This is a genomic window from Piscinibacter sp. HJYY11, from assembly GCF_016735515.1.
Lineage (GTDB): Bacteria > Pseudomonadota > Gammaproteobacteria > Burkholderiales > Burkholderiaceae_C > Rhizobacter.
Genome location: NZ_JAERQZ010000001.1, coordinates 4,619,731 through 5,061,406, shown reverse-complemented (window position 1 = coordinate 5,061,406; position 441,676 = coordinate 4,619,731). Strand labels below are relative to the sequence as shown.

General features: G+C 68.2%; 418 protein-coding genes, 2 tRNA genes and 2 riboswitches (1 of these 422 cut by a window edge). Of the genes, 214 read left to right on the top strand and 206 right to left on the bottom strand.

What is annotated here, in order from left to right:
* The first annotated feature begins 715 nt into the window (after window positions 1–715).
* The 8 genes from JI745_RS23725 to JI745_RS23690 all read left to right on the top strand — a co-directional run bounded on the left by JI745_RS23725 (window position 716) and on the right by JI745_RS23690 (window position 8,597).
* Window positions 716–1,015: a type II toxin-antitoxin system RelE/ParE family toxin gene (locus tag JI745_RS23725; protein ID WP_201812271.1), complete on the top strand. Its 300-nt coding sequence runs from the start codon at window positions 716–718 to the stop codon at window positions 1,013–1,015.
* Window positions 1,015–1,314: an addiction module antidote protein gene (locus tag JI745_RS23720; RefSeq protein ID WP_201812270.1), complete on the top strand. Its 300-nt coding sequence runs from the start codon at window positions 1,015–1,017 to the stop codon at window positions 1,312–1,314. The genes JI745_RS23725 and JI745_RS23720 overlap by 1 nt, the downstream gene beginning before the upstream one ends.
* Before the next feature lie 669 nt (window positions 1,315–1,983).
* Window positions 1,984–2,442, top strand: coding sequence for a hypothetical protein (locus tag JI745_RS23715; protein WP_201812269.1), 459 nt, complete (start codon window positions 1,984–1,986; stop codon window positions 2,440–2,442).
* A 104-nt stretch (window positions 2,443–2,546) separates the two neighbouring features.
* Window positions 2,547–3,698: a hypothetical protein gene (locus JI745_RS23710; protein WP_201812268.1), complete on the top strand. Its 1,152-nt coding sequence runs from the start codon at window positions 2,547–2,549 to the stop codon at window positions 3,696–3,698.
* Window positions 3,699–4,519: 821 nt separating this feature from the next.
* Window positions 4,520–5,002, top strand: coding sequence for a hypothetical protein (locus JI745_RS23705; RefSeq protein ID WP_201812267.1), 483 nt, complete (start codon window positions 4,520–4,522; stop codon window positions 5,000–5,002).
* Window positions 5,003–5,110: 108 nt separating this feature from the next.
* Window positions 5,111–5,428, top strand: coding sequence for a hypothetical protein (locus JI745_RS23700; protein WP_201812794.1), 318 nt, complete (start codon window positions 5,111–5,113; stop codon window positions 5,426–5,428).
* Between the two features lie 121 nt (window positions 5,429–5,549).
* Window positions 5,550–6,305, top strand: coding sequence for an AAA family ATPase (locus JI745_RS23695; RefSeq protein ID WP_201812266.1), 756 nt, complete (start codon window positions 5,550–5,552; stop codon window positions 6,303–6,305).
* Window positions 6,306–7,646: 1,341 nt separating this feature from the next.
* On the top strand, window positions 7,647–8,597 hold the full coding sequence (locus JI745_RS23690; RefSeq protein ID WP_201812265.1) for a DUF1565 domain-containing protein: 951 nt from the start codon (window positions 7,647–7,649) through the stop codon (window positions 8,595–8,597).
* Between the two features lie 1,485 nt (window positions 8,598–10,082).
* On the opposite strand, the gene JI745_RS23685 is transcribed toward JI745_RS23690, so the two are convergent.
* Complete coding sequence (locus JI745_RS23685; protein ID WP_201812264.1) at window positions 10,083–10,301, bottom strand: hypothetical protein; 219 nt, start codon at window positions 10,299–10,301, stop codon at window positions 10,083–10,085.
* 228 nt (window positions 10,302–10,529) lie between these two features.
* Here JI745_RS23685 and JI745_RS23680 point away from each other — a divergent pair, with 228 nt between their 5' ends.
* Complete coding sequence (locus tag JI745_RS23680) at window positions 10,530–11,021, top strand: hypothetical protein (protein WP_201812263.1); 492 nt, start codon at window positions 10,530–10,532, stop codon at window positions 11,019–11,021.
* A gap of 124 nt (window positions 11,022–11,145) precedes the next feature.
* Entirely contained in the window at window positions 11,146–11,922 is a 777-nt protein-coding gene (locus JI745_RS23675) for a hypothetical protein (RefSeq protein ID WP_201812262.1), read from the top strand.
* A 23-nt stretch (window positions 11,923–11,945) separates the two neighbouring features.
* Here JI745_RS23675 and JI745_RS23670 read toward each other — a convergent pair whose 3' ends face one another.
* Entirely contained in the window at window positions 11,946–12,131 is a 186-nt protein-coding gene (locus JI745_RS23670) for a hypothetical protein (protein ID WP_201812261.1), read from the bottom strand.
* Between the two features lie 106 nt (window positions 12,132–12,237).
* Here JI745_RS23670 and JI745_RS23665 point away from each other — a divergent pair, with 106 nt between their 5' ends.
* Window positions 12,238–12,525, top strand: a complete 288-nt coding sequence (locus JI745_RS23665) for a hypothetical protein (protein WP_201812260.1) — start codon at window positions 12,238–12,240, stop codon at window positions 12,523–12,525.
* Window positions 12,526–12,554: 29 nt separating this feature from the next.
* Here JI745_RS23665 and JI745_RS23660 read toward each other — a convergent pair whose 3' ends face one another.
* Window positions 12,555–12,953 (bottom strand): nuclear transport factor 2 family protein, encoded by a 399-nt coding sequence (locus JI745_RS23660; RefSeq protein ID WP_201812259.1) that lies wholly within the window; start codon window positions 12,951–12,953, stop codon window positions 12,555–12,557.
* Between the two features lie 145 nt (window positions 12,954–13,098).
* Here JI745_RS23660 and JI745_RS23655 point away from each other — a divergent pair, with 145 nt between their 5' ends.
* The gene (locus JI745_RS23655) at window positions 13,099–13,323 is read left to right on the top strand and encodes a hypothetical protein (protein ID WP_201812258.1); all 225 of its coding nucleotides are present in this window, start codon (window positions 13,099–13,101) and stop codon (window positions 13,321–13,323) included.
* Between the two features lie 19 nt (window positions 13,324–13,342).
* On the opposite strand, the gene JI745_RS23650 is transcribed toward JI745_RS23655, so the two are convergent.
* The 3 genes from JI745_RS23650 to imuA all read right to left on the bottom strand — a co-directional run bounded on the left by JI745_RS23650 (window position 13,343) and on the right by imuA (window position 17,233).
* Window positions 13,343–14,833, bottom strand: coding sequence for a methyl-accepting chemotaxis protein (locus JI745_RS23650; RefSeq protein WP_201812257.1), 1,491 nt, complete (start codon window positions 14,831–14,833; stop codon window positions 13,343–13,345).
* Between the two features lie 96 nt (window positions 14,834–14,929).
* Window positions 14,930–16,423 (bottom strand): DNA polymerase Y family protein, encoded by a 1,494-nt coding sequence (locus JI745_RS23645; protein ID WP_201812256.1) that lies wholly within the window; start codon window positions 16,421–16,423, stop codon window positions 14,930–14,932.
* 18 nt (window positions 16,424–16,441) lie between these two features.
* The gene (gene imuA / locus JI745_RS23640; protein ID WP_201812255.1) at window positions 16,442–17,233 is read right to left on the bottom strand and encodes a translesion DNA synthesis-associated protein ImuA; all 792 of its coding nucleotides are present in this window, start codon (window positions 17,231–17,233) and stop codon (window positions 16,442–16,444) included.
* Window positions 17,234–17,343: 110 nt separating this feature from the next.
* Between imuA and JI745_RS23635 the strand changes: the two genes are divergently transcribed.
* The gene (locus JI745_RS23635) at window positions 17,344–18,297 is read left to right on the top strand and encodes a helix-turn-helix domain-containing GNAT family N-acetyltransferase (RefSeq protein ID WP_201812254.1); all 954 of its coding nucleotides are present in this window, start codon (window positions 17,344–17,346) and stop codon (window positions 18,295–18,297) included.
* Between the two features lie 85 nt (window positions 18,298–18,382).
* A complete protein-coding gene (locus tag JI745_RS23630) occupies window positions 18,383–18,760 on the top strand; it encodes a YchJ family protein (RefSeq protein ID WP_201812253.1) in 378 nt (125 codons plus the stop codon).
* Window position 18,761: 1 nt separating this feature from the next.
* Here JI745_RS23630 and JI745_RS23625 read toward each other — a convergent pair whose 3' ends face one another.
* The 3 genes from JI745_RS23625 to JI745_RS23615 all read right to left on the bottom strand — a co-directional run bounded on the left by JI745_RS23625 (window position 18,762) and on the right by JI745_RS23615 (window position 20,749).
* Window positions 18,762–19,283, bottom strand: coding sequence for a hypothetical protein (locus JI745_RS23625; RefSeq protein WP_201812252.1), 522 nt, complete (start codon window positions 19,281–19,283; stop codon window positions 18,762–18,764).
* A 115-nt stretch (window positions 19,284–19,398) separates the two neighbouring features.
* The gene (locus JI745_RS23620; RefSeq protein WP_201812251.1) at window positions 19,399–20,475 is read right to left on the bottom strand and encodes an exo-alpha-sialidase; all 1,077 of its coding nucleotides are present in this window, start codon (window positions 20,473–20,475) and stop codon (window positions 19,399–19,401) included.
* 4 nt (window positions 20,476–20,479) lie between these two features.
* Window positions 20,480–20,749, bottom strand: coding sequence for a MoaD/ThiS family protein (locus tag JI745_RS23615; RefSeq protein ID WP_201812782.1), 270 nt, complete (start codon window positions 20,747–20,749; stop codon window positions 20,480–20,482).
* 76 nt (window positions 20,750–20,825) lie between these two features.
* Between JI745_RS23615 and rarD the strand changes: the two genes are divergently transcribed.
* From rarD to sugE, 14 genes are all read left to right on the top strand, one after another.
* A complete protein-coding gene (gene rarD / locus JI745_RS23610) occupies window positions 20,826–21,713 on the top strand; it encodes an EamA family transporter RarD (protein ID WP_201812250.1) in 888 nt (295 codons plus the stop codon).
* Between the two features lie 79 nt (window positions 21,714–21,792).
* The gene (locus JI745_RS23605) at window positions 21,793–22,752 is read left to right on the top strand and encodes a dialkylrecorsinol condensing enzyme (RefSeq protein WP_201812249.1); all 960 of its coding nucleotides are present in this window, start codon (window positions 21,793–21,795) and stop codon (window positions 22,750–22,752) included.
* Window positions 22,742–23,875 (top strand): beta-ketoacyl-ACP synthase III, encoded by a 1,134-nt coding sequence (locus JI745_RS23600; protein ID WP_201812248.1) that lies wholly within the window; start codon window positions 22,742–22,744, stop codon window positions 23,873–23,875. The genes JI745_RS23605 and JI745_RS23600 overlap by 11 nt, the downstream gene beginning before the upstream one ends.
* A complete protein-coding gene (locus tag JI745_RS23595; RefSeq protein ID WP_201812247.1) occupies window positions 23,876–24,271 on the top strand; it encodes a hypothetical protein in 396 nt (131 codons plus the stop codon).
* A complete protein-coding gene (locus JI745_RS23590) occupies window positions 24,268–25,263 on the top strand; it encodes a BtrH N-terminal domain-containing protein (protein ID WP_201812246.1) in 996 nt (331 codons plus the stop codon). The genes JI745_RS23595 and JI745_RS23590 overlap by 4 nt, the downstream gene beginning before the upstream one ends.
* Window positions 25,264–25,290: 27 nt before the next feature.
* Window positions 25,291–26,208, top strand: coding sequence for an ABC transporter ATP-binding protein (locus JI745_RS23585; RefSeq protein ID WP_201812245.1), 918 nt, complete (start codon window positions 25,291–25,293; stop codon window positions 26,206–26,208).
* Window positions 26,208–27,377 carry an ABC transporter permease gene (locus JI745_RS23580; protein WP_201812244.1) on the top strand — a complete coding sequence of 390 codons (1,170 nt, stop codon included), beginning with the start codon at window positions 26,208–26,210 and terminating at the stop codon, window positions 27,375–27,377. The genes JI745_RS23585 and JI745_RS23580 overlap by 1 nt, the downstream gene beginning before the upstream one ends.
* A gap of 2 nt (window positions 27,378–27,379) precedes the next feature.
* A complete protein-coding gene (locus JI745_RS23575) occupies window positions 27,380–27,646 on the top strand; it encodes a phosphopantetheine-binding protein (protein WP_201812243.1) in 267 nt (88 codons plus the stop codon).
* A gap of 10 nt (window positions 27,647–27,656) precedes the next feature.
* Window positions 27,657–28,712: a beta-ketoacyl synthase N-terminal-like domain-containing protein gene (locus tag JI745_RS23570; protein ID WP_201812242.1), complete on the top strand. Its 1,056-nt coding sequence runs from the start codon at window positions 27,657–27,659 to the stop codon at window positions 28,710–28,712.
* Window positions 28,709–29,179, top strand: coding sequence for a hypothetical protein (locus tag JI745_RS23565; RefSeq protein ID WP_201812241.1), 471 nt, complete (start codon window positions 28,709–28,711; stop codon window positions 29,177–29,179). Before JI745_RS23570 ends, JI745_RS23565 begins: the two co-directional genes overlap by 4 nt.
* A 151-nt stretch (window positions 29,180–29,330) precedes the next feature.
* Window positions 29,331–30,791 carry an undecaprenyl-phosphate glucose phosphotransferase gene (locus JI745_RS23560; RefSeq protein WP_201812240.1) on the top strand — a complete coding sequence of 487 codons (1,461 nt, stop codon included), beginning with the start codon at window positions 29,331–29,333 and terminating at the stop codon, window positions 30,789–30,791.
* A 55-nt stretch (window positions 30,792–30,846) separates the two neighbouring features.
* Window positions 30,847–32,142, top strand: a complete 1,296-nt coding sequence (locus JI745_RS23555) for a hypothetical protein (protein ID WP_201812239.1) — start codon at window positions 30,847–30,849, stop codon at window positions 32,140–32,142.
* A gap of 98 nt (window positions 32,143–32,240) precedes the next feature.
* Complete coding sequence (locus JI745_RS23550; RefSeq protein WP_201812238.1) at window positions 32,241–32,735, top strand: PEP-CTERM sorting domain-containing protein; 495 nt, start codon at window positions 32,241–32,243, stop codon at window positions 32,733–32,735.
* 122 nt (window positions 32,736–32,857) lie between these two features.
* Entirely contained in the window at window positions 32,858–33,172 is a 315-nt protein-coding gene (gene sugE, locus JI745_RS23545; RefSeq protein ID WP_201812237.1) for a quaternary ammonium compound efflux SMR transporter SugE, read from the top strand.
* A 33-nt stretch (window positions 33,173–33,205) separates the two neighbouring features.
* Here sugE and JI745_RS23540 read toward each other — a convergent pair whose 3' ends face one another.
* The 22 genes from JI745_RS23540 to JI745_RS23435 all read right to left on the bottom strand — a co-directional run bounded on the left by JI745_RS23540 (window position 33,206) and on the right by JI745_RS23435 (window position 53,929).
* Entirely contained in the window at window positions 33,206–34,312 is a 1,107-nt protein-coding gene (locus JI745_RS23540) for a sugar phosphate nucleotidyltransferase (protein ID WP_201812781.1), read from the bottom strand.
* Complete coding sequence (locus JI745_RS23535; protein ID WP_201812236.1) at window positions 34,309–35,691, bottom strand: lipopolysaccharide biosynthesis protein; 1,383 nt, start codon at window positions 35,689–35,691, stop codon at window positions 34,309–34,311. Before JI745_RS23535 ends, JI745_RS23540 begins: the two co-directional genes overlap by 4 nt.
* A gap of 12 nt (window positions 35,692–35,703) precedes the next feature.
* Complete coding sequence (locus JI745_RS23530) at window positions 35,704–36,456, bottom strand: WecB/TagA/CpsF family glycosyltransferase (protein WP_201812235.1); 753 nt, start codon at window positions 36,454–36,456, stop codon at window positions 35,704–35,706.
* 10 nt (window positions 36,457–36,466) lie between these two features.
* On the bottom strand, window positions 36,467–37,345 hold the full coding sequence (locus JI745_RS23525) for a glycosyltransferase family A protein (RefSeq protein ID WP_201812234.1): 879 nt from the start codon (window positions 37,343–37,345) through the stop codon (window positions 36,467–36,469).
* Complete coding sequence (locus tag JI745_RS23520; RefSeq protein WP_201812233.1) at window positions 37,342–38,343, bottom strand: polysaccharide pyruvyl transferase family protein; 1,002 nt, start codon at window positions 38,341–38,343, stop codon at window positions 37,342–37,344. Before JI745_RS23520 ends, JI745_RS23525 begins: the two co-directional genes overlap by 4 nt.
* Window positions 38,340–39,428, bottom strand: a complete 1,089-nt coding sequence (locus JI745_RS23515) for an acyltransferase (RefSeq protein WP_201812232.1) — start codon at window positions 39,426–39,428, stop codon at window positions 38,340–38,342. The genes JI745_RS23520 and JI745_RS23515 overlap by 4 nt, the downstream gene beginning before the upstream one ends.
* A complete protein-coding gene (locus JI745_RS23510; protein ID WP_201812231.1) occupies window positions 39,425–40,453 on the bottom strand; it encodes a glycoside hydrolase family 5 protein in 1,029 nt (342 codons plus the stop codon). The genes JI745_RS23515 and JI745_RS23510 overlap by 4 nt, the downstream gene beginning before the upstream one ends.
* Complete coding sequence (locus JI745_RS23505) at window positions 40,450–41,586, bottom strand: glycosyltransferase family 4 protein (protein ID WP_236675104.1); 1,137 nt, start codon at window positions 41,584–41,586, stop codon at window positions 40,450–40,452. Before JI745_RS23505 ends, JI745_RS23510 begins: the two co-directional genes overlap by 4 nt.
* Window positions 41,587–41,598: 12 nt before the next feature.
* Window positions 41,599–42,906: a polysaccharide polymerase gene (locus JI745_RS23500; RefSeq protein WP_201812230.1), complete on the bottom strand. Its 1,308-nt coding sequence runs from the start codon at window positions 42,904–42,906 to the stop codon at window positions 41,599–41,601.
* 14 nt (window positions 42,907–42,920) lie between these two features.
* The gene (gene epsI, locus JI745_RS23495) at window positions 42,921–43,622 is read right to left on the bottom strand and encodes an exosortase-associated protein EpsI, B-type (RefSeq protein ID WP_201812229.1); all 702 of its coding nucleotides are present in this window, start codon (window positions 43,620–43,622) and stop codon (window positions 42,921–42,923) included.
* A complete protein-coding gene (gene xrtB, locus JI745_RS23490) occupies window positions 43,619–44,539 on the bottom strand; it encodes an exosortase B (protein ID WP_201812228.1) in 921 nt (306 codons plus the stop codon). The genes epsI and xrtB overlap by 4 nt, the downstream gene beginning before the upstream one ends.
* A 10-nt stretch (window positions 44,540–44,549) precedes the next feature.
* Window positions 44,550–45,464 (bottom strand): polysaccharide biosynthesis tyrosine autokinase, encoded by a 915-nt coding sequence (locus JI745_RS23485; RefSeq protein ID WP_201812227.1) that lies wholly within the window; start codon window positions 45,462–45,464, stop codon window positions 44,550–44,552.
* Window positions 45,461–46,915 (bottom strand): chain length determinant protein EpsF, encoded by a 1,455-nt coding sequence (gene epsF, locus JI745_RS23480; protein WP_201812226.1) that lies wholly within the window; start codon window positions 46,913–46,915, stop codon window positions 45,461–45,463. Before epsF ends, JI745_RS23485 begins: the two co-directional genes overlap by 4 nt.
* A gap of 10 nt (window positions 46,916–46,925) precedes the next feature.
* On the bottom strand, window positions 46,926–47,828 hold the full coding sequence (epsE, locus tag JI745_RS23475) for a polysaccharide export protein EpsE (RefSeq protein WP_236675103.1): 903 nt from the start codon (window positions 47,826–47,828) through the stop codon (window positions 46,926–46,928).
* Window positions 47,829–47,841: 13 nt separating this feature from the next.
* Complete coding sequence (locus JI745_RS23470) at window positions 47,842–48,765, bottom strand: EpsD family peptidyl-prolyl cis-trans isomerase (protein WP_201812225.1); 924 nt, start codon at window positions 48,763–48,765, stop codon at window positions 47,842–47,844.
* Window positions 48,766–48,987: 222 nt separating this feature from the next.
* Window positions 48,988–49,152, bottom strand: coding sequence for a hypothetical protein (locus JI745_RS23465; RefSeq protein WP_201812224.1), 165 nt, complete (start codon window positions 49,150–49,152; stop codon window positions 48,988–48,990).
* Between the two features lie 9 nt (window positions 49,153–49,161).
* Window positions 49,162–49,599, bottom strand: coding sequence for a PleD family two-component system response regulator (locus JI745_RS23460; protein ID WP_201812223.1), 438 nt, complete (start codon window positions 49,597–49,599; stop codon window positions 49,162–49,164).
* Window positions 49,600–49,749: 150 nt separating this feature from the next.
* Complete coding sequence (locus tag JI745_RS23455) at window positions 49,750–50,190, bottom strand: BON domain-containing protein (RefSeq protein WP_201812222.1); 441 nt, start codon at window positions 50,188–50,190, stop codon at window positions 49,750–49,752.
* Between the two features lie 203 nt (window positions 50,191–50,393).
* Window positions 50,394–50,972: a DUF3501 family protein gene (locus JI745_RS23450; RefSeq protein WP_201812221.1), complete on the bottom strand. Its 579-nt coding sequence runs from the start codon at window positions 50,970–50,972 to the stop codon at window positions 50,394–50,396.
* A gap of 93 nt (window positions 50,973–51,065) precedes the next feature.
* Window positions 51,066–52,415, bottom strand: coding sequence for a heterodisulfide reductase-related iron-sulfur binding cluster (locus JI745_RS23445; protein WP_201812220.1), 1,350 nt, complete (start codon window positions 52,413–52,415; stop codon window positions 51,066–51,068).
* A gap of 86 nt (window positions 52,416–52,501) precedes the next feature.
* Window positions 52,502–52,924 (bottom strand): rubrerythrin family protein, encoded by a 423-nt coding sequence (locus JI745_RS23440; RefSeq protein ID WP_201812219.1) that lies wholly within the window; start codon window positions 52,922–52,924, stop codon window positions 52,502–52,504.
* Between the two features lie 117 nt (window positions 52,925–53,041).
* A complete protein-coding gene (locus JI745_RS23435) occupies window positions 53,042–53,929 on the bottom strand; it encodes an alpha/beta hydrolase (protein WP_201812218.1) in 888 nt (295 codons plus the stop codon).
* A gap of 106 nt (window positions 53,930–54,035) precedes the next feature.
* On the opposite strand from JI745_RS23435, the gene JI745_RS23430 reads away from it, so the two are divergent.
* Window positions 54,036–54,111 (top strand) — tRNA-Ala (locus JI745_RS23430).
* A 146-nt stretch (window positions 54,112–54,257) separates the two neighbouring features.
* A complete protein-coding gene (locus JI745_RS23425) occupies window positions 54,258–55,037 on the top strand; it encodes a ProQ/FINO family protein (RefSeq protein ID WP_201812217.1) in 780 nt (259 codons plus the stop codon).
* Between the two features lie 16 nt (window positions 55,038–55,053).
* Here JI745_RS23425 and JI745_RS23420 read toward each other — a convergent pair whose 3' ends face one another.
* Together JI745_RS23420 and JI745_RS23415 are read right to left on the bottom strand one after the other, a co-directional pair.
* Window positions 55,054–55,845 carry a CoA ester lyase gene (locus tag JI745_RS23420; RefSeq protein WP_201812216.1) on the bottom strand — a complete coding sequence of 264 codons (792 nt, stop codon included), beginning with the start codon at window positions 55,843–55,845 and terminating at the stop codon, window positions 55,054–55,056.
* A 12-nt stretch (window positions 55,846–55,857) separates the two neighbouring features.
* Complete coding sequence (locus tag JI745_RS23415) at window positions 55,858–57,015, bottom strand: acyl-CoA dehydrogenase family protein (RefSeq protein WP_201812215.1); 1,158 nt, start codon at window positions 57,013–57,015, stop codon at window positions 55,858–55,860.
* 71 nt (window positions 57,016–57,086) lie between these two features.
* On the opposite strand from JI745_RS23415, the gene JI745_RS23410 reads away from it, so the two are divergent.
* A complete protein-coding gene (locus JI745_RS23410) occupies window positions 57,087–57,710 on the top strand; it encodes a TetR/AcrR family transcriptional regulator (protein ID WP_201812214.1) in 624 nt (207 codons plus the stop codon).
* On the opposite strand, the gene JI745_RS23405 is transcribed toward JI745_RS23410, so the two are convergent.
* From JI745_RS23405 to JI745_RS23395, 3 genes are read right to left on the bottom strand one after another with little or no spacing between them, the layout of a single operon-like run.
* Window positions 57,694–58,950, bottom strand: a complete 1,257-nt coding sequence (locus tag JI745_RS23405; RefSeq protein WP_201812213.1) for a CoA transferase — start codon at window positions 58,948–58,950, stop codon at window positions 57,694–57,696. The genes JI745_RS23410 and JI745_RS23405 overlap by 17 nt on opposite strands.
* Window positions 58,947–60,152, bottom strand: a complete 1,206-nt coding sequence (locus JI745_RS23400) for an acetyl-CoA C-acetyltransferase (RefSeq protein ID WP_201812212.1) — start codon at window positions 60,150–60,152, stop codon at window positions 58,947–58,949. The genes JI745_RS23405 and JI745_RS23400 overlap by 4 nt, the downstream gene beginning before the upstream one ends.
* A complete protein-coding gene (locus tag JI745_RS23395; RefSeq protein ID WP_201812211.1) occupies window positions 60,152–61,063 on the bottom strand; it encodes an SDR family NAD(P)-dependent oxidoreductase in 912 nt (303 codons plus the stop codon). Before JI745_RS23395 ends, JI745_RS23400 begins: the two co-directional genes overlap by 1 nt.
* A gap of 136 nt (window positions 61,064–61,199) precedes the next feature.
* On the opposite strand from JI745_RS23395, the gene JI745_RS23390 reads away from it, so the two are divergent.
* From JI745_RS23390 to JI745_RS23365, 6 genes are read left to right on the top strand one after another with little or no spacing between them, the layout of a single operon-like run.
* Complete coding sequence (locus JI745_RS23390; protein ID WP_201812210.1) at window positions 61,200–62,180, top strand: tripartite tricarboxylate transporter substrate binding protein; 981 nt, start codon at window positions 61,200–61,202, stop codon at window positions 62,178–62,180.
* A 37-nt stretch (window positions 62,181–62,217) separates the two neighbouring features.
* Entirely contained in the window at window positions 62,218–63,099 is an 882-nt protein-coding gene (locus tag JI745_RS23385) for an SDR family oxidoreductase (protein ID WP_201812209.1), read from the top strand.
* A gap of 2 nt (window positions 63,100–63,101) precedes the next feature.
* Entirely contained in the window at window positions 63,102–64,625 is a 1,524-nt protein-coding gene (locus JI745_RS23380) for a class I adenylate-forming enzyme family protein (protein WP_201812208.1), read from the top strand.
* Window positions 64,622–66,043, top strand: coding sequence for a CoA-binding protein (locus JI745_RS23375; RefSeq protein WP_201812207.1), 1,422 nt, complete (start codon window positions 64,622–64,624; stop codon window positions 66,041–66,043). Before JI745_RS23380 ends, JI745_RS23375 begins: the two co-directional genes overlap by 4 nt.
* Window positions 66,036–67,226 carry an acetyl-CoA C-acyltransferase gene (locus JI745_RS23370; RefSeq protein WP_201812206.1) on the top strand — a complete coding sequence of 397 codons (1,191 nt, stop codon included), beginning with the start codon at window positions 66,036–66,038 and terminating at the stop codon, window positions 67,224–67,226. The genes JI745_RS23375 and JI745_RS23370 overlap by 8 nt, the downstream gene beginning before the upstream one ends.
* Window positions 67,223–68,053, top strand: a complete 831-nt coding sequence (locus JI745_RS23365; protein WP_201812205.1) for a MaoC family dehydratase N-terminal domain-containing protein — start codon at window positions 67,223–67,225, stop codon at window positions 68,051–68,053. The genes JI745_RS23370 and JI745_RS23365 overlap by 4 nt, the downstream gene beginning before the upstream one ends.
* A gap of 16 nt (window positions 68,054–68,069) precedes the next feature.
* Here JI745_RS23365 and hydA (JI745_RS23360) read toward each other — a convergent pair whose 3' ends face one another.
* A complete protein-coding gene (gene hydA / locus JI745_RS23360; RefSeq protein WP_201812204.1) occupies window positions 68,070–69,536 on the bottom strand; it encodes a dihydropyrimidinase in 1,467 nt (488 codons plus the stop codon).
* Window positions 69,533–70,261 (bottom strand): aspartate/glutamate racemase family protein, encoded by a 729-nt coding sequence (locus tag JI745_RS23355; RefSeq protein WP_201812203.1) that lies wholly within the window; start codon window positions 70,259–70,261, stop codon window positions 69,533–69,535. Before JI745_RS23355 ends, hydA (JI745_RS23360) begins: the two co-directional genes overlap by 4 nt.
* Before the next feature lie 70 nt (window positions 70,262–70,331).
* On the opposite strand from JI745_RS23355, the gene JI745_RS23350 reads away from it, so the two are divergent.
* The 11 genes from JI745_RS23350 (at window position 70,332) to JI745_RS23300 (ending at window position 82,589) form a co-directional block, all read left to right on the top strand.
* On the top strand, window positions 70,332–71,069 hold the full coding sequence (locus tag JI745_RS23350; protein WP_201812202.1) for a GntR family transcriptional regulator: 738 nt from the start codon (window positions 70,332–70,334) through the stop codon (window positions 71,067–71,069).
* 190 nt (window positions 71,070–71,259) lie between these two features.
* Entirely contained in the window at window positions 71,260–72,783 is a 1,524-nt protein-coding gene (locus tag JI745_RS23345) for an amidohydrolase family protein (RefSeq protein WP_201812201.1), read from the top strand.
* Complete coding sequence (locus tag JI745_RS23340; RefSeq protein ID WP_201812200.1) at window positions 72,780–73,526, top strand: aspartate/glutamate racemase family protein; 747 nt, start codon at window positions 72,780–72,782, stop codon at window positions 73,524–73,526. The genes JI745_RS23345 and JI745_RS23340 overlap by 4 nt, the downstream gene beginning before the upstream one ends.
* On the top strand, window positions 73,523–74,911 hold the full coding sequence (locus JI745_RS23335; protein ID WP_201812199.1) for an amidase: 1,389 nt from the start codon (window positions 73,523–73,525) through the stop codon (window positions 74,909–74,911). The genes JI745_RS23340 and JI745_RS23335 overlap by 4 nt, the downstream gene beginning before the upstream one ends.
* A gap of 205 nt (window positions 74,912–75,116) precedes the next feature.
* Window positions 75,117–76,181, top strand: a complete 1,065-nt coding sequence (locus JI745_RS23330) for an ABC transporter substrate-binding protein (protein ID WP_201812198.1) — start codon at window positions 75,117–75,119, stop codon at window positions 76,179–76,181.
* A gap of 27 nt (window positions 76,182–76,208) precedes the next feature.
* Window positions 76,209–77,123, top strand: coding sequence for an ABC transporter permease (locus JI745_RS23325; RefSeq protein ID WP_201812197.1), 915 nt, complete (start codon window positions 76,209–76,211; stop codon window positions 77,121–77,123).
* 1 nt (window position 77,124) lies between these two features.
* The gene (locus tag JI745_RS23320) at window positions 77,125–77,934 is read left to right on the top strand and encodes an ABC transporter ATP-binding protein (RefSeq protein ID WP_201812196.1); all 810 of its coding nucleotides are present in this window, start codon (window positions 77,125–77,127) and stop codon (window positions 77,932–77,934) included.
* 78 nt (window positions 77,935–78,012) lie between these two features.
* Complete coding sequence (locus JI745_RS23315; RefSeq protein WP_201812195.1) at window positions 78,013–79,557, top strand: amidohydrolase family protein; 1,545 nt, start codon at window positions 78,013–78,015, stop codon at window positions 79,555–79,557.
* A 118-nt stretch (window positions 79,558–79,675) separates the two neighbouring features.
* The gene (locus JI745_RS23310; protein ID WP_310738740.1) at window positions 79,676–80,746 is read left to right on the top strand and encodes a porin; all 1,071 of its coding nucleotides are present in this window, start codon (window positions 79,676–79,678) and stop codon (window positions 80,744–80,746) included.
* Window positions 80,747–80,807: 61 nt separating this feature from the next.
* The gene (locus tag JI745_RS23305) at window positions 80,808–81,599 is read left to right on the top strand and encodes an amidohydrolase (RefSeq protein WP_201812194.1); all 792 of its coding nucleotides are present in this window, start codon (window positions 80,808–80,810) and stop codon (window positions 81,597–81,599) included.
* A gap of 51 nt (window positions 81,600–81,650) precedes the next feature.
* Window positions 81,651–82,589 (top strand): Bug family tripartite tricarboxylate transporter substrate binding protein, encoded by a 939-nt coding sequence (locus JI745_RS23300; RefSeq protein ID WP_404932854.1) that lies wholly within the window; start codon window positions 81,651–81,653, stop codon window positions 82,587–82,589.
* A gap of 28 nt (window positions 82,590–82,617) precedes the next feature.
* Here JI745_RS23300 and JI745_RS23295 read toward each other — a convergent pair whose 3' ends face one another.
* The gene (locus JI745_RS23295; RefSeq protein WP_201812192.1) at window positions 82,618–83,508 is read right to left on the bottom strand and encodes a LysR substrate-binding domain-containing protein; all 891 of its coding nucleotides are present in this window, start codon (window positions 83,506–83,508) and stop codon (window positions 82,618–82,620) included.
* A gap of 134 nt (window positions 83,509–83,642) precedes the next feature.
* Here JI745_RS23295 and JI745_RS23290 point away from each other — a divergent pair, with 134 nt between their 5' ends.
* Genes JI745_RS23290 through JI745_RS23270 form a run of 5 tightly spaced genes read left to right on the top strand, consistent with a single transcriptional unit; the run spans window position 83,643 to window position 88,197 of the window.
* A complete protein-coding gene (locus JI745_RS23290) occupies window positions 83,643–84,611 on the top strand; it encodes a tripartite tricarboxylate transporter substrate binding protein (protein ID WP_201812191.1) in 969 nt (322 codons plus the stop codon).
* A 42-nt stretch (window positions 84,612–84,653) separates the two neighbouring features.
* Window positions 84,654–85,352 carry an RraA family protein gene (locus JI745_RS23285; protein WP_201812190.1) on the top strand — a complete coding sequence of 233 codons (699 nt, stop codon included), beginning with the start codon at window positions 84,654–84,656 and terminating at the stop codon, window positions 85,350–85,352.
* Window positions 85,349–86,272: an NAD(P)-dependent oxidoreductase gene (locus JI745_RS23280; protein WP_201812189.1), complete on the top strand. Its 924-nt coding sequence runs from the start codon at window positions 85,349–85,351 to the stop codon at window positions 86,270–86,272. The genes JI745_RS23285 and JI745_RS23280 overlap by 4 nt, the downstream gene beginning before the upstream one ends.
* Window positions 86,273–86,290: 18 nt before the next feature.
* Window positions 86,291–87,256, top strand: coding sequence for a tripartite tricarboxylate transporter substrate binding protein (locus tag JI745_RS23275; protein ID WP_201812188.1), 966 nt, complete (start codon window positions 86,291–86,293; stop codon window positions 87,254–87,256).
* Window positions 87,256–88,197 (top strand): SMP-30/gluconolactonase/LRE family protein, encoded by a 942-nt coding sequence (locus tag JI745_RS23270; RefSeq protein ID WP_201812766.1) that lies wholly within the window; start codon window positions 87,256–87,258, stop codon window positions 88,195–88,197. The genes JI745_RS23275 and JI745_RS23270 overlap by 1 nt, the downstream gene beginning before the upstream one ends.
* Here JI745_RS23270 and JI745_RS23265 read toward each other — a convergent pair.
* A complete protein-coding gene (locus tag JI745_RS23265) occupies window positions 88,187–89,101 on the bottom strand; it encodes a LysR family transcriptional regulator (RefSeq protein ID WP_201812187.1) in 915 nt (304 codons plus the stop codon). The genes JI745_RS23270 and JI745_RS23265 overlap by 11 nt on opposite strands.
* A gap of 357 nt (window positions 89,102–89,458) precedes the next feature.
* Here JI745_RS23265 and JI745_RS23260 point away from each other — a divergent pair, with 357 nt between their 5' ends.
* The 11 genes from JI745_RS23260 to JI745_RS23210 are packed head-to-tail and all read left to right on the top strand — an operon-like array spanning window position 89,459 to window position 99,807.
* Window positions 89,459–90,493 carry an ABC transporter substrate-binding protein gene (locus JI745_RS23260; RefSeq protein ID WP_201812186.1) on the top strand — a complete coding sequence of 345 codons (1,035 nt, stop codon included), beginning with the start codon at window positions 89,459–89,461 and terminating at the stop codon, window positions 90,491–90,493.
* Window positions 90,490–91,305, top strand: a complete 816-nt coding sequence (locus JI745_RS23255) for a cysteine hydrolase family protein (protein ID WP_201812185.1) — start codon at window positions 90,490–90,492, stop codon at window positions 91,303–91,305. The genes JI745_RS23260 and JI745_RS23255 overlap by 4 nt, the downstream gene beginning before the upstream one ends.
* Window positions 91,302–92,321, top strand: a complete 1,020-nt coding sequence (locus tag JI745_RS23250; RefSeq protein WP_201812184.1) for an ABC transporter substrate-binding protein — start codon at window positions 91,302–91,304, stop codon at window positions 92,319–92,321. Before JI745_RS23255 ends, JI745_RS23250 begins: the two co-directional genes overlap by 4 nt.
* Window positions 92,322–92,334: 13 nt before the next feature.
* Entirely contained in the window at window positions 92,335–93,126 is a 792-nt protein-coding gene (locus tag JI745_RS23245) for an SDR family NAD(P)-dependent oxidoreductase (protein ID WP_201812183.1), read from the top strand.
* A gap of 13 nt (window positions 93,127–93,139) precedes the next feature.
* The gene (allB, locus tag JI745_RS23240) at window positions 93,140–94,606 is read left to right on the top strand and encodes an allantoinase AllB (RefSeq protein ID WP_201812182.1); all 1,467 of its coding nucleotides are present in this window, start codon (window positions 93,140–93,142) and stop codon (window positions 94,604–94,606) included.
* Window positions 94,603–95,697 carry a ring-opening amidohydrolase gene (locus JI745_RS23235; protein WP_201812181.1) on the top strand — a complete coding sequence of 365 codons (1,095 nt, stop codon included), beginning with the start codon at window positions 94,603–94,605 and terminating at the stop codon, window positions 95,695–95,697. Before allB ends, JI745_RS23235 begins: the two co-directional genes overlap by 4 nt.
* Window positions 95,694–96,524, top strand: coding sequence for an ABC transporter ATP-binding protein (locus tag JI745_RS23230; protein ID WP_201812180.1), 831 nt, complete (start codon window positions 95,694–95,696; stop codon window positions 96,522–96,524). Before JI745_RS23235 ends, JI745_RS23230 begins: the two co-directional genes overlap by 4 nt.
* Window positions 96,521–97,294 (top strand): ABC transporter permease, encoded by a 774-nt coding sequence (locus JI745_RS23225; protein WP_201812179.1) that lies wholly within the window; start codon window positions 96,521–96,523, stop codon window positions 97,292–97,294. The genes JI745_RS23230 and JI745_RS23225 overlap by 4 nt, the downstream gene beginning before the upstream one ends.
* A 7-nt stretch (window positions 97,295–97,301) precedes the next feature.
* Window positions 97,302–97,895, top strand: coding sequence for a TIGR00730 family Rossman fold protein (locus tag JI745_RS23220; RefSeq protein WP_201812178.1), 594 nt, complete (start codon window positions 97,302–97,304; stop codon window positions 97,893–97,895).
* An 11-nt stretch (window positions 97,896–97,906) separates the two neighbouring features.
* Complete coding sequence (locus JI745_RS23215; protein WP_201812177.1) at window positions 97,907–98,314, top strand: DUF3830 family protein; 408 nt, start codon at window positions 97,907–97,909, stop codon at window positions 98,312–98,314.
* Entirely contained in the window at window positions 98,311–99,807 is a 1,497-nt protein-coding gene (locus tag JI745_RS23210) for an amidohydrolase family protein (RefSeq protein ID WP_201812176.1), read from the top strand. The genes JI745_RS23215 and JI745_RS23210 overlap by 4 nt, the downstream gene beginning before the upstream one ends.
* A 21-nt stretch (window positions 99,808–99,828) precedes the next feature.
* Here JI745_RS23210 and JI745_RS23205 read toward each other — a convergent pair whose 3' ends face one another.
* From JI745_RS23205 to JI745_RS23195, 4 genes are all read right to left on the bottom strand, one after another.
* Window positions 99,829–100,206: a cupin domain-containing protein gene (locus JI745_RS23205; protein WP_201812175.1), complete on the bottom strand. Its 378-nt coding sequence runs from the start codon at window positions 100,204–100,206 to the stop codon at window positions 99,829–99,831.
* 17 nt (window positions 100,207–100,223) lie between these two features.
* A complete protein-coding gene (locus tag JI745_RS26670; protein WP_255545727.1) occupies window positions 100,224–100,352 on the bottom strand; it encodes a hypothetical protein in 129 nt (42 codons plus the stop codon).
* Between the two features lie 89 nt (window positions 100,353–100,441).
* The gene (locus JI745_RS23200) at window positions 100,442–100,642 is read right to left on the bottom strand and encodes a hypothetical protein (RefSeq protein ID WP_201812174.1); all 201 of its coding nucleotides are present in this window, start codon (window positions 100,640–100,642) and stop codon (window positions 100,442–100,444) included.
* A gap of 37 nt (window positions 100,643–100,679) precedes the next feature.
* Entirely contained in the window at window positions 100,680–101,657 is a 978-nt protein-coding gene (locus tag JI745_RS23195) for an NAD-dependent epimerase/dehydratase family protein (RefSeq protein WP_201812173.1), read from the bottom strand.
* Between the two features lie 90 nt (window positions 101,658–101,747).
* Between JI745_RS23195 and JI745_RS23190 the strand changes: the two genes are divergently transcribed.
* Together JI745_RS23190 and JI745_RS23185 are read left to right on the top strand one after the other, a co-directional pair.
* Window positions 101,748–102,305, top strand: coding sequence for a TetR/AcrR family transcriptional regulator (locus tag JI745_RS23190; protein WP_201812172.1), 558 nt, complete (start codon window positions 101,748–101,750; stop codon window positions 102,303–102,305).
* A gap of 295 nt (window positions 102,306–102,600) precedes the next feature.
* The gene (locus tag JI745_RS23185) at window positions 102,601–103,314 is read left to right on the top strand and encodes an SOS response-associated peptidase (RefSeq protein WP_255545726.1); all 714 of its coding nucleotides are present in this window, start codon (window positions 102,601–102,603) and stop codon (window positions 103,312–103,314) included.
* A gap of 199 nt (window positions 103,315–103,513) precedes the next feature.
* On the opposite strand, the gene JI745_RS23180 is transcribed toward JI745_RS23185, so the two are convergent.
* From JI745_RS23180 to JI745_RS23145, 8 genes are all read right to left on the bottom strand, one after another.
* Window positions 103,514–106,264, bottom strand: coding sequence for a phospholipase D-like domain-containing anti-phage protein (locus JI745_RS23180; protein WP_201812170.1), 2,751 nt, complete (start codon window positions 106,262–106,264; stop codon window positions 103,514–103,516).
* A 13-nt stretch (window positions 106,265–106,277) separates the two neighbouring features.
* Window positions 106,278–109,304, bottom strand: coding sequence for an anti-phage-associated DUF1156 domain-containing protein (locus JI745_RS23175; protein ID WP_201812169.1), 3,027 nt, complete (start codon window positions 109,302–109,304; stop codon window positions 106,278–106,280).
* 101 nt (window positions 109,305–109,405) lie between these two features.
* Window positions 109,406–110,080, bottom strand: a complete 675-nt coding sequence (locus tag JI745_RS23170) for an anti-phage-associated DUF3780 domain-containing protein (RefSeq protein WP_201812168.1) — start codon at window positions 110,078–110,080, stop codon at window positions 109,406–109,408.
* 4 nt (window positions 110,081–110,084) lie between these two features.
* Window positions 110,085–113,207, bottom strand: coding sequence for an anti-phage-associated DUF499 domain-containing protein (locus JI745_RS23165; RefSeq protein ID WP_201812167.1), 3,123 nt, complete (start codon window positions 113,205–113,207; stop codon window positions 110,085–110,087).
* Window positions 113,204–113,404, bottom strand: a complete 201-nt coding sequence (locus JI745_RS23160) for a DUF1778 domain-containing protein (RefSeq protein ID WP_201812166.1) — start codon at window positions 113,402–113,404, stop codon at window positions 113,204–113,206. The genes JI745_RS23165 and JI745_RS23160 overlap by 4 nt, the downstream gene beginning before the upstream one ends.
* Before the next feature lie 459 nt (window positions 113,405–113,863).
* Complete coding sequence (locus JI745_RS23155) at window positions 113,864–114,559, bottom strand: hypothetical protein (RefSeq protein ID WP_201812165.1); 696 nt, start codon at window positions 114,557–114,559, stop codon at window positions 113,864–113,866.
* Window positions 114,556–115,332 carry a ComEC/Rec2 family competence protein gene (locus JI745_RS23150; protein WP_404932836.1) on the bottom strand — a complete coding sequence of 259 codons (777 nt, stop codon included), beginning with the start codon at window positions 115,330–115,332 and terminating at the stop codon, window positions 114,556–114,558. The genes JI745_RS23155 and JI745_RS23150 overlap by 4 nt, the downstream gene beginning before the upstream one ends.
* A 160-nt stretch (window positions 115,333–115,492) precedes the next feature.
* The gene (locus JI745_RS23145) at window positions 115,493–115,954 is read right to left on the bottom strand and encodes a hypothetical protein (protein ID WP_201812163.1); all 462 of its coding nucleotides are present in this window, start codon (window positions 115,952–115,954) and stop codon (window positions 115,493–115,495) included.
* A 306-nt stretch (window positions 115,955–116,260) separates the two neighbouring features.
* Between JI745_RS23145 and JI745_RS23140 the strand changes: the two genes are divergently transcribed.
* Window positions 116,261–116,731 carry a hypothetical protein gene (locus JI745_RS23140; RefSeq protein WP_201812162.1) on the top strand — a complete coding sequence of 157 codons (471 nt, stop codon included), beginning with the start codon at window positions 116,261–116,263 and terminating at the stop codon, window positions 116,729–116,731.
* Window positions 116,728–117,480, top strand: coding sequence for a hypothetical protein (locus JI745_RS23135; RefSeq protein WP_201812161.1), 753 nt, complete (start codon window positions 116,728–116,730; stop codon window positions 117,478–117,480). The genes JI745_RS23140 and JI745_RS23135 overlap by 4 nt, the downstream gene beginning before the upstream one ends.
* A gap of 318 nt (window positions 117,481–117,798) precedes the next feature.
* Here JI745_RS23135 and JI745_RS23130 read toward each other — a convergent pair whose 3' ends face one another.
* On the bottom strand, window positions 117,799–119,187 hold the full coding sequence (locus JI745_RS23130; RefSeq protein WP_201812160.1) for a PLP-dependent aminotransferase family protein: 1,389 nt from the start codon (window positions 119,185–119,187) through the stop codon (window positions 117,799–117,801).
* 286 nt (window positions 119,188–119,473) lie between these two features.
* Here JI745_RS23130 and JI745_RS23125 point away from each other — a divergent pair, with 286 nt between their 5' ends.
* From JI745_RS23125 to JI745_RS23090, 8 genes are read left to right on the top strand one after another with little or no spacing between them, the layout of a single operon-like run.
* A complete protein-coding gene (locus JI745_RS23125; RefSeq protein ID WP_201812159.1) occupies window positions 119,474–119,956 on the top strand; it encodes an MSMEG_0572/Sll0783 family nitrogen starvation response protein in 483 nt (160 codons plus the stop codon).
* Between the two features lies 1 nt (window position 119,957).
* Window positions 119,958–120,950: a Nit6803 family nitrilase gene (locus JI745_RS23120; protein ID WP_201812158.1), complete on the top strand. Its 993-nt coding sequence runs from the start codon at window positions 119,958–119,960 to the stop codon at window positions 120,948–120,950.
* A gap of 34 nt (window positions 120,951–120,984) precedes the next feature.
* Window positions 120,985–122,067, top strand: a complete 1,083-nt coding sequence (locus JI745_RS23115; protein ID WP_201812764.1) for an MSMEG_0568 family radical SAM protein — start codon at window positions 120,985–120,987, stop codon at window positions 122,065–122,067.
* A 14-nt stretch (window positions 122,068–122,081) separates the two neighbouring features.
* Entirely contained in the window at window positions 122,082–122,651 is a 570-nt protein-coding gene (locus tag JI745_RS23110) for an MSMEG_0567/Sll0786 family nitrogen starvation N-acetyltransferase (protein WP_201812157.1), read from the top strand.
* 7 nt (window positions 122,652–122,658) lie between these two features.
* Window positions 122,659–123,687 (top strand): sll0787 family AIR synthase-like protein, encoded by a 1,029-nt coding sequence (locus tag JI745_RS23105; RefSeq protein WP_201812156.1) that lies wholly within the window; start codon window positions 122,659–122,661, stop codon window positions 123,685–123,687.
* On the top strand, window positions 123,684–124,874 hold the full coding sequence (locus tag JI745_RS23100) for an MSMEG_0565 family glycosyltransferase (RefSeq protein WP_201812155.1): 1,191 nt from the start codon (window positions 123,684–123,686) through the stop codon (window positions 124,872–124,874). Before JI745_RS23105 ends, JI745_RS23100 begins: the two co-directional genes overlap by 4 nt.
* Before the next feature lie 10 nt (window positions 124,875–124,884).
* A complete protein-coding gene (locus tag JI745_RS23095; RefSeq protein ID WP_201812154.1) occupies window positions 124,885–125,175 on the top strand; it encodes an MSMEG_0570 family nitrogen starvation response protein in 291 nt (96 codons plus the stop codon).
* A gap of 20 nt (window positions 125,176–125,195) precedes the next feature.
* Window positions 125,196–126,497, top strand: a complete 1,302-nt coding sequence (locus JI745_RS23090; protein ID WP_201812153.1) for an MSMEG_0569 family flavin-dependent oxidoreductase — start codon at window positions 125,196–125,198, stop codon at window positions 126,495–126,497.
* Here JI745_RS23090 and JI745_RS23085 read toward each other — a convergent pair.
* From JI745_RS23085 to JI745_RS23045, 9 genes are read right to left on the bottom strand one after another with little or no spacing between them, the layout of a single operon-like run.
* Window positions 126,494–127,000: an ureidoglycolate lyase gene (locus tag JI745_RS23085; RefSeq protein WP_201812152.1), complete on the bottom strand. Its 507-nt coding sequence runs from the start codon at window positions 126,998–127,000 to the stop codon at window positions 126,494–126,496. The genes JI745_RS23090 and JI745_RS23085 overlap by 4 nt on opposite strands.
* The gene (hydA, locus tag JI745_RS23080; RefSeq protein WP_201812151.1) at window positions 127,001–128,413 is read right to left on the bottom strand and encodes a dihydropyrimidinase; all 1,413 of its coding nucleotides are present in this window, start codon (window positions 128,411–128,413) and stop codon (window positions 127,001–127,003) included.
* Entirely contained in the window at window positions 128,410–129,579 is a 1,170-nt protein-coding gene (locus JI745_RS23075) for an amidase (protein ID WP_201812150.1), read from the bottom strand. Before JI745_RS23075 ends, hydA (JI745_RS23080) begins: the two co-directional genes overlap by 4 nt.
* Window positions 129,576–131,180: an ABC transporter substrate-binding protein gene (locus JI745_RS23070; protein ID WP_201812149.1), complete on the bottom strand. Its 1,605-nt coding sequence runs from the start codon at window positions 131,178–131,180 to the stop codon at window positions 129,576–129,578. Before JI745_RS23070 ends, JI745_RS23075 begins: the two co-directional genes overlap by 4 nt.
* A gap of 39 nt (window positions 131,181–131,219) precedes the next feature.
* A complete protein-coding gene (locus tag JI745_RS23065; RefSeq protein WP_236675102.1) occupies window positions 131,220–132,689 on the bottom strand; it encodes an amidase in 1,470 nt (489 codons plus the stop codon).
* 13 nt (window positions 132,690–132,702) lie between these two features.
* Complete coding sequence (locus JI745_RS23060; RefSeq protein WP_201812148.1) at window positions 132,703–133,713, bottom strand: ABC transporter ATP-binding protein; 1,011 nt, start codon at window positions 133,711–133,713, stop codon at window positions 132,703–132,705.
* Window positions 133,714–133,715: 2 nt separating this feature from the next.
* The gene (locus JI745_RS23055; protein WP_201812147.1) at window positions 133,716–134,678 is read right to left on the bottom strand and encodes an ABC transporter ATP-binding protein; all 963 of its coding nucleotides are present in this window, start codon (window positions 134,676–134,678) and stop codon (window positions 133,716–133,718) included.
* Complete coding sequence (locus JI745_RS23050) at window positions 134,675–135,538, bottom strand: ABC transporter permease (RefSeq protein WP_201812146.1); 864 nt, start codon at window positions 135,536–135,538, stop codon at window positions 134,675–134,677. Before JI745_RS23050 ends, JI745_RS23055 begins: the two co-directional genes overlap by 4 nt.
* A gap of 2 nt (window positions 135,539–135,540) precedes the next feature.
* A complete protein-coding gene (locus tag JI745_RS23045; protein WP_201812145.1) occupies window positions 135,541–136,554 on the bottom strand; it encodes an ABC transporter permease in 1,014 nt (337 codons plus the stop codon).
* A gap of 266 nt (window positions 136,555–136,820) precedes the next feature.
* On the opposite strand from JI745_RS23045, the gene JI745_RS23040 reads away from it, so the two are divergent.
* Together JI745_RS23040 and JI745_RS23035 are read left to right on the top strand one after the other, a co-directional pair.
* Window positions 136,821–137,318, top strand: a complete 498-nt coding sequence (locus tag JI745_RS23040; RefSeq protein ID WP_201812144.1) for a heme-binding protein — start codon at window positions 136,821–136,823, stop codon at window positions 137,316–137,318.
* Between the two features lie 18 nt (window positions 137,319–137,336).
* Entirely contained in the window at window positions 137,337–138,017 is a 681-nt protein-coding gene (locus JI745_RS23035; RefSeq protein ID WP_201812143.1) for a cupin domain-containing protein, read from the top strand.
* On the opposite strand, the gene JI745_RS23030 is transcribed toward JI745_RS23035, so the two are convergent.
* The 8 genes from JI745_RS23030 to JI745_RS22995 are packed head-to-tail and all read right to left on the bottom strand — an operon-like array spanning window position 137,995 to window position 146,437.
* Entirely contained in the window at window positions 137,995–138,666 is a 672-nt protein-coding gene (locus JI745_RS23030; protein ID WP_201812142.1) for a response regulator transcription factor, read from the bottom strand. The genes JI745_RS23035 and JI745_RS23030 overlap by 23 nt on opposite strands.
* Window positions 138,656–140,713, bottom strand: coding sequence for an MASE1 domain-containing protein (locus JI745_RS23025; RefSeq protein ID WP_236675101.1), 2,058 nt, complete (start codon window positions 140,711–140,713; stop codon window positions 138,656–138,658). Before JI745_RS23025 ends, JI745_RS23030 begins: the two co-directional genes overlap by 11 nt.
* Before the next feature lie 41 nt (window positions 140,714–140,754).
* Window positions 140,755–141,222: a RidA family protein gene (locus tag JI745_RS23020; protein ID WP_201812140.1), complete on the bottom strand. Its 468-nt coding sequence runs from the start codon at window positions 141,220–141,222 to the stop codon at window positions 140,755–140,757.
* Window positions 141,219–141,980 (bottom strand): cysteine hydrolase family protein, encoded by a 762-nt coding sequence (locus tag JI745_RS23015; RefSeq protein ID WP_201812139.1) that lies wholly within the window; start codon window positions 141,978–141,980, stop codon window positions 141,219–141,221. Before JI745_RS23015 ends, JI745_RS23020 begins: the two co-directional genes overlap by 4 nt.
* 10 nt (window positions 141,981–141,990) lie before the next feature.
* The gene (locus tag JI745_RS23010; protein ID WP_201812138.1) at window positions 141,991–143,049 is read right to left on the bottom strand and encodes a BMP family ABC transporter substrate-binding protein; all 1,059 of its coding nucleotides are present in this window, start codon (window positions 143,047–143,049) and stop codon (window positions 141,991–141,993) included.
* A gap of 34 nt (window positions 143,050–143,083) precedes the next feature.
* Entirely contained in the window at window positions 143,084–143,956 is an 873-nt protein-coding gene (locus JI745_RS23005) for an ABC transporter permease (RefSeq protein ID WP_201812137.1), read from the bottom strand.
* The gene (locus JI745_RS23000) at window positions 143,949–144,953 is read right to left on the bottom strand and encodes an ABC transporter permease (protein ID WP_201812136.1); all 1,005 of its coding nucleotides are present in this window, start codon (window positions 144,951–144,953) and stop codon (window positions 143,949–143,951) included. The genes JI745_RS23005 and JI745_RS23000 overlap by 8 nt, the downstream gene beginning before the upstream one ends.
* Window positions 144,950–146,437 carry an ABC transporter ATP-binding protein gene (locus JI745_RS22995; protein WP_201812135.1) on the bottom strand — a complete coding sequence of 496 codons (1,488 nt, stop codon included), beginning with the start codon at window positions 146,435–146,437 and terminating at the stop codon, window positions 144,950–144,952. The genes JI745_RS23000 and JI745_RS22995 overlap by 4 nt, the downstream gene beginning before the upstream one ends.
* Before the next feature lie 121 nt (window positions 146,438–146,558).
* On the opposite strand from JI745_RS22995, the gene JI745_RS22990 reads away from it, so the two are divergent.
* A complete protein-coding gene (locus JI745_RS22990) occupies window positions 146,559–147,011 on the top strand; it encodes a BLUF domain-containing protein (RefSeq protein WP_201812134.1) in 453 nt (150 codons plus the stop codon).
* Here the strand turns inward: JI745_RS22990 and JI745_RS22985 are convergent.
* From JI745_RS22985 to JI745_RS26845, 4 genes are all read right to left on the bottom strand, one after another.
* A complete protein-coding gene (locus tag JI745_RS22985; protein WP_201812133.1) occupies window positions 146,948–147,808 on the bottom strand; it encodes a sensor histidine kinase KdpD in 861 nt (286 codons plus the stop codon). The genes JI745_RS22990 and JI745_RS22985 overlap by 64 nt on opposite strands.
* A gap of 79 nt (window positions 147,809–147,887) precedes the next feature.
* Complete coding sequence (locus JI745_RS22980; protein ID WP_201812132.1) at window positions 147,888–148,478, bottom strand: response regulator; 591 nt, start codon at window positions 148,476–148,478, stop codon at window positions 147,888–147,890.
* Window positions 148,479–148,512: 34 nt separating this feature from the next.
* Window positions 148,513–149,043 carry a chemotaxis protein CheW gene (locus JI745_RS22975; RefSeq protein ID WP_201812131.1) on the bottom strand — a complete coding sequence of 177 codons (531 nt, stop codon included), beginning with the start codon at window positions 149,041–149,043 and terminating at the stop codon, window positions 148,513–148,515.
* Window positions 149,044–149,065: 22 nt separating this feature from the next.
* Window positions 149,066–150,655, bottom strand: a complete 1,590-nt coding sequence (locus JI745_RS26845) for a methyl-accepting chemotaxis protein (protein WP_201812130.1) — start codon at window positions 150,653–150,655, stop codon at window positions 149,066–149,068.
* Window positions 150,656–150,914: 259 nt separating this feature from the next.
* Between JI745_RS26845 and JI745_RS22965 the strand changes: the two genes are divergently transcribed.
* The 7 genes from JI745_RS22965 to uca all read left to right on the top strand — a co-directional run bounded on the left by JI745_RS22965 (window position 150,915) and on the right by uca (window position 160,956).
* Window positions 150,915–152,816 carry a SagB family peptide dehydrogenase gene (locus JI745_RS22965; RefSeq protein ID WP_201812129.1) on the top strand — a complete coding sequence of 634 codons (1,902 nt, stop codon included), beginning with the start codon at window positions 150,915–150,917 and terminating at the stop codon, window positions 152,814–152,816.
* A gap of 132 nt (window positions 152,817–152,948) precedes the next feature.
* A riboswitch (guanidine-I (ykkC/yxkD leader) is annotated at window positions 152,949–153,063 on the top strand.
* Window positions 153,064–153,125: 62 nt separating this feature from the next.
* The gene (locus JI745_RS22960; RefSeq protein WP_201812128.1) at window positions 153,126–154,184 is read left to right on the top strand and encodes a putative urea ABC transporter substrate-binding protein; all 1,059 of its coding nucleotides are present in this window, start codon (window positions 153,126–153,128) and stop codon (window positions 154,182–154,184) included.
* A gap of 10 nt (window positions 154,185–154,194) precedes the next feature.
* Window positions 154,195–155,010 (top strand): ABC transporter permease, encoded by an 816-nt coding sequence (locus tag JI745_RS22955; protein WP_201812127.1) that lies wholly within the window; start codon window positions 154,195–154,197, stop codon window positions 155,008–155,010.
* The gene (locus tag JI745_RS22950; protein ID WP_201812126.1) at window positions 155,007–155,801 is read left to right on the top strand and encodes an ABC transporter ATP-binding protein; all 795 of its coding nucleotides are present in this window, start codon (window positions 155,007–155,009) and stop codon (window positions 155,799–155,801) included. Before JI745_RS22955 ends, JI745_RS22950 begins: the two co-directional genes overlap by 4 nt.
* Complete coding sequence (locus JI745_RS22945) at window positions 155,798–156,529, top strand: urea amidolyase associated protein UAAP1 (RefSeq protein WP_201812125.1); 732 nt, start codon at window positions 155,798–155,800, stop codon at window positions 156,527–156,529. Before JI745_RS22950 ends, JI745_RS22945 begins: the two co-directional genes overlap by 4 nt.
* A 19-nt stretch (window positions 156,530–156,548) precedes the next feature.
* On the top strand, window positions 156,549–157,181 hold the full coding sequence (locus JI745_RS22940; RefSeq protein WP_201812761.1) for an urea amidolyase associated protein UAAP2: 633 nt from the start codon (window positions 156,549–156,551) through the stop codon (window positions 157,179–157,181).
* 175 nt (window positions 157,182–157,356) lie between these two features.
* Entirely contained in the window at window positions 157,357–160,956 is a 3,600-nt protein-coding gene (uca, locus tag JI745_RS22935; protein ID WP_201812124.1) for an urea carboxylase, read from the top strand.
* 3 nt (window positions 160,957–160,959) lie between these two features.
* On the opposite strand, the gene JI745_RS22930 is transcribed toward uca, so the two are convergent.
* From JI745_RS22930 to JI745_RS22920, 3 genes are read right to left on the bottom strand one after another with little or no spacing between them, the layout of a single operon-like run.
* The gene (locus JI745_RS22930; protein WP_201812123.1) at window positions 160,960–162,465 is read right to left on the bottom strand and encodes a tripartite tricarboxylate transporter permease; all 1,506 of its coding nucleotides are present in this window, start codon (window positions 162,463–162,465) and stop codon (window positions 160,960–160,962) included.
* 21 nt (window positions 162,466–162,486) lie between these two features.
* Entirely contained in the window at window positions 162,487–163,005 is a 519-nt protein-coding gene (locus JI745_RS22925; RefSeq protein WP_201812122.1) for a tripartite tricarboxylate transporter TctB family protein, read from the bottom strand.
* Window positions 163,006–163,013: 8 nt separating this feature from the next.
* The gene (locus JI745_RS22920) at window positions 163,014–163,973 is read right to left on the bottom strand and encodes a tripartite tricarboxylate transporter substrate binding protein (RefSeq protein WP_201812121.1); all 960 of its coding nucleotides are present in this window, start codon (window positions 163,971–163,973) and stop codon (window positions 163,014–163,016) included.
* 176 nt (window positions 163,974–164,149) lie between these two features.
* On the opposite strand from JI745_RS22920, the gene JI745_RS22915 reads away from it, so the two are divergent.
* On the top strand, window positions 164,150–165,130 hold the full coding sequence (locus tag JI745_RS22915; RefSeq protein ID WP_201812120.1) for a tripartite tricarboxylate transporter substrate binding protein: 981 nt from the start codon (window positions 164,150–164,152) through the stop codon (window positions 165,128–165,130).
* Window positions 165,131–165,150: 20 nt separating this feature from the next.
* Here the strand turns inward: JI745_RS22915 and JI745_RS22910 are convergent, their stop codons facing one another.
* Window positions 165,151–166,182 carry a porin gene (locus JI745_RS22910; RefSeq protein ID WP_201812119.1) on the bottom strand — a complete coding sequence of 344 codons (1,032 nt, stop codon included), beginning with the start codon at window positions 166,180–166,182 and terminating at the stop codon, window positions 165,151–165,153.
* A 103-nt stretch (window positions 166,183–166,285) separates the two neighbouring features.
* Here JI745_RS22910 and JI745_RS22905 point away from each other — a divergent pair, with 103 nt between their 5' ends.
* Entirely contained in the window at window positions 166,286–166,966 is a 681-nt protein-coding gene (locus JI745_RS22905; RefSeq protein ID WP_201812118.1) for a response regulator transcription factor, read from the top strand.
* The gene (locus JI745_RS22900; RefSeq protein ID WP_310738739.1) at window positions 166,963–168,381 is read left to right on the top strand and encodes a sensor histidine kinase; all 1,419 of its coding nucleotides are present in this window, start codon (window positions 166,963–166,965) and stop codon (window positions 168,379–168,381) included. Before JI745_RS22905 ends, JI745_RS22900 begins: the two co-directional genes overlap by 4 nt.
* Before the next feature lie 44 nt (window positions 168,382–168,425).
* Here the strand turns inward: JI745_RS22900 and nhaR are convergent, their stop codons facing one another.
* A complete protein-coding gene (nhaR, locus tag JI745_RS22895) occupies window positions 168,426–169,346 on the bottom strand; it encodes a transcriptional activator NhaR (protein WP_201812759.1) in 921 nt (306 codons plus the stop codon).
* Window positions 169,347–169,437: 91 nt separating this feature from the next.
* Between nhaR and JI745_RS22890 the strand changes: the two genes are divergently transcribed.
* Together JI745_RS22890 and JI745_RS22885 are read left to right on the top strand one after the other, a co-directional pair.
* Window positions 169,438–169,770 carry a hypothetical protein gene (locus JI745_RS22890; protein ID WP_201812117.1) on the top strand — a complete coding sequence of 111 codons (333 nt, stop codon included), beginning with the start codon at window positions 169,438–169,440 and terminating at the stop codon, window positions 169,768–169,770.
* Window positions 169,767–170,771 (top strand): TerC family protein, encoded by a 1,005-nt coding sequence (locus JI745_RS22885; RefSeq protein WP_201812758.1) that lies wholly within the window; start codon window positions 169,767–169,769, stop codon window positions 170,769–170,771. Before JI745_RS22890 ends, JI745_RS22885 begins: the two co-directional genes overlap by 4 nt.
* 54 nt (window positions 170,772–170,825) lie before the next feature.
* On the opposite strand, the gene JI745_RS22880 is transcribed toward JI745_RS22885, so the two are convergent.
* Genes JI745_RS22880 through JI745_RS22865 form a run of 4 tightly spaced genes read right to left on the bottom strand, consistent with a single transcriptional unit; the run spans window position 170,826 to window position 174,121 of the window.
* Window positions 170,826–171,506 (bottom strand): sulfate/molybdate ABC transporter ATP-binding protein, encoded by a 681-nt coding sequence (locus tag JI745_RS22880; protein ID WP_201812116.1) that lies wholly within the window; start codon window positions 171,504–171,506, stop codon window positions 170,826–170,828.
* Window positions 171,503–172,180 (bottom strand): molybdate ABC transporter permease subunit, encoded by a 678-nt coding sequence (gene modB, locus JI745_RS22875; protein ID WP_201812115.1) that lies wholly within the window; start codon window positions 172,178–172,180, stop codon window positions 171,503–171,505. Before modB ends, JI745_RS22880 begins: the two co-directional genes overlap by 4 nt.
* 10 nt (window positions 172,181–172,190) lie before the next feature.
* The gene (gene modA / locus JI745_RS22870) at window positions 172,191–172,940 is read right to left on the bottom strand and encodes a molybdate ABC transporter substrate-binding protein (protein WP_201812114.1); all 750 of its coding nucleotides are present in this window, start codon (window positions 172,938–172,940) and stop codon (window positions 172,191–172,193) included.
* A 47-nt stretch (window positions 172,941–172,987) separates the two neighbouring features.
* Window positions 172,988–174,121 carry a MupA/Atu3671 family FMN-dependent luciferase-like monooxygenase gene (locus tag JI745_RS22865; protein WP_201812113.1) on the bottom strand — a complete coding sequence of 378 codons (1,134 nt, stop codon included), beginning with the start codon at window positions 174,119–174,121 and terminating at the stop codon, window positions 172,988–172,990.
* A 142-nt stretch (window positions 174,122–174,263) separates the two neighbouring features.
* Here JI745_RS22865 and JI745_RS22860 point away from each other — a divergent pair, with 142 nt between their 5' ends.
* A complete protein-coding gene (locus JI745_RS22860) occupies window positions 174,264–175,151 on the top strand; it encodes a diiron oxygenase (protein WP_201812112.1) in 888 nt (295 codons plus the stop codon).
* 65 nt (window positions 175,152–175,216) lie between these two features.
* Complete coding sequence (locus tag JI745_RS22855; RefSeq protein WP_201812111.1) at window positions 175,217–175,369, top strand: hypothetical protein; 153 nt, start codon at window positions 175,217–175,219, stop codon at window positions 175,367–175,369.
* A gap of 6 nt (window positions 175,370–175,375) precedes the next feature.
* Here JI745_RS22855 and JI745_RS22850 read toward each other — a convergent pair whose 3' ends face one another.
* The 4 genes from JI745_RS22850 to JI745_RS22835 form a co-directional block, all read right to left on the bottom strand.
* Window positions 175,376–176,932, bottom strand: coding sequence for an ATP-binding protein (locus JI745_RS22850; RefSeq protein WP_201812110.1), 1,557 nt, complete (start codon window positions 176,930–176,932; stop codon window positions 175,376–175,378).
* The gene (locus JI745_RS22845) at window positions 176,922–178,391 is read right to left on the bottom strand and encodes an ATPase domain-containing protein (protein WP_310738738.1); all 1,470 of its coding nucleotides are present in this window, start codon (window positions 178,389–178,391) and stop codon (window positions 176,922–176,924) included. The genes JI745_RS22850 and JI745_RS22845 overlap by 11 nt, the downstream gene beginning before the upstream one ends.
* A gap of 119 nt (window positions 178,392–178,510) precedes the next feature.
* The gene (locus tag JI745_RS22840; RefSeq protein ID WP_201812108.1) at window positions 178,511–179,986 is read right to left on the bottom strand and encodes a carboxylesterase/lipase family protein; all 1,476 of its coding nucleotides are present in this window, start codon (window positions 179,984–179,986) and stop codon (window positions 178,511–178,513) included.
* A 3-nt stretch (window positions 179,987–179,989) separates the two neighbouring features.
* Window positions 179,990–180,682 (bottom strand): SDR family NAD(P)-dependent oxidoreductase, encoded by a 693-nt coding sequence (locus JI745_RS22835; RefSeq protein ID WP_201812107.1) that lies wholly within the window; start codon window positions 180,680–180,682, stop codon window positions 179,990–179,992.
* A gap of 87 nt (window positions 180,683–180,769) precedes the next feature.
* On the opposite strand from JI745_RS22835, the gene bktB reads away from it, so the two are divergent.
* The gene (gene bktB / locus JI745_RS22830; protein WP_201812106.1) at window positions 180,770–181,954 is read left to right on the top strand and encodes a beta-ketothiolase BktB; all 1,185 of its coding nucleotides are present in this window, start codon (window positions 180,770–180,772) and stop codon (window positions 181,952–181,954) included.
* A 30-nt stretch (window positions 181,955–181,984) separates the two neighbouring features.
* Here bktB and JI745_RS22825 read toward each other — a convergent pair whose 3' ends face one another.
* The 13 genes from JI745_RS22825 to JI745_RS22765 all read right to left on the bottom strand — a co-directional run bounded on the left by JI745_RS22825 (window position 181,985) and on the right by JI745_RS22765 (window position 200,234).
* Window positions 181,985–182,626, bottom strand: coding sequence for a phosphatidylcholine/phosphatidylserine synthase (locus tag JI745_RS22825; protein ID WP_201812105.1), 642 nt, complete (start codon window positions 182,624–182,626; stop codon window positions 181,985–181,987).
* Between the two features lie 156 nt (window positions 182,627–182,782).
* Window positions 182,783–183,763 (bottom strand): DUF6708 domain-containing protein, encoded by a 981-nt coding sequence (locus tag JI745_RS22820; protein ID WP_201812104.1) that lies wholly within the window; start codon window positions 183,761–183,763, stop codon window positions 182,783–182,785.
* Entirely contained in the window at window positions 183,760–186,747 is a 2,988-nt protein-coding gene (locus tag JI745_RS22815; protein WP_201812103.1) for a T6SS effector BTH_I2691 family protein, read from the bottom strand. Before JI745_RS22815 ends, JI745_RS22820 begins: the two co-directional genes overlap by 4 nt.
* Window positions 186,744–187,724 (bottom strand): hypothetical protein, encoded by a 981-nt coding sequence (locus JI745_RS22810; RefSeq protein ID WP_201812102.1) that lies wholly within the window; start codon window positions 187,722–187,724, stop codon window positions 186,744–186,746. Before JI745_RS22810 ends, JI745_RS22815 begins: the two co-directional genes overlap by 4 nt.
* A gap of 14 nt (window positions 187,725–187,738) precedes the next feature.
* On the bottom strand, window positions 187,739–190,648 hold the full coding sequence (locus JI745_RS22805) for a type VI secretion system Vgr family protein (protein ID WP_201812101.1): 2,910 nt from the start codon (window positions 190,646–190,648) through the stop codon (window positions 187,739–187,741).
* Between the two features lie 131 nt (window positions 190,649–190,779).
* A complete protein-coding gene (tssH, locus tag JI745_RS22800; RefSeq protein WP_201812100.1) occupies window positions 190,780–193,494 on the bottom strand; it encodes a type VI secretion system ATPase TssH in 2,715 nt (904 codons plus the stop codon).
* 47 nt (window positions 193,495–193,541) lie between these two features.
* The gene (gene tssG / locus JI745_RS22795) at window positions 193,542–194,618 is read right to left on the bottom strand and encodes a type VI secretion system baseplate subunit TssG (RefSeq protein WP_201812099.1); all 1,077 of its coding nucleotides are present in this window, start codon (window positions 194,616–194,618) and stop codon (window positions 193,542–193,544) included.
* Window positions 194,582–196,486 (bottom strand): type VI secretion system baseplate subunit TssF, encoded by a 1,905-nt coding sequence (gene tssF / locus JI745_RS22790; RefSeq protein ID WP_201812098.1) that lies wholly within the window; start codon window positions 196,484–196,486, stop codon window positions 194,582–194,584. The genes tssG and tssF overlap by 37 nt, the downstream gene beginning before the upstream one ends.
* Window positions 196,479–197,003 (bottom strand): type VI secretion system baseplate subunit TssE, encoded by a 525-nt coding sequence (tssE, locus tag JI745_RS22785; RefSeq protein ID WP_201812097.1) that lies wholly within the window; start codon window positions 197,001–197,003, stop codon window positions 196,479–196,481. The genes tssF and tssE overlap by 8 nt, the downstream gene beginning before the upstream one ends.
* 66 nt (window positions 197,004–197,069) lie before the next feature.
* Entirely contained in the window at window positions 197,070–197,612 is a 543-nt protein-coding gene (locus JI745_RS22780; protein ID WP_201812096.1) for a type VI secretion system tube protein Hcp, read from the bottom strand.
* A 37-nt stretch (window positions 197,613–197,649) separates the two neighbouring features.
* A complete protein-coding gene (gene tssC, locus JI745_RS22775; protein ID WP_201812095.1) occupies window positions 197,650–199,137 on the bottom strand; it encodes a type VI secretion system contractile sheath large subunit in 1,488 nt (495 codons plus the stop codon).
* A 3-nt stretch (window positions 199,138–199,140) separates the two neighbouring features.
* Window positions 199,141–199,656, bottom strand: a complete 516-nt coding sequence (gene tssB, locus JI745_RS22770) for a type VI secretion system contractile sheath small subunit (protein WP_201812094.1) — start codon at window positions 199,654–199,656, stop codon at window positions 199,141–199,143.
* Window positions 199,657–199,685: 29 nt separating this feature from the next.
* The gene (locus JI745_RS22765) at window positions 199,686–200,234 is read right to left on the bottom strand and encodes a hypothetical protein (RefSeq protein ID WP_201812093.1); all 549 of its coding nucleotides are present in this window, start codon (window positions 200,232–200,234) and stop codon (window positions 199,686–199,688) included.
* Window positions 200,235–200,465: 231 nt separating this feature from the next.
* Between JI745_RS22765 and tssJ the strand changes: the two genes are divergently transcribed.
* The 6 genes from tssJ to JI745_RS22735 all read left to right on the top strand — a co-directional run bounded on the left by tssJ (window position 200,466) and on the right by JI745_RS22735 (window position 208,317).
* Window positions 200,466–201,227: a type VI secretion system lipoprotein TssJ gene (tssJ, locus tag JI745_RS22760; RefSeq protein WP_201812092.1), complete on the top strand. Its 762-nt coding sequence runs from the start codon at window positions 200,466–200,468 to the stop codon at window positions 201,225–201,227.
* Between the two features lie 27 nt (window positions 201,228–201,254).
* Window positions 201,255–202,604, top strand: a complete 1,350-nt coding sequence (gene tssK, locus JI745_RS22755) for a type VI secretion system baseplate subunit TssK (protein ID WP_201812091.1) — start codon at window positions 201,255–201,257, stop codon at window positions 202,602–202,604.
* The gene (gene icmH, locus JI745_RS22750) at window positions 202,601–203,392 is read left to right on the top strand and encodes a type IVB secretion system protein IcmH/DotU (RefSeq protein ID WP_201812090.1); all 792 of its coding nucleotides are present in this window, start codon (window positions 202,601–202,603) and stop codon (window positions 203,390–203,392) included. The genes tssK and icmH overlap by 4 nt, the downstream gene beginning before the upstream one ends.
* Window positions 203,393–203,456: 64 nt before the next feature.
* Window positions 203,457–206,435, top strand: a complete 2,979-nt coding sequence (locus tag JI745_RS22745) for a type VI secretion system Vgr family protein (protein ID WP_201812089.1) — start codon at window positions 203,457–203,459, stop codon at window positions 206,433–206,435.
* Window positions 206,432–207,568, top strand: coding sequence for a hypothetical protein (locus JI745_RS22740; RefSeq protein WP_201812088.1), 1,137 nt, complete (start codon window positions 206,432–206,434; stop codon window positions 207,566–207,568). The genes JI745_RS22745 and JI745_RS22740 overlap by 4 nt, the downstream gene beginning before the upstream one ends.
* An 8-nt stretch (window positions 207,569–207,576) precedes the next feature.
* Complete coding sequence (locus JI745_RS22735; RefSeq protein ID WP_201812087.1) at window positions 207,577–208,317, top strand: hypothetical protein; 741 nt, start codon at window positions 207,577–207,579, stop codon at window positions 208,315–208,317.
* A gap of 30 nt (window positions 208,318–208,347) precedes the next feature.
* Here JI745_RS22735 and JI745_RS22730 read toward each other — a convergent pair whose 3' ends face one another.
* Window positions 208,348–209,217 carry a hypothetical protein gene (locus tag JI745_RS22730; RefSeq protein ID WP_201812086.1) on the bottom strand — a complete coding sequence of 290 codons (870 nt, stop codon included), beginning with the start codon at window positions 209,215–209,217 and terminating at the stop codon, window positions 208,348–208,350.
* A gap of 132 nt (window positions 209,218–209,349) precedes the next feature.
* On the opposite strand from JI745_RS22730, the gene JI745_RS22725 reads away from it, so the two are divergent.
* From JI745_RS22725 to JI745_RS22700, 6 genes are all read left to right on the top strand, one after another.
* Window positions 209,350–210,192 (top strand): M15 family metallopeptidase, encoded by an 843-nt coding sequence (locus JI745_RS22725; protein ID WP_201812757.1) that lies wholly within the window; start codon window positions 209,350–209,352, stop codon window positions 210,190–210,192.
* An 80-nt stretch (window positions 210,193–210,272) separates the two neighbouring features.
* Window positions 210,273–210,542, top strand: coding sequence for a PAAR domain-containing protein (locus JI745_RS22720; protein ID WP_201812085.1), 270 nt, complete (start codon window positions 210,273–210,275; stop codon window positions 210,540–210,542).
* Between the two features lie 88 nt (window positions 210,543–210,630).
* Window positions 210,631–212,172 carry a hypothetical protein gene (locus JI745_RS22715; protein WP_201812084.1) on the top strand — a complete coding sequence of 514 codons (1,542 nt, stop codon included), beginning with the start codon at window positions 210,631–210,633 and terminating at the stop codon, window positions 212,170–212,172.
* A gap of 23 nt (window positions 212,173–212,195) precedes the next feature.
* On the top strand, window positions 212,196–216,056 hold the full coding sequence (gene tssM, locus JI745_RS22710; RefSeq protein ID WP_201812083.1) for a type VI secretion system membrane subunit TssM: 3,861 nt from the start codon (window positions 212,196–212,198) through the stop codon (window positions 216,054–216,056).
* The gene (gene tagF / locus JI745_RS22705) at window positions 216,053–217,030 is read left to right on the top strand and encodes a type VI secretion system-associated protein TagF (RefSeq protein WP_201812082.1); all 978 of its coding nucleotides are present in this window, start codon (window positions 216,053–216,055) and stop codon (window positions 217,028–217,030) included. Before tssM ends, tagF begins: the two co-directional genes overlap by 4 nt.
* 2 nt (window positions 217,031–217,032) lie before the next feature.
* Complete coding sequence (locus JI745_RS22700) at window positions 217,033–217,818, top strand: OmpA family protein (protein WP_236675100.1); 786 nt, start codon at window positions 217,033–217,035, stop codon at window positions 217,816–217,818.
* Between the two features lie 27 nt (window positions 217,819–217,845).
* Here the strand turns inward: JI745_RS22700 and tssA are convergent, their stop codons facing one another.
* Window positions 217,846–218,898, bottom strand: coding sequence for a type VI secretion system protein TssA (gene tssA, locus JI745_RS22695; RefSeq protein WP_201812080.1), 1,053 nt, complete (start codon window positions 218,896–218,898; stop codon window positions 217,846–217,848).
* A 48-nt stretch (window positions 218,899–218,946) separates the two neighbouring features.
* On the opposite strand from tssA, the gene JI745_RS22690 reads away from it, so the two are divergent.
* The 3 genes from JI745_RS22690 to JI745_RS22680 are packed head-to-tail and all read left to right on the top strand — an operon-like array spanning window position 218,947 to window position 221,267.
* A complete protein-coding gene (locus JI745_RS22690) occupies window positions 218,947–219,903 on the top strand; it encodes an MBL fold metallo-hydrolase (RefSeq protein WP_201812079.1) in 957 nt (318 codons plus the stop codon).
* On the top strand, window positions 219,900–220,688 hold the full coding sequence (locus JI745_RS22685) for an SDR family NAD(P)-dependent oxidoreductase (protein ID WP_201812078.1): 789 nt from the start codon (window positions 219,900–219,902) through the stop codon (window positions 220,686–220,688). The genes JI745_RS22690 and JI745_RS22685 overlap by 4 nt, the downstream gene beginning before the upstream one ends.
* Window positions 220,689–220,694: 6 nt before the next feature.
* Window positions 220,695–221,267: a TMEM165/GDT1 family protein gene (locus JI745_RS22680; protein WP_201812077.1), complete on the top strand. Its 573-nt coding sequence runs from the start codon at window positions 220,695–220,697 to the stop codon at window positions 221,265–221,267.
* Window positions 221,268–221,270: 3 nt separating this feature from the next.
* Here JI745_RS22680 and JI745_RS22675 read toward each other — a convergent pair whose 3' ends face one another.
* Together JI745_RS22675 and JI745_RS22670 are read right to left on the bottom strand one after the other, a co-directional pair.
* On the bottom strand, window positions 221,271–222,521 hold the full coding sequence (locus JI745_RS22675) for an MFS transporter (RefSeq protein WP_201812076.1): 1,251 nt from the start codon (window positions 222,519–222,521) through the stop codon (window positions 221,271–221,273).
* The gene (locus JI745_RS22670; protein WP_201812075.1) at window positions 222,511–222,975 is read right to left on the bottom strand and encodes a MarR family winged helix-turn-helix transcriptional regulator; all 465 of its coding nucleotides are present in this window, start codon (window positions 222,973–222,975) and stop codon (window positions 222,511–222,513) included. Before JI745_RS22670 ends, JI745_RS22675 begins: the two co-directional genes overlap by 11 nt.
* Before the next feature lie 116 nt (window positions 222,976–223,091).
* On the opposite strand from JI745_RS22670, the gene JI745_RS22665 reads away from it, so the two are divergent.
* The 3 genes from JI745_RS22665 (at window position 223,092) to JI745_RS22655 (ending at window position 226,137) form a co-directional block, all read left to right on the top strand.
* Window positions 223,092–223,574: a PaaI family thioesterase gene (locus tag JI745_RS22665; RefSeq protein WP_201812074.1), complete on the top strand. Its 483-nt coding sequence runs from the start codon at window positions 223,092–223,094 to the stop codon at window positions 223,572–223,574.
* Between the two features lies 1 nt (window position 223,575).
* On the top strand, window positions 223,576–223,962 hold the full coding sequence (gloA, locus tag JI745_RS22660) for a lactoylglutathione lyase (RefSeq protein ID WP_201812073.1): 387 nt from the start codon (window positions 223,576–223,578) through the stop codon (window positions 223,960–223,962).
* 99 nt (window positions 223,963–224,061) lie between these two features.
* Entirely contained in the window at window positions 224,062–226,137 is a 2,076-nt protein-coding gene (locus JI745_RS22655) for a hypothetical protein (protein ID WP_201812072.1), read from the top strand.
* A gap of 19 nt (window positions 226,138–226,156) precedes the next feature.
* Here the strand turns inward: JI745_RS22655 and eda are convergent, their stop codons facing one another.
* The 3 genes from eda to JI745_RS22640 form a co-directional block, all read right to left on the bottom strand.
* Window positions 226,157–226,780 carry a bifunctional 4-hydroxy-2-oxoglutarate aldolase/2-dehydro-3-deoxy-phosphogluconate aldolase gene (gene eda, locus JI745_RS22650; RefSeq protein ID WP_201812071.1) on the bottom strand — a complete coding sequence of 208 codons (624 nt, stop codon included), beginning with the start codon at window positions 226,778–226,780 and terminating at the stop codon, window positions 226,157–226,159.
* Between the two features lie 27 nt (window positions 226,781–226,807).
* Entirely contained in the window at window positions 226,808–228,622 is a 1,815-nt protein-coding gene (edd, locus tag JI745_RS22645; protein ID WP_201812070.1) for a phosphogluconate dehydratase, read from the bottom strand.
* Between the two features lie 80 nt (window positions 228,623–228,702).
* Window positions 228,703–230,778, bottom strand: a complete 2,076-nt coding sequence (locus tag JI745_RS22640) for an AsmA family protein (RefSeq protein ID WP_201812069.1) — start codon at window positions 230,776–230,778, stop codon at window positions 228,703–228,705.
* Between the two features lie 243 nt (window positions 230,779–231,021).
* On the opposite strand from JI745_RS22640, the gene JI745_RS22635 reads away from it, so the two are divergent.
* From JI745_RS22635 to JI745_RS22605, 7 genes are all read left to right on the top strand, one after another.
* A complete protein-coding gene (locus tag JI745_RS22635; RefSeq protein ID WP_236675099.1) occupies window positions 231,022–232,398 on the top strand; it encodes a GH1 family beta-glucosidase in 1,377 nt (458 codons plus the stop codon).
* Window positions 232,399–232,463: 65 nt separating this feature from the next.
* Window positions 232,464–233,693 (top strand): ABC transporter substrate-binding protein, encoded by a 1,230-nt coding sequence (locus JI745_RS22630; RefSeq protein WP_201812068.1) that lies wholly within the window; start codon window positions 232,464–232,466, stop codon window positions 233,691–233,693.
* Between the two features lie 12 nt (window positions 233,694–233,705).
* Window positions 233,706–234,602, top strand: a complete 897-nt coding sequence (locus tag JI745_RS22625; protein ID WP_201812067.1) for a carbohydrate ABC transporter permease — start codon at window positions 233,706–233,708, stop codon at window positions 234,600–234,602.
* Window positions 234,603–234,606: 4 nt separating this feature from the next.
* A complete protein-coding gene (locus JI745_RS22620) occupies window positions 234,607–235,473 on the top strand; it encodes a carbohydrate ABC transporter permease (RefSeq protein WP_236675098.1) in 867 nt (288 codons plus the stop codon).
* A gap of 9 nt (window positions 235,474–235,482) precedes the next feature.
* The gene (locus JI745_RS22615) at window positions 235,483–236,556 is read left to right on the top strand and encodes an ABC transporter ATP-binding protein (protein WP_201812065.1); all 1,074 of its coding nucleotides are present in this window, start codon (window positions 235,483–235,485) and stop codon (window positions 236,554–236,556) included.
* A gap of 33 nt (window positions 236,557–236,589) precedes the next feature.
* Window positions 236,590–237,633: a LacI family DNA-binding transcriptional regulator gene (locus JI745_RS22610; RefSeq protein ID WP_201812064.1), complete on the top strand. Its 1,044-nt coding sequence runs from the start codon at window positions 236,590–236,592 to the stop codon at window positions 237,631–237,633.
* Between the two features lie 26 nt (window positions 237,634–237,659).
* Window positions 237,660–238,274, top strand: a complete 615-nt coding sequence (locus JI745_RS22605) for a gamma-glutamylcyclotransferase (RefSeq protein WP_201812063.1) — start codon at window positions 237,660–237,662, stop codon at window positions 238,272–238,274.
* Here JI745_RS22605 and JI745_RS22600 read toward each other — a convergent pair.
* The 3 genes from JI745_RS22600 to JI745_RS22590 all read right to left on the bottom strand — a co-directional run bounded on the left by JI745_RS22600 (window position 238,263) and on the right by JI745_RS22590 (window position 241,746).
* Complete coding sequence (locus JI745_RS22600) at window positions 238,263–238,901, bottom strand: NTP transferase domain-containing protein (RefSeq protein WP_201812062.1); 639 nt, start codon at window positions 238,899–238,901, stop codon at window positions 238,263–238,265. The genes JI745_RS22605 and JI745_RS22600 overlap by 12 nt on opposite strands.
* A gap of 150 nt (window positions 238,902–239,051) precedes the next feature.
* Window positions 239,052–241,262: a xanthine dehydrogenase family protein molybdopterin-binding subunit gene (locus JI745_RS22595; RefSeq protein WP_201812061.1), complete on the bottom strand. Its 2,211-nt coding sequence runs from the start codon at window positions 241,260–241,262 to the stop codon at window positions 239,052–239,054.
* Between the two features lie 16 nt (window positions 241,263–241,278).
* Complete coding sequence (locus JI745_RS22590; protein WP_201812060.1) at window positions 241,279–241,746, bottom strand: (2Fe-2S)-binding protein; 468 nt, start codon at window positions 241,744–241,746, stop codon at window positions 241,279–241,281.
* A 74-nt stretch (window positions 241,747–241,820) separates the two neighbouring features.
* On the opposite strand from JI745_RS22590, the gene pdxH reads away from it, so the two are divergent.
* Window positions 241,821–242,462 (top strand): pyridoxamine 5'-phosphate oxidase, encoded by a 642-nt coding sequence (gene pdxH / locus JI745_RS22585; RefSeq protein WP_201812059.1) that lies wholly within the window; start codon window positions 241,821–241,823, stop codon window positions 242,460–242,462.
* Here pdxH and JI745_RS22580 read toward each other — a convergent pair.
* From JI745_RS22580 to JI745_RS22555, 6 genes are all read right to left on the bottom strand, one after another.
* Complete coding sequence (locus JI745_RS22580) at window positions 242,459–243,799, bottom strand: nitrate- and nitrite sensing domain-containing protein (protein WP_201812058.1); 1,341 nt, start codon at window positions 243,797–243,799, stop codon at window positions 242,459–242,461. The genes pdxH and JI745_RS22580 overlap by 4 nt on opposite strands.
* A 34-nt stretch (window positions 243,800–243,833) precedes the next feature.
* Window positions 243,834–244,175, bottom strand: a complete 342-nt coding sequence (gene nirD / locus JI745_RS22575; protein ID WP_201812057.1) for a nitrite reductase small subunit NirD — start codon at window positions 244,173–244,175, stop codon at window positions 243,834–243,836.
* A 19-nt stretch (window positions 244,176–244,194) separates the two neighbouring features.
* Window positions 244,195–246,705 carry a nitrite reductase large subunit NirB gene (nirB, locus tag JI745_RS22570; protein WP_201812056.1) on the bottom strand — a complete coding sequence of 837 codons (2,511 nt, stop codon included), beginning with the start codon at window positions 246,703–246,705 and terminating at the stop codon, window positions 244,195–244,197.
* Between the two features lie 359 nt (window positions 246,706–247,064).
* Window positions 247,065–249,713 carry a PAS domain-containing hybrid sensor histidine kinase/response regulator gene (locus JI745_RS22565; protein ID WP_201812055.1) on the bottom strand — a complete coding sequence of 883 codons (2,649 nt, stop codon included), beginning with the start codon at window positions 249,711–249,713 and terminating at the stop codon, window positions 247,065–247,067.
* A gap of 138 nt (window positions 249,714–249,851) precedes the next feature.
* A complete protein-coding gene (msrA, locus tag JI745_RS22560) occupies window positions 249,852–250,391 on the bottom strand; it encodes a peptide-methionine (S)-S-oxide reductase MsrA (protein WP_201812054.1) in 540 nt (179 codons plus the stop codon).
* Window positions 250,392–250,442: 51 nt separating this feature from the next.
* Complete coding sequence (locus JI745_RS22555; RefSeq protein WP_201812053.1) at window positions 250,443–252,476, bottom strand: TonB-dependent receptor; 2,034 nt, start codon at window positions 252,474–252,476, stop codon at window positions 250,443–250,445.
* A 224-nt stretch (window positions 252,477–252,700) separates the two neighbouring features.
* Between JI745_RS22555 and JI745_RS22550 the strand changes: the two genes are divergently transcribed.
* On the top strand, window positions 252,701–253,513 hold the full coding sequence (locus tag JI745_RS22550; RefSeq protein ID WP_201812052.1) for a YdcF family protein: 813 nt from the start codon (window positions 252,701–252,703) through the stop codon (window positions 253,511–253,513).
* Window positions 253,514–253,729: 216 nt separating this feature from the next.
* On the opposite strand, the gene JI745_RS22545 is transcribed toward JI745_RS22550, so the two are convergent.
* A complete protein-coding gene (locus JI745_RS22545) occupies window positions 253,730–255,289 on the bottom strand; it encodes a UbiD family decarboxylase domain-containing protein (RefSeq protein WP_201812051.1) in 1,560 nt (519 codons plus the stop codon).
* A 244-nt stretch (window positions 255,290–255,533) separates the two neighbouring features.
* Between JI745_RS22545 and JI745_RS22540 the strand changes: the two genes are divergently transcribed.
* The 20 genes from JI745_RS22540 (at window position 255,534) to tolA (ending at window position 272,110) form a co-directional block, all read left to right on the top strand.
* Window positions 255,534–256,445: a lytic transglycosylase domain-containing protein gene (locus JI745_RS22540; RefSeq protein WP_201812050.1), complete on the top strand. Its 912-nt coding sequence runs from the start codon at window positions 255,534–255,536 to the stop codon at window positions 256,443–256,445.
* Window positions 256,446–256,491: 46 nt separating this feature from the next.
* A riboswitch (ZMP/ZTP riboswitch) is annotated at window positions 256,492–256,617 on the top strand.
* 59 nt (window positions 256,618–256,676) lie between these two features.
* A complete protein-coding gene (gene glyA, locus JI745_RS22535; protein WP_201812049.1) occupies window positions 256,677–257,927 on the top strand; it encodes a serine hydroxymethyltransferase in 1,251 nt (416 codons plus the stop codon).
* A gap of 52 nt (window positions 257,928–257,979) precedes the next feature.
* Window positions 257,980–258,423 (top strand): transcriptional regulator NrdR, encoded by a 444-nt coding sequence (nrdR, locus tag JI745_RS22530; protein WP_201812048.1) that lies wholly within the window; start codon window positions 257,980–257,982, stop codon window positions 258,421–258,423.
* A gap of 112 nt (window positions 258,424–258,535) precedes the next feature.
* Entirely contained in the window at window positions 258,536–259,063 is a 528-nt protein-coding gene (locus JI745_RS22525; protein ID WP_201812753.1) for a GspH/FimT family pseudopilin, read from the top strand.
* An 11-nt stretch (window positions 259,064–259,074) separates the two neighbouring features.
* The gene (locus JI745_RS22520) at window positions 259,075–259,509 is read left to right on the top strand and encodes a type IV pilin protein (RefSeq protein WP_201812047.1); all 435 of its coding nucleotides are present in this window, start codon (window positions 259,075–259,077) and stop codon (window positions 259,507–259,509) included.
* Window position 259,510: 1 nt separating this feature from the next.
* Window positions 259,511–260,077 (top strand): prepilin-type N-terminal cleavage/methylation domain-containing protein, encoded by a 567-nt coding sequence (locus tag JI745_RS22515; protein ID WP_201812046.1) that lies wholly within the window; start codon window positions 259,511–259,513, stop codon window positions 260,075–260,077.
* The gene (locus JI745_RS22510; RefSeq protein WP_201812045.1) at window positions 260,074–261,219 is read left to right on the top strand and encodes a hypothetical protein; all 1,146 of its coding nucleotides are present in this window, start codon (window positions 260,074–260,076) and stop codon (window positions 261,217–261,219) included. The genes JI745_RS22515 and JI745_RS22510 overlap by 4 nt, the downstream gene beginning before the upstream one ends.
* Window positions 261,220–261,226: 7 nt before the next feature.
* A complete protein-coding gene (locus JI745_RS22505; protein WP_201812044.1) occupies window positions 261,227–262,219 on the top strand; it encodes a hypothetical protein in 993 nt (330 codons plus the stop codon).
* A gap of 64 nt (window positions 262,220–262,283) precedes the next feature.
* Window positions 262,284–263,369, top strand: coding sequence for a bifunctional diaminohydroxyphosphoribosylaminopyrimidine deaminase/5-amino-6-(5-phosphoribosylamino)uracil reductase RibD (ribD, locus tag JI745_RS22500; protein ID WP_201812043.1), 1,086 nt, complete (start codon window positions 262,284–262,286; stop codon window positions 263,367–263,369).
* Window positions 263,370–263,381: 12 nt separating this feature from the next.
* Window positions 263,382–264,008 carry a riboflavin synthase gene (locus JI745_RS22495; RefSeq protein ID WP_201812042.1) on the top strand — a complete coding sequence of 209 codons (627 nt, stop codon included), beginning with the start codon at window positions 263,382–263,384 and terminating at the stop codon, window positions 264,006–264,008.
* Between the two features lie 43 nt (window positions 264,009–264,051).
* A complete protein-coding gene (ribBA, locus tag JI745_RS22490) occupies window positions 264,052–265,146 on the top strand; it encodes a bifunctional 3,4-dihydroxy-2-butanone-4-phosphate synthase/GTP cyclohydrolase II (RefSeq protein ID WP_201812041.1) in 1,095 nt (364 codons plus the stop codon).
* Between the two features lie 19 nt (window positions 265,147–265,165).
* Entirely contained in the window at window positions 265,166–265,630 is a 465-nt protein-coding gene (gene ribH / locus JI745_RS22485) for a 6,7-dimethyl-8-ribityllumazine synthase (protein WP_201812040.1), read from the top strand.
* Window positions 265,627–266,157 (top strand): transcription antitermination factor NusB, encoded by a 531-nt coding sequence (nusB, locus tag JI745_RS22480; protein ID WP_201812039.1) that lies wholly within the window; start codon window positions 265,627–265,629, stop codon window positions 266,155–266,157. The genes ribH and nusB overlap by 4 nt, the downstream gene beginning before the upstream one ends.
* Before the next feature lie 11 nt (window positions 266,158–266,168).
* Entirely contained in the window at window positions 266,169–267,356 is a 1,188-nt protein-coding gene (locus JI745_RS22475; protein ID WP_201812038.1) for a pyridoxal phosphate-dependent aminotransferase, read from the top strand.
* A gap of 144 nt (window positions 267,357–267,500) precedes the next feature.
* Complete coding sequence (locus JI745_RS22470; RefSeq protein WP_201812037.1) at window positions 267,501–269,186, top strand: serine/threonine-protein kinase; 1,686 nt, start codon at window positions 267,501–267,503, stop codon at window positions 269,184–269,186.
* Window positions 269,183–269,575 carry a TssQ family T6SS-associated lipoprotein gene (locus JI745_RS22465; protein WP_201812036.1) on the top strand — a complete coding sequence of 131 codons (393 nt, stop codon included), beginning with the start codon at window positions 269,183–269,185 and terminating at the stop codon, window positions 269,573–269,575. Before JI745_RS22470 ends, JI745_RS22465 begins: the two co-directional genes overlap by 4 nt.
* 67 nt (window positions 269,576–269,642) lie before the next feature.
* Entirely contained in the window at window positions 269,643–270,071 is a 429-nt protein-coding gene (gene ybgC, locus JI745_RS22460; protein ID WP_201812035.1) for a tol-pal system-associated acyl-CoA thioesterase, read from the top strand.
* Between the two features lie 56 nt (window positions 270,072–270,127).
* On the top strand, window positions 270,128–270,844 hold the full coding sequence (tolQ, locus tag JI745_RS22455; protein ID WP_201812034.1) for a protein TolQ: 717 nt from the start codon (window positions 270,128–270,130) through the stop codon (window positions 270,842–270,844).
* Window positions 270,845–270,858: 14 nt separating this feature from the next.
* Window positions 270,859–271,290 (top strand): protein TolR, encoded by a 432-nt coding sequence (gene tolR / locus JI745_RS22450; protein WP_201812033.1) that lies wholly within the window; start codon window positions 270,859–270,861, stop codon window positions 271,288–271,290.
* A gap of 1 nt (window position 271,291) precedes the next feature.
* The gene (gene tolA, locus JI745_RS22445; RefSeq protein ID WP_201812032.1) at window positions 271,292–272,110 is read left to right on the top strand and encodes a cell envelope integrity protein TolA; all 819 of its coding nucleotides are present in this window, start codon (window positions 271,292–271,294) and stop codon (window positions 272,108–272,110) included.
* Window positions 272,111–272,116: 6 nt separating this feature from the next.
* Here tolA and JI745_RS22440 read toward each other — a convergent pair whose 3' ends face one another.
* From JI745_RS22440 to JI745_RS22410, 7 genes are all read right to left on the bottom strand, one after another.
* Window positions 272,117–272,569 (bottom strand): DoxX family protein, encoded by a 453-nt coding sequence (locus JI745_RS22440; protein WP_201812031.1) that lies wholly within the window; start codon window positions 272,567–272,569, stop codon window positions 272,117–272,119.
* 62 nt (window positions 272,570–272,631) lie between these two features.
* Window positions 272,632–273,408, bottom strand: a complete 777-nt coding sequence (locus JI745_RS22435; protein ID WP_201812030.1) for a DNA-binding domain-containing protein — start codon at window positions 273,406–273,408, stop codon at window positions 272,632–272,634.
* Window positions 273,393–274,247: a DUF692 domain-containing protein gene (locus tag JI745_RS22430; RefSeq protein WP_201812029.1), complete on the bottom strand. Its 855-nt coding sequence runs from the start codon at window positions 274,245–274,247 to the stop codon at window positions 273,393–273,395. The genes JI745_RS22435 and JI745_RS22430 overlap by 16 nt, the downstream gene beginning before the upstream one ends.
* The gene (locus tag JI745_RS22425; RefSeq protein ID WP_201812028.1) at window positions 274,247–274,528 is read right to left on the bottom strand and encodes a DUF2282 domain-containing protein; all 282 of its coding nucleotides are present in this window, start codon (window positions 274,526–274,528) and stop codon (window positions 274,247–274,249) included. Before JI745_RS22425 ends, JI745_RS22430 begins: the two co-directional genes overlap by 1 nt.
* A gap of 119 nt (window positions 274,529–274,647) precedes the next feature.
* On the bottom strand, window positions 274,648–276,087 hold the full coding sequence (locus JI745_RS22420) for an efflux transporter outer membrane subunit (RefSeq protein WP_201812027.1): 1,440 nt from the start codon (window positions 276,085–276,087) through the stop codon (window positions 274,648–274,650).
* Window positions 276,088–276,094: 7 nt separating this feature from the next.
* A complete protein-coding gene (locus tag JI745_RS22415) occupies window positions 276,095–279,268 on the bottom strand; it encodes an efflux RND transporter permease subunit (RefSeq protein ID WP_201812026.1) in 3,174 nt (1,057 codons plus the stop codon).
* Between the two features lie 36 nt (window positions 279,269–279,304).
* A complete protein-coding gene (locus tag JI745_RS22410; RefSeq protein WP_201812025.1) occupies window positions 279,305–280,486 on the bottom strand; it encodes an efflux RND transporter periplasmic adaptor subunit in 1,182 nt (393 codons plus the stop codon).
* A 136-nt stretch (window positions 280,487–280,622) separates the two neighbouring features.
* Between JI745_RS22410 and JI745_RS22405 the strand changes: the two genes are divergently transcribed.
* Window positions 280,623–281,615, top strand: a complete 993-nt coding sequence (locus tag JI745_RS22405) for a LysR family transcriptional regulator (protein ID WP_201812024.1) — start codon at window positions 280,623–280,625, stop codon at window positions 281,613–281,615.
* 9 nt (window positions 281,616–281,624) lie between these two features.
* Here JI745_RS22405 and JI745_RS22400 read toward each other — a convergent pair whose 3' ends face one another.
* Both JI745_RS22400 and JI745_RS22395 read right to left on the bottom strand, forming a co-directional pair.
* On the bottom strand, window positions 281,625–282,017 hold the full coding sequence (locus JI745_RS22400; protein ID WP_201812023.1) for a response regulator: 393 nt from the start codon (window positions 282,015–282,017) through the stop codon (window positions 281,625–281,627).
* A gap of 88 nt (window positions 282,018–282,105) precedes the next feature.
* On the bottom strand, window positions 282,106–282,594 hold the full coding sequence (locus JI745_RS22395; RefSeq protein ID WP_201812022.1) for a GAF domain-containing protein: 489 nt from the start codon (window positions 282,592–282,594) through the stop codon (window positions 282,106–282,108).
* Window positions 282,595–282,752: 158 nt separating this feature from the next.
* On the opposite strand from JI745_RS22395, the gene JI745_RS22390 reads away from it, so the two are divergent.
* The 10 genes from JI745_RS22390 (at window position 282,753) to JI745_RS22345 (ending at window position 294,644) form a co-directional block, all read left to right on the top strand.
* Window positions 282,753–283,718: a TRAP transporter substrate-binding protein gene (locus tag JI745_RS22390; RefSeq protein WP_201812021.1), complete on the top strand. Its 966-nt coding sequence runs from the start codon at window positions 282,753–282,755 to the stop codon at window positions 283,716–283,718.
* 37 nt (window positions 283,719–283,755) lie between these two features.
* Window positions 283,756–284,289 carry a TRAP transporter small permease gene (locus JI745_RS22385; protein WP_404932853.1) on the top strand — a complete coding sequence of 178 codons (534 nt, stop codon included), beginning with the start codon at window positions 283,756–283,758 and terminating at the stop codon, window positions 284,287–284,289.
* 23 nt (window positions 284,290–284,312) lie between these two features.
* Window positions 284,313–285,626 carry a TRAP transporter large permease gene (locus JI745_RS22380; protein ID WP_201812020.1) on the top strand — a complete coding sequence of 438 codons (1,314 nt, stop codon included), beginning with the start codon at window positions 284,313–284,315 and terminating at the stop codon, window positions 285,624–285,626.
* 419 nt (window positions 285,627–286,045) lie between these two features.
* Window positions 286,046–288,619: an ATPase, T2SS/T4P/T4SS family gene (locus JI745_RS22375; protein ID WP_404932834.1), complete on the top strand. Its 2,574-nt coding sequence runs from the start codon at window positions 286,046–286,048 to the stop codon at window positions 288,617–288,619.
* 140 nt (window positions 288,620–288,759) lie between these two features.
* The gene (locus JI745_RS22370) at window positions 288,760–289,974 is read left to right on the top strand and encodes a helix-turn-helix domain-containing protein (protein ID WP_201812019.1); all 1,215 of its coding nucleotides are present in this window, start codon (window positions 288,760–288,762) and stop codon (window positions 289,972–289,974) included.
* A gap of 49 nt (window positions 289,975–290,023) precedes the next feature.
* Entirely contained in the window at window positions 290,024–290,722 is a 699-nt protein-coding gene (locus JI745_RS22365) for a paraquat-inducible protein A (RefSeq protein WP_201812017.1), read from the top strand.
* The gene (locus JI745_RS22360; RefSeq protein ID WP_236675097.1) at window positions 290,719–291,372 is read left to right on the top strand and encodes a paraquat-inducible protein A; all 654 of its coding nucleotides are present in this window, start codon (window positions 290,719–290,721) and stop codon (window positions 291,370–291,372) included. The genes JI745_RS22365 and JI745_RS22360 overlap by 4 nt, the downstream gene beginning before the upstream one ends.
* Entirely contained in the window at window positions 291,369–293,042 is a 1,674-nt protein-coding gene (locus JI745_RS22355) for an intermembrane transport protein PqiB (RefSeq protein ID WP_201812015.1), read from the top strand. The genes JI745_RS22360 and JI745_RS22355 overlap by 4 nt, the downstream gene beginning before the upstream one ends.
* Before the next feature lie 3 nt (window positions 293,043–293,045).
* Window positions 293,046–293,633: a membrane integrity-associated transporter subunit PqiC gene (locus tag JI745_RS22350; protein WP_201812012.1), complete on the top strand. Its 588-nt coding sequence runs from the start codon at window positions 293,046–293,048 to the stop codon at window positions 293,631–293,633.
* An 18-nt stretch (window positions 293,634–293,651) separates the two neighbouring features.
* Window positions 293,652–294,644: a tripartite tricarboxylate transporter substrate binding protein gene (locus JI745_RS22345; protein WP_201812010.1), complete on the top strand. Its 993-nt coding sequence runs from the start codon at window positions 293,652–293,654 to the stop codon at window positions 294,642–294,644.
* A gap of 5 nt (window positions 294,645–294,649) precedes the next feature.
* On the opposite strand, the gene senA is transcribed toward JI745_RS22345, so the two are convergent.
* The gene (gene senA / locus JI745_RS22340) at window positions 294,650–295,873 is read right to left on the bottom strand and encodes a selenoneine synthase SenA (RefSeq protein ID WP_236675096.1); all 1,224 of its coding nucleotides are present in this window, start codon (window positions 295,871–295,873) and stop codon (window positions 294,650–294,652) included.
* Window positions 295,874–295,875: 2 nt separating this feature from the next.
* On the bottom strand, window positions 295,876–296,289 hold the full coding sequence (locus JI745_RS22335) for a GFA family protein (protein WP_201812008.1): 414 nt from the start codon (window positions 296,287–296,289) through the stop codon (window positions 295,876–295,878).
* Window positions 296,290–296,341: 52 nt separating this feature from the next.
* On the opposite strand from JI745_RS22335, the gene dinB reads away from it, so the two are divergent.
* Genes dinB through JI745_RS22310 form a run of 5 tightly spaced genes read left to right on the top strand, consistent with a single transcriptional unit; the run spans window position 296,342 to window position 300,829 of the window.
* On the top strand, window positions 296,342–297,574 hold the full coding sequence (dinB, locus tag JI745_RS22330) for a DNA polymerase IV (RefSeq protein ID WP_201812006.1): 1,233 nt from the start codon (window positions 296,342–296,344) through the stop codon (window positions 297,572–297,574).
* Window positions 297,575–297,604: 30 nt separating this feature from the next.
* Window positions 297,605–298,507 (top strand): DUF3034 family protein, encoded by a 903-nt coding sequence (locus tag JI745_RS22325; protein WP_201811997.1) that lies wholly within the window; start codon window positions 297,605–297,607, stop codon window positions 298,505–298,507.
* 17 nt (window positions 298,508–298,524) lie between these two features.
* On the top strand, window positions 298,525–298,950 hold the full coding sequence (locus tag JI745_RS22320; protein ID WP_201811994.1) for a group 1 truncated hemoglobin: 426 nt from the start codon (window positions 298,525–298,527) through the stop codon (window positions 298,948–298,950).
* A gap of 24 nt (window positions 298,951–298,974) precedes the next feature.
* On the top strand, window positions 298,975–299,667 hold the full coding sequence (locus JI745_RS22315; protein WP_201811992.1) for a plastocyanin: 693 nt from the start codon (window positions 298,975–298,977) through the stop codon (window positions 299,665–299,667).
* 10 nt (window positions 299,668–299,677) lie between these two features.
* Window positions 299,678–300,829, top strand: coding sequence for an alpha-hydroxy acid oxidase (locus JI745_RS22310; protein WP_201811990.1), 1,152 nt, complete (start codon window positions 299,678–299,680; stop codon window positions 300,827–300,829).
* Window positions 300,830–300,845: 16 nt separating this feature from the next.
* On the opposite strand, the gene JI745_RS22305 is transcribed toward JI745_RS22310, so the two are convergent.
* Window positions 300,846–301,748, bottom strand: coding sequence for a LysR family transcriptional regulator (locus tag JI745_RS22305; protein WP_201811988.1), 903 nt, complete (start codon window positions 301,746–301,748; stop codon window positions 300,846–300,848).
* A 102-nt stretch (window positions 301,749–301,850) separates the two neighbouring features.
* On the opposite strand from JI745_RS22305, the gene JI745_RS22300 reads away from it, so the two are divergent.
* From JI745_RS22300 to JI745_RS22290, 3 genes are all read left to right on the top strand, one after another.
* Window positions 301,851–302,495 (top strand): NAD(P)-dependent oxidoreductase, encoded by a 645-nt coding sequence (locus tag JI745_RS22300; RefSeq protein ID WP_201811986.1) that lies wholly within the window; start codon window positions 301,851–301,853, stop codon window positions 302,493–302,495.
* 118 nt (window positions 302,496–302,613) lie between these two features.
* Window positions 302,614–303,255, top strand: coding sequence for a DsbA family protein (locus JI745_RS22295; RefSeq protein WP_201811984.1), 642 nt, complete (start codon window positions 302,614–302,616; stop codon window positions 303,253–303,255).
* An 87-nt stretch (window positions 303,256–303,342) separates the two neighbouring features.
* On the top strand, window positions 303,343–303,615 hold the full coding sequence (locus JI745_RS22290; RefSeq protein WP_201811982.1) for a hypothetical protein: 273 nt from the start codon (window positions 303,343–303,345) through the stop codon (window positions 303,613–303,615).
* A gap of 28 nt (window positions 303,616–303,643) precedes the next feature.
* On the opposite strand, the gene JI745_RS22285 is transcribed toward JI745_RS22290, so the two are convergent.
* From JI745_RS22285 to JI745_RS22235, 11 genes are all read right to left on the bottom strand, one after another.
* A complete protein-coding gene (locus JI745_RS22285; RefSeq protein WP_201811980.1) occupies window positions 303,644–304,408 on the bottom strand; it encodes an SDR family oxidoreductase in 765 nt (254 codons plus the stop codon).
* Between the two features lie 12 nt (window positions 304,409–304,420).
* On the bottom strand, window positions 304,421–305,377 hold the full coding sequence (locus tag JI745_RS22280; RefSeq protein ID WP_310738733.1) for a sugar kinase: 957 nt from the start codon (window positions 305,375–305,377) through the stop codon (window positions 304,421–304,423).
* 23 nt (window positions 305,378–305,400) lie between these two features.
* On the bottom strand, window positions 305,401–306,930 hold the full coding sequence (locus tag JI745_RS22275; RefSeq protein WP_201811976.1) for a UxaA family hydrolase: 1,530 nt from the start codon (window positions 306,928–306,930) through the stop codon (window positions 305,401–305,403).
* A gap of 24 nt (window positions 306,931–306,954) precedes the next feature.
* Window positions 306,955–308,100 (bottom strand): mannitol dehydrogenase family protein, encoded by a 1,146-nt coding sequence (locus tag JI745_RS22270; protein WP_201811974.1) that lies wholly within the window; start codon window positions 308,098–308,100, stop codon window positions 306,955–306,957.
* Window positions 308,094–309,104, bottom strand: coding sequence for a zinc-binding alcohol dehydrogenase family protein (locus tag JI745_RS22265; protein WP_201811972.1), 1,011 nt, complete (start codon window positions 309,102–309,104; stop codon window positions 308,094–308,096). Before JI745_RS22265 ends, JI745_RS22270 begins: the two co-directional genes overlap by 7 nt.
* Before the next feature lie 22 nt (window positions 309,105–309,126).
* Window positions 309,127–309,456: an L-rhamnose mutarotase gene (locus JI745_RS22260; RefSeq protein ID WP_201811969.1), complete on the bottom strand. Its 330-nt coding sequence runs from the start codon at window positions 309,454–309,456 to the stop codon at window positions 309,127–309,129.
* A gap of 11 nt (window positions 309,457–309,467) precedes the next feature.
* Window positions 309,468–310,307: an amidohydrolase gene (locus JI745_RS22255; protein ID WP_201811967.1), complete on the bottom strand. Its 840-nt coding sequence runs from the start codon at window positions 310,305–310,307 to the stop codon at window positions 309,468–309,470.
* Between the two features lies 1 nt (window position 310,308).
* On the bottom strand, window positions 310,309–311,325 hold the full coding sequence (locus tag JI745_RS22250) for an aldo/keto reductase (RefSeq protein ID WP_201811965.1): 1,017 nt from the start codon (window positions 311,323–311,325) through the stop codon (window positions 310,309–310,311).
* A gap of 36 nt (window positions 311,326–311,361) precedes the next feature.
* On the bottom strand, window positions 311,362–312,306 hold the full coding sequence (locus JI745_RS22245) for an ABC transporter substrate-binding protein (RefSeq protein WP_201812736.1): 945 nt from the start codon (window positions 312,304–312,306) through the stop codon (window positions 311,362–311,364).
* An 82-nt stretch (window positions 312,307–312,388) separates the two neighbouring features.
* Window positions 312,389–313,372: an ABC transporter permease gene (locus JI745_RS22240; protein ID WP_201811963.1), complete on the bottom strand. Its 984-nt coding sequence runs from the start codon at window positions 313,370–313,372 to the stop codon at window positions 312,389–312,391.
* The gene (locus tag JI745_RS22235; RefSeq protein ID WP_201812735.1) at window positions 313,369–314,889 is read right to left on the bottom strand and encodes a sugar ABC transporter ATP-binding protein; all 1,521 of its coding nucleotides are present in this window, start codon (window positions 314,887–314,889) and stop codon (window positions 313,369–313,371) included. Before JI745_RS22235 ends, JI745_RS22240 begins: the two co-directional genes overlap by 4 nt.
* A 320-nt stretch (window positions 314,890–315,209) precedes the next feature.
* Here JI745_RS22235 and JI745_RS22230 point away from each other — a divergent pair, with 320 nt between their 5' ends.
* Entirely contained in the window at window positions 315,210–315,923 is a 714-nt protein-coding gene (locus tag JI745_RS22230) for a FadR/GntR family transcriptional regulator (RefSeq protein ID WP_310738732.1), read from the top strand.
* A gap of 9 nt (window positions 315,924–315,932) precedes the next feature.
* Here JI745_RS22230 and JI745_RS22225 read toward each other — a convergent pair whose 3' ends face one another.
* From JI745_RS22225 to JI745_RS22215, 3 genes are all read right to left on the bottom strand, one after another.
* Window positions 315,933–316,808 (bottom strand): neutral zinc metallopeptidase, encoded by an 876-nt coding sequence (locus tag JI745_RS22225; protein WP_201811959.1) that lies wholly within the window; start codon window positions 316,806–316,808, stop codon window positions 315,933–315,935.
* 92 nt (window positions 316,809–316,900) lie between these two features.
* A complete protein-coding gene (gene dcd, locus JI745_RS22220; protein WP_201811957.1) occupies window positions 316,901–317,470 on the bottom strand; it encodes a dCTP deaminase in 570 nt (189 codons plus the stop codon).
* Between the two features lie 55 nt (window positions 317,471–317,525).
* Complete coding sequence (locus JI745_RS22215) at window positions 317,526–318,893, bottom strand: C13 family peptidase (RefSeq protein WP_236675095.1); 1,368 nt, start codon at window positions 318,891–318,893, stop codon at window positions 317,526–317,528.
* Window positions 318,894–319,028: 135 nt separating this feature from the next.
* On the opposite strand from JI745_RS22215, the gene JI745_RS22210 reads away from it, so the two are divergent.
* Window positions 319,029–319,568, top strand: a complete 540-nt coding sequence (locus JI745_RS22210; protein ID WP_201811953.1) for a DUF962 domain-containing protein — start codon at window positions 319,029–319,031, stop codon at window positions 319,566–319,568.
* 12 nt (window positions 319,569–319,580) lie between these two features.
* Here the strand turns inward: JI745_RS22210 and JI745_RS22205 are convergent, their stop codons facing one another.
* A complete protein-coding gene (locus JI745_RS22205; protein ID WP_201811951.1) occupies window positions 319,581–320,291 on the bottom strand; it encodes a Crp/Fnr family transcriptional regulator in 711 nt (236 codons plus the stop codon).
* A gap of 79 nt (window positions 320,292–320,370) precedes the next feature.
* Between JI745_RS22205 and JI745_RS22200 the strand changes: the two genes are divergently transcribed.
* Both JI745_RS22200 and JI745_RS22195 read left to right on the top strand, forming a co-directional pair.
* Window positions 320,371–320,907, top strand: coding sequence for a DUF962 domain-containing protein (locus JI745_RS22200; RefSeq protein WP_201811949.1), 537 nt, complete (start codon window positions 320,371–320,373; stop codon window positions 320,905–320,907).
* A complete protein-coding gene (locus tag JI745_RS22195; protein ID WP_201811948.1) occupies window positions 320,904–321,896 on the top strand; it encodes an MBL fold metallo-hydrolase in 993 nt (330 codons plus the stop codon). The genes JI745_RS22200 and JI745_RS22195 overlap by 4 nt, the downstream gene beginning before the upstream one ends.
* Window positions 321,897–321,905: 9 nt before the next feature.
* Here the strand turns inward: JI745_RS22195 and apbC are convergent, their stop codons facing one another.
* On the bottom strand, window positions 321,906–322,997 hold the full coding sequence (apbC, locus tag JI745_RS22190) for an iron-sulfur cluster carrier protein ApbC (protein WP_201811945.1): 1,092 nt from the start codon (window positions 322,995–322,997) through the stop codon (window positions 321,906–321,908).
* A gap of 112 nt (window positions 322,998–323,109) precedes the next feature.
* Between apbC and metG the strand changes: the two genes are divergently transcribed.
* From metG to panC, 8 genes are all read left to right on the top strand, one after another.
* On the top strand, window positions 323,110–325,155 hold the full coding sequence (gene metG / locus JI745_RS22185; protein WP_201811943.1) for a methionine--tRNA ligase: 2,046 nt from the start codon (window positions 323,110–323,112) through the stop codon (window positions 325,153–325,155).
* A 146-nt stretch (window positions 325,156–325,301) separates the two neighbouring features.
* Window positions 325,302–326,975 carry a SulP family inorganic anion transporter gene (locus tag JI745_RS22180; protein WP_201811935.1) on the top strand — a complete coding sequence of 558 codons (1,674 nt, stop codon included), beginning with the start codon at window positions 325,302–325,304 and terminating at the stop codon, window positions 326,973–326,975.
* A gap of 34 nt (window positions 326,976–327,009) precedes the next feature.
* Window positions 327,010–327,681 carry a hypothetical protein gene (locus tag JI745_RS22175; protein ID WP_201811927.1) on the top strand — a complete coding sequence of 224 codons (672 nt, stop codon included), beginning with the start codon at window positions 327,010–327,012 and terminating at the stop codon, window positions 327,679–327,681.
* 74 nt (window positions 327,682–327,755) lie between these two features.
* Window positions 327,756–327,962, top strand: a complete 207-nt coding sequence (locus JI745_RS22170) for a DUF3460 family protein (protein ID WP_201811924.1) — start codon at window positions 327,756–327,758, stop codon at window positions 327,960–327,962.
* Window positions 327,963–327,991: 29 nt separating this feature from the next.
* Window positions 327,992–328,822, top strand: coding sequence for a ScpA family protein (locus JI745_RS22165; RefSeq protein WP_201812734.1), 831 nt, complete (start codon window positions 327,992–327,994; stop codon window positions 328,820–328,822).
* Window positions 328,823–328,899: 77 nt separating this feature from the next.
* Window positions 328,900–329,886: a biotin synthase BioB gene (gene bioB / locus JI745_RS22160; RefSeq protein WP_201811922.1), complete on the top strand. Its 987-nt coding sequence runs from the start codon at window positions 328,900–328,902 to the stop codon at window positions 329,884–329,886.
* Window positions 329,883–330,734, top strand: coding sequence for a 3-methyl-2-oxobutanoate hydroxymethyltransferase (gene panB / locus JI745_RS22155; protein ID WP_201811920.1), 852 nt, complete (start codon window positions 329,883–329,885; stop codon window positions 330,732–330,734). Before bioB ends, panB begins: the two co-directional genes overlap by 4 nt.
* Before the next feature lie 13 nt (window positions 330,735–330,747).
* On the top strand, window positions 330,748–331,581 hold the full coding sequence (gene panC / locus JI745_RS22150; RefSeq protein ID WP_201811917.1) for a pantoate--beta-alanine ligase: 834 nt from the start codon (window positions 330,748–330,750) through the stop codon (window positions 331,579–331,581).
* 32 nt (window positions 331,582–331,613) lie between these two features.
* Here panC and JI745_RS22145 read toward each other — a convergent pair whose 3' ends face one another.
* From JI745_RS22145 to JI745_RS22130, 4 genes are all read right to left on the bottom strand, one after another.
* Window positions 331,614–333,488 (bottom strand): hybrid sensor histidine kinase/response regulator, encoded by a 1,875-nt coding sequence (locus JI745_RS22145; protein ID WP_236675094.1) that lies wholly within the window; start codon window positions 333,486–333,488, stop codon window positions 331,614–331,616.
* 1 nt (window position 333,489) lies between these two features.
* On the bottom strand, window positions 333,490–334,245 hold the full coding sequence (locus JI745_RS22140) for a response regulator transcription factor (protein ID WP_201811915.1): 756 nt from the start codon (window positions 334,243–334,245) through the stop codon (window positions 333,490–333,492).
* A 108-nt stretch (window positions 334,246–334,353) separates the two neighbouring features.
* Window positions 334,354–334,806 carry a MaoC family dehydratase gene (locus JI745_RS22135; protein WP_201811913.1) on the bottom strand — a complete coding sequence of 151 codons (453 nt, stop codon included), beginning with the start codon at window positions 334,804–334,806 and terminating at the stop codon, window positions 334,354–334,356.
* Window positions 334,803–335,420 (bottom strand): ParA family protein, encoded by a 618-nt coding sequence (locus JI745_RS22130; protein WP_201811911.1) that lies wholly within the window; start codon window positions 335,418–335,420, stop codon window positions 334,803–334,805. Before JI745_RS22130 ends, JI745_RS22135 begins: the two co-directional genes overlap by 4 nt.
* 124 nt (window positions 335,421–335,544) lie before the next feature.
* On the opposite strand from JI745_RS22130, the gene JI745_RS22125 reads away from it, so the two are divergent.
* Genes JI745_RS22125 through JI745_RS22115 form a run of 3 tightly spaced genes read left to right on the top strand, consistent with a single transcriptional unit; the run spans window position 335,545 to window position 338,998 of the window.
* A complete protein-coding gene (locus tag JI745_RS22125) occupies window positions 335,545–336,180 on the top strand; it encodes an NAD(P)H-dependent oxidoreductase (RefSeq protein ID WP_201811909.1) in 636 nt (211 codons plus the stop codon).
* Window positions 336,180–338,030: a glutathione-regulated potassium-efflux system protein KefC gene (gene kefC / locus JI745_RS22120; protein WP_201811907.1), complete on the top strand. Its 1,851-nt coding sequence runs from the start codon at window positions 336,180–336,182 to the stop codon at window positions 338,028–338,030. Before JI745_RS22125 ends, kefC begins: the two co-directional genes overlap by 1 nt.
* A complete protein-coding gene (locus JI745_RS22115) occupies window positions 338,027–338,998 on the top strand; it encodes a succinylglutamate desuccinylase/aspartoacylase family protein (RefSeq protein WP_201811905.1) in 972 nt (323 codons plus the stop codon). Before kefC ends, JI745_RS22115 begins: the two co-directional genes overlap by 4 nt.
* Window positions 338,999–339,000: 2 nt before the next feature.
* On the opposite strand, the gene JI745_RS22110 is transcribed toward JI745_RS22115, so the two are convergent.
* Window positions 339,001–340,155 carry an iron-containing alcohol dehydrogenase gene (locus tag JI745_RS22110; protein ID WP_201811903.1) on the bottom strand — a complete coding sequence of 385 codons (1,155 nt, stop codon included), beginning with the start codon at window positions 340,153–340,155 and terminating at the stop codon, window positions 339,001–339,003.
* A gap of 112 nt (window positions 340,156–340,267) precedes the next feature.
* On the opposite strand from JI745_RS22110, the gene JI745_RS22105 reads away from it, so the two are divergent.
* A complete protein-coding gene (locus JI745_RS22105; RefSeq protein ID WP_201811901.1) occupies window positions 340,268–340,699 on the top strand; it encodes a DUF1841 family protein in 432 nt (143 codons plus the stop codon).
* Window positions 340,700–340,706: 7 nt separating this feature from the next.
* On the opposite strand, the gene JI745_RS22100 is transcribed toward JI745_RS22105, so the two are convergent.
* From JI745_RS22100 to JI745_RS22075, 6 genes are all read right to left on the bottom strand, one after another.
* Window positions 340,707–341,081: a nuclear transport factor 2 family protein gene (locus JI745_RS22100; protein ID WP_201811899.1), complete on the bottom strand. Its 375-nt coding sequence runs from the start codon at window positions 341,079–341,081 to the stop codon at window positions 340,707–340,709.
* 17 nt (window positions 341,082–341,098) lie between these two features.
* Window positions 341,099–342,514 (bottom strand): FAD-binding oxidoreductase, encoded by a 1,416-nt coding sequence (locus JI745_RS22095; protein WP_236675093.1) that lies wholly within the window; start codon window positions 342,512–342,514, stop codon window positions 341,099–341,101.
* Window positions 342,515–342,524: 10 nt separating this feature from the next.
* A complete protein-coding gene (locus tag JI745_RS22090) occupies window positions 342,525–343,304 on the bottom strand; it encodes a sulfite exporter TauE/SafE family protein (RefSeq protein WP_310738731.1) in 780 nt (259 codons plus the stop codon).
* A complete protein-coding gene (locus tag JI745_RS22085; protein ID WP_201811896.1) occupies window positions 343,280–344,857 on the bottom strand; it encodes an ABC transporter substrate-binding protein in 1,578 nt (525 codons plus the stop codon). Before JI745_RS22085 ends, JI745_RS22090 begins: the two co-directional genes overlap by 25 nt.
* A 69-nt stretch (window positions 344,858–344,926) precedes the next feature.
* Window positions 344,927–346,168: an HD-GYP domain-containing protein gene (locus JI745_RS22080; RefSeq protein WP_201811894.1), complete on the bottom strand. Its 1,242-nt coding sequence runs from the start codon at window positions 346,166–346,168 to the stop codon at window positions 344,927–344,929.
* Window positions 346,169–346,322: 154 nt separating this feature from the next.
* Window positions 346,323–346,985 (bottom strand): cytochrome c, encoded by a 663-nt coding sequence (locus tag JI745_RS22075; RefSeq protein WP_201811892.1) that lies wholly within the window; start codon window positions 346,983–346,985, stop codon window positions 346,323–346,325.
* 166 nt (window positions 346,986–347,151) lie between these two features.
* On the opposite strand from JI745_RS22075, the gene JI745_RS22070 reads away from it, so the two are divergent.
* Complete coding sequence (locus JI745_RS22070; RefSeq protein WP_201811890.1) at window positions 347,152–347,994, top strand: MoxR family ATPase; 843 nt, start codon at window positions 347,152–347,154, stop codon at window positions 347,992–347,994.
* A complete protein-coding gene (locus JI745_RS22065; protein WP_201811888.1) occupies window positions 347,994–348,584 on the top strand; it encodes a GNAT family N-acetyltransferase in 591 nt (196 codons plus the stop codon). Before JI745_RS22070 ends, JI745_RS22065 begins: the two co-directional genes overlap by 1 nt.
* Window positions 348,585–348,591: 7 nt before the next feature.
* Here JI745_RS22065 and JI745_RS22060 read toward each other — a convergent pair whose 3' ends face one another.
* A complete protein-coding gene (locus tag JI745_RS22060) occupies window positions 348,592–349,239 on the bottom strand; it encodes a hypothetical protein (RefSeq protein ID WP_201811886.1) in 648 nt (215 codons plus the stop codon).
* An 82-nt stretch (window positions 349,240–349,321) separates the two neighbouring features.
* A complete protein-coding gene (locus tag JI745_RS22055) occupies window positions 349,322–350,491 on the bottom strand; it encodes a GGDEF domain-containing protein (protein WP_201811884.1) in 1,170 nt (389 codons plus the stop codon).
* Between the two features lie 109 nt (window positions 350,492–350,600).
* Between JI745_RS22055 and JI745_RS22050 the strand changes: the two genes are divergently transcribed.
* The 4 genes from JI745_RS22050 to JI745_RS22035 all read left to right on the top strand — a co-directional run bounded on the left by JI745_RS22050 (window position 350,601) and on the right by JI745_RS22035 (window position 358,055).
* On the top strand, window positions 350,601–351,785 hold the full coding sequence (locus tag JI745_RS22050; RefSeq protein ID WP_201811883.1) for a VWA domain-containing protein: 1,185 nt from the start codon (window positions 350,601–350,603) through the stop codon (window positions 351,783–351,785).
* Window positions 351,782–353,674, top strand: a complete 1,893-nt coding sequence (locus tag JI745_RS22045) for an autotransporter assembly complex family protein (RefSeq protein ID WP_201811881.1) — start codon at window positions 351,782–351,784, stop codon at window positions 353,672–353,674. The genes JI745_RS22050 and JI745_RS22045 overlap by 4 nt, the downstream gene beginning before the upstream one ends.
* Window positions 353,674–357,966 carry a translocation/assembly module TamB domain-containing protein gene (locus tag JI745_RS22040; protein ID WP_201811872.1) on the top strand — a complete coding sequence of 1,431 codons (4,293 nt, stop codon included), beginning with the start codon at window positions 353,674–353,676 and terminating at the stop codon, window positions 357,964–357,966. Before JI745_RS22045 ends, JI745_RS22040 begins: the two co-directional genes overlap by 1 nt.
* 14 nt (window positions 357,967–357,980) lie before the next feature.
* Window positions 357,981–358,055, top strand: a tRNA-Arg gene (locus tag JI745_RS22035).
* A gap of 13 nt (window positions 358,056–358,068) precedes the next feature.
* Here the strand turns inward: JI745_RS22035 and JI745_RS22030 are convergent.
* Window positions 358,069–358,491, bottom strand: a complete 423-nt coding sequence (locus JI745_RS22030) for a VOC family protein (protein ID WP_201811863.1) — start codon at window positions 358,489–358,491, stop codon at window positions 358,069–358,071.
* 175 nt (window positions 358,492–358,666) lie between these two features.
* On the opposite strand from JI745_RS22030, the gene JI745_RS22025 reads away from it, so the two are divergent.
* On the top strand, window positions 358,667–358,948 hold the full coding sequence (locus JI745_RS22025) for a hypothetical protein (RefSeq protein ID WP_201811861.1): 282 nt from the start codon (window positions 358,667–358,669) through the stop codon (window positions 358,946–358,948).
* A gap of 18 nt (window positions 358,949–358,966) precedes the next feature.
* Here JI745_RS22025 and JI745_RS22020 read toward each other — a convergent pair whose 3' ends face one another.
* Window positions 358,967–360,223: a glutamate carboxypeptidase gene (locus JI745_RS22020; RefSeq protein ID WP_201811859.1), complete on the bottom strand. Its 1,257-nt coding sequence runs from the start codon at window positions 360,221–360,223 to the stop codon at window positions 358,967–358,969.
* A 112-nt stretch (window positions 360,224–360,335) separates the two neighbouring features.
* On the opposite strand from JI745_RS22020, the gene JI745_RS22015 reads away from it, so the two are divergent.
* Window positions 360,336–361,406, top strand: a complete 1,071-nt coding sequence (locus JI745_RS22015) for a GlxA family transcriptional regulator (RefSeq protein WP_201812729.1) — start codon at window positions 360,336–360,338, stop codon at window positions 361,404–361,406.
* Here JI745_RS22015 and JI745_RS22010 read toward each other — a convergent pair whose 3' ends face one another.
* A complete protein-coding gene (locus JI745_RS22010) occupies window positions 361,407–361,952 on the bottom strand; it encodes a carboxymuconolactone decarboxylase family protein (protein ID WP_201811857.1) in 546 nt (181 codons plus the stop codon).
* 127 nt (window positions 361,953–362,079) lie between these two features.
* On the opposite strand from JI745_RS22010, the gene JI745_RS22005 reads away from it, so the two are divergent.
* Window positions 362,080–362,937 carry an AraC family transcriptional regulator gene (locus tag JI745_RS22005; protein ID WP_201811855.1) on the top strand — a complete coding sequence of 286 codons (858 nt, stop codon included), beginning with the start codon at window positions 362,080–362,082 and terminating at the stop codon, window positions 362,935–362,937.
* A gap of 18 nt (window positions 362,938–362,955) precedes the next feature.
* Here JI745_RS22005 and JI745_RS22000 read toward each other — a convergent pair whose 3' ends face one another.
* Window positions 362,956–363,963 carry a GlxA family transcriptional regulator gene (locus tag JI745_RS22000; protein WP_201811853.1) on the bottom strand — a complete coding sequence of 336 codons (1,008 nt, stop codon included), beginning with the start codon at window positions 363,961–363,963 and terminating at the stop codon, window positions 362,956–362,958.
* 19 nt (window positions 363,964–363,982) lie between these two features.
* Between JI745_RS22000 and JI745_RS21995 the strand changes: the two genes are divergently transcribed.
* The gene (locus tag JI745_RS21995; RefSeq protein WP_404932833.1) at window positions 363,983–365,104 is read left to right on the top strand and encodes a DJ-1/PfpI family protein; all 1,122 of its coding nucleotides are present in this window, start codon (window positions 363,983–363,985) and stop codon (window positions 365,102–365,104) included.
* 32 nt (window positions 365,105–365,136) lie between these two features.
* On the opposite strand, the gene JI745_RS21990 is transcribed toward JI745_RS21995, so the two are convergent.
* The 7 genes from JI745_RS21990 to ccmA form a co-directional block, all read right to left on the bottom strand.
* A complete protein-coding gene (locus JI745_RS21990; protein ID WP_201811849.1) occupies window positions 365,137–367,200 on the bottom strand; it encodes a TonB-dependent receptor in 2,064 nt (687 codons plus the stop codon).
* A gap of 80 nt (window positions 367,201–367,280) precedes the next feature.
* Window positions 367,281–367,691 carry a hypothetical protein gene (locus JI745_RS21985; protein ID WP_201811847.1) on the bottom strand — a complete coding sequence of 137 codons (411 nt, stop codon included), beginning with the start codon at window positions 367,689–367,691 and terminating at the stop codon, window positions 367,281–367,283.
* A gap of 78 nt (window positions 367,692–367,769) precedes the next feature.
* Window positions 367,770–369,854 carry a TonB-dependent siderophore receptor gene (locus JI745_RS21980; RefSeq protein ID WP_201811844.1) on the bottom strand — a complete coding sequence of 695 codons (2,085 nt, stop codon included), beginning with the start codon at window positions 369,852–369,854 and terminating at the stop codon, window positions 367,770–367,772.
* Window positions 369,851–370,024, bottom strand: a complete 174-nt coding sequence (gene ccmD, locus JI745_RS21975; protein ID WP_201811841.1) for a heme exporter protein CcmD — start codon at window positions 370,022–370,024, stop codon at window positions 369,851–369,853. Before ccmD ends, JI745_RS21980 begins: the two co-directional genes overlap by 4 nt.
* Window positions 370,021–370,770: a heme ABC transporter permease CcmC gene (ccmC, locus tag JI745_RS21970; RefSeq protein ID WP_201811839.1), complete on the bottom strand. Its 750-nt coding sequence runs from the start codon at window positions 370,768–370,770 to the stop codon at window positions 370,021–370,023. Before ccmC ends, ccmD begins: the two co-directional genes overlap by 4 nt.
* A gap of 22 nt (window positions 370,771–370,792) precedes the next feature.
* On the bottom strand, window positions 370,793–371,458 hold the full coding sequence (gene ccmB / locus JI745_RS21965; RefSeq protein WP_201811830.1) for a heme exporter protein CcmB: 666 nt from the start codon (window positions 371,456–371,458) through the stop codon (window positions 370,793–370,795).
* Window positions 371,455–372,093, bottom strand: coding sequence for a cytochrome c biogenesis heme-transporting ATPase CcmA (gene ccmA / locus JI745_RS21960; RefSeq protein WP_201811828.1), 639 nt, complete (start codon window positions 372,091–372,093; stop codon window positions 371,455–371,457). Before ccmA ends, ccmB begins: the two co-directional genes overlap by 4 nt.
* A gap of 106 nt (window positions 372,094–372,199) precedes the next feature.
* Here ccmA and JI745_RS26535 point away from each other — a divergent pair, with 106 nt between their 5' ends.
* The 8 genes from JI745_RS26535 to rocF all read left to right on the top strand — a co-directional run bounded on the left by JI745_RS26535 (window position 372,200) and on the right by rocF (window position 382,000).
* Complete coding sequence (locus tag JI745_RS26535) at window positions 372,200–372,397, top strand: hypothetical protein (protein WP_236675090.1); 198 nt, start codon at window positions 372,200–372,202, stop codon at window positions 372,395–372,397.
* Between the two features lie 28 nt (window positions 372,398–372,425).
* A complete protein-coding gene (locus tag JI745_RS21955; RefSeq protein ID WP_236675089.1) occupies window positions 372,426–374,759 on the top strand; it encodes an ATP-dependent DNA helicase in 2,334 nt (777 codons plus the stop codon).
* A gap of 73 nt (window positions 374,760–374,832) precedes the next feature.
* A complete protein-coding gene (locus tag JI745_RS21950) occupies window positions 374,833–375,093 on the top strand; it encodes a hypothetical protein (RefSeq protein WP_201811824.1) in 261 nt (86 codons plus the stop codon).
* Window positions 375,090–377,654 carry a diguanylate cyclase domain-containing protein gene (locus JI745_RS26530; protein ID WP_201811822.1) on the top strand — a complete coding sequence of 855 codons (2,565 nt, stop codon included), beginning with the start codon at window positions 375,090–375,092 and terminating at the stop codon, window positions 377,652–377,654. Before JI745_RS21950 ends, JI745_RS26530 begins: the two co-directional genes overlap by 4 nt.
* Before the next feature lie 193 nt (window positions 377,655–377,847).
* Window positions 377,848–379,299: a S41 family peptidase gene (locus JI745_RS21940; protein ID WP_201811813.1), complete on the top strand. Its 1,452-nt coding sequence runs from the start codon at window positions 377,848–377,850 to the stop codon at window positions 379,297–379,299.
* An 80-nt stretch (window positions 379,300–379,379) separates the two neighbouring features.
* Window positions 379,380–380,138: a HesA/MoeB/ThiF family protein gene (locus JI745_RS21935; RefSeq protein WP_201811811.1), complete on the top strand. Its 759-nt coding sequence runs from the start codon at window positions 379,380–379,382 to the stop codon at window positions 380,136–380,138.
* Window positions 380,139–380,159: 21 nt separating this feature from the next.
* On the top strand, window positions 380,160–381,074 hold the full coding sequence (locus tag JI745_RS21930) for a TIGR00730 family Rossman fold protein (RefSeq protein ID WP_201811808.1): 915 nt from the start codon (window positions 380,160–380,162) through the stop codon (window positions 381,072–381,074).
* Between the two features lie 2 nt (window positions 381,075–381,076).
* Window positions 381,077–382,000, top strand: a complete 924-nt coding sequence (gene rocF / locus JI745_RS21925) for an arginase (protein ID WP_201811805.1) — start codon at window positions 381,077–381,079, stop codon at window positions 381,998–382,000.
* 34 nt (window positions 382,001–382,034) lie between these two features.
* On the opposite strand, the gene JI745_RS21920 is transcribed toward rocF, so the two are convergent.
* From JI745_RS21920 to JI745_RS21905, 4 genes are read right to left on the bottom strand one after another with little or no spacing between them, the layout of a single operon-like run.
* On the bottom strand, window positions 382,035–382,832 hold the full coding sequence (locus JI745_RS21920; RefSeq protein ID WP_201811803.1) for a MipA/OmpV family protein: 798 nt from the start codon (window positions 382,830–382,832) through the stop codon (window positions 382,035–382,037).
* Window positions 382,833–382,886: 54 nt separating this feature from the next.
* Window positions 382,887–383,357, bottom strand: coding sequence for a thermonuclease family protein (locus JI745_RS21915; protein WP_201811801.1), 471 nt, complete (start codon window positions 383,355–383,357; stop codon window positions 382,887–382,889).
* Window positions 383,354–383,755: a YkvA family protein gene (locus JI745_RS21910; protein WP_310738730.1), complete on the bottom strand. Its 402-nt coding sequence runs from the start codon at window positions 383,753–383,755 to the stop codon at window positions 383,354–383,356. The genes JI745_RS21915 and JI745_RS21910 overlap by 4 nt, the downstream gene beginning before the upstream one ends.
* A 45-nt stretch (window positions 383,756–383,800) precedes the next feature.
* Window positions 383,801–385,168 carry a sodium:proton antiporter gene (locus tag JI745_RS21905; RefSeq protein ID WP_236675088.1) on the bottom strand — a complete coding sequence of 456 codons (1,368 nt, stop codon included), beginning with the start codon at window positions 385,166–385,168 and terminating at the stop codon, window positions 383,801–383,803.
* 99 nt (window positions 385,169–385,267) lie between these two features.
* Here JI745_RS21905 and JI745_RS21900 point away from each other — a divergent pair, with 99 nt between their 5' ends.
* Window positions 385,268–387,037, top strand: a complete 1,770-nt coding sequence (locus tag JI745_RS21900) for a patatin-like phospholipase family protein (protein WP_201811796.1) — start codon at window positions 385,268–385,270, stop codon at window positions 387,035–387,037.
* Between the two features lie 9 nt (window positions 387,038–387,046).
* Here JI745_RS21900 and JI745_RS21895 read toward each other — a convergent pair whose 3' ends face one another.
* From JI745_RS21895 to JI745_RS21880, 4 genes are read right to left on the bottom strand one after another with little or no spacing between them, the layout of a single operon-like run.
* Window positions 387,047–387,754: a molybdopterin-dependent oxidoreductase gene (locus tag JI745_RS21895; protein ID WP_201811794.1), complete on the bottom strand. Its 708-nt coding sequence runs from the start codon at window positions 387,752–387,754 to the stop codon at window positions 387,047–387,049.
* Window positions 387,751–389,115, bottom strand: coding sequence for an SDR family oxidoreductase (locus JI745_RS21890; protein WP_201811792.1), 1,365 nt, complete (start codon window positions 389,113–389,115; stop codon window positions 387,751–387,753). Before JI745_RS21890 ends, JI745_RS21895 begins: the two co-directional genes overlap by 4 nt.
* A complete protein-coding gene (locus tag JI745_RS21885) occupies window positions 389,112–389,582 on the bottom strand; it encodes a thiol-disulfide oxidoreductase DCC family protein (RefSeq protein WP_201811790.1) in 471 nt (156 codons plus the stop codon). The genes JI745_RS21890 and JI745_RS21885 overlap by 4 nt, the downstream gene beginning before the upstream one ends.
* A 53-nt stretch (window positions 389,583–389,635) precedes the next feature.
* On the bottom strand, window positions 389,636–390,217 hold the full coding sequence (locus JI745_RS21880; protein ID WP_201811788.1) for a GbsR/MarR family transcriptional regulator: 582 nt from the start codon (window positions 390,215–390,217) through the stop codon (window positions 389,636–389,638).
* A gap of 284 nt (window positions 390,218–390,501) precedes the next feature.
* On the opposite strand from JI745_RS21880, the gene JI745_RS21875 reads away from it, so the two are divergent.
* The 8 genes from JI745_RS21875 to JI745_RS21840 all read left to right on the top strand — a co-directional run bounded on the left by JI745_RS21875 (window position 390,502) and on the right by JI745_RS21840 (window position 397,498).
* On the top strand, window positions 390,502–391,002 hold the full coding sequence (locus tag JI745_RS21875) for a type II secretion system protein (protein WP_201811786.1): 501 nt from the start codon (window positions 390,502–390,504) through the stop codon (window positions 391,000–391,002).
* Between the two features lie 38 nt (window positions 391,003–391,040).
* On the top strand, window positions 391,041–391,478 hold the full coding sequence (locus JI745_RS26840; protein ID WP_201811784.1) for a type II secretion system protein: 438 nt from the start codon (window positions 391,041–391,043) through the stop codon (window positions 391,476–391,478).
* Between the two features lie 44 nt (window positions 391,479–391,522).
* Window positions 391,523–392,008 (top strand): prepilin-type N-terminal cleavage/methylation domain-containing protein, encoded by a 486-nt coding sequence (locus JI745_RS26835; RefSeq protein ID WP_201811782.1) that lies wholly within the window; start codon window positions 391,523–391,525, stop codon window positions 392,006–392,008.
* The gene (locus JI745_RS21860; protein WP_201811780.1) at window positions 391,962–392,597 is read left to right on the top strand and encodes a prepilin-type N-terminal cleavage/methylation domain-containing protein; all 636 of its coding nucleotides are present in this window, start codon (window positions 391,962–391,964) and stop codon (window positions 392,595–392,597) included. The genes JI745_RS26835 and JI745_RS21860 overlap by 47 nt, the downstream gene beginning before the upstream one ends.
* 2 nt (window positions 392,598–392,599) lie before the next feature.
* Entirely contained in the window at window positions 392,600–393,436 is an 837-nt protein-coding gene (locus tag JI745_RS21855; RefSeq protein WP_201811778.1) for a type II secretion system protein, read from the top strand.
* Window positions 393,433–393,837: a hypothetical protein gene (locus JI745_RS21850; protein WP_201811776.1), complete on the top strand. Its 405-nt coding sequence runs from the start codon at window positions 393,433–393,435 to the stop codon at window positions 393,835–393,837. Before JI745_RS21855 ends, JI745_RS21850 begins: the two co-directional genes overlap by 4 nt.
* Window positions 393,834–396,395, top strand: a complete 2,562-nt coding sequence (locus JI745_RS21845; RefSeq protein WP_201811774.1) for a DUF6701 domain-containing protein — start codon at window positions 393,834–393,836, stop codon at window positions 396,393–396,395. Before JI745_RS21850 ends, JI745_RS21845 begins: the two co-directional genes overlap by 4 nt.
* An 80-nt stretch (window positions 396,396–396,475) precedes the next feature.
* A complete protein-coding gene (locus JI745_RS21840; RefSeq protein ID WP_201811772.1) occupies window positions 396,476–397,498 on the top strand; it encodes an endo-1,4-beta-xylanase in 1,023 nt (340 codons plus the stop codon).
* Here the strand turns inward: JI745_RS21840 and JI745_RS21835 are convergent.
* Genes JI745_RS21835 through JI745_RS21825 form a run of 3 tightly spaced genes read right to left on the bottom strand, consistent with a single transcriptional unit; the run spans window position 397,444 to window position 400,032 of the window.
* Complete coding sequence (locus tag JI745_RS21835; protein WP_201811769.1) at window positions 397,444–398,256, bottom strand: DUF429 domain-containing protein; 813 nt, start codon at window positions 398,254–398,256, stop codon at window positions 397,444–397,446. The two genes, JI745_RS21840 and JI745_RS21835, sit on opposite strands and share 55 nt — an antisense overlap.
* A gap of 7 nt (window positions 398,257–398,263) precedes the next feature.
* Window positions 398,264–399,145 carry a DMT family transporter gene (locus tag JI745_RS21830; protein ID WP_201811767.1) on the bottom strand — a complete coding sequence of 294 codons (882 nt, stop codon included), beginning with the start codon at window positions 399,143–399,145 and terminating at the stop codon, window positions 398,264–398,266.
* 5 nt (window positions 399,146–399,150) lie between these two features.
* Complete coding sequence (locus JI745_RS21825) at window positions 399,151–400,032, bottom strand: EamA family transporter (RefSeq protein WP_201811765.1); 882 nt, start codon at window positions 400,030–400,032, stop codon at window positions 399,151–399,153.
* Window positions 400,033–400,085: 53 nt separating this feature from the next.
* On the opposite strand from JI745_RS21825, the gene JI745_RS21820 reads away from it, so the two are divergent.
* Window positions 400,086–401,120: an asparaginase gene (locus JI745_RS21820; RefSeq protein ID WP_201811763.1), complete on the top strand. Its 1,035-nt coding sequence runs from the start codon at window positions 400,086–400,088 to the stop codon at window positions 401,118–401,120.
* A 220-nt stretch (window positions 401,121–401,340) separates the two neighbouring features.
* The gene (locus tag JI745_RS21815; RefSeq protein WP_201811761.1) at window positions 401,341–402,237 is read left to right on the top strand and encodes a LysR family transcriptional regulator; all 897 of its coding nucleotides are present in this window, start codon (window positions 401,341–401,343) and stop codon (window positions 402,235–402,237) included.
* Window positions 402,238–402,246: 9 nt separating this feature from the next.
* Here JI745_RS21815 and JI745_RS21810 read toward each other — a convergent pair whose 3' ends face one another.
* The 13 genes from JI745_RS21810 to JI745_RS21750 all read right to left on the bottom strand — a co-directional run bounded on the left by JI745_RS21810 (window position 402,247) and on the right by JI745_RS21750 (window position 416,259).
* A complete protein-coding gene (locus tag JI745_RS21810; protein WP_201811760.1) occupies window positions 402,247–402,585 on the bottom strand; it encodes a hypothetical protein in 339 nt (112 codons plus the stop codon).
* 27 nt (window positions 402,586–402,612) lie between these two features.
* Window positions 402,613–404,028: a glutathione-disulfide reductase gene (gene gorA / locus JI745_RS21805; RefSeq protein WP_201811758.1), complete on the bottom strand. Its 1,416-nt coding sequence runs from the start codon at window positions 404,026–404,028 to the stop codon at window positions 402,613–402,615.
* A 29-nt stretch (window positions 404,029–404,057) separates the two neighbouring features.
* Window positions 404,058–405,755 carry an ATP-dependent DNA ligase gene (locus JI745_RS21800; RefSeq protein WP_201811756.1) on the bottom strand — a complete coding sequence of 566 codons (1,698 nt, stop codon included), beginning with the start codon at window positions 405,753–405,755 and terminating at the stop codon, window positions 404,058–404,060.
* A 10-nt stretch (window positions 405,756–405,765) separates the two neighbouring features.
* Window positions 405,766–406,809, bottom strand: coding sequence for a ligase-associated DNA damage response exonuclease (locus JI745_RS21795; RefSeq protein ID WP_201811754.1), 1,044 nt, complete (start codon window positions 406,807–406,809; stop codon window positions 405,766–405,768).
* A gap of 144 nt (window positions 406,810–406,953) precedes the next feature.
* A complete protein-coding gene (gene clsB / locus JI745_RS21790; RefSeq protein WP_236675087.1) occupies window positions 406,954–408,249 on the bottom strand; it encodes a cardiolipin synthase ClsB in 1,296 nt (431 codons plus the stop codon).
* The gene (locus JI745_RS21785) at window positions 408,249–409,034 is read right to left on the bottom strand and encodes an endonuclease/exonuclease/phosphatase family protein (RefSeq protein WP_201811752.1); all 786 of its coding nucleotides are present in this window, start codon (window positions 409,032–409,034) and stop codon (window positions 408,249–408,251) included. The genes clsB and JI745_RS21785 overlap by 1 nt, the downstream gene beginning before the upstream one ends.
* Before the next feature lie 8 nt (window positions 409,035–409,042).
* Window positions 409,043–409,510: a dihydroneopterin triphosphate diphosphatase gene (nudB, locus tag JI745_RS21780; protein WP_201811750.1), complete on the bottom strand. Its 468-nt coding sequence runs from the start codon at window positions 409,508–409,510 to the stop codon at window positions 409,043–409,045.
* Window positions 409,511–409,570: 60 nt separating this feature from the next.
* On the bottom strand, window positions 409,571–411,367 hold the full coding sequence (gene aspS / locus JI745_RS21775) for an aspartate--tRNA ligase (RefSeq protein ID WP_201811748.1): 1,797 nt from the start codon (window positions 411,365–411,367) through the stop codon (window positions 409,571–409,573).
* Between the two features lie 95 nt (window positions 411,368–411,462).
* The gene (locus JI745_RS21770; RefSeq protein ID WP_201811746.1) at window positions 411,463–412,116 is read right to left on the bottom strand and encodes a DUF502 domain-containing protein; all 654 of its coding nucleotides are present in this window, start codon (window positions 412,114–412,116) and stop codon (window positions 411,463–411,465) included.
* 28 nt (window positions 412,117–412,144) lie between these two features.
* Window positions 412,145–412,459 (bottom strand): FmdB family zinc ribbon protein, encoded by a 315-nt coding sequence (locus tag JI745_RS21765; RefSeq protein ID WP_201811744.1) that lies wholly within the window; start codon window positions 412,457–412,459, stop codon window positions 412,145–412,147.
* 90 nt (window positions 412,460–412,549) lie between these two features.
* Window positions 412,550–414,001: a sodium:solute symporter family protein gene (locus JI745_RS21760; RefSeq protein ID WP_201811742.1), complete on the bottom strand. Its 1,452-nt coding sequence runs from the start codon at window positions 413,999–414,001 to the stop codon at window positions 412,550–412,552.
* A gap of 162 nt (window positions 414,002–414,163) precedes the next feature.
* Window positions 414,164–415,717, bottom strand: coding sequence for a ubiquinone biosynthesis regulatory protein kinase UbiB (ubiB, locus tag JI745_RS21755; RefSeq protein ID WP_201811740.1), 1,554 nt, complete (start codon window positions 415,715–415,717; stop codon window positions 414,164–414,166).
* Window positions 415,714–416,259, bottom strand: coding sequence for a hypothetical protein (locus tag JI745_RS21750; protein ID WP_201811738.1), 546 nt, complete (start codon window positions 416,257–416,259; stop codon window positions 415,714–415,716). Before JI745_RS21750 ends, ubiB begins: the two co-directional genes overlap by 4 nt.
* Window positions 416,260–416,580: 321 nt before the next feature.
* Between JI745_RS21750 and JI745_RS21745 the strand changes: the two genes are divergently transcribed.
* The 6 genes from JI745_RS21745 to JI745_RS21720 are packed head-to-tail and all read left to right on the top strand — an operon-like array spanning window position 416,581 to window position 423,378.
* Window positions 416,581–417,975, top strand: coding sequence for an undecaprenyl-phosphate glucose phosphotransferase (locus tag JI745_RS21745; protein ID WP_201811736.1), 1,395 nt, complete (start codon window positions 416,581–416,583; stop codon window positions 417,973–417,975).
* 36 nt (window positions 417,976–418,011) lie between these two features.
* The gene (locus JI745_RS21740) at window positions 418,012–419,205 is read left to right on the top strand and encodes a hypothetical protein (RefSeq protein ID WP_201811734.1); all 1,194 of its coding nucleotides are present in this window, start codon (window positions 418,012–418,014) and stop codon (window positions 419,203–419,205) included.
* Between the two features lie 41 nt (window positions 419,206–419,246).
* A complete protein-coding gene (locus JI745_RS21735; protein ID WP_236675086.1) occupies window positions 419,247–420,701 on the top strand; it encodes a mannose-1-phosphate guanylyltransferase/mannose-6-phosphate isomerase in 1,455 nt (484 codons plus the stop codon).
* A gap of 21 nt (window positions 420,702–420,722) precedes the next feature.
* Window positions 420,723–421,649, top strand: a complete 927-nt coding sequence (locus tag JI745_RS21730) for a GDP-L-fucose synthase (protein ID WP_201811731.1) — start codon at window positions 420,723–420,725, stop codon at window positions 421,647–421,649.
* A gap of 33 nt (window positions 421,650–421,682) precedes the next feature.
* The gene (gmd, locus tag JI745_RS21725; RefSeq protein ID WP_201811729.1) at window positions 421,683–422,804 is read left to right on the top strand and encodes a GDP-mannose 4,6-dehydratase; all 1,122 of its coding nucleotides are present in this window, start codon (window positions 421,683–421,685) and stop codon (window positions 422,802–422,804) included.
* Between the two features lie 13 nt (window positions 422,805–422,817).
* Window positions 422,818–423,378, top strand: coding sequence for a D-glycero-beta-D-manno-heptose 1,7-bisphosphate 7-phosphatase (locus tag JI745_RS21720; protein ID WP_201811727.1), 561 nt, complete (start codon window positions 422,818–422,820; stop codon window positions 423,376–423,378).
* A 62-nt stretch (window positions 423,379–423,440) separates the two neighbouring features.
* On the opposite strand, the gene galE is transcribed toward JI745_RS21720, so the two are convergent.
* The 11 genes from galE to acpS all read right to left on the bottom strand — a co-directional run bounded on the left by galE (window position 423,441) and on the right by acpS (window position 436,416).
* Window positions 423,441–424,442, bottom strand: a complete 1,002-nt coding sequence (gene galE / locus JI745_RS21715) for a UDP-glucose 4-epimerase GalE (RefSeq protein ID WP_201811725.1) — start codon at window positions 424,440–424,442, stop codon at window positions 423,441–423,443.
* 32 nt (window positions 424,443–424,474) lie between these two features.
* Window positions 424,475–425,209 (bottom strand): nucleotidyltransferase family protein, encoded by a 735-nt coding sequence (locus tag JI745_RS21710; RefSeq protein ID WP_201811723.1) that lies wholly within the window; start codon window positions 425,207–425,209, stop codon window positions 424,475–424,477.
* Window positions 425,206–426,330 (bottom strand): NAD(P)-dependent oxidoreductase, encoded by a 1,125-nt coding sequence (locus JI745_RS21705; protein ID WP_201811721.1) that lies wholly within the window; start codon window positions 426,328–426,330, stop codon window positions 425,206–425,208. Before JI745_RS21705 ends, JI745_RS21710 begins: the two co-directional genes overlap by 4 nt.
* 10 nt (window positions 426,331–426,340) lie before the next feature.
* Window positions 426,341–427,339: a GHMP kinase gene (locus tag JI745_RS21700; protein WP_201811719.1), complete on the bottom strand. Its 999-nt coding sequence runs from the start codon at window positions 427,337–427,339 to the stop codon at window positions 426,341–426,343.
* Window positions 427,336–428,610 (bottom strand): glycosyltransferase family 4 protein, encoded by a 1,275-nt coding sequence (locus tag JI745_RS21695; RefSeq protein WP_201811717.1) that lies wholly within the window; start codon window positions 428,608–428,610, stop codon window positions 427,336–427,338. The genes JI745_RS21700 and JI745_RS21695 overlap by 4 nt, the downstream gene beginning before the upstream one ends.
* A gap of 7 nt (window positions 428,611–428,617) precedes the next feature.
* A complete protein-coding gene (locus tag JI745_RS21690) occupies window positions 428,618–429,271 on the bottom strand; it encodes an SIS domain-containing protein (protein ID WP_201811715.1) in 654 nt (217 codons plus the stop codon).
* A gap of 153 nt (window positions 429,272–429,424) precedes the next feature.
* Window positions 429,425–431,398, bottom strand: a complete 1,974-nt coding sequence (locus JI745_RS21685; protein WP_201811713.1) for an acyltransferase family protein — start codon at window positions 431,396–431,398, stop codon at window positions 429,425–429,427.
* Window positions 431,395–433,152, bottom strand: coding sequence for an alpha/beta fold hydrolase (locus JI745_RS21680; protein WP_201811711.1), 1,758 nt, complete (start codon window positions 433,150–433,152; stop codon window positions 431,395–431,397). The genes JI745_RS21685 and JI745_RS21680 overlap by 4 nt, the downstream gene beginning before the upstream one ends.
* Window positions 433,149–435,680: a glycoside hydrolase family 2 protein gene (locus tag JI745_RS21675; protein WP_201811709.1), complete on the bottom strand. Its 2,532-nt coding sequence runs from the start codon at window positions 435,678–435,680 to the stop codon at window positions 433,149–433,151. Before JI745_RS21675 ends, JI745_RS21680 begins: the two co-directional genes overlap by 4 nt.
* An 8-nt stretch (window positions 435,681–435,688) precedes the next feature.
* Window positions 435,689–435,946: an acyl carrier protein gene (locus JI745_RS21670; RefSeq protein ID WP_236675085.1), complete on the bottom strand. Its 258-nt coding sequence runs from the start codon at window positions 435,944–435,946 to the stop codon at window positions 435,689–435,691.
* Complete coding sequence (gene acpS, locus JI745_RS21665) at window positions 435,943–436,416, bottom strand: holo-ACP synthase (RefSeq protein WP_201811707.1); 474 nt, start codon at window positions 436,414–436,416, stop codon at window positions 435,943–435,945. The genes JI745_RS21670 and acpS overlap by 4 nt, the downstream gene beginning before the upstream one ends.
* A 224-nt stretch (window positions 436,417–436,640) precedes the next feature.
* Here acpS and JI745_RS21660 point away from each other — a divergent pair, with 224 nt between their 5' ends.
* The 3 genes from JI745_RS21660 to JI745_RS21650 are packed head-to-tail and all read left to right on the top strand — an operon-like array spanning window position 436,641 to window position 439,737.
* Window positions 436,641–437,825, top strand: a complete 1,185-nt coding sequence (locus JI745_RS21660) for an acyl-CoA dehydrogenase family protein (protein ID WP_201811705.1) — start codon at window positions 436,641–436,643, stop codon at window positions 437,823–437,825.
* The gene (locus JI745_RS21655) at window positions 437,825–438,727 is read left to right on the top strand and encodes an amino acid--[acyl-carrier-protein] ligase (RefSeq protein ID WP_201811703.1); all 903 of its coding nucleotides are present in this window, start codon (window positions 437,825–437,827) and stop codon (window positions 438,725–438,727) included. The genes JI745_RS21660 and JI745_RS21655 overlap by 1 nt, the downstream gene beginning before the upstream one ends.
* Window positions 438,724–439,737 carry a DUF1839 family protein gene (locus tag JI745_RS21650; protein ID WP_201811700.1) on the top strand — a complete coding sequence of 338 codons (1,014 nt, stop codon included), beginning with the start codon at window positions 438,724–438,726 and terminating at the stop codon, window positions 439,735–439,737. Before JI745_RS21655 ends, JI745_RS21650 begins: the two co-directional genes overlap by 4 nt.
* Here JI745_RS21650 and JI745_RS21645 read toward each other — a convergent pair.
* Both JI745_RS21645 and JI745_RS21640 read right to left on the bottom strand, forming a co-directional pair.
* A complete protein-coding gene (locus JI745_RS21645) occupies window positions 439,734–440,420 on the bottom strand; it encodes a bifunctional 2-polyprenyl-6-hydroxyphenol methylase/3-demethylubiquinol 3-O-methyltransferase UbiG (RefSeq protein ID WP_201811698.1) in 687 nt (228 codons plus the stop codon). The genes JI745_RS21650 and JI745_RS21645 overlap by 4 nt on opposite strands.
* Window positions 440,417–441,676, bottom strand: partial view of a glycosyltransferase family 39 protein gene (locus tag JI745_RS21640; protein WP_201811696.1) — the 3' portion only. The gene runs 36 nt beyond the window's last position; only the last 1,260 of its 1,296 coding nucleotides appear in the window; its start codon lies off the right edge, out of view; the stop codon is at window positions 440,417–440,419. The genes JI745_RS21645 and JI745_RS21640 overlap by 4 nt, the downstream gene beginning before the upstream one ends.

Sequence of the window (441,676 nt, the reverse complement as noted above, 5' to 3'; positions counted from 1 at the left end):
CCCTTTATGAAGGGCAAGCCCTGGGTTCGCCATGATGAGCACTACCACGTTGACTTCAGTGTTCCTTGCAAGCCCAATGCGGCCTAACCCTTCCATCGAGAGGACCCGCCCCGGCAAGCCGGGCCGGGCCTCTCATATCAAACGTTAGGCGTCGAACTCCTCGCAACGCGTATCGTGTGGAGAAAAAAATGAATCTAGCCACCCGAAACCTGTCGGCGATCGCTTCAGACGGGAGAGCCTGGATAGCCGCAGCGGTGCTGTTCGGAAGCGTCGGTTTGTGCGTTGGCTTTCTCGGGTTCGCTTTAGTTGGCATCGGAGTTTCGGGAAGTGGTTGCGGCAGGGAGTGCATGGCAAACGTAGAGATGTTCGCGACTGGCGGCATGGTCGCTCTATCAGCTTCGGTGCTAACCGCGTTCATTGCTGTCGCCGTGACTTGGACGTCTCAGGCGCCGCCCCTCCGACCCTGGGTAAAGGTTCTGATCACAACCACCGGACTTCTCGTCACGCTTGTGGCGGGGGGCACTCTAGCTTTGCTGTCGTCGCTATGACTGGAGACGGCAGCCTCAGTAGACCGCCGTGCCATACGACGCCTAACCCTTCCATCGAGAGGACCCGCCCCGGCAAGCCGGGTCGGGCCTCTCATGTCAAACGTTGAGCGTCACGAAGTCGCAAACCCTCTGCTTGACATTCGTATCCATATAGATACAGTTCAAGCATGTTCACGGTACGTCAGACTCAAGAGTTCCAAGACTGGCTTGATGGCCTCAAAGACATCAAAGCGCAGTTGCGCATCGTCGCCAGGCTACGGCTAGCCGAAGCAGGAAATCTTGGCGACTGGAAGTCAGTCGGAGGCGAGGTATCGGAGATGCGTGTCGCGTTTGGCCCAGGCTATCGCCTGTACTTCACGAAGCGCCAGAACATCCTCATCGTCATGCTCGCTGGCGGTGATAAATCAACCCAGGCAAGAGATATCAAGCGAGCGCAGAAGATCTTGCAGCAATTGGAGCTTGAATGATGAGTACTTCCAAAGCCAAGGCAAAGCTTCTCCCGTTCGATGCGGCTCGCTATCTCACGGATGAAGACGCTATTGCCGAGTACATGACGGCGGTTCTAGAAACCGAAGACACCGATCTTTTGCTCCTCGCGCTTAGCGATATCGCTCGTGCCAAGGGCATGGCGCAGGTCGCCAAGGACGCGGGGCTTGGTCGAGAGAGTCTCTACAAAGCTCTAGCTCCAGGAGCCAAGCCGCGCCTCGACACCATCCTCAAGGTCGCTCGCGCTCTAGGCGTTCGGTTCTCTGCGCACCCCGCGTGACGCCCAACCCTTCCATCGAGAGGACGTCGCCCGGCAAGCCGGGCGCCGCCTCTCATGTCAAACGTTAGAGGTCACATGACACCACAGCAGATCATTGGGATAGGTCTCCGGCTATTTGCACTCTGGCTTGCGCTCACAAGCATTGGGTACTTCACGTCCATACCGGCGGCACTATCAAGCTTGCCAGTAGAAACAGGATCAAAGGCAGCGGTAGCCTATGCCCTCGGCGGGGCATATTTGCTCGGAGCAGTCGCTCTCTGGTTCTTTCCAATGTTCGTCGCGCACAAACTGGTTCCAAGGACGTCGCACGAAAATCTCATACGAGCCCCCGCCTACGATCTGGCGCGCGTTGGCTGTGGCCTGCTAGGTCTTTGGCTTCTCGCCAAGGCGCTTCCAGCCCTCGTCTGGCTGCTATTTCGAGGATTCATTTTCTTTGAGGCTGGCTCCGCGTTCTCTACCTTGGCTCCAGAAGCAAAGCTCGATGTCTCTGTGGCCTTTTTTGAGGCCCTGTTCGCAATCTTCTTGGTACTCAAGTCCAGCGCCTTTGCGAGCCTCATTTGTCGTCTGTCGCCTCCGGATCACGTAGCACGCGGTGACCTCTAACCCTTCCATCGAGAGGACCCGCCCCGGCAAGCCGGGTCGGGCCTCTCATGTCAAACGTTAGGCTGCATGAGTACCGATCAGCTCACCGCGCAAAGCTTGGAATCAGCGCTTGAGGCGTTCCCGCTAGGCAGTACGCTCGAGAATCTGCTTGCCTCTTCTGTAAGAGCCGCTCACGGCAGCCAAAAGATTCGGCTTTTGGCTATTGCGTTGTCATCAAGCCATCCTGCTGCAAGAGCGATGGGCATACGAGTTCTACGGCGCTCCGTGTTCGAGCGGGAGCTCTTTGATGAACTTCTCACGCAGCATTGCTTTCATCTGCAGCGCTACGGTGAAATTGAGCTTTGGTATCACTCAATCCTGCGCCGCTATCCAATAATTCGCCTGGCTCGTCGGCTCCAAGCCGAAGTATTTACCCAGGTCTCACCAGATCTCTGCCTTCTTCATATCAGAGCGCTACAAATGTGGCGCCCTCAGAGTGCAGCGCTAAAGAGGCGTGCATTGGCTGTATTGCAAGATGCCGCCTAACCCTTCCATCGAGAGGACCCGCCCCGGCAAGCCGGGTCGGGCCTCTCATGTCAAACGTTAGGCGTCACAATAGTTCTGGGGCTAGAACATATGGAGGAGACCAAATGCACCTTGGGCGATTTCATGCAGTTGTTGATCACATCGAAACCCACTTTCGGGAAGCAAAGCTAACTGATCAACTTGACGCGGCAGCATCTGCCTTGGATCAGTACACACAAACAAGAACTGAATCTCACATCACTGAGTTTCGAACCAAGCTCGCAGCCGCCCTAGACAGCATAGAAGCTGTTCCAGCGGAGCTTCATCAGCCATATGCCCAACAGGTAATCGACGACCTTTCTCTTCGCTCTCTGTTTCCACCTGAACTGAGAAAAGAAGTCGAGCACATTGTGGCGTCAAACGGGTTCGATAGCGCCGCCCTCTCCAGCGCGCTTAGGAAGCTCTCTAAGACTTATCTATCGAAGATCACTCTAGTCAAACAACTGGACTCGTCCCTCCGCGGACTTTCAGCGGAGTACACGTCTGTTGAAGATGAACGGGCTGAAGTCGGGCTACTGCTACCACGTGAAGTCGTTGGAGAGACCCTGCCGGAGTTAACCAAGGAGTTCGACAAGATCTCCAATCTGGCAAGAGCCATAAACGAACTCACTGGCGAGAACAGCTATGACCCCAAGATTTCCACTATCTCTTCTAGCTGGTGGCAAGTTTTCCTTGAGATCCCAGTCGAGCAGGTAGTTTTGTGGACGGTCGCTATAGAGAGGATCGTCACGCTTTTCAAGAGCAACCTAGAAATCAAGAACCTTCAGAAGCAGCTTGGCGAGAAGGAAGTGCCCGAAAAGATTCTCAAGCTCATCTCAGATGAGGTCGAGAAGAAGGTCACCGCAGAACTCAAGAAAATCGCATCCGATCTCACCGAGAAGTTCAGTCGCGTAGAAGACAAAGGCAGAAGAAACGAAGTCGAAACTCAGTTCAGACAAGGCCTGCACTATCTTGCTCGCCGACTAAACCAAGGGGCGCAAGTCGAGATCAACGTCGGTGTTCCGGACGAACCCGAAGATCCTGAAGAAAAAGAAGGGGAGCCTCAAGATGAGGCGCTGCTGGAAGCAAACACAAAGCTCCGCGCACGAATAGAGGAACTAAGAAAGCTTCGTAGTGCAGCAATGTCGGCATCTGAAACATCGCTTCAGATTGATCAGGATGCGCCCTTACTGCTTGAAGAGTCCAAGCCAGCAGATGGTCGCGCTCGTGACGCCTAACCCTTCCATCGAGAGAACATGCCCCGGCAAGCCGGGTCATGCCTCTCATGTCAAACGTTAGGCCTCAGCATGCCGACTGACCTGAAGTGCAACGACTGTGACCTTCGACTTTCAGTCGGGTGGTATCACTATCACGGCATACACGATGGGTACACCGGTCGTACGCTTCTAGCTTGCCGAGCTTGCGGTGAGCAGCACGCAATTGAGCATGCAATGCGTGACCGAGGTCCAAAGACCTACCCGCTCCTAAAGGTATCCGTTGAGTCGGCGCCCTCTGACGCAAGAAGTGTCATCGCTAGAAGATGGCTCAGAAAGGAACGAAATGTCAGCTACAACGAAGCACTGGAGGCAGTCAGATCCCTTCCAATCGTTCTTTGTGAGAGAACTGGCCCGCATACAGTTGAAGCAATACGCAAAGAGCTAGAGCCGCTAGGTGTTCAACTGACTGTCGAAACTGTAGGCGAAGTGCCAAATGCAAACTGCGGACCACCTCAGTCTGATCGGTTGCTCTTCACTACTGAACGCCAATTTGGGGAAACTCGCCAGCCATGGCAAACCGGGCAGAACATCTCCCAAGAAGGCGAAGTATTGAGCTGCGCCCTTTGCGGACGTGCAGGAAGCCTCACCGTCGAAGTCGAACCAAAGAATTCGTGCCCATCCTGCAAGCGCGGTTCATTGATTTTGGTGTCTTCATGGATCACTTAGGTCGAAAGGTGCAACTCGCGCCGAGGCCTAACCCTTCCATCGAGAGGACGTCACCCGGCAAGCCGGGTGACGCCTCTCATGTCAAACGTTAGGCGGCCTGAAGCGACCCACGGACCATGCAATCTGAAGTTGAAGTCCTTGATGTTCTCCTAAGGCGGTCTGACTGCGACTCACTGGCCTGGGCAGATGGCGGTGATGCCGAGGACGCATCAGCACTGCTGCAATCACTTTCGAATCAGCAATGGACGGAGCTGGTGACCATTCGCGCAAAACGCAATGCAAGTTGGCGGGCATGCCTCGTCTCCGTTCTCCAGCCTAGTCACGGCCGAGTGGCGCAGCGCCTGTTGCTCGACTCGGCGTCAGATCAAGACGCCGAAGTTGCATTTCTTGCCGCACGCAGCATCTCGTTCTATTGCGGCGTCAATGCCTCGGCGCAGGGGCCGTTCATTGATTTCAAGATCCGCAACCGTTCTTTTCTCTCTCAGGCGAAGGAGACTGCTGGGCTCGTCGATCAAGTGCGCAAAGTAGATTCCCTATGTGCCCCGGAGTTCCAGAGGCAGTTCGAGCTGCTTGAGGCGGTTCTAGAGGCAAGAGCATGAAGTATCACGAGCCGCCTAACCCTTCCATCGAGAGGACGTCACCCGGCAAGCCGGGCGCCGCCTCTCATCTCAAACGTTAGGCGTCGCAGTCACTTCGCGGAGATGTCGATGGGCGAGAAGCTGAGTCCAGCCGACTTGGAGCTGTACCAAAGAACGGATGAAGTCTTGCACTCCGTATGGGACCCAATCGGAGTTGCCAATGCGCCGATGGCCAGGGACGAATATCACGGCTATCTTCCGCAAGTCTTTCGCCTTCTTAAAGAAGAGGCATCAGCCGAAGAAATTGCGACCTACTTGGAATCAATCGCAACCGAGCGAATGGGCTTCAATGCCAATCCCCAGCAGGCAAGAGAGGTGGCCAAGTTGCTCCTAGAGTGGAAGGAAATAGTTGATGCAAAGCACACCTCTAGCAGCGGTCGCAGCTAGAAAACTCGACTTTCGCTTCGTTTGGTGGTGCCATGCATAAAGCGCCGCCTAACCCTTCCATTGAGAGGACGTCACAAGGGCTACGCCCTTGCGCCGCCTCTCATGTCAAACGTTGGGCGTCATGATTTCATCCCAATACGTCGGTCGAGTAACACTCAGGCGAGAGAAGGTCGAATCATTCGACCGCTATCCCTTCTCCTTGCCAGCGGTTCGATCGCTTGAGCAAATCGAGATGCACCCGCGAATGACGTACTTCATTGGTGAGAACGGCTCCGGAAAGTCGACTCTCCTCGAAGCGATCGCAGTTTCGCTTGGCTTCAACGCTGAAGGTGGAACAAAGAACTTCAGCTTCGGTACACGACGCTCGCATTCGGAACTGCATGAATATCTCCGCATTGCCAAAGGCTTTCGGTCGCCGCGAGATGGCTTCTTCCTGCGAGCAGAGAGCTTCTTCAACGTTGCGACAGAAATCGAGCGGCTTGATGAAGAGCCAGCAGGTGGTCCCCCCGTCATCAATTCTTATGGTGGACGTTCGCTACATGAGCAGTCGCACGGTGAGTCATTCCTTGCCCTCATGACGAGGCGGTTTGGTGGGCAAGGCCTTTACATCCTTGACGAGCCTGAGGCTGCCCTGTCTCCGCAGAGACAGATTGCAGTCTTGTCTCGCATTCACGACCTGATTCTGGACAACTCCCAGTTCATCATCGCTACGCACTCGCCAATCCTCATGGCGTACCCGGATGCGTGCATCTATCAATGCGACAAGAACGGCGTTTCAAAGGTTGCGTACGAGGACACTGAGCATTTCAAGGTAACGCGTAAGTTCCTGTCCGATCCGCAAAGCCATATGCAAAAGCTCATGAGGCGCGGCGCATGACGCCCAACCCTTGCATCGGGAGGACGTGCCCCGGCAAGCCGGGTCACGCCTCTCATGTCAAACGTTGGGCGTCATAGGGAGGAACCATGGAAACCGCACCGCTCAGCGTTCTGCATACGGTCGCAAGCCACTCGCGACGCTCATGATTTCCTGGAGAGATTTGATCTTCTTTGGGAAGCCCAGCGTCACAAGACCGGAAGAATTAAGTCATTCGTCGATCTGCTCCTCGCTTGCGAATGCGTGCTCAAGTGCCACATCGTCCTGCAACAAGTCGACAAGGAGCCGAAAGCTGTCTACAAGCAGATCCGTTCCTATTAGCACGACATTCAAGCTCTCGCTCAATCCGCAACGTACCTCCAAGACAGGAGCACCTACCTCAAGATTGAAGAACGGCTAAGTCAGTTCTCCGTTTTCATCCGCTATTCGCTCGATGCCTACGAAACGTTCTTCCCATCTGCGCTTGAGCGCAGCGATGTGCCTATCAACTATTCCGCCACCATCGGCAACAACCCATGGGTGCTGACATGCAGAGATTTAGTCACCTCGGCTCTCAGTTCCACCCATGAAGGATTCCACGGCTTCGTAACCGACGACCTATCTGAACTTATACAACATGAACTCATATGCAGAAGTTCGTAGAGGAGTGCATGCGATGACACCCAACCTTTCCATCGAGAGGACGTCACAAGGGCTACGCCCTTGCGCCGCCTCTCATGTCAAACGCTAGGCTGCATAGAGCGTAATGCAAGAAGAGGGGGCCTTCTTAGAGACCGGCTTGGGCGCCTCAACGCGACGAAGAGACTGCTTCGGCTTCGGCAAGCGCATCACATGAAGGCTCCAACTCAGTGAGTAAGGTCCTTGCAGGCGTCTACGCCGTCGCAGTACTGGCGCTAGCCTTCACCGCCGTTCTCATATGGCGTCTGCGGTGCGAAAGCTTCGGTTGCATGGGGGTTGGTGTTGCCTGGTTCGCCTGGGTTGTGGCTTTTTTCCCCATCCTGGGCATTGGGGCTACGCTGCGGTCGCGCTCATCGCTAGGCAGGAGGCTTCTCACGGTCACGCGAGTGGCCCTGTGGGTTCAGGCAGCTCTCGGCATCACGCTGCTAGCTCTCTGGGTGAGCAAGAATGCAGCCTAACCCTTCCATCGAGAGGACTCGCCCCGGCAAGCCGGGTCGAGCCTCTCATGTCAAACGTTAGGCCTCGCGAGTAGGCTCCTCAACAATCTCGGAGATGCTAGTGACTCGAAATTCCCAAGCCGTCATCGCCCTTGCACTGCTTTTCGCTCTCACAGGATGTGGCGGGAACTCCTCGGACGACCAGCCACAACAGGCTACTCCTCCTCCCATGACAGTTCGCGTTCCGGCTGATCAGCCGACAATCGCGGCAGCCATCGCATCGGCTTCGGATGGGTACACAGTACTGGTTGCGCCTGGTCTCTATTCCGGTGCGGGCAATCGTGACTTGAACTTCGGGGGAAAGCGGCTAAATCTACGCGGAACAGGCAATCCATCGGGTGTTGTCATCGACTGCGAAGGCCTGGCGCGGCTTATCACGTTTGATCACGCGGAGGACAGCAGCTCTGGCGTGTCAGGCCTCACGGTTCGGAATTGCGGCGTCGACTACCAAGGTGCGCTCTACATACTTGGCGCGGCGCCGACGATTTCGGGTAATGTCTTCGACAGCACCATTGCCGTGAGTGGGGCTCAGCTCTTCGGCTTCAATGGCTCACCGAACGTTCAGAAGAACCTCTTTCATAACACGCAGTGTGACGATCAGCATCTGTCGGGAGTCTTGGCGTTTGTGAATGGTTCCTCGCCTTACATCGCCAACAACGTCTTTGTGGGAAATAGGTGCCGTGCAGTAAACATGACCATTCCAGAAGGCGTGACGCCTATTGTTGCCAACAACACGATGGTCGGAAACCGCGCTGGAATCTACATCGACCGACGCGTTAGCACCGCGTCCCACTGGTACTCCAACAATCTGATCGCAGGGAATGAACGCGGCGTCGAAGTCCCATTCGAGTTCTCACCGCGATCGGACAACCTTGCTTCCGTCTTCCGGGCCAACATAGTCTTCGGTAACGCCACGGACTATCTCGGAACAGCAGACCTCACAGGTCAGTCTGGCAATCTCCGTGCAGATCCACTGTTCGTTGCCTCGCCAAACAATCTCCGCCTAGCCTCGGGCTCTCCGGCCATAGGCGTTGGTGCTGAATTGCACGCGCCGGCTGACGACTTCGATGGCACCCCTCGAAGCACCCCTTTCGATATTGGCGCCTTTCAGTTCCACTGAACCACCGCCGATGCGAAGCACGCGATGCCTAACCCTTCCATCGAGAGGACGTCCAACGGGCTGCGCCCGTCGGCCGCCTCTCACATGGCTTGGCTCCTAGGCTCGACATGCGCGTACACAGCGCCCTCCAAGCAGGCTGGGACAACTGCATACGTCTTGCTTATGACCTTGCTGCTGGGGTCCATGGGGGCACTTTCTATCGTTTCCCCCTTCGTGCGCTCCTTTGTATTCACAGACGGGGAGATCAATCGGCTATTCAAGGTGAAACGCCTAGCCGTTGTTGCCTATTCGGCTCTTCTCATCGCAGGCTACTTCGCTTTGCGATGAGCCTGCTCCACCGCGCGATGCCTAACCCTTCCATCGAGAGGACGTCACAAGGGCTACGCCCTTGCGCCGCCTCTCATGTCAAACGTTAGGGCTCATGAACACCATTCGCCTAGGGTCGCTCTGAACGGCGCAACTTTGGCAACTAGGACCAAGTCCGAGACCATGCACTCCAATCCAACATGCCCAGCCTGTGGAACGCCGGTTTCTCGCAAGACATTTCGCACAATCTTTCCGTTTTGGGGAGACCCAAGGATCTCGCCATGCGAGCGCTGTCACGCAACACTGACCTTGTCAGCGCAGTTCTTGCCCAGGGCCATCTTGGGTGCTCGCCTATTGAGGTGTTGCCTCGTGGCCTCCGTCGTTTTGTTGGTAGCGGGCTTTCTGACTTCCGTTCCACTGCTGTCGCTGCTTTGGTTGTTGGTGGCAGTTACTGCTCTGGTCAGCCTATTCCTGCAACCCGGCTCCGTTGCGGTAATCGAGGAAGTCACGGGGCGCGGGCGGCCAAAACATGAGCCCTAACCCCTCCAACGAGAGGACGTGCCCCGGCAAGCCGGGTCACTCCTCTCATGCCAAACGTTAGGCGTCATCAACTCCGCCATGAGTAAGGCCACCTGGATCCTGTTCGCAATTGCTGGCGCGTGTTACCTCATGGCCTGGACTGGCGCTGCCGTTGGCATAGGAGCTCTTGGCCTCCTGGTGGAGCTCATGATGTGCGCATCTATGTACTTCGACGGAGAGAACAGGCCAGATGAGTAGTGCGTTCTTGAACGCGTCACTACAGTTGCGAGTCCCAAGTCAGACTGGTTATGAAACTGATTCGATCGAAGGCAGCCTGGGCGGTACTCGCCTTGATCTCAGTCGTCTTTCTTGGCTGCCTAGCCTTTGTCCGCATGAAAGACCGCGATTGCGAGTTGTTTTGTGGCCCGTCCTCTGTGGGAAAGGCTCGCTATCAGGTCAGCTGTTCAGTCACGGTGAAGTTCCATTCCAACCCGCATCACAGCCGCTGTGATTGCGGGGAAGAACAACGCTCGGTACCAGCAAACTGAGTACTTCTCTTGTGCGCAAGCAAAATGACGCCTAACCCTTCCATCGAGAGGACATGCCCCGGCAAGCCGGGTCATGCCTCTCATGTCAAACGTTGGACGGCATGAAGCCACGTCACCTCGGAATCGAGGCAGTAGTTTGTGGTGCACCAAGCATTGCCTTGGGAGTGGCTGGTTCTCTGATATTTCTTAACACCGGCGTTCCAAATCCCAGTCGCTCACGCGGCCAGTTGTTGAGTTCATTGGCCCTCGCGCTGAGCTTCTTGATCAGCACGTAGCCGGTCACCCGCTCCACCAGCGTCAAGATGCAGTGGCGTCCGTCTCGGCCCATCACGGTGTCCCTCTAGGGGGGCCAACTTCTTCGCGCAGGTCCACTTCGGCAGGTCGCTCGCCGCTGTGACGCTTGCCAACGGAATCCCTCGTGTGGCGGCTTTCCGACTGACTGCCCACGGGACTCGCCGCGGCCTCCCGCGGTCGTTCGAAAAGATGATGCTGGCACGGCCCGCACTTGCGACACTCGGACCTCGAGTCGGCGCTCCACCCAGGCGAAGCGAGAAGCAACATGCACAAGATCGGTGACCGTGTCCCAGGCGTCCTTGGAAACTTCACGATCCTTCGTTACATCGAAACGCTCGGAGCCGCAGACCTCGAACGAACCATCGGCTTTCATGCCGGCCGCCTGGCCTCCGGGTTTTCTATTGCCGTGCTGGCCCCAGGAATCAGACTCTGTGCAAGCGACATCAGGCTTCTCGGGTCTACCCGTTGGTCCGGGGGTCGCATCGGGAAGACCGACTCCCAAGAAGGGCGCGACATGGGTCACATCCTGGAAGAGCGCGGCCAAGACACCGAGTTGCTCAAGACGAAGGTGTGCACCTTCCTGAATGCAGGCGGGCAGCGAGCCGCGGCCAAGGTGCTGCCGTTCGTCAAGCATGAAAAGGGGATGCTCTATCCCGACGCCGAGGCCCTTGCGCCTGGAGTTCGAAGCGGTGTGCCGCAGTTCGACCTCGTCACGCCACATGACTTCGTGGTGGCGCGGGTCTACATGCCGAGCTAGCCATCTGCACGAGGAGGCTGGCTACACTTGTCGCCATGCACTCACCAGGGGAAGAGCTCAAGTACAAGGGCTATGCAGTGAGCCCGCTCGTGGGAGCCAGGTCCTCGGGTGAAGCCATCAGCCCATGACGACGAGCCTGGTCTTTGCGCTGAAGATCGCGCTGGTGCCGTCGCTGATCGGCGGCGTCACATTGGCGGGCAGACGATGGGGGCCGGGTGTCGCCGGGTGGCTGTCGGCGTTTCCCGTCGTCGCCGCGCCGATTCTTCTCTTTCTCGCGCTGGAGCAAGGCCCGGGCTTCGCGGCCCAGGCGTCGGCGGCGACCTTGTCGGCCGTCATCGCCACGCTGGTCTTCGGGGCGAGCTATGGATGGGCCGCGCGCCGCTACTCGTGGCTCGGCAGCACGCTGTTCTCGTTTGCCTGCTACTTCGTCGCCGTGCTGGGGCTGAATGCGTGGGCGCCGTCGCTGCCGGTGTCAGGCATCTGCGTGCTGCTGGCGCTGCTCGTCGCGCCGCGGCTGTATGCGCACCCGCCGCATGACGAGCCGGTTGAGGCGCCTCGCTCACGCTACGAGATCTGGTGGCGCATGCTGGCAGGCGCGCTGCTGGTGGTTCTCGTGACGCACTTTGCGTCTGAGCTCGGGCCGCGCCTGAGCGGCCTCCTTGCCATGTTTCCGGTGGTCGCTTCGGTGCTCACCGTGTTCTCGCACATTCACACGGGCACGGCCTTCGCCATTCGGCAACTGCGCAGCATGGTGCTCGGGTACTACGCCTTCGCCTGCTTCTGCCTGGTGCTCGCGGTGTCGCTCGCGCACCTGGGCATCGCGGGCGCCTTCCTGGCCGCGCTGGGGGTCGCATTGCTGGTGCAGGGTGCCTCACGCGTCCACCTGCGCCAGCACGTCTGAGGCTGCACCCGCGCGCGAGGACTTCAGCGCCGCGCTTGCTGTCGTCTCGAGGGCTGCATGTCGGCCGTCGGCCAGCCGTACGAGGCCACGAGCACCGTCTTGATCCGAGCATTCTCGGGCTGGGGGACGGCCGGGGTCACGACCTCCTTCTGCGTGGTGGCGAGCAGAGGGGTTTTGCTGGAACGCGGGGTCTTCGAGGTGGTCTTCAAGGTGCGGTCATGTCCATCACAAGGCGCGCGATTGTAGGGGGCACCCCATGTCGGCATTTCGCGCTGTCGATTACGCTGCGAGCCCACGCATCCTCCGCACACTTCCGTGAAGATCACCCCCACCCTCTGGACAGCCGCTGCCGCCGGTGCCGTCGCGGCACTCGCGTGGCCTTTTCTGTGGTCGCGCTACGGGGGTGCTGGCAGTGCCGGCAGCGTCGAGCTGGTGGTGGCCACCCTGCTCCTGATCGCCTTGCCGGCGCATGCGTTCGTGGTGGGTTTCGGGCGCAGCGCCACGGCGGCGCCCGGCACGGTCGACATGGCGCTGCTCAAGCGCGTGGGCACCTGGCTCGGCGCGGCGATCGCCGTCACCATCATCCGCACGGCACTGGCCTGACGGACGACGGAGGGTGCGTCAGCAGCAGGTCAATGCTGCTGGCTCGACACCGGGGTCTCGGTGTGCATCACGCAGCGCCACTGGCCGCCCTTGCGCGTCCACACCGATGAATCGGCCATCTCCTGGCGGATGAGCTCGTCCTGGCCGCGTGGCGCCATGGCCTGCTTCACGCGATAGGTCAGCACCGCCGTCTCGTCGGTCGGGAACACGACGTTCATGTCGCTCAGCTCGAACGACTTGATGACCATCTTTCCCTGCTCGGCCATCTTGCGGTACTGGCTGTGGTCGAACTGCATGGCGCCGTACTCGCTCACCATGAGCGCAGGTTCGTCCAGCATCGACAAGGCCGTGTCGGTGTCTTCATCCACCATCGACTGCCAGAACCTGTTTTCGAGTTCGATCAGATCACTTGTGTTTCGAGCTTGCATGTGGGTCTCCTTCAGAACTGCCGGAAAACCCAATATGCGCCGCGGCACACAGCCTGTGCACCAGACAACGCGGAATCGGCCGGTCAGTCGCGTCCTACGCCCGCAGGCAGAATCCGTCCCATCCAATGAGCACAGGAGACCTCCCATGACCCCACTCAAACTGCTGGGCGCTGCGCTGATCGTGGCCGGCGTGCTCGCCCTCGTCTACGGCGGCTTCAGCTACACCAAGAACACGCACGACGTGAAGCTCGGCCCCATCGAGTTCTCGGTGAAGGAGAAGGAATCGGTCAACGTGCCGGTGTGGGCCGGTGTCGCCGCCATCGCGGGCGGCGCGGCGCTGCTGCTCTTCGGCGGCGGGCGCAAGGGCTGAACGCCCCGCTCTTTCCGATTCAGCTCTTGTAGATGCCGCAGGCCACCGCCAGATCGCCTGCGCGCTCCACGTACGAGGTCTTGAGCCGGATCTCGTTGGTCACCGGGTGGGCCCACTTGTAGTCCACCCAGTCCTGGCCGCCACGGCGCGCGAGCTCGGCCATCTCCTTCACGAAGAACTTGCCGTCCACGTCCTTGCTGACCGGGCCCGCGCCGAGCGTTCGCGGGTTGTTGCCGTGGGCGCAGAACTTGTAGTCGTCGATGGTGATGGCCATCAGGTACAGGTCGCGGTCGATGAACTGGCCCTTGCCGAGCTTGTTGATCTCGTCGATGAGCGCCTGCTTGCCGTGCGCCTGGAAGAAGGCGATGCCGGCCTTGACCATGGCCTCGGCTTCTTCGGCGCTGCCGTGCTCGCGCGTGCCGAGGTTGTAGCCCGCCACTGATTTCAGGAGGCCGACCGCCTGCTCGTTGAGCGTGGCGGCGGTCTGCGTCGCGTCCTTCACCAGCTTGGCGTTCTGCTGGACCATGCCGTCGATCTCGGTGATGGCCTGGTTGACCGACTGGATGCCCTGGCTCTGCTCGTGGCTGGCACCGGCCATCTCTTTCATGATGCCGGCCACGTGCTTCACCGACGACACGATCTCGGTCATCGCACGGCCCGCGTCGTCGACGAGGCGGCTGCCGGTCTCGACCTTGTCGACCGAGTCGCCGATCAGCGACTTGATTTCCTTCGCGGCCGTGGCCGAGCGCTGCGCCAGCGTGCGCACTTCGGCGGCGACGACGGCGAAGCCACGGCCCTGCTCGCCGGCACGGGCCGCTTCCACCGCGGCATTGAGCGCGAGGATATTGGTCTGGAAGGCGATGCCGTCGATCACGCCGATGATGTCGGCGATGCGGCGCGAGCTCTCCTTGATGGAGCCCATGGTGCTCACGACCTGGCTCACCACCTCGCCGCCCTTGGCCGCATGGCCCGAGGCTGCGAGCACGAGCTTGTTGGCCTGCTCGGCGTTGTCGGCGTTCTGGCGGACGGTGATGGTGATCTGCTCCATCGACGCGGCCGTCTGCTGCAGCGAGTCGGTCTGCGTGGTGGTGCGCTCCGACAGCGAGGTGTTGTCGCGGTTGATCTGCGAGGAGGTGCTGGCGACCGTGGTGGTGCCGGTGCGCACGTCGCTCACCACCTTGAAGAGACAGTCCTTCAGGCCGCCCAGCACGAGCATCAGCTGGCCGAACTCGTCGCGGCGCGTGGTGGTGCATTCGAGCGTGAGGTCGCCCGCCATGATCTGGCGCGCAGCGTCGAGGGCTTCTCGCACCGGCGCGACCACGCTGCGCACGATCCACCAGGCGAGCGCGAGGCCGAGGGCGATGGCAGCCGCGCCGAGCGCGGCAATCCAGTAGCGGGCGCTGCCCTGGGCGACGGAGGCGGCCCAGACGGTGTTGACCACCACGATGAGCAGCAGCGGCACAAAGCCGATGACGAGGCGAGAGCGCAGTGCCAAGTTGTCGATCTTCATATCGAGTCCTGAACGAATGCAAAGCGATGCGAGGCGCATCGTCAGGAATCTATCGGCGGTCGGTGGGCGGACTTGAGGAAACGTTTCCCCTGAAATTCAGGCAAAACGGCCGTGAAGAAACCAGCCTTGCGTGGGGCTTGAAGGCAGATGCTGGGGGTGGTTGAGGAACACCCACACCAGCACGCCATCGGCCGTCTGGCCGATGAAGTAGTCGCGCTCGACGAGATCGCCGTCCCACCAGCCGGCCTCGATGCGCTCGGGGCCGGCCAGCAACTGCACGGCCCGGCCGTTCAGGAAGGGATGGTCGTGTCGCTGCTGCAGCGCCATCGGCTCGGGCAGCAGCCACAGAGGCCGTGTGATCGGTCCCGGCGGCGGGCCACCGGCGGACGTGCCTTTCATCAAGGGGTCGGCAGGCATCACCTGGGTGGCCCGCTCCGGCCGATGGTCGGCCACCGGCTGCAGGCGCTGCACCTGCTCGCGGCCCAGCCGCGCCTGCAGGCGCTCGATCAGGCGCGCGATGCCGGCGCGCTCGCTCTGCGGCGTGGGGAAGAGCTCGGCATTCGGTGGCGGCCGCCGCACGATGTCGTCGGACTCGATGGCGAGCTCGAGCGTGGGCGCCGCCATCTGCACATGGGCCAGGCGCTCGCGCAGCAGCACGAGCATGTGCGCCACGTCGCGCGAGGGCTCGGCCAGGGCCACGTCGAGCGGGGTGGTGGGCGCGGTGTTGCCGTCGCGCCAGCGCGCCTCGTGTTTCATCAGCAGCCGAAAGCGCGTGACGAACGCGTGCTGCGCCGACAGCCACGCCACCAGCCGCAGCAGCAGCATCTGCGCACCGTGCAGCAGCTGCTCGGTGGTGTCGGCCCGGGCAAAGAGCTCGAGCCCGCTGCGAAACGTGGGCGGCAGCACGATGGGCTCGCGCGGGTCGGGCCGGTCGCCGAAGGCGCGGTCCATCTCGTCGAGCAGTGCCTGCCCGAAGCGGCGCGCCAGGCCCGGCCGCGGCAACTGGCGCAGGTCGCCCACTCGGCGCAGGCCCATGCCGAGCATGACATCGGCCTGCGGCGCAGCCGTGGCCAGCACCTCGAGCGGCGCGTCTTCCAGGGCGCGCTGCAGCGCCGGCCGGTCGGCGCAATGCAGGCCGTCGTGCAGACGGGCCAGCAAGGCCGCGCCCTGCACCGTGGGGGCGCTCACGATCTGCAGGCGGTGGCCGAACGGGGCGAGGGTGTCTCTCAGTTTGCGGACCAGGGCCGCCAGGCCACCAAAGTAGCGCAGGCTGGCCTGCACCTCCAGCAGCACCCCATCGGGCTCGGCCAGGCACACCATCGGCGTGAAGGCCAGGGCCGCATGGGCCACGGCCTGCAGGGCCTGCGCATCACGCCATGCGTCGGCCTGGCCCAGCAGCAGGTGCGGCGCGAGCGCCAGCGCGGTGGCGCGCTTCATGCCCACGCTCACCCCGAGCGCCTGCGAGGCTGCGTCGGCGCTGACGATGTGGTGTGCGTCGACCAGCACGATCGGCTGCTGGGTGGGCTGCGTCAGGCCGGCCGAGAAGGACTCCAGCGACAGCAAGGGCAGGTGCACGCCAACCCACAACATCGCGAGCCTCCATGAAGCTCAAACGAGGTTGATGAAGGTGGCCGCGCTCAACCCGGCGAGCGCGCCCTCGTCCTGCCCGAGCTCCGCGCGGCGTGCCGCGGCCGCGGTCAGCACCGGCGGCAAGGCCAGGTGCAGGGGCGCCAGCAAGGGCGGCCCGCGCCGCTTGAGCACCCGCAGCGCCAGCTGGTCGGGGCCGGCCGGGTGCAGCGCCAGCCGCAGCGGCGCCGCACTCGCCTGCCCCTGCACCGCCGGCTCGCGGAAGATGAAGGCCGGCCCGTCGTGCACATGGGCCGCCAGCTGCAGGCGGCGCACACGCTCGGCGCGCAGGCGCGGCGGCATCCACGCCACGACCGCTCCCACGTGGCCGCTCTTCAGCGCCTGCTCCAGGGCCCACAGGCGGTCGGCCCCGGCATGCACCTGCAAGTGGGTCTGGATCACGAGCAGCTGGGCCACGTCGAGCCCCATCTCGCTCAAGCCCGGGGCCGACACCGCCGCCGGCGGGTCGAACATCATCACCAGCCGCCCGGCCTGCTGCACGCGGGCAAGGCAGGCGGCCAGCAGGCGGATCTCGCCGATGCCGGCCTGCGGCAGCAGCAGTTCGGTCAGCGCCCGGCAGGGCCAGCCACCGCCGGGCAGCTCGGCATCGAGCGGCTCGAAGCCGCTGGGGATGGGCCGCTCGGCGCTGCGCCCGAGCTGGTGGGCACGCCACAGCTGGGGGTGCAGGTCTTCGGGCGCCAGGGCCGGCCGCGCCTGGGCCCGCGGCACGGGGGTCAGCGGGGCGTTTGGGGCGAAAAGCTGGGCGGTGGCCATGGGAGATACTGTATTTACGTACAGTACTTTTCGCAAATCCTCGGGCATTGGTGAGTTGTCAAAGGCATCGAATTGATTGCCTTTGGCAATCAATTGGGCACAATCCCGCCATGCCTGCCGCCGACCCGCTGGAATCCATCCGCGCCTTCAACCGCTTCTACACCCGCCGCATCGGCGTGCTGAACGAAGGCCTGCTGGGCTCGCCCTACTCGCTCGCGGAAATGCGCCTCCTCTGGGAGCTGGCGCATTGCGAGCACACCACCGCCACCGAACTCGCGCGCACCCTCGACCTCGACGCCGGCTACCTGAGCCGCCTGCTGCGCCGGCTGAAGGAGCAGGGCCTGGTCGACAGCACCCGCTCCCCCACCGACGCCCGCCAGACCCGGCTGAGCCTCACCCCCGCCGGCCGCACCGCCTTCGCCCCGTTCGACCAGCGCTCGCGCGAGCAGGCCGCCGCGCTCATCGCCCCGCTGCCCGAAGCGCACCGCCAGCAGGTGCTGCAGGCGATGGGCACGCTGCAGCAGCTGCTGGGCGACGACGCGCCTCGCCACGGGACTGCCCCGTACATCCTGAGGCCGCACCGTGCGGGCGACATGGGCTGGGTGGTCTCGCGCCACGGCGCGCTCTACGCACAGGAGTACCGCTGGGACATGCGCTTCGAGGCGCTGGTCGCCCGCGTCGCGGCCGATTTCATCGAGCACTTCGACCCGGCCCGCGAGACCGGCTGGATCGCCGAGCGCGACGGCCAGAACATCGGCTGCGTCTTCCTCGTGCAGGCGCGCGACGACGCCACCCACGACCCGCTGCCCGGCGTGGCACAGCTGCGCATGCTGCTGGTCGAGCACACCGCCCGCGGCCTCGGCCTCGGCCAGCGGCTGGTGCACGAATGCGAGCGCTTCGCGCGCATGGCGGGCTACCGGCGCATCACGCTGTGGACCAACAGCCTCTTGACCGCCGCACGCGGCATCTACCAGAAGGCGGGCTACCAGCTCGTCGCGAGCGAGCCGCACCACAGCTTCGGCCACGATCTGGTGGGCGAGACCTGGCAGAAGGAGCTGACATGAAGCGGGCCGAGCGCCGGGCCGCTCCCAAGCCGGCCCGCATCCCCTCGGGGGATCGGCCGGCGTACCCGACGGACGAGGGGTCAACATGACCTGCGATTGCGGTGCGGCGCGCGCGTATGCCGACTGCTGCGGCCGTTTCCACTCGGGGCCCATGCATCTGCAGGCACCCGATGCCGAAGCGCTCATGCGCTCGCGCTACAGCGCCTACGTGCGCGACCTCATCGACTACCTGCTCGCCACCTGGCACCCGCGCACACGGCCGGCGTCGATCGAGCCCAACCCGCCCGGCCTGCGCTGGCTGGGCCTGGACGTGAAGAAACACCAGCTGCAGGACGCCGACCATGCGACGGTCGAGTTCGTCGCCCGCAGCAAGCTCGGCGGGCGCGCCCACCGCTTGCAGGAGAAGAGCCGCTTCGTGCGCGAAGACGGCCGCTGGTTCTACGTGGACGGGGATCTCAGCTAGATCAGGCGAACTCTTGCCGCACGGCCGCAGACATCAAGCGGCGGATGATCCACGCCAAGAGCCCGCAAGCCCCAAGCGTCACCACCACCGCCATCACCCGCGCCGCGGTCACGAAGCCGCCGAACACCCCCGCTGCCTTGGGCGGCAGCGCGGCGCTGCTGAGCGCGTGGTCGACGATTGCCTGCATCAGCTCCTGCTGCAGCCACAGGCCCAGCAGGTTGGCGACGATGGCCACGACGAGCAGGCCGATGAAGGTGCGCCGCGCCCAGTCGAGCCGCAGCAGCAGGCCGACGGCCGAAGCGAGCATCGCGACCGACAGCACGAGGCAGGCGCCGGTGACCCACGGCAGCTTCGCGACCAGCAGCCCCGTCAGGCCCGCCTGCGCCGGCAAGGGCAGCAGCGACGCGATCATCGCGTTCTGCAGCAGCGCCGAGACGCTGGCCACCACCCCGAGCAGGATGAACAGCCACGCGATCGAGGTGACGAAGAGGGAACGGGCTCCAACGGCGATGGTGATGGGCATGGCTGAACTCCGGCGCACGATGGGTGCCATTTCGTCATCTCGCGCGCAGGTTGTCATTCCCGCGCACAGGGTGTCGCCCCACGATGGAGGGGGAGGACCTACCCCAACGACGCCTTCAGCCGAAACGCACCGCGTGGATCGGCGGCAGGTGGCCCGAGACTTCGACCCAGCTCTCGCCCGCGTCGTCGCTCGCCCACAGGTTGCCGGTGGTGCTGCCCATCAAGAGCGAACGGCCGGTGTCGTCGACGACGAGGCCGTGGCGGTAGACGAGGTCGTAACAGTCCTTCTGCGGCAGGCCGGTGCGCAGCGCTTCGAAGGTCTGGCCACCGTCGCGTGTGCGGTGCACGAAGAGCGCGCCGTCGACAGGCACGCGCTTCTCGTCCTTGACGGCGGGCGCGAACCAGGCGGTGCCGGGCTCGCGCGGATGCGCGGCCACCGCGAAGCCGAAGCCGGTGATGGGCGGCTTGAGTTCCTGCCAGCGCTGCGAGCCGTCGGTCGAGCGGAAGATGCCGTTGTGGTGCTGGCACCAGACGGCCGTGGGCACCGCGGCGCACGAGGCGATGAGGTGCGGGTCCTGCGTGTTCTCGTCGCCGGCCTGGTCGGGCGGCATGAAGTCGGCGCGCATGCCCTTGGCCTGCAGCTCCCATTGCATGCCGCCTTCGCGGCTGCCCCACACGCCGCCGCAGCTGATGCCGAGCAGCAGCTCGCCCGGTCGCGTCGGGTGCGGGAGGATGGAGTGGATGCCCGGCACGTCGTAGCCCCCGCCGAACCAGCCCAGCCGCTCGGGGCGCGACCAGAGCGAGTCGACCAGTTGCCAGTGCTCGCCGCCATCGCTGCTCTTGAAGAGGCCGCCTGGCAGCGTGCCGGCCCAGATGGCGCCGTGGATCGCCTCCATCGACCAGATCTGCACCAGCTTCCACGCTGGCCCTTCGGCGCCCTCGGGCTGCGGCGGATAAGTGGGCGTGTCGACTTCGCGCCAGGTCACGCCGGCGTCGTCGCTCGCATGCACCTTCACGCCGAAGTGGCCGAGGTTGAGCGCAGCCAGCATGCGGCCGCTGCCACCGATCGGCGGAAGCACCATCGACACCGGCTCGGCCAGGAAGCTCACCCTCGCCACGTCCCAGCTTCTCGACGAGCGCTGCAGCTCGAACAAGCCCTTGCGCGTGGCCGCCCACGCTCGCGTTGCCGTCATCTCGTCATCCTCCTGAGAGCGCCTGCAGCACGTGCACCTGGCTGTCGAGCGTCAATGCATCGTTGAGAAGCACACGCTCGCGGCTGCGCCGGCCGTCGATGAACACCACGACGTTGGGCCGGAGGTGACCCTGGTCGTCGAGCACGTAGCCGCGCAGCCGGGGGTTGCGGTCGAACGCCGCCTGCAGCGCCTCGCGCAGCGTGGCCGCGGGCGTGTCCACCTCGGGCACCTCGGTGAAGCGCTTGAGCTGCTGGGTGAAGACGACATGGGCCACGCGGCGGATCATGCCGCGCCGCCCGCCGAATGACCACCTGCGAGCAACCCGCGAGCAGGGCGGTGAGAATCGCTCGATGCCCATCGGAGCCCTGTACGCCGCCCTCGCCTTTGCGCTGTGGGGCATCTTCCCGCTCTACTTCCGCCAGATCGCGAGCGTCCCCTCCGGTGAAATCCTCGTCCACCGCATCGTGTGGTCGCTGGTCTTCGTGCTGGTGGTGCTCACGCTGCGGCGGCAATGGGCGTGGGTCCGTCCGGTGCTGACGCAACCCAAGGTGCTGCTGGCGTTTGCCGCAAGCGCCGTGCTGCTGTCGGCCAACTGGCTGACCTACATCTGGGCCGTCAACAACGGCCACGTGATCGAGGCGAGCCTCGGCTACTTCATCAACCCGCTGGTCAACGTGCTCCTGGGCTACACCGTGCTGCACGAGCGGCTGCGCCGCATGCAGTGGGTGGCCCTCGGCATCGCCGCGGCCGGCGTGCTGTGGCTCACCGTGCTGGCCGGCCGGCCACCCTGGATCGCGCTGGCGCTCGCCGGCAGCTTCGGCCTCTATGGGCTGCTGCGAAAAGTGGCAACGCTCGGCGCGCTGGAAGGGCTGACGCTCGAAACGCTGATCCTCGCGCCCATCGCCATGGCCGTGCTCGGCTTCTGGATCAGCCAGGGCACCAGCGTCTTCCCGGCGCCCGACGCGTCGACCAACCTCTGGCTCATCGCCGCCGGCCCGATCACCGCCATCCCGCTGCTGCTCTTCGCGGCCGGCGCCCGGCGAATCTCGCTCACCACCCTTGGCCTGCTGCAGTACATCGGCCCGACCATCCAGCTCGCGCTCGGCGTGTGGCTCTTCCACGAGCCCTTCTCGGCCGAACGGCTGATGGGGTTTGTGCTGATCTGGTCCGCTCTCGCGCTCTACAGCGCCGAGGGTTGGTGGCGCAGCCGCGCCGGTACCGCACCACAAACTGCCTGATTTCCCTTCTTTTCAGGACCACTGGTTGGCGTGCGCTCGCCTACCATAGGCAATCCCGTTTTCTTCTCATGGCTTTGTGGTGAACAACACCGTCAAGAAGGTCCTGGTGCTGCGCTATTCGCAGAGCGGACAACTCAACACCCTGACCGACAGCTTCCTCAAGCCCCTGCGCGAGGACCCCAAGGTTTCGCTGCACATCGAGACGATCGAGACGCGCAAGCCCTTTCCCTTCCCCTGGGGCTTCTTCCCCTTCCTCGACGCCTTCCCCGAGTCGTACCACCTCAAGGGCCCCGAGCTGAAGCCGCTGTCGCTGACCGGCGACGAAGACTTCGACCTCATCGTGCTGCCCTACCAGGTGTGGTTCTTGGCCCCCTCGCAGCCCGTCACCGCCTTCCTGCAGCACCCGGTGGCGAAGAAGCTCCTGGCCGGCAAGCCCGTCGTCACGCTGATCGCCTGCCGCAACATGTGGCTGATGGCGCACGAGAAGCTCAAGGGCCTGCTCGCGGCCGCCGGTGCGCGCCTGGTCGACAACGTCGTCTACGTCGACCCGGGCCCCACCCTCGCCACCTTCTTCACCACGCCCAAGTGGGTGCTGTCCGGCAGCCGCAAGGGCTTCTGGGGCATGCCCGATGCGGGCCTGAACGATGCGCAGATCCAGAGCGCCGGCCGCTTCGGCAAGGCACTGGTCGATTCGCTGCATGCCGATCGTGAAAAAAGCACGCAGCCGCTGCTCACCGGGCTGGGCGCGGCGACCGTCGACCCGCGTCTCTATTTCAGCGAAAAAGCCGCCTCGCGCAGCTTCCACGTCTGGGGAAAACTGCTGATGGCCGCCGGCAAGCCCGGGGCACCGCAGCGCGTGCCGCTGCTCGCGATCTACGTCACCTTCCTGATCGTGATGATCATCACGGTAGTGCCCACCAGCATCCTCCTGCAGACGCTTCTGCGGCCCTTCATGGGAGGGTGGCTCTCTAAAATCAAGACCCAGTTTGAAGAGCCCTCTGGCTCATCCACGGAACGCAGCCACTTGTATGGGGATTGATGTCTTTCTGACGCGCACCGGTGCGTTCCTGCCCTTCGCGCCCGTTTCCAACGACGAGATCGAATCCGTGCTCGGCATGGTCGGCGGCAAGCCCTCGCGGGCACGCCGGCTGGTGCTGCGCAGCAACGGCATCCAGTCGCGCCACTACGCCATCGACCGCGCCACCGGCGAACCGGCGATGACCAACGCCCAGATGACGGCCAACGCGATCCGCGCGATGGGCGACATCGGCCGCGTCGACACGCTGGCCACCGGCACCTCGCTGCCCGACCAGCTCATGCCCAACCATGCGGTGATGGTGCACGGCGAGCTCGGCTGGCCGCGCCTCGAAGCCGTGTCGTGCGCCGGCATCTGCCTGTCGGGCGCGGCAGCGTTCAAGCACGCGTGGCTGTCGATCAAGTCCGGTGAATCCAAGCGCGCGGTGGCCACCGGCTCAGAACTCGCCTCGCCCATCATGCTGGCGCGCAACTTCGACCCCGAGGTCGAGCACAAGCTGCAGCAGCTCGAAGAGCGCCCCGAGATCGCATTCGAGAAGGACTTCCTGCGCTGGATGCTGTCCGACGGCGCCGGCGCCGTGCTGCTCGAAGCAGCTCCGAGCGGCCCGCTCTCGCTGCGCGTCGACTGGATCGACCTCTCGTCGGCCGCGAACGAACTGCCCGTGTGCATGTACGCCGGCGGCGACAAGAACGAAGACGGCTCGCTGCGCGGTTGGCTGCGCTTCGGCACCGACGAGTGGCAGGCCAAGTCGATCTTCGCGGTGAAGCAGGACGTGCGCCTGCTCAACGAACACGTCATCCGCGCCACCGTGCGCGACCCGCTGGCCGAGATCGTCGACAGGCGCCGCCTGGTCGCAAGCGAGATCGACTGGTTCCTGCCGCACATCTCCTCGTCCTTCTTCGCCGGCCCGGTGGAGCAGGCGATCGGCGAAGCCGGGCTGCCCATCCCGCGCGAGCGCTGGTTCAGCAACCTCGTGACCAAGGGCAACACCGGCTCGGCCTCGCCGTACATCATGCTCGACGAGCTGTTCCGTTCGGGCCGCATCCAGAAGGGGCAGAAGCTCCTGATGTACATCCCGGAAAGTGGTCGCTTCTCGACCGGCTTCATTCATCTCACCGCTGTCTAGATGGATCTGGACAACGTCCCGCAGGAAGGCAACGCCACGCTGGGCGGCCACCGCAAGGCCGTCTATGCGCGCGACGCCAGCGGCCGCATCGTGATCGCCCCCAGCAAGGGCTGGGAAGCCGAAGAGATCGTCACCAGCAACGCGGTCGACACGCTGCAGGCGCTCGCCGAAGCGGCGCGCCAGCGTGTGCAGGCCGGCGCCGCCTCGCCGCTCGAATACTGGATGTGCGCCCGCCGCATGGACGTGCCGCTGCTGTCGCAGACCAGCGGCTACTGGCAATGGCGCGTGAAGCGCCACCTGCGCCCCGACATCTTCGCCACGCTGACCGACAAGCACCTGCAGCGCTATGCCGATGCGCTGGGCCTCACGGTCACCGAGATCCGCAAGTTGCCATGAACTCACACGCCGCGACGTTTCAACATCACCACTCGGCGCACTGCGAGAGCGGCGTCATCTCCAACCTGCTGCGCCACCACGGCGTGCCGGTCACGGAGAGCCTGGCCTTCGGCCTCTCGGGCGGCCTCGCCTTTGCCTACCTCCCGTTCATCAAGATCAACGGCCTGCCGCTGATCGCCTACCGCTCGCTGCCGCGCGCCATCATCAAGGGCCTGCTGGCCCCGCTGGCCACGCGCTTCCGCTTCGAGACCTTCCGCTCGCCGCAGGCCGGCGCGAAGCGCCTCGACGACCTTCTCGCCAGCGGCCAGATCGTCGGCCTGCAGACTTCGGTCTACTGGCTGCCGTACTTCCCGCCCGACATGCGCTTCCACTTCAATGCGCACAACCTCCTGGTCTACGGCAAGGAAGGCGATGAGTACCTGATCAGCGACCCGGTGTTCGAGCACCCGCAGCGCTGCGCGAGTGCGGACCTGCTGCGCGCGCGTTTCGCCAAGGGCGCACTCGCGCCCAAGGGCCTGCTGTACTACCCGAAGGCCATCCCGCAGAAGCAGATCACCCCCGAGGCCGTGCGCGCCGCGATCCGCAAGAACTGCCGCGCCATGCTGCCGCCCGTGCCCATCGCCGGCGTGCGCGGCATGCGCTGGCTCGCCAAGCACGTCGAGAAACTGCCCGCGGGCGAGAAGCACAGCGCCGACTTCATCGGCCAGATCGTGCGCATGCAGGAAGAGATCGGCACCGGCGGCGCCGGCTTCCGTTTCATCTACGCCGCCTTCCTGCAGGAAGCGGCGCAGCTCGCGCAGCTGCCGGTGCTCACGCAGTTCTCCGAGCGGCTCACCACGATCGGCGACGGCTGGCGCGCGATGGCACTCAAGGCCGCCCGCATGATCAAGGGCCGCGAGCCGGTGAACCCGTCGGCCATCGCGGCATTGCTGCGCCAGCAGGCCGACCAGGAAGAAGCGTTCTTCAAAGACCTGCAGGCCGCGGTGAAGTGACGCCCGCGGCGGTGACAATGCCGCCCCATGCTGTCGATCGAGCACCTCGGCTACCGCTACCCCCGCGCTGACACGGCCGCACTGGATGGCGTGTCGCTCACCGCCCAGCGTGGCAGCGTGCTGGGCCTGCTCGGGCCCAACGGCGCCGGCAAGACGACGCTGATCTCGCACCTCGCAGGTCTCCTGCCGGTGCAGCAGGGGCAGATCCTCATCGATGGACAGCCCCTCGACGCCGTACGTGCCGCCGGACCGACGCGCATTGCCGTCGCGCCCCAGGAATACGCCTTCTACCCGATGCTGACGGTGGCCGAGAACCTGGCCTGCTTCGCCGCTGCCGGCCGTCTGGGCGGCGCAAGGCGCGACGAACGCATCGCCGCCTGCCTGGCCTTCGCGCAACTCGAGCGCTACCAGGGCACGCGCGCCGAGAAGCTCTCCGGTGGGCTCAAGCGCCGGCTCAACTTCGCCATCGCGCTGCTGCCCGAGCCCGAGCTGGTGCTCTTCGACGAGCCGACCGTCGGTGTCGACCCGCAATCGCGCGCCTTCATCCTCGAGGCCATCAAGACGCTGGCACGCAACGGTGCCGCGGTGATCTACACCTCTCACTACATGGACGAGATCGAGGCCATCGCCGACCGCGTGGTGATCCTCGACCATGGCAAGGTGCTGCGCGCCGGTTCGCTCGACGAGCTGCTCGCGCAACACGAGCTGGTGATGGTGCTGGCCGCCGACGGCATCGAGCGCGAGGCCTTGCTCGGCCTGCTCGCGCAGCACGGCACCGTCGTCGATGCCGGCTCGCCGCAGATCAGCCTGCGCCTCTCGAGCCGGCCCGCGGAAGTTCTCTCGGCACTCGACGCCGCCGGCGCCAAGGTGCACAACGCCCAGTTCGGCCGCGGCAACCTGGAGCAGCTCTTCATGTCGCTCACCCAACGGTCATTGAGAGACTGATGCTGCCCGCCCTCATCAAGAAGGAACTGCTCGCGCTCATCCGCGACCCGCACAGCCTGGCCGCGCTCTTCCTGCTGCCGGTGCTCTTCATCGTGATCATGTCGCTGGCGCTGAAGGACTACTACAGCCCGCCACAGAAGAGCCTGGCCTATGCGGTGCAGGCAGAAGACACCGGCCCGCTCGCGCGCGCGCTGGTCAAGAACTGGGAGCGCGGCCACGGCCCCGCACAGCCGCTGTCCCCCGACTGGCAGCAGCAACTGCGCGAAGGCCGACTCAAGTACGTGCTGGTGCTGCAGCCCGGTCTCTCGCAAGAACTGGAAGAGCCGTCGCTGCCCACGCAAGCGCACATCCGCCTCGTCGCCGAGCCGGGTCTTGACGGCAACCTGCTCAACACCCTGCGCGCCGAACTCGCCGGCACCGCCGGCGAACTGAAGGCCCGCGCCGCGCTCGCGCAGAACAACGCGCCCAAGCCCGCCGCCGACGCCTCGATGATCAACATCGTGCAGCCCGAGCGCGCCGGCAACACGGGCCCACGCCCGAGCGCCGTGCAGCAGAACGTGCCGGCGTGGCTCGTCTTCGGCATGTTCTTCGTCGTCGCCTCGCTGGCCGGCCTGGTGGTCGAGGAGCGCACGAGCGGCACGCTCGCCCGCTTGCGCAGCCTCGGCGTCTCGCGCAGCACGCTGCTCGCCTCCAAGGGCCTGCCCTACCTCGGGGTGAACGCGGTGCAGGCCGGACTGATGCTGGCCGTCGGCGTGTGGCTGATGCCCGCGATCGGCGGCGACGCCCTCTCGCTCACGCACGTGAACTGGCCGGCGCTGCTGCTCGCACTCGTCGCCATCAGCCTGGCGGCGGTCAGCATGGCGATCGCCATCGCCTGCGCGGTGCGCACGCACGCGCAGGCCGCGGCGGTCGGCCCGATCATCAACGTGCTGATGGCCGCCATCGGCGGCATCATGGTGCCCAAGTTCGTGATGCCGGCCTCGATGCAGCGCCTGGCCGAGTGGTCGCCGATGAACTGGGGGCTCGAAGCCTTGCTCAATGTCGTGCTGCGCGGCGGCGACGTCGCCAGCACCGCGCCGCAGCTCGCACGTCTCTCGCTGTTTGCCGCGCTGATGTTCGGCATCGCGCTCGCACTCTTTCAACGCTCGTTCCAACGCTCTTCCCGCTAGCCATGCCAGACCTGATCGCCGACCTCAAGACATTGATCCTCGAAGCCGCCGAGAAGTCTGAGCCCGAGGGTGGCCTCCGCGACGACGAGGTGCTCTTCGGCCCCGATGCGCGCCTCGCGCTCGACTCGCTCGACGCGCTGCAGATCTCGATGGCCATCCAGCAGCGCTACGGCGTGCGCATGCCCGACAGCAAGGACACGCGCCGCGCGCTGACCTCCATCGCGCACTTGGCCGAGCACCTGAAGCTGCATGCCCCCTCGCTCAAGTGACACCTCGGGAATGAACGAGGTCTTCATTGCCGGCCGTGCGCTCGCGTCGGCGCTGGGGCCCGACCTCGGCAGCGCGATGGCGGCCCTGCCGGCCGGCGCGGCACCGGTGCCGGTCACGCTCGCCGATGGCTCGTCGTGGCCCTGCTACGCGATCGACGACGACGACACCGACTGGACGTCGCGCAGCCGGCGGCTCGTCGAGCGCGCCGCCGCCGAGGCAGGCGCCACCGATCGCACCGGGGCGCTCTTCATCGCATCGTCCTCGCTCGACATCGGCCTGCTGGAAGCCACCCATGATTTCGACCGCGACCACCAGGCCTTCGCCGACTCGGTGGCCGGCTGGCTCGGCTGGCAAGGCCCGGTCTACACCGTCTCGACCGCCTGCACCTCGGGCCTGAACGCGCTGTTGAGCGCCCGCACCCTGGTCCGCCACGGCGTCGTGCCGCAGGCGCTGGTGCTCGGCCTGGAGCTGCGCAACACCCTCACCCTCGGCGGCTTCGCCGGCATGCAGCTCCTGAGCCACAGCGCTGCGCTGCCTTACGGCCTGGGGCGCAACGGCCTCGTGCTGGGCGAAGCCGTCGCCGCCCTGCAGCTCTCGGCGCAGCCTTCGCGCTGGCGCCTGGCCGGTGGCGCCAACGTCGTCGACGGCCGCGACCCGGCCGGCTCCATCGAGAGCGCCGTGATCGACATGTGCCATCAAGCCCTGGCCGACAGCGCGCTTACCGCGCACGACATCGGCCTCGTCAAGCCGCAAGCCGCCGGTGGTGCCGCGAGCGATGCCACCGAGGCGCGCGCGTTGCGGCAGGTGTTCGACCCGCTGCCGCCGCTGGTCTCGTTCAAGGCAGCAATCGGCCACACGCTCGGCGCCTCGGGCGTCGCCGAGATCGCGCTGCTCACCGCCTGCCTCGAATCCGGCGCCTGGCCGCGGGCCGATCATGCGCAAGACCCCGCGCTGCAAGCCCCGCTCGCCAAGGTGCCACCGTCACACGCACGTCACGTGCTGGCGTGCATCCTCGGTTTCGGCGGCGGCCACACGGCCGTGGTGCTGGAGGACACGCAAGCATGAGCTGGATCCTCAGATCGCACGTCGTGCTCGACCCGCTGCCCGCCGACTGGCGCGATCAACTTGCGCGCCGCCTCGGCACGCGCCCGCGCCGCATCGGCACCTGGGCCGAGCTCGCCTTGCACGGCGCCCGCCTGTGCCTCGATGCGTCACAAGAAGAAGCGCTGCCCCCCGGCGCCCTGCTGCGCGTGGTGGGCGTGCACGGCCCGATGGGCGCGACACGCGTCGTCGCCGAGCAGGCCCGGCAAGGCTTGCCGCTTCCCTTCACCTTCATGCAAAGCCAGCCCAGCCAGACCCTGGCGGCGCTGGGCCAGCACCTCGGCTGGCAGGGCGATGCACGCTACGTGCTGAGCCGCAACACCCCGGCCACGCTGCAGCTCGCGCAGCTCGAATGCGGCCCCGCCGGCCTCCTGGTCGGCACCGTGGAAGAAGACCGCCGCACCGAGTGGTGGCGATACACCCACCGCTGATCCTTCGCTGAAAACCGCCGCGCTCCCCGGCGCGGCACGCAGGTTGCCGAAAGCCGCGCAGGGTCCGAGCCCTTTGCGCCAGAAGCGTCAACGCCCACCACGCGCAGCGGCTCGAGACCGGAACGATTAACCGGTCAAAGGGGAAGTTTTCATGTCAGACCTGCCGATCCTGGACAGTGCTGTTCAACGCCCGGTCGCGGGCGCGCACATCGGCCCGCACGACGCCACCGCCACCAGGCCCGAACGGGTGTTCCCGGTGGCACCGCCCTCCATCCACACCTTCGTCGCCGCCGTGGCCGAGCCGCTCGCCACGCTGCTCACGCTCGCGCTCGCCGCGATCTGGTTCGACGAACCGATCGACCGCCCGGAGCTGATCCTCGGGATGCTGGTGCTGGTCCTCACCTTCCCCGGGGTGGACCGTTGCAAACAAGACCCATTCCGAGCGGGCATCAACATCGTGAGCCACTGGGTCGCGGTGCTCTTCATCCTGATGCTCTTCGGCTACGCGACCGACAGCTTCCATTTCTTCTCGCGCGAAGTGCTGCTGAGCTGGGCCATCGTCACCCCGGCGATGCAGTGGCTCATGGTCACCACGAGCTGCCGCTGGCTGCGCCGCCTGAGCGAGCGGCCCGAGTACCGCCGCCGCGCGGTGGTGGTCGGCGCGGGCGAGAACGGCGTGCGCGTGGCCCACGCGCTCACCGCCTACTCGGGCTGCGTGCACGAGCTGGTGGGCTACTTCGAGGACCGGGCCGACCGCGTGCACGACGGCGCCTCGGGCAGGGTGCTCGGGCGCGTGGAAGACGTGGTCGAGCACGTGAAGCAAAACGACATCCACAACGTCTACATCACGCTGCCGCTGGTGGCGCAGCCGCGCGTGAGGGAGCTCATCAGCCGCCTGCAGGACACCACCACCTCGGTGCACTACGTGCCCGACTTCGCCGGCGTCGACCTCATCCAGGGCCAGCTCCAGGACCTGGAAGGCATCCCCGTGGTGAGCCTGCTGGAGTCGCCCATCACCGGCACCAACCACCTCGTGAAGCGCGCGACCGACATCGTGCTGTCGTCCATCATCCTCGTGCTGATCTCGCCGGTGCTGCTGGCGGTGGCCATCGGCGTGAAGATGAGTTCGCCCGGGCCGATCATCTTCAAGCAGCGCCGCACCGGCCTCGACGGCAAGGAGATCCTGGTCTTCAAGTTCCGCTCGATGCGCACCCAGGACAACGGCCCGGTGGTGCAGCAGGCCACGCGCAACGACCCGCGCATCACGCCCTTCGGCGCCTTCATCCGCAAGACCTCGCTCGACGAGCTGCCGCAGCTCTTCAACGTGCTGCTCGGCACCATGAGCCTCGTGGGCCCGCGCCCGCACGCCGTGGCCCACAACGAGGAATACCGAAAGATCGTGCAGGCCTACATGCTGCGCCACAAGGTGCGCCCCGGCATCACCGGCTGGGCCCAGGTCAACGGCTTCCGCGGCGAGACCGACACCGTCGACAAGATGGCCGCGCGCGTGCGCTACGACCTCGAGTACCTGCGCAACTGGTCGCTCGCCCTCGACCTCAAGATCATCGCGCGCACGGTGCGCGTGCTGTTCTTCGATCGCAACGCCTATTGAGGACCCCTCAACACCCGATCGATCCCTTCACCCACCACTGCTGCTGCCACCAAAGATGAGAACCACCACCCTGCCCTTGCTGATGGGCCTGATCAGCGCCACGCTCGCTCACGCACAGGAAGCGGGCGCCCCTGCACCGTCGACGCCCCCCACCGGGGCAGCACCCGCACCGGCGCCGGCCTCCGCCAGCCCGCGCACTGAAGAGCGCTCTCCCTTCGTCTTCGGCATCCGCCAGGGCCTGGTCGGCGAGAGCAACCTCTTCCGCGCACCCGAAGGCAGCGGGCAGGTCGAACGAGATCGCATCTGGAGCAGCGGCGTTCACCTGGGGATCGACAAGTCGATCGGACGCCAGCACTTCTTCGTCGACGTGCAGGCCAATGCCAACCGCTACCGCAACAACGAGCAGCTCAACCACACCGACTACAGCGCCGATGCGCGCTGGGACTGGGAAACGGCCGGGAGCCTCTCCGGCGCGCTGAGCGCGCAGCAGCGCCAGCGGCTCTACCGCGACACCGTCAACGGCACCATCTCGCTGGCGCGCAACCAGGTGCGCAGCACCGCGCTCGGCGTCCAGGCGCGCGTGGGGACTGTCGGGTTGTGGTCGTTCGAAGCGGGGGCCACCGCCAGCGACGACAACTACATCGGCGAAGACGTCGACGATCGCGACATGCGCCAGACCTCCATCAACGGCGGCGTGCGCTATCGGCCCAGCAGCAGCCTCTCCACGCGCCTGGGCGTGCGCCGCAGCGAAGGCCGCTACCCCAACATCGCCGCCGCCGAGCCCGACGAGTTCACCCGCGACGACATCGACCTCATCACCAACTTCACTGCCAGCGGCGCGAGTTCTCTCAACACCCGCATCAGCGCCACGCGCGAGCGCCACACCACGCAGACCCAGCGCGACAACCGCGGGTGGACGGGCGCCGTCGGCTGGCTCTGGCGACCGACCGGCAAGCTGACGACCGACCTCGACCTCTCGCACGATCGCAGCGTCGGCCGCACCGATTTCGACTCCACCCTCGTGGCCGGCGACAGCAGCGACAGCCGCTCCGTCGACGCCGCCACGCTTGCCATCACATGGGCGGCCACGGCCAAGATCTCCATCGTGCCGCGGGTGAGCTACGCACGGCGCAAGCTTGACAACAGCATCCCCAACGGCGGCGTCACCACCGCGACTGGGACCGACGCCACCACCATCGGCGGCATCGGGTTCACCTACATCCCCATCAGCGCCCTCACGCTCGGCTGCCAGGTGTCCCACGAAAAGCGTCGCGTCAGCGGCGCACCCGGGCTGAGCTCGCCCTACACCGCCACGGTGGGGGGCTGCACGGCCGAATTCGCCATCCGCTGAGCGCCGCGGCAGGGGGACAGCGCAGCGACAACGGAACGCCGATTGCCTTCGTGCAGCAGGCCTTTCCCGAGAGCTTTTTCTGCACCACTGGAGTACACATGAAGAACAAACTGATTGCCTGCCTTGCCACCACCGTCCTTTCCTTCGGCGCCGTCTCCACTGCACAGGCGGCGCTCAACAGCTGCGACGACCCGCTGAAAAGCGGCCTGGGCCAGCGCTTCTGCTTCGAGAAATTCGAGGACCTGTCTTCTGGCCTCTACAACGTGAGCTTCGAATATCAAGCGGAAAAGTTTGCCGGTACATCCGACAAGACGCTCAGCTTCGGCTTCTTGTTCGACACCCTGGACGGCCCGTCCACCCGCGGCCTGCTGAGCGACGTGACGTCCTCCTCCGGGTGGAACAGCTACTCCTTCACCACCACCGCCGGCGGTGACGGCGGCCTGGTCTTCGCCCTGCGCGGCGTGCCCGGCCCCAACTTCGGCCTGCAGCTGCAGAACGTGCAGGTGACCCCCGTGCCCGAGCCCGGCGTCTACGCGATGCTGCTCGCCGGCCTGGGCGCCCTCGCCTTCGTGGGCCGCCGCCGCAAGCTCTGAATCCCCCACAGGACGCGGCCGCACACGCGGCGGCCTAAACTCCGGCGCGCCGGCCAGGACGACCTTGCCGGCGTTTTTCATGCCGGGGGACGACCCCATCTCGCAAGGAAAGGGTCGTCATCGTGGCCTGGGTCATTCTTTTCATCGCCGGCCTGTTCGAAGTGGCATGGGCCATCGGGCTCAAGTACACCGAAGGCTTCAGCAGGTTGTGGCCCAGCGTGGGAACGGTCGGCGCGATGGTCGCGAGCGTCGTGCTGCTCGGCTGGGCCATGCGCACGCTGCCCGTCGGCACCGCCTATGCGGTGTGGACGGGCATCGGTGCGGTGGGCACGGTGGCGCTCGGCATCGTGCTGTTTCAGGAGCCCGCGACCGCAGCCCGCCTGGGCTGCGTGGCGCTCATCGTCGCGGGGATCGTCGGCCTGAAGATCACCGCCTGAGCGGCGGGCCGCCTCAAGCCGGCCCAGGGGCCGTCATCCAGCACAACCATCGCCGCGGGCATCGCCCCAGCGGCGGTGTGTCTCGTCATCGCTGATGTAGTTCGTGGTGCCGCGACGGTCCACGCAATACTGCGGCGAGACGATCATCTCTTCGAACACCTGCTCCGAAGAGATGCGCGTGTACTCGAAGAGCACGCTGCGCTTCACCTCGCAGCCGCGCTTGAGGTGGCTGCCGGTGCCGATCCAGGTGGGGCCTTCGATCTTCACGCCAGGCTCCACGCACACGCTGGAGCCGATGTACACCGGCCCGGTGATCTGCACCCTGTCCCAGGGGATGCGCGTGTTGAGGCCGACCCACACGCCAGGGCGCACCTCCTTGCCGGGCATCTCCATCTCGGCAACCTCGCCCATCAGCACGCGCTGCAGCACGCTCCAGTAGTCGCTCACGCGGCCGATGTCGATCCAGTTGAAGAAGCGGTTCTGCACGTAGAAGGGCTTGCCCTGCTTCGCCATCAGCGGGAAGAGGTCGCTGCCGATGTCGAAGCTCTTGCCGCTGGGCACGAGCTCGAGCACCGCCGGCTCGAAGATGTAGATGCCGGTCGAGGCGAGCGTGCTCTTCGCGGCCTCGGGTGTGGGCTTCTCCTGGAACTCGATCACGCGCCCCGTCGGGTCGGCGCTCACGATGCCGTAGTTCTGCACCTCCTCGCGCTTGACCTCCAGGCCCACCACGCTCGCCAGCGCCCCCTTCTGCTTGTGCTCGAAAAGCGCGGCGTTGATGTCCAGGTCGACCAGCGCATCGCCGCAGAGCACGAGCGTGGTCTCGTCGAAGAAGCCCGAGAAGTCCTGGATCTTCTTCATCCCGCCGGCCGAGCCCATGGGCTTGGGCACCACCTCGCCATGCTCGCGCACGCCTTCGTACGAGTAGCCGATCTGCACGCCCCAGCGGCTGCCGTCACCGAAGTGGTTCTCGATCTTCCAGTGGTTGAAGGCCACGTTGATCATGATTTCCTTGATGCCGTAGCGCGCCAGGTGCTCGATCAGATACTCGAGCACCGGCTTGCCGAGGATGGGCACCATCGGCTTGGGCATGTTCTTGGTGAGGGGGCGCACGCGGGTTCCCTGGCCCGCGGCGAGGATCATTGCTTTTGCCATGTGGAGAGAAGGTCCTTCGAGTGGGTGATGGGTGAGGTCAGGAGGTTCTGCATGCGCTGCGGGTCGATACCCGCATGCGGCAGGCTCCAGAGGAGTGCGGCCACGCTGGCCGTGCCGAGCGTGGCCGGCAAGGTGGAGCGCACGAACGAGAGGCTGGAAATCGAGAGTTGCCGGTGCACCGCCAGCTGCATCAGCACGCAGCCCGCCACGCTGCCAAGCGCCACGCCGGCAGCGATGCCCTGCATGCCCCAGGGCGAGAGCGCCGCGGCGAGCCCGGCCGTGACGGCGAGCTGCACGGTCGAGAGCTTGAGCACGCGTGCGCTCTGCCGGGTGGCGAACGACAGGTTCTGCCCGAGCCAGAAGGCCGCCTGCGCCACGTAGGCCACCGACAGCCAGCCGAAGAGCGACGCGCTCTCGCGCCAGCGCTCGCCGAAGGCGATCACCACCAGCGGCTCGGCGGCCAGCGACACCAGTGCGTACATCGGCGCGAGCAGCAGCAGCGTCCAGCCCAGCATGCGGCGGTAGGCCTGGGCGAGGGCCACGGGGTCGCCCTGGCGCTGCACGAAGAGGCTCACGCCCACGCGGCTGAGCGACGAGGCGATCACGAGATAGGCCGCCGACAGCACGCGCTTGGCCAGGTTGTAGAGGCCGGTCGCATGCGGGCCCAGCAGCACGCTCACCAGGGCGGCGTCGCCGTTGCTGTTGGCGTAGTTGACGCAGGCGTTGAGGCCGATGCGGCGCGTCTCGCCGCGGTGCTCGCGCAGGAGCTCGCGCGACCAGTTCCAGCGCGGCCGCCAGTGCCGCCATTCCGCGGCGACGGCCACGACCAGCGCCACCACGCCCATCACCACCTGCTGCGCCACCAGCGCCATCGCCCCCGCCCCGCGCGTGGCGAGCCAGAGCGCCACCGCGCCGCCGGCCGTCACCGAGCACAGCGAGCGGATCGCCATCACCTTGAAGTTGCCTTCGCGCAGCAGCCGGCCGTCATGCGCGCGGCCCAGGCCGAAGAGCACGACCGACAGGCTCATGCCCATCAGCACCCAGATGAGGTCGGGCGCATCGAAGAAGCGCGCCATCGGCCAGGCCAGCAGCACCATCACCGCCGCGACGAGGAGCGACACCACGGTGCAGATGGTGAACAGCCAGTCGAACAGGCGATCGTCGGCCTGCGGCGCCCGCACCACCGGCATCGCCAGCGCGTCGAGCAGCGACATGCGGTGGAACTGCACCATCAGGTGCGCGATCGCCAGCAGGCCGAACTCGTGCGGCGTGAGCCAGCGCGCAAGGATCAGGAAGATCGCGAACGACAGCACCTGCTGGACGAGGTTGTCCAGGATCGACCAGAAGGATCGCGATGCGACTTTCATCGGGCCTCGGGTTCAGGCCTCGGCGCGTGCCGCGCGGCAGATCCGGAAGAAGCGCACCGCATCGACCGTGTAGCGCTTCCAGAGGCGCTTGGGCTCCTGCAGCAGGCGGAAGAGCCACTCCAGCCGCAGCTTGCGCACCCACACCGGTGCGCGCACCGCACGCTCGGCAAGGAAGTCGAACAGGGCGCCCACGCCGACGTAGAGCGCGGGCGGCAAGGCTTTCGCGTGGTCGAGGATCCAGCGCTCCTGCAAGGGGTTGCCCAGGGCGACCAGCACCACGTCGGGCTCGGCATCGCGGATGCGCCTGCAGACCTCGGCATCGTCGACGCCATACCCCGACAGCGCCCCCACCACCTCGTGGCCGAAGCGGCGCTCCACCGTGCGCGAGGCCTCGCCCACCACCTCGGGCCGCGCCCCGAAGAGGAAGACACGCAGCGGCAGCGGGCTGCCGCCGAGCAGGCGGGGGATGAAATCGGTGCCGTTCAGGTTCTCCTGAAAACGCGTGCCATGCATCAACTTGGCTGCAAGGTCCATGCCGATGCCGTCGTTGACGACGGTGATGGCCGGGTCGTCGAAGCGGGCCGCGAAGTCCTTGCAGGTGACGACGAAGTTGGTGTTGGCGAAGAAGAGCTCGGTGCGGCGGCCGAGGGCCAGCTGCCGGTAGAGCTGGCCGGCCAGCGCCTGCGCACCGAACGACTTCACGCGAAACGGCCCGATGCGCAGCGTCTGCGGGAGCTTGGGGCTGGAGACGGTCGAGGGGGTCATCGGTCGGTCCTCATGCATTGGTGGACGATGGTTGCGGGTGCGGCGCGGGTTGCCGGCCGCTGCGCCAGCCCTGCATTCGGGCGAGCAGGCTGTGCCACTTGAAGCGGGCGCGCGCGTGCTGGCCGCTCGCAAGCGCGAGCAGCGAGCCGCCGAGCGTGCGGCCGCACACCCACGGGAAGTACCAGCCCGGAAAGCCGCCGCGGCGGATCACGCGGCCGAAGCCGGCTTCGTAACGGCGCTGGCGCTCGATGGCCGCATCGCCGTACTCGATGGTCTTCACCGGGTGGCCGAGCACCAGGTCGCGGTCGAACTCGACGCGGCCGCCGACCTTGAGGCCACGCAGCAGGAACTCGGTCTCCTCGCCCGCGCCCCAGGGCGTGCCGGCGCCCACGCCGAGGTCTTCGTCGAAGCCGCCGATGCGCTCGACCAGGCGGCGGCGCAGGAAGATGCTGAACGAGATGGCGCCGCGCCACACCGAGAAGCGGTTGAGCACCTGGCTGTGCGTCAGCCAGCGGCCCTCCTCGCGGCCCGCGTCGTCGACGAATCGGCCGGTCACGCCGTCGAGCCGAGGCTCGGCTTCCAGGCGGCGCGCCACGTACGACAGCAGGCCGTCGGGGTACCAGCAGTCGTCATCGGGAAAGGCGATCACCTCGCCGGTGGCATAGCGCAGGCCGACGTTGCGTGCGCGCGAAAGGCCGGGCGCACTGCGGTAACGCATGATGCGGAAGTGCCGGCGGTATTGCTCGATCAGCGGTGCCAGGCGCTCGTCGGGGTTCTGGTCGACGATGAGCAGCTCGAAGTCGCGGTGGTCCTGCCGCTGCAGCGAGGCGAGGAAGTGCCCCACCTCATCGCGCCGCCCGAGCGTGCCCATGATGAGCGAAAACTTCATGCAGTCGCCCCCTGCGCCAGCGGGCGCTCGACGCCTGCCGGGCCGAGCCCCGCGGGCGGCGGCGTGTGCAGGAAATTCACCTGCGGCAGGTGGCTCATCCAGGCGTCGTAGACGGCGCCGATCTTCCCGTACGAGTTGTCGAGGTAGGTGACCTCGCAGCCCATCAGCGCGGCGGCCACGCCCGCATGCAGGCGGTTGGTGCGCACCGCGACGAGCTGGCCGAAGAAGCGCAGGAAGTCACGCGACACCAGGTCCGATTCCTCGCGCAGCCTGAACTTGGAGCCGTAGAGGTTGGACATGTCCCAGCGCTTGTCGCCCGGCAGCGCGGCGATCGCTTCCGCGTCGACGCGGATCACGTCCAGGTGCAGGTGCTCGGGCGGCTGGCGCAGCGCCAGCGCGAGGCGCCAGCGCAGGTAGGGCACCAGCCGGTCGTGGTGGGCCATGCGGGCCCAGAGCGCCGGGCCGCGGTACGACGCGCAGCGCTCGAAGAGGCGCGGCACGTCGATGTAGAGCGCCATGTCGGGCGCATACAGCACCTGCGCGCCGGTGCCGGTGGCCTGCACGCGGGCGATCGAGGCCTGGTCGCGGCACACCAGCGTGAAGCGCTCGTCCAGCCTCTTCAGCAGCGCCTCGTGGCCGCGGATCGTGTGCGGCAGCACGATCACCGAGCTGACGCCGACCTCCAGGCAGCGCTCGAGGAAGCGCGAGGCGCTTTCGTACTCGGGCACCAGGTTGCCGCCCCCGGCATAGACGAGCGCATCGCCGCGGCGGATCTCGCGCACCCGCGCGTATCGCGGCTTGAGGCCCAGGTCGTCGAAGAACTGCCAGGTGCCGGCGGCGATGAGCGCATCGCCCGCGTTGCCTTCGTTGGGCACGTAGAGCAAGCGCTCGGGCTGCCGCGCCTGCATCGATTGCAGGGCCTGGCGCACGCCGTCCCAGGCGTGAGGGTCGTTCACGAGCACGGTCTTCTCGTACGGCATTGCGTCCAGCGATGTCATGGGCGGGTCCGATCAGGGGTGATGTGGGGAACGAGGCGCGGCTTGGCAGACGCCTCGATGCGCTTGAGCCAGGCGGTGAGGCCGCGCTTGGTGGCGGCACAGGACGGGCGCTCGATGAAGATGCTGAAGAGCGCACAGCCGGCGACCGCCGCCACCACGCACAGCACGGCGAGCGGCCCGGCCTCCTTCATCCACCCGGCCTTCACGAACAGGTAGATGAGCGGCACGTGGATCAGGTAGATGGAGAAGCTCCAGTCGCCGAACCACTGGAAGGGCTTGGCCATGAAGGCCATGTCGATGGGCGTGCGGTCGTGCGAGAAGGCGAACACCACCAGGCCCGCGATCAGCGCCGGCGCGAGGTCGTGCCAGTACTTCTCGGGCAGGTGGATGATTTCCAGCATGAAGAGGCCCAGCGCCCCCAGCAGCAGCACCTGCAGCACGGTGAGCGCGCGCGTACTGATGGGCAGCGTGCGCACCCACGGGTGCAGCCCGCCCATCATCGAGCCGAGCAGGAAGTAGTGCAGCTTCGAGATCGCGAAGGTGCCGGGCACCTTGTCGCGCACGCAGATGGCGGCCACCGCCAGCACCATCACCACCACGAGCGCGAGCGTGCGGCCCGACTGCGCGCGCTTGAGCGCCCACCAGAAGCCGATGAAGAGCGCATAGAACTGCACCTCGGGCGGGATGCTCCAGAACACGCTCACGTTGCCCGAGAACAGCAGGTGGCGCAGGAAGTTGTGCGTGCCGATCGCATACGGGAACTTCGGGTCGATGAGCGTGTAGATGAAGAACGACGCCAGCACCACCATCAGGTAGGGCGGCGCGATGCGCGAGAAACGTGCGATCGCGTAGCGCGACACCTCGTGCCAGTCGGCCGGCTTGCCGAGGTAGAGGTAGCCCATCAGGAAGCCGCTGAGCGTGAAGAACACCATCACGCCGAGCGAGCCCTCGTGGATGGGGCCGAAGTGCAGCCCGGCCTGTTCAGGCAGGTGCGACACGACGACGAGCAAGGCCGCCAGGCCGCGAATCGCGTTGAGCGAGAGGATCTGCTGCGAAGGGGGATGGGTGTTGTTGGGGGTCGTCATGGTTTCCATTCCTCCCGCAGCAGCGCGAGCTGGGGCCGCTCGGGCTGCCCGGGGATCGGGTGAATGCCAAAGGGATACTTCGGGCCCCACCAGCCGCCGGCGGCCCAGTAGGCCCAGCCGGCCCACGCGGGGTCGCGCATCGATTCGAGGAGCGCCTTGAGCGTCTCCAGGCACTCGGGCGTGGGGGCCACGCCGAATTCGCCGAGGAACATGCGGTGGCCGTTGCTGCGCGCCCAGTCGGTCACGCGGTCCATCAGCTTCTTCATGCGCTCGGGCGCCATGCAGTCGCCCTTCATGCCGGAGTGGTCCTTGTCGGCGTACTGGTGCACTTCGAGCACGCTCCGCTTGAGCGGGTCCTTGAGGCCGGCGAAGGCATCGGCGTTGGAGAGGCCCTGCCACTTCACCGCCCAGTCGTGCGCGCCGCTCCAGCCGGCACCCGAGACGAGGATCAGGTGCTTGGAACCCGCATCACGCAGCGCCGTGACGGTCTCCTGCGCAGCGCGCGCCCAGCCACCGCGCGCGCTCGCATGCGCAGGCTCGTTCATCAGGCCGAAGGCCACGAAGCCGGGCTCGGGAAAGGCTTCGCGCAGGCGCAGCCAGACATCGGTGAACTGCTCGATCGGCACCTCGGGCGAGCCGAGCTTCTGCTTGGCGTACTGGCCGAAGTTGTGCAGGTCGAGGATCACGCAGAGGTCGAGCGCGCTCGCCATCTCGACCACCTTGCGGATCACCTTCACTTCCAGCTCGTCGAGCGGGCCACCGAGCGTGCGCTGCACCCGCTCCCAGCGGAACGGCAGGCGGATCACGTTGGCCCCCTGCTCGGCGAAGTACTTGAGGTCCTTGTCGGTCGGGTAGGTGTAGTCCTTGAACACCTGGCCGGGCATCTTGGAGGTGTTGAACTCGGCACCGGCCATGTTCACGCCGCGCAGGGGCTTGCCCGAGAGGCAGGTGCCTCCCTTGCCGGCGTGGGCGGCAGCGCCACTGGCGAAGAGCGCCAGGGCCACGGCCGCGAGCAGCGCCTTCATGCGGCCATCCTCGCTTCCTGCACGGCGCGCTCGTATTCCTCGACGTAGGCGCCGACCACGTTGCGCCAGCTGTAGCGCTGCACGGCCTTCTGGGCCTGGGCCCGCAGCGCGCCGTGGCTCGCGGCCACGCGGTGATGCAGGGCCTGCACGGCCTGCGCGGCCTCGGCGGTGTCGTCGGGCACGATCAGCGGCACCAGCGTCTCGCCGGCCAGCCGCTCGAAGGGCGGGATGGCGCTCAGGATGGGCACGAGCCCCGCGCTCATCGCCTCGATCGCCGCGAGGCCGAAGCCTTCGTGGCTCGACAGGCACACGCCGTAGCTCGCCTGCCCGATCGCGGCGCGCAGCGTCTCGTTGTCGGGGTTGGGCAGCAGCACCACCGCGTCGGTGACGCCGGCGGCCTCGGTCATCTGCGCGAGCGTGTGGCGGTTGATGTCGTCGTACTCGCGGCCGGCGATGATCAGCCGCCAGCCCGGGTCGGTGGCGCGCAGCGCGGCCAGCAGGGCGAGCGTGCGGTCCAGGCCCTTGTGCGCCGTCCAGCGGCCCACGTAGATCAGGGTCTGCGTGAGCGTGCGCGAGGAGGCGTCGGCAAACTTGTCGATGTCGACGCCGTTCTCGATCACGCGGATGCGCTCCTCGGGCACCACCTGGCGGAACATCGCCCCATCGTTGGCGCTGCTGGCCAGGATGCGGTGGTAGCCGCGTGCGGTGCAGCGCGTCACGCTGTGGAAGAAGAGCTTCTTCGCCCGCTGCGCGAAGCTCGTGTGGAAGAAGCCGCCGTGCGTGCAGGCGACCAGCGGCTTGCGGTGCAGGAAGCGGGTGAGCGAGAGGTAGTCAAACGCGAAGTCGATGCCGTGCACGTGCACCACGTCGGCATCGCCCACCTGGTTCAGCACCTTCGGGAAGAAGGGATAGCGCTCCGAGCCGCTGTACGACATGCGGTGCACCGGGATGCCTTCGATCACCTCGTCGGTGGGCAGCACCTCGGGCTGGCGGAACACGCGGTCGAGCGTGATCACGCGCGGCGCCTGGCCGTGCAGTTCACGCTGCGTGCGTGCGATGTTGAAGACCACGTCTTCCATGCCACCACGCGACGGCAGGTATTGCCGCACCACGTGCACCACTTTCAGCGCCATGTCCGTTCTCCGCTAAGGAATGCGAATGTCAATTTCGGTCTCCTGTTCGCTCTCGGGCTTGCGCATCGACAGCGCCCCCAGCGCAAACCACATCACGCCGGCCGTCTTGAGGGCGAAGAGCGAGGTGCCGCTCACGCACAGGATCAAGGTCATGTAGGCCGACATGAAGGTGCGAAAGCGCCGCGCGGTCTCGTCGTGCAGCGGCATCGCGTAGAAGCAGAGCCACATGAGCGCCGCGCCCAGCAGGCTGAAGCGGCTGAAGACGTAGGCGTAGCCCATGTCGCCGAAGTTGGTGGCGAAGTCGCGCAGGCCGAGCAGGCTCAGCTGGTCGAAGCCGAGCAGGAACTGGCCGCTGACCGTCATGCGGCCGAGCAGGTTGTCGCCCACGCTGGGCATGAAGCTCGCCAGCAGCAGCAGGCTGATCGCGCCGATCGCCGGGAACACGATGCCCAGCAGGTGGCCGCTGCCGTGCAGCGTCAGGCGCAGCAGCACCAGCAGGCCCGTCATGTAGAAGCCGAAGCGCGAATCGGCGAGCACCACGCACACCAGCGCCGCGGCGATGAACCAGGCCGAGGTGCGCCACTGCGACCACGGCTTGGCCAGGCCCCAGCCGAGCAGGATGACCGCGAAGTTGCCGAGCGACACCGGCTCGAGGAACACCGACGACACCCGCTGCGCACCCAGCACCTGCGGCAGCAGCGTGCGGCCGATGCCTTCGGGCCGCATGCCGTTCAACGTGACGGCCTGGCCACTCACCTGCGCCGAGGCTGCGTTGATGCCGCCCAGGCTCACGTAGTAGTTGAAGGTGTTGAAGAGGCTGTTGAAGAGGTTCGGGACGATGGCCTGCACCAGCCCGATCACCACCACCACGGCGGCGATCGTGAGCAGCGGGCGGTCGAGCGAGCGGCCGTTCTGGCCGAAGCTGCGCCCGGCCCAGAAGAAGACCATCGGGATCATCAGGTCGCGTGCCGCCTTGGCGTCGAAGTAGCCACCGCGCAGCAGCGCGAAGACGCCGCACGCGCCGAGCACGACGAAGACGGTGATCAGCGAGCGCAGCGACAGGCGCGCCAGCAGCAGCGGCACGCAGGCGATGTAGATCACCATCTCGACCATCGCGACCCGCGCGACCGAGACGCTGATGCCCTTGTTGTGCAGCAGGCACAGCAGCCAGTGGTGCATCACCACCGCGAGCAGCAGGAAGACCGCATACACCGTGGAGTCGCTCACGCCCGCGCCGGGCAGCAGGCTCACCGGGCGCTGCTCGGCCCGGTCGCCCCAGGCGCCGGCGAAGGGGGTGTCGTGGGTCCAGGTGGCGGCCATGTGCATCCGCTCCTTCAGGCGCCGAAATAGCGAGGACGCACCGCCTGCGGCAAGGCGCCCGCGAGGTCCTGGAGGAAGCGGTCCTGCGTCTCGTAGGAGGTGCTGCCGCCCGGTGTGGTGAGCGTGGACACGCGCACCAGCATCCCGTCGGCCACGTCACCCGCCAGGCCGTGCTGCATCTGCGCGAGCTTGCGGCCCAGGCCCGGCAGCGTGGCCTGGTCGGCCAGCGTCACCCAGTAGCTGATGGGCTCCACGCGCGGCCCGAGCTTGCCCACGAGGCGCTGCACCGTGACCTGCCCGGTCGGCAGGGCGATCTGGTCGACGCCCGCGCCACGCACCTCGAAGCCCTGCGCGCCGTAGCAGAACTCGGGGCGGTGCACCGCCGTCGCCTCCGAGCTCTGGTCACGACCGTAGGCGATGGTGAGCATCACGCGCTGGCCGCGGTCGTTCACATAGGTGCGGGCAAGCGTCTGCGTGTAGAGGCTGTCGAGGCGGCGCTGCAGCGTGGGATCGGGCAGCACGGGCGCGGTGTGCGGATCGAGGCGCCAGCCGGCGAACGCATCGGGCACCTGCGCCGACAGGTCGATCGGCGGCAGCCGGTCGGCCAGCTGGTTGGTGGGCTTGAGCACCTGCGCGAAGCCGGCCGCGACGAACATCGCGGCCAGCAGCCCCATGGCCCGCAGCAGCGGCGTGAGCCGGCGTCGTGGCGCCTTCATGCCGCACGCCCCTGCACGGCCTGCGGCCGGCGGATCACCGCCTCGGCCGCCACCATCATCAACACCGCCGCCACGAAGAGCACGATGCCGGAGAAGTCGTGCGCGAAGCCCTGCCCCGCTGCATCGCCCAGGTGGTAGGTCACGAGCACCAGCACCATGACACGCACCACGTTGGCCACGAACGAGATCGGCAGGATGACGAGCGCGAGCAGCGCATCGCGCGCCGGCGTGCTGCGCGGGCGCAGGCTCATCCACAGGAAGCCGAGCGCCTCGAGCGTGAACATCGAGTTGAGGCCGGCACAGGCATCGGCCACCAGCAGCTGGTATTGGCCGATCATCAGTACCACGCCCGTGCGCCCGACGGGGTAGCCCACCGCGTGCAGCAGCCACTCGGCACAGGCCGACACCGCCACCTTGAGCGGCATGGTGAGCGTCTGCACGAGGATGCCGGGCAGCGGCACGGTGAAGAGCATGAAGGTCAGCGGCAGCGCCATCACCCGCACGCCCGCCAGGCCCTTGAAGCACAGCAGCAGCGCCGCCAGCACGCCGATCAGCGACGCCGCCTCCAGCCCCAGCACCCCTTGCGAATGGCCGAGCACGTAGGCCGCGAGCGACACCGCCAGCAGGCAGCCGCCGAGCCAGCGATTGGGCAGGTCGGGCAGCGCGGCGAGCTGGGCGCGGCGCTGCCAGGCCATCCACGCACACAGCGCGAGGATCAACGGGCCATGGCCCTGCTCGGCGGTCGACCACACCTGGTCGACGAGCCGCATCACCGTGGGCAGGTAGAGCGTCACCACGCCGACGAGGAGCAGCACCACGATCACGCGGCCTGCCGTGCGGTCCGACAGCTCCGGCGGCTCGTCCCAGGTCGGCGTCAGCGCCCCGGCGTGGTGGTGGGTATGGCCCATCGATGGCATGGCGGTGTGCTCAGTACTCGTTGATGACCATGCCGGCCAGTTGCGCGGGGCTGTCCTTGAGGCGGCTGACCAGTTGATGCAGGGCACCGAGACGGCTCTGGTGCCGTCGTGCCACGACGAGCGCGGCACCACAACGCGCGGCGATCACGCCCGCATCCGACCCGCGCTGCGCCGCCGGGGTGTCGACGATCACGTGGTCGAACTTGCCGAGCAGCTCCGACAGCAGGCGGCTGAACGCCGGCCGCTCCACCAGCTCGAGCGGGTTGGGCGGTGCCACGCCCACCGGCAGCACGAAGAGCGTGTTGAGGTCGGCGATCTGGTGGATCACGTTGGACTGCACCCGACCGCTCAGCACGCCCGACAGGCCCGCCTTCTCGTCGATGGAGAAGAGCTGGTGGATGCGCGGGCCGCGCAGGTTGGCGTCGATCAGCAGCGTGCGGCCGCCGAGCTGCGCCATCGCGATGGCCAGGTTGGCGGCGAAGAAGGTCTTGCCGTCGCCCTTCTCGGGGCTCACCACCGCCAGCGCACGCGGCGCCGCGCCGGGCATGAACATGCGCATCATCAGCTGGCTGCGCAGCGCCCGGAAGGCCTCGGCCTGGTCGCTGAAGGGCTGCATGGCCGCGACCAGCTCGCCGCTCAGGTCGCGCCGGGTGTGCGGCGCATACGGGTAGTGGAACTGCTGCGACAGCGCATACAGCACGTCGTCTTCGGTGATGAGCTTGAGCGCCACCGCGGCCTCGCCGAAGCGCAGGCCCTTGCGGCGCTGGTAGTCGAGCACCTTGTCGACCTGCCCGGCCGGCAAACGCTTGGTCTCGGTGAGGATGCTGCCGATGGGGCGGTCGGTGACCACCACCTCGGCATCGGCACCCCAGATCGACTCCGACGCGTCGAAACGCGGCTCTTCGGTACGTGCTTCGATTCTCATGACTGGGCTCCTCCACCGGTGTTGGCCACCGCGGCCTGGCGGGCGCGTGGCAGCCGCGCCATCACCTGTTGGGGCAACACCAGGCGCTGGCGGCCCAGCAGCGGTTTCTTCAGCGGGCCGGGCAGGTGGCCCAGCACCGGCAGGCCCAGCACCTGCACCGCGTCGTGCACGCTGCGCAGGCGGCGGTCGCGCAGCTCGCGCAGCAGCGCAAAGGCCACGGCGAACATCAGGCCGACGAAGACCCCCAGCAGCGAGTTCAACGCGAGGTTGGGCGAGCTCGGCCGCGTGGGCGGCGAGGCGGCGGCGAGCAGCGCGGTGTTGGTCAGCTTGGTCTGGCTCTCCAGGCTGCTCTGCGTGAGGCGCGCGGCCACCGCGTCGTAGGCGCGCTGGGCGCTTTCCACGTCGCGCTGCAGCACCATCGCCTCGTCGCGCTGCGCCTTCATCTGCTGCACGCGAGCACGCTGCGCGGCGAGCTCGCTGCGCAGCTGGCCTTCGCGCGACTGGTGGATGGTGTTGTCGGTGGAGACACTGCCCGTCACGCGCCGGCTTTCTTCGGCGATGCGCGCGCGCAGCTCGGAGATGTTGGCCTTGGCTTCGACCACCGCGGGGTGCGCGTCGCCCATGCGCACGCTCATTTCCTTGAACTTCGCTTCGGCGCGGCTCAGGTCGGAGCGCAGGCCCTGCACCACCGGGTTGTTGATCACGTCACCGAGGGTGGCGGAGTTCTTCGCCTGCGCGGCACGGCTCGACGATTCGGCCGTGATCGCCTGCACCGCGACGAGCTGCGACGACAGCTCGTTCAGCCGCGCGGTCTCGACGTCGTAGCGCTCGTCGGTGGCGATGATCCCGTGCTGCTGCTGGTACTTCGAGAGCTTGGCCTGCGCCTTCTCCAGCGCCTCGCGCAGCTCCTTCTGGCGGCTGTCGAAGAAGCTGCTGTACTGCTTGGCCGGGTCCACGCGCAGGTCGAGCGTGGTGTCGAGGTACGACTGCACGAAGGCGTTGGCGAGCGCCGCGCTGAACTTCGGGTCGGGCGAGGTGAAGCTCACATTGATGACGCTGCTCTCGCGCGAGGGCTTGACGTCGAGCTCGGTCTGCAGCGCCTCGGCCAGCCACACCTCGAAGCTGCCGCTGCCATCGGTCGCGTCCATCCACTGCTGGCGCAGCTGCGGGCTTTCGCTGAGCTTGAGCTCGCGCACCACGCGCTGGGCGACACGCGGGCTCATGATGATGTCGGCCTGCGTGGAGATGTAGCTCATGGGCAGGCCGTTGGCCGACACCTGCCCCGCGATCGGGTCGTTGGAGCGCATGTCCACCAGCACGGCGGCGGTGGCCTTGTACTTGGGCGGCAGCAGCATGCTCCCGCCCACCACCGCGGCGACCACCGCGAGGAAGACGGCCACCGCGGTCATCCACCGCGCGCGAAGGATCGCCAGGAATTGGGTGAAATTCATGCGCGCCTCCTCAGAACAGGCTCTCGCGCACGTAGATCACGTCGCCGGGCTTCAGCACGTCGTTCATGGCGGGCTCCACCACCTCGACCTTGCCGGCGCCGTTGCGGCGGTGGATCTTCATGCCACGCTGCGTGCCGCGCTGGGTGAGGCCGCCGCCGCTCGCCAGCGCCTGCATCAGGGTCATGTCCTGCGTCAGCACGATCGGGCCCGGGCGCTGCACTTCGCCGTAGATGTAGACGGTGGGCGCCTTGTCGACGTAGAGCGTGTCGCCATTGAGCACGATCGGGTCTTCAGCCTGGGCGTTGCCGCCGAAGAGCTGCGACACGTCGACCTTCTGGCGGAAGGGCTTGCCCTCGCGGATGCCGCTCAGCGTGACGATCTCGCTGCCACCGGCCGCCACCCCGCCCGCAAGCGCGAGCAGCTCCGACAGGCGCATGCCCTTCACCTCGATCGGGTAGCGGCCCGGGCGCCCGGCCATGCCCAGCACCGAGGCCTGGTTGCCGCGCACCTGCGACACGAGCACCGACACCTGCGGCTGGCGGATGAAGTTGCCTTTCTTGAGGCCGTCGGCAATGGCCGCTTCGACCTGCCCCACCGAGCGGCCGGCCACCGTCACCTGCCCGAGCAACGGGTACGAGATCACGCCGCTTTCATTCACACGCGCCTCGAGCGAAAGGTCGGGGCTCTGATAGACGCTGATGCGCAGCACGTCGCCGGCGCCGATGACGTAGTCGCGGCTGCGGTCGGGCCCTTCGGGCGCGCGCTGGGCGGGCTCGGGCGGCGGCGTGGCCACCGGGGCCTGTGCCACGGAGGCCGTGGGCGCTGCGGGCATGGGCGTGTTGGCACACGCCGCGAGCACGAGCGGCACGCACAAGGTCAACAGGAAGCGCGGGGAAGCAAGATCGGCTGGCATAGTGGTCTGGCCTTCACTTGTTGGGGTAGGAGGTTTTGGACAGGTTGCGCGCCGGGTCTTCGAGCGCGACGGTGGGGTTGGCGGGTTCGGCGCCGGACGCCGCAGCGCCGAGCGGCTTGGCCTCGGCGGGCACCTGCTGGGCGAAGCGGCCGTGGTACTCGATGCGGGCATCGCTGCGCAGCGCCTTGATCTGCTGCTCGAGCGCGGTGCGGCGGCGCTCGGCGATGAGGAAGTTCTCGATCGCGCCGCGCGCTTCTTCCAGGTTCAGCGGGGCGGGCCGCGCTTCGATCACGGTGAAGATGTGCGCATCGCGCGGGCCGCCGACCAGCAGCGACTGGCCTTCGTTGAGCGTGGCCATCTTGTCGACCACGTGCAGCGGCAGCGCTTCGGCACCCATGGACGTGCGCCGCGAGCCATAGCGCAGGCCCGACTGGCGCAGCACGAGCGCGATGTCGGACGTGCCGCGCGTGGTGGGCAGCTGCGCGGCGATGGCCTTCTGCTCCTCGGGCGTGGCGTCGATGGCGGTGTCGACGAGCGTGTAGAGGCGGCGCCGCGCGAAAAGCGCGGGCTTGCTGTCGAAGTACTGCCGCACCTCCTGCGGCGTGGGCGCCGGCACGCCCTGCGCCAGGCGCTCGGCATAGGCGCGCGCGAGGAGTTCGCGCCGCGCGGCCTCGAGCGACTGCATGACGACGGGGTCGCGGTCGAGTTTCTGTTCGAGCGCCGCTTGCACGGCCAGCTCCTGGTCGACCAGGGCTTCGAGCGTCTGGCGGCCCGCGGCTTCGGCCTGCTCGGGCGTGGTGGCGCCCTGGCGGCGCAGGAAGTAGTTGACCTGGTGGACCGAGATCTCTTCGCGGTTCACCCGGGCCGCGATCTGCGTGCCGGTGTCAGACGACGACCTCGCGCCGCAACCAGCCAAGGCTGCTGCGGCGATCAGCACACTGCAGGCAGATCGTCGATGACTCCACGTGATTCCCAAACCGGCACCCTCTTTTGTTGGTCGATGCGACCCTTGGGCAAACGCGGTGCCACGCCCGTTTTTGCAAAACACGCGGCATTCGGGTGAACACCGGCGCGCGCAGGCACGCCGCTTGCCCAAAAATGCCGAGCGCTTTCGGGCTTACCCGTAAGAGTTGCAGCGCACAACCCACAGGGAGGTCGTTCAGCCGAGGAAAGGAAAGTGCCCCGGCAGTGGTGGCTCGACGATCTCGGGTGCCGGCAGCTCGGGCATGGGCCGCGATGGCGGCAGCGGCTGCGTGGGCACGAAGGGCACGGGCTGGGGCAGGTTGGCCCCGCCGGCGCGGATCGACTGGTCTTGCAGATTCATGCGGTCTCCTCATTCAGGGTGGAGCGCCGCGGCCTGCTGGCGCTCTGGGTGCGTGAACAGCGGCCCCATCGCCGCAAACCGGTCGAGCCGGTCGAGCACGTAGGCCAGGTCCAGCGGCTTGGGCCACACCTCGCAGAAGCTGGTGCCCTCGAGGTGGTCGCCCGGCTCCGCGGTCACGGCCACCGCCGGCAGGTGGGCATAGCCCTCGTACTGGCGCAGCTCCTCGAGCAGCTCGGCGCCATGGCAATCGGGCAGGCGCAGGTCCACCAGCAACAGGCCGGGGCGCAGGCTGCGAGCGATGCGCCGCGCCTGCTGGCCGTCGCCTGCCACCACCAGCTTGAGCTGCGGGCGGCGCTTGAACAGGGCCTGCATCAGGTGCACGTTGGTCGGGTGGTCCTCGATGTAGAGCACGTCCTGCGGGCCGATGAAGTCGAATTCGCGTTGCATGGGGTGGTCTCGCGTGAGGGGTGATGGGCCTTGTTGGCGAACGGCGTGCCTGCCCCTGCCTCAATGCGTTCCCAAATGAAACAGCCGCCGTCCCGAAGAGACGGCGGCTGCGAAGCTCAGGCGCTCAGCGCCCCTCGGTCGGCCGGGGCGTCAGCCCTGGGTGCCGACGGTGAGCTGGTTGTCGACCGCGAGCACGCCGTCCACACGCTGGGCGATGGTCGTGGCGCGGTCACGGGCGTCGGCGTTCGGCGCCGTACCGCGCAGCACCACGCGGCCTTCGTTGGTGTCGACATTGATCTTGAGCGCGCTCAGATCGTTGTCACGGGCCAGTTCGGCGTTGACCTTGGTGGTGATGGCAGCGTCCTTCATCTTGTCGCCAGCCTGGTTGGCGGCGGTGTTGATGTCGCTGCGGGCTTCGGCCGACTCACGGCGGACATCGGACCTGGCTTCATCGGCGCGCTGCTCGGCGCTGGCCACGGCGCCGTCGAGGCGCTCGCCGGCGGTGCGCTCGTCGCTGTTGCGGTCGCAGGCGGCCAGCGCGAAGGCGGCGGCCAGGGCGGCGACGGTGGTGGTGGTCTTGAGTGCGTTCATGAAACTTCCTTTCTCGTTCATCGCGAGGCCAGACACCGGTGGGGACGGTCCCTCACTGCTTCAGTGAATGCCTTGACCGCAACTCTAGAAACACCACGGCCCGGGCAACATCGGCCCGGGCCGTTGCAGGCTGTAGGAAATGTCTGTTCGGGACGCAGGGCTGTGCCGTCAGCCCTGTCAGGCGGGTCGACGCTGCCCGTGGCTCAGCGCAGGTCGCCGGCCAAGCTGGCGAGCGTCTCGGGGACGATCTGCACGTGGGCGGGGTAGTGGGTGTGGTCGCAGCCCAGCTTGACCTGTGCGCCGGCCCGCACGGCCTCTTTCGCGGCAGAAGGGAACTCGAAGCGCACGAAGTGCACGGCCGAGGTCTTCTCCTCGTTCTCGCGGTCGAGGTCTTCGTCGGCGATGGCATAGATGCGGGCATGGCCCTCGACCTCGACGAACATGCGGTCTTCCACGCCGATCAGGCGGGCGAGCTCTCGCTTGCGCTCGTGCACGTCGGGGTACTCGATCAGCATCGTCGCCTTCCAGTTGCTGCCGTCGGGCACCAGCGGCAGGTAGGCCTCGATCTCGCCCTGGATGCCCTCTTCCATGAAGATCTTCTCGATGTGCAGCATCTCCTGGATCTGCCGGCGGATGGTCGTCTCGTCTTCGAACTGCAGCGAGATGTGCTCGCCCAGGCGCACCGTGCGGCGCTTGCGGTGGGCAATGATCTCCGGCGCGCTCGACTTGCGGATCTTGGCGTAGGCCTCGAGCGTGAGCAGGCTGTCTCGGGTGATGGTCATGTTTACCTCTCGTCCGATGAGTACATCGGCCGCTCCCCCGAGAGGATGCCGGCCGGCTTGGGAGCAGCCCGGCGCTCGGCCGGCGCTTCGATTTCAGAGGCCATAGGCGATGCGCACCAGGCTCAACGGGTGCGCGAGCTTCGCCTCGGGCGACCCCTGCTGCTGCATGCCCTGCGCGATGTGGTGGCCGGCCAGCTGGCAGTCGGAGCTGATGTAGTCGGGCTCGCCGTTCGCCATGCTCTTGAAGACGGGCTTGCCGATCTTCATGGCGACCGGGTGGGTGGGCGTCTTCACGCCATAGGTGCCGGCGTGGCCGGAGCAGCGCTCCACCGTGTTGAGCTGCACCGTGACGGCGGCGCCGATCAGCTTGAACATCTCCTCGGTCTTGCGGCCGATCTTCTGCACGCGGCCATGGCAGGGGATGTGGTAGCTGACCTTGCCGAGCGGCTGCTTGAAGTCGGTCTTCAGCAAGCCGTCCTTGTGGCGCGCCATGAAGTACTCGAAGGGGTCGTACACCGCCTCCTGCACCGCGGCCACGTCGGCGTCGCCCGGGAACATCAGCGGCAGCTCCTGCTTGTACATCAGCGTGCAGCTCGGGATGGCCGACAGGATGGCGTAGCCCTCCTTCGCATAGCGCGCGAGCACCGGGATGTTGGCCTCCTTGTGCTTCGCCACTTCATCCAGGTCGCCCAGCTCCAGCTTGGGCATGCCGCAACACGACTCCTTGCTCACGATCTCGTAGGGGATCTCGTTGTGCTCCAGGAGCTTCACCAGGTCGTGCCCGATGCCGGGCTCGTTGTAGTTGACGTAGCAGGTGGCGTAGATCGCCACCTTGCCGGGCGTGCGCTCGCCGTTCTTCACGTCTTTCGCATCGCCCTTCTTCTTCGCGCTCCAGCGGAAGCGGCTGCTGGCGAGGTCGGGCAGCCAGGCCTCGGGGTGCACGCCGAGCGTCTTGTCGAGCACCTTGCGCATCGGCTTGGTCTTGTTGAGCGCATTCGCGACCTGCACGACGATCGGGATGCCGGCGAACTGGCCGTGCACGTCGGTCGAGGCAAGCAGCCTCTCGCCGGCCTTGACTTCGCCCTTCTTGAACTTGATGGCCTTGGCCCGCAGCATGGTGTGCGGGAAGTCGAGCTGCCACGGGTGCGGCGGCACGTAGGGGCACTTGGTCATGTAGCAGAGGTCGCACAGGTAGCACTGGTCGACCACCTTCCAGTAGTCGGCCTTGGCGACGCCGTCGACCTCTTGCGTGCTGCTCTCGTCGACCAGGTCGAAGAGTGTCGGGAAGCTCTGGCACAGGCTCACGCAGCGGCGGCAGCCATGGCAGATGTCGAAGATGCGCTCCATCTCGTGGACGCACTTCTCTTCGTCATAGAAGTCAGGATTCTTCCAGTCGATCGGATGGCGAGTGGGTGCCTCGAGGTTGCCTTCTCGCGTGGTCATGCGCGCTCCTGTCTTGTGCTTTTCTCCTGCAAGAACAAGCCGGCCCCGCAAGCGGGGCCGGTACGGCTGTCTCTCGGGCGCGGAGGTCAGTCGACCAGCGCGTCCAGTGCCTTCTGGTAGCGGTTGGCATGCGAGCGCTCGGCTTTTGCCAGCGTCTCGAACCAATCGGCGATCTCGTCGAAGCCTTCGTCGCGCGCCGTCTTGGCCATGCCTGGGTACATGTCGGTGTACTCGTGCGTCTCGCCGGCCACGGCGGCCTTGAGGTTGTTGCGGCTGGAGCCGATGGGCAGCCCGGTGGCCGGGTCACCCACGGCTTCCAGGAACTCCAGGTGGCCATGCGCATGGCCGGTCTCGCCCTCGGCGGTGGAGCGGAACAGCGCTGCCACGTCGTTCTGGCCTTCGATGTCGGCCTTGTTCGCGAAATACAGGTATCGGCGGTTGGCCTGCGATTCGCCCGCGAAGGCGTCTTTCAGGTGCTGCTCGGTCTTGGATCCTTTCAAGCTGGCCATCGTTGCTCTCCTAGTGAATGGTGAACAGTTGGCATGACGGCACCAACGCCGGCAACCGTACCGCAGCGAGTTTTCAGCGGCCAATACAAAGATTCAATTCGGGGCGATAGCAGCGCCCTATTTTTCAGGGTTAACGCGGGGCAGGCCCATCAAATCGAGCGCCAGGCGATGCGACACCCCGTCAGGGTCGGCCAGGTCGTGCAGCACGGTGAAGTGGTTCGCACCCGGCACGGCCTCGTTGCGCGGCACGGCCGTCTTGCCCCAGGCCAGCTGGAGCAGCTGGCTCTGGCGCAGGAACTCCTCGCTCTCGTCGGCGCCCACCGCGGCATAGAAGCGCGCCTCGCGCGGGGCACGGAAGCGCGCCGGGCTGAGCCTGTCGACCGCTTCGGGCGTGAGGCGCAGGTCCTCCTTCAGGAAAGGTGTCTGCTGGATGGGCTTGAGGTCGTAGACACCCGAAAGGCCAAGCGCGTCGCGCACCATCTGGATCGGCAGGCGTTTGTCGACCTCGGGCCATTCGCAGCACAGCATCATCGCGGCGAGGTGCGCGCCCGCCGAGTGGCCCGAGACGACGATGCGGCCCGGGCTGCCGCCGTACAGCGCGGCGTTGCGGTACACCCAGGCCAGCGCCTTCGTCATCTGCAGCGCGATCGTGTCGATGCCGACCGGCGCGTCGTCGCTGCCCGGGCACAGCGAGTAGTTGGGCATCACCACCATCGCGCCCGCGCTCACCAGGCTGGCCGCGAGGAAGGAATGGTCGGCCTTGTCGAGGCTGCGCCACCAGCCACCGTGGATGAAGACAAACACCGGCGAGCGCGGCTCGGCGGCGGGGAAGATGTCGAGCGTCTCGTCGGCGCCGGTGCCGTAGGGCACGTCGGCCACGCAGGTCATGCCTTCGCGCACCCGGGCCGAGGCCACGCGCCAGCGCTCGAAGATCTGCGCATGCCCGGGCACGCGCGCGCGGTTGTTGTATTGAACATCGAGCCAGCCGGGGTCGAAGTGGGTCATGGAAGGCGTCAGCAATGAACGTGGAGCGCCTTTCTAACCCCTTCCGCCCCCAATACCAAGCCGTGTCCGCCCCACCGTCTCTTTTGATAGACTCCGGCTCGTTTGTGGGGGGGTAGCTCAGCTGGGAGAGCGTCGCGTTCGCAATGCGAAGGTCGGGAGTTCGATCCTCCTCCTCTCCACCACCAAACACCCAAGGCCCTGTGAATCAGGGCCTTTTTCTTTGCCCGCGAGTCGACGCATCGAAGTGGCCCGACCCAGGGATCGGGCGTCATGGGCCGAAAATACGCGTCCCACTACAAGGGCTCGTCGACTGACCTGCCTCGTTCCGATGCCTGACATCCCTGAGATTTCCGAGACCGCTCCGGACCCCACGCCCAACGCGACGCTGGGTGCGCCGACCGAGGCCCCGCCAGCAGGCCCAGTGGCGGCTGCCGCGCCGCGGCCCGAACCCAGCGTGGCCGAGACCGCGCGCCTGCTGGCCAATCACTTCCCGGCGCTGTTCGGTGCAGGCGTGGTCAAGCCGATCAAGCTTCGCATCCAGGCCGACATCCATCAGCGCGCGCCAGGAGTCTTCACCAAGAAGTCCCTCTCCGTCTTCTTGCAGCGCCACACCACGGCGACCGCCTACCTGCGGGCGCTCGTGGCCGAGGGCGCGACACGCATCGACCTCGACGGTCAGCCGGCCGGCGAAATCGCCGCCGAGCACCGCGATGCTGCACGTGTGGAACTCGAGCGGCGCCGTGCCATCGTTGAAGCAAAGAAGCGTGCTGAGCGCGAGGCGGCGCGGGCCGCGCGACCGCCCCGCCATGACGCACGACAAGACCCGGGCCGCCGCGGCGACACTGGCCCTGGTGCGCCGCGGCGCCCGCAGAAGCCGCGGCCCGAGTTGAAACGCGTCCGTTCGCCAGAGTCCGCAAAGCCGCCGACACCGCCGCTCACGCCCGAGCAGGATCCGGAGGCCTTGGCTCGCCGCGAACGCGCCCTGCTGCTTCGCAGCTTCGAACAGAGCCCGCTGTCGAAGGCGAACTTCGCGGCCTTGAAGGGGCTGAGCGAGGAAGCCCTGGATGCGCTCCTGACCTCTGCCCGGCAGGAGCGCGGCTCACGGTGACGGTCTCAATGACCGTTCAGGCCAGCAGCGCCCGCGCGCGTGCGATCACGGGGCGGTCGACCATGCGGCCGTCGACGGCGACGGCCGCGCCCTGCGCAGCCTCGGCCGCCGCCAGGACCCGCTGCGCCCAGGCGCGCTCTTCGGCCGAGGGCGTGAACGCCGCCTCGACCACGGGCACCTGCCGGGGGTGGATGCACAGCTTGGCGCCGAAGCCGAGGCGGCGTGCACGCAATGCGTCCTCACGCAGCGTCTCGACGTCGTCGAGCGTGGTTGTCACGCCGTCGACGGGCGCCGCGAGGCCGGCCAGGCGAGACACGAGCACGAGCCGCATGCGGAAGACGAGCAGTTCCTCGTCACCGCCGCCCAGCCCCAGGTCCAGCTGCAGGTCGATGCTGCCGAACACCAGGCGCTGAACGCGCGGCGCGCCCGCGAGCGCGTCGGTGCTGGCGATGCCGCGGGCCGTCTCGATGAGCGGCAGCAGCATGGCCTGCGGCGCGGCCGCGGCCACCTGCGCAAGCAGTGCCGGGTCTTCTGCCTTGGGCACGACGACGGCGACCACGCCAGGGTGCCGGCACAGCGCCAGGTCGTCGGCGAACTCGGGGCTGTCGGCGCCGTTGATGCGCACCGCGACGGGCGCGCAGGCCGCGTCCAGCGCGGCGGCGAGGGCGTCGCGCGCTTCGCGCTTGCGGTGCGGTGCGACGGCATCCTCGAGGTCGACGATCACCTGCACCGCACCCGCCGCCAGCGCCTTCGGCAGGCGCTCGGGCCGGTCGGCCGGAACGAACAGCAGCGTGCGTGGCAGCTTCATGGTGAACGTGCCTCAGAACGACCGCGGCAGCCCGAGCACGTGCTCGGCCACGTAGGCGAGGATCAGGTTGGTCGAGATCGGGGCCACCTGGTAGAGCCGCGTCTCGCGGAACTTGCGTTCGACGTCGTATTCGCAGGCGAAGCCGAAGCCGCCGTGGAACTGGATCGCGGCGTTGGCGGCCTCCCAGCTCGCCTTGGCCGCGAGGTACTTGGCCATGTTGGCCTCGGCCCCGCAGGGATGGTGCGCATCGAACAGGGCACACGCCTTCCAGCGCATCAGGTCGGCGGCTTCGATCTCGATGTGGGCCTCGGCGATCGGGAACTGGACGCCCTGGTTCTGGCCAATCGGGCGGCCGAAGACCACGCGGTCCTTCACGTAGGCGCTGACACGCTCGATGAACCAGCGGCCGTCGCCGATGCATTCGGCGGCGATCAGCGTTCGCTCCGCATTCAGGCCGTCGAGGATGTACTTGAAGCCCTGGCCCTCGGTGCCGATCAGGTTCTCGGCCGGGATCTCGAGGTTCTCGAAGAACAGCTCGTTGGTCTCGTGGTTGACCATGTTCGGGATCGGCTGCACGGTGAGCCCCTTGCCGACCGCCTCGTGCAGGTCGACGAGGAAGATCGACAGCCCTTCCGACTTCTTCGCCACCTCCGCCAGCGGCGTGGTGCGCGCGAGCAGGATCATCAGGTCCGAATGGCGCACGCGCGAGATCCAGACCTTCTGGCCGTTGACGACGTAACGGTCGCCGCGCCGGACGGCGGTGGTCTTGATCTTGGTCGTGTCGGTGCCGGTGCTCGGCTCGGTGACGCCCATCGACTGAAGGCGCAGCTCGCCGCTGGCGATCTTCGGCAGCCAGCGCCGCTTCTGCTCGGCCGAACCATGGCGCAGCAGCGTGCCCATGTTGTACATCTGGCCGTGGCAGGCGCCGGCGTTGCCGCCGCTGCGGTTGATCTCTTCCATGATCACCGAGGCTTCGGCCAGCCCGAGCCCCGAGCCGCCGTACTCCTGGGGGATCAGCGCGGCGAGCCAGCCGGCCTTGGTGAGCGCGTCGACGAAGGCGGCGGGGTAGGCCCGCTCGGCATCGACCTGGCGGTGGTATTCGTCGGGGAACTGCTGGCACAGTGCGCGCACGGCGTCGCGGATGTCGGCATGGGTGTGATCGGTTTTCATGGACGGGATGTTGGCAGGGCGGAGGTGGACCTGGGGCGTGCAGTGAATGCGGCGGCGGCTAACATCGGCCGGTGACCCCGAAGCCGAAGAAGAACTCGTACCACCACGGCAACCTGCGCGAGGAACTGGTGAGCGTGGGCCTTGCGATCCTCGAAGCCGAAGGCCCCGCGGCGCTGTCGATGCGCGAGGTGGCACGACGTCTGGGCGTGACGCAGACCGCGCCGCTCCACCATTTCGAGTCCAAGGCGGCGCTGCTCGCGGCCATCGCAGCGCAGGGCTTTCGCATGCTGTTCGACCACCGCACCGCGGCGCTGAAGGACAAGCGCGACCCGGCCGAGCGGCTGCTGACGGTGCTGATGGCCTACGTCGAGTTCGCGCTCGCGCACCCGGCGCTGTACCACCTGATGCACGGGCCCGAGATCCCCGACAAGACGCTCTACCCCGAGCTCAACGATGCGGCGACGCGCTCGTACAGCCTGCTCGAGGCGGCGGTCGGCGACTACCTGGTCGCGCACGGGGGCTCCGCCGAAGGCGGCCGCGATGCGACGCTGGGCCTCTGGACCGTGTGCCAGGGCGTGGCGACCGTGCTGACGAATCCGCAGAACACGCCGCGCTACGTGCTGCGCAAGGACCCGATGGGCTTCTCGCAGCGCACCTTCGAGACCTTCATCCGCGGCATCAGCGGCGGGGCTTGAAAGTCGGATCATGTTCGGGGCCGGCGACGATGCCGGTGTCGTGCAGACGGCCGATCGCGCCGGCGGGCAAGCCCAGCACCTCGTGCAGGACGGCATCGGTGTCGGCGCCGAGCAGCGGCGCAGGTCGGATCGGCTCGCGCGCTTCGGCCGTCACCCGCAGTGCCGCGCCGGCGGCGAGATGCTCGCCGACCCCGAGGGTGCTGATGCGCTCGAACAGCGGGTTGGCGATGCCGCAGCGCGGATCGTCGGCGAGCGCCTCGCGCGGCGTGCGGTAGGTGCCCCAGCAGACACGGTGGGCATCGAGCACGCGCGCGACCTCCGCGTAGGGCCGCTCGGCGAACCAGGGCTCCAGCAGCGCCGCAATCGCCTCACGCGCCTCGAAGCGCTGTGCCTCGTCGGTGAGGTCGAGCCCGGTGCGCGCTTCCAGCCGCGCGATCGCCTCGGCCGCGTCGCAAGCCGCGACGAGCGAACGCCATTGACCGGCCGAGATGCCGACGACCATCACGCGCCGGCCGTCCGCGGTAGCAAAGTCGCGGCCGAAGGCACCGTAGACGTGGTTGCCGAGCGCCGCGCGGTCCTGCTGCAGCAGCTCGGCTTCGGCGAGCACGCCCAGGTGCGAGAGCATCGCGTACGCCAGGTCCGACAGCGCGAGCTTCAGCTCGGCACCCGCGCCGCTGCTGCGGCGGCGGTCGAGCGCCGCCATGATGCTGAACGCGGCGTGGTAGGCGCAGGCGATGTCCCAGGCCGGCAGCACCTGGTTCACCGGCTGTGCCGCAGAACCGGGGCCGGTGAGCGCGGGGTAGCCGGTGGCGCATTGCACCGTGTAGTCGACCGCGGTCCCGCCGTCGGCGTGGCCCTGGATCGTGCAGCTGATGACGTCGGCGCGGCGCGCCGCCAGCGCCTCGTGCGCCAGCCACGGCGTGCCGATGTTGGTGAGCAGCACGCCGCCGGTGGTGCCCGGCGCATCCGGCGCGGTGGCCAGCGCCTGCACCAGCTCGCGCCCTTCGGGGTGTTTCAGGTCGACGGCGATCGAACGCTTGCCCTTGTTGAGCCCCGTCCAGTAGAGGCTGCGCCCCGTGCCCGGCACGCGCGGCAGCCGGCCGTAGTCGATGCCGCCACCGATCATGTCGACGCGGATCACGTCGGCGCCATGCTGCGCCAGCGTCAGACCGGCCAGCGGTGCGGCGACGAAGGCCGAGCTCTCGACGACGCGCAGGCCGCGCAGAAGCTGATAACTCATGCGGCTTCGAACACCGCGGCGATGCCCTGGCCGCCGCCGATGCACATGGTCTCGAGCCCATAGCGCGCGCCGCGCCGCCGCAGCTCGTGCAGCAGCGTCGTCATGATGCGTGCGCCGGTCGCGCCGACCGGGTGGCCGAGCGAGATGCCCGAGCCGTTGACGTTGAGCCGGTCGTCGAGCGCATCGAGCGAGGTCCCGAGGCCGTTCAGGCAGGCCAGCACCTGGCAGGCGAAGGCCTCGTTGATCTCCACCAAGTCCATCGCGTTGAAGGTGAGGCCGGTGCGCGCCAGCACCTTGTGCACCGCGGGTACCGGGCCGATGCCCATGCGCGACGGCTCGCAGCCTGCGGCGGCCCAGCCGACGAACCAGGCCATCGGCTCCAGCCGCAGCGACGCAAGCCGGTCCTCGGCAACGACCAGGCAAGCGGCGGCCGCGTCGTTCTGCTGGCAGGCGTTGCCGGCGGTGACGGTGCCTTCCTTCATGACCGGCTTCAAGGCGGCCAGCGTCTGCAGCGTCGTCGTGGGCCGCAGCCCCTCATCGCGCGCGACGCTGATCGGCTCGCCCTGGCGCTGCGGCACCGCGACCGGCACCACCTCGTCGTCGAAGCGGCCGGCTTCCCAGGCCGCGGCGGCGCGTTGCTGGCTGCGCAGCGCGTAGCGGTCGGCGGCGTCGCGCGTGATGCCGAAGTCGCGCGCGAGGTTCTCGGCCGTCTCGATCATTCCGCTGACGCGGCCGAAACGCGCCTCGGGCTGCGAGCGCTCGCGGCCGCGGTCGAGCCGGTCGTGCAGCGTCACCGATCCGGCGCGGCGGCCACGGCGCATGTCGGTGGTGTAGTGCTCCACGCGGCTCATGCTTTCCACGCCACCCGCGAGCACGACGTCGGCGGCACCGGTCTGCACCATCATCGCAGCGGTCGCGATCGCCTGCAGCCCACCGCCGCAGCGCCGGTCGAGCTGCATGCCGCTCACCTCGACCGGCAACCCGGCCTGCAACGCGACCCAGCGGCCGGTGCACGGCGTCTCGCCGTTCATGTAGCTCTGCGCGAAGACGACATCGTCGATGCGCGCCGGGTCGAGGCCGGTGCGCTGAAGGATTGCGCGCACGACGGTCGCGCCGAGTTCCTCCACCGGCACGTCCTGCAACGCACCGCCGAAGGCACCGATCGGCGTGCGCAGCGGCTGGACGATGGCGGCGCGGCGCATCAGATGGGATCCCACGAAAACACGTCGGCCGAGCGGTCCAGCGGCACAAAGCTGGCCTGCAGCGCCGGCAACCCGTGCGCGAGCAGCGACTGCGCCGTCCAGCCTTCGCCGCGGTGCACCGAGCGCAGCGGACGTGGCTGGCTCATCAGCGTGACCTCGTTGTTGCGCACGACGAAGACCTGGCCGTTGACCTCCTTCGCCGCGTCGCCCAGCAGCGCCACCGCGAGCGGCGCGATCTTGTCGGGCGTCATCTGCTTGAAGCGCTCGACGCGCGCCGCCTGCTCGGGGGTGTCGGTCGGGATGGAACTCGTCATTCGGCTCCACGCGAAGGGCGCGATGCAGTTGGAGCGCACGCCGAACTTCTGCAGGTCCAGCGCGATGCTCTTCGACAGCGCCACGATGCCCATCTTCGCCGCGTTGTAGTTCGCCTGGCCGACGTTGCCGATGATCCCCGAGGTCGAGGTCATGTGAACGAAGGCGCCGCCCTGCTGCTCCTTGAAGTGCGTGACGGCGGCGCGGCTGACGTGGAAGCTGCCGTACAGGTGCACCTGCAGCACCGCGTCCCACTCCTCGGGCGACATGCGGTGGAACATGCGGTCGCGCAGGATGCCGGCGTTGTTGACCACGCCGTCGATGCGGCCGAAGTGGTCGAGCGCGCACTGCGCGATGCGCGCGGCGCTCGCAGGTTCGGCCACGCTGTCGGTGCTCGCCGCGGCTGCGCCGCCGGCAGAGCGGATCTCGGCCACCACCCGCTCGGCCGGACCGGCGTCCTGCCCCTCGCCGGCGGTCGAGGTGCCGACGTCGTTGACCACCACCTTCGCGCCCTCGCGCGCCAGCGCCAACGCCATGTCGCGGCCGATGCCGCCGCCAGCGCCGGTGACGACGACGACCTTGTTTTCCACGATGCCCATCAACGCGCCCTTATCTAATCGGTGATCAGATCTTAGTCGGAAATGGGCCGACATGGCATCTAGGTGTTTGTCCCATCTATCGCCGACCTCTCCACCCAATCAAAACTAATCACCGTCAAGATCAAGGAGACAGGCCATGTTGGATCGACTGTTGCATCGCGTTCTGGCCGCGACCTTCGCGGTGGGAGTTGCCGTCGTACCGATCGGTGCCGCAGCGGCCTACCCGGAGCGGCCGCTGAAGCTGATCGTGCCCTACACCCCGGGCGGCAGCACCGACGTGCTGGGCCGGGCGCTGGCCGAGCACCTTCGCAAGGAGCTGGGGCAGACCGTCGTGGTCGAGAACAAGCCCGGCGCGAACACCGGCCTGGGCGCCCAGGCGCTGATCAGTTCGCCGGCCGACGGCCACACGCTGCTGCTCGCGACCGCCGCGACCGTGGTGCTGAACCCCTTGCTGCAAACCAAGCTGGCCTACGACCCCACGCAGCTCGTGCCGGTGGCGCGCGTGGCCATCACGCCGCTGATCGTCGTCGCCCAGCCGAACGGCGAGCTGCGAACGCTGCGCGACGTCATCGCGAAAGCGAAGGCCCAGCCGGGCCGCGTGAACTACGCGTCGACCGGCATCGGCAGCTCGCTGCACCTGGCTGGCGAGCTGCTGCAGTCCGAGACCGGCACCGAGATGACGCACATCCCCTACAAGGGCAGCGCCCCGGCCCTCACCGGGCTGCTGGGCGGCGAGACGCAGATCTTCATCGACTCGGTCGCGAGCTCGATGCCGCTCGTCAAGGGCGGCAAGCTCGTCGCGCTCGCGGTGACCAGCCGCGAACGCCTGCCGGTGTTTCCCGATGTGCCGACGGTGGCCGAGTCGGGCGTGGCGGGCTTCGACGTCAGCACCTGGTTCGGCATCCTGGTGCCCAAGGGCACGCCTCCCGAAGCGATCACCCGCCTGAATGCCGCGATCGCATCGGCCACGCGCGACAAGGCCTTCCGCGAGACCTTCGAGGCGCTCGGCCTGATCATCCCCGAACCCTTGAAGCCGGCCGATTTCTCGGCCCTGATCACGAAGGACATCGCCAAGTGGACGCCGCTGATCAAGGCCAAGAAGATCACGCTCGACTGACCCGCGTCACCACCGCATCACCACGAAAGGACCCGCCTTGTTCCAACCCGCACTCCTGCAAGGCAAGCGCATCCTCGTCACGGGCGGCGGCTCGGGGCTGGGCCTGGAAATCGCCACGCGTTACGCCGAGCTCGGCGCCGAGCTCGTGCTGTGCGGACGCCGCAAGCCGGTGCTCGACGCCGCCGCCGCGGCGCTGCGCGAACGCCACGGCACGACGGTGTCGACCCACGCCCTGGACATCCGCGACGCCGACGACGTCGACGCGATGGTGCAGCGCATCTGGGACGAGGGCGGCCCGCTCGACGGGCTGGTCAACAACGCCGCCGGCAATTTCGTCAGCCGCACGCAGGACGTCTCGCCGCGCGGCTTCGACGCCGTGGCCGGCATCGTGCTGCACGGCACCTACTACGTCACGCACCACGTGGGGCGGCGCTGGATCGCCGACGGGCACAAGGGCTCGGTGATCTCGATCGTCGTGACCTGGGTGCGCACCGGCGCGCCCTTTGTCGTGCCCTCGGCGATGAGCAAGGCTGGCGTCGACGTGATGACCAAGTCGCTCGCGATCGAATGGGGCCGCTACGGCATCCGCCTGAACGCGATCGCACCCGGCATCTTCCCGACCGAGGGCGCGAACGCGCGCCTGAGCCCGAAGGCCGCGTGGACCGACACCAGCGTGAAGAACCCGATGAACCGCGTGGGCCGCATGAGCGAGTTGCAGAACCTGGCGGTGTTCCTGATGGCCGACGGCGTCGAGTGGCTGACCGGCGAGACGATCGCGATCGACGGCGCGGGGCACCGCCAGAACGGCGCCTCGTTCACCGAGCTGGCCGGGCTGGACGACGCGGCGTGGCGCGAGATGCGCGAGGCTATCCGCCGCCAGGACGGGCGCGACAAGGCCGTGCGGAGCGAAGGCGAGTGAGCGTGCACCCGACAGAGCGCATCGACCGCGTCGTCGACCAGGCCGCCGTGCGCGTCGGCACGAAGCCCGCGCTCGTGCTCGACGGCGGCACGGCCATCTCTTACGCGGAGCTCGCGCAACGCATCGATGCAGCCGCGCAGGCGCTGCAGGCAGTCGGCGTCGCGCCCGGCGAACGTGTCGCGCTGGTCGGCGAGAACAGCGCCGAGATCGTCGTGCTGCTGCTGGCGGCGATCCGCCTCGGTGCCTGGGCCGTGCCCCTGAATGCGCGCATGGCGCCGGGCGAGATCGACGCGATCTTCGGCCACTGCGGGCCGCGCATCGCCGCCTATGCCGCCGGCGCCTCGCCCGACGCGGCGGCGCATGCGAAGCGGGCGGGCGCGCGTGCGGCGGCCCTTGGCGGGCTGGAGGGCCTGGGCGAGCTGCGGCTCGCCACATTCGAGGGCGCCGGCACCGGCCCCGAGGCCGACGCCGATGTCGCGCTGATGCTCTACACCAGCGGCAGCACCGGCATGCCCAAAGGCGTGATGCTGACGCACGCCAACCTCGGCTTCGTCACGCGGGCCTCGCAGCAGCAGCAGGTGCTGCGCGAGGATGACCTGATCTTCCACGTGTTGCCCCTGTCGCATTCCTTCGGCCTCGTGTCGGCGCTGCTGTGCGGCCTCGGCGCAGGCGCGACGCTGCAGCTCGTCACGCGCTTCAGCGCCGAACGCCTGGCGCAGGCGATCGCCGACGATGGCATCACGGTCTTCCAGGGCGTGCCGGCGATGTATGCGCGGCTGCACGAATGGTCGCTGCAGAGCGGCCGCAGCCTGCGGCCGAACCGGCTGCGCTTTGCCTACATCGGCGGCTCGCAGGTCGACGCCGAGCGCAAGGCGCAGGCCGAAGCGCTGCTCGGCTTGCCCCTGCACCAGGGCTACGGCCTCACCGAGGCCGCGCCGGCGGCCACGCGCACCGTGGGCCATGCGCCGCCGCCCGGCGTGTCGGCGGGCTGGCCGATCCCCGGCGTCGAGGTCGTGCTGCGCGACGAACACGGCGAACCCGTGCCGCCGGGTGGCCGCGGCGAGGTCTGGGTGCGCGGCCCGAACGTGATGAAGGGCTACTTCCGCGACGAAGCCGCGACGCGTGCCGCGGTCGACGCACACGGCTGGCTGCACACCGGCGACATCGGCGAGTTCGGCGCGGCAGGCGACCTCGCGATCGTCGGCCGCCTCAAGGAGATGATCATTCGCGGTGGCTTCAATGTGTACCCGGCCGAGATCGAGCGTGCGATCGCTGCCTACCCGGGCGTCGCGCAGTGCGCGGTCGTCGGCCGCACCGTCCCGGGCGACGAGGAGGTGGTTGCCTTCGTCGAGCCGCTCGCCGGCCAGGCGGTCGATGGGGAGGCGCTGCGGCGCTTTCTGCGCGAGCGGCTGGCGCCGTACAAGATCCCCGCCGAGGTGGTGTGCATGGCGCGCCTGCCGGCCAGCGGCACCGGCAAGCTCGCGAAGGCGCAGATGAAGGCCCTCGCCGCGGAGCAGGCACGATGAGCGCGCTCGACAGCCTGCTCGCACCGGCGAGCGTGGCCGTGGTCGGCGCTTCCGACAACCCGCACAAGGTCGGCGGCCGGCCGCTGCGCTACCTGCTCGACCAGGGCTATGCCGGGCGCATCTACGCGGTGAACCCGCGCCAGCGCAGCGTGCAGGGCCTGCCCGCATTCGCCGGGCTGGACGCACTGCCCGAGGTGCCCGACGTCGCCGTGCTCTGCGTCGCCGCCGAGCAGGCCGAGGAGCAACTCGAGCTGGCCGCGCGGCTGGGCGTTCGGCACGCACTGCTGTTTGCCTCCGGCTACGCGGAGGTCGGGGCCGAGGGCGCGGCGCGCGAGCAGCGGCTGCTGGCCATCGCACGCTCCGGTGGCCTGCGGCTGCTCGGGCCCAACAGCATCGGCGTCGCGAGCTTCGACAGCGGCGCGGTGCTGTCCTTCGCCTCGATCTACACCGACCATGCGCCGGCCGACGGCGCGGTGGCCATCGTCTCGCAGAGCGGCGCCTTCGGCGTCTCGGCCTATGCGCTGCTGCGCGAGCAGGGCATCGGCGTGCGCTGCGTCGCTGCGACCGGCAACGAGGCCGATCTCTGCTGCGCCGATTTCGTCGACGCACTCGCGCGCCGGCCTGGCGTGCGGCTGCTGCTGCTGTACCTGGAAGACGTGCAGGACGCGGCGCTCATGCGGCGCGCGCTCGAGACCGCGCGTGCGCACGGCGTTGCGGTGCTCGCGGTGCGGGCCGCGCGCTCGACCGAAGGCCGCCGCTCGGCGCGCTGGCACACCGGCTCCGAAGGCGCCGCCGATGCGCGGCTGGACGCGATGTTCGCCGCCGCCGGCTGCCGCACCGTCGCGCACCTGGGCGAACTGGTCGCCAGCGTGCCGCTCTACCTCGACCCGGCCGCGCGCTCGCCCGCCACACCGCCGCGCATTGCGATCGTCAGCAACTCCGGCGCGTCGTGCGTGCTCGCCGCCGACGCGGCCGATCGCCTGGGCCTGCCGCTCGCCGAACTCGGCGCCGGCACGCGGGCGATGCTCGACGCGTCGCTGCCGCCGTTCTCTCTGAACCGCAACCCGATCGACCTGACCGCGATGCTGCTGGCCGACGCCAGCCTGCTCGGCCGTGTGATGACCGGCGTGCTCGCCGACCCCGGCGTCGATGCCGCGCTGCTGGGCCTGCTCGCGATCGGCGGCCCGAGCTACGACGTGCCGCGCTTCGCACGCGAGGCGCGCCAGGCGGCGCTGGCCGCCGGCCGGCCGCTCGCGCTGTACAGCCCGCATGCCCACGTGCGCGCCACGTTCGCGCGCGAGGGTGTCGCCGTCTACACCCACGAGGCCGAGGCGCTGCAGGCGCTGGCCGAACACGCCGCGCACCGGCGCGCGCTGCAGCCTGCGGGCGTGGCGCAGGAGGAACTCCACAATGCCTGAGGTCGCAATCGTCGCCGCCGCCCGCACGCCGATCGGCAAGGCTTTCCGCGGTGCGCTCAACCTCACGCATGGCGGCACGCTGGGTGCGCATGCGGTGCGACACGCGGTGGCGCGCGCCGGCATCGAGCCGGCCGAGGTCGACGACGTGGTGCTGGGCTGCGCCTTCCCCGAAGGCGCGAACGGCTTCAACGTCGGCCGCATCAGCGCGCTCGCCGCCGGGCTGCCCGAGGCGGTGAGCGGCATGACGGTGAACCGCTACTGTTCGTCGGGCCTGCAGAGCATCGCCATCGCCGCCCACGCGATCCAGGCCGGCGCGCTGCGCTTCGCCGTCGCCGGCGGCACCGAGTCGGTCAGCTGCGTGCGCGAGCACACCAACACGCACATGCGCGAGGAGCCCTGGCTCGCCGCCCACGCGCCGCAGGTCTACCTGCCGATGATCGACACCGCCGAGATCGTGCAGCAGCGCTACGGCATCACGCGCGAGCGCCAGGACGAGTACGCCGCGGCGAGCCAGCAGCGCTACGCGGCGGCGCGTGCGGCGGGCCGCTTCGATGCCGAGATCGTGCCGATCGAGACGACGATGCGGCGCCGCGACGGCCAGGGCGCCGAGGCCCGCAGCTGGGACGAGCGTGTCACGCTCGCCCACGACGAAGGCGCGCGTGCCGATACCACCGCGGCGCGGCTGGCGGCGCTGAAGCCGGTGCGCGAGGCTGGCACCGTGACCGCCGGCAACGCCAGCCAGCTCTCCGACGGTGCCGCGGCCTGCGTGCTGGCCGACGCCGATGTCGCCGCGCGCCGGGGCCTGCCGGTGCTCGGCTGGTTCCGCGGCTTTGCGGTCGCCGGCTGCGCGCCTGACGAGATGGGCATCGGTCCGGTGTTCGCGGTGCCCGCGCTGCTGCGCCAAGCGCGTCTGACGGTCGACGACATCGGCCTGTGGGAGCTGAACGAGGCCTTTGCCGTCCAGGTGCTGTACTGCGCCGACCGGCTTGGCATTCCGCCCGAGCGGCTCAACGTGGACGGCGGCGCGATCGCGATCGGCCATCCCTTCGGCATGTCGGGCGCCCGCATGGCCGCGCACGCGCTGATCGAAGGCCGGCGGCGCGGCGTGCGGCATGTCGTCGTCACGATGTGCGTGGGTGGCGGGATGGGGGCAGCCGGCCTGTTTGAGGTGGCCTCGGCATGAACGCGCTGGCGGCGGCGGTGGGCCGCCACGAGACCGTGCGCGACCGGCTTTCGGCCGCGCCGCTCGCGGCGCTGGCCGCGACGCTGGACCGCGAGCCGCCACAACAGACCGTGCCACCCCTGTGGCATTGGGTCGCGTTCACGCCGAAGGCGCCCGCGTCGGAGATCGGCGCCGACGGCCATCCGAAGCGCGGTGGCTTCCTGCCGGCGCTGGACCTGCCGCGCCGCATGTGGGCCGGCGGCCGGATCGAATGGCATGCGTCGTTGCACGTCGACGAAGCGGTCGAGCGCCGCTCGACCATCGTGCATGCCGAGGAGAAAACCGGGCGCAGCGGGCGGCTCGCCTTCGTCACGCTGCGCCATGAGGTGCATGGCGCGGGTGGGCTGGCGCTCGTCGAGGAGCAGGACATCGTCTACCGCGAGCCGCCGCGTGCGGACGCTGTCCCTCCGACTGCGCCGACTGCACCTGCAGATGAGACCTGCGCTCGCAGCGTCGTGCCCGACCCGGTGCTGCTGTTCCGCTATTCGGCGCTGACCTTCAACGCCCACCGCATCCACTACGACCGCCCCTACGCCACCGGCGTGGAAGGCTACGACGGCCTGGTCGTGCATGGTCCACTGATCGCCACCTTGCTGATGGACCTGGCGCAGCACGAGCTCGGCGCCGGCGACCCGGTGCGCTTCGCGTTCAAGGCCGTCAGCCCGCTCGCCGACACATCGCCATTCAGCGTATGCGGTCGACCCGACGGTCCGGGCCGACTGGCGCTGTGGGCTCGCGCTGCACAAGGCCGCCTGGCGATGCAGGCCGACCTGCAGTTCCGCACCTGAGCTTGGCGCGTCTCGATCAGGGCTCCAGTTCCACCCAGCGCCGCCAGCTCTGTTCGCGCGGTCGTGGGCGAGCCGCCTCCGGCCGCTCGCAGTGCAGGAACTGGCCTGCACCCGCGCGGCCGAGGAACCGCTGGCCGTCCCAGACCACCTCGCCCCGCAGCAGCGTCATCGCAGGCCACGCCTGCAATTCGCGTCCTTCGTACGGCGTGTAGTCGGCGGCGTGGTGCAGCGCCTCGTTGCGGATGGTGTAGGGCGTTCCGGTGTCCCAGATCACGAGGTCGGCGTCGCTGCCGACCGCGATGGTGCCCTTGCGCGGGTACAGGCCATACAGGCGCGCCGCGTTGGTGGCGGTGAGCGCCACAAACTGCTGGAGCGTCAGGCGCCCGGTGAGCACGCCTTCCGAGAACAGCAGGCCCATGCGCGTCTCGATGCCCGGCACGCCGTTCGGGATGTAGGGGAACTCGGGTTCCTTGCCGCCCAGGCGCTTGCCGCCGGCGTCGTTGTCGTAGTTGAAGGGCGCGTGGTCCGACGAGAGCACGGTGAAGAGGCCATCGGCCAGGCCGTCCCAGATCACCTGCTGGTTGGCCTTGTCGCGCGGCGGCGGGCTGCACACGCAACGTGCGCCGTGGAAGCCCGGCAGGCCCAGGTCGTCCTGCGTGAGGAAGAGGTACTGCGGGCACGTCTCGGCAAACACGTTGAGCCCCTTGCCGCGCGCCCAGCGGATCTGCTCCACCGCCTCGGCGCCCGACACGTGCACCAGCAGGATCGGCACGTCGACCAGCTCGGCGAGCGTGATGGCGCGGTGCGTGGCCTCGCGCTCCACCGGCGAGGGCCGCGACAGGCCGTGGAAGCGCGGCGCCGTCTTGCCCACCGCGAGCAGGCGCTCGGTGAGGTAGGTGATGGCGTCGGTGTTCTCCGCGTGGACCATCACCATCGCGCCGTGCAGGCGCGCCACCTCCAGCAGCTCGAGGATCTGCCGGTCGTCGAGCTTCATGTCCTCGTAGGTCATGTAGAGCTTGAACGAGGTGTAGCCGCGGTCGATGAGCGCGGGCAGTTCTTCGTTCATCACCGTCGGCGTGGGGTCGCTCACGATCAGGTGGAAGGCGTAGTCGATGCTCGCCTTGCCCTCGGCGCGGCGGTGGTAGTCGTCGACGGCCGCCTGCACGCCCTGCCCTTTCTGTTGCGCCGCGAAGGGGATGACGGTGGTGGTGCCGCCACAGGCCGCCGAGCGGGTGCCGGTCTCGAAGTCGTCGGCCATGCGCACGGGCGGCAGCATCGGCTGGTCGATGTGGCAGTGCGAGTCGACACCGCCGGGGGTGACGAAGCGGCCGGCCGCATCGATCTCGCGGGTGTTGGGTCCCGCCTGCAGGCTTTCGCCCAGCGCGGTGATGCGGCCGCCGGTGATGCCGATATCGCAGCGGAACAGGTCGGCCGCGGTGGCCGCCTGCGCATTGCGCACGATCAGGTCGAAGGGGGTGCTCATGCGATCTCCTCCTCGAACAAGCTGCCCCAACCCTTCACGCGTCGCGTGTCCACGCCGCACATGCGCAGCGACTTCCACACGGCGGTGCTCACAGTGTCATAGACCGGAATGCCGAGCTCGGCTTCGAGCGCCGGCGCCAGGTGGGCGGCCCGCAGGTTGGTGCAGAAGGTGGTGAGGCACTGCGGCTTCGCCTTCGCGACTTCTCGCGCCATGCCGGTGAGCTGCTCGGGCGTCACCTCCGAGAAGCTGAAGTTCACGCTCTGGTTCAGGTGCTGCTCGGCCACGCAGTCGAAACCGCTCCTCGCGTAGTTGGCCACGATCGCCGACTGAACGTCGTGCAGGTAGGGCGTGACGAGGCCGAAGCGCTTGCGCTGCGTCTTCTCCATGATCTCGTTGAGCGCCAGCACCGAGGTGCAGCAGCGGATGCCCACCTCTGCTTCGATGTGCTGGCACAGCGCCACGTCGGCGCCGAAGCCGAGCCAGCCCGACGAGGTGCCGTTCCACGCAATCACATCGACACGCGCATCGGCCAGCAGGCGCGCCGCCTCGAGGATGGGCGCCATGTCGAACTGGCCCAAGGCTTGCGGCTTGAGCGAGATCTCGGTGACGCGGAAGCGCCCGAAATGCGCGCTCACCTCGGGCAGACCGGCCAGCATGGCCGAGGTGATCGGCTCCAGCGCGGTGTTGGAAGACGGGGTCAGCATCCCCAGCAGAACGCGCTTCATGCGAAGCACCCGCGAACGTCCCTACAATTTTTCATTGCCAGCCTCTCTGGTTTCGTCGACAAAATCGAGCATGCCTGCACACAAAGCCGCTCGCAAGAGCGTTGCCGCCCCTGCTACGACCCCGCCATTGCCGAGCGGCGCCGTCGTGCGTGGCGCCATCTACGACCGCATCCTCCAGGCGGTGCTCGAGCACCGCCTGCCGCCGGGCACCAAGCTCGTGGAAGACCGGCTGGCCGAACTCTTCGACACCAGCCGCGCGCAGGTGCGCGACGTGTTGGCGCGCCTGGCCGACGAGGGCGTGGTCACGACCATCCCGAACCGGGGGGCGTTCATCGCCTCGCCCACGCCGGAAGAAACGCGCGAGGTCTTCGAGGCGCGTCGCCTGATCGAGCCGGCGCTGGTGCGCCGCTTCATCGCCCAGCGCGACGACGCCGCGGTGGAGAGGTTGCGTGCCCTCGTTCTCGAGGAGCAGCAGGCGCGCACGCGGCAGGACCGGCCGACCATGGTGCGCCTGTCGGGCGAGTTCCACATCCGCCTGGCCGAATACGCCGGCAACCGCATGCTCGAGCGCAGCATGCGGGCGCTGGCCTCGCTCACCTGCCTGGCGATCTTTCTCTACGACGCGCCGCACGCCACCGCCTGCCGTGAAGACGAGCACGAGCTGCTGCTCAATGCCATCGCCCGCCGGCGCGCCGACCGGGCCGCCGAGCTGATGCTGGAGCACCTGGCCCACATCGAGGCCTCGCTCGACCTTCGCGTGCCGCGCGACGAGGCCGTCGACTTGGCCGCTGCGCTCATGCCACGCTGAGCCGGGCGCGGCCGGCCAGGTCGGATCAAGGTGCACCGGTCTGCACCGGACTGGGTCGTTGCGCACTGTTTGTCGGCATCATTAATTCAGATTGTCGACAATATGCACTCTTCGTGCCGACATAACGGGCCTGAAGTGGTGGCACGTTTCTTGTGTCTGGCGGGGTCATGCTTGGCCGAGACACCTGTTCATGACACCGCGCCGGACCCTCCTGCGTGGCGCGCTGGCGCTCGTCGGCGATGAGCTGAGCTTTGACCGCCAGCCGCGCGACGTGCTGGTCGCGGAGGGGCGAATCCTGGCCATCGAGCCTGCCGGCCGCATCGAGCACGCCGACGAGCTGATCGAGCTGCCCCGGCGCCTGCTCGCGCCCGGCCTCGTCAACGGCCACCAGCATTCGCACGAGCACTTCCAGCGCGGCCGCACCGAGAACCTGCCGCTGGAGCTGTGGATGCACCTGGTGCGCACGCGCATCCCGGTGAAGCTGACGCCGCGGCAGGTGTACCTGCGCACGATGATCGGCGCCATCGAAAGCCTGCGCACCGGTTGCACCACCCTGGTCGACGACCTGGCGCTCGGCCCCGCCATCGCCCGCGACCAGATCGACGCCGCGCTGCAGGCGTATGACGACGCCGGCATCCGTGCGCTGGTGGGCTTCGCGATGATGGACACGCCCATCGTCGACAACTTCCCCTTCGTCGACGAGCTGGTGCCGGCCGCGCTGCTGGCCGAGCTGCGCGCCACACCGCGGCCGAGCACCGATGCGCAAGTCGCACTCGTTCGCGAGCTGGCTGCCGTGCGTCACCCGCATCAGCAGCGCGTGGGGGTGCTGGTCTCGGCCTCGGCCCCTCAGCGTTGCACCGACGACTACCTCAAACGGCTGCGCGCGTTGGCCGACGAGCTGGCGCTGCCGGTCATCACCCACGTGCAGGAGACCCGCCTGCAGGTGGTGACCGGCCAGCTCTTCCACGGCTGCACGCTCGTCGAGCACCTGCAGCGCATCGGCTTCCTCAAGCCCGCGACGAGCCTCATCCACGCGGTGTGGCTCAACCCGCGCGAGATCGCCGCGCTGTCCGAGAGCGGCGCCACCGCGCAGCACAACCCGTGGAGCAACCTGCTGCTGGGCTCGGGCGTGCAGCCGGTGCGCGAGCTGCTCGACGCGGGCGTCAACGTGAGCCTCGGCTCCGATGGCTCCTGCTCCACCGTCACCACCAACATGCTGCAGACGGTGGGCAGCGCGGCTGGCCTCTCCAAGCTGCGTGGCGACGAGCCCTCGCGCTGGCTGAGCGCCCGCGAAGCCTGGCACGCCGGCACGCTGGCCGGTGGGCGTGCGCTTGGGTTTGGGGACTCGCTCGGCAGCCTGCGGGTCGGCGCGCGTGCCGACCTGGTCGGCTACCGGCTCGACAGCGTGAGCTTCACGCCGCTCAACGATCCGTTGCGCCAGCTCGCGTATGCGGAGCGCGGCGCAGGGGTCGACTTCGTGATGGTCGACGGCGAGGTGGCGATGCGCGGACAGCGCCTCACGCGCATTGACGAAGCAGCGCTGCTGGCCGAGATCGAGCACGAGTTCCACGGCCTGGCCGATCGTTACCGCGAGGCCGAGGCCTCGACCGCGCCGGTGCTGGCGGCGATGGAGGCCATCTACCGCCGCTCGCTCACGTTGCCGGTGGCCGGCGACACCTTCGCAGCACGGCTCGCACCGTTCAACCCCGCATGAAGCTACTGCTCCTCAACCCGAACACCACGCAGGCCGTGACCGATGCGGTGCTGGTGGCCGCACGCGCCGTCGCCCGGCCCGGCACCGAGCTGAAGGCGGTGACAGGCCGCTTCGGCCCGGTGGTGATCGGCTCGCGCGCCGAGAACGCCCTCGCGCAGCACAGCGTGCTGCAACTCGCCGCCGAGCATGCGCACGACTGCGACGCCGTGGTGCTGGCCGTCTCGCTCGACACCGGCCTGTGGGCCTGCCGTGAGCTGCTGAAGGTGCCGGTGACCGGCATGACCGAGGCCGGCCTGCTCGCGGGCTGCAGCGTGGCGACCCGCATCGGCCTCATCACCTATGGCCGTCGCATGGGGCCGCTCTATCGCGAGATCGCCGAGGGCTACGGGCTCGCCTCACGCCTGGCCGGCATCGCCACGCTGGACCTCACGCCGCAACAGACCTTCAGCGAGCCGCAGGCGGTGCGCGATGCAGTGCTCACCGCGGCACGGCAGCTGGTGCAACACGAGGGCGCCGAGGCGGTGCTGCTCGCAGGCGCCGCCATGGCCGCGATGGCCGCCGACCTGCAGCCCGAAGTCGACGTGCCCCTGCTCGATGGCGTGGCCTGCGCGGTGGCGCTCGCCGAAGCACACGTGAGCCTCAAGTTTCCGAAGGCCCGCAGCGGCAGCGTGTCGGGCACCGGTGGGCGCGAGGTACGCGGTGTGTCGCCCGAACTGGCGAACCTGTTCGCACAACGGCCATGAATGCACCGCACACCTGGACCGCCCGCGAATGCGCCCAGCGCGTGGCGGCGCGCGAGCTGAGCACCGTCGAGGTGGCGCGCCATTTCATCGAGCGTGTGGTGCAACTCAACCCCGCGCTCAATGCCATCGTTCAGTTCGACGCCGAGGCGGTGATGGCCGAAGCACGCCTCGTCGACCGCCGACTGGCAGCGGGCGAGTCGCTGCCCATGGCCGGCGTGCCGGTCACCATCAAGGACAACCTCTGGGTCGAAGGCCGCAACGTCACGCAGGGCTCGCGCCTCTTCGCCGACTTCGTCGCACCACGCGATGCGTGGGTGGTCAGCCGTTTGCGCGAGCTGGGCGCCGTCGTGCTCGGCATCACCAACTGCTCCGAGTTCGCCTGCAAGGGCGTGACCGAGAACCTCGTCTACGGCCCCACCCGCCACCCGATCGACAACACGCTCACGCCCGGCGGCTCGTCGGGCGGTGCGGTGTCGGCGCTCGCGGCGGGCCTCGGCCTGCTGGCCCTCGGCACCGATGCCGGCGGCTCCATCCGCCGGCCCGCGGCGCACTGTGGCCTGGTCGGGCACAAGCCCTCGCAGGGCGTGATCCCGCACCCCTGGGGCTTCGCCGAGCCGAACTACGGCGTGTCGGTGATCGGCCTCGCCGCGCGCAACGCGGGTGATTGCGCGTGGCTGCTCGATCACCTCTCGGGCTTCGACAACGGCGACCCGAGCGCCCCGTCGTTGGGCGTCGCGCTCCATGCGCATGCGGCCACCGCCATCGAACCGCCACGCGAGCTGCGGATCGCCTGGAGCCCGCAGCTTGGTGTCGGCTATGCCATCGACGCCGACGTGCTGGCCGCGCTCACCGCCCGGGTGCACGCCTTGCGCGAAGCCGGCTGGTCGGTGGCCGAGGCTGATCCGCCGTGGCCAGACGGCATCCGCGAATACCCGCTCGCCGCCTTGCAGCACGCCGGCCTGCACACGCTCTACGGCGATGCACTGACAACGCGCCGCCACGACATCGACCCCGACCTCGCCGCGCAGATCGATGCCGGTGCATCGATCACGCCCGACGAAGTGGCCCGCGTGCTGCGCCTGCGCGAACGCATCGTCGCCAGCCTCTCGCGCTTCTTTGACGCCTACGACCTCCTGCTCTGCCCCACCGCCCCGGTGACCGCCTGGCCGCTCGGCCAGATCGGCCCGCCGGTCATCGGCCGTGCACCCGCCGGCCCGCGAGGCCACGCCGCCTTCACCCCGCTCTTCAACTACTGCGGCGTGCCCGCGAGCTCGGTGCCCGCCGGTCTCGTGCGCGGCCTGCCGGTCGGCCTTCAGGTCGTCGGGCCGCGCTTCGAAGACGCGCGCGTGCTGCAGATGGCCGCCCTCGTGGAGCGCCTGCGGTGACCTGCGCCGCACAGCTTTGGGGAGCGAAGTTTGGTATGCAAATTGCACGTCAACGACCAGCGCAGGGCTGCAAGGGCCCTCTGGTTGGCGTGCCGAGCGAAACGTGTGGAACCACGACGCCGGCAGCCCCGGCGACCGTGACCCACCGTTGATTGTCATCAGCAACGTGCACCTGGCACACAGGTGCTTTTCAACGGAGATCACCATGTTTGAGCGTGTCAGCAGCCCCTCTTCTTCCCTCACCTCCCGTCGCAGCTTCCTCAAGAGCAGCAGCATCGCCGGCGCGAGCATCGCGTTGCCGGCCGGCCTGGCCAGCACCCTGATGCCGGGACTCGCCAGCGCACAGGCGCAGACCGTCATCAAGGCCACCCACGGCTCGGGCCTGTGCAACCTGGCCTTCTTCCTCGCCAAGAAGCGCGAGCTCTCCAAGGCCGACGGCGTCACGCTCGACTTCGTGATCACGCCCACCAATGCCGACATCGCCACGCTCTTCGGCGCGGGCCAGGTCGACATGTCGGTGATCCCGTATTCGAACTTCCTCACGCTGTACGACGCCGGTGCACCGGTGAAGATCGTGGCCGGCGCGGGCGTCGACGGTTGCATCCTCGTCGCACGCGAAGGCATCAAGAGCGCGGCCGACCTGAAGGGCAAGTCGCTTGGCACCTTCCAGGCCGACACGCTCGAAGTGCTGCCCTACGACTACCTCAAGAAGGCCGGCCTCTCGTTCAAGGACGTGAAGGTTCGCTACTTCAACACCTCGCCCGAGATGGCGCAGGCCTACAACGCCGGCGCGGTCGACGCCATCTGCCACATCGAGCCCTACGCCACGCAGTGCCTCACCGCGCGCAAGGGCTCGACCATCCTCAGCGACGGCAGCGACATCTACGGCAAGCACTACTCCGACTGCGTGCTTGCCGTGCGCACGCCGCTGATCGAGAAGAACCCGAAGGCGGTGAAGGCCGTCATCAAGGCCATGATGGTCGCGCAGAGCCAGGCCGAGGCCGACCCCGAAGCCGCGCTGAGAGACACGGTGGGCTCCTTCTACAAGACCTCGATGGAAGCCGCCAAGCTCGCCGCGAGCAAGCAGCCCATCATGATCGACCAGCGCAAGAACACGCAGTTCATCCTCGACCGCGCACAGTCGATGAAGGAACTGGGCTACGTGAAGAAGCTCGCGCCGCGCGCCGCCATCGACTGGACGCTGCTCGACCAGGTCATCGCCGAGAACCAGAGCCTGTACGCCGGCCTCAAGCTCAAGACCACGGCCTGACCGGCGGCGCATGCAAAGGAACGCTTCATGTCTGCGCTGCCCATGACCGGCCTCGACTCCACCGGGGACCGGCCGGCCCCCCGCCCCCCGAGCCCCGCCTCGGCCACCCGCCAGAAGGCACTCGCCGTCCTGCGGCGCGTGCTGTGGTGGCTGGCCTCGGTGGGCACCTTCGTCGCCATCTGGGAGTTCTGCTGGTGGCAAGGCCTGGCCGACCCGCTGATGCTGCCGCCACCGCACATGTTCCTGGCCGACCTGCCCGAGCAGTTCAAGTTCTTCGACCCGGCCGGCGCGCGCAGCCTGGAAGAAGACGGCGGCGGCCTGTTGTCGGTGCTGATCGTGATGGCCTGGACCTCGATGCGCGTGGTGCTCGGTCTCGCGATCGGCTTCGTGGGCGCCGTGGGCGTGGGGGTGGCGATCCGCTATTTCCCCATCTTCGGCAAGCTCACGCTGCCCACGATCACGCTGCTCACGCCGATCTCGCCGGTGGCCTGGCTGCCTGTGGCGATCTTCATCTTCGGCATCGGCAACGTGCCGGCGATCTTCCTCGTCTTCATCTCGGTGTTCTTCATCATCGTGCTGTCGACGCTCTCGCAGATCGACTCGGTGCCGGCGGCCTATGTGCACGTGGCCCGCATCATGGGAGCCAACAAGCACCAGCTCTTCCGACACGTCATCCTGCCGACCATCCTGCCGTCACTCTTCATGACGCTGCGGCTGAACCTGTTTGCCGCCTGGATGGTGGTGCTGATCGCCGAAGCGGTGGGCGTGGGCTCGGGCCTCGGCCAGATCGTGATGATGGCGCGCAACACCTTCAACGCGAGCCTGGTGTTCTTCACCATGACGCTGATCGGCCTCTTGGGCTTCGCGTTCGACCGCGGCCTCCTGTGGGTGCAGCAGCGGGTGTTGTGGTGGGTCGGCCCTTCAGCAGTGGGAGGCAAATGACATGACCACCCCCATGACCCACAAGCGCCCCCTCATCAGCCTGCGCAACGTGCGCAAGGTCTGGAACCCCGACACGCCGAAAGCACTCACCGCGATCGACGGCCTGTCGTTCGACGTGGCGCCGGGCGAATTCGTCGTGCTGCTGGGCCCCTCGGGCTGCGGCAAGAGCAGCCTGCTCTACATGGTGGCCGGGCTCGAATCGGCCACCGACGGCGAGCTCGAGTGCGACAGCCTGCCCATCACCGGCCCGGGTACCGACCGCGGCATGATCTTCCAGGAAGCCTCGCTCTACCCGTGGCTCACGATCGCCGACAACGTGACCTTCGGCCTCAAGCTGCAGGGCGTGTTCCCCGAGAAGCGCCGGCGCATCGCGCAGGAGCTGCTGCTCAAGGTGGGCCTGGCCGACGCCGCCGACAAGCGGCCCGACGAGCTCTCGGGCGGCATGCGGCAACGTGCGGCGCTCGCCCGCGCCCTCGCCATGCGGCCCAAGGTGCTGATGATGGACGAGCCATTTGCGGCGCTCGACATCCAGACGCGCGCCAAGATGCAGGGCCACCTGCTCGAAGTCTGGCGGGCCAGCGGCGCGAGCGTGCTGCTGGTCACCCACTCCATCGAGGAGGCGCTGGCGCTGGCCGACCGCATCGTGGTGTTCACCGCGAGGCCCGGCCGCATCAAGGAGATCGTGCCGGTCGACCTGCCACGGCCGCGCTCGATGCGCGACCCGCAGGTGATCGCGCTGCAGCAGCGCCTGGCCGACCTGCTCGCCGACGAAGTGGACCGCGCCTTCCTCGAGCAGGAAGCCGCGGTCTGAGCTCGACATGAAGACCGCCCGCCGCTCGGTGCCCGCACCGCGGCGTGGCCAAGCTCAACCCATTCAAGGAGAAACCACATGACAGCAGCCCTGGTTCGCGCCAAGTGGATCGTCACCGGCGTGCAAGACCGCCACACCCCGAACATCGTCAGCGACGGCGCCCTCGTCCACGAGCACGGCAAGGTGGTCGCGGTCGCCCCGTTCGACGAGATGCGCCAGCGCTTCCCCGATGCGCCCGTCACGCAGTACCCGCGGCACATGCTGCTGCCGGGTTTCGTCAACAGCCACCACCACGTGGGGCTCACGCCGCTGCAGCTCGGCTCGCCCGACTACGCGCTGGAGCTCTGGTTCGCCAGCCGCATGTCGGCGCGCGATGTCGACATCTACCTCGACACGCTCTACTCCGCCTTCGAGATGATCGCCTCGGGCATCACCACCGTGCAGCACATCCACGGCTGGATGCGCGGCAGCTTCGAGCAGGTGCACGGCGCATCGAGCGCAGTGCTCAAGGCCTACCAGGCCATCGGCATGCGCGCGTCGTACTGCTACGCCGTGCGCGAGCAGAACCGCCTCGTCTACGAAGACGATGCGAAGTTCTGCGCCAGCCTGCCGAGCGAGGTGGGCGTGCCGCTCGCCGAGCACCTGAAGCAGGCCACCCTGAGCTTCAGCGACCACATGAAGCTCTACAAGATGCTGCGCGACGAGAACGTGGGGCAGACGCTCACCCGCATCCAGCTCGCGCCCGCCAACCTGCACTGGATCACCGACGATGGCCTGATGACGCTGGTGGAGCAGGCCAAGGCCGACGACGTGCCGATGCACATGCACCTGCTCGAGACCGTCTACCAGAAGGAATACGCCCGCCGCCGCACCGGCACCACCGCCGTCAAGCACCTGCACAAGCTCGGCGCGCTCGGGCCGTGGATGACGCTCGGCCATGCGGTGTGGCTGACCGAGGAAGACGTGGAGCTCGTCGCGCACAGCAAGACCTGCGTTTGCCACAACTGCAGCAGCAACTTCCGCCTGCGCAGCGGCGTGGCGCCGGTGAACGACTTCGAGAAGCGCGGCGTGACGATCGGCATGGGCCTCGACGAAGCCGGCATCAACGAAGACCGCGACATGCTGCAGGAGATGAAGCTCGCGCTGCGGGCGCACCGCGTGCCGGGCATGAACGACGACGACGTGCCGAGCTGCCCGCAGGTGCTGCGCATGGCCAGCGAACACGGCGCGAAGACCACCGCCTTCCGCGGCCAGATCGGCCGGCTCGACCCGGGCATGCAGTTCGACGCGGTGGCCATCGACTTCGACGCGGCGATGTACCCCTTCCAGGACGACGACATCCCCCCGCTCGATGCCCTGATCCAGCGCGCCCACCAGCGCCATGTCGACACGGTGTACGTCGGCGGCGACCCCATCTACAGCCAGGGCCGCTTCAAGTACATCGACCGCGACCAGGTGCTCGCCCAGATCGCCGAAGCGCTGTCACGCCCACGCTCGCCCGACGAGGTGAAACGGCGTGAACTGTCGAAGGCGGTGTTCCCGCATGTGAAGCAGTTCTACGCCCACTACCTCGACGGCGAGCCGCCGCGGCAGCCGTTCTACGGGCCGTCGTCGCGCACCTGAGGGATCTCCCTTCCGGCGCGGCATTCCAAAAGCCGGATGGATCGATCCGAAAAAACTTTCGATTGGACGGCGCCTCCACAGGTCTCAATACTTCGGCCGCACCCCTGTGGAGACAACAGTGAAACAAACAATCATCGTGGCGGCTGCAGCGGCCGTCTGTTCCGGTGGCGCGCTGGCCCAGTCCAGCGTGACCCTCGGTGGTGTCATGGATGCGGCCGCGCGGAGCGTCGCCAATTCAGGCGGCGGCTCGGTCAAGTCGCTCGTCAGTGGCGCCAACAGCACGAGCCGGCTCTACTTCCGCGGCAACGAGGAACTCGGCAACGGGCTCTCCGCCGGCTTCTGGATCGAATCGGGCATCAACATCGATGCCGGCACGAGCAGTGGCGGCACGCAGTTCTGGGACCGGCGCGCCACGCTGTCGCTCGCGAGCAAGCCCGCTGGCGAAGTGCGCCTCGGGCGCGACTACACGCCGACCTACACCACCTGGTCGCGTCACGACGTGTTCTCGCACGTGGGCGTGGCGGGGTCGAACAACTTCTCCTCCGCTGCGCAGCAGGGGCCGGTCCGCAACGCCTTCGGCACCAACCCCAACACGACGGTGCGTTCCAGCAATTCGGTGCAGTACATCCTGCCCGCAGGGCTGGGTGGCGTGGAAGGCGCCCTGATGCTTGCCGCCGGTGAGGGGGGCACGGCCGCGAACGGCCAGCACAAGCTGATCGGTGGCCGTCTTGCGTGGCAAACCAAGGTGTTCGGCGTGAGCGCGGCCTATGCCACCACCGAAAACGACCTCACCGCCAGCGGCAAGTTCAAGGACGGCGTGATCGGCGCCAATGGCGCCATTGGGCCCGTGCGCCTCACGGCGGCCTTGCGTCGCTACGAGCAGTCGCAGGCCAAGCAGACCAACCTGATGCTCGGGGCCCTGGGCAGCATCGGCGCCACGGACCTGAAGCTCTCCTACCTGCAGGCCAACCTGCAGGGCCGTGTCGGCGCCACGTCGATCGACAACAACGACGCCCGCCAGATCGGCCTCGGCGTCGTCTACAACCTGTCGAAGCGAACCGGCCTCTACGCCCAGGCCGCGCGCATCGAGAACGAAGGGACCGCCACCTTCGTCATTCCCGGCGGCACGACGCTGCCCGCCGGGGGGCGATCCACCGGCTGGGAAGCAGGCCTGCGGCACAACTTCTGACCGGCACCACATGCACGCCGGTGCCCCTGCGGCCTTGCCGCCGGGTGCATGTGACTGTCACATGCACATCTACGACGCACGGTTCCCCGCGGCGCCCGGTGCCCGGCTGGTGCCGCCGGATGCGCTGGTGCCGGCCTATGCGGCCCTCCAGTCGCGGCTCGGCCTGCAACGCTGCGTCGTGGTCACGCCCTCGACCTACGGACAGGACAACCGCTGCACCGTCGAGGCGATCCGGGCGTTGAACGCCTCGGGTGTGCAGGCCCGCGGCATCGCGGTCCTGAGCGCCGATGTCGACGAGGCCACGCTCGCGAGCCTGCATGCCGAGGGCGTGCGCGGCGTGCGCTTCAACCAGACCCTGGGCGGCCTCTCGCTCGATGACCTGGAACCGCTTGCGGAACGCATCGCGCCCCTCGGGTGGCATGTCGAGCTGCTGCTGCCCGCGGCGCTCTGGCCGCAGGTCGCCACACGGTTGCAGCGGCTGCCCGTGCCCCTGGTGTTCGATCACCTGGGCCGGCTGCCCCATCCGGGGCGTGAGCACCCCGGGCATCACGCCATCCTGGCCTTGCTGGACACCGGGCGCGCCTGGGTCAAGCTGTCTGGCGCCTACCTGCAGGACGGCACCACCCCTGCGCAGTGGTCAGCCGATGCACAAGCCATGGCCAGGGCCTACCTGCATGTCGCCCCGCACCGCATGGTGTGGGGCAGCAACTGGCCTCACCCGACCGTGCACGCCGGCCTGCACGCCGCACCCGACGAAGCCGAGCTGCTGGCCCTGCTTCGCCGGTGGACCGCCGACGACGTGACGTGGCGGCGTGCGCTGGTCGACAACCCCACCGATCTCTACAACTTCTGACCGCCTCCCATGAACCCTCGCCTGCCCCTGCGCTTCGCCGCCGTCTTCGTCATGGCTATCTGTGCACCCGCGATCTCCATCGCGCAAGAGCCCTGGCCCGGACGCACCCTCAACTACGTCGTGCCCTATCCGCCGGGCGGCACCACCGACATCCTCGGGCGCACCATCGCCCAGCGCCTCGGCGAAGCCCTCAAGACGACGGTGATCGTCGACAACCGGGCCGGCGCCACCGGCACGATCGGCGGCGCCTTCGTGGCACGCGCGGCACCGGATGGCCAGACCGTGCTCGGCACCTCGATCGGCCCGCAGGCGATCGTCCCGCATCTGATGAAGCTGCCCTACGACCCGGCCAAGGCCTATGAGCCAGTGTCGCTGGTGGGCACGGTGCCGCACCTGCTGGTGGTCAACGCCGCCACCACGCCGTACACCTCGGTGGCGCAGCTCATCGCCGCTGCGAAGGAGAAACCGGGCAGCGTGGCCTTCGCCTCGGGCGGCAACGGCACCATCCTGCAGATGCAGGGCGAGCTCCTCCGGTTGCAGTCGCAGACCACGATGACCCACGTGCCGTACAAGGGCGACGTGCCGGCGCTGCAGGACGTGATCGGTGGCCAGGTGACCTTCATGTTCGCCCCCATCGCCGCCGCGCTTCCGCACGTGCAGTCCGGAAAGCTGCGCGCCCTGGCCGTCACGTCGGCGAGCCGGATGCCAGCCTTGCCCAGCGTGCCGACCATGACGGAAGCCGGCTTCAAGGATTTCGTCGTCGAGCAGTGGCAGGCGATCTATGTGCCGGCGAAGACACCCGCCGCCATCGTGCAGCGGCTGCACCAGGAGGTGAGCCGCATCCTCCAGGACCGCAGCGTCGCGGCCAGCTTCGAGAAGCTCGGCGTCACGGTCGTCGACGGCACGCCGGCGCAGCTGGCGCAGCGGCAGGCCGCCGACTCGCAGCGCTGGGCCGCCGTGATCCGCGACGCCGGCATCAAGCTCGACTGAAGCCCACGCCGCTTCGCTCGCCTGCCGCTCAGTCCGCAGAGGCGGAGCGCAGGAACAGTTCGACCAGCCGCTTCGCCGCCGGCGACAGGAAGCTGTTGGCCCGGTAGGTCACGACGAGCCGGCGCCGCATCGTGGCGCCGGTGATCGGCACTTCCTTCAGCCCGGGGATGCGGCTCGGCCCTTGCAGGTGGTGCCGCGAGATGAAGCTCAGCAGCCCCGTCTGCACGATCAGCGCGGGCAGGCTGATGAGGCTGGTCGTCTCCACCTGCACGTGGGGCCGCGGCAGGCCCTTGCGGTCGAAGGTGTGGTCCAGCCAGTCCCGCGTGGGCAACCCCGGCGGCTGTAGGGCCCATCGATACGCCACCAGGTCCTTGAGGCTCTTGGCCTTGCGGAACACCTCGTGGCGCTCGCTCGCGGCCACGACGATCATGTCCTCCAACAGCACCTGCGACACGTAGCCCGCATCGGGCGCGCTTTCGGTCGCCACCATCAGGTCGAGCTCGCCGGCGTGGAGCTGCGGCTTGAGCATGGCGATCAGCCCGACCACCGTGTGCAGCGTCACGTCGGGCGCTTCCTTCAGCAACTGGCGCGCGACCGCGGGCAGCAGGAACTGAGCCGCCGTCGGCACCACGCCCAGGCGCACATGCCCGGTCAGGCCGGCGCCGATCGACGACAACTCGCGCTTGGCGTCTTCCACATCGAAGCGCATGCGCTGCGCCCACTTGAGCAGCACGTGGCCCGCCTCGGTGAGCTTGATGCCGCGGCCGGCCTTCTCGAAGAGCGCGGCGCCGCAGGCGGTCTCCAGACGGCGGATGCTGCTGGTCAGGGCCGGCTGGGACCGGTGGAGCCGGGTGGACGCTCGACCCAGGTGCTGCAACTCGGCAATCGTCTCGAAGTAGCGCAGGTCTCGCAGATCCATTGCAAAAGCTCCATGAATGAATCAGAAGAAAGAATCGATTGGACTGTACATCTCGCGGCGCCAATACTGCAGGCAGATGATCACCCCGCCCCGACAGGAGGTGGTCCGGCTCGACACACACCAGGAGACATTCAATGCAAGCATCACGACGCCTCGTGCTGGCCTTCGCCGCCACGCTCATCTCCGGCAGCGCCCTGGCGCAGGCCTGGCCCTCCAAGCCCATCCGCATCGTGGTGCCCTTCCCTCCGGGCGGCGGCACCGACATCATTGCGCGCGAGACCAGCGAGCGTGTGTCCAAGGCCACCGGCTGGACCTTCGTGATCGACAACAAGCCCGGCGCCGGCGGCAACCTGGGCGTCGACAGCGTCGCCAAGTCGCCGGCCGATGGCTATACGCTGGTGCTCGGGCAGACCAGCAACCTGGCGATCAACCCCTCGCTGTACGCCAAGTTGCCGTACGACCCGCAGAAGGACCTGGTGCCGGTCGTGCTGATCGCGCAGGCGCCGCTCGTGCTCGTCACGGGCATCGGCTCCAAGTACAAGACGCTGGCCGACGTGACCGCCGCGGCCAAGGCCAAGCCGGGCCAGCTGAATTTCGCGTCGCCCGGCAACGGCACGGTGGCGCACCTGACCTCCGAGCTCTTCCAGAAGGCCGCCGGCATCAAGACGCAGCACGTGCCGTACAAGGGCGCCGCGCAGGCGCTGACCGACGTGGTGGGCGGCACGGTCGAGCTGTACATGTCGTCGGTGCCGACGCTGCTCGGGCAGATCAAGCAGGGCAAGCTGCGCGCGCTGGCGGTCACCTCCGCCGCGCGTGTGGACGACCTGCCGGACGTGCCCACCATCAACGAGTCGGGCTACAAGGGCTTCGACGCCGTCACGTGGTTCGGCCTGCTCGCGCCCGCTGGCACGCCCAAGGATGTGGTGGCCAAGGTGAATGCCGAGTTCAACAAGGCGCTCAAGGCCGCCGAGCTTCGCAAGCGACTCGGCGACGAAGGCGCCGACGCGGCCGGTGGCACGCCGGATGAGTTCGCCGCGCTGATCAAGACCGAGATCCCGCGCTGGGGCAAGGTCGTCAAGGATTCCGGCGCACGGATCGACTGACGCACGTTCCCCTTCTTTCCCCCGTTTCCCAAGGAGATTCTCATGAGTCAAGCCGCTGCATTGCCGGACGTGATCAAGGACATCGAGCGCGTCGACGCCGGTGTCGTGGAGCAGGCCGCGAAGTTCCCCTCGTCGATCTTTGCCGACGTGGCCGGCCGCCGCGGCGCGCTGCACGGCCGCATCTCGCCGCTCGCGCCGAGCATGCGGCTCGCGGGGCCTGCGGTGACGGTCGAGGTGCGCCCGGGCGACAACCTGATGATCCATGCGGCGCTCGCGCTCGCCAAGCCGGGCGACGTGATCGTCGTCGACGGCAAGGGCGACCTGAGCAGCGCCCTGATGGGCGAGATCATGTGCCAGCAGGCGGCCGCGCTGGGCATCGCAGGCGTCGTCATCGACGGCGCGGTGCGCGACAGCGAGGCCATCCGCGAACTGGGCTTCCCGATGTATGCCGCCGGCCTCAACCCCAACGGCCCGACCAAGTCGGTGGCCGGGCGTGTCAACCACCCGGTCTCGATCGGCGGCGTGACGGTGAACCCGGGTGACCTGGTGGTCGGCGATGCCGACGGCATCACCGTCATCGAGCGCCACAAGGCCGCTGCGATGCTGCCGCTGGCCGCCGAGAAGGTGGCCGCCGAGACGAAGCGCATCGCCGACATCAAGAGCCGCAAGGCCCTGCGCCCCGCCTGGCTGGACGGCGCCCTGCGGACGGCCGGCGTGCTGAAGGAAGGCGAATCGCTGTGAGCACCACCAAGCCCACCTTCCTCGTCACCGGCAACGACCTGGCCGAACAGGCCCTGGCCCTGCTCAAGGACTACACGCTGGTCTACGCCGGCAAGACGCCGACCGAAGACGACATCGTGTCGCTGTGCCGCCAGCACGACCCGGTGGCCATCATCGTGCGCTACGGCAAGGTCGGCGCCGCCGCGATGGACGCCGCCCCGAGCCTGAAGGTCATCTCCAAGCACGGCAGCGGCACCGACACCATCGACAAGGCCGCCGCCGCAGCACGCGGCATCCAGGTGGTGGCCGCGGCCGGCGCCAACGCGGCCGCCGTGGCGGAACACGCGCTGGCCTTGCTGCTGGCTTGCGCCAAGTCGGTCGTGGCGCTGAACGAGCGCATGCACGCCGGCCACTGGGACAAGTCGACCCACAAGAGCGTCGAGCTCGAGGGCCGCACCGTCGGCCTCGTCGGGCTCGGCGCGATCGGTCTGCGCTTCGCGCGCATGGCCGATGCGATGGGCATGCGCGTGCTGGGCCACGACCCCTATGCCAAGGAGGTGCCCGCGTACGTCGAACGTGCCGACCTGTCGACGATCTGGCGCGAGTCGGATGCGATCTCGCTGCACTGCCCGCTGACCGCCGACAACGCGAGGCTGCTCAACGCGCAAACGCTCGCGGCGTGCAAGAAGGGCGTCATCATCGTCAACACCGCACGCGGTGGCCTCATCGATGAAGCGGCGCTCTTGGCCGCCATCCGCAGCGGCCATGTCGCGAGCGCCGGCCTCGACAGCTTTGCGGTCGAGCCCATGACCGCCGGCCATCCGTTCCACGGCGAGGCGCGCATCACGCTCAGCCCGCACGTCGGCGGCGTCACCTCCGACGCCTACGTGAAGATGGGCGTGGCCGCCGCCCGCAACGCGCTCGCCGTGCTCAACGGCTGATCGCGCAGGAGAAGAACCATGAGACATCTCATCCGCCACATGCTGGCCGCCGTCGCCCTGGTGGTTTCCACCGCCGCCGCTGCACAAGCCTGGCCGGCCAAGCCGGTGCGCATCATCGTGCCGTACCCGCCCGGGGGCGCGGTCGACGTCGTCACGCGCAAGATGGCCGCCAAGCTGCAGGAGCAGACCGGACAGGCCTTCTTCGTCGAGAACAAGCCCGGCGCGGCCGGCACCATCGGCATCTCGGCGGCGTTGCAGGCGCCGGCCGACGGCTACACGCTGGTGGCGAACGACACCACCTACGCGCTGCTGCCGCACATCGTGCGCAAGCTGCCGTTCGACTACGACACGGCGCTCATCCCGGTCGGCGCCTACGTCTTCGCGCCCATGAGCGTGGTCGTGCGCGCCGAGTCGAAGTACAAGACGCTTGCCGAGCTGATCGGCACCGCGAAGGCCAGTGCCGGCCAGGTCAGCTACGGCACCGGCGGTGCCGGCTCGGCGCCGCACTTCGTGAGCGAGGCCCTGGGCATCGCGGCGGGCGCCAGGTTCATGCACGTCCCGTTCAAGGGCGCAGGCGAGGCCACGATGGCGGTGCTGTCGGGCACGGTCGACTTCCAGGTCGCGTCGACCCCTGGCGTGATGGGCCACGTGAAAGGCGGCAAGGCCCGGCTGCTGGCCGTGAGCGGCCCCAAGCGCCTCGCCCAGCTGCCCGACGTGCCCACGTTCAACGAGGCCGGCGTCAAGTTCGCCGGGCTCATGAACTTCACCGGCCTGTGGGCGCCCAAGGGCACGCCGCAGCCCGCGATCGACCGGCTGCAGAAGGAGATCGCCGTGGCGATGGCGTCGGCGGACATGAAGACGTTTGCCGATGGGCTCGCCTCCGAGCCGGGCCATTGGGACTCGGCGACGTTTGCAAAGGACCTGCGCGAGCGCACCGAGTTCTGGGGCAAGGTCGCGGCCAACACGGCGTTCGAGCGGCAATGATGTTCGTGCTGCAGGCGCCGCAGGTCCGCGAGACCGAGGTCTTCACCCGCCTGCCCGACCGCTTCCGGCGGACCGGCGTGCGCTCCGATTGGGCCGACGCCAACCGCGGCGGGCAGCCCACCGACTCGTTCCTCGAAGGCCCGGTCTTCGATGCCGCGGGCAACCTCTACGTGAGCGACATCCCCTTCGGTCGCATCTTCCGCATCGACCCGAAGGGCGATTGGGACCAGGTGGCCGAGTGGGCGGGTGAACCGAACGGCCTGAAGTGGCTCATCAGCGACCGCGAGCTGCTCGTCACCGACTACCGCAACGGCCTGATGGCGTGCGACGTGGTGACCGGTGCCGTGCGCCCCTACCTCGACCGGCGCAACAGCGAGCGCTTCAAGGGCGTGAACGACCTGGTGTTCGACTCGCAGGGCAACCTCTACTTCACCGACCAGGGCCAGACCGGCCTGCAAGACCCGACGGGGCGGCTCTACCGCCTGCGCCCCGACGGCCGCCTGGACCTGCTGCTCGCCAACGTGCCCAGCCCCAACGGCGTGGCCCTGTCGCCCGACGAGCGTGTGCTCTACCTGGGCGTGACGCGCGGCAACCAGGTGTGGCGCGTGCCGCTGCTGGACGACGGCAGCGTGTCCAAGGTCAGTGCCTTCTTCACGTCCTACGGGCCGAGCGGCCCCGACGGCCTCGCGGTCGACGAGACGGGCCGCGTGCTCGTGGCGAACCCGGGGCTCGGCGTGTGCTGGGTGCTCAGCCCGCGTGGCGAGCCGGAGCTGGTGTTGCGCAGTGCCGCCGGCGCGTCGTTGACCAACATCGCCTTTGGCGGGCCCGGGCGCAAGACGCTGTATTGCACCGAGTCCGTCAGCGGATCGGTCTTGCGTGCGACGCTGGAGGCCCCGGGCTTGCCGATCCACAAGGGTCCGGCCCCGGCCCTCAGCCGGTGACCGACTCCGCCATGTCCATGTCCTGCAGCGTCTTGATGAGGTGCTCGCCGAAGGTGTGCGCGATCACCGGCAGTTGACGGCCGCGCAGGCGGGCGAGCACCAGGCGGCCATGGGCCAGCTGCCGGTCCTCGATGCGCCGCGCCACGAGTTCGCCGCCGTCGGTGACCACGCCCACCGAGATCTGGAAGGTGATGGCCTGGCCGTGGTACAGGCAGCCGCGCAGGAACTCGAAGGAGTTGCTCTCCACCACCGGCTGAAGCTTCAGCGAGCTGCGCGCGAGGAAGCGCTCGATCAGCTGGCGACCGGCGATGTCGCGGTTCGGCATCACGAGCGGGTAGTTCGCGCAGTCGCGCAGGCGCACGCCGGGCTGGCCCGCCAGCGGGTGATCGCGGTGCATCACCGCCATGAGCTGCTGGTCGAACGCAGCCATCACGTCGATGTCGGTCTCCGGGTCGAGGTTGAAGACGAGCGCGAGGTCGGCGTCGTAGGCGCGCAGCGCCTGCAGCGCCTGGTAGTGGTCGCCGATGCGCACGGCGTACACCGCGAGCGGATGCGCCTCGCGGAAACGCGCGACCACGCCCGGCAGCAGCGCAGGCGCCAGCGCCTGGCTCGCCACGAGGCTCACGCGGCCCCTGCGCAGGCCCTTCAACTCCTCGATCTGTGAGCGCACCTCGTCGAGCTCCGCCGAACGAGCGCGGATGTAGCGCACGAAGAGCTCGCCCGCCGCGGTGAGCCGCATGCCGCGCGGCAGGCGCTCGAAGATCGGCGTGCCGAGTTCTTCCTCCAGGTCGAGCACACGGCGGTTCACCGCCGAGGGGTCGACGTGCAGCCGCTCGGCGGCCTGCCGGATGGAGCCGGAACGCGCGACCTCGTCGACATAGCTGAGGAATCGAAGGTGGTTCATGCGCCCACCCATGCAGGTTCGGTGCCATTGCGTTGCCGTATCGGCAACGGTCGAGGCGTGCCGCGCGCATTTTCCGCAACGGTGCACGCGCCACCGGCTTGTGCGCGACTGCGCGCTTTTGGCGCGTGTCGGCATGGGCTGCGAGGCTCGCGCCGGCGCCTTCGGCTCGACAACGACGTCTTCTGCATGACGCACGAGGCCATTCGACGCTCGCTGCGTTGAGGCGCGCCGCCCTATGACGAACCTGCATCCGTTGCCGTTTCGGCAACGCGTCGCCGCCAAAACAGCAGGACTCTCACACGCTTTCCGGCATGGGAGGTGCAACCGGCATCCGCAGCCGCCACCCCTGGAGATGCCATGTTCCGAGCTTTCTGTTCCACGCTGGTCTGCGCCGCGCTGCTGCTGTTGAACGGTACCGCCAGCGCGCAGGACACGCCCCCCATCAAGTTCGTGCTCGACTGGAAGTTCCAGGGCATCCACGCCTGGTACTTCCTCGCCAAGGAGCGCGGCTACTTCGCGCAGGAGAAGGTCGACGTGTCGTTCGACCAGGGCGACGGCTCGGCCAGCGCCGTGACGAAGGTGATGGCCGGCACCTACCAGGCCGCGTTCGGTGACCTCAACGCCATCGTGCAGAACGCCGCCGCCTCGCGACCCAACGTGCCGGTGATGGTCTACATGATCTACAACCGCGCGCCGTTCGCGATCATGACCAAGGCCTCAGGGCCGGTCCGTTCGCTGAAGGACCTCGAAGGCCGCAACGTCGGCTCGCCCGCCGGTGGCGCCGCGATGAAGATGTTCCCGGCGCTCGCCGAGCGCAGTGGCATCGAACCCACCAAGGTGAGCTGGACCAACATGGCGCCCAACCTGCAGGAGCAGATGCTGCTGCAGGGCCAGGTCGACGCGTCCGCAGTGTTCTCGGTCACCGCCTACATGAACCTCGTCGCGCAGCGCGTCGACCCCGAGAAGGACATCCGCTGGTTCCACTACGCCGACCACGGCATCGCGCTCTACGGCAACGGCGTGCTGGTCTCGCCGCAGCTGCTCAAGGACAAGCCCGACGCCGTGGCCGGCCTGGTGCGCGCCATCCACAAGGGCCTGCGCGACACCGTGGCCGACCCCGACGCCGCGATCGAGGCGCTCGCCAAGCAGGAGCCGCTGATCAACAAGGCGATCGAGAAACGCCGTCTGCTCTACGCGCTGCAGAACGTGGTGCTCACGCCGGAGGCCACGCGCCGCGGCGTGGGTGACGTGGACGACGAGCGCCTGCGCGTGGCCATCGCGCAAGTGAAAGACGCCTTCGACCTGCCGCGCGTGCCCGCGGGCAGCGAGGTGTTCGACCGCCGCTTCCTGCCCCCACTCGCCGACCGCCAGCTGCGCCTGAGCCTGAAATGAACGACAGCCTGCGCTTCGGCCCAGCCCCGCACAACGCGTGGACCTGGTCGCCCGACGGCGTGAGCCTCGTGCGCGAGGCCCGCGCGCCGCGCCCGGTGCGGCTTGCGACGCAGCACGACATGGTCGAGATCGACGTCGTGCGCAGCGCGCTGATCGTCGTCGACATGCAGAACGACTTCTGCCACCCCGAGGGCTGGTTCGGCCAGAAGGGCGTGTCGATGAAGGCGACGCGCAAGCCCATCCCGACGATCGCCGAGCTGCTGCCCGCGTGGCGCCACGCCGGCGGGCGGGTGGTGTGGCTCAACTGGGGCGTGCGCGCCGACACGTTGAACCTGAGCCCGCTGGTGCAGTTCAAGGCCTCGCGGCCCGGTGCCGACGGCCAGCCCGGTGTGGGCTATGCCGGTGTCTCGCCGCTCGACCATGGCCCGAGCCTCGTGCCCGGCTCGTGGGGCGCGCGCGTGGTCGACGAGCTGCCGGTGGACCCGGCCGACATCACCGTCCACAAGCACCGCCTGAGCGGCTTCTGGGACAACGAGCTCGACTCCATCCTGCGCCAGCAAGGCATCACCACCCTGCTCTTCGCCGGCGTCAACACCGACCGCTGCGTGTTCTCGACGCTGCAGGACGCCGCCTTCCTCGGCTACGACTGCGTGCTGCTGAAAGACGCCTGCGGCACGCCCTCGCCCGCGTACGTCACGCGGGCTATCCATTTCCTCGTCGAGAAGCTCCACGGCTTCGTGGCTTCCGCCGATTCGCTGATCCCCGCCCTCGTGCGCACCCCCAAGCCCTCTTCCCGAAAGGTCTCCCCATGAAACCTGTCCGCTGGCTGACCGCCCTTGCCACCGCCGCCGCGATGCTGCCCGCCATCGCCTTCGCCGACACGCCCATCAAGGTCGTGCTGAACTGGAAGTACCAGGGCCCGCAGGCCTGGTTCTTCGTCGCGCAGGACAAGGGCTACTTCAAGGCCGAGGGCCTCGACGTGACCATCGACCAGGGCGAGGGCTCGGCCGCGTCGATCACCAAGGTGGCCGCCGGCGCTTACCAGGCCGGCTTCGGCGACATCAACGCGGTGATCGACCTCGCGGCCAAGCGCCCGGCCGACGCACCGGTGGCCGTCTACATGCTCTACAACTCGCCGCCCTTCACCATCGTCGTGAAGAAGGACAGCCCGATCCGCACCCCGAAGGACCTGGAAGGCAAGACACTCGGCGCCCCCGCCAACGACGGCGCGCTCAAGCTCTTCCCCGCCTTCGCGAAGGCCGCGAAGGTCGACCCGACCAAGGTCTCGATCAGCAACATGGCGCCCAACCTGCGCGAGCAGATGCTGATGCGCGGCCAGGTCGACGGCATCTTCGGCTACATCAACACCATCGCCTTCAGCGCACGCCTCGTGGGCCTGGACCCCGAGAAGGACCTGCGCTTCATCAACTACGGCGACAACGGCCTCGACCTGTATTCCAACGCCGTGGTGTTCTCGCGCGCCTTCGTGAAGGAGAACCCCAAGGCCGTCGCCGGCTTCGTGAAGGCGCTGAACCGCGCGATCAACGACTCGCTCGCCAACCCCGAGATGGCGATGGACGCGGTGATGAAGCGCGAGCCGCTGCTCAAGCGCGACATCGAGCGCGACCGCCTCGCCGCCACGCTGAAAGACGAGATGAGCCACCCCGAGATCGCGCGCATCGGCCTCGGCGACATCGACCCCGCCCGCCTGACCCGCTCGATCGGCATCGTGGTCGAAGCCAACCAGCTCGCCCGCACGCCGACCGCCGCCGAGATCTTCGACCGCAGCTTCCTGCCGGCCCGCGCCGAGCGCGCCAGCAAGCTCTGAAAGGCACCCCACGATGAAATTGAACCTGACCGACAAGGTGGTCGTGATCACCGGCCCCGCCAAGGGCATGGGCCGCGCGGTGACGCTGGCCTTCGCCGAAGAAGGCTGCAAGCTCGTGCTGGCCGGCCGCGACACCGCCGCCATCGAGCCGGTGGCCGCCGAGGCGCGTGCGATGGGCGTGCCCGCCATCGTGGTGGCCTGCGACCTGACCGACGACACGCAGACCGAGGCCCTCGCCAAACACGCGCTGGAGGCCTTCGGCCGCATCGACGTGCTCGTCAACGTGGCCGGCGGCTCCGGCCCCATCGGCAAGACCGGCTGGGAGACGAGCGCGGCCGAGTTCAACGAGATCGTCGAGCTCAACATGACCGGCTGCTTCAACACCATGCATGCGGTGCTGCCGTCGATGGTCGCGCAGCGCAGCGGCAAGATCGTCAACGTGGGCGGCACCTTCGGCATGCGCGGCCGCGCCGGCCGCATGGCCTACTCGGCCTCGAAGTGGGGCCTGCGCGGCATCACCAAGAGCTTCGCGCTCGAGGCCGGCCCGCACAACATCAACGTCAACTGCGTCGCCCCCGGCATGGTCGACGGCCCGCGCTTCCGCGAGAAGGTCTGCGCCAACATGGCGAAGAAGCTGGGCATCACGCTCGAGGAGGCGATGGAACGCCACGCCGCCGATTACGCGCTCAAGCGTGTGTCGCAAGACGAAGACGTCGCCAACGCCTGCCTCTTCCTCGCGAGCGACGTCTCGCGCCAGATCACCGGCGTCGACCTCCCGGTCGATGGCGGCTGGGCCATGCTCTGAAGGAGACCACGACATGAGCCATGTGGACCTCGTCATCCGGGGCGGCAAGATCGTCTCGCCCGAACAGATCATCGACGCCTCGATCGCCATCGACGACGGCCGCATCGTCGCCATCGGCCACGACGACCTGATGCCCTCGGCCAAGGCGGAGCTGCGCGCCGACGGCCTGCACCTGCTGCCCGGCGCGATCGACAGCCATGTGCACTTCCGCGACCCGGGCTACCCGCACAAGGAGACCTGGAAGAGCGGCTCGGCCGCCGCGGCCTGCGGCGGTGTGACCACCGTGTTCGACATGCCCAACACCAAGCCGGCCACCGGCACGGTGGAGGCGCTGCAGATGAAGCTGCGCGCGGCCGAATCGTCGTACGTGGACTTCGGCATCCACGCGCTGCTGGGCGACGACACCATCGATTGCCTGGAGGACCTGCTCGACGCCGGCGCCACGAGCTTCAAGGCTTTCGTCGGCAACACCTTCGGCAACCTGCCTGCGCCCACCGACGGCGCGCTGCTCGAAGGCTTCGAGATCCTGGCGCCGCTGGGCATCCGCACCGTGGTGCATGCCGAGAACTCGTCGATCATGGCGCGCCGCCAGGCGAAGCTCGAAGCCGCTGGCCGGAATGACGCGTGGGCGCACCTCGCGTCGCGCCCGGCCGTCGCCGAGATCGAGGCCATCGGCCGGGTGCTGACGCTCGCCGAATGGACCGGCGCGCGTGTGCACATCGCCCACCACAGCGCGGCGGATTCGCTGTACGTGCTGCGTGATGCCAAGCGCCGCGGCGTCGACGTGACGGTGGAGACCTGCCCGCAGTACCTGCTGCTGCATACCGGCGACATGACGCGCCTGGGCGGCATCCTGCGCCTGAACCCGCCGATCCGCGAGCAGCGCCACCACCAGCCGCTTTGGGACGCGCTGATGGACGGCACCATCGACATGATCGCCACCGACCACGCGCCCCACACGCCGGAAGAGAAGACGCGCGAGAGCATCTGGGCCTGCGACTGCGGCTTCCCCGGCGTGGAGACGCAGATGTCGATCATGCTGACCGAGGTGAACCGCGCACGGGCCTCGCTGATGGACTACGTGAAGTGGAGCGCCGCGGCCCCCGCGAAGGCCTGGGGCCTGTACGGCGCCAAGGGCGTGCTCGCGCCCGGCGCCGATGCCGACATCGCCATCGTCGACATGAACGCGAAGGGCGTGCTGTCGCAGGGCAAGCTGCAGTCGATCAGCAAGATCTCGCCGTGGCACGGCCGCCCGGTGATGGGCCACCCGCTGCACACGCTGGTGCGCGGCCGCTTCGTGATGCGCGACGGCAAGCTCGTCACGGAGGCTGCCGGCTGGGGCAGGTCCATCAAGACCGTGCAGCGCATGCCGACGCCGCGCCCACGCAACACGGAGCACCGCATCACGGCAGTGCTGGCCACGCCCGAAGGTGCGCCGCGCGCCGACGTGGCGAAGTCGACGGCGGGAGACCTCGCATGAGTCATCAGACCGTCGGGGTGTTCCGGGTGCCGTGCCGTGGGCCGGGCGACCTGTCCGCGGTGCAGTCGCTGGTCGACGCGGGTCAGCTCGTGCCGGCCGAGATCGTCGCGGTGATGGGCAAGACCGAAGGCAACGGCTGCGTCAACGACCACACGCGTGAGTACGCGAGCATGGCGTGGTGCCACTGGCTGGCCAGTCAGCTCGGGTGTTCGCCGGCCGAGGCCGGCCAACGCGTGGCGCTGGTGATGTCGGGCGGCACTGAGGGCGTGCTGTCGCCACACTTCACTGTCTTCACACGCCGCTGGATCGCCGGCCCCGCGCCGGCCGGCCCCAAGCGGCTCGTGATCGGCACCGCGCAGACGCGCGACTTCGCCCCCCACGAGCTGGGCCGCGCCGCGCAGGTGGACGCCACGGCCGAGGCCGTGCGCGAGGCCATGCGCGAGGCCGGCATCGTGTCCATCGACGACGTGCACTTCGTGCAGGTCAAGTGCCCGCTGCTCACCTCCACCGCGGTGCAGCGCGCGGTCGACGCCGGCCGCGAGCCGGTCACGCGCGACACCTACGAGTCGATGGGCTACTCACGCGGCGCGTCGGCGCTGGGCATCGCGGTGGCACTGCGCGAGGTGCCGCGCGACGCCGTGACCGACGAGGTGGTGCTGCGCGACTACTCGCTGTACTCGGGCCGTGCATCGGCCTCGGCCGGCATCGAGCTCGACCACAACGTGGTGATCGTGCTGGGCGAAGCGGCGGGCGCCGGGTCGCCGTATCGCATCGCCCATGCGGTGATGAACGACGCGATCGACGGCCGGGCCGTGCAGGCGCTGCTCAGCGGCTTCGGCGAACCGGGCCGCCTGGTGAACCTGCTCGCCAAGGCCGAGGCGAGCCCCGATGGCCGCGTGCGCGGCGAGCGCCACACCATGCTCAACGACTCGGACATCAACGCCACGCGCCACGCCCGCGCGGCCGTGGGCGGCGTGCTGGCCTCGCTCGCTGGGCACACCGCGCTCTACGTGTCCGGCGGCGCCGAACACCAGGGCCCGGCCGGCGGCGGCCCGGTGGCCGCCATCCTTCACCTCGGAGAACCCGCATGAGCTCACCCATGATCGACCTCGCCGACGTCACCGTGCGCTACGGCGCCAAGGGCACGCTGGCCCTCTCGTCGACCGACCTGCGCATCGAGCAGGGCGAGTTCGTGGCGCTCGTGGGGCCGAGCGGCTGCGGCAAGTCCACCATCCTGAAGCTCGTGGCCGGGCTGCTGCAGCCCAGTTCCGGCGGGCTGATCGTGGCGGGCCGCGAGAGCCCGGCCGGCGCGGTGCGCATCGGCCTGGCGTTCCAGAACCCGACGATGATGCCGTGGCTCAACATCCGCGACAACGTGATGATGCCGCTCAAGATCGTCGAGCCCTTCCGGCAGGACTACGCGCGCAAGAAGCGCGGCGAGTTTGCCGAGCGGGCCGAGGCGCTGCTCGCGAAGGTGGGCCTGGCCGGCCTGGGCGACAAGCGGCCGTGGGAGCTCTCGGGCGGCATGCTGCAGCGCGCCTCGCTGTGCCGCGCGCTGATCCACGAGCCGCAATTGCTGCTGCTCGACGAACCCTTCGGCGCGCTCGACTCCTTCACCCGCGAGGAGCTGTGGGCGCTGACGCAGCAACTCTGGCTCGACACGAAGCCCACCGTGCTGCTCGTGACGCACGACCTGCGCGAAGCGGCCTACCTCGCCACGCGCATCTGCGTGATGACCTCGCGCCCCGGCCGCATCCTCGAAGACCGTGCGGTCGACTTCCCCCGGCCGCGCACGCTGGAGATGAGCTACGCACCGGAGTTCGCATCGCTGGTGCAGGCGCTGCGCATGCGCATCGCCGAGGCGCGCACGGCGCCGGTGGCGCTCGTTCCCACCCAACCCGAGAAGGTGGCCGCATGAACCCGCAGCTTCGCCAGCGCCTGCTGTCCGCTTCCGCCCTCGTGGGCTTCTTCGTGCTGTGGGAGGTGCTGTGCGCGGCGAGCGGCGTGTCCGACCTGATCCTGCCACGCCCCACGCAGATCGCTCACGTGCTCTACGAGAAGCTGCCGCTGCTGTGGCCGCACGCGGTGCAGACGCTCCACACCACGCTCGCGGGCTTTGGCCTCGGCGTCGTCATCGGCATCCTGCTCGGGCTGCTGATCGGCTCGTCGCGCACCGCGTACGACGTGGCCTACCCGCTGCTCGTCGGCTTCTCCAGCATCCCGAAGGTGGCGGTGGTTCCGATCTTCGTGGTGTGGTTCGGCTCGGGCACGGTGCCGGCCATCCTCACCTCGATGGTCATCAGCATCTTCCCCGTGGTGGTGAACGTGGCCACCGGCCTCGCCAACACCGAGCCCGAGCTGGAAGACGTGCTGAAGGTGCTGGGCGCGAAGAAGCGCGACATCCTGTGGAACGTGTCGCTGCCGCGTGCGCTGCCCTACCTCTTCGCCTCGCTGAAGATCGCGATCACGCTCGCCTTCGTGGGCACGGTGCTCGCCGAGACGGTGGCCTCGAACAAGGGCATCGGCAACCTGATGATGATCGCGAGCGGCAATTTCGACGTGCCGATGGTGTTCGCCGGCCTCGTGATCCTCGCGGTGCTGGGCGTCATCCTGTACGCCATCTCCTCCTGGGTGGAGCTGCGCATGACCGGCTGGGCGCAGCGCAAGAACGAGCTCGCGATGGGATGACGCGCACATGACCCCTGCCTTGAAGACCGTCGCCGTGTTCTGCGGCTCCAACTTCGGCGCCTCGCCCGCCTACGCCGAGGCCGCCGCCGCGCTCGGCCGCACGCTCGCCGAGCGGGGCATCGGCCTCGTCTACGGCGGCACCCACAAGGGCCTGATGGGTGTGGTGGCCGATTCCGTGCTCGGCGCGGGCGGCCGCGTCACCGGCGTGATCAACCAGCGCCTCTTCGACCGCGGCCACCTGCACCCGAAGCTCACCATGCACGAAGTGGCCGCCACCATGCGCGAGCGCAAGGCCCGCATGGCCGAGCTGGCCGACGCGTTCATCGCACTGCCCGGTGGCCTGGGCACGCTCGAAGAGCTGCTCGAGGCCGCCACGCTCACCCAGCTTGGCGACCACGTGAAGGCCTGCGGCGTGCTCAACACCCGCGGCTTCTACGAGCCGCTGCGCGCGCTGCTCGCCACCGCGGCCGAAGAAGGCTTCCTGAAGCCCGAGCACCGCGACATGATGGTGATCGACCCCGACCCCGCCGCCTTGCTCGACGCGCTCGCCGCCTGGCAGGCGCCCACTGTCACCAAGTGGATCGGGCAACCCGGTTCCTGAAAGAGCGCCACATGACACGTCTCCACATCACCGCCGCCGGCCACCGCTTCGTCGCCGAGACCCACCCCGATGCGCCCAAGACCGTCGCCGCCTTCCTGAAGCTGCTGCCCTACAAACAGAAGCTGATCCACGTGCGCTGGAGCGGCGAGGGCTGCTGGATCCCGATGGGCGACTTCGAGCTCGGCGTGGGCTACGAGAACCACACCAGCCACCCCTCGGTGGGCGACATCCTGTTCTACCCGGGTGGCTACAGCGAGACCGAGATCATCCTGGCCTACGGCAGCTGCAGCTTCTCCAGCAAGATGGGGCAGCTCGCCGGCAACCACTTCCTCACCATCGTCGAGGGCAAGGAAAACCTGCGCGCGCTCGGCGTGAAGACGCTGTGGGAAGGCGCGCAGGACGTGGAGTTCTCTCTGTGAAGGGACGCCTGCTCATCGAGGGCGGCCTCGTGGTGGCCGACGCGGCGAGCACGCCGCGCCATGCCGACGTCCTCATCGAAGACGGCCTCATCGCCGCCCTCACCGCCCCGGGCGCATCGGGTGTCGACGCGGCCGTGCCCCGGCTCGATGCCGCCGACCGCATCGTGATGCCCGGCCTCGTCAACGGCCACACGCACGCGCACGGCGGCCTCGGCCGCGGCGCGGTGGAGGATGTGGCGCTCGAAGGCTTCCTCGCCGCGTCGCCCTCCATCAACGGGCAGCGCGGCCTCGACGACCTCGCGCTGAGCGCCACGCTGACCGGCGTGGAGCTGCTGCGCAAGGGCTGCACCGCGCTCTTCGACATGACCACGCAGTTCCCATTCCCCACCGTGGACGGGCTGCACGCCGTGGCCGGCGCCTACGCACGCCTCGGCATCCGCGCGGTGGTGTCGCCGATGCTGGCCGACCACACGCTGTACCAGGCCTACCCCGAGCTGCTGGCCACGCTGCCCGACCCCTTGCGCGCCGGTGCCGCCGCACTCAAGGCCGCATCACCGGCCGACAACCTGGCCGCGGTGGAAGCCGCCGCGCGCGACTGGCCCTTCGACCCGGCCCGCGTGCGCCTGGGCATCGCGCCCACGATCCCGCTGCACTGCTCCGACGACTTCATGCGCGGCTGCGCACGCCTCTCGCACACCTTTGGCCTACCGATGCAGACGCACCTGGCCGAAAGCAAGATGCAGGCGGTGTTCGGCGAACAGCGCTACGGCAAGAGCCTCGTCGCCCACCTCGCCGACATCGGCCTGCTCGGCCCACGCCTGAGCACCGCCCACGCCATCTGGATCGGCGACGACGACATCGAGCGGCTCGCCAAGGCCGGCGTCACCGCCATCCACAACCCACTGAGCAACCTGCGCCTAGGCTCCGGCATCGCGCCGGTGCGGCGCATGCTCCAACGTGGGCTGCGCGTGGGCGTGGGCAGCGATGGCGCGAACACGTCGGACACGCAAAACCTCTTCGAGGCCACGCGCCTGGCGGCCTTCCTCTCGCGCGTGATGAGCCCCGACGAGAGCCGCTGGATCGACGCTGCCGAGGCCTTGCACATGGCGACCGTTGGCAGCGCCCATGCGCTCGGCTGGGGTGATCGCCTCGGCCGCATCGAAGCGGGCCGCGAGGCCGACCTGGTGCTGCTCGACCTGTCGCAACCCATCTACGTGCCGCTGCGCCACGTGGTGCGCCAGATGGTGCATGGGGAAAACGGCGCGGCGGTGGACCGCGTGCTCGTCGGCGGCGAGGTGGTCGTTGCCGGCGGCAAGGTGCTGACGGTCGACGAAGCGGCGCTGCGCCGGCAGGCCCAGGCCGCAGCCGAGCGGCTGGATGCGCTCAATGCAGAGGGGCGGCACCTGGCGCAGGCGATGCGGCCCTGGGTCAGCTCGTTCTGCTGTGGGGTCGGCAAGTCGCCGTTCCACCTACATGGCGGACGGCCGGGCTGATGCCGCAGACGCCCCCGAAGCTCAGTCGGCGGGAACCTGGTTGCCGGCGCCGCCACCATCTCCCGCATCGCCGTCACGCAGCAACAGCGTCACCAGGACCGCTGAATCGGCACGGGCGCTGAGCGAGTGCTTCTGCTGCGCCGGCAGCACGACCAGCTGACCGGGCCCGAGCCTTCGTGTGCCGCCGGGCATGCGGACTTCCACATCGCCTTCGAGGCAGTGGATGGTGCACTCGTCGTCGACGTGATGCTCCGGCTGGTCGCGCCGGGCCGGCAGCACGAGGTGCAGCAACTGCAGCCGCCGGGTCTTCAACAGGCTGGTGCTGACGGAATCTTTCAACGCCGCGCCGAGGGGCGCGACGCCGATCACGTCGAGAGGTTGGGCGTGGGGCAATGCCATGGCTGCACTGCCCGCACTCAACGTGGCGTGGTCCGAGTGGCGCGGCCGGGCACGGCGGCGGCCACCTTGCGTGCACGGTAGTGGTTGTAGACCTTCTTGGCGAGGCCCGAGGTGATGGCGAAGACGATGAGTTTGCGCAGCAGCATGGCGTGGCTCCTGAAGTGGAATGCCGACGCTAACCGAGGCGCCGTGTCGCAGGCATCAGGGGCAGGCGCGACCGGCGGTAGGCCCGGACCTACAGCCGCCGAGACTCAAGGACTTCGAGCCTCCAGCTGTCGGCCGTCTCGGGCGTGCCGCGCGCCTGCTCCTCGCACCGGGTGGGGGTGGGCGGCGTCACGGCGTCTTCTTCCCGCGCCGGGGCCTGACGGGCGTCATGGCGACGCTGCGCCAGCACCATCATCGTCGCGAAGGTGAACGGCTTCCTGGGCTGGCTCATCTGCTCACCCCGCCCTGTCGGCCTGGCGCCTGCAGCCCTAGGCCGCCCGCATGGCGCGCAGCCCATGCTCGCGCGACACCACGGGCCGGTAGCCCAGCTCACGCTGCGCCTTGGCGATGTCGACCGTGAAGGGCGCGCCGATCAACCTGAGCATCTGGCGCGTGATCGGCGGCTCGCCCTGGCGGGAGAAGGTGCGCCACACCCACTCCATCACGCTCGCCATGACCCAGGCCACCGGCAAGGGGGCCGAGGCTTTGGGCGGCGCGATGCCGCGCGTCTGCAAGAGACCGGAGATCACCTCCTTGAGCGTGCTGTCGGCGCCGTCGCTCACGAAATAGGCCTCGCCGCCGCGGCCCTTGTGCACCGCCAGTTCGAGCGCGTGGCAGACGTTGTCGACATGGGCCGTGGACATGGCCTGAGAGCCATCGCCGACCCAGCGGAATTGCCCGGCCTTCACCGTCTCGACCATGTGCGCCAGCGTCGGCATGCCCGCACCCCAGATCATGGGCGGGCGCACCACCACCGTCTCGAACACGCCGGGCCGGTTGGCGCCCAGCACGAGCGACTCGCTCCTCGCCTTCGACGCGCTGTAAGGCGCCCAGGCGCGCTCGTGGCGCGGCAGCGATTCGTTGGCGCGCAGCATCGGCGCCATGTCACCCATCACCACGGCCGCCGCGCCGAGCTGCACGAAGCGCTTGACCGAAGCGCTCTGTGCCGCCTGCAACAGCACCGCCGTGCCGTCGACGTTGGACCGCTCGAACTCGGCCGGGTCGCCCCAGAGCTTGAAGTGCGCCGCGACGTGGAAGACCGCGTCGCACCCTGCGCAGGCCTGCGCCAGCGAGGCTGCATCGTCGAGCGAGCCACGCACCGGCTGCGCACCCCGCCTGCCTACAATCCGGGCCGCCTCTTCACTGCGTGCCAGTGCTCGTACGTGCCACCCTTGGGCGACCAGTCGTTCCACCAAGCGGCCACCCACGAAACCTGATCCACCCGTCACGAGGCATGTCGTCGTCATCTGTCGCTCCTATATCACCGATATACGAATAGTATGTCGAAGGCATAGTGCTGTCAAGGACCGGCGCTTTTCGTTTTTTCGAGGACAGGCATGGACACTGGAACGGCAATACTCGACGCAGCCTCGGCCCTGCTCGAAGCGCACGGCCCCGCCGGGCTGACGACGCGCGCCATCTGCGACGCCGCCGGCATCAAGTCGCCCACGCTCTACCACCACTTCGGCGACAAGGACGGGCTGGAGCGCGCCCTCATCCAGCGCGGCATGGCCGACTTCATGCGGCGCAAGCAGCAGGCGATCGCGTCGGACGACCCGCTGGACCAGCTGCGCGCCGGGTGGGACATCGCGCTCGAATTCGCGCTCAAGCGCCCGGCCCTCTACGCGCTGCTGGCCCACCACGCCCGCCTGGAGCCGGCCCTGCTGGAAGACGCCTACGCCGTGATGCAGGCGCGGGTGCAACGCCTGGTCGACATGGGCCGGCTGCGCGGGCCTGTGGAGGCGACGGCGCGCACCATCTGGGCGGCCTCGCAAGGCGCGCTCTCGCTGGTGCACCGCGGCTTGCCGCGCAAGGAGATCGAAGCGACGAGCAACGTGCTCTTCGAGGCGGTGATCCGCGCGCTGGCGCAGGCACAGGGCGGTGTCGGCCCTTAGCAGCGCCTCACCAGTTCCATCACCGCCTCCAACGGGAGCGGCTGCGTCACCGGCTGCCAGCAGTTCTGCTCCGAGCGGGCTTGGTCACCCCGCATGACGTGGCGGCGGCTGTCCATCGGCCGGAGGCAGTAAACAGACCCCGCCTCGCCGTGCCACAGCCCGCCGTTGGCGTTGCACGTCTTGCACGGCCCATGCGATCGAACTTTGCTCGGGTTGCCCATGCCGACATCTTGGCGCGGACCTGGCTCACCACGCGAGCCGGTCGGGCTTTCTGGGCACCGGCTAGAGTTTCCGGATGTGCTCGAACTACCGCCCGGTCACGCGGATGGATCGCATGCTCTCCTTCTTTGGGGTGGAGATTCCTGCGAATCAGCACGAGCGGGATGTGTTCCCGACCGGTGAGGCGCCCTTCATCCGGCTGCAGGTCGAGGGGCAGGAAGGCGGGCGGCCGGCGCTCGTGGCAGACGATGGTGTGTTCGGCCTCCTGCCCGCCTTCGCGACGGAGGTGAAGTACGGCCTTCGCACCTACAACGCGCGCAGCGAGACCGTGGCCACGCTGAAGAGCTTCAAGCCGGCGTGGAGCACGGCCCAGCGCTGCATCATCCCGGCCGAAGCGATCTACGAGCCGCGCTACTTTGGCACCGTCGAGAAGCCCGGCAAGTCGGTGCGCTATCGCATCAGCCAGCCGGGTGACGTGCCGCTGGGCATCGCGGGCATCTACCAGCGCTGGAAAGAACCGCGTGGCGACAAGTCGTTCTTCACGTTCACCATGCTCACGGTGAACGCGGACGGGCACCCGTTCATGCAGGACTACCAGAAGCCGGGCGATGAGAAACGCATGGTGGTCATCCTCGATCCGAAGGACTACATGGCCTGGCTCAGCTGCCCGATTGACGATGCGCCGAAGTTCTTCAGGGCGTGGATGGGTGTACTTGTGGGTGAGCCTGCGCCGCTTGCGCGAGGGGTCAAGACGGCACCACCGCCACCGCCTCAACAAGAGCTGTTCTAGCGGCCCAGTGTGAGTCCCTTAGTTGCGGCCGACTCAGCATCTGTGTCGACGGCTGGTGTGCAGCGGTTGCAGTCCTCCGAAAGAGAATCGCCAGCGACCGCTAGTGGCCAGAAGCGGTCAGCGAAAGTGATAGCAGTTCTACGCGGACGCTCGCGTCGTCGGTGGCAGTGCGGCTTATCGATGAAGGCAGCCAACCGATCTAAACCGACCAAGCCGCAGCCATTAGCACCGCAAAGTCGCGCCGCGACAGCACGGCCGTGCAGTCGCGCCAGTCCTTGTCGGGCGGCGCCATTGTGGCGGTGTAGCGAAGGTCGAAGCCAGTGGCCTCGCGCTGGGCATTGATGTACTCGTCCATCTTCACGCCCAGTGCCTCGATGTTGTCGATCCACTCGTCCTTGATCGTGTCCGGTACGGAGCCGAACAGGTCATATCGGTCACGCATGCGGTCCGAGAGGCGATCGTAGATCTTCTCGTCAACGGTCTGCTCGTTGACCAGGTTGAGCATGTCCACGGTGTCGCGCTTCTGGCCGAAGCGCTTGATGCGGCCGATGCGCTGTTCGAGCCGCGTCGGATTCCAGGGCAGGTCGACGTTCACCAGCGTGCCCAGGGTCTGCAGGTTCAGGCCCTCGCAGGCCGCGTCCGTCGCCACCATGATCCGGATTTGGTGCTCGGCCACCATCTTCTTCAGTGTCTCGCGTTCGCACGACACGCTGTCGCCGCGCTGGTAGAGCCGGCTGCGACCGGCACCAGCGTACAGACCGATGGCTTCATCCGGGTAGCGCTGGGCGAGCTGCTCCGCGACCCAGCGCGCCGTGTCGTAGTATTGGCTGAAGATGATCACGCCCAGCTCCAGCCACTTCTCGCAGTCCAGGTAGTACAGCAGTGCCGCCAGCTTGGGATCGGCCTCGATCTTCTCCAGCCGGTTCAGCAGCCGCTCCAGGGCCTCGCGCTCGTCGGTGGATTCAACGGCCAGCTCCGCGTCGCCCTCGTCCTCCTCGTCGCACAGGGTCTGGCCCTGCAGCAGCGCTCGCACCGTGTTCAGGCCCGCGTAGATGGACGAGCAAATTCGCTGCTCGACCAGGTTCTTCATGAACCCGCCGCCACCCCCGAGACTCTGGCCACGCGCGCTCAATGCTTTGCCGAAGGCGCGTGCCTCGCGGTAGGCCTCCCGAAAGTCTTCGCTGGTGCGCAGCGCCTTGGCCTCGAACAACGCATCGAAGCCGTGGGGCTCTCGGATCAGCTGGCGATCGGGGTGCACGTCCACGCCCACCCGCGCCAGCAGGCCGGCATCCTCCAAGCTAACGCGCTTGCGCAGCACCACGTGTCGCACCAGGGGGTTCTCTCGCTGAAAGAAGGTGGCGCCGGACACCTGCCGGTGCAGCTCGTCTTCCAGGATCTCGCGCGTGTCCTCGCTCAGGTCGGCCAACGATCGGGCGGTCTGGGTCTCGCCGTTTACCAGCCCCAGATCCTGGCGGATCGCGCTGAACAGCCGCCGGGCGCGCGGCTCGCGCGTGGAGTCCACCAGTGGCAGCGGAGACCGCAGCAGCTCCCACGCATGTTCGGCTGAGGTCACCTCCTGGCGGCCCGACAGAATCTCCAGCACCTCACCGGCCCGGTGCCAGGCCGCGAAGTCGTTACCCAGCACGAAGTTGCCTCTCCCCTGGTGCAGGATGCCGATCAGGTCCCACAGGTCTTGCGGCTGCGTCTGGATGGGCGTCGCTGTGCCCAGCAGCACATGCTCCGACCGGGCCGCGATCTCGCGCATGAACGCCAACAGTTCGTTCGGTGTGCCCGCGTCGGCGCCGAAGCCCTGCCGCGTACGCGCCTTGTGCGCCTCGTCCAGGATCACCAGGCCGAAACGCAGGCCCAGCAGGTGCTGCTTCTCGGCCGATTGCCGCATCATCAGCCCGGTCGAGACGATGCCGATGCGCAGCGGGCAGCGCGCGATGTGCTCTCGGCCGGCGGGCGAGATGGCCCGGTCCTGGTCATCGAGCCACACCTTGCGCACCGTGTCCCAGCGCGCGCACGGAATGCCGAGCTTGTCCAGCATCTCGGTCTGCCACTGCTCGCACAGTGTGGCCGGGGCGAAGATCACCACCGGCCGCCGGGCTTGCTGCTCGCGGTCGGCCAGCAGGCACAGCGTCAGCGCCGCCGTGCCGAGTGACAGTGTCTTGCCCAGCCCCACCTCGTCGGCCAGCAGCAGGCGCACCACCTTGTGCATCTGGTGGTGGCGCAGGCACTCGGTCACGAAGCCCTGCTGCCACGGCTGCAGCGCCAGGCCTTCGCGGTACAGCGGCGACTCGATCAGCGCGGCCGGCGCCACGTCGTCTTCGTCGTCGATCTCGTCGAACACCACCTCGCGGCGGTAGCCCCGCCGGTGCACCTCGCGGATCACCGCGTCGGGCAGCGGACGCGCCGCGTTCCACAGGAAGTCGAACTCGCTTTCGATCCAGGCCACACCCTCGGGCGACTCGTCTTCCCACAGGATCTCGTAGTGGCGTTGCCAGCCGCTGCGGGTCTCGTTCATCGAGCCGATGAAGCCCAGCTTGCGCCCATCGGCCAGTTCGATGACGCCGGCCTTGCCGTGCACGAAGCCGCACACGCTGTCGGGCGCCACACGCACCGCCTGGCCGTGCCGCTGCAGGAAGGCGTCCAGCCGGCGGTAGCGGTCGCGGTTTAGTAGCGCCTCGGCCTCGATGGCCTTCTCGTTCCAGCGGCCCATCATGCGGGCTTCGCGCAGCTGGGCCACCTTCAGGTCGTCGGGGTGGATGTCGACGTTGCACACGATCCGAACGTGCGGAATGCCCTCCAGCAGCTCGTGCGCCACTTCGAACAGCGAGCTGGTGAAGTAGCCCGCGATGCGTCGGTAGCTGTGCGCCCCCTTCATGTGCTCCAGCAGAAAGCTGGCGTCGAGCCGGTGCGTGCGTGACGAGAACCGCCGGATGGCCATGGCGTTGTCGTCCTCAGACCCCGAAGCGCTGGTTCTTTAGCCGGGCGCCCAGCACCTCGGCAGCCATGCGCACATCCGCCTCGGGTGCCTTGCGCTCCACGAAAGCCAGCAGGTCCATCAGCAACGGGCGAGCCTCCAGGAAGTCGGGCATCTCGGCCTGCAGCTGGCTGATGATGGTCTGCGGCTCCAGGTCAGCGCGCATCTGCTGCAGCGCGATGACCAGCCTGCCTAGGCGCGTGGCGCCCAGCTCGGTGCTGTCGGTCAGGTCGCGAGAGGCGAACTCGGTCACTTGCTTTAGCCTGGCCTCGTTGGGCGCCATGCTGGCCATGACGCGGGCGTAGTCCTGCACGCGGAAGGCCTTGGCGAAGTTCTGGTAGTTGTCCAGCTTGCGGGTGCCCGTGGTTTCCATGTCCATCATGCGCAGCACGAAGCGCTCGATGCCGGACAGCTTGCCCCAGGAGTCTGCCGTCAGGCCCTCGGGCACCAGCAGGTTGCTAGCCGCTTCAGCAGCCTGTTGCACGATCTCGTCAACCACCGTGACCTCGCCCCTCACACGCGGGCGCAGCGCGAAGCTGGTGACGTCTTCGCCACCGATGTGTGTGTAGCCGGTCAGCACCTTCAGCGCCGCTGCGTAGCCGGCCATCTGCAGGTCGGAGTCGTTGAACACAGGTTCGCCGTGGTGGGCCATCACGGCAGTGTTCAGGTGCATCATGGTTCGGATCTGCAGGTCCACCTCCTGCCGCACGGCGGGTAGCAAGCGCTGCTTGAAGGCCGGCCGGTCACCGGCCGGGCGCTTGCGCAGCATCAGCGTCACCGTGCCTTGCACATAGCCGCCCTTCTTCAGTTCGGACGTGGTCTCGGTGGCGATGTACCAGGCCGCCACCACCTGCAGCCCCGCTGCCCAGAAGATGCCGACGAGATCGCTCCAGACACCAGTGTCCTGGTGGGTGAACATGACGCACTGCATGCCGTTGTCGGGCATGTGTGTCGCCATCGCGGTGTAGGCCGCCACCATGTTGCGGCGGAAGTCTTCGCCTGATCCCTGAATGGCCAGGGCGCGCCTGGAGTCCCACACCCAGGAATCGAACGGGGCCGGCGGGTTGCGGCGGAGCCAGGCGATGAAGAACTCCGTGATCTCGTGGTAGTTGACCGCGTCCGCGTAGGGCGGATCGGTGATCCACAGGTCGCAGGCCTCGGCGACCTCGTGTGCAGGGTGGTTCCGCAGCGTGTGGGTCACGCCCGCGGGGATGGGCGCATGGGCGTTCTCGCCGTCCAGTGGGTCAAGCAGGCAACTCGAAGCCCGGCACCCATAGTTGTAGAGAACGTTCAGCGCCTGGTTGTCGAATACCTGCTTGGTGCCGCCGCTGCGACCATCTCCGTCGCCGGTGGACCAGCGGGTGAGGCGGGCGCTGGTGTTGATCATCTGGCAAGCCTTGAGGCAGAGTTCTGCGGTCGCGTGCTTGCGCAGCTCCGCGTATAGGAGCAGCTGCCGTGCATTGAAGAGGTGATGCCAGTGGGTCCAACCTCGTTCCCGACCCAGCCTGGCTGTCTCGTCTCCAGCCTCAATCACCATGTCGGGCACGAGTCCTTCGGCCTGCCATGCCATCAGGTTGCTCGCAACGATCCTCCGCACCTCAGCTTCGCGCTCCAGGTCCTCGTCCGTTGGCGATGCGAAGTAGGTGCGGGGTCGCGGGTCTGACACGGTGGTGCCGTCGATCCATTGGATCGCGTACAGCCGTTCTTGAAATGTGTCGCCGGTGAGCGGGTCGAAGTCTTCACGACCCCATCGGCGCAGGTTGTTTTGAGTGGTGCCATCCACGTCTCGAAAGTCGCCTCGCAACGTGCGGATGGGAACGCGGTAGACCTTACCGTTCAGCTCGTAGACCAGGGCGCTATCCCTTACGGTGCCGTTCGCCGCGGCTTTCATCTCCGCCGCTGATGCACCGTTGACGACCCGGATGTCGAAGCGCTGCTGCGCCTCGTTCGGAACGAGCTTAGCAATGACGCTGCCGTTCTTGGAGATCACCAATGACGGCAGGAGCGGTACTTGCCAGCCGCTCTCGGGGCAGCGTGTTTCCAAGCAGTACAGGTAGACCTTGGCTTGGTTGCCTGATGCGTCGCGCTCGATGCCCAGCTTTCGAACGGATTCCTTGATTGCCGTGGCAACTTCCCTCTGCTGGCGCTCGAGTTCGGCGTGCCGGGCTGCGTCTGTGCCGACGATGTTCAGTGCGCCCCAGGTGAGCATGCAGGCGATGGGATTCAGGTCCGACGCGAACGCATCGCAACCGATCCTGGCTGCTTCGAAGGGGATGGAGCCGCCACCGGCGAAGGTGTCCCCCACGCGCGCGCGTCGACCATAGCGGAGCTGGCCCAACTGCTCCACGAGTTCGTGGACGCTGCGGGCGTTGATTCCGAGGTGCGCGTAATGTTGGTTTACATCGGTCCAGATCGGCTCGAACAGCCATGCGGCGTCGACCTCCTCAGGCCGCTTTCCCAGATTCGAGCGTTGCTCATACGAATCCAGGTTCGCGATGTAGCGGCGATACAGCTCCAGCTTCTGTTCGGGCTCGATGTCGCGCCGCCAGCGCAGCGTGATGCCCCTCTCCTCGCAATCCAGCGGGAAGGTCCAGTACGCCAGTTGCCCGTCCTCAGGCTCCTCGCCCTTCACCTTTGCAGTGAAGAAGGCCCATGGATCAGCCAAAGAGATGCGCTTCGCCATCTCGTAGGGCTTCACGCCGTCAACGACAAACGCCCGGCGAGCCAAGCCCTCGGCGTCAAAGCCCATCAGCTTTTCGAAAATTTCAAGATCCCGCTCGGGGTCGTCGGTCTGCGGTAGCAGCACACCGAGAACGATGGCCCTTACTAGGATCAAAGGCTTGCGTCCCTTCCAGTAGGACCCGAGGCCGGTCAGCGTTTGGTAGAGGTTGGCCTTCCGCTCGCGTTGAGCCTCATGCGAGACCTTCTGCACTGGGAACACCGATTCGATCAGTGCCGGCGTGTCGCGCAGTGCGCCAGGGGTGAGAGGGGGACGTTTGGTCATGCAGCGGTTTCAGGCGATGCCAGACAAGCCGGCTCCGCCTGTGCCTTCGGCAATGGGCTGGGCGGCACCGGCGCATCCACTCTCGAGCAGATCCCTAGTGTTCATGCCGCACCGTCGCTAAAGAGGTCGAGGGTCGGACGCTCGCCTGCGATGTCGCTGTCGCGTGCGACCAGACCGCGGCGCGCGCGCGGCGACAGCAGCTCGCTCTGCGCGACGTCGCCCAGCGCGTGGCGCAGAGCAAGCCGCCAACCCTTGTCGCCATCTCCGATGCCGCCCGTGCTTATCGCGGTCATGCCGAACAGCCACCAACGCTCCTCCGGCAACAGCGCCAGCCAGTTACGCACAGCGACGGGGATCTTTTCCATCTCCATGTGCTCGACGGCCCACACCAGCACGCACAGCTCCTTGCCCAGCAGCCGGTCGACCAGGTTGTCGCCGGCCTTCCAGGCGCTGGGCTTCAGGTTGTGCGTGCTGAGCCGGGCATTGAAGGCGCGTTGCACTTCGGCGCGGATGGCCGTCCAGCGTGCGCGGTCGAGCACGGCCCGGTCGATCACGGAGTGCTCGTCGCTCAGAGCCTGCAGGCCGAGGTACTCGCTCACCTGCACGGGGGCAGTGTTCCTGCGCGGGACGATCACCTTGAAGTGGTGCGGGTCGGACGAGGCAGGCACGCCGAAGCCTAGGGTTGGGCGCGCGTCGGCCGGTACCCTGGCGGAGGCAGGCGCGGCAGCACTGGCATTCAGTGCGGCTGCTGAGCGTGTGGACCTGGGCTTGGTCATGGCTTCATGCCTCCTGGACCACGTCGCCAGGCTTCAGCTCCAGGCCCACCAGCTTGGCGAACTCCTTGGCAGCGAAGCCCGTGTCGAAATGGGCGCCGTCGCTGATGCTCACAACCACCGGCGCCTGGTCTTCGGCCAGCAGCTGGCGCAGGCTGTTGATCACGCCCTCGATGACACTGGCGGTGACCTCGCGCTCCTGGAAGCGCACGGTCACGGTCTTCTCGCCCTCGCCGATCTCGATGCGCACGCCCTTGAACCGCGTGCCGGGTTGGTCGCGGAAGCGGTTGATGACACCGAACACCCGGTCGGTGGTGTCCAGGCCGAAGCGCTTGGGCTGCAGCTTGACGGGCTTGGTGTCGTTGATCTGAACGGTCCTGTCGCCGCTGGCCGGGATCTGGAAGTCGGCCGTCTTGTTGGCCTCGCCGGCGCGGGCGTAGACGAGCAAGCGAGCCGCTGAAGCACCGATCTCGAACGGCCCCTCGTAGGGCAGGCCATCGCGCGGATTGGAGCCGTCCAACGTGTAGGCCAGCGTGGCCTTGGGCGTGCACGCCAGCGTGACGCGGCGCTTGTCGGCGGCTGGATCTACCTGGTGGCGGATCTTCAGCTCGGCGGTCCAGCGAACGGGCGCACCGGTTTCATAGTGGCCGGTGGTGTCGCGGGCCAGAAAGTACAACGTGCCTTCCGCCGTGATGAAGCTGTCGAGGTCTTCGACGGACTGCCCGTTGATCAGCCCCTCGGGACGGGTGGCGTAGACCACCACCGGGCTCTCGCCCGCGTGGCGTGGCGTGAGGCTCAGGATAGTGGCGCCCGTGTCTGGCTGGCTGCCGACGACCGACACGTTGACCGTGGTCTTGTCCTTTGGAAACGGGCCCTTCTCGATGTACCCGTCTTCACCCAGGCGCCAGCGGCCTTGTCTCAGGGCCTCGGCCTTCAGTGTGTCCATGCCGCCCGCGCCCGGCATCCAAGGCCAGTCTGGATTGCTCTTGGCGCGCGCGACCACGTCCTTCCACGGAGTGCGGCGGTTGTCCTTGCCCGAGGGCCACAGAACCTCTTCCGCCATGGCGAAGTACTCGCCGAAGCTCTCGGTCAGGTTGGCGGCCAGCTTGTAGTTGGCGCGTGGGCTGGCCAGCAGTGCGTCGATCTGCGCCTCGGCAGACTGCTCGCCCTTGCCGAGCTTGAGGCCGTTGTCGATGGTGACGTTGGCCAGGAAGTGCCGGCCGTCGATGGGATCGGTGCTCGGGAAGTAGACCCGGTTGTAGGCGGCGGAGAGCGCCTTGGCGAACCGGCCTTCCGCCTCTTCGAGCCGGTCACGCGCCTCCTCGAACAAGGTGTCACCGGCTTTTAGGCGCTTGTGGATCTGCTCGATGGCGTAGAGCTCGCGCAGGCGGTCTTCCACGGCGTCGGCCAGATGACTGTCCTGCCCCGTCAGCACCAGCAGATTGTTCTTCTCCTGCTGGTAGTCGAAGAAGTTCTGCAACTCGCTGGGCGGCACCTTGCCATCCGGCTTGATGACGATGAGGGTGCGCGGGCCGCTCAGGCGGATCTCATCGAGGCGAGGCAGCACCTGCACGTCTTGGTACGCCTGGCGCCTTTCGGGCTGGAGAATGCCGGTGAGCCGGTTGATCAGCGCCTGGTCGATCTTGGGCTGCGGTACCTCCTTGGCGCTGCGCTCGATCTGGCGCGAGAGGTTCTCGGTCTCCTTGACGAAGAGGCGCTGGTCCTCGCGGTGCAGGTACCAGGCTTGCTCGCGCAGCCGTTGCAGGGCTTGCAGGAACTCGTCGGGCTTGCGGCCAGGGGCGGCGAGGAACTCGATGACCTCGCTCTCTGACAGGCCGATGCGCCCGCCCACCGCGCGTGACAGCGACGACGCCAGCAGTAGGGTCATCACCTGGCGGGACGCATCGGTATCGAGCTCGGCGTCGATGGTCTCGGCGATGGCGTTGCCTTTGTCCGCGATGTCCCGCGTGACAGCCGGTAGCAGCTTGGGGGCGATGCGCTCGATCTCGTCGCGCACCTGGTCATCGTTCAGGGCCAGGTGCTGGGTGCCGATGAGGTGGACGTCGTCGTCCTCGCGCAGCGCCACACTCTTGAGCAGCCGCGCTGTGAACTGCATCAGGCCGCGGGTCTGCCGGAAGCCCTCGTTCTCCTTGAACAGGGCCACGAGGTGCTTGAACGACGGATGGAAGGGGTAGGTCTCCCGCACCTGCTCGGCGATCTGCTCGATGCTGGCGGCGACGACGTAGCCTGCGTCCTCGGCTTTCTTGACCTGCTGCGCGTACTCCTCAGCCACTTCGGCGACGACGCGCTCGTCGGGCATCTTGTCTATGAGACGCGTCTTCAGGATCTCGTAGATCTCGTTGCCGGCCAGCTGGACCGGCGTGATCGTCATCGCTTGGCGCCGGGTTTCCTGCTGTAGGTTCGAGATCGCATCGGCCAGCGCCTTGGTCTGCGCCTGGTAGCTGCCGGAGAGGTTGGCGACGACGATGCAGCAATTGGGCAGTTCCAGCGCGGCGCTCATCAGCGTGGCCAGTGAGAACACCACCATGTTGGCCAGCGTTCCCTGTCCGAAGACTTGGGTGCTGGCGTTGTCCAGGTAGGGCGGGAGTTCGTCGAGGAGGATCAGGGTCGGCTTGTCGCCGATGATCTCTTTCCACTTCGCCTGGTCGACCGATTTCGGGCCGTTGGCCCAATATGGCTTGATTGCCTCGGGTTCTCCCAGCTGCGTTGCGATATCACCCCAGATGTAGTTGTCGGGAGTGTTCCGGCCGTTGAAGGCGGCGATGCGCGCTTGGCCGAAGTCGATTCGGTCCTTCAGATCACCGGGCAGCACCTCTTGACGCAGATGCGGATGGCGCGCCAATAGGCCCAGTGCAATCATCATGTGGGTCTTGCCGCCACCCATCGCTTGGGTCAACTCGAAGACCGCCTGGTCCGACTTGCCGGACAGGCGCAGCAGGCCTTCGCGGAAAAGCTGTGCCATGCCGTGCGTGACGAAGTTGCGCGAAAAGAACTCACGCCCGTCACCCTCGTCCTGAATGAGCTCGGCCAGGTTCTCGATGCCCTGGCTCATTCGGTAGTCGTGTATCGCCGCGTTGAAGCGGCAGGCCTGCTTGACGGTCTTGATCACGAAGTGGCTCCCTTAGCGACTCGCTTGCTCTTGCTGGTGACGCCCGGGGCAATGCCCTTGACCCTGCAGTGTTCGCGGATCAGCACCTCGACCATATTGGCGATGGAGCGGTGCTCCATCTCGGCAGCGCGCTGCAGCGCTTGCTTTATCTCGGGCTCGATGCGCAGCGTGAGCGTGGCGGTCTTGCTGGCAGCCATGGCGTCCTCATCTTGGGGATGCAAATGTACTGCAGTTTGCGGTCGCTCAGCATTGGGACGACTGCTATGGATGTCGAGGAACGAAACAATGCGTGCTTCTCTGATTGCCAGCGACGCGAATGGGCCGAGAGCAGCCCCTGAACGCACGGCCCGCGACAGTTGCAATTCAGGCTGAAGCTGCACTTCACATGATGACTGGCAGCTGTGCAGCGATTGCCGTCTGTCCTCTCAGGCGAGTCTATGCACGGTGTCTACCAGGCAGTAGTCATTGGCTTGGCGTTGATGGCGCGCCTGCTCGAAGACTGCTTGTGAGCGTGAAGGCGACACTGCGAGCGAATTTGCACGCTGAGGGTGACTGAGCGACCGCTGTGGTCGGCCGCGAGCTGACGACCCAATGACGTCGCTTGGCAATCCGAGACCAACAAGTGGGACGAAAGGCCGATTCTCCTTTCGTAGCCGTCAGGCACCTGCAGAACCACCGGACGAAGTAGCCTTCGCTGCAGGTTGTGCCTTTAGCGGCGTGACCTTCTTGGCCGAGTGCACAGCCAGCACGTTGCACACGAAGCGCTCACCCGCGTTGCGAGCGCTGATCGCGGTCAACACGTACTGGACGACGAACATCGCAGCACCGGTCCACAGGGCCTTCGTGCTCGCATTGGCGACATACAGCCCGAGCGGAGCGATGACGATGAGCGGCAGCGATAGCACGGCCATGTCCCGGTACATCAAGAAGTCTTTCTGCGCGTATGCGACCTCAGGAGTAGTCTCGACCTGCTTGTACAACTTGTACCACTTCGAGTTTTGTTCCCTTGGCTCGTCGGCCCACGCACCAGCGTTCTTCTTTAGCTGCGCCATGTCCACACGGTGATCCGCTGGGCCGTACTTGGTAAACGCCTCGCAGCCCGGCAACCAGCCGTAAGGCTTCCAGTACACGAGCATGGCCTTGAAGTTCGACGACATCACGTTCATCAGCAGGAGCACGACGATCGGCAACACTGCGGCGCCAAGCGCGCGATAGAGACCGAGCTGCGTAGTCGTAGCGCTGGTGATCAGTTCGGGCGCGACGAAGAGGGCCAGGACGATGGCATCGGCCGTCGCGAGGGCGACGTGCCACGCGAAGTTCAGCGACTTCAAGGATCGTTCAGCGCTTTTCATCCGTGGTACTCCGTATCGATGGTGAAGTTTTCATCGTCCACATCGATGACGATCCAGCCGTCTCTGCGAGTCGTCAGCACGTGCCGGTCCTTCATTGTTGTTCGCACGCGTACCCCACTTTGCCGGACTACCTTGCGGTAGTCCGGCACCATCTCCTGCGTCTTGTGCACGATCGGCTTGTCGGAGATCACTACGCACGAAGGCGTGAAGTACTTGTAGATGTCCTCGCAGTACCCGCTCTCGCGTCCATGGTGGGACGCCATCAGGACGTCAGTGCCCGAAAGTTCGGCCCGGAAGTCAGCCCGCTGTAGCAGGGCGGTCCAGCCTGCCTTTTCGAGATCGCCGGGAAACAGCATCTTGAAGTTCCCGTACTTGATGAACGTCGCGAAGCTCAGGTTGTTCGTGTCCTTGAACTGACCGTACCCACTGCCGTACGAGTTGTAGAAGGCCTTGTACGTGATGCCACCCATGCTTGTGTTAAATGGAGCGGTGACGTTCTCGGTATATGTGCTGAGCGCGTTCACGTACCAAGAAGCATCTTCGGTGAGCGGACCGCTTACGAGCTTGATGCGACGCATCTCCTCGCCGGTGTAGGTCGGATTTCGCAGCAGCGTGACCACCTCAATGCCGGCGTCTTCCAATCCTTTCAGGTCGGACATGTGGTCTTGGTCGGCATTGGTGATAAAGAGATAGTCGAGTTTGTCGCGACCCATTGCCTTAATCGCCCTGCTCGGTTTGAAGTCCGCCGACGAGCCGCAGTCGATCATGGCCAAGCGACCACCAACCTCTTGGTTCAGGCCGACCCTGGTCACGTGCTGGAGCATCACGCAACACCCGTGCTCGACATCCTCCACCCGAATTCGCATGAATCCTGGCATCCCTCGCCTCCGCTGCTTGTTCTTACCGGGAACCTAAAAGCGTCGTGCGCACCGATCACCTGCCGACAGGCGGACGCAGCACGTCGATGAACTGCGCTCGGCCGTCCTTCTTGAACATCCAAAACTTCCAGCCGTTCGTCGACGCAGCGGTGTCTGACGCGCCACAGTCCTTCTTCGCTGCGAACGCAGACGGTGACACTTCGTACGTCCTGCCCTTGTATTCAATGCCGCCTGTCGTGACCTTCGCTTTCAGGTGCTTGCCGCCGTATTCTGCGAAGAGCTCTAGTCCGACAGGCAACTCGAACCCACGCTGGGTCGTGAAGACCTTTGGCTCCGGATGCACTGGCATTGATAGAACGACACGCTTGTTTTGGTTCGGGAACGCCTTATCGTGGTCATCCAGAATGCGACTCAAGATCCCAGCAAGACCCTCAACCGCGGGCATCTCCGACTTAGCCTGCAGCCGCAAGATGAGGTCCTTGGGCAACGAGGTTTGAACCATCACCGGGATTGACATCGCTTTACTCATAGTTTCTCTGGATCAACTATAAAGTAACTTTACAGTCCGCGCAATAGTTTTTATTGTCGGAGACCCTGAGGAGGGTCCCGGCCAGAACCGCAAGCCGACCAGCGTCGGCCTTGAGGTGCCACACGGACGACACGATTTCTTCCGACTGCGCCCAAGGTTGCTGGTCATCCGTCCTGCTTGGACACGGCCATACCTGTTGATGCCGGCGAGCAACTCACGGGCCGCCCGATCGTGGCTGAGAATGCTGGCGCAGAGCCGCCAGCATCGCGGCCGCGGAACATTCACGGAGAGTGCATGCGAATCGAAATTCGGGGTGAGGACGAACTGGAACAGGCGCTTCGCGAGATACACCGGCGAGCCCTCGCGTATGAGGGGCCGCTGATGCACGAGTTCATGGAGTTAGCCAACCTGAGCGCGCCTGTCGAGCCAGATGAGCCCCTTGGAGAAGGGCTTGTGGTCGCCGGGCAAGGCGTTCGCAACGCGTCACCGGCAAACCGCAGGGAGATCAAGGGGCGGTTTGAAGAGGCGCTATCGCTGTTGATGGTGCTCGCTTTTCCGGTTAACAGCCGAACAGAGCAAGCGGTGCGCCGCGAACTCAACGAGACGCTGGAGCACGATCAACAGGTCAAGTCAATGCAGATGCTCGTGGGCAACCGGAAGACCAGTCTTAAAAGGAACCTTGGGCGCCGCCCAACGAGACAGCAGGTCGCATTGCGGCAGGCGTTTCTCGATTTCCTCCCAAGACAGACGGAGGTGGACCTATGAGCACGACACCCTCCGCTGCGTCAGTCCCAAAGAAGAAGAACCAGCCGGCGCCATTAGACCTCGTCAAAGCTGTCGGCAAGCTCTTTGACATCGCAGCGAAGGCCCCGACGCCGCTGAAGCTACAGGTGATGACCCGCGATAAGCTGTTCGAAATGCTAGTCCTCGCGCGCTTATTGCGGGCCTTTCGGCGTGCCTATCCGAAGGCGTCGATCGTTCATGTGCCACCTTCCAAGGGAGGCAAAGCATCGGAACTGGTAGTTGCGAGCAAGCCGGCTCTTGCCGATCGCAAAAGGTTCTCACATTTCGACCTGTTCGACGACGCCGGCAATCCAATGGGTGAGGTCTGGACCTCCGTCGAGTTCGAATCGCTAAGTTGGGACAGAAACGGCGGAGCCCCGGGGAAAGCTCCTCGCGAGGCCCGCCATGAACTCGACGTGTGTGTCCTTGCGCCAGCCGCAGATGAGCGGCCTGCGCACTCCCAGGTCATCGCGGGCATCAGTTGCAAGGACGTCCGCACGTCAACGAAAGAAAACGTGCGAGAAGCATTGGGGCTACGCCGCGAGACGGCATTCTTGCGGGATCCTCAGCCAAGTCTCGCCACTTGGCTGGTTCCGGTCGTCCCCGCGGAACCTAGTGCGCCGATCCTTCTTGTTAGCTCCGATTTAGGGGTGAAGAAGTACTCGTCACCGGTTGACGCCTTAGGCGTCTATGTCCGATTCGTACGCCGACCTTGGGAGTCGGAAGCCTGAGCCTCTCGAGGTTCGCTTTACCGCGACCCAGCAACACAATCTGTGTCTGCAACGGGTCGGTTTCAGCCGATCGCCCCGTGTGGAAGCTGTCTCTCACGGAGCGTCATACGGTTGGCAAATCTCGAGTGACGTTCAGCAGGCGCAGTGGACTTCGAATAGCTGGCGTCGCGAACGACTGCTCTCAGTCTAGGCAGTCGCCCATCAGCCGCACTCGAGCGGCAGCACCCAGTCTTAATGAGTCATTCGTTGGGACCATTGCGCTTACCGGCGCAGTACAAGAGCGCTGTCACTGAGACGCGGCATCACAACGAGCGCAGATCACTCGAACACCTCCGCCCCGCCAAGCGCCCGCTCCACGGCGCGCAACGCCCGCCCACAGTCATCCCGATTCAGCCCACCCCCTAAGCACAGCCGCAACCCTTCCGGCGGCTGCCGATCCGTCGAGAACGCACTGGCCGCCACCGCCGCCACCCCAAGCTCCCGCAACGCACCCGCAATCTGCGTGGCCGACGAGCCCCCGTTGGCATCCCCTTCCGGTAGCGGCAACCACCCATGGAACCCCTGCGGGTGCACCCGCAGCCCATACGCCCCGAGCCGCTCCCGCATCAGCGCACTGCGCCACCCGCACTCCGCCCGCACCGCCGCCAGCACCTCGCGCCCATGCCCCTGCTCCAGCCAGTGCGACACCACCGCGTTGATGAAGGGCGAGGCCATCACCGTCGTCGCGCGCAGGGCGCCGGCCAGGCGCTGCTGGGCGGCGTGCGTCGGCGCGAGCACGTAGGCCACGCGCATGCCGGCGCCCAGCCACTTCGACAAACCGCTGATGTAGTAGGTCAGCGCGCCGGCGTAGTCGGCCAGCGCCGGCGGCGTGGCGGCGGGCAGCATGCCGTAGGCGTCGTCTTCGATGATGGGGATGCTCAAGCGCAGCGCGATGTCGGCGATCTGCTCGCGGCGGCGCATGGGCAGCGTGGCGGTGGTGGGGTTGTGGATGTTCGGGCAGAGGTAGATCGCGCCCACGGGTGTGCTCTTGCACGCGGCCTCCAGCTCCTCGGGCACCAGGCCGTGCTCGTCCATCGTGATCGGCAGGAGCTGGGTGCCCAGCTGCGCGGCGATGGCCTTCAGGCCGGGGTACACCAGGCTCTCGACGCACAGGCTCTGGCCCGGCTTCACCAGCATCGACATCAGCGCCAGCAGCACGGCGTGGATGCCCGGCGCCACCAGCACCCGGTCGGCCTTGGCCTCGGGCACCCACTGCGCGAGCCAGTGCGCGGCGAGTTCGCGGTCGTGCGCGGTGCCGCCGAAGTCTTGATACCGCATCAGGTCGTGCAGCGTCGAGTGGGTGATGGCCTCGGCGGCGCTCTGCTGCAGCGCCTGCATCGCGGGGTGGTCCTCGATCTCGGGCGGCATGTTCATCGTCATCTCGGCGCCGGTGCCGGCGCGCAGCGGCAGGCCGATGAAGGAGCCGCGCACGTACGAGCCCATGCCGGGGCGAGAGGCGATGAGCCCGCGCTCGCGGGCCGAGGCGAAGCCGCGCACCACCGTCGTGTAGTTGAGCTGCAGCGTGACGGCCAGGTCGCGCAGCGGCGGCAGGCGCTGGCGCGGGGCGAGCCGGCCCTGCTGCAGGTCTTCGGCGATCAGCTCGGGGATGAGCTGATACGCCGGCAGGCTGCTGTGGCGAATGCGAGCGATCCAGTGCGTGAACGGCATGGCCCAGTGTGCCTGTCGCACGGCTTGATTGCACGGCCTCGCCCTCGTGATGCGCGGCCATTCCAGGTGCACGCCGGCCATTGATCGGGTGCATTGATCGCATCGGCTGCCGTCTGATGGTGCGGGGCGCATCGGCGTGCCTGCGGTGGGCCGTCGTGGTGTGCCGTGCCCGTGACGCCCCGTTGATCGCATGTTGATCGGCCGCCCGCGCCGCGGCGTGGCATGTCGCTCGCAAAGAGAGGAGCGTCCGGCGCCGTGCCGGCCCAACCACCACGCGAGGACTCACATGCCCAAGGTCACCCACCCCGCCGCCCAGAAGGGCGATTTCCTGGTCGACTACGAAGAGAAGGTGTTCGAGGACGTCAAGGCCAAGCCCGGCGAGAAGGCGCTGGTCACCTTCCACACCGTGGCTTTCGAAGGCTCGATCGGCTTCGTCAACCTGCTGCAGGCCACGCGGCTGCAACGCAAGGGCTTCGACACCTCGATCCTGCTCTACGGCCCGGGCGTCACGCTGGGCGTGAAGCGCGGCTTCCCGAAGCTGGGCGACGCGGCCTTCCCCGGCCACCAGAACTTCAACGAGCAGATCGGCAAGTTCATCGCCGAGGGCGGCAAGGTCTACGCCTGCCGCTTCGCGCTGCAGGCGCTCTACGGCCACGGCGAAGGCGCGCTGATCGAAGGCATCCGCCCGATCAACCCGCTCGACGTGCTCGACATCGTGCTGCTCCATCGCAAAGAGGGTGCGTTCATCCTCGACACCTGGACGCTGTGAGATGAGCACGAAGCCGAAGTCGGTGCGCGCCGCGGCGGCCCAGATCTCGCCCGATCTGGAGAGTGCCGACGGCACGCTCGCCCGCGTGCTCGAGACCGTGCGCGAGGCCTCGCGCAAGGGCGTGGAGCTGATCGTCTTCCCCGAGACCTTCGTGCCCTACTACCCCTACTTCAGCTTCGTGCAGCCGCCGGTGCAGCAGGGGCCGGCGCACCTGCTCCTGATGGAGCGCGCGCCCACCGTGCCGGGGCCGCTGACCGATGCGGTGGCGGCAGCCGCACGCGAGGCCGGCATGGTGATCGTGCTCGGCGTCAACGAGCGCGACCACGGCAGCCTCTACAACACGCAGGTGATCTTCGACGCCGACGGCCGCCTGCTGCTCAAGCGCCGCAAGATCACGCCGACCTACCACGAGCGCATGGTGTGGGGCCAGGGCGATGGCGCCGGCCTCACCACCGTCGACACGCGCGTGGGCCGCGTCGGCGCGCTGGCCTGCTGGGAGCACTACAACCCGCTCGCCCGCTACGCGCTGATGGGGCAGCACGAAGAGATCCACTGCGCGCAGTTCCCCGGCTCGCTGGTCGGCCAGATCTTTGCCGACCAGATGGGCGTGACCATCCGCCACCACGCGCTGGAGTCGGGCTGCTTCGTCGTCAACGCCACCGGCTGGCTGCACGAGGCGCAGGTGCGCGCCGTCACGGCCGACGAGAAGCTGCAGGGCGCGCTGCGTGGCGGCTGCCACACGGCCATCGTGTCGCCGGAAGGCAAGTACCTCGCCGAGCCGCTGACCGAAGGCGAAGGCCTGGTGATCGCCGACCTCGACATGGCGCTCATCACCAAGCGCAAACGCATGATGGATTCGGTGGGCCACTACGCGCGCCCCGAGCTGCTGAGCCTGGTGATCCGCCGCGACGCGACCAGCACCACGCAGCCGTGGCCGTCTGCGCCCTCTCAAGAAACCGCCCTGCCCTTGCCCGAAGGAGTTCCCCATGACTGAAGCCCTCGCGATGCCCGAAGCCTCGCGCGCCTTGATGACCGAGCTGCAGTCGCAGGGCCTGCGCCTGCTCGACCCCGGCGCGGGCGCGGCCAGCCGCCGCGGCGGCGCCGGCCCGTCGGACCACAAGGCGGTGACGGTCGATGGCGTGACGCTGATGGTGCCGGTGCACACCCACACCGCCTTCAGCTCGCCCTTCGTCGCCGACGCGCCCGGGCCCGACGGCCGCAGCGTATTGCGCAAAGGCAGCATCCCGATCGCGAGCGTGAGCTTCCCGCGGCAGCCGCGCTTCTATGCGCGCAGCACGGCCGACGGCATTCCGTATTCGCACATCGCCACGCTGCACGGCAGCGATGTGCTCGCCACCACCGTGCTGCAGACCTGCATCCGCTACGAGAGCCGGCGCAAAGCCTGCCGCTTCTGCGCCATCGGCCAGTCGCTCGCGGCCGGCCGCACCGTCGCGCACAAGACACCGGCGCAGCTCGCCGAGGTGGCGAAGGCCGCGGTCGAGCTCGATGGCGTGAAGCACATGGTGATGACCACCGGCACGCCGCCTACGCCCGACCGTGGCGCCAAGGTGCTGTGCGACAGCGCCGAGGCCATCCGCGCCGCGGTCGACCTGCCGCTGCAGGCGCAGTGCGAGCCGCCCGACACCGATGCGTGGTTCCAGCGCATGAAGGACGCGGGTGTCGACACGCTGGGCATGCACCTGGAAGTGATCGGCGACGCGCTGCGGCGCGAGATCCTGCCCGGCAAGGCCGAGGTGCCGATGAGCCGCTATTGGGATGCGTTCGAGGCGGCGGTCGAGGTGTTCGGCCGCGGCCAGGTCAGCACCTACCTGCTCGCCGGCCTGGGCGACAGCGCCGAGCTGCTGCTCGCGACCAGCGAGCGGCTGCTGGCGATGGGGGTCTACCCCTTCGTCGTGCCCTTCGTGCCCATCAGCGGCACGCCGCTCGAAGACCGGCCCGCCCCGTCGGCCGAGTTCATGCGCAGCGTGCTGGAGCCGCTGGGCCGGCTGGTGGCCGATGCCGGCCTGCGCGCCGGCGACATCAAGGCGGGCTGCGGGCGTTGCGCGGCCTGCTCCACCTTGTCTCGCTACGAAGCCCCGCTCGCCGTTTGACGAAGGAGAACACGATGCAGCTCCACGCCTTCCACCCGCAACCCTGGTGCGAGCTCGACCCGTCGTACACGCCGCAGGGCTTCCGCATCCAGTGGGCCAGCGACCCGTGGATGGAGCGCGAGGCGCTGGCGCTGCGGCGGCAGGTGTTCTGCGAGGAGCAGCGCGTCTTCGTGCACGACGACCTCGACGACATCGACCGCCACGAGCCGAGCACGCGCTCGCTGGTGGCGCTCACCTGCCTGGCCGGCGAGGCCGACGAGGTGATCGGCACCGTACGCATCCACCAGGCCGCACCCGGCGTGTGGTGGGGCTCGCGCCTGGCGGTGCGGGCCGACTGGCGGCAGCACAAGCGGCTGGGCTCCAGCCTGATCCGCCTGGCGGTGAGCAGCGCGCATGCGCTCGGCTGCGATGAATTCCTGGCGCACGTGCAGGCGCAGAACGTGCCGCTCTTCCAGCGCCTGAACTGGGAGCTGCTGGAGATGCGCGAGCTGCATGGCCGGCCGCATGGCTGGATGCGCGCCTCGCTCGCCCACTACCCACCCTGCCCCACGCCGTATGCCGGCTTCGTGCTCACGCAAGGCTGAGGCGACGATGGACCACCTGACGCAACTCGCCCAGGCGCTGCGCCAGAGCCGCGGCTTCGCGCACAAGCGCGACATCGCCGCGGTGCTGCCGCAGCTGGGCTCGGTGGCCGGCGTCACGAGCGTGCCCAACGGTGACGACTGCGCCGTGCTGCCCGATGCCAGTGGCGACGGCCACCTGCTGCTCGCCATCGAAGGCCTGGTGCAGGACTTCATCGCCGCCATGCCCTGGTTCGCCGGCTACAGCGGCGTGATGGTCAACCTGAGCGACATCGCCGCGATGGGCGGGCGGCCGCTGGCGGTGGTGGATGCGCTGTGGGCCGGCGAGCCCGAAGTGGCGCAGCAGCTGCTGGCCGGCATGCGCGCCGCGTGCGAGCGCTACGGGGTGCCGCTGGTCGGCGGCCACAGCAACCTGCACGCGGGCCACGGCCAGCTCGCGGTGGCCGTGCTCGGCCGCGCGAAGCGGCTGATCAGCAGCTTTGCGGCGCGGCCCGGCGACCGGCTGCTGATGGCCGTCGACCTGCGCGGGGAATGGCAGGGCGGCCACCCGTTCTGGAATGCCTCGACCTCGGCACCGGCCGAGCGGCTGCGCGCCGACCTGGCGCTGCTGCCTCAGATTGCCGAAGCCGGCCTGTGCGATGCCGGCAAGGACATCAGCATGGCGGGCGTGCTGGGCACGCTGCTGATGCTGCTGGAATGTTCCGGCGCCGGCGCGCACGTGGACCTCGCGCGCCTGCCGCTGCCGCCCGGCACGCCCGGCTGGCACGAGACCGGTGAGGCCGCTTTCGCGGCGCACCTGCGCTGGCTCTGCGCCTTCCCAAGCTACGGCTACCTGCTGAGCGTGCGCGAAGCGCAGGCCGAGGTGGTGCAGGAGGTGTTCGATTCGCACGGCATTGCCTGCGCCGACATCGGCACCGTGCAGCCCGGCGCTCGCCTGACGCTGCAGCTCGGCGACGCGCAGACAATGCTGTGGGACCTGGCGGCCGAGCCCTTCATCGGCGCCGCGCCCGCGCTGCCCACGCACAAGGCGGCTGCATGAACATCGCCCTGCTCACGCACTCGGTGCACCCGCGCGGCGGCGTGATCCACACGCTGGAGCTGGCCGACGCGCTGGTGCAGCGCGGCCACCGCGTGACGGTGATCGCCTCGGCCGAGCCGGGCGAGACGCTGTTCCGTGCGACGGCGTTTCCGGTCGAGCTGGTCCGCCTGCCGGTGCTGACCGGCGACCTGGTGGAGCAGGTGCGGCAGCGCATCGACGCTCTGGTCGCGTCCTTGCCCGCCGTGCTGCGGCGAGGCGGCTTCGAGCTGCTGCATGCGCAAGACAGCGTCAGCGGCAACGCCCTCGCCCTGCTGCGCGAGCGTGGCGTCCATGTGCCGCCCTGGCTGCGCACGGTGCACCACCTCGACGTCTTCGCGCAGGAGACGCTCAACCGTTGGCAGGCGCGCGCCTGGCGTGAGGCCGATGGCGTGGCCTGTGTCAGCGACACCTGGTGCGCGCATTTCCGCGAGCACTTCGGCGTGCAGCCGGCGCGCATGTACAACGGCGTCGACCTGCGCCGCTACCGACCGGCGGCCGATACGCTCGATGGGCCCCGCCTGCAGTCGCTCGGGCTGGCCGACGACGCCGGCCCGGTGTGCCTGCTGGTCGGCGGCGTGGAGGAGCGCAAGAACACCGTGCGGGTGCTGCACGCCTTCGCCACGCTGCGCCGCGACGACCCCGCGTGGGCCCAGGCCCGCCTGGTGGTGGCCGGTGGCGCCAGCATGCTCGACCACGGCAGCGCCCGCCGCGCCTGGCAGCAGGCGCTGGGCGAGCTCGGCCTCGGCGAAGGGCCCGGTGCCCCGGTACTGCGCACCGGCCCGCTGCCCGACGAGATGCTGCCCACGCTGATGCGCCGCGCCGACGTGCTGGCCATGCCCTCGCTCGTCGAAGGCTTCGGCCTCGTCGCGCTCGAAGCGCTGGCGTGCGGCACACCGGTGCTGGTGTCCAACCGCCCGCCGTTCACCGAGCACCTGCGGGAGACGCCGGCCGTCGCGTGGTGCGACCCGGAGCGCATCGAGTCCATCGCCGCCGGCCTGCAATCGGCTGCGCGCACGCCCAAGCTCGGCGCACCGCCGGCCGTGTGCCAGGCCCATGCGTGGGAGCGCAGCGCAGCGCTGCACGAAGCCTGGTACCTGCGCACGCTGCACGCATCCGCCGACAAGCGTGTTGAAGCACTCACCCTCTGAGACCGACCCCATGCCCGCCATGCACTACCGCCTTCGCTGGCCCGATGCCAGCGAGACCCTCTGCTACTCGCCCTCGCTCGTGATCCACGACTACCTCACGCCCGGCGAGGACTACCCGCTGCCCGAGCTGCTGCGCCGCGTGCGCGAGGCCACCGCCATCGCGAGCGAGCGGGTGCGCGAGAAATTCGGCTTCGCCTGCTCGCGCGCCGCCGACCAGCTGCTGCAGACCGAGGCGCATGCGGCCTCGTTCGCCCACGACGCCGAGGCCCGCGTGCGGGTGCTCGCGTTCGAACCTGCCTGAGCTTTCACCGGAGTACCGACATGAAGAACCCCACCCTGCCGCATCACGAAGTCGTCGTCGTCGGCGGCGGCCAGGCCGGCCTGTCCATCAGCCACGGCCTGAAGACCGAAGGCATCGAGCACGTGGTGTTCGAGAAGCACCGCGCGATGCACGTGTGGCGCACGCAGCGCTGGGACAACTTCTGCCTCGTCACGCCCAACTGGCAGTGCGCATTGCCGGGCTATCCGTATCGCGGTGACGACCCGCACGGCTTCATGAAGCGCGAGGAGATCGTGCAGTACCTGGATGCGTTTCGCGACTACGTGGACGCGCCACTGCGCGAGGGTGTGGCGGTGGAGCTGGTGAAGCCGCTGCCCGAGGGTGGCTTCCTCGTGCGCAGCAGCGAGGGCGAGTGCACCGCGCAACAGGTCGTCGTCGCCTCGGGCGGCTACCACGAGCCCATCGTGCCGCGCCTGGCCGAGCGCTTGCCGGCGCCGGTGGTGCAGCTCCATTCGGCGCAGTACCGCAACGCCGCGCAGTTGCCGCCCGGCAAGGTGCTGGTGGTCGGCTCGGGCCAGAGCGGCGCGCAGATCGCCGAAGACCTGCACCTCGCCGGCCGCGAGGTGGTGCTGGCGGTGGGCGATGCGCCGCGCTGCGCGCGCTTCTACCGCGGCCGCGACGTGGTCGACTGGCTGGCCGACATGGGCTACTACGACATGCCGGTGGGCCAGCACCCGCTGCGCGAAGGCGTGCGCGACAACACCAACCACTACGTGACCGGCCGCGACGGTGGGCGCGACATCGACTTGCGCCGCTTCGCCATCGAAGGCATGGAGCTCTACGGTGCGCTCACCGGCCTCGACGCCGACGGCGACACGCTGCGCTTCGCCCCGCGCCTGCGCGAGGTGCTCGACCAGGCCGACCGCACCTACAACGGCATCAACGCCTCGATCGACCGCTACATCGACGAGCAGCGCCTGCAGGCGCCGCCCGCGAGCGTGTACGAGCCGGTGTGGCAGCCGAGTGAGGAGCGCGAGACCTTGTCGCTGAGGGAGGCGGGCGTCGCGAGCGTGGTGTGGTGCATCGGCTTCGCACCCGATTTCCGCTGGCTCGATGCCCCGGTCTTCAACGGCCGCGGCCACCCGGTGCACGAGCGCGGGATCACGCGTGTGCCCGGCCTCTACTTCATCGGCCTGCCGTGGCTGCACACCTGGGGCTCGGGGCGCTTCTCGGGTGTGGCGCGGGATGCGGCGTTCGTGGTGCAGCGGGTGACGGAGCTGCGATCGACAAAGACGAAAGCGACGGGTGCGCCGAGCACGCTCGTCGACCTCGCGGTCGTCTAGGGCGTCGAGCCGATCCAGATGACACCGGCGGGCAGCCGCACTTCGTCGCAGTTGTTGCCTTCGCCTGCCCGGTCGATCACCAGGAAGTCGCACGGTGCCTCCAGCGCAAGCAAGGGGTGGTGCCAGGTGCCCGGCGCGTAGTTGACGCCCTGCCCGGCCCGGGCGGTGAAACAGCGCAGCGTGCCGAGGTCGGGCGCATCGGCCCCTTCGCAGACCACCACGAGATAGGGCCGGCACGACATGGGGATGAAGGCCTGGCTGCCCAGCGGGTGCCGTTCGATCACCGAGAGGGCGAAGGGCAGCTCGCGCGGCAACGCGCGGAAGATGCTGAGCTTCGGCCGGCCGCCCTCGCGGTCGACGTCGATGCGGGCCAGGTCGTCATAGCGCTCGGCGTAGCCTTCGTTGATCGTGAAATGGCGCGAGGCCGAAGCGACCTCGACGACGTCGCCGAAGGGCGCGAAGGCTGCCGCCGTCAAGGGCTCGAACGGAAGGGGGCGACGCACCTAGAACGCCCTCACCTCGCCGCGCCGCACGAACTGGCCCATGCCTTCGCGGCCTTTCCACTCGGCACCGTCGACGATCAGCTCGCCGCGCAGGAACACCTTCTCCACCCGCCCCTGCAGCGTGCGCCCTTCGAGCAGCGTGTAGTCGCACTGGCTGTGCAGATGCTCGGCATGGATGGTCTGCGTGGCGTTGGGGTTGAAGAGCACCACGTCGGCGTCGCTGCCGATGGCGATCGTGCCCTTCTTCGGGAAGAGGCCGAAGAGCTTGGCTGGCGTGGTCGAGGTGAGCTGCACGAAGCGGTTGAGCGACAGGCGGCCCTGCATCACGCCGATGTCGTAGAGGCTCACCAGCCGCGTCTCGATGCCCGGCGCGCCGTTGGGGATGAGCGAGAAGTCGTCTTTCCCGCGCATCTTCTGCAGCTGGTAGCCCAGGTGGCCCTCCTTCATGCAGAAGGGGCAGTGGTCGGTCGCGATCACCTGCAGGTCGTCGTAGCGCAGCGCACGCCACAGGTGGTTCTGGTCGTCGGTGGTGCGCAGCGGCGGCGTCATCACGTATTTGGCGATCTCGAAGTCGTCGCTCGAATACACCGAGTCGTCGAACAGCAGGTAGTGCGGGCAGGTCTCCGCAAAGACGGGGATGCCCTCGTCGCGCGCGGCCACGATGTGCTTCAGGGCCTGGTTCGACGAGACGTGCACGAAGTAGATCGGCGCTTCGGCCAGCTCCGCCAGGCGGATGCCGCGGTGCGTGGCTTCGCCTTCCATCAGCGCCGGGCGCGTCATCGCGTGGTAGCGCGGCGCGGTGTGGCCGGCGGCGAGCGCCTCCTTGATCAGCAGGTCGATCACCGTGCCGTTTTCGGCATGCAGGGCGACCATGCCACCGTCGGCGCCCACCTGGCGCAGCATCTGGAAGATGGCCGCGTCGTCGGCCATCATCACGCCGGGGTAGGCCATGAACATCTTGAAGCTCGTCACGCCCTCGTGGCGCATGGCGTGCTTCACGTCGGCCAGCACCTGCGCATCGACGCGTGTCACGATGCAGTGCAGGCTGTAGTCGATGCAGACCTGCGGCTCCGCGCTGCGCTGGGCGCGGGCGATGGCTTCCAGCGGCGAGTCGGCCGCGGTCTGCAGGGCGAAGTCGACCACCGTGGTGGTGCCGCCAAAGGCTGCCGCCTTGGTGCCGCTGGCGAAGGTGTCGCAGGTGATCGTCGGCCCGATCACGTTTTCCAGGTGCACGTGGGTGTCGACACCGCCGGGCAGCACGTAGAGCCCGCTCGCGTCGACCACCTTCACGTCGGGGCCGACCGCCATGTCGCGGGCGATGGCGTGCACGATGCCGTCTTGCAGCAGCACGTCGGCCAGGTAGTCGTCGGTCGCGGTGATCACCCGGCCGCCTCGGATCAGGGTGGCGCTCATCGCAGCATGGTCCTTTCGAGTTCGCGTGCAAGCGACAGCAGCAGCCTGTCGCTGCCGCGCGGGCCGATCAGCGAGATGCCGACCGGGATGCCCTGGCTGTGTGCCAGCGGCAGGCTCACCTGCGGCAGGCCGGTGAGGCCGGCGATGCAGGTGAGCTGGAGGATGCGGCCGACCGCCTGCTGCATCTCGGGCAGCGTGGCGTCACGCCGGATGGGCAGGATGGGCACGGTCGGCAGGCACAGCAGGCGGTGGCCGCCGAGCAGCTCGTCGAGCCGCTCGCGCACGGCGGCCCGCACCAGGCGCGAGGGCGCCACCTCGTGTTCCTGCAGCGCCTGCGCCTGCAGCAGCGTCTGCGCCACGTCGTACGAGAACACCGGGTTGTACTGTGCCACCCAGGGCGCGAAGGTGCGGCCGAACTCGAAGCACTGCAGGCGCTGCTGGTGCGCACACCAGAGCGTGAGGCCCTCGGGTGCGAGCGTGACCGCGTGCAGCTCGGCCACGCGGGGTGCGAGCTGCGTGAGCGCGCCGTGGAAGGCGGCCTGCACCGGCGCATCGCACAAGGCCACGACGTCGCTCGCCACCAGCAGCTGGTCGATGCGGCCGGTGCCGCCCGGCGGCAGCAGCACGTCGCCCACGCGCATGAAGATGGCCGCATCGGCCGCGAAGAAGCCGGCCGTGTCGAAGCTCGGCGACTGCGTGACCATGCCCTCGACGGAGATGGCACCGTGCGTCGGCCGCAGGCCATACAGGCCGCAGAAGCTCGCCGGCGTGCGCACCGAGCCGCCCGAGTCGGTGCCGAGCGCGATGTCGGCCAGGCCACACGCCACCGCGGACGCCGAGCCGCTGGATGATCCGCCCGGCACCCGGTCGGGCGCACGCGGATTGAGCGGCGTGCCATCGAAACGGTTGATGCCCAGGAGGCCGAGCGAGATCTCGTCGGTGATGGCCTTGCCGACGAGCGATGCGCCCGCGTCCAGCAGACGCTGCACGGCCCACGCATGCGCGGTGGCCGGCGCGTGCGTGGCCGCCCAGGTGGGGTTGCCGGCTCCGGTGACGTGGCCCGCCACGTCAAACAGGTCCTTCGCCGCGAAGCGCAGTCCCTGGAGCGGCCCTTCGGCCGCGCCAGTCACCCTCACCTCGGTCTGCGGAACGAAGGCGCCCGTCATTCCTTGTAGAACTTCCGGAAGTCAGGGTGGGTGTGGAACCAATATTCAAACCCTTGCACGTTCTTCTGCATCGCGAAGTCGGAGAAGCGGGTGTACAGCGGGATGCGCGGCAGGTCGGTCATCACGATGTCGACCATCTTCTGCAGGGCGGTCTTGTAGACCTTCTCGTCCGACGCGAAGCGGGCGATCTCGATCTGCTCGTCGAGCGTCGGGTTGGTGTAGTTGGCGGTGTTGAACACCGCGTTGTTCTTGCCGTCGAAGTTCCAGAAGAAGAAGTACTCGGGGTAGTCGAGCCAGCCGTAGAACTCGGCGATCACCATCGGCATGGTCTTGCTCGCCATCTGGGCAAACCAGTTGGAGCCCGGCACCTTCTCCAGCGTGACCTCCACGCCGATCTTCTTCAGAGACTCCTGGATCAGGATGGCGGTGGGCTCACGCACCGTGGCTTCGCTGAGGTCGAACGACAGCGTGGTCTTGAAGCCGTTGGGGAAACCGGCTTCGGCGAGCAGCGCCTTGGCCTTGGCGAGATCGGTCGTGTACTTGATGGGCACGGGCCAGGTTGGCGCATAGGGCTTGCTCGGATCACCGCCGAACATGCCGACACCGCGGTTGTAGAGGGCACTGGACAGGATTTCCTTGTACGGGATGGCGTACGAGATGGCCTGGCGCACCTTCGGGTTGTCGAAGGGTTTGATCTTGGTGTTCATGTCCACGAAGATCAGGTCGTTCTGCACCGGCACGCCGATCACCTTGACCTTGGGGCTCTTGGCGAGCTCGGCGTAGTCCTTCGGCGGCAGGCCGACGGAGATGTCGACGTCGCCTTTCTCCAGCAGCGCGCGGCGCGTGCCGGCCGAGGCGATCTGGCGGTAGATCACCTTCTTGAGCTTGGGCAGCGGGCCCGACTTCCAGTCGTCGAAGCGCACGAACACCGTCTGCTGCCCCGGCGTCCACGACTCGATCTTGTAGGCGCCGCCGCCCGCGCCATTGCGCGACACCCATTCCAGCGCCCACGGGTCGGCCGGCGTGGCGTGCTTCTTGGCGAGCGTGGAGTTCACGATCACCGGCACCGGCACCACCAGGTCGGGGAGGATGAGCTTGTTGGGCTTGTCGAGCGTGATGCGGAAGGTGTAGTCGTCGACGACCGAGAACTTCTTCGGGTCGTCGAGCGAGCCGGCCGCCATCTGCACGGCCGGGAAGCCGCCCGCGGCCACCGCGCGGTCGAAGGACCACTTCACGTCTTTCGCGGTGACCGGCGTGCCGTCGTGGAACTTGGCGTTCTTGCGCAGGAAGAAGGTGTAGACGCGTCTGTCAGGGCTGATCTCCCAGCGCTCGGCGAGCTCGGGCGTGAGCACGGTGGCGTCGTACGACGCGTTGCCGTCGGGCAGCTTCTTCTGCCCGTGGCTCACCAGCCGGTCGTACACATGCCACGCGACCATGCGGCTGTGGTCGTTGGCGGTGGGCACCATCGTGTCGAGGCCGTTCGGGCCCATCTCCGAGACGATGACGAGGGTGTCTTTCGGCGGGGCCGCGAGGGCGGGCATCACGAGCGCGGCCGCCAGCAGGGCCAGGGCGGCGCTGCGGCGAAGTGTGGTGAGTGGCATGGCGATTCCTTGCGATGGGTGTGAGGTGAACGGGAGACGTCAGAGACCAAGTTGATCGAGCAGCGCGGGCCAGTGCTGCGCCCACGGCCGCGCCTGCTCGAAGGCGGCACTCGCCCTGAGCACGGTGCGGTCGTCGAGATGGCGGCCGATGATCTGCAGGCCGACCGGCAGGCCGTCTTTCGTGAAGCCGGCGGGGATGGACGCGGCCGGTTGCCCGGTGAGGTTGGCCGGGAAGGTGAAGCACAGCCAGTCGGCGTTGCGGCCCATGCGGCCTTCGATGATCTCGGGGCCCTGCATGTGCACCGGGAAGGGCGGCACTGCGAGCGTGGGCGTGATCAGCAGGTCGTAGTTCGACATGAAGCGCCACATCGTGTTGCAGATGGCCTTGCGCTGGGTGTGTGCGTCGGTGAAGTCGGCGCCGGTCCACGGCTTCATCACCAGGTCGACCAGGTGCGGCGAGATCTCGTGCTCGCGGCCGGCGATGAGCTTGCGCATGCCGGTGAGGTCGGTGTCGGCGGCGACGAGCGTCCAGAAGGTGGCACCGGCGTCAGAGCGCCAGCCGGGGTTGGCCCGCTCGACGTGGCAGCCGAGCTCCTTCTCGAACACCGCCACCGCTTCGCTCACCACGCGCCGCACCTCGGGGTCGACGGCGGCGTAGCCCCAGTCTTCGCTGTAGGCGATGCGCAGGCCCTTGAGGCTGGACGGCTGCGCGGCCTCGAGGTAGTCGAAGTCGGCCGCGGGGATGGAATAGCGGTCGCGCGGGTCGGGGCCGGCGATCACGCTCAGCATCAGCGCCGAGTCGGCGACAGTGCGGCTCATGGGGCCGATGTGCTCCAGCGTCTCCCAGCTCGACACGCCGGGGTAACGCTCGTCGCGGCAGCCGGGGTACAGCGCGACGCGGCCCATCGAGGCCTTGATGCCGTAGAGGCCGCAGTGCGCCGACGGGATGCGCACCGAGCCGCCCCCATCGCTGCCGATGGCGAACGGCGCCACGCCGGTGGCCACCGAGGCGCCCGAGCCGGCGCTCGAGCCGCCCGAGGTCATGGCGAGGTTCCACGGGTTGCGCGTGGTCTCGAAGACCGGGTTGTGGCCCACCCCGCTGTAGCCGAACTCGGGCACGTTGGTCTTGCCGATGATCACCGCGCCCGCGGCCTTCAGGCGCTCGACCACGATGTCGTCTTCGTCGGGGATGAACTCCTCGTAGAGCTTGGAGCCCATCACGGTCTTGATGCCCTTGGTGGCCACCAGGTCCTTGATGCCGATGGGCACGCCGGCGAGCGGGCCGATGGGCTCGCCCTTCGCGATCTGCGCATCGACCGCTTTCGCGGCCGCACGGGCCACCTCGGGCGTGGGCGTGCAGAAGGCGTGGAGGTAGGGCTCCAGCACGTCCATGCGTCGCAGCACGGCCTCGGTGACCTCGGTGGCCGAGAGCTCCTTGGAGCGGATGCGCTTGGCCAGCGTGACCGCGTCCATGCGGCAGATGGCGTTGTCGGCGGATGAAGTGCTCATGCGGATCCTTTCGTCAGGCGTTCAAGGCGAAGTGGCAGGCGGCGAGATGGCCCTCGCCCACCCGCTGCAGCACCGGCATCGCGCTCACGCAGCGCTCGGTGCCTTGGGGGCAGCGGCCGTGGAAGCGGCAGCTCTGCGGGTCGGGCGCGATGGGGCTGCGGGGCGAGCCTTCGAGCCGCAGGCGCTGCTCGCCGCGGCGTGCGGGGTCGGGAATGGCGGCGATCAGGGCCTGGGTGTAGGGGTGGGCGGGCGCGGTGAAGAGCGTCTCGGCCGGCGCCACCTCGACCACCTTGCCGAGGTACATCACCACGATGCGCTCGCACAGCAGCCGCACCACGTTGAGGTCGTGCGAGACGAAGAGGTAGCTCATGCCCAGGCGCCCGCGCAGCTCGTCGAGCAGGCGCAGGATCACCGCCTGCACCGAGACGTCGAGCGCCGAGGTGGGCTCGTCGAGGATCAGCAGCGAAGGCTCCACCACGATGGCGCGCGCGATGCCGACGCGGGCGCGCTGGCCGCCCGAGAGCTGGTGCGGGTAGCGCAGCACCAGCTCGTCGGGCAGGCCGACCATCTCGGCGGCGCGGCGCACACGGGTGTCGAGCTCGCTGCGGTCGCGGATCTTCAGCAGGCGGCGCAGCGGGTCGGCGATGGCGTCGAACACGCGCATCGATGGGTTGAGGCTTTCGGTCGGGTCCTGGAACACCATCTGGATGCGCGCGCGCAGCGGCGAGCGCACCAGTTGGCGTGGCGTCATCGCGCTCAGGTCCTGGCCGTCGAACAGCACGCGGCCCGAAGTGGGCGTGACGAGCTGGGCCAGCAGGCGCGCAAGCGTCGACTTGCCGCAGCCCGACTCGCCCACCAGGCCTACGCACTCGCCGTGGCCGATGCTCAAGCTGACGTCGTCGACCGCATGCAGCAGCTTTCCGCCGCTCACGGGGTAGTGCTTGACGAGCTTTTGCACGTCCAGCAGCGCAGGCGGTGCCGGCGCCTCCAGCGCAGCGTTCATGTCGTGCAGACGTTCAGGCATGTTCATGACGGGTGGCGGCAGCGCACGCGGTGGCCCGGGCCGAGCTCGACCCAGTCGAGGGGCGCCTCGCTGCAGGCAGCGGTGGCCCGGGTGCAGCGGTGCTGGAAACGGCACACCGGCAACTCGCCGCGCAGGTCGGGCAGCTGCCCTGGAATGGCCGACAGGCCCATCAGCGTGGTCTGCGGCGTGGGCGTGGCGGCCAGCAGTTGGCGGGTGTACGGATGTGCGGGCGCGCGCAGCAGCGCCTCGGTGGGCGCCACTTCGACCAGGTGGCCGGCGTGCATCACTGCGATGCGGTCGCAGTACTCGCCGGCGAGGCCGAGGTCGTGGGTGATGAGCAGCGTGGCCATGCGCTGGCTGCGGCTCATGTCGCGGATCAGGTCGAGGATCACCGCCTGGGTGGTGACGTCGAGCCCGGTGGTGGGCTCGTCGGCGATCAGGAGTGCCGGCGTGCAGGCGAGCGCCATCGCGATCATCACACGCTGGCACATGCCGCCCGAGAGTTCGAAGGGGTAGGCGTGGTAGCGGCGCTCGGGGTCGGGGATGCGCACGCGTGCGAGCGCCTGCACGGCACGCTGCTTCAGGTCCTCACGCTTCACCGCGGCGTGGCGGCTCAGCACGTCTTCGATCTGGTGGCCCACCTTGCGGATCGGGTTGAGCGCGGTGCGCGGGCTCTGGAAGATCATCGACAGCTCGCGCCCGCGCAGCTCGCCGAGCGCCGAGGGCGTGGCCTTGAGCAGGTCGGTGCCGCCGAAGGTGATGGCGCCGCCTTCGATGCGCGCCGCGTCGTCCTGCAGGCCCATCACGGTGTAGGCCATGACGGACTTGCCGGACCCGCTCTCGCCGACCACGCCGACGATCTCGCCGCGCTCGATGCTGAGCGAGACGTTTTCGAGCGCCTTCACCGTGCCGTGGCGAGTGCGGAAGTTGAGCGACAGATCGCTCACATCAAGAAGCGCCGTCATGTGCGCCTCCGCGGATCCAGCAGGTCGCGCAGGCCGTCGCCCAGCAGGTTGAAGCAGAACACCGCCAGCACCAGCGCCATGCCGGGGAAGGCGAAGGTCCACCACTCGCCCGAGATGATGTTGCTCGCGCCCTCCGACACCATGATTCCCCACTCCGGCGTGGGAGCGCGCACGCCGAGGCCGATGAAGGACAGGCCAGCCGCGTTGAGGATGGCCCAGCCCATGTTGAGCGAGGCCTGCACCGCCATCGGCGGCAGGATGTTGGGCACGATGTGGTGCATCAGCACCTGCAGCGGCGTGTTGCCGCCCATGCGCGCCGCCTCCACGTAGCCCAGGTCGCGCCGCACATTGACCTCGCCGCGGGCGAAGCGGAAGTAGAACGGCAGGTTGATGACGATGGTCGCGATGATGATGTTGAGCACGTTGTTGCCCAGCGCCGCGACGATCCCCATGGCCAGCACGAAGAGCGGAAACGCCATGATGGTGTCCATCAGCCGGCCGAGCAGGCGGTCGGTCCAGCCGCCGAAGTACCCGGCCAGGGCCCCGAGCGCGAGGCCGATGGCGAAGGAGAGCGCCACCGCCGAGATCGCCATGCCGAGGTCGAGCCGGGCGGCGACGATGACGCGGCTGAGGATGTCGCGGCCCAGCGCATCGGTGCCGAACCAGTGCGCGGCCGAGGGCGGCTGCAGGCGCGCCGTGCCGTCGGTCATCAGCGGGTCGTAGGGCGCGAGCCAGGGCCCGAAGAGCGCGCACAGCAGGAGCAGCGCGAGGATGAGGACGGCGACGAGCGTGAGTCGGTTCTCGCCGAAGACGTAGCGTGCGTTGCGGACCAGCAGGGGCAAGCGAGGGGCGAGTTGCATGGTCACCCCTCGAAGCGCACGCGCGGGTCGATCAGCGTGCTGGCGATGTCGACCGCGAGGTTGAGCAGGATGTAGAGCACCGCCATCATCAGCACGAAGCCCTGCACCGCCGCGTAGTCGGAGGCCAGCACCGCGCTCACCGCATAGGCGCCGATGCCTTGCCAGCCGAACACCTGCTCGATCAGCACGTTGGAGCCGAGCAGGAAGCTGAACACCATGCCCATCACGTTGGCGAGCGGCAGCAGCGCATTGCGAAACGCGTAGGTGAAGATCACCGTGCGCGGCGCCAGGCCGCCGGCGCGCGCGGTGCGCACGAAGTCGGAACCCAGCGCGCCCAGCATCGCGGCACGGGTGATGCGCGCGATGGGCGCGAGCGCAAAGAGACCGAGCGCGATGGAGGGCAGCACGAGCTGGCCGGCCGCGGCACGGAAGGTCGCGCCGTCACCGGCGAGCAGGCTGTCGATGAGGTAGGCGCCGGTCACCGTGGGCGGCGGGGAATTGAGGATCTCGTTGAGCCGGCCCACCGGCTGCGGCGCGAGGTCGAGCAGGAAATAGAAGACATACACCAGCACCAGCCCGACGAAGAAGGTGGGGAAGGCCGAGCCCACGGTGATGCTGCCGCGGCACAGGTGATCGACCCACGAATCGGGCTTGGTCGCGGCCAGCACCCCCATCGGGATCGCGAAGGCGAGCGCGAAGACCAGCGCACACACGCTCAGCTCGAGCGACGCGGGCAGGCGCACCAGCAGGTCGTGCAGCACCGGCTGGCCGGTGGTGAGCGAGGTGCCGAGGTTGCCCTGCGCCAGGTCGCCGAGGTAGCGGAAGAACTGCTCGATGAGCGGCTTGTCGAGCCCGAGCTTGGCGCGGATCTGCGCGATCGACTCATCGTTGGCCGCCGGCCCGGCGAAGTAGGCCGCCGGGTCGCCCGGCAGCGCGTGCGACAGCAGAAACGTGATGACCACGATGCCCGCCAGGCTGGGCACCGTGCCGAGGAGTCGTTTCCAGACGAAGGCCATGTGGCACTCAACGCATATCGCATGCCAATGTGGCGCCGCACCAAACGCGCCCATGCGTCTCGTGACTTGCCACAGAGGCATGTCGGCCTCGCCCGCACGTTTGTGGGGCCGGCTCGTTTCGCCCATGGCACGACAGAGGGGCGCACCCGTTCCGCGCATCTGCACTTTCAAGATGCACAGGAAAGTGACTTGACTGACAATGCCAGTGCATCGCGAGGTGGCGCAGCGCTTGCTTCGGGCATCGAGGGAAGACAAGGAGAGATCCCATGAGCGACGACACCACCCCGGCCCGGCAGCTGACCCTGCACGGCGCGCAGCGCGTGCTGCAGGCCGCCATCGCCCACGCGCACGCCATCGGCCAGCCGATGTGCATCGCGGTGGTCGACCTCGGCGGCAACCTGCTCGCCTTCGCGCGCATGGATGGCGCCAAGGCGCTGAGCGTCATCTCGTCGACCAACAAGGCGCGCACCGCGGCGCTCTCGGCCGCCCCCACCGGCGGGGCGCATGCCGACGTCGAGCTGCAGGTCACGCTCGCCCACGAATCGAAGTGGACCAACCTCATCGGCGGGCTGCCGATCCGTGTCGACGGCTTCGTCGTCGGCGCGGTGGCGGCGGGCTCGGGCACCGGCGCGCAAGACCTGGCCGTCGCGCGCGCCGGTGCGGCGGCGATCCCCGGCGCCGACCTCTACGACGACTTCACGCCGATGGGTGCGGAAGACACAGGCATCATCCGGGGCTCGCACCCGCTGCCCGTCCGCAGCTGAGGGCGCACCACACAGCTCATGGCCACTTCAGCAAAGACCTCGACCCGGCCCGCCGCCAAGAAGAAGCCTTCCACGGCTCCTCAGACCAAGGCCGCCAAGCCCGCCAAGACCGCCGCGGCTGCGGCGGCACCCCGCCGCGACGACCTGCAGGTCGGCGGCCGCCTGCGCCATGCGCGCCTGCTCGCCGGCATCCGCATGCGCGACCTGGCCGACAAGGTGGGCTGCACCGAGAGCATGGTGTCGAAGATCGAGGCCGGGCGCGTGGTGCCCTCGCTGCCCATGCTGCAGCGCCTGGTCGATGCACTGGGCCGCGACCTCGCCTCCTTCTTCGGCTCAGACCCCAACTCGCCGGCCATGGTGCTGCGCAACGGGCAACGCCCTGTGGCCCACACCGACCCCATCCGCGAAGGCCAGCGCGTGAGCTACGAACGCCTGGTGCCCTTCGGCGCCGGCAACCTGCTCGAAGGCAACATCCACGTGGTGGAGCCCGGCGGCCTGAAGAACGACCCCATCACTCACCAGGGCGAAACGCTGGGCTACGTGGTCGAGGGGCAGCTCGAGCTGACGGTCGAGGCGACCAGCTACACGCTCAACGCGGGTGATTCCTTCTTCTTCAAGAACCACCTCACCAACAGCTACCGCAACCCGGGCACCGTGACGGCGCGTGTGCTGTGGGTCAACACGCCGCAGGTTCACTGAGCTTGAACGCCGCCCGGGCCAGGTCGCCCGAGGTGCGCAGGCCCAGCTTGCGCTTGATGTTGGCGCGATGCGTCTCGATGGTGTGCACGCTGCGGTGCAGGCTGCGCGCGATCTCGCCGGTCTTGAGGCCGCGGCCGATGAGACGCAGCACTTCCATCTCGCGGTCGCTCAGGCCACCGACGGCACCGCCCGCCGGGTCGCTGCGCTCGGTACCACTCGCCAGGCGGGCGAGGATGTCGCTCGACACCGTTTCGCTGAGGTAGATGCGCCCTGCGCGCACCTGCCGCAGCGCGGCCACGATCTTGCGCGTGGCCTCCTGTTTCATCAGATAGCCGCGGGCACCGGCCCGCAGGGCGCGCTCGGCATGCAGGCGCTCGTCGTGCATCGAGAGCACGAGACACTGCAAGGCCGGATGGCGTGCCTTCGCCCGGCGGATCAACTCCAGGCCCGATTGCTCTTCGAGCGACAGGTCGACGATGGCGACATCGGCGGGTTGCTCGGCGAGCACGGCCAAGGCCTCGTCGACCGAGCCCGCTTCGGAGCACGCCTCGAAGTCGCTTTCGCGGCCCACGAGCTGCGCGATGCCATGCCGCAGGATGGGGTGGTCGTCGACGATCAGGACGCGGGTCTTCTTCGTGTCAGCGTTCATTCGGGGACCTCCAGGTGACCTCGACCTGCCACGCGCCATCGCTGGCACCGGCATGGAAGGTGGCGCCGATGAGCTGGGCACGGTGCCGCATGATGCGCAGCCCGATGCCCTGCCCTTCCGCCGCGCCGATCGCCGCCGGCAGCGGGTTGCGCGCGCGCAGCGTCAGCGCCCCCGCCTGCTGCCCCAGCGCAATGCCGATGGCCGCGCCCGGTGCGTGCTTCACCGCGTTGTTCACCGCCTCCTGCGCGATGCGGTAGAGGTGCACCGCGGCGATGTGGTCGGGCGCGTCGACCGGGCGCGGGCATTCGAGCGTGCAGGTGCGGCGCAGCTGGCGCTCGGTGTTCTCGGCCAGTTGCTGCAGCGCCATCATCAGCCCGCCCTCTTCCATCTCGACCGGGTAGAGGCCGCGCGCCAGCAGCCGGGTCTGCGCCACTGCCGACGACAGCATCGCCTCGACACGCTCGGCGCTCGCCTGGGCGTCGCGCGCCCCGGCCGCTTCGAGGTCGCGCGCGAGCAGCTCGGCCTGGATGGCGGTGGCCGTCAGGTGCTGGCCCAGCCCATCGTGCAGGGCCTGGCCGAAGCGCTGCTGCTCGCGTTCGCTGACGGCGATCAGCTCGTGTTCCAGCCGCTGCCGCTCGGCCATCTGCACCTGCAGCGCGGCATTCGCTTCGGCCAGGGCCTGGGTGCGTTCGGCCACGCGCTGCTCGAGTTGACGGCGCGCCTGCCGCAAGGCATCGGCCGCCTCGACCCGCGCGCTGACATCGATGCCGGAGACGATGGCGTGCGTCATGCTGCCGTGTTCGTCGCGCAGGGCGGTCGCCGTCCAGCTCACGGTGATGGGCGGGCCGCGGTGACGGCGCAGCGGGCTTTCGAGCTTCTCCCTGTCAGCGAGCTTGAGGCGCAACAGCTCGGCATGGCCGCTGACCTTGGCGTGGTGCTCGGCCGGGATCAGCGCCTCTTCGAAGCGCTGGCCGACCAGCGTGGCCGAGTTGAAGCCCGTCGCATGTTCGAAGCTGCGGTTGACGCGCTCGATGCGGCCCTGCCCGTCGAGCACCACCACCAGCGCGCCCTCGGCGTCGAGGATGGCGGAGCCGAAGTCGCGGTCACGGATGGCCTGCGCCCGGGCCCGGTCGCGCTCGCTCTGGCTGGCGGCGAGCAGCAGGCTCGTCACGGTGATCACGTTCGCAAACACCCACCAGCGCACCAGGCTGCTGGTGAGCCCGCCATCCACGAACGGGCCGGCCCCGCGCACCGTGCCCCACACCGCGGCGAGCGTGACGAGCAGCGTGAGCAGGGTGGCGCCGCGCTGGCCGAAGCGCAGCGCCGCCCACACCGCGAGGGGGAACAGGGCCAGCGATGCGGGGTAGTAGCCCGGCGTGGCGGTCAGGCCCTGCAGCAGCGCGCCGCCGAACACGAGCGCGCACAGCAGCGCCAGCAGCACGAGCAGTGCCGCGGCTTCCGCCACCTGCGCGCGGGTCCAGGTGGCGGACGCGCTGCGACACCAGATGAGCAGGAAGGGCGTGAGCACCACCACGCCGGCGGCGTCGCCCATCCACCATTGCAGCGCCACGGCGGCCCACGCGTCGGTGGGCACACGCCCGTCGAGCCACAGCGACGTCGGGCCGATCAAGGCGCTCAGGCCGGCACAGGCGGTGCCGAGCAGGATGAGGCTCACCACGTCGCGCACACGCTCCAGCGCCTGCGCGAAGCCGGTGCGGCGCAGGCCCCACCAGCAGGCGAAGGTCTGGGCCAGGTTGCCGAGCGAGATGCCGGCCACGGCGGCCAGCGAAGCGCCGGTGCCGGCGTTGGCGATCAGGTCGCCGAGCACGATGCCCGGCCACAGGCCCGGGCCCCAGCGCAGGAAGACGAAAAGGCTCAGGCCGGTCGGCGCCCACACCAGCGTGACGTTGGGGGCGATGCTGGACGTGGCCAGGCCGAGCCGGGCCGCCGCACCGTAGAGCAGGCCGAAGAGCACGCACCAGCAGGCCCAGCGCCAGCGGGCCTGTCCGCCGGTGGGCCAGGCGCTGAAGGTGGCAGGCAATCGCAAGGAGGCCATTCCGCGAACGTGCATGAACCGTGCCGAGGGCGTCAATCGGTCTCGAAGATGGCGTCGACCTCCACCGCCGCTCGGCGTGGGAGCGAGGCGACGCCGATGGCGGTGCGCGCGTGGCGCCCGCAGTCCTCGCCCCACAGGGCGGCGAAGAGGTCGGAGGCCCCGTTGACCACCATCGGCACGAACTCGAACTCCGGCTCGCAGTTCACGAAGCCGCCCACCCGCAGGCAGCGCTGAACACGGCCCAGGTCGCCCTCGCAGGCGAGCTTCAGGCAGGCCAGCAGGTTGAGCGCGCACAGGCGCGCGGCCTGCTGGCCCTGCTCCACCGTGAACTCGCGGCCGAGCTTGCCGACGTAGGGCACGCTGCCGTTCCACTCGCACACCTGGCCGGCGAGATACACGGTGCGGCCGCTGCGCCGCCAGGGCACGAAGTTGGCAATCGGCGTGGGCGGCGTCGGCAGCACGAGGCCCATCTCCGCGAGCTTGTCTTCGACTGCGCTCATGCCTTCAGGCCCGACAGCAAGGCACCCGAGTCCGTCATGAAGCCATACAGCAGCTTCACGTTGTACTCGGTGGCCTGCATGCAGAACGGCGGCGAGGTGGTGCCCACGCAGTCGCGCAGCATCAGCACGTCGTAGCCGAGGAAGCTCGCGTCTTCCAGCGTGGTCATCACGCACTGGTCGGCGTTCACGCCGGCGAAGAAGAGCGTGGTCAGGCCCATGTTGCGCAGGATGGAGTCGAGCTCGGTGTCCCAGAAGCCGCTGAACCGGTGCTTGCTGACGTGGATGTCCTGCTCGCCCGGATTCAGCTCGTCGACGATCTGCGCACCCCACGAGCCCTTGAGCAGGATCTCGGCGCCGCCGGGAATGCGCTCGCCGAGGCCGGCGCCCTCGCCGTCCTGCGTGTGGGCGTGCAGCAGCGAGGGGTGGATGTTGAGCAGGTCGCGGCGCACGCCCCAGTTGAGCCACACGATGGGCACCCCCTGCGCGCGCAGCGCGGGCACGAGCCGGCGCAGCGGCTCGATGGGGGCGCGGTCGGGCGTGATGTCGATGCCGCGGTAGTCGAGGTAGCCGCCTTTCGCGCAGAAGTCGTTCTGCATGTCGACGACGATCAGCGCGCTGCGGTTGGCGTCGACCGTCACCGCCTGCGGCTCGGCCGAAAGTTCGACCGGCCGCACCGGCCGACGTTCGGCGCGCGTGAGGTCGCAGTGCGCGGCGCTCACGCGCCAGCGGTTGGCGAGGTGGGAGCCCATCGGTTTCATGGCGGGCTCCTCACTGCACAGTGCCCACGACGCCCTTGACGAAGAAGTTCATGCTCTCCAGCTGCTCCATCGGCATGCGCGTGCCTGCCTGCAGGATGGCCTTGCCGTCCTGCCCGGTCATCGGGCCCGACCAGACGATGAACTTGTCCTTGAGGATGTCTTCCTTCTTCGCGAGCACGGTCTTGCGCACGGCCTCGGGCACGGCGGGGCCGAAGGGGTCGAGCACCACGGTGCCGTCCTTCAGGTCGCCGCGCACGTGGCTGGGCTTCCACTTGCCGGCCTGGATCTCCTTCGTCAGCTTGAGCATGGTCGGGCCCCAGTTCCACGAGGCACCGGTGAGCACGGCCTTGGGGGCGAGCTTCGACACGTCGACATCCTTGCCGACCATGTAGATGCCGCGCTTCTCGGCGGTCTGCGCGATGGTCATCGGGCTGTCGACCTGCTCGCCGATCACGTCGATGCCGGCATCGGCCAGCGAGTTGGTGGCCTCGGCCTCCTTCGGGGGCTGCAGCCAGCCGCCGGTCCACACCACGGTGGTGGTGGCATTCGGGTTCATGGCCTGCGCGCCCAGCGTGAAGGCGTTGATCGAGCGCACCACCTGCGGAATCGGAAACGCGGCGATGAAGCCGAGCTTGCCGCTCTTGCTCACCGCACCGGCGGCCATGCCGGCGAGGTACATCGCGTCGTCGCTGTTGGCCCAGTAGGTGCCGACGTTGTCGCTGGTCTTCAGGCCGCCGGCGTGCAGGAAGGCGACCTTGGGGTACTTCTTGCCGAGTGCGATGGCGTAGTCGAGGTAGCCGTAGCTGGTGGCGAAGATGATGCTCGCGCCGCCCTGCTTGATCATGCGCTCCATCACCTTCTCGACCTCGGCGGTCTCGGGGATGTTTTCCACATGCAGGGTCTTGGTGCCGGGGATGTTTTTCTCGACGAACTTGCGGCCCACGTCCATCGAGGTGTTGTAGCCGTAGTCCTTCTCAGGCCCGACGTAGATGTAGCCGATGGTGGCGGCCTGGGCGATGGCGGTGCCGGCGGCGAAGGCGAGCACGGCGAGATGGCGAAGCAGCTTCATGGGGCGGTCCCTCCTGGGGTTGAAGAAAGAAAGTTCATCGGACGAAAACGGCACGCAGAGCCTCGGGCCCGCCACCACCCTTGAGGCGCGCGCAGGTGACGGCAAACACGGCGAGGCTTGCGAGGTAGGGCAGCGTGTGCAGCAGGTGCGCCGGCACCGCGCTGCCGGCGGCCTGCAGCCGCAGCGACAGCGCTTCGGCGAGGCCGAACAAGAGGGCAGCCGGCAGCGTGAGCCAGGGGTTCCAGCGGGCGACGATCACGAGCCCCACGGCGATCAGCCCACGGCCGGCGGTCATGCCTTCGGCCCAGGTGCGCGTGTGGTCGATGGACAGTGCGGCGCCGCCGAGACCCGACAGCACGCCGCCTGCCGTGATGCCGGTGACGATCACCTTCCACGGCGTGATGCCCGCGGCACGCGCCGCCGTCGGCGACTCGCCGACCGCGCGCCAGACGAGGCCGGTGCGCGTGCGGTACAGCCAGAGGCCGAGCACCGGCACCAGGGCCACGGCGATCCACAGCGTGGGCGTGAGCCCGCCGACACCCGGCGCAAAGCCCTCGATGCGCAAGCCGACGAGGCCGCTGCCCAGGAAGGCGCTGACGCCGAAGCCCAGCATCCACACCGCCAGGCCGCTCGCGAACTGGTCGGCACGCGCCGCAACGGTGAGCAGCGAATAGACCGCCGACAGCAGCACGCCAGCGGCAGCGCCCGCGGCCATGCCCAGCCACGGGTCGCCAGTGAGGGCCGTGGCGCCATACCCCGCCACCGCGCCCACCAGCATCTGGCCTTCGACCCCGAGGTTGATGCGACCCACCCGCTGCGTCAGGCATTCGCCCAGCAGCACGAGCAGCAGCGGCGCCGCGCTGCGCAAGGCCGAGACCGGCAGGCCCTGCAGCAAGGTGTCAGACACGACCCGCCTCCTTGCGCCAGCCGCCGGCACCCAGCAAGGCCACGAACATCAGGCCCTGCACCACGAGAACTGCCGACGACGGCACGTCGGTCATCATCTGCAGGCCATCGCCTGCGGCGAGCAGCGCGCCCACCAGCAGCGCGAGCACGGTCGCCGGCAGCACACGGTTGCCGGCGAGCCAAGCGACGAGAAAGCCCGAGAGGCCGGCGCCGTTGGCGAACGATGCCTGCAGGCGACCCTGCACAGAGGCCGTTTCCGCGATGCCGGCCAGGCCAGCCAGCGCGCCGCCCACGGCCATGGTCAGCAGCACCTGCCGGCCGACGTTCAGGCCGGCCAAGGGTGCGAGCCGCGGGTTGCTGCGCAGCACGTCGAGCACCAGGCCCCAGCGGCTCCGCGTGAGCAGCGCATGCAGCACGGCGGCCACCACCAGCGCGATCAGCAGCCCCGCGTGCACGCGGCTGTCGCCGAGCAGCGGCAGGCGTGCGCTGTCGGGGAAGTCGATGCTGGCCGGCCAGCCCTGGCTCTGCGGGTTCTTCCAGGGGCCGTAGACGAGCCAGGTGACAAGCAGCGACGCCACGTAGTTGAGCATCAGCGTCGAGATCGTCTCGTTGACATCGGCCACGACGCGCAGCAGCGCCGGCACCAGCGCCCACACCGCACCGCCCACCATCCCGCCCATCACCACGCCAGGCAAGGACGCCTGCGGTGTGAAGAGCATCATCCCGGTGCCGACGAGCGCGCCGAAGTAGAGCTGCCCCTCCGCGCCAACGGAGACGAGCCCGAGCCGCGCCGGCACCAGCGTGGCGAGCGCGCACAGCAGGATGGGCGTCGCGCGCAGCAGCGATTCGCCGAGGGCATAGGCGCTGCCCGCGCCGGCCTGGACGATGGCCATCAGCATGTCGACCGGGCCGCGACCGATGAGCAGGAAGAAGCCGCCGGCCAGCACGGCAAAGGCGGTGATGGCGACGGCACCTTCGCGCCACGGTGCGGCGCTCATGCCGCCACCGCCTGAGGCTGCCCGGCCATGCAGGCCCCGAGCTCGGCGCGCGTCGCGCTCGCGGCGTCGAACACGGCTGTGACCCGGCCCTCGAACATCACCGCGATGCGGTGCGCGTGCCGCAGCAAATCGTCGAGGTCCTCGCTGACCCAGAGCACCGCACTGCCGCTGCACGCCAGCCCTAAGAGGGCCTCGTAGACTTGGGCCGTGGCCGACACGTCGAGCCCCATCGTCGGATAGCAGGCCACGATGGCAGCCGGCTCGTCGGCCAGCTCGCGGGCAGCGACGAGCTTCTGCAGGTTGCCGCCCGACAGCCGACCGGCCGTTGCCAGCGGATCGGCGGGACGCACGCCGAAACGCGCGATCAGCGGCCGGGCGCGCGCGGCGAGCATCTCGCCCGAAGGCACGAAGGGCAGCTCGCGCAGGCGCTTCAGCGCGAGGTTGACGGCCAGGGTCAGATCAGGCGCCACCGCATTGCGCAAGGGCTCGGGCGCGATGTAGCCGAGCTGCGGCGTCGGCTTGGCGGCGAGCCGAGGGGCACGCAGGCGCTGGCCGTCGAGGATCACCTCGCCGGCGTCGAGCGGCCGGGCACCACCGATCGCTTCGGCGACGTCTGCCTGCCCGCTGCCCGACACCCCCGCCACGCCGAGCACCTCGCCGGCGCGCACGGCCAGGTCGACGCCCTGAGCAACGCCGGCGTGCATGCCGCGCAGCTCGAGCCGGATGGCGGCCTCGGCCGCTGGCGCCTGCGGCGCACGCACCGCGTCGGGCTCATGGCCCACCATCCACTCGACGATCTGGGTGTCGGTCGCGTCCTGCGCGGGCACCTGCGCGACAACCCGCCCGGCCCGCATCACCGCCACCCGGTCGGCGCAGGCGCGCACGTCGGCCAGCTTGTGGCTGATCAGCACGACGGCCAGGCCACGTGCCGTGAGGTCGCGCATCAGGCGCCAGAGGCGCTCGGCCTCCAGCGGCGTGAGCACGGCGCTGGGCTCGTCGAAGACGACGCAGCGGGCGTCGCGCAGCAGCACCTTGGCCAGTTCGACGAGCTGCATCTGGCCCACGGGCAGGCGATCCACGCGCAAGTCGGGGTCGATGCCGGGCGCCACCGACTGCAGGTGGGTGTCGATCGCGGCCAGCCGCGCTGCGCGCCGTCCGATCCACCACGGCGCGGCCGGCTGCACGAGCGCCAGGTTCTCGCGCACCGTCAGGGCCGGCACCAGGCTGAACTGCTGGAACACCATGCCGATCCCGAGCGCCATGGCCGCGCGCGGCGACGCGATTGCGTGCCCCTGGCCGTCGATCTCGATGCAGCCGGCATCGGGCAGGTGCACGCCGTAGAGCATCTTCATCAGCGTGCTCTTGCCTGCGCCGTTCTCGCCGAGCAGGGCCAGCACTTCACCCGGGCGGATCTCGAGCGCCGCATCGTCGACGGCGGTCAGCGTGCCGAAGCGTTTGGTGAGGCCGACCAGTTGGAGGTGCATGGCTGCACTCTAGAAACGGGTCCTCGCGGCGGGCATCAGGCCGCACGTGGTTCCGGGGTAGTGGATTCCGTGAAGCGGAGACACGCGCACGCAAATTGCCAGAATGGGCTAGAACGTCTCCATGTCCGACCAGCACCCCCTCGAAGCCATCGTCTATGTCAGCGCCAGCGTCCAGCCGATGGGCGACGGCCGGCTGGAAGCGCTGCTGGTCGAGGCACGGCGCCTGAATCTGGAGAGCGGCGTGACGGGCGCGCTGATCTACAGCGATGGCGTCTTCATGCAGTACTTCGAGGGCGAGCCCGGGCCCATGGCGCAGACCTATGAGCGCATCCGCAAAAGCCGCCAGCACTCGCGCCTGGTCGAGCTGATGAACGAGCCCATCGGGGCGCGCGAGTTTCCCGACTGGCACATGGCACTGGCTCAGCCCTCCCAGTCGGAGCTGCTGGCCATCTCGACGGCCAACTGGGTGGTGGAGGGTGCACGATCCCGCGCACGCGCCAGCGCGCGCAGTCAAGGCTCGGGGGGACTGACGCTGCTGCGAGACTTCTGGCGCCGCAGGGGGTCGACGGGCTGAAAAAGGTTCAGCACCAGATACAGGGTGGTGCCCAGGCCGGCGTCGATGAACTGCCCGGCGGCGCCGCCCCGGGCCTCGGCCCAGCGGCGGGCCAGCATCAGGTTCACGCTCGGTGAACCCAGCGCCTGCTTGCCGCGGCCCTCGAACGAGGGCGCAAGCTGCACTTCGATCCGGCAGCCCTCCGGCGACTGCAGCCGCGCACGCACCGTGAGGACGGTGCCTTCGGGCGCCATGTCGGCCGCGTGCGTCAGCAGGCGCAGCAAGGCCTGCTTGAGGCCCACCCGGTCCACCACGACGGCGGCCACCTCGGCCTTCACGTCCACCGTGAGTTGCAAGCGCCTGCGCAAGAGCGGCGTGTGCAGCAGGTCTGCCACGCGCGCGATCAGCTCGCGCAGATCCACCTGCTCAGGCACGAACTCGCGGCCCTCGGCGTCCACGGTCGACAACTCGAGGACGTCGTTGATGAGCCGCAGCAGGTGGCGACCGCTGGTGTGGATGTGCCGGGCAAACTCGTGTCGCTTGCCCGAGTCGGGCGTGAGGGGGCTCGAGGCCAGGACTTCCGAGAACCCGATGATCGCGTTCAGCGGCGCGCGCAGCTCATGCGACAGGCTCCCGAGGAACCGGTTCTTCTCTCTGATCTGCAGGGCCGTGTCGCGTCGTTCGTCGAGCAGGCGCGCGTTGTCGGCGAGCGCCTCCGCCAGCGCCTTGCGCGTCGCCTGGGGTTCGGCTTCGAGATCGCCGCAGGCACGCCTGCAGAAGGCCTTTCGCAGCCCATCCCAAAGAAAGAAGCGGGGCAACGTGTCCTCGGATGTACGCCGGCACGACGCTGGCGAAAAACATGCGGCAAAAGGCGTGCCCCGCTTGGGTGCACGCAGCTCAGGCGGCTTGCAGGGCCTTGATGAACGCGTCGCGCTCCAGGGGCTTTTGAAGCAGCACGACCTCGGAGGGGAGCTGGCCGAACTCGGCGAGCTCCTTCGCGGTCTTCGCCGACACGGCGATCATGAGCCGGGGCCGGGTGGCCGCGTCGGCGAGCACGTTGCGGATCATCTCGATGCCGTCCATGTGCGGCATATGGACGTCGGTCACCACGATCTCGGGGGCGAACTTCGCGATCATCACGAGGCCCTGGAAGCCATTGCTGGCCACTCGCAAGAGCGCACCCGGCAGCGCCGCCTGGACCAGCGTCGCGAGCAGCTCGCGGTCGACGACATCGTCGTCGACGACCACCACACCTACCGGCCGCGGCGACGCCGGTGCCGGAGAGACAGTGGGTTCGTCGACGCCGGCGGCCTGCTCGTGCTGCGCAAACAGTGCCTCGGCGCTTCGTGCGTCGATGCGGCGGTGGCCGCCGGGCGTCTTCCAGGCCTTGAGGCGGCCGGAGTCCACCCAGCGCTGCACCGTCTGGAGCGAGATGCCCAGACGCTTGGCGACGTCGATCGTCGAGTAGGAGCGCGGGCCCTCGGTCATGCAGGCATCTTACGCAGGGCTCGCCTGCTTGTCCTCACGCCAAGCCTGCGTCGGCCTGCACGCCGACCAGCCCCATCGAGGGGCCGGCCATCAGCGACTCGATGTCCAGCAGGATGAGGGTGCGCTCCTGCACCGAGGCGATGCCGTTGATGAAGCGCGTCTCCGAGTTCACCGCCATCTCCGGCGCCGGCCGGATGTCGGCGGGGCCCAGGGCCAGCACGTCGCTCACCGAATCGACCACCACGCCCACGAGCCGATCGCAGACGTTGAGGACGATCACCACCGTGAAGTCGTCGACATCGGCGCGCTCGCAGTCGAGGGTCATGCGCGGGTCGACGACCGGCATGATGACGCCGCGCAGGTTGAGCACCCCCTTGACGAAGCGCGGTGCGTTCGCGATGCGCGTCGGGGCTTCGTACGAACGGATCTCCTGCACTTTCAGCAGGTCGATCCCGTACTCCTCGGCGCCGAGCCGGAAGCTGAGGTATTCAGCCGAGGCGGCCGTCGCCGGCCGCGTGGCGGCGACCTGCCGCGCGACCTGCAGGCCTTCCTGGATCATGTCCATGGCGTGTCCTCCGACCGGGGGCTCAGACCGGGGCGCCGATGCGGCGGTCGCTGTCGTCGAGCGTGAAGATGCCCACCGCCTCCACCAGGCGAGAGGCCTGCTGCTTGAGGCTGTCGGCGGCGGCCGCGCTTTCTTCCACGAGGGCGGCGTTCTGCTGGGTCACCTGGTCGAGCTGGCTCACCGCGTCGCCGATCTGGCTGATGCCCTGGGTCTGCTCCTGGGTGGCCGAACCGATCTCGCCGATCAGGTCGCTGACACGCTTGACCTGCAGCACGATGTCGTCCATCGCACGGCCGGCTTCGCCGACCTGCAGGCTGCCGGCTTCCACTTTTTCCACGCTTTCGGTGATGAGCCCCTTGATTTCCTTCGCGGCGCCAGCCGAGCGCTGGGCCAGCGTGCGGACCTCGCTCGCGACGACCGCGAAACCGCGGCCTTGCTCGCCGGCACGCGCCGCTTCCACGGCGGCGTTCAGCGCGAGGATGTTGGTCTGGAACGCGATGCCATCGATGACGCCGATGATGTCGGCGATCTTCTTGCTGGACGCGGTGATGCCTTCCATCGTCTGCACCACCTGTCCCACCACGGCGCCTCCCTGGCCAGCCGCCTGCGTCGCGGTGGCCGCGAGCTGCGTCGCCTGGCGCGCGGTGTCGGCGTTGGTCTTGACCGTGGCCGTGAGCTGCTCCATCGACGCCGCGGTCTGCTGGAGGTTGCTCGCCTGCTCTTCGGTGCGCTGGCTGAGGTCGGCGTTGCCGGTGGCGATCTGTGAGGAGCCGGTGGCGATGCTGTCGCTGCTGGAGCGCACCTGGCTCACCACCTTGCGCAGCGACTGCTGCATGTGGTCCATCGCGGCAACCACGCTGCCCGGCGAAGCACGCGAGGTGTCGATGCGGGTGGTGAGGTCACCGGTGGCCACGGCGTTTGCCACCTGGGCCACGTCGGCGGGTTCTCCGCCCAGCGAGCGGGTGATCCCGCGGGTGATCAGCACGCCCACGACGACGCCGCACACGGCGCTGACCGCGGTCAGCACACCCATCACGATGCTCATGAGCTTGAAGAGCTCGGTGCCCTCCTTGGCGGCGCGGGCACCGTTCTCCTCCTTCAGCTTGGTGAGCAGGGTGAGCTGGTCGTCGACGGTCTTGTTCGACTGCCTGACGGCGAGATCCAGCTTGGCGAGATCGGCATCACGGGCTTGCAGCGCCTTGGCGGCCGCGGCGGTGAAATAGGCATCGGCCGCGGGCAGCCAGACCTTGATCATGGCCTCGAGCCGGTCGAATTCGTCCTGGCCCTTCTTCAGATAGAAGAGGGGCCGCGCCCTGTCGAGCCACATGCGCATGTTGTCGACGGATTCCTGGTAGGTCTTGCGCGCGGCCTGGCGCTCTTCATCGTTGGTGGCCAGGGTGTATTGGCCGCGTGCTCTGGCCGCGTAGATCAGGTTGATGTTGGCTTCCTTGACATAGGAAATGCCGAGCAGTTCTTTCTCGTAGAGAGCGTCATTCACGGTGTCGAGCCGCATCAGCCCGTTGATGCCGAAGGCAGCCACCAATGCGCCCATCACGATGAGGGCGCCGAACGCGAGGGCCAGGCGTGTGCCGAGCCGGGTTTGCTTGAACATGGGTACTCCGCTGATGTGAGAGGCACCAGTCGCGCCTCACTCTGGTTGTCGGGCGTTTTCCGTCAACAACTGAGGGAAAAGTACCGATTTGGTCATTTTGGTTGTTTTGACCCTGGTCGATCCGGCGAAGTGAAGGGTGCTTGCGCCCCAGTTGCTCAGGCGTTCAACCCGGGGTGCTTTGCGAAACCAGGGTGATGGGCAGCGGCGGCACGTGCAGCACGTCGAGACGCGCGAAGATCACCGAGAGAGGTGATCGTCGATGCCCAAGCTGCTGTGGGTTGCGCTGCCACTGCTGGCGGCGGCTGTGCTCCTGGCCGTGCAGATGCTGCGCGGCCGCAGGCCCTCGCGCCAGGCGCTCAACGTGGCCTCGAGCGTGCTGCTGCTGGCCTACCTGCTGGCCACCGCCGGGCTGGGGATCTTCTGGGTCGCGAACCAGCAGCTGCCGGTGTTCGACTGGCACTACCTCTTCGGCTACGGCACGGTGCTGCTCGTCGCGCTGCACCTCGTCTTCAACTTCCGGGTGGTGTGGCGCTTCTTCATGCGCCGGCGTTCGCGCGAGGTTGCGCCCGGGCCCGAGCATCGCGCAGCCCTGCCGCAGCCTGCACGGCGCGGGGCGCTCGCGACGCTCGGCATTGCTGCGGCCGCCAGCCTGGCCTACGCGCTCGGGTGGCGACACGGGCGTCGCGACGTGGCCGCGCCTGACCGCCCAGACGCCGCGACCGACAGCGCAGAGCCCGGCATCGTCGAACGTTTCCATGCGCTCACGTCGCACTCGCGTACTGGCGTGTTGACGAGCGTGCCCCTCGTGGACTGGGGGGCCGCGCCGGCGCCGTTCAAGCGGTACGCCAAGGCGGTGCCGGTCCGCCTGCCCGGGCCAGGCGCGCGGCGCGCCACACCGCTCGACCTGGGCGCGCTCGCCGACATCCTGTGGCACACGACCGGCGTGACGCAGTCGCGCGGCGGGCTCATCCTGCGGGCATCGCCGTCGTCGGGCGCACTCTTCTCGACCGAGCTCTACCTCGCGGTGCGCGCGCTCCCCGGCCTGGCGCCGGGGGTGTGGCACCACGATGCGGAGTCTCATGCGCTCGCACCGCTCGGCGCGGCAGACGCGGCCGCGATGCTGCAGGCCGCTGTCTTCGACGAGGCCGCGCGCGACGCGCCGGTGCTGGTCGTCGCGACAGCAGTCTTTCGGCGCACCGGCCGCAAGTACGGTGACCGGACCTATCGCTACGTGCTCGCGGACCTGGGGCATGCGCTCGAAAACCTGCGGGTCGCGGCCCGCGTCTTCGACGTTCCGATGCGGCTCTTGCCCGCCTTCGACGAAGCGCGCGTCGCACAGGCGCTGGGCGTGGACCAGGCAGACGAAGGCGTGCTGGCGATCACCGCCCTCGGAGCGCCGTCCCCACCACCCGCCACGCCTGCGGTGGGCCGGCCTGGGCTGCGCCCACCTTCACCGGCTGGCCACTTACCCTCGCTCGGCGTCACCGGTGCCATCCACACGGCAACGTCGTTGCAGGCGGCCTCGTCACCGCACGTGGAGACCGTGCCGACGCATGCCGAACGCGCTGCACCGGCGGCCGCCGCCACCCTGCCCCCACTGCCCCGCACCCCGCCCCTCGCGCCCGACTGGCTGGCGGTGATCGCGAAACGCCGCTCGGTGCGCCGCTTCGCGGGCGCGCCACTGCCGCTGCCCGCACTCGCCGGCGTGCTGTCGGGCCTGGGTGGTGCGGGGCCGATGCTGTCGCACGCCGTGCGCGTGAACCTCGTCGTCAACCACGTGGCGGGCCTCGCACCCGGCGCCTACCGCTACGACGCAGAGCGTCACGCCCTGGCACCGCGCCGTGCCCCGCTGGCGTTGCGCGCGGCCGCCGGCGCAGCGGGGCTGGACCAGGACGTCATCACCGACGCCCACGTCGTCTTCGTGCTGTCGATCGACCGCGAGCGCTTCGCCGCCGACCCGCTCGGCGCCGCGCGCGGCTACCGCCACGCCTTCCTCGAGGCCGGGCTCATCGGCGAGCGTGTCTACCTCGAAGCCGGCGCCGGTGGCCTGGGCGCGTGCGGCGTGGGCGCCTTCTACGACGACGAGGCGGCCGCGCTGGTGGGCGTGGACCCGGCGCAGGAGTGGGTCGTGCACTTCGCGGCCCTCGGCGTGAAGGCCTAGCGGACCCTCGGCGCCCCATGCCAGTGCAGGCGCAGGCCGCCATGCACCGATCCGACTCATTTGACTCGCAGAATGCCTGGCACAGCTGTTGCAAGCACGTCGCTTCGGGAACAGCGTCATGCTGCAGATCCAGAAATGGCTGGCTAGGGTTCCGGTCCGCGCGCTGTCTTGGGGGCACGTGCGGATGTCTGGTCCGAGAGCTGGCGACCTCACTGAGGTTACACGGCGGGACAAAAGCCCGGGAGAGCCACACCACGCGGTGTGACGCTGCTCCCGCCCTTTGTCCAACTCTATTGGAGTGCCGTCGTCATGTTCTCGCGTCAACTCGTGGGCGCCCTCGCCCTCAGCCTTGCCAGCCTGTGCGGCACCGCCGCCCACGCCGCACCCAAGACCCAGTTCAACGTCTGCTGGACGATCTACGCCGGATGGATGCCGTGGGAATACGCCGGCACGCAGGGCATCGTCGACAAGTGGGCCAAGAAGTACGGCATCAACATCAAGGTCACGCAGCTCAACGACTACGTCGAGTCGATCAACCAGTACACCGCAGGCCAGTTCGACGGCTGCACCATGACCAACATGGACGCGCTGACCATCCCCGCCGCCGGCGGCGTCGACAGCACGGCCCTGATCCCCGGCAGCTACTCCAACGGCAACGACGGCATCGTGCTCAAGGGCGCCGGCAAGACGCTCAAGGACCTGAAGGGCCAGAACGTGCACCTGGTGCAGTTCTCGGTCTCGCACTACCTGCTCGCCCGCGGCCTTGACCAGGCCGGCCTGCGCGAGCGTGACATCAAGGTCGTCAACACGTCCGACGCCGACATCACCGGCGCCTTCGGCACGCCCAAGGTCACGGCTGCCGTCACGTGGAACCCGCAGCTCGCGACCATCGCCGCCACGCCCGGGGCGGTGAAGGTGTTCGACTCCAGCCAGGTGCCTGGCGAGATCATCGACCTGATGGTCGTCAACACCGCCACGCTGAAGGACAACCCCGCGCTCGGCAAGGCACTCACCGGCGCCTGGTTCGAGGTGATGGCGCTGATGAAGGCCGGCAACACGCCCGCGCTCACGCACATGGCCAAGGCCTCGGGCACCACGCTCGCCGACTACCAGTCGCAGCTCAAGACCACGGCGTTGATGTTCACGCCGGCCGACGCGGTGAGTTTCGTCACCAGCCCGAAGCTTGCCGACACGATGAAGCGCGTGGCGAAGTTCTCCTTCGACAAGAAGCTGCTCGGCGAAGGGGCGAAGAGCGCCGACGCGATCGGCGTGGCCTTCCCGGGCGGTGCGGTCAACGGCAACGCCAAGAACACCAAGCTGCGCTTCGACGACACCTACCTGCGCCTGGCGGCCGACGGCAAGCTCTGAGCGCCTGACGATGCGCTTCGTCAACCGTCATCCGGGGCCGGGTGGGCGGTGGCTGCTGATGCTGCTGCCGCTGATCCTGCTCGTCGCCGTCTATGCCACCGGCTCGGCCCTGCGCCTGGCCGACAACCCGGACGACAAGCTGCTGCCCAGCGCCACGCAGATGGCCGAGGCCATCGACCGCATGGCCTTCACCGAAGACGAGCGCACCGGCGAGATCCTGCTGTGGACGGACACCGCGGCGAGCCTCGTGCGGCTGGGCCTGGGCCTCGGCATCTCGGCGCTGGCGGGCCTGTGCCTGGGCATCGCGGCTGGCGCCTTCCCGCTGCTGCGCGCGCCGCTGTCGCCGATGCTCGCGCTGCTGTCGATGGTGCCGCCGGTGGCGATCCTGCCCATCCTCTTCATCGTGTTCGGGCTGGAAGAGCTGTCGAAGGTGATGCTGATCGTGATCGGCGTCACGCCGGTCCTGGCGCGCGACCTGGAGCAGCGCGCCCGCGAGATCCCGCGCGAGGTGCTGGTGAAGGCGCAGACGCTGGGCGCCAACAGCTGGACGCTGGTGCTGCGCGTCATCCTCCCGCAGCTCGCCTCGCGGCTGCTGGTGTCGCTGCGGCTGATGCTCGGCTCGGCGTGGCTCTTCCTCATCTGCGCCGAAGCCATCTCGGCGACCGCCGGCCTCGGCTACCGCATCTTCCTCGTGCGCCGCTACATGGCGATGGACGTGATCCTGCCCTACGTGGTGTGGATCACCCTGCTCGCCTGGCTGATGGACTACGGCCTGCGCCGCCTCAACCAGTGGTGCTTCCCGTGGTCGGTGGGAGACAAGCCATGAGCCGCGCGCCTTATCTGGAGGTGCGCAACGTCTGGCAGCGCTATGGCGCACACGTGGTGCTGGAACACCTGAACCTCAGCGTCGACGAAGGCGAGTTCTGCACGCTGGTGGGCGCCTCGGGCTGTGGCAAGTCGACCTTCCTGCGGCTGCTGCTGGGGCAGGAGCGGCCGAGCAAGGGGCAGCTCCTGCTGCGCGGCGAAGCGCTGCGCGACGAGCCCGATGCCAGCCGCGGCGTGGTGTTCCAGCGCTACTCGGTGCTGCCGCACCTGAGCGTGCTCGACAACGTGGCGATCGGCCTGGAGCTGCCGAACGCACCGCTGCTCGGGCGGCTGTGGGGGCGGCGCAAGCAGGCGGCCCGCGACGAGGCCGCGCGCCTGCTCGAACGTGTGGGCCTCGGGCACGCGCTGCACCAGTACCCGAGCCAGCTCTCGGGCGGCATGCAGCAGCGGCTCGCGATCGCGCAGGCCCTAATCCTGCGCCCCGCCATCCTGCTGCTCGACGAGCCCTTCGGCGCGCTCGACCCCGGCATCCGCAAGGACATGCACACGCTGCTGCTGGAGCTGTGGCGCGAAACGCGCCTGACCGTCTTCATGGTCACGCACGACCTCTCCGAAGGCTTCAACCTCGGCACGCGCCTGCTCGTGTTCGACAAGCTGCGCGTCGACCCGCAGGCACCGCAGGCCTACGGCGCGCGCATCACCTACGACATCCGTCTCAACCAAGACCGCCGCCTGGCCGACGCTGCCCTTTCGTCGCTGCCGGCGCGGGTTCTCACGCAGGAGCCCACATGAACACCGAGACCCTGGCCTTGCAGGCCACGCTGTACGAAGAGACCGTGCCCGGCGGCGGCCACACCTCGTTCATCCTGAAGCGCGGGCACCTGCTGCGGCTCGTCGACATCGAGGGCGGCGGGAACGTGAGTCTCATGCTGCTCAACGCCCACCAGCCGAGCGAGCGCCTCAACCTGCCCGACACGCTGAAGGGCCAGCACACCGCGCGGCTCACCGCAGGCCATTGCCTCTACTCCGACATGGGGCGCGTGCTGGCCGCCATCACCGCCGACAGCTGCGGCTGGCACGACCCCTTCGGCGGCGTGCTCAACGCCGACGAGGTGCGCGAGAAATACGGCACCGGCCGCTACCAGGAGCTGCGCAACGGCTTCTTCCGCAACGGCGTCGACAACCTGCTGGTCGAGATGGGCAAGTGGAACCTCGACCTGCAGGACCTGCTGATGGTGGTCAACCTCTTCAGCAAGGTCACGGTCGACGACGAAGGCAGCTTCCATTTCGTGCCGGGCCACTCGAAGCCGGGCGACCACGTCGAGCTCTACGCGCCGATGGACACGCTGGTCGTACTCACCGCCTTGCAGCACCCGATGGACCCGAACCCGCGCTACGAGCCGCGCCCGGTGCACCTGCGCTGGGGCCAGGCGCACAGCGACGGCGTGAGCACGGCCTGCCGCCACTCGCGGCCCGAGAACGAGCGCGCCTTCCACAACACCGAACGCTTCTACCTCTGAGAAGGAGAACCGCATGCAGATGCTGACCGCCAGCGACCGGCGCGCAGACAACGCCGTCTTCCGCCACGTCATCCCCGCCGGCGAGCCCTATCTCTTCGAAGTGAAGGCCGGCCAAACCCTGCGCCTGCTCGACCTCGAAGGCAACCAGGCCGTCGACACCCTCTTCTACAGCGCCTCGAATCGGCGCGAGCGCTACGACCCGCAGCGCACGATGCGGCGGCAGAACAAGGCCTACCTCACGACCGGCACGGTGCTGTATTCCAACCTCGGCCGCCCGCTGCTCACCATCACCGCCGACACCTGCGGCCGCCACGACACCCTCGGCGGCGCCTGCGCCCAGGAGAGCAATACCGTGCGCTACGCGCTCGGCAAGCGCTACATGCACAGCTGCCGCGACAACTTCCTCTGCGCCTGCCTGCACGACGGGCGGCTCAACAAGCGCGACATCGGCGCCAACATCAACTTCTTCATGAACGTGCCGGTCACGCCCGAGGGCGGCCTCACCTTCGAAGACGGCATCTCGGCGCCGGGCAAGTACGTCGAGTTGCGCGCCGAGCAGGACGTGATCGTGCTCATCTCCAACTGCCCGCAGCTCAACAACCCCTGCAACGGCTGGAACCCCACCCCCGCGGAGGTGCTGGTATGGAACTGAAGAGCTTGTCGCGGCGGCTGCTGGCCGCGCTGTTCGGCTTCATGAAGACGCGCGCCGGGCTGTACGGCCCCACACGCAAGCGCTGAGACGCAGACCCCGACCACACCCGCCGCGGACGACCGCGGCGCGCCACCTTCATGGCGGGACGGCCCGCACCTGATCGAAGGACGCTCGAATGTTCGACAAGCTGCTGATTGCCAACCGCGGCGCGATTGCCTGCCGCATCCTGCGCACCTTGCGCACGCTCGGCGTGCAGGGCGTGGCGGTGTTCTCCGAGGCCGATGCGGCCAGCCTGCACATCGCGCAAGCCGACCAGGCCCTGAGCCTGGGCGACGGGCCGGCCGCGCAGACCTACCTCGTGGTCGAGAAGATCCTCGCCGCCGCGCGCGAGAGCGGCGCGCAGGCCATCCACCCGGGCTATGGCTTCCTGTCCGAGAACGCGGCGTTTGCCGAGGCCTGCGAAGCCGCCGGCATCGTCTTCGTCGGGCCCACGCCCGAGCAACTGCGGGTGTTCGGCCTCAAGCACACGGCGCGCGCCATCGCCAAGCAGCACGGTGTGCCGCTGCTCGAAGGCACCGAGCTGCTGGACGACGTGGCCGCGGCCCTGGCGGCGGCCGAACAGGTGGGCTACCCGGTGATGCTCAAGAGCACCGCCGGCGGCGGCGGCATCGGCATGCGCGTGTGCCGCGATGCGCGCGAACTCTCGGAGGCCTTCGAGGCGGTGCGCCACCTCGGGCAGAGCAACTTCAGCGACTCGGGTGTCTTCATCGAGAAGTACATCCAGCGCGCCCGCCACCTCGAAGTGCAGATCTTCGGCGACGGCCGTGGCGAGGTCATCGCCCTCGGCGTGCGCGACTGCTCGGTGCAACGGCGCAACCAGAAGGTGCTGGAAGAAACCCCTGCGCCCAACCTCCCCGCCGGCATGGCCGAGCAGCTCTGCGCCGCCGCCATCACGCTCGGCAAGGCGGTGAGCTACCGCAGCGCGGGCACGGTCGAGTTCGTCTACGACAGCGAAGCCTCGCGCTTCTACTTCCTGGAGGTCAACACGCGGCTGCAGGTGGAGCACGGCGTGACCGAGCAGGTGTGGGGCGTCGACCTCGTGCGCTGGATGGTCGAGCTCGCCGCCGGCGACCTGCCGCCGCTCGCCTCGTTGATGAAGCCGCTCACACCTAGCGGCCATGCGATCCAGGCCCGCCTCTATGCCGAAGACCCGGGCCGCAACTTCCAGCCCTCGCCCGGCACGCTGACGCAGGCGCAGTTCCCACCCGGGCAGGGCCGCGAATTGCGCATCGACACCTGGGTCGAAGCCGGCTGCGAGATCCCGCCCTTCTTCGACCCGATGATCGCCAAGCTCATCGCGTGGGCGCCCACGCGCGACGAGGCCAAAGCGAGACTGGACAAGGCGCTGGCCGACACACAGCTCTACGGCGTGGAGACCAACCGCGGCTACCTGCGGCAGATCCTCGCCGACACACCGTTCGCCAGCGGCTCGCCGTGGACACGTTGCCTCGAAGGCCTGGCCTACCGCGCCGACACGGTCGAGGTGCTCGCCGGCGGCACGCAGACCACGGTGCAGGACTGGCCGAGTCGCCTGGGCCACTGGGCGGTGGGCGTGCCACCCTCGGGCCCGATGGACGACCGCGCGCTGCGCCTGGGCAACCGCCTGCTGGGCAATGCCCCCGGCGCCGCGGCGCTTGAGATCACGATGAACGGCCCCACGCTGCGCTTCAACACCGCCGCCGTGGCCGTGGTGACCGGCGCGGCCATGTCGATCACGCTCGATGGAATGGCGCAACCGATGGACACCGTGTTCGCGGTCCCCGCCGGCGCCACGCTGCGCCTGGGCAGCACCACGCAGGCCGGTGCGCGCAGCTACCTCGCTCTGCGCGGCGGCCTGCAGGTGCCCGACTACCTCGGCTCCAAGAGCACGTTCACGCTCGGCCAGTTCGGCGGCCACGTGGGCCGTGCGCTGCGCGCCGGCGACGTGCTGCACCTGAGCGCGCCGGGCGATGACACGACCGGCGCGAGCCTGCCCGCCGCCCTGCGCACCACACTCGCCCCGGTGCGCGAGTTGCGCGTGCTCTACGGCCCGCACGGTGCGCCCGAGTACTTCACCCCCGCCTACATCGACACCTTCTTCGCCGCCGAGTGGGAGGTGCACTTCAACTCCAGCCGCACCGGCGTGCGCCTGATCGGCCCCAAGCCCGAATGGGCACGCGACAGCGGCGGCGAGGCCGGCCTGCACCCGTCGAACATCCACGACAACCCCTATGCCGTCGGCGCGGTCGACTTCACCGGCGACATGCCGGTCATCCTCGGCCCCGATGGCCCGAGCCTTGGCGGCTTCGTCTGCCCGGTGACGGTGATCGAAGCCGACCTGTGGCATCTCGGCCAGCTCAAGGCCGGCGACCGGGTGCGCTTCGTGCCGGTCGACATGCCGACCGCGCGCCGGCTGGCACAGGCGCGCCGCGAGGAGATCGACACGCTGGCCGAGGTGCCCGTGGCGTGGTCGCCGGCCCCGTTGTCGTCACCGATCGTGCTCGACATCGGCGAGGCCGACCGCCGCCTCGTGGCCCGCCTGTCCGGCGACACCCACCTCCTGATCGAGATCGGCGCGCCCGAGCTCGACCTGGTGCTGCGCTTCCGCGCCCACGCGCTGATGCAGACGCTGGAGGCCGCGGCGCTCCCGGGCGTGATCGACCTCACGCCGGGCATCCGTTCGCTGCAGGTCCACTACCGCCCCGAGCAACTGCCGCTCGCGCAGCTGCTGGAGACCATCGCCGGCGGCTGGGAAGGCATCTGCAACGCGGGCAGGCTCACGCTGCCCTCGCGCATCGTGCACCTGCCGCTCTCGTGGGACGACCCGGCCTGCCAGCTCGCGATCCAGAAGTACATGACCACCGTGCGCAAGGACGCGCCCTGGTGCCCGAGCAACCTCGAGTTCATCCGCCGCATCAACGACCTGCCCGACCTCGACGCCGTGCAACGCACCGTCTTCGAGGCCAGCTACCTGGTGATGGGCCTGGGCGACGTCTACCTCGGCGCGCCGGTCGCCACGCCGCTCGACCCGCGGCACCGGCTCGTCACCACCAAGTACAACCCGGCCCGCACCTGGACGGCCGAGAACTCGGTGGGCATCGGCGGCGCCTACCTCTGCGTCTACGGCATGGAAGGCCCGGGCGGCTACCAGTTCGTCGGCCGCACGCTGCAGATGTGGAACCGCTACCGCCACGACGGCGCCTTCGGCGGCAAGCCGTGGCTGCTGCGCTTCTTCGACCAGATCCGCTTCCATCCGGTGTCGGCCGAGGAGCTGCTGCGCATCCGCCGCGACTTCCCGCTCGGCCGCTACCCCCTGCGCATCGAGACCACCGAGCTCGACCTCGCCGAGTACCAAGGCTTCCTCGCGCGCGAGGCCGAAGGCATCGCGGCCTTCCGTGCGCAGCAGCAGGCCGGTTTCCACGCCGAACGCGAGCGCTGGATCGCCTCCGGCCAGGCGCATTTCGAGAGCCAGGAGAGTGCCGCGGCCGACGACGAGCAAGCGCCGCTGCAGCCGGGGCAACATGGCGTCGAGAGCTTCATCGCCGGCAACCTGTGGCAGCTTCAGGTCCGTGTGGGCCAGAAGGTCGAGGCGGGCCAGGTGCTCGCGGTGCTGGAGTCGATGAAGATGGAGATCCTGCTGCCCTCCCCCTGCGACGGCGTCGTGCGCGAGCTGCGCGTGCAGCCCGGCTCGCCGGTGCGGGCGGGGCAGTACGTGATGGTCATCGACGCCGCGTGAGGTTCACGCCGGCCTGGGCGACCAGGCCCGGCGGCGTGCCCACCGGCCGAGCGCAGGCAGCACCAGCACCGCCGCCACGCAGGCCAGCAGCGCCATCGACATCGGGCGCTGCACGAACACCGACCAATGCCCCTCGCCGATCGACAGCGCGTTGCGCATCTGCGCTTCGGCCAGCGGGCCGAGGATCATGCCGACGATGACCGGCGCGGTGGGAAAGTCGAAGCGCCGCATCAGCACGCCGGCCAGGCCCACGCCGAACATGAGCACGAGGTCGAACGCACTCTGGCGCATGCCATACACGCCCACGGTCGCGAAGACGAGGATGCCGGCGTAGAGCTGCGGGCGCGGGATCTTGAGCAGCTTCACCCAGAGCCCGACCAGCGGCAGGTTGAGCACCAGCAGCATCACGTTGCCGATGTAGAGCGAGGCGATGAGTGCCCACACGAGTGCCGACGAGGTCTGGAAGAGCTGCGGCCCGGCCTGGATGCCGTAGTTCTGCAAGGCACTCAAGAGGATCGCGGCCGTCACCGAGGTCGGGATGCCCAGCGTGAGCAGCGGCACGAGCGTGGCCGTCACCGCCGAGTTGTTCGCCGCTTCAGGGCCGGCCACGCCTTCGATCGCGCCGGTGGTGCCGAACTCCCCCTGCGCCTTCGACAGCTTGCGCTCGGTGGCGTAGCTGAGGAAGGTGGGGATCTCCGAGCCACCGGCCGGCACCACGCCGAACGGGAAGCCGATCGCCGTGCCGCGCAGCCACGCCGGCCAGGAGCGCTTCCACTCCGCACGCGTCATGTGCACACGGTTCATGCGGTTGAGCGATGGTTCGCTGCGCCCTTCGTAGAGCACGGTGTAGAGCGTCTCGCCCACCGCGAAGAGGCCCACCGCGATCAACACCACCTCGATGCCGTCGAGGAACTCCGGCACGCCGCCGGTGTAGCGCACCTGGCCCGTGATCTGGTCGAGGCCGATGAGGCCGAGGGCCAGCCCGAGGAAGAGCGCGGTGATGCCGCGCAGCGCACTCTTGCCCAGCACCGCGCCCACGGTCGTGAAGGCGAGCAGCATCAGGCAGAAGTACTCGGGCGGCCCGAGCTTCACCGCGAAGTCGGCGACGAAGGGCGAGAAGAGCGTGACCATCACGGTCGCCAGCGTGCCGGCCACGAAGGAGCCGATGGCCGCGGTGGCGAGCGCCGCGCCGGCGCGGCCGCTCTTGGCCATCTTGAAGCCTTCGAGCGCGGTCACCATCGTGCCGGTCTCGCCCGGGGTGTTGAGCAGGATCGAGGTGGTCGAGCCGCCGTACATCGCGCCGTAGTAGATGCCGGCGAAGAAGATCATCGACGCGGTGGGCTCGACCTGCGTGGTGATGGGCAGCAGCATGGCCACCGTGACCGCCGGGCCGAGGCCCGGTAGCACGCCGATGGCCGTGCCGAGTGCGCAGCCGACGAAGGCCCACAAGAGGTTGATCGGCGTGCCGGCCGAGGCGAAGCCGGCGAGGAGCTGGTTCCAGATGTCCATGTACTTCGGAGAAAGAAAACCTCAGAGCCAGCCCTGCGGCAGCAGTGCGGGAAGGTGGATGGCGAGCAGCCCGCGGAAGAGCCAGAACACCGGCGCCGAGATCGCCAGGCCCGTGCCCAGGTCGACGAGCGCCTGCCGCCACGACCCGGCCGGCCGCCCTTCGGACTGGCGCAAGCCGCGCACGGCCATCGCGAAGCACAGCGCGCAGCTCAGCACGAAGCCGAGCGTGGTGATGAGCGCGGCGTTGGCCAGCACCGCAGCGCCGACCCAGGCGAAGGCGCGCCAGTCGCCGCGCGCCGCGCCCGACGGCGCTTCCACGTCGCGCCAGCCGCCGTGGCGCACCTGCCAGGCGAGCAGGCCGCCACACAGCATCAGCACCACGGCCACGAGCCACGGGAGGAAGTTGGGGCCGACACCCGCATAGCCCGCCGACCCGGGGATGAAGCAGGCACCTAGGGCGATCGCGCCGCCCACGGTGGCAATGCCCAGCCCGATCAGCAGCAGCTGGCCGGGCTGGCCGCGCCAAGAGAGATCCGACATCGCGGCGCTCACACCATGCCCGCCTTGACCATGGTGGCCCGCAGGGCCGCGAAGTCGCGCTCCACGAAGGCTTCGAACTCCGCACCGGCCAGCACGGCCGACGTCCACCCGTTCTTGTCGAGCGACTCGGCCCAGGCCTTGGACTTGAGCGCCTTGAGCACCATCTCGGTCAGCGCCTTGCGCTGCTCGGGTGTGATGCCGGGCGCTGCGTACACGCCGCGCCAGTTGCCGATCTCGACGTTGATGCCCTGCTCCTTGAGCGTGGCCACGTTGAGGCCTTTCACGCGCGCCGGTGCGGTGACACCGACCGCGCGCATCTTGCCGCTCTCGATGTACTGCGCGAACTCGCTGTAGCCGCTGCCCCCCACCGTGACGTTGCCGCCCAGGATGGCGGCCACCGCCTCGCCGCCGCCGCGGAAGGGCACGTAGTTGATGCGTGCCGGGTCGACGCCCACCTCGCGCGCGATCATCGCGGCCGCGATGTGCTCGGTGGAGCCGCGCGAGCCGCCGCCCCACTTCACGCTGCCCGGGTCGCGCTTCATCTGCTCGACCACGTCCTTCATGGTCTTCAGCGGCGAATCGGCCGGCAGCACGAAGACGTTGTACTCGGTCGTCATGCGCGCGATCGGCGTGGCCTGGGTGATGGAGACCGGCGGCTTGCCGGTGATGATGCCGCCCAGCATCACCGCGCCCATCACCATCAGCGCGTTCGGGTCGCCCTTGTTGGCATTGACGAACTGCGCGAGGCCCAGTGCCCCGGCAGCACCGCCCTTGTTCTCGAAGGTCACGGTGGCCGCCACGCCGGCGTCTTGCAGGGCCTTGCCGAGCGCGCGGCCGGTCAGGTCCCAGCCGCCGCCCGGGTTGGCGGGAATCATCATCTTGAGGTTGACGCTCGCGCGCGCCACGCCGGGCAGGCTGCCGGCGGCGGCCAGGGCGACCATCGATCTGAGGAAAGTGTCTCGACGCATGTGATGCCTCCTGAAGAGAAGAATGAACACATGGTCGACAGCGGAACTGTCAGCCGACTTTCAGCGGCCTTGGTGTAAACGCTAGTGCGCTGCAGCGGGTTTCCCCGCGGCGAGGTGACAGCCGGCTGACAGCGCCGCTCGCGAGCATGGGCTCCTCCCCACCGATGGAGCCCGTGATGCTGAGACGACGCTCTTGCCTCCTTGCGCTTGGCGCTGCGGGCCTGCCCGCGGCTGCATGGGCGCAGGCGAGGCCATCGCGCCCGCAGGCGCAGCTCTTCCCCAGGCTCAAGGTCTACATCCCTGCCGGCACCGGCGGCGGGTGGGACCAGACGGGCCGCCACCTCGGCGCCGCCATGCAGGCAGCAGGCCTCGTGGGCCAGCTGAGCTACGAGAACAAGGGCGGCAAGGGCGGCACCGTCGGCTTGGCCGACTTCCAGCAGCGCCACGCCGGCGACCCGGCCTGCCTCTTCGTCGGCGGTCTCGTGATGCTGGGCGCGCTCGCGCTCGAGCGCTCCGACGCGCTGCAGCAGCTCACCCCGGTGGCGCGGCTCACGAGCGACTACCTGGTGCTCTGCGTCGCGCAGGACGACCGCATGCTCGGCTCGTTGCCCGACCTCACGCGCCGCCTCGAGCACCAGGTGGGCAGCATCACCTTCACCGGCGGCTCCGCCGGCGGCGTCGACCACATGCTGGCCGCGATGCTGCTGCGCTCGCTGCGGCTCGACACGCGCCAGCTCACCTACGTGCCCACCTCCAGCGGCAAGGAAGCCATCGCGCTCGTGCAATCGGGCAAGGCGCACGTGGCGATCTCGGGCTACAGCGAATTCAAGTCGAGCATCGAAAGCAAGAGCTTGCGCGCGCTGGCGATGTCGTCGCGGCGCGCGCTCTTCGGCATCCCCTCACTGCGTGAGCAGGGCGTGGACACCGAGCTCGCCAACTGGCGCGCCGTGTTCGCCGCGGCCGGTCTTGCGGACCCGCAGCGCGAGGCCTTGCGCAAGCTGGTGGCGGCCACCGTCGAATCGAACGGCTGGCGCCAGTCGCTGCTGGAGAACAACTGGGTCGGCTCGCCGCTCTACGGCAGCGAGTTCGCGAACTTCATCCAGTTCGAGAGCGGCATCGCCACCGCCATCACCCACCTGCTCAAGCTCAAGGGATGAGGCGGCGGCAGGCCGGGTCTTCAGAACGCGTGCCGCACGCCGAACTGGATGCCGTTGGAGGTGTCGCCGCGCACCGGGCTGTTGAAGCCGAGGTTGGCGCCGGTGCTGGCCGAGCCGTCGTTCGACACCGCCGTCAAGTTGCCGTAGAGCCAGGTGCGGCGCGTGAGGTCGTAGCGTGCCTGCAGCGTGACGATCTTCGCGTCGTCGTCGGCCGCAGAGCCGGTCGCGTTCTTCACCATCGCGAAGCCGATCGACGGGATGAACGCGCCCATCGGTGCCGCCACGTTGCCGCCGACGATGCGCTTGCGCTCAGCAGTGCCCATGCCCTGGCCGTGCCCGTAGACGTTGAAGCGCACCGACCCGAAGTCGTAGCCGCCCACCAGCATCGCCGCGCGGCGGCGCTGGTCGCCCGCCACGGTGCCGTCGATGTCGATGATGTTGATGTAGGCCCCGGCCAGCATCGCGCCGCCCGACTTCCAGATGCCGCCGGCGCTGTACGACTTGTTGGAGTTCTTGCTGGCATCGGTGGTGCTGCGCTCGTCGCCCAGGCTGTACTGCAGCTGGCCGACGAAGCCGCCGACGGTGGGCGTGACGTAGGTGATGGTGTTGTCGAGCCGGTCGTTGTTCTCGATGCCGATGGCGCGGGCCACGTTGAGCACGTCGTAGGTCTTGGTGCCGACCAAGCCGGCCACGTCGTCGAAGGGCGTGTACTGGCGGCCCAGGCGCACGGCGCCGAAGCTGCCACCCAGGCCCACGAAGGCCTGGCGGCCGAAGGAGCGGCCACCCTGGCCGAGCTGGCCGTTGTCGATCGTGAAGCCCTGCTCCAGGTGGAAGAAGGCGCGCAGGCCGCCGCCCAGGTCTTCGCTGCCGCGCAGGCCCCAGCGGGAGCCGTGCATCTGGCCCGACTGCAATCGGGTGAGCGAGGTGGCGCCCTTGATGCGCTCGATGGCGGCGTCGGCCACGCCGAAGAGGGTGACGGAAGAAGCTTGTGCGCTGGCGATGTCGGCCAGGGTGGCAAGCGCGGCAAGGGCAAACAGGTGTTGTCGTGTCATGGCGTTTCCTCGTTGTTTCCTCGTTGAGGGGCGCCATCGATGGTGGTCAGCCAGGCTGTCAGCTGGCTGTCCGAAGTTCTAGGGCAAGTGCTAGGGTGTGCACATGAAGCTGCTTCTCGTCGAAGACCAACCGGCCATGCAGACCACGCTGGAGCGTGCGTTCCAGCGGCGCGGCATCCGCGTCACCATCTGCGGCGACGGCGCCCGTGCGCTCGACCGCTGGCAGGCGAGCGTGCCCGACGTGGTGGTGCTCGACCTGAGCCTGCCCGGCCTCGACGGCCTGCAGGTGCTGTCGCAGGCGCGCGCGGCGGGGCTCAAGACGCCGGTGCTGATCCTCACCGCGCGCGGCACCGTGGGCGACCGCATCCTCGGCCTCGACACCGGGGCCGACGACTACCTGCCCAAGCCCTTCGACCTCGACGAGCTGGAAGCGCGCATCCGCGCCCTGGCCCGCCGCAGCGACGCGGCGGCCCCGCCTGCCTCCGCCGGCCCGCGGCCCTTCAACGGCCTGAGCTGCGACGACGCGAGCGCCGCGGTTTACTTCCGCGGCGTGCCGCTCGACCTGGCCCCGCGCGAAGCCGCGCTGCTGCGCGCGCTGCTCGTGAAGCCGGGGCATGCGGTGTCGAAGGAGCGCCTCTTCGAGCTCGTCTTCCCGGGCGAGCCCGACGTGCAGTTCGAAGCCATCGAGGTGGTGGTGTACCGCCTGCGCAAGAAGCTCGCCGACACCGGCACGCAGGTCGTCAACCTGCGCGGGCTGGGCTACCTGCTGAAGTCGGCACCGTGAAGCGGCTGACCCTTCGCACGCAGCTGCTGCTGGGCATCCTGCTGCCGGTGGCGGCGCTCATCTCGGTCAACACGGTCAGCCTGTACGAGCAGGCGTCGCGGTCTGCCGACATGGCGTACGACCGCACGCTGCTCGCATCGGCCAAGCTGATCGGGGAGTTCCTCTCGGTCGCGGGCAGCGGGCCCGAGGCGCGGCTCGAGGCCGCGGTGCCCTACTCGGCGCTGGAGCCCTTCGAGGCCGACAAGCGAAGCCGCATGTACTACAAGGTGAGCGGCTTCTCGCACGAGCTGGTCTCGGGCTTCCCGGAGCTGCGCACCTGGCAGGGCAAGCTGCCCGACGGCGGCCCGTACTCGGCCCTGGTGCACTTCTACGACGACAGCTTCCGCGGCGAGCGTGTGCGCGTGGCGGTGCTGCTGCAGCCCGTGGCCACGCCCACGGCGCTGGGCATGGCCACGATCCAGGTGGCCGAGACGATGGAGCTGCGCGAAGCGCTGGCGCGGCAGATCCTCATCTCCACGCTGTGGCGGCAGCTGGCGCTGGTGGTCGTGATCGCGGTGGTGGTGGTGATCGTCGTGCAACGCGCTACACGCCCGGTGCGCCAGCTGAGCGCCGACATCGCCCGCCGCACCGAGAACGACCTCACCCCCATCGGCGCCGAGGGCACGCCGCGCGAGCTGCGGCCGCTGCTCGACGCCACCAACCAGGTGATGCAGCGCCTCAAGCACCTGCTCGACCACCAGAAGCGCTTCGTGCGCGACACCTCGCACCAGCTGCGCACGCCGCTCGCGGTGCTCAAGGTGCAAGTGCAGTCGGCGTTGCGCGGCGACGTGGGGCCCGACCAGGCGCTGCAGGAGATCAACCAGACCGTGGACCGCGCCACGGTGCTCGCCAACCAGATGCTCGCCCTGGCCAAGGTGGAGCAGCTGCGCCTGCAGGACCCGAACGACGCACCGCTCGCCGACTGGGCGGAGATCGTGCGCGCCGTGGCCTTGGATCTGTCGGCCCTCATCGGCGAGCGCCACCTCGACTTCGACATCGCCACCCAGCCCTCGCCCGTGCGCTCGCACGAGTGGGCACTGCGCGAGCTCACCCGCAACCTGCTGCACAACGCGATCAAGCACACGCCGGACCACGGCAGGCTGAGCGTCCGCCTGCACTCCGACGGCCGCCATGCCGCACTCGTGATCAGCGATTCGGGCCCCGGCATCACAGAGGAGCAGCGCGAGCGGCTCTTCACGCCCTTTGCCGCTGGGGACCTGCGCAGCGGCGTGGGGCTCGGCCTCGCCATCTGCCGCGAGATCGTCGATGCGCTGGGCGGCAGCATCACGCTCGACAACCGGCGTGCGCCGGGCCGCGTGCTGGGCCTGGATGCGACCGTCCGGCTCGGCTTGCACCACCACACCGACGAGGCCTGAGCTTCCGCCGACAGGTGCGCCGGAAGGGCCCGGTGGGGTGGCGCTCACGCCGTGGCAAAGAGCTCGCTGCGCGCCGCCTCGGTGATCGCGGCCACTCCCGGGTGCGAGATGCGCCGCTCGATCGAGATCGCGTAGAACTCCTCCACCAGATCGTCGGGTGAGCCCAGCCGCTCAACCTCGAACTGGCGCGAGATCTCCCTGGCCAGCACAGCCGGCGCCGGGAACACACCCAGCCCTTCCCTGCCGAACGCCTTCATCAACGCGGTGTCCTGGAACTCGGCCGCGATGTTCGGCGCAATTCCATGCTGGCGCAGCCAAGCATCGAGTCGCGGCCGCGATGCAGAGTCTGCAGCCGGCAGAAGCATGGGAAGCGGCTGGAGCGACTGCGGAAACCTTGCTCGAACCTGGCGAACGCTCGTGCCGTGCTTCCGAAGCACCCTCTCCGATGCGAAGAAGGCAATGCCACTGCCCCCGAGCAGATGGGTGAAGGCCTTGACGCCCAGGTTCCCCGGCAACGGCACATCGGAAATCACCAGGTCCACCCGGCGCATGGCGAGCTCTGTCATCAAGGCCGGCAGTTTCCCCTCGGGGCATTGCAGACGCGGGGTCGGTTCCAGACGAAGTGCAGGCTCGAGCACGTGATAGGCGATCAGCTTGGGCACCGAGTCGACGAAGCCGACCTTCAACAGCGGCGCACGTGGCGCATCCTTGCCTCCGCGAAGTGCGTCTTCCAGCTCCTGACCCAAGGTAAATATTTCGTCGGCGTACTGCATCACCATGCGTCCGGCTTCCGTGGGCTCCACGTTGCGGCCTACCTTCATCAGCAAGGGCCTGCCCAAGCGCTCCTCCAGCAAGTTGATCTGCCCGCTGAGGGTCTGCGGCGAGAGGTGAAGCTCTTCGCTCGCCTTCAGCACACCGCCTGAGCGGACGACGCTCCAGAAATAGTGGAGATGCTTGTAGTTCATGACGATCCTCTTTTTTCGAATCTTTTCCAAGAAATATCGATTATTCAGAACATTTGACTCTTCATAAAGTGGCGCTTCAGAAAGGAACGTCATGAAAGTCGATGTTCGAGGCGAAGGCCTCACGCCCACCCAGACGCACGCGATGGTTTCCAACGTGCGCACGACCTTCCGCGAGTTCGCACAGCGCATCGCTGCTGTCATCGTGGTGGTTGCGACCCAGGCCGAGAAGCGCCACGCCGCACGGAGCTGCCTGATCGAAGTGCACATGGCCGACGGGCACGTGGAGTACGTCGAGGAGCGCCAGCGGCGCCTGGGCTCTGCCTTGCGGCGTGCCATCCAGCGCGCGTGGAAAGCCGCTGTCCGCTGGCTCAAGCAGCAGCTGCCCGTACGACCTGCATTGCGCGCTCAGAAGGAACTGACGTGACCGAATTCCTTCATGCCGACTTCCTGGGCCAAGCCGTCTGGCTGTGGCTGGCTTTTATCGCGATCGTGGTGACCCTGCTTGCATTCGACCTGGGCGTGCTGCACAAGGATGACCGGGAGATAGGCGTCAAGGAGAGCTTGTGGCTTTCATGCGGCTACATCGCCGTGGCGGCCATCTTCGGCGTGTGGCTGTGGTGGCATCTGGGCTCAGCGCGAGGCATCGAGTACTTCACGGGCTACATCATCGAGAAGTCGTTGTCGATGGACAACGTGTTCGTCATCGCGATGATCTTCACCTTCTTCTCGATCCCGCGGCAGTACCAGCACCGCGTGCTGTTCTGGGGCATCCTGGGCGTCATCGTCCTGCGTGCCGTCATGATCGGCCTGGGCGCCGCGCTCGTCAGCCAGTTCGCCTGGGTCCTTTACATCTTTGGTGCTTTCCTGGTCATCACCGGCATCAAGATGCTTTGGATGGCGGACCACGAGCCGAACCTGGAAAACAATGTTCTCCTGAAGTGGCTGCGCAAGGTGATGCGCGTCACGTCGCAGGTGCGGGGCAATGCGTTCTTCGTCCGCGAGCCCGACCCGGCCACCGGCCAGCAGGTGACCTGGGCAACCCCGCTCTTCCTGGCGCTGTGCATGGTCGAGTTTGCCGATCTCATCTTCGCGGTCGACTCCGTGCCGGCGATCCTCGCGATCACCGACGACACCTTCATCGTCTACACGAGCAACATCTTCGCCATCCTCGGACTGCGTGCTCTGTATTTCGCGCTCGCCGCGATGATCCACCGCTTCGCGTATCTGAAGTACGCGCTGGCGCTTGTGCTGATGTTCATCGGCAGCAAGATCTTTCTGGTCAACATCATCGGCAAGATCCCGGCCGTCGTCAGCCTGGGGGTGACGGCAGCGCTCATCACCGGGGGCGTCATCGTGTCGCTCTGGAAAACGAGAAGCCAGCCCGGCGCCGCGCCTCTTCCCGATGCGCCTCGCAGCACCTCTTGATGGACGGTCAGAGATTCAACTGCCTTCGAGACCACCGCACCGTCGCCCCGTTATTCAAGGCTCCCCCTTGCCCCGGGCGACGGTGCCCTGCTGCAGCAGGATGGTCTCGCGGGCGAGCATCTCCAGGTCTTCTTCATCGTGGGTGATGAGCATCGTCGGCACCGCGATGTCGGCCTGCAGGTCGCGCAACTCCTGGCGCAGCTTCTGGCGCAGAGAGCGGTCGAGCGCGGCGAAGGGCTCGTCGAGCAGCAGGGCGGCGGGGTCGTTCACCAGGGCACGGGCCAGCGCGGTGCGCTGGCGCTGGCCGCCGGAGATCTGGTGCGGGAAGTGATCGGCCTGGGCCTGCAGGCCGAAGGCCTTCAGCCAGCGCTCGACGGCCGCGTCGTCGCTGCTGCGGCGGGGGTTGAGCCAGCCGGGGCGCCGGCCGAAGGCGATGTTCTGCTTCACCGTGAGGTGCGGGAAGAGCGCGTAGTCCTGGAACACGTAGCCGAGCTGGCGCTGCTGGGGCGACAGGTCGATGCGCTGCTGGTCGTCGAACAGCACGCGGCCGCCGATGGCGACACGGCCCGCATCGGGCGTGGAGATGCCGGCGATCATCTTGAGCGTCTGCGTCTTGCCGGCGCCCGAGGGACCGAAGAGCGCCAGGTGCGGCGCATCGCTCGAGAACGAGACGTCGAGCTGGAAGCGGCTTTCGCGGTGCCGCAGGAGCTTGTGCAACTCGACGTGCCAGATCATGCGCGGCGTGCGTTGTCGCGTGCCGGCACGAGGCGGCCCGCCGCCAGCAGCATGGTGATGCAGGTGATGGAGGTGACGGCGACGAGGAAGTTGGCCGTGTCGTCCTGGCCGGCTTGCACGGCCTCGTAGACGGCGATGGACAAGGTCTGCGTCTTGCCGGGGATGCTGCCGGCCACCATCAGCGTGGCGCCGAACTCGCCGAGCGCGCGCGCGAACGCGAGCAGCAGGCCGGCGAGGATGCCGCGCCACGCAAGCGGCAGCGAGACGCGGAGGAACACCCCCATCTCGCTGACGCCCAGCAGCCGGGCGGCGTCTTCGAGCTGCGGGTCGACCGTCTCGAACGCTGCGCGCGCCGCCTTGAAGACGAGCGGGAACGACACCACGGTGGCGGCGATCACCGCGCCCTGCCAGGTGAAGATGAGCCGCACGCCGAAGGTCTGCAGCAACCACGAGCCCAGCGGCGAGTGCGTGCCGATCACCACCAGCAGGTAGTAGCCGAGCACGGTCGGCGGCATGACCATCGGCAGCGTGAGTGCCGCGTCGACGAGGTTGCGGCCGGGGAAGCGCCAACGGGCGATCGCGTAGCCGATGCCCACGCCCAGCAGCAGGTTGAGCAACGTGGCCCACGCGGCGATCTTGAGGGTGAGGGCCAGTGCGACCCAGGCGGTGCTCATGGGTCTGTCGTCACGGCTTGCCGAAGCCGTGTCGGGCCAGCACCGCCTGCGCAGGCGCCGACACGAGGAAATCGACGAAGCGCTGGGCCAGCGCGGCATGGGGGCTGGCCACGAGCGGCGCCACCGGGTAGAGGATGGGCGACGGCGTCGGCACGCTGAAGGCGACCTTCACCTTGCCGTGCAGCAGGGCGGCGTCGGTGGCGTACACGAAGCCGGCGTCGACCTCACCGCGCGCCACGTAGTCGAGCGCCTGGCGCACGTTGTTCGCGCCGATCATCTTGGGCTCGATGGCCTTCCACAGGCCCGCGGCTTCGAGCACACCCTGGGTGTAGCGCCCCACCGGCACGCTGGCCGGCAGGCCGATGGCGATGCGCTGGTAGGGCGCCTGGCCGAGATCGGCCAAGGTCTTTGGGAGCCTCGTCGTCGCCGCAGGCACGATCAGCACCAGCGCGTTGGAGACGAAGTTCCTGCGTTGCGCCGCCTTCACCAGCCCGCGGGTCTGCGCCTGGTCCATCGTCTCCTGGTCGGCGCTTGCGAACACGTCGACCGGCGCGCCCCGGGTGAGCTGCTGCAGCAGCGCGCCCGACGCGCCGTGATTGAAGAGCACCTTGTGCCCCGGGTTGGCCGCCTCGAAGGCCGGGCCGAGCTCGCTGAACGCATTGGCAAGGCTCGAGGCGGCAGAGACCGTCAGCTCGGCCGCGTGGGCGCCAAGGGACGCCAGCAGCGCCAGCGCAGCAACGAGTTTGCGAGACGAGAACACGACGACGCTCCGCCAGGTCGATATATACGAGTGTACATGTCGGCCCCTCAGGCGTTGAGCAGCAGCGCGTCGTCGTCCATCGGCACCTGCGCCAGGTCGCGCAGCTCGGCCAGGGCCGGCAGGGCGGCGAGCACCTCGTCGGGATCGACGCCGAAGTCGATCAGGCAGGCGACCTCGTCGACCTCGATGGCCTTGAGCTTGTCGGTCATGCCCAGGCAGTCGTCGAGCGTGCCGAGCAGCGAGCTGGTGGCGTAGTAGCGCTCGAACGAGAACTCGAGCGCATCGGCCAGGTCGTTCTGCGAGGCGGGCGCCGCGCTGGCGGCGCACTGCTTCTGGAAGAAGGGCACGGCGGCGGTGTACTGGCCCACCAGGTTGGCCGAGCTTGCCAGGTAGCGCAGCATCGGCGCCTTCACCTTGCGGCGCACCTCCGCCTCGCTCTGGCCGACGAAGGTGTGCAGCATCAGCGTCACCGTGCCCTGCCCGGCTTGGCCCGCGTCGCGCCAGGCTTGCCGGTAGGCGGCGATCTTGTCGGCCAGCGCCTCGAGCGACTGGCCGAGCAGATGCGTCAGCACATTGAGGCCCATCGTGCCGGCGCGGCGGAAGGTCTGCGGGTTGCCGGCGGCGGTGATCCAGATCGGCAGGGTGCGCTGCACCGGCCGCGGCATGGTGCGCAGCTGCACGCAGTCGCCGAGCGCGTTGATCGCGTCGAAGGGCTCGCCAGCCCACAGGGCGCGCAGCTCGGCCACCCGCTCGAACACGAGCTCGTTGCGGCGTTCGTAGTGGCCGGGCGCGGCAAGCACGAAGTCGTTGGGAAACCAGCCCGAGGCCAGGCCGAGGTCGACACGGCCGCCGGAGAGGACGTCGACCATGGCCCACTCCTCCGCCACCCGCGCCGGGTGATGCAAGGGCACGACGACACTGCCGGAGCGGATGCGCACGCGCTGCGTCGTGGCGGCCAGCGCAGCCGCCATCACCGCGGGGTTGGGGGACAGGCCGCCGAAGGCATGAAAGTGGCGCTCGGGCGCCCACACGGCCGAGAAGCCGTTGTCGTCGGCAAAGCGTGCGCTCTCGAAGAGCAGGCGTCGCTGCGCGCTGGCCTGCGGGCCTCCCTCGTCGCTGCCGAAGTAGTAGAGGCCGAAGGCCAAGGGCCGCTCTTGATGGGCATGAAGGTCGATCTGCATGCCCGCATTCGATGGCGGCGGCCTGCTGCCGTGTTTGATCCAGGTTAAGGAGCTGGACCCCCACCCCCTGCCTGCAGGACGTGGCCATGCGCCTTGACGAAGGTCAAACCGCGCCGCGGCGGCGCACCAGACCATCCTCCGCATGGAAACCGTTGCCCCCGAAACTGCTTCGCAACTGGCCGTGCGCCTGTCCCGGGCGTCATGCCGGAAGTTCTACGACGTCTACAACGCGTTCGACTGGCCGGGCCGCCTGCAGGAAGGCGCCTGGTGCATGCCGCCGGAGCTGATCTCGCTCTACGGCACGCCCATGTGGGACACACTGGACGAGGCCACCCGCCACAAGCTCAGCCTGCACGAAGTGGCCAACATGTTCAGCCTCGTGCTGAAGGGCGAGCGCATCCTGGTGCAAGGGCTGGCGCACCGCCTCTACAGCACGAGCAACAACCGCGAGATCACCGAGTACCTGCACCACTTCCTCGACGAGGAAAACAAGCACATGGTGATGTTCGGCGAGTTCTGCCACCGCTACATCGGCAAGGTGTACCCCGAGAAGAAGCTGCCCCTTCCGAAGGACGCGAAGGAGATGGACCGCGGCAAGGAGGAGGTGGTCTTCTTCAGCATGGCGATGGTGGTGGAGGAACTGGGCGACTTCTACAACGTGCTCATCGGCCGCGACGAGCGTGTCGACCCGCTGGTGCGGGAGATCAACAAGGTGCACCACATCGACGAGGCGCGGCACCTCGCCTTCGGCCGGCTCTACCTGGCCGAGCTCTTCGAGCGCTACAGCCCGGGCTGGCCGCCCGAGAAGCTGGCGGCCTTCCGCGAATGGCTGGCCGCGTTCCTGAAGGCCTGCTGGGCCGACTACTACAACCCGAGCGTCTACCGCGATGCCGGCATCGCCGATGCGTACGAGGTGCGACAGAGGGCGCTCGCTCACCCGGCCACGCATGCGCACCGCACGCGCGGCGCCGAGAAGATCGTGGGCTACTTTCTCAGGACGGGCCTGTTGCGCGAACCACCCACCTGGTGAAGCGAGTGCCCGCCCGCCCCTGTCCATGGGGTGCCGGTTTCGGCCGGCTCAGGCACCATGCGTCCATGGACACGCCGAAGGAACCCACCCCACCCCAGACCGACGCCGCCATGCAAGCCAAGGTGGCCCAGTGGCTGGAGCTCAAGCGCGAGATGGAAGCGCTGTACGCGCAGGTCGAATACGCCCGCCTGCTGCTCAAGCTGGGCGTGTTGAAGTAAGCGGCCTCACAGGCGCGCCAGCGCCTGCCGCACCGCCTCGTAGCCGATCGGCTTGGTGAGGTGCACGTCGAAGCCCGCCTGCAGCGAACGCTGCTGGTCCTCGCGGGCGCCACGACCCGTCACGGCCACGAGCAAGGCCGGCGCATGGCGCGGCTCGTCACGCAGCCGCGTCGCCACCTCGTAGCCGCTCATGCCCGGCATCTCGATGTCGCAGAACACGGCCTGCGGCCGGAAGCGCGCCGCCGCCGCCAGGCCGGTCATCGCGCTGTAGGCCTTGAGCGTCTTGTGGCCGTGCGATTCGAGCAGCATGGCCAGCGTTTCCGCGGCGTCCTGGTTGTCGTCGATCACGAGCACCCGCAGGCGCTTCTCGCGCATGGCGAACTGGCCTTCGGCGGCCGGCGCGCCGCTGTCCACCACGGCATGGTCGAGGGCCGGTAGGCGCAGCGTGAAGCACGAGCCGCGGTCGGTGCCGGCGCTTTCGGCGCGCACCGAGCCGCCGTGCAGCTCCATCAGGCGGCGTACCAGCGCGAGGCCGATGCCCAGGCCGCCCTGCGAGCGGTCGAGCGTGCGGTTGACCTGGGCGAACATGTCGAACACCGAGTCGATCATGTCGGCAGGGATGCCCACGCCGTTGTCGGCAACGCTCACCTCGACCACGCCGTCCCAGTGCGCCATGCGCACGGTGATGCACCCGCCGTTGGGCGTGTACTTGGCGGCGTTGTTGACGAGGTTGCTGACCACCTGCGCCAGCCGAGCCGGGTCGCCATAGACCCACACCGGCTGCTCCTCCAGCTGCACGTCGAGCGTGTGGCGTGCAGCATCGATCAGCGGCTGGCTGCCTTCGAGCGCCATGCCGATCACATGGCGCATGTCGGCCCGCTCCTTGTGCAGCACCACCTTGCCGGTGGAGATGCGCGAGATCTCGAGCAGCTCGTCGATCAGCTTGACCATCTGCACCATCTGGCGCTCCATGATCTCGTGCAGACGGATCGCCTTCTCGTCGGGCTGCGGCAGCTTGGAGAGGATTTGCAGCCCGGTGCGGATGGGCGCGAGCGGGTTGCGCAGCTCGTGGGCGAGCGTGGCGAGGAACTCGTCCTTGCGGCGATCGGCCAGCGCCTGCTCCTCGAGCTGGTCGCGGATGCGGTACTGCTTGCGCCGGTCGCGCAGCGCCGACTGCACGGCACTGATCACCGAACGGGTGGAGGCGGGGCGGTCGAGCAGCGTCACGTTGTCGAGCGACTCCAGGAGCTTCAACCCCGCCGATGAGCTGCTGTGGTCGCGCACCAGCACCACCAGCGGCACCTGGGACCACGGCGGTTGCGCCGCCAAGGCGCCGGTGAGCACGTCGACCCCGGGCCCGGCCAGCGCCGCCTCGGTGAACAGCAGCGCGCCCGCGCCTTGCGCCAGCTCACCTGCCAGCACCGCCAGGCTGGCGCAAACACGGCAGTCCAGCCCGGCGCGCAGCAACAACTGCTCGGTCACCTCGCCATCGCGGCGGGTGACCGGCAACACGAGCACACGCTCGGCGTCGGGAGTGTGGGCGATGCCGGCGTCAGGTGGCATCGGCAACCCGCGACCCCGCCGGTGCCGACTCGGACGACTCGACTTCGACCGGCACCCCCGTCAGCACGCCGCGCAAGTGCATCAGCGGCTCGCTCAGGTGCACGCCGGCTTCATCGAACCACAGGCGGCGGATCGAATCCTCATGCGGGCCGCTGCGCTTCTTGACCACCGAGATGGCCTTCCTCACCACGCCGCCATGCTCGTACATGCGCAGCACCACCACCGAGTCGGCGAGGTAGCTGGCGTCCACCGGCGAGCGCATCGTGGGCCCCAGCATGCCGCTCTGCGCTGCGATGAGGAAGGTCGCCACGCCATGGTTGTTGAGGTAGGACAGCAGCTCGTGCAACTGCGCCGTGAGCTGCTTGTCGTCGGGCATGGCGTTGAGGTAGCCGTTGAGGCTGTCGATCACCACCACGCGTGCGCCATCGACCTCCACCGCCTTGCGCACGAACGCGACGAACTCGCCGGGCGAGATCTCGGCCGGGTCGATTTGCCGCACGGCGATCTTTCCCGGGCCCACGCCTTCGTGCAGCGTCATGCCCAGGCCCGCGGCGCGTTCCGTCAGGATGGCGGCGGTTTCCTCGAAGTTGAAGATGGCCGCATGGTCGCCACGCTGCGCCGCGGCATGCGCGTACTGCAAGGCCACGGTCGACTTGCCGGTGCCGGGCGGGCCGATGACCAGCGTGGCGGTGCCACGGTCGATGCCGCCGCCCAGCAGCGCGTCGAGCGAGTCCACGCCGCTGGGCACGGTCTCGCGCGTGAAGGTCGTGCGATGCTCGGCGGCCGACAGCCGCGGGAAGACGGTCAGGCCGCCACGGTTGATGACGAAGTCGTGCAGCCCGCTTCGGAAATCACTGCCGCGAAACTTCACCACGCGCAGCTGGCGCAGCATGCGGCCGTAGGCAGGGGTGTACGCATCGAGCGTCAGGACGCCATGCGCGATGCTCTGGAGCTGCGTGTCCATGCCCTCGGCCGTGCGGTCGTCGAGCAGCAGCACGGTGCACTGCCGGCGGACGAGGTATTGCTTCAGGCCCAGGATCTGGCGCCGATACCGCAGCGAGCTCTGCGCCAGCAGGCGCAACTCCGAAAGCGAGTCCAGCACCAGGCGCGCGGGCTTCACCGCCTCGATCTTGTCGAGCATGCGGCGCGTGGTGGTGTTCAGTTCCACCTCGGCCGGGTGGAACATGGTGAGGTCGCCCTCGGCGTCGGCGTGCAGGTCGTCGGCAATCAGCTCGAAGATCTCGATGCCCTCGAGCGACCAGCCGTGTGAGTTCGCGTTGGCGATCAGCTCACCGCGTGTCTCGGACAAGGTGATGTACAGGCACTTTTCGCCGACGCGAACCCCTTCGAGCAGATACTGCAACGCGAGCGTCGTCTTGCCGGCGCCGGGGTTGCCATCGAGGAGGTAGATGCGTTCGGCGATCAGCCCGCCGTGCAGCACTTCGTTCAGGCCAGCCACGCCAGTGGAGGAACGGGTCGTTTCTTGGGCTTCTGTTTCCATTCAATGCAGGGCCGGGGCCGCTGTTTGACACGTCTGCCGCCGCAGCGGCCCTCCATTCGGGCAAATGGCGTGCCCGCTCAGGCTCCGCCGAGGCCGGCCATGCCGGGCGCGCTGTCCTGGGCGCCCCACACCTCGCGCTGCCGGCCCTCGGGGTCGTCGACCATGCGGTCTCGCTGGTCGAAAACGAGCGTGGCGCGGCGGGCGTCGAATGGCTCCCACTCGTCGCCCGGCCGGCCCTCGCGCACGAAGCGGATCCAGTGGCGGCGCAGCCGCTGGGCGAGTGCGCGGCGGCTGCCCCACAGCGGGCCGCCGCGCAGCATCGTCGGCAGAAGCCCTTTCATGTCCCACAGGTAAAAAAGCTCGATGGCATGCATCGCGCCCAGCATCGGGTGGCCACGGTCGAAGCGGTAGAACCAGGTCGGGTGCTGCGCGGCGTGCCGCTGCGCGAAATGCAGCGTGGGCATGGCGAAGCTCATGTGCGTGCCGAGGCGCCGAAGGCCGTATTTCGACTCGGGGTAGGCCGCGAGCACCTGGGCCGCGAAGCCGTCGCCATGCTGGCGCTGCAGCACCGCCTGCATGCGCTCGCGCGAGAGAAACACATCGGCCACGCCGCGCCACAGCTCGAAGAAGCGGATCTCGTCGCGGTTGTAGCCGGCAAGCAGCGGGATCGGCGGCGTGGGTGCCTGGCGCGCCTCGGTGAGCGACGCGGGCAGCAGCGCGCCGTCGTACCAAGGCGCAGAGGGAATGGTCTGTGGCAGCTGCCGGTGCACGGCCTCCTGCGCGGCCTGCAACGACTCGACCGGGAGCGCCTGCAGTTGCTCCAGCGTCTTCACGCCGAGGTGATCGAGGTAGAGCTTCGCGACCTGGAGGCTCGTCTCGCGGTCATGGATCAGGCTCAAAGCGCCGCTTTGCATGATGGCGCGGTGAAAGAGCGGCCGCGCCTCCTGCGAATGCATCAGCAGCGACACCGACATCGAGCCCGCGGATTCGCCGGCGAGGGTCACCCGACCGGGGTCGCCGCCGAACGCTTCGATGTGGTCGCGCACCCATCGCAGCGCCAGCACCTGGTCGCGCAGGCCGAGGTTGCTGGCGATGCGCTCGTCTCCGAGTGCCTCGCCGAAGTTGACAAAGCCCAAGACGCCGAGCCGGTAGTTGAGCGCGACGACCACGATGTCGCCCTGCGCCGCGAGATGCGCGCCGGTGTAGACCCGCGCACTGCCGAGCAGGAAGGCGCCGCCGTGGACCCACACCACCACCGGGCGCTTCTTGCCATCGGCCGCAGGGCTCCAGATGTTGAGCGTGAGGCAGTCTTCGCTCAGCGCGGGGCCGAGCGACTTCATGCTGCCCACCACCTTCTGCGGACAGGCGGCGCCGAACTGCGTGGCATCGCGCACGCCATGCCAGGCCTGCACCGGCGCCGCAGGCATGAAGCGCTGCGCGTCCACCGGCGGCTGCGCATACGGCACGCCGAGCCAGGCACTCACGCCACCGTCGCGCAGGCCCTGCAGTTCACCCAGCGACGTGCGAACCCGCGTCGAGGTGCCCGTCGACATGGATCAGGCGCTGCCGAGTTGAACGTGCTGCCCGTGCACCGCGGCCCCGGCCGGCGTGGCGAGGAAGGCGATGGCCTGCGCTGCGACGTCGAGCGGCACCCATGCCGAGCGATCGGCATCAGGCATGGCGGCACGGTTGGCGGGCGTGTCGAGCGTGGTGGGCGCGACGCTGTTGACGGCGAGGCCCTGCGCGCGCACCTCGTGCGAGAGCGACTCCACCAGCCGCTGCAGCGCGCTCTTGGAGGCGGCATAGGCGCCCTTCAGCGCCTGCCCCTCGCGGGCCGCGGCGGCCGACACGGCGACGATGCGGCCGCCACCCTGGCGCTGCATCGCGGGCACCACCGCCTGCGTGAGGTTCACGAACGACCAGGCGTTCAGGTTCATCATGCGGTCCCACGACGCGCGGGTGATCTGGTGAACGCCCTCGCCCATCTCGAAGCCGCCGGCGATGTGGACCAGCGCGTCGATGCGGCCATGGGCCTGCAGCACCTGGGCGATCACGGCACTCACGCTGTCGGCAGACGTCACGTCGGCCGCATGCAGCACCGTGTTTGCCGGCGAGCCAAAGACGCTGCGCAGGCGCTGTTCGTCATGGTCCAGCAAGCCGAGCTTGTGGCCTGCCGGGAGGAAATGTTGCACCACGGCCTGGCCCAGGGCCCCCGCAGCACCGGTGATCACGATGCAGGAATCGCTCATGGTCGTTCGATGGGTTGAATGGACGGACGTTCATTGTCGATGTGTTCACAATGCGGCTCATCCCCTGCAACCCTATCGAGGCTCAACATGAAACGAGAAGTCGTGGTCGTGAGCGGTGTGCGCACCGCCATCGGAACATTCGGCGGCGCGCTGAAGGACGTGACGCCCACCCAGATGGGCGCCACCGTCACGCGCGAAGCGCTGGCGCGCGCCAAGGTCGACGGCAAGGACGTGGGCCACGTGGTCTTCGGCCACGTGATCAACACCGAGCCGCGCGACATGTACATCGCGCGGGTGTCGGCCATCGAAGGCGGCATCGGCCAGGACACGCCGGCCCTCACCGTCAACCGCCTCTGCGGCTCGGGCCTGCAGGCAGTGGTGAGCGCGGCGCAGAGCATCCTGCTCGGCGACGCCGAGATCGCCGTCGCGGGCGGCGCCGAATGCATGAGCCGCGGCCCCTACTCGCTGCCGCAAGGCCGCTGGGGCGCGCGCATGGGCAACGCCACCCTGGTCGACATGATGGTCGGTGCCCTGCACGACCCCTTCCACAACGTGCACATGGGCATTACCGCCGAGAACGTGGCCGCCAAGTGGGACATCAGCCGCGGCCAGCAGGACGAGGCGGCATTGGAGAGCCACCGCCGCGCGCAGAAGGCCATCGAGGCCGGCTACTTCAAGGAGCAGATCGTTCCGATCGTGCAGGAGAGCCGCAAGGGCCCGGTCACCTTCGACACCGACGAGCACGTGCGCTTCAACGCGAAGCTCGACGACATGGCCAAGCTCAAGCCCGCTTTCAAGAAGGACGGCGGCACGGTGACCGCCGGCAACGCCTCGGGCGTAAACGACGGCGCTGCTGCGGTCGTGCTGATGGAGCGCGCCGAGGCCGAGCGCCGTGGCCTGAAGCCAATGGCGCGGCTGGTGGCGTATGCGCACGCCGGTGTCGACCCCCTCTACATGGGCATCGGCCCGGTGCCTGCGACGCGCAAGGTGCTGGAGAAGGCAGGCCTCCAGGTGAGCGATCTTGATGTGATCGAGGCCAACGAGGCGTTTGCGGCGCAGGCCTGCGCCGTGAGCAAGGACCTCGGCCTCGACCCGGCCAAGGTCAACCCTAACGGATCCGGCATCTCGCTCGGCCACCCGGTGGGGGCGACCGGCGCGATCATCACGGTCAAGGCGCTGTATGAACTGCAGCGCACGCAGGGGCGCTATGCGCTCGTGACGATGTGCATCGGCGGCGGACAGGGCATTGCCGCTGTGTTCGAGCGCATGTGATGTGAGCGGGACGCTGCGCGCCCCGCTCGATCAGAGCTTGGGGATGCGCAGCGTCTTGCTGATCATCAGCGTGCCGGAGAGCACGAACATCAGTGACAGCGGGTGGAGCACCCACGGGCCGATCTGCCAGGTGCCGCCCCAGAGGCCTTCGCCCAGCGCACCCATCGAAGCCGCCAGGGCCAGTACGCCGACCAGCAACACACTCGTCGGGATCGGCGTGCCTTCGAAATAGCGCACTTTGGCGTCTTCACCCGACAGCGACTCGGCCGTGACGTTGTAGCGCGCGAGGCGCGAGACGCCGCAACAGACGAAGTAGACGAGGGCCATCACGTCCCAGCCACCTTGCAGGCCGGCTGCATAGCCGAGTGCGGCGGGGGCGACGCCGAAGGAGACGATGTCGGCGAGGGAATCAAGCTCGCGGCCGAGCGCGGAGTGGGTCTGACGCCAGCGGGCGATGCGGCCGTCGAGGACGTCGAATACAAACGCCAACGGGGCCATCACGGCAGCGGCGTAGAACTGCTGCAACGCGTGCGAGTTCATGTAGGCCATGGCGAGAAACACCGCGAGGGTGCCGCAGGCGGCGTTGCCGAGGGTGACGAAGTCGGCGAGGTGGAAGCCGCGCAACATGGAGAAGTGGCGCGGCGGCTGCTGGGCGGAGTGGGTGTGCGGCATGGGGCGCTCCAGGTGACGCTGATGTGGAGATGCTAGGCGCGCGGCGCACGGGCTCCAATGGGGGACCGGGTGGTGGGGGTGTAGGACAAGGCCTGCAGTGCGACGGGTTTGAGCCAAACTCAGCCGACACGCCGTTCATGCGGGAGACACTTCAAATCACACTGAGCCGGTCGCCATTGGGGGGCCGATCCTGTGCCGCACTTCCTGCGGCCACTGCACGGGATACGCCGTCTTGTAGCTTAGCCAGTTCGTGGTGGCCATCAGCACGGCCAGGGGCAGCATCAGGGGTGAGAGCAGATGCATGATCGTCATCCAGCCCCAGCGCTCGCGCCAGCGCTTTAGATGGCCTGGGCCGAACACGCTGACGGCGTCCAAGCTGTCCCACCAGGTCATGGGCACGCTGGTATCGGCCAAATGTTCGCCAGGTGGCAGCGCCGGGCCGTTCTCGTTCATGTAGCGGCGCACGTGCTCCCACACGCGGGGCGTCGTCAATTCGCTGAGCGTCTTTGGGTCGCCGAAGACGAAGCCATCGACATACGGTGGTGTGTTGTCGGGCGTGATCTCACCCTTGAATTCGCCAGGATTCTTGTCACGCACCATCAAGGCCAGGGTGTGCTGGCGGTGCACAGAGCTGCCCGTTGTGAAAGTGACCACCCCATGCTCGGCCACGATGTCGTCCCAGTCGTGCTCCACATAGCGGATGGGCCAGGGCTTGAAGGCACTGAACACGCCGCGGGGTGGTGTTTGGTCTAGGCGGTACACCTTGCGACGCTGGCGGTCGAAGATGATGGGCAAGTCCAGCGGACGGAAGAACTCACGGCGGCCGTAGTGGATGAGGGCGAAGAGGGCAGCCCCCGTCCACAGCAAGGTCCCGATCAACGTTGCCCATGAGAACAACGATCCGCCATCAGCAATTGACTCTGCGAACAGAGAGAAACTCGTTCCACCGGCAAAGAATGCCAACGAAGCAATACCAACTCCACCGAACAGAAATGGGACCCCCCGTACGCTCCGGTCAAATGTGGTGTATTCGATGGCGTGCTGGTAGACCCCCCGTACCCAACCGTTCGTGGTGACCTGCGGCGCGGCTAGAAGGTCCTGTACGTACACCGCATGGGGTTTGACTGGGTTGCTCACGCCGCCCGGGCCTCAGTTGTCTCGGATTGGGCGGAAAGACCCAAAGTCTTGTTCAACGCCTTGTTTTGCTCTTCCAAGGTCTTGAATTTCTCCCCGCCCGGCCCCTTGCCAAAAGGCGTTTGCCGAGCCCAAGCTTCTAGGGGAGTGGGCTCCAAGATGGCCGCTCCAACTGAGGCCGCGATCCCGACCCCCAGCAACACCCAACCGGCGATCGGAACCCACCCGCCTGCGGCCACGCCAGCAGCGAGTCGAACAGCGGCACCTTGCACCATCTTGCCGCCGATTTGGCGGGCAGCCAGATAGTTAAGACCAGAGGCGGCGACGGGAGCCAACGCGGTTGCTCCCGTTCCATAAAAGGCAGAACCAGCGAAGTAGTGCAACAGCGCGACAGAGTCAGTCCCGTCCTTACGTGCTTGGCCAGCCTTCAAATAGCTCACATAACCATTCAAGCCTCCCCCAAAAACGCCCGCCACCTGCGCGCCGAACTTCAGCGCATGAATCGAGTTCAGCGCGGTCGCCCCAGCCGCCGCCCCGCGCTGCAGGTTCATGGCCTCGCCCGCCACGCGTATGGCATCCAGGCTCCCAGCCACCAAACCACCCAGGCTGTCCATGTAGCCCAGCTTGGCATCGCGCAGCGCCTTCTCCTTGGCTGCACGGTCAGCGTCGGTTGCGGCCTTCAGGGCATCCTCGGCTTTGTTCACCGCCTTCGCACCATTGATGATGCCGATGGTCTGCACGATCACGCTGGCCAGGGCCAGGCGACCATCAATGCTCATCGTCACGGCCTTGGCGCCCTGGGGGAGGGCTGCGCGAATGGTGCCGCCAATCTTGCGTGCCTCTTCCACTTGCTGCGCAAACAAGGCCGCGCCCTGTTGCGGCGTCAGACCGGTGGCTGCGTTGAGCACGATCGCGCCGCTGGCCTGCGCGGCCAGAGCGGCGCTGGCCTTTTTGCCTCGGGCCACATTAGAAGCGTCTGCGCCCGTGACCAGGGCCTTGATGTCCAGCGGCCCGCTGGCCAGCCGTTCGGTGTCGGTGAGCACCGTGACCAGCGTCTTGCCACCGACACGCGCACCCATCCAGCCGTGGAACTCCCCACGCGGCCCCAGGATGGCCCGGTTCACCATACCTTGTTCTAACCAAAAGCTCACCAGCACGGGCCGCACCACGCGCTGGCCCATGGCCGACTTGAGCGCCGTGTTCATGCCCCCGAACCAGGCCGCTGCGTTCATGGCCAGTGCTGCCGCCCAGCGGCGCCCCTTGAGGGCATCTGCCCTTTCCAAAGTGAAATAGGTGGTAAGAGCCGCACTGAGGTTGGTCATCGGCCCCATGGCGAGACTCAGTGTGGCGTTGGTCAGCCAGCTGTACTTGACCTTGAAGTGCTCGCCCTTGACTTCGAGCAGCCCTTTGATGAAGTCCACCGACTTGTCCCGCATGCCACCGACTTTGTCTTCACCCTCTTCCGCAGCTTTCTCCTCGGCGTCCTTGTCCACGTTGGGATCACCTGCCAACTGCTTGCTCAACTCGGTGAACAGGTCTTTCTGGTTGGCCACCATGGCCCTCACCGCAAAGGCCTGGGGATCTTCGGGTTGCTTGTAGTAGGCCGCCATGTAGGCATCAAGCAATTGCACCGATGTCTTCGGCGGCGGGCCGTCGATGTGCGCCGACTCTCTGATGTAGGTGTCGCCCGGGCTGTGTTGTTGCACTGTGCTGGGGCGGTTGCGTTCAGCGTCGTCGAAGTGCAGCGCAAAGTACTGCGCCACAGCCGCATGGTCACGCCCGGCCAACCACTGCCGTTCATAGGGTTCGAGCGCTTTGCGTGTCTTGTCTTCCAGAGCTCTGAGCCACAGCTCGCTTGCCACTGGGTCGTAGCCCTTCTCGATCTCTTTCTTGGCTTTGGCCTGGAACTCGGGGAGCTTCTGGGCCACCACTTCCTCACGTCCCTCCATCCAGTAGCGCCCCATCGCGTCATCGCGCACGCCCGGCGGTGTGCTGCCGTTGGACTCCACCGTCACGGTGCCATCCAGCGACACCCACCGACCCTTCATGGCAGGCTGACGGGTGATGCGGTCGAATTCGCGCTTGGATATCACCATGGCCCAGGTGTCCAGGGCCCGCTTGTCAGCGACGTTGTCGATCAAGCCTTTGAGCACAAAGTGGCTCTGCAGCTTGTGCTGGTCTTCCAAGGGCAATTGCTGGCCACGCTTGTCGGCGATCAGCCGCAACGCGTTGAGCTCCGCCGCATAGCCCACAGGGTCGGGCAGCACGACGGCCAGTTCGTGCCCCAGCGTCTTGGGGTGGACTGATGCAGCGTTTTGCAGGGTCTGGGCGAGATGCTGAACTTCAGCATCGTCGCTCAGGCTGTTGAAGCGAAACAGGGGCTGCAAGCCCTCGTCCACCTTGGGCAGCCGCCAAGTGCCTACATTGCATTCGAGCAGTTGGCGCTTGAGGGCCTGAGCATCGGGTTTGAAGGCCGGGGCAGTGGTGCTGCCAAGCTTGACCTCTACCATGGCCTTGGGGTTGGCCTTGTTCTGGCTTTTGAGTTTGTCGCTCCATCGGTTGGCACTGAAGGCCAGCCAGATGCTCTGGCCCATGAGTTCATGCGCCTGAGGGATATGGATGAGCTTGAAGCCCGAGGTGTTGTGCCCCTTGCGGCAACACGACGCATCGACTGAGGGAGTGGCGAACAGAGGGTGGTTCTGCTCCAGCACATCGGCGTGCTCAGTCACGCGCCAGCAACGCCAGAGATCCTTGCTCGGAATGTACAGGTGGACAAAGCCCTCCCGCAGCAGGCGCAGCACAGGGCGGCTTTCTGTGAGCCCAGCGGGGATAAAGGGGGTGACCAGTGCAGCGTCGGCCACAGCGTTGGCTGAGCCAGGTGCCTGCATGTCGCTGTGTGTGGCGATAGGACTGGGACGCAACAACAGCAACGACAGACCGCTCTTGTTACAGGCGTCGCAGCCCTGCTGTGTTTGTTGGGTGCTCATGTGGAGACCTTCTGGCAGATGGCGCTGAGTGTGGCGCTCAAGTCGTCAACGGTTTCGACGGGTTCATTGGTGAGGGGCCGCTCGTTGAGCAAGTGCGCCACGTCAGCTCTTCGGTCAATGTCGGGATGCAACAAGGCCAAGACGGCCCAGGTCACGTGATCCGACAACCGGGTGAACCGGTGGGGCCAGCGCCGCGCGGCGGCCTGCGCGCGCTCCAGCGCGGCGTTCGCCTGCAGGTAGCAGCTGGTTGTCTCGAGCGCACTCGCATCGCCCGATGTCGCACGCAGCGCTCGCTCGCCCAACCACCGGGCCACCGCAGGATGCAGCAAATCACCTTTCATGAATTCTGTCCATTCGCTTTGGGTCAAGCGCACCGGGATCGCCAATACGTCGGAGCTGCAGAGACTCGCCAGATGCCCGCAAGGATCAAGGTAGCTCCAGCTTTGGATGCGACCAAGCTGTCCTGCGACTCGCGCGTCACCGACCACTTGGCGCAGCCAGCTCAAGACACGGCGATCTGCCAGGCGCTGATAGCGCGCTGTTGTGATGGCATGAGTATTGACCCGCATCATGGCGCTGAGCGCCCGTGTGAGTTCCGGAGCCGCGAGGCTGCTTTGCAGCCAACCGCCGATGCGGTGTGGTGCACTGCCTGAAGCCCGCAAACCTTCTAGTTGGCTGTGGCTCAGCTCCTCGGCGGCCATCTCCACCGTTTCTGCAAGCTGGGGGTCGTCGGGACCATGCATCTCTACCAAGTAGGGGTGTTGATGCAAAGGCAAGGGGATGCTTGCTGCCAACTCGATGCAGTAAACAGGTCGCAACCATGTCCGCTCTCGTGCCTTCGTCAAAGCGGCCATATCGGCGACATCACCCCGCTCAAGAGGAATGGGCTCGCCCAACAGTGGATCAATCAGCGCGAACATCGGGATGCCCGATGTCAATGACGCCGCCAAGGTGACAGCCAACGCGTCGACGCTCATGCGGTCTTAACGCATCAGATGGCGCTCGCGCCGCTCGCGCCTGCCGAAGCCAAGGCGGTCGCGCACTCCGACAACTTGCCTACTTTTGGCAAGCTCAGAGAAGCCGAAGCGCTGCCCGCCCCCGTCAACTCCTTCATCGCCGCCTTGAACTGCGCAGTCCCGCTGGTGGTCAGCGTGATGCTGCCGTTGGTGATGCGCAAGGAGGCACCGCCCGCCGTGAGCAGCACGTGCTTGGGCGCGCCGATGGTGATTGCACTGGTCACGCTCGTCACGGCCACCGCCTTGTCAGCCGTGAAGTGCAGCGTGCTGCCTTGCGCCTGGACGCTCACGCTTCCGCTGACCGCGTGCAGTTGCATGCCCGTCTCGGCATTCGGTTTGTGATTGTTCTGCGCCTTGCCATAGGTGAAGAGGGTCAGGCCACTCTCCACTGCCCATGCCGTGTTTCGCTGACTTTCGAGGTTGACGTCTTGGCCGGCGCTGATGCTTACGTTTGTGCCAGCGCTCACCACGTTGTCAGCCGGTGTGGCGCTCCCGACACCGCCCGGCGCGCTGACCAGAAGTTCGGGGCGACTCCAGGCGCTCACACTGCCGCTCCCACCTTGGATGGCTGGAATTTCGCCGCTTTCGGCAGATGCCCCATCGCCCCGGCTGTCGTTGCTACCCAGGCTCTCCACGCTCGACTGCTGACCCTTGCGTACCGGCAAGTCCTTCGGCTGCGGCTCTCCGCTCAGCTTGGCGTTGTGCTTCTGTGCTGTTTCGTTGAGTGTTTGAGTGAGCTCTGCAGCAGCTTCGAGCTGCGCCACCGCAGCCCGCGCATCGGCCGGTTGGCCACTGGATAGACTGCCTTTCGCTCGCGCATGGGCGCTGAGATACAGCCCTGCACCCGCTCGCACTGCGCCATAGGCCGTGGTGCCAAGGTCCAGCCCGTGGCCTCGCTTGGCAAGGCGCTGGTTGTCGTTCTGTTGCAGCAGGTGGCCGATCTGCAGCCAACTCGAGGCCGTGGTGCTGGAAAGCTGCGCACGCGCCTGAGACGGTGTGTCGTCGAACACCAGCTGGTTGTAGCCGCCAGTGCCGCTGGCGCTCGCCTCCAGGCTCTGGCTCTTGAACCCAGCCAGCACCTGGGTATGCTGATGACCTTCCAGCTCGCCCGCCTTTTGCGTGCCAGGGAACCAGGCGCCCGCGTTGCCGGTCGACGTGCCGGCGCCCGCAGCCACCTGGTTGCCTTGCGCATCGGCGCTGCCGACGCCGTTGTAGGCGCTGCCGATCACCACCGGGCGGTCGATGTCGTCTTCGATGAAGCTGACCAGCACTTCCTGCCCGAGCCGCGGCGTGAAATGCCCGCCCCAGTTGACGCCCGACCAGGGCTGCGCCACGCGCACCCAGGTACCGGTGCTGTCGTCTCCCGGCGCGTTGCTGCCCGATGCGTGATCGAGACGCAGCGCGCTCTGGTCGCCTCGCTGCCAGTGGAACTGGATCTTGATCCGGCCGTCGCGGTCGGTGTGCACAGGCTCGCCCAGGCCCACGACGATCGCGGTTTGGGTGCCGGTGACATGCGGACGGGTGAACGTCAGATCGCCGTGTTCGCCTTTGCACGGAACGCCACGCACCGGCAGGCCAGCGTCTTGCGCAAAGAAGCGGGCGAGGTACAAAGGCTCGGTGGTCTGATTCGCAGGGCCACGGAACAGGCTGGGACGTGCAGCACGCTTGGGCGATTCGTCCACCGCCGCTTCGCTGCCCGAGCCGGCAAAGCTTTGCGGCACCTTGCCGAGCAGCGATTGCAGGCTGGTCGCAAGATCGACCGTGATGTTGTTTCGTGCACGGTGCTGCACAGTCAACACAACCCACTCGTCGGCGGCGGCCACACTCGGGTGCTCGGCGAGCGAGAAGGTGGTGCCGCAAGTCGCATGACGCCACGAGCCTTCGCCTTGGTAGCGATACGCGGGCGCCTGCAGAGCTTCGAGATGGCGACGCACCAGACGCTCAGCCTGAGACGGGGTCTCGTACGCGTAGGCGCCAGGCTGGTCGTGCAAGGCCAAGCTCAGCGCCTCTGGCACCACACGCTCATCGCCAGTGGACTCCGCCGCGGGCTGCGACACGGAACGGTAGTCCCAGCTGGCAGCCGACAGGACCGTCGGGGCAACACGGCGCGCTTCATCGAAGCGGGTGATGCTGTCTTCCTTGAAGCTTGCCGATGCACTCTGGGTGAAGCGCACGCGCGACTGCGCGTTGGGCCGGAAGCAGCCGTTGTGGTCGGCGATCACGAGCGTGTGCTGGCCGAGCGTTTCGCCTTCGCCTGCCTCATGTTCGAACCAGCAGAAGAGCCCCTCTTCCGCCATCAGACGCTGCACGAATGCGAGGTCGCTCTCGTGGTACTGCACGCAGAGGCTGCGGCGGGCATAGACGCTGGCGTCGGCCACATCCCAACGCCACACGGGCGCGAGCTTGCCCTGGGCCTGGTAGTCGGCAAAGACCTCGTCGACGATCTCCATGACCGTCTTGTCCTGGAAGACCCAAGCATCTTGCCGATGGGCCAGGAAACTCAACCAAGGCTCGATGGTGAGCTTGTAGCGGGCCAGGCCGCCATCGCTCCCCAGCAGCGCAAAGGCGGTGACATGGCCGTGGAACGGGCGCAGCGTCGTCGCACTCTGCGCCGTGAGCAGGTCCACGCGAACCGGCTGGCCGATCAGGTCCTTGAGACGCAGATGAGCGTTGGTGCTGAGGGCCAGCACTTCGAACTTGAAACCGGAGGCCGGCGTAACCCCGGGTGCACGCGGACCGATCGTTTCCGTGCCGACCAGGCGCTCAGCGAGGAGAACATTCGGGCCGAGGGGAGTGTGCAGCCGCAGGAGGCGCTGGTTCTGACTGGGCCCGAGGGCGGCCAGCACAGCTTGCACCACGGATTGAACGGCAGACAAGACGGACATGAGATGCGGGCGCTAGGGGCTCGGGCGCTTATCGCCGGGGATGAATCATCCCTGGGCGCCGTGGGTGCAGGCAATCCCTCAGAGGGACGAAGCAACACCCACGGAGGTAAACATTGGTAACGCCAACCGCCTCACCTGACGCTGTACTTGAACTTCCCGTCCTTGCCCGCGCTGACCTTGATGCGGCCGATGGCCTGCCCTTCCGCCATGCGGGCAAGCACGCTTTCGGCGATCTCGGGCAGCAAGGTGCCGTTGAGGATATGGTCGACCGCGCGAGCGCCGGTGTCGACCTCGGTGCAGCGGGCCAGCACGGCCTCAACCAGGCCCTCGTCGTAGTCGAACTGGGCCTTGTGGTTGGTCGCCACACGGGCGGCGATGCGGTCGAGCTTGAGCCGGATGATCTGATCGAGCACATCGTCGGAGATGGGGTAGTACGGCACCACCTTCATGCGGCCGAGGAAGGCCGGCTTGAAGGCCTTGTAGAGCTGCGGGCGCAACTGCTCGGCCAGGGCGTCTGCATCAGGCAGCTCCTCGGCAGGCTTGTTCAGGCAGGCCTGCATCACCGTCTGCGAGCCGACGTTGCTGGTGAGGATGATCACCGCGTTGCGGAAGTCGATCTCGCGGCCCTCGGCGTCGTCCATCACGCCCTTGTCGAAGACCTGGAAGAACATTTCCAGCACGTCGGGATGGGCCTTCTCCACTTCATCGAGCAGCACCACGCTGTAGGGGCGACGACGCACCGCCTCGGTCAACACGCCACCTTCGCCATACCCCACGTAGCCGGGGGGCGAGCCCTTGAGGCCGCTCACCGTGTGAGCCTCCTGGTACTCGCTCATGTTGATGGTGATCATGTTGCGCTCGCCGCCGTAGAGCACATCGGCCAACGCGAGTGCGGTCTCGGTCTTGCCGACGCCGGAGGGGCCGACGAACATGAACACGCCCTTGGGCTTGTTCGGGTCTTCCAGGTTGGCGCGCGCGGTGCGCACGCGCTGGGCCACCGCTTCGAGCGCATGGTCCTGACCGATGATGCGTTCCTTGAGCGTGGGCAGGAGGCCGAGCACCGTCTTGATCTCGTCCTTGACCATCTTGCCGAGGGGAATGCCCGTCCAGGCCGCGACGATCTCGGCGACGACGGTGCCATCGACCTGCATCGGCACCATCGGGGTCTCGCCCTGCAGTTGCTCCAGCTCGGCGAGCTTGGCTTGCAGCGCCGCTTGTTCGGGGGTTGCCGCCTTGCCCGCCTTGGAGGACGCCTTGGCTTTGGGCTTCGCTTCGGTTGCGGCACCTTCGGCCGGCTCGGGCGCTGGCGTCGACTCCAGACGGCTGCGCATCTCACGGATCTCTGCCACCAGCGCCTTCTCGCGCTCCCAGCGAGACTTGAGCGCGCCGGCCTGGTCTGTCAACTGCTGGCGCAAGTCGTTCAGTTCGCCAAGGCGGGCCGCGTGGTCGGCACCAGCCGCCTGTTCGCGCAGCAAGGCTTCGCGCTCGGCGCCCAGGCGTTCGAGTTGGCGCTGCGTGTCTTCGATGATCGACGGCGTGGCGTTCTGGCCGAGCGCCACCTTGGCGCAGGCCGTGTCGAGCACGCTGATGGCCTTGTCGGGGAGCTGCCGGCCGCTGATGTAGCGGGCGGACAGGCGCACGGCCTCGGTGATCGCTTCGTCGAAGAGGCGCACGTTGAAGTGCTTCTCCATCAGCGGCGCCATCCCGCGCAGCATGGCGGCGGCAAGCGGCTCGGTGGGCTCTTCGACCTTCACCACCTGGAAGCGGCGCGCCAGCGCTGCGTCTTTCTCGAAGTACTTCTTGTACTCGCCCCAGGTTGTGGCGGCGACGGTGCGCAGCTCGCCTCTAGCCAGCGCGGGCTTCAAGAGGTTGGCCGCATCATTCTGGCCGGCCTGGCCGCCCGCGCCGATCATCGTGTGCGCTTCATCGATAAACAGGATGATCGGATGCGGGCTCTTCTTCACTTCGTCGATCACGTTCTTCAGGCGGTTCTCGAACTCACCCTTCACCGACGCGCCGGCCTGAAGCAGGCCCATGTCGAGCGTGTGCAGCTCCACGCCCTGCAGCGGCGGCGGCACGTCGCCTTGTGCAATGCGCAGCGCGAGGCCTTCCACCACGGCGGTCTTGCCCACGCCGGCTTCGCCCGTCAGGATGGGGTTGTTCTGGCGGCGGCGCATGAGGATGTCGATGCACTGACGGATCTCGGGATCGCGGCCGATCACCGGGTCCACCTTGCCGTCGCGGGCGCGCTGGGTGAGGTTGGTGGTGAACTGGTCGAGCGCCGGGGTCTTGCCGGGGGCTGCAGCCTGCTCGGCAGCATCGGCCTCGCTGTCGGCAGCGGGCGCATCGACTGCGCGCACGGATTCGGCAGCTTCCTGTGAGCCCTGGGTCAGCTCCGGCAGCTTGTGCTTGAGCTCATCGAGCTTGAACTTGACGAAGAGCTTGGAGCCTCGGAACGCAAGCTGGCTGAGGTTGGGCTCGGTGAGCAGTGCGAGCAGGAGATGCGCGCCACGGATGCGGCTGGTGTGCGACTCGAGCGACGCGATGAGCCAGGCATGCTCCAGCAGCACGGGCAGGTGCTGGGAGAACACCGGGGTGCGGCTGTTGCCGGTCTTGAAACGGGCGATCTCGCTTTCAAGATCGCGTTGGAGTTCGGTGCTCGAGATACCGAAGCGCTTGCACAACAAGGACAGGTCGGCTTGCGGGCTCTCGAGGAGTGCCAGGAACAGGTGCTCCAGGTCGACCTCGTAGTTGCCGCGGGCCATGCACAGGCTGGCGGCGCGCTCAGCGGCGCGACGGGTCGTGTCGTTGAGCTTCGAGATGAGGGTCTTGAGGTTGTTGGACATGTGATGGCGATGACAGCGACGTGTAGGTTGGTTCTTTTGGGTGAAGCTCAGGCCTGCGCGGCATGGATCTCATAGCGCACGTCACAGCGGTCGACGTGCTGAGGGCGGGTCTGCACGTAGGTGTCCCACCCGAGTCGGCCCGCCAGCGGCGAGCGGCGCGAGCTCAGGGTACTGCCGTCGACTGCGTCGGCGCGCAGCGTGAGGTTGACCTCGTACTCCAGGCTCACACCGCTGAGCAGGGTGGTCAATTCGCGCAAGGCCGTGGCACCAGGAGCGCCAGGAAGGAAGCGCCGAAAGAGCTCGTGCGTGAGCGGCCCCAGGATGAGCTTGACGCGCAAGTCGCGCTGCCAGACCCGCTCGCCCGAGAGTGCATTGCGGCCAAGCACGCCGTTGCCGATGCCGAGCTCCGTGCGCGCTCCCGCCGGCAACGGGTACCAGCGCCCGCAGAACTGTTCGATGCGAACCGGTACATGCAGGTAGCGGGCAAGCAACTGCGCCAGCTGGCTCGCGGACAACGCCCGGTGCTGCAAGGCGCCAGCGAAGAACGCAAGGCTCTCGTCCCCCACGCCTCCTTGCTCAGGTCCCAACCGATCGCGCAGCGACGACTGCCCCAACCCGGCCAGCGCCAGCACCATCGGTGCAAACCGATTCCTGCGGTCGGACTCATACTGCAAATGCAGGCGGCTTTTTTTCCAGGCCGCGTAAAAGAGCGCAACCGCACGGTTGCTGAACAGATCAAGAAAGCTGCGGGCAGCGAAGTCGCGCTGGTACAGCTCACGCTGCGCGATCTGCTCGGTGTAGGAGAACGGCAATGCACCCGTCATGCCCAGCAAGCCCATAAACGCGGGCGTCATCTCGACACGCTCTATTGGCTGGTCTTGGGCTTGCCCTTCGTGAGCCTCGGTGCGCTGTACCGACAAAGCTTCAATCTCGTTGACAGGGAACGACAACGAGACAGAGTTGCGGAACTTGAGCTGCCGCGGCACGAGTTCCGAGGCCGGAGCCGGGCCGTCAGACAGAGCCAGCTCCAGCAACCTCACCGCCTGAAAGAACTCGAAGCGGTGGGGGTCTGCCAGCAGTTGGTCGATCAGACCAGGGCCGTCGAACCGTTTCGAGGCGGGCATTTGAAAAGGGTTTGCTGCGTGCGCGACGACACCACGGTCAACTGCGTGAAACTGTTGATGTGCACGTAGAGGCCGAAGAATCGGTCAAGCACTGCGACGAACAGGCCGAGCCCGGTGCCGACATAGCTTTCTTCGTCGACCACTATCCGCACCTCCGTGCCTCGCACGAAGGTCGCAAACGGCTCGCCCGCCAACCAGGCCGTCGCCGGCAGGAAATCAACCGACACCAAGCCTTCGATCTGCCGGCGGTTGGTGGCGTCTTGCGGGAGGTCGTAGAGGCGCAACATTTCGCGCAAGGCTTCGATGCCGCGGCCACTCAACGACAGGTGGTTGAGCGACAAGTGCGATACCAGCCGCCACAAGCTGCCCCTGCCGCGTTCGAACGAGTGGGTGGCCGTGGGCTTGCGCAGCATGCGGATCGCGCGCGCCACGGTGCCGCCTTCAATGAAGAGATCACCCCCGACAGCGCCGAATCCAAGCTGGCTTGGCAAGTCACGGTTGGTGGCCGTCACCTGGATGGAAAGGGTGTCCGTTTGCGGCAGCGCCGGCTCGAAGTCTGCATCGACGATGGACATCTCGAGTTCGTAGCCCGGGCTCGACGCTGCCACCGCGTCGTCGCGCTGCACGTGCCAATAGCGAACCGGGCGGCGCTCCCCCTGGCCGAGTCCAGCACCGCCACCGGCGCCCAGCATGTCGCCGTGGTGCAGCGAGAAGAAGGGCCTGAACTCTTCGACGGCTTCGCCCTGCGGGGTCTGCTTCACGCGAAACACCTTGTCGATCGAATGGACCTCGTACCCGAACGCCCGGCGCGCATCAACCACCACCGGGTACTGGGCGGCAGCGTGCGTGACCCGGATGGGGTCTGCGTTCTGGCGGAAGAGGTTGACGACCGGCGTACAGCCGAGCCCGAAGTTTCGGGCGGAGATCGTTTCCAGCAGGCGCGCCTCGTCGGAATCGGAGCGAAAGCCTGACAGGAGATAGTGCAAAGTGATGGTGCGCGGGCCGGCCGCTTGTTCACTCTGCGCCGACCGGGACATGGCGGCAAACACGTGGGGCGGCAACTGCAGGTCGACGAAGTCGAACTTCGCTGGGAAGGCAAAGTACTCGGTCAACAGGCGATAGGCAGGATGGGACCTCTCGTCGTAGTCAATCAGCGCTTCATCGTCGTCGAAGCCGGCCATCTCCGGGCGGCTGGGGAACGGCCCCACCCAAGGCCCGTGAGGCGTGTCCTGGATCAGCAGACCGACCACGCGGTTGCACAGCGCCTCGCGAAGGGCGCTGGTTTGGGAAGTCTCGCCATCAAGGTAGACGCGAAGACGCTTCGGCAGGTCCGACCAGTTCATCTGGCCCGAGTGAAGTTCCAGCCGGATCGACACCACCGAGGTGGCCTGGGGCACCAGGCGCGTACCTTGAGGGGCGGCCACCGCATGCCGGTAGCCGGCGCCAGCAACCGTGCAAGGACCCAGTTGCACATCGAACACTGTGCGGAACTTGCAGGCCACACCGCGCACGGGCCGGCTGCTCAGCAGCGTGCCGCGCGGGATGGTGGTCATGCCGCTCATCTGGCCTACAGCGTCGCCGGCATCGAACTGGGCGATGGAGCACGATGGAAACGGCCGCAGGTAGTGGGGATACAGCACCTCCAGCAGCGACTCGGTGACCAGAGGAAAGTCATCGTCCAGGCGCTTCTGCACGCGCGCTGACAGCAGCGCGAACGACTGGATCAGCCGTTCGACGTGGGGGTCTTCTGCGACGCCGTTCGCGATGAGAAGGCGCCCCGCTACCTTGGGATAGCGCTGCGAAAACTCCTTGGCCTCCCCCCGCAGGAAAGCCAGTTCGCGCTCGTAGTGCGGCAGCAGCTTATCCATGGACCGATGTGTTGCCCGCAGGAGATGAAGACTGCGACAACGAAGAACCGCGCGAGTGAGACACCGCGTACTGCTGGGTCACAGGTTGCAGCAAGGCATCAAAGCTGACGGCCTCCATCGTCGGGTCGAGCACCAGCATGGCGGTCACGGTGAAGTTCAGAAATTGCCGCAAGCCCGCGTGGGGCGTGATCGTCACCTCGACGCCTTGCAAGCGAGGCTCGTGCCGCAAGATGGCTTCGCGGATGGATTGGCAGATGGTGGCGCGGTCGTTGGGGTTGCTCAGGCTCAGTCCGACGAAGTCGTCGAGCCCGAAGCTGAGTATGGAATCCCGCGTGAGCGGCAAGCCCGAAAACGCTTCCGGCATTGGGCCGATACGGGTGTTGAGCAGCGACTCGATGTCGCGCGCGACGGAGGCCTTCATCTGCTCGAGCGTCAAGCCACGTTGCAGATGGTCAGCGCTGGTGTCAACCGAATCGTCGAAGAGCCGGTCCAGCAGCGAGGGGGTAAACCTTTGCACGCATCACCATGAAAAAAGAAGGCGGCATAGGCCGCCTTCCGGGAACACCAGAAGTCGGCTGGAAGATCAGAAGAACGCGACGTTCTTGGACAGATCCCACGCGCCTTCGGCGTCCATCTGGGCCGCTTGAGTGCCAGTGATCTGCGACTTGGCGTAGGTCCATTTCACAGCGGCGTACTTGAGACCGAAGGTCTCGGTCGGCAGCTCGGTGTCGCTCGCAATGTTGGTGTTGACCGACGACACCAGCACGTTGCGCAGCTCGATCTTGAGGTAGTTCGTGCGCGCATTGGCGGTGGCACCGGTGGTGGTGGAGTTAGAGCCACCGACGGCACGGTAGAAGTAGACCGTGACCTTGGGATACACGGTACCGGCCGAGCACGCTTGCCAGAGTTTGGCCGATGCCTTGTCGATGTCTTTGGTGAAGATCATCTCGCCGTGCTCAGTCCGCTCGGCACTGTGACCACCGGCGTTGGAAGAAGTCGACGACTTCGGCTGGGTGATCTTGTGCGAGAACGCACTCACTTCGATGCAGTTGGCAGCTTTGTGCTTGGCATCTTCGGTTTCACCCTTGATGTCACCACCGTGGAAATCAACGTAGATGTCTTTCATTTATTTGCTTCCCTTAGTTCAGGACTTGGTTCAGAAGTCAGCCTTTTCCGCCCGATGGCAATTCCGCCACCAGACGCAAAGACACGGACAGTTCGTCCAGTTGGAAATGCGGCCGGACGAACGAGACCGCTCGGTACACCCCGGGGCGCCCCGGGACTTCCGACACTTCGATGGATGCCTCGCGCAGCGGATACCTGGCTTTGGCATCTTGCGAGGCGGTCTCATCCGTGGTGACGTACTGCGAAATCCAGCGAGTCAGGAAAGCCTGCACGTCGGTTGCGGAGGCAAAGCTCCCGATCTTGTCGCGCATCATGGCCTTCATGTAGTGCGCGATGCGGCAGACCGCAAACATGTACTGCAACTGAGCCGACAGGCTTGCATTTGCGTTGGCGGCGTCACTGTCGTACTTCTTGGGCTTCTGGGTCGACTGGGCGCCGAAGAACGCCGCGTAGTCGGTGTTCTTGCAATGAACCAGTGGAATGAAGCCAAGATCACTGAGCTCCTTTTCGCGGCGGTCGGTGATCGAGATCTCGGTCGGGCATTTGAGGGCGATCTCACCGTCATCGGTGCGGAAGGTGTGGGTCGGAAGGTCTTCGACCAGGCCACCGCCTTCAACACCGCGGATCGCAGCACACCAACCGTAGGTCTCGAAGGCCGAGGTGAGGCGAGCCCCCATGGCGTAGGCGGTGTTGATCCAGAGGTACTTGGAGTGATCGACTCCCGTCACGTCTTCGACAAAGTTGAAGCCTTCGGTCGTGATGCCGTCCTTCGGATTGAAAGGCAGGCGGCCCAGGAAGCGCGGCAGGGTGAGGCCCACGTAGCGTGAGTCTTCGGCTTCGCGGAAGGACTTCCACTTGGCGTACTCGACAGTGTCGAACACTTTGGCCAGATCACGCGGCTTTCCGAGGTCGGTAAAGGTTTCGAGGCCGAACAACTCCGGTGAAGCCGCTGCGATGAAAGGCGCGTGCGCAGCTGCCGCCACGTGCGACATCTGCTCGGCGAAGTACATGTCTTCGGCCTGACGGCCGATGTCGAAGTCGCCGATCAGTGCACCGAAGGGAGCGCCACCGAACGTGCCGAATTCTTCTTCGTAGACCTTCTTGAACAGAACGCTCTGGTCGAAGTCGATCGCGGTCTTGAAGTCGCGGATCAGTTCTTTCTTGGTGGTGTTGAACACCTTGATCTTGATCTGCTCGCCAGTGCTCGTGTGCTTGCACAGGTAGTGCAGGCCGCGCCAGGAGGACTCGAGCTTCTGGAAGTCGGCGCCGTGCATGACCTCGCTCAGCTGCGCGGAGATGAGCTGGTCCAGCTCGGCCACACGTGCATCAAGGGTGGCAGAGAGGTTTTCCGACACGACCACCGTGCCCTGCAACACTTCTTTCACCAGCTCGCCGATGATGTCTTTGGCGCGGTTGTGCTCGGTGGTCGTCTTGGCAACCTTGCTCTGCGCGACGATGTCGTCGAGCAAGCCGGTTGTCGTGGCTTCGGCCGCGGCGGCATTCGCGGATTGCAACGTGGCGCTCATGGCTTACTCCTGATCCTTGCCGGCTTCTTGGCCGAGCTGCTTGAGCTTCTCGGTGTTGCTGAGCACTTCGCTCAGCACATCTTCGAGCTTGTCGTTGCCGGCCAGCTTGTTGCGCAGGTCGGACAGCTTCGTGCGTGCCTCGAGCAGTTTGCGCAGCGGCTCGACCTGCTGCACCACGGCCTCGGGGCTGAAGTCGTCAAGCGACTTGAACTGCAGGTTGACGGCGAACTCGCCGCCTTCGGGGCTGAGCTTGTTCTTGACGCGGTAGCTGGCCTGCGGTGCCATGCCCTCGAGCACCTCGTCGAAGTTGTCGAGGTCAACGTTGACGAACTTGCGGTCCTTGAGTTTGGGAAGGGGCTTGTCGGGATCTTGCTTGCCGGTGAAATCGCCCATCACCCCCATCACAAATGGAAGCTCCTTGCTCTCGATCGCATCACCGATCTCGACGTCATAGGAAAGCTGCACGCGCGGCGGGCGAACGCGTTCGAGACGCTTTTGAACACTGTCTTTCTTGGCCATGGGGATCCTCTCAACAGACGGGCTAACTCTCAGCCCTTCAGGGCATCGAACGGGTTGCGCTTGGGTTCGGGTGTCGCTGCAGGCGCAGACGCTGCAGCAGATGGGCGCCTCAAAGGCTGCGGCTGAGGCGCGACGACGGGTCGCGCAATCGCAGGCTTGTCGGCCGCAGGTGCAGTCACCACGGCTGCCGGCGGAAGAATCGCTTCGCCAAGAGAGTCGCGCATGATGCGCGCCAGCGCCTGAGCTTCCTCGCGTGTGTTGCCGCCGACAGCATTGGCCATGCGCAGCTGATCGAGCGCGTAGGCCGACACTCGCAAGCCACTCACGGCCATGATGCTCTTCGCGGTGACATCACTCGTGTCACGCAGCAGCACCTCTTGCGATGCCGTGATGGCAGAGCCGTAGTTGCGAGCATCGAACTGCGCTTGCGCGATGCGCACCCAAGGCTGCTTCTTCGAAGGGTCGGCCTTGGCAGCCTTCTCGTAGAAGCCCATCGCTTCCACCACGCCGCCTTTGCGATGAGCCTCTTCGGCAGAAGCCATGAGGTCCGCATAACTTGGCGCAAGCGCCGTCTTCACAGGAGCGGGCGTGCTGCCGCAAGCACCGAGAAACACGAGGCTGCCTGCAAAGGCAAAAGCCATCAACGGCCGCTGAAGGCGACTGTCAGAAAACATCGAAGAACTACTCCCTTAGATCGCTCGTTGTGCGAGCGCGCGTGGCGTTGGATGGTTTGATCCAGCTTCTGCTGGCGCGGATTAAATCGCAAAAATTCGCAATGTCCGCAAGGCTTACGCAGTGTTACTGGATCGATGTTTGCGGACCATCCCTCTCTTGAGGGGCGCGATGCGCAACTGCTTGTATGCGCCCTTAAACTGCGGCGCTCGCAGCATTGCGACGATCAACAAATGACCACGCGAGAACCATCACAGCATCGACATCTCACGCATGTGATGTTGCTCTTCGCAGCGGTAGCGCTGTCTGGTTGCGCGACCATTCAAAGCGGCGCGCAGAAGTTCGGCGAAGGGCTCGGCAACATGGGAGAAAAGGCGCTCGAGACGATCGGCTTCAAGAAGCCGGAGCTGCCTCAAGCACCTGAGCTGCCTGAAGCCGCCAAGCCTGCGCGACCCATGACGCTCAGGCTCGCGGCAAGCGACTCGCTCAACGTCGACGCCGCAGGCCGATCACTCTCGCTGGTAGTGCGCGTCTACAAGCTGCGCGGCGCCACTGCGTTTCTGAATGCACCGCAGGAAACCTTCGGTAACAACGGCAAAGAGAAAGAAACACTTGGCGATGAGCTGATCGAAAGCCGCGAGATCGTCCTCCTGCCTGGGCAGCAGCAACGCATCAGCGAGCGCTGGGCTCGCGAAGCGACGCACGTCGGTGTGGTCGCGCTGTTCCGTGCAGCAGCGCCACAGCGCTGGCGCTATGCCTTCGAGCTGGAGAACGTTCAATTCGGCGACGGCCTCGTGCTTGGGGCACATGCCTGCGCCTTGAGCGTGGCCAATGGTCAGCCGATCGGCGTGCCCACCAGCGCCTTGAAGCTCAGCAACTCGATGTGCGCCCTCAACTGAATGACAGATTCGCCTGGAAGGTAGAACTTGATCCCGACACCCAAAGTCCTGTGGGGCGAAGGCCTCTTTCTGCGGCCGCAGCACTTCCAGCAGCAGGACGCCTATCACGAGTGGCGGCTTGCACAAGCCGTGCGTGGTCTGCATCCATACGCCTGGGGTGTGCGCAGCATCAAGGTCGACACCGATGCCCTGCAGGCCGGCCGGCTGCGACTCACCGAGTTGCAGATGGTGTTGCCCGATGGCGAGTTCTACAACGCACCCGCTGAAGATGAGCTGCCGGAGCCGCTCGCGCTCGACACGGCCTTCGGTCAAGGCAACGAGTCGGTGCTGCATGTTGCCGCTGCGCCGCTGCGCACGAACGGCAGCAACTTCGCTTCCACACGCGAAGAAGCCGACACTGCCGCGCGCTACTACCAGGTGCAGAAGGACGTCGAGGACCAGTACACCGACGCGGCGGCCGCGCCGTTGAGCCTGCTCGGCAAGTCGGTCAAGCTGATCGCCGAGCACGACCCGCGCGGCCACCTCGTCAGCATGCCGGTGCTGCGCGTGCGGCGCAACGCGACCGGCGGTTTCGAGCTCGACCCACGCTACGTGCCACCGTCGCTCACCATCCAGGCATCGCCGGTGGTCTTTCTCTACCTGCGCCGCCTGCTGGACGTGCTGCAGGCGAAGGTTGACGCGCTGTATGGCTTCCACCGCGAACCGTCAAAGAACATCATCGAGTTCCGCTCCGGAGACGTCGCGTCGTTCTGGCTGTTGCACACGGCCAGCGGCGCGTATGCATCGCTTGCGCATCTGATGCGCCATCCGGGCCTGCACCCCGAGCGCCTCTTCCAGCGGCTGCTGGAGCTCGCTGGCGCGCTGATGACCTTCTCGAAGGGCTTCACGCTCGCCGACCTGCCTGCCTACGACCACGCAAACCCCGGCCCGGCATTCTTCCGCCTCGACCACATCATCCGCGAGCTGCTGGAGACGGTGATCTCCACGCGCTACTTCGGTGTCTCGCTGTCTGAAGTGCGGCCGTCGTTCCACCAAGGCCGGCTCGATGCGCAACAGATCACGGCCTCGACCAACCTGTACCTCGGCGTCAGCGCCTCCATGCCGCCGGCCGAGCTGGTCGACGCGGTGCCGTTGCGCTTCAAGATCGGAGCGCCGGAAGATGTGGAGAAGCTGGTGCTCTCTGCACTGCCTGGCGTGCCGCTCTCGCACTCGGTGCAAGTGCCGGCCGCCATCCCGGTGCGACCCGGGGCTTACTACTTCGCGCTGGAGCCGCGGGGCGCTCTCTATGAACGCATGCTGCAAGCGCAGGCCATCTCGATCTACGTGCCAGCCGGCATTGCCGACATCAAACTCGAACTCATCGCCATCAACGCATGAACGCACACGCCACCCAGCCGCCGTCGCTGTTCGGCGGCGCCACGACGCCGGGCCTCACGCCCACCAGTGGCAGCACGCCGCGCGAGGCCCGCACGCTCATCGACCTGATGTACGACGGGTTCTACCTGCTCTTTCTGCTGCGCGCGAAGCAAGGGCCGACCGATGCCGACGCCTTCCGCTCGCACATCAAGGAGTTCCTCACCGGCCTCGAGCGCGGTGCGACCAAGCTCGGCAGTTCGGCCGAAGACGTGCACCTGTGCAAGTACGCCTTCTGCGCCACGGTCGACGAAGCGATCCTGATGTCGCAGTTCAAGGTGCGCGACGCCTGGCAACGCCAGCCGCTGCAGCTGCAGTTCTTCGGCGAGCAGCTCGCGGGCGAGCAGTTCTTTGCCAAGCTCGAAACATTGCGGCGAGAAGGCGCAGCGCGTGTGCAGATCCTCGAGGTCTTCCACATGTGCCTGCTGATGGGGTTCCAAGGCAAGTACCTGATCGAAGGCAGCGAGAAGCTCAACTACCTCACGGCGCGACTGGGCGATGAGATTGCCCACCTCAAGGGCTCGCGCGCTGCATTCGCGCCTCACTGGGCGCCACCCGACCAGGTCCGCAACCGCCTGAAGAACGAAGTGCCGTTGTGGGTGATCGGCTCGGTGTTTGCGCTGCTGGGCGTGCTTGCCTTCACCGCGATGCGCTGGCAGCTGACCCGCAGCACCGAGCGTGACCTCGCGGCCTATCAGGAGGTGGTGAAGCTTGCGCCGCAGGCGGTGCACGTGACGATCACACTGCCGTGACGACGTAAGACACACGTGCGCAGACCCAAGAACGTCTGCGGCACAAAGGGAGAGGTACAAAAAAATGAACCCGAGCACCATGACCTCGGCGGTCACCTCAGCAGTATCAGAAGGTCTGAATCGCCTGAAGGCCCTGCTGTCGATCGGCCAGCACAAGCGACTGCTGCAGATCGAAACCGCCTTGCCGAGCGCGACGCTGGTGGTTGAGAGCGCACGCTGGCATGAAGACGTGAGCGGCCTGGGCCAACCCGATGCCACGCTCAGCCCGCTGGTCGCCGAAGTCGATTGCCTCAGCACCAGCGCGCAGCTCTCGCTCAAGGCGCTGATCGGCGAGCAGATGAGCCTGCGCCTCATGTGCGCCGACGGCCGCTACCGCACCTGGCACGGCTACGTGGCCGAAGCAGCGCAACTCGGGGCCGATGGGGGCCTCGCCCGCTATCGCTTGCAGCTCGTCGCCTTCACCCACTTCCTGCAACTGCGGCACGACACGCGCGTCTTCCTCGGCCAACGTGCCGATGAGATCGTCAACGCCGTCTTGCGCGCGTATCCGCAGGCCAACTTTCGCTTCGAGTTGAGCCCCGAGGCCCTGGAGGCCGCGCCGCGTCGCGGCACCACCACCCAGTACCGCGAGACCGATGCCGCCTTCGTGCAGCGCCTGCTCGCAGAAGAAGGTTGGAACTGGCGCCTGGAACACATCGACGACGACCGTCCGTTGAGCGAGGCCAAGAACGCAAAGCACTGCCTCGTCATCAGCGACCCGTCGGCCGAGCGTCCTTCGTTGGGCGCCTTGCGCTTCGGTCGCCCCGATGTACGGCGCCACGGCCTGCCCGAAGACACCCTCACCTCCATCGCCCTGTCGCGGCAGGTCGTTCCCAACGCCGTTACCCTGGCCGCATGGGACCCTCGCCAGCTCGCGGGCGTCAGCGCTCAATCGCGCAGCGCGCTGGCCCAGGGCGATCTGCCCGAGCTCGAGCAATACGAAGGTCACGGCGAGCGCCGACACAGCCGGTTCGAGTCCGACGAAGACACCGCCCACACGCCCCTTGCCGACCAGCGCACGGCACTGGCCCTCGCGCGCCATGAACTCGCCTGCAAGACGCTACTCGGCGATGGCGCCGTGCGCACGCTGGCCCCCGGCGCCGACTTCCAGCTCACCGAGCACAGCCGCTATCCGCTTGGCTCGGACGACAGCCGCTTCGTCGTGCTGGCCGTTCAACACGAAGCCGCCAACAACCTCGGCAGCGAAGCGGCCCAGTTGCTCAAGCGCACCGACCTCGAAGCGGGCAGCTACCAGCAACATTTCCAGGCTGCTCCGGCCGCCGCCACGCTCGTGCCCTCTGCCCGCGCCAAGCCCCAAGCGCCGGGGGTGCAGACCGCGCTGGTCGTCGGCCATGCCGAAGAGCCCCTTACCACCGAGCGCGACCTTCGCGTGCGCATCCAGTTCCCGTGGCAACGCGGCGCATCTCCCCTCGCCGGCGGGCTGCCCGGCCCGACCACGCCGGGGCAGGACGACACCGGCCATGCCCCGGGCGATGCCTCCTCCAGCCAATGGGTGCGCGTTGCCCAGGCCAGCGCGGGCGCCAACTGGGGCGCCGTCTTCATGCCGCGCGTGGGTACCGAGGTGCTGGTCGACTTCATCGAAGGCGACCTGGATCGGCCCGTGGTCGTCGGCCAGCTGTACAACGGCCAGGACGCCCTGCCCTGGCCGGCCGGCGTGAACTCGGGTGCCAACCACCCCGGCACGCTCTCAGGTTGGCACAGCCACACGCTCGACGACGATGGCGCCAACGAATGGGTGATCGACGACGCGACCGGCCAGCTGCGCATGCGTCTTGCCAGCCACAGCGCTGGCTCACCCTGGAGCGAGCTGAGCCTGGGCCACATCATCAGCCAGGGCTCGGGCAGCGCACAGCGCGGCGCGTGGCTGGGCTCTGGCTTCTACGGCCACACCGACGGCTGGGCCAGCGTGCGTGCCGCGCAGGGCCTGCTGCTGTCCACCACAGCGCGCGCCGGCAGCTATGGCAGCGCGCAGGGCGGCCAGATGGACGTCCACGAGGCCGTTGCGCAGCTGAAGGGCGCCCAGCAACTTGGGCAGGCCTTGGGCCAGGCGGCACAAGCGCAGGGCGCGCTCGCCCTGACGAGCCATGAGGCCCATGCACAAGCAGCGCTTCAAAACCTTCTGGAGACGATCGACATCACCCAAGACGGCAAGCATCCGAGCGAGCAGCAAGGAGCGACCCGCGAGGCCAAGGATCCGGTGGCCCAGTTCGCCAAGCCGGTGATCGTGTTTGACACGCCAAGCGCTGCCATCACCACGAGCCCGGCCAGCATCGCAAGCTACTCGGGGCAAGACACAACGCTTGTGGCGCAGGCCGACATCCACGCCGCAGCCGCGCACACCGCCAGCCTCGTCTCAGGCGAGACCACCAGCCTCTACACGCACGAAGGCGAACTGCAGGCGATCGCCGCCAACGGCAAGTTCTCGCTGCGCGCGCACACCGATGCGCTGGAGTTGCTCGCAGACAAGGACATCACGGTGATCTCGGTCAACGACGAGATCACGGTCACGGCGAAGGAGCGTATCGAGATCGTCGGGGGTGACTCTAAGGTCGTGCTGAATGGGGGCGACATCGAGTTCGCCACCTCGGGCAGCTTCACGGTTAAGGCCGCGAGCCACAGCTGGGGCGGAGGCGCGAGTGCAGCGGTCACCATCCCGGCGTTGCCGGAAGGCTTGGCCGGCAAACTGACCCATTACATCGATATCGAAAGGCGCTACTACGATGGTTCTCCGGTCGTGGGCGCCACCGTCAAGGCCTTCATGTCCGATGGCAGCATGCGGTCCGGCACGCTGGACGCACAGGGGCTGCTGCACATCGACGGAGTGAAGAGCGGTATCGCACGAATCGAGATCGGAGAGGACGCCCGTGAGTGGACGCCTGATCCCTTTGACGAAGGCCCGGCGAACCCGGCATACGGTCGCAGCGTGTCTCCGGAACAAGCGGCGCAGCTCTACAAGTTGCTCTACCAAGGAGATGCCCGATGAACGACGCGCTGGATTGGTTCTGGGGCGTGCTACAGGGTGACTTCAACGAAGACCCGAGTCTCTCGCAAACCATTGTGGGGAGCATCATCACCGCGATTCCCATCCTCGATCAACTCGCGGACATTCGAGACGTCATCGCCAATCTTCACCGTCTTTCTAAGGACGATGACGACTTCTGGAACTGGGTCGCGCTTGCCATCACCTTGATCGGCCTGATCCCCGTGCTGGGTAGTCTGCTAAAAGGCGTGTTCAAGGTTCTGGTGCAATTCCTGCGCAGGGGAGGTCGCCACGCCGACGAAGCACTCGGGACCATCCTGGCGATCATCCGCGGCGCCGGCAAGGGAGACCCGGTGCGCTGGCTCCGAAGCCTGCCGATCGATCAGTACAGCCGCCAAATAGTGCGCCACTTCAACGAGATCACCGAGAAGATCATTCTTGGCCTGTCCGATGTGCGCCACATGTGGTTGGCCCGTCAGGTGTTAGGTGACAAGGTCGAAAAGCTGAAGCTTGTCGAGCGGCAGATCCAGCGGCTGAAAGCACTGGGCAAGGACAAGATACCCGCCGTGATGAGCTTCCTGAAGAAGGAACTTGACTCGCTCCTGGACCGGGCCAAGCCAGCCAGGGTCGACGGCGCGACCGACACCGCAAACACGCTGGCCCACAGCGCCAAGCCTTTGATGCGGCTTGACTACGAGGTTGCCGTCAAGCGACGTGTGGGAGGCCTCGTCGATCGGATGAAGGCCGCAGGCAAGAGCGACGAAGAAATCGCGCGAGCCGCAAATGCAGAACGTCGCGCGATCGGCAAGGAGTTCAAGGACCAAACGGACCCCGAGCTCAAGGAAGTCATCTATCGCCGCAACCGCGCTCAGTACGGTGACGAGTTGGGGCCGAAGTATGACGATCTGAAGCGCGGATACGCGATTCACCCGGTGACCAAAGAACGGGTCAAGGTCGGCAGAGGCGAACCCAAAACTGACGCGCAGATCATCGAGTCCTCGCAGAACCCCGGCGGGGGCGACTTCCCATGGGACAAGATCATGGAGTTCAACCGCGCCAAGAAAACGGGTGACCCCGGCCGCGCCGCAGCACTTCTCAAGGAAATCGACGCCATCGTCAACAAAACCAAACCTTAGGCTTTCCCGTGTGGCTCTATCGACATCACACCGCTGACGACATCATTGATCTCGACCACGAGACCGGCCGCTGGCGCCCCGTCTCGGACGGCGAGATGCCGCCTGGTGCCAAGGTTCTCGCAGACCTGCCCATCGATGGCAGCTACGAGATCGAGGACGAAAAGCGCTACTACGCCTACTGGGCGCCGGACGGTCGCTTCTTCTTCAGATCCTTCGATGGAACGCTGATCGAGATCTGCCACAAGCAGAAGGATGGAAGCATCCTCATGCGCGACCGCGATATGCGTTGCACCATCGAGCCCGCGCGGTATGCCGACGGGCGATTGCGGCAGGGACTGAGCGTGGTGAGGATCCTGGCCGGCAATGGCCGCCAGTTGTATGAGCTCACCTATAACGCTGACTACTACCGTCGCCTGTACCAGTCCGACACAACCGCCGCAGCGTCGGAACGCGACTTGACCGATTGGGACTTCTTTGTCGCCTTGCAGGCGGCTTTTCCGCTGTTCCGAGAGCGCTCGGAGTCCGGGCGGGTTTCACTGACCATTGATCATGACAACACCGCCACCCTCGGCTCGGCAAAGATCGCTCGCGACGAACTGTTGTTCGCGCAAAGCGGCGCGTTGTGCCCTCGTGGCGGCGTCTGGGCTGCGGTCACCGACTTGCGTCACAACGCCAACTTCCAGAAGGGCGAGCGGCTACCGGATCACCAAGGCCGCGCTATTGAATGGGTGTGGACCCGAGAGAGGTGACTCGTTGCGACCCTCGATCTGGGACAGCCGTCAGCGACTCACCGCAGACGGACAGGCTGGGTCCACCCCTTCCCGTCCATTGCAGAACTTGACTCGGCACTCCACCAGCGCGTCATCCGAAAGCTGACCGCAGCGCTTTTCGAATGCCGGGCTGGTCGGAGCGGATCCCTTGCGCTTGAGGTGCGGCAACATGGCTGCAAGCAACTCGGCATCATCGTTCGCAGACTTGTTCGTTGACGTCGGCGTAGGCGCCGGAGGCACGGGCCGAGCGGCTGCGGTGACTTCCTTTTTCGCGGCAGGTGCACTCTCAGTCACCACGCGACGCTCCTTTGGCGCCTCGGGCTTAGCAGTCGTGCGCGGCTCGCTCCCATCTGCCCTCGCCAGCGCCTGCTGGACGTTGTTGAGGCTGGCCGCGACGTTTGGGGAGGACGCCGAAGTGCCCGCAGACGCCGCGGGGGCAGCCGCTATCGCCACTGCCACGTTTTCAATCGAGGCGGCGCCATCGTTTGCAGAAGCGGCCGATGCAGCGGCGCCCGCCAGCGCAGCAAGCCCGACAGGGTCAGAGACCTTCATCACCTGGGCCGACGCAGGCACAGCCACTGGCGCGGCAGCCAAGACGGGCGCTTCTGACGACGACGAGCCCGTCGGCAGCAGCCCGAACTTGACCGCGAAATACACCGCCACCACGCCCAGCGCGAGCACCGACATCCAGAGCACCCGCGTCAACGGCGCGCCATCGCGTGTGCGCGTGTCGCGGCGTGGCGAGCCGTCGATGGTGGCTAAGATGCTCGGCCCGAAGTCGGGGTGCCGCGGCTTGCTGCTGGGCTTGTGCGGGCCGGGGTCGCCAAACAACTGAGGGCGTGTGCCCTTGGCAGGAACGGGCTTGTCTGGCTGGGTCATGGCAAGGGCCGAAGGGCCTTGAAGTCGACGGGGGTGCGCCTGCAGCGCGTGCGGGTGCGCGGATTCTAGAGAGGCCATCCCGGCCAGCAACGCCCCGATGGGGGGACAGCGCAGCGTGCTTGCAACAAGATGATGTGGATTGCGATCGTCGTCGTGTACTTCGTCGGTGCGTGCGCACTGGCAGCCTTGCTCTTGCTGCCATCGTTCCGCGAGGGCGTGGTGCAGCGCGTCACGCAGTGGGGAAGGCGTCTCGCGGGCGCGCAGCAGAACGCTCAACGTGCCGCCACGCGCAATGCGCTTCAGGGTGTTGCCCAGGCCGCCAGCGGCACGCGCTGGATTCAGCGCAATGCCATCCCCCTGTCGATCGCGCTCGCATTGCTCGCCCTGCCACCGATCGTCGTCTTCTCGTTGCGGGCCCTGCACACGCTCGACGCCTACGACGACACCTCTTCCACGCAGGCCGACAGCGTGGTGGCCACCCTGCTACAAGGCGAGCAGTTGGTACCGCCGCCGCCACTGCCGCCCGAGGTGTTCACCACCGCCGAGGTGGAGTTGGTGCGTCCCAAGCTCAGCACCGCCGATCGCCGCTGGGACGCACTCGATGCCGACTTCCGCCAGCGCCTGCTCCTCGCCTACCGGCTGATGCGCGAAGAGCACGGCTACGAGATGGTGCTGATCGAGGGCTACCGCAGCCCCGAGCGGCAGAACCTCCTCGCGAGCCTCGGCGCGCACGTCACCAACGCGGCCGCATGGCAAAGCTACCACCAGCACGGCCTCGCCGCCGACAGCGCTTTCATGCGCGATGGCAAGCTCGTCATCAGCGAACGCGACCCGTGGGCCGCAAAGGGTTACGAGTTGTATGGAGAGGTTGCGCAACGTGTCGGCCTCACCTGGGGCGGACGCTGGCAGAACGCCGATCTGGGCCATGTGGAGCTGCGCAAACCCATCGCCTCCCGCCCGAAAGTGGGGTCCTGAAAACACGCTCCCGCCGTTAGACTTCGGCGCTCGCGCGAGGTGCAGTTCACGCGCGGCGAATCACACAAGGGAGAGATGCAATGGGACGTCCATTCATCGTGTTGAACGACAAGACCGACCATGGTGGCGAAGTCATCGGTGCCTCAGGTGTCACCGACACGCATGGCAAGCGCATCGCACGCGTCGGCGACAAGGTCACCTGCCCGAAGAAGGGCCACGGCACCTGCGAGATCGTCACCGGTGACAACACCATGATCATCGATGGCAAGGCGGCGGCACGGCATGGCGACAAGACCGCCTGTGGCGCGACGCTCATCTCCTCCCAATCCGTCACCACCGACGAGTGCTGATCCGGCACTCCGCTCCATCCGAGCGCTGCTGAGCTTGCGTCGCAAGCACCGCTGACCGCGCCCGGCGCACGTTGTTGTTCCCTCGCTCATGGCCAAAGTCTGGAAGGTTCTCGCACTGCTGGTGGTCGTCACCGCCTTGGTGTGGCTGACGACCCTCTGGCGTTGGCAGTCCGGGCACGTCGACCCGAGCCCCGTGCAGCTGCTGACCCACCTAGTCCTGTTGCCGATGGTGCTGACGCTCGCGCTCATCGCGATGGTGTGGGGGGTGAAGCGCTTGCGGGCCTATGCCGCGGCACCTGTGGTGGCGGCCACGCCCAAAGTCACTGCGCAGCCCACCGCCGCGCTCGCAGCTGCAGCCACGCCGCTCACCAGCCAGGTGCTCGCAGTTGCCGTGAAAGTGCGCGCAGGGGCCGAATGGAAGGCCGCGCAATCGAGCATTGCCAGTGGCGACTGCAAGATCGAGCTCGACAAGCAGATGCGCGACGACGACGGCATCGCGATCTTCACCGCCGCGATGGGCGACCTCTCGACCGACGGCATGGCCGAGACACTCGAAGGCCTGGCGGGATCGAAGCTGCATGGCCTTCCACAAGACTGGGCCGGCGACACCCAGTTCGCCGAGATGCAACGCGCGTTGACGCTGCTCGAAGCCGCCGTGGACGACATGCTCGACAGCGTCGAAGCGCAATGGCCTGCCCTGGCTGTGCCCTTGCCCGCGGCGCGCAGCCAGGCCACTGCGGCCGTGCTGCCTCCCGCCGTCTCCATCCGCGTCGGCATTCCTTCGCTCTGGCCGCTTTCCGCACAGCAGTTGGCCGGTGCGTGGCTGGCGCAACATTTCGAGGCCCACATCGAAGCCGGTCTCGCGGCCGCCGGGCAGTCACGCGCGATGGCGAGCACGGCCCGCGCCGCCGTCCAACTCCACGTGCACCCGGTCGATTCGGCCGAGGCCTTCTGGCTGCTGATGGAGCAACAGCTGCACCAGTGGCAACGCGAGCGCCAGCCTGGCTTGCTATGGGCCCTCGCCGCCGACAGCCTGGTCGGAGAAAGCACGGTCACCTCGCTCACACACGCCAACGAGTTGTTCTCCGGCCGACGCCAGCAGGGCCGCGTGCCAGGCGAAGCGGCGGCCGGCCTGCTGATCGCCACGCCGAACTGGCCCGCACCGCCCGAGGTCAAGCCCCTGGCAACGCTGTACAAGGCGAGCCTGGCGAAGCGTTACAAGTCGGCCGACGCGAGCGGCCGCATCACGCCGCAGACGATGGTCCAGTCGGTGACCGACACGCTGCAAGGCAGCGGCCTCGATGCGGCGCAAGTCCAGCACCTGACCACCGACGCCGACCACCGCGTCTCGCGCACCGCCGAGGTCTTCGAGACCGTGCAGCAGCTGCTGCCGCACCTCGATGCCGGCGAGCACGTGCTGCGCCTGGGCGTGGGCTGCGGTGACGTGGGCATCGCGCGCCTCGTCGCCTGCGCGGCCCTCACCGCCACGCAGGTGCAGGCCTCCGAGGCACCGGCGCTGCTGCTCGGCGCGCACTCGCCCTTCGAGCGCCTGGCCGTGTTGATGACGCCGGCCCTTCCCACACCCGCGCCGGCTCCGGCCGCCGCCCCCGCCGCCGCGCAGGCCGCCTGAACACCCGAACCGGACACCTCGTCATGCAAAGACTCTGGCAGTTTCTTCTGGACGCCCGCACGCTGGCCGTGATCGGCCTGCTGGCCTTGGCCGCCCTGCTCTTCCTGAGCGCCGATGCCCTCAAGGTCGGCGCCATCTGGGCGGTGGCCATCATCGTCACGCTGCTGCTGGTGTGGCTCGTCGTGTGGGTCGTTCGCCGCTGGAAGGCCGCACGCGCTTCGAAGAACCTCGAAGCCGCGATGGACGCCGAAGCCGACCGCGCGATCAAGGCCGCTCCCACGAAGGAGAGCCGTGCAGAGATGGAGGCCGTGCGCCAGCGCATGCAGGAGGCCGTCAAGACCATCAAGACGTCCAAGCTCGGCCTGACCTCGGGCTCCGCCGCGCTGTACGAGCTGCCCTGGTACGCAGTGATCGGCAACCCCGCCGCTGGCAAGAGCACGGCCATCGTGCGCTCGGGCCTCAACTTTCCTTTCTCTGACAAAAGCGCGTCCGACAAAACCTCGTCGGTGATCCAGGGCATCGGCGGCACGCGCAACTGCGACTGGTTCTTCACCACCGAAGGCATCCTGCTCGACACCGCAGGCCGCTACTCCGTTCACCAGGAAGACCGCGAGGAATGGCTCGGCTTCCTCTCTCTGCTCAAGCGCAACCGCCCGAAGGCACCGCTCAACGGCGTGATCATTGCGGCGAGCCTGGCCGAGCTCTCCAACAACAAGCCCGAGTTCGCGATCACGCTCGCCAAGCAACTGCGCCAGCGGGTGCAGGAGCTGACCGAAAAACTCGAGGTCTTCGCGCCGGTTTACGTGGTCTTCACCAAGGCCGACCTGATCTCGGGCTTTGCCGAGTTCTTCGAAGACCGCGACCGCGACGAACGCGAGCGCGTGTGGGGCGCCACCCTGCCCTACGACACCGCGACCAAGGCCGACGTGGTGGCGAGCTTCGACAAGCACTTCGACGAGCTGAACGACGGGCTGAAGGAAGCCTCGACCGTTCGCATGTCGATGCACCGCGGCGAGAAGCTGCCGCCGGGCGTGCTCACCTTCCCGCTCGAGTTCTCGTCGTTGAAGGCGCCGCTGCGCACCTTCATCACCACGCTCTTCGAAGACAACCCGTACCAGTTCCGCCCGATCTTCCGCGGCTTCTATTTCACGAGCGCGGTGCAAGAGGGCCAATCGACCGGCCGCGCGAGCCAGCGCGTGGCCGAGCGCTTCGGCCTCACGCCCGCAGCCGGCACAGCCCCCACGGCCGCGGTCGTGGCGCAGAACGGCTTCTTCCTGCGCGACCTCTTCTCCAAGGTCGTGTTCGCCGATGCCAACCTGGTGAAGCAGTACACCAGCCGCAACAAGCTGCGCTGGCGCTACGCCGCATTCTTCGGCGGCGCGCTGCTGCTCGGCGCCATGCTCGCCGGCTGGACGTGGTCGTACGTCGGCAACCGGCAGCTTGTGGCCAACGTGCAGGCCGATCTCAACAAGGCCATCAAGCTGCAAGAGGGCCGCATCGACCTGCAGTCGCGCCTGGAAGCGCTGGAGATCGTGCAGGACCGCGTCGACCAGTTGCAGCGCTACCGCGAGGAGCGCCCGTGGACCATCGCCCTCGGCCTCTACCAAGGCGAGGCGCTCGAAGCCAAGATGCGCACCGTCTACCTCGCCGGCCTCCAGGAGGTGCTGCTCAAGCCCACCGCGGCGGCGATCGGCGCCTACCTCGGCGACGTGAACGCCAATGCAGCCCAGCTGCAGCCGCTCGGCCGCGCGGCCGACACGAGCGCCACCACCCGCCCTGCCGGCACGACCGCCGCACCGGAGCCGATGGGCGTGTACTCGGCGGCCTCGAGCAGCAATGTCTCCGACGCCTACAACGCGCTCAAGACCTACATCATGCTGGGCGACAAGAGCCGCATGGAGACAGGCCACCTGGGCGATCAGCTCACGCGCTTCTGGCGCGGCTGGCTGGAAGCGAACCGTGGCTCCATGCCGCGCGAGCAGCTCATCCGATCGGCCGAGCGCATCCTCTCCTTCGCGCTGACGCAAGTGCCGGCGGCCGACTTCCCCACCACGCAGACCAACCTGGCGCTGCTGGACACCACGCGCGAGAACCTGCGCCGCGTCGTCAAGGGCATGCCGGCACGCGAGCGTGTGTACGCTGAAGTGAAGGCGCGTGCCGCCACGCGCTTCCCGCCGATGACGGTGGCCCGGCTCATCGACGAGGCCGACCGCGAGATCGTGGCCGGCAGCTACGCGATCTCGGGTGCCTTCACCCGCGAAGCGTGGGACGGCTTCATCGAAGACGCCTTCAAGGAAGCCTCGCTCAAGGAAACGCGCGCCGACGACTGGGTGCTCAAGACCGCCACGCAAGACGACCTCACGCTCGAAGGCAGCCCCGAGCAGATCCGCAAGGCCCTGGTGCAGCTCTACAAGGCCGAGTACGTGCAGGAGTGGCAGAAGTTCCTGCAGGGCGTGACGGTGAAGGAATTCGGCAGCTTCGAGCAGGCCGTGATCCGCATGAACCGCCTGGGCGACCCGGCCGCGTCGCCGGTCGGCAAGCTCATCACCGCGCTCTACGACCAGACCTCGTGGGACAACCCGGGCATCCTCAACGACAAGCTCGCCAAGGGACAGAAGGGCTTCGTCGACTGGTTCAAGCAGTCGATCCTGCGCATGAGCCCGAGCCCGGTCGAAGTGAAGCTCGACGTCACCACCGGCCAGGCGGCCATCCCGATGGGGCCGATCGGCAAGGAATTCGCGGGCCTCACCCGGCTGATGGTCTCGCGCGAGAGCAACCCGGCGCTGATCCGCACCTACCTGCAGTCGCTCTCGAAGATCCGCACGCGCTTCAACCAGATCAAGAACCAGGGCGACTCCGGCCCGGCCAGCCGCCAGCTGATGCAGCAGACGCTCGAAGGCAGCTCCGAGCTGAGCGAGGCCTTGAAGCTCGTCGACGAACAGATGCTCGCCGGGCAGACCGAGGCCGCCAAGGCCACGCTGCGGCCGCTGCTCGTGCGGCCGCTGATCCAGTCGTATGCGGTCATCGTCCCGGCGGCCGAGACCGAGATCAACCGCGTCTGGGCGGCGCAGGTGCACGAGCCCTTCCTGCGCACGCTCGCCGGCAAGTACCCCTTCGACAAGGCCTCGCGCCTGGAGGCCACGCCGGGTGAGATGGCCAAGCTCTTCGGACCCGATGGGGGCATCGCGAAATTCAGCGAACAGGCCCTTGGCGCGCTGGTCGTGCGACGCGGCGACACCATCACCCCGCGCACCTGGGCCGACATCGGCCTGCGCCTGCGGCCAGAGTTCGCCTCGGGCTTCCAGGCCTGGGTGGCCCCGATCGCCGGCCAGGGCGGCTCGGGCGGCGCCAGCGGTGGCGGGGGTGGAGGCGGCGGTGGTGGTGGCACCGAAGCCCAGACCAATTTCCAGATGCTGCCCACGCCCGTGCCCGGCCTCGCCGAGTACACGGTGGAAGTGGACGGCCAGCAGATGCGCTACCGCAACGCCGTGGCCAGCTGGACCAATTTCGTGTGGCCTGGCCAGGGCGCTCCTGGCGTGCGCATCACCGGTGTGACCATGGACGGCCGCACCATCGAGTTCCTCAACGAGCCCGGCGGCTACGGCCTCGAGAAGATGATCAGCAAGGCGCGCCGCAAGAAGCTCGACAGCAACGTCTTCGAACTCTCGTGGCCGAGCGGCAACCTGGCCGTCACGGTGCAGCTGCGCCTCATCGCGAGCGCCGCCGTCGGCTCGCCCAATGCTGCCGGCGCGGCCGACACGCCCAGCGCCTCGGGCGGCCTGAAGGGCGTGCAGCTGCCGCCGCTGGTGGCCGGCCTGCCGCCCACGACAACGACCGGCCCTGTGGCCACGCCGGTCGCCGCCCCGACGGGAGGCAAGCCATGAGCGGAGCCCCCCAGGCGCTCTACTTCGGCAAGCTCCCGTCGCGCGGCGACTTCGTGCGCAGCAGCGCGGGCTCGGCGCTCATCCACAGCATCGACCACTGGATGTCGCAGACGCTCGAGCTGCTCGCCGAAGACACCCGCTGGAAGATCGTCTACGACGCCGCTTCGCCGGTGCACTTCGCCATCCTCGGCACGCAGAGCAACGCGGGCCTCGTCGGCCACATGGTGGCCAGCCAGGACGCTTCGGGCCGCCGCTTCCCCTTCGTGCTGGCCGCCTCGTTCGAGGTCGACGAGCCGCAGCAGTTCCTGCCCTACAGCCCGCAGGCGCTGAGCCCGCTGTGGGGCCGGCTCGACACGCAGGTGCGCGCGGCCCAGCAGGCCACCGACTTCGCCGAAGTGCAGGAGCAGCTGCTTGGCCCGCTCGACCTCGAGATGCAGCCGGCCACGCTGCGCCAGTCGTACAAGGCCTTCGCCCAGCAGCTGACGATCGAGCGACTCGAAGCGGCACTCACGCCGCCCGGCGCCGCGCCCATCTCGTTCCGCCAGACGGCGCTGGCGCTCGGCCTGCTGCTGCAGCCGGTGCTGTCGCAAGGCCATGCCGATCTCAACAAGGGCCTGCTGCTGCCGCTGCCGCGCGACCCGATGCAGTTGCCACACGTGCTCACGATGTGGGTCGACCTGGTCAGCCGCTTTTTCGCCCGCACGTCGGCCGAGACGGCCATCTTCGTCACCATGCACGGCCCGCAACCGGTGCTGGTGATGGGCTTCCACGGCGCGTCGCCGCTCACGCTGCGCTCGGTGATCGACAGCGACACCTGCCGCCAGGACAACGTCACCGTCTCCGAGGCCGAGTGGGTCGAAGACTGGATCGGCTCCGACTACGGCCTGCGCAAGCTCTCCAACCACCTGCGTGACCCGTCGCTCTCGCTCGCCGCCGCGGTGGACCTGTTTCGCGAAACCTTCCTCGGGGAATGAGCATGAGCCTCCCGTCCTTCATCAAGCCTCTGCTGCCGCTCGCGCTGGCTGCAGCCGCCCTGCCCGCTGCGGCGCAGGCCGCCGCCCCGGCCGCGCCCAACCAGGTCGTCGTCGCCGGCACCGTGCCCGACGAGGCCACGCGCAATGCCATCCTCGCGCGGGTACGCGAGCTGTATGGCGCCGAGCGTGTGGTCGACCAGCTCGGCGTCGGCCAGGTCGTCGCACCGCCCAACTGGAGCGGCTATGTGCAGAAGATCGTGTCGCCGCAGCTCAAGCAGGTGTCGCGCGGCCAGCTCGTGATCAGCGGCAACAACATCGAGCTCAAGGGCGAGGTGGCCAACGAAGCGCAGCGCCAGCAGCTGGCAGCCGACATGGCCACGGCCCTGAACCCGACCTACGCGGTGCGCAATGCCCTGCGCGTGGCGGCGCAGGAGCAGACGGTGCTCGACGCCACGCTCGCCAACCGCATCATCGAGTTCGAGCCGGGCAGCAGCGTGCTGCGCCCCGCCGGCCGCGGCATCCTCGACGAGATGGCCGCAGCGCTCCTGAAGATGGGCAGCAAGAAGGTCGAGGTCATCGGCCACACCGACTCGCAAGGCACGCGCGACACCAACATCGTGCTCTCGCTCGCGCGGGCCGATGCCGTGCGCAGCTACCTCGCCGGCAAGGGCGTGCCGCCCTCGCTCATCACCACCTCGGGCTCCGGGCCGGATCGTCCGGTCGCGGCCAACGACACGCCCGAAGGGCGTGCGCGCAACCGGCGAATCGAGTTCCGGGTAAGCCAGTAAGGCACGGACGCGAAGTGCGCCGAACGCTCAGGCGTTCGGGTCCCGCGGCGGCTCGACGCCGAGCAGCTCTTCCACGTGGGCCAATGCGCCCGCGTCCTTGAGCACCGCGCGCAACCACAGGTGCAGGGGCATGTCGCCCCATTGCACGGCCTTGTCGGCGAGATAGGCCACCGGGCTGTGCGGCTCGGTCGCGCGGAAGAAGGCGGCCACCTCGCGCAGCTGCCCGAGCGCCTGCTCGCGGCTTCGCAGCGGGCCACCGGTGACACCGCCCGAAACACCGCCGGCGGCGCCCTGCGCCGTGCCGTCGGCGCCCGCTTCTGCCCCGCCCGCGGCCGCACCCGAGATCGCGCCGGCTTCGCGCGCGAGCCGCTGCAGCTCGTGCAAGGCCGAAGCAAGCGCCTCGCGCGCCGAGACGAAGCTCGGGCCGTCAGCGCCCAGCTTCGAATCGACGAGGCCCTGCCAGCCGTTGATCAGCTGCAGGCTGGCCTCGAGGGCCGCCACCGAAGCGCGCAGATCGTCTTTCGGCGTCTCGCGCAGCGCGCGGTTGAACTTGTCGAGCGTCAGCGCATCCTCGGGCAACGGCTTGTCGGGTGAAGGCTGCAGCGCGCGCGCGGCAAACATCTGCTGCAGCGAATACGTGCCGGCACGCCCCTTCGTCACAGGCGCCGAGGTCGACAAGGGCCCCAGCCGCCCGAGGAACCAGCCCAGGTTGCCGATGCGCTGCTCCTGGTCGCCGTCTTCGGGCTGCGGGTAGAAAGTGTCCCAGTAGCGCTCGCACAGATCGGCGCACAGCGCGATGCCGTCGCGCAGGCCGGCATAACCGCGCGTGAGCGTCGCCGCTTCGGCCCACCACATGGCGAGGCGCAGGTCCTTGGACTTGCTGCGCAGCAGCTCGCTGCAACGATCGACCACGCCGGGCCAGTCGGCCACCTTGAGCGCGGTCACCCACTCGCCCTGGTCGAGCGTCGGGTCGTCCTCGCGGCGCATCTCGGCGATCTGATCAAACTCGGCCGAGAACGACAGGTCTTCGCCACTCGGGGCCGCGTCGGAGATCGGTTGCAGGAGCTCGTCGGTGTTCATGGGCAGGCAGTGTAGCGGCGGGGTTTCGCGCGCTGCCTAGAATGAATCATGACTGCCACACCCTCGTTCGGGGGCCCTCCGGAGCATGGCATCCACACCGTGGACACCGGCTTCCACCGCCCCGACTTCGATGCCGCCTACCTGATGGTCGAAGACGGCCGCGCGGCCTTCATCGACACCGGCACCACGCACAGCGTGCCCCGCCTGCTGGCGGCGCTTGCTTCGGCCGGCCTCCGACCCGAAGACGCCGACTGGGTCATCGTGACCCACGTCCATCTCGACCACGCCGGCGGTGCCGGTGCCTTGATGCAAGCGCTGCCCCATGCGCGCCTGCTGGTGCACCCGCGCGGCGAGCGCCACATGGTCGACCCGAGCGCACTGATCGCCGGCGCGAGTGAGGTCTACGGCGCCGACGAAGTGGCACGCGCCTACGGCACGATCGCGCCCATCCCGAAGGAGCGTGTCGTCACGAGCCACGACGGCATGACGGTGCAGCTCGCCGGTCGCACGCTGACGCTGCTCGACACGCCCGGCCACGCGAAGCACCACCACTGCATCTGGGACGAGCGCAGCAGGAGCTTCTTCACCGGCGACACCTTCGGCCTCTCCTACCGCGAGTTCGACACCGTGCGCGGCCCTTGGCTGCTGCCGACCACGACGCCGGTGCATTTCGATCCCGCGGCACTCAAGACCTCGGTGCAGCGGCTGCTGTCGTACGCGCCGGAGTCGATGTACCTCACGCACTACGGCCGCGTGCAGGGCGTCCCCACGCTCGGCGCGATGCTGCTGGAGCAGATCGACGAGCTGGTGCAGCTCGCCACACCCTTGCGTGATGTGCCGCAGCGTCACGACCAACTCAAGCAAGCCCTGGGCGATGTCTACTTGCGCCGCGTGCGCGCACACGGCTGCACGCTGCCCGATGCCGAGGTGCTGCACCTGCTCGAGAACGACATCGAGCTCAACGCGCAAGGCATTGCCGTCTGGCTGGAGGGAGACAAACGATGAGCCACGTCCACTTCGCGCTGAACGACCAGGTCGTCATCGTCACCGGGGCCTCGCAAGGCATCGGCGCGGCCTGCGCCGAGCGCCTGTCGCAAGACGGCGCCGGCATCGCACTCTGGGACGTCGACGATGCGCGCGGCCAGGCCCTCGCCGCTTCGCTCGCGGCTCAAGGCCGGCGAGTGCACTACGTGCACTGCAACGTCGCGATCAAGGCCGAGGTCGTTGCCGCGATCACCGAGACGCTCAAGGCCTTTGGCCGCATCACCGGCCTCGTCAACAACGCCGGCATCTTCAAGGCCGCCGACTTCCTCGACATCACCGAAGCCGACTGGGACGCGGTGATCGACGTCAACCTCAAAGGTGCCTTCCTCGTCGGCCAGGCTGCCGCACGCGAGATGGTGAAGTCCGGTGGCGGCGCCATCGTCAACATGAGCTCGGTCAACGGCGTGATGGCGATTCCCAGCATCGCGAGCTACAACGTGAGCAAGGGCGGCATCAACCAGCTCACGCGGGTGATGGCGCTTTCGCTGGCCGACAAGGGCGTGCGTGTCAACGCCGTCGCCCCCGGCACCATCGCCACCGAGCTCGCGCGCAACGCCGTGCTCGGCAGCGAAGAAGCCAAGCAGCGCATCATGAGCCGCACGCCGATGAAGCGCCTGGGCGAGCCGGAAGAGATCGCCGAGGTCACCGCATTCCTCCTGAGCAGCGCTTCCAGCTACATGACCGGCGAGATCGTCTTCGTCGATGGCGGCCGCATGACGCTCAACTACACCGTTCCCACGACCTGATCCTTGATGACGTTTGAAGCTTTCTGGGTGTCGACTGGCGTCGTCGCCCTCGGCGAGATCGGCGACAAGACCCAGCTCCTCGCCCTGCTGCTCGCAGCCCGCTACCGCAAGCCGGTGCCCATCGTGCTGGGCATCCTCGTCGCCACGCTCGCCAACCACGCCGCAGCAGCGGCGCTCGGCGCGTGGCTGCAGAGCCTCGTCGACCCGCAGTGGATGCGCTGGATCCTCGGGGCCTCGTTCCTCGCGGTGGCCGTGTGGATGCTCATCCCTGACAAGGCCGACGAGGGCGATACCGCCGGCGCCGGCCGCTGGGGCGTGTTCGGCGTCACCGTCGTCGCGTTCTTCCTGGCCGAGATGGGCGACAAGACGCAGATCGCGACCGTGATGCTCGCGGCGCGCTTCCAGTCGCTGGTGTGGGTGACGCTCGGCACCACCCTCGGCATGATGCTGGCGAACGTGCCGGCGGTGCTCTTCGGTGAGCGTGCGGTCAGGTTCGTGCCGATGGCCTGGGTGCACGCGATCGCCGCGCTGGTGTTCGCGGTGATCGGCGTGCTGGTCCTTCTCGGCGTCGGAATCTGAGCGTCAAGCCTTGGCCGGCTGCGCGGCCCGCACGGCCGAGGCCTCGCGGATCGGCAGGTGGATGAGTGCCGCGCCGATGGCCAGCACGATGTCCACGTACCACATCCAGTTGTAGCTGCCGGTCCACTCGAAGGACTTGCCGCCGAAGTAGGCCCCAAGGAAGCCGCCGATCTGGTGTGCCAGCATCACCAGACCGAACAGCGTGGCCATGTGCGCAGGACCATAGAACTTGGCGACGAGGCCCGCGGTCGGTGGCACGGTGGAAAGGTAGGTGACGCCGATCACCGCCGCGAACACCAGCAGCGTGAACTCGGTCTTCGGCGCGATCAGGAACAGCAGCACCGCCACCGCGCGCGTTGCATAGACGAGCGACAACAGCGACTTCATGCGCCAGCGCCCGCCCTGGAACGACACCGCCCAGCCCATCGCCACGCTGCCCACGATGTTGAAGAGCCCGATGATGCCCAGCGCCCATGCACCCAGTGCCGGCGGCAGCTGGCACGAGGCCACCACGCCCGGCAGGTGCGTCGCGATGAAGGCGACGTGGAAGCCGCAGACGAAGAAGCCGGCGCTCAGCATCAGGTAGCTCGGGTCGCGCATCGCGCGGCCGATGGCTTCGCGCGTGGTCTCCTTCTTCACCGGCGCCGCACCGGCAGCGGCCGCTGCCTGCTGCGCCGTGCCACGCAGCACCCAGGCCGCCGGCAGCGCCAGCAGCGTGATGAACGCGAGACTTTGCAGCGCCACGATCCAGCTCGACGCCGCGGTGATCGCCTGCGCAAGCGGCGCAAAGAGGAACTGCCCGAACGAGCCCCCCGCGTTCACGATGCCGGAGGCCATGCCGCGCTTCTCGGCCGGCACGAGCCGCGTGGTCGCCGCCATCAGCACCGCCGGGCCCGCCATGCCGGCGCCACCGGCCGACAGCACGCCGATCGCGAGGATCAGCCCGGCCGTCGTCGTCATGAACGGCACCATCGCCGTGCCGATGGCGATGAGCAGCACGCCGGCCACGAGCACACGCCCGGCGCCCACGCGGTCGGCCACCATGCCGGCGAATGGCTGCGTGAGGCCCCACCACAGCTGGCCGAAGGCGAACGCGAGGCTGATGCTCGCAAGGCCGAGGCCGGTGTGCGTGTTCAGCGTGTTGAGGAAAAGCCCCATCGACTGGCGCGCCCCCATCGTCAGCGAGAAGGTGCCGGCCGCCGCCAGCAGCACCAGCCAGAGCGCGAGGCGGCGTGTGTTCGTCTCATTCGTCATCGGTTTCTCCGTCGGGCCCCAGCAGCGCCAGGCTTTCGTCGATCAACTGGTGCAACTGCACCACCCGGGCTTCGCCCAGCACCTCATTGAGGTTCGTCTGCGCCTGCTTCCACAGGCGCTGCGCTTCGGCGCGCTTGGCACGGCCGGCGTCGGTGAGGGTGACGAGCCGGGTGCGCGCATTGGGGCCCGGCCCGAGCTCTGCCCAGCCTTGTGCGATGAGCGGCTGCAGGTTGCGCGACAGCGTCGACACCTCCAGGTTCATCCGGGCTGCGAGGTCCGACGGCCGCACCGGTTCCATCGCGCCGATGTGCGAGAGCAGCGAGTACTGCGTGGTCTTGAGGCCGGCGGCCGCCACCGCCGCGTCGTAGCGGCGGCTGATCATGCGGGTGATCTGGCGCAGCTTGAAGTTGGTACAGCCGCGCGGCTGCGTGACGGATCGGGTCGGGGCTACCATGCGATCGATTGTAGCTACAATCTTTGTATATGCAACCGTTTGGAGGATTCCATGGCCGACGCCACCACCCTCACCCCTGAACAACCCTCGCCGCCTGGGAGGCCGATGAGGCCGCAGTGCGCGCCCGCCGCAGCGCCCTCGGCGTGATCCGCCCCGAGCAGGTGGCGGGCAAGGCCGGCATCGAGGTGTTCGATGCGATGTTCTCCGGCGAGCTGCCCCAGCCGCACATTGGCGAGACGCTCGACTTCCTGCCGGTCTTCGTGGAGCCCGGGCGCGCCATCTTCCAGGGCCGCCCGCGCCGCGCGCACTACAACCCGCTCGGCACGGTGCACGGCGGCTGGTTCGCCACCCTGCTCGACTCCTGCGTGGCCTGCGCCATCCACTCGTCGTTGCCCGTCGGCAAGAGCTACACGACGGTCGAACTGAAGATCAACATCGTGCGGGCGCTGACGGAGCACGTGCCGCTCGTGCGTGCCGAAGGCAAGGTGATTCACCTCGGCCGCAGCATGGGCACGGCGGAGGGCCGCCTCTACGGCCACGACGGCAAGCTGTACGCTCACGCCTCCACCACCTGTTTCATCATGGACGCCAAAGGCTGAGATGCGCTTACTCCACACCATGCTGCGCGTCGGCGACCTGCAACGGTCGATCGACTTCTACACGAAGGTCATGGGCATGCAACTGCTGCGCACCACCGACCGGCCCGAGCAGAAATACTCGCTCGCCTTCGTCGGCTACGGCCACAACCCCGAGCACGCCGAGATCGAGCTCACCTACAACTACGGCGTCGACCGATACGAGCTCGGCACCGCCTACGGCCACATCGCGATCGAAGTGCCCGACGCGTATGCGGCCTGCGAGAAGATCCGCGCGAACGGCGGCGCCGTCACCCGCGAAGCCGGCCCGGTGAAGGGCGGCTCGACGGTGATCGCCTTCATCACCGACCCCGACGGCTACAAGGTCGAGCTGATCGAACGCAAACCCTGAACGACGCGAACCCGCCCGCATCTCATCCGACTGGATGACGCGGGCGACGACCTCGTTGCCTAGCATGCCTTCCGACGATGCCATCGACGGGAGGACACCATGCAGCAGCGTTCGTCTACGACAGCCTCATTCCGCCAGCCACGCCGGCTGCGGCAATTCGCCATCACCCTCGTGGCGGCAGCCACCCTCACCGCTTGCGGCGGAGGCGGCGACAGTGGCGGCAGCACCAACACCCGCCCCGCGCGCAAGTTCGGCGGCGTGGCAGCCACCGGCGCACCGTTCACCGAGTCGGTGGTGCGCATCTACGACCGCAGCGGCGGGCTCGTGGGCACGAGCGCACCGGTCGGCAGCGATGGCCAGTGGGAGCTGACGCTCAGCGAGACCGCCCAGGCGCCTTTCGTCGCCGTCGCGTCACGCACCGAAGCCACCGGTGAAACCCAGACGCTCGTGAGCGTGTTCGACACCGCCCCGGCCGCCGGCACGACCACGCGGCTCAACCTGAGCCCGGTGACCACGCTCGTCGCCACACGCCTGAGCCCCTCGGGCCAGCCGCTGGCCCTGGCGGGTGAAGTGGGCAGTGGTGCGGCCACTGTCGACACGCAGTCCATCAGCGACAAGCTGGCCGAGGTGCGCACCTTGCTCGCGCCCTACCTGACGGCTGCCGGCCAGACGACCTTCGATCCGATCCGCGGCGTGTTCGTCGTCGACGGCACCGGCTTCGACCAGCTGCTGGACTCGCTCTACGTGACCATCACGCCCACCGGCACCACCGGCGCCAACGTGGAGGTCGGCTTGCGCGCCAGTGCCGCGGGTGCCGCCCTCACCCCGGTGCGCTTCGGCAGCACGCAGCCCCTGCCCGACATCGTGGCCGCCAACAGCACCGCACTCAACACGCCCGTCGACCCCGCCGCGCTCGCGCCCTCCGGCACTGCGCCGCTCATCAGCGACCTGATGGCGCGCATCACCGCCTGCTATGCACTGCCGCTGTCGCAACGCATCGCCACCGGCGGCACCACTGCGGCACAGATCACCGCGCCCGCCTGCCGTTCGCTCTTCGTCGGCGACGACCCGGGCACCTACCTCAGCCAGGGCAACGTCGTCAGCGCGACGGGCTCCTTCTCCGGCATCTTCAGCAACGGCGCCACCGGCCTCGTGTTCAGCCAGGGCACCTACGAGTTCGCGCGCAACAACGGCGATCTCGTCGTGGGCTACCGCTCGGTCGCCACGAGCGGCAACACCACCTACGACTCGCTGGTGGTGCGGCGCGAAGGCGCGGCGCTCAAGCTGATCGGCAACCAGTACGCCTACAGCGGCGGCGTCGCGGCCTATCACCAGTACCGTGTCTTCCCGACGCTCGGCCAGTCGGACTTCAACTACTACAGCAGCGCCTACAACCTGCAGGTCAACAACACGACCGTGAACGGCGTGCCGATCTTCGACCGGGTGGAGGTGCAGACGCCGTTCGGCACCACGCTCACGCTGCGGCCGTCCGCGGGCGGTGCTGCGCTCAACCTCGTGCGCGCCAACGGCACCTTGAGCGGCACCAGCCTGCTGCGCGTGGCGTCGGCCTACGAGTCGGCCGCCACGCCGGGCTCGCCGTCCACGCTCGACACCGGGCTCGTCTTCGCCTCTCCGCAACTCACCGAGGCGGAAGTCGCGGCAATCCCCGCACAGTCGGTCTGGCGCTTCCGCTACTACCTTGCCAGCGACCCGGCCACGCTCGCGGCCGAGCAGGCCTACCGAACCCGTTCACGCGCATTGACCCTCGCGGAGTTCCGCGCCCGGCCGCTGGCGCGGCTGCCGGTCAGCGCCCTGGCCACGATGGCGAGCACGGCCCTGTCCACCGGCGTGCTTCCGCTCGGCGCCGGGCCGGTGGCCGTCAGCTGGGAAGTGCCCGCGGGCGCACTGCCTCCGGTCAACATCACGCTCTTCGGCGTGCGAGTGGTGACCGGCACGCCCAACCAGTCGTTCAACGACGGGGCCACGGTCTCGTCGGTGGCACGCAGCGGGGTGATCAATTGCAGCGTGGCGACGGTGAACGACCTGCACTGCAACGGCACGGGCCCGAGCTTCGGCACCAACACCTACCAGACGGGCCTGCACCTCTACAGCACCGACAGCGCCGGCCGGGCCTTCAACGCGCACTACGCCACCTACGACCTCACGCCGCCGTGAGGCCGAGCCACGGGAGCGCTCAGGCGCGCAGCGCCTGGGCCTCGCGCGCCAGCTGCGTGATGCGGCCCCAGTCGCGCCCGGCCATGGCCACGGCGGGCGTGAGCCAGGAGCCGCCGCACACCACCACGTTGGGCAACGCGAGGAACTGCGGCGCGGTCTCGGGCGTGATGCCGCCGGTGGGGCAGAACTTCACGTCGGGGAAGGGGCCGGCCAGCGCCTTGAGCATCGGGATGCCGCCGGCCGCGGTGGCGGGGAAGAACTTCAGGAAGTCGTAGCCGTCGAGGTTGGCCTGCATCACCTCGCTGCCGGTGGCCACGCCGGGCAGGAGCGGCAGGCCGATCTCGCGGCAGGCCTGGCCTACCGTGCTCAGGTAGCCCGGGCTCACCGCGAAGCGGCAACCGGCGCTGTAGGCGGCCTTCGCATCGGCCACGTTGCGCACGGTGCCGGCACCGACGATCGCCTCGGGCACCTGCTTGGCGATGGCTTCCATCGCCGCCAAAGCGACCGGCGTGCGCAGCGTCACCTCCAGCACCTTCACGCCGCCGGCGACCAGCGCCTCGGCCATGGGCACGGCGTCTTCCAGGCGTTCGATGACGATGACCGGGATGACCGGGCCGTGTGATGCGAGTTCGAGTGTGTTCATGGTGGGGTGCTTCTGATCAGAGCCAGGTCATAGCCAGGTGATGGCGCCTTCTTCGGCGCTGCGCACGTTGCGGCGCATGCCACCGAAGAGCTCGCGGCCGAGGCCGTGGGCGTTGTCCTCGCGCTTCTGGTCAGCGATCGTCGCGAGCTCGCGCTGGGCCCAGGTGTCGGCGTCCACCAGCGCTTCGAGCGTGCCGGCCACGCCGTCGAGGCGGATCAGGTCGCCGGTGCGCACCTTCGCCAAGGGCCCACCGGCCATCGCCTCAGGGCTCACGTGGATGGCTGCCGGCACCTTGCCCGACGCACCGCTCATGCGGCCGTCGGTGACCAGCGCCACCTTGAAGCCCTGGCCTTGCAGCACGCCCAGCGGCGGCGTGAGCTTGTGCAGCTCGGGCATGCCGTTGGCCTGCGGGCCCTGGAAGCGCACGACCGCCACGAAGTCGCGCTGCAGCGTGCCGGCCTTGAAGGCGGCGAGCAGCGACTCCTGGTCGTCGAACACGATCGCGGGCGCTTCGATGACGTGGTTGGTCTCGGGCACGGCCGACACCTTGATCACCGAGCGGCCGAGGTTGCCCTCGAGCAGCTTCAGGCCGCCGGTGGCACTGAAGGGGTCGCTGGCACGTCGCACGATGCTGTCGTCGCCGCTTGCCTCGGGCAGGTCGCGCCACACGAGGCGCTCGCCGTCCATGGCGGGCACGCGGGTGTAGTCGCGCAGGCCACCGGCGGTGGTGGTCAGCACGTCGCCGTGCAGCAGGCCGGCATCGAGCAGCTCGCGCAGCACGAAGCCGGGGCCGCCAGCGGCCTGGAACTGGTTCACGTCGGCGCTGCCGTTGGGGTACACGCGAGACAGCAGCGGCACCACGTGCGAGAGCTCCGAGAAATCGGTCCAGTCGATCAGGATGCCGGCCGCGCGCGCCACGGCCACCCAGTGGATCAGGTGGTTGGTCGAGCCGCCGGTGGCCAGCAGGGCGACCAGCGCGTTGACGATCACCCGCTCGTCGACCACACGGCCGATCGGCGTGCGGCGCTCGCCGCGTGAGATGTCGAGCACCTGGCGCACGGCCGCGCGCGTGAGCTGCTCGCGCAGGCCTTCGTGCGGGTGGATGAAGGCGGTGCCGGGCACGTGCAGGCCCATCGCTTCCATCAGCATCTGGTTGCTGTTGGCCGTGCCGTAGAAGGTGCAGGTGCCGGGGCCGTGGTACGCCGCCGACTCGGCCTTGAGCAACTCGTCACGGCCCACCAGGCCTTGCGCGAACTGCTCGCGCACCTTGGCCTTGGCGCTGTTCGACAGGCCGCTCGTCATCGGCCCCGCGGGCACGAAGACACACGGCAGGTGGCCGAAGTGCAAGGCACCGATGAGCAGGCCCGGGATGATCTTGTCGCACACGCCGAGCAGCAGCGCCGAGTCGAACACGTCGTGCGTGAGCGCCACGGCAGTGCTCATCGCGATGGTGTCGCGCGAGAAGAGGCTGAGCTCCATGCCGGGCAGGCCTTGCGTCACGCCGTCGCACATCGCCGGCACACCACCGGCCACCTGCGCGGTGGCGCCATGGCGATGCGCTTCGTCGCGGATCAGGTCGGGGTAGGTGGCCAGCGGCTGGTGGGCCGACAGCATGTCGTTGTAGGCGTTGACGATGCCGATGTTGGGCGCCCGCTCGGCCACGATGCGGAACTTGTCATCGGCGGGCAGTGCGGCAAACGCGTGGGCGACGTTCGCACAGCCCATGCGGTCGGCGCCGCGTGGCCGCGAGCCCCAGGCCTCCACACGCTGCAGGTAGGCGGTACGCAGCGGAGCACTGCGCTCGCGGATGCGCTGGGTGACGGCAAGGACGGCTGGTTTCATCGGGACGGGAGTTTGTAACCTGACCCCGGATTATCTAGTAACCAAATTACAAGTCAACGCGCCAGGGTTACTTCGTGGCGTTACTTGCCTTTCTTCTTGTCCGCAGGCGACTTGCCCTCGCGGGCCGCCTCGCGCGCCCGGGCGACCAGTTCGTTGCAGCTGTCGTCCTCGTCGCTCTCGCCCTTGTCGAAAAGCGGCAGCACGGCGGCGATCGGGTTGACCAGCGCGAGCAGCGCCGCACCGGCCACCCGGCGCGCCAGCGGCGCCTTCTCGAGCGAGACCTTCGGCGCGTTGAACGCGCCCTTCACATGCACCGGCGTGCGCAGCGCGAGCGGGCTGAAGTCCTTGGGCGACACGGTGGCCTTCAGGTCCAGCGCCTCGTCCTTCATCGAGACGCTGCCCTCGGCCCAGACCGTGGAATCGGGCGTGTCGACGACCAAGGTGCGGGTCGTCAGCACGCCCTTCTCGGCTTTCAGGTCGGCAAGCGCACAGCTCACCGGCAGCGGCTTGTCACCCTTGACGAAGACACCCAGCGCCTGCGCGAGGTCGAGGCCGGCGGCCTCGACGATCAGGTGCGAGACCTGCCCCTGGCGCACGGTGGTCGCCACGGTGCCATTGAGGCTGCCGAGGATCTGCGCCGTTGATCGGCCTTGCCCTTCGAGCTTGGCGTGGCCGACGAGCTTGCCGCTCACGAAAGGCGGCTTGTCGCCCTCGCGCTTCTGCTTGAGCCACTGCTCGAGCTTCACGCCCGACCAGCGCAGGTCGGCGTTCCACAGGGCCACGTCCCGCGTGCCGTCGAGTGCCACGTTGCCGCGCAGGCTGCCGTCGGCGGTGCTGGCCACGAGGTCATTGAGGCGCAGCTTGCCGTCCTTCAGCGTGAGGTGCGTCTTCAGGGGTTGCAGCGGCAGCGCGAAGAGCTCGCCGAGCTCGACGCGGTCGAAGGCCATCTGCACGTCGGCATTCATCACGCGCAGCGAGGGCAGGTCGAACTCCTTGTCGGGCAGCACGCGCGCTGAAGGGGGCGCCTGGGTCTTGGGCGGCGGGGCCGGCTCGGCGCCAGGCTCGCCACCGATGGTGGGCGCGAGGTCGGCCAGCAGCAGCCGCGGGCTCGTGACCTTGCCGGCGAGCAGCGGCACGGGCTGGCCCATGTCGTAGGTGAAGTCGCCCTTGAGCTTGGTGGACCCCACGGTCGCGTCGTCGGCCGTGACTTTCCAGACCTTGCCGTCCTTGTTGATGCGGCCGGCCAGCACGAAGGCACCGGTGGTGGGCAAGGTGACGCCCAGCGGGTCACCGGCGGCCGCGAGCGAGGGGCCGCTGACTCGGAACTGCCCGGCCAGGTCCGAGAGCTTGAAGAGGTCGGTCACCGTGCCGTTGAAGGTGAGGCTCGCCTTGTTGGCCTTGAGCTCCAGCACCACCGGCACCGAGGGCGCGTTGGTGTCGCTGCGCAGCAGCGGCGTCACGCCCGCGGTGCGCAGGTTGGCACTCAGCTTCGCGGGGCCGTAGGTGCCTTCGGCGCTGGCGATGAGGCCGCGCAGCGCCACCGGCAGCGGCTGCGAGCCCTGCTGCTGTTGCGGCACCGCGGCCGCGCCTTCGGAGAGGGCCAGCTTGGCCACGATGTCGGCCTTCAGCGGCTCGTCGACATAACTCAGCGTGCCGGAATTGACTCGCAGGTCGCCGACGGTGGGAAACACATTCGCCCGGCCTTCCTTTTCTTCCGTCGGTTTCTGCAGGCTGCCGAACACCCACGACGCCCGTCCATCGGCCCGGCGCTCGGCATTCACATTGAGCTGGTCGGCACGCAGCAGGTCGATGTCGAGCGGCGCACCCTTCTTCGCGCGCCAGAGGTCGCGGTACGAGAGGTGCATCTCCGCGTTCTTGGCCTGCAGGAAGTACGGGCGCTCGCTCCACTCGGGCGCGCCGATCTGCAGGTGCGGCACCTTCACCTTCAGCCCGCCGAAGAAGCGCACGGTCGCATGCGACGCCTCGTCGCTCAGTTCCACCTTGCGCTCCAGCATGTTGCTCAAGGTCCGCTCGACCGGCTTGGCGAGGAACGGCCAGCCGACCACCTCGCAGGTGACCACCGTGACGACGAGCAGGCCCAGCACCGCCGCTGTCACGGCCCAGCCTTTCCGGATGTGCCGTGAAGAAGAGGTCATCGGGTGGCTCCTGAGGTTCTCGCAAGGGGTGTGGGCAACCTTAGGACGGCGCCTGGGCCCGCCGTATCAGCCCCGGCCGGCTGTGGCTGTGAGGCGAGTCCTACGAGCCCTGATGTTGGAACCGGTTTCAACCCAGTTTCAACTTGAGGCGACCCAGGGATTTCCCCATGGTCGCCCGAATTTCCACGGTGCTCCAATGCGCACACTTGGAACCGGTTCCATTCTGGCATTCACCTATTCACCATGTCCGCCCTTCCCCAGCACGACCCCGCCTCGGCCATTGCCCCTCCTGCCGGCTCTGCCATGTGGCGGCGAGATTTCCTCTTCGGCACCGCCACCGCCGCCTTCCAGATCGAAGGCGCCACCGAGGCCGCCGGCCGCCTGCCCAGCATCTGGGACACCTTCTGTGCCACGCCCGGCAAGGTCGACAACGGCGACACCGGCGAGGTGGCCTGCGACCACTACCACCGCTGGCAGGAAGACATCGACCACATGGCCGGCCTGGGCCTCGGCGCCTACCGTTTCTCGATCGCCTGGCCGCGGGTGATGGCCGCAGACGGCAGCCCCAACCACAAGGGCCTCGACTTCTACAAGCGCCTGCTCGACCGCCTGGCCGACAAGCACCTGCAGGCCTTCGTCACCCTCTACCACTGGGACCTGCCGCAGCACCTGCAGGACAAAGGCGGCTGGCTGGCTCGCGACACCGCCTACCGCTTTGCCGACTACGCCGACCTGATGGGCCGCGAACTCAAGGGCCGCGTGAACGCCTGGACCACGCTCAACGAGCCCTGGTGCAGCGCGTACCACGGCCATGTGAGCGGCGCGCATGCACCGGGCCTGAGGGACGAGCGCCACGCGATGGACACCATGCACCACCTGCTGCTGGCCCACGGTCTCGGCATGAAGGCCCTCCGCAGCCGCGACGCCGCGCCCGTGGGCCTGGTGCACAACGTCAACGCGGTGCTGCCCGCGAGCGACTCGCCGGCCGACCGGCGCGCAGCCGAGCTGGCCCATGCCTGCGCCAACCTGTGGGTGCTCGACCCCTTGCTGCTCGGCCACCACAACACCGATCTGGAAGAGCTGTGGCCCACCAGCCGCCCGCCCCTGCGCGACGGCGACATGGCGCTCATCAGCGCGCCGATGGACTACCTCGGCATCAACTACTACTTCCGCAGCTGCATCCGGAGCGACGGCGCGCACGGCTACGTCGAGGCGCCGCAGCCCGGCGTGGAGCGCACGCAGATGGGCTGGGAGGTCTACCCCGAAGGCCTGCGCGACCTGCTCACCGGCTTCCAGTCGCGCTACGCCAATCTGCCGCCGATCTACATCACCGAGAACGGCATGGCGAGCGACGACCGCGTGGTCGATGGCCGCGTGAACGACGAGCACCGCATCCGCTACTTCGCACGCCACTTCGCCGCCATCGACCAGGCCATGCGCGCCGGCGTGCGCGTGAAGGGCTACTTCGCCTGGTCGCTGCTCGACAACTTCGAGTGGGCCTACGGCTACGCCAAGCGCTTCGGCCTGCTGCACGTGGACTACGCCACCCAGCGCCGCACCTTGAAAGACAGCGCCCTCGCGCTGCGCGCCTTCCTGGCGCGGCGCAACGCCCACAGCTGACCCGCTCTCGGCCGAACCATTCCCACGGACCCGGGGCCGCACCCCGTACAACAGGAGACATGACGATGAACCGCAAGATGACTCGACTGGCCCTTGCCGCCAGCCTGGCGACGATGGCCTTCGGCGCCCACGCGCAGAAGGCCGAAGTGATCCACTGGTGGACTTCCGGCGGCGAATCGGCCGCGGTGCAGGAGCTGGCCAACGCTTACAAGGCCGCCGGCGGCACCTGGGTCGACAACGCGGTGGCCGGCGGCGAGCAGGCCCGCTCGGCGGCCGTGAACCGCATCGTCGGCGGCAACCCGTCGACCGCGGCGCAGTTCAACACCTCGCAGCAGTTCCATGACGTGATCAAGAACGGCCTGCTGAACAACGTCGACGAAGTCGCGAAGAAGAACAACTGGGACAAGATGCTCCCGGCACCCATCCTCAACGCGATCAGGATCAACGGCCACTACTACGCCGTGCCGGTCAACATCCACATGCCGGCGTGGTTCTGGTACTCGAAGGCGGCCTTCGCCAAGGCCGGCATCACCGCCGAACCGAAGACGCCCGATGAATTCTTCGCCACGCTCGACAAGCTCAAGGCCGCCGGCGTCACGCCCGTCGCCTTCGGCGGCCAGCCCTGGCAGGAGAAGATCGTCTTCGACGCGCTGCTCGCGCACATCGGCGGCAGCGAGCTGTACATGAAGGTCTACAAGGACCGCGACCAGAAGGCCATCCAGTCCGAGGCGTTCAAGAACGTGATGAACTCCTTCAAGAAGCTCAAGGCCTACACCGACCCGGGCGCCCCCAACCGCAACTGGAACGACGCCACCGCGATGGTCATCTCGGGCAAGGCTGGCGTGCAGATCATGGGCGACTGGGCCAAGGGCGAGTTCCAGGCGGCCAAGCAGACGGCGGGCAAGGAGTTCGGCTGCTTCCCCGGCTTCGGGCCGAAGTCGCCGTACATCCTCGCGGGCGACGTGTTCGTGTTCCCCAAGACCAACAACGCCGAGGCGATCAAGGCGCAGCAGCTGCTCGCGGCCACCTTCACCGCACCGGCCACGCAGGTCGCGTTCAACAACAAGAAGGGCTCGATCCCCATCCGCACCGACGTCGACGCCAAGGCGATGGACCTGTGCGCCCAGACCGGCCTCACGGTGATGAAGGACAGCTCGCGCCACCTGCCCAACCCTGAAGCGCTGGTCTCCCCGGACGTGAACGGCGCGATGCAGGACGTGATCACCAAGTTCTGGAACACCAACCAGAGCACCGACGACGCCGTGAAGGCGATGAGCGTCGCGATCAAGGGCTGAGGCCAGAACCGCATGCACCGACGACCTCGCTGGCTGCGGCACTGGGTGGTCTACCTCGCCCTGCTGCCGATGGCCGCCACCGTGCTCTTCGCCTACGTGGGCACGGTGGGCTGGTCGGTGCGGGTCTCGATGAGCAGCTCGCGCATGCTGCCGATCCCCGACTTCATCGGGCTCGCGCAGTACGAGAAGCTCTTCAACTCCGAGCGCTGGATGCTCTCGCTGCACAACGTGGTGTTGTTCGGCGTGGTGTTCATCGTGGCCTGCCTCGTGCTCGGCTTCCTGCTGGCGGTCTTCATCGACCAGCAGGTCAGGGCCGAGGGGGTGCTGCGCACGGTCTTCCTCTATCCCTATGCAATGTCGTTCGTGGCCACCGGCCTCGTGTGGCAATGGGTGCTCAACCCCGAGCTGGGGCTGCAGGCCAGCATCCGCCGGCTCGGCTTCAGTGATTTCACGTTCGACTGGATCGTGAGCCAGGACATGGTGATGTACGCCATTGCCCTGGCCGCCGTCTGGCAGGCGTCCGGCCTCGTGATGGCGCTGATGCTCGCCGGCCTGCGCGGCATCGACACGAGCCTGTGGAACGCGGCGCGCATCGACGGCATCCCGCGCTGGCGCTACTACCTCAGCATCGTGCTGCCCATGCTCGGCCCCTCGTTCGGCACGGCCATCGTGCTGCTCTCGGTGAGCGTGGTGAAGGTCTACGACGTGGTGGTCGCCATGACGCAGGGCGGCCCCGGCCTCGCGAGCGAAGTGCCGGGCAAGTTCATCATGGACAACCTCTTCCAGCGCGCGAACCTCGGGCTCGCCTCGGCCGCGTCGACCGTGCTGCTGATCACCGTGCTTGCCCTCGTGATGCCGCTGCGCTATGCGCGCTGGCGGGCGGCACGCCAGGCACCGGCGGGGCACTGACGTCATGCACGCCCGCCGTTCTGCCTTCACGCCCGGTCGCTTCGGCCTCTACGCATTCCTCCTCGTCGCCGCAGCCTTCTTCCTGTTGCCGCTGTACGTGATGCTGGTCACCTCCTTCAAGCCGATGGAGGAGATCCGCCTGGGCAACCTCTTCGCGCTGCCGGTGAAGGTGACGCTCGAGCCCTGGGCCACCGCCTGGTTCTCGGTGTGCACCGGGCTGCAGTGCGAGGGCATCCGCGGCGGCTTCTTCAATTCGCTCGCGATCGTGATCCCGAGCACCGTGCTGTCGATCCTCGTGGGTGCGCTCAACGGCTATGCGCTCTCGTTCTGGCGGCCACGTGGGGTGGAGTGGCTCTTCGGCCTCCTGCTGCTCGGTGCCTTCGTGCCCTACCAGGTGATCATGTTCCCGCTGGTGCGTGCGTTCGCCGCGATGTCGATCTTCGGCACGCTGCCGGGCATCGTGCTCATCCATACGCTTTTCGGCATGCCGGTGATGACGCTGCTGTTCCGCAACTACTACGCGAGCGTGCCCGCCGAGCTCTTCAAGGCGGCGCGCATCGACGGCGGCGGCTTCTGGCGCATCTTCATCCAGCTCATGCTGCCGATGTCGCTGCCCATCATCGTGGTGGCAACCATCATGCAGGTGACCGCCATCTGGAACGATTTCATCCTCGGCCTCGTGTTCGCCGGCCGCGAGCATCTGCCGATGACGGTGCAGCTCAACAACGTCATCAACACCACCACCGGCGAGCGGCTCTACAACGTCAACATGGCGGCCACCATGCTCACCTCGCTGGTGCCGCTGCTCGTCTACCTCGTCTCCGGCCGCTGGTTCGTGCGCGGCATCGCGGCTGGCGCCGTCAAGGGTTGAACAGAAATCATGTCCAGTGTCTCGGTCGAGAACCTCCACATCCGCATGGGCGCCATCTCCATCCTGCAGGACATGAACCTGCAGGTGGAAGAAGGTGAGTTCCTGGTGCTGCTCGGGCCTTCGGGCTGCGGCAAGTCGACGCTGCTGCACTCGATCGCCGGGCTGATCGACGCCGAGGATGGCCGCATCGTCATCGGCGGGCAGGACGTGACCTGGGCCGACCCGAAGGACCGGCACATCGGCATGGTGTTCCAGTCGTATGCGCTGTACCCGACGATGAACGTGGAGCGCAACATGAGCTTCGGGCTGCGCATCGCCGGAATGGCGAAGGCCGAACTCGAAAAGCGTGTGGCGCGTGCGGCCGGCATGCTGCAACTGACCCCACTGCTCAAGCGCAAGCCGGCGCAGCTCTCGGGCGGCCAGCGGCAGCGAGTGGCGATCGGGCGCGCGCTGGTGCGCGAGGCCAAGGTCTTCCTCTTCGACGAGCCGCTGTCCAACCTTGACGCCAAGCTGCGCACCGAGCTGCGGCGGGAACTCAAGCAACTGCACCGCGACCTGGGCTCGACCATGATCTACGTGACGCACGACCAGGTGGAGGCGATGACGCTCGCCAGCCGCGTGGCCGTGATGCGCGACGGCCGCATCCAGCAGATCGACACGCCGGCACGTGTCTATGCCGAACCGCAGACGATGTTCGTCGCCGGCTTCCTGGGCTCGCCGAGCATGAACTTTCTCCACGGCGAGCTGCAGCGGCGTGATGACGGCGTGCTGGTCTTCGTGTCGCCGCAGCTCACGCTCGCACTGCCCGACTACCGCTTCCTCGACGTGCCGCTGCCGGGCACGCCGGTCGTGCTGGGCGTGCGCCACGAGCACATCGATCTCCGCACCGGCGATTCGCAAGCCGAGGTCACGCTGGTCGAGCCAATGGGCGCGCACCAGGTCGTGTGGCTGAAAGCCGGCGAGCAGTCGATCTCGGTCAGCGTGGCCGTGGGCGAAGAGCCGGCGCTCGGCGAGCGTGTGGCCTGGCGACCGCAAGCCTCGTGTGTGTCGCTCTTCGACCCGGCCACCGAACGCCGTCTCTGAGGTCTCGCCCCGACCCACCCCTATCATTCGCCGATGGCAACAACGATCAGGGACGTGGCGCGGCTCGCCGGCGTGGGCGTGGCCACCGCATCGCGCGTGATCTCGGGCAAGGGCCCGTTTTCGGAAGACGCGGCGCAGCGCGTCCACACCGCCGCGGCGCAGCTCGGCTTCCGCCCCTCCAACACAGCGCGTGCGCTGTCGTTGCAGAGCACCGGCACCATCGGCGTCTACGTGCCGAGCTTCAAGGGCCCCTTCTACGGCCCGATGCTGCATGCGATCGACAACGAGCTGCGCGCGCACGACCGCCACATGGTCGCCGCCAACGGTGCGGGCCATGGCGATGCACGCGAGCAGGCGCTCGACGGCGTGGCCTTCCTCATCGGCCGCGAGTGCGACGGCATCATCGTCACCAGCAACGCCCTGCGCGAGGCCGACCTGGCCACGCTGCGCCAGCGCGAGCCGAAGATCGCCGTCGTCAACCGCGACATCAAGGGCATGAAGGCCCAGTGCTTCACGGTCGACCACCGGCACGCCGGCCGCCTGGTGGGCGAAGCGCTGCTCGCCCACGGGCACCGCGAGATCGCCGTGATCTCGGGCTTGAGCGATGCGGCCGACAACCGCCAGCGGATCCAGGGTCTCTTCGACGCGCTGGCGCAGGCCGGGATCACGCGCGACAGCGTGCCCGTGGCCACGGCCGACTTCACCCCCGCCGGCGGCGCACGAGCCACCGACGAGCTGCTTGCACAAGGCGCAAGGTTCAGCGCCCTCTTCTGCGCCAACGACCTGATGGGCATCGCCGCGATGACGCAGCTGCAGCGTGCCGGCATCGCCGTGCCGTCGCAGGTGTCGGTGGTGGGCTACGACGACGAAGACCTCTCGGCCTACGTCTACCCGCGCCTCACCACGCTGCACATCCCCATCGGCGACATGGGGCTCAACGCGTGCCGGCTGCTGATGAACCAGTGCTACGGCATGAGCCTGCCGGTGTCGCGCGACTTCGCCCCGGCGCTCGTGATGCGCGACTCTCTGGTGGCCGCACCCCCACGATCGGCCCCACGTGTCAGGGGCAGCCGTTAGCGCACGCTAGAGTTGGGGCTCCAGCCATGAGCCTTGCCCCGCCCCTGCAACCTCTCTCGCCGGAACGCGAACCGGCGTACCTGCTCGCCCAGGTGCGTGCGACCTGGGGCGGGCGCGGCGACCTGTGGGTCTTCGGCTATGCCTCGCTGATCTGGCGGCCCGAGTTCGAATCGATCGAACAACGGCAGGCGCGCGTGCACGGCTGGCACCGCGCGCTCGAGATGCAGTCGCGCATCAACCGGGGCACGCCCGAACGGCCGGGCCTCGTCTTCGCGCTGGTGGGCGGCGGCTCCTGCCGCGGCATGGTCTACCGCATTGCGCGCGACCGGGTGGAAGACGAGCTGCCGCGCCTGTGGGCCCGCGAGATGCCCAACAGCGTCTACGACCCGCGCTGGCTGGCCTGCCAGACCGCCAGCGGCCCGGTGACGGCCCTCGGCTTCACGCTCAGCCGTCGGAGCCCCAACTACACCGGCCCGATGGACGACGCGCATCTGGTGAAGGTGCTGAGGCACGCGAGCGGCCGGTACGGCACCACGCTCGCCTATGTGCTGGAGACAGCGCAGGCCCTGCGAGCGCACGGCATCCGAGACCGCGCGATCGAGCGCATCGTGGCGCTTGCGCGCCAGCATTCACTCGCCTAGCGCGCTTCTCTGAAGTGTGAATTGCATCTCGCGCTGCGCGATGCGCACGCGGTCGAGATCGTCTTCGGTGTCGACGTCGAGCAGCACACCCGGGTCGTCGACCTCCACCCCGTGTGCCGGGTAGCGCGCGAGCAGGCGCCGTGCGCCCTCGTCGCCAGTGAGCATCACCAGCTCCGAATACAGCTCCGCAGAAAACGCCACCGGGTGGCCGCGCAGGCCACGATGCTGCGCGTACGCAATCGCATTGCCGTCCAGTTCGTCCGCCACCTGGGTCAGCGTGGCGGTCTGGATCATCGGCATGTCGGCCGGGAGGATGAGCCACCCCGAGGCGTCGGACCGTGCGGCCACGCCTGCGGCGATGGAATAGCCCATGCCGAGTGCCTGTGACGCGGGCGACCCGACCGGTGGCAGCACCACCATGTCGCGCGTGGCGACGTGGCGGCCGACGAACTCGGCCAGCGGCTCGGTGGTGACGACCAGCACCGGCAAGTGCGTCGCCAGCGCGTTGGAGATCGTGGTGGCCAACACCGTCGACGCGCCCAGCGTCTGCACCAGCTTGTGATGCAGCCCGCTGAAGCGCGAGCCACGGCCCGCTGCCAACACCACCACTGCCGGCCGTGACTTCATTCGGCCTTACTCCCCAATGTTGACGGCTCCACTGCGGGGCCGCCTGACATCAAGAATCGGATTTCGGCCCTGCAAACGATAGTGGGGGCTTCACTTAAGGCCTTCCCCGTAAGGCTTTTTGAGTAAGCAGTCAGCGGTTTCGTACAAGCATCATGCGAGATCAAACGGCAGCGATCGCAAGGGTTTGCCGGTGATGCGCGCGAGCGCGTTGGCGAACGCGGGTGCCAAAGGCGGCAGGCCCGGCTCGCCCATGCCCGTGGGGGCTTCGACACTCGGCACGATGTGCACCGCGACGGCCGGCATCTGCGGCATGCGCGCGACGGTGTAGTCGCCGAAGTTGCTCTGCTGCACCACGCCGTCCTTCAGCGTGATGGCGGCGCCGGGCAACGTGGTGCCCAGCGCCATCAAGGCCGCACCCTGCACCTGGGCTTCGACCGACAACGGGTTCACCGCGGTACCGCAGGCCACGCCGGCGGTCACCCGGTGCAGCACCGGTTGCCCCTCGCGCACCGAGGCCTCGACCACATACGCCACCACCGAGCCGAAGGACTCGTGTACTGCCACGCCGAACGCCTGGCCTTTCGGCAGCTTCCTGCGGCCGTAGCCCGACTTCTCGACCGCGAGATCGAGCGCCGCACGGTGGTGCTTGTGCTTGTCGCCCAGCAGCTGACGGCGATAGGCCACCGGGTCCTGGCCGGTGCTGCGCGCGATCTCGTCGACGAGTGTCTCCATCACGAAGGCGGTGTGGGTATGCCCCACAGAACGCCACCACAGAACGGGCACGTTGGCCTTGGGGTGATGGACCTGCAGCGAGAGCGGCACCTGGTACGGCGTGTCGGCCACGCCTTCGGTCATCACCCCGTCGACGCCGTTCTTCACCATGAAGGCTTCGAAGGGCGTGCCCATCAGGATGGACTGGCCGACGATGGTGTGGTCCCAGCCCAGCACCTGGCCCTTCTCGTCGAAGCCGATCTCGGCGCGGTGCACATGCGCGGGGCGGTAGTAGCCGCCCTTGATGTCGTCCTCGCGGCTCCACACGATCTTGAGCGGGCCCGAGTTGCCGTTGAGCCGCCAGGCGTCGGCCACGCGGGCGGCTTCGACCAGGTAGTCGGAGCTCGGCACTGCGCGCCGGCCGAAGCCGCCACCGGCCATCGCGGTGACGAGCTGCACGTCCTGCGGCTTGAGCTTCAGCACCGCCGCCACTGCGCCCTGGTCGACGGTCTGGAACTGCGAGCCGGCGGTGATCTTGCAGCTGCGCCCGTCGAAATCGATCAGGCAGTTCAGGGGCTCCATCGGTGCATGCGCAAGGTACGGGAAGCTGTACACGGCGCTGATCTTCCTGGGCGCCGAGGCAAGCCGGGAGAGATCGGCCTCGCGCACCTTGAGGCCGGGGCGTGCGGCCAGTTCCTTGTACTGCGCGAGCTGTTTCTCGGAGTCGACCTTCTCGACGTCGGCGGTGTTCCACGCCACCTGCAGTGCATCGCGACCCATCTTGGCGGGCCAGTAGCCGTCAGCGATCACCGCGAGGCCGCTCGCGCCGCGGTCGAGCTGCACCTCCAGCACTTCGACCACGCCCTTCACCGCGCGCGCCTTGCTCGCATCGAAGCTCGCCACCTTGCCGCCGAACACCGGCGGGCGCAGGAAGAGCACGGTCTTCACGCCGGCCACGTGCGCGTCGATGCCGAACTTCTGCTGGCCGGTCGCCTTGGCCCGCGCATCGAGGCGCACGGTGGGCTTGCCGATCAGCTTGAAGTCCTTCGCGTTCTTGAGTGCGACGGTCTGCGGCACCGGCTGCTTCATCGCATCGGCGGCGAGCTCGCCGAAGGTGGCCCGCTTGCCACCGCCCGTCACCACGCCGTTCGACACGCGGCAGGCCGTGGGCGCCACGCCGAAGCGCTGGGCTGCCGCCGCCACGAGCATCGCGCGGGTGCGTGCGCCGAGCTCGCGGTATTGCTGCCACGAGCTGCGCACGGAGTTGGAGCCGCCGGTCATCTGGATGCCGAAGCCCGGGTCCTTGTAGGCATCGCCAGCCGGTGCCAGCTCGCCCTGCACCTTGGACCAGTCGGCATCCATCTCCTCGGCCACGAGCATGGGCAGGCTGGTGATCACGCCCTGGCCGAAGTCGAGCCGGTTGACGAGCACGGTCACGGTGCCGTCGGTGTCGATGCGCACGAAGGCCGAAGGTTGCTGGCCCGGCTTCAGGCCCGCGGGCGCGGCGGCCTGCTGCGCGCCGGTGCTGTCGTGCACCGCAAAGAGGCCCAGCGCAAAGCCGGCGCTCGCGCCGAGCTTCAGGAAGTGCCGGCGGCCGGCGGCTGCGGCCTGCTGCTCACCGGCGCGCGACATGAGTTGGTCGTATTTCATCGTCGTGCCTCCCCCTTCATGCCACGGAGGCCAGCGACAGCGCCGCGTCCTTGATCGCGGCGCGGATGCGCGCATAGGTGCCGCAGCGGCAGACGTTGCCAGCCATGGCGGCGTCGATGTCGGCGTCGCTCGGGCGGCGTTTGCTCTTGAGCAGGCCGATGGCGCTCATGATCTGGCCGCTCTGGCAGTAGCCGCACTGCGCCACATCGTGCTTCACCCACGCGGCTTGCACTGCGCGGCCGACCTTGTCGTCGGTCATCGCTTCGATGGTGGTGATCTTCTGCTTCTCCACCGCCGAGATCGGCGTCACGCAGCTGCGCGTGGGCTGGCCGTCGATGTGCACGGTGCAGGCGCCACAGAGCGCCGCGCCGCAGCCGAACTTGGTGCCGGTGAGCTGCAGGTTGTCGCGCAGCGCCCAGAGCACGGGGGTGGAAGGATCGGCGTCGACGTGGACCGTCTTGCCGTTGACGTTCATCGATGGCATTGCAAGAGCTTCCGAAAAAAGTGAAGGCGGAGGGTATACCGCTTTGCGAATCCTGTGTTTCTATACTCGACCGCATGAGCACGCAAAACATTGCCGATCTTCGCAAGAGCTACGAGCGCGCCGAGCTCGACGAAGAGGCCTCTCGCCAGGACCCGCTCGAGCAGTTCGGCCTGTGGTTCCAGCAGGCGCTCGACGCGCAGGTGCCCGAGCCCAATGCGATGACGCTCGCGACCGTGGGCGATGGCGGCCGGCCGTCGACGCGCATCGTGCTCATCAAGGGCTTCGACGCACGCGGCATCGTCTGGTACACCAACTACGAGAGCCGCAAGGGCCAGGAACTGGCCTCGCACCCGCAGGCCGCCCTGCAATTCCACTGGGTCGAGCTCGAGCGCGTGGTGCGCATCGAAGGCCGGGTCGAGAAGACGAGCGCCGAAGAGTCCGACGCGTACTTCAACTCGCGCCCGCTCGACAACCGGCTGGGCGCCTGGGCCTCGCCGCAGAGCCAGGTGATCTCGTCGCGCGCGGTGCTGGTGGCCAACGCGGCCAAGGCGGCCGCGCGTTATGCCCTCTCGCCCCCGCGGCCACCGCACTGGGGTGGCTACCGGCTGGTGCCCGACACCTGGGAGTTCTGGCAAGGCCGCAAGTCGCGGCTGCACGACCGGCTGCGCTATCGCCTCGAGGGCGACAGCTGGGTGCGCGAGCGACTCGCGCCCTAGATCTTTTTCTCGCTTGCAGCCGGCAGGTTCGCAAACGCGAAGCTCGGCAACGACAGCGTGGCTTCGGCCACGTCGACAAGCCGGCGGTTGTGGTCCATCGAGGTCTTCTGCAGCGCGCGGAAGGCCTCTTCTTCGTTGAGCCCCAGGCGCGCCATCAGCACACCCTTGGCGCGCTCGATCACCTTGCGCTCGTTGAGCGTGCGGCGGGTGGTCTCGAGCTCGGTCTCCATGTGCTGCAGGCGGTCGCTCTGGGCCTGCAGCAGCTCCAGCAGCGAGGTCGACTCTGCGCCCTTGCCAGTGCTCACCAGCTCGGGCGCGGCCTCGGGCCGGGTGCCGATGTCGAAGTAGCGCTCCACCGCGTGCGTGTGCGGCGGCGGGTGGTCGCGCAGGTGGCGCAACAGCGCTTCGGAATCCGACAGGTCCTGCTCGGCCGCGCGGATCTGCTCGGCACATTCGTCGCGGAGTTGCGTGACCACCTCGACCTGCAGGTGCCACAGCTCGGTGATGCGCTCGCTGCTCACGTCGAACCAGGTGTCGCTCGCATTGCTGTCGAGCGCTCCCTCGGGCTTGGCGGTGCACAGCGTGCGGCGCAGCCGCTCCAGCTTGGCCACGCCGGGCTGCACCTGCTGCTGCTCCCAGCGCACGCGCAACGCCTCGCCGGCGAATTCGGTGAAGACCTGGAGGTTGCGCTCCTGCACCTCGATGAGCTGGATGATGCGCTGCTGGTGCGCTTCGCTGCAGGTGCCAGACGCAAAGAGCAATGCGCCCACGGCCCGCTCCTGCCCCGCGGCTTCCTGGGCCTGCATCAGGTGCAAGAAGGCCACGAGCTGGCGCGAGATGCGCGGCAGCAGCGTCGCATCGGCCACATGGAAGACGAGTTCGATGAGCCCGGCGATGAGCCGGCTGAAGGCAGCCACCGAGTCGTGCGCGCTCAGCGCCTGGCGCTCGATCTGACTGCGCAGCTCGTGCATCGCATCGAGCCCCACCAGCGCCCAGGCCATCAGCGACAGCATGCGCGCGGTGGCGCCCTGGGCCGGGTCGAGTTGGGCCTCGAAGAGGCTGCGCAACCGCGCCTCGATGGGCCGCACCTCGTCGACCGCGGCACGCCGCACGTCGGCGAAGCGCTTGCCTTGCGAGGCGAGGTAGATGCTGGTGGCGCCACGCTCGCGCTGCAGCGCATGCATGAGCTGGCCGGTCACGTCGACCAGCTCGGCGCGGGTGGCCAGGTGGCGCACGGCCTCGATCTCCAGCCGCTTGGCCTGGAGCACGAGCCGCGGCACCAGCGCCGGAGCTGAGCTCGGGAGCGATGGGGCGTCGGGGGCGGCCGGCGGGGTCATGCCGGCGATTGTCTCCCCGCGCGAGCTCGTTGGCTCAGGCGTTCAGCGCCACCCGCACCCGACCGCCGTCGAGCTGCACCGCATGCGCCTTCACCGAATGCTCGGGCAGCTCCAGGCAAGCGCCGGTGCGCAGGTCGAAGTGGTTCTTGTAGAGCGGCGAGGCCACCACGATGTGGTCGCCCAGGTTGCCGACCAACCCGCGCGACAGCACGCTCGCGCCCGATTTCGGGTCGACGTTGTCGATCGCGTAGTACTGCTCGCCGCCCACGCGGAACACGGCCACGTGGCGGCCCTCGACCAGCGCGCACACGCCGGTGTTGGGGAGGATGTCGTCGGCCGCGCAGATGTCGGTCCAGGTCAGGGTATCGGTGCTCATGGAATGCTCTCGATCGGGTTCAGGCCGTCGCCTTCTCTTCGGGGCGCGCCGGTCGGATCTGCCCGCGCTCCTGCACGAAGACCACGCGCTCGTCGGGCTTGTCGCTGTTGACGAAGGAGCGGAAGCGCTTGCGGGTCTCGGCGTCGTTGACGGCCGTCTTCCACTCGCACTGGTAGGTGTCGACCACCGATTGCATCTGCGTTTCCAGCTCGGCGGCGATGCCCAGCGTGTCATTGATCAGCACGCCCTTCAGGTAGTCGAGGCCTCCTTCCAGGTTCTCGCGCCAGGTGCTGGTGCGCTGCAGGCGGTCGGCCGTGCGCACGTAGAACATCAGGAAGCGGTCGATCAGCTTGATCAGGTCGGCCTTGGAGAGATCGCTCGCGATCAGCTCGGCGTGGCGTGGCTTCATGCCGCCGTTGCCGCAGACATAGAGGTTCCAGCCCTTTTCGGTGGCGATCACGCCCACGTCCTTGCCCTGGGCTTCGGCGCACTCACGGGTGCAGCCCGAGACACCGAACTTGATCTTGTGCGGCGCCCGCAGGCCCTTGTAGCGGTTCTCCAGCTCGACCGCGAGGCCCACGCTGTCGTCCACGCCGTAGCGGCACCAGGTGCTGCCCACGCAGCTCTTCACCGTGCGCAGCGACTTCCCGTACGCATGGCCCGACTCGAAGCCGGCGGCGATGAGCTCTTCCCAGATGAGCGGCAGCTGCTCCAGGCGGGCGCCGAACATGTCGACCCGCGCACCGCCCGTCACCTTGGTGTAGAGGCCGTACTTCTTCGCGACCTGGCCGACGGCGATCAGCCCGTCGGGCGTGACCTCTCCGCCCGGCATGCGCGGCACCACCGAGTAGGTGCCGTCCTTCTGGATGTTGCCGAGGAAGTAGTCGTTGCTGTCCTGCAGGCCGGCCAGCTCCTTCTTCAGCACGAACTCGTTCCAGCACGAGGCGAAGATGCTCGCGGCCGCGGGCTTGCAGATGTCGCAACCCAGGCCCTTGCCGTGCTTGTGCAGCAGGTCGGCGAAGCTCTTGATTTCGCCCACGCGGACCAGGTGGTACAGCTCCTGGCGCGAGTAGGCGAAGTGTTCGCAGAGGTGGTTGTTGACGGCCATGCCGCGCCTGGCCATCTCGACCTTCATCACCTGCGTGACGAGCGGCACGCAGCCGCCGCAGGTGGCTCCGGCCTTGGTGCAGGCCTTCAGCTCGGCGACGGTGCAGTGGCCCTCACCCACCGCGGCGTTGATCTGGCCCTTGGTGACGTTGTTGCACGAGCAGATCTGCGCGCTGTCGGGCAGCGCATCGACACCCAGGCCCGGCTTGGCCTTGCCGTCGCTCGACGGGAGGATGAGGAACTCGGGCTCCGCCGGCAGCGTGATGCCGTTGAGCGCCATCTGCAACAGCGTGCCGTATTCGTCGGCGTTGCCGACGAGCACCGCGCCGAGCAGCTGCTTGCCGTCTTCGCTGACGACGATCTTCTTGTAGACCTGCTTGCGCTCGTCGATGTACTGGTAGTTGCGGCAATGTGGCGTGCGGCCGTGCGCGTCGCCGATGCTGGCCACGTCGACGCCCATCAGCTTGAGCTTGGTGCTCATGTCGGCGCCGACGAACTGGGCATCGGTCTCGCCCGCGAGGTGGCGTGCGGTCACGCGGGCCATGTCGTAGCCGGGGGCGACGAGGCCGAAGGTCTGCTCGTTCCACGAGGCGCATTCGCCGATGGCGTAGACGTCGTGGTCGCTCGTGCGGCAATTGCTGTCGATCACCACGCCACCGCGCGGGCCGACCGCCAGCACGCACTGTCGGGCCAGCTCGTCGCGCGGGCGGATGCCGGCCGAGAACACGATCATGTCGGTTTCCAGCCAGGTGCCGTCGGCGAACACCATGCGGTGGCGCGCGGTCGCGCCATCGACGATCTCGGTGGTGTTGCGGCCGGTGTGCACCTTCACGCCGAGGTCTTCGATCTTCGAGCGGAGCACCTTGCCGCCGCCCTCGTCGACCTGCACCGCCATCAGGCGCGGCGCGAACTCGACGACGTGCGTCTCCAGGCCCATGTCGCGCAGCGCCTTGGCGCACTCCAGGCCCAGCAGGCCGCCACCGACCACCACGCCGGTCTTCGACTTGGCGCCCGAGGCCTTCATCGCCTCCAGGTCCTCGATGGTGCGGTAGACGAAGCAATGCGGGCGGTCGCGGCCGGGTACCGGCGGCACGAAGGCATTGGAGCCGGTGGCGAGCACGAGCTTGTCGTAGCTCAGCACTTCGCCGTCGGCGGTGGTCACGGTGCGGTCGCGGCGCTCGATGGCGACGGCGCGGGCTTTCAGCTTCAGGTTGAAGCGGGTGCGCTCGAAGAAGCCCGGCTCGACCAGCGAGAGCTCTTCGGCCGACTTGCCGCTGAAGAATTCGGAGAGGTGCACCCGGTCGTAGGCCGCGCGAGGCTCCTCGCACAGGACGGTGACGTCGGCGCCGGCGAGCGAGGTCTCGGCCAGGCTTTCGAGGAACTTGTGGCCCACCATACCGTGGCCGACAACGATGATCTTCATGTCTGATCCTGCACAGGCGGAGGGGCCAGGGAGCTGTGCAGTGACACTGCGCCTCGGCCCACCCCGGGGAACGTCCGTTGCCGGACTGAAGGGGTGAACGAAATGGGATGGAACCTCACCTGGGCGCGCGCAGGGCGACACCTGGGTCAGGATTCCGCCGTCATCAGCGGAGGCTCATGAACCGCGGCACCGTCACCGCGGACGGGTGAGTAGTCGCAAGGTCTGTGCCCACTGGCGGCGGCTGCTTCCTACCAGGGCCAGCCCACGCCCGCACGCATTCGGTGCGGCAGAGGACGCGCCGTCACGGCGCGCACTCGAACGCTTTTGGTGCGAGCCGGCCCGGCAAGGGGCGCGGGCCATCACACCAGATGCACCTGCGCCAGACTCGTGAGGTTGCGCAGGAAGGCGTGGAAGTCGATCGGCTTGGTCCAGTAGTCGTCGAAGCCCGCCTGCTTTGCACGGTTCACGTCTTCGGGCATCGCGTTGGCCGAAAGGGCCACGATGGTCGCGTCGGACAGCATGGGCTCGGCCTTCAGGCGGCGCAGCACCTCGAAACCGTCGATGTCGGGCAGCTGCATGTCGACCAGCACCACGTGCGGCAACTCGGCCACGGCACGCGTCACGCCTGAGAGGCCGTCGACCGCCACGCTCAGGCTTACGTCGGGCCGCAGGGCCACGAGCTCCTGCACCAGCACCACGTTGACCGGGTTGTCTTCGATGTAGAGCACGTTGAGCCGCGCGCTGCTGGCTGGGTCGTCGCCCAGGTCGGCGTGGAAGGTGGTGTGCGGCTCGCGCTCGACCGGCTCGGGCGGGCGCTCGGCCGGCAGCGTGACGCGGAATTCGCTGCCTCGGCCAGGCTCGCTGGTCACGGTGAGATCGCCGCCCATCAGGCGCACGAGGTGGTGCACGATCGCCAGGCCGATGCCGGTGCCGGGGATGGTGCCGCGCTCGGCGCCGAGCCGGTTGAAGGGCTGGAAGAGCTGCTGGCACTGCTCGGCCGAGAGGCCGCGGCCGGTGTCGCGCACCGAGAGCGTCCAGGCCGCCTGGTCGCGGTGGGTGGTGGCCTGGCACGCGATCCACACCTGGCCCTGCGGCCTGTTGTACTTGATCGCGTTGCTGATGAGGTTGGACAGGATCTGCCGCACGCGCCGCGGGTCGGCCCGCACCCAGCCGCGCACGGCCTGCGCGTGGATCTGCACTGCGGCCTGCGAGGCCTGCAGCTGCGTCCACTGCAGCACGTCGTCGAGCGAGGCCTGCAACGACACCGTCTCGTAGGTCAGTGGCAAGGCGTCGGACTCGATCGTGGCCAGGTCGAGCACGTCGTCGATCAGCGCAAGCAGGTGCAGGCCGGCCGAGTGGATGCGGTCCACGCGCTGGCGCTGCTGGTGGCTCAGGCGATCTGCAAGGTCGTTGCCCATCAGCTGCGCAAAGCCGAGCACCGCATTGAGCGGGGTGCGCAGCTCGTGGCTCATGCGGGCGAGGAACTGGCTCTTGGCCGCGCTCGCCTGCACCGCCGCCGCCTTCTCGCGCAGGGCCTGCTCGGCACGGCGGCGCTCGGTGATGTCCCAGGTGACGCCGAGCATCTTCTCGGGGTCGCCATGCGCGTCGCGTTTCACCAGGCCGCGCGTGGCCAGCCAGCGGATCGAGCCATCGGGGAAGACCACGCGGAACTCGTTCTCGTAGCTGTCGCCATCCTGGCCCGCCCGCGCCTTGTTGCGGTTGATGTTCTCCAGGTCCTCCGGGTGATAGGCCGCGTAGCGCATGTCGTCGGGCGGGGTCTCGGGGCCGACGGGCAGGCCGCGCAGGCGGTACATCTGCGCGTCCCACTTGGCGCGGCCGGTGCGCAGGTCGCGTTCCCAGGTGCCGATGCCGGCCGACTCGGTGGCCAAGCGCGCGCGCTCCTGCGTCTGGCGCAGCTCGGCCTGGGTGCGCTGCAGGTTGGTGATGTCGAGGTTGACGCCGAAGGCCAGGTCGCGGCCGCCCAGCACCTCGCGCCGCGACCACGAGGCCACCCAGCGCACCGCCCCGTTGGGCCGCACGATGCGGAACTCGGCATGCAGGCCTTGCGGCCCGGTGCCGGTGACCGGCCGGTGATGGCGCGCGATCTCGCGGTCGTCCGGGTGCACGAGCTGGTTGAGCCAGACCTCGTTGGGCGGCGGCGCCTGCTCGCGCGGGATGCCGTAGAGCCGGTACATCTGCTCGTTCCACTCGATCTTGCGGGTGTCGATGTCGACGCTCCAGATGCCCACGCCGGCGGCATTCGTCACGCGGTCGATTCGCTCGGCATAGGCCTGGGCACGCTCGCGCTCGGCGATCTGCTCGGTCATGTCGATCGTCACGCCGGAGAGGCCGATGGGCGTGCCCTGCGCGTCGTACTCGGCCACGCGGCGGGTGTAGAGGTTGCGGTACTGGCCGCTGCGGTGCCGGTAACGCGCTTCGACGTCGACCACCCCGCGGGTGAGCACCGCTTCTTCGGCGGCCGCCACCACGGCCGCGCGGTCGTCGGGGTGGATCAGCTCGCGCAGCTGTTCGACGGTGAGCCGGTCGCGCACCGGGTCGAGCCCGAGCATGGTGTAGCCCCAGTCGCTGAAGTAGACACGCTGGTTGAGGAGGTCCAGCCGCCACAGGGCCACGGCGGCCAGGTCGACCGCGCGCACCCACAGCGCGGCGGTGGCTTCGCTCGTGCGCAGGCGGTCGGCGATCTCGGCCGACACGTCGAGCCACACGAGCCAGCCACTGGCCAGCGGCACGGCGGTCCAGCCGAGCTCGATGCCGGCTGGCGTGAGCAGGGTGCGGCCTTCGGTCTGGCCAGCGTCGAGCTGCTCGCGCAAGGTGGTGGCCAGCGAGGCCCACCGGTCGGCCTGGAGACCGCACGCCTTGGCCCACGCGGTGGCGGCGGGGTTGACCTGCCAGTCGCCGGCCGAATGGCGCTCACGCGGCTGCTGCACTGCGGCAAGCCTCAGGGCCGGGCCGGGCGCTCGCCACCACAGTTGATCGATGCCATCCATGCCGAGTGCGGCGGCCGTGTGGGTGGCCGGCCGGTAACAGACAGTGTCCGCAGTCTATGGCCCCGGCTCGACAAACTTCACAGGAGAACCACTGGGGAGCGGGGTGGCCTGTGCCAAATCGCGCACACGCCCGTGGCGCTATGCAGCCTTCACCCGGCTTGCAAACGTCTTGCGGAATTTCTCGACCTTGGGCGCGACGACGAAGGCGCAGTAGCCCTGGTTGGGGTGCTGGGCAAAGTAATGCTGGTGGTAGTCCTCGGCGCGCGAGTAGTTCGCGAGCGGCAGCACCTCGGTCACGATGGGCGAGCGGTAGGTGCCGCTGGCCGTCATCTCGGCGATCACCTCGCGCGCCACCTGCTCCTGCTCGGGCGATGTGAAGTAGATGCCCGAGCGGTACTGGGTGCCCACGTCGTTGCCTTGGCGGTTGAGCGAGGTCGGGTCGTGCACCACGAAGAAGATCTCGAGCACTTCGCGCAGGCTGATCTGCTCGGTGTCGAAGCTCACGCGCACGACCTCGTTGTGCCCGGTGTTGCCGGTGCAGACCTGCTCGTAGCTCGGCTCGACCACGTGGCCGTTGGAATAGCCCGATTCGACGGCCGTCACGCCGCGTACACGCTCATAGACCGCTTCGATGCACCAGAAGCAGCCGCCGCCCAAAGTGATGGTGTTGATGCTCATGCCGGCTCCGTCGGAAATGAGCGTCGATTCTGACAAGCCGGCCACGACTTGTCAGAAAGCATGGCTTGCCGTGACCGCCAGCAGCCAGTTGCGCGGGAGCGCAGGCTCGAAAAAGCGGCCATTGGCTTCGTTGACGATCACCGAGCCGGCATAGCGGCGGTCGGTGGCGTTGTCCAGGCGCACGAGTTGGGTGAAGCGCCAGCCGTCGAGCGTTTGCGAGAAGCCGGCGCGCAGGTTGAGCAGCGTCACGGCGGGGGCGGCGTCGGTGTTGTTGTCGTTGACCATCAGCGAGCCGGTGTGCACGGCTTCGATGCCACTGTGGAAGCCGCCCCAGGCGGCCTTGGGCGCCCAGGCCAGCTCGGCGAAGGCGCTGCGCTCGGGCGTGCCGGGCAGGCGGCGGCCGTCGGCGAAGCGGGCGCGAAGGAGGTTGAGGCTCAAGGTGCTGCGCAGGCTGTCGGTGAACTGCACGACGTGCGTGAGCTCGAGGCCGCGGCGCTCGGTGGGGCCGGCGTTGCGGAAGGTGGAGCGGCCGCCGGTGTTGGTGTCGACCACGATCTCGTCTTTGGTGTCGATGTCGTAGAGCGCGGCGTCGAGTCGCTGCAGGCCATCGACCTTCCATTTGGCGCCGAGCTCCAGGTGGCGGCTGCTGGACGCTCGCAGGTCGGTGTTGAGCCCCGAGCCGACGTTGCGATAGGCCAGCTCGGTGAAGGTGGGCGTCTCGTAGCCGCGGCCGGCATTGAAGTAGACGTTGAGCGTCTTGGTCGCATGCCAGGCCAGGCCGAGCACGGGGTTCACGCCGCTGAAGCCCACGCTGCCGCTGTCGTCGGGGTTGCCGGCGGCGATGAAGTAGTCGCGCGTGCGGAAGCGGACGTCGATGCTGCGGGCGCCGCCGGTGAGCGTCCAGTCCCGGTGCAGGTCCCAGCTCGCCTGCAAGTAGGCATCGCGGTTGTCGACCACGTTGCGCTCGTCGCGCTTGAGCTCGCCTTCGACGCCACCGGTGTTGAGGTGGCCCTGGCGGTTCTCGCGCATGCGGTCGTATTCGACCCCGCCATTGATGCGCAGCGCGCGGCCTTCACCGAGCGTGATGCGGTGCGACAGCTGCGCTGCCAGGCCGCTGTAGCCACGCTCGAAGCGCACGATGCCGCCGCTGTGGGTGGCCGGTGCCTGCGCTGCTGGCGGGATGCCGAGGGCATTGAAGAGCTTGCGCTCGCCGAAGTAGACGCGGCCGGTGAAGAGCGTGGCCTCGCTGAAGCGGTGTTCGACGACGCTGCCGAGCTGGTTCTGTCGGACGGTCTTGCGGGTGTCTTGCGCGAGCGCCGGGGCGGCCACCGAGCGCGGGTTGGCCTCCCACTGCGCGCGGGTGAGGCCGAGCGGGTCTTGCGTGTCGGGCTGGTCGAGCGCATTGAGGACCACGCTCACGTGGGTGTCGCGGCTGAGCTCGCGTTGCCACCGTGCATTGAACTGGCCTCGGCGCGCGGCGCTGTGCTCGCGGTAGCCGTCAGTGTCGTAGCGCGACGCGTCGAGCGTGATGCCGTCGCCCTCGGCGGTGGTGGTGCTGTATTTCAAGCCGAACTTGCGCTGCTCGTAGGGGCCGGCCGCGCCGCTCAGCGTGAGCGTGGGCTGCTCGGCGTCGGGCCCGGTGAAGACCTGTACCACCCCGCCCGCTGAGTTGCCGTACAGCTGCGCCATCGGGCCGCGCAGCACTTCGATGCGGCCGGCCGACGCGAGCGACACGTTGGACGCCTGGCCCTGCCCGTCGGGCATGGTGGCGGGGATGCCATCGACGATGAGGCGAACGCCGCGCACGCCGAAGGTCGAACGGGTGCCGAAGCCGCGGATCGAGATCTGCAGGTCTTGCGCGTAGTTCTGCCGGTTGAGCGCGACGATGCCCGGCACGCGGTTGAGCACTTCCGACAGGTTGACCTGCGGGCCGGCGCTCTCGATGACCTCGCGGGTGACCGCGCTGATCGCGGCGGGCGAGTCGAACGCACTTTCGCGCAGGCGCTGGGTCGTGATGACCACCGGGTCGAGCGCAGGGCCTGTGGCTTGAGCCTGCACCGGGCCGACAAAGGCCAGTGCGGGCATTGCAGCCCATAGAACGGCAGGTCGCATGGGAAAGGCAATCGTGGGTTGCAAAGCGGGCGACTGTTTCACGCCGGCCCCACACCGTGAACCCCGGGCAAGCGAGAAATTTGTCACCGATCGTGCGCCATGTCGGCGCAAACACCGGTGGGCGGGTCATGCACCCCCGGCAAAATTCCGCCCCGGGCCGAGGGAGCCCGCCAACTTCCATCAAGAAAGAGAACGGCATGAACGGCCTGCTGACGCTGCTCGGCATCGAATCCTGGAAACCCGTGGTCTCGGCGCTCGTGCTGCCGCCGGTGCCCTTCTTCCTGTTGCTGCTGATCGGCGCACGGCTGATCCTGCCGCGCCGCGGGCTGGGCTGGTTCGTCATCCTCCTTAGCCTGGCCGGCCTGTGGCTGAGCGCCTGCGCCGGCAGCGCCCAGGTGCTGACCCAGCTTGCGCTGAAGCCGCCCAGTGCGTACAGCACCGATGCCATCGCTGAGCTGAAGGCCGCGGTGAAGGCCAAGCAGCCGGTGGCCATCGTCGTGCTCGGCGGCGGGGCCGAGCCGCTGGCGCCGGAGTACGGAATTTCCAACTTGGCACCTTGGTCGCTCGAGCGCCTGCGATATGGGCTGTGGTTGAGCCGTGAAACTGGTGCGCCAGTGGCCTTCAGCGGTGGGGTGGGCTGGGACCAATCGTCCGACGCCAAGCCCGAAGCCGAAATCGCGTCGCGGATCGCCGCCAAGGAATTCGGCCAGCCGCTCAAATGGCTGGAAGACCGCTCGCGCGACACCCGTGAGAGCGCCGGTCATACGCTGCAGCTGCTCAAGCGCGATGGCATCACCCGCGTCGTGCTCGTGACCCACGGCTGGCACATGCCGCGTGCGCAGAAGGTGTTCGAGCAGGCCGCGGCGGGGTCGATCAGGATCGAGCCAGCGCCCATGGGCCTGGCGCAGCGCACGATGCGCCCGGTGCTGGAGTGGATCCCCACACCGACGGGTTACCAGAAGGTCACCCAGGTGCTGCGCGAACTGCTGGCCTTGCTGGTGCGCGCCTGATCGCCGGTTCGCGCCCAAAAGCGAAACCCCCTTCCAACCTCGCGGCGGAAGGGGGACGGATGGCTGACGCCATCGGTCGGGGCTCTGGAGGAAGTAGGTCCAGGGCTCCTGTAGCGCAGTGACTGCGCCAGTGAGGAAGCCTGCATGCAGGCCTCCTAAAGCTAGATGACGGCCCGGATCAGCGCCAAGTGAGATCGTCTATGGCGCGGCGCTGCATCATTGAGACGGTTTCATCACCTGCTCGAACAGGCCGGCGACCCGCTGCTCCACCTCGGCGTCCATCTTGATGTTGCGTCCCCATTCGCGGTCGGTTTCGCCGGGCCACTTGTTGGTAGCGTCCAGGCCCATCTTGCCGCCGAGGCCGCTGACGGGCGAGGCGAAGTCGAGGTAGTCGATCGGCGTGTGCTCCACCAGCGTGGTGTCGCGAACCGGGTCGACGCGGGTGGTGATGGCCCAGATCACGTCCTGCCAGCTGCGGATGTCGACGTCGTCGTCGGTCACCACGATGAACTTGGTGTACATGAACTGGCGCAGGAAGCTCCAGATGCCGAACATCAGCCGCTTGGCATGGCCGGGGTAGCTCTTCTTGATGCTGACGATCGCCATCCGGTAGCTGCAGCCTTCGGGTGGCAGGTAGAAGTCGACAATCTCCGGGAATTGCTTCTGCAGGATCGGCACGAAGACTTCATTGAGCGCGACACCCAGGACGGCCGGTTCGTCGGGCGGCTTGCCGGTGTAGGTGGAGTGGTAGATGGCGTCGCGCCGGCGAACGAGGCGGCTCAGCTCGAACACCGGGAACCAGTCCTGCTCGTTGTAGTAGCCGGTGTGGTCGCCGAACGGGCCTTCGAGCGCGTGCAAGTAGCCACCCACCTCCTTCAACGGCACACCATGGGCGCTGATGCCGGTGAAGCCGGTCGTGGCGGGTGGGATGTGCCCTTCGAGCACGATCTCGGCACCGGCCGGCGCCTGCAACATCACACCCTGGTCGCCGACGGTGGTGTTGAAGACCTCGGTGCGGCTGCCGCGCAGCAGGCCGGCGAACTGGTACTCGGAAAGCGTGTCGGGCACGGGCGTCACGGCGCCGAGGATGGTCGCCGGGTCGGCGCCCAGCGCAACGGCGATCGGAAACGGCTGCCCCGGCCGCGCCAGGGCGAAGTCGCGGAAGTCGAGTGCGCCGCCCCGGTGGGCCAGCCAGCGCATGATGACTTGGCGCGGGCCGATCACCTGCTGCCGGTAGATGCCCAGGTTCTGGCGCTTGCGGGCGTTGGGCGCGCCCTGCGGCCCGCGGGTGATGACGAGGCCCCAGGTGATGAGGGGGGCGACGTCGCCCGGCCAGCACAGCTGGATGGGAAGCGCGCCGAGGTCGATCTCGTCGGCGGTCAGCACCTCCTCTTGGCACGCCGCCTTGCTCACGACCGAGGGCTTCATTTCCCACAGCGCCTTGGCCATTTGTAACAGCCGGCCGGTGTCTTTCAGGCCTTTGGGCGGCTCGGGCTCCTTCAGGCTGGCCAGCACCCGACCCACATCCCGAAGCTCGTTTACCTCGGTAGCCCCCATTCCAAGGGCCACTCGCTTAGGGGTACCAAAGAGGTTGGTCAAGGCAGAAAATTTGTAACCAGCGGGGTTCTTGAACCACAGCGCCGGACCGCCGGAACGGAGGACCTTGTCACTGAGCGCTGTCATTTCAAGCCGCGCCGAGACTGGCTCGGCGACCTGACGCAGCTCGCCAAGGCGTTCGAGCCCCGCCATGAAGTCCCGCAAATCGCGATATTTCATGCTTTCCAGTTATGAAAGGTTATTTCTATATCCTTGACCGGTTATGACTCGGTCCAACAGAATCCGCGCCGCACCTGACCCAGATCAGGGATAACCCGCGCCGACAACCGGTCCAGCAAAGCCGGAAGTCCCCAGGCGCCACGCTGCCTAATCCCGCACGCCATTTGCCAAGGGATTATCACTGTCACATTTCCGGCCACAGGCGCAAGCCGGCAGGGAACGGGACAGAGAAGAAAGGAGTGACATGACAGCGCTTCAGAATTTGCTCTCGTTCCTGAACTCGGCCCGCCAACATGCGTCCAGCTCCACCACCGTCTTTCTGCGAGACGTGGGCCATGGGCTGCTCGAGGTGAGCCACAACACGTTGGCCCTGGTGGGCCTCTTGATCGTGGGCGTGCTGCTCTTCGTGGGCAGCCACAAGGAAACCAGCCGCAGCATCGAGCAGAAAGCCTTGAGCTGGCTGCAAGCCCGGCATGAGTTACGCACCGCCGGCACGATCGAAGCCCTGGCCGACTTCCATGAGCCCGATGCGATCACGCGCGCCACGGCGAGCGATCCAAAGGAGCTGACCCGCCAGCAGGCCGCCGTCGCCAACTGGCTCTCGCGCCGCTACCGCGTCGCGCCCGAGCCGATTGCGCGCCTGGTGCAGGAAGCTTGGACGGTGGGGGCCCGGGCCCAGCTGGACCCGACGCTGATCCTCGCCATCATGGCCATCGAATCGAGCTTCAATCCGTTCGCACAGAGCCCGGTGGGCGCGCAAGGCCTGATGCAGGTCATGACGCGTGTGCACGACGACAAGTACGAGGCCTTCGGCGGCAACCACGCCGCCTTCGACCCGGTGACGAACCTGCGCGTCGGCGTGCAGGTGCTCAAGGAGTGCATTGCGCGCGCGGGCGGCCTGGAAGCGGGTCTTCGCTACTACGTCGGCGCCGCCAATCTCCCCGATGACGGTGGCTATGCCGGCAAGGTCCTGGCCGAGCAGGAGCACTTGCGCCAGGTCGCGTCGGGCAAGAGTGTTTCCACGACGGCGCCGCTGCTGGTGCCCCCGTCGGTGACGGTGCCTGCCACCGTGACCGGCCCTGACGTGAAGCCGTCCACACCCGCCGAAAAACCGGCCACCGAACAGGTCGCGCTGGCGGGTGAGTCGCGCGGCTGAATCCCTCACGTGAACGTGGCAGGCTGGACCTGCCGCGCTACACTCCCACCCGCTGCGCAACTGGCGATGGGGCCCCGGTCAAGACCGCGGAGCCTGAGGTGGTGAACCACTGGGAAGCGCGGCCCGCTCCAGATGTTTGGAGCCGGTTCCGCCGTTCGCCTGGGCAGCCCTGAGGTCACATCGCTCGATGTGGCCGTTTGACGGGACACACCTGACCTAGAGAACCGCCACATGTTCGACCGCACCAAATCCACCATTGCCTCCGTCGACCCCGAGCTGTTTGCCGCCATCCAGAGCGAGAACCAGCGCCAGGAAGACCACATCGAGCTGATCGCCTCCGAGAACTACACCTCGCCGGCCGTCATGGCCGCCCAGGGCTCGCAGCTCACCAACAAATACGCCGAGGGCTACCCCGGCAAGCGCTACTACGGCGGCTGCGAATACGTCGACGTGGTGGAGCAACTCGCCATCGACCGGCTGAAGCAGCTCTTCGGCGCCCAGTTCGCCAACGTGCAGGCCAACTCGGGCTCGCAGGCCAACCAGTCGGTCTTCTTCGGCCTGCTTCAGCCCGGCGACACGATCATGGGCATGAGCCTCTCCGAAGGCGGCCACCTGACGCACGGCATGCCGCTCAACATGAGCGGCAAGTGGTTCAAGGTCGTCAGCTACGGCTTGGACAAGAACGAGGCCATCGACTACGACGCGATGGAGCGCCTGGCCCACGAGCACAAACCCAAGCTCATCATCGCCGGCGCCTCGGCCTACGCCCTGCGCATCGACTTCGAGCGCTTCGCCAAGGTCGCCAAGGCCATCGGCGCCTACTTCATGGTCGACATGGCCCACTACGCCGGCCTGATCGCCGCGGGCGTGTACCCCAACCCGGTGCCGTTCGCCGACGTCGTCACCTCCACCACCCACAAGAGCCTGCGTGGCCCGCGCGGCGGCGTGGTGCTGATGAACAACGAAGACATCGCGAAGAAGATCAACAGCGCGATCTTCCCCGGCATCCAGGGCGGCCCGCTGATGCACGTGATCGCCGGCAAGGCCGTGGCCTTCAAGGAAGCGCTCTCGCCCGAGTTCAAGACCTACCAGCAGCAGGTGGTGAAGAACGCCGCCGTGCTGGCCGACACGCTCACCCAGCGTGGCCTGCGCATCGTCTCGGGCCGCACCGAAAGCCACGTGATGCTGGTCGACCTGCGCCCGAAGAATCTGACGGGCAAGGAAGCCGAGGCCATCCTGGGCCAGGCCCACATGACCTGCAACAAGAACGGCATCCCCAACGACCCGCAGAAGCCGATGGTCACGAGCGGCATCCGCCTGGGCTCGCCGGCCTTCACCACGCGTGGCTTCAAGGAAGAGCAGGCCCGCATCACCGCCAACCTGATCGCCGATGTGCTGGACAAGCCGCACGATGAGGCGAACATCGCGGCGGTGCGCGCCAAGGTCGCTGCGTTGACCAAGGAATTCCCGGTCTACCGGTAAGCCGAGAAGGGGTCGCGCGGCGACCCCGTCCTCGTTTTTGGCGGAGCCGCCCATGCGCTGCCCTTTCTGTTCCCACGAAGACACCCAAGTCGTCGAGACCCGAGAGTCCGACGAAGGTGACGTCGTGCGCCGTCGCCGGCGGTGCCAGAGCTGCGACAAGCGATTCACCACCTACGAGCGCGCCGAAATCGCGTTGCCGTCCGTCGTCAAGAAGGACGGCACCCGGGCCGAGTTCGACGTCGGCAAGGTGCGCGCCTCGATGACGCTGGCGCTGCGCAAGCGCCCGGTGAGCGTGGAGCAGATCGATGCCGCGCTCGAGCGCATCCAGGACAAGCTGCTCAACAGCGGTGCCAAGGAAGTGGCGTCCACCAAGGTGGGCGAGTTCGTCATGCGTGAGCTCAAGCGCATCGACAAGGTCGCGTACGTGCGCTTCGCCTCGGTCTACCGCAGCTTCGAGGACGTCGACGAGTTCCGGCAGCTGATCCGCGACATCTGATCCCCCACCCGGGTGCCCACCCCAGTGGCCCCGGGATTTCCCCCACGCGGTGGAAGCCGCGACGCAGCGTGTTCCCTACAGTGCCCTCATACCAAAACAGAGGGAGGGAACCATGCACAAGGGAAGCGCCGCCGCGCGCGGCTTCACCCTGATCGAGACGATGGCCACCGTCGCGGTGGCCGGCATCGTGATGACCGCCGCCGTGCCGTCGCTGCACGGCTATGTCGATCAGCAACGGCTCAAGGGCATCGCGGGGGAGCTGTCGAGCGACCTCCAGCATGCCCGCAGCGAGGCCCTGCTGCGCAACGAAGGCGTGCGCGTCACGTTCAACGGCAACGCCTGCTATGTGGTGCACACCGGCGCTGCCGACCGCTGCCGTTGTGACGCGAACGGCATCGGTCGCTGCGATGAGGGCCCGGCCCCCCTCAAGACCGTCGCACTGCCCGCCGCGCAAGGCATCGCGCTCCACGCCAACGTGCGCTCGGTGCTCTTCGCCCCCGAGCACGGCACCGCCAGCCCCATGGCCACGCTGCGCCTCACCGGCCCGCAGGGCCGCACGTTGCAGCACACCGTCAACCTGATGGGCCGCGTGCGCTCGTGCGCCGCGCACGGCGCCATGGCCGGCTACGCCGCGTGCTGAGGAGACGCTTCATGAATCGCCTCCAACGCGGCTTCACGCTGATCGAGCTGATGGTGGTGACCGCCATCGTCGGCATCCTCGCCGGCATCGCGATGCCGAGCTTCCAGGAGCCTTTGCAGAAGGCTCGACGCATCGACGGCATCACCGCCCTGCTGCAACTGCAGATGAGCCAGGAGCAATGGCGCTCCGGCAACACCCGGTACGCCAACCTCGCCGAGCTGCGCAGCCCCGCGACCTCGAGCCAGCGCTACTACAACCTCGCGGTGACGGACGCGAGCGCCTCCGGCTATTCGCTGATGGCCACCGCCACCGGCGCCCAAGCCAGCGACCGCCGCTGCCGCGTGCTGAGGGTCGTGGTCGCCAACGGCCAGGCCACGCACGCCTCGGGCACCGACGAGCGCAGCACCAACCCGGAAGCCGACAACCGCCGCTGCTGGGGGACCTGAGATGCGCCAAGCACAACGAGGCCTGACGCTGGTGGAGCTGATGGTCGGCATGGCCGTGGCCCTGGTGCTCACGGCGATTGCCCTCGTCGCCATGAGCCAGCACCTGCGCGAGAACCACCGCCTGCTGCTCGAGGCCAGGCTCACGCAGGATCTGCAGGCGACGATGGACCTCATCTCGCGCGACCTGCGGCGGGCCGGCTCCTTCGCGCTGCAAGCCGACGGCATGCGCTTCACCCCTGCGGGCAACACCGAGGCGCTGGCCTACCGGCTGCACGACGGCGTCGTCAGCATGAAGATCGGCGACGGCCACTGGCAGGCGATGACCGATGCGCAGACGCTGCGCGTGGCCTCGCTGCGCTTCGTGCCGCGCACGCACCAGACCATGCTCGACGGTGCCTGCCGCATGGCCTGCGACCCAACAACGCCGTCCTGCCCCCCGCGCCAGCAGCGCCACACGCTCGACATCGAACTCACCGCCCGAGCCACGCACGACAGCCGATGGACGCGCACCGTCACACGCCACGTGCAACTCCGCCACGACACGCTCACCGGCGCCTGCCCCACATGAACACTCAACGTGGCGCCGCCGCGCTCCCCATCACCCTGATGCTCGCATTCGCCGTGCTGCTCGCGGTGGCGTTTTCCAACCGCAGCGTGCTGCTGCAGGTGCGCAGCTCGGTGCACCAGCTGCACACCGCGCAGGCCCATGAAGCGGCGCAAGCGGGCCTCGCCTGGACGCTGGCGCAGCTCAACCGGCCCATCCCGGTCGGCGATGACTGCCGCGCGAGTGCGCAATCGTCTGCATCGCCCTGGCATGAGCTCGCCCGCCTCGGCCCGCTGCAGGCCAGCTGCGTGGCCGACGGCCAAGGCTGGGCCTGCCACTGCCCGCGCAGCGGTGAACCCCGCGCGCTGGTAAGCGCGGCCGCGCCTGCCTTCCACATCCAGCTGACCGCTGACGCCACCCAGCCCGAGCGCTGGCACCTCGTCTCCACCGGCCGCGGCCAGGAGGCCGGCCGCACGATCACCTTGCGCCAGAACCTCGGCCGCCTGCCCGCGCTCGACACCCTGCCGGCCGCTGCACTGGCCGTGCGTGGCCACGCCAGCTTCAGCGGCGAGTTCACCCTCACCCACACCGACGCAAGCTCCGGTGGCGTGACCCTGCACGCGGGCGGCAGCGTGCACGGGCCGGCCTTGCGCGTCATCAGCGCGCCGGGCACACCGTCGCGCGCATCGATGCTCAGCAACGACGCTGACCTGGCCGGCCTCACGGCGCAGGGCCTGCATGCGAGCGTGTTCCGCATGAACACGGCGCAGTGGCGAGAGCAGCCCGCCGCCGCGCGTGTGAGCTGCCACAGCCCCTGCGATGCAACCCTCGCCGAAGCGGCACGCCACCACACGCTGATCGTGCTCGACGGCGGCCTGCGCCTGGGCACGCCACTCACGCTGGGCTCGACGCAACGCCCTGTGGTGCTGGTGGCCGACGGCGCCGTCGATCTGCATGCCGCAGCCACGGTGCATGGCCTCGTCTACAGCCGTCATCCCCAGTGGACCGACAGCGTGGGCAGCACCGTGCACGGCGCCGTGATCGTTGAAAACGATCTGCAGGCCCATGGCAACACCACCGTCCACCACAACGCGGCCGTGCTCAGGGCTCTCCAGCAGCGCAGCGGCACCTACGCCCCAGTCGCCGGCAGCTGGCGCGACCTGTGAGAACACGATGAACCGACGTCAACACGGCGCGTGCCTGATCGAATCGCTGATCGCCTTGCTGGTGCTCTCGCTGAGCCTGGTCGCCACGGTCCGCCTGCAGACCTGGCTGCGCCAGCACAGCGACCTCGCCCGCGAGCGCAGCGACGCCGTGCAACACGCGCAGCGTGCGCTCGAAGGCTTGCGTGGGTTCCACGATCTCGCCGCATTCGACAGCACCGCTCCGCACACCACCGCATCGCCCGAGGGCGGCCCCACTGCCTTCCGGATGGAGCAGGACAGCGCCGTGGCCGACGGCTTGAAGACCGGCCGGGTGAGCGTGCACTGGCAGCACCGCAGCGGTGGCGCCCAGCAGCTTCTGCTCGCCTCCAGCGTGGCGCGGCTCGCGCCCGTCTACACCGCACTGCTCGAAGTGCCGCCGCAAGACACGCTGCTCGCGGCACAGCGTGTCTCACCCGCCAGCACCCGCACCTTTCCCGACGGCCGCAGCATCGTGAAGCCCACCGCCCAGAGCCCGATCGTCTGGGTGGTCGACAACGCCACCGGCGAGATCCAGCTCCAGTGCCGCGTGGCCGCGGCGTCACAGGCTCGCACGCTGCGCATCGAAGACCTGTCGGGCTGCGAGCCCTTCGAAGCGCGGCTGGTGAGAGGCCTCGTCCGTTTTGCCTTGTCGGGCACGCCAGACCCCTGGCAGGCCAACGACGCACCTCTGCCGCTCACCGTGCACGCCGGCACGCTGCGCTGCGAAAGCGAGACCATCGTCGCCAACGGCGAGCGCTACATCGCCTACGCCTGCGCGGCGCCTTCGGGCGACACGGAGCCGAGGCTCGTCCCGCAGGGCTGGAGCTTCGGCCTCACCGCCGCCACGTTCAGGTCCTGCCGCTACCCCGGCAGCGGCCGCGTGCCTCGCAACTACCTGGTCATCCGCGGCAACCTCGACTGCCCGAGCACCGTTACGCCGCACAATGGCGCTCCTGTGGTCACCGTTCAGCACCAGCCTTGAACTCGGTGGCCCGCACCGGCCACCGATGACAACACCCGACCACTCCCCCGCCGACGAAACGTTCATGCGCGAGGCACTCGCTCTCGCGGCGCAGGCCATCGGCCTTTCGGAGCCGAACCCACGTGTCGGCTGCGTGATCACCAGCGCAGATGGGCAAGTGCTCGGCCGCGGCTTCACACAGGAAGCCGGTGGGCCGCATGCCGAAGTGATGGCCTTGCGCGACGCCGCCGCGAAGGGCCACGACATGAGGGGCGCCACCGCTTATGTCACGCTCGAGCCCTGCTCGCACCACGGCCGCACGCCGCCCTGCTGCGATGCGCTGATCGCCGCCGGCCTCGGCCGTGTCGTCGCCGCATCACAAGACCCCAACCCGCTCGTCGCCGGCAAAGGCAGCGTGAAGCTGCGCGCGGCCGGCATCGCGGTCACGACCGGGCTGCTCGCCGATGAATCGCGCGAGCTCAACATCGGCTTCTTCTCGCGCATGCTGCGCAAGCGCCCCTGGGTGCGCCTCAAGACCGCTGTCTCGCTCGACGGCCGCACCGCGCTCGAGAACGGCCGCAGCCAGTGGATCACCGGCGAGCTCGCCCGCATCGACGGCCACGCCTTCCGCAAGCGCGCCGGCGCCATCCTGACCGGTGTGGGCACCGTGCTCGAAGACGACCCGCGGCTCGACGTGCGCCTGGTCGACACGCCGAAGCAGCCGCTGCGCGTCATCGTCGATTCGCGCCTGGAAACACCGCCCGCGGCCCGCATGCTCCAGCCGCCCGGCGCGGTGCTGCTCTACGCCGCCGGCCACGACAAGGCGCGCGAAGACGCACTCAAGGCCCAAGGCGCCGAGATCGCCTATGCCCCCGGCCCCGCGGGCAAGGTCGACCTGCCCAGCATGCTCGCCGACCTGGCGCAGCGCGGCGTCAATGAGCTGCACGTCGAAGCCGGCCACAAGCTCTCGGGTTCGCTGGTGCGCGAAGGCCTGGTCGATGAGCTGCTCGTCTACCAGGCCCCCAAGCTCCTCGGCCTGGGCCAGGGCCTGGCGAGCTTCGGCCCGCTGGAGGACCTGTCCGATGCGCTTGCGCTACGCTTCGTCAGCATCGAGCGCCTCGGCGACGACCTGCGCCTCATCGCACGGCCTCCCGGCCGCGAGCATTTCTAGACACCTCTCACCATGTTCACAGGCATCATCACCGCGGTCGGCCGCATCACCGCCGTCAAGGCCCTCGGCACCGACGCATCGCACGGCAAGCAGCTCACGCTCGAGACCCCGGCCGGCTACCTCGACGACGTGCAACTCGGCGACAGCATCGCGCTCAACGGCGCCTGCATGACCGTCACCACCTTCGACGCTGCCGCAGGCCGTTTCACCATCGACATCTCGGCCGAGAGCCTCGACAAGACCGCCGGCCTCGACAAGCCCGGCCCGGTCAATCTCGAAAAAGCCCTGCGCGCCCACGACCGCCTGGGCGGCCACATCGTCAGCGGCCACGTCGACGGCATCGGCGAAGTCAGCCACTTCGCGCCGGTCGGCGAATCATGGGAGCTGCGCATCCAGGCGCCCAAGGCGCTCGCCAAGTTCCTCGCCTACAAGGGCTCGATCATCGTCAACGGCGTGAGCCTCACCGTCAACCGCGTCACCGACCTGCCCGCCGCCTGCGAGTTCAGCATCAACCTGATCCCGCACACCATCGACAACACGGCACTGGGCGCGCTCAAGGCCGGCTCGAAGGTCAACCTCGAGATCGACCTGATCGCCCGCTACGTGGAACGGATGCTCACACCCGGCATTTCTGCCTAGGCGGCAGCCCTCCGGAAAAACCCGCCCCGCCTACAATCGCGGGATGCCTATTTCCCCCGTACCAGAGCTCATCGCCGAGCTCGCCGCCGGCCGCATGGTCATCCTCGTGGATGAAGAAGATCGCGAAAACGAAGGCGATCTCGTGCTGGCGGCCGACCACGTCACGCCCGAAGCGATCAACTTCATGGCCAAGTACGGCCGTGGCCTGATCTGCCTCACGCTCACGCGCGAACGCTGCGAGCGCCTGCGCCTGCCACCGATGGCACAGCGCAACGGCACGCAGCACGGTACCGCCTTCACCGTGTCGATCGAAGCGGCCACCGGCGTGACCACCGGCATCTCGGCCGCCGATCGCGCCCGCACCATCGAGGCCGCGGTCGCGAAAGACGCGCAGGCGAGCGACCTGGTGCAGCCCGGCCACATCTTCCCGCTGCAGGCGAAAGATGGCGGCGTGCTCGCTCGCGCCGGCCACACCGAAGCCGGTTGCGACCTCGCGGCGATGGCGGGCCTGAGCCCCGCCTCGGTGATCTGCGAGATCATGAAGGACGACGGCACGATGGCCCGTCTGCCCGACCTCGAAGTCTTTGCCAAGGAACACGGCCTCAAGATCGGCACCATCGCCGACCTCATCGGCTACCGCAGCCGCAACGAGAGCCTGATCGAGCGGGTGAGCCAGCGTGCGCTGACCACGCCCTATGGCGTGTTCGACGGCACCGTCTTCCGCGACCGCACCGGCGGCGTGCACCTGACCCTCGCCCACGGCCCGCTCAACACCGGCGAAGAGGTGCTCGTGCGCGTGCACGAGCCGCTGTCGGTGATGGACCTGCTCGACGCCGGCGCCCATGGCCACTCCTGGCCGCTGCCCAAGGCCTTGCAAGCGCTTCAGCAGGCCGGCCGCGGCGTGGCCGTGCTGATGAACTGCTCGGCCGACACCAGCTCGCTGCTCACGCACCTCGGCGCACCGCCCGACACGATGCCGGTACGCGGCCAGATGGACCTGCGCACCTACGGCATCGGCGCGCAGATCCTGCGCGACCTGGGCGTGACCAGGATGAAGCTCCTCGGCAGCCCGCGCCGCATGCCCAGCATGACCGGCTACGGCCTGGAAGTGACCGGCTTCCTCGCCCCCGAACACTGAACTGAACTGAAAGACTCCCATGCAAGACGCTGACAAAGGCGAAGCCGCCGACCTCGACGGCACCGATCTGCGCATCGGCATCGTGCAGGCGCGTTTCAACGAGCCCATCACGAGCACCTTGGCCAAGGCCTGCATCGCCGAACTCGAAGCCCTGGGCGTTTCGCCCAGGCACATCAAGCATGTGACCGTGCCGGGCGCGCTCGAGGTGCCGGTGGCGCTGAACGCCATGGCGCAGAGCGACCGCTTCGACGCGCTCATCGCGCTCGGCTGCATCATCCGCGGCGAGACCTACCACTTCGAACTCGTGGCCAACGAGAGCGGCCAGGGTGTCACCCGCATCGCGCTCGACCACGAATTGCCGATCGCCAACGCCATCCTCACGGTCGAGAACGAAGCGCAGGCCTGGGCCCGTGCCGAAGAAAAAGGCCGCGACGCCGCCCGTGTGGCCGTCGAGATGGCCAACCTGCTGGAAGACCTCTCGTGACCACTGAGCCCAAGAAGGCCGGCCCCGGCAGACCCAGCGGCAAGCCCGGCGGCAAACCCAGGGGCGGCGCTGGCAAGGCCAACGCGCCGAAATCGGCCCGCCGCCGCTCGCGCGAAGTCGCCCTGCAAGGCCTCTACGAATGGCTGCTCTCCGGCAGCGACGCCGGCGTGATCGACGCTCACGTGCGCGAGCAGGAAGGCTTCGACAAATGCGACAGCGCGCATTTCGACGCGCTGCTGCACGGCTGCATCGACGAAGCCGCCGACATCGACGCGGTGCTGGCCCGCCACGTCGACCGCAAGACCACCGAGCTCTCGCCCATCGAGCACGGCGTGCTGATGATCGGCACCTACGAGCTCAAGCACTGCATCGACATCCCCTACAAGGTGGCCATCAACGAGGCGGTGGAGCTGGCCAAGAGCTATGGCGGCACCGATGGCCACAAGTACGTGAACGGCGTGCTCGACAAGGCCGCGGTCGACCTGCGGCCGGTCGAGGTGGAGGCGTTCCGCGCCTCGCGCCGCTGAGCGTCGCCCAGATGAAGCTGGCCACCAGGCTCGACCACATCGAGCCCTTCTACGTGATGGAGTGCGCCAAGGCGGCGACCGAGATCGCCGCCAGCGCCCTCTGCGACCCGGCCCAGGGCGGCCGGCCGATGATCTACCTCAACATCGGCGAGCCAGACTTCACCGCACCTCCGCTGGTGCAAGCCGCGGCGCAACGCTGCCTCACCCAGGGCCGCACGCAGTACACCCCCGCCACCGGCCTGCCGGCGCTGCGCGAAAAGCTCAGCCAGTGGTACCGCGACCGTTTCGGGCTCGACATCCCCGCCCGCCGCATCGTCATCACCGCCGGTGCCTCGGGCGCGCTGCAGCTGGCCTGCCTGGCGCTGGTCGACCGCGGCGACGAAGTGCTGATGCCCGACCCCAGCTACGCGTGCAACCGCCATTTCGTCGCGGCGGCCGAAGGCACGCCGGTGCTGCTGCCCTCCCCGCCCGAGCACCGTTTCCAGCTCGACGCCGCTGGCGTCGAATCCGCATGGACGCCGCGCACCCGCGGCGTGCTGCTCGCCTCGCCCTCCAACCCCACGGGCACCTCCATCGCGCACGACGAGATGGGCCGAATCGCCGAGGTGGTGCGACAGCGTGGCGGCGTGACCATCGTCGACGAGATCTACCTGGGCCTGAGTTTCGACGAGGCCTATGGCCACAGTGCGCTCGCCCACGGCGACGACATCGTCTCGATCAACAGCTTCAGCAAGTACTTCTCGATGACCGGCTGGCGCCTGGGCTGGATGGTGCTGCCCGAGTCGCTGGTCGCCCCGGTCGAGAAGCTGGCGCAGAACCTGTACATCTGCGCCTCCACCGTCTCGCAACACGCCGCGCTGGCCTGCTTCGAGCCCGAGTGCCTGGCTGAATACGAGCGGCGCCGCGGCGAGTTCAAGGCCCGGCGCGACTTCCTCGTGCCCGCGCTCAACGATCTTGGCCTGACCGTCCCCGTCATGCCCGACGGTGCCTTCTATGCCTGGGCCGATTGCAGCGCCCACGCCACCAGCAGCTGGGACTTCGCCTTCGACCTCATGCGCCGCGCCCAGGTCGCCGTGACGCCGGGTCGGGATTTCGGGCCCCATGCCGGTGAACGTTATCTGCGCTTTTCCTATGCCAGCAGCATGGCGAGCCTGACCGAGGCCGTGGCGCGCCTGCACCAGTTGCTGCGCGTGACGTGAGAAAGAGCACGTGCTTTTGGGTGTCTGGGTGTTACTAGTGCGCGAAGCCGGTGCTTTTTGGTGCCAGCATGGGGCCACCTTGCACTAAGCTCACATGATGGTGGTTGCTTACTGCCCCGCCGAACGATGCACCCAAGTTCATCCATGACCGGCCCTGGCCCTGACTCCGAACCGCTCCCGTCCGTCCCGAGCAACCCGCAGTTGCCGCCGGACTCTGCGCCGTGGGTCGACACCGAGGAGATGTCGGTCGACTTCCCGCCCGCTGCGCCGCAGGTCACGCGCACGGTGACGCCCGCTGCCAACGGCAAGGGCCAGGACATGGCAACCATCGGCCACATCGGCCGCTACGCCCTCAAGTACCAGATCGGTGAAGGCGGTCTCGGCCGCGTGTTCGCCGCGCACGACCCGCTGCTGTCGCGCCTGATCGCGATCAAGACCCTCAACCTCGAGATCGCCGCCGAAGAGCGCGAGGCCTTCAACGCGTTGTTCCTGAACGAAGCACGCGCCGCCGGCGGCCTGAGCCACCCGCACATCGTGACGGTGTTCGACGCCGGCGTGAGCGACCAGGGCGCCTACATCGCGATGGAGCTGCTCAAGGGCCGCGACCTGCGCCAGCTGCGCCTCGAAGGCTGGAAGCCCACGCCCACGCAGGCCGCGCTGATCGTGCGCCGCGTCTCCGACGCGCTCGCCTACGCCCACTCCAAGGGCGTGGTGCACCGGGACATCAAGCCGGCCAACATCTTCATGGTGGGCCGCACGCAGCCGCGCGTGCTCGACTTCGGCATCGCCCGCGTCGCGCACCAGCACGAGAACGAAGGCGACATCGCCGGCGGCTCGCCGTACTACATGTCGCCCGAGCAGGTGCAGCACGCGGCGGTCGACCGCCGCACCGACGTGTTCTCGCTCGGCGTCGTGCTCTACGAGCTGTTGACCGGCACCCGCCCCTTCCGCGGCAATTCGCTGCAAGAGATCACCGGCGCCGTCGTCCACCTCGTGCCGCCCAAGGCGCACGAGGTCGATGCAAGCGTGCCCAAGGCCTTGTCCGAGATCACGGCCAAGGCGATGGAAAAGAACCCCGACGACCGCTTCCGCTCGGCGCGCGCACTGTCGCGCGAGCTGCGCCACTGGCTGGAAGAGCACGCCCAGCAGGAGAGCCAGGACGCGGCCGAAGAAGGCCTCTCGGCCGGCAGGAAACCCGTCGTGTGGGCGCTGGCCGGCGTGGCCGCCCTGGCCGTGGCGGTGGGCGCCTGGTTCGCGCTGTCCTCGTCGCAGGCGCCGACGCCAGAGCCCGTGCAGGCGGCAGCGCCGGTTGTGGCCCCGGCACCGCCGCCCGCCGTGGTGCCCGAGGTCGCCTCTGCGCCCGTCGTGACGGCCGCAGCCCCCGTCGAGCCACCGGCTTCGGTGATCGCGCCGGCCGCCGGCCTGCCGGCGTCTGCAGGCGTCGCACCAGCGCCGGTCGAGCCGCCACCGCCCGCGCCGGCGCCTGTCCAGGTCGCCAAGGCCGAGCCGGCCCCCGCGAAGCCCGTCGCCGCACCGAAAGAAGCCGCACCCAAGGAAACCGCCCGGGAACGCCGCGCCCGCGAGGCCCGCGAACGCGAAGGCCGCCGCGCCGTGGCCGCCACCGGCACGCTGCGCATCGCCGTGAGTCCCTGGGGCCATGTCGAGGTCGATGGCAAGCCGATGGGCACCACGCCGCCGCTCAACGAGCTCACGCTCAGCGAAGGCCGCCACACCATCACCATCCGCAACGACGAGTTCCCGCCGTTCAGTTCCAGCGTCACCATCGTGCCGGGCCAACCGGTCTCACTCAAGCACCGCTTCGGATCATGAGAACACTCCTCGGCACCACCCTGGCCTCGCTGGTCCTGGCCACCCTCGCCGGCTGCGTCACGCAACCCAAGCAGGCCCCGATCGGGCTGCTCGACGTCGTCTCCCGCCCGGCCGAAAAGGCCTTGCAGGCCGGCCTGCGCGCCTACGACGACGCCCAGTACGGCGAGGCCGAGAAGCAGCTCAACAACGCGCTGAAGGTCGGCCTTGTGTCGCCGCGCGACCAGGCAGAGGCCCACAAGGTGCTCGCCTTCATCTACTGCACCAGCCGGCGCCCGGTGGAATGCGAGGCCGAGTTCCGCGCCGCCAAGGCGTCCGACCCGGCCTTCGCGCTGAGCAAGTCGGAGCAGGGGCACCCGCTCTGGGGCCCGATTTACAAGAAGATCCCGTAAGGTCTTTCGGAAATCACGCAGTGATAATCCGCGAGGTGACGGCCCACCAGCCGTCTGACTCGCGTTCATGACTGCAGCAGCCCACACCTTCGCGCACACCCTGCGCATCTACTGGGAAGACACCGACGCCGGCGGCGTGGTGTTCTACGCCAACTACCTCAAGTTCTTCGAGCGGGCCCGCACCGAATGGCTGCGCTCGCTCGGCTTCGGCCAGGAAGCACTGCGCTGCGAAACCGGGGCGATCTTCATCGTCTCCGAGACACGCGTGCGCTACCTGCGCCCGGCCCGGCTCGACGACCAGCTCACCGTCACCGTCGACGTGCGGCACGCCGGCCAGGCCAGCATGACCGTGGCCCAGGTCGCCTGGCGCGGCGAGGAGCGACTGGCCGAAGGCGACATCCGCATCGGCTGCGTCGATGCGCAGAGCTTCCGGCCACGCCGCATCCCCGAGCCCTTGCTCAAGGTGATGGACAGCTACATGGGCCGCGGAACCTGAGCACGCAGCTTGCCTCTATCTCCCTCGACTGACACAACAACAAGGACACAGCCTCCATGAACCAAGACTTCTCCATCGTCAGCCTGGTGCTGCACGCGAGCTTCGTGGTCCAGCTCGTGATGGCCGGGCTGCTTTTGGTGTCGCTGGCAAGCTGGACGGTCATCTTCGGCAAGCTCTTCGGGCTGAAGAAGGTGCGCGCGGTGAACGAGGAGTTCGAGCGCGAGTTCTGGGCCGGTAAAAACCTCAACGACCTTTACAACGACGCGGGAAGGCGTGCCGAAGGTGCGCCGATGGAGCGCATCTTCGCCTCCGGCATGCGCGAGTTCCTCAAGCTGCGCGAGCGCCGCGTCACCGATGGCGGCATGCTGCTCGACGGCTCCCGCCGCGCCATGCGCGCAAGCTTCCAGCGCGAGCTCGACGTGGTCGAGGCCAACCTCTCCTTCCTTGCCACCGTCGGCTCGGTGTCGCCCTACGTCGGCCTCTTCGGCACGGTGTGGGGGATCATGCACGCCTTCGTGGGCCTGGCGAACCTGCAGCAGGTGTCGCTCGCGACCGTCGCGCCCGGCATCGCGGAAGCGCTGGTGGCCACCGCCATCGGCCTCTTCGCCGCCATCCCGGCCGTGATCGCCTACAACCGCTTCGCGCGCGACATCGACCGCATCGCGATCCAGATGGAGACCTTCATCGAGGAGTTCTCCAACATCCTGCAGCGCAACGCCAGCCAGCCCTTGCCGCCGCCCACCGCTGCGCCGATGGCCGGCGCGATGCGCTGAAGGGAGATCGAGCGATGCCCGCCGTCACTCCCCTGCGCACCGGCGGCAGCCGCCGACGCACCATCAACGAGATCAACATGGTGCCGTTCATCGACGTGATGCTGGTGCTCTTGATCATCTTCATGGTGAGCGCACCCCTCATCACCACCGGCGTGGTCGACCTGCCGAGCGTGGGCAAGAGCAAGCAGCAGCCCAAGAAGGTGATCGAGGTCGTGGTCGCCAAGGACGAAACCCTGCGCCTGCGCGTCGACAACAAGGACGTGAGCACGATGACGCTCAAGAACCTCGCCGACCGCGTGAGCGCCGCGCAAGGCGGCGATGCGGCGGCACCGGTCGTGATCTCGGCCGACCGCTCGGTGAAGTACGAGTCGGTGGTGAAGGTGATGGACCTCTTGCAGAAGGCCGGCGTGCAGCGCGTGGGCCTGTCCGTGAAGACCAACGGTTGACATGACCGCTTCCACGTTCCAGCGCGAAGACCTGATGCCCAAGTCGGCCGACGGCATCAGCCGCGGCATGCTGCTCGCGATCGTCGTGCACGTGGGCCTGGTGATCGCGCTGACGCTCGGCGTGAGTTGGAAGGCCAGCGAGCCGGAAGGCGTGGAAGCCGAGCTGTGGGCCGCGGTACCGCAGATCGCCGCCCAGCGCGCCGTCGAACCCGAACCCGCGCCGAAACCTGCGCCCAAGCCGGAACCGAAGCCTGAGCCCAAACCGGAGCCCAAGCCCGAACCGAAGGCGCAGCCCGATCCTCAGATCGCGATCGAGAAAGCCAAGCAGGAAAAGCTCAAGAAGCAGAAGGAAGAAGAAAAGCGCGAGCGCGAAGAGAAGGAAAAGCTCGAGAAGAAAAAGGCCGAGGAGAAGAAAGCCGAGGCGGAGAAGCGCAAGAAGGAAGAGGAGCGCCTGGCCGCGATCCGCGAGGCCAACATCAAGCGCATCCTCGGCGAGGCCGGGGCCACCGGCACGTCGCCGGGCGGCAAGGCGCAGGTGACGGCAGGGCCGTCTGCCTCCTGGGCCGGCCGCGTGATCGCGCGCGTCAAGCCCAACTTCATCTACACCGAGACGATCTCCGGCGACCCCGCTGTGGAAGTGGAGGTGAAGCTCAGCCTCGACGGCACCATCGTCGGCCGCAAGATCGTCAAGGGCAGCGGTGATGCCCGGCTCGACGACGCGGTGCTGCGCGCACTCGACAAGACCGAGATGCTGCCGCGCGACACCGACGGCACGGTGCCTTCATCGGGCACGATCGTCTTCCGGCCGGGCAAGTTCTGAACGTCGTCAAAGCCTCGGCGCGATCAGCCGATCGAGCGACCACTTCCCCGGCCCCCACAGCACCAGCGCCAGCAGCAGGCTGCCCCAGAACATGTGCTGCTGCAGCGCCGCAGGCGCGATCTCCTGCAGGCTCACGACCGCGACTGCGTTGACGACGAAGAGCCCCAGCGCCGCGAACCGCCCACCCAGCCCGAGCAGCAGCAGCACCGGCAGCACCAGCTCGCCGGCCGTGCCCATCACCGCGGCCACCGGCGGCGACAGCAGCGGCACCTTGTACTCGTCGGCAAAGAGCGCGAGCGTGGTATCCCAGTCGTGGATCTTGGTCAGGCCCGACATGAAGAACACCTGCGCCACGTAGAGCCGCGCGCCGAGTTGGGCGGCCGGCTGCAGCGCTTCGAGCAGCGTGACGAATCGGCCCCAGAGCCTGAGCAGCGGGGCGAATGCGGTGAGAGTGGTCATGGAAATTCCTCCTGGCTTGGCTGCACCTTGGTCGCGCAGCGCGGCCGCTTCTTGCAGCGGCATCACCGGTCGCAGGCCACGGCCCGCCACAGCCATTGCCGCTGCAATGCCTGCACCAGCCACGGCTCGAACGCGAAGCCCTCGCCCGCGTGAATGAGGGCCATGGCCAGCGACTCGCCGGCCAGCAGGCTCTTCATCCAGCGCGCCGCGGCCGCATCGAGGGCCTCGGCGCAGGCGCGCCAACCGTCCCGCCAGACGAGCGCGTGTTCGGCTGGTGCGGCCTCGAGCGCGGCGCGAAGCTGCGCGCCGACGTCCGCCGATCGATGGGCCTGCCAGACGCTGACCACCGGGTGCGCGCTGTTCAGCAGCGCCACGCCGGGCATCAACTGCAAGCGAAGCTGCGCCGGATCGAGCTCGCTCAACAGCTGCAGGCTCGCGGGCTCCACCTCGGCGTCCTGTGCACGCTCGGCTTCGGCCAGCAGCCAGTCGAGCCGGGCCACGTCGGCAAGGTAAGGCACGTCGGCCAGTTGTTCGCTCGCGGCGATGAAGCTTGGCAGGCCGGCACCGAACTGCGCCAGGTCGCCGCGCACCGGCGGCTCGGCATGCCAGAACGCGCGCGACAGCGCCGCGAACGAGTCGTCGCCGACCAGCGCCTGCACGGTCGGGAACGCCGCCGCCAGCGACCGCTCGGCCGAGGCACCAGCATTCGCCTGGTAGGCCTGCAAGCCGCGCGCCACACCGGCAGGCCGCGCCGCCAACCACGGCGCCAGGGCCGTGCCCTCCTCGCGCTGAAGAATGGCGGCCATCAGCGCCTGCTGGCGCTTCACTTCGGTAGACATTGCGCCGCCTTCGCCGCTTCGCCGAGCAGCACGTCGAGCGAGGGCAGATCGGTGTCCCACTCCACCAGCGTGGGCTTGGGGCCGAGACGCGCAACGGCGTGTCGGTACACCTGCCACACCGGCTCGTGCACGCGGCTGCCGTGGTCGTCGATGACGATCTCGCCCTCTTCGTCGTCGACGATGCAGTAGCCCGCCAGGTGGATCTCACCGACCGCCTGCGCCTCGATCGCATCGACCCACGCACAGGCCTGCGAGACCGCATCCGCAGCGCCCTCGTTGAGCGCATTCACCACGAGGTTGTTGACGTCGAGCAGCAGGCCGCAGCCGCTGCGCCGCGCGAGCGCGTTGAAGAACTCGGGCTCGCTCATCTCGGCGTCGGCCCAGGCGAGGTAGGCCGACAGGTTCTCGACGAGGATCGGCCGGCGCAGCCGCTCCTGCACCTGCGTCACGTTGCGCACCATGATGTCGAGCGACTCGCGCGTGAAGGCGAGCGGCAGCAGGTCGTTGCCATGCAGCACCGGCCCGCCCTCTCGCACTGGCGCACGGGCGAAGCTCGCATGGTCGGACACACGCTCGGGCTCGATGCGTGCCACGAGCCGCGCGAGCCGGTCGAGGTGCCACGGGTCGAGACCTGCCGCCGAGCCCAGCGACAGGCCCACGCCGTGCAGGCTCACCGGGTAATGCGAGCGAGCCTCGTGCAGGACGGCGAGCGCCGCGCCGCCATCGCCGAAGAAGTTCTCGGAGTGGACCTCGACGAAGGCGAGCGGCGGCCGCTCTTCCAGCACCTGCGCATAGTGCGGCTGGCGCAGGCCGATACCGCAGCGCAGGCCGTCGTTCATCACTTCTTGGCGCCGGCGGCCTTCTTGGCTTCGTCGGCGCTCAGGCCGCCCATGCTCTTGCAGGTGCCCTTGGCGACGTACTTCCACTCGTCGGGCGACTTGTCGGTCTTGGACTGGCCGGCGCACGAGTGCGAGCCCGAGAGGTTGGCGCAGTCGTTCTGGCCGGCCTTGGCGATGCCGTAGCACTTCTCCTTGCCGCTGTCTTGCGCGGCGGCATGGCCGGCGAGGCCGAGGACCAGCACGGAAGCGAGGGCGGTCGAGGCGATCAGGCGTTGGGTCATGGGGTTCTCCTTGGGGAATTGGATGAGGTGTCGTGGACGATGACAACGACACGCCTCCGTCGATGACAGCGGCGGCTTCTTACAGCCGCCGCGATCATGGCCCAAGGGAACCGGGATGACTACTGCTGCACCGTCCAGCCCCCACCGAGAGAGCGGATGAGCGCGACCGTGCCCGTGGCCCAGCCGCCGCGCAGGCGCACGGCCTGGCGCTCCACCGCGAGCAGGTCGCGCTGCGTCTCCAGCAGCTGCAGGTAGCTGTCTTCGCCGGCGCGGTAGCGCTTGTCGGCGAGCTCCGCCGCACGGCGCGCCGAAACGAGCGCCGTGTCGATGTGCTGCACCTGCTCGCGCACGGCCCTGAGGCCGGCGAGGCTGTCTTCCACATCGGCGAAGGCCGACAGCACCGTGCCGCGGTACGAGGCCACCGCCCCGTCGAGCTGCGCCTCGGCCTGCTCGACCGCGGCCTTGTTGCGCCCGCCGTCGAGGATGGGCAGCGAGAACACCACGCTCGCGAGCCACGCGCGGCTGCTCCACTTGAAGAGGTTCTCCAGGTCGCTCGATGCATGGCCGCCCTCGGCCGTGAGCGCGAGCGCGGGGAACAGGGCCGAGCGTGCCAAGCCGACCCGTGCGGTGGCGGCCGCCAGGCTGCGCTGTGCCGCCGTGACGTCGGGCCGGCGCTCGAGCAGCGCCGAGGGCAGGCCCGCCGGCACCTCGGGCACCTTCTCGGCAGCCAGCAGCGGCGCCACGTCGAGGCTGAAGGCCGAGGGTGACTGGCCCAGCAGCAGCGCCAGCGCATGCTCGGTGCGCGCACGCTGGCCGGCGAGCGCGGCGCGCTCCGCCTGCACCGTCGCGAGCTCGGTGCGCGAGCGCGCCACGTCGAACTCGGCCACCGCACCGGCGCTGAAGCGGCGCTCGATGAGGCGGTTGTTCTCGGTGCGCAGGCCGAGCGTCGCGTCGAGCTGCGCGAGCTCGGCATCGAGCGTGCGCAGCGAGAAGTAGGCCTGCGCCACGTCGGCCTGCAGCGCGAGCAGCACCGAGCGGTAGCTCGCCTCCACGCCTTGCGCATCGGCACGTGCTGCGGCCACGCCGGTGCCGACACGGTCGAACAGATCGATCTCGTAGCGCGCGCCGAGGCCGGCCTGGTAGATCGTCGAGGCCGACGTGGCGGTGCCATCGGGCAGGCCCAGCGTCGCCGGGGCCGAGCGCGAGCGCGTGGCGCCGGCGCTCACGCCGAGGGTGGGCCAGCGGCCGGCTTGCGCCAGGCCGAGCGCGGCGCGTGCCGCCCGCACGCGAGAGGCGGCGACGGCCAGCGTCGGGTTGGCCTTCTCGGCTTGCGCCTCGAGCGCGTCGAGGCGTGCATCACCGAAGACCGTCCACCAGGCGCCACGCGCGGCCGCTTCGGCCGGCACGGCAGGCTTCCAGCTGCCTTCGGCGGGCGTGGCCTGCTTGAAGGCGGTGGGCACGGCGAGGTCGGGCTCCGGCACCTTGGGTGCGAGCGAGCAGCCCGCAAGCACCAGCGCGGCGGCCAGTGCGGTCAGGGAAAAGAGTCGTTGCGTTCTCATGTGGATCTCAGGTCTCGAGGGCAGCCACGGCGGTGGCGTTGCGACGGCGCTCGATGCGCAGCGCCAGCGTGCGCAGGAGCACGTAGAAGAGCGGCGTGAGGAAGAGGCCGAAGAGCGTCACGCCCAGCATGCCGGCGAACACCGCCACGCCCATGGCATGGCGCATCTCCGAGCCCGCGCCCGACGAGAAGACGAGCGGCAGCACGCCCATGATGAAGGCGATGGAGGTCATCAGGATCGGGCGCAGGCGCAGGCGGCAGGCCTCGAGCGCCGCCTCGACCACGCCGCGGCCCTGGTGTTCCAGGTCGCGTGCGAACTCGACGATCAGGATGGCGTTCTTCGACGCCAGCCCCACCAGCACGAAGAGCGCGATCTGCGTGAAGATGTTGTTGTCGCCCTTGGTCGCCCACACGCCCAGCAGCGCACACAGGATGGACGCTGGCACGATGAGGATCACCGCGAGCGGCAGCGTCCAGCTCTCGTACTGCGCGGCCAGCACCAGGAACACCAGCAGCACGCACAGCGGGAACACGATCACCATCGTGTTGCCGGCCAGGATCTCCTGGTAGGTGAGGTCGGTCCACTCGAAGCCGATGCCACGCGGCAGGGTCTCCTTCGCAAGCCTCTCCATGATGTCCTGCGCCTGCCCCGACGACACGCCGGGCGCGGGCCCGCCGTTGAAGTCGGCCGCGAAGAAGCTGTTGTAGCGCTCCACGCGGTCGGGCCCGTAGGTCGAGCTCACGTTGACCAGGCTGCCCAGCGGCACCATCTCGCCGGTGGCGTTGCGCACCTTGAACTGGCCGATGGCCGACGCATCGGCGCGGAACGGCGCATCGGCCTGCGCGATCACCTGGTAGGTACGGCCGAACTTGTTGAAGTCGTTGACGTACAGCGAGCCGAGGTTGATCTGCATGGTGTCGAAGATGTCCGACAGCGGCACGCCCATCTGCTTGGCCTTGGTGCGGTCGACGTCGGCCTTCAGCTGCGGCACGTTGACCTGGTAGCCCGAGAACACACCCGCCAGCTCGGGCGTCTGCCAGGCCTTCATCTGCAGCGCCTGCACGGCCTGGTAAAGCGCGTCTTGCCCAAGGTTGCCGCGGTCCTGCACGTAGAGCTTGAAGCCGCCGGTCGTGCCCAGGCCATCCACCGCGGGCGGCGGGAAGACCATGATGAACGCGTCTTGAATCGCACCGAGCTTCTGGTTCACCTCGGCCGCGATCTCACCGCTGGTGCGGCCCTTGCGCTCCTTGAAGTCGTCGAGCGTGTAGAACACGATGCCCGAGTTGGGCGCGTTCATGAAGCCGTGGATCGACAGGCCCGGGAAGGCCACCGACTCCTTCACCCCCGGCACCGATTGCGCGATGTCGCTCATGCGGCGGATCACCGCATCGGTGCGGTCGAGCGAGGCCGCGTCGGGCAGCTGCGCGAAGCCCACCAGGTACTGCTTGTCCTGCGCCGGCACGAAGCCCGAGGGCACGATGCGGAACATCGCCACCGCCGCCACCACCAGCAGGAGGTAGACACCCATCGTCGCGGCCTTGTGGCTCAGCACGCCGCGCACGCCGCGGGTGTAGCCGTTCGAGGACCGGTCGAAGAAGCGGTTGAAGCGCTTGAAGAAGCCGCCGAGCGCCCAGTCCATGCCGCGCGAGAGGCGGTCCTTCGGTGCATCGTGTGGCTTGAGCAGCGCCGCGGCGAGTGCCGGCGACAGCGTCAGCGAGTTGAAGGCCGAGATCACCGTCGAGATCGCGATCGTCAGCGCGAACTGGCGGTAGAACTGGCCGGTCAGGCCCGACACGAAAGCGATCGGCACGAACACCGCGCACAGCACCAGCGCGATCGCGATGATCGGGCCCGAGACTTCCTTCATCGCCTGGATCGTGGCCTCGCGTGGCGTGAGGCCGTTGGCGATGTTGCGCTCCACGTTCTCGACCACCACGATCGCGTCGTCGACCACGATGCCGATCGCGAGCACCAGCCCGAAGAGGCTCAGCGTGTTGATCGAGAAGCCGAAGGCCAGCAGCACCGCAAACGTGCCCACCACCGACACCGGCACCGCCAGCAGCGGAATCAACGATGCTCGCCAGGTCTGCAGGAAGACGATCACCACCAGCACCACCAGCGCCACCGCTTCAAGCAGCGTCTTGATCACCGCCGCGATGGAGTCTTCGACGAACTTCGTGGGGTCGTAGACGATCTCGTATTTCAGGTCTTCGGGGAAGTCGCGCTGCAGCTCCTCCATCAGCTTGCGCACGTCGCTCGAAAGCTGCAGCGCGTTGGAGCCTGGTGCCTGGAAGATGCCCAGCGCCACCGCCGGCTTGTTGTTGAGCAGCGAACGCAGCGAATACTGCGCCGCACCGAGCTCGATGCGGGCGATGTCGCGCAGTCGCGTGACCCCGACGCCGTTTCCGTTGGAGCCGGTCTTGACGATGATGTCGCCGAACTCTTCTTCGGTCGACAGGCGCCCCTGCGCGTTCACCGAGAGCTGGAACGGCGCGTTCTTGTTGGGCGACGCGCCCACGACGCCGGCGGCCACCTGCACGTTCTGCTCGCGGATGGCGTTGACGACGTCGGGCGCGGTGAGGCCCCGGGCCGCGATCTTCTGCGGATCGAGCCACACGCGCATTGAGTAGTCGCCGGCACCGAACACCAGCACCTGGCCCATGCCGGGAATGCGCGAGAGCCGGTCCTTGATGTTGAGCACCGCGTAGTTGCTCAGGTACACCTCGTCGTAGCGCGAGTTGGGCGACACGAGGTGAACCACCATCGTGATGTTGGGCGAGCTCTTGAGCGTGGTGACGCCGATCTGGCGCACTTCTTCGGGCAGGCGCGCCAGCGCACGCTGCACCCGGTTCTGCACCTGGGTCTCGGCCTGCTCGACGTTGGTGCCGACCTTGAAGGTGACGGTGAGGTTCATGCCGCCGTCGCCGGTGGCCTGCGAGGCCATGTACAGCATGTTTTCCACGCCGTTGATGGCCTCTTCGAGCGGCGCGGCGACGGTCTGCGCGATCACGGTCGGGTTGGCGCCGGGGAAGCGCGTGCTGACCACGACCGAGGGCGGCACGACCGAGGGGTACTCGGAGATCGGCAACCGGAAGATCGCGATCAGCCCGGCGAGGAAGATGAGGATGGACAGCACGGCCGCGAAGATGGGCCGGTCCACGAAGAACCTGGAGAAACGCATGGCGGTGATCCGGAAAGGGGTTGGGGCGGCGGGCGCTTACTGGCGCACGGGCGCGCTGGCCGAAGACGTGACCATCGGCACGACCTCGGGCGCGATGGGCGCGCCGGGCCGCACGCGCTGCAGGCCGTTGACGACGATGCGGTCGCCCGGCTTCAGGCCACTGCGCGCCACGCGCAAGCCATCGACCAGCGGCCCGAGCGTGACCACGCGGTACTCGGCCTTGTTGTCGGCGCCGACGACGTAGACGTACTTGCGGTTCTGGTCGGTGCCGATCGCGGTGTCGTTGATCAGCAGCGCCTCACCCTTGCCGCCATCGGTGCCCACCTGCACGCGGGCAAAGAGGCCCGGCACGAGCGTCGCATCGGCGTTGCGCAGCACGGCGCGCATGCGCACGGTGCCCGAGACCGGGTCGATGCGGTTGTCGACGAAGTCGAGCTTGCCCTCGTGCGGGAAGCCGCTCTCGTTCGCCAGGCCGGCGTGCACCTTCACGCCGGGGCCGCCCTGGCGCGCCAGTGCGCCCACCTGCAGGAAGGTGGCCTCGTCGCCATCGAAGCTCACATACACCGGGTCGATGGAGACGATGGAGGTGAGCACCACGCTGCTGTCGACCAGGTTGCCCTCGGTGACCTCGGCCTTGCCGATGCGACCGGAGATGGGCGCGCGCACCACCGAGAAGTCGAGGTTGAGCCTGGCGGCCGCGAGCGCGGCTTCGTCGGCCTTGGCGTTGGCGGCCAGCTGGCGGGCGTTGGACGCACGCTCGTCGAAGTCGCGCTGCGAGATGGCGTTGTCGGCCTTCAGCAGCTTGGAGCGCTCGAACTCGGCGTTGGCATGCTCGGCCTTCGCGCGGGCGCTGGCCACGGCGGCGTCGAGCCGGGCCACTTCGGCCTGGTAGCTGCGCGGGTCGATGACGAAGAGCACGTCGCCCTTCTTCACCAGGGCCCCGGGCTTGAACTTCACCGCCTCGATGGTGCCGGCCACGCGGGCGCGGATCTGCGCCGACTCGACCGCCTCGATGCGGCCCGAGAACTCCTGCAGCTCGAGCACCTTCTTCGTGACAACTGCTGCCACGCTGACCGGCGGAGCCGGAGGCGCCCCGGCTGGCGCCGCGGCCTGGGCCTCGCCGCCGCCCGAGCAACCGGCCAGCGACAGGACTGCGGCCGACACGAGCGTCAGCACCAGGGTGGAAAACATCAGGGACGTGGGTCGGGGGGAAGTCATGGCAGGTCCTCGCGTGGCTTTTTCTTGAAGGTTTGTGCGCATGGAAAACCCATGCTGCGGTGCGACATGACTTTATTGATCGGTTGAAACCTTATAAAGTGCCGATTCCCAGATTGACTGTTCAGGATTAAAGACAATGGACCAGTTGCGCGCGATGCAGGCTTTTGTCGGGGTGGTCGACACCGGTGGCTTCACCAGTGCGGCCGAGTTGCTCAACATGCCCAAGGCCACGCTGTCGGCCTGCATCGCCGAGCTGGAAGCCCACCTGAAGGTGCGGCTGCTGCACCGGACCACGCGCAAGGTGACCGTCACCGCCGACGGCGCCGCGTATTACGAGCGCTGCGTGCGCATCCTCGAGGATTTGCGTGACGCCGAGGAGTCACTCTCCTCGCGCCAGGGCTCGCCGCACGGCAAGCTGCGGGTGGACGTGAGCACGGCGGTGGCGAGCCGGTTGCTGATCCCGCTCTTGCACACGTTTCTCGAGCGCTACCCCGACATCGAGCTCGAGCTCGGCTGCAGCGACCGCCCGCTCAACCTGCTGAGCGAAGGCATCGACTGCGCGCTGCGGGTGGGCGAGGTGACAGACCCGTCGGTGGTGGTGCGCCGCGTGGGCACGATGCAGGTGGTGACCTGCGCGACGCCCGGCTACCTGGCCAAATATGGCCGGCCCGAGCACCCGCACGACCTGAAGAAGCACGTGTGCCTGAACTATTTCTCCATGCGCACCGGTCAGGTCTTCGACTGGGAGTTCAACCGCAACGGCGAGCGTGTGGTGCTCACGGTCGACAGCCCCTTGACGCTCAACGACTCCAACGCATACATCGACGCCTGCCTCGCGGGCCTGGGCGTCGGCCGGCTGCCGACCTACATGTTCCACCAGTACCCGAGCTGCGGTGCGCTGGAGCTCGTGATGTGCGAATGGCTGTCGGACGACATGCCCTTCCACGCGGTGTATCCGTCGAACCGGCACCTGTCGTCGAAAGTGCGCGTCTTCGTCGACTGGGTGGCCGAGACGCTGGAGAACCACACCGGCATGCAGCTGTGCGAACACGCCAAGGCGGAGCGCGCGAGGCAGGCGGCAGCGGCGCGGCAGATCCTGGAGCTGGGCGTCTTGTCCACGCCCGCCTGAGCCTCGCCCTCAGGCCGGCAGCGCGACACCCGACAAACTCGCCAGCACCTCGACAGCCGTCTTCACCTTGAACGGCTTGATCATGATGCGCTGGACTTTGAGCGTCTTGAAGATGCCGACCGTGTCGGCATCGAGCCCCGTGGCCATCACGGCGATCGGAACCTCGGGGTCGCACAGCGTGGCGCCTTCTCGCACCTGCTGCACCAGCGTGACGCCATCGTTGCGGTCGCCCAGGTCGGTGAGCAGCGCATCGTAGACATCCGTCTGCAGCATGCGCAGCGCGGTCTCGTAGTGCGTAGCCTCGTGCACGTCGGCCAGGCGCAGCTGCCGCGCCACGTTGGCCACGGTGTTGCGCATCACGAAGTGCGGTTCGACCAGGAGCACCCGCCTTTTCGTGTTCATGTCAGCCCCTCGTGCGCGGCTTTGCCGCTCACGATCCCCCGAGAGGCACTCGTCCGGCTTGGGGCGGCCCGGCGCTCGGACCCGGCGCTCATGCCGTGCGCTCCAGCTCCGCCACCACCAGCAGGCGCAGCGATTCGAGGATGCTGCGGTCGATGGCGTCGAAGCTGCGCTCGCGGGTGTCGAGCACGCACAAGGTGCCGACGACGGCACCCGACTTGAGCGTCAGCGGTGCACCGGCATAGAAGCGGATGTGCGGGTCGCCCGTCACCAGCGGGTTGTCATGGAAGCGCGGGTCGCGCAGCGCGTCGCTCACCAGGAGGGTCTCGCGGTCGTGGACCACATGGGCGCAGAAGGAGACGTCGCGCGCCGTCTCGCAGGCACTCAGGCCGATGCGCGACTTGAACCACTGCCGGTCGCTGTCGACGAGGCTGATGAGCGCCATCGGCACATCGAACTCGCTCGCGGCAAACGCCACGATGCGGTCGAAGCGCTCTTCGGGCGGCGTGTCGAGGATGAGCAAGGCCCGCAGCGCTGCGAGCCGCTGGTCTTCGTCGTCGGGCAGGGGCGCGGCAATCATCCAGGGGGATATCGGCAGGCGCCCGGCCAGCTGAAGGTGCGCGTGCGCGCATGGGACGACGTGGAACGGGGCTTGCATTGCCCACGCGTAGAAGCCCGGATACCACCCACCGGGCGACCGCTTACCCTCGCATTTCCATCCCCACCAAGGACACGCTCATGCGATTTCACCTGCCCTTGCTTGCTGCCACCCTGCTGCTGGCAAGTGCCGCCCAGGCCCAGACCAAGTGGGACCTGCCCTCGGCCTACCCCGCCACGAACTTCCACACCGAGAACCTGACCCAGTTCGCCAGCGACGTCGACAAGGCGACCGGCGGCAAGCTCAAGATCACGGTGCACCCCAACGCCTCGCTCTTCAAGGCGCCCGAGATCAAGCGCGCGGTGCAGGGCGGGCAGGCGCAAGCGGGCGAGATCCTGCTCGTGAACTACCAGAACGAATGGCAGATCTTCGGTGCCGACGGCCTGCCCTTCCTGGCCGACAGCTACGACGAGTCGGCCAAGCTCTACAAGGCGCAGAAGCCCATCCTCGAGAAGAAGCTCGCCGAGCAGGGCCTGATGCTGCTCTATGCGGTGGCATGGCCGCCGCAGGGCATCTTCAGCAAGAAGCCGATCACCTCCGCGGCCGACCTCAAAGGCGTGAAGTGGCGCGCCTACAGCCCCGCCACCTCGCGCCTGGCCGAGCTGCTGGGTGCGCAGCCCGTGACGGTGCAGGCGGCGGAGCTTTCGCAGGCCATGGCCACCGGCGTGGTGGAGTCGTACATGTCCTCGGGCTCGACCGGCTACGACACCAAGACCTACGAGCACCTCAAGTTCTTCACCGACACCCAGGCCTGGCTGCCCAAGAACGCCGTGCTGGCCAACAAGTCCGCCTTCGACGCGCTCGACAAGCCCACGCAGGCTGCGGTGCTCAAGGCCGCGGCCGACGCCGAGACGCGCGGCTGGGCCACGTCCAAGGCGAAGAACAACGAGTACATGGAACTCCTGAAGAAGAACGGCATGACCATCGTCGCGCCCTCTTCGCAACTCAAGGCCGACATGCAGAAGGTTGGCCAGGCCATGCTCGACGAGTGGCTGCAGAAGGCCGGCCCCGAAGGCCAGGCCGTCGTGAACGCCTACCGCAAATGACGGCGTGACGGATCACGCCCCACGCCACCCCGGGCCGCTGCGGCGCGGCCTCGATGCGCTGTACCTGCTCGCCGGGCAGGCCGCGGCGCTCGCGGTGCTGGCGATCTTCGTGCTGATGATCCTGGCTGCAGTGGGCCGCTACGCGGGCTGGCGCGTGGGGTGGGTCGCCGACGTGGTGTCGTGGCTGTGCGCGGCGTCGGCCTTCTTCGCCATGGCCCACGCCTTCAAGCACGGCGATTTCGTGCGTGTGACGCTGCTGCTCGAGAAGCTGCCGCCGCGCGTGGTGCGCGTGCTGGAGATCGTGTCGCTCAGCATCGCCGCGCTGGCCATCGGCTACCTCGCGTGGTGGGCCATCCGCTTCACGCACGAGAGCTGGGCCTTCAACGACATCGCCGGCAACATGGTGCCCATCCCGATCTGGATCCCGCAGATGAGCTTCGTGCTGGGCGCGGTGCTCTTCGCGGTGGCGGTGCTCGACGAACTCGTGATCGTGCTCAAGGGGGAGAAGCCGACCTACGTGCGGCTCGTCGAGGAGCGGCACGCGCGCGGTGATTTCTCGGAAGACATCTAGAAAAGCCAGATGAGTCCCATCGCATGAGCCTGATTGCAATAGGCGGGTTGTTGCTCTTCATCCTGTTGCTGCTGCTCGGCGGCGGTGTGTGGATCGCCATGGGCCTGGCCATCGTCGGCTGGATCGGCCAGTTCTTCTTCACCACCACCCTGCCCGGCAAGAACCTCTTCACCGCCTTCTGGGAGACGACCGCGAGCTGGGAGCTGGCCGCGCTGCCGCTCTTCATCTGGATGGGCGAGATCCTGTTCCGCACGCGCCTGTCGGAGCAGATGTTCGAAGGCCTCGCCCCCTGGCTCAACCGCATCCCCGGCCGGCTGATGCACACCACGATCCTCGGCTGCGGCATCTTCGGCTCGGTGTCGGGCTCATCGGCGGCCACCTGCGCGACGATCAGCAAGGTGGCGCTGCCCGAGCTCAAGCGCCGCGGCTACGACGAACGGCTCGCCCTCGGCTCGCTGGCCACCGCCGGCACGCTGGGCATCCTCATTCCGCCGTCGATCACGATGGTGGTCTATGCCGTGGCGGCCGATGCGTCGGTGATCCGCGTGTTCCTCGCCGGCTTCATCCCCGGCCTGCTGCTGATGCTGCTCTTCTCGGGCTACATCGCGTGGTGGAGCCTGCGACACCCGGACAAGGTGCCGCCCGCCGAGCCGCCCACGACCTTGGCGGACAAGCTGCGCCGCTCCGGCAGCCTCATCCCGTGTGCGCTGCTCATCCTCTTCATCGTGTGGGTGCTGGTCGCCGGCTGGGCCACCGCCACCGAGTGCGCGGCCTTCGGCGTGCTGGGCTCGCTCGCGATTGCGATCTCCAGCCGCTCCCTCACCTGGCGCAACTTCTGGGACGGGCTGATGAGCGCCACCCGGGTGAGCTGCATGATCATGTTCATCCTCGCCGGCGCCTCTTTCCTGGCGAAGACGATGGCCTTCACCGGCATCCCCCGCGAGCTGGCCGAGGGCGTGGCCGCGCTCAACCTGAGCCCCTATGCCCTGATCGCCGTGCTCGTGGTCGTGTACCTGGTGCTCGGCACCGCGCTCGACGGCATCAGCATGATCGTGCTCACCTCGGCGGTGGTGCTGCCGATGATCCAGAAGGCCGGCTTCGACCTGGTGTGGTTCGGCATCTTCATCGTGCTGCTGGTCGAGATTGCGGAAGTGACACCGCCGGTGGGCTTCAACCTCTTCGTGCTGCAGAACATGACGGGCAAGGACAGCAACGTCATCGCGCGTGCGGCGGTGCCGTTCTTCGGCTGCCTGGTGGTGTGCATCGCGATCATCACGGTGTTCCCGCAGCTCGTGACGTGGCTGCCGGATGTGGTGATGGGCGTCTCTAAATCATAGGCGGTGCTTGCTGGCGCTTGCGGCGGCGCCAAGGGGATGGGGTGGGCGAATTCCTCCGTGTCCCCCGCCCATTCACCACTGCCGTGGTGAACGGGCTCCTCCTTTACCTACAGAATTCGCCCACCCCATCCCCTTGGCGCAAAACATCGTGGCATGCCTGGACTTCTAGCGGGGCATGCCTGTGCGTCTCGCGACAAGGGCTTGGGGGCAGCGGATTCCGCAGGTATTAGGAGGAATTTGGTGACCCGGTAGGGTCACCAAAGGGGGACACGGAGGAATCCGCTGCCCCCAAGCCCTTGCCGCCGCACCGAACGCGGCCGCGAAGAAAGTCGCAAGCAGCGTGACCTTCTCACCCCATTTCGAAAGATCAGCCCCGCTCCGCCTGAATAGGATCAAAGAGCCAAAAAGCGAGCACCGAAATGTCCGACCTCTCCGACTTCGTGAACATGGATTTCGCCACCGACGCCAGCGCGCCCGTCTCGCTGCCGCCGCGCATGGCGACCACGCCGGAGCCTGCGGAGAAGACCCGCCACCCCGCTTTCCTCTGGCCCACGCCGCCGTTTGCGGCCTACCCCGCCGCTGACGAGCAGCACCAGGCGCAAGGCTGTGAGTTCGTCGGCACCAATGGCAAGGCCGTGGCCGGCCGATTGATCTTCTTCGTGCCCGATGACCAGGTCGCGCATGTGCAGGTACCGCCGGCGCGCACCACGATGCCGCTGCGCTTCCACCAGTTCCGATCGCTGCGCGTGATGGAGCCGCTCAAGCCCATCACCACCGCCCTGCTGACCCACGAGAAGCATGCGGCCATGCTCGAGCAGCGCCCGCGCAGCAGCTACAAGGTGCTGCTGCCCGATGGCGGCACGATCGAGGGCACGACGATCGGCCACGTCGAGACCGGGCACGGCCTCTTCCTCTTCCCGCCGGTCGACGACAAGGGCTCGGTGCAGCGCCTCTTCGTGCCCAAGGCGGCTTACACCGGCTTCGAGATCGGCCCGCGCATCGGCGACGTGCTGGTGGACCAGAAGGCGGCCACGCCGCAGCAGGTCGAGCAGGCCGTCGGCCGCCAGCAGCAGATGCGCCACCAGAAACTCGGCGACATCCTGCTCGAGCGCCAGGTCGTCACGCCGCAGCAGCTGATGGCCGCGATCGAGAAGCAGGCCAAGATGCCGATGGTCAAGATCGGCGAGGCGCTCACCTCGCTCGGCATGGTCTCGCAGGCCCAGCTCGACGACGCGCTCGCGCAGCAGCAGCAGGACCGCAGCGTGCCGCTCGGCGAGCTGCTGGTGAAGATGGGCATCGTCTCGCGCGAAGACCTGCAGACGGCACTCGCCCGCAAGATGGGCTACCCGCTCGTCAACCTCGACGCCTTCCCCTTCGAGGAAGACGCTCTGCGCAAGCTGCCCTTCTCGGTGGCGATGCGCCTGCAGGTGATGCCGCTGATGCTGCGCGAAGGCCGCCTCGTGATCGCGCTCGACGACCCGGTGCGCCGCCGCGCCATCGTCGACGAGATCGAGTTCATCACGCAGATGAAGACGGTGGCCGTGCTTGCGCAGTGCTCGCGCATGGAAGACGTGCTCAATACTGCCTACGAGAAGATCGGCGCCGCCATCCCGCTGCGCTTTGCCAACGTCAACGCGGCCGACCCGATCCCCTTCGACCTGCAAGGCACCGACAAGCTTGTCGAGACGCTCGAGAAGGAAGACCTCGAAGCCCTCACGCCCACTGACGACCGCCAGATCGAGCAGAGCGACAACTCGCTCGTCAAGCTCATCAACAACATGATCATCGAGGCGCACCAGGACGGTGTGTCCGACATCCACGTCGAGAGCTACCCCGGCCGCGACAAGATCAAGATCCGCTTCCGGAAAGACGGCCTGCTGCGCACGCACCTGGAGCTACCGCCCAACTACCGCAACGCGGTGATCGCGCGCATCAAGATCATGTGCGACCTCGACATCTCCGAGAAGCGCAAGCCGCAGGACGGCAAGATCAACTTCGCCAAATTCAGCGCGCAGCACAAGATTGAGCTGCGCGTGGCCACGATCCCCACCAACAACGGCCTGGAAGACGTGGTGATGCGCATCCTGGCCTCGGCCAAGCCCATCCCGCTCGACAACCTGGGCCTCTCGCCCTGGAACCTGCAGCAGCTCAAAGAGGTGATGGAGCGCCCCTACGGCATGGTGCTGTGCGTGGGCCCCACCGGCTCGGGCAAGACCACCACGCTGCACTCGGCGCTCAGCCACATCAACGTGCCCGAGCGCAAGATCTGGACGGCCGAAGACCCGGTCGAAATCACCCAGCCCGGCCTGCGCCAGGTGCAGGTGAACCCGAAGATCGACTGGACCTTCGCGAAGGCCCTGCGTGCCTTCCTGCGCGCCGACCCCGACGTGATCATGGTCGGCGAGATGCGCGATGAAGAGACCGCACAGATGGCCATCGAGGCCTCGCTCACCGGCCACCTGGTGCTGAGCACCCTGCACACCAACAGCGCCCCCGAGACGGTCACGCGCCTGCTGGACATGGGCCTCGACCCCTTCAACTTCGCTGACTCGCTGCTCGGCGTGCTGGCCCAGCGCCTGGTGCGCAAGCTCTGCAACCACTGCCGCACGTCGCGCCCGCTGGGCGACAACGAGGTCAATGAGCTGCTCGACGACTACCTGCACGTCTGCCCGCCCGACCACGAGACGCTCAACCGCAAGTCGCTGCTCGCCGACTGGGCCGAGCGCTTCGGCCGCGACGGCCGGCTGGTGCACTTCCACAGCCCGGGCTGCGAGCACTGCGGCCACACCGGCTACAAGGGACGTGCCGGCCTGCACGAGCTGATGGTCGTGAGCCGCGAGCTGCGCCGCCTGGTGCAGACCGGCGCGCGCACCGAGCAACTGCTGCACACCGCCATGGCCGAGGGCATGCGCACCCTGCGCCAGGACGGCATCGAGAAGGTGCTGCAGGGCGTGACCAGCCTCGCCGAAGTGCGCGCGACCAGCAACGCCTAGCGTTCCGCCAGGGGCCTAGGGTCCACCCGTAGACGACCTTTCCCCTGGGTGACAGACGTTGTACCGAAGAGGCGCAGAATGGCCCCTCCCGAGCCGGCGCCCACACCACTGGCACGCCCCGGTCTCGCCGAGGAGACTTCATGGACCGTCACGCTGCGGCAGCGCTTGCGCCTGGTGCGAGAACCTTCGATCTGGCCATCGGGCCGGAGCATGTCCACACCATCCAGCAGTCGCATGAACGCTGCCGTGCCCTCGGCCTGACCGAGCACTCTGTCCCCGAGCTCAACCCGCTCTCCGCCTACGGCGCCCGCCTGATGCGCGAGCCACACCAGCGCCTGCTGGAGCACGCCACGCCGGTGATGGAGATGCTCTTCGAGCAGATCGTCTTCACCAAGAGTGCGGTGGCCCTCACCGACACCGACGGCAGCATCCTGCAGGCGGTGGGCGACGACAGCTTCCTCGAGCGGCTGCAGCAGATCGCGCTCGCCCCAGGGGTGAACTGGTCCGAGGCCTCGAAGGGCACCAACGCAGTCGGCACCGCGCTCTTCACCGAAGCGCCGACGCTCGTGCATGGCAACGAGCACTTCCTCGCGGCCAACCGCTTCCTCACCTGCTCGGCCTCGCCGATCTTCGACCACACCGGCCAGATGATCGGCGTGCTCGACGTGAGCGGCCATCACTCCTCGTACCACCCGCACACGCTGGCGATGGTGACGATGTCGGCCCGCATGATCGAGAACCAGTGGTTCGCCGACAAGTTCCGCCACGGCTTGCGCCTGCACTTCCACCCGCAGCAGCGCATGCTCGGCACCATGCGCGAGGCGATGATCGCGCTCGCGCCCGACGGCAGCATCCTCGGCGCCAACCGCGCCGCGCTCGAGCACCTCGGGCTGAACATGCCGGCATTGCGCCGGCTGGGGCTGGAAGCCATCTTCGGCACCCGCGTGTCCGCGATCGCCGACCACTGCCGCCACCGCGCCGACGAGCCCATGCCGCTGATGCTGCAGTACGGCGACATGACCGGCACGCCGGTCTACGCACGGGCGCTCTTCAACTGGCCGACGCTGTGGCCGAGCGTGTCGCTTGCGACCGGCGTGGCGGTGCCACGCGAGCCGGTGCCGCCCGCGCCCGCGAGCCGTGCGCCCGAGAGCCTTCGCAGCACCGAGTCGCCCGAGCCCAGCGCGTCGCCGGCTGCCCTCCCCCCGACAACGCTGCACGCCCAGGAGATGGCCGCCATCCGCCAGGCGGTCGACGCCGCCGGCGGCAACATCTCGCGTGCCGCCCGCCAGCTCGGCGTGGCCCGCAACACCATCTACCGCAAGCTCCGGGCGGCAGCCGCAGAGGCCGCGGGGTGATCGCTCGGCCCGGCTGTGCCACCACGAGGGGCACGGCTAAGATGGCCGGATGACCGACCCCGTGCCGAGCGCCCACGCCCACGCGCCGTATGCGCCGGCGGCCGCTCGCGCCACAGGCACCGCAGTCGCCCTGGCCGCGAGGCCCGACCTGGTCGTCTGCCACGAATGCGATGCGGTGCACGAACGCATCACGCTCGCCCGCGGCACGGTGGCACGCTGCCGCCGCTGCAACGCCCTGCTCGGCCGTGGCCATGTGCTCGGCACCGAGAAACTGCTGGCCTTTGCCATCGCGTCGCTGCTGCTCATCATCGTCGGCAACAGCGCCCCCATCGTCACGCTCGACTTCCAGGGCGTGGTGAGCCAGGCCACCCTGCCCGAGGCGATCGAGGCCACCTGGGCGGCCGGCCAGCCCCTCGTGGCCGTGCTCACCGCCGCCACGGCGCTCGTCTTCCCGCTCGTCTTCACCATCCTGCGGCTCTACCTGCTGGGCTCGCTGGTGCGCGGCATCGTGCCGCGCGGCTTCGTGCCGGCGATGCACATGCTCCACTTCGTCACGCGCTGGGGCATGGTCGAAGTCTTCCTGCTCGGCACGCTGGTCGCAGTGGTGCGCTGTGCCTCGCTCACCAGCGCCACGCCGGGCATCGGACTCTTCGCGTACGGCGCGGTCACGCTGCTGATCACTGCGATCACCGCAGCCGGCACGCACACCCTGTGGAAGCGCAGCAGCGAGATCGGGGGCACGGCATGAGCGAGGCGTCGTCGTTGCAGACCGGCTCGCAGATGCGGCTGTATGGCTGCCCGACCTGCGGCCGCGTTTCGCAGCTGCTGCACGCAGTGCCGGATGGCACGTTCCTGCAATGCCCGCGCTGCGCCACGCCGCTGTACCACGAGCGCCCACGCAGCCTGCAGCGCACCTGGGCCTACCTGATCGCGGCCACCGTGCTCTACATCCCGGCCAACCTGCTGCCCATCATGTCGACGAGCAACGTCTTCGGCGAGACGCTGCACACCATCCTCGGCGGCATCGAGGAGCTGCGCACCGGCGGCGACTGGCTGCTGGCGGTGATCGTCTTCATCGCGAGCATCGCGGTGCCGCTCCTGAAGATCGGCGCCCTGCTGGTGCTCGTCATCACCGCGCAGCGGCGCTCGCGCTGGAAGCAGGTCGAGCGTGCCCAGCTCTACCGCATGATCGAAGCGGTGGGCCACTGGTCGATGCTCGACGTGTTCGTCGTCGTGCTGCTGGTGGGCACCATCCGCTTCGGCCCGCTGGGCGGCGTGATGCCGCAGCCCGGGCTGCTCGCCTTCGGCGCGGTCGTGGTGCTCACCATGCTCGCCGCCGGCAGCTTCGACCCCCGATTGATCTGGCCTGAAGAAAAAGACGACACCCGCCACCCATGAGCGAAGACACCCTCGGCTCCGCCCCGCCGCCCCCACCCGTGACGCCGCCCACGCCGGTCACCCGCAAGTGGCACGGGCCCTCGCTCGTGTGGCTGGTGCCCATCGTGGCCCTCGCGGTGGGCGTGGCGCTGCTGATCCGCGCGGTGCTGTCCACCGGGCCGCAGGTCACGATCGACTTCCATTCCGCCAACGGCCTGCGCCCCGGCAAGACCGAGGTGCGCTACAAGGAAGTGGTGGTCGGCCGCGTGGAGGCGGTCACGCTCAGCGAGAAGCGCGACCACGTGCAGGCCACCGTGCGGCTCGACCGCTCGGTCTCCAACATCGCGGTCGAGGACACGCGCTTCTGGGTGGTGCGCCCCCGCATCGACACCGCCGGCGTGAGCGGGATCGAGACACTCTTCTCCGGCGCCTACATCGGCGTCGACGCGGGTGAGTCGACCAAGCAGCGCCGCCACTTCACCGGCCTCGAGAACCCACCCTTCGTGCTGCGCGGCGAGCCCGGCCGCGGCTTCGTGCTGCGCACCGACGACCTCGGCTCGCTCGACGTGGGCTCGCCCATCCTCTACAAGCGCAACCGCGTCGGCCGGGTGGTGGGCTACAACCTCGACCCGCTGATCGACGAGCTCTCGGTGCAGATCTTCATCGAGGCGCCGTACGACAAGCTCGTGAACCCGCAGACGCGCTTCTGGAACGCAAGCGGCGTGGAGGTCTCGCTCAACAGCAGCGGGCTCAGGGTCGACACGCAGACGCTCGCCTCCGTCATCTCGGGCGGCATCTCCTTCGAGCGACCGCAGGGCACGCAGGGGCTGCCGCCGGCCTCCGACGGCACGCGCTTCAACCTCTTTCCCGACCGCAAGGCGGCACTCGCGCCACCCGACGGCCCGCCGCTGCGCGTGCGGATGGTGTTCGACCAGTCGGTGCGCGGACTCGACATCGACGCGCCGGTCGACTTCCTCGGCATCGATATCGGCGTCATCAAGGCGGTGCGGCTCGACTACGACGGCAAGCGCAAGCGCTTCCCGGTGGAAGTGGAGGCCGAGATCTACCCGACGCGCCTGGGCGCCGTGCGCAACTCGCTGCGCCAGGAGGGCGACGACGAAACCCGGCGCGACACCACCCTGCTGCAGCGCCTGGTGCAGAGCGGACTGCGCGCGCAGGCCCGCACCGGCAACCTGCTGACCGGCCAGATGTACGTGGCGCTCGACTTCCCCGGCAAGGTGAGCAAGGCCGAGCTCGACACATCCACCGCCATCCCGGCGATCCCCACCGTGCCGGGCACGCTGGCCGACGTGCAGCCGCAGATCGCCGAGATCGTCGCCAAGGTCAACAAGGTGCCGTTCGACGAGATCGGGCGCAACCTCAACGAAACACTGTCGCAGGCGAACAAGGCGATCTCACAGCTTCGGCCGGAGGCGCAGGCCTCGCTCGCCGAGGTGCGGCGCACGTTGCAGTCGGTGCAGGAGACGCTGCAGCGCGCCGACCGCAGCCTCTTCGATCCGAGCGCGCCCATCCAGCGCAACGCCGAGCAGACCCTGGTCGACCTGCAGCGTGCGGCCCAGTCGCTGCGCGTGCTGACCGACTACCTGCAACGCCACCCCGAATCGCTGCTGCGCGGCAAGCCCGACGACGCGAAGATCCCCGCCTCTCCGGCCTCACCTGAACGACGCTGAACGATGAAGCCCCTGCTTTCCCTCGCCCTGGTGCTGGCGCTTGCCGCGTGTTCGTCGACACCGGCGCCGCGTTTCCACAGCCTGCTGGCCACGCAGGCGCCTGCGGTCGAGGCCGTGAGCACCGTGCCCTTGCCGATCGACATCGCGCCGGTCAGCGTGCCACCGGCCGTCGACCAGCAGCAGTGGGTGGTGCGCCTGCCCGACGACAGCCTGCGCATCCTCGAGCAGGAGCAATGGGTGGCGCCGCTGCGCGACGAGCTGCGGGCCGCGCTCTTCGACCGGCTGGCCAAGCGCTACGGCGCGGTCGACGTGCGCTCGTCGCCGACGGCCGAGTACGTGCGCCTCAAGGTGGACGTGCAGCGCTTCGAGTCGATGGCCGCACGCGAGGTGTGGATCGAGGCCGTGTGGACCGCCACGCCCACCGCCAAGGGCAACCCGCCGCTCGTGTGCCGCAGCGGCGTGCGGGAGCCGGTGAACGGCGATGCGCAGGCCATCGCGGCGGCGCACCGCCGCGCGGTGCATGCGCTCGCCGACCTCATCGGCCAGCGGCTGCTCGCCTTGTACAACGGCGCCGGCGTGCGCTGCCCTTGAACCAACCAAGGAATCCCCATGGACCAGCTCAAGATCAACCGGCGCGCAGCGCTGCGCGTCACCGCCGCTGCGACCGCCATCGCCGGCGGACTGCCGATGTTCGTGCGCGCCCAGGCCGCCTGGCCGAGCAGGCCGGTGCGCTTCGTGGTGCCCTTCGCGCCCGGCGGCAGCAGCGAGATCGTTGCGCGTGCGACGGCCAGTGAGATGCAGAAGATCCTGGGCCAGAGCGTCTTCGTCGACAACAAGCCGGGCGCCGCCGGCAACGTGGCGATGGGCGAGGTGGCGCGGGCCGACGACCAGCACACCATCATCCTCGGCCACATCGGCACGCTGGCGGTGAACCCGTTCATCTTCGACAAGCTGCCCTACGACCAGAAGGCCTTCACGCCGGTCTCGCTGCTGTCCAAGGTGCCGAGCCTCTACGTCGTGCGGCCGGATGTTCCAGCCAAGAACCTGAAGGAGTTCCTCGCGCTGGCCAAGAGCAAGCCAGGCCAGCTGAACTACGGCTCGGCGGGCAATGGCAGCGCAGGCCACCTCGCGTTCGAGTACCTGAAGGCGGTGAGCAACACCTTCGTGGTCCACGTGCCCTATCGCGGCACCGGCCCGCAGCTGACCGACCTGATGGGCGGGCGGCTCGAGGCCGCGGCGGTCGGCGCACCGGCCGTGATGCAGTTCATCAAGACAGGCAAGCTGCGCTGCATCGCGACCGGGACCACGCAGCGCCTCGCGCAGCTGCCCGACGTGCCGACCGTGGCGGAGCAGGGCTTCCCGGGCTTCGAGATGACGCAGTGGTACGGCATCCTCGCGCCCTCGTCGATGGCCAAGGCCAACATCGACAAGCTCGCGCTCGCATCGGCAAGGGCCGTCAAGGAGCCCGCGGCCCTGAAGCTGCTGGAAAGCGAGTCGGCGATCGCGGTGGGCAGCACGCCGGAAGAGTTTGCAAAATTCATCGACACCGAGCAGCAACGCTGGAAGCCGGTGATCGCGCGGGCCAAGATCAAGCCCGACTGACGGCCCTACATCGCCACGCTGCGGAAACCGCTGAAGACGTCGTCGCGCTGCGGCAGCAGGAAGCGCCGGTACTTCGCGTTGCGCATGCGCTCGTTGGTGGCAAACGAGCCGCCGCGCAGCACCTTGTGCGAGCCGAAGGCCGCTTGCGAATACTGCGCATCGGGCCCCGGGGCGAAGCCCGGGTAGGGGCGGAAGCTCCCTGCCGTCCATTCCCACACCTGGCCGAAGCGCACGCCGCGCGAGGCGCCCTGGTGCGCGGCGACCTCCCATTCCAGCTCGGTGGGCAGCCGGCGCTGCGCCCAGCGGCACCACGCATCTGCCTCGTACCAGCTCACGTGCATGGCAGGCTGCGTCATCGGCACGCGCGTCATCTTGCCGAAGCGCTGCATCAGCACGCTCTGGCGCATCTGGTCCACATGGCGCGGCGTGCGGCGGCCTTCGCGCTGCACCCAGGCCCAACCTTCGGGCGACCAGTGGCGCTCGTCGTCGTAGCCGCCGTCTTCGACGAACTCGCAGTACTGGCCCCAGGTGACGGGCTGTGCATCGATCTCGAATTCGGGCACGCCGTGCTCATGGGCGGGCCGTTCGTTGTCGAAGGCGAAGCCGCCCGGCGGTGAGCCGAGCATCCAGCGCGTGGCCGGAAAGAGCACCGGCGCACGCGACGCCAGCGTGCCGATCGGCGGCAGCAGGCTGGCGTCGAAGCCGAGCGTCTGCGAGAGCTCGGCAAAGGCTTCGAGCTGCGCGTCTTCGTGAAAGAGCGCGAGGCGGAAGAAGTACAGCGCATCGTCCTCGTCCGGTGCATGGTCGAGCAGCTCGAGCGTGGTCTCCAGCGTGTCGGCGAGGTACTGGCGGATGGCCTGCGGCTCCGGCAGCTCGAGGTCCCAGCGCAGTTCGGCTGGCGTGACGGACGGGTGGAAGAGCTGGTCGGCAAGGGGCTCGATGGAGGCGAGCCGCAGCGCGGTCGGGTCGGCCTGCGTGCCACGCTGGCGCTGCACGTTGCGGGAGATCCAGTGCTCCTGGTACCAGGCCAGGTGGCCGAGCGACCACAGCGGCGGGTTGAGTCCTTCGCGCAGGTTCTCGCTGACGGTAAAGCCGGGCAGCGCGGCTTCGATGGCGCTCATCCAGCGCAGGCTGTGGTTGCGCGTGTCCATCAGCGCGAGCGACAGCAGTTCGCGGCCGGCGCGGCGCATCTGCGACGACTCGATGGGTGGGGCTTCGAAGTCGAGCATGGTCAGGGGGAAGGTGGAACGTGGCCCTGCGAATGCTGCGGCAGCCCGTCGTGGATCTCGTACCAGTTGGCCTTGCTGGCCACGTGCATGTGGAAACCGGGCCGTGCGGCCAGCGGCTCGGTGATCAGCCCGGCGCGGATGCGCAGCACGCCCGGCAGGTTTTCTCGCGCGCTGTAGATCGGCGAGCCGCAGCGACGGCAGAAGACGCGCTTCTTGCCGGGCGTTGCCTCGTATTCGCTCATGAGTTCGGTGCCACTGTCGACATGCACCTTCGATGCATCGACCGGGATGTTGGCCGCGAAGGCCCCTCCCTGGGCCTGGCGGCACTGCGAACAATGGCAGATCTGGATCGGCGCCAGCTCGCCTTCGAGGCGCAAGCTGATGCCGCCGCAGAGGCATCGGGCGGTGTAGGTCATCGCAGGATGGTAGTGCTTGGCTGGCTGCAAATAACTGTATGAAAATACAGCCGTGCCCCGCCTGATCGCCCACCTCGACATGGATGCGTTCTACGCCTCCGTGGAGTTGCTGCGCTATCCGGAATTGAAGGGCCTGCCGGTGGTGATCGGCGGCGGTCGCCGGCACCAGCCGGTGCTGAAGCCCGACGGCACGCGGGAGTTCTCGCTCCTGCGCGACTACACGGGGCGCGGCGTGCTCACCACCAGCACCTACGAAGCGCGCAAGCTCGGCGTCTTCTCCGCCATGCCCACGATGAAGGCCGCCAAGCTCGCGCCCGACGCCGTGCTGCTGCCGGTCGACTTCGACGAGTACCGCAAGTACTCGCGCCTCTTCAAGGCCGCGGTGCGCCGCATCGCCCCGCTGGTGGAAGACCGCGGCATCGACGAGATCTACATCGACCTGACCGACCTGCCGGGCGTGCACGACGATGGCGGCCGCGCCATCGGCCAGCAACTGAAAGACGCGGTGCGCGAAGCGACCGGCGGCCTCACCTGCTCGGTGGGCATCACGCCGAACAAGCTGCTCTCCAAGCTCTGCTCCGAATTCGACAAGCCCGACGGCCTCACGCTGCTGACGCACGACGACATCCCCGCGCGCATCTGGCCGCTGGCCGCGCGCAAGCTCAACGGCATCGGCCCCAAGTCGAGCGAGAAGCTCGCCGCGCTCGGCCTGCACACGCTGGGTGACATCGCCGCGGCCGACCCCCTCTTCCTCGTCGAACGTTTCGGCCGCAGCTACGGCGCGTGGCTGCACGCCGCCACGCATGGCCGCGACGACCGGCCGGTGGTCACGCACAGCGAGCCGGTCTCAATGAGCCGCGAGACCACCTTCGAGCGCGACCTGCACGCGGTGCGCGACCGGCACGTGCTCACGCCCATCTTCACCGACCTCTGCGTCGAGCTGGCCGACGACCTCAGCCGCAAGGGCTACGCCGCCAAGACCATCGGCATCAAGCTGCGCTTCGACGATTTCAAGATCGTCACGCGCGACCTCACCCTGCCCGCGCACACGATGGACGCGAAGACCATCCGCCGCGCCGCCGGCGAGTGCTTGAAGCGCGCCGACCTCACGCGGCGACTGCGGCTGCTCGGCGTGCGCGCCGGCAACCTGGCCAAGCTCACGGAGTTGCTCAATCCTCACGCCACCGAAGCCCCGGTGGCACAAGAGCCAGTGCCCGCTTACCATGCGCCGCTGCCGCTGTTCGATGCGTCCTTCGATGCATCCGATGACGCATCGGCTGCGTAGATGCGTCATGGAGATGAGGAGAAACACCCGATGCCCAGACACCATCGTTTCGCACTGGCCACGCTGGCCCTCGCCTGCGCCAGCTCTTCGGCCTTCGCCTTCGGCGGCAAGCTGCTGCTGACCGGCGGCGTCAGCAACATCGAGGGCGCGGCCGGCGGCGGCCTCACGCCCTGGGCGGTGACCGGTGGCTACGGCACCGCCGGCGAATTCGGCGGCTCGGCTTTCGCCACCCGCGTGAAGACGCAGGACTTCGCGGTCAACGCCTACGGCGCCGCCGTCGCGTATGACGACCGGATCGAAGTCTCGTTCGCGAAACAATCCTTCGACACCGGCCCGGTGGGCACCACGCTCGGTCTGCCGGGCCTCAAGCTCAAGCAGGACATCGTCGGCGTGAAGCTGCGCGTGTTCGGCGATGCGGTGCTCGACAGCGACACCTGGCTGCCGCAGGTGGCCATCGGCGTACAGCACAAGAAGTCGGATGCCGGCGCGCTGCAGCCCACGCTCACCGCCTTCGGCGTAAAGGACAGCGGCACCGACGTCTACGTCAGCGCCACCAAGCTCTTCCTTGCGCCGGGCATCCTCGTCAACGGCACGCTGCGCGCGACCAAGGCCAACCAGAACGGCCTGCTCGGCTTCGGTGCCACCGGCCACACCAGCTACCGCGTTCAACCCGAGGTGTCGCTTGCGTGGCTCTTGCGGCGAGACCTCGCCATCGGCGCCGAGTACCGCGCCAAGCCCGACAACTTCCGCGACAACACGGCGCTCGGCGCCGGTGCGCTCGACGAAGACGACTGGGCCGATGTGTTCATCGCGTGGGCGCCGAGCAAGCATTTCTCGCTCACGCTCGCCTACGTCGATGCCGGCAAGATCGTGCCGGGTGTCGTCAACAAGCGGCAGACCGGCGCCTACGTGTCGGCGCAGGTCGCGTTCTGATCCACGGGAGCCTCCAGATGAAACACCTGCTCCGCACCCTCGCCTTTCTGGTCGCGCTCACCGGTGCTGCGCACGCGCAGGCCGACGACTCGCTCTACCAGCAGCTCGGCGGCCAGCCCGGCCTCACGACGCTGATGGACGACTTCATGACGCGACTGCTCGCCGACAAGCGCATGAATCCCTTCTTCAAGGACGTGGACCACAAGCACGTGAAGGCGCAGCTCGTGGCACAGTTCTGCGAGGTCTCCGGAGGTCCCTGCAAGCTCAAGGGCCCCGACATGAAGAAGGCCCACGCCGGAATGGACATCACCAAGCGCGACTTCAACGCGCTGGTCGAGGTGCTGCAAGACAGCATGAACGCGCAGGGCATCGCCTTCTCGACGCAGAACAAGCTTCTCGCGAAACTCGCGCCGATGCACCGCGACATCATCAACACACCGTGAGCAACACCTGAGGGAGACGACACCATGACACGACACCTCCTGGCCCTGCTGGCCCTGGCCGCCACCACCGTCCACGCCGGCACCGTGCAGCTCACTGTGACCGACAAGGACGGCAAGCCCGCGCCCGACGTCGTGGTGCTGGTGCAGGCCGCCACCAAGGGCACGGTCACGCCGTCGTCGAAGCCGGTGCTCATCACGCAGGAAGGCTCGCGCTTCATCCCCTTCCTCACCGTGGTGCCGGTGGGCACGACGCTGCGCTTTGTCAACAAGGACGCCTACGACCACCACGTGCGCTCCACACCAAGCGGCCCGCTGGGCGCCATCGCGCCGGCCAAGACCTTCGAGCTGCGCCTCGACGCCGACCCGATCGCCGAGGCCAAGGGCGGCACCGATGCCTACCCGAGCGGCCCGGCCAAGAAAAAATCAGGCATGTCCAGCGCCGACCTGAAGATGGATGCAGCCGGCCCCATCGGCCTGGGCTGCCACATCCACGGCTCGATGCGCGGCCAGGTCTACGTGGCCGACACGCCCTGGTTCGGCAAGACCGACGCCAACGGTGTCGTCACCATCGACGGCGTGCCCGATGGCGGGGCCAGCCTCACGATCTGGCACCCCGACCAGCTGCAGGAACAGACGGCCGTGCCGGTGCAGGTGAGCGCGACGCCGGTGAAAACGAGTACGCAGTTGAACTTCGTGCCGCGTCGTCGCAGGGGATAAGCTCCGGGGCATGACCCCCATCACCTGCATCGAGGACCTGCGCGTCCTCGCCAAGCGGCGCGTGCCGCGCATGTTCTACGACTACGCCGACTCCGGCTCGTGGACCGAAGGCACCTACCGCGCCAACGAGGCCGACTTCCAGAAGATCCTCTTGCGGCAACGTGTCGCGGTCAACATGGAAGGCCGCACGCTGCGCACCACGATGGCGGGCACGCCGGCGATCATGCCGGTCGCCATCGCCCCCACCGGCCTCACCGGCATGCAGCACGCCGATGGCGAGATCCTCGCGGCCAAGGCGGCTGAAAAGTTCGGCGTCCCCTTCACGCTGTCGACGATGAGCATCTGCTCGATCGAGGACATCCGCGCGCACACCAAGTCGCCTTTCTGGTTCCAGCTCTACTGGATGCGCGACCGCGACTTCATGGAGCGCCTGATGGACCGCGCCAAGGCCGCCGGCGTATCGGCGCTGATGTTGACGCTCGACCTGCAGGTGCTCGGCCAGCGCCACAAGGACATCAAGAACGGCTTGACCGCGCCGCCCAAGCCGACGATCGCCAACATCCTCAACCTGATGACCAAGCCGCGCTGGTGCTGGGGCATGGCGACGACCCGGCGCCACAGCTTCGGCAACCTCATCGGCCACGCCAAGGGCGTGAGCGACGTCACTTCGCTCAGCACCTGGACGCGCGAGCAGTTCGACCCCAAGCTCGACTGGAACGACGTCGAGTGGATCAAGAAGCGCTGGGGCGGCCGGCTCATCCTCAAGGGCATCATGGACGTGGAAGACGCACGCTACGCCGCGAGCAGCGGTGCTGACGCACTGATCGTCTCCAACCACGGCGGGCGGCAGCTCGACGGCGCGCCGTCCTCCATCGCCGCATTGCCCGAGATCGCCCGCGAGGTGGGCTCGAAGATCGAGGTGTGGATGGACGGCGGCATCCGCTCCGGGCAGGACGTGCTCAAGGCCGTGGCGCTCGGTGCCCGCGGCACGCTGATCGGCCGCTCGTTCCTCTACGGCCTGGGCGCGCTCGGCGAGGCAGGCGTGGCCAAGTGCCTTGAGCTCATCTACAAGGAGCTCGACGTGAGCATGGCCTTCTGCGGCCACACCGACATCCGCAACGTCGACCGGCGCATCCTCATTCCCGGCACCGTGCCGCAGTGACGCCCACCTGAGCGGCTCACCGGCGTGTGCCGGGCGTGGCCTCGAAGTGCGCCCGCAGCGCCTCGATGGCATGGCGCACCTTCGCCGGCTGGTTGTCGCGCTGGGGCGTGACGGCCCACACCGGGATCGGCGCCAAACGCCAGGCCGGCAGCACGCGCTGCAGCGCGCCGGTGCTCAACAAGGCGTGCACGTCGGGGTGGGTCAGCATGCCCACGCCCAGGCCCGCCGCGCACATCTGCTCAAGGCTCAGCTGGTTGTTGCTCGCGATGCGGGCCTCGACGCGCAGCGTCTCCTTCGCGCCTTCGGGGCCTGCCAGCTCGATCTGCAGGGCCGAGCCGTCGCGCGAGCCGACCAGCCACTGGTGCCGCGCCAGCTCAGACGGTGTCGTCGGCTCGCCGTGGCGGCGCAGGTAGTCGGGCGAGGCACACAGCACCCAGTCGAAGTCGCACAGCCTGCGTGCGACCCAGGTCGAGTCGGGCAGGCGGCCGGCGCGCAAGGCGAGGTCGATGCGCGCATCGACGAGGTTGATCATCGTGTCGTCGACCAGCAGCCGCAGCGTGAGCGCCGGGTGGTCGGCGAGCAGCGGGGCGAGCGCCGGGCCGATGTGGCGAGCGAAGCCGACCGGGGCCGACATGCGCAGCTCGCCGCTCGGCGCATCGTGCGCGAGCGCCAGCTGGGCTTTGGCCTGCGACGCGGCACTCACCATCGCCTGGCAGTGCTCGGCAAAACGGGCGCCGGTGTCGGTGAGCGAGAGCTTGCGGGTGGAGCGGTGCAGCAGCGTCACGCCGCTGCCCTGCTCCAGCAGGCGCAGCTGCTGGCTCACCGCCGAGGTGCTCATGCGCAACGCCCGCGCGGCGGCGCTCATGGAGCCGTGCTGCACCACCGCGGCAAAGACGGCCATGCGCCGGAGATCGTCCATTGTGAAGCCCAGCTTAAAGAAGTTCTTGGATTTGAACGACTTCCCGGCTGATTGTGAAGCCCATATCGTCACACCCATTCGCAACGTGATGGAGAAACACCCATGAAGATCGCCCTCATCGGCGCCACCGGCTTCGTCGGCACCGCCTTGCTGGAAGAGCTGCTGCGCCGCGGCCACCACGTCACCGCCCTCGCCCGCAACCCCGGCAAGCTGACCGCCCGGCCGGGCCTCACCGTGGTGAAGGCCGACGCGCTGCAGAGCGCCGAGGTCGCGCAGGCAGTGGAAGGCAACGACGCGGTGGTCAGCGCCTACAACCCCGGCTGGCAGGAGCCGAAGATCCACGACGTCTTCCTGCAAGGCACCCGCGCCATCCTCGACGGCGTGAAACGCAGCGGCGTCAAGCGCGTGCTGCTGGTGGGTGGCGCCGGCAGCCTCTACGTCGCGCCCGGCGTCCAGCTGGTCGACACCCCAGAGTTCCCCGCCGAGTGGAAGCAGGGGGCCCTTGCCGCCCGCGAGGCGCTCAACCTGGTGCGCCAGGAAAGCTCGCTCGACTGGACCTTCGTCTCGCCGGCGGTGATGCTCGCCCCCGGCGAGCGGCGCGGGGCCTTCCGCATCGGCGGTGACGAGGTGCTGTTCGACGCCAGCGGCGCCCCCGCCGGCATCTCGGTGGCCGACCTGGCCGTGGCCATCGTCGACGAGGTCGAGACGCCCCGGCACGTGCAGCGCCGGTTCACCGCCGCGTACTGAAGGGCCAAGCGTCGCGGCCGCGCCACTGCAGCCGCTGTGGGCTGCCGCCCGGCGCCACCAGGCTGCCGGCCATCGGCGCCCGGGCGTCGGGCGCTGGAGGCTGTCGCATACTCGCCGGATGGCCATTGACCACCTGATCTACCTCTACGACCCGTTGTGCGGATGGTGCTACGGCGCCATGCCCGCCATCCACGGGCTGGCAGATCTGGGGGGGTGCATCGTCGAGCCCGTGCCCAGCGGGCTTTTCGCCGCACCCGGCAAGACGCTCGACCCCGAGATGGCCCGCCACATCGAGCAGGCCGACGCGCGCATCGCCGCGATGAGCGGGCAACGCTTCAGCGATCTCTACAAGCGCAAGGTGCTCGCCAACCCGGAGCTGCCCTTCGACAGTACCGCCGCGACGGAAGCGCTCACCGCCGTCTCGCTGTGGGACGTGCGGCGCGAGCTCGATGCCTTGCACGCATTGCAGCGCGAGCGCTTCGTGGCCGGCCGAGACATCAGCGACCGCAGCGTCATCGCGCAGGCCCTGGCTGCGTCGCTCGGCGACGACCCCGAGACCTGGGAGCAGCGCCTCGCCCAGCCCACGCTCGCCGCCACCACCGCCAAGCGGGTGGTGCGCGCCAAGAAGGTGATGAAGTCGGTCGGCATGCACGGCGTGCCGGCGCTGGTGTGGCCCAGCGAGCAGGGCATGCGCCTCCTGCCGGGGCAATGGCTGTTCGGCGAGAAGCCGCTGTCGGAGCAGCTCGCCCTGCTTGCCTGAGCGAAGCTCAGGGGTTTGCGACATAGGGGTTTTCAGCCGCTGCGCTTGCCTCTACGCTGAAGGGCCCTTCCTCGACGGGAGAGCGCCATGACCTTGCAGCAGCTCCAGGACATCAAGCTCTGGCAAGTCGCCCACAAGCCGGAGAACCCGCTCGAATACCACGCCTGGGACGGCGTGCTCACCGCCTGGCTGCTCGGCTGGATGGGGGAGCCGGCAGCGCTGATCCTCTGGTGGCCGGGCATGGCGCTGGGCTGCGCGGTCCTCTTCCTGGCGCCCACGCTGTACGTGGCGCTGCGCCGCTCGCTGCACCGGCGCGGCCGCCTGCGTTGCGACTGGCTCGGCACGCTGGAGCGGCGCTGATCGGCACGGACGTTTGCGTTCAACGAAATCAGTTGGACCAGCCGCCATCGATCACCAGCGCGGTGCCCGTGGTGAAGCTCGACTCGTCGCTCGCGAGGTAGACCGCCAACGCAGCGATCTCTTCCGGGCGGCCGATGCGGCCGACAGGCTGGCGCGCCACGAAGGCGGCCTCGACCTGCTCGACGCTCTGCCCGCTGGCGCGGGCCTGGGCGCTGATGCGCTCGCGCAGCGAAGGCGACTGCACCGTGCCCGGGCAGATGGCGTTGCAGCGGATGCCACGGCCCACGAAGTCGGCCGCGATCGACTTGGTGAGCCCCACCACCGCCGCCTTGGTGGTGCTGTAAGCGAAGCGGTTGGGCACGCCCTTCAGGCCGGCAATCGAGGCCATGTTGACGATGGAGCCGCCACCCTGCTCGAGCATCGCGGGCAGCGCGGCGCGGATGACGCGGTACATCGATCGCACATTGAGCTCGAAGGAGAAGTTCCAGTCGGCGTCTTCGCATTCGAGCAAGGTCCCGGCATGCACGTAGCCGGCGCCGTTGAAGAGCACCTGCAGCGGCCCGAGCGCGCCCACGGTGTCGCGCACGGCGGCGGCGTCGGTCACGTCGAGGCGGCGGATCTCGCAGCCGGTGTCGCGCGCAAGCGATTCCAGCAGCTCAGCGTTGATGTCGGCCGCGATCACGCGCGCACCTTCACGCACGAAGGCTTCGGCGGTGGCGCGACCGATGCCCTGGCCGGCGGCGGTGACGAAGGCCGTCTTGCCTTGCAGGCGACTGGAAGGGGTTGTGTGCATCGACTGTCCGCCTCAAGGCAGGCCGCGATTGGGACTTGGGTCTGCGGGGCGTGTGGCCCACGCCATCGCCTCCGGCGGCACGATGGCGCCAGGATGCTGGATAACGGTGGCGGCCAGCCGATTGCCCCACTCGGCCGCCGCGACGGCCGACTCACCCATCACCCGCTTCGCTAGGTAGCCCGCCGCGAACGAGTCGCCGGCCGCAGTGGTGTCGACGACGCGTGACACGGTCTGCACCGGCACCTCGATCGGGGTGTGGCCCAACTGTCGCACGAGCGTGGGCCGTGCGCCACGCTTGACCACCACCTCGGCGCAAGGCAGGTCAAGCGTGCGTTGCAAGGCGAGTTCGTCGGACGCAAGCCCCTGCAGCGCCATCTCGTCTTCGAGGGTGACGAGCGCGATGTCGGCCATCTCGTAGAGCTGCGCAAACACCGACTGCGCAGCGCCTCGGCTGGCCCACAGGCGCGGCCGGTAGTTGTTGTCGAACACGATACGGGCACCACGCGAGCGCAGGCCGTGCAGCAGCGCGCGAAGTCGGGGAGGCAGCTCCGGGCCCATGATCGCGAGGCTGATGCCGCTCAGGTAGAGCACGTCGATCTCGCCTGCCTGCTGTTCGAGCGGCGAAGGCTCGCCCTCGAAGTAAGCCCGCGCGGCGCTGCGCTCTCGCCAGTAGCTGAAGTGGCGCTCGCCGTGCGCATCGGTTCGGATCGCGTAGAGACCGGTGCTTCGATCCGGCACGGTGCGCACGAGTGATTCGCCGATGCCTTCGGCTCGCCACGCCTCGAAGAGCCTGGGTGCGAAGAGATCGCCGCCCACGCAGGTGGCGCAGTCGACACGCAAGTCGGCGGGCGAGGTGAGCCGACGCAGGTACACCGCCGTGTTGTACGTGTCGCCGGCAATGCCTTGTGCGAGCAGCCCCGGCGTGGCCGATTCGCGCAGCTCGACCATGCACTCGCCCAGACAGGCCACGCGAAGGGGTGGTGACGAGCGCCTCACATCACCGCCCCAAGTTGCCAGGGCACGAACTCGTTGTCGCCCATCCCATGCAGTTCGCTGCAGGTGCGCTGGCCCGACGCCGTGGCGAGCATCAGCGCGAAGAGCGCGGCGCCGGCCTCGGCCACGGTCTGCCGGCCTTCGACGATCTCGCCGCAGTTGAAGTCCATGTCGAGGCTCATGCGCTTGAAAAGCGTGTTGTTCGTGGCGAGCTTGAGCGAAGGGGTGGGCTTGCAGCCGTAGGTGGAGCCGCGACCGGTGGTGAAGCAGATGAGGTTGGCACCACCCGCCACCTGCCCGGTGGCCGAGACCGGGTCGTAGCCCGGCGTGTCCATGAACACCAGGCCGCGCTCGCGCACCGGCTCGGCGTATTCGTAGACCGCCATCAGCCCGGTGCTGCCACCCTTGGCCACCGCACCGAGCGACTTCTCGAGGATGGTCGTGATCCCGCCGGCCTTGTTGCCCGGCGACGGGTTGTTGTTCATGTCGCCATGGTGCACCCGGGTGTAGTCCTCCCACCAGCGGATGCGCTGCATCAGCCGGTCGGCCACCGCGGCCGAGGCGGCACGCGCGGTCAGCAGGTGTTCGGCGCCGTACACCTCAGGCGTCTCGGAGAGGATGGCGGTGCCGCCATTCGCCACGAGCAGGTCGACCGCCGCGCCGAGCGCCGGGTTGGCGCTGATGCCGGAGTAGCCATCGGAGCCGCCGCACTGCAGGCCCACCACCAGGTGACTCGCGGACACCTCGGTGCGGGTCACCGCGTTGGCGAGCGGCAGCATCTCGCGCAGCATCGCCTGGCCCTGCGCCACCGCCTCGCGCGTGCCGCCTTCGTCCTGGATGGTCATCGCGGCGACCAGGCCCGGCTCGCGCGCGTTGAGACTCTCCACCAGCGGCGCGACCTGGTTCACCTCGCAGCCGAGGCCGACCACCAGCACGCCGGCGAAATTGGAATGGTCGGCATAGCCGCGCAGCGTGCGCCGCAGCAGCTCGATGCCCTCTCCGCCGCCGCTCATGCCGCAGCCGCTGCCGTGCGTGATGGCGACCACGCCGTCGACATTCGGGTGGTCGCGCAGCGCGTCGCCTTTGAAGGCCTCGGCGATGTAGCGGCACACGGTGGCCGAGCAATTGACGCTCGCGATCACGCCGAGGTAGTTGCGCGTGCCCACGCGCCCATCGCGGCGCATGATCCCCTGGAAGGTGGCCGGCGGGTTGGCCAGCGGCGTGCGCCGGTAGTCGCGGCCGGCCGCGTGGTCGTGCGTGTCGCCTCCCATGCCGAGGTTGTGCCCGTGCACGTGGTCGCCGGGCGCGATGTCTTCGCTGGCGAGCCCGATCACCTGCCCGTACTTGCGCACGACCTCGCCCGCGGCGATGCGCCGCAACGCGAGCTTGTGGCCGGAGGGGATCGCCTGGCGGCTCACCACCTGCACCGGGCCCGCCGCGAGCGCCGTGCCGGCGGCGATGTCGTGGCGCGCAACCGCCACGTTGTCGGCTTCGCTCAGCAGGATCAGGGGCGACGGCGCTGTGCTCATGGAAAACCTCTCGTCGGGGGTGTATCACGCGGTTATCGGGCTGTGCAGGGCCAGGCGCAGCCGGCGCTGCGCAAGCGGCAGCCGCAGCTCGCGGGCCAGCTGCACGGCAGGCGCGAGGCGGCGTTGCTTCTTCTGCTCGTGGTTCTGCGCGATGTCGGCCAGGCGGTGTGCGAGGAAGGGGTTGAGCAGCCGGTCGCGCAGCGCGTCGAGGTAGTCGAGCGCCGCCTCGCGCTCACCCAGCGCCTCGAACACCGGCAGCACCTCCTCGGCCCACAGGGCCTCGAGCTCGGCACGCTGGGCCTCGTCGTGCATGGCCTGCAGCACCGTCGAGCCCGGCGGCCGGCCGGCCTGCAGCCAGCGCTCGGCGAGGAAGGTGTGGCCGAGGTTGAGCAGCAGCAGCTTCAGGCGCTCGTGGCGCGCCAGCTCGTCGGTGAGCAATATCGACTCGTGCGTGCACGGCAGCACCAGTCCCGGCTGCCGCTCGATGGCCCACAGCGCATAGGGCTCGGCGACCGCGCCCACCGGCGCGATCGCGTCCGACACGATGCGGTCGACCAGCGAGTTGGCCCAGCAGCAGTGCTGCCCGAGGTAGGCGATGAACGCCTCCGGCGCCGACCAGGCCCGCGCGAGCTGCAGTACCACGCTGCGCAGCACCTCGCCGTTGCGCGCCACGAGCTCGCAGGGGTAGATCGACAGCGGCGACTCCGGCGCGGCCTGCCAGCGCGCATGCAGCAGCACTACGAGCTTCGCCGGAAAGCTGCGCGGCACGCTCGCCGCTTCGTGCAGCAGGCGGGCGTCGTCGAGCGGGTCGAGCGCATAGCCGGCGTCTCCGGTGTTGGAGACGATCACCTGGGCGCCGCAGGCGAGCTCACGCACGCGCGGCCAGGCCGATGCCGCGTCGAGCGCCTCGTGCACCGCCTCCCCGCGCAGCTCCACGTCGACCGGCATGCCGCGCTGCAGGCCACGCACGCGCACCGGGTAGCCTCCCCCGGCCGAGAGCGCCCGCACGCGCGCCGCGCTCTCGGCGCTGCGCGTCGTCTGCACCACGGCGATCGGCCCGAGCGCCCGGCCTTCCGCAAGGGCCTGTGACACGAAGAGGTCGACGTGCGCCTGAAGAAAGCGGCTGGTGCCGAACTGCAGGATCGGCAGCGCGGCGCGATCGTTCAGCATTCGACGATGGCCTTCACCACGCCTTGCGCCGGGTCGAGCAGCGAGGCGAAATCGTCGGGCACGCGGGCGAGCGGCATGCGGTGGGTGTTCAGCGCATCAGTGGGCACCCGGCCCGCTCGCATCGCAGAGAGCACGGTCTCGAAATCCTCCATCGTCGCGTTGCGGCTGCCCAGCAGCGTGGTCTCGCGCTTGTGGAATTCGGGGTCGGAGAAGGTGATCGCATCGCGCACCACCGACACCATCACGTAGCTGCCGCCGTGCGCCACGAACTTGAAGCCGCGCTCCATCGCACGCGCGTTGCCGGTGGCGTCGAACACCACGTCGAAGAACTCGCCATCGGTGAGCGCCGAGAGGCGGGCCTCGTCGTCCTCGCCGATCTGTACCGTGGCGCTCACCTGCAGGTGGCGCTCGCAGAACTCGAGGCGGTCGCGGCGCGTGTCGAGGGCGGTCACCGCGGCGCCCTGCTGGCCGGAGAAGATCGCCGCTGCCATGCCGATGGGCCCGGCACCGACCACCAGCACCCGCTGGCCCGCACGCACCATGCCCCGCCGCACCGCATGCGCGCCGATCGAGAGGAATTCGACCATCGCCGCCTGGTCGAGCGACACGCCGTCGGCCTTGTGCACGAAGCCCGCGGGCACGCAGAGGTATTCGGTGAAGGCACCGTCTCGGTGGACGCCCAGCACCTGGATGTCGACGCAGCAGTTGGTCTTGCCCTGGCGGCAGGCGATGCAACGGCCGCACGAGAGGTAGGGCATCACGAAGACTGGGTCGCCGGCGCGCAGGCCGCTCGCACGGGGCGCCCACTCCACGACGCCCGACAGCTCATGCCCCATCACACGCGGATAGGCGAGGTAGGGCTGGTGGCCGGTGAAGATGTGCAGGTCGGTACCGCAGACACCGACACGCTTGACGCGCAGCAGCACCTCGTCGGGCCCGGGCGTGGGGCACGGGCGCTCTTCGGCGCGCAACTCGCGAGGGGTCTGGCAGATGACGGTCAGCATGTCTTTCCTGGTGGACTTCGGTTCAGTCGACGTGGAACACGGAGGCCATCGAGGCCCAGTGTTCGCCGGGTTGTCGGGACGCAAGCGGCACCTGGCACGGGCCGCACAGGCGCCACCAGCGTTGCGTCTCGGGGTCGGCGGCGATGGCCGCCATGTCGGCCTCGAAATCGCGGCCGTGGTACTCCCAGTAGCCGAACAGCAGGTTCTCCGGCTCGCGCAGGAAGATGCTGTAGTTGCGGATGTGCGAGCGGTGAATGCGCTCGAGCACGCCGGGCCACACGCCGGCGTGCAGGCGCTTGTACTCGGCGATGTGCTCCGCTGCGATGCCGATGACCATGCCCATGCGTTGCATGCGGGGTGCCTTCAGCCGAGCCGGTAGACGCGGCGTGCGTTGCCGCCGAAGACCGCATCGAGAGTGCCGCTGTCGGCACCGGGTTGCGCTTCGCAGAAGCGGATGGCCATCGCGAGCCAGCCCTCGTAGCTGCCCGCCAGCCGCAGCACCGGCCAGTCGCTGCCCCAGATGAGGCGCTGCGGCCCGAAAAGGCCGTACACCACTTCCATCCACGGCTGCAGGCGCAGCTCGTGCGGGAACGGTCCGGCCTCGGTGAGCAGGCCCGAGAGCTTGCAATGCACCTGGGTGAGGGCCGCCAGTGCGCCGAGGTCGTGCCGCCACGCCGTGAGCTCGCCCCGCGGAATCACGGGCTTGGCGGCGTGGTCGATCACGATCGGCAGCGCGGGATGGCGCTGCGCGAATTCGAGCAGCGCTCGCAGGTGCCGCGGCAGCACGAGCGCGTCGAAGCACAGGCCGTGCTCCAGCATCGCGCCCACGGCGGCATCGAGCGAGGGGGCGGCGATCCAGCGATCGTCGCCCAGGTCCTGCAGCATCGGGCGCAGGCCCTTGAGGCGCGGGTGCCGGGCCAGCCGGGCGATCTGGGCGGGGGCATCGGGGGCTTTCATGTCCACCCAGCCCACCACGCCGCGCACGAAGTCGTGCCGGTCGGCGATGCGCAGGAGCTGCTCGGTGTCGGCCACGGTGGGCAGCGACTGCACGAGCACCGTGCCAGCCACCCTGCAGCGCTCGAGCAGGGGCAGCAGGTCCTCCGGGCCGAAGTCGCGGTGGATCTCGGCCAGCGCCGGTGGCGGCCAGTGGCCGGTGCGGTCGGCAAGCCGCCAGAAGTGCTGGTGGGCGTCGATGATGTGCATGTCAGCTGCCTTGGCGCGGCAAGGGCGCGCGTTCGTCGAGAAGCCCGCGGTCGCGCAGTGCGAGCCAGAGCGCATCGGGCACCGGGTGGCGCAGCCAGGCGAGGTTCTGGCGCAGCTGGGCGGCATCGTGCGCGCCCGCGACGCACGACACCACGGCCGGGTGCGCCAGCGGGAACTGCAGCGCCGCGGCGGGCAAGGGCACCTCGAACTCGCGGCACACCGCCTCGAGCCGCGACACACGCTCGAGCACGCCCGCGGGCGCGCGGCCGTAGTTGAAGTGGCCGCCGCCGGCGAGCACGCCGGAGTTGAAGGGCCCGGCCACCACGATGGCATGCCCGCGCCGCGCGCTCTCGGCGAGCAGCGGCGACAAGCTGTGCTGCTCGAGCAGCGTGTAGCGGCCGGCCAGCATGCTGATGTCGAGGTCGGCCTCCTGCAGCGCGTCGTGCACGACCTCCCATTCGTTCACGCCCAGGCCGAAGGCCCGTATGCGCCCTTCGTGGCGCAGCGTCTCCAGGGCACGGAAGCCGCCGCCGCGCGTGAGCTGCTCCCAGTGGTGAGCATGACGCTCGCCGTGGGTGACGCGGCCGATGTCGTGGACGAAGAGGATGTCGACCTTGGCCACGCCGAGGCGCTGCAGGCTGTCCTCGAACGAGCGCATCACGCCGGCATGGCTGTAGTCGTAGCGCGGCCTGAAGGGCAAGGGCTCTGCGAAGCCATCATCGCCAGGCCGCACGCTGGCGTCGGGGACCATCAGGCGGCCGACCTTGGTGCTGAGCAGGTGGTCCTCGCGCGGGCGGCGCGCGAGTGCTGCACCCAGGCGGCGTTCCGACAGCGTGTAGCCGTAGTACGGCGCGGTGTCGAAGAAGCGCACCCCTTCGCCCCACGCCGCGTCCACGAGCTCCCCGGCGCCAGCGTCGGTCATGGGCTGGAACAGCCCGCCGAGCTGCGCGCACCCGAGGCCGAACACCGGCACCGACAGGTCGGCACGCGGCAGCTTGCGGCGATCGGTGTGCTTCATGCGCGCGTCTCGGTGGCGGGCGTGCTCGAGGCGTGATCAGTAAAGGACGTTCTTCGCCTCGGGCTTGTCGATGTTGGCCTTGGTCACCATCACGACACCGGTGTCGCGGAACTTCGGCACCTTCTTGCCCTGCGCCACCTCGACGGCCGTCTTCACGCCCAGGCTGCCCATCTGGTAGGCGCTCTGCACGGCGATGGCCTCCAGCGTGCCGTCCTTGATGAAGCCCTGAAGGTCGGCGTTGCCGTCGAAGCCGATGGCCACCACCTTGCCCGCCTTGCCGGCCTGCACCAGCGCGCGGCCCATGCCGATGGCGGTGGGCTCGTTGGCGCCGAAGATGCCTTTCAGGTCGGCATTGGCGGCCAGCACGTCGGTCGTCTGGTTGAGCGCCGTGCCCATCTGCGAGTTGGAATAGAACGGGCCGACGACCTGAAGCTTGGAGTGCTTGGCGATGTAGTCCTTGAAGCCGCCCACGCGCCCGATCTCGGAGCCGGAGCCGGCGGTGTACGACATGATCGCGATCTTGCCGGTGGTGCCGATCTTGGCGATGAGCGCCTGCGCGCACAGCTCGCCGGCCTTCTTGTTGTCGGTCGCCAGGAACGACTGGTAGTAGTTCTTGCCGGCATCCGACGCGGCCGAGTCGATCAGGATCACCGGGATCTTCGCTTCCCAGGCCTTCTTCATCGCCGGGATCAGCGCGTCCGGGTCGCTCGGGGCGAGCACGATGCCGGCCACCTTGCGGTTGACCGCGTTCTCCACCAGCGCTACCTGGCCCGCGAGGTCGGTGTCGGACGCCGCGCCTTGGAAGGTGGTGGTGTAGCCCTTGATGCCGGCCACGCCGTCGTTGGCGCCCTTCTTCACGTTCTGCCAGAAGTCGCTGTTGGTCGTCTTCACGATCACCGCGATCTCCTTGTCGGCCGCCACCGCGGCAACACTCGCCAGGCCAAGGACGGCGGCCACCGCCGCACCCGCCAGATGCTTCATCACGTGTCTCATGTTGTCTCCTTCTGCTTCAATGAACGTTTGACTCTGTGTGGAATGCCGGGCTGTGCCGCCCGGTGGGGGTTCATCGTCGATGGCGCATCTGGTCGATCCACACCGTGAGCAGGATGACCAGGCCGATGATGATTTGCTGCACGAAGGCGGAGACGCCGCCCATGTTCAGACCGTTGCGCAGGATGCCGATCACGAAGGCGCCGATCAGCGTGCCGCTGATGGTGCCCACGCCGCCGCTGAGCGAGGTGCCGCCGATCACCGCGGCGGCGATCGCATCGAGCTCGTACATGAGGCCCTCGCTCGGCTGGGCCGTGACCAGGCGCGACATCAGCACGCAGCCGGTCAGGCCCGCGAGCAGACCCGAGAGCACATAGGCGAAGACGGTGACGCGGGCCACGTTCACGCCCGAGAGCCGAGCCGCCTCGGCGTTGGAGCCCACGGCGTAGAGATGGCGCCCGAGCGTGCTGCGGTTGAGCATCACCGCCACGGCGACGGCCAGCACGATCATCAGCAGCACCGGGTAAGGAATGCCGGGGAAGACGACGTCAGGGAAGCCATCGGCCCCCACGTTGACGATGCGCCAGAGGCTGCCGTTGCCGAGCGCGGCGAAGCTCTCGCCGAGCCCGCCGATCGCACGCGCCTCGGTGATCTGCAGCGCGATCCCGCGCGCCACGAGCATCATGCCGAGCGTGGCGATGAAGGGCGGGAGCTTGAGCACCGTCACGCACAGCCCGTTCACCAGGCCGCACACGGCGCCGATCACCAAGCCCGCGAGCATGCCCACCGGCACCGGCCAGCCGGCCTTGACGAGCAGCGCCGCCACCACGCCCGACAGCGCGAGGATGGATCCCACCGAGAGGTCGATGCCGCCGGTGATGATCACGCAGGTGGCGCCGATGCCGAGGTAGGCGATGGACGTCACCTGCAGCGCGACGGTGAGGCCGTTGCCCATCGTGAAGAAGGCGTCGCTGATCATCGAGAACACCAGCGTGAGCGCGAGCAGGCTGCCGAGCGCGGCGAACTTCTGGACGAGGTCTTGCTGTCGGTCGTTCATGCGGTAGGTCGCTCAGGAAACGTACGCCCCGAGGCCAGGTGCATCAGGGCTTCTTGCGTGGTGTGGCGCGTCTCGACGATGTCGGTGATGCGCCCTTCGTGGAACACGGCGACGCGGTCGGTCATGCCGAGGATCTCGGGCAGCTCGGAGCTGATCAGCACGACGCCGATGCCTTGCGCGGCCAGCGCGTCGAGCAGCTGGTAGATCGCGTACTTGGCGCCCACGTCGATGCCTCGCGTGGGCTCGTCGAAGAAGAGCACCTGCGAATCGCGGAAGAGCCACTTGCCGAGCACGACCTTCTGCTGGTTGCCACCGGAGAGATGGCGCACCTTCTGGTGCACCGACGGCGTGCGGATCGAGAGCGTGTCGACGTAGCGCTGGGCCACCGCTGCCTCCTCGGCGAAACGGATGAAGCCGAGCCGGCCCGCCACCGCATCGGTGCGCGCGAGCGTCACGTTCTGCGCGACGGTCATGTCGAGCGCGAGGCCGTGGGCCTTGCGGTCTTCGGAGAGGTAGGCGATGCCCTCGGCGATGGCATCGATGGGCGAGGCAATCGACAGCACCCGGCCGCGCAGGCTCACGCTGCCGGCGTCGACCGGGTCGGCGCCGAAGACCGCCCGGGCCACCTCGGTGCGCCCCGCGCCCATCAGGCCGGCGAAGCCGAGGATCTCGCCGCGCCGCAGCTCGAAGCGCACGTCGTGGAAGGCGCCCTGGCGCGTGAGGCCCGACACCGACAGCAGCACCTCGTCGGTGGGCGTGCGCGTGGCCGGCGGGAACTTGTCGTCCAGCGGGCGGCCCACCATGCGCTCGACGATCTCGTCGACGCTGGTGTCGGCGAAGTCGTGCGTGGCGATGTAGCGGCCGTCGCGCAGCACGGTGACCCGGTCGACGACGCCCTGCATCTCGTCGAGCCGGTGCGAGATGTACAGGATGCCCACGCCGCCGCGGCGCAGCTCGTGGATCACCTTGAAGAGCTGGCGTGTCTCGGCTTCGGTGAGCGACGAGGTGGGCTCGTCCATGATGAGCAGCTCCGCGTCGAGCGAGAGTGCCTTGGCGATCTCCACCATCTGGCGCTGCGCCACCGAGAGCGTGCGCACGATGGCCTGCGGCGCGATGTCGACGCCGAGGCGCTGCAGGCAGCGGGTGGAATCGGCCTGGAGCCGGGCCCGGTCGATGAACCAACCACGGCGAGGCTCGCGGGCGAGGTAGATGTTTTCGGCCACCGACAGGTGCGGCACCAGGTTCAGCTCCTGGTGGATCATCGCGATGCCCGCAGCCTGGGCCTCTTGGGTCGAGCCGAAGCGCCGCGGCTGCCCCTTGTACGAGAGCGTGCCCTCGTCGGGCGCGAACTGGCCGCTGATGATCTTCATCAGCGTCGACTTCCCGGCACCGTTCTCGCCGCACACCGCGTGGACCTCGCCCCGCTGGAGCGTGAGGCTCACGCCCGACAGTGCGACCACGTTGAAGAAGCGCTTGCAGATGCCTTCCAGCCGCAGGAGCTCGCCCGTCGCTGACACGGTGGTGGCCGGCGCGACCTGCGCCCGGCCGCTGTCGAGGCGGGCGGACAGGTGGTCGTGGACGAGCTGGACGGACAAAGGGACCCCTTGGCGAGTGGAGGGAAGCGATCGTAGTGATCGGTCAAGATTTGGTAAAGCCACCTTGCCAAAATTCGTCTTCTGGCCTGACCAAAAGGCGCCTGGAATCAGCCCGCCATACGAGGTAAAAAGGCCGAATTTAGGTACTTTCCATAGGTATCCCGCCAAAGTTCGCCTTGCACGGATCAGGCGCCCGGAGCGGGAGGTCGGCTATCATGGTCAGGCCACTTTCAAAGCACGCCGTGCCCACCTCCGCACTCTCCGCCGCTTCGCAACTCCGCCCCGTCGAGACTCGGCGCCTCTATCAGCAGATCGCCGACCAGATCCGCGACCTGATCCAGCGCGGCGTCTTCAAGCCCGGCAGCAAGCTGCCGCCGGAGCGCGACCTGGCGCAGCAGCTCGGGGTCTCGCGACCTTCGCTGCGCGAGGCCTTGATCGCACTCGACATCGAGCTGAGCGTCGAGATCCGCAGCGGCTCGGGCGTCTACGTGTGCAACCCGCCCGAGCGACCGGCCAAGAGCACTGAGGCCATGGGCGAGAGCCCGATCGAGCTCATGCAGGCGCGCGCCGCGGTGGAGGGCGACGTGGCGGTTCTGGCCTGCGCCCACGTCACGCCCGAGGCGCTGTCGCGCCTGCGCGAGAGCATCGAGGGGATGCGCGGGCAGATTGCGCAGGGGCTTTCGCCGCTCGGGCACGACCGGCAGTTCCACATCACGCTGGCCGAGATGACCGGCAACTCGGTGATGGTGCGGCTGGTGTCGGAGCTGTTCGACGAACGCCACAGCCCGATTTCGTCGCACCTGAGCGTGCGCTTCGAGAACACCCGCACCTGGAACACCGCGCTCAAGGAGCACGAGGCGATCTACCGCGCGCTCGAGGCCCGCGACCCGCTCACCGCGCAGGCCGCGATGCGGTCGCACCTCAAGGCGTCGGAGGAGCGCTGGGTCGGCGGCTGACCGCCGTCTTCAGATCTGCCGCGCCTCGAAGGTGTTGCACTGGTTCACGCTGCCGCTCTGCAGGCCGCGCTTGAACCAGGTGACGCGCTGCGCGCTGGTGCCGTGGGTGAAGGTCTCGGGCTGCACCGTGCCGCGCGACTTGCGCTGCAGCGCGTCGTCGCCGATCTGCGAGGCGGCGTTGAGCGCTTCTTCCACGTCGCCTTGCTCCAGGATCTGGCGGGCGTTGTTGGCGTGGTGCGCCCACACGCCGGCAAAGCAGTCGGCCTGCAACTCGAGCCGCACCGAGAGCGCGTTCTGCTGTGCCTCGGGGATGCGGCCGCGCATGCTGTCGACCTTGCCGCTGATGCCGAGCAGGTTTTGCACGTGGTGGCCCACCTCGTGCGCGATGACGTAGGCCTGGGCAAAGTCACCCGGCGCGCCGAGCCGCGTGCGCATGGTCTCGTAGAAGCTGAGGTCGATGTAGACCTTCTGGTCACCCGGGCAGTAGAACGGTCCCATCGCCGACTGGCCCATGCCGCAGGCGGTGGGCTCGCTGCCACGGAAGAGGCGCAGCTTGGGGTCGCGGTAGGTCGCGCCCATCTGCTTGAACTGCTCGCGCCACACGTCTTCGGTGTCGGCCAGCACCACCGAGACGAAACGTGCCATCTGGTCATCGGCCGGCGGGCGGCCGGCGGGCGCCTGCTGCACCTGCGGGGCCGGGCCGCCACCGCTCATGAGGCCGAGGATGGTGAGCGGGTTGATGCCGAAGATCCAGCCTGCCACGAGCGCGATCGCCACGCTGCCGAGGCCGATGCTGCGCCCGCCACCGAACGAGAAGCCGCCACCGCCGCCTCCGCCGCGGGCATCTTCGACGTTGTCGCTTTCACGATTGCCTTGCCACTTCATGGCGAGCTCCCGGAGATGGACCAGCCGCCATCGTAGCGACGCGCCACCGATTCGCCACGGGGAAGTGGCTCAGGCGGCTGTCAGACGGGGCCTCAGGTCTTGGGGAGGGTCACGCCGCGCTGGCCCTGGTACTTGCCGCCGCGGTCCTTGTAGCTCGTCTCGCAGACTTCGTCGCTCTCGAAGAAGAGCACCTGCGCGCAGCCTTCGCCCGCGTAGATCTTGGCGGGCAGCGGCGTGGTGTTGCTGAACTCGAGCGTCACGTAGCCTTCCCACTCGGGCTCGAAGGGGGTGACGTTGACGATGATCCCGCAGCGCGCATAGGTGCTCTTGCCCAGGCAGATGGTGAGCACGCTGCGCGGGATGCGGAAGTACTCCACCGTGCGCGCGAGCGCGAAGCTGTTGGGCGGGATGATGCAGACGTCGGCCTCGATGTCGACGAAGCTCTTCTCGTCGAAGTTCTTCGGGTCGACGACCGTGCTGTGGATGTTGGTGAAGACCTTGAATTCGGGCGCGCAGCGGATGTCGTAGCCGTAGCTGCTGGTGCCGTAGCTGACGATCTTGTGGCCGTCGGCCGCGTGGCGCACCTGGCCGGGCTCGAAGGGCTCGATCATGCCGTGCTGCTCGGCCATGCGGCGGATCCACTTGTCGCTCTTGATGCTCATGCCGGTCTCGCGCGGGTCTGAAGGGGGCTCGATTGTAGGGAGGCGGCCGGGCGCTTCACTGCGCCGCAGCATCGAGCCGCTTCTCCAGCTCGGCGAGCCTGGGGCGGATCGCCTCGCCCATCTGGATCTGCGGGTTGGAGTAGCCGTCGGTCTTGCGGGCCGCCTTCTCGCGCTGATCGATCACTTCGCGAGCCGCCGCATGCGCGGCCTCGAACGAGCGCGTCTTGCGCAGCTGCTCGGCATACATCGCGCGCCCGAAATAGGTGAGCTCGGAACCGCGGCCGCAGCCGTAGGAGGTGTGCGTCGCATCGGCCGCGGTCATCGTGAGCGTGCCCGGGTCGGCGAGCGCGGGCAGCCACGAGCCCGAGTAACACGCCGAGATGGACAGCACGCGCCAGCGCACGCCGGCCTCGTCGAGCCAGGCGCGCAGCTTCTCGGGCGTGAGCTCGTCGACTTCCAGCGGGTCGAACTGCGCAGCGAGACGGCCGTCGCGGGCGCCGTGCGAGGTGAGGTGGATGAAGAGGATGTCTTCCTCGCGGTCCATCAGGCTCGCCACCTGCTGGATGGCGCGGCGCAGGTTGAGCCCGGTGGCCCAGGGCAGCTCGCGTGCGGTCTCGGCATGGTTGATGAGCGACAGCGTGCGGCCCTGCGCGTCGAAGCGCTCCTGCATCAGCTGGCTCACGAGCCGGCTCTCACGGCGGAAGACTTCTTCGCCGGCGTAGGGCGCAAAGGTGATGGCATAGACGTCGGCCACGCCGGGGCGCTGGGGTTGCAGGGCCTGCAGGGTCGACACCACGCTGGCCGACTGGGCTTCCAGCACCTCCTGGCTGAGCTGCAGGCGCTTGTCTTCGAGCTCGTCGGCGGCAGCGCTCATGTCGGGGTACCAGAAGCCGCTGCGCGGAAGGTACAGGCTCACGGCCACCGCCGCGGCCACCACAAGGACGACGCCGGCGCGCGTGGTGCCTCGCTCGGCATGGCGAGCGAGCAGCACCACATTGGCAAGGGTCGTCCAGCCCATCGGAACCCAGAGCAGGTACTGCATGGCCCCGGCCCCCGCTGGAAGACCGTCCGGCAGCCAGCGTTCGGCCACGAAGTACGCGCCCCACAAGGGCCAGGAGATCAGCATCTGCACCAGGCACACCAGCGCCAGCAGCACCGATGCACCGTCTTGCAGCGTGCCGCGGGCCGCCATCCAGCACGCCAGGATGAAAAGCACCGTGCCGAGCCACCCGCCACCGAGAGACTGCCAGTAGAAGAGCGCCGGGCCCGGGATGTGGAGGCGTTGCACCACCACGCTGGTGGCCAGCAGCAGCCCGGCCAGGAGCACCAGCCCGAGCGGCCCGATCCTCAGGCCTTCCAGCGACGGCTTCCGGAAGAACACGCTGCGCACGGCTGCCGCGGCCCATCGCCGGAATGTGTTCATGTTGGTGCGGTTTTGCTCAAGCGGGCCCTGCATTCGTACCTTCCCGTGACACCATCGGTCTCTGTGTAACTACCATGTTCACACGGGCCGCGGCCCGCTCCAGAATGTGACCAAAACCGCCTCGCGGAGACAGCCATGAACGCACATCGCAGCACACTGGACCTTTTGGTGCAGTACGCCCATTACCACCGCGACCAGCGCAACATCGTCACCCATTTTGTGGGCATCCCGCTGATCGTCTTTGGCGTCGGCGTGCTGCTGGCCCGGCTGCACCTCACCTTGCCGCGGCTGGATGTCACCGCCGCGTGGATCGCGTTCTGCATCGCGGGGGCCTGGTACATGAGCCGCCGTGGTCCGTTCACGCTGAGCGTGGCGGTCACCCTGGCGGTGGGCCTGCTGGTCGCCCTGGCGCACAGTGCGGCCGGAGGCAGCGTGGCCAGCTGGCTGGCCTGGGGCGCCGGCAGCTTCTTCATCGGCTGGGCCATGCAGTTCCTCGGGCACTACTACGAAGGCCGCAAGCCGGCCTTCGTCGACGACATCTTCGGCCTGTTGGTCGGGCCGATGTTCGTCACCGCCGAAGCGCTCTTCTCGATGGGCTGGAACAAGCCGATGCTCGCCGAGATCGAGCGCCGTGCCGGCCCCACCCACCTGCGCGACCTGGCCCATCCGGCCTGAGCGGGACTCGCGTCAGGCGAGGCCACCGGCGCGCGCCAGCGCCGCCACATCCACGAGCTCGATCGCGCCGTAGCGCAGCTTCAGCACGCCCTTGTCCTCGAGCGCGCGCAGCGCCTTGTTGGCGCTTTGCCGGCTCACGCCCAGCATCAGCGCCAGGTGCTCCTGCGGCAGCCGCAGCTGGCGGCGCGGCGCATCGGGCCGCGTGCCATTGCCATGCGACACCAGCCACAGGCGCTTGGCCAGGCGCTGCTCCAGCGGCAGGTGGGCGATGTCTTCGAGCATCGTGAAGGCGATGCGCAGCTTGGCGCAGGCAAGCCGCGCGACATCCTGCCAGTGGGCGGGATGCGCATCCAGCCAGTCCCGCAGCTCGGCCTGCGGCACCTGCCACACGGTGGTGTCGGCATCGGCCACCGCATCGTGCGTGCGCGGCAGGCCATCGAGCAGCGAGATCTCGCCGAACCACTGGTAGGGCTCCACGTAGCCGAGCAGCGTCTCGCTGCCGTCGGGTTGCAGCGCGCCCACGCGCAAGGCACCCGCGGTCACACAGCACAGGCCCTCGGCCGACGCGCCGCGGCTGAAGAGCGGCTCACCCACCTGCAGTTGCTCCGCCCGGCCGAGGTTGAGCAAGGCTGACTGGAAGTCCGGCGGGCAACTGCCGAACCATGCATCGGTGCGCAAAGCGGCCTGCAGGGCGTCGGTGAAGGGGGTGCTGGCGGGTGTCATGGGAATGTCGGAATTTTGACAGTCGCATGCCATGCAGAAGCACTAGCATCGCCCCCATAACACCCCGATGGAGACAGCCATGCGCAACGCCACCGAGCTGATGGTCCAGTACGCCGCGTACCACCGCGACCGCCGCAACATCGCCACCCACTTCGTCGGCATCCCGCTGATCGTGTTCTCGATCGGCGTGCTGCTCTCGCGGCCCGAGTTGTTCAGCGTGGGCGGCTTCCCGGTCACGCCGGCGTGGCTGCTGTGGATCGCGTCAACCGTGTGGTACCTGACCCGCGGCAACCTCGCACTGGGCGCCGGCGTGAGCGTCACCAACGGCATCCTGATCCTGCTCGCGCACAGCCTCGCGCTCGACAGCGTCGCCGCGTGGCTGGCGTGGGGCATCGGCAGCTTCGTCGTGGGCTGGGTGATCCAGTTCATCGGCCACTACTACGAAGGCCGCAAGCCGGCGTTCGTCGACGACCTGATCGGCCTGCTCGTCGGGCCGATGTTCGTCACCGGCGAAGCGATGTTCGCGCTCGGCTGGGGCAAGCCGCTGCTGGATGAGATCGAGCGCCGCACCGGCCCGACCGTGCTGCGCGACCTGTCGACGCCAGCCCACCGGTGATCGGCCGCCTGCTGAAGCGACTCGTCGTCGTGCTGCTGGCAGCCTTGCTGCTGGTGGTGGTGTTCGTGGTGGTGCAGTTCAACCGCCGGCCTTCGCTCGCACCCTACCAATCGCTCACGCTGCCCACGTCGACCGACACTTCCGCGGTGCGTGTGCGCTTCGCGGGTGTCACCACGCTGGTGTTCGACGACGGCGAAACGGCCTGGATGACGGACGGCTTCTTCTCGCGCCCGCCGGTGCTGCGGACGCTCTTCGGCCGGATTGGGCCCGATCCAACCATCGTCGACGAGAGCCTGCGCCGGCTCGGGGTCCGCAAGCTCGCGGCGGTGATCCCGGTGCATGCGCACTACGACCATGCGATGGACGCGCCGCTCGTCGCGCAGCGCACCGGCGCGCTGCTGGTGGGCGGCGAGTCAATGCGGCAGATCGGCCGCGGCGCCGGCCTCGCCGAGGCGCAAATGCGCATCGTGAAGCCGGGCGAGACACTGCAGCTCGGCAAGTTCACCCTCCGGCTGATCGCCAGCCGCCACAGCCCCACGCCCTACAGCAGCGGCCACGGCCAGGAGCCGATCACCGAGCCGCTCACGCCACCGGCCCACGTGACGAGATGGCGCGAGGGCGAGGTGTGGGTCATCTCCGTCACGCACACCTCGGGCCGCAGCTTCCTCGTGCAAGGCAGCGCCGGCATCGTGCCTGGCTCGCTGGCCGGCGTGCGCGCCGAGACCGTGTTCCTCGGCACCGGCACGCTCGGCAGGAAGGACGAGGCCTACCGCAGCGCCTACTGGGCCGAGACGGTGAAGCTTGTCGGCGCGAAGCGCGTGATTCCCATCCACTGGGACGACTTCATGCTGCCGCTGAGCGAGCCGCTGCAGGCCACGCCCTGGCTGATCGACGACTTCGACACGGTGATGGCCGACCTGCAGCAGCGTGGCCGTCAGGACGGCGTGGAGGTCCGGATGCCGCCGCTCTTCGAGCCCTTCGTGCCCTGAGCCCGGCGATCAGGTGTTCTTCGACACGGTGATAGTCGGGAACTTGGACGAGAAATCCTTGGAGCGCTGGGCGATCTTCACCGCCACCTGGCGCGCCATCGCCTTGTAGAGGCTGGCGATCTCGCCGTCGGGCTCGGCCACCACGGTCGGCGTGCCCGAATCGGCTTGCTGGCGGATGCCCATCGACAGCGGCATCGCGCCGAGGTAGTCGATGTTGAACTCGGCCGCCATCTTCTTGCCGCCCTCGGCACCGAAGATGTGCTCGACGTGACCGCAGTTGGAGCACACGTGCATGGCCATGTTTTCCACGAGGCCGAGGATGGGCACGCCCACCTTCTCGAACATGCGCACGCCGCGCTTGGCGTCGATCAGCGCGATGTCCTGCGGCGTGGTCACCACCACGGCGCCGGTGAGCGGCACGCGCTGCGCGAGCGTCAGGGCGATGTCGCCGGTGCCTGGGGGCATGTCGACGATCAGGTAGTCGAGGTCGCGCCAGTTGGTCTGGCGCAGCAGCTGGTCGAGCGCCTGGGTGGCCATGGGGCCGCGCCAGATCATCGCGTTGTCGGGCTCGACGAGGAAGCCGATCGACATCACCTGGACGCCGTGGTTTTCCTTCGGCTCCATGGTCTTGCCGTCGGCGCTCTCCGGCCGGCCTTCCACGCCGAGCATGGTGGGCTGGCTCGGGCCGTAGATGTCGGCATCGAGCACGCCCACGCTCGCGCCTTCGGCAGCGAGGGCCAGCGCCAGGTTCACGGCGGTCGTGCTCTTGCCCACGCCACCCTTGCCGGAGGCGACGGCGACGACGTTCTTGACGTTCGGCAGCAGCTGCACGCCGCGCTGCACCGCGTGGGCCACGACCTTGGTCGTGATCCGCGGCGTCACCGTGTCGATGCCGGCCACACCTCGGGCCGCGAGCGTCAGCGCATGCGCGAGGCCCTCGATCTGGCTCTTGGCGGGGTAGCCCAGCTCCACCTCGAAGCTCACCGCGCTGCCCGACAGCTGCAGGTTCTTGATCTGCTTGGTGCTGACGAAGTCCTTGCCGGTGTTGGGGTCGATGACGGATTTCAGCGCGTCGAGGATCGCGGCTTCGGTGGCAGGCATGGGCGTGTGGGAAGAAGGAGGAAGGGGCGAAGGCCAGTCTAGCGCAGGGCCTCTTCCACAGAGGGAGCAGGCCTAGAATCAAGCGCTTCGCCCTTCTCCCGCCTGGCCCCCGATGACCCGCAAGCTCTTCGTCACCACCGCCCTGCCCTACGCCAATGCGCCCTTCCACATCGGGCACATGATGGAGTACATCCAGGCCGACATCTGGGTGCGGGCGCAGCGCATGCTGGGCAACGAGGTGCATTTCGTCTGCGCCGACGACGCGCACGGCGCACCGATCATGATCGCGGCCGAAAAGGCCGGCAAGACGCCCCAGCAGTTCGTGGCCGAGATCGCCGCGGGCCGCAAGCAGTACCTCGACGGCTTCCACATCGGCTTCGACAACTGGCACTCGACCGACGGCCCCGAGAACCACACGCTCGCGCAGGACATCTACCGCGCGCTGCGCAAGCAGGGCCTGATCGCCGAGCGGGTGATCGAGCAGTTCTTCGATCCGGTCAAGAGCATGTTCTTGCCCGACCGCTACATCAAGGGCGAGTGCCCGAAGTGCGGCGCGAAGGACCAGTACGGCGACAACTGCGAGGTCTGCGGCGCGGTGTACTCGCCCACCGAGCTGAAGAACCCGTACTCGGCTCTCAGCGGCGCCACGCCGGTGCTCAAGAGCAGCTCGCACTACTTCTTCCAGCTCTCGTCCGACCGCTGCATCGAGTTCCTGAAGGACTGGACGACCACCGCCGGCCGCCTGCAGCCCGAGGTGCTGAACAAGATCAAGGAGTGGTTCACCGTCGACGAGCACGGCCACGTGGGCCTGGCCGACTGGGACATCAGCCGCGACGCGCCCTACTTCGGCATCGAGATCCCCGATGCGCCGGGCAAGTACTTCTACGTGTGGCTCGATGCGCCGGTGGGCTACCTCGCCTCGCTGAAGAACCTCTTCGACAAAACCGGCCGCGACTTCGAGGCCTTCATGGCCGACCCGAAGGTCGAGCAGGTGCACTTCATCGGCAAGGACATCATCACCTTCCACACCCTGTTCTGGCCGGCGATGCTGCACTTCAGCGGCCGCAAGACGCCAACGCACATCAACGTGCACGGCTTCCTGTCGCTTGGCGGCGAGAAGATGAGCAAGAGCCGCGGCACCGGGCTCTCGCCGCTCAAGTACCTGCAGCTGGGCATGAACGCCGAATGGCTGCGCTACTACCTCGCGGCCAAGCTCAACGCCCGCGTGGAAGACGTGGAGTTCAACCCCGAGGACTTCGTCGCCCGCGTCAACAGCGACCTCGTCGGCAAGTACATCAACATCGCGAGCCGCGCGGCCGGGTTCATCACCAAGCGGTTCGACGGGCGCCTGTCGGGTGACATCGGCGTCGAAGGGCGTGCGCTGCTCGACGGCCTGCGTGCGCACCGCAACACGATCGTCGAGCTGTACAACGAGCGCGAGCTCGGCAAGGCGCTGCGCGAGATCATGCTCCTGGCCGACCGGGTCAACGAATACGTCGACCAGAACAAGCCTTGGGAGCTGGCCAAGCAGCTGGGCAAGGACGAGGTGCTGCACGACGTGTGCACCGTCTGCATCGAGGCCTTCCGCGTGCTCACGATCTACCTGAAGCCGGTGCTGCCGGCGCTCGCCGCGCAGGTCGAGGCCTTCCTGCGCGTGGAGCCGCTTCAGTTCGCCGACGCCGGCCGTGCCCTCGGCTCGCACGCCATCGGCGAGTACAAGCACCTGATGCAACGTGTGGACCCCAAGCAGCTCGACGCCCTCTTCGAAGCCCCTGCGCCCGCCGCCGCGCCGGCACCGGGCGGCGAAGCGCTCGCGCCCGAGATCGGCATCGACGACTTCACCAAGGTCGACCTGCGCATTGCCAGGATCGTCAAGGCCGAGCACGTCGAAGGCTCCGACAAGCTGCTGCGCCTGACGCTTGACGTGGGCGAGGGCAAGACACGCAACGTCTTCAGCGGCATCAAGAGTGCCTACCAGCCTGAGCAGCTCGAAGGCAAGTTCACCGTGATGGTGGCCAACCTCGCGCCGCGAAAGATGAAGTTCGGCGTCAGCGAGGGCATGGTTCTTGCGGCCTCGCATGCCGATGAGAAGAACAACCCGGGCCTGTACGTGCTCGAACCCTGGCCCGGCGCCACGCCGGGGCTGCGCGTGCGCTGAGGCCCTGGCGTCCATGTGCCACTGGCCGGCCGCCGACCCTCGCGTGTGCCAGCTGTCGCGCCGGCGGCGCTACCTCGCGCGCAAGCAGCACGCGGGGCCTCCGGGGGATGGATCGACCGATCTGTCCCCACTGACACGGAGGCCTCATGTCCCTGCAACCGCACCCATTCCGACCGCGCCTGCTCGATGCCCTGAAGGGCTACGAACGACGGCACTTCTTCGCTGACCTCGGCGCCGGCATCACCGTCGGCGTGGTCGCCCTGCCGCTGGCCATGGCATTTGCCATTGCGTCGGGCGTCAAGCCCGAGCAAGGTCTCTTCACGGCCATCATCGGCGGGCTGCTCGTCTCGCTGCTCGGGGGCTCGCGCGTGCAGATCGGCGGGCCGGCCGGCGCATTCATCGTGATCGTCTACGGCATCGTGCAGCGCTACGGCCTCACCAACCTGCTGATCGCGACCGCCTTGGCCGGCATGCTCATGTTCGCGCTCGGCTTCTTCAAGCTCGGGGTGCTGGTGCGCTACATCCCCGTCACCATCGTGATCGGATTCACCAACGGCATCGCGGTGCTGATCGCCTTCTCGCAGATCAAGGATCTGCTGGGCCTCACGATTGCCAAGCTGCCCAGCGACTTCTTCTCGCAGGTACATACGCTGGCGACCCACCTGCACACCCTGAACCTGCATGCGCTCGGGCTCGGCGCTGCGACGGTGCTGATGCTCTTCTTCTGGCCGCGGCTCTTCGCCCCCGGCTCCCTGCTGCCCGCACCGCTGCTCGAAGGGCGCACGCTGCGCAGCGCCTCGCGCGTGCCGGGGCCCATCATCGCTCTGGTGCTGCTGTCGGCGCTGGCCTGGTGGCTGCAGATGCCGGTGGAGACCATCGGCACCCGCTTCGGCGGCATCCCGCAGAGCCTGCCCTCACTCGAGCTGCCGCCCTTCAGCTGGGAAAGTGCCAAGGAGCTCGTCATCCCCACGCTCACCATCGCGCTGCTGGGTGGCGTGGAGTCGCTGCTGTGTGCCCGCATCGCCGACAACCTCACCGGCCCGCCCCGGCACGATCCCAACCAGGAGCTGATGGCCCAGGGCGTGGCCAACATGGTCGTGCCCTTCTTCGGCGGCATCCCGGTCACCGGCACCATCGCCCGCACCGTGACGAGCATCCGCGCCGGTGCGAAGACACCGGTCGCCGGCATCGTGCACTCGCTGACGCTGCTGCTCATCGTGCTGGTGGCCGCGCCGCTCGCGATGAACGTGCCGCTGGCCGTGCTGGCCGGCATCGTGCTCTTCGCCGCGTGGAACATGGGCGAGTGGCACGAGTTCGCCCGCCTGCGCCGCTTCAGCGTGCCTTACCGCACGGTGTTGCTGGGCACCTTCCTGCTGACGGTGATCTTCGACCTCACGGTGGCCGTGCAAGTCGGCCTGGTGATGGCCTGCGGCTTCTTCATCTACCGCATGAGCACGCTCTTCCGCGCCGACCTCGCCACCGACAGCCCGCCCGGCGTGCAGGTCTACCGCCTCTACGGCACGCTCTTCTTCGGCGCAGTCGGCAAGGTCGAGGCCATCTCGCAGCAGCTGCCGCCCGGCACCCATGCCGTGGTGCTGGAGATGCACCAGCTGGTCTCGATCGACAACTCCGGCCTCGATGCGCTGATGCAGCTTCACAAGGCCCTCGAACGAGAGGGCATCCGCCTCATCCTGTGCGATCTGAACGAGCAGCCGCGCGAAATGGTGCGGCGCGCCGGCTTCGACGCCGCGCTGGGCATCGACAACATCACCACCCACCTTGGGGGGGCCCTGTCACGCGCCATTCCACCCACCCGCTGAGCTATCCTGCCGCGCTGGGAGAATGTGAATCGCCATGAGTTTCCTCAACGACCTCAAGCGCCAGGCCGACGCGCTCAAGACCCAAAGCACGGAAGACCTGGCCCTGCTGGCCCGCAATGCCGCGTTGGTCGAAGGCGCCTGCAAGACGGTGTGGCAATACTGGCTCGACCTGGCGCAACAGCTCAACGTGCTGCAACCCACGCCGCCGCTGCGCTTTTCGCTCGACAAGGTCACCGCCCTCGACAACCTCAAGCGCAGCGATTTCAAGGTCGACGCACGCCGCAAGCAGCTGCGCGACCAGGAGGTCCATGACCACGTGGTCATCCATGCGATCCAGAAGACCGGCCGCACGATCACCCTCAGCAAGGATTTTCCGCCGGAAATCGAGCGCCTCGAGGCCCGGCTGCGCCAGGCCGGCATCACGCCCGACACGAAGTGGGTGCGCAACCAGGAAAACGGCCGGCTCGAAGAGGTGATCTTCACCTTCAAGGCCGACGTGAGCTTCATCGCCCGCCTGCTGCCCGACCATGACCAGGGCGTGGTGCGCTTCCAGCTCAACAACTTCGACAGCCTGGAGACGGTGACGACCGAGTTCCCCGCACGCGACGTGGGCTCCGACCTGCTGGACCAGCTGGCCCGCTGGATGGTCGGCCAGCCGAACGACTTCCTGCGGCGTGCGAGCCAGGTCAAGCGGGTCGAAGCCTGACCGGCACCGGTTGGCACGCCCCGAGCGCTTAAAATCCCGGCTTCACTCCGGCGCCTCCGGGCGCCCTGACCGCCATGCCGCTGTTCTGGAAGCCGTACAAGTCCGAGATCACCTCGTTCATCGATGAACTGAAGGCCAAGCGCCCCACGCTCGAGGAAGAGCAGCGCCGTGGCCGGGCCCTGCTGTGGGACAAGCCGGTGGATCGCGAGGCGCAGGCCGAATACCGCGAAGCCCGCGTGCCGCAGCAGCCGTACGTCTACCAGAACAACACGAAACGCTGAACGCGTTGTCTCGAGTGGATTCCGAGGTGATGGCGCCCGACGAGGCGCCCGAGACGGCAGTGGTTCCGCAGGTGGTGGACCACATCGCCGTGGCGCGCCTGTATGGCGAGCCGCTCTTCCAGCTGCCGCAGGACCTGTACATCCCGCCCGATGCGCTGGAAGTCTTCCTCGAAGCCTTCGAAGGCCCGCTCGACTTGCTGCTCTACCTGATCCGCAAGCAGAACTTCAACATCCTCGACATCCCGCTGGCCAGCGTCACGCGCCAGTACCTCGCCTACGTCGACCAGATTCGCAAGACCAACCTCGAGCTGGCGAGCGAGTACCTGCTGATGGCGGCGATGCTGATCGAGATCAAGTCGCGCATGCTGCTGCCGCCGAAGAAGGTGGCCGAAGGCGAAGAGCCGGAAGACCCGCGTGCCGAGCTGGTGCGCCGCCTCCTGGAGTACGAGCAGATCAAGTTGGCCGCCGCGCGCCTCGATGCGCTGCCGGTGCTGGGCCGCGACTTCCTGCGTGCACAGGTGGTGATCGAACAGTCACTCACTCCCCGCTTCCCCGACGTCAACGTCGACGAGCTTCGGGCCGCCTGGCAGGACATCCTCAAACGCGCCAAGCTCAACCAGCACCACACCATCACCCGCGAGCAGCTCTCGGTGCGCGAGCACATGAGCATCGTGCTGCGCCGCTTGCAGGGCCGCCGTTTTGCGCTCTTCGAAGACCTGTTCGAGCTGAACCGCGGCCCGCAGGTGCTGGTCGTCACCTTCATCGCCATGCTGGAACTGGCCCGTGAGCACCTGCTCGAAGTGACGCAGGCCGAGGCCTTCGCGCCCATCTACGTCCGCCTGGCCTACCAGCCTGCCTGACCGCCGCTGCTGCACAGCACCATCTGCTGCACGCATCTGGTTAGACTGCCCGCCGTATTCATCTCCCGGGAACCCGCATGCAAGAAACCGCCGTCCGCGTCCACCCTCGCAAGCCTGCCGCACCCGCGGCCGCCAGCCGCTGGACCGTGGCCGAAGTCGAGGCCCTCTTCGACCTGCCCTTCACCGAGTTGATGCACCGCGCACAGACCGTGCACCGCGAGCACTTCGACCCGACCGAGGTGCAGCTGTCCACGCTGCTGTCGATCAAGACCGGCGGTTGCCCCGAGGACTGCAGCTACTGCCCGCAAGCCGCACGCTACGATACCGGCGTCGAGGCCAGCAAGATCATGGACTGCGACGCCGTGCTCGACGCCGCCAAGCGCGCGCAGGCCGCCGGTGCCACCCGCTTCTGCATGGGCGCCGCCTGGCGCTCGCCGAAGGACCGCGACATCGAGAAGGTGGCTGAACTGGTGAGCGCCGTGAAGTCGCTGGGCCTGGAAACCTGCGCCACGCTGGGCATGCTGGAAGACGGCCACGCCGAGACGCTGCAGCAAGCCGGCCTCGACTACTACAACCACAACATCGACACTGCACCCGACAAGTACGGCGACATCATCAGCACCCGCCAGTTCCAGGACCGGCTCGACACCCTGCAGCGCGTGCGGGGCGCCGGCGTGAAGGTATGCTGTGGCGGCATCGTCGGCATGGGCGAGACACGTACGCAGCGCGCCGCACTCGTCGCCGAACTCGCCAACATGGACCCATACCCCGAGTCGGTGCCCATCAACAACCTCGTGCAGGTGCCTGGCACGCCGCTGCACGGCAGCGAGAAGCTCGACCCGCTCGAGTTCGTGCGCACCATCGCGGTCGCCCGCATCACCATGCCGAGGTCGCGTGTGCGCCTGTCGGCCGGCCGCCAGCAGCTCGGCGAAGCGGTACAGACCCTGTGCTTCCTGGCCGGAGCCAACTCCATGTTCTACGGCGACAAGCTGCTGACCACCGGCAACCCCGACGTGCAGGCCGACCAAGAGCTGCTGGCCAAGCTCGGGATGACGACCTCATGAGCGGCGCAGAGCAATCCCTGTACGGCGGCGGCACGGCCGCGCCGAAAGAGCGCAAGCCCGTCACGCTGCACCGCATCCGCGAGATGCAGGCCGCCGGTGAGCCGATCACCATGTTGACCTGCTACGACGCCAGCTTCGCGAAGCTGCTCGACGCCGCCGGGGTCGACACCCTCCTGATCGGAGATTCACTCGGCATGGTGCTGCAGGGCCGATCAAGCACCCTGCCGGTCACGCTGGAAGAAACGGCGTACCACATCCGCAGCGTGCAGGCCGGCAACCGCAATGCCTTCGTCCTGGGCGACATGCCATTCGGCAGCTACCAGGAATCGAAAGAGCAGGCCATGCGCAGCGCCACCGTGCTGATGCAGGCCGGCGCGCAAATGGTCAAGCTCGAAGGCGGCGGCTGGACGCCCGAGACGGTGCGCTTCCTCGTCGATCGCGGCGTGCCGGTGTGTGCGCACCTAGGCCTCACGCCGCAGTCGGTGCACGCGATCGGCGGCTACCGCATCCAGGGCAAGAGCGCCGATGGCGCGGCCATACTGAAGCAGCACGCCAAGGAGCTGTCGGACGCCGGCGCCGCGATGTGCGTGCTCGAGCTCGTGCCCGCAGCGCTGGCCAAAGAGATCACCCAGAGCGTCGCGATGGCCACCATCGGCATCGGCGCGAGCAGCGCCTGCTCGGGCCAGGTGCTGGTCCTGCACGACATGCTCAACGTCACGCAAGGCAAGCTGCCGCGCTTCGTGCGCAACTTCATGGATGGCGCACCGAGCATCAAGGCGGCCATCGAGGCCTATGTGGCCGCGGTGAAATCGCGCAGCTTCCCGGACGACGCCGTCCACGGCTATTGAACGATCGACAGAGATGAAGGTCCTGCACACCATCGCCGAACTGCGCGCCGCCCTGCCCGGCCCGCAGGCCTGCGCGTTCGTGCCCACCATGGGCAACCTGCACGAAGGTCACCTCGCACTCGTGCGCCAGGCCAAGGCCCACGGTCTGCCGGTGGTGGCGAGCATCTTCGTCAACCGGCTGCAGTTCGCGCCGCACGAAGACTTCGACCGCTACCCGCGTACGCTGCAACGCGACGCCGAGCTGCTCAAGGGCGCCGGTTGCGACCTCGTCTTCGCCCCCGACGAGCGCGAGATGTACCCGCAGCCGCAGACCTTCAAGGTGCACCCCGACCCGGCGCTCGCGGACATCCTCGAAGGCCACTTTCGCCCCGGCTTCTTCGTCGGCGTGGCGACCGTGGTGATGAAGCTCTTCACCATCGTTCAACCCAGGGTCGCCGTCTTCGGCAAGAAGGACTACCAGCAGCTGATGGTGATCCGCCGCATGGTCGAGCAGTTCGCACTGCCCATCACCATCGAAGGCGGCGAGACGCGCCGCTCCGACCAAGGCCTCGCGCTCTCGTCGCGCAACGGGTACCTGAGCGCGCCGGAGCTGAGTGAAGCGCTGGCGTTGTCGCAGGCGCTGAAGCAATTGGCCGATGCCTATCGCGCCCAACCCGGCGCCCTGGCTCACCTCGAAGCCGATGCGAGCGCTCGTCTCGCCTCCCGCGGCTGGCAGCCCGACTACCTCACCGTCAGGCGCCGCAGCGATCTGCTGCCGCCCACGGCCGCCGATGCGCACGGCCCTCTCGTCGTGCTGGGCGCAGCACGCCTCGGCACCACGCGCCTGATCGACAACCTGGAGTTCTGAAGTCGGCGTTCTGCTGGGCCGAGGCTGCGCCGTCAGGCGGACCCTGAACGCACGCCCAGCTTGAAGCCGATCATCGCCCTCAGCTTGTTGGGCACGACCGGCTTGATGAGCAGGTGGAAGTCGTGCTCGGCGGCTTCGCTGTCGTGCTGTGTCATGGTGGAGCCAGTGACCATGATGGCCGGTACGCCCTGGCCGAAGCGGGAGCGCATGGCCTGGATGACTTCGATCCCGGTGTGCCCCTGTTCCAGGCGGTAGTCGACGATCAGCAGGTCGGGCAGTTCGTTGGCGAGGTCGGCGTGCTGCGCCCAGGCACGCGCCTCCTGGGCCGTCTCGAACGACAGCACCCGCGCGCCCCAGCCGCGCAGCAGGACCTCCAGACCGCCACGCACCGCGGGCTCGTCTTCCACCACCACGATGAAGCGGCGATCGAGCGTCAGGCCGATGGGCAGCTTGCCGCGCACGTCGCTCGGCTCCCGCACACGCGGCGCCTTGCCCGGCGGGAACTCGAGCGAGAACACCGAGCCACGCCCCGGCTGCGAGCGCAGCCGCAGCGGCGCCTGCATCAGCCCGGCCAGGCGCTTCACGATCGCGAGGCCCAGGCCCAGGCCCTTGCGCTGCTGTGGCGTGAGCGACTCGCTGTAGGGCACCTGGTAGAACTCTTCGAAGATGTGCTCCTGCTCGCGCTCGCGGATGCCCACACCCGTGTCCCACACCTGCAGCAGCATGCGGCCGTTGCGGCGTCTGCAGCTCACGAGCACCGTGCCGTCGTTGGTGTAGCGGATGGCGTTGGAGACGAGGTTGCGCAGGATGCGCTCCACCAGCACCGGGTCGGCGTACAGGTTGTGTTGCGCGCCGCGGAAGCGCAGCGCGAGCCCCTTCTCGAAGGCGACCGGCTCGAAGTGCAGGCGCAGCTTGCGGAAGATGTCGCCCACGTTGAAATGCTCGGGCGTCACGTCGACACCGCCGGTGTCGATGCGCGTGATGTCGAGCAGCTCGGAGAAGAGGCCTTCCAGCGCATCGACCGACCCGTTGATGCTCGCCACCAGCTGCGTGACCTCCTCGTCGTGGCTTCGCTGGCGCAGCGCTTCGGCAAACAGGCCCATGGCGTGCAGCGGCTGGCGCAGGTCGTGGCTCGCCGCCGCAAAGAACTGGGTCTTCGCGCGATTGGCCACCTCGGCCTCCTGCCTCGCGGCCTCGGCCGCGGCCTTCTCGGCGCGCAGCTGCAGCGTGAGCTGGTCGAGGCGCACCTTAATCTGCACCAAGCCTTCGTTGTTCTTGCGGTAAAGGCGCGCCAGCATGATCGTGATGCCGAAGATCACGAGCAGGTAGCCCGCGAGCATCAGGTTGGCGGTATCGCCGGGCAGCGCCACGCGCACCACGAGCGGCGTCAGGCACAGCGCGCAGAACTCGTAGAAGGTGTTGTGCTGCGGCGAGAGGATCTGCATCCCGGCCATGCAGTAGCTGTAGATCGTGAGGATGAGGGTGAGCTGCTCGGCCGCCCCGCCATAGGGAAAGAAGAACCACGCTGCCAGGCCCCACAGGCAACCGGCCACGAGCGTGGTGGCACGCCAGGCCTGGTACCAGCGCAGCAGGGATTCGCGGTCGTTGCTGCGGCGCTTCTTGAAGCCCCGGTACATGAGCGAACGCGCCACGCCCAGGAGGCCCAGGGCGATGAGCCACGCCACCATGCCCGCCCTGGGCACGAGCGTCCAGTACTGCGCCACGGTGACGACCACCCCCACGACCATCGCCACGGTGGTGATGGGCAGGTAGGCGTAGATGTCGCTCACGCGCTCGGCCGAGGCCTGGTCGTCGAGCATGGCGCGGGTGGCCGGGTCGAAGCCGTTGCCCCCGGCCTGCACCTCACCCAGAGGCGCGGACTTTTCCGGACTCTGGGTGATGTTCATCTCAGCTGGCGTTTCCGTTGCGCCAGGCCGAGAAGTCACCGTACTGCTGTGTCATCTGGCTCACGGCCAGCACGGCCTGGGTGCGCGAGCTCACGTTCAGGGCGCGCAGTACGGCGGCCACGTGGTCCTTGACGGTCTCGACCGACAGGCCCAGCTCGCGCGCGATCAGCTTGTTGGGGTTGCCCTTGAGCAGGAGGGCGAGCACGTCGGTCTGGCGCGGCGTGAGCCCGAGCGATGCGAGGCTTGGCTGGCGCTGGAAGCTCCCGCCGTTGGCTTCCTGGTTGACGACGTGCAGCGGGCCGGGCGCGGTGATCATGCTGTCGGTGCGGCGCCGGCCGCCGTTCACCGGCGGGGTGGCATCGCTGCCGATGCTCATCGGCGGCACGTAGATGCCGCCCGACATCACCATGTGCAGCGCTTCGAAGAGCGTCTCGTTGGTCGCGCGCTTGGGCACGAAGCCCATGGCGCCGAGGTCGATCGAGCGGATGACATCGCTCGCACGGTCGGAGGCCGACACCACCACCACCGGCAACGCCGGGTAGCCGGCGCGGAACTCGGTCAGCAGGTCGAAGCCGTTTTCGTCGCCCAGCTGCAGGTCGAGCAGCACGAGGTCGAAATCGTCTTCCTTCTGCAAGGCTTCCCGTGCGGCCCGGCCGCTGCCTGCGCCAACCACGTTGACATGGTCGCCCAGGCCCTTGATGACCGTCTGCAGCGCCGACAGGATCAGCGGATGGTCATCGACCAGCAGCACCTTCATTGTTGTACTCCCCGGAGGTTTTTGCAGCCGGCATCGTATGCGAGCCCGGTGGAGCACCCACCCCCTCCGATTGGGGAAAACTGGGACGGCTGGTGTCAGGCCGACAGGTCAGGCATATCGACGCGCCAGCGATTCGGCCACGCAGACGGGCTTGTCGGAGCCTTCGCGTTCCATCGTGCACTCGACCGTCATCTGGGCGCCGCCTTCGAGCGGGATGTACTCGATCAGCTTGAAGCGACCACGCACCTTGCTGCCAGCCGGCACGGGCGATGGAAAGCGCACCTTGTTCAGGCCGTAGTTCACGCCCATGCGCGTCTCGGTGACGCGGAAGGCCTTGGCCGTCATCTCGGGCAAGAGGCTCAGCGTGAGGAAGCCGTGCGCGATCGTCGTGCCGAAGGGGCCGGCCTTGGCGCGCTCCGGGTCGATGTGGATCCACTGGTGGTCGCCGGTTGCCTCGGCGAACTTGTTGATCTGCTCCTGCGTGATCGTCATCCACTCGCTCACGCCCAGCTCCTGGCCAACGAGGGGTTGCAGGTCAGAGATCTTCTCGAACGTTCTCATGCATTGATCCAGGTGATGAGGGGTTGCCATTGCGGGAGGTCACGCTCGACCCGGCTCGGTGCCACGTCCCACAAAGTGAGCCCACGCGCGGCCAGGTGAACGTAGTTCTGAGTGTCACGAAGGAAGGTGATGACGGGCGTCTCCAAGGTGCCAAGAAAGCTCTTCAGCTGGTCGGCCGAGATGGTGCCCTCGCGGATGCGCATGCCGACCACGCCGACCTCGACCTTGTCGCTGCGGCGGCTCTTGAGCAGCTCGCGGATGAAGTCGTGCGTGGCGTGGATGTCGAAGATGCTGGGCTGCAGCGGCACGATGATCTTGTCGGCGATCTTCAGCACCTGCTCGAGCCGCTTGCCGTGCAGCCCGGCGGGCGTGTCAAGCACCACGTGGGTCGTGCCCTTGGGCGGGCGCACGATGTCGTCCTGGCCCACGTCCCATCCGGTGATGGGGGGCAAACCCTCGGGCCTGAGCTTGAGCCAGGTGCGGGCCGACTGCTGCCGGTCCACGTCGCCGAGCATCACCGCATGCCCCTGGTGGGCGAGCAGCCCTGCGATGTTGGTGGACAAGGTGCTCTTGCCCACACCACCCTTCGGATTGGCGACCACGATCACCGGCATGCTTGTATCCCCTTGGTGTGCCTCGATGGTGGCGCGGAACGTGCAGCCCCGCACCGCAGACGCTGTTTGCGGTTATGTTAACGGGCACTCTTCTGGCCCCCACTCAAGACTTACCCACCATTTCATGGCCGATGCGACAGACATCCTGGTGATCAGCGCCCATCCGCAGATGGAGCAGTCACGCGTGAACCGGCGCCTGCACGAAGCCGCCGGCAACGCGCAGCGCGCCCTGGTGCGCGACCTCTATGCGCTCTACCCCGACTACCTGATCGACGTGGCCGCCGAGCAGGCCGCGCTCGCCTCGGCCCGGTTGGTGGTGTGGCTGCACCCCATCCACTGGTACCACATGCCCCCGCTGATGAAGCTGTGGGTCGACGAGGTGCTGACCTATGGCTGGGCCTACGGCCCGGGCGGCACGGCGCTGCAGGGCAAGGACCTCTGGCTCGTCACGAGCACCGGCGGGCCCGAAGACTCCTACCGCCCGACCGGCTACAACCGCTACCACTTCGACGCCTTCCTGCCCCCTTACGAGCAGACAGCCACGTTGTGCGGCATGCGTTTCCTGCCGCCGATGGTGCTGCACGGCGCGCACCGCACGCGCCCTGAAGAGCTGGAATCGCAGGCCGACACGCTGGTCGAGCGCCTGGCCAGCTACCCCAACTGGGCCGAGCTGGAAGGCCTGGAACAGTGCCTCGCCTGCGAGGTGCCGCCCTCCGCGCGCCCGCCGGCCGTGGCGCCCCTGCCGGTGGAGGCCGCCTGATGGAACACGGCGGTTGGCTCACCGGCAGCCTGATCTACCTCGCTGCGGCCGTTCTGGCCGTGCCCTTGTCCAAGAAGCTCGGGCTCGGTTCCATCATCGGCTACCTGGTCGCTGGCATCGCCATCGGCCCCTGGGGCTTGCGGCTCGTGACCGACGCGCAGGACATCCTGCACTTCGCGGAGTTTGGCGTGGTGCTGATGCTCTTCATCGTGGGCCTGGAGCTCGAGCCGCGCCGGCTGTGGGCCCTGCGCAAGCCCATCTTCGGCTGGGGCAGCGTGCAGCTCTTCGGCTCGGCGGCCCTGATGACGGCCGTCGCGGTTGCGTTCGGCGTCGACTGGCGCATCGCGCTCGTCGCCTCGCTGGGTCTGGCCGACTCGTCCACCGCCACCGGGCTCGGCGTGGCCAACGAACGCAACCTGCTGCCCACCACTTCCGGGCAGAGCATGCTCAGCACCATGCTGCTGCAGGACGTGGCGGCGATCCCGATCCTGGCGCTGATCCCGCTGCTCGCGGTGAGCGGCCATGCCGAGGGCAGCGGCTGGCTGGGCGCGGCCAAGGCCATCGGGGTGGTGGCCGCGATCATCTTCGGTGGCCGCCTGCTGCTGCGCCCGGCGCTGCGCTGGATCGCCGGAAGCGACGCCCCCGAGATCTTCACCGCCGCCTCGCTGCTGGTCGTCGTGGCCACGGCGGCGCTGATGCACTCGGTCGGGTTGTCGATGGCGCTCGGGGCGTTTCTCGCCGGCGTGCTGCTCGCCGAGAGCGAATACCGACGCGAGCTCGAGACCGACATCGAGCCCTTCAAGGGCCTGCTGCTGGGCCTCTTCTTCATCGCGATCGGCATGACCATCGACTTTTCAGTCGTGCTCAAGCAGCCGCTGCTGGTGGCCGGCATCGTGGTGGGTTTCCTCGTCATCAAGACACTGGTGCTGGTGGGCATGGCCAAGGCCATCCCGATCCCGCTCGCGGAGCGCGCGCCCTTCGTGATCCTGCTGGCGCAGGGCGGTGAGGTGGGCTTCGTCGTCTTCCAGACCGCGGCGGTGGCAGGGGTGATCGACGCGCCGACCTCCTCGCTGCTGGTGGCCTCGGTCGCCATCTCGATGCTGCTGACGCCGCTGGCCCTGGTCGCCACCGACAAGTGGCTCACGCCGCGCCTGGCCAAGCACAAGGCCGTGAAGCTCGATGAGATCCACGAGATGCAGCATGCGCCGGTGATCATCGCGGGCTTCGGCCGCTACGGGCAGATCGTCGGCCGCCTGATCTTTGCCAACGGCATCTCGGCCACGGTGCTCGACCACGACGCCGAGCAGGTGGAAGGCGTGCGCCGCTTCGGCTGGCCCGCCTTCTACGGCGACGCGACCCGCCTCGACCTGATGCGCACGGCCGGCGCCGACAAGGCCCATGTGCTGGTGGTGGCCATCGACGACGTGGAGCAAAGCCTCAAGGTGGTCGACATGGCGAAGGAGCACTTCCCGCACCTGCACATCGTCGCCCGCGCCCGCAACGTGACCCACTACTACGGGCTGCGCGAGCGCGGTGTGACGCTCATCGAAAGAGAGACGCTCGACTCGGCGCTGATGAGCGGCCGGTCAGTACTCGAGCTCCTCGGATGGCATCCGCACCAGGCACGCAACCTGGCGCTGCGCTTCCGCAAGCACAGCATCGAGCTGCTCGAAGAGATGCGCCTGCACCGGGAAGACGAAGACCAGCTCATCGCCGTGGCCAAGCAAGGCCGCCAACAATTGGAGCAGCTCTGGGCCAAGGAGCGCGAGGAAGCGCGATCGCGCAAGCTGCGCACCGGAAGCTGGAGCCCCGACGGGTCGTCGACGCCCGGCGAAGGAATCACCCCATGAACCAGACGTACCTGCGCACACACAGCTATCGCGCCCTTCAACCCGGCAAGCGCCTGATCGTGCTTGGCGCCGTGCATGGCAACGAGACCTGCGGCACGCGCGCCATCGAGCGCATCCTCCCCGAGCTCGACAGCGGCCCGATCAAGCTCGTGCGCGGCAGCGTGACCTTCGTGCCGGTCACCAACCCGCTGGCGTATTCGAAAGGCCAGCGTGCCGGCGACCGCAACCTCAACCGCAACCTGCGGCCCACGGCCGAGCCGCAGGACTATGAAGACCGCATTGCCAACGCGCTGTGCCCGCTGCTCGCGGAGCACGACGTGCTGCTGGACCTGCATTCCTTCCACACCGGCGGCGAGCCCTTCGCGATGATCGGCCCGGCCGACAACACGGGCACGCTCGAACCGTTTTCACACGCGGCCGAAGAAGAGGCGCTCGCGCTGCGACTCGGCCCGCGCCGCATCGTCGAAGGCTGGCTCGACACCTACGCCGCCGGCGTGAAGAACCGGCTGCAACGCAGTGCCCCGAACCAGCGCGCGCAGATGCTCAGCACCGACCCGAGCTACGGCGTGGGCACCACCGAATACACCCGCAGCCAGGGCGGCTACGCGATCACGCTCGAATGCGGCCAGCACCAGGACCCGAAGGCGCCCGAGGTGGGTTACCGCGCGATCCGCGCCACGCTCGCGCAGCTGGGCCTGGTGGACGAGGCGCCACCGCCCGCACGCACCGACATCGAGTTCCTGCGCCTTGCCGAGGTGACCGACCTGCACGACCCGGGCGACCGTTTTGCCAGGGCCTGGGCAAGCTACGACCCGCTCCAGGCCGGCGAGCTGATCGGCACGCGGGCCGACGGCACCGAGGTGCGCGCGCCGGCCGACGGCTTCATCGTGTTTCCGAACCCCGCGGCCCTCCCGGGCAACGAGTGGTTCTACTTTGCGCAACGGAGCACGCGTCCGTTGCGTGCATAGGCTCAGTACGCAGCTTCAAAGATCGCTTCGATGTCGGGCTGCGTCAGCTTGCGTGGGTTGGTCGCACCCGAGCCGTCCTTCATCGCGTTGACGGCCATCATGGGGAAGTCTTCGCGCTTCACACCGAGCTCCGACAGCTTGGCCGGGATGCCGACCGCACGCGCCAGGTCGTGCATCGCCTTCACGGCCGCGTGGGCCGCGGCTTCGTTGCCGAGGTCGATGGTATTCACGCCCAGCGCACGGGCCACCTCGGCCAGGCGCGGCGCACAGGCGCTCACGTTGGCCGCCTCCACGTGCGGCAGCAGCAGCGCGTTGCAAACCCCGTGCGGCAGGTTGTATTGCCCGCCCAGCTGGTGCGCCATCGCGTGCACATAGCCGAGGAAGGCGTTGTTGAACGCCATGCCGGCGAGGAACTGCGCGGCGGTCATGTTCTCGCGGGCCTCGATGTCCTCCTTGCCGTTCGCCACGGCGCGCGGGAGGTACTGGCCGATCAGCTTGATGGCGTGCAGCGCGCAGGCGTCGGTCACCGGCGTCGCCAGCTTGGAGACATACGCTTCGACGGCATGCGTCAGCGCGTCCATGCCAGTGGCGGCGGTCAGCGAGGCCGGCATGCCGCGCATCAGCTCGGGATCGTTGACCGAGATGAGCGGGGCCAACTGGCGGTCGACGATGTTCATCTTCAGATGCTTCGTCTCTTCGGTGATGACCGCAAAGCGCGTGATCTCGCTGGCCGTGCCGGCGGTGGTGTTGATCGCGATCAGCGGCAGCGGCGCCTTCTTCACCTTGTCGGCACCGCGGTAGTCCATCACCTCGCCGCCGTTGGTGGCGAGCACTGCGATCACCTTGGCGCAGTCGTGCGGCGAGCCGCCGCCGAGCGAGATGATGCAGTCGGCGCCCGCCTGCTGCTGCGAGGCCAGGCCGGCGTTCACGTTCGACACCGTCGGGTTGGGCTGCACACCGTCGAACACCGTCACCGCCACGCCGCGCTCACGCAGCAGCGAGGCCACTTTCTCAGTCACGCCAAGGGCGGTAAGCGGTGCGTCGGTCACGATCAGCGCGTGCTGGTAGCCGCGCGACTGCACGAGGCTCATGGCGTCGGGCAGGCAGCCGGCGCCCATGATGTTCTCGGCGGTCATGAGGAATTGGCGGGTGGGCATGGTCAGGAGTCCTGGAGTTTCTGAAGATGGCGAGAGGGGAATGTCGGCATTTTCCCAGAAAGTGCACGCCCGTTCTATATTGAGGCGCCCCTCGAAACGTGACAATCCGGCCATGTTTGCGCCCTCACAACACGACGTTCGCCGCTTCTTCTGCGATGCCCACCGCAAGCGCCGCGACGGCCTGCCGCTGACCCCGATGGAAACCGTGGCCGCCGACTGGATCGGCGAGCACCCGGAGTACCACGCCGAGCTCGACGACCTGGAGGCGGCGCTGGCCGCCGTCTACGACGTGGAGGCCGGCCGCACCAACCCGTTCCTGCACCTGTCGATGCACCTCTCGATCAGCGAGCAGGTCAGCATCGACCAGCCGCACGGCATCAAGCAGGCCTACGAGCTGCTGGCCGCCAAGCGCGGCTCGGCGCACGAGGCGCAGCACGAGGTGATGGAGTGCCTGGGCCAGATGATGTGGGAGTCGCAGCGCAGCGGGCGGCCGCCCGATGGGCACGCCTACATCGACTGCGTGCGGCGGCGCGCAACCCGCTGAACGGCGTTCAGGGCTTCTTCGGCACGCGCTGGGCCGGGTCGTAGAAAAAGGTCTCCTCGGCGATGCGCTCGCCCTCCCAGCGCTGGTAGGCCAGCTCTTCCATGTGGGTGTGGCTGCCGTCCTGCCACTCAAAGTGGAAGATCCAGCGGATCACCACATGGTCGCCGTTCACGAACACCGGCCGCACGCAGGTGGAGCTGACCGACCTGGCGCGCGCCATCACCTTGCGCTCGTTCTCGGCATGCTTGTCGCGGCCGATGCGTGGCGGGTTCTGGTTCTCCTGCATCGTCGAGTCGGCGGCGTAGAACTCTTCCACCGCTTCGACATGCGCGTTGGCTTCGACGCGGGCAATGAAGCGTTCGAGGGTGTCGGCAGAGGGCATCGAGGTCTCCGGAGGGGCTAGAGGTAGCGCGCCCACATGGCGTTGGTGAGCTTGCCGGCCGGGTCCACACGGCGCTTGAGCGCTCGCAGTCGTTCGGCCTCGGGGTAGGCAAGGTCGAACTGTGCCTGCGTCGCGTGCAACTGGTAGGGCAGGTAGTGACGGCCCTCATGGGCGAGAGCTAACTCGATCAGCTCGCGCGTCCAGCGGCCGACCGCGTCTTGCGCCGAGGCATGCACGCGCTGCTTGTAATAGAGCACGAAGGAGAACACCTCCTCCTTCGCCCACGGCAGCAGCGACAGCGCATCGGCCGGCGAGTGCCGCACCGAGATGTTGAGCGCCATCACGTCGTGCTTGCGCAGCACCTGCGCCATGCCGCGAGCAGAGGGCACGAAATGGCGCACGGGGATGAAGTACTCCTGCAGCACATAGGTCGAGAGGCTGCGCGTGCGCGGCTCGAGCTCGGCCACGTCGAGGCTGGCCTCGTGATTGCGCCACTTCACCGCGGGGTCGGCGGTGAGCAGCGGGTGCAGGATCGATCTGCGCACCTTCGCGCCACCCGGCAGCTCGGTCAGGGCCCACACCACGTTCTGCTCCAGCGCATACCGCTGGCCGCGCGGCACCAGGCGTGCGGGCTCGGTGAGGGGCTCGTCGCTCTCGCGCCAGGTGATGGCCACCGGCAGGTCGAAGTGCGGCGGCAGCAGGTCGGCGTTGTGCATCACGTTGCGCGCATCGCCGGCCACCGCATGCTGGAAAAACTCGGCGTACGCCTCGAGCGGCACCTTCTGCACGATGCGCTTCATGCGCACGTTGGGCACGAGGTCGAGCTCGACTTCGGTGATCGCCCCCACCGCGCCATAACCGCCAATGGCGGCGCGGAAGAGCTCGGCCCGCTGCTCGCGGCTGGCCTCGACGATGGCGCCATCGGCCAGCACGAGCTGCAACGCCCGCACCGAATGGCCGACACCGCCATTGCCGACGTAGCGGCCGTGCGCATTGACCGACACCGCCCCGCCGACGGTGAAGTTGGCGTAGCTCTGCATGGTCTTGACGGCGAGCCCCAGCGGGTCGATCACGTCCTGCAGGTCGCGCCAGCGCATGCCGGCCTGCACGCGCACACGGCGCTCGTCGGCCTTGAGCCAGACGAGCGCCTTCATCTCGCGCATGTCGAGGTGCAGGCCGTCGGCGATGGCGACCTGCCCGCCCATGCTGTAGCGCCCGCCGCCGATCGACACCTGCCCGGGCCAGGCCCGCAAGAGGCCCGACACCTCGGCGGCGCTGCGCGGAGTTTCGATGCGGGCCACCTTCACCGTGTAGAGGCCAGTGACATTGGCCACCAGCAGTTCGCGCGGCACCTCGGCTTGGCCGGGCGCCATCGTCAGCACGCCGGCGCTTGCCAGGGCTTGGCAGAGCCTGCGTCGCGTCAACGACGGCATGGCGTTCATGTCAGCTCAACCCGTCGTACAGCAGCTTCACACCGGCGAGAAACATGCCGGTGTAGGCCAGCCGATAGAACCAGGTCGGGTCGATGCGCCGGGTGAGCCGCACACCGAGCCACACCCCGACGGGCGCGAGCGGTATCAGCACCAGCGAGGTCGCCAGGTTGCGTGCATCGATCAGGCCCAGCCAGGCGTAAGGGATGCACTTCGAAGAATTCACCACCGCAAAGAAGACCGCCGTGGTCGCGGTCATGGTCAAGGGCGGCATGCGCAGCGGCAGCACGTAGGCGCTGATCGGCGGGCCTCCGGCATGTGACACGAAACTCGTGAACCCGGAAGCGATGCCAAGCGCAAAGCCCAGCGGCCTGGAGGGCGCCACGCCCTCGCGCCGGGGCGGAAAGAAGAGCCGCTGCGCGAGGAAGAGCAACGTCAAGGCGCCCACGACGGCCGACACCGTCTTGCTGGACAGCACACCGAACAGCAGCGTGCCCACCCCCACGCCGATCAGCCCGGCGGGCAGCAGCAGGCGCAGCAGCGCGTTGTCCCGCTGGCGCCAGAGCTGCTGCAGGCCGACGGCATCCATCACCAGCAGCAAGGGCAGCATGATCGCTGCCGCCTGCGGCACCGGCACGGCCAGTGCCATGAGCGGCACCGCCAGCGCACCAAAGCCGCTCAGGAAACCGCTCTTCGCCAGCCCCGTGAGCAACACCGCGGGAATCGCGACCGCGTAGAAGACGGGATCGGTGATGAGCGCGAAACCGGTCACTTCACCGTGACCCAGCGCCACTCCAGCCAGTTGTCCGGGCGGTGCACCGCGTCGACCTTGCCGCGCATCGCCCAAGGGATCACCTGGCGGTGCAGCGGGATGCTGAGCACGAGCTCGTTGTGGCGGGCCAGCGCGGCCTTCACCAGCTGTTCGCGCTTCTTCGGGTCGGGCTCCTTGCTGGAGGCCGCGGCCAGCTCCTCGAACCTGGCGTCCTTGGCGTTGCTGAAGTTCCACGAGCCCACGCCCGCTTCACCACGCGCGCGCAGCACCGGCGTGAAGGTGGTCTCGGCATCGGTGATGGCACCGCCCCAGCCCAGCATGTACATCGAGGTGTCGAGCTTCTGGATCTTGGGGAAGTAGGTCGAGCGCGGCATCGCGTTGACGCGCACCTTCACGTTGAGGCGCGCCCACATCGAGGCCAGGGTCTGGCAGATCTCTTCGTCGTTGATGTAGCGGTTGTTGGGGCAGTCGAGCGTGACCTCGAAGCCCTGCGGGTAGCCGGCGTCGGCCATCAGCTTCTTGGCGCCGTCCAGGTCGTAGGGCAGGCGCTTCTCCAGCGCCGGGTCGTTGTAGGTGCCCAGCGGCGACGGCGTGATCGCGCCGGTGGGTGCCGACTGCCCGCGCATCAGCTTGGTCTTGATGGTCTCGATGTCGATCGCCTGGTAGAGCGCGGTGCGCACACGCTGGTCCTTGAAGGGGTTCTTGCCCTTCACGCTGCTGTAGAGCAGCTCGTCGCGGTGCTGGTCCATGCCGATGAAGACGATGCGGTTCTCGGGGCCGTCGAGCACCTTCACGTCGGGCGTGTTGCGCAGGCGCGGCAGGTCTTGCGGTGCCGGGTCGAGCACGAGGTCGATCTCGCCGGAGACGAGCGCGGCCACGCGCGTGGCGTCGCTCTTGATCGGGGTGTAGACCACCTCCTGCACATTGCCGTCGAACTTGCCCCACCAGGCGGTGTTGCGCTTGTAGACGGTCTTCACGTCGGGCTGGCGCGAGACGAGGATGAAGGGGCCGGTGCCGTTGGCGTTGAACGAGGCGTAGCCCTCTTCCTTGTTCTTGAAGTCGATCGGCTTGGTGGCCTTGTTCTTCTCGGCCCACACCTTGCTCATGATCGGCAGCAGGCTGATGTGCTGCAGGAAGATCGGGTTGACCGCGGCGAGGTTGAACTCGACGGTGAGGTTGTCGACCTTCCTCGGCTTGCCGACCGCATTGGCGTACACGCCGATGTCGGACGTAGCCTCGGCCGCGCGCTGCACCGAGAACACCACGTCGTCGGCGGTGAAGGGCGTGCCGTCGTGGAACTTGACGTTCGGGCGCAGCTTGAAGCGCCATTGCAGCGGGCTCACCTGCGTCCACTCGGTGGCGAGCACCGGCTCGAGCGCCATCTTCTTGTCGCGGTTGACCAGCGTCTCGTAGACCTGGCCGTTCATCGCATTGGTGAGAAGCTCGTTTTGCGAATAAGGATCCATGGTCTGCGCATCACCTTGTGATGCCCAGCGCAGGGTCTGTGCGGAGGTGGACGTGGCGGCCACCACGAGACAAAAGGACGAAGCAAAAAACGACAGGCTGCGTTTCATTCGCGCGCTCCCAGGCTCTGAGGAAGCGGCGAGTTTAGGAGCCTTTGGTGGCCTGGCGCTCGAGAAGGGTCAGGCCGTCACGCCGTGCAACTTCAGGCTCTCGGGGTCGGCCCAGAGCGCCTCGAGGTGGGTGAACTTCCACTGCGCATTGGATTCGCGTGCCGCGATGCGGTCGCTGCAGGACGGGCTGGACAGGTCGAGCAGCTCGGGCGTGATGTGCAGCTGCGAACGGGTGGAGAAGAAGACCTTGACCTTGGGCGACACCAGCGACTCCAGGTTCTGCTCGCACACCACCGCGAGCCGGCCCGACTGCATGCGCACCAGCGAGCCCACGGGATAGATGCCCAGGCTCTTCACGAAGGCCTGGAACACCACGTCGTCGAAATGCCCGCCGCGCCACTCTGCCATCTTGCGGATCGACTCGGCCGGGTCCCAACCGTTCTTGTAGGGCCGGTTGGAGGTGATGGCGTCGTACACGTCGCACACCGCGCCCATCTTGGCGAGCATCGAGATCTGGTCGCCGCGCAGGCCGTGCGGGTAGCCGCTGCCGTCCACCTTCTCGTGGTGGTGCAGGCAGACGTCGAGCGCGCCTTCGGTGGCGGTGCCGCCTTCGCGCAGCATCTCGTAGCCGCGCAGCGGGTGCGACTTCATCACCTTGAACTCGTCGTCGGTCAGCTTGCCGGGCTTGTTGAGCACCTCGGTGGGCATCACGGCCTTGCCCATGTCGTGCAACAGGCCGGCGAGGCCGGCGTCACGCGTGGCGGTGTCGTCCAGGCCGAGCTGGCGCGAGAGCGACACCATCAGCGCGCACACCGCCACCGAGTGCATGTAGGAGTAGTCGTCGTGGGTCTTGAGCCGGGCCAGGCTGATCATGGCGCTCGGGTTGCGGTAGACGGAGCCGGCAATCTCGTCGACCAGCGGCAGGCAGCGCTCGGCATCGACCGCGTTGCCCAGCCGGGCGTCGTTGAACAACGCCTTCACCGCCTGCTTGGACTTGGCCACGAGCACCGCGGCGCGCTTCACTTCCTGCGACAGGCTGGTCGCCTGGGTGAGCGTCGGCGGGGCGGAGAGCGTGGCCGCGGGCGCCGAAGCAGGTGCCGCCTTCGCCGGCACGGGCGCCAGGCCGACGTCCAGGCCCTTGCTGCTGTCGATCCAGCAGGCTTGCACGCCAGACGCCACGAGCTTGTCGAGATCGCTCTGGTCGCGCAGGACGAACTTGGTCTTCCAGAACGGATGGTCCAGCCACGATCCCTCCAGGGCGTGGAGGTGCATGCCGAGGCGGAGCTGTTGGATTGGAATTTTCTTCAGCATGGGGCGGCGAGCAGTCCGGCTGTCCGTTGCTATCGGCGACCGCCGGCAAAACTTGACGGGCCCTGTGCGAAAGACAACCCAATGAAAAACGCCGCTGGAAACCAGCGGCGTTTTGCGTGACACAAGCCCGGTTCAGCCCCGGGCCAGGCCCGGTTCAGCGAAAGCGCGACTGCGGCACCGTGTGCAGGTCGGTCGGCAGCGAAGCCAGGTAGTTGGCGATCTGCTTCAGCTGCGCCGCGGTGAACGGCTGGGCCATGCCGGCCATGATGGCGTTGGAGCGGCCCACGTTGGGGTTGTTGGACATCTTGTAGGCCTTCAGGGCCACCAGCAGGTAGTCGGCGTGCTGGCCGGCGATCTTGGGGTAGCTGCCGTCGATGGGAGTGCTGTAGTTGGCGCCGTGGCAGCTGTTGCAGTTGCCCTGGGTCAGCAGCTTGGCGACTTCGGGGCTGGGCTGCGGCACGGCCTGGGTCTGGGCGGCGACCGGTGCGGTCTTGCCCTGCTGCTCGTAGAAGGCAGACAGGTCGGCGATGTCCTGGTCGGTCAGGCTGCCGGCGATGGAGCGCATGGTCGGGTGCTTGCGCTCGCCCTTCTTGTAGGCGTTGAGCGCGGCGGCGATGTACTTGCCGCCCTGGCCCGAGATCATCGGCACCTTGTGGATCTCGGGGAAGCTGGCCTGGTAGCCAGGGATGTTGTGGCAGCCAATGCACATGGCAGCCTTCTTCTGCCCCGCTTCGGGGCTGGCCTTGACGTCTTGCGCCTGAACACCGGCGGAGGCGAAAGCGGCCAGGGCAATGAACGAGGAAAGCAGTTTCTTCATGGTTCTGCGGGGCTTGGGGGCTTCAAGGTGACCGCGGATTATAGGGACGCCCGGAGGGCCTTCCCGAGCCGAAAAGACGGGGCCGGGCGGTGTCATGTGGCGGACAGCGGTGCCCTGGGAGCGGCTTATATACTGGCCCGACACCCCTTTCTACCGGCCGCGCCCCATGAAATTCCAAGGTTCCGAGAACTACGTCGCCACCGACGACCTGATGCTGGCCGTCAACGCGGCAGCCACGCTGAAGCGGCCTCTTCTGATCAAGGGCGAGCCCGGCACCGGCAAGACGATGCTGGCCGAGGAAGTGGCGCAGGCGCTGAACATGCCGCTGCTGCAGTGGCACATCAAGAGCACCACGAAGGCGCAGCAGGGCCTGTACGAGTACGACGCGGTGAGCCGCCTGCGCGATTCGCAGCTGGGTGACGAGAAGGTCAAGGACATCCAGAACTACATCGTGAAGGGCGTGCTCTGGCAGGCCTTCACCGCCGACCAGCCGGTCGTGCTGCTGATCGACGAAATCGACAAGGCCGACATCGAATTCCCGAACGACCTGCTGCGCGAGATCGACCGCATGGAGTTCTACGTCTACGAGACGCGCGAGCTCATCAAGGCCCGGCACCGCCCGCTGGTGTTCATCACCTCCAACAACGAGAAGGAGCTGCCAGACGCCTTCCTGCGCCGCTGCTTCTTCCACTACATCAAGTTCCCCGACGCCGCCACGATGGAAAAGATCGTGGAAGTGCACTTTCCCAAGCTGCGCAAGGAACTGCTGGCCGCCGCGCTCAAGAACTTCTACGACGTGCGCAACCTGCCCGGCCTGAAGAAGAAGCCGAGCACCTCGGAGCTGCTCGACTGGCTGAAGCTCCTGGTGGCCGAGGACATCCCGCTCGAAGTGCTGCAGAGCAAGGACGAGAAGGTCTCGGTGCCGCCGCTGGTGGGCGCGCTGCTCAAGAACGAACAGGACGTGTCGCTGTTCGAGAAGCTCGTGTTCATGCAGCGCCACAACCGCTGATGGCCTTCGCTGCGCCGGTCACGCTGAAAGGCCAGCACGCGACGCTGGAGCCCCTGAGCCTGGCCCACGAGGCCGAGGCGATCGAGGCGGTGAAGGACGGCGAGCTGTGGCAGCTCTGGTACACGAGCATCCCGGCGCCCGAGCGGATGCGCGCGGAAATCGAGCGGCGCCTCGCCCTGCAGCAACAGGGCTCGATGCTGCCCTTCGCCGTGCGCGACGCCGAGGGCCGCATGGTCGGCATGACCACCTACATGCACATCGATGCCACGCATCGGCGTGTCGAGATCGGCTCCACCTGGACGGCCAGGAGCGCCCAGCGCGGCCCTCTCAACACCGAGTGCAAGCTGATGCTGCTGACGCACGCCTTCGAGCAGCTGCAGTGCATCGCGGTCGAGTTCCGCACGCACTTCTTCAACCAGCAGAGCCGCCGCGCGATCGAGCGCCTGGGCGCCAAGCTCGACGGCATCCTGCGCAGCCACCAGCTCACGCCCAACGGCGCCCTGCGCGACACCTGCGTCTACAGCATCATCGCGAGCGAGTGGCCGGCGGTGAAAGCGCACCTGCGCTTCCAGCTCGACAAGCCCCGCTGACGCCGCCTCAGTTCAGCGGCATGCTGAACGACACGCCCACGCGCTGATCGACCCAGCCCGGCACGTCCGGCAGGCGACGCGCGCCGAGGTCGATCGACAGCCGGCGGGGCACGATCCACCAGCGCCCGCCCACGCGGTGCGCTTCGGTGCCGATCTCGGAGCCGGCCCATTCGGCGAACAGCACACCGAGCTTGCTCGGCTGCCACACGCTGCTGAAGGTGGCGCGGCTGCGCTGCACGCCGGTGCGCTCGAGGCCCACGCTGGTCTGCAGCGCCAGTTGGTCGTGCAGCCGCACCAGGCCGCCCATCGCGAACGCGGCGCGCTCCACCTTGGGGCTGCCCGCCGCTTCGCTGCCGCGCAGGCCCGACCAGTCGAGGCGAAACGCCGCCAGCAAGGACGACATGCGCACGCTGCTCAGCGAGGTGAACTCGGCGCTCATGACGCTCGGGCCGATGTGGGTGGGCTTGGCCCGTGGCGCATCGACCTTCCAGCGCGCGCTTTCGGCCTGGCAGCGGCCCGACAGGCCGGCTTCGAACTGCACCGGCGAGGCATCGCCGAAGGGCGTGACCGGGCAGTCCGGCCGGCCGCCCGCCCAGGCGCTCGCGGCCGCGGCCAGCGCCAACGTCGCGATGATTCGAATGCCTGCCGCTCTCATGGCGCAGATGATGCGAAAACCCCTCGGCGCTGTCATGCGCGCCGAACCAGTTTTGCGTGATTGATTTCGCGGGAAGCCGGGCTCAGGAGCCCAATTCGAAGCGGTCGCGCCCCAGCGCCTTGGCGCGGTACAGGGCCGCATCGGCACGCTTGAGCAGCGCCGGGACCTCGTCCTGGGGGCCGCGCCACGCCGCCACGCCAATGCTCACGGTCAGGGGCAGCACCTCGCCCTGCCAGGCCCACGGCCGACGCAGCACGGCGTCGCGCAGGCGCTCGGCAGCATTGAGCGCCTCGGTGGCCGCCGTGCCCGGCAGCACCGCCACGAACTCCTCGCCGCCGAAACGGCCGATGCGGTCGACGTCGCGCATCTGGGCTTTCATGATGCGGGTCAGGTGGCGCAAGGCGTCATCGCCGGCGGCATGCCCGAAGCGGTCGTTGATGCCCTTGAAGTAGTCGGCATCGATCATCAGCACGGAAAACGGGCGCTGGCTGCGCACCGCACGCCGGGCTTCGTCGTGCAACTGCTCTTCGATGGCGCGGCGGTTGAAGACCTCGGTCAGGCCGTCGGTCCTGGAGAGCCGGCGCAGCTCGGCCATCAGGCGCATGCCGACCAGCGCCACCAGCGCGAGGTGGAACACCAGCGCCGTGACCAGGAAGACGACCGCCGAGCCGATGTTGAGCGAGCTGTTGCCCGCCAGCTCGGCGACCACGGTGTAGGGCGAGACCACCGCCCGGGCACTGCGCGTGGCAAACACCATCGCGCCCAGCAGCAGCGGCACGGCCAGCAGGTGGCCGAAGGCAAGCCCCAGGTCGCGGCGGGCGTAGACGTAGATGTTCCAGGCCGTCAGCGCGCAGAGGAGCGCCACCAGCCCCGAGACGATGGCCACCCGCAGCGCACCGTACCCCGGATCGAGCCCGAGCCACGACAGCCCGGCCACACCGACCACCAGCAGCGCGTAAGGCCACCACGGCGCCGGCCGGCCGGTGAACTGACGCACGCCGCGCTCCATCAGCACGATGCCGGTGGCCACGCAGAGATTGGCCAGCGCGCGCAGCTCTTCGCTCCGGGTCTGGCTGGCGGCGATGAAGATGAGCACCGAGCTGCCCGTCAACAGGGCGTAACACGCCCATTGCAGGGCGGAGCGTCGGTCGATGGGCACCACCACGGCGCCGATCGCCCAGCCGAGCGCCAGCACCGCCTGCTGGCACGCCACCATCAAAAAGGCGATCTCGGTGGCGGTGAAGGTGGGCATGGAGCGTCGGGGACAGCCGGCAGGCGGCGATCCTTATAGCATTGGGCGTTCCAAACCGGTAAGGTGGGTTTGCGCCCGCCTTCGGCCCCCATTGCCCGAGAATGCCGCCATGCTGATCGACTTCTTCTACACCCTGCGTGCCGCCAAGCTGAAGGTCACGGTGCCCGAGTACCTGACGCTGCTCGAAGCCATCAAGGCAGGTGTGATCGACGACGACACCGGCCCCACCGTGGACAAGTTCTACCACCTGTCGCGCGCCACGCTGGTGAAAGACGAAGCCCAGTACGACAAGTTCGACCGCGCCTTCGCCGCCTACTTCAAGGGCGTGGAGCTGCTGGCCGACTTCAGCCAGGACATCCCCCTCGACTGGCTGCGAAAGAAGCTCGAGCTCGAGTTGAGCCCCGAGAAGAAGGCCGCCATCGAGAAGATGGGCTGGGACGAGCTGATGGAGACGCTCAAGAAGCGCTTCGAGGAACAGAAGGAGCGCCACGAGGGCGGCAACAAGATGATCGGCACCGGCGGCACCTCGCCTTTCGGTGCCTACGGCTACAACCCGCAGGGCATCCGCATCGGGCAGGACAAGAGTCGCAACAAGAGCGCAGTGAAGGTCTGGGACCAGCGCCAGTTCAAGGACTACGACGACCAGCTGGAGCTCGGCACGCGCAACATCAAGGTCGCGCTGCGCCGTCTGCGCCGCTTCGCGCGCGAGGGCAACGAGCTCGAGCTCGACCTGGACGACACCATCCACAGCACGGCGGCGAACGCCGGCATGCTCGACATCAAGATGATCCCCGAGCGGCACAACAAGGTGAAGGTGCTGCTGCTGATGGACGTGGGTGGCACGATGGACGAGCACATCCACCGCGTCGAAGAACTCTTCAGCGCCACCAAGAGCGAGTTCAAGCACCTCGAGTTCTATTACTTCCACAACTGCGTCTACGACTTCATGTGGAAGAACAACCGCCGCCGCTACAGCGAGAAGTTCCCCACCTGGGACATCATTCGCAAGTACAACAAGGACTACAAGCTCATCTTCGTGGGCGACGCCACGATGAGCCCCTACGAGATCCTGCAGCCTGGCGGCAGCGTCGAATACAACAACGAGGAGCCCGGCGCCGAGTGGCTGCAGCGGCTCACCAACGCCTTTCCCAAGTTCGCCTGGATCAACCCCGAGCCGCAGGGCGTGTGGAGCTACCGCCAGAGCATCTCGGTGATCCAGCAGCTGATGAACAACCGCATGTTCCCGCTCACCCTGCAGGGGCTCGAAGGAGCCATGCGCCTCCTGAGCAAATGACCTTTCGTTCCGTGGCCCGCCAGGGCCTGGGCCTGCTGGTCATGGCAAGCCTCTGGGGCTGTGCGAACCTGAACCCGGACAGCCCCCCCGCGCCGCCCCCTGAAAACACCCCCCTGGCCCAGGCCGCGCAGCCGGCCGGCCCGCCGGCATCGGCCGCCGATGCGGCCTCGGCCACTGTGTCGTACCGGGTGGAAGTGCAGGCGCCCGACAACCTGCGCCAGCTGCTGCTGACCTACCTCGACCTCACGCGCTTCCAGAATGCGCCGCAGACCGATGGCATCACCAATGCCGAGCTGATCCGCCTCACCGCCGCCTCGCCCTCGCAGGCGCGCAGCCTGCTCGAGACCGAGGGCTACTTCAACCCAACCATCACCGTCACCCGCGTCGACCCGCCCGACGAGACGCCCCTCATCACGCTCAATGTCGACCCCGGGCCGCGCGCGGTCATCGGCGCGTGGGAGCTGACCGTTACAGGGGAGTTGAAGACGCGCATCGACTCCGGCGACAAGGACGCCCTCGACCTGGTCGAGCGTCTGCGCAAGCGTTGGCCGCTCGACGAAGGCAAGCCCTTCAGCCAGTCGGCCTGGAACAGCGCCAAGAACGGCACGCTGGCGCAGCTGCGCGCCGAGGGCTATGCCGCCGCCAAGGCGGGCGAGACGATCGCGCACGTCGACGCCAAGACCAACGTCGCAGCCCTGGCGGTGGAGCTGCAGAGCGGCCCGCTCTTCATCCTGGGCGAGCTCAAGATCGAAGGCCTGAAGCGCTACAACGAGGAAGGCATCCGCCACGTGGCCGACTTCGGCCCCGGCACGCCCTACAGCGAGAAGCGCCTCTACGACTACCAGGAGCGCCTGCTCAAGCTCAACCTCTTCAACAGCGTGGCGGTGAGCATCGAGCCGGAGGAAGACAAGGCCAAGGCGGTGCCCGTGATGGTGCGCGTGACCGAGCAGGCCCAGCAGCAGGCCGTGGCCGGCGTGGGTTTCTCCGACAACACCCGCGAGCGCCTGACGGTCGAGCACCGCCACCTGCGGCCCCTGGGCTACCCGGTGCAGATGCGCAACAAGTTCGAGCTGGGCCGCAAGCAGCGCACCTGGGAGGGCGAGTTGCTCACCGATCCAGGCGACGCGCAGTACCGCAAGCTGCTGGCCGGCGGGGTGAGCCGCCTCGACACCGATGACGACTCCACCTTCTCGTGGAAGGCCCGCGCCGGCCGCACCCTCTACACCGAGCGCATCGAACGCCTCATCTTCGCGGAGCTGCTCAACGCCACGGTCACCAACGGGCTCGGCGAATTCACCAGCCGCGCCGTGTCCGGCAACTACCACTGGACCTGGCGCGACGTCGACGACATCATCCTGCCGACCCGCGGCCTCACCACCGTGATCCAGGGCGGCGCCGGCTACGCGCTCTCCGAGACGCAGCAGGACGGCCCCTTCGCCCGCGTCTACACCCGCAACACGCTCTACTGGCCGCTGCCCGGCGCCTGGTTCACGCAGACGCGGCTCGAAGTGGCCGAGGTGTTCGCGAAAGACGCGGTCGGCATCCCCGACACGCTGCTCTTCCGCGCTGGCGGCGACGAGTCGGTGCGTGGCTACGGCTACCGCGACCTCGGCCCGTTGGTCAACGGCGTGCTCACCAGCGGCCGCCAGCTGCTCACCGGCAGCTTCGAGATCGCGCGCCCGTTCAGCGTGAACCGGCCAGCCCTGTGGTGGGCGGTCTTCGTCGACGCCGGCAATGCCACCAACGAATGGGCCGACTACAAGCCCGCCCTCGGCTACGGGCTGGGCGTGCGCTGGCGCAGCCCGGTCGGGCCCCTGCGCATCGACTGGGCTTACGGTGAAGAGGTCCGCAAGGCCCGCCTGCACTTCAGCGTGGGCATCGCCTTCTGATGGACGGGAACACCGAGGCGCCCGCCCCACCGCCACCGTCGCGCCGCCGCCGGCGCGGCCTGTGGTGGAGCCTCGCGAGCGTGGCCGCGCTCTGTGCCCTGCTCGCCGGCGCGCTCTACGGCCTTTACTGGGCCACCGGCACCACGGCCGGCAGCCAGTGGCTGATCGCGCGGCTCGCACTCGTCGGTGTGAACGTGCAGGTGAGCGAGCTCGAGGGCGCGCTGCGCGGCGACTTCAAGGCGAAGCAGGTCGTGGTGACCGTCGGCCACACCAAGGTCATCGTCGACCGGCCGGTGTGGCGCACGCTGCGCATCGACTACACCCACGATGCCGGCGTGTGGGCGCGCATCCACGTGGCCTCGCTGGTGGCCGAGCGGGTCGAGGTCACGGTCGAGTCGACCGGCGAGAGCACACCCTTCAAGCTGCCGCGCAACCTCCACCTCCCGGTGGAGTTGCAGGTCGACGAGGTGCAGGCCCGCGAGCTGCACGTGCCCGGCCTCGCCGGCCACCCGTTCCGCGACGTGCGCGGCGCCGTGCACCTGGGCCATGACCGCGGCCGCTCGCACCGTTTCGAGCGCCTGAGCGGCCGCCTCGACCCGCTGCTGATCACCGGCCACGCCCGCATCGACACCCTCGGCCCGATGGCGATGGACGTCGACCTCAAGGCCACGCAAAGCGCTCAGGGCCTCGTGGCGCTCCCGCCTTGGGCCAAGGCCCTGCGCACCGACTGGCAGGCCGAGGCGCAGTCCAAGGGCCCGCTCGCCCGTTTCGACCTGCGCGCCAAGCTGCGCGCGCAGGGCCAGTCGCTCGACGCAAGCGCGATCGTCGCCCCCGAATCACCCTGGGCACTGCCGCAGCTCGACGCGCAGACCCAGGGGCTGGACCTGTCGGCGCTGATGCAGCAGGCGCCGCTCACCGCGCTCGACGGCACGCTGCGCATCACGCCCGAGAGCGTGGACAAGGCGAGCACGCTCACGCTTGCCGCCAAGCTCGAGAACACCAAGCCCGGCCGCTGGGACCAGCGCCAGTTGCCGGTGCGCACGCTGGTCGCCGATGCACGCTGGCGCAGCGACCAGGTCGACGAGCTGAGCCTGCACCGCTTCGAGGCCACGCTCGCCGACGAGCGCCGCGCCGCCGGCACGCTGCAAGGCACGGCCAGCTGGAAGGGGCGCGACTTCGCCGTCGACGCCAGCTTGTCGAAGGTGCAGCCGAGCGCCCTCGACCGCCGGCTGATGGCCATGACGCTGAGCGGCCCGCTGAAGCTCTCGGGCACCCTGCAGCCGCGCACCAGCACCGGCGCCCCGGCGCCACCGCGCTTCACCGCGCTGGCCGAGCTGAGCGGCCAGCTCGTCGACCCGCCGCGCCCGGTGCAGCTGCGGCTCGATGCCACCGGCTCCGAAGAGCGCATCGAGCTGCGCGAACTGCGCGCCCGTGCCGACGGCGCCAGCGCCGAACTCAGCGGCACGGCCGACCGCGCCTCCGATGGCTGGAAGCTCAAGGCCCAGGCAGCGCTCGTCGACTTCGACCCCAAGCCCTGGTTCCCTGCCGGCCCCCGCGGCGGCTGGCGAGCCGGCGACCACCGCTTCAACCTGCGCGGCGAGACCACCCTGCACATCGCCGACAGCGTGCGCATCAGCGGCCCCGACGACAAACGCGTGCTGATGGAGCGCCTGGCCGGCCTGCGCGGCGACGCACAGGTCAAGCTCGACAACAGCGTCATCGCGAGCGTGCCCCTCACCGGCGAGCTGGCCTGGCGCCATGCCGACGGCAGCCCGATGCAGGCCAAGGGCGCGCTCGACGTGGGCGGCAACCGCGTCGCCCTCGATGGCCAGCTCGCCACCGACGCCCGCGGCCAGCAGGACCGCTGGACCGTCGAAGCCCGCGCCCCCGCCCTCGCCCGCGTCGCCCCGCTGCTGCGTGCGTTCGCGCCCGAGGGCCAGGCCGCGCAGATGGCCGAGACCCTCACCGGCTCGCTCACCGCCGAGGCGCGCGCCACCGGCCGCTGGCCCGAGATCAGCACGCAGGGCAACGCGGCGCTGAACGGGGTGCGCGCCGGCGCATGGTCGGTCGGCGAAGGCCAGGCCCGCTGGCAGGTCGGCAGCCACGTCGACGCCCCGCTCGACGTGCAAGTCGACATCGCCCAGGCCGCGTGGTCGCAGCGGCAGATCGGCGCCACGCAGCTCAAGCTCAGCGGCAGCGGCCGCCAGCACCAGCTCACGCTGCGCAGCGAAGTGCGCGTGGCCCCGCCGGTGTGGGTGGAGAACATGCAGGGCAACCGCACGCTGGCGCCACCCCCGGTCGCCAGCCCCGCCATCCCCCCCAGCGCTGCCGCGAGGAACGCCGCGGCGGCCGCAGGTCCCGCACCCGCCGAGCGCGCGCCACTGCGCACGCTCATCTCGGCATCGGCGCAGGGCAGCCTCGCGGGCAACCTGCTGCACACCCACGATCCCCGCGACACCACCCCGCCCTGGTCGTGGAAAGGCGCCCTGCAACAGATCGAGGTGCGCACCACGCAAGCCGGCAGCTCCCCGCTGCTGTCGGCACGCGACATCGGCCTCGAGCTGCGCGGTGGCCCGCCAATGCGCGCCAGCGTCTCGGCCGGGCGCGCCGACATCCTCGGCGCCGGCCTCAAGTGGAGCCGCATCGACTGGGAGGCCGGCCGCGGTGTCGTCACGCAGCAGCTCGACATGCAGGCCGAGCTCGAGCCCATCGCCGTCGCCCCGCTGCTGCGCCGCATGGACCCGAACTTCGGCTGGGGCGGCGACCTCGTCATCGGCGGCCGGGTGGTGCTCAAGCAGGCCGACACCTTCACCGCCGACGTGGTGCTCGAACGCGTGCGCGGCGACCTGACGGTGACCGAAGAAAGCGGCACCCAGGCCCTCGGCCTCACCGACCTGCGCCTGGGCCTCGACGCCCGCGACGGCGTGTGGAACTTCACCGCCGGCCTCGCCGGCCAGACGCTCGGCGTGCTCGGCGGCGCCGTCGTCGTGCGCACCTCGCCGCAGCTCGCCTGGCCCGCCGTCGACGCGCCGGTGCAGGGCGTGCTCGAAGCGCAGGTGGCCAACCTCGGCACCTGGGGCGCGTGGGTGCCTGCCGGCTGGCGGCTCGACGGTCGCCTGAACATCAGCGCCACGCTGGGCGGGCGCTTCAATGCCTTCGAGTACACCGGCAAGATGGTCGGCGCCGGCATCGGCGTGCGCAACATGGTCGAAGGCGTCAACGTCACCGACGGCCAGGTCGACATCTCGCTCGACGGCGACACTGCCCGCATCAACACCTTCAGCGCCCGTGCCGGCAACGGCACGGTGCGCATCGAGGGCGGCGCCGAGATCGACAAGAAGCGCGCCAACATCAAGCTCGTGGCCGACAAGTTCCAGCTGCTCGGCCGGGTCGACCGGCGCATCGTCGTCACCGGGGAGGCCACGGCCGCGCTCGACGGCGAGAGCGTCAAGAGCGACGGCCGATTCACCGTCGACGAAGGCCTGGTCGACTTCACCCTGCTCAGCTCGCCCAGCCTCGGCGACGACGTGTTCGTCACCGGCCGCCGCGATGCACCGCCCACCACCCCGCCGACCGGCGGCGACCGCGTGTCGCTCAACCTGCTGGTGAACCTGGGCAACAACCTGCGCATGCGCGGCCTGGGCATCGACACCAAGCTGCGCGGCGAGCTGCGCGTGTCGCGCCCCGCGGGCAAGTGGCATCTGGCGGGCGAGGTCAACGCCGTCGAAGGCAAGTACGCCAACTACGGCCAGAACCTCGAGATCGACCGCGGCGTCATCGTCTTCAACGGCCTGCCCACGGACATGCGGCTCGACATCGAGGCGACAAGGCCCAACCTCGACACCGTGCGCGTGGGCGTGAAGATCACCGGCCCCTTGTTCAACCTGCGCACGCGCATCTTCTCGGAACCCGAGATGACGATGAACGAGAAGATGTCGTGGCTGATCCTCGGCCGCGCGAGCGACGGCCTTGGCAAGACCGACGCCGCCCTCGTGCAACGCGCGGCCTTTGCGCTGCTCGCCGGCGAAGGCGACGGCGGCCCGGCCGCCATCACCAAGGCCTTCGGCATCGACGAGCTCGGCCTGCGCCAGACCGAAGGCGACACCCGCGAGACCGTGGTCTCGGTCGGCAAGCAGCTTTCCAAGCGCATCTTCGTCGCCTACGAGCAGAACCTCACCACCAGCACCGGCAGCTTCCAGGTCACCTACCGCATCGCCCAGCGATTCGTGATGCGACTGCAATCAGGCCTGGACAGATCGGTCGACCTCATCGGCACCTGGCGTTGGGAATGAGAGAATCCGCCGCCCTCGCCGTAGTTCAATGGATAGAACGGCCGCCTCCTAAGCGGCAGATACAGGTTCGATTCCTGTCGGCGGGACCAGCGACCTGCATCGTCAACCCAGCGACTCGAACCCCGGGTTGAACGCCACCTCCCACAGGTGGCCGTCAGGGTCCTGGAAGTAGCCGGCGTAGCCCCCATAGAACGTCTTCCGGGCCGCCTTGACGATCGTGGCTCCCGCGCGCGAAGCCTGTTGCATCACGGCATCGACCTCCTGCTCCGTCGCCACGTTGTGCGCCAGCGAGAACTCGAGCGAGCCGCGTGCACCCACCGCCAGCCCGCTGTCGGCCGCCATGCTCTTGCGCGGCCACAGCGCGAGCTTGAGGCCAGCGTGCAACTGGAAGAACGCCACCGCGCCGTTCTCGAACTCCTTGCCGACGATGCCCTGTGTGGGAAAGCCCAGCCCGTCCCGGTAGAACGCCACGGCGCGCTCGAGGTCGTCGACGCCCAGCGTCAGCAGTGTGATGTGCGGCTTCATGAAAGACATCGTACGAGGCAGTCGTAACGCAATGAAAAAGTTCTCTCTGGCAAGACCTTCCGGGGGGCTCCACTACTCGGGAAATTGGCTGGTGCTTACCCCCACCGGTCGGTAGATTCAGGGCCTTGCGCTTGCGCGCAATTCCTTTCATCCATGCCGTACCGGAGGATTGCGAATGGCCCGCCACAAGGCCCCCGCCAAGACCAAGCGCTTGGTCTGGCGAATCTCTGACCACGCCCCGCTGGGCGAATGGGTCGACCCGAACCTGCCACCTCCACCGAGGCCCGAAGAACACACCGACGACCCGCACGACACACCCGGCGGCTGGCGGCGCTCGACCTACGATCTTCTGAACGGCGTGGACATCGACGACAACCCCAACACCGTGCCCGACGACCTCTTCGACGAGCTCTTCGGGCCCAGCAAGACCGACAACGCCAAGACGCCGCGCAAGTAGCGGCGCCCTGGCGCCTCCTCACTTCGCGACGCCGGCGCCCAGGTCGATCATCAGGCGCGAGGCCAGGTACAGGCGCGGCACGATCGAGTCGATCTCGATGTACTCGTCGCGTGCGTGGTAGCCGAAGCCGGCGAGGCCCAGGCTTTCCAGCACCACCGCCTTGCCCGAGCGCGCGGCAAAGGCCGCGTCGGTGCCGCCGCCGGTCATCGGCACCAGCAGCAGCGGGCGGCCGTCGAGCTCGGCGTAGATCTTCTGCGCATGCAGGGCGAGCGCGCGCCCGCGGTCACCGGCGTTGAAGGCCGGTCGGTTCACCTGCATCTTGATCGTGGTGGTGGTGTCGGGCACCAGGCGGTTGCTGTCGACCTTCTCCTGCAGCGCAGCGCGCAGCTTCTCGGCACCATCGCTCACCTGCAGGCGCACGTCGCCATGCGCGCTCGCCTTCTCGGGGATCTGGTTGCCGACCGTGCCGGAGGTCGACGTCGTCCAGTTGAGCTGCGTGCCGGGGATGCCCTTGGCCACGTCTTTCGTCTGCAGGATCTGGTGCGACAGCTCGACGAGCGCGTTGCGGCCCTGATCGGGCGCGGCGCCGGCGTGTGCCGAGCGGCCCTGCACTTCCATCGTCGCAAACGCGATGCCCGAGGTGCCGAGCAGCACGCCTTCGGTCTTCACCACCGCCTTCGCCGCGGTCGGCTCGAACGACAGCACCACGTCGTGCTCCCCGCCCAGCGTGGCGATCAGCTCGCTCGAGCCGCCGGAGCCGCCTTCTTCATCCGGGTTGAGCAGCACGGTGAGCTGCGCATAGTTCTTCCAACCCGCGTCGTTGAGCAGCTTGATCGAATGCAGGATGACCGCGATGCCGCCCTTGTCGTCGGCGATGCCGGGGCCATAGAGCTTGTTGCCCTCACGCCTGTAGGGCTGGGTGGCGAGCGTGTTGGCCGGGTACACCGTGTCCATGTGCGCGATCAGCATGATGCGCTGCGTGCCGGTGCCGGTGAAGCTGCCCTTCACGATGCTGCCGTGGCCCTTGGTGGCCTTGATGCGCTCGGTCTTCGCACCCAGCGCCTTGAGGCGGCCTTCGCAATACTCCGCGATCTTCGCGATGCCTTCGACATTGGCCGTGCCCGACTCAATGTGCACCAGCTCGCGCAGGGTCTCGATCACCTCGGGTTCGGCCTTCTGGCTGGCGGCCAGCAGCCGGGCATCGGGAGCGGCCACGGCGGTGAAGGATGCGGCGAGGGCAGCACACAGGGCAAGGAGGCGGGCGTGTCGAAGCATGGCGTTGCATGAAGAAGTGAGCGTGAAAAAAGTCTAGGCGCGCCGGCGCAGGATGGCGCGTGTCAATATCGCCATTTGAGTTGCCGATTCCGCCATGCGCCCACCTGACGCCATGCCCGACACCGCTCCTGCACCCGCCAGCCGCACGCCCTTGCACGTGCGTCTGCTGTGGCTGCCGCAGGCCCTGCCGGGCACGCTCTTCGCCGCGCTCGACGTGCTGCGCGCCGCGGCGCAGGTCGCCGCCGTGCAGCGGCCCGGCTCGTCGCGCGAGTTGAGCTGGCAGATCGTCTCGGCCAACGGCCGTTCCATGCCCTCGGCGTTCTGGAGCCCGAGCGGCCGCCGGGCACCGAGCCGTCCACCCGAGCAGAGCCTGTTGCTCATCCCGGCCATCGCGGCCGACAACGCACCGCAGCTCGGCGACACCGTGGCGCGCGCCACCGCCGCGCTGCGCCTCGTCGAGCGACACGCGCAGGCCGGTGGCTGGGTCGCGGCCTGCAGCAGTGGCATGGTCATGCTCGCCGAACTCGGCCTGCTCGACGGCCACCGTGTCTCGGCGCCCTGGGTCTACCAGAGCTGGATGGCGCGCCGCTACCCGCGCTGCGACTTCGGCGCCAATGAAGAGATGGGCGGTGCCGAGCGTCTCTTCACCTGCGTGGCACCCGCATCGATGACGGAATTCATGCTGCGCATGCTCGGCCACCTGCACGACCCCGACCTGGCGCAGGCCTGCTCGCAGGTGCTGCTGCACCAGCCGCTGCGCCAGCAGCTCACGCCGAACCTGGTCGAGAGCCAGTGGATCACCCGCACGGCCGACAGCCCGGTCTACCGCGCGATGCAATGGCTGCAGGCCAATGTCGACAAGCCCTACCGGCTGGCGCCGGTCGCCGACGCCGCCGCCACGAGCGAGCGCACCCTGCTGCGCCACTTCCGGCAGGTGACCGGCATGACGCCGCTCGACTACCTGCACCACCTGCGCATCGAGCGCGCCAAGATGCTGCTGGAGGTGACGCTGCATGGCGTGCCCGGCATCGCCGAAGCCTGCGGCTACAGCGACACCGCCTCGTTCCGCCGGCTCTTCCACCGCGAAACGGGCATGTCGCTGTCGGAGTACCGCAGCCGCTACACGCTGCGCTCACGGCGCTCGCACTGGCGGGTCGAGCGGCAGTCGCCGCCCGGCGCCTGATCAGGCAGCACGACGCAGCGGCACGGCGGGGAAGTCGACCGGCACCGCAAAGGCCACGTTCACGTAGTTCGTGAAGAGGTTGAGCGCCACGTGGCCGAGGATCTCGACCACCTCGGCGTCGTTGAAGCCGGCGGCCCGCACGGCCTGCACGTCGGCATCGCTCACCTGGCCGCGCGCGTCGACGAGCTTCAGCGCAAAGCGCAGGGCCGCCGCGGTGCGCGCATCGCTGGCCTCACCCATCTGCGCGGCGGCCATCTCGTCGGCGCTCGCGCCAGCCTTGCGGCCGAGTGCCACGTGCGCGGCCAGGCAGTACTCGCAGGCATTGCGCTGCGCCACGGCCACCGCGATCTTCTCGGTGAGCCTGGGCTCGAGCACGCCCTGACCGAAGGCAGCGAACGAGCCCCACATGCTCTTCAGCGCCGCCGGCGAGTGGGCCACGGCCTTGAACATGTTCGGCGTGGCACCGAAGGCGCCATGGATCTGGCTGAGCAGGGCCTGGCTGTCGGGCGAGGCAGTGTGGGCATCGAGCAGGGAGACGCGGGGCATGGTGGGTGTCCTTTCGGGGTTGCACTGGCAAGTTCCAGTGCAACCAGTGTGGCGGGCCGGTCTGTACCATTGGTGCTGTTTCATCCACAAGACATACCAATTCGTCCAGATCCCGAGCCCCATCGCCATGACCCAGAACGTCGATCGGCTGTCGTCACTGCTGGAGCGCTTCCGCGTGCGCGCCCACCTCTTCCACAACGGGCCGCTGTGCGGCGTGACGCACTACGCCGCCGAACCGGGGCGCGGCTTCCTGCACGTGATGCGCAAGGGCGAGATGACGCTCACCCACCGCGCGCGCAGTGGCGCACCGAAGAAGCTGCGCATCACCGAGCCCACGCTGCTCTTCTACCCACGCCCGCTCGCGCACGACTTCCACAACGCACCGGCCGAAGGCTGCGACTTCACCTGCGCCGCGGTCGAGTTCGAAGGTGGCGAGGAGCACCCCCTGGCGCGTGCCCTGCCGCCCGTCGTGGTGCTGCCCCTGGCGCAGCTGCCCACGCTGGAGCACACCTTGACCCTGCTCTTTGCCGAGACCGAGCAGGTGCGCTGCGGCCACCGCCTGCTGGCCAACCGCTTGTTCGAGGTGCTGCTGCTGCAACTCTTGCGCTGGCTGCTCGACCATCCTGAAGAGAGCGGCGTGCCGGCCGGGCTCCTGAACGGCTTGTCGCACCCGCAACTGGCGAAGGCGCTGGTCGCGCTGCACGATGCACCGGGCGATGCGTGGACGCTGCCGCGCATGGCCGAATGCGCGGGCATGTCGCGCAGCGCATTTGCCGCCGCCTTCAAGTCGCACGTGGGCGAAGGGCCGGCCGAGTACCTGGCGCAGTGGCGGCTGTCGATCGCGCAGACGCGGCTGCGCCAGGGCTCACCGCTCAAGGCCATCGCCGAAGACCTGGGCTACAGCAGCCCATCGGCGCTGTCGCGCGTGTTCACGCAGAAGGTCGGCCGCTCGCCCCGCGAGTGGCTTCGCCACGACACGCGCTGACGTGCTGTTGGCGGGGCCTCAAGCCGAGGCGGGGCGCTCGCGGTCTCGGTAGGCCTGCGGCGTCACGCCGTGCTGCCGCGCAAACGCACGCTGCAGCGCGTCGACCGAACGGAAGCCGCTGCTGCTCGCGATCTTCTCCTGCGTCCAGCGCGTCTGGCACAGGAGCTGCGCTGCCTTCGACACACGCGTGCGCTCGACGTAGCGGGCCGGCGTGCAACCCGTCTCGGCCACGAAGGCGCGGGCAAAGTGGCGCGGGCTCATCTGCACGCGCTCGGCCAGCACCTCTACCGACAGGTTTTCCAGCGGGTGCAAGCCGATCCACGCAACCAGCTCGCGCAGCCGGTGGCTGGCGCCGGCCTGCGCGCGCAGCGCTTCGCTGAGCTGAGGTTCGGCGCCGCTGCGCAGCATGGGCAGTGCCAGCGTGCGTGCGATCTCCATGGCCGTGGCGTGGCCGAGGTCGTCTTCCACCAGCGCAATCGCCAGCTCGATGCCGGTGGTCACGCCGGCCGACGTCCACACCGGACCATCGCGCACGAAGACACGGTCGTGCCGCATCCGGGCCTGCGGGCGCATCTGCTGCAGCAGGTCGCACACGCGCCAGTGGGTGGTGCATTCGCGGTCGTCGAGCAGCCCTGCGGCGGCGAGTGCAAACGCGCCGGTGCACACGCTCGCAATGCGCCGCACGCGCGGTGCGGCCTGCACGAGCCAGTCGGCCAGGCCCTGCTCGGCGATGGCGGCGCGCAGGCCGGGCTCGTCACCGCCGGCCACGATCAGCGTGTCGATGTCGTCCGGTAGCTGCGGCAGGGCCAGGGTGTCGGTGAGCGTGAGGCCACCGTTGGTCGCGACGGCGCCCCCGGTCGGCGACGCCACGTGCAGACGGTAGCTGCCGGGCCGCCACAGCTCGGCCTTGCTGAACACGCTCGCCGGCCCGGCCACGTCGATCGACTCGACGCCATCGAACACGACCAGCACGATGGTCCTGGCAGAAACAGCGGTCTTGTCGTCGTTGTCGGTGAGGGCGGGCATGCCTAGGCTCGTGAGGTCGATGACTTCAGGAAACGATGGAATGAGATCTGCCCGGTCCATGTTAGTTGCAGCCCTCGCCGCGCTCGCCGGCAATGCGTGGGCCGCGCCGCCCGCGGTGAACGCGTCGCACGCGCCCGCCACCTTCATCGAGGCGCTGCGGCCCGAGCCCGGCCGGCGGCCGGTGGTGGCGGTGCTGGCCTTGAACGACCGCACCGAGATGACCGACCTGCTGCTGCCCCACGCCGTGCTCAAGCGTGCCGACGTGGCCGAGGTCCACATCGTGGCGCCGCGCGCGGGCACCGTGAAGCTCTTCCCTGCCCTGCAGATCGACGGCGCATTGAGCTTCGAACGCTTTGCACAACGCCACCCGGAAGGACCTGACTACATCATCGTGCCGGCAATGGAGCGCGACGACGACCCCGCCGTCACCACCTGGCTGCACCAGCAGGCACAGCGTGGCGCCAAGGTGATTGGCATCTGCTCCGGTGCACGCGTGGTGGGCCGTGCGGGCCTGCTGGACGGGCGCCGCTTCTCGGGCCACTGGTACGACCGCAAGACGCTGCTGAAACGCCACCCCGGTTCGCAGCACGTGCCCGACCAGCGCTACCTGATCGACCGCGGCGTGGCCACATCCACGGGCATCACCGCCTCGGTGCCCACGATGCTGGCGCTGGTCGAAGCGATCGGCGGCACGGTCCGTGCGGCCGCGGTCGCGCAGGAGCTCGGCGTGTCTGCATGGGGCCCCACGCACGACAGCGCCCGTTTCGGGCTCAGCTTCTCGCGAGGCCTCGCCTACGTGCGCCAGGGCGCCGCCTTCTGGCTCGACGAGCGCTGGCAGGTCGACGTGCACGACGGCATGGACGACATCGCCCTCGCACTCGCGGCCGATGCATGGGCACGCACCGGGCGCGTGCGCGTCGAAGCGGCTTCGCCCTCGGGGGCGGTGCAGTTGCGCAGCGGGCTGCGGCTGCTGACGCACGCGCCCGACGACTCGCCCCGTTTGCCGCTGGACAACGCGCTCAAACCGGTGCCGCAGCTCGACCGCACGCTGTGCGAGATCGCCGCGCGACACGGCGACGCACGCCGCGACCGGGTGCTGCTGGAGATGGAATACGCCGGTCCCGAAGCGCCTTGCCCTTAGGAGCGCCGCTGCTGATGCGGCAAGGCGCTGGCTCAGAACGGCATCTTGAGCGTGAGGCGCACAGTGCGGGGCTCTCCAGGGTGCACGTGGCGGTCTTCGCGGGGGCCGGCCAGCAGCGGCGGCTGCGACTCGTAGTAGTACTGGATGTCGTACACGTCGCGATCGAAGAGGTTGAAGACATCGAGCGTGACCTCGGCATCACGCCAGAGCTTCTTGCTCACGCGCAGGTTGGTCGTGGCTGAGGAGTACGAGCGCACGCTGTTGTCTTCGACCAGCGCACCGCTGCCGAGGTAGCGCCACTGCAGGCTGGCCGACCAGCCGGCCAGGTCCTTCACGCTCAGCGCGACCGAAGCCACCCTGTCGATGGCGTTGGGGATGCGGTCGGCGTCGCCCGCATGGCGGAAGCGGGCGTGGCTCCAGGCGAGGTCGGCGTCGAGCAGCAGCCATCTGTTGGGCGTCCAGCGGTTGTTCCACTCCACGCCGCGGCGCTTGCTGGGCAGCGAGCTTTCGGTGTTGCCGGCATCGCCGATGTAGACGAGCTCGGAGTCGAAGTCGAGCTTCCACAGCGCGAGCGAGCTCTGCAGCCCCGGAATCCACTCGGTGCGCGCGCCGACCTCGTAGCCGCGCGAAGCCGACAGGCCGGGCGCGGGGTCAATGGGCGAGGTGGCCCCGCGGGCATCGTTGCTGTGGAAGCCGCGGCCCGCGTTGAAGAAGAGCTCGGTCTTCGCCCACGGCCCCGCCACGAGCGTGAGCTTGGGCGAGAGCTGCTGGTCGCCGTCGGTCGCCGAGCCGCCCGCGATCTGGTTGTCGACGGTGAAGCGCACGCTGTCGGCACGCACGCCGAGCACCGTGCGCAGCCAGGGGGTGAGCTCCAGGCCCGTCTGGCCGTAGATGCCGAGCATCGTCTCGCGCAGCTTGTCGTCGCGCACCGGCGTGCCCAGCACCCGCGCCGACGACTCGAAGAGCCCCACGCGCGCGCGGTCGTGGCGCAGTTGCACGCCAAGCTCGCTTCGCGCGGGCAGCGGGCCCACTGCATGGTCGACGGCGTGGCTCGCCGAGACGCCATAGACGGTGCGCTTGTCCTGCTGCGAGAACTGGTCGTCGGGCCGGTCGAGCGCATAGGTGAAGTTGGAGAATAGCGAGAGCCGGTAGTCGATCGCATACGCCGACACGCGCGTGGCGCTGTCGTTGCCGATGTCGCGCCACTCGCCCGAGAGGCTGCTACGGCGCGTCGTGCCGCCGGTGGTGGGGTCGAGGCTGTCGAAGCGGCTGAAGGGCTGGCCGTTGTACCCCTCGAGGATCAGGCGCTCGGGCACCTGGTCGGTGGCCGTCCAGCTCGCGTCGTAGGCCATGAGGCTCGCGTTCCAGCCCTTGTTCTTGCTGCCGCTGCTGAGGGTGAGCACGCCGTTAGCGCGCTTCAGGTCTTCAGGCACCGTCCACGGGCCATCGTTGCGCTGCAGCTCCACCACACCCATCAGCGTGTGGTCGCCGCCCACCTGCGTGGAGCCGCCGACCAGGCCGCGCCGGTAGCCACGCTGGCCGATGGTGAGCGACGCGAACGGCGCATCGAAGCGCGTGCGGTAGGCGATGTCGGCCGAGCCGGCCGAGGAGAAGTCGCCGCTCTTCGCGAAGTAGGGGCCCTTGCGGTACTCGATGCGGTCGACCACCTCGGGGATCAGGAAGTTGAGGTCGGTGTAGCCCTGGCCGTGGCCGTGCGAGGGCATGTTGACCGGGATGCCGTTGATGCTGGTCGCGAAGTCGGTGCCGTGGTCGAGGTTGAAGCCACGCAGGAAGTACTGGTTGGCCTTGCCGTCGCCCGAGTGCTGCGTGACGATGACGCCCGGCACGAACTCGAGCACCTCGCCCGGGCGCAGCGCGGGCCGGCTCTTCATCAGCTCGGCGCGGATCACGCCTTGCGACGCGGAGTCGGACGTGCCGACCGCGTTGTCGTAGTGGCGGCCGGTGACCTCGACCGGGTCGAGGTGGACGGCGGCCACCTGGTGGCTGGCAGGGGCCGGCGGCGGAGTGGTTTGCGCGACGGCGGGGCCGCACAGGGCCAGCACGCCCAGCGCGACGGGATGCAAGGTGGTCTTCATGGAGACGATGTCCGGGAGGCCTTCGGGCGAAGGCCGGTGGTGAGGGCCTGCGGCGCGCGCAGGGGCTCGGCAGGACAGCGTCAGGCGCGGGGCGGTCGCTCCGGCAAGCCGGCGGTGTGGGTGATGCAGCTCCACGCCGCGCAGGCACACATCACGTGGCCAGCATCCGCGGCGGCCACGTCGTGCGATGACGCACCGATGGCCACCATGGCCGACAGCACAGCGCCGGCCGTGGCACCGAGTTGCTGCGCCTCGTCGTACAGGGTCGCACCCGGTATGGACGAGAGGTGCACGTGGCGCTCCCAGCCGCCGTCGTCATGTCGGTGCTCATGCACCGTCGCCACCGCCTCGGCCTGCATGTGCAGGTGCCGCGGCCCCTGCACGCGCCCCAGCGCCGATGCCATCGCCTGCACGAGCAGGATGACCGCGACCCAGCAGGCAAGCAGCCGGATCGCGTCGCGGGCCAGGGGCGAAGAGATGAGGAGGCTCATGGGATCGGCGGAGTATCGCGCTGCCACCTCGATACGTCGGATGCGACCACCTGGATGCAGCACAGCCCGCGAACGTCGTCAGAACCTGATGTTCACGCCGAACGACGGGAACAGCGGCAGCTGCGTCACCAGCTTGCGCTGGCTGTAGTCGGCGTTGTAGCTGTAGCCCGAAGGGTTCTTGCGCGCATACGCGTTGATCAGCTCGCCGTAGAAGCTGAAGCTCGGCGAGAGCTTCCAGTCGGCGCGCAGGTCGAGCCGGTGGTAGGGCGACAGTCGATCGCTGTTCAATTCACCGTAGACCGGGCGGTAGCGGCCATCGGCCGGGTCCTGCTCGCCGCGGAGGATGGGCGTGTAGGGCGAGCCGGTGTGGTAGCTCCACTTCGCGCCGAACATCCAGCGCTCGCTCATGCGGTATTGCGCCACCAGGTGGGCGATCACCGGCTGGTCGAACGCGAACGGGAACTCGCGCCCGGTCACGTCGTTCTGGCGGCGCGCCTTCGACAGGCTCAAGGCGAACCAGCCCGAGAGCCGGCCGCCGGCGGCCGGGTCTTTCTTGATGAGCAGCTCGGCACCGCGGGAGCGGCCGCTGCCGCCGTTGATGTAGTTGACCGTCGGGTCGGCGACCACGAAGTCGCTGAACTTCTTCTGGTAGGCCTCGAGCTTCCACGACCAGCCCTTCGCCAGCTTCTGCTGCACGCCGAGCACGCTGTGCGTGGCGCGCAGGTGCCACAGGCCGGTGTTGCCAAACCCGGCGATCACCTGTTCGCCCGCCGGGAACTGGTTGTGGCGGCCCCATGCCGCGGTGTAGGTGGTCGCCGGCGTCGCCTGCCATTCGAGGCCGATGCGCGGCTCGGTGTAGCGGCGGCCGAGGTAGCCGTCTCGCGTGTGGTGCGCCCCGACGCTCACCGCCCATGCGTCGGTGGCCTGCCAGCGGTGGCTGGCGTAGGCATTGCCGAATCGGGCGCGCAGCGTGTCGCGCCCCTGCTGTCGCGGTGCGCTGGTGTAGTCGCAATCGGGCTCGAACTCGGTGCAGCGGGCGTTTTGCGCGTCGATGTCGTACCGGAGCTTGATCGACTCGACCGAGCCGCCGAGCGTCGTGTCGTGCCGCGGGGCGAGCTTGAACTTGAGCTGCTCGCGCAGGAAGGTCGTGTACGCACGAGAGGTCGCGCGCAGCGCGGTCCCGACCGAGCTGGTGTTGCGGTCGAGCGTGCTGCCGACGGCCAGCTTGTTGCGCAGGCGCGGGCCGAAGTCGGCATCCCACACCACGGCCTGGGTGCCGTACGAGGTGCCGATCGCACTGTCGCCGGCGAGCACCGGGTCTTGCGTCCCCAGGGTCGAGCCGCCGGGCACGCGGAAGTCGAGCTTGTCGGCGGCGCCTGTCGCATGGAAGCTCAGCCGGTGGTCCTCGTTGAGGTTCCAGATGTACTTGCCCTGATAGTCCCAGTAGCGCGGCACGGTGACGATCACGCCGGAGTCGTCGTCTTCCACCGTGTTGAGCACCAGGTCGAGGTAGCTGCGCTTCACCGCGAAGTAGAACGACTGCTTCTCGTTGATGGGCCCTTCGATCAGCGCATCGGCGCCGAACAGGCTCACGTTGAGCACGCCGCCGAGCCGGTCGGTGCGCGGGTTGCGCAAGGTCACGTCGAGCACGGCGCCGATGGCGTCGCCGTACTCCGGGCCGAAGGCCGCGCTGTAGAGGTCGAACTGGCGCACGAGCTCGCTGTGCATCGTGCTCGTCAGGCCGCCCATGTGGAAGAGGTAGCCGACGGGCAGGAAGTCGACGTAGTAGAGGTTGTCGTCCGGCCGCGAGCCGCGCACGGCAGGGGCGCTGCTGCTGTCGTCGGCCACCGCCACGCCGGGCAGGGCCTGCAGGGCCTTCATCGTGTCGCCGGCGGTGCCGGGCACGGTGCGCAGCTCATCGCCGGTCATCACGCTGCGGCTGGTGGGCGCCCGTTGGCTGCGGCCGGTGATCTCTACCCGGGGCAGGCTGGGGCTGCTGGCCGCAGGCGCCGGCGCCGGCGCGGCCGGTGCCTCCACAGGCGCCGATGCGGCCGCGGCCGCCGGCTCGACGACAGCCTGCGCCCTCGCCGTGCCCAAGGCCAGCACGCACACGGCTCCCCACACGGCGCGGGGCAGCGCCTTCATCACGAAGCGGCCGCTCATCGGCCGTCGTCTTCGGCTGCCTGCAGGGCGTTGTGGCGGGCCCGCTTGTGGCGGGCCGCGGTCATCAGCGGCTCGGCCAGCATGCACAGCAGGGCCACGGCGTACGAGCCCCACACATAGAGGCCGTAGCCTCCCATCGCAAAGAATTCGGAGGCGCTGCCCCAGTTCATGCTTTTTCTCCCTTGAGTTCGGCGGCCACCCAGTCGGCTTCGCGCTCGCGCTCGAGCACGATCGCGCGCGTTCGCATGAAGACCACCGCAAACGCATAGGCCCAGAAGGCGAAGGTCATGATCAGCATCGCGGTCAGCATGGTGCTGGCCATCTTGGGCGCGGCGGTCATGCTGATGGTCGCGCCCTGGTGCAGCGTGTTCCACCACTTCACCGAGAAATAGATGATGGGCACGTTGATGGCACCGACCAGCGCGATCAGGGCGCCGGCGCTGTCGGCACGCCGTGCATCGTCGATCGCCTCGGTGAGCGCGATGAAGCCGAGGTAGAGGAAGAGCAGGATCAGGTACGACGTCAGCCGCGCATCCCACACCCAATAGGTGCCCCAGGTGGGCTTGCCCCAGAAGGCGCCCGTCCACAGCGCGATGAAGGTGAAGAGTGCGCCGGTCGGCGCGATGGCCCTCGCCACCATCGACGAGAGCCGCGTCTTGAAGGCCCAGCCGAGGCCCGCCCAGAAGGCCATCGCCAGGTAGAGCACCATCGAGATCCACGCGGCGGGCACGTGGATGAAGATGATGCGGTACGCCTCGCCCTGCGTCGCGTCGGTGGGCGCGACGAAGAAGCCGATGTAGAGCCCGACGACTGCAAGCACGATGGTCGCGGCCCACAGCCAGGGGATCAGCGTGCCCGCCAGCCGGTAGAAGCGCGACGGCGCGGCGAAGGTGTACAGACGCAATGGCGAGTTCATGAGGTTCTCGTCAGTTGGTGAGTCAATCGGTCGAGATGCGCAGGGCTGCAGCCGTGGCCCAGGGTGCGAGCAGCGCGGTGGCGATGAGCAAGGCGCCCAGCAGCGAGTAGTGTCCTTCAGCCGACACGCCCGATTCCACCGCGCCCACCGCCCCCGCGCCGAAGATCAGCGCCGGGATGCACAGCGGCAGGATGAGCAGGATCAGCAGCACGCCCCCGCTGCGCAAGCCCAGCGTGAGCGCGGCGCCCAGGCCGCCGAGCAGGCTCAGGATGGGCGTGCCCAGCACGAGGCCGAAGGTGAGGGCGGCAATGGCCTCGCCGCGCATGTCGAACATCACGCCGAAGAGCGGCGCCACCACGATGAGCGGCAGCCCCGTCAGCAGCCAGTGCGCGAGCGCCTTGGCCGTGGCGATCAGCACCGGCGACTCGCCGCAAAGCAGCATCTGCTCGAGCGAGCCGTCGGCGTGGTCGGTGGCGTAGAGCTGGGTCACCGACAGCATGGCCGCGAGCAGCGCGCAGACCCACACCACGCCGGGGGCGATGATGCGCAGCGTCTGCGGCTCGGGGCCCACGCCGAAAGGAAAGAGGCTCACGGCCACGGTGAAGAACGCGATGGGCAACAGGGCTTCGATGCGGCGGCGTGCCGCGAGGCGCAGGTCGCGCGCGAGCACCGCAGTGAACGCGCTCATCCCGCCACCTCGTCCAGCTGCAGCACGGTCGGCACCGGCTCGGCGAGCGTCACGGCCTGGTGACTTGTCAACACCACCGCGCCACCGCGCTGCACGTGCTGCGAGATCACCTCGTTGAGCGACGCGATGCCCTCGACGTCGAGCGCGTCGAAGGGCTCGTCGAGCACCCACACCGCCGGTGACGGCGCGAGCGCGAGGCGCGACAGCGCGACCCGCCGGCGCTGGCCCTGCGACAACGTGCGCACCGGCGCGTTGCGGCGCGTGGCCATGCCGAACTGGCGCAGCGCCTCGGTCAACGCGGCGTCGTCGACGTCGCGGCCGTGCAGCCGCGCGAGGAAGCGCAGCGACTCCAGCACCGACAGGTCTTCCTTCAGCGCGTTAGCATGGGCCACGTAGAGGAGCTCACCCTCGCGGCGGATCTGGCCGGCCTCCGGCGTGGACAGTCCCGCCAGCAGGCGCAGCAGGCTCGTCTTGCCCCGGCCGTTGGCGCCTCGCAGCCACACCACCTCGCCGCGCCGCAGCGGCAGGTCGAGCCCTCTGAACAGCACCCGGTCGCCGCGCCGGCAGGCCAGGCCCACCGCGGCGAGCAGCGGTGGCGTGTCATCGGTCGTCGCGGCGTGCACCGGAGGGATCATGAGGTTCGATGGGCGATTCGTTTCGCGCAGCCCGGCAGTGTAGGTGCACCGCACAGGGGGTCGAGGGACCGTGGAGTACGATGGTCCACACTTCCGAAAGCGCGCCATGAACCGAGACCTGCTGCAACCATCTGCCACCATCACGGCAGCGCTGATCACCAACCCGGCTGCCGGCGTTGCGAAATCCAAGCTGGCTGATGTGGCGACCCTCTTCGCCACGGTCTACATTGAGCTGGAAAAGGCCGAGGCCCTGGTCGACAAGATGCGCGAACAGCCGGCCAAGCCGCCGGTCTCGCTGCTGTAGTGCGCCCGGCAGGCGTGCCTCAAGCGCCTTGAAGACCTACGCGATCGCCGTTCGCGCGCTGTGCGAGTTCACTGCCAAGTCGGGCGACCTCGACCTGCGCTTCACCCCCGCACCCACCGCCCTCGAGGGCCAGGCCGGCCACGCCACCGTGGCCGCCCGCCGGGCCCGTGACGGCTACGAGTCGGAGGTGAGCGTGAGCGGCGAGTACAAGCTCCTCACCGTGCGCGGCCGCGCCGACGGCTACGACCGCCACAGCCGCACGCTGGAGGAGGTGAAGACCTTCCGCGGCGACCTCGCGCGCCAGCCGGCCAACCACCGTGTGCTGCACTGGACGCAGGCCAAGGTCTACGGCTGGCTGATGTGCCTGAAGCTCCAGAAGGACGGGCTCGATCTCGACGAGATGAACATCTCGCTCGTGTACTTCGACATCGCCTCGCAGCGCGAGCAGGTTTTCACGCAGGCCTGCAGCGCCGAGGAGTTGCGCTCGCACTTCGAGTCGCACTGCGAGCGTTTCCTCGCCTGGGCGGAGCAGGAGGTGGCCCATCGCAGCCAGCGCGACGAGACGCTGGCGGCGCTGCCCTTCCCGCACGGCCACTTCCGCACCGGGCAGCGCGAGCTGGCCGAGGCCGTCTACCGCGCCACGGTGCAGGGGCGCGTGCTGATGGCGCAGGCGCCCACCGGCATCGGCAAGACGGTGGGCACGCTCTTCCCCATGCTCAAGGCGATGCCGGGGCAGCAACTCGACCAGGTGTTCTTCCTCACCGCCAAGGGCTCGGGCCGCCAGCTCGCGCTCGAAGCCGCCGAGCGCCTGCAGTCCGGCCAGCCCGCGCGGCCGATCCTGCGCACGCTGGAACTCGTGGCGCGCAACAAGGCCTGCGAGCACCCCGAGCTCGCCTGCCACGGTGAATCGTGCCCGCTTGCACGCGGCTTCTACGACCGCCTGGCCGACGCGCGGGCCGAGGCCCTCGCCCGCCCGATGCTCGACAAGGCCACCGTGCGCGAGGTCGCACTCGCCCACCAGGTCTGCCCCTACTACCTGAGCCAGGAGCTCGCCCGCTGGGCCGACGTGATCGTGGGCGACTACAACTACCTGCTCGACATCGGCGGCCTGCTGATGGGCCTCACGCTCGCGCGCGGCAGCCGCGTCTCGGTGCTGATCGACGAGGCGCACAACCTGCTGGAGCGCAGCCGCATGATGTACAGCGCCGACCTCGACCAGGCCGCGCTGAAGGCGATGCGCCGCACCGCGCCGGCCGCTTTGAAGAGCGTGCTCGCCAAGCTCAACAAGGCCTGGAACGACTGGGCCAAACCGCAGGCCACACAGGCCACGCCCTACCAGGTCTACCCCGCCGTGCCCGAGGCCTTCAGCCAGGCCCTGCAGAAGGCCACCTCGGCGATCACCGACCACTTCACCGAGTACCCCACCAGCGCCGTCGACGGCGAGCTGCAGCGCTTCTACTTCGATGCGCTGCATTTCTCGCGCGTGCACGAGCTGGCCGACGAGAACTGGCTGGTCGACGTCACCTTGCAAGGCCCGCCCGGCCGCAAGCCGCTGGCGCTGATCACACTGCGCAACGTGGTGCCGGCGCCGCAGCTCGGGCCGCGCCTGGCGGTGGCCCATTCGGTGGCGCTCTTCTCGGCCACGCTCACGCCGCGCGAGTTCTACGCCGACCTGCTGGGCCTGCCCGACGACACCGTCTGGGTCGACGTCCCCACGCCCTTCTCGGCCGGGCAGCTCGAGGTGCGCGTCGCACGCCACATCTCCACCCGCTACCAGCACCGGGCGGCGTCGGTCGAGCCGATCGCCGGGCTGATCGCGGAGCAATACGCCCGTCGGCCGGGCAACTACCTCGCGTTCTTCAGCAGCTTCGACTACCTGCGCCAGGTGCTGGCCGCCTTCCGCACCCTCGCGCCCGAGGTGCCGGTGTGGGAGCAGTCGCGCGGCATGAGCGAGCCCGAGCGCGAGGCCTTCCTCGCCCGCTTCGTGCCCGAAGGGCGCGGCGTCGGCTTCGCGGTGCTGGGCGGCTCGTTCGGCGAAGGGGTCGACCTGCCGGGCGACCGCCTGATCGGCGCCTTCATCGCCACGCTCGGCCTCCCCCAGCTCAACCCGGTGAACGAAGAGATGAAGAAGCGCCTGGACGCGCGCTTCGGCCCCGAGCGCGGATACGACTACGCCTACCTCTACCCCGGCCTGCAGAAGGTGGTGCAGGCCGCCGGCCGGGTGATCCGCACCACCGAAGACGAAGGCGTGATCCACCTCATCGACGACCGCTTCACCGGCCCGCGGGTCCGCAGACTCCTCCCGGCCTGGTGGACCATCCGGCAAAGTGAGCCCCAAATCACCAACTCTTCCGCGCTGTAACGAAATGCGCTTCCGCTAAGGTGCGCACCAGCATCAGGGCCCGTCCGCCCAGACTCTCCAAGGAGACGCTCCCGTGGTATCGCTCTTCGCCTTCATGGTCACGGCCTACGGCATGAACCCCTACCTGGTCGCCACCTTCAACTCCAACCTCGCCTGCGAGACGGCCCGCTCGGCGCTGCTGTCGGCAGCACTCGAGCAGAACGTGGCCGGCACGAGCACCTACGCCATGGCCCCGCGAACGCTGAAGTGCATCAACACGCCGGGCATCGTGCCCGGTGCCGCCAGCCGCCCACCGGAGGCCAGCCCGCCGGCGCGCAAACCCGTCAAGAAGTGACACCGCACCAGCTGCCCACCGCGGTCAAGCCCTACTCCCGGCTGCTCGCCTGGGGGCCCTTCATCGCGGTCGCGTTGCTGCTGGCGATCCTGTGGGGGCTGGTGCTCGGCTTTGCGGTGGTGCAGGAGCGGCGCATGGTCGAAGGCGCGCAGAAGCAACTGCGCCTGGTCAACAACGCCGCCGCCCAGCAAACGCGCGACCTGCTCGGCGTCACCGAAGCCCGGCTCGACGTGGCGCAGCAGTGGCTGGCCCGTTCGCCGCAGCTCGACGACGCGCTCGGCGAGCTGCTGCGGACCTTCAGCCGCCACCCGAAGGACCTGGTCTGGGTGGCGCTGGTCAACGCGGACGGCAAGGCCGTGCCCGTGCCCGGCTCGCCCGCCTGGCTCGAGCGCATGCCGGCAGTGCAGCTGCCGGACGCCGCCGGCGAGATGCGCGTGGGCGAGCCGCTGCGCCAGGCTGCCGGCCAACCCTGGCGCTGGCCCTTGACACGCCGCCTGTCGGCGCCGGTCGCAGGCCCGCAAGGCCTGGCCGTGGGCCTGGTGGCCTGGGTCGACCTGCCGCAGCTGAGCACCATCCACGAACGCCTGCGCGAGCAGCCGGCCGGCGGCATCTCGCTCACCACCTCGACCGGCATCGTGATCGTGCGCACGCCCTACTCCGAGACCCTGATCGGCCGCAACGTGCTGGCCGACCGCCCCGCCCAGATGCCGCCCGGCAGCGCGCAGGGTGCCTTCGAGACTTCCGCCGCCTATGGCGTGGGCGATCGGCGCCTGGCCACCTTCGAGCGGCTGGGCCAGTACCCGGTCACCGTGCTGGTCTCGCAGGAGCGCGACGAGCTGCTGGCCGCCTTCCACGCCCGGCGCAACCTCGGCATCGGCATCCTCACGCTGCTCACGCTCGCCGGCATCGTCTTCTCGTGGTCGCTGGCCCGCAGCCAGCGCAGCGCCCGCCACAGCCGGGCCCAGTTCGACGCGGTGAGCAACGCCTTCCCGCTCGGTCTCTTCATGACCGACACCCTCGGCGAGACCACCTACGCCAACGACGCCTATTTCCAGAAGTCCGGCCTGCCGCGCGAGCGCATGGCCTGGGGCTGGAGCGACCTCCTCGACCCGGCACAGCGCGAGCCGATGCTGGCCGCCTGGCGCCAGGCGACCGCCGGCCTCGCCCCGCTGCGCAACACCCTGCACGTGACCCGGCCCGACGGCCAGCAGGTGATGCTCTCGGTGCGCACCGCCCCGCTCCTGGTGGACAACAAGCTCATCGGCCATGTGGGCTCCATCGAAGACGTGACCGACCGCGTCCAGCAGCAGCGCGCCCAGCGCATGCTCACCGCCATCTTCGAGCGCAGCACCGACGTCGTGGCGCAGGTCAGCGCCCAGGGGCAGCTGCTCTACGTCAACCCGGCCGGCCGGCAGATGATGGAGATCAAGCCCGACGCACCGATCGAGCACATGCGTTTCGACGACTTCCTGCCGGCGCACCGCGAGACCCAGGTGCGCGACATCATCATGCCCACCGCGCTCGCCACCGGCCTGTGGGTGGGCGAGACCTCGGTGCTGCGCGGCGACGGCAAGGAGATCGACGTCAGCGAGATGCTCATCGCGCACCGCGACGAGCGCCAGGAGGTCGAGACCTACTCGATCGTCATGCGCGACATCTCGCACGAGATCCGCGCCCGCACCGAGCTGCAGCGCAGCGAGTCCATCCTCAAGGTGGTGGCCGCCACGCTGCCGGTGCTGGTGGCCGTGGCCGACAGGCACCAGCGCTACCTCTTCACCAACGACGCCTTCGACCAGTGGGTCGGACGCCCGCAGGGCCGGCTGGCCGGCCTGCACGCGCGCGAGGTGCTTGGCGAGGCGGAATACGAGCGCCGCCGGCCCAACATCGAGCTGGCGCTGTCCGGCCAGCGGGTGATGTTCGAGTCCTGCATCGACGGCCACCAGTACTTCGAGACCACCTACATCCCCTTCCGCGACGCAGAGGGCCAGGTGGCCGGCCTCGTGGCCCTGTCGCAAGACATCACCAGCCACAAGCGCCAGCACCAGATCCTGCTCGACGCCTCGCAGACCGACCCGCTGACCGGCGCGCTCAACCGCGCCGGCTTCGACCTGCGCGTGGGCGAGGCCCTCCTGCGCGCCCACGAGGAGCATCACCCCATCGCGCTGCTGATGGTCGACCTCGACCGCTTCAAGCCGGTGAACGACGAGCACGGCCATGCCACCGGCGACGCCCTGCTCGTGGCCGTGGCGCAGCGCCTGCAGAAGGTGCTGCGCCCGACCGACCTGCTGGCCCGCCTGGGCGGCGACGAGTTCGCCGTGGTGCTGCCCGACGTGAGGGACGATGCCGCAGCCGGCACGGTCGCCCGGAAGATCGTCGGCGCCCTGGGCGAAGTGTTTGAAATCGACGGCAAGCGGCTGTCGATCGGCGCGAGCGTGGGCTTGGCCCTCGCGCGCCACGGCGAGGACACGGTGCAGTCGCTTGCCCAGCGCGCCGACGTGGCGCTCTACCAGGCCAAGCGGGCCGGGCGCGGCCGCTTCGAGGTGGCAGCGGCCCAGGGTTGAAAACCCAGCAGAAAACCCAGCGCCGCGATGCCCTTTCAGGACCTGCGTGTTTCTTTGCACACCCCGCGCCATTCCTCGCGCCGACTCGGGAAAAAGGGCTGAAACTTAGTGCTACCACGCCCCTCCAAGCGGGGTCGCAGTTTTATACTGAATTCGCGTGAAATCTCCTTTTTTTGCAGGAAGCAGGTCATATATGGGCGCCAAACTCAAGGTCGCTGGCTGGGTTGTCGTGGGGGCCCTCGCTGGTGGATTGACCACCATGCAACTTCAGGCGACCGCCCGCAGCAGCATGGCCGAGCTGCCGCTGGAAGAGATGAAGCAGCTGGCCGTCGTGTTCGACGTGGTGAAGCGCAACTATGTCGAGCCGGTCGACGAGAAGAAGCTCATCCGTGACGCCATCGCCGGCATGGTCTCCGGGCTCGACCCGCACTCCCAGTACCTCGAAGGCAAGGGCTTCACCGAGTTCCGCGAAAACGTAGAAGGCAAGTTCGTCGGCGTGGGCATCGAGATCAGCATGGAAGACGGGCTGGTCAAGGTCGTCACCCCGATCGAGGACACGCCGGCCTTCAAGGGCGGCATCAAGTCGGGCGACCTCATCACCCGCATCGACGACACCGCCGTGCGCGGCCTCACGATGGACCAGGCCGTCAAGCGCATGCGCGGCGAGATCAACACCAAGGTCACGCTCACGGTCTACCGCAAGGCCGAGAACCGCACCTTCCCGGTCACCATCACCCGCGCCGAGATCAGGACCCAGAGCGTCAAGGCCAAGATGATCGAGCCGGGCTACGGCTGGCTGCGCGTGAGCCAGTTCCAGGTGCCCACCGTCGGCGACTTCGTCAAGAAGCTCAACGACCTCTACGCCCAGGACCCCAACCTCAAGGGCCTCGTGCTCGACCTGCGCAACGACCCGGGCGGCCTGCTCGACGGCGCCATCGCCGTCTCGGCAGCCTTCCTGCCGCAGGGCGTGACGGTTGTCTCGATGCGCGGGCAGATGCCGCAGTCGCGCCACGAGTTCAAGGCCGTCCCCGAGGCCTACAGCCGCCGCAGCAACTTCGACCCGCTCAAGGGCCTGCCCGAGGCGGTGAAGAAGGTGCCGATGGTGGTGCTGGTGAACGAAGGCTCGGCCTCGGCCAGCGAGATCGTCGCCGGCGCCCTGCAGGACCACAAGCGTGCCGTGATCATGGGCGCCCAGACCTTCGGCAAGGGCTCGGTGCAGACCGAGAGCCGCGAGCTGATCATCCCCAACACCTCGGTCAAGCTCACGACCGCCCGCTACTACACCCCGAGCGGCAAGTCGATCCAGGCCCGCGGCATCGTGCCCGACGTCATGCTCGACGAGACGGCCGAAGGCAACATCTTCGCCGCCCTGCAGATGCGCGAAGCCGACCTGGACAAGCACCTCAACAGTGGCCAGGGCCCCGAGGTGAAGGACGTGGCCCGCGAGAAGGCACGCGAGGAAGCGCGCAAGAAGCTGGAGGCCGAAGCCGCCAAGGCCGGCGCCCAGCCCCTGAAGCGCCCGGCCGAATTCGGCAGCGCCGAAGATTTCCAGCTCACCCAGGCGCTCAACCACCTGAAGGGCAAGCCGGTGGTCGTCTCCAAGAGCGCCGTCGAGCGCAAGCCCGAGACCTCGACGACGAACTGAGCGGCCCGCGCTCCACGACAACGCCCGCAGCCTGCGGGCGTTTGTCTTTTGGGGCCGCTTTTGGGGCGATCATTGCGGGCATGAACGACGACCAGCTCCTGCGCTACTCGCGCCACATCCTGCTCGACGAGCTGGGCATCGAGGGCCAGCGCAAGCTGCTCGATGCGCATGCCCTCGTCATCGGCGCCGGCGGCCTGGGCTCGCCGGTGGCGCTGTACCTGGGCACGGCGGGTGTGGGCCGCATCACCATCGTCGACCACGACACGGTGGACCTCACCAACCTGCAGCGGCAGATCGCGCACGACATGAGCCGAGTCGGCCGGCCCAAGGCCGAATCGGCGAAACAGTCGATCGGCGAGATCAACCCCGAGGTGCAGGTCGTGGCCCTCACCGAACGCGCCGGCCCCGAGCGGCTGAACGAGCTGGTCGCCGCGGCCGACGTGGTAATCGACTGCACCGACAACTTCACGACACGCCATGCAGTCAACGCCGCCTGCGTGAAGCACCGAAAGCCGCTCGTCTCGGGAGCCGCCATCGGCTTTGACGCCCAGATCTCCGTCTACGACACGCGCGATGGCCAGGCGCCCTGCTACGCCTGCCTCTTCCCGCCCGACGCCGCCTTCGAGGAGGTGCGCTGCGCCACCATGGGCGTCTTCGCCCCGCTGGTGGGCATCGTCGGCAGCATGCAGGCGGCCGAGGCGCTGAAGCTGCTCGCCGGCACCGGGGAGTCGCTCGCCGGGCGCCTGCAGATGCTCGACGCGCGCAGCATGGAGTGGACGGAAATCAAGACCGCCCGCGCCCCTGATTGCGTCGTGTGCAAGGAACGCTCATTGCTGTGAACCAGGGGTAAGCTGCACCCCATGGACAAGCGCACAGAACTCACCGCCCGCAACATCCTCCCGGCCAAGAAGGAAGCTGAGCTGCAAGGCCCGCCGCCTTCGCTCTACGACGGCCCCGAGAGTGCCTACCGCCTCGCCTTCACCGACGAGAAATTCCTGCTGCGCGACGAGCTGCGCCCGGTGCGCATGCAGCTCGAGCTGCTCAAGCCGGAGCTGATCCAGAAGGAACTGGGCATCGAGTCGACCATCGTGATCTTCGGCAGCGCGCGCATCGTGCCGCCCGACGTGGCGCAGCGGCTGCTGAGCGACGCGAAGTCGGCCAACAACGAGACCGCCATCCGCATCGCCGAGAACCACATCCGCATGTCGCGCTTCTATGACGAAGCGCGGCGCTTCGGGGCGCTCGTCACCGAGAAATCACGCCAGCTTGCCTCGCCCATCTACGTGGTGACCGGTGGCGGCCCCGGCATCATGGAAGCCGGCAACCGCGGCGCGCACGAGGTGGGCGGCAAGAGCATCGGCCTCAACATCGTGCTGCCGCACGAGCAGGCGCCCAACCCCTACATCACGCCGGAGCTGTGCTTCCAGTTCCACTACTTCGGCCTGCGCAAGATGCACTTCCTGATGCGCTCGATCGGGCTGGTGTGCTTCCCCGGCGGCTTCGGCACGCTCGACGAGATGTTCGAGGTGCTCACGCTCATCCAGACCGGCAAGTGCCGCCGCCGGCCCATCCTGCTCTTCGGACGCGAGTTCTGGACGAAGCTCGTCAACTTCGAGCACCTGGTCGAGACCGGGATGATCAGCGAGGTCGACCTGCAGCTCTTCAAGTTCGTCGAGTCGGCGGAAGAAGCCTGGAACGTGCTCGAAGCGGAATACGGCTTCGACATCCCCGCCACCGAGATCGGCGACCTCGGAACCTTCGACATGGAGGACTAGGGATGTTCGCCCCCACGCAAGCCATCAGCGTCATTGGCGCCCCCACCGACATCGGCGCCGGCGCACGCGGTGCCAGCATGGGGCCCGAGGCCTTGCGTGTGGCCAACATCGTGCCCGTGCTGCAGGGCCACGGCCTGGAGGTGGTGGACCGGGGCAACCTGGCCGGCCCGGCCAACCCCTGGCTGCCGCCCGTCGAGGGCTACCGTCACCTCGCCGAAGTGGTGGCGTGGAACCGGCTGGTGCACGACGCGGTGCATGCCGAGCTGGCGCTGGGCCGCTTCCCCATTCTGCTGGGCGGCGACCACTGCCTGGGCCTGGGCAGCATCAGCGCGGTGGCCCGCCATTGCCGCGAGACTGGCAAGAAGCTGCGCATCCTCTGGCTCGACGCGCACGCCGACTTCAACACCAACATCCTCACGCCCAGCGGCAACCTGCACGGCATGCCGGTCGCGTGCCTGTGCGGCAAGGGGCCGCAGGAGCTGATCGAGATCGGCGGCCACGTGCCGGCGATCAGCCCGAAGTGGATCCGCCAGATCGGCATCCGCAGCGTCGACCCGGGCGAGAAACGCTTCGTGCACGAGATGGGGCTCGAGGTCTTCGACATGCGCTACATCGACGAGATGGGCATGCGCCACGCGATGGAGCTCGCGCTCGCGACGATGGACGCCAACACCCACCTGCACGTGAGCTTCGACGTCGACTTCCTCGACCCCGACTTCGCCCCCGGCGTGGGCACCACCGTGATGGGCGGCCCGACCTACCGCGAGGCCCAGCTGTGCATGGAGATGATCGCCGACACCGGCCGCATGGCCTCGCTCGACGTGATGGAGCTCAACCCGGCGCTCGACGTGCGCAACCGCACCGCCGAAGTGGCTGTCGACCTGATCGAGAGCCTCTTCGGCAAGAGCACGCTGATGAGGAAATGACGACCCCCACCGGCCGGCGCTCGGCCCGGGTTGTCTAGAACCGGTAGCCCACCGCCAGCACCGCGCTGACCGGATTGCGCTCGCGCACGATCACGCTGTCTTTCGCGTCGCCTTGCAAGGCGCTCGCGCTCACGGCCAGGGTGGCCGCCCAGTCGCGGCTGATGAAGTAGGTGAGCGAGCTGCTGGCCTTCACCTCGCGCACGCCAGCACCCACCGTCGACACCGCATACCCGCTGCGGGCGCTCTGCTCGGGCGTGATGCCGAAGTACGACTGCATCCACGCGCGGTTGACCCAGGTCGCGCCCACGCCCACCCCGAGCCGCCAGCGCGGGGCGAGCTGCATGCCGGTGTTGGCGCCCAGGTCCACGACGAGACCGTCACGCTCTTCGCCCGAACCGTAGCGCAGCGAGCTGGTGAGGGTGATGTCGCGTGTGGCTTGCCAATTGAGGAAGGTGCCGATCTGCGGCCGCGCGGGGATGTCGCCCAGGCCACTCAGCACGGGCGAGCGGCTCTCCTTGCGCCCGAAGTCGCCCGTCAGGCGCACGCCGTATTGCAGATCGGGGCCGCTCGTGAAGCGATAGCCGATGCCGTTGCCCACGCCGGCGAACCAGCCGTTCGCCCAGCGGTAGTCGACCGTGGGCAAGACCAGGTAGCGGCGCTCGTCGGAGCCGAGGTAGCGGTGACCCGCGATCGCGGCCAGCCCCACGCGGCCCTGCGATTGACCGTCCGGCCCCTCGAGCCGCACGGCATCGAACGATTGCGCGTGGACCGCCGACGCGGCCACGACCCAGCACAAGGCTCCGACCGAACCCTTCACGCTCACCGATTGCATGGATGCTCCTTGATCAACGGACGGCCAATATAGGGAGCAAAGTTGAAGCGCTTGTTAACGCGCACAAGGCCCGTGCGCTTTGCGGAACGCCCGCGGCTCGACCGGGTCGTCCAGCGAGAAGATCCCACGCCGGGCGCTGCGTGCGGCTTCTTCCTCCACGGCATACGGCCCCAGGCTGCGGCGGTAGCGCTGGCTCCAGGCGTGGCCTTCACGCACCAGCCAGGCCGCCACATCGCGCCCGTCGACCTCGACCACGCCGATGGTGCGCTGGTAGTCGTCGCGCGCCCGCGTGCGCACCTGCACCTGCCGGTGCAACACCCGTGCCGCCAGCGCCTCGCGTGCCTGCGCGCCCCAGGCCTGGCAACGCTCGGGCGCGTCGATGCCCTGCATGCGCACCTTGACGGGCGCGCCGCCGTCGGGGCGCACCCACAGGGTGTCGCCATCGGTCACGTGCGTGACCACGCCGCTCAGGGCATGCGCCGAGGCACACGCCGCCAGCGCCAGGCCCACGAGGAGGCGCCTCATGCGCCGAACAGGCTCACCAGCCACCACACGAGAAGCCCCATCAGCAGCAGCCACACCAGCACGATGATCGCCGCGCCCCACCACAGCTTCGGCAGCTTGTCGCGCGAGGCTTCGGCCTCGCGCAGCAGCGATTCCCACAGCGGCTTGGGCGTGAGGCGCACGACGAGCGCAATGCCCAGCGGCACGATGACCAGCTCGTCGAGCAGCCCGAGCACCGGGATGAAGTCGGGGATCAGGTCGATCGGGCTCAGCACGTACGCCAGCACCGCGATCGACGTGATCTTGGCGGCACGCGGCGTCTGCGGGTGCTTGAAGAGCTTCCACAGCGCGATCAGGTAGGTGGCGAGCCGCGCCTTGTTGGCCACCCGCACCAGCTTGCCCATCTTGAACACCGTCACCGACTCCTCATGGTCATGGCCGCTTCCTGATCATTCTCGCCACGCTCAGCGGACCCGGTTCACCCGCCGGTACAACCGCATCACCGGCGTGGCCGTCGAGCCGTGCAGCAGCACCGAGAGCACGATGGTGACCAACACCGCATCGATCACGAACGCCGTCTGCGCACCCGAGGCACCGTGCGCCACCGCAAAGGCCAGGTAGTACATCGACCCGACGCCCCGCACGCCGAACCAGGCGGCGAGACGGCGTTGCGTCGCGGTGAGCGGCAGCCACAGCGTGCAGGCATACACCGCGAGCGGCCGCGCCACGAACATGAGCCCGAGGGCCACCGCCACCGTGGCCGGCGTGAAGGCGCTGCGGGTGATGAGGCTGCCCACGAGCAGCATCACCGTGAGCTCGACGAGCTTTTCGAGATCGAGCGTGAAATCAAGGACGGCCTTCGCCATGTAGGCCGAGGCCTGCGCCGGCGGCACCGACGCCGCCAGCCCGGCGTCGGACACGGTCTTGGTGCCCGACGGCGCATCTTCCAGCGGCACTTCGGGCGGCTGCGCACGGGGGTTGTCCTCCCGCTCCACCTGCCGCATCGCCAGCCCCGCGAAGAAGACCGCCAGGAAGCCGTAGGTGTGCGCGGCGATCGCCACGCCGTAGGCCAGCGCGATGAGCCCGAGCGTGAGGAAGCTCTCCATGCCGAGTGCCTGCTCGCGCTCGCGGCGCAGGTAGACCACTGCGCGGCTGAAGGCGAACCCGAGCGACCAGCCGATCGCCACGCCGCCACTCACGGCCCACACCACGTCCACCCCCCACCAGCGCCAACCGCCCTGCCCCAGTTCGTGCAGGCCAAGCAGCCCGAGCCCGAGCATCACGAACGGAAACGCCGTGCCGTCGTTGAGCCCGCCTTCGCCGGTCAGGCTGAAGCGCAGCCGGTCACGGTCGGACGCATGCTGGACCTGCACCTCCGAGGCGAGCACCGGGTCGGTCGGCGCGAGCACCGCGGCCAGCAGCACCGCACTGCCGAGCGAGAGGCCGAGCGAGAGACCGAGCCCCGTCATCAAGCCGACGGTGATCACCATCGCCACCGTGGCCAGCAGCAGCGGCGTGTGCCACAGCGGGTCTCGCAGGCGCGCACGCAGGCGCAGGCCCACGGCGAAGAGCGAGATCAGCACCGCGCCCTCCGTCAGCCGCTCGAGCAGCACCGGGTGCGTGTCCAGCCGCAGGTTCAGCAGGCCCCACACCTCGGGCCCGAGCAGGTAGCCGGCCAGCAGGTAGATGGCCGAGGCGCAGACCGGCAGCTCCTGCCGCCAGGTGTCGGTCAGGCCGATGGTGATCAGCAGCAGGCCGACGATCAGGCACCAGATGACGAAGGCGTCCATCGTGCGTGCGGGCGTGGGGGGCAGGCCATGGCGGACGACCATAGCAGAGCGGCTTTGCCCGGGCCCGCGTGCGGGCTCCCGCGAGGCGAGCCCCTAACGTTGGGGACGCAGGCCGGCACGGCGCGGCCTATAACGCGACGCATGGACAGCACCCATTGCATGCCCGGGCCGCAGCGCCTGTGCGCCGGCCTCGCCATCGCCACGGCGCTGGCCGTCGCCGCGGGCTGCACGAGCTTCAGCCACACCAACCAGCCGCTGGCGGCGCAGGGGGGGCCCACGCCGCCGCTGCGGGCGAGCTTCCAGGTCGATGGCGCGCGCGGCAACCCGAAGGTGCTCATGTTTCTCGCGCTCTCGGGCGGCGGCTCGCGCGCGGCCTACCTGTCGGCCGCGACCATGCTCAAGCTGCAGACGCTCTACCCCGAGGTCGACCTGCTGGACGAGGTGGACGTGCTGTCGTCGGTCTCGGGGGGCTCGATCACCGCCGCGCTCTACGCGGCCTCACGCGACGTGTCGATCGTGTCCCCGGCGCTGGCCACGTCGCTGCCACCGCTGATCGCCCGCACGCCGCTCGAGCCGCAGATCAAGGTCGACCCGCGGGCGGCCACGATCCGATGCAGCGCACCGCTGGGCCCGCAGGACCTGCAGGCGCTGCAGGCCAGGCTGCCCGCGCTCAGGCAGGACCTGCGCCGCCTCGACACGCTGTGCCGCCAGGCCCCGCTCACCCAGCTGCAGGACTGGAAGCCCGACGCGGTGCTCGGCCTCGCGCGCCGCAACTACCTGCTGCGCTGGTTCGGCAACTGGCTGTGGCCGCAGAACATCGCGCGCTACTGGTTCACCGCCTACGACCGCGGCGACATCATGGCGCAGACGCTGGGCGACAACCTCTACGGCACCCGGCTCATCGGCAACGACCTCGCATTCGGCGAGCTCAACCCCACGCGGCCCTTCCTGCTCGTCAACGCCACCACCGCCACCGACCAGAGCGGCCCCGGCCTCTCGGTCGACGAATACGCCTTCGGCAGCGTCTTCACCTTCACCGAGCAGGACTTCCGCGACCGGCTCAATGCCGACCTCGGCCGCTACTCGCTGGCGCGCGCGGTGACGGCCTCGTCGTCGTTCCCGCTCGTCTTCCCCAGCCACACGCTGCAGGACTTCCGCCCCGGCGCACTCGACAAGTACTGCGAGAAGGACCGCAACGACGAGCTCAAGTGCACCGACCGGCAGTACCTGCACGTCTTCGACGGCGGCAACTCCGACAACCTGGGCCTGAAGTCGGTGAAACGCGCGCTCTTCCAGCTGGAGGCGGCAGGCCAGCTCAAGCACTACGACCGCATCGTCGTCCTGCTGGTCGACGCCTTCACCCGCCCCCGGGGCGCGAGCCGCCTCAACCCCGACCCACGCGGCACCCTCGGCCTGCTGCTCGATGCCAACGTGAGCGACGCGGTCGATGCGCTCTTGCAGAACAACCGCGGCCGCCTGCTCGGCGAATTCGACGGTGCCGAGCTGGGCTGGAACGACGGCAGCTGCGAGCCCGAGACGCGCGAGCTGCCGAGCGCGTTGTGCCGTGCCCTCAACGCCCGCCCCGAGCCGGTGCTCGACCTGAGCCAGCGCCTGGTCTTCTATCACTTCGGCTTCGACGACGTGGCCGCGGTGGCGCCGCAGCACGCGGGCCTCAAGCGCAAGCTCGACACCATCCCCACCTCGTTCAAGCTGGCCGAGGGCGACGCGCGCCTGCTCGACGAAGCGGTGGAGCTGGTCATCTCGCCGGCCAACCCCTGCCTGCAGCGCATCCGCGACCTGGTGCTGGCGCCCGCCGCCTCGCCGGAGGCCATTGTGCAGGCGCGCAAGCTGTGCCGCCGCACCGAAGGGCAGCGCAGCACGCCCTCGGTGGTGCCGGCCGGCACACGGTGACGGGCGCCCTCAGCCGCCCTCCTGGCCGGCCCGCTGGCGGACGGCTCGCGTCGCACGCTCGAACCGCGCCACCGTCATCCCGATCACCGGCCTGAACAGCCAGCGTGCGAGCCACGCAGGCAGCACGCGGCTGCGCTCCTCGAGCGCCACACGCGCGCGGTCGTGCGACATGAAGGCCGGGCCGATGGGTGTCACCTCGTCGTGCGAGCGCAGCAGCTCCAGCGACTTGAGGTGCTTGACGTTCTTGTAGCCGTAGTGCCCGGGCGCCACCAGGCGCAGCGGCGCGCCGTGCTCCAGCCCGAGCGGGCGGCCGTCGAGCCGGTCGGCCAGCAGCACGTCGTCGTGCAGCAGGTCCTCGAGGCACATCTCTGCGCGGTAGCCATCGAGCGAACGGAACTGCACCCACTGCACCTCGGGCGCCGCACCGCCACGTGCTTGCAGGACGGCGCGGTAGACGTCGGCGAAGCGCCAGCCGCCCCACAGCAGGCCGCGCCGGCTCCAGGTGGTGACGCAATGGAAGTCGCTGCGCTGCTCGACGCGCGGCAGCGTGGCGAGCAACTCCTCGGTGAGCGTGAGCGGCGTCTGCATCGCCCCCCGGCACGCCACCGCGACCGGCTCGTGCTCGAAGGGGCCGCGCTCGGCAAAGGCGGTCATGCCGAAACGCGGGAAGTCCTCGCGGGCCCGCTGCCCGTGCGGCCAGGGTCGTGGCGCGCTCATGACAGCCTCGCCACAGGAGCCGGCGCCGCCGCAGGCCTCGAGCCGCGGGCCGTGGGGTCGCGCCGCGCCTCGCTCGCACGCGCCGACGGCGCCGAGAGCCATAGCAGCACGATGAGCGCGAGCACCGGCAGGTTCTTCACCAGCGGGCCGCAGTGGTCGAGGGTGAGCTCGGGCATGTTGAGCGCCGCGGTCAACGTGTAGCCGAGCACCGCCACGGCCTGCAACGCCATGCCCCAGGGGATGGGCTGGCGCAGGGCCAGCACGCCCAGCACGGTGTTGAGGCTGCACGAGAACACCAGCGCCGCCACGCCCCACGGGCCCTCGAAGCCGCATCGCGCCATCAAGGCCAGCACGCCCGACTCGTGGGGCAGCAGTGCGCTGATGAGCGCGGTGTAGAGCCACATGAAGGCGAGCGACAGGCGCGCGATCCACTGTGCCGCCGGGCTGAGCTGCACGCGCAGGTCAACCAGCGGCTGCGGCGCCGTGACCTTGAGGCCTTGCGCCATCGTCGTGGGCTGGCGGCCGAGCAGGCGCGGCAGCGCGTTGTCGGCCGGGGTGTTGCCACGCTCCAGCAGGCGCAGCGTGTCGCGGCAGTACACCTGCTGCGGCAAGGCCTCGGCCGCCAGCGCGAGCAGCTGCATCAGCGACCTCGGCACCGGCAGCCACAGCGCATCGCCCAGCCCTTGTGCGCGGCGGTACGCCGCGAGCATGTCGCGGTAGGTGAGCGGTGCCGGCCCGCCGAGCTCTTGCACCGCGCGCATCTCGCCCTTCTGTTCAATGAGGCGCGCCACCGCCTCGGCCAGCTCGTACACATGCAGTGGCTGCACCTGCTGCGCGCCCCGCCCGGGCAGCGCGATGACCGGCAGGCTCGCCAGCGTGGCGAAGAGGGCCCCGCTCTGGCTGCGCGGGCCATACACGAGCGAGGGCCGCAGCACCGCCCAGTCGACCGGCAGCGAGGCCAGCGCATCGTCGGCCATCAGCTTGCTGCGCAGGTAGGGCATGGCCAGCGCCTCGGCATCGCCGGCCACGCCGAGCGCCGAGACCTGCAGCACCCGGTTCACCCCGGCGAGCGCCGCGCCGCGGAAGAGCTCGACCGGCCCCTCGGTGTGCACGCGCTCGAAGCTCTGCCCCTTGGCCGGCATCAGGATGCCCACGCAGTTGACGACCGCCTCGATGCGCTCGCGCCGCAGCGCCTCGGCCCAGCGCTCCGGGCTGCGCGGCTGCATGTAGTCGACGTGCATCGTGTGCCGGCCGTCGACCGCCCGGCGCGAGCCCTCCACCACCGCATGGCCGCGCGCGCGCAGCGCATGCACCACGGCCGCGCCGACGCAGCCGGTCGCACCACTCACCAGAACTCTCATCGTGTCCTCCCTTCGTCTTGATGGACCGTGCAGGTGCCGCCGGAGCACTGCCGCATGCGGCGCGCCATCTGCCACGCCCGCAGCGCCCGCACGCCGTCGATCAGCGGCGCCGCGGCACGAGAGATCGTGCGGCGGTGGCGCGCGAACACGCGGTACGCCACATCGGCCGGCCCGCGCAGCGGCCCCCAGCCGACAGGGCGCATCACCCAGCCCAGGTCCACCGCCTCGTAAGCCAGGCGCAGCACCTGCACGCCCTTCATCAGCTGCCCATCGGCCCGCAGCGCGTGGATCTCGGCGTCCATCGCCTCGAGGCTTGCGCCAAAGGGCGTGGGGTCGAAGCCCGGTGCGCTGATGTCGACGAAGACCAGTCGCCCGGCGTCGTTGCGCGCGCGCAGGTGGTCCATCTCGAGCGCACACACCGGGCAGGCGGCGTCGTACAGCAGGGTCAGCGGGTAGATGGCACTCATGATCCGTCCAGTAATTTCAGTCAAGACAGAAATGTTGGGTCAAAAAATTTTGGTCAGGGCCCGAGCAGGTGGGCGGGCGTGACGGCGGGGGCTTCGGTGGCCGCAGCAGGCTCCTCGCGGCCGAGCAGCTTCTTGACGCGGGCGCCGAGCTTGAGCACCTTGCTCAGGGTGTCGGAGTCCAGGCGCAGCATCTCGTCGCTCCAGGCGGTGAGGGTCTGCAGGAACTCGAGCGTCTCGCGGATGCGCAGCTTGGCTTCGGCCGGGTCGCGGCTGATGGCGGGGTCGTTCAAGAGTTCGGTGAGCACGGCGATCGTCGGTGCGATCTCGCGCCGCTGCCGCTCGCGGATGACAGTGCGGGCCAACTCCCACACCGAGATGGAGGTTTCGAAGTGGTCGCGCCGGTCACCGGCGATGTGGACCAGGCGCACCAGGTTCCAGCCCTGCAGCTCGCGGATGCTGTTGCTCACGTTGGAGCGCGCGACACCCAGCGTGTCGGTGATCTCCTCGGCATGCATCGGCCGGCCGGTGATGTAGAGCAATGCGTGGATCTGCGCCACCGTGCGGTTCACGCCCCAGCGCGTGCCCATCTCGCCCCAGTGGAGGACGAAACGTTCGAGGGTCGGCGACAGGTTCATGAGGCCACTCTAGGCACGCGAGTTATTTCTGTCAATACAGAAATTCAAAGCGGCAAGTCGGCCAACACCTTGGGCGACGCGAAACCCCCTTCGAGCGTCGAGTGCGTCACGAACCGGGCCGCTTTGCGATTCAAGAAGCGAGCAAGCACAACCGATAGACCGAGCAGACCGTGCGGGGGCCACGTGGCGCCGGTGCGGAACAGGCCGTGGTTTGCACTGTTGTTCGAAAGAGCGCCAGCGCGCCGTCCACGGACGATCAAGGAATGTACGGACCGAGCACCCCCATGAAGGGCATCACGCTGATCGAACTGAGTGTTGCGCTGAGCATCCTGGCCATCCTGGCCGCGGTGATGCTGCCGCGCATCGCCGAGTTGCAGCGTGCCGTGCGCGTGGGTGAGCTGCGCTACCTGCACGGCATCGTCAGCACGCGGGTGACGCTCGTCAACATCGCCGCCAAGCTGCGCGCCGGTGCACCCGACGCCCGGGCCTGCGCTGGCGGCGCCACGGCAGACAACCAGATCAAGGGCACCGGCACCGTGTGCTCGGAGCACGGCCTCGTGGCCACGCTGCACGGCTACCCGGTCGCCAGCCAGACCCTCGGCAACCTCGGCGTCAGTGCCGCCGAGATGCCGGCGGACCGCTACCGCGTCCGCGCGCACGACGGCCGGGCCGTCTTCATGCGCGCCGACGCCAAAGAACCCGAAGCCTGCAGCTTCACCTATTCCCAAGCCCTGGACGCCACGACGGCGGCGGCCATTTCTGTCCCCGTGGTATCCGGATGCTGAGCCGTTTGCATCCCTCGCTCTTTCTCTAGGAGATCTTCATGAACAAGCAACGTGGTTTCACCCTCATCGAACTCGTGGTGGTCATCATCATCCTGGGCGTCCTGGCCGCCGTGGCCGTGCCCAAGTTCACCGACATGTCGACCGATGCACGCAACGCCGCCACCAAGGGCGTCGCGGCGGCCATCTCGTCGGGCTCGTCGCTCAACTACGCCGCCAAGGCCGCTGGCAATGCCGCTGCCGTCACGGTCAACGCCGCCAACGTCTGCACGGCTGCCATCCTCGGCAACTTCGTCGTGACCGGCAACGGTGGCGTGACGCTGGCTGCCGCCGCACCGGCCTCCCCGACCGACAACGACTTCGTCGTGGCCGGCACGGGCGACTGCAGCGGCACCGCCACCTCGGCCACCTGCACCGTGCAGGCCGCCAAGGGCACCGGCAACGCCGTCATCAGCAGCACGGTCTTCTGCGCCCGCTGATCCGGCGCCAGGCCTCGCCTGCGAGCGAGGCCGCCCCAGCAGCCATGCGCTCGCAAGCCGGCTTCACGCTGGCCGAGCTGGTCATCGTGATGATCGTGACGGGCATCCTGGCGGTCGTCGCCGTGCCCCGCATGCTCGACATGGACCCGTTCTCGGCACGCGGCACCCGCGATTTCGTGGGGGCCGCGTTGCGCTATTCGCAGAAGTCGGCGATCGCGATGCGGCGCAACGTGTGCGTGACGGTCGCGGCCACGCAGCTGACCATCACCTACGCCACCGCGAGCGGCGCCGACCAGGCCTGCGCCGCCGGCAACGCGGTGCTCAACCCAGGCAACAACCTCGCCTACAGCCACGCCGACAACGCCCTGCCGAGCAGGGCGCCAGTGTCGACGCCCACCAGCGTGATCTTCGACGCGCAGGGTCGGCCGCTGTCGGCCCCGTCGACGCCCCGCACCACCGCCCTCACGATCTCGGTGACCGGATATGCCACGCCACTCACCATCGAGCCTGAGACCGGCATCGTGCGCTGACGCCAGGCGCGAGCGCGGCCTGTCGCTGATCGAGCTGGTGGTCGCCATCATGATCATCAGCGTCTCGCTCGCGGGCGTGCTCATGGTCTTCAGCAACAGCGTGCGCAAGAGCGCCGACCCGATGGTGCGCAAGCAGGCCGTCGCCATCGCCGAAGCCATGCTCAACGAGGTGCTGGCTCAACCCTTCACCTACTGCGACCCGCAGGACACAGCCAACGAGGCCGCCACCGCGCCGACCAACACCGCGGCGTGCACCGGTGGGGCCGCCGGCTCGCAAGACAAGGGCGGCGGCGCACTCGGCCCGCAGCCATCGACCGAAGGCCGCTTCAATGCCACCAACCCGTTCGACAACGTGGCCGACTATGCCGGCTACGCCACGAGCGGCGTCATCTACGGCATGGACGACGGCAGCAACCGGATCGTCGCGCTCGACGGCTACTCGGTCTCGGTGAGCATCACCCGCGCCGGCGCGACCTTCAGCCTCGCGGCCGATGCCGCGCTGCGTGTGGACGTGCAGGTCACCGGCAAGGGAGAGACCATCACGCTCACCGGCTACCGCTTCCGGTACGCACCCAACAGCATCGGCTGACCATGAAGCGCCGATGCTCCCTCCACCACGCACGCGGTTTCACCCTGCTTGAGGCCGTGGTCGTGATCATGCTGACCGGCATCGTCGGCGTGATGGTGTCGACCTTCGTGCGCCAGCCCATCGACGCATATGTCGACCTCGGCCGCCGTGCCGAGCTCACCGACGCGGCCGACCTCGCCCTGCGCCGCATGGCCCGCGAGCTGCGCACGGCGTTGCCGAACAGCGTGCGCGTGGACGCGAGCGGCACCTACATCGAATTCCTGCCGGTGAGGTCGGCCGGCCGCTACCGCGCGGCGCTGAGCACCACCAACACCGGCAACATCCTCGACTTCGGCTCCAGCAGCGACAACAGCTTCGACGTGCTGGGGCCTGCCGTCACCGCGGTGGCCGGCGATCAGCTGGTGGTGCACAACCTCGGCCTGCCCGGCGCCGATGCCTACGAAGGCACCAGCCGGCGTGCGCTCACCACCACCGGCACGAGCCTGTCGTCGCTCGGCTACACGCTCGGCGGCACGCAGTTCGCCTACGCCTCGCCGAACCAGCGCTTCCACATCGTCGGCACGCCGGTGAGCTTCGGCTGCGCACCCTTGGCAGGTGGGGCCGGCAACCTGCGGCGCTACGCGGGCTATGCGATCGCCAACACGCAGCCGACGTCCACCCTTTCCAGCCAGACCGGCGTCAACAACGTGCTGCTCACTAACTGGGTGGCGGCCTGCTCGTTCACCTACAGCGCGAGCGCCACCACGCGCAATGCCGTGGTCACGCTGCGGCTCACGCTCACGAGCGGCGGCGAGAGCATCACCCTGCTGCAGCAGGTCCACGTGGAGGGCTCGCCATGACGCAGCTCCGGCGCGACCAGGGTTTCGCCATGGTGTCGGCCATCTTCCTGATGGTGGTGCTGGCGCTGCTCGGCGCCTTGATGGTCTCGATGTCGAACACCCAGCAGACCAGTGCGGTACGCGACACGCTGGGCACCCGTGCCTACTACGCGGCCCGCGCCGGCATCGAGTGGGGCGCCTACCGGGCGCTGCAGGGCGGCAGCTGCCTGGCCTCGGCCGCGCTGCCCGGCGCCGTGGCAGCCACCGGCTTCTCGGTGCAGGTCACGTGCAGTGCGACCACCCACAACGAAGGCGGTGCCGACTTCAGCGTCTACCAGATCACCTCCACCGCGAGCACCGGAACGCTGGGCCAGCACGACCACGCGGAGCGCCAGCTGCAAGCCGTGGTGAGCACGCCATGAAGCGCCTGCCCCGCCTTCTTGTCGCGGCCGCTCTGGCATGGCTGATCGGCATGCCGGCCTTGTCGTGGGCCCAGACCTACACCGCCACGGCCAACGCCACGACGCAGGCCCTGTACCCGTGGATCGACATCAGCACCACCGGCACCCAGGTGCCGCTCGCCGACGACGGTGTCTCCGGCGACCTCGCGCTCGGCTTCAGCTTCACCTTCGGGAGCACCACCTACACCACCGTGAACATCACGGCCAACGGCATGCTCCAGTTCGGCACGGCCACGTCGGGCGGCTATCAGAACAGCGCGCTGCCGCTCACCGGGAGCAGCGGCGAGCCGAACATCGACGCGGCCATGCTGCCGCTGTGGGACGACCTGAACCCGGACGGCGACGGCAGTTTCATCCGCTACCGCAGCATGGGGGTCAGCCCCAACCGCGTCTTCGTCGTGTCGTGGCTGGCAGTGCCCTACTACTGCTCGAACAGCGGCGCGACCTGCAACAACGGGCACAACCAGACGCGGACCATCTTCGCGACCTTCCAGGTGCAGGTGCACGAGCAGGGCCACTTCGTGTACCGCTACGGCGCGGTGGACGGCTCGGGCGGCACGCACACCTCGGGCCCCACGATTTCCAACCCGCTGGGCGCGACGGTCGGCTACGAGCTGACGAACGCCGACTACGCGCAGTATTCCTATCGCAGCGCCAGCGTGCCCAACAACACGACCATCCTCTGGCAGCGGCCCGTGGTCGCGACGACCCCCGGCGGTTTCAACGCCTTCGACACCGGCACCGCGGCGGGCAGCATCACCGGATTCATCCGGACCAAGGTGGCGGGCACGGCGTTCGACCTGGCGGTGGTCGCGCTCAACAGCACCCGGACCGCCGTGCTCACCACCTTCACCGGCGACGTGCGGGTGGAGCTGCTCGACACCAGCGACAACAGCGGCACGCTGAACACCACCACCGGCTGCCGCTCCACCTGGACCAGCGTGCTCTCCACCAGCACGCTCAACTTCGCGACCGGCGATGCCGGGCGCGACAACATCTCGCACACGCAAAGCAACAGCTGGCGTGACGTGCGGCTACGCGTCAGCTACCCGGCCACCGGCACCGCGACCGTCATCGGCTGCAGCACCGACAACTTCGCGATCCGACCGTCGAGCTTTGCCGCCTTCTCCGTCACCGACACCAACAGCAGCACCGCCGGCACCACGCGCACGCTCGCCAACACGAGCCTCACCGGGGGCAACGTGCACAAGGCCGGCCAGCCCTTCACCGTGCGCGCCACCGCGGTCAACAGCAGCGGCGTGACCACCACCTCCTACAGCGGCACACCCGCGGCATCGATCACGCACTGCGCCGCAGGCACTGCCTGCGGCGGCACGCTGGGCACACTGAGCTACAGCCCCACCAACAGCAGCGGCGTGCTCACCGCCAGCAACGCCACCTACTCGGAAGGTGGCGCCTTCAACCTGCAACTGGTCGACACCAGCTTCGCCGCGGTGGACGCCTCCGACGGCTCCACCCCCGCGGAGCGATACATCACCTCGGCCACGCAGTCGGTCGGCCGCTTCGTGCCCGACCATTTCGACTTCACCGTCACGGCCACGCCGCAGCTGCGCACCTTCGGCAGCACCTGCACATCGCGCAGCTTCACCTACTTCGGCCAGCCCTTCGGCTACGCCACCTTGCCGCGCGCGACCGTGACCGCCCGCAGCGCCGGCAATGCGCTGGTGACCAACTACCCGAGCAGCAGGCTCGGTGCGCTGCAGGCCACCCTCACCAACTACACCTTCGCCCCGGCGACGCAGACGCTCGACCTGGCCGGCACGACCGCCGCAACCTCCACCTACGTCAGCAGCGGCACGGCCGACGTGCAGGCCACCAGCACCGGTCACACCCTCACGGTGAGGCGCTCCACCACCACGCCGCAGAGCGTGCTGGCAGAGGCCGGCTACAGCATCTCGGTAGACTGGGTGGTCAGCGACCCCTCCGAAACGCTGGCGGGTGTCAGCGGCAACGAGACCATCAGCGGCACCCAGAGCTTTTCCGACATGGCGTTCGACACGGCGAGTCATGAATTCCGCTACGGCCAGCTCAGGCTTGGCAGTGCCTACGGCAGCGACCTCGTTGCGCTGGCCGTGCCACTGGAAACGCAGTACTGGAACGGCACCAGCTTCGTCCCCAACACCGCCGACCACTGCACCACGCTCGCGACCAGCAGCGTGTCGCTGGCCAACTTCCGCGGCGGCCTCGCGGCCTGCGAGACCGCCCCGTCGGCCACCAGCATGAGCTTCAGCAGCGGCCGCGCGGCCATGCGGCTGCAGGCCCCGGGCAGCGGCAACGCCGGCAGCGTCGACGGCACGGTGCAGCTGGGCGCCACCATCACGGCCGGCGCGGTGCGCTGCAGCGCCATCGGTGCTGCCACCTCCGGAGCCGTAGCAGCCAACCTCCCCTGGCTGCAAAGCAAGGCCCCCGGCGGCACCACCTTCGACCAGAACCCGAGCGCCCGCTTCAGCTTCGGGCAGCACAAGTCGCCCCTGATCCAGTTGCGCGAGATGTACTGATCCAGGGCCGCTGCGACAGGCGGGCTTTGGCATGATCGCCCCCGACACGGCATGAGCCGGCACACCGGAGGCAAGACATCGTGGTCCAGTTCGAGCGACTCAGACACACCCTCGCGCCGCACCTCGCGGCGGCATCGGCCTGCGCCGTGCTGATCCTGGGCGTCGGCATGGGCCTTCCGGCGGCCGCCGCGCCGCAGAAGTTCCTCGGCAACATCATCGCGGCCCACATCCCGCCCAACTTCAACACCTACTGGAACCAGATCACGCCCGAGAACTCGGGCAAGTGGGAAAGCGTGGAGCCGGTGCGCAACCAGATGAACTGGACCAGCCTCGACCTGGCCTACCAGCACGCCCGCAAGCACGGCTTTCCGTTCAAGCAGCACGCCTTCGTCTGGGGCAGCCAGGAGCCGCGCTGGATCGGCGACCTCTCCGACAAGCAGCAGGCGCGCGAGGTCGAGGAGTTCATGCGCCTCTATTGCAAGCGCTACCCCGACACGCAGTACATCGACGTCGTCAACGAGCCGCTCAGCAAGCCGCCCTCGTATGCTGAAGCGCTGGGCGGCGTGGGCAAGACGGGCTGGGACTGGGTCATCTGGTCGTTCCAGAAGGCACGCCAGCACTGCCCCTCGGCCAAGCTCCTCATCAACGAATACAGCATCATCGACAACGCGGGCCGGCTCGGGCTGTACGTCGGCATTGTCGAGCTGCTGAAGGCGCGCGGGTTGATCGACGGCGTGGGCATCCAGGCGCACCACTTCAGCATGGACACGGTCAGCACCGCCACCATGCGCACCAACCTCGACGCCCTGGCGAAGACCGGCCTGCCGATCTATGTGTCGGAGCTCGACATGACCGGCGACGACGACACGCAGCTCGCGCGCTACCGCGAGAAGTTCCCCGTGCTGTGGACCCACCCCGCCGTGGCCGGTGTGACGCTGTGGGGCTACATCGAGGGCCAGACCTGGAAACCTGGCACCTACCTCGTGCAGGACGACGACGTGGAGCGGCCGTCGATGGTGTGGCTCAAGGAATACGTGCGCCAGAACCCTCAGGCGGTGACGATCCAGCCTTCCAAGGGGTCGGCACCCGCCGGCAAGCCGTGATCCGGCTGGAGGCTCGCCCACGCGGCCTGCAGCAGGCACAGCACCGCGTCGAGCGCGTCGCCTGAGGCGTCGGCCACGAGCGCGTCGCGCTGCGCATGCGACACGCGCAAGCGCAGGCCGAGGCGGCTGCGGCCCTGTTCCAGCGCGTCGAGGAGGTCCTTGCGGGCGATCAGGCGCTCGGGCGTCTGCTTGGCCTTGTCGTCGCTCTTGTACGAGCGGCGCGCGATCAGCTCGCGGGCCAGCAGGCCCGGGTAGCCTTCGACGGCCACGCGCAGCGGGTCCCCGGCGTGCAGGCCGGGCAGGTGCACGCCCGCGTCGAGCAGCAGGGGCACGCCGGCATGCATCATGAACGCGACCGGCGGGTTGACCCACTTCATCGAAGGCGAAGAACCGGCGGGCTCGTCGCAGGCGCGGTGGGCGAACTTGTTGCCCGCGGGGCGCGCATCGCAGAAGGCCGCGAAGGTGTCGCGGATCTCCTCGCGCGAGAGCGCCGCGTAGTGCCGCATCAAGGGCAGCCACTCGGTGGGCCAGCCCAGCGCCAGCACCAGCTCGCGCGGCAGGCCGAAAGGGAAGTCGCAGGCCGCGAGCCAGGGGCCCGGCGTGCGCAGCCACTCTGACAGCGCCTCGAAGCTCTCGTGCAGGTCGAGCCGGGTGAGCCTCACCACGCCGTGCTGCAACTCGCCGAGCGCCACCGTGACGGGCTTGCGCTTCGTCGGCCGGCTGGTGAAGTCGATGCCTGCGAGTTGCATGGTCGTCATGTTCCCATCATCCGAGCGCGAGGCCTGCGACACCGAGGCCGATGCACACCGCGCCAGCGATGCGCAAGCCGCGGTCGCTTTCGCCCAGGAGCTTGCCCCCCAGCAGGGCCGCAAACAGCATCGACATCTCGCGCGCCGGTGCCACGTGCGACAGCGGCGCGATCTTCAGCGCGTACAGCACCAGCAGGTAGGCCGCCGGCGCCATCAGGGCGATCAGCAGCGCGTGCTTCCACTGCGCTCGCGCGGCGGCCATGAAGGCCGGCACGTCATGCAACGCGGCCGGCATGTGCATGGGCAGGCGCACCACGTTGCACAGGAAGATGAAGAGCACCGGCTGCATCGCCAGCACCTTCATGGCATAGCCGTCGATCAGCGTGTAGGCGGCGATGCACAGCCCCGTGGCCGCACCCCAGCCCACGCCGGCGACCACACGCCGGCGCTGCGTGGCGTCATGCGCCTTGGCCCACACGGCCGTTCCGCCGGCCACGAGGAAGATGCCCACGATCACCAGCAGCAGCCCCACCCCGCCGAACCACCCCATCGACTCGTCCAGCAGCAGCAGCGCGCCGAGCGATGCGAGCAAGGGCCCCGTGCCACGCGCCACCGGGTAGACCACGGTGAGGTCGCTTGCCGCATAGCCACGCAGCAGCGTGTGGAAGTAGACGAGGTTGGCCAGCGCGCTCGCCACGATCGCCGCCCACTCGGCCCAGCCCCAGCGCGGCACGGCGTCCCAGCCGAGCCACAGCCCGAAGGGCGACCACAGCAGCACCTGGAAGCCGGTCAGCAACAGCGAGAAGCGCGCATCGCCGCCGGCCTTCTTGGCGACCACGTTCCACAGCGCATGCAGCAACGCCGCGGCGACGACGAGCCCGAGTGCGACAAGCGACATGCCGCTCAGCCCAGCGCCAGCCCGGCCACGCCGAGCGCGATGCACAACGCGCCCGCGACGCGCAGGCCGCGGTCGCCTTCGCCCAGCAGCTTGCCGCCGAGCAGCGCGGCAAACAGCATCGACACCTCGCGCGCCGGCGCCACGTGCGACAGCGGCGCGAGCTTCACCGCATACAGCACCAGCACGTAGGCGAGCGGGCTCACGATTGCGACGAAGAGCGCGTGCTTCCACTGCGTGCGCCAGGCGGTCATCAGCGCCTCGGGGTTGCGCAGTGCGCCGGGCAGCATGAACGGGATGCGCGCCAGGTTGCCGAAGTAGTCGATCAGCACCGGCGAGATCAGCCACACCTTCACCGCGTAGCCGTCGATCAGCGTGTACCCCGAGATGAGCAGCCCCGTCATGCCACCCCACCACACGCCGGCCCTCACCCGCTCGCGCTGCTGCGGGTCGTGCGCCTTGGCCCACAGGCCCGGGCCGCCAGCGATGAGGAACACGCCACCGGTCACCGCCAGCACCCCCAGCACGCCGATGCCGCTCATCGTCTCTCCGAGCAGCAGCAGCGCGCCGAGCGAGGCCACGAGTGGCGCCGAGCCGCGCGCCACCGGGTAGACCACGGTGAGGTCGCTGGCCGCATAGCCGCGCAGCAGCACATGGAAGTACAGCAGGTGCACGACGCCGCTCGCCACGATCAGGGCCCACTCGGCCCACCCCCAGCGCGGCACGGCGTCCCAGCCGACCCACAGGCCCACCGGCGCCCACACCACCACGATGAAGCCCGCCACCAGCAGTGCGAAGCGGCCATCGCCGCCGGCCTTCTTGACCACCACGTTCCACAGTGCATGCAGGAGAGCGGCAACGAGGACGAGGGCAAGCGCGGCAGCGGACATGAGGCTCGGGATTGTGCCTGTGGGGGCTCTGCGATCCGGCTAGAGTGCGCCGCATGAACCCCATCCTGGTCAACGTGCTGCGTGGGCGCTATGTCGAGTCTCGCCACCGCGGCGCGTTTGCCGTGGTCGACGCGGAAGGCACGGTCGTGGCCGAAGCCGGCGACATCGACCGGCCGATCTATCCCCGCTCGGCCGTGAAGCTGCTGCAGGCGCTGCCGCTGGTGGCCAGCGGCGCGGCCGAGCGTTTCGGCCTCGGCGATGCGGAGCTTGCGATCGCCTGCGCGTCGCACAACGGCGAGGCCGCACATGCCGACACCGCGGCCGGCATGCTGGCCAAGGCCGGACTGGACGTGAACGTGCTGGAGTGCGGCGCACACTGGCCGGCGTACGAGGCGGCCGGCCGTGCGCTCGCGCAAAGCGGCCAGCAGCCGAGCGCCTTGCACAACAACTGCTCGGGCAAGCACGCCGGCTTCGCCTGCCTGGGCTGCATGCTCGCGGGCCGGGAAGACCCGCGCGGCTTCCTGCTCGGCTACACGCAGCCCGGACACCCGGTGATGCGCGAGGTGAGCGCCGTGCTGCAGGCCACCACCGGCTTCGACCTGCGCGATGCGCCGCAGGGCATCGACGGTTGCTCCATCCCCACCTATGCGATCCCGCTGCGGCGTCTGGCCCTGGCCTTTGCGCGGGTCGGCACCGGCGTGGGCCTGTCGCCCGGGCACGCCATCGCCGCGCGGCAGCTGCGCGGTGCCATCGCCCGCGCGCCCTTCATGCTGGCAGGCACCGGCCGCTTCGACACCCGCGTGATCGAGCGCCTGGGCGAGCGTGCGTGCCTGAAGGTCGGCGCCGAAGGGGTGTACTGCGCCGCCCTGCCCGAGCTGGGCCTCGGGGTCGCGATCAAGATGGACGACGGCAACAACGCGCGCGCCGCCGAGGTGGCGATGGCAGCCACCATCGAAGCGCTGCTGCCGCTGGAAGGCGACGACACCGCCTTCATGCGTGGCCTGAGCGAGCCGGTGCTGAAGAACTGGAACGGGACAGAGGTCGGCCAGCTCGCGCCCACCGAGACACTGCGGCGGCTGAGCGCCTGAACCACCGGCCGAGTGCGTGCCAGGCGGCGTCGAGCGCCTCGTCGCGCAGCGCATGGGCCCGGCGCACGGCGGCTTGCTTGAGAAGGTCTTGGTCGAGGGATGGCATGGCAATCTCCTGAGGGTGAAGCCACTCTAGGCACCCGCCTGCGCCGGCGAAACCGCGCTGCAGGGAAATGCGTCTTGCACCCGCTGCAACACCGCCGCCCCTACCATCGCCGGCATGGACGGACTGACCTTCGACGACCTGAAGCTCTTCGCCCGCGTGGCCTCGCTCGGCACGCTCTCGGCCGTGGCGCGCGAGCGCGACGTGCCGGTGAGCCAGGTCTCGCGCACCGTGGCCCGCATCGAGAAGACGACCGGCGTGAAGCTGATGCACCGCTCCACCCATGCGCTGGCGCTCACGCCCGAAGGCGAGACCTTCCTCGACTATTGCCACCGCATCACCGGCTCGCTCGACGAGCTGGAGGGCGAGTTCAATGCCAAGTCGCGCGAGGCGAGCGGCCTGGTCCGGGTGGCCGCGAGCACGGTGATGGCGCAGTACCGCGTGCTGCCCAGCCTGCCGGGGCTGCATGCGCGACACCCGCGCGTGCAGGTGGAGCTGGAGGTGAGCGACCGGCTCGCCGACCTCACGCGCGACGGCATCGACATCGCGCTGCGCACCACCAGCGGCCCGCTGCCCGAGACGGTGGTCGCGCGGCAGATCGGCACGCATGGCCGAGCGCTCTACGCCACGGCGGCCTACCTCGAGCAGATGGGCACGCCGCAGCACCCCGACGAGCTGGCCCGGCACCGCCTCGTGACCAACAGCGCGGCGACCAACCTCAACCTCTGGCCCTTCATCGTCGATGGTCAGCCGATGGCCGTGCCCGCACGCGGCTTCTGGCGCGCCAACGACACGGCCGTCGTCGCCGACATGGTGTTGATGGGCCTGGGCATCGGCCGGCTCTCGACCATCGCCGCCGGGCCGCTGGTGAAGGAAGGACGCCTGGTGCCGGTGATGCCCGAGTGCGTGGACGAGCAGCCGAGCCCCGTCTACGCGGTGACCGCCGGCACGCGCCACCGTCTGCCCAAGATCAAGGCCTGCATCGACTACTGGGTGGAGTGGTTCGCGGGCTGAGGGCAGCGCCTATTTGGGCGCCTTCTTGTCGGACTTCTTCGCGGCCTTGCGGGCGTCGGGCACCAGCTGCCACGGCTTGGGCTTGGGCACGGTGAGCGAGCGGGTGTTGCACGCGTTGCAGTAGAAGCTCTTGGCGCCCTTCTCGCGCGCCGACAGCGTGCGCCGCGAGTGGGTGAACTGGCCGGCGCAGCCGGCGCAGGTGTAGCGCAGGTTGGCAGGCGCCGGCACGTTGCGCCGCCCCTTGTGGGCCACGTTGCGCGTCTTCGGGCCACGCCTGCGCACCCAGACCAGGCCGGCAAGAAACGCAGCAGCCGCCACGGCGGCCGCGAAGATGAGCTCCGAAGACATGGGGCGATTGTGTCCCCAGTCGAGGCCTCAGGTCGTGGCGCTTTCGGCCGCCGTGCCCTCCACCACACGCAGCGCCTCGCGCATGGTGACGAACTCCTCCGCCCCGGTCGGGTGGATGCCCAGCGTGCGGTCGAACACTGCCTTGGTCAGCCCGCCCTGCAGCGCCACCGCAAAGCCCTGCACCACCTCGCCCGCGTCATGGCCGACCATGTGCAGGCCCACCACCTTGTCGCTCGCGTCGTCGACCAGCAGCTTCATCAGCGTGCGCTCGGTGCTGTCGCTGAGGGTGTGCTGCAGCGCCTTGAACTCGGCGCGGTACACGCGCAGTCTCGGGTAGGTCTTGCGCGCCGCCTCTTCGCTCAGGCCCACGGTACCGACGTTGGGGTGGGTGAAGACCGCCGTGGGCACCAGGTCGTAGTCGATCGGCTGGCGCACGAGCTTGCCCGAGGACGGGCCGAACAGGCGGTCGACCAGGTACATCGCCTCGGCCAGTGCCACCGGCGTGAGGGCCTTGCGGCCGACCAGGTCGCCGAGTGCATGCACCGAGGGCACGTTCGTCTGCAGGCGGTCGTCGACCGGCACGCTGCCGTCCTTGTTCACGGTGATGCCCAGGGCTTCGAGGCCCAGGCCCTCGGTGCGGGCGCGGCGGCCGGTGGCGTGCAGCACGGTGTCCGCTTCCAGCACCTGCCCATCGCTCAGGCGCAGGCGCTGCACGGTGCCCCGCTGCTCGGCCTCGAGCACGGTCGTCTGCAGGCAGACCTTGACGCCCTTCTTGCGCATCTCGCCGGTCAGGAAGACCGCCATCTCCTGGTCGAAGCCGCGCAGCAGGTGCGTGCCCCGGTGCACCAGCGCCACCTCCGCGCCCAGCCCCCGGAAGATCGACGCGAACTCACAGGCGATGTAGCCGCCGCCCACCACCACCAGGCGCTTCGGGAAGGGATCGAGGTCGAACATGTCGTCGGAGCTCTTGGCCCACGCGTCGCCGGGCAGGCCGCTCTTCACCGGCGCGCCGCCCGTGGCGAGCAGGATGTGCCTCGCCCGGAGGCGCTGCTCGCCGCCGGCGCAGTCGACCACCACCGTGTGCTCGTCGGCCAGGCGCGCCCAGCCGCGCAGCAACTGCACGCCCGCGCCTTTGAGCAGGCCTTCGTAGACACCGTTGAGCCGCTTGATCTCGGCGGCACGGCGCTGCTTGAGCACGCCCCAGTCGAAACGCGGCGCCTCGCCGACCCAGCCGAAGCCGTGCGACTGCTCGGCCAGCTCGCCGAAGTGGGCGGCGTAGCTGTAGAGCTTCTTCGGGATGCAGCCGACGTTGACGCAGGTGCCGCCCAGCGCGCCGCCCTCGGCCACCACCACGCGCGCCCCGCGTTGTGCCGCCATGCGGCTGGCGCGCACACCGCCGCTGCCGGCGCCGATGACGAAGAGATCGCAGTCGAAGTGGGACATGCCTGTTCCTGTGGTCGTGGAGCCATTTCTCAGTCGGAATGGCTCATCAAAGCTTGCAGTGTCGCCAAAGTGTCGGCTTCGTGCAGCGGCTTGTCGGAACGGATGCGCAGCATGCGGGGGAATCGCACCGCGATGCCGCTCTTGTGGCGGGTGCTGCGGTTGATGCCCTCGAAGCCGAGCTCGAAGACCATGCTCGGCTTGACGCTGCGCACCGGGCCGAACTTCTCGAGCGTGGTGGCGCGGATCACGCGGTCGACGTCGCGGAACTCCTCGTCGGTGAGGCCGGAGTAGGCCTTGGCGAAGGGCACGAGCTGGAGGCCGTCGGGCTGCGCGGGTTCACGGCGCTCGATGGCGTCGAGCACGGCCTTCGCTTCCTCGGCGTCCATCGGCTGGCGGTTCCACACCGCGAAGGTGTAATCGGTGTAGACGCTCGCCCGCCGGCCGTGGCCGGCCTGCGCGTAGATCAGCACGCAGTCGACGGAGAGCGGTGCGATCTTCCACTTCCACCAGGTGCCGGCGGCCAATCCTTCCTGTTTCTTGCGGCCGCTGCCGTAGCGGGCGTCGCGGTGCTTGAGCATGAAACCTTCGACGCCGCGGGCGCGCGACTCTTCTCTCACTTCCGCGAGCTCAGCCCAGGTCGCCCGTTCGACGCTGCTCGACACCATCATCCCGGGCAGCGCCAGCAGGGCTTCGCGGCGGCGGTGCTGCGGCCAGTCGCGGATGTCTTCACCCTGCCACTCCAGCAGGTCGTAGGCCATGAAGCTCACCGGCGCGTCGGCGAGGATCTTCTTGCCGAGCAGCTTGCGGCCGATGCGCTGCTGCAGCAGGTTGAACGGCGCCGGCTTGCCGTCTTTCCACACCAGGATCTCCCCATCGACCACCGTGCCGTCGGGCCACTGGCCCGCGATGGCCACCACCTCGGGAAAGCGCTCGGTCACGAGCTCTTCGCCGCGCGACCAGACCCAGATGTTGCCGCCGCGTCGCACCACCTGCGCGCGGATGCCGTCGTACTTCCACTCCACCAGCCAGTCACTGGGCGGGCCCAGCTTCGCGTCGAACTCGGCCAAGGGTTGTTCGAGCGCATGGGCCAGGAAGAAGGGATAGGGCTGCCCCGAGCCGCTCGGCGCCTGCACCGACGCGGGGTCGAGCAGCGCCCGGTAGCCGGCCGCATCGGGCCGCGCCGTCTTGTCGGTGTAGCCCATCATGCGCTGGGCCACGAGCTTGGCATCGAGCCCGGCGTGGGCGGCGAGCGCCCGCTGCACGAGCAGCTTGCTCACCCCAACGCGGAAGCCACCACCGATCAGCTTGGTGAGCAGGAAGCGGCCGGTCGCATCGAGCTCGCGCCAGTAGCCGGCGATGCGCTCGGCCTGCTGCTCGGGCGTGGCCTCGCGCAGCGGCAGCAGGCGCTGCTCGACCCACTCGGCGAGGCCGAGGTCGCTCGTGTGCTCCGACCGCGGCAGCACATGGGCGATGGTCTCGGCGAGGTCGCCCACCGCCTGGTAGCACTCGTCGAAGAGCCAGGGCTCGATGCCCGCGATGCGGCGCGCGAGCACGCTCAGCACACCGCTGCCGACCACCTGCCGCGGCTTGCCGCCGGAGAGGAAGTACACCGCCCAGGCGGCATCGGCGTCGGGCGCTTCGTCGAAGTAGCGCTTCAGGGCCTCGACCTTCGCGTTGGTGGCCGTGCTGGCGTCGAGCTCGTTGAAGAGTTGGGCGAATCTTTTCATGCGCGCCGCTTCATTCGTTGCTCTCGACATCGCCCGCGGGCTTCTCCGCGGCGACGCGCTCGTCGTCGTATTCGGTCTCGAAGGCCTCGGCCTGCAAGCCCTGCTCCTGCAGCCAGCGGACCATGATCGCCTCGTAGCCGTGCGTCACGATGACGCGCTCGGCGCCCGTCGCGCGGATGGCCCGCTGCAGGCCCGGCCAGTCGGCGTGGTCGCTGAGCACGAAGCCGCGGTCCACCGCACGCCGGCGGCGTGCGCCGCGCAGCTGCATCCAGCCGCTCGCGAAGGCATCGCTCGCGTCGCCGAAGCGGCGCGCCCAGGCGGAGCCTTGCACCGAGGGCGGGGCGATGACGAGCGCACGCGACAGCGCGGCCTTGTCGAGATCGGTGACGCGGTGCGTGGCCGGCAGCGCCACACCGGCTGCGCGGTAGGCCTCGTTCAAAGGGTCGACGGCGCCGTGCGTGACGATGGGGCCGATCGACGCGTCCACCCCGGCCAGGATGCGCTGCGCCTTGCCGAAGCTGTAGCCCATCAGCAGGCTCGCGCGCCCCGCGTCGGCATTGCGCTGCCACCACCGGTTGATGTCGTCGAACACCTCACGCTGCGGCTGCCAGCGGTAGATCGGCAGGCCGAAGGTCGACTCGGTGATGAAGCAGTGGCAGCGCACCGGCTCGAAGGGCTCGCAGGTGGTGTTGTGGTCCTCCGCCCCCGAGACGAAGTAGTCGCCCGAGGCCACCCACACCTGGCCGCCATGCTCCAGCCGCACCTGCGCCGAGCCGAGCACGTGGCCGGCCGGGTGCAGGCTCAGGCGCACGCCGTGGTGGTCGACCGTTTCGCCATAGGCGAGGGTCTGCAGGTGGATGTCGGCGCCCAGGCGCGAGCGCAACACACCCTCGGACTTCTGCGACGCCAGGTAGTGCCCGTTGCCCATGCGCGCATGGTCGCCATGCGCATGCGTGATGACGGCCCGCGGCACCGGCCGCCAGGGGTCGATGTAGAAGTCGCCGGGCGGGCAGTAGAGGCCTTCGGGGCGCTGGACGATGAGGTCGACGTTCATGGACCACTGAGCAGCAAACAACGAACCGCCATGCAGGCGGGCGAGGCGCAGCCTACGCCCTCCTCGAGCCGCCCGCCGCGGAACGGGTTTCCCGGCCGCAGGCGGGGCGCCCCTCGGGGGCAGGAGCGTCAGCGACTGGGGGGCTCAATACCGTCCGGTGATGCCGGCCACCCGCAGGTACACGTGGGCCACCCACGCCACGAAGCCCCGTCGCAACACGCCCCGCAAACTGGCACGCCGCGCCTGCAGCGGATCGATCTCACGCGAGGCCGACACCGCGTTGTCGAACTCCTCGGCCAGCGTGTTGACGAAGGCCGCGTCGCGGATCACGACGTTGGCTTCGAGGTTGAGTAGCAGCGACAACGGGTCGATGTTGGAGCTGCCCACCGTCGCCCACTCGTCATCGACCAGCCCCACCTTGGCGTGCAGAAAGGCGGGCGTGTATTCGTACACCCTCACGCCATTGCTCAGCAGCTGGTCGTACAGCGCCTGCGCCGCCACCGCCGCGATGCGGTAGTCGACCTTGCCCTGCAGCAGCAGGCGCACCTGCACGCCGCGCCGCGCCGCGTTGATGAGCACGCGCATGAAGGCGCGGCCCGGGTAGAAGTACGGCGAGATCAGGTCGACGCGTGTCTTCGCCTTGCGGATCGCGTGGATGTAGCTGCGCTCGATGGCGCGGCGCTGGCGCAGGTTGTCGCGCATCACGAAGGCGGCGCGCACCGGCGGCAGGTCGCCCACCTCTTCTTCCGCCTTCGCGCCCTTGGGCATGCGCAGCCGGCGCAGCAGGCGGCGGGCACGCGCCACCGGCTCGGCACTGCGGGCGAGCGCGGCCACCTCTTTCGCGAAGTTGCGACCGACGTTGGCGCGTGTCCACAAGGCCTTCACCGCCTGTTCGATGGGCGCGACCACGGGGCCGGCGAGCTCGACGGCGAAGTCGAGCCGCGGCTGATCGGTCCAGCCATGCACCTGGTCATAACAATCGTCGAGCAGGTTGATGCCGCCGACGAAGGCGACCCGGCCGTCGACCACGCAGATCTTCTGGTGCAGGCGGCGCAGCTGGCTCGGCTGCAGCCAGGACCACCACCGATCCATCGGGCGGAAGACCGTGAGGTGCACCCCCGCGTCGCACAACGCACGCCGCAGCTCGGGCAGCTTGCCGCGCGTGCCGAAGCCGTCGACCACGAGCTTCACCTGCACGCCACGTTGCGCCGCTTCGGCCAGGGCCTGCGTGAGCGCGGTGACGCTCGCCACGTTGTCGTAGATGTAGGTCGCGAGCCAGATCTCGTGCCGCGCCTGCTCGACGGCCCGCACCATGGCGGGAAAGAGCGCATCGCCGCCCCGCAGCAGCCGCGCCTGGTTGCCGCCGCTGTACACCGTGGGGTGGATGACCCGCATCAAGGCCGCTCTCGCGGCGCTGCGCTTGTCGGCGGCCGAGCTCATCAAGCCAGTTCGAGGTCGGCCACGAGGGGCAGGTGGTCGGACATGCGCGCCCACACGTTGCCGCGCGGCACGAAGGTCGCCGCGCAGCGGAAGCCGCGGGTGTAGATGCGGTCGAGCGAGAAGATGGGCACGCGCGACGGGAAGGTGCGCTGCGGCGTACCGCGCTCGGCTCGCTCGAGGCCCATCTCGCGCACGGGGCCGTCGAGCTTCTCGCCCCAGTCGTTGAAGTCGCCGGCCAGCACCACCGGCTCGTGCTGGGGCACGTGGTGGGCGATGAAGGCGGCGATGCGCGCCACCTGCCGCACGCGGCTCGAGTGCATGAGCCCGAGGTGGGCCACGATGCCGTGCACGACGTGGCCGTGCCAGTCGATCTTCACGTGCAGCAGGCCGCGCTGCTCGAAGCGGTGGTCCGACACGTCGTGGTGGCCGATGTCTTCATCGAGCGGCCAGCGCGACAGTAGCGCGTTGCCATGCTCGCCATCGGCGGTGAACGCGTTGGTGCGGTAGGCCACGTCGTAGCCTTCGGGCGCGAGGTGGTCGGCCTGAGGCACGCGCGGCCAGCCGAAGTGGGTGTCGGGGAAGCGGCGCGCCTCGGCGTTGTTGAAGCTGCGCACTTCCTGCAGGAACACCAGGTCGGCATCGAGCGCCTCGATGCCCAGGCCGATGTTGTGGATCTCCAGCCGCTTGCGTGGCCCGATGCCGCGCACGCCCTTGTGGATGTTGTAGGTGGCCACCCGCAGGATGTGGCTCGGGTGCTGCGTGGTGGAGCTTGCGCCGCGTGTCATGGGGTCCGTCAGAGGAATCGGGGCAACTGGAGAATGGCCTCGGCATTGGACGGCGAAAAACACTGGTCGGCCGCCTCGCGCCAGTCGAGCCACTGGTAGCGTAGGTGTTCACGCGGTGCGAGGGCAACCGGTGTTCCACCGGGCACGCGCAAGCCGAACACATGTTCGGTGTTGTGTGTGACACCCGGTGCATAGCGATGCCGCCACACGGGGTAGATCTCGTAGACGTTGCTGAGCTGCCAGTCGCGCAGGTTGGCCAGCGGCACCTGCGGCGAGCCGATCACGATGCCGGTTTCTTCTCCCACTTCGCGGATGGCGGTCTCGGTCAGCGGCTCGTCGAGGCGGTCCTTCGAGCCGGTGACGCTTTGCCAGAAGCCCGGCTTGTCGGCGCGTTCGAGCAGCAGCACTTTCCGGTCGTCGGTGTGGATGACGACCAGCACCGACTCAGGAATCTTGGGCGGGCGCGAAGGGTTCATGGAATGGAAAAGGGGCAGCGAACGCTGCCCCTCGATGATGCCAGCGATGACCGGCGGCGATCAGCCGTTGGACACCACCTGCGGGTTGCGCAGACGGATGTGCAACTCGCGCAGCTGCTTCTCGTCGACCGGGCTCGGCGCGTGCGTGAGCAGGTCCTGCGCACGCTGCGTCTTCGGGAAGGCGATCACGTCGCGGATCGACTCGGCCTTGGTCATCAGCGTGACCAGGCGGTCGAGGCCGAACGCGAGGCCGCCGTGCGGCGGGGCGCCGTACTGCAGCGCGTCGAGCAGGAAGCCGAACTTGAGCTGCGCTTCCTCGGGCCCGATCTTGAGCGCGTTGAAGACCTTGCTCTGCACTTCGGCGCGGTGGATGCGGATCGAGCCGCCGCCGAGTTCCCAGCCGTTGAGCACCATGTCGTAGGCCTTGGCGATGCACTTGCCCGGGTCGGTGTCCATGTAGTCCTCGTGACCGTCCTTCGGCGAGGTGAACGGGTGGTGCACCGCGTTCCAGCGCTCGGCTTCGTCGTCGTACTCGAACATCGGGAAGTCGACCACCCACAGCGGCGCCCACTTGTCCTCGAAGAGGCCATTCTTCTTGCCGAACTCGCTGTGACCGACCTTGATGCGCAGGCCGCCGATCGCGTCGTTCACAACCTTGGCCTTGTCGGCACCGAAGAAGAGCAGGTCGCCGTTGCGCGCGCCGGTGCGCGCGATGATCTCGGCGATGGCCGCGTCGTGGAGGTTCTTCACGATCGGCGACTGCAGGCCGTCGCGGCCCTTGCCGGCATCGTTGACCTTGATCCAGGCCAGGCCCTTGGCGCCGTAGATCTTCACGAACTCGGTGTAGGCGTCGATCTCGCTGCGGCTCATCTCGCCGCCGCCTGGCACGCGCAGCGCGACCACGCGGCCGTCCTTCGCGTTGGCGGGGCCGGAGAAGACCTTGAAGTCGACATCCTTCATCACGTCGGTCAGCTCGGTGAACTCGAGCTTCACGCGCAGGTCGGGCTTGTCGCTGCCGTAGCGGTACATCGCATCGGCATACGTCATCACCGGGTAGCCGGGCAGGTCGACACCGATCGTGCTGCGGAAGACCGAGCGGATCATGCCTTCGAACATTCCGCGGATCTCTTCCTCGTTGAGGAAGCTCGTTTCAATATCGATCTGCGTGAACTCGGGCTGGCGGTCGGCGCGCAGGTCTTCGTCGCGGAAGCACTTGGTGATCTGGTAGTAGCGGTCGAAGCCCGCCACCATCAGCAGCTGCTTGAAGAGCTGGGGCGACTGCGGCAGCGCGAAGAACATGCCTTCGTTGACGCGGCTGGGCACCAGGTAGTCGCGCGCGCCTTCGGGCGTGCTCTTGGTGAGCATCGGCGTCTCGATGTCGATGAAGCCGTTCGCATCGAGGAACTTGCGCACCTCCATCGCCACGCGGTAGCGCAGGATCATGTTCTTCTGCATGACCGGGCGGCGCAGGTCGAGCACGCGGTGGGTGAGGCGGGTGGTCTCCGAGAGGTTGTCGTCGTCGAGCTGGAAGGGCGGCGTGATGCTCGGGTTCAGCACCTCGAGCTCGTGGCAGAGGATCTCGACCTTGCCGCTCGTGAGGTTGGCGTTCTCGGTGCCGGCCGGGCGCGGGCGCACCTTGCCGACCATCTTGAGGCAGAACTCGTTGCGCACGCCCTCGGCGACCTTGAAGGTCTCGGCACGGTCGGGGTCGCAGACGATCTGGACCAGGCCTTCGCGGTCGCGCAGGTCGATGAAGATCACGCCGCCATGGTCGCGGCGGCGGTGGGCCCAGCCCATCAGGGTCACGGTCTGGCCGAGGAGCGCTTCGCTGACCAGGCCGCAGTAGGTTGTTCTCATGTTCTTGCTCCGAAAAAGGGAATTGTGCGACGCCCGGTGGGGCGCGCAACGGTGTAGGCGCTAGGTGCGAATGGGCTAACCGGGAGCCGGGCCGGTCAGCCCGGCAGATTTCGCGCCGGCTCGGGCATGGGTACCGGCAGCGGCGGCGCCACCACGCCCATGGAAATGACGTACTTGAGCGCTTCGTCGACGCTCATGCCGAGTGCGATCACGTCCGTGCGCGGGACCATGAGAAAGAAGCCGGACGTCGGGTTCGGCGTGGTCGGCACGTACAGGCTGAGGTAGTCGCCCGACAGGTGGATGGCCGCCTCGCCGCCCGGCTTGCCGGTGACGAAGGCGATGGTCCACGAACCCTGGCGCGGGTACTGCACCAGCACCGCTTCGCGGAAGGCGTTGCCGCTGCTGGAGAACAGGGTGTCCGACACCTGCTTCACCGAGCTGTAGATCGACTTGACGATCGGGATCTTGATCAGCAGCTGGTTGGCTTGCGTGAGCGCCCACTGGCCGAAGATGTTGGCCGCGAAGACGCCGGTCAGGAGCAAGCCGCCCACCATTACCACCACGCCGAGACCGGGGATCCGGCGCAGCGATTCGAGCGACTCGTGCGCCGCCGCCGGCAGCACCGCCTGCGTGCCGGTGATGAGGCTGCCGAACACATCGTCGAGCAGGCCCAGCACCGAATGCAGGACCCAGATCGTGATGGCCAGTGGCAGCCAGACCAGCAGGCCCGCGATCAGGTATTTCTTCACATGGTTCCTTGAGGGGGTAGCAGAAGCGTCAGGGCGTGTCGCTGGAGGAGCTGGAGGCGGGCGCCGGAGCCGGCGCGGCCGGCGCTGCATCGGCCTTGGGGGCGTCGGCGGCCGGCTTGGCGTCGCCGCCGGCCGCAGGTGGGCTGGTGCCGGCGTTGTTGCCGCCACGGAAGTCGGTCACGTACCAGCCCGAACCCTTGAGCTGGAAACCGGCAGCGGTCACCTGCTTCTTGAAGGCGGGCGCACCGCAGGCGGGGCAGTCGGTGAGAACGGGGTCGGAGACCTTCTGGAGAACGTCCTTGGCGTGGCCGCAGGCGTCACACCGATAGGCGTAGATGGGCATGGCTAAACCCTTGATTCGAAACGCGAAATTATAGGTGGGGCACGCCGCGCGGCGGCGTGCCGAGCCTATGTGGGGACGCGATTCAGTGCTTCAAGCCACAGCCTGACGGGCTTCCTGCCGGTTCTTCAGGATTTGCGGGGCGAGCGAGCCCACGAGCATCCCCACCACCGCGGCGATCAAACCAGCCAGTTGGCCCGGGAAGGTCTCGCCGAAGTTGGACACCTGCGGGAAGAAGGCGATCCACACCGCGATGCCGGCCGCGACCGAGGCCACCGCGCCCTGGGTGGTGGCACGCTTCCAGTACAGGCCGAAGACCAGCGGCACGAAGGCCCCGACCAGGGTCACCTGGTAGGCCGCCGACACCAGGTCATAGATCGGCGTGCCCTTCATCGCGATCGCATACGCCAGCACGAGGCCGGCAAAGGCGACGATGGAGGCACGCATCGCGAAGAGTTGCTCCTTGTCGGTCATGCCAGGGCGCAGGTTCTTTAGGATGTTCTCGACGAAGCTCGTGCTGGGTGCGAGCAGCGTGGCCGACGAGGTGCTCTTGATGGCCGACAGCAGCGCGCCGAAGAAGATGATCTGCATGATCAGCGGCATCTGGGTCAGCACGAAGGTGGGCAGCAGGCGCTGGTAGTCGTTCTTCGCCATCTCGAGGGCGGCATCGCCCATCACCACCACCGCGCTCAGCACGATGAACATGGGCACGAAGGCGAAGAGGATGTAGCTCACGCCGCCGATCACCGCGCCGTTGCGGGCGGTGTTGGCATCCTTGGCCGACATCACGCGCTGGAAGACGTCTTGCTGCGGGATGCTGCCGAACATCATGGTGAGGCCCGCGCCGATGAACATCGCCACTTCGGTGAAGGTCGGCGGGGGCAGGAAATTCCACAGCTCCTTCTGGCTGGCCACGGCCAGCACCTTGTCGGAGCCACCGGCCAGGTCGCTCGCGAACACGGCGATGATGGCCAGGCCGACCACCAGCACGATCATCTGGATGAAGTCGGTCCAGGCGACGGCAAGAAAGCCGCCCACCACCACGTAGATCAGCACCGCCAGGGTGCCGACGATCATGCCGGCGGTCTCGCCCATGGCGCCGTTGGTGAGCACGGTGAAGACCAGGCCGAGCGCGGTGATCTGCGCGGCCACCCAGCCCAGGTAGCTGAGGATGATGGCCACCGAGCAGAACACTTCGATGCCCTTGCCGTAGCGGTTGCGGTAGAAGTCGCCGATGGTCAGCAGGTTCTGCTTGTAGAGCTTGGCCGCGAAGAAGATGCCCACGAGGATCAGGCAGGTGCCGGCGCCGAACGGGTCTTCGACGATCGCCCCCAGCCCGCTTTGCACGAACTTGGCCGGGATGCCCATCACCGTTTCGGCACCGAACCAGGTGGCGAAGGTGGTGGTGATCACCATGATCAGCGGCAGGCTGCGGCCGGCAATGGCGAAGTCGGTGGTGTTCTTGATGCGGGTGCCGGCCCAGACGCCAAGCGCCAGGGTGCCCAGGAGGTACAGCACGACAAAGGAAATGAGGGTGGTGTTCATTCGACCTTGGCTCGCGGATCGTGTTGGCAGGGATCGGAAAGGGCGGCGCCCGCCCCGGGCGACCGGCCAGCATTATCTGTTCCAGGCAGGCAAAAAAAAGAGCCCTTGGCGCGAGGGCGAACCCTGCCCGCCCCTGGCGGCCGCGCCGCCAGCCCCTGGCGTCTAGCCGACCAGCCAGCCGGCCGCCACCGTGGCGAGCACGCCTCCGGCGAAGCCCAGGCCGCCATAGAGCAGCGTGCGCAGGAGCCGGTTGGTGTGGCGCTGCTCGGCCAGCAGGGTCTCGATCAGGCGGGCATCGGCACCGCGGGCGTGCGCCTGCAGCGCGTGGTGCACGAGGCGCGGCAACTCGGGCAGCAGCTGCGCCCAGTGCGGTGCCTCTTTCTTCACACGCTCGACCAGGCCGCGCCAGCCGATCTGCTCGTTCATCCAGCGCTCGAGGAAGGGCTTGGCGGTGCTCCAGAGGTCGAGGTCGGGGTCGAGCTGGCGGCCCAGGCCTTCGATGTTGAGCAGCGTCTTCTGAAGCAGCACGAGCTGGGGCTGGATCTCGACGTTGAAACGGCGCGAGGTCTGGAACAACCGCAGCAGCACCTGGCCGAGCGAGATGTCTTTCAGCGGGCGGTCGAAATGCGGCTCGCACACGGCCCGGATCGCCCCCTCGAGCTCGTCGATCCGCGTGCCCGGCGGCACCCAGCCCGATTCGAGGTGAAGCTCGGCCACGCGCTTGTAGTCGCGGCGGAAGAAGGCGATGAAGTTCTGCGCAAGGTAGTCCTTGTCGACATCGGTGAGCGTGCCCACGATGCCGAAGTCGAGCGCGATGTAGCGGCCGAAGGTGGCGCGGTCGATGCTCACCTGGATGTTGCCGGGGTGCATGTCGGCGTGGAAGAAGCCGTCGCGGAAGACCTGCGTGAAGAAGATCGTCACGCCGTCGCGCGCGAGCTTTTTGATGTCGACCCCGGCTTCGCGCAGGCGCTGCGTCTGGCTGATGGGCACGCCGTACATGCGCTCCATGACGATGACGCCGGAGGTGCACAGGTCCCAGATCATCTCGGGTACGAGCACGAGGTTCAGGCCGTCCATGTTGCGGCGAAGCTGCGCCGCGTTGGCCGCCTCGCGCACGAGATCGAGCTCGTCGTGCAGGTACTTGTCGAACTCGGCCACCACCTCGCGCGGCTTGAGCCGCTTGCCGTCGGCTGACACGCGCTCGACCCAGCGCGCCAGCGTGCGCAGCAGCGCCAGGTCGTCATCGATCACCGCGAGCATGCCGGGGCGCAGCACCTTGACCGCCACCTCCCGCCCGTCTTTCAGAGTGGCGAAATGCACCTGGGCGATGGACGCGCTGGCCACCGGCTCGGCGTCGAAGCTGGCGAAGATGGCCTCGATGGGGCGGCCGTACGCCTTCTCCACCAGCGCTCGTGCGACCGGCGCGGGAAACGGTGGGACCCGGTCCTGCAGGCGGGCCAGCTCGTCGGCGACCTCGGGCGGCAGCAGGTCGCGGCGCGTCGAGAGCACCTGTCCGAACTTCACGAAGATCGGGCCCAGCCGCTCGAGCGCTTCGCGCAGGCGCCGCCCGGGAGGAGCGTCGAGACGGCGGCCGAGCGTCATCACGCGCACCAGCGCGCGCACCCAGCCTTGCTTGAAGCCGGACAGCGCCAGCTCGTCCAGGCCGAAGCGCAGGACGGTGACGACGATGAAGACCAGCCGGAAAAGATGCCTCATCGGGGCGTGCGCGACACCAGGCCCTGCAAGGCGCGAACGGCCTCGCGCAGGCCGGCGGACACGGCCTTCGAGGCTTTCGCCAGCTCATGCGCGGGCGCCTGGCCGATGATGCGAGCGAGGTCGTCCTCGATGTCCCAGCGCAGGTTGTCGATGAGCCAGCTCACGTCGGCCGCCAGGGCAGAGTCGCCCTCGATCACCACCTGCGGCCGCTCGCCGCTGATCCACAGGCTGGCGAGCTTCAGCGGGTTGGAGGCATCGAGGCTCACGCGCAGGTCGGGCTGCGCCGGCGCCTGATCGCCACACCATTCGAGAAGACCCGCCGGCGTGATGGTGAACGCCACCACCGGCGGCGGGGGCAGCAACGGCGGCCAACCGGTCCACAGGAGCTGCAGGCTGCGCCCGCTGTGGGCCTTCAGCCGGTCGGTCGCCACGGTCTCGGCCGCGATCACATGGTTGAGCAGCAGGGTGATGCGCTCCATCGTCGCGGAGCCCAGCGCCGCGGTAAAAAGCGCACCGAAGGCGGAATCGAAGGGGGTAGGCATCGGGGAATTGTAGGCGCCGGGTTTGTCACGCCGATGGCGGCCAAGGGGCTTCCTTGTGCAATTGCAAGGCCATCAAACCGTGACGCATTCAACGCATGGACACCTCCCTAAAACGAATGTCCCCCCACACTTGCGGGTCCGGTCCGCCATATGTCTTGGGCGAGAATTCCCGCGGTGTCTGAGCTTCAGCGCCGCGAGCAAATGCAACGTTCCCAACGCCGTGCCACACGGCGAACCCGAGGCACGGCCGATGCAGCGGCAACGCCTGTCAGCAGTCGACCACATGGATGGAGGCGGCGCCTCGTGGACCAACCCGTAGCAATGTTTGAAGACCGACCGTACAAGCGAACGTTCTACAGCGCTCCGCAATCGGTGACGTCGCTCGCGGCTGCGTTTCTCGAGCCGACCATCACCGTCCTCACCTTCCTCGCGGCCAATCTCTACCTCGATGCGTTCATCGGGCGGCCCGAGCTCGTGCTGTGCCTGCTGGTGTTCGCGCTGACCTTCCCCGGCCACAACCGCTTCCGCCAGAACCTCATCGCCGCCGGTGTCGACATCGTCTCGTCATGGGTCGTGCTCATGGGCGTGCTGCTGCTGTGCGGCTACGTGACGCGCAGCCTGAGCTATTTCGACCAGGACGCGCTCCTCATCTGGGTCGTTGCCACCCCCGTCGTGCAATGGCTGGGCGTGTGGGTCGGCCGCCGCGTGGTGCTGCACCAGCTCGCCCAACCGGAAGCACGCCGCCGTGCCATCGTCATCGGCGCCGGCCCGCAGGGCGTGAAGGTCATGCGCGCGCTCACGCTGAGCGAAGACAAGGGCGTCGACTTCCTCGGCTACTTCGACGACCGCGCTGATGCGCGAGTCGACGGCCTGGCGATGGACCAGGTCAAGGGTGGCCTGAAGGACGTGGCCGACTTCATCCGCCGCCACGGCGTGCACGAGGTCTTCATCACCCTGCCGCTCGGCTCGCAGCCACGCATCGTTGAGCTGCTCGAGCAGATGCAGGACACCACCGCCTCGCTCTTCTTCGTGCCCGACATCTTCGGCATCAGCATCATCCAGGGCCGCCTGCAGGACATCAACGGCGTGCCCATCGTCGGCATCTGCGAGACCCCGTTCACCGGCACCAACGAGCTGGTCAAGCGTGTGAGCGACGTGGTGCTCGCCTCCATCATCCTCGTGCTCATTTCGCCGATCCTGCTGGCCATCGCCATCGGCGTGAAGATGAGCTCGCCCGGCCCGGTGATCTTCAAGCAGCGCCGCACCGGCCTCGACGGCGAAGACATCACCGTCTACAAGTTCCGCTCGATGACCACGCAGGACAACGGCAAGGTCGTCAAGCAGGCCACCAAGGGCGATGCACGCATCACCCCGTTCGGCGCCTTCATCCGCAAGACCTCACTCGACGAGCTGCCGCAGTTCTTCAACGTGCTGCAGGGCCGAATGAGCATCGTCGGCCCGCGCCCCCACGCGATCGCGCACAACGAGGAGTACCGCCGCATCGTCAAGGCCTACATGGTGCGCCACAAGGTCAAGCCGGGCATCACCGGCTGGGCCCAGGTCAACGGCCAGCGCGGCGAGACCGACACGGTCGACAAGATGCAGGCCCGCGTCGAATACGACCTCGAGTACCTGCGCAACTGGTCGCTGGCACTCGACCTGCAGATCATCGTGCGTACCATCCGGCTCGTCTTCTTCGACCGCAACGCGTACTGACCGCAGGCCCTGACGGACCTTGGTGCCCTTCGCCACATGCAGACACACATTCCAAGACCTGCCCGCACGTTGATCGCCCTGGCCGCCGCCAGCCTGTGCGTGGCCGTGGCCCATGCGCAGGAGCAGTCGCCCTACTACATCGGCGTCTCGCAGTCCGTCCAGTACGACAACAACGTCTTCCGCACCTCGGCCAACCAGTCGACCGACACCATCTCCCGCACCGGCCTCACCGCCGGGCTCGACCAGCGGCTCGGGCGCCAGCGCGTGTTTGCCGATGGCGATGCCGAGATCAACCGCTACCGCAAGAACGATTCGCTCGACAACAAGAGCTACGCCCTGCGCGCGGGCCTCGACTGGGAAACCGTCGAGACGCTGTCGGGCACGCTGCGCTATTCCACCCGCAACAGCCTGACGGACTTCGGCATCACCGAAGGCAGCCGCATCGTCAGTGACCAGGTCACGCAGCAGTTCATCGCCAACAGCCGCTGGGGACTGCCGCAGAGCCTGTCGCTGGATGCGGGCTATGAGTACCGCAAGCTCACCTACAAGAACGTGCTGCTCGAAGGGCGCAACTACTCGCAGGACACCGTCAATGTCGGCATCCGCCGCGGCACCGGGCGCTTGACGCTCGGGCTGGGCGTGCGCGAGTCCCGGGGCAGCACGCCGCGCTACCGCGTCTCGCCTGCACCCACCGAAGACGAGTTGAAGCGCCGGGACGTGGACCTCACCGCGGCCTGGGCGGCCACCGGTTTCAGCACCTTCAACGCCCGCCTGAGCCGCACGAAGGAAACGCACAGCATCGCCACCAATGCCGAGCTGTCCGAAACCACCGGCGCCCTGGGTTGGAACTACCAGCTCACCGGCAAGCTGAACCTCAACAGCACGCTCACCCGTGACACCGGCACCGAGACCACGTTCCTCACGACGAGCCCCGATGGCACGGCCGCGTTGCCCGTCGACAGCAACCGTTTGAGCACCACCTTGGCGGTGGATGCGCGCTACACGGTCACCGGCAAGACTTCCTTCTCAGGTAACGTCCGCTACCGCCGCGGTACCCGTGGCGACGGCGGCAACGAGCGCGTCACCGGCTACGGCCTCGCCGTCTACTACACACCGACACGCGCCGTCTCGCTCTCGTGCTCGGTGGCGACGGAAGACCGCAGCGCCGCAGGGGCCACTGGCTACCGTGCGACCCTTACAGGCTGCGCCGGTGACCTGACCCTTCGCTAGGCTCCCGGCAACGCGCTCCTCGACTCTTTTCCAACACATCCATGTCCCACATCACGGTTCAACCCGTCATCATGGCCGGCGGCAGCGGCACCCGGCTCTGGCCACTCTCGCGCGCGCAGTACCCCAAGCAGTTTCTCGTGCTGCAGGGCAATCGCAGCCTGTTCCAGCAAGCGGCATCCCGCCTTGCGGCGCTGGACGGCGAAGGCCTGTCGGTCGCTGCCCCGTCCATCGTCGGCAACGAAGAGCACCGGTTCCTGATCCTCGACCAGCTGCGTGAGCTGGCCCTGCCCCCGGCCACGGTGCTGCTCGAACCGATGGGCCGCAACACCGCCCCGGCGATGACGCTCGCTGCCCTGCAGGCCACCGCGAACGATGCCGACCCGGTGCTGGTCGTCACCCCGGCCGACCAGACCGTGACCGACGAGCCGGCTTTCACGGCGGCCTTGCGCCAGGCCGTGCGCAGTGCCGCCAACGGCGCCTTCGTGATCCTCGGCATCACGCCCGACCGGCCCGAAACCGGCTTCGGCTACATCCGCACCAACGGCACGGCACCGAACGAGACGCAGGTCTTCAACGTTGCCCAGTTCGTCGAGAAGCCCGATGCGGCGACCGCCGAGCGTTACCTCGCCGAGGGCGGCTACTACTGGAACAGCGGCATGTTCGTCGTGCGCGCATCGGTGTGGCTGAAGGCGCTGGAGCGCTTCCGCCCCGACATCGCCAGCGCCACGCGTGCCGCCTTCGCCGCCCACCAGGTCGATGCGAGCTTCGTGCGGCCCGGCAAGGGCGAGTTCGCCGCCATCCCGAGCGAGTCGGTCGACTACGCAGTCATGGAAAAATGCCCCGGTTCGAACGAGTTCACCATCCACATGGTGCCGCTTGCGGCCGGCTGGTCCGACCTCGGCGCCTGGGACGCCGTCTGGCAGGTCAGCGAGAAAGACGCGCAGGGCAACGCCTTCATCGGCGACGCGCTGATGCGCGACAGCCGCGACACGCTCGTGCACGCCACCAGCCGCCTCGTGGGCGTGGTCGGCCTCGACAACGTGGTGGTGGTCGAGACGCCCGATGCCGTGCTCGTGGCCGACCGCAGCCGCAGCCAGGACGTCAAGCACATCGTCAACCAGCTGCAGACTTCCGGCCGCAGCGAGCACACCCTGCACCGCCAGGTGCACCGCCCGTGGGGCTGGTACGACAGCATCGATGCCGGCCCGCGCTTCCAGGTGAAGCGCATCATGGTCAAGCCGGGTGCGAGCCTCTCGCTGCAGATGCACCACCATCGCGCCGAGCACTGGATCGTGGTCAGCGGCACTGCCGAGGTCACCAACGGCGACAAGGTCATCCTGCTCTCCGAGAACCAGAGCACCTACATCCCCCTCGGCCAGACGCACCGCCTCGCCAACCCCGGCAAGGTGCCGCTCGAGATCATCGAGGTGCAATCGGGCAGCTACCTGGGCGAAGACGACATCGTTCGCTTCCAGGACACCTACGGCCGCGGCTGACGCGGCCCGCAAGACGACAGCATGGACAAGAACGCCAAGATCTACGTCGCCGGTCACCGTGGCATGGTGGGCAGCGCCCTCGTGCGTCGACTGAAGGCCGCGGGCTACACCAACATCGTGACCCGCACCCATGCCGAGCTCGACCTGCTCGACCAGAAGGCGGTGCATGCCTTCCTCGCGGCCGAGAAGCCCGACTACAGCTTCGTGGCAGCGGCCAAGGTCGGCGGCATCCAGGCCAACAACGTCTACCGCGCCGACTTCATCTACCAGAACCTGACGATCGAAGCCAACCTCATCCACGGCGCGCACCTCGCCGACGTGCAGCGGATGATGTTCCTCGGCTCCAGCTGCATCTACCCGCGCGACTGCCCGCAGCCGATCAAGGAAGACTACCTGCTGACCGGCCCGCTGGAATACACGAACGAGCCCTACGCCATCGCCAAGATCGCCGGCATCAAGCTCTGCGACAACTACAACCTGCAGTACGGCCGCCAGTACGTGAGCGTGATGCCCACCAACCTCTACGGCCCCAACGACAACTACGACCTCGCCAACAGCCACGTGCTGCCGGCCCTGCTGCGCAAAGCCCACGAGGCCCGCGAGCGGGGCGACAGCGAATACGTGGTCTGGGGCAGCGGCAACCCGCGCCGCGAGTTCCTCTACGTCGACGACTTGGCCGATGCCTGCGTGCACCTGGCCGAACAGGGCTACGCCGGCCCGCTGGTCAACATCGGCACCGGTGAGGACGTGACCATCCGCGAGCTGGCCGAGTCCGTCATGGCCACCGTGGGCTTCAAGGGCCGCATCGTGTTCGACAGCTCCAAGCCCGACGGCACGCCGCGCAAGCTGCTCGACGTGAGCCGCCTTGCCTCGCTCGGCTGGCGCGCCAAGACCAGCCTGCAAGACGGCCTGCGCCTCACCTACGAAACCGCGCCCTTCCGCCAGTAATTCCTCGACCGACCATCCTCACAGAGACCGATCATGTCCAACAAGAAAGTAGCCCTCATCACCGGCGTGACCGGCCAGGATGGCGCATACCTCTCCGAACTGCTTCTGAAGAAGGGCTACGAGGTGCACGGCATCAAGCGCCGCTCCAGCCTCTTCAACACCGACCGCATCGACCACCTCTACCAGGACCCGCACGTCGACAACAAGAACTTCATCCTGCACTACGGTGACCTGACGGACAGCACCAACCTGATCCGCATCATCCAGCAGGTGCAGCCCGACGAGATCTACAACCTCGCGGCCATGAGCCATGTGGCGGTGAGCTTCGAGACGCCCGAGTACACCGCCAATGCCGACGGCATCGGCACGCTGCGCATCCTGGAAGCCATCCGCATCCTCGGCCTCGAGAAGAAGACCCGCTTCTACCAGGCCAGCACCTCCGAGCTCTACGGCCTGGTGCAGGAGATCCCGCAGAAGGAAACCACCCCGTTCTACCCGCGCAGCCCCTATGCCGTGGCCAAGCTCTATGGCTACTGGATCACGGTCAACTACCGCGAGGCCTACGGCATGTACGCCTGCAATGGCGTGCTCTTCAACCACGAGAGCCCGCTGCGCGGCGAGACCTTCGTCACCCGCAAGATCACCCGCGCCATCGCCCGCATCGCGCTCGGCCTGCAGGACTGCCTGCACCTGGGCAACATGAGCGCGCTGCGCGACTGGGGCCATGCGCGGGACTACGTCGAGATGCAGTGGCTGATGCTGCAGCAGGACAAGCCCGAAGACTTCGTCATCGCGACAGGCGTGCAGTACAGCGTGCGCCAGTTCGTCGAGTTCGCCGCCAAGGAGCTGGGCGTGACCGTCACCTTCACCGGTGAAGGCGTCGACGAGATCGGCACCGTGACCAAGGTCGAGGGCGACAAGGCCAAGTGCAAGGTCGGCGACGTGATCGTGCGCGTGGACCCGCGCTACTTCCGCCCGACCGAAGTCGAGACGCTGCTCGGCGACCCCACCAAGGCCAAGCAGAAGCTCGGGTGGACGCCCAAGACCACGCTGCAGGAGCTCGTGGCCGAGATGGTCGAGGCCGACTACAACTCGGCCCGCCGCGACAGCCTGGTCAAGCTTGCCGGTTTCCAGGCCTACGACTACCACGAGTAAAGGCGGCAGGCGCATGGGCCGCCCTGCCCTCTTTCTTGACCGCGACGGCGTGATCAACATCGATCACGCCTACGTGCACAAGCGCGAGGACTTCGACTTCGTCGACGGCATCTTCGACCTCGTGCGCACGGCACGCGCGCGCGGCCACCTCGTCTTCGTGATCACCAACCAGGCCGGCATCGGCCGCGGCAAGTACACCGAAGCCGATTTCCACGCCCTCACCGAGTGGATGTGCGGCGAGTTCGCGTCGCGGGGCGCGCCCATCGACAAGGTGTATTTCTGCCCGTACCACGCCGAGCACGGCATCGGGCACTACAAGGCCGAATCGCCGTTCCGCAAGCCCAACCCCGGGATGATCCTGCAGGCGGCACAGGAGTTTGACGTCGACCTAGCGGCCTCGGTGCTGCTGGGCGACATGGAGACCGACATCCTGGCCGGTGCGCGCGCAGGCGTCGGCCGCACGCTGCTTTTCCGCCCGCCGGGCCATCCGCAACCGGCGACGACACAGGCCCACGCCGTCGTTTCGGCGCACGCGGAAGTGCAGGCCTTCCTGCCGCAGCACGTGGCTGCCTGATCCACTGCGCTCCATGAAAAGGCGCCCTTCGGGGCGCCGTTTTCCTTTAGCCTGCACCGCGCTCAGCGCTGTGCCTTCACCTTGTCGGCGTAGCCCTTCGGGTACTTCTGATGCCAGGCCCATGCCGTCTCGACGGTGCGCTTGATGTCGTAGAACTCGGGCTTCCAGCCCAGCTGCGTCTTGAGCTTGGTCGGGTCGGCGACGAGCGCCGGCGCATCGCCCGGGCGGCGGGCCGTGACCTGCAGCGGGATCTTCCTGCCGGTGACCTCTTCGCAGGCACGGTGCACTTCCTTCACCGACTGGCCGTTGCCGGTGCCGATGTTGAAGACCTCGGCCGTCGTCGGCGTGGTTGCCATGATGGCCAGCATGTGGGCCTGCGCCAGGTCGTCGGTGTGCACGTAGTCGCGGATGCAGGTGCCGTCTGGGGTGGGGTAGTCGTCGCCATAGAGCATCAGCTTGTCGCGCTGGCCGAGGGCCACCTGCAGCAGCAGCGGGATCAGGTGCGTCTCGGGGTCGTGCGCCTCGCCGAACTCGCCGTCGCGGTCGGCGCCCGAGGCGTTGAAGTAGCGCAGCAGCGTGAAGCCCAGGCCGTAGGCGTGCGCGAAGTCGCGGATCATCCACTCGACCGCCAGCTTGGTGCGTGCGTACGGGCTACACGGGATCTGCGCGGCGGTCTCGTTCATCGGCACCACCGGGTTGTCGCCATAGGTGGCGCAGGTGCTGGAGAACAGCATGCGGTTGACGCCCGCCTGGCGCATCGCACGCAGCAGGCTCAACGTGCCGGCGATGTTGTTGTTGTAGTGGTGGTCGGGGTTGGTCACCGATTCGCCCACGTAGGTGGCGGCAGCGAAGTGCATCACGGCTTCGCTGCCGTGGTCCTTCATCAGCTTCGTCAGCGCCGCCGTGTCGGCAATGTCGCCCTTGACCAGCTTGCCCGCGGGCACGGCGGCTTCATAACCTTCCGAGAGGTTGTCGAAGGCAATCGCATCGTGGCCCTCGGCCAGCAACTTGCGCAGGCACGCACTGCCCACATAGCCCGCTCCGCCCGTCACCAGCACTTTCATGTCTTGTCCTCTTGTCCTTGATCAGGTCTCAATCAGTTGAATCGCCCCGCGAAGACACGGGGTGCAGCCGCACGCGCCGCCTCCAGCGCGTCGAGGTTGCCGATGTCGCGGTGGTAGCCCTCGTGCACATGGCCTTGCATGCGGCCCACGAACTTCGGCAGCACGTCGAAGCCGAGGTCGAAGGCCTTTGCATCGGCCATCTCGCGCCACGCATCGGCGGTCACCGCATACACGCCCGCATTCGCCAGGTCCGACTTCGGCTCCGCCGGCTTCTCGACGAAATCGACGATGCGACCGGTGACGTCGACCTCGGCAATGCCGCAGGCCTTCGGGTTCGGCGCGTGGAACAGCAGCATCGTCATGGGCAAGCCATGTGCCCGGTGGCTGGCCATGAAGGTGCTCAGGTCCAGGCTCGACAGGTTGTCCGCGTAGATGATGAGCACGTCATCGGCCCCGTCGGCCCAGGCCCGGTTGTGCGCCACCGTGCCCGCCGAACCCAGAAGCGTCGGCTCGTAGGCCTCGACGGCGTTGAAGCCTTCGGCGCGCTTGGCATCGAGGAACGCCCGCACCGCATCGGGCAGGTGGTGGTTGTTCACCAGCACGTCGGTGATGCCGGCCGCACGCAGCGCCTGGAACCAGTAATCCAGCAAGGGCCGACCGGCAATCTCGACCAGGCACTTCGGCACGGTGTTCGTCAGCGGACGCAAGCGTGTGCCGAGGCCGCCGGCCAGCAGCACTGCCTTGGTTTTCCGCTGGGTCGCGTTCACGCCTTGTTGACGTCGCGCACGACGTTGAGCGCGGCCATCTGCTGGTTGCAGTAGTCGAGGATCTGCGCTGCGTTGTCGGCGGTCGACAGCCAGGCCTTGTAAGCCTCGACGCTCTGGTGCACCGTGCGCGTCGGCTTCCAGCCGAGCGACTTGAGCTTGCTCACGTCGGAGCAGATGTGGCGCGTGTCGCCGAAGCGGAACTTGCCGCAGGGCTGGGCCTGGTAGCCCTTGGCACCGAAGACCTCGGCCACGACGGTCGCGAACGAGGCCACCGTGTGCGCCTTGTCGCCGCCCACGTTGAACATCTCGTAGTCCGCACGCTCGTCGCGCAGCACGAGCAGGTTGGCGTCGACCACGTCCTGCACGTTCACGAAGTCGCGCACCTGCTGGCCGTCTTCGTAGATCATCGGCTCGCGGCCGAGGTGGAAGCTCAAGGAAAACACGCGGCAGGCGCCGCTGTACGCGTTGTAGAAGCTCTGGCGCGGCCCCTGCACGATCGAGTAGCGCATCGCCACGCTCGGGATGCCGTAGCGCTTGCCAAGCGAGAGCGCCACACGCTCTTCGGCGATCTTCGACAGGCCGTACTGGTTCTGCGGGTTGGCGACCGTCTCGTCGGTCGGCTGCCATTGCAGCGGACCGCTGAAGCCCTTGGGCGCCTGCACCTCCCACACGCCACGCTCGAGCTGCTCCGTCGGGCGGATGTCGGGTAGCACAGCCTTGCCATTGGCATCGTGATAAAGACCTTCGCCGAGCGCCGCCTGGCTGGAGGCCACGATCACCTTCTTCACCGGCAGCTTCTCGCGCACGATCAGCTCGTAGATCAGCGCGGTGCTGGTCACGTTGACGTCGAAGAAGCGGCTGAAGGTCGGCAGGTAGTCCTGGAAGGCGGCCAGGTGGTAGACATAGTCGCTGCCGCGCAGCGCATCCAGCAGCACCGCTTCGTTGCGCACGTCGCCTTTGATGAACTCGATGCGCGGGTCGAGGTAGGCCGGCTTGGCATGGCCGGGGTGCACCGGCTCTTCCAGCGAGTCGAGCACACGCACCTGGTAGCCCTCGCGCAGCAGCGCGTCGGCGGTGTGGGAACCGATGAAGCCGGCACCGCCGGTGATGAGCACTCTCATGGGTCTGGCTTTACTGGTTGTGCAGCAGGCGCTGATGGTCGCTGATGAAGATGACACGGCCGCCGCGGCGGTCGATGTCGAGCGTCAGCTCGCGTGGGTTGCCCAAGGCATCGCGGATCAGGTTGTGGCGCTCCTTGGGCGCCACGAGCAGCAGGAATCCACCCCCGCCGGCGCCCAGCAGCTTGCCGCCCTGGGCGCCCAGCTTGCGCGCCTGCTCGTACCAGGCGTCCACACGCTCCATGCTGATGCCGAAGCCGAGCGAGCGCTTGAGCTCCCAGCCCTGGTGCAGCAGCTTCGCAAATTCGTCGAGGCCGTTGGCGCCGGTGATGGCCACGCGCATCTCCTGCGCGAGGTCGCGCATCGCGCGCAGCACCGGCATGCGGTCTTTCGTGCCTTCGCTCTGGCGCTTCAGGATGCCGTCGGCATCGCGCTGCTGCTCGGTGTAGAGCAGCATCATGCGGCTCGACAGTTCCTTCATCGTCTCGGCCGGGGCCGGCACCGGCTCCACGTCGACGGTGTCGTCGGGGTTGAAGCGGATGTAGTTGAGGTTGCCGAAGGCGGCGGCGTACTGGTCCTGTTTGCCGATCGGCTTGCCGAGGATGTCGATCTCGATCTTGCAGGCCTGTTCGGCGACGTTCTTCGCGCTGATGATCTGGCCCTTGTAGGCGTAGAGCGCCTGCAGCAGGCCCACGGTCAGCGAGCTCGACGAGCCCATGCCCGTGCCGGCGGGCACGTCGCCCACGGTGGTGATCTCGATGTGGCGGCTCAGGCCGGTGATCTTGAGCGCCTCGCGCACCAGCTCGTGCTGGATGTCGTTGACCGACTCGGCAATCTCCACCTTGGTGTAGGCCACGCGCGCCGTCTTCTCGAAACGCGGGCTCACCGTCACGTACATGTGCTTGTCGATGGCCATCGACAGCACGGCGCCGAATTCCTGGCGGTAGAAGGCCGGCAGGTCGGTGCCGCCGCCGGCGAAGCTCACCCGGTACGGGGTTTGCGAAATGATCATGTCGTCACCCTGGTTGGCGTGGCCGAGCCGGTGCTGCGCTGGCCGGGGGCCGAGGCAGACAGGCTCTGGCGGAATTTGTCGATCAACGGCTCGAGGCAGTTGTTCAGGTCGAAGGTTTTCTTGAGCAGTTGCTGGCCGCGCTCGGACAGGCGCGCTGCCAGTGCGGGGTCATGCATCAATCGGGCCATCGCATCGGCAAGCTGCGCCGGCTGGTTGGGATCGACGAGCAGGCCGGTGTCTTCATGCTGCAGCAGGTCGGGGATGCCGACCAGGCGCGTCGAGATCGCCGGCAGGCCGCTCGCCATCGCTTCCATGATCATCTGCGGCAGGCCGTCGACGTCGCCATCGCTCGCCCACACGCACGGCAGCACATAGACGTCGCCTTCGTGCATGAAGTCGACGATCTTTTCCTGCAGCAAGGCCTTGCCGGTCACGCTGATGCGGTCGGCGAGATCGAGGCGCTTGATCTGGGCGTTGAGATCCGCTTCGAGCGGGCCGCTGCCGCCGATCACGCACTCGAACTTCTCGCCACGGTCCGCGAGGATCTTGCAGGCGTCGATGAGGTCGGAGAAGCCTTTCTTCTCGACCAGGCGGCCTGACGAGACGATGCGGTAGACCTTGTTCGGGTCCCGCGCGGCCGTCGGCGGGTAGAACCACGAGAGGTCGATGCCGCAGTAGGCGATCACCAGTTGCTCCGGCCGCGCACCGTGCTTCAGGTAGAAGTCGCGGTGGAAGGTGGAGATGCAGATGATGAAGTTGGCGCGTTCGATCTTGTCGAGCAAGGCGCTGCGGTTGCGGAAGAGGTCGGTCGCATGACCCGTCCAGCTGAACGGCGCATCGAGCAGCCACGCGCCATACATCGCGATCGTGCCGCAGGAGTTGATCCACTGCGAATGGATCTGCGAGACCTTGCGTCCGCTCTTGAGGATGCCCGTTGCCCAATGCACCGCGACGACGAGGTGCGCAATGCCCGCGAGCCGCGCACGGATGTGTTCGCGGCGGCCGAAGAAGGCATTCCACAGTGCAGAGAAGAATCGCCCGCGGAAGCGGAGCGGCGCTGCCAGCAACGAGAAGAACATCGCCACCAGCGGCAGCGGGTACATCAGCTCGGTGCGGCGGTTCATCGCCACCGCCCAGTCGGAGTCGTGCAGCAGCTTGTCGGGCGCACGCATCGCGTGCAGCGCCACCGGGATGCCGGCGGCTTCGACGCGGCTCAGCTCGTTGGCAACCCAGGCGTTGCCGATGCCGTTTTGCGTGACGTAGTGGATCACCGCGGCATCACTTGCGCTGCTTCAGGTAGAACGCGAGGATCGAACCGGCGGCCATGTGCATGTCTTCGATCACGCCGTACTGGTCGCTTTCCACGTGGAAGCAGATATCGACGTCCTTGCGCAGCTTGCCGCCGGTGAAGCCGGTGAGGCCGACGGTGGTGGCGCCGACGCTCTTTGCATAGTCGTTGGCCTTGAGCACGCTGGGCGAGTTGCCCGAGCCCGAAATGATGACGACAAGATCACCCTTGCCGCAGAGGTTGCGCAGCTGGCGTGCAAAGAGCTCGTCGTAGCCGAGGTCGTTGCCGATGGCCGTCATGAAGGCGGTGTTGTCGTTGAGCGAGATGCAGCGGATGAGCGGCTTGCCCACACGCTCGGCGGTCTTGGACCAGTCGGTGGCGATGTGCGAGGCGGTGGCCGCCGAGCCGCCGTTGCCCATCACGAAGATCGTCTTGCCCGACTTCTCGACCTTCTCGATGGCTTTCGCGATCTTCTCGAGCGCGGCGTAGTCGAAACGCTCCCACTGCTCGAGTTCACGGTCGCGGTACCACTCGGCAAAGGCTCGCACCGACAGGCCGCCAGGGCCCGTGCCCGTCATGTTGGAAGCCGCCAAACCCGGCGTCTTTTTCTCTTGGATCTTGGGGGCCTTGGCCAGCTTGCTCATGAGGTTCTTTCGCTTCTGTGTGTGGATCGGAAAGCTCAAAAGATTGTATTGGCGAGAGCTCTCGTAACCGCTTGGCAACAAGCCCCGCGTGACCCCCTGAGTGAGCGGGGACCAACGCCCGGGCGCGACATTCCGCACACAGCGCACGGTGCCTCAGGACGACGAGACGAAGCGTGCGAACAGGTCGGCCTGCTGTTCGATCCACAGGGGGTCGAAATGGCTTTCGTCGAAGTAGATCGGGCGTTTCAAAGTCTCGTCATAAACGCGACACCACACCGGCCCGCACAAGCGATCGCGCAGGCTCACGCGTTGGAAGCGCGGGCTCGACTCGAACCCCTTGAACAAGGGTTCGGTCCAGGCCGTCTGTGCCTGCAGGGCCGCCAGCGGCAGGGCAAGGCGCACCTCGCCGTACCAGAACTGCTCGCGGGCCACGCGCTCGGCCACGCGAAGCCGTGATTCGGGCGCGCTGTCGACGAGCACCACGGTCTTGCCCTTGGCAAGCGTGGCCGCCATCACGCTGCGAAGCTCGTCGAGCACCAGGCTTTGCTTGGCCGACAAAGTCGCCGGCACGGAGCACGCCGACGCGTCGGCCAGGTGGCAATACGGCGCACCGGCGAGGCCGATCGTCGCCCAGCGCGCGGAGACGATCACGGTGTCGATGTCGGGCGACTGTGCCCTGTCCCACGCCTGCGCGGCATAGGCTTCGCAGTGGTAACCCGGCTGCATGCGGCGCATGCGTGGCACCGGTGGGCACTCGGCGGCGGTGTAGAACTCGATGGACCGCCGGCTGTGTGCGACGAACCACGGATAGAAGTGCTCGGCGTGCGAGTCACCGATGACAAGCGTGCGCGGCAGGCCGGAGCCTTTGTCGAGCAGGCAGGGCTTGATGTCGTGAGGGGGCTTCTTGAAATTGCTGCAGGCCTCCGGGAAGTAGCGCGACATCACCTCGGTCTCGTAGTCCGCATGGAAATCACCGCGGCCCGGCTTGCGTGACGAAAGCCCGTCGGTGCCCATGACGAGCGCCACGACACCCCCGGCGAGCAGCATCGCCACGAGCGGGCCAGCCAAGAGACGCCAGCTGCCCCGGGCGCGGCGCTGCATCGGCCGCTCGACCCAGGCATACGAGGCCCAGCCCAGCAGCACGGCGCCGACCACGACGCCCACGGCGCTGAGCACCGGGTGCTGGTGTGGGATCTCCGTCATGCGCAGGCCGACGATCAACGGCCAATGCCAGAGGTAGATCGAATACGACCACAGCCCCAGGCGCTGAAGCACCGGGTGGCCCAACAGGCGGTTGTCGGCCTGCGCGACCACAACCATCACGGTGCCCAGCACCGGCAACACGAGCCAGGCACCCGCGCCCACGCTGCGCACCCGTGCCAGGGCCATCAGGAGCGCCGCCACGAGCACGAGCCCCACGCCGAGGCGGCTGACCCAGGGACGCCAACGCGGCGCGAGCGGCGTGGCGGGCAAGAGAAACGCGAGGGCACCCGCCAGCAGTTCCCACATGCGAGCGGGCAGCAGGAAGAAGCCGCTTTCTGCACCGCGCCGCGACAGGACCAGGTGCCACGCAAGCGAGGCCAGCAGCACCACGCCCAGCACCGCTGCGGCGCGATGGCGTCGCAGCGCTGGGGTGCTCCCACGCAGCAGCAACACCAGCAGCAGCGGGTACAGCAGGTAGAACTGCCACTCGACCGACAGCGACCAGGTGTGCAGCAGCCACAGCGAATCGCCCGCGTGCGTGATGTAACCGCTGTGCGAGAGGAAGTAGTGGTTCGAGACGAAGGTGAGTGCCCTCGCCCCCTGCTCGGCCACGCGCAACAGGTCGAAGGGCGGCAACCAGGCCCCGCCGGCAAGCAGCAGAACCGTCACCAGCGCCGCCAGCGCCGGCCAGATGCGCGCCGCTCGCCTTGCGAGGTAGTCGAGGTAGCTGAACTGCGCCGCGGCCATGCCCTGCCACACCATGCGCGTCATGAGGTAGCCCGAGAGCACGAAAAAGACGTCGACGCCGATGAAGCCGCCGCCCGCACCCTTGGCCTGCAGGTGGAACGCCACCACGAGCACGACAGCGATGCCGCGCAGGCCGGTGAGGTCGGCACGATAGCCCTCCCCGTGCGGCACGCTCATGCCGTGCGGGGCCCCAGGCGGTCCAGCAGCGCCACCAGGCGCTCACGTGCTTCGAGGCGGGTGAAGGTGTGGTCCGCATCGGGCACGAAATCGAGCGAGGCCAGCTGGCGCTCGAGCAGCCGGTCGATCGCCTGGCCGCCCTGCCGGCGCAGCAGCTCATAGCCCGGCGCCTTCGCGGCGAACACGAAGCGCAGGCGGATCCCCCGCTGCACCGCCTGCGTCAGCTCCGCCGCGAGGTCATCGCGAATCGGCACGTGCAGCGCACGCGCCAGCCGCAGCAGGTGCGGGGCCACGTGGCTCCACGCGCGCCGCAGGGCGACCTCGACGATCACACGCGCATCGAGTTCGCCGCGCAGCAGCTTCAGCCAGGGCTCGCGGGTGAAGAGCTTGTCGCGGTAGCGCGAGGTCAGGGCGCCGAGCTCGTAGTCCTTCACGTCGCTCAGCGTGTCGCCGTCATGCCAGAAATAGGTGAGTGGGTTGATGACCGTCGACGACGCCACCGGCTGCCCCGCCACCGCGGCCTTGAAGGCGTGGTAGCCGCCAGAGCACAGGCCCAGCAGGTGGCACTCGCCCGCACCCAGTCCATCGCGCAGATAGGCGAGCGCATCCGCAACGTCCTGCATCGCATGGGCGGAATAGACGACGTTCTCCGGTGCGCCCGGGCGCGCCGCACTGTCGCCCACGCCGGAGAGGTCGATGCGCAGCACCGTCACCCCGCGCGCCGCCCATTGGCGAGCAAGGCGCACCCACAGTCGGTTGGGGCCGATGTGGTGCACCGCGCCCGAGTTGAGCATCAGCACCGCCGGCCGCCCCCGCGGGCGCGGGCCTGTGTCAGGCTCGGTGAGCACGCCGAAGAGAGAAGCCGAGCCGCCCGCCGAGAGGCACACCGGCGTCTCGCGCACACCTGCGCGGGTGAGGTGCAACACGCTGTGGTCAGACAAGGGTTTCGGCGCCACGGCGGGCAAGCCGAGCGTGGCATCCCACAGCGCCACGGTGCGCACCACGCCGTCCACCATCTGCAGCGGCACTTCGGCACGCTGCGGGTCTGCGGTCATCGCAGCGTAGCCCGGCCAGCGCTCGACCTGGACCTGCACGCCCTGCCGTTGCAGCTCGGTGTGCCAGTCGAGGCCGGACTCCAAGTCGTCACGCTCGACGATGAGCACGCGAGGCGCCGGCGGCTGCGGCAGTCGCCGCAAGTCGATCTGGGACAGATAGGCCTCGGTGCCGCGGGTCATCACGAAACCGGCGGACTCCAGCACGTCGAGTGGCGAGGTACCGGCTGGCGATTCCGATTGCCCGAGCATCCTCAGCTCGCGGATGTAGCCGCGGCCGCGCACGACCGGGGCGATGGCCACCAGGCCGGCCACGTCGTCGCGCGAACCGGCCGCCAGGGCCGCCAAGGTGGCACCGAGGCGCACGCCCAGCAGCACGACCTGCTGCACACCCGCCGCAGCCTTCAAGGTGTCGATGGCCGCGCCCACGCCGGCCAGCCAGCGTGCCGGCACGTCGGGGTCGAACTCGTCACCGTCGGAATCGCCGCAGCAGGCATGGTCGAACCGGAGTGTGGGGTGGCCGGCTTCGCTCAAGGCGGTGGCGAAGTGGCGCAGGCTCCGGTGGGCGCAGACCTCCTCGAACCCGTAGGGGTTGCACACGACCACGCCGATGCCGCGCCGCTTGTCGTGCTCCGGCAGGTGCAGCCAGCCGAAGAGCCGGGCCCCGTCGGGCCCGAAATAGAACGGCTGCGCCTGGCTCATGTCGGCACCGAGATCGCCACGGGCCGGATTGCGTTCGCGGCCCACACCGAGCCTTTCAACGCGCGCCCGCTCGGTGCCGAAACGCGCCGCAGGGCGATGCGACGCGATGCCCCCGGGGCGAGATGGAAGTCGTTGTCGGCGGGCTGGTGTTCGTCCACATCGATGTGCACGAACTGGGCACAGCGCGTCGTGCTCAGGTGCAGTTCTCCGCGGGCCGGGTCGAAGCGGGCCTCGAGCCCCAGTTCCTGCGGCGCGAGCGAGCGTTCGCCGGGAAAGTGGAAGGCCTCGCCGATCGTCTCGCCTTGCACGGCCATCGTGACGTGCACCAGGCTCACCGGCGGGGGCCCGAAGCGGTAGGCATACGAGACGTCGGTGAACCCCGAGAGCCGCTCGGCCAACGCGTGGCTGACGCCGCTGCGCGCCGGGACCGCGAGCGGAAACCCGGCCTCCGCGACGAGGGTTTCGCCGTTGCCGTACAGACGCAGCGTGAGCTCGCACGACAGCGGCGAGGCGCGCTCGTTGATGACATGCACCGCCACGCCGTTCATGCCTTCATCGGTGAGCAGCACGGCGACGGGTTGCAGCGTGCGCTGCAACGCGTGATAGCACGCCTTGGGCCGGCCGGCGTCGTCGACGAGCCCCCAGCCGGCACCGGCCCACAGGTCCCGCAGGAACCACACCAGCGCCCCACCGCAACGCGACGCGGGCCGGCGCCACTCGCTGAAGGCCGCGGCCATCACCTCGCCCGTCACCACACGGCTGAGTGCGAGGTAACGGTCGTGGTCGACCGAGCGCAGGCGCACCGGGTCCAGGCCCCAGAGCGACGCGAGGTAGTGGTCTCGCACGTCTTCGAAATCCCAGCCGGCGCTCAGGTCGCGCGGCGTGCGCTCCTTCCATGCCGGGTGATGCACGCGCAGCGCATGGCCACCGGGCATGCGGCCGACGGTGCGCTCGTCCGGCACGTTGGCGAAGGCCAGGCACTCGGTGGCAAAGCTGAGGTCGGAGCGGCGGGCGTCGTCCAGCGGCCGCAGGTAGGCGCCCACGCCGTAGTACGACGCCGTGCCGGCATCGGCCTGGTGGGGAAACGCGCCGCCGTGTGCACTCGAGGGCCAGTACGGCACCTCCGGCAGTGCCGCTTCAACCCACCCGCGCAAGGTGGTGTCGAACAGTCCCTGGGACCACAGTTCACGCGGCGCCCCCCACATCGCCGCCTGCTGCTCGGCTTCGCTGTTGCCGCAGACGACCGCGATGCAGGGATGGCCGCGCCAGCGGGCGAGCTGCTGTGCGGCTTCTGCACGCACGCTGTCGAGAAAGCCGGCGTCCTGCTCCGGGTAGTCCATGTTGGCGAACATGAACTCCTGCCACACGAGCACGCCGAGCGCATCGCAGGCCTCGAAGAACGGCGTACCTTCGTAGACCATGGTGCCGCCGACGCGGAGCATGTTCATGCCGGCGTCACGCGCCTGCTGCACGGCTGCCCGCAGCGATGACGGGGCGCTGACGAGCGACACCGGGTCGAGCGGCGTCCAGCAGGCACCGCGGCAGAACACCGGCACCCCGTTGACGCGCAGGTGGAAGCGGCCACCGCTCGTGTCGGACTCCACGCGGCGAAAGCCGATCGGGCTGAACGCATGGACCAGCGGCGCGGCCCCGCGGCGGTGAACGAGGAGCCGCACCTCGTACAAGGCCGGCTCGCCGTGGGTGTGCGGCCACCACAGGGCCGGATGGTCCAGACTGAGCATGGCCTCGAAGCGACCGTTGCGCGGCGCAAGCGGGGTGCGCCATCCTTCGCCGCCACGTGCCAGTTCGAGCTCGACACGATCGACCTCGTCGCCCGCGCCCGGGGGCAGGCCGCAGCTGGCTCGCACATGCCCTCGGCCCGCGGGGTCCAGTGTTGAACTCACTTGCGGATCGAGCAGGCGGAGCGTCGGGCGGCGCTCCCACCAGATGCCGCCGACCGGGCCGACGGGCGACGCCGACGGTGACCACCCGGGGGTGCGCCCGAGCAAGGTGGTGCGGTGCCAGCGCAGCTGTTGCTGCACCACCATCGGCGTGCGCCAGCGAGGCCTCGGCCGCTTCTCGCCGAGGACGGCATCAAGCGCCTGAAACCGGATGGCAAGCTGGTTGGCGGCGGGCTTCAGGTGGGCAGACACCTCGCACTCGTGCACGAGGTACATGTTGCTGCTGCGCAGGATCAGTTGCCCGTTGAGCCACACCTCGGCCACCGTGGCCAGGCCATCGAAGCCCAGCCAGAACGGCTCGGCTGGATCGCGCGCCGGCACGTCGAAGCTCGTGCAGAACCACCAGTCTTCGGCGTCGAAGCGGCGAGGCGGTCCGTCGAGCGACCAGCGGCCGGCACCGCGCAGCATCGCCGCCGCCGTGCCCAGGCGCGGCGCCGAGACCCAGGCCTCGGCGGGCAGTTCTTCCAGTTGCTGGGGGGAGGCACACCGGCCTGGCTCGGTGGCACAGAGTCGCCACCCTTCGACCAGCGCCACCCGCTGGCGCTCGCCTGGGGCAGCGGGTGTCATTTCAAGTCTCAAGCGTGCGTGAGTTCGGCGACGGCATCGCGGATCGATGCAACGCTGGTGAAGACGCTGCGCTTGAGCATGTGGTCGGCGAATTCGACGTCGAACGCGCTTTCCAGGGCGAGCATCACGTTGACGCTCGCGTGTGAGGTCATGCCTGCTTGATAAAGATCGGTGGTGGGGCCGATCTGGTCCAGGGGCTTGTTCAGGCGGGCGTGGTCGCGCAGCACTGCCCGGATCTTGTCTTCTATCTCTTCTGCGGTGTTCATGTCGTACCTCGGGCAATCTGCTGCGTTGTCGATTTTTCGGAAAACGGTGCCGCCAGTGCCGTCACAACTGCAGCGGCAAAGTCGCCATCGTGGCTCAGGCTGAGCGCGATCTCGCTCACCCCCAGCCGCTCGGCCTGTTCTGCCGCTCGGCCGTGCAGCGCCAGGCGGCATGCACCATTGGGCAATTTCTGGACCTCGATGTCGCGCCAGCTCACACCGGCTTCTGCCAGGTCGAAGGCCTTGATGGCGGCCTCCTTTGCCGCGAACCGAACGGCCAGGCGCTCGGCAGTCTGGCCCTCGCCGGACGCGGCATACGCGATCTCGTCGTCACTGAAGAGACGTTGAGCGAAACGAGGGCCGAAACGTTCCATCGATTCGCTCACACGGCGCACATCCACCACGTCCAGCCCGACACGAAGCCGTGCCGAAGGCGGCGAAGCGACATGGAGTTGAGCGATCGTCTGGGACATGGCTGGTTCAATCCTGCGAGCAGGCAACACTGGCTAGCATGGGTGATCCTGCCTCTCTGTGAAATCCCCTTCATAGAGGGGGTCATGGGTTTCGTCCCATGTCCTAGGGAGCCTCTTAGCGAGCGCGCCTGCATCTGCGGGGTGCGGTGAACCGAGGGCGGGCGCTATCCTTGCCCGATTGCTTGATGCCGACCGTTCGCACGGCTTGCACGGCGGCCCTCTACATGAGCGCACCCACTTCCCATTTCGACAGTCTGCTCAACGCCACGCGCGAGATCAGCACCTCCGTCGCAACGCAACATGCGGCCGACGTGGATGCCCAGGCGCGCTTCCCCTCGGAAACGATCGCGGCGCTGCGCGCTGCCGGCGTGCTGGCCGCACCGGTTCCGCAGCGCTTCGGCGGCGCGGGCTGTTCGATGCAGCAACTGGCCCTCCTGTGCGCGACCCTCGGACAAGGCTGCGGCTCCAGCGGCATGGTGCTTGCCATGCACTACAACCAGGTCGCCTGCCTGGTGCGACATGGAGCCGAGGACACCTTCTTTGCACAGTACCTGCGTGACATCGTCAGCCATCAGATCCTGCTCGCGTCGATGACGTCGGAAGTGGGCACCTTCGGCGATACCCGTTCGAGCGTTTGCGCCGTCGAACGGCAGGGCGAGCGCTTCGTGCTGAACAAAGACGCGACCACTGGTTCGTACTGTGCCCACGCGGACGCCATCCTCGTGACCTGCCGCCGCGATGCCGACGCGGCCAGCAGCGACCAGGTGCTCGTGCTGGTGAAGCGTGAAGATGCCACGCTCACGCAGACCACCACCTGGGACACCCTGGGCATGCGCGGCACCTGCAGCCCCGGCTTCAGGCTCGAATCGTCGGGCCCCGCCGAGCAGATCGTGCCTGGCACCTTCGCCGACATTTCGGCGCAGACCATGGTGCCGTATTCGCACATCCTCTGGTCGGCACTGTGGTGGGGCATCGCGGCAGACGCGGTCGCGCGCGCCGCCGCCTACGTGCGCGGCGAGGCCCGCAAGAAGCCGGGCACCGTGCCGCCCACCGCCACGCGCCTGGCCGAAGTCTTGACGCAGTTGCAGGCGATGAGATCGCAATGGCAATCGCTGGCACAGGCCTTCGACGACATCGCCGATCACCCCGAGGCCGAGCAGGAACTGTCGGGCATGGCCTGGGCCCTGCGCCTGAACAACCTCAAGATCGCCTGCTCCGACGCCGCGCCGCAGATCGTGCACCGCGCGCTCCAGATCCTCGGCGTGCTCGGCTACAAGAACGACAGCCCGTTCAGTCTGGGCCGCCACTACCGCGACGTGCTGTCCGCGTCACTGATGATCTCGAACGAACGCATCGCCGCGAAGAGCGCGTCGATGCTGCTGGTACACAAGGACACGCTGGGCATCTGATGTACGACATCGACAACTTCTACCAGGGCCTCGTCGCCCACGGCCTCATCCTCCCCACCGGCGTGCGCGGCGGCTACGGGCGCGGGCCGGTGTTTGAGAAGATCCTGCGCGGCTTCAACGAGCTGGTGTCGCGCGTGGCGGCACCCGACGGCGCAGAAGAGCTGATGTTCCCGCCCATCGTGGCGCGCCAGCTGATCGAGAAGGTCGGCTACATGAACAGCTTTCCGCAGCTTGCGGGCTCGGTGCACAGCTTCTTCGGCAGCGAGACGCAGGCGCACGAGATCACCGCGCGCACCCAGGCGGGCGAGCGCTGGGAAGACCTGCTCGACATCACCGAGGTGATGCTCACGCCCGCGGCGTGCTACCCGGTCTACCCGATCTTCAGCGGCCTCTTGCCGCAAGGCGGCCGGCTGGTCACCGTGCTGAACTGGGTCTACCGCCACGAGCCCTCCGACGAGCCGACGCGCCTGCAGTCGTTCCGCATGCGCGAATTCATCCGCGTCGCCAGTTCCGACGAGGTGGTGCAGTGGCGCAACGACTGGCTGCAACGTGCCCTCGAGCTGCTGCGCGGCCTCGGGCTCGATGCGCGCAGCGACATCGCCTCCGATCCGTTCTTCGGACGCGCCGGCAAGATGATGGCGGCCAACCAGCTCGACCAGCGGTTGAAGTTCGAGATCCTCGTGCCCGTCATCTCGCTGGAGAAACCCACCGCCATCTGCTCGTTCAACTGGCACCAGGAGCACTTCTCGGGCAAGTTCGGCATCCGCAATGCCGACGAGTCGCTGGCAAGCACCGCCTGCCTGGGCTTCGGCCTCGAGCGGGTGACGCTCGCCCTCATCAAGACGCACGGCTTCGACCCGGCGACCTGGCCGCAACCGGTGCGAGAAGCCTTGTCGCTGTGAGCCTGCCCTCGCCCGTCGCCGCCGTGCCCGGCCTGTCGGCGCAGGCCTATGCGCGCCACGCGCTGCATGCCGAGGATCGGGTGTGGGTGGAGAAGAACTGCTACGTCGACGTCTGGATCGAGCTGCTGAATGTGCTGGAGCTCGAACCGCTGGCGCTGATGCCGTTCACGCTGGCGGTCGACTTCGAAGGCGACCAGTGGACCTTCTTCAAGCCGTCGCTCGACGAGCTGCGCCTGCTCTACGGCATCGACGTGCAGGAGCTCAACGTGTGGCGGCCCCTGCTCGACCACGCGCTGGAGCATTTGCCGCGCGGGCGTTTGATCTCGGTCGAGGCCGACGCCTTCTGGTTGCCCGACACCGTCGCCACCGACTACGGCCAGCAGCATGTGAAGACGACCATCGTGCTCAACGAGCTCGACCTCGCCGGACAACGCCTGGGCTACTTCCACAACGCCGGCTACTTCGCGCTGGAAGGCGAGGACTTCCGGCAGCTGTTCCGCCTCGACGGCCGCGAAGGTGCCGGGCGCCTGCCGCTGTACGCCGAGATGATCCGCACCGACCGGCTGCTGCGCCGACCCGATGTCGAGCTGCGGCGCCTGGCACTCGGGTTGCTGCGCACGCATGCCGCGCGGCGGCCCGTCGACAACCCTGTGCACCGCTTCGCGCAGCGACTGGAGGCCGAGCTTCCACGGCTGCATGAGCAGGGCCTCGCCCACTACCACCTGTGGGCCTTTTCGACCGTGCGCCAGCTGGGCGCGGCGTTCGAGCTGGCGGCCGCCTGCCTGCGCTGGGTCGATCCCTCAGGGGGCGCCGCCTGGACTGGCGCGGCGGAGCACTTCGAGCAGATCGCGAACGACAACAAGGCCTTGATCCTCAAGCTCGCACGCGTGGTGAGTGCGCGGCGAAGCTTCGATGCGGCCGCCACGCTGGCCCCGACGGTGCAGGCCTGGAGCGAGGGCATGCGCCTGCTCGACGAGGCGCTGGCGGAGCGATCTACCGAAGACGCCTAGGCGTCGGCCTTGCGCTGGAAGACGAGCGTCCAGTGCCCGTACCAGAGCATGTCGCGGCGGCTGCGGTGCACACAGGACATGCCGGGGTCGGTGACCCATGACTCGACCTGCTCCGGGCTCGCGTGGTGCACCCACTGCTTGGCCATCACGAGGTCGTGCAGCCGGTTGGCGGTGGCGCGCCACAGCGGCTGGGTCACCATGTCCTTGATGATGAGGCGCGCGCCGGGGGGCGTGGCCGCGCAGAGGTCGCGGATGAACTGTGGCTGATGGGGCGGCGGGATGTGGTGGATGACGTCGATCGCCGACACCACTGTCCAGTCGCCGTGCGGGATGCCCTGCTCGACCGAACGCACGGCGAAATGCAGCAGGTCAGGATCGTGGAGGCGTTGACGGGCGACGTTGGCGGTGGCGATCGCGTCTTCGGCCACGTCGAAGCCCACGCCGCGGCGCAGCTTGTCGAAGCTCGCCAGGAACAGCAGGAAGAGGCCCGAGCCGCAACCGACATCGAGCACCTGGGAGTCGCGCGGCACGAGGTCGATCACCTCGGCGAACGGACAGATGTAGGGCCGGAGCGGCTGCACCAGGCGCCAGCGCCAGTGCTGGCCGGCGTAGTAGCTGCGTGACAGCTCGGCCAGGCCGGCCGGCGTCTTGACGGGGAACGTGGATCCTAGCTGCGCGCTCATCGTGAAGCCTCCGTAGCCAGGACGGGCGTCGAGGCCCGCTGGCGCTTCAGCAGCGTCGCGATGGCAATGCCACCGAGCGCTGCGACTGATGTCATGGTGACCAGGTGATACCGCTCGCCGCTGACGACCACCGCGTGCACGGTGCTGAAGAAAAGCATCAGCAAGGGCAGCGGCGACAACAGCAGGCGACGGTGGGTGCGACTGTACGCGAGCATCGCGGCGCCAATGGCAAAGAGCCCGAAGATGAACGCCCAGCTCAGCTGCGTGAAGCGCTTGAGCCACAACACTGCATCGGCGCCGAAGGTCTTGGTGATGCCGTACATGTTCCACAGCACGCCGCAGGACTCGTTGTTGTACAAGCGCACGAGCTTGAGGAAGCTTCTCTGCACGAAGGCGAGCGGGTCGTCGAGGATGTACTGCTTGGCCAGCGCACCCAGCACCTTGTCGCGCTCGTAGTCGTTCAGCGCCTTGACGTCTTCTGGGAACTGCATGAAGAGGCCATCGGTGCCGGGCGCGTTGCCCATCCAGAGGGTCGCACCGCCATTGGTCGAGACCAGCACGAAGTGGCCGTAGAGCTGGTAGTTGCGCCAGGTCCACGGCGAGACGGTGATGAGCAGCACCACACCGGACACCACGGCCAGCAGCAACTGCTCGCGCACGCGCTCGCGGTTCCATCCGTACGACAGCACCATGGCCACCGCATACACGCCTGGCACCAGCACTGCGAAGGGCCGCACGAGCGTTGCCATGCCCAGCAGCAGGCCGGCGATGACGGCGCGCGCCCAGACGTTCAGGCGCGGGGCGGTCCAGGCGTCGAGCGCGCCCACCACCAGAAGCACGAAGAGCTGCTCGCTGAGCAGCAGCGTGGTCAGCGTCACGAGCGTCGGCCACACCGCGAGCAGCAACGCAGCCCAGAGCGCCGCCTGGGCCCCGAAGAAGCGCGCGATCACGCGCGCCGAGCAGATGATGAGCCCCACCGCGATGGCGAGGTTGGCGACGATGACGCCGGTGTAGTGAAGGCCGAAGAGCTTGTAGATGCCCGCGTAGAAGATCGAGGTGCCGGGCGGCCAGAAGGCGAACGGCTCGTCCTTCGTCCACCCGAACACACCGTGGTGGTACAGCGTGCGCGCGAAGGTGTCGTAGGCCAGCACGTCGCTCTGCGGAATCACCGGGATGAGCAGCGCCCACACGATGCGCAACAGCAACGCCAGGCCGAGGATGGCCACCAGCTTGCGCGCGTCGAGCGCGCCATCATT

What these genes read in the sequence shown, in the direction of transcription:
- JI745_RS23340 (WP_201812200.1), top strand. Translation starts at nt 72,780, where the DNA reads ATGAAGCTACTGCTCCTCAACCCGAACACCACGCAGGCCGTGACCGAT.
- senA (WP_236675096.1), bottom strand. Translation starts at nt 295,873, where the DNA reads ATGCTCGACTTCGAAGCCCCACCCATCGAGTCGTCGCAGATGCGCCGC.
- JI745_RS22110 (WP_201811903.1), bottom strand. Translation starts at nt 340,155, where the DNA reads ATGCCCACCCGCCAATTCCTCATGACCGCCGAGAACATCATGGGCGCC.
- JI745_RS22200 (WP_201811949.1), top strand. Translation starts at nt 320,371, where the DNA reads ATGCGCAACGCCACCGAGCTGATGGTCCAGTACGCCGCGTACCACCGC.
- JI745_RS22515 (WP_201812046.1), top strand. Translation starts at nt 259,511, where the DNA reads ATGCGCCAAGCACAACGAGGCCTGACGCTGGTGGAGCTGATGGTCGGC.
- JI745_RS23090 (WP_201812153.1), top strand. Translation starts at nt 125,196, where the DNA reads ATGAAGAACCCCACCCTGCCGCATCACGAAGTCGTCGTCGTCGGCGGC.
- JI745_RS23555 (WP_201812239.1), top strand. Translation starts at nt 30,847, where the DNA reads ATGAGAACCACCACCCTGCCCTTGCTGATGGGCCTGATCAGCGCCACG.
- JI745_RS26840 (WP_201811784.1), top strand. Translation starts at nt 391,041, where the DNA reads ATGAACAAGCAACGTGGTTTCACCCTCATCGAACTCGTGGTGGTCATC.
- JI745_RS23505 (WP_236675104.1), bottom strand. Translation starts at nt 41,586, where the DNA reads ATGGCGCTGAAAGTGGTGCACGTGGTGCGGCAATACCTGCCGTCGCGT.
- JI745_RS23680 (WP_201812263.1), top strand. Translation starts at nt 10,530, where the DNA reads ATGCACAAGATCGGTGACCGTGTCCCAGGCGTCCTTGGAAACTTCACG.
- JI745_RS23290 (WP_201812191.1), top strand. Translation starts at nt 83,643, where the DNA reads ATGCAAGCATCACGACGCCTCGTGCTGGCCTTCGCCGCCACGCTCATC.
- JI745_RS22655 (WP_201812072.1), top strand. Translation starts at nt 224,062, where the DNA reads ATGCAGCAGCGTTCGTCTACGACAGCCTCATTCCGCCAGCCACGCCGG.
- JI745_RS22850 (WP_201812110.1), bottom strand. Translation starts at nt 176,932, where the DNA reads ATGCCACCTGACGCCGGCATCGCCCACACTCCCGACGCCGAGCGTGTG.
- JI745_RS22335 (WP_201812008.1), bottom strand. Translation starts at nt 296,289, where the DNA reads ATGACCTACACCGCCCGATGCCTCTGCGGCGGCATCAGCTTGCGCCTC.
- JI745_RS23570 (WP_201812242.1), top strand. Translation starts at nt 27,657, where the DNA reads ATGAACGAGGTCTTCATTGCCGGCCGTGCGCTCGCGTCGGCGCTGGGG.
- ccmD (WP_201811841.1), bottom strand. Translation starts at nt 370,024, where the DNA reads ATGAACTGGGGCAGCGCCTCCGAATTCTTTGCGATGGGAGGCTACGGC.
- JI745_RS23420 (WP_201812216.1), bottom strand. Translation starts at nt 55,845, where the DNA reads ATGAAGCTGCCACGCACGCTGCTGTTCGTTCCGGCCGACCGGCCCGAG.
- JI745_RS23450 (WP_201812221.1), bottom strand. Translation starts at nt 50,972, where the DNA reads ATGACCATCACCCGAGACAGCCTGCTCACGCTCGAGGCCTACGCCAAG.
- JI745_RS22605 (WP_201812063.1), top strand. Translation starts at nt 237,660, where the DNA reads ATGAGCCTTGCCCCGCCCCTGCAACCTCTCTCGCCGGAACGCGAACCG.
- JI745_RS22000 (WP_201811853.1), bottom strand. Translation starts at nt 363,963, where the DNA reads ATGCCCGCCCTCACCGACAACGACGACAAGACCGCTGTTTCTGCCAGG.
- JI745_RS22425 (WP_201812028.1), bottom strand. Translation starts at nt 274,528, where the DNA reads ATGACCCAACGCCTGATCGCCTCGACCGCCCTCGCTTCCGTGCTGGTC.
- JI745_RS23320 (WP_201812196.1), top strand. Translation starts at nt 77,125, where the DNA reads ATGACCACCCCCATGACCCACAAGCGCCCCCTCATCAGCCTGCGCAAC.
- JI745_RS22275 (WP_201811976.1), bottom strand. Translation starts at nt 306,930, where the DNA reads ATGAGCACAGCGCCGTCGCCCCTGATCCTGCTGAGCGAAGCCGACAAC.
- JI745_RS22545 (WP_201812051.1), bottom strand. Translation starts at nt 255,289, where the DNA reads ATGAAATATCGCGATTTGCGGGACTTCATGGCGGGGCTCGAACGCCTT.
- JI745_RS22135 (WP_201811913.1), bottom strand. Translation starts at nt 334,806, where the DNA reads ATGAGAACGTTCGAGAAGATCTCTGACCTGCAACCCCTCGTTGGCCAG.
- JI745_RS22745 (WP_201812089.1), top strand. Translation starts at nt 203,457, where the DNA reads ATGAACCCGAGCACCATGACCTCGGCGGTCACCTCAGCAGTATCAGAA.
- edd (WP_201812070.1), bottom strand. Translation starts at nt 228,622, where the DNA reads ATGAAACCAGCCGTCCTTGCCGTCACCCAGCGCATCCGCGAGCGCAGT.
- JI745_RS22990 (WP_201812134.1), top strand. Translation starts at nt 146,559, where the DNA reads ATGTCCGACCAGCACCCCCTCGAAGCCATCGTCTATGTCAGCGCCAGC.
- JI745_RS21700 (WP_201811719.1), bottom strand. Translation starts at nt 427,339, where the DNA reads ATGATCATTTCGCAAACCCCGTACCGGGTGAGCTTCGCCGGCGGCGGC.
- tagF (WP_201812082.1), top strand. Translation starts at nt 216,053, where the DNA reads ATGAGCGGAGCCCCCCAGGCGCTCTACTTCGGCAAGCTCCCGTCGCGC.
- JI745_RS23395 (WP_201812211.1), bottom strand. Translation starts at nt 61,063, where the DNA reads ATGGGCATCGTGGAAAACAAGGTCGTCGTCGTCACCGGCGCTGGCGGC.
- JI745_RS22740 (WP_201812088.1), top strand. Translation starts at nt 206,432, where the DNA reads ATGAACGACGCGCTGGATTGGTTCTGGGGCGTGCTACAGGGTGACTTC.
- msrA (WP_201812054.1), bottom strand. Translation starts at nt 250,391, where the DNA reads ATGAGCATCAACACCATCACTTTGGGCGGCGGCTGCTTCTGGTGCATC.
- JI745_RS22670 (WP_201812075.1), bottom strand. Translation starts at nt 222,975, where the DNA reads ATGGTAGCCCCGACCCGATCCGTCACGCAGCCGCGCGGCTGTACCAAC.
- JI745_RS23185 (WP_255545726.1), top strand. Translation starts at nt 102,601, where the DNA reads ATGTGCTCGAACTACCGCCCGGTCACGCGGATGGATCGCATGCTCTCC.
- JI745_RS21705 (WP_201811721.1), bottom strand. Translation starts at nt 426,330, where the DNA reads ATGAGAGTGCTCATCACCGGCGGTGCCGGCTTCATCGGTTCCCACACC.
- JI745_RS22070 (WP_201811890.1), top strand. Translation starts at nt 347,152, where the DNA reads ATGAAATTCCAAGGTTCCGAGAACTACGTCGCCACCGACGACCTGATG.
- JI745_RS23645 (WP_201812256.1), bottom strand. Translation starts at nt 16,423, where the DNA reads ATGTTGTGGGTTGGCGTGCACCTGCCCTTGCTGTCGCTGGAGTCCTTC.
- tssF (WP_201812098.1), bottom strand. Translation starts at nt 196,486, where the DNA reads ATGGATAAGCTGCTGCCGCACTACGAGCGCGAACTGGCTTTCCTGCGG.
- JI745_RS22855 (WP_201812111.1), top strand. Translation starts at nt 175,217, where the DNA reads ATGGACACGCCGAAGGAACCCACCCCACCCCAGACCGACGCCGCCATG.
- JI745_RS22945 (WP_201812125.1), top strand. Translation starts at nt 155,798, where the DNA reads ATGAACACCGAGACCCTGGCCTTGCAGGCCACGCTGTACGAAGAGACC.
- JI745_RS23230 (WP_201812180.1), top strand. Translation starts at nt 95,694, where the DNA reads ATGAGCTCACCCATGATCGACCTCGCCGACGTCACCGTGCGCTACGGC.
- JI745_RS22355 (WP_201812015.1), top strand. Translation starts at nt 291,369, where the DNA reads ATGAGCGAAGACACCCTCGGCTCCGCCCCGCCGCCCCCACCCGTGACG.
- JI745_RS23345 (WP_201812201.1), top strand. Translation starts at nt 71,260, where the DNA reads ATGACACCGCGCCGGACCCTCCTGCGTGGCGCGCTGGCGCTCGTCGGC.
- ubiB (WP_201811740.1), bottom strand. Translation starts at nt 415,717, where the DNA reads ATGAGGCATCTTTTCCGGCTGGTCTTCATCGTCGTCACCGTCCTGCGC.
- JI745_RS22180 (WP_201811935.1), top strand. Translation starts at nt 325,302, where the DNA reads ATGTCCCTGCAACCGCACCCATTCCGACCGCGCCTGCTCGATGCCCTG.
- JI745_RS22825 (WP_201812105.1), bottom strand. Translation starts at nt 182,626, where the DNA reads ATGCCGCACACCCACTCCGCCCAGCAGCCGCCGCGCCACTTCTCCATG.
- JI745_RS22865 (WP_201812113.1), bottom strand. Translation starts at nt 174,121, where the DNA reads ATGCAGATCGACCTTCATGCCCATCAAGAGCGGCCCTTGGCCTTCGGC.
- JI745_RS21645 (WP_201811698.1), bottom strand. Translation starts at nt 440,420, where the DNA reads ATGAGCGCGCAGCTAGGATCCACGTTCCCCGTCAAGACGCCGGCCGGC.
- JI745_RS21675 (WP_201811709.1), bottom strand. Translation starts at nt 435,680, where the DNA reads ATGACACCCGCTGCCCCAGGCGAGCGCCAGCGGGTGGCGCTGGTCGAA.
- JI745_RS22205 (WP_201811951.1), bottom strand. Translation starts at nt 320,291, where the DNA reads ATGACACCCGCCAGCACCCCCTTCACCGACGCCCTGCAGGCCGCTTTG.
- JI745_RS22725 (WP_201812757.1), top strand. Translation starts at nt 209,350, where the DNA reads ATGTGGATTGCGATCGTCGTCGTGTACTTCGTCGGTGCGTGCGCACTG.
- JI745_RS23120 (WP_201812158.1), top strand. Translation starts at nt 119,958, where the DNA reads ATGAGCACGAAGCCGAAGTCGGTGCGCGCCGCGGCGGCCCAGATCTCG.
- JI745_RS22420 (WP_201812027.1), bottom strand. Translation starts at nt 276,087, where the DNA reads ATGAGAACGCAACGACTCTTTTCCCTGACCGCACTGGCCGCCGCGCTG.
- JI745_RS23585 (WP_201812245.1), top strand. Translation starts at nt 25,291, where the DNA reads ATGCTGTCGATCGAGCACCTCGGCTACCGCTACCCCCGCGCTGACACG.
- JI745_RS23125 (WP_201812159.1), top strand. Translation starts at nt 119,474, where the DNA reads ATGCCCAAGGTCACCCACCCCGCCGCCCAGAAGGGCGATTTCCTGGTC.
- JI745_RS23565 (WP_201812241.1), top strand. Translation starts at nt 28,709, where the DNA reads ATGAGCTGGATCCTCAGATCGCACGTCGTGCTCGACCCGCTGCCCGCC.
- JI745_RS21900 (WP_201811796.1), top strand. Translation starts at nt 385,268, where the DNA reads ATGGACAGCACCCATTGCATGCCCGGGCCGCAGCGCCTGTGCGCCGGC.
- kefC (WP_201811907.1), top strand. Translation starts at nt 336,180, where the DNA reads ATGGAACACGGCGGTTGGCTCACCGGCAGCCTGATCTACCTCGCTGCG.
- JI745_RS22435 (WP_201812030.1), bottom strand. Translation starts at nt 273,408, where the DNA reads ATGTCTACCGAAGTGAAGCGCCAGCAGGCGCTGATGGCCGCCATTCTT.
- JI745_RS22410 (WP_201812025.1), bottom strand. Translation starts at nt 280,486, where the DNA reads ATGACTTCCCCCCGACCCACGTCCCTGATGTTTTCCACCCTGGTGCTG.
- JI745_RS23725 (WP_201812271.1), top strand. Translation starts at nt 716, where the DNA reads ATGTTCACGGTACGTCAGACTCAAGAGTTCCAAGACTGGCTTGATGGC.
- JI745_RS22630 (WP_201812068.1), top strand. Translation starts at nt 232,464, where the DNA reads ATGAACCGCAAGATGACTCGACTGGCCCTTGCCGCCAGCCTGGCGACG.
- JI745_RS22140 (WP_201811915.1), bottom strand. Translation starts at nt 334,245, where the DNA reads ATGAAGGTGCTGCTGGTCGATGACCATCCGCTGATCCTGTCGGCGCTG.
- xrtB (WP_201812228.1), bottom strand. Translation starts at nt 44,539, where the DNA reads ATGCCATCGATGGGCCATACCCACCACCACGCCGGGGCGCTGACGCCG.
- JI745_RS22310 (WP_201811990.1), top strand. Translation starts at nt 299,678, where the DNA reads ATGACCCCCATCACCTGCATCGAGGACCTGCGCGTCCTCGCCAAGCGG.
- JI745_RS22610 (WP_201812064.1), top strand. Translation starts at nt 236,590, where the DNA reads ATGGCAACAACGATCAGGGACGTGGCGCGGCTCGCCGGCGTGGGCGTG.
- JI745_RS22320 (WP_201811994.1), top strand. Translation starts at nt 298,525, where the DNA reads ATGAAACACCTGCTCCGCACCCTCGCCTTTCTGGTCGCGCTCACCGGT.
- JI745_RS23720 (WP_201812270.1), top strand. Translation starts at nt 1,015, where the DNA reads ATGAGTACTTCCAAAGCCAAGGCAAAGCTTCTCCCGTTCGATGCGGCT.
- epsE (WP_236675103.1), bottom strand. Translation starts at nt 47,828, where the DNA reads ATGCCAGCCGATCTTGCTTCCCCGCGCTTCCTGTTGACCTTGTGCGTG.
- JI745_RS21740 (WP_201811734.1), top strand. Translation starts at nt 418,012, where the DNA reads ATGCAGACACACATTCCAAGACCTGCCCGCACGTTGATCGCCCTGGCC.
- JI745_RS21890 (WP_201811792.1), bottom strand. Translation starts at nt 389,115, where the DNA reads ATGAGAGTTCTGGTGAGTGGTGCGACCGGCTGCGTCGGCGCGGCCGTG.
- JI745_RS22300 (WP_201811986.1), top strand. Translation starts at nt 301,851, where the DNA reads ATGAAGATCGCCCTCATCGGCGCCACCGGCTTCGTCGGCACCGCCTTG.
- JI745_RS22105 (WP_201811901.1), top strand. Translation starts at nt 340,268, where the DNA reads ATGTTTGCGCCCTCACAACACGACGTTCGCCGCTTCTTCTGCGATGCC.
- tssB (WP_201812094.1), bottom strand. Translation starts at nt 199,656, where the DNA reads ATGGCCAAGAAAGACAGTGTTCAAAAGCGTCTCGAACGCGTTCGCCCG.
- JI745_RS23225 (WP_201812179.1), top strand. Translation starts at nt 96,521, where the DNA reads ATGAACCCGCAGCTTCGCCAGCGCCTGCTGTCCGCTTCCGCCCTCGTG.
- nhaR (WP_201812759.1), bottom strand. Translation starts at nt 169,346, where the DNA reads ATGAACTACAAGCATCTCCACTATTTCTGGAGCGTCGTCCGCTCAGGC.
- JI745_RS22620 (WP_236675098.1), top strand. Translation starts at nt 234,607, where the DNA reads ATGCACGCCCGCCGTTCTGCCTTCACGCCCGGTCGCTTCGGCCTCTAC.
- JI745_RS22245 (WP_201812736.1), bottom strand. Translation starts at nt 312,306, where the DNA reads ATGAAGCATCTGGCGGGTGCGGCGGTGGCCGCCGTCCTTGGCCTGGCG.
- epsF (WP_201812226.1), bottom strand. Translation starts at nt 46,915, where the DNA reads ATGAATTTCACCCAATTCCTGGCGATCCTTCGCGCGCGGTGGATGACC.
- JI745_RS23700 (WP_201812794.1), top strand. Translation starts at nt 5,111, where the DNA reads ATGGGCGAGAAGCTGAGTCCAGCCGACTTGGAGCTGTACCAAAGAACG.
- gloA (WP_201812073.1), top strand. Translation starts at nt 223,576, where the DNA reads ATGCGCTTACTCCACACCATGCTGCGCGTCGGCGACCTGCAACGGTCG.
- JI745_RS23425 (WP_201812217.1), top strand. Translation starts at nt 54,258, where the DNA reads ATGCCTGACATCCCTGAGATTTCCGAGACCGCTCCGGACCCCACGCCC.
- JI745_RS23580 (WP_201812244.1), top strand. Translation starts at nt 26,208, where the DNA reads ATGCTGCCCGCCCTCATCAAGAAGGAACTGCTCGCGCTCATCCGCGAC.
- epsI (WP_201812229.1), bottom strand. Translation starts at nt 43,622, where the DNA reads ATGAAGGCGCCACGACGCCGGCTCACGCCGCTGCTGCGGGCCATGGGG.
- JI745_RS23710 (WP_201812268.1), top strand. Translation starts at nt 2,547, where the DNA reads ATGCACCTTGGGCGATTTCATGCAGTTGTTGATCACATCGAAACCCAC.
- JI745_RS23415 (WP_201812215.1), bottom strand. Translation starts at nt 57,015, where the DNA reads ATGAAAACCGATCACACCCATGCCGACATCCGCGACGCCGTGCGCGCA.
- JI745_RS23035 (WP_201812143.1), top strand. Translation starts at nt 137,337, where the DNA reads ATGGCCACTTCAGCAAAGACCTCGACCCGGCCCGCCGCCAAGAAGAAG.
- apbC (WP_201811945.1), bottom strand. Translation starts at nt 322,997, where the DNA reads ATGCCTGCCACCGAAGCCGCGATCCTCGACGCGCTGAAATCCGTCATC.
- JI745_RS23155 (WP_201812165.1), bottom strand. Translation starts at nt 114,559, where the DNA reads ATGAAAAGCGCTGAACGATCCTTGAAGTCGCTGAACTTCGCGTGGCAC.
- JI745_RS22415 (WP_201812026.1), bottom strand. Translation starts at nt 279,268, where the DNA reads ATGCGTTTCTCCAGGTTCTTCGTGGACCGGCCCATCTTCGCGGCCGTG.
- JI745_RS23100 (WP_201812155.1), top strand. Translation starts at nt 123,684, where the DNA reads ATGAACATCGCCCTGCTCACGCACTCGGTGCACCCGCGCGGCGGCGTG.
- JI745_RS23040 (WP_201812144.1), top strand. Translation starts at nt 136,821, where the DNA reads ATGAGCGACGACACCACCCCGGCCCGGCAGCTGACCCTGCACGGCGCG.
- JI745_RS23030 (WP_201812142.1), bottom strand. Translation starts at nt 138,666, where the DNA reads ATGAACGCTGACACGAAGAAGACCCGCGTCCTGATCGTCGACGACCAC.
- JI745_RS22995 (WP_201812135.1), bottom strand. Translation starts at nt 146,437, where the DNA reads ATGCACCTCCAACTGGTCGGCCTCACCAAACGCTTCGGCACGCTGACC.
- JI745_RS22805 (WP_201812101.1), bottom strand. Translation starts at nt 190,648, where the DNA reads ATGTCCGTCTTGTCTGCCGTTCAATCCGTGGTGCAAGCTGTGCTGGCC.
- JI745_RS22625 (WP_201812067.1), top strand. Translation starts at nt 233,706, where the DNA reads ATGCACCGACGACCTCGCTGGCTGCGGCACTGGGTGGTCTACCTCGCC.
- JI745_RS23245 (WP_201812183.1), top strand. Translation starts at nt 92,335, where the DNA reads ATGAAATTGAACCTGACCGACAAGGTGGTCGTGATCACCGGCCCCGCC.
- JI745_RS22880 (WP_201812116.1), bottom strand. Translation starts at nt 171,506, where the DNA reads ATGATCTGGCACGTCGAGTTGCACAAGCTCCTGCGGCACCGCGAAAGC.
- JI745_RS23065 (WP_236675102.1), bottom strand. Translation starts at nt 132,689, where the DNA reads ATGAGCACTTCATCCGCCGACAACGCCATCTGCCGCATGGACGCGGTC.
- JI745_RS21880 (WP_201811788.1), bottom strand. Translation starts at nt 390,217, where the DNA reads ATGAACCTGTCGCCGACCCTCGAACGTTTCGTCCTCCACTGGGGCGAG.
- JI745_RS22075 (WP_201811892.1), bottom strand. Translation starts at nt 346,985, where the DNA reads ATGAAGAAACTGCTTTCCTCGTTCATTGCCCTGGCCGCTTTCGCCTCC.
- JI745_RS26670 (WP_255545727.1), bottom strand. Translation starts at nt 100,352, where the DNA reads ATGCTGCTGCGCAAACTCATCGTCTTCGCCATCACCTCGGGCCTCGCC.
- JI745_RS22025 (WP_201811861.1), top strand. Translation starts at nt 358,667, where the DNA reads ATGGCCCGCCACAAGGCCCCCGCCAAGACCAAGCGCTTGGTCTGGCGA.
- JI745_RS26845 (WP_201812130.1), bottom strand. Translation starts at nt 150,655, where the DNA reads ATGTTCAAGCAAACCCGGCTCGGCACACGCCTGGCCCTCGCGTTCGGC.
- JI745_RS23070 (WP_201812149.1), bottom strand. Translation starts at nt 131,180, where the DNA reads ATGCCACTCACCACACTTCGCCGCAGCGCCGCCCTGGCCCTGCTGGCG.
- JI745_RS23370 (WP_201812206.1), top strand. Translation starts at nt 66,036, where the DNA reads ATGCCTGAGGTCGCAATCGTCGCCGCCGCCCGCACGCCGATCGGCAAG.
- JI745_RS21800 (WP_201811756.1), bottom strand. Translation starts at nt 405,755, where the DNA reads ATGAAAAGATTCGCCCAACTCTTCAACGAGCTCGACGCCAGCACGGCC.
- JI745_RS22315 (WP_201811992.1), top strand. Translation starts at nt 298,975, where the DNA reads ATGACACGACACCTCCTGGCCCTGCTGGCCCTGGCCGCCACCACCGTC.
- JI745_RS22125 (WP_201811909.1), top strand. Translation starts at nt 335,545, where the DNA reads ATGGCCGATGCGACAGACATCCTGGTGATCAGCGCCCATCCGCAGATG.
- JI745_RS23620 (WP_201812251.1), bottom strand. Translation starts at nt 20,475, where the DNA reads ATGACGGCAACGCGAGCGTGGGCGGCCACGCGCAAGGGCTTGTTCGAG.
- JI745_RS22165 (WP_201812734.1), top strand. Translation starts at nt 327,992, where the DNA reads ATGGCGCCCGACGAGGCGCCCGAGACGGCAGTGGTTCCGCAGGTGGTG.
- JI745_RS23715 (WP_201812269.1), top strand. Translation starts at nt 1,984, where the DNA reads ATGAGTACCGATCAGCTCACCGCGCAAAGCTTGGAATCAGCGCTTGAG.
- imuA (WP_201812255.1), bottom strand. Translation starts at nt 17,233, where the DNA reads ATGGCCACCGCCCAGCTTTTCGCCCCAAACGCCCCGCTGACCCCCGTG.
- JI745_RS22475 (WP_201812038.1), top strand. Translation starts at nt 266,169, where the DNA reads ATGAAGCTGGCCACCAGGCTCGACCACATCGAGCCCTTCTACGTGATG.
- JI745_RS23635 (WP_201812254.1), top strand. Translation starts at nt 17,344, where the DNA reads ATGCCTGCCGCCGACCCGCTGGAATCCATCCGCGCCTTCAACCGCTTC.
- JI745_RS22305 (WP_201811988.1), bottom strand. Translation starts at nt 301,748, where the DNA reads ATGGACGATCTCCGGCGCATGGCCGTCTTTGCCGCGGTGGTGCAGCAC.
- JI745_RS22640 (WP_201812069.1), bottom strand. Translation starts at nt 230,778, where the DNA reads ATGACCTCTTCTTCACGGCACATCCGGAAAGGCTGGGCCGTGACAGCG.
- JI745_RS23190 (WP_201812172.1), top strand. Translation starts at nt 101,748, where the DNA reads ATGGACACTGGAACGGCAATACTCGACGCAGCCTCGGCCCTGCTCGAA.
- JI745_RS23540 (WP_201812781.1), bottom strand. Translation starts at nt 34,312, where the DNA reads ATGATCCTCGCCGCGGGCCAGGGAACCCGCGTGCGCCCCCTCACCAAG.
- JI745_RS23460 (WP_201812223.1), bottom strand. Translation starts at nt 49,599, where the DNA reads ATGCAACGCGAATTCGACTTCATCGGCCCGCAGGACGTGCTCTACATC.
- JI745_RS22430 (WP_201812029.1), bottom strand. Translation starts at nt 274,247, where the DNA reads ATGAACGACGGCCTGCGCTGCGGTATCGGCCTGCGCCAGCCGCACTAT.
- ybgC (WP_201812035.1), top strand. Translation starts at nt 269,643, where the DNA reads ATGACTGCAGCAGCCCACACCTTCGCGCACACCCTGCGCATCTACTGG.
- JI745_RS21655 (WP_201811703.1), top strand. Translation starts at nt 437,825, where the DNA reads ATGTACGACATCGACAACTTCTACCAGGGCCTCGTCGCCCACGGCCTC.
- JI745_RS23130 (WP_201812160.1), bottom strand. Translation starts at nt 119,187, where the DNA reads ATGCCGTTCACGCACTGGATCGCTCGCATTCGCCACAGCAGCCTGCCG.
- JI745_RS22440 (WP_201812031.1), bottom strand. Translation starts at nt 272,569, where the DNA reads ATGACCACTCTCACCGCATTCGCCCCGCTGCTCAGGCTCTGGGGCCGA.
- JI745_RS22175 (WP_201811927.1), top strand. Translation starts at nt 327,010, where the DNA reads ATGAGTTTCCTCAACGACCTCAAGCGCCAGGCCGACGCGCTCAAGACC.
- rocF (WP_201811805.1), top strand. Translation starts at nt 381,077, where the DNA reads ATGTTCGCCCCCACGCAAGCCATCAGCGTCATTGGCGCCCCCACCGAC.
- JI745_RS23095 (WP_201812154.1), top strand. Translation starts at nt 124,885, where the DNA reads ATGCCCGCCATGCACTACCGCCTTCGCTGGCCCGATGCCAGCGAGACC.
- JI745_RS22255 (WP_201811967.1), bottom strand. Translation starts at nt 310,307, where the DNA reads ATGCACATCATCGACGCCCACCAGCACTTCTGGCGGCTTGCCGACCGC.
- JI745_RS23215 (WP_201812177.1), top strand. Translation starts at nt 97,907, where the DNA reads ATGACACGTCTCCACATCACCGCCGCCGGCCACCGCTTCGTCGCCGAG.
- JI745_RS22085 (WP_201811896.1), bottom strand. Translation starts at nt 344,857, where the DNA reads ATGAAACGCAGCCTGTCGTTTTTTGCTTCGTCCTTTTGTCTCGTGGTG.
- JI745_RS21935 (WP_201811811.1), top strand. Translation starts at nt 379,380, where the DNA reads ATGAACGACGACCAGCTCCTGCGCTACTCGCGCCACATCCTGCTCGAC.
- JI745_RS23525 (WP_201812234.1), bottom strand. Translation starts at nt 37,345, where the DNA reads ATGAAGTTTTCGCTCATCATGGGCACGCTCGGGCGGCGCGATGAGGTG.
- JI745_RS26535 (WP_236675090.1), top strand. Translation starts at nt 372,200, where the DNA reads ATGAACCGAGACCTGCTGCAACCATCTGCCACCATCACGGCAGCGCTG.
- JI745_RS23445 (WP_201812220.1), bottom strand. Translation starts at nt 52,415, where the DNA reads ATGACCACGCGAGAAGGCAACCTCGAGGCACCCACTCGCCATCCGATC.
- JI745_RS23630 (WP_201812253.1), top strand. Translation starts at nt 18,383, where the DNA reads ATGACCTGCGATTGCGGTGCGGCGCGCGCGTATGCCGACTGCTGCGGC.
- JI745_RS22465 (WP_201812036.1), top strand. Translation starts at nt 269,183, where the DNA reads ATGAGAACACTCCTCGGCACCACCCTGGCCTCGCTGGTCCTGGCCACC.
- JI745_RS23115 (WP_201812764.1), top strand. Translation starts at nt 120,985, where the DNA reads ATGACCGAGCTGCAGTCGCAGGGCCTGCGCCTGCTCGACCCCGGCGCG.
- ribH (WP_201812040.1), top strand. Translation starts at nt 265,166, where the DNA reads ATGCAAGACGCTGACAAAGGCGAAGCCGCCGACCTCGACGGCACCGAT.
- JI745_RS21670 (WP_236675085.1), bottom strand. Translation starts at nt 435,946, where the DNA reads ATGAACACCGCAGAAGAGATAGAAGACAAGATCCGGGCAGTGCTGCGC.
- JI745_RS21920 (WP_201811803.1), bottom strand. Translation starts at nt 382,832, where the DNA reads ATGCAATCGGTGAGCGTGAAGGGTTCGGTCGGAGCCTTGTGCTGGGTC.
- JI745_RS22675 (WP_201812076.1), bottom strand. Translation starts at nt 222,521, where the DNA reads ATGACGAATGAGACGAACACACGCCGCCTCGCGCTCTGGCTGGTGCTG.
- JI745_RS22890 (WP_201812117.1), top strand. Translation starts at nt 169,438, where the DNA reads ATGAAAGTCGATGTTCGAGGCGAAGGCCTCACGCCCACCCAGACGCAC.
- JI745_RS22395 (WP_201812022.1), bottom strand. Translation starts at nt 282,594, where the DNA reads ATGATTGCCGCGCCCCTGCCCGACGACGAAGACCAGCGGCTCGCAGCG.
- JI745_RS23535 (WP_201812236.1), bottom strand. Translation starts at nt 35,691, where the DNA reads ATGAAAGTCGCATCGCGATCCTTCTGGTCGATCCTGGACAACCTCGTC.
- JI745_RS22835 (WP_201812107.1), bottom strand. Translation starts at nt 180,682, where the DNA reads ATGAGCGATTCCTGCATCGTGATCACCGGTGCTGCGGGGGCCCTGGGC.
- JI745_RS22685 (WP_201812078.1), top strand. Translation starts at nt 219,900, where the DNA reads ATGAGCCACGTCCACTTCGCGCTGAACGACCAGGTCGTCATCGTCACC.
- JI745_RS21690 (WP_201811715.1), bottom strand. Translation starts at nt 429,271, where the DNA reads ATGAGCAAGCTGGCCAAGGCCCCCAAGATCCAAGAGAAAAAGACGCCG.
- JI745_RS22015 (WP_201812729.1), top strand. Translation starts at nt 360,336, where the DNA reads ATGCCCGACACCGCTCCTGCACCCGCCAGCCGCACGCCCTTGCACGTG.
- JI745_RS23300 (WP_404932854.1), top strand. Translation starts at nt 81,651, where the DNA reads ATGGCTATCTGTGCACCCGCGATCTCCATCGCGCAAGAGCCCTGGCCC.
- JI745_RS21915 (WP_201811801.1), bottom strand. Translation starts at nt 383,357, where the DNA reads ATGAGGCGCCTCCTCGTGGGCCTGGCGCTGGCGGCGTGTGCCTCGGCG.
- JI745_RS21980 (WP_201811844.1), bottom strand. Translation starts at nt 369,854, where the DNA reads ATGAGCGGCCGCTTCGTGATGAAGGCGCTGCCCCGCGCCGTGTGGGGA.
- JI745_RS22700 (WP_236675100.1), top strand. Translation starts at nt 217,033, where the DNA reads ATGAGCCTCCCGTCCTTCATCAAGCCTCTGCTGCCGCTCGCGCTGGCT.
- JI745_RS23330 (WP_201812198.1), top strand. Translation starts at nt 75,117, where the DNA reads ATGTTTGAGCGTGTCAGCAGCCCCTCTTCTTCCCTCACCTCCCGTCGC.
- JI745_RS23305 (WP_201812194.1), top strand. Translation starts at nt 80,808, where the DNA reads ATGCACATCTACGACGCACGGTTCCCCGCGGCGCCCGGTGCCCGGCTG.
- JI745_RS22550 (WP_201812052.1), top strand. Translation starts at nt 252,701, where the DNA reads ATGAACGGCCTGCTGACGCTGCTCGGCATCGAATCCTGGAAACCCGTG.
- tolR (WP_201812033.1), top strand. Translation starts at nt 270,859, where the DNA reads ATGCCCGCCGTCACTCCCCTGCGCACCGGCGGCAGCCGCCGACGCACC.
- JI745_RS22055 (WP_201811884.1), bottom strand. Translation starts at nt 350,491, where the DNA reads ATGCCCACCTTCACCGCCACCGAGATCGCCTTTTTGATGGTGGCGTGC.
- JI745_RS22225 (WP_201811959.1), bottom strand. Translation starts at nt 316,808, where the DNA reads ATGAAGTGGCAAGGCAATCGTGAAAGCGACAACGTCGAAGATGCCCGC.
- JI745_RS22295 (WP_201811984.1), top strand. Translation starts at nt 302,614, where the DNA reads ATGGCCATTGACCACCTGATCTACCTCTACGACCCGTTGTGCGGATGG.
- modB (WP_201812115.1), bottom strand. Translation starts at nt 172,180, where the DNA reads ATGAGCACCGCCTGGGTCGCACTGGCCCTCACCCTCAAGATCGCCGCG.
- nirD (WP_201812057.1), bottom strand. Translation starts at nt 244,175, where the DNA reads ATGAGCACCGATACCCTGACCTGGACCGACATCTGCGCGGCCGACGAC.
- galE (WP_201811725.1), bottom strand. Translation starts at nt 424,442, where the DNA reads ATGAAAGTGCTGGTGACGGGCGGAGCGGGCTATGTGGGCAGTGCGTGC.
- JI745_RS22470 (WP_201812037.1), top strand. Translation starts at nt 267,501, where the DNA reads ATGACCGGCCCTGGCCCTGACTCCGAACCGCTCCCGTCCGTCCCGAGC.
- JI745_RS23055 (WP_201812147.1), bottom strand. Translation starts at nt 134,678, where the DNA reads ATGACGGCGCTTCTTGATGTGAGCGATCTGTCGCTCAACTTCCGCACT.
- JI745_RS21930 (WP_201811808.1), top strand. Translation starts at nt 380,160, where the DNA reads ATGGACAAGCGCACAGAACTCACCGCCCGCAACATCCTCCCGGCCAAG.
- JI745_RS21685 (WP_201811713.1), bottom strand. Translation starts at nt 431,398, where the DNA reads ATGAGCGTGCCGCACGGGGAGGGCTATCGTGCCGACCTCACCGGCCTG.
- JI745_RS22600 (WP_201812062.1), bottom strand. Translation starts at nt 238,901, where the DNA reads ATGAAGTCACGGCCGGCAGTGGTGGTGTTGGCAGCGGGCCGTGGCTCG.
- JI745_RS22250 (WP_201811965.1), bottom strand. Translation starts at nt 311,325, where the DNA reads ATGAAGCACACCGATCGCCGCAAGCTGCCGCGTGCCGACCTGTCGGTG.
- JI745_RS22050 (WP_201811883.1), top strand. Translation starts at nt 350,601, where the DNA reads ATGCTGATCGACTTCTTCTACACCCTGCGTGCCGCCAAGCTGAAGGTC.
- JI745_RS21830 (WP_201811767.1), bottom strand. Translation starts at nt 399,145, where the DNA reads ATGTCGCTTGTCGCACTCGGGCTCGTCGTCGCCGCGGCGTTGCTGCAT.
- JI745_RS22325 (WP_201811997.1), top strand. Translation starts at nt 297,605, where the DNA reads ATGCCCAGACACCATCGTTTCGCACTGGCCACGCTGGCCCTCGCCTGC.
- JI745_RS22210 (WP_201811953.1), top strand. Translation starts at nt 319,029, where the DNA reads ATGAACGCACATCGCAGCACACTGGACCTTTTGGTGCAGTACGCCCAT.
- JI745_RS23695 (WP_201812266.1), top strand. Translation starts at nt 5,550, where the DNA reads ATGATTTCATCCCAATACGTCGGTCGAGTAACACTCAGGCGAGAGAAG.
- JI745_RS21860 (WP_201811780.1), top strand. Translation starts at nt 391,962, where the DNA reads ATGCCACGCCACTCACCATCGAGCCTGAGACCGGCATCGTGCGCTGAC.
- JI745_RS23205 (WP_201812175.1), bottom strand. Translation starts at nt 100,206, where the DNA reads ATGGCATTGCCCCACGCCCAACCTCTCGACGTGATCGGCGTCGCGCCC.
- tssG (WP_201812099.1), bottom strand. Translation starts at nt 194,618, where the DNA reads ATGCCCGCCTCGAAACGGTTCGACGGCCCTGGTCTGATCGACCAACTG.
- dcd (WP_201811957.1), bottom strand. Translation starts at nt 317,470, where the DNA reads ATGAGCATCAAGAGCGACAAGTGGATCCGCCGCATGGCCGAGCAGCAC.
- JI745_RS23170 (WP_201812168.1), bottom strand. Translation starts at nt 110,080, where the DNA reads ATGACCAAGCCCAGGTCCACACGCTCAGCAGCCGCACTGAATGCCAGT.
- JI745_RS22680 (WP_201812077.1), top strand. Translation starts at nt 220,695, where the DNA reads ATGACGTTTGAAGCTTTCTGGGTGTCGACTGGCGTCGTCGCCCTCGGC.
- JI745_RS23075 (WP_201812150.1), bottom strand. Translation starts at nt 129,579, where the DNA reads ATGACGGGCGCCTTCGTTCCGCAGACCGAGGTGAGGGTGACTGGCGCG.
- JI745_RS23510 (WP_201812231.1), bottom strand. Translation starts at nt 40,453, where the DNA reads ATGAAGGCGCTGCTCGCGGCCGTGGCCCTGGCGCTCTTCGCCAGTGGC.
- JI745_RS22065 (WP_201811888.1), top strand. Translation starts at nt 347,994, where the DNA reads ATGGCCTTCGCTGCGCCGGTCACGCTGAAAGGCCAGCACGCGACGCTG.
- JI745_RS22350 (WP_201812012.1), top strand. Translation starts at nt 293,046, where the DNA reads ATGAAGCCCCTGCTTTCCCTCGCCCTGGTGCTGGCGCTTGCCGCGTGT.
- nirB (WP_201812056.1), bottom strand. Translation starts at nt 246,705, where the DNA reads ATGAAGATCATCGTTGTCGGCCACGGTATGGTGGGCCACAAGTTCCTC.
- JI745_RS22730 (WP_201812086.1), bottom strand. Translation starts at nt 209,217, where the DNA reads ATGACCCAGCCAGACAAGCCCGTTCCTGCCAAGGGCACACGCCCTCAG.
- JI745_RS21750 (WP_201811738.1), bottom strand. Translation starts at nt 416,259, where the DNA reads ATGCCTACCCCCTTCGATTCCGCCTTCGGTGCGCTTTTTACCGCGGCG.
- JI745_RS23145 (WP_201812163.1), bottom strand. Translation starts at nt 115,954, where the DNA reads ATGTCAATCCCGGTGATGGTTCAAACCTCGTTGCCCAAGGACCTCATC.
- JI745_RS21850 (WP_201811776.1), top strand. Translation starts at nt 393,433, where the DNA reads ATGACGCAGCTCCGGCGCGACCAGGGTTTCGCCATGGTGTCGGCCATC.
- metG (WP_201811943.1), top strand. Translation starts at nt 323,110, where the DNA reads ATGACCCGCAAGCTCTTCGTCACCACCGCCCTGCCCTACGCCAATGCG.
- ccmA (WP_201811828.1), bottom strand. Translation starts at nt 372,093, where the DNA reads ATGATCCCTCCGGTGCACGCCGCGACGACCGATGACACGCCACCGCTG.
- JI745_RS22360 (WP_236675097.1), top strand. Translation starts at nt 290,719, where the DNA reads ATGAGCGAGGCGTCGTCGTTGCAGACCGGCTCGCAGATGCGGCTGTAT.
- JI745_RS22010 (WP_201811857.1), bottom strand. Translation starts at nt 361,952, where the DNA reads ATGCCCCGCGTCTCCCTGCTCGATGCCCACACTGCCTCGCCCGACAGC.
- JI745_RS22270 (WP_201811974.1), bottom strand. Translation starts at nt 308,100, where the DNA reads ATGCTGAACGATCGCGCCGCGCTGCCGATCCTGCAGTTCGGCACCAGC.
- JI745_RS23200 (WP_201812174.1), bottom strand. Translation starts at nt 100,642, where the DNA reads ATGAGCCAGCCCAGGAAGCCGTTCACCTTCGCGACGATGATGGTGCTG.
- JI745_RS21820 (WP_201811763.1), top strand. Translation starts at nt 400,086, where the DNA reads ATGAACCCCATCCTGGTCAACGTGCTGCGTGGGCGCTATGTCGAGTCT.
- JI745_RS23550 (WP_201812238.1), top strand. Translation starts at nt 32,241, where the DNA reads ATGAAGAACAAACTGATTGCCTGCCTTGCCACCACCGTCCTTTCCTTC.
- JI745_RS23705 (WP_201812267.1), top strand. Translation starts at nt 4,520, where the DNA reads ATGCAATCTGAAGTTGAAGTCCTTGATGTTCTCCTAAGGCGGTCTGAC.
- JI745_RS23050 (WP_201812146.1), bottom strand. Translation starts at nt 135,538, where the DNA reads ATGCAACTCGCCCCTCGCTTGCCCCTGCTGGTCCGCAACGCACGCTAC.
- JI745_RS22365 (WP_201812017.1), top strand. Translation starts at nt 290,024, where the DNA reads ATGACCGACCCCGTGCCGAGCGCCCACGCCCACGCGCCGTATGCGCCG.
- JI745_RS22840 (WP_201812108.1), bottom strand. Translation starts at nt 179,986, where the DNA reads ATGTCGACGGGCACCTCGACGCGGGTTCGCACGTCGCTGGGTGAACTG.
- pdxH (WP_201812059.1), top strand. Translation starts at nt 241,821, where the DNA reads ATGAGCACGCAAAACATTGCCGATCTTCGCAAGAGCTACGAGCGCGCC.
- JI745_RS23650 (WP_201812257.1), bottom strand. Translation starts at nt 14,833, where the DNA reads ATGAAGATCGACAACTTGGCACTGCGCTCTCGCCTCGTCATCGGCTTT.
- rarD (WP_201812250.1), top strand. Translation starts at nt 20,826, where the DNA reads ATGCCCATCGGAGCCCTGTACGCCGCCCTCGCCTTTGCGCTGTGGGGC.
- JI745_RS23350 (WP_201812202.1), top strand. Translation starts at nt 70,332, where the DNA reads ATGCCTGCACACAAAGCCGCTCGCAAGAGCGTTGCCGCCCCTGCTACG.
- JI745_RS22285 (WP_201811980.1), bottom strand. Translation starts at nt 304,408, where the DNA reads ATGCACACAACCCCTTCCAGTCGCCTGCAAGGCAAGACGGCCTTCGTC.
- JI745_RS22095 (WP_236675093.1), bottom strand. Translation starts at nt 342,514, where the DNA reads ATGCCGTCGTTGACGCGACGCAGGCTCTGCCAAGCCCTGGCAAGCGCC.
- JI745_RS21730 (WP_201811731.1), top strand. Translation starts at nt 420,723, where the DNA reads ATGGACAAGAACGCCAAGATCTACGTCGCCGGTCACCGTGGCATGGTG.
- JI745_RS22345 (WP_201812010.1), top strand. Translation starts at nt 293,652, where the DNA reads ATGGACCAGCTCAAGATCAACCGGCGCGCAGCGCTGCGCGTCACCGCC.
- JI745_RS23285 (WP_201812190.1), top strand. Translation starts at nt 84,654, where the DNA reads ATGAGTCAAGCCGCTGCATTGCCGGACGTGATCAAGGACATCGAGCGC.
- JI745_RS23335 (WP_201812199.1), top strand. Translation starts at nt 73,523, where the DNA reads ATGAATGCACCGCACACCTGGACCGCCCGCGAATGCGCCCAGCGCGTG.
- JI745_RS23015 (WP_201812139.1), bottom strand. Translation starts at nt 141,980, where the DNA reads ATGAAACCGATGGGCTCCCACCTCGCCAACCGCTGGCGCGTGAGCGCC.
- uca (WP_201812124.1), top strand. Translation starts at nt 157,357, where the DNA reads ATGTTCGACAAGCTGCTGATTGCCAACCGCGGCGCGATTGCCTGCCGC.
- JI745_RS23060 (WP_201812148.1), bottom strand. Translation starts at nt 133,713, where the DNA reads ATGCCTGAACGTCTGCACGACATGAACGCTGCGCTGGAGGCGCCGGCA.
- JI745_RS22400 (WP_201812023.1), bottom strand. Translation starts at nt 282,017, where the DNA reads ATGAACACGAAAAGGCGGGTGCTCCTGGTCGAACCGCACTTCGTGATG.
- JI745_RS22030 (WP_201811863.1), bottom strand. Translation starts at nt 358,491, where the DNA reads ATGAAGCCGCACATCACACTGCTGACGCTGGGCGTCGACGACCTCGAG.
- JI745_RS22405 (WP_201812024.1), top strand. Translation starts at nt 280,623, where the DNA reads ATGGACCAGTTGCGCGCGATGCAGGCTTTTGTCGGGGTGGTCGACACC.
- JI745_RS21985 (WP_201811847.1), bottom strand. Translation starts at nt 367,691, where the DNA reads ATGAGCCTCCTCATCTCTTCGCCCCTGGCCCGCGACGCGATCCGGCTG.
- nrdR (WP_201812048.1), top strand. Translation starts at nt 257,980, where the DNA reads ATGCGCTGCCCTTTCTGTTCCCACGAAGACACCCAAGTCGTCGAGACC.
- JI745_RS23655 (WP_201812258.1), top strand. Translation starts at nt 13,099, where the DNA reads ATGACCCCACTCAAACTGCTGGGCGCTGCGCTGATCGTGGCCGGCGTG.
- JI745_RS23270 (WP_201812766.1), top strand. Translation starts at nt 87,256, where the DNA reads ATGTTCGTGCTGCAGGCGCCGCAGGTCCGCGAGACCGAGGTCTTCACC.
- JI745_RS21905 (WP_236675088.1), bottom strand. Translation starts at nt 385,168, where the DNA reads ATGGTCGTCCGCCATGGCCTGCCCCCCACGCCCGCACGCACGATGGAC.
- JI745_RS22635 (WP_236675099.1), top strand. Translation starts at nt 231,022, where the DNA reads ATGTCCGCCCTTCCCCAGCACGACCCCGCCTCGGCCATTGCCCCTCCT.
- JI745_RS21785 (WP_201811752.1), bottom strand. Translation starts at nt 409,034, where the DNA reads ATGACACGCGGCGCAAGCTCCACCACGCAGCACCCGAGCCACATCCTG.
- JI745_RS22080 (WP_201811894.1), bottom strand. Translation starts at nt 346,168, where the DNA reads ATGCTGAAGAAAATTCCAATCCAACAGCTCCGCCTCGGCATGCACCTC.
- JI745_RS21995 (WP_404932833.1), top strand. Translation starts at nt 363,983, where the DNA reads ATGACTTCAGGAAACGATGGAATGAGATCTGCCCGGTCCATGTTAGTT.
- JI745_RS23660 (WP_201812259.1), bottom strand. Translation starts at nt 12,953, where the DNA reads ATGCAAGCTCGAAACACAAGTGATCTGATCGAACTCGAAAACAGGTTC.
- gmd (WP_201811729.1), top strand. Translation starts at nt 421,683, where the DNA reads ATGTCCAACAAGAAAGTAGCCCTCATCACCGGCGTGACCGGCCAGGAT.
- JI745_RS23355 (WP_201812203.1), bottom strand. Translation starts at nt 70,261, where the DNA reads ATGAAGCGCGTTCTGCTGGGGATGCTGACCCCGTCTTCCAACACCGCG.
- ribBA (WP_201812041.1), top strand. Translation starts at nt 264,052, where the DNA reads ATGCCTATTTCCCCCGTACCAGAGCTCATCGCCGAGCTCGCCGCCGGC.
- JI745_RS23235 (WP_201812181.1), top strand. Translation starts at nt 94,603, where the DNA reads ATGAGTCATCAGACCGTCGGGGTGTTCCGGGTGCCGTGCCGTGGGCCG.
- JI745_RS23220 (WP_201812178.1), top strand. Translation starts at nt 97,302, where the DNA reads ATGACCCCTGCCTTGAAGACCGTCGCCGTGTTCTGCGGCTCCAACTTC.
- JI745_RS21720 (WP_201811727.1), top strand. Translation starts at nt 422,818, where the DNA reads ATGGGCCGCCCTGCCCTCTTTCTTGACCGCGACGGCGTGATCAACATC.
- JI745_RS22495 (WP_201812042.1), top strand. Translation starts at nt 263,382, where the DNA reads ATGTTCACAGGCATCATCACCGCGGTCGGCCGCATCACCGCCGTCAAG.
- aspS (WP_201811748.1), bottom strand. Translation starts at nt 411,367, where the DNA reads ATGAGAACAACCTACTGCGGCCTGGTCAGCGAAGCGCTCCTCGGCCAG.
- ccmC (WP_201811839.1), bottom strand. Translation starts at nt 370,770, where the DNA reads ATGAACTCGCCATTGCGTCTGTACACCTTCGCCGCGCCGTCGCGCTTC.
- tssJ (WP_201812092.1), top strand. Translation starts at nt 200,466, where the DNA reads ATGTTTGCGGACCATCCCTCTCTTGAGGGGCGCGATGCGCAACTGCTT.
- JI745_RS23045 (WP_201812145.1), bottom strand. Translation starts at nt 136,554, where the DNA reads ATGGCCTTCGTCTGGAAACGACTCCTCGGCACGGTGCCCAGCCTGGCG.
- JI745_RS22565 (WP_201812055.1), bottom strand. Translation starts at nt 249,713, where the DNA reads ATGGATGGCATCGATCAACTGTGGTGGCGAGCGCCCGGCCCGGCCCTG.
- JI745_RS22380 (WP_201812020.1), top strand. Translation starts at nt 284,313, where the DNA reads ATGAGCCTGATTGCAATAGGCGGGTTGTTGCTCTTCATCCTGTTGCTG.
- panB (WP_201811920.1), top strand. Translation starts at nt 329,883, where the DNA reads ATGAGCGGCGCAGAGCAATCCCTGTACGGCGGCGGCACGGCCGCGCCG.
- JI745_RS22240 (WP_201811963.1), bottom strand. Translation starts at nt 313,372, where the DNA reads ATGAACGACCGACAGCAAGACCTCGTCCAGAAGTTCGCCGCGCTCGGC.
- JI745_RS21745 (WP_201811736.1), top strand. Translation starts at nt 416,581, where the DNA reads ATGTTTGAAGACCGACCGTACAAGCGAACGTTCTACAGCGCTCCGCAA.
- JI745_RS22290 (WP_201811982.1), top strand. Translation starts at nt 303,343, where the DNA reads ATGACCTTGCAGCAGCTCCAGGACATCAAGCTCTGGCAAGTCGCCCAC.
- JI745_RS21760 (WP_201811742.1), bottom strand. Translation starts at nt 414,001, where the DNA reads ATGAACACCACCCTCATTTCCTTTGTCGTGCTGTACCTCCTGGGCACC.
- JI745_RS23315 (WP_201812195.1), top strand. Translation starts at nt 78,013, where the DNA reads ATGACAGCAGCCCTGGTTCGCGCCAAGTGGATCGTCACCGGCGTGCAA.
- tolQ (WP_201812034.1), top strand. Translation starts at nt 270,128, where the DNA reads ATGAACCAAGACTTCTCCATCGTCAGCCTGGTGCTGCACGCGAGCTTC.
- JI745_RS22920 (WP_201812121.1), bottom strand. Translation starts at nt 163,973, where the DNA reads ATGCGTCGAGACACTTTCCTCAGATCGATGGTCGCCCTGGCCGCCGCC.
- JI745_RS22915 (WP_201812120.1), top strand. Translation starts at nt 164,150, where the DNA reads ATGCTGAGACGACGCTCTTGCCTCCTTGCGCTTGGCGCTGCGGGCCTG.
- tolA (WP_201812032.1), top strand. Translation starts at nt 271,292, where the DNA reads ATGACCGCTTCCACGTTCCAGCGCGAAGACCTGATGCCCAAGTCGGCC.
- ccmB (WP_201811830.1), bottom strand. Translation starts at nt 371,458, where the DNA reads ATGAGCGCGTTCACTGCGGTGCTCGCGCGCGACCTGCGCCTCGCGGCA.
- JI745_RS23515 (WP_201812232.1), bottom strand. Translation starts at nt 39,428, where the DNA reads ATGACGACCCCCAACAACACCCATCCCCCTTCGCAGCAGATCCTCTCG.
- JI745_RS22040 (WP_201811872.1), top strand. Translation starts at nt 353,674, where the DNA reads ATGGACGGGAACACCGAGGCGCCCGCCCCACCGCCACCGTCGCGCCGC.
- JI745_RS22810 (WP_201812102.1), bottom strand. Translation starts at nt 187,724, where the DNA reads ATGAGCGTCGACGCGTTGGCTGTCACCTTGGCGGCGTCATTGACATCG.
- JI745_RS23260 (WP_201812186.1), top strand. Translation starts at nt 89,459, where the DNA reads ATGTTCCGAGCTTTCTGTTCCACGCTGGTCTGCGCCGCGCTGCTGCTG.
- JI745_RS21765 (WP_201811744.1), bottom strand. Translation starts at nt 412,459, where the DNA reads ATGCCCATCTACGCCTATCGGTGTGACGCCTGCGGCCACGCCAAGGAC.
- JI745_RS23250 (WP_201812184.1), top strand. Translation starts at nt 91,302, where the DNA reads ATGAAACCTGTCCGCTGGCTGACCGCCCTTGCCACCGCCGCCGCGATG.
- JI745_RS23690 (WP_201812265.1), top strand. Translation starts at nt 7,647, where the DNA reads ATGACAGTTCGCGTTCCGGCTGATCAGCCGACAATCGCGGCAGCCATC.
- JI745_RS22580 (WP_201812058.1), bottom strand. Translation starts at nt 243,799, where the DNA reads ATGACCCCGCCGGCCGCCCCCGACGCCCCATCGCTCCCGAGCTCAGCT.
- JI745_RS23520 (WP_201812233.1), bottom strand. Translation starts at nt 38,343, where the DNA reads ATGACATCGCTGGACGCAATGCCGTACGAGAAGACCGTGCTCGTGAAC.
- JI745_RS21815 (WP_201811761.1), top strand. Translation starts at nt 401,341, where the DNA reads ATGGACGGACTGACCTTCGACGACCTGAAGCTCTTCGCCCGCGTGGCC.
- JI745_RS22525 (WP_201812753.1), top strand. Translation starts at nt 258,536, where the DNA reads ATGCACAAGGGAAGCGCCGCCGCGCGCGGCTTCACCCTGATCGAGACG.
- JI745_RS23180 (WP_201812170.1), bottom strand. Translation starts at nt 106,264, where the DNA reads ATGGCCATCCGGCGGTTCTCGTCACGCACGCACCGGCTCGACGCCAGC.
- JI745_RS23500 (WP_201812230.1), bottom strand. Translation starts at nt 42,906, where the DNA reads ATGGCCGCCACCTGGACCCACGACACCCCCTTCGCCGGCGCCTGGGGC.
- JI745_RS22595 (WP_201812061.1), bottom strand. Translation starts at nt 241,262, where the DNA reads ATGAAATACGACCAACTCATGTCGCGCGCCGGTGAGCAGCAGGCCGCA.
- JI745_RS22375 (WP_404932834.1), top strand. Translation starts at nt 286,046, where the DNA reads ATGTCCGACCTCTCCGACTTCGTGAACATGGATTTCGCCACCGACGCC.
- gorA (WP_201811758.1), bottom strand. Translation starts at nt 404,028, where the DNA reads ATGTCCCACTTCGACTGCGATCTCTTCGTCATCGGCGCCGGCAGCGGC.
- JI745_RS22100 (WP_201811899.1), bottom strand. Translation starts at nt 341,081, where the DNA reads ATGCCCTCTGCCGACACCCTCGAACGCTTCATTGCCCGCGTCGAAGCC.
- JI745_RS23485 (WP_201812227.1), bottom strand. Translation starts at nt 45,464, where the DNA reads ATGAGAATCGAAGCACGTACCGAAGAGCCGCGTTTCGACGCGTCGGAG.
- JI745_RS21660 (WP_201811705.1), top strand. Translation starts at nt 436,641, where the DNA reads ATGAGCGCACCCACTTCCCATTTCGACAGTCTGCTCAACGCCACGCGC.
- JI745_RS22965 (WP_201812129.1), top strand. Translation starts at nt 150,915, where the DNA reads ATGCCCAAGCTGCTGTGGGTTGCGCTGCCACTGCTGGCGGCGGCTGTG.
- JI745_RS21855 (WP_201811778.1), top strand. Translation starts at nt 392,600, where the DNA reads ATGAAGCGCCGATGCTCCCTCCACCACGCACGCGGTTTCACCCTGCTT.
- JI745_RS21875 (WP_201811786.1), top strand. Translation starts at nt 390,502, where the DNA reads ATGAAGGGCATCACGCTGATCGAACTGAGTGTTGCGCTGAGCATCCTG.
- JI745_RS22720 (WP_201812085.1), top strand. Translation starts at nt 210,273, where the DNA reads ATGGGACGTCCATTCATCGTGTTGAACGACAAGACCGACCATGGTGGC.
- tssM (WP_201812083.1), top strand. Translation starts at nt 212,196, where the DNA reads ATGCAAAGACTCTGGCAGTTTCTTCTGGACGCCCGCACGCTGGCCGTG.
- JI745_RS23140 (WP_201812162.1), top strand. Translation starts at nt 116,261, where the DNA reads ATGCGAATCGAAATTCGGGGTGAGGACGAACTGGAACAGGCGCTTCGC.
- JI745_RS23105 (WP_201812156.1), top strand. Translation starts at nt 122,659, where the DNA reads ATGGACCACCTGACGCAACTCGCCCAGGCGCTGCGCCAGAGCCGCGGC.
- allB (WP_201812182.1), top strand. Translation starts at nt 93,140, where the DNA reads ATGAGCCATGTGGACCTCGTCATCCGGGGCGGCAAGATCGTCTCGCCC.
- bktB (WP_201812106.1), top strand. Translation starts at nt 180,770, where the DNA reads ATGAAACGAGAAGTCGTGGTCGTGAGCGGTGTGCGCACCGCCATCGGA.
- JI745_RS23265 (WP_201812187.1), bottom strand. Translation starts at nt 89,101, where the DNA reads ATGAACCACCTTCGATTCCTCAGCTATGTCGACGAGGTCGCGCGTTCC.
- JI745_RS23530 (WP_201812235.1), bottom strand. Translation starts at nt 36,456, where the DNA reads ATGACCCCCTCGACCGTCTCCAGCCCCAAGCTCCCGCAGACGCTGCGC.
- JI745_RS22555 (WP_201812053.1), bottom strand. Translation starts at nt 252,476, where the DNA reads ATGCCCGCACTGGCCTTTGTCGGCCCGGTGCAGGCTCAAGCCACAGGC.
- JI745_RS22215 (WP_236675095.1), bottom strand. Translation starts at nt 318,893, where the DNA reads ATGAACACATTCCGGCGATGGGCCGCGGCAGCCGTGCGCAGCGTGTTC.
- JI745_RS21940 (WP_201811813.1), top strand. Translation starts at nt 377,848, where the DNA reads ATGGGCGCCAAACTCAAGGTCGCTGGCTGGGTTGTCGTGGGGGCCCTC.
- JI745_RS21795 (WP_201811754.1), bottom strand. Translation starts at nt 406,809, where the DNA reads ATGAACGTCGACCTCATCGTCCAGCGCCCCGAAGGCCTCTACTGCCCG.
- JI745_RS23020 (WP_201812140.1), bottom strand. Translation starts at nt 141,222, where the DNA reads ATGAGCGCAGTCGAAGACAAGCTCGCGGAGATGGGCCTCGTGCTGCCG.
- JI745_RS22975 (WP_201812131.1), bottom strand. Translation starts at nt 149,043, where the DNA reads ATGGACATGATCCAGGAAGGCCTGCAGGTCGCGCGGCAGGTCGCCGCC.
- JI745_RS21895 (WP_201811794.1), bottom strand. Translation starts at nt 387,754, where the DNA reads ATGAGCGCGCCACGACCCTGGCCGCACGGGCAGCGGGCCCGCGAGGAC.
- JI745_RS23000 (WP_201812136.1), bottom strand. Translation starts at nt 144,953, where the DNA reads ATGAGCGCCGCACCGTGGCGCGAAGGTGCCGTCGCCATCACCGCCTTT.
- JI745_RS22615 (WP_201812065.1), top strand. Translation starts at nt 235,483, where the DNA reads ATGTCCAGTGTCTCGGTCGAGAACCTCCACATCCGCATGGGCGCCATC.
- JI745_RS22005 (WP_201811855.1), top strand. Translation starts at nt 362,080, where the DNA reads ATGACCCAGAACGTCGATCGGCTGTCGTCACTGCTGGAGCGCTTCCGC.
- JI745_RS22265 (WP_201811972.1), bottom strand. Translation starts at nt 309,104, where the DNA reads ATGCTGACCGTCATCTGCCAGACCCCTCGCGAGTTGCGCGCCGAAGAG.
- JI745_RS23175 (WP_201812169.1), bottom strand. Translation starts at nt 109,304, where the DNA reads ATGACCAAACGTCCCCCTCTCACCCCTGGCGCACTGCGCGACACGCCG.
- JI745_RS23440 (WP_201812219.1), bottom strand. Translation starts at nt 52,924, where the DNA reads ATGGCCAGCTTGAAAGGATCCAAGACCGAGCAGCACCTGAAAGACGCC.
- JI745_RS23575 (WP_201812243.1), top strand. Translation starts at nt 27,380, where the DNA reads ATGCCAGACCTGATCGCCGACCTCAAGACATTGATCCTCGAAGCCGCC.
- JI745_RS22260 (WP_201811969.1), bottom strand. Translation starts at nt 309,456, where the DNA reads ATGCAACGCATGGGCATGGTCATCGGCATCGCAGCGGAGCACATCGCC.
- JI745_RS23600 (WP_201812248.1), top strand. Translation starts at nt 22,742, where the DNA reads ATGGGGATTGATGTCTTTCTGACGCGCACCGGTGCGTTCCTGCCCTTC.
- JI745_RS22130 (WP_201811911.1), bottom strand. Translation starts at nt 335,420, where the DNA reads ATGCCGGTGATCGTGGTCGCCAATCCGAAGGGTGGTGTGGGCAAGAGC.
- glyA (WP_201812049.1), top strand. Translation starts at nt 256,677, where the DNA reads ATGTTCGACCGCACCAAATCCACCATTGCCTCCGTCGACCCCGAGCTG.
- JI745_RS23405 (WP_201812213.1), bottom strand. Translation starts at nt 58,950, where the DNA reads ATGAGTTATCAGCTTCTGCGCGGCCTGCGCGTCGTCGAGAGCTCGGCC.
- JI745_RS22910 (WP_201812119.1), bottom strand. Translation starts at nt 166,182, where the DNA reads ATGACACGACAACACCTGTTTGCCCTTGCCGCGCTTGCCACCCTGGCC.
- tssC (WP_201812095.1), bottom strand. Translation starts at nt 199,137, where the DNA reads ATGAGCGCCACGTTGCAATCCGCGAATGCCGCCGCGGCCGAAGCCACG.
- JI745_RS21990 (WP_201811849.1), bottom strand. Translation starts at nt 367,200, where the DNA reads ATGAAGACCACCTTGCATCCCGTCGCGCTGGGCGTGCTGGCCCTGTGC.
- JI745_RS23375 (WP_201812207.1), top strand. Translation starts at nt 64,622, where the DNA reads ATGAGCGCGCTCGACAGCCTGCTCGCACCGGCGAGCGTGGCCGTGGTC.
- acpS (WP_201811707.1), bottom strand. Translation starts at nt 436,416, where the DNA reads ATGTCCCAGACGATCGCTCAACTCCATGTCGCTTCGCCGCCTTCGGCA.
- JI745_RS22505 (WP_201812044.1), top strand. Translation starts at nt 261,227, where the DNA reads ATGAACCGACGTCAACACGGCGCGTGCCTGATCGAATCGCTGATCGCC.
- JI745_RS23595 (WP_201812247.1), top strand. Translation starts at nt 23,876, where the DNA reads ATGGATCTGGACAACGTCCCGCAGGAAGGCAACGCCACGCTGGGCGGC.
- JI745_RS21885 (WP_201811790.1), bottom strand. Translation starts at nt 389,582, where the DNA reads ATGAGTGCCATCTACCCGCTGACCCTGCTGTACGACGCCGCCTGCCCG.
- JI745_RS22045 (WP_201811881.1), top strand. Translation starts at nt 351,782, where the DNA reads ATGACCTTTCGTTCCGTGGCCCGCCAGGGCCTGGGCCTGCTGGTCATG.
- JI745_RS23590 (WP_201812246.1), top strand. Translation starts at nt 24,268, where the DNA reads ATGAACTCACACGCCGCGACGTTTCAACATCACCACTCGGCGCACTGC.
- JI745_RS21845 (WP_201811774.1), top strand. Translation starts at nt 393,834, where the DNA reads ATGAAGCGCCTGCCCCGCCTTCTTGTCGCGGCCGCTCTGGCATGGCTG.
- bioB (WP_201811922.1), top strand. Translation starts at nt 328,900, where the DNA reads ATGCAAGAAACCGCCGTCCGCGTCCACCCTCGCAAGCCTGCCGCACCC.
- JI745_RS22370 (WP_201812019.1), top strand. Translation starts at nt 288,760, where the DNA reads ATGGACCGTCACGCTGCGGCAGCGCTTGCGCCTGGTGCGAGAACCTTC.
- JI745_RS23455 (WP_201812222.1), bottom strand. Translation starts at nt 50,190, where the DNA reads ATGAACGCACTCAAGACCACCACCACCGTCGCCGCCCTGGCCGCCGCC.
- JI745_RS22520 (WP_201812047.1), top strand. Translation starts at nt 259,075, where the DNA reads ATGAATCGCCTCCAACGCGGCTTCACGCTGATCGAGCTGATGGTGGTG.
- JI745_RS21735 (WP_236675086.1), top strand. Translation starts at nt 419,247, where the DNA reads ATGTCCCACATCACGGTTCAACCCGTCATCATGGCCGGCGGCAGCGGC.
- JI745_RS22925 (WP_201812122.1), bottom strand. Translation starts at nt 163,005, where the DNA reads ATGTCGGATCTCTCTTGGCGCGGCCAGCCCGGCCAGCTGCTGCTGATC.
- JI745_RS22815 (WP_201812103.1), bottom strand. Translation starts at nt 186,747, where the DNA reads ATGAGCACCCAACAAACACAGCAGGGCTGCGACGCCTGTAACAAGAGC.
- nudB (WP_201811750.1), bottom strand. Translation starts at nt 409,510, where the DNA reads ATGAACCCTTCGCGCCCGCCCAAGATTCCTGAGTCGGTGCTGGTCGTC.
- JI745_RS22960 (WP_201812128.1), top strand. Translation starts at nt 153,126, where the DNA reads ATGTTCTCGCGTCAACTCGTGGGCGCCCTCGCCCTCAGCCTTGCCAGC.
- JI745_RS21810 (WP_201811760.1), bottom strand. Translation starts at nt 402,585, where the DNA reads ATGTCTTCGGAGCTCATCTTCGCGGCCGCCGTGGCGGCTGCTGCGTTT.
- JI745_RS23195 (WP_201812173.1), bottom strand. Translation starts at nt 101,657, where the DNA reads ATGACGACGACATGCCTCGTGACGGGTGGATCAGGTTTCGTGGGTGGC.
- JI745_RS22060 (WP_201811886.1), bottom strand. Translation starts at nt 349,239, where the DNA reads ATGAGAGCGGCAGGCATTCGAATCATCGCGACGTTGGCGCTGGCCGCG.
- JI745_RS22690 (WP_201812079.1), top strand. Translation starts at nt 218,947, where the DNA reads ATGACTGCCACACCCTCGTTCGGGGGCCCTCCGGAGCATGGCATCCAC.
- JI745_RS23365 (WP_201812205.1), top strand. Translation starts at nt 67,223, where the DNA reads ATGAACGCGCTGGCGGCGGCGGTGGGCCGCCACGAGACCGTGCGCGAC.
- eda (WP_201812071.1), bottom strand. Translation starts at nt 226,780, where the DNA reads ATGAACACACTCGAACTCGCATCACACGGCCCGGTCATCCCGGTCATC.
- JI745_RS22020 (WP_201811859.1), bottom strand. Translation starts at nt 360,223, where the DNA reads ATGCTTCGACACGCCCGCCTCCTTGCCCTGTGTGCTGCCCTCGCCGCA.
- JI745_RS22510 (WP_201812045.1), top strand. Translation starts at nt 260,074, where the DNA reads ATGAACACTCAACGTGGCGCCGCCGCGCTCCCCATCACCCTGATGCTC.
- JI745_RS26835 (WP_201811782.1), top strand. Translation starts at nt 391,523, where the DNA reads ATGCGCTCGCAAGCCGGCTTCACGCTGGCCGAGCTGGTCATCGTGATG.
- JI745_RS22390 (WP_201812021.1), top strand. Translation starts at nt 282,753, where the DNA reads ATGCGATTTCACCTGCCCTTGCTTGCTGCCACCCTGCTGCTGGCAAGT.
- JI745_RS22955 (WP_201812127.1), top strand. Translation starts at nt 154,195, where the DNA reads ATGCGCTTCGTCAACCGTCATCCGGGGCCGGGTGGGCGGTGGCTGCTG.
- ribD (WP_201812043.1), top strand. Translation starts at nt 262,284, where the DNA reads ATGCGCGAGGCACTCGCTCTCGCGGCGCAGGCCATCGGCCTTTCGGAG.
- JI745_RS22540 (WP_201812050.1), top strand. Translation starts at nt 255,534, where the DNA reads ATGACAGCGCTTCAGAATTTGCTCTCGTTCCTGAACTCGGCCCGCCAA.
- JI745_RS22950 (WP_201812126.1), top strand. Translation starts at nt 155,007, where the DNA reads ATGAGCCGCGCGCCTTATCTGGAGGTGCGCAACGTCTGGCAGCGCTAT.
- JI745_RS21680 (WP_201811711.1), bottom strand. Translation starts at nt 433,152, where the DNA reads ATGAGCCAGGCGCAGCCGTTCTATTTCGGGCCCGACGGGGCCCGGCTC.
- JI745_RS23625 (WP_201812252.1), bottom strand. Translation starts at nt 19,283, where the DNA reads ATGCCCATCACCATCGCCGTTGGAGCCCGTTCCCTCTTCGTCACCTCG.
- JI745_RS23390 (WP_201812210.1), top strand. Translation starts at nt 61,200, where the DNA reads ATGTTGGATCGACTGTTGCATCGCGTTCTGGCCGCGACCTTCGCGGTG.
- JI745_RS22860 (WP_201812112.1), top strand. Translation starts at nt 174,264, where the DNA reads ATGGAAACCGTTGCCCCCGAAACTGCTTCGCAACTGGCCGTGCGCCTG.
- JI745_RS22145 (WP_236675094.1), bottom strand. Translation starts at nt 333,488, where the DNA reads ATGAACATCACCCAGAGTCCGGAAAAGTCCGCGCCTCTGGGTGAGGTG.
- JI745_RS22115 (WP_201811905.1), top strand. Translation starts at nt 338,027, where the DNA reads ATGAACCAGACGTACCTGCGCACACACAGCTATCGCGCCCTTCAACCC.
- tssA (WP_201812080.1), bottom strand. Translation starts at nt 218,898, where the DNA reads ATGAACACCGACGAGCTCCTGCAACCGATCTCCGACGCGGCCCCGAGT.
- JI745_RS22590 (WP_201812060.1), bottom strand. Translation starts at nt 241,746, where the DNA reads ATGCCATCGATGAACGTCAACGGCAAGACGGTCCACGTCGACGCCGAT.
- hydA (WP_201812151.1), bottom strand. Translation starts at nt 128,413, where the DNA reads ATGAGCGCCACCCTGATCCGAGGCGGCCGGGTGATCACCGCGACCGAC.
- JI745_RS23400 (WP_201812212.1), bottom strand. Translation starts at nt 60,152, where the DNA reads ATGCGCCGCGCCGCCATCGTCCAGCCGCTGCGCACGCCGATCGGTGCC.
- tssH (WP_201812100.1), bottom strand. Translation starts at nt 193,494, where the DNA reads ATGTCCAACAACCTCAAGACCCTCATCTCGAAGCTCAACGACACGACC.
- JI745_RS23325 (WP_201812197.1), top strand. Translation starts at nt 76,209, where the DNA reads ATGTCTGCGCTGCCCATGACCGGCCTCGACTCCACCGGGGACCGGCCG.
- JI745_RS22780 (WP_201812096.1), bottom strand. Translation starts at nt 197,612, where the DNA reads ATGAAAGACATCTACGTTGATTTCCACGGTGGTGACATCAAGGGTGAA.
- JI745_RS23295 (WP_201812192.1), bottom strand. Translation starts at nt 83,508, where the DNA reads ATGGATCTGCGAGACCTGCGCTACTTCGAGACGATTGCCGAGTTGCAG.
- JI745_RS23675 (WP_201812262.1), top strand. Translation starts at nt 11,146, where the DNA reads ATGACGACGAGCCTGGTCTTTGCGCTGAAGATCGCGCTGGTGCCGTCG.
- JI745_RS21835 (WP_201811769.1), bottom strand. Translation starts at nt 398,256, where the DNA reads ATGACGACCATGCAACTCGCAGGCATCGACTTCACCAGCCGGCCGACG.
- JI745_RS22940 (WP_201812761.1), top strand. Translation starts at nt 156,549, where the DNA reads ATGCTGACCGCCAGCGACCGGCGCGCAGACAACGCCGTCTTCCGCCAC.
- JI745_RS22715 (WP_201812084.1), top strand. Translation starts at nt 210,631, where the DNA reads ATGGCCAAAGTCTGGAAGGTTCTCGCACTGCTGGTGGTCGTCACCGCC.
- JI745_RS22980 (WP_201812132.1), bottom strand. Translation starts at nt 148,478, where the DNA reads ATGACCGAGGGCCCGCGCTCCTACTCGACGATCGACGTCGCCAAGCGT.
- panC (WP_201811917.1), top strand. Translation starts at nt 330,748, where the DNA reads ATGAAGGTCCTGCACACCATCGCCGAACTGCGCGCCGCCCTGCCCGGC.
- JI745_RS22905 (WP_201812118.1), top strand. Translation starts at nt 166,286, where the DNA reads ATGAAGCTGCTTCTCGTCGAAGACCAACCGGCCATGCAGACCACGCTG.
- JI745_RS23010 (WP_201812138.1), bottom strand. Translation starts at nt 143,049, where the DNA reads ATGAAGCTGCTTCGCCATCTCGCCGTGCTCGCCTTCGCCGCCGGCACC.
- JI745_RS23255 (WP_201812185.1), top strand. Translation starts at nt 90,490, where the DNA reads ATGAACGACAGCCTGCGCTTCGGCCCAGCCCCGCACAACGCGTGGACC.
- JI745_RS23160 (WP_201812166.1), bottom strand. Translation starts at nt 113,404, where the DNA reads ATGGCTGCCAGCAAGACCGCCACGCTCACGCTGCGCATCGAGCCCGAG.
- JI745_RS23275 (WP_201812188.1), top strand. Translation starts at nt 86,291, where the DNA reads ATGAGACATCTCATCCGCCACATGCTGGCCGCCGTCGCCCTGGTGGTT.
- JI745_RS23560 (WP_201812240.1), top strand. Translation starts at nt 29,331, where the DNA reads ATGTCAGACCTGCCGATCCTGGACAGTGCTGTTCAACGCCCGGTCGCG.
- hydA (WP_201812204.1), bottom strand. Translation starts at nt 69,536, where the DNA reads ATGAGCACCCCCTTCGACCTGATCGTGCGCAATGCGCAGGCGGCCACC.
- JI745_RS23135 (WP_201812161.1), top strand. Translation starts at nt 116,728, where the DNA reads ATGAGCACGACACCCTCCGCTGCGTCAGTCCCAAAGAAGAAGAACCAG.
- JI745_RS22170 (WP_201811924.1), top strand. Translation starts at nt 327,756, where the DNA reads ATGCCGCTGTTCTGGAAGCCGTACAAGTCCGAGATCACCTCGTTCATC.
- JI745_RS23435 (WP_201812218.1), bottom strand. Translation starts at nt 53,929, where the DNA reads ATGACCCACTTCGACCCCGGCTGGCTCGATGTTCAATACAACAACCGC.
- JI745_RS23465 (WP_201812224.1), bottom strand. Translation starts at nt 49,152, where the DNA reads ATGAATCTGCAAGACCAGTCGATCCGCGCCGGCGGGGCCAACCTGCCC.
- JI745_RS23110 (WP_201812157.1), top strand. Translation starts at nt 122,082, where the DNA reads ATGCAGCTCCACGCCTTCCACCCGCAACCCTGGTGCGAGCTCGACCCG.
- clsB (WP_236675087.1), bottom strand. Translation starts at nt 408,249, where the DNA reads ATGAGCTCGGCCGCCGACAAGCGCAGCGCCGCGAGAGCGGCCTTGATG.
- JI745_RS21825 (WP_201811765.1), bottom strand. Translation starts at nt 400,032, where the DNA reads ATGTCCGCTGCCGCGCTTGCCCTCGTCCTCGTTGCCGCTCTCCTGCAT.
- JI745_RS22930 (WP_201812123.1), bottom strand. Translation starts at nt 162,465, where the DNA reads ATGGACATCTGGAACCAGCTCCTCGCCGGCTTCGCCTCGGCCGGCACG.
- icmH (WP_201812090.1), top strand. Translation starts at nt 202,601, where the DNA reads ATGAACGCACACGCCACCCAGCCGCCGTCGCTGTTCGGCGGCGCCACG.